Genomic DNA, 461373 nt, shown 5'->3' with positions numbered 1-461373 from the left:
CGGACATAAGATCGGCGGTCCGGTGGGGGTTGGCGCGCTGTTGCTGGGTCGGGCCGTCAAACTGACACCGGTGCAGCATGGCGGCGGCCAGGAGCGGGATGTCCGCTCCGGCACGCTCGACACCGCTTCCATTGCCGCTTTTGCTGCCGCTGCGGAGTCCGTTGCAGCTTCGTTGCCCGCTGAAGCGGCGCGGATCGCTGCCCTGCGTGACCGGCTGATCGACGGTGTCCGCGAGCGGGTCCCGGAGGCGGTTCTTCGCGGGGCCCCCGGCGACCACCGGCTTCCGGGCAATGCGCACTTCACCTTCCCGGGCTGCGAAGGGGACTCGCTGCTGTTCCTCCTCGACCTGGCCGGCATCGAATCGTCCACGGGTTCGGCCTGCACGGCCGGGGTGCCCCGCCCCTCGCATGTGCTGCTGGCCATGGGCCTGGACGAGGAGACGGCCCGCGGTGCCCAGCGGTTCAGCCTCGGGCACGCCTCCACGCAGGCCGACGTCGACGCCCTCCTGGCAGCGCTCCCGGACGCGTACGCACGGGCACGCCAGGCAGGCATGGCCGGGCACGAATCCTCGATCCAGACCGCGGGGACCCAGGCGCGGCAGGCCCTTCGCGGCGCCTGATGGCCGTGGATGCGCACCCCGCCACCAGCTGATTTGCGTGCCGCCGTAGAATAGATAGGCGAAGATCGTTTCCGCCGCCGATGCGTCCAGCACGGCCCCGGACGGCAAGCATCCCCCGACAGAAAGCCAGCATGCGAGTACTAGCAGCCATGAGCGGCGGAGTGGACTCCGCTGTTGCCGCCGCCCGCGCAGTAGAGGCCGGGCACGACGTCGTCGGCGTCCACCTGGCCCTTTCGCGGATGCCGGGCACCCTGCGCACGGGCAGCCGCGGCTGCTGCACCATCGAGGACTCCAGGGATGCGTGGCGGGCCTGTGATGTGCTGGGCATTCCCTACTACGTGTGGGACTTCTCCGAGCGCTTCAAGGAAGACGTCGTCCAGGACTTCATTGACGAATACGCCGCCGGCCGGACCCCCAACCCCTGCATGCGCTGCAATGAACGGATTAAGTTCGCGGCCCTGCTGGAGAAGGCCATTGCCCTCGGGTTCGACGCCGTCTGCACCGGCCACTACGCCAAGGTGATCGAAGACGCCCACGGCAACAGGGAACTGCACCGCGCCGCGGACTGGGCCAAGGACCAGAGCTACGTCCTTGGGGTGCTGACACATGAACAGCTCAAGCACTCCATGTTCCCGCTGGCAGACACCCCGTCAAAGGCCGAGGTGCGGGCAGAGGCGGAGCGGCGGGGCCTCTCCGTGGCCAACAAGCCGGACAGCCACGATATCTGTTTCATTCCCGACGGCGACACCGCCGGCTGGCTTGCCGAAAAGATCGAGATGACCTCCGGCGACATCGTGGATGAGACCGGCGCCAAGGTCGGGGAGCACCCCGGCGCCAACGCCTTCACTGTCGGCCAGCGGCGCGGGCTCAAGCTCGGAACTCCGGCAGCTGACGGAAAGCCCCGCTTCGTCCTGGAAATCCGGCCCAAGGAAAACAAGGTGGTGGTGGGCCCGGAGGCCCTGCTGGCCATCGATGAAATCCGCGGCATCAAGGTCTCCTGGGCCGGCCTTCCCATCGGCGAGGTAGAAACAGGGGCCGAATTTGATTGCTACGCGCAGGTCCGGGCGCACGGGGATCCCGTCCCGGCCACCGCCAGGATGGAGCCTGCCACGGACGGAGCCGGAGGCCAGCTGGTGGTCCGGTTGGTGACCCCGCTGCGCGGCGTGGCGCCGGGCCAGACGGTAGTGCTGTACCAGGGCAGCCGCGTGCTGGGCCAGGCGACAATAGACGCCGCCCGGTCGCTGCAGCGGGCAACGCTTTAGCCCAGGCCCCTTTTGCGCCACTCCGGCTTGCCCGGGGTGGCGCTTTGTCATGCCCGGGTACCCTCCTCCGCCGGGGGCTGCTGGACCCTGCCGGGTAACTTTTAAGAAAATATTGTGTTCGAACTCACAGAAACGGCAGTCCCGAGGGCTGACTCTCTGATTCAATCTAGGAATCAGCACTGCACGCCGGCGTCCGGGGCCATCAACCTGTGACCGCGGCGTGCGCGTACTCATCGGAAAGAAGTTCACAGATGATCAAGAGCACAACGGCCCTGCACCGCGCCATCGCGCTGGCAGGCATCTCCGCCCTGGCCCTGACAGCCTGCACCGGGCCATCGGGCGGCGGCGGCGGGGGGACGGCCAGCGGCGGCAGCGGCGGCGGTGCCATCACCTTCGGAACGACGGACAAGGTCGTCACCCTCGACCCCGCCGGTTCCTACGACGCAGGCTCCTTCCTGGTCATGAACCAGGTCTACCCGTTCCTGATGAACTCCAAGCCCGGTTCTGCCGAGGTCAGCCCGGACATCGCGGAGTCGGCGTCGTTCACGGCGCCCACCGAATTCACGGTGAAGCTCAAGCCCAACCTGAAGTTTGCCAACGGCCACGCGCTGACTGCCTCGGACGTGAAGTTCTCCTACGACCGGGTACTGAAGATCAACGATCCCAACGGGCCCGCGTCACTGCTCTCCAACCTCAAGTCCGTTGACGCCAAGGATGACACCACCGTGGTCTTCAACCTCAAGGCGGGCAACGACCAGGTGTTCCCGAGCGTCCTGGGCACGAACACCGGCCCCATCATCGATGAGGAAGTCTTCCCGGCCGACAAGGTGATGAGCGACGAAGACATCGTTGCTGCCAAGCCCTTCGCGGGACCCTACACCATCGATTCGTACAAGAAGAACGAACTTGTCAGCCTCAAGGCAAACGCGGATTACAGCGGGTTGCTGGGCAAGCCGGCCAATGACAGTGCCGTCATCAAGTACTACGCCGACTCCAACAACCTCAAGCTGGATGTCCAGGGCGGAAACATCGACGTTGCCGGACGCAGCCTGACAGCGACGGACGCGGCAGACCTGGACAAGGATTCCAAGGTCAAGGTCTACAAGGGCCCGGGCGGCGAATTGCGCTACATCGTCTTCAACTTCGACACGATGCCCTTCGGAGCCAAGACTCCCGAAGCCAACCCTGCGAAGGCCCTCGCCGTACGCCAGGCGATGGCTGACATCGTGGACCGCCAGGCCATCTCCGACCAGGTCTACAAGGGCACCTACGTCCCGGCGTACTCCGTGGTCCCCGATGGTCTGCCTGGCGCAAGCCAGCCGATGAAGGACCTGTACGGCGACGGCAGCGGCAAGCCCAGCCTGGACAAGGCCAAGAAGGCCTTGTCCGATGCCGGCGTCACCGGCCCCGTGAACATCAAGCTGCAGTACAACCCGGACCATTACGGCAAGTCGTCCGGTGACGAGTACGCCATGGTCAAGGAACAGCTGGAGAAGTCGGGGCTGTTCACCGTTGACCTGCAGTCCACTGAGTGGGTTACGTACTCCAAGGCCCGGACCGCTGACGCCTACCCCGTGTACCAGCTGGGCTGGTTCCCGGACTACTCGGATGCTGACAACTACCTCACGCCGTTCTTCATCCCGGGCAACTTCCTGAAGAACCACTACGAGAACCCCACTGTCACGGACCTCGTGCAGAAGCAGCTCACCACCCCGGACAAGACTGAACGGCAGAAGCTGATCGGTGATGTCCAGACGGCGGTTGCCAAGGACCTCTCGACGTTGCCGCTGCTCCAGGGCTCGCAGCTGCTGGTGGCAGGGAAGGACGTCAAGGGTGTTGAGAAGACGCTTGACCCGTCCTTCAAGACCCGCCTGGGCGTCCTGTCCAAGTAAGCACTCCACCCCCATCGGGCTCTGACGGCCCAAAGGCGGGACGCCGCAACGGCGTCCCGCCTTTCGCCCGTCACCAGCCAGCACCGAGGGGAATGCTGGCTCCCGGTCACCACGAATCCAGGTACCGATGACAACTTTGATTGACGCGCCACCCAGTGACGCCGACGCTCTCCTTCCACCCAAGAAAAAGCAGTCAGGCGGTGGGCTGGGCCAGTACATCCTGGTCCGGTTCCTGCTGATCTTCCCCACCATCCTCATCCTCGTCACCTTGGTGTTTTTCCTCATGCGGATCACCGGTGACCCCATTACGGCCGCCATGGGCGGCCGGCTCCCTCCGGAGCAGTTGCAGGAACGCATCCATTCCGCCGGCTACGACCGGCCCCTGCTGGTGCAGTACTTTGAGTACCTGGGCCAACTGGTCACCGGGAACTTCGGCACCACCCTCTCGGACAACCGCAAAGTTACCGAGATGCTGACCACCTACGGCTCGGCAACACTTGAGCTGGCCGTCAACGCCCTCATCGTCGCGCTGCTGGTTGGCATCCCGCTGGGCCTGGTCGCGGCCTCCCGCCGTGACCACCTGCCGGACGCGGTGCTCCGGATCCTGGCCATCCTGTTCTACGCCACCCCCGTCTTCTTCGCCGGCATGCTGCTCAAGCTCGTGTTTTCCGTCTGGCTGGGCTGGCTTCCGGTCGCCGGGCGGGCGGGCACCAGGACAGAGCTGTCGCTGACTGCTCTGGAGGCTCCCACCGGGATCTACTGGCTGGACGCCCTGCGCAGTGGCAACATGGCCGCCTTCAGCGACGTCATCTCCCACGCGGTCCTCCCGGCGGTAGCCCTGGGATTCCTGACCGCCGGGGTCTTCCTGCGCCTGGTCCGGACCAACGTCATCGGCACGCTCGGAAAGGACTACGTGGAAGCCGGCCGCTCCCGCGGCGTCAGCGAGTTCCGGCTGGTCACCAAGCACGCCTACAAACCGGCCTTGATCCCGATCATCACGGTCATGGGCCTGCAGATCGCTGTCCTCCTCGGCGGAGCCGTGCTGACGGAGACCACCTTCGAATGGAAAGGCCTCGGTTTCCAGCTGGCCAACTACCTTACGGCGCGCGACTTTGTCGCCGTCCAGGGCATTGTGGTGCTGCTGGCCGTCATCGTTGCCGTCACCAACTTCATCGTGGACATCATCGCCGCGCTGATCGACCCCCGCGTGAGGTACTAGGAATGTCCGCCAATACAACTCTTGAACCCGTCACCAACCCGCGGGCCCCCCTGTTCCGGCGGCTGCCGGTTATTTCGCACTTCAACAAGAGCGTCGGCCTGCAACGCTTCATGCTGGTGGTGGGCCTGGCCCTCACCGGCATCTTCCTGATTACCGCGCTGGCCGCCCCACTGCTGGCGCCCTATGGCTTTGCGCAGCTGTCGGATGCCGACGGCAGTTTCCCCACCCAGCAGGCACCTGGAGGCAAACACCTCCTCGGCACCACGGTGGGCGGATACGACGTCCTCTCCCGGGTCATCTGGGGAACCCAAACGGCTCTCCTGGTCATCATCGTGGCTGTTGTGCTCTCCATTTTTGCCGGTGTCATCCTTGGCCTGGTGAGCGGTTACATCGGGGGCTGGCTTGACCGGATCCTGGTGGTCGTGGCGGACGCGATCTATGCCTTCCCGTCACTGCTGGTTGCCATCGTCATGGCCATCGTGATCAGCGGCGGGCAGTCCAGCCTGTTCGGCGGCATCATGGCTGCGGCCATCTCCATCACCGTGGTGTTCATCCCGCAGTACTTTAGGGTGATCCGCGCCGAGACCATCCGGCTCAAGGCCGAACCCTTCGTCGAATCGGCCAAGGTGGTGGGCGCCTCGAACATTCGCATCATGACCCGCCACATCTACCGCAACGCCACACGCACGCTGCCGCTGATCTTCACTCTCAACGCCTCCGAAGCCATCCAGACCCTGGCGGCGCTGGGCTTCCTGGGCTTCGGCATCGAACCCAGTTCGGCGGCGGAATGGGGCTTCGACCTGAACAAGGCGCTCGCGGACACCACGTCCGGCATCTGGTGGACGGGGCTGTTCCCGGGCCTGGCCATTGTCTGGACAGTCCTCGGGCTGACCTTGGTGGGCGAGAGCATCAACGACCTCAACGATCCGCGGCTCCGCGGCCGCAAGCGGTCGGGCCGCAAGGATGACGGTGGTCCCTCCGCCGCGCAGGCGGCAATTGAACTGGAAGTGAGAGCACAATGACCATCAGCAGTGATCCCGTGCCCGGCCGGCAGGATCCGGACCGGAAGACAGTCCTCGATATCGATCACCTGAAGGTCACGTTCGCAACGGACGGCGGCGATGTGTACGCCGTCAAGGATGTCAGCCTCGACGTCAAAGCGGGCGAGGTCCTCGCCATCGTGGGGGAGTCCGGTTCCGGGAAGACGGTCACCGCCAAGACCATCCTGGGCCTGCTGCCGGAAACGGCGGTGAGCTCCGGTGCGGTGCTGATCAACGGCACCAACGTCATCAGCCTCAGCCCCGGCCGGCTGCGCCAGATCCGCGGCCGGGATGTGGCCATGGTGTTCCAGGAACCATCCACCGCCCTGAACCCCGTGTTCACCGTGGGATGGCAGATCGCCGAGGGCATCCGCGCCCACGCCAATGCCAACGGCGGGGGGCGGGTATCCGCGAAGGAAGCCAAGGCCCGTGCCATCGAAGCGTTGGGCAAAGTCGGGATCCCCGACCCTGAGCACCGCGTCAATTACTACCCGCACCAGTTTTCCGGCGGCCAGAAGCAGCGCGTGGTGATCGCCGCAGCCCTGGCTTTGAACCCAGGGCTCATTGTGGCTGATGAACCCACCACCGCCCTGGATGTCACCGTGCAGGCGGAAATCCTGGAACTCCTCCGGGACCTGCGGGACAAGTACGGCACCTCCATCGTGCTGATCACGCACAACATGGGCGTGGTGGCGGACCTGGCGGACCGCGTGGTGGTGATGTACCAGGGCGACATCGTCGAGGAAGCCCCGGCGAACACCCTGTTCGCTGAACCAAAGCAGGACTACACCCGGAACCTCCTTGCCGCGGTGCCGCACCTTGGCCGGAACTCGGCGTCGGAAGGCCTCACCGAGCGGCGCTACCAGGACGAGGAAGTGCTGGTTGCTGCCGACAACCTGGTGATCGAGTATCCCGGGCGGCTCGGGACGCCGGCCTTCAAGGCCGTGGACGGCGTCAGCTTCACCCTGTCCAGGGGTGAGGTCTTCGGCCTGGTGGGCGAATCGGGGTCCGGGAAGACCACGATCGGACGGGCCATCGCCGGGCTCAACCGGACCACCGGCGGAAGCCTCAAGGTGCTCGGCTATGAAATGCTGAACCTTCGCGAACGCACTTTCAAGCCGCTCCGCAAGGACATCGGCTTCGTGTTCCAGGACCCCGCCGCCTCCTTTAACCCGCAGCTGACCATCGGGGAATGCATCGCCGAACCTATGGTCATCCACACAAATCCCAGCCCGGCCCAGGCGCGCAAGCGCGTCGGTGAGCTGCTGGAATCGGTCCAGTTGCCGGCGTCGTACGCGGGACGCTACCCGCACGAACTCTCCGGCGGCCAGCGGCAGCGGGCCTCGCTGGCGCGTGCCCTGAGCCTGAACCCGCGGCTGCTGATCGCTGATGAGCCGACGTCGGCCTTGGACGTATCGGTCCAGGCGAAGGTCCTGGAGCTGTTCAGGGACATCCAGGAGGAGTTTGGTTTTGGCTGCCTGTTCATCAGCCACGACCTGGCAGTGGTCGACATCCTGTCTTCCTGGGTCGGCGTCCTGTACAAGGGCAAGCTCGTGGAACAGGGGATCGGCAGCCAGGTCATGGGCAACCCGCAGCATGACTACACGCGGCGGCTGATCGCCTCCCTGCCCGTGCCTGACCCGGCTGAACAGGCAAAACGGCGCGAGGAACACCGGGCACTCCTGGGCATCTGACCCCGGGATTGCCGCAGCACGAAGCGCCGGTACCGGCAGACGGCCGGCACCGGCGCTTCACACCCGCGGCGGCTCCCTCCGCTCCCATAGACTGGAGCCATGACGCAGCACACCCCCAGCTCTCCTGGCGCCGACGATTTTGATCCCTCCGCCAGCTCGCTTGCAGGCCACGTGGACGAATCGGTGATGGCTGAACTGCTGTCCATCCGCTCCAGCATTGACAACATTGATGCCACCTTGGTCTACCTTCTCGCGGAGCGCTTCAAGGCCACGCAAAAGGTGGGTTTCCTGAAAGCGGCCCACCGGCTCCCCGCCGGTGACCCCGGACGTGAAGCCGCCCAGATCGCCCGGTTGCGCCGCCTTGCCGAGGACGCCCACCTTGACCCGGCGTTCGCGGAGAAGTTCCTCAACTTCATCATCGGTGAGGTGATCCGCCACCACGAGGCGATCGCAGAGGACCACCAGGCCTCATCAGGCCAGCGGCCGCAGACCTCCGCGCTGGCGTGAGCCGGGAACAGCACGAACCAGGGGGCAGCAGGCTTCCGGCCGCGCCCCTTCAGGAAGAAGCCACAGCCAGGGAAGTCACCGCCACCGCCCTGGGGACGTGGCCGGGTGACGACCCGCTGGAAGCCACCCGCATCATCCGCGGCGAGCTTGGCAGCCCGCACCTTCCCTTCCTGGCCGAACTGCCGGACCGGGGTGTCGGTTCCGACGCCCTGGGCCGCACAGCCTCCCTCCTGGAAGAACTCGCTGTGGATGTCCAGCCGCACGGCTGGCGGCTCGTAGACCGCCCGGGCAAGGACATGCGCCGGGCAGCATCGGCATTGTCCACCGACCTGAACGTCCTGGCCGACGTCGCGGGCGCCGAAGACGTGTCGCCGGATGAACTGAAGGTTCAGCTGGTGGGACCGCTGAGCCTTGCTGCCGGACTGTACCTACACAACGGTGAACGCGCGCTGTTGGATCACGGCGCCCGCCGGGATCTGGCAGCCTCGCTGGCAGCCGGAGTTGGCGGTTACCTCACCCGTGTGGCAGCGGCCGTTCCCGGCGCCCGGCTGGTGGTGCAGGTGGACGAACCTGCCATCGCCGCCGTGCTGGCCGGCACAATCCCGACGGCCAGCGGTTACCGTACCCTCCGTGCAGTTGCAGCATCGGAAGTACGTGAGTCCTGGCGCATTGTGATGGACGCCCTGCGCGGGGCAGGCGCCGCTGGAGTTGTGGTGTCGTTCCCTGAAATCGAAGCCCCGATCGAGCTGGCCCTCACGTCCGGTGCCGACGGCGTCGCGCTGCCGCTGAAGGCCCTGACCAACCGCCAATGGGAACAGGTGGCCGGAGCGGTGGAGGCCGGCAAGCAATTCTGGGCCGGCGCCCTGGAGGTGGCCGCCGTCGGTCCGCTGCCCAGGGTTGCCGATTGCGTGGAGGCAGTCTGGCGGCCGTGGCGGCAGCTGGGACTGCCGCCTTCACTGCTGCCCGCAGTCCGGGTGACGCCTTCGGCAGGGCTGGCCGCAAAGACACCAGCAGAAGCAACTGCCGTCCTGAACAGGCTCACCCAGGTGGCGGACGGCCTGAACCAGCAGGCGCTGGGGTAGCTAGACCCTGTTCTCCCAGCGGTCCGGCTGGGCGTAGCGGGGGAGGAAGCTTTGGGCGGAGCTGCCGCCGACATAAGGACGCAGGCGGTAGTCGAAGGCCCCTGCGTACACCAGGACCAGGCCGATCTGCGGCTGGATGACCTTTACCTGGATGCGGTGCCGCCCGTTACTGCCCTCGGCCGGATCCCACCACTGCTCGGCGTAGGCCTTGGCGTCCAGTGCAGCCGGAAGCGGGACCCGGAACGGGCCTGCGAACAGCCTCGACGCCTCCGAGACGCCACGCAGCCTGCCTTCGGCCGTGACGCTCAGGTTCAGGTCCGTAACCAGCCGCCGGTAGCGTCCGACGTAGTCCACCAGCTGGGGGCTGCCTTCCCGGTTGGTGACGCTTGTCGTGTCCTGGAAAAGCCTGGTGCGCCCCGGGAACCGGATTTCCCGGCGCGCCGTGAGGCTGGAGCGGCCGAACGGATCCTGGTGGGCGTGGTTTTCAATCCGGAACGGGATGTTCTCACCATATTCTGGGAAAAAGGCTTCTTCGCGGCCGGCCAGCCCCAGCAATGGGCGCAGCCACCGCTGGCGGCACCCAACGACGTCGAACGTTCCTTCCCCTAGCCCGTACTGTCCGGAACCCGGGGCCAGCGAGAAGTACTCCTGAAGCTCGGGCTGCAGCCGGGAGAACTCCGTGCCCAGGGCCTGCCGGTAAATGGGGACGCTCATGACGTGGACCTCCTGTTGGCTGCGGCGGCGCTGTCTGCCTCCGGTTTCACAATCTACCGGCAGCCTTGAGCCGGATATACATGTCAGCGAGGTGGGACGGCAGGTCATGCGGCTCCGCGTCCACCACCTCGACGCCGTAGCGGCGCAGTTCCGCGGTAACCGCGGCGCGCTGCAGGAGTGCGCGCTCGGCGGCAGCCGCCCGGAACACGCCGGTGGCGTCGCTGCGTTCCCGGAGCATGGTGCCCAGCTGCGGGTCACGGACGGCAGCCACCACCACGGTGTGCCCGCTGGCCAGCCGCTCGGCCACGGGCAGCAGCCCTTCCTCGGGCGCTCCGCTGTCCAGTGAGGTCAGCAGCACCACGAGGGACCGGTGCGCGGAGACAGCGCGGACCTGCGCCGGCACCGCCGGCCAGTCCATCTCGATCAACTCGGCTTCAAGGGGCGCCATGGCCTGGACCAGCCGGCCCAGGATGTTCCCCTGGCCTGCGGAACCGGTCCGCGCCCGGGTCCTGCGGTCAAAGGCCAGGAAGTCCACCCGGTCGCCGCCCCGTTCGGCCAGGACGCCCAGGAGGAGCGCAGCCTCGATCCCGGTGTCCAGCCGCGTTTCGTCGGCGATCCTCGCCGCGGACGTGCGGGAGGTATCCAGGACCATGACCACCCGCCGGTCCCGTTCCGGGCGCCAGGTGCGGACCACCACGGAGGAACGCCGTGCCGTGGCGCGCCAGTCGATGGACCGCACGTCATCGCCGCGGACGTAGTCCCGCAGGGAATCGAACTCGGTGCCGGCTCCGCGGATCTGGACGGCGGCCTTTCCATCGAGTTCGCGCAGCTTACGCAGCTTGGAGGGCAGGTGCCGGCGCGAATGGAAGGGCGGCAGTACCCGCACCGAGCCGGGGCAATCGATGGTCCGCTGTCTGGCTGCCAGGCCAAGCGGACCATACGACCTTATTGTCACGTGGGGTGCCTTGAGGTCCCCGCGCCGGCCCGGCCGGAGCCTGACAGCGAACCGTCGGCTTTCGCCGGCCGGGACGTCGATGTCCTGGACCGGGTCCTGCGCCCCGGCGGAGGGTTGCCACCCGTCCCTGAACGAGCCCCGGAGCCGGCGGGAACCTCCGTTGCGGAGCGTGAGGGCCGCCTCTACCGCGTTGTCGAGGCTAACGTTCTGGGGTTCCGCACGTACCGCGGCCACCCCCTTGGGGGACCCGGCAAACAGCAGGTCGGTACCCAGCATGGCAGCGAGCACGGCGGTCGTGGTGAGAATGGTCGGCCATCCCGGGAACAGCAGCACCGGCACCAGGCCCAGCAGCACCACTGCCACGAAGCGCCCCGAGATGGCCATCAGCGGGGAACGGGGACGGATGCCAGGATGCTGCCCAGGACGTCGTCCACCCTCACTCCGTCCATCTGGGCTTCGGGCTGTAAAGCCACCCGGTGCCGCAGGCATGGCAGGGCCAGCGCCTTGATGTCGTCCGGGGTGACGAACGGACGCCCCGAGAGCCAGGCCCAGGACCTGGAGGTGTTGAGCAGGGCAGTGGCGCCTCGCGGTGAGACGCCAAGCTGGAAGGAGGGGGCCGCCCTGGTGGCACGCACCAGGTCCACGATGTAGCCGATGATTTCCGGCTCCACCGCTACCCGGGCCACTGCTTCCCGCGCCCCTTGCAGGTCTTCCGCGCCCGCCACCGCCCGGACGCCTGCTGCTGCCAGGTCCCGGGGATCGAATCCGGCGGCATGGCGTCGAATCACCTCGATCTCCTCACCGCGCCCGGGCAGGGGCATGGTGAGTTTCAGCAGGAACCGGTCCAGCTGTGCTTCGGGGAGGGGATAGGTGCCCTCGTATTCCACCGGATTCTGTGTTGCTGCCACCAGGAACGGCGCCGGCAACCGCCTGGACAGCCCGTCCACGGAGACTTGCCGTTCTTCCATGGCTTCCAGGAGCGAAGCCTGGGTCTTTGGCGGTGTCCTGTTGATCTCGTCTGCCAGCAGGAGGTTGGTGAAGACCGGTCCCTCCCGGAAGCTGAAGTCGGACGTGCGGGAGTCGTAAACCAGCGACCCGGTGACGTCGCCCGGCATCAGGTCCGGAGTGAACTGCACCCGCTTGGTATCCAGGCTCAAGGCGGAGGAAAGGGCCCGGACCAGCAGGGTCTTGGCAACACCCGGTACGCCCTCCAGCAGCACATGGCCCTGCGAAAGCAGGGCAATCAGGAGGCCAGTGACTGTGGCGTCCTGACCCACCACGGCCTTTGCCACCTCGCGCCGGACAGCCAGCAGCGCCTGCCGGGCGCCGTCGTCGTCCGCCGGGACGTTGGGGTCCACGGGGTTCAGGATTCCCGGGCCACTGCTCTGTTCGCTCATCGGGTCATGACCTCTTTCTCCAGTTTGTCCATGGCCTGGGACCAGGCCACCAGCCGGGCTTCAGTTGTGGGGCGTTCGTTAATCAACATGCGGACGCCGGCGGCATCCCTGCCAAGCAGCCGGGCCGCCGCCGCAATCGTTTCCTCGGCGGTGGCGCCCGGGCCAAGGCGCAGTTTTCGGGCGAGCCGCACCAGCAGGCCGGCCCGCAGGTTGTCCCGGGCCTGCTCGACGGCACGCGAGTCCTGGTAGAGCCGTGCCCGTCCCTCTGCCGTCTCAACAGCCTTGACCACCACCGGCAACGGCTCGAACACCAGCGGACCGTGCCTGCGGCCCCGCCATACGATGGCGGCGAGCGCCACCACCAGCAGCCAGGGGCCAAGGAAACGGGCCCAACCCGGTGCGAGGTCGTCGAGGGTTTTCCCGGAGCCGTCCGCGGTTGCGTCTTCGATCGAAGGCAGGTACCAGACGAGGTCCCGCGAGGCGCCGAGCGTCCGGACCGCCAGCGCAGCGTTTCCCAGCTCGTCCAGTTTGTCGTTTCCCAGGACAGCCGTGCTGCCCAGCACGGCCAGCCGTCCGTCAGCGCTGACGGCAAGCATCCCGGCGGCGCCTGCCGCGCGGTAACAGGTGGTGCCGCCGTCGTAAACAAATCCTCCCTCGCCTGTCACCTGTCCCGCTGCCTCGGCGTCAGGGTAGGCGCAACCGGGGTTGAGGACCGGAGAGGCATCCGGGACGACGCCGGCCTGGTGGATGCCGCTGTCAAGGGCGGCAAGGGTCTCCAGCCTGGGGGTCACCACCACCACGCGGCCGGCAGCCGACACCAGGCCGGCCAGCTGCTGTGCGTCCAGGACGCCGTACCTGTCGTAGAGCAGGAGGGTGGGGGAGGAGCTTGAATGCAGGTCCTCCAGCGCCGCGTCGAACCGGGTGGGGGTACGGACCGAAACTCCGTGCCGGCCCAGGATTTCGCCCAGCGCCCTGGCTCCCTCCGGCCCTGCGTTGTGGACGGAGAGGGGGAGGGTGTCACCCTTGGGGGCGAGTTGCGTGCCGATGATCAGGGCGAGCGCACCTGCCACCACGACCGCGGCTGCGGCCATGCCACGGTGCTGCCGCAGCCAGGCCAGGAACCTTGCGGCCCGGAGGCTTCCGCCCACCGTTGGCGCGCCGGGGGACTGCCGTGTTTCCTGTGCCGTCCCGGCGCCGGTGGTCGCTGGCCCGTTCATTGCAGCGGCACCATGCCCATGGCGGGCTTGGTGGCGTCCAGTGCGGCATCGAGGGCCACCATGTCCTGGTAGTCGGCGCTGCCCGCTGCGCGGCTCCCGTAACGGATGCCGTCAAAAGTAGCTGCCGCCCGGGCAAGCCGCCCGGCTTCACCGGCGAATGGCACGGACAATGCGTTCGCGGCCTCATCGGCGGTCCTGCCAGGCTGAGGATCAAGAATGGTCCGGTTCTCGGCGCTGCGGACCATCGCGCGGAAACGGTCGACGACGGCGTCCCCCCACTGTCCGGTTGCGGCTGCGGTTTCAGCGCGGTTCCGGTAGTCCGCGGCGGTCAGGACGGTTTCCCTTTCGAAGACGTCCCTGGCCTGCCGGACCCGGGCGTTCAGCCGGGGACGGGCAAGGATGACCGCGGCCGCAATTATCGCGGCAATGACCAGCGCAATGACCGGGCTGGGCACCGGACCCGCCTCGCCTGGGGAGCCGTCCAGGGACTGCAGCCAGTCCAGGAAGTTCCGCCACAAGCTGTCCAGCCAGGACGGGGCAGCGTCCCGGTATTCAGGTTTGGCCAATTCTTCTGCTGCCCACCGCTGTGCTTCGTCGGCACCCGGCAGCACCGGCGGTTCAACGGCCATTGGGCCATGCTCCCGGCGCCGTTCCGTATCCGGGGTACGGGTTCGCAGCGATGGCCTTCCGGCCGGGGATGCCGTCAGGATCGGCGCCGGTCTCCATGTCGCGCAGCAGCGCGATATCCAACCCGTCCTTGCGCATGCGCAGGTCCATGTAGAGCAGTGCCATAACGGACGTCTGGAACGCGTAGCCCACCGCGCCCACCAGCGCACCGACCACCGCGGTGATGATGCTGACGGCAACGGTCAGCGTTGCGTCCTGGCCGCTGCCGCCATGCGGCGAGATTACCCCGGACAGCACCGTGGGCAGCAGGCTTGCCGGGATCAGGACCACCTGGGTGATGACAGCGACCAGGATTCCCACCACCAGGGTGATGCCCAGGATCCGCCACCAGTTTGTCCGGGTCAGTTCCCACGAGCGGCGAAGTCCGGCAAGGGCGCCCAATTCTTCGATGACGACGGCGGCAGGTGCCACCATGAGCTTGATCGCCACCCAGAGGAACACGGCGGCGAAACCGAACATCAGCGGGATGACCAGGAGGGCCGCCGCACCCCGGACGTTGGAGAACAGGAGGACGATGAGGGCGAAGAACAGCGCCATGGCGGCCAGCGCCGCCGCCACCAGCACCGCCGCGAGCCCGGCCAGCGCCCCGATCCGCGGACGCACCAGGGACAGCATGCGCCGGAAGCCGGTGGGACGGTTCAGGACGGACCGGGCCATCCAGGATTTCCCCGAACATCAGCGGACGCAAGGGAATGATGCCTGGTTTAGGCGGGGCCACGTAGCGGGCCTGCCCGTAAGGGCTGGCTCCAAAAGGGCCGGCGTAGTGGGGCGGCTGGTAATAGGGGGAGCCCGGGTAGGGCTGCCCGGCATAGGGTGCTCCGTTGTAGGGCTGCCCGGCATAGGGCGCTCCGGGATAGGTCCCTCCGGGGCGTGAGGTTTCCCCGCTCGGGTAGGGCGCGTTCTGCGGCCACTGCTGCGGCTGCGTGGGCTGCTGCTGCCACGTTCCATCTCCGTTCCACGCCGGTGCCGGCCAGCCTGGTTGCTGGGGATTGCCTGGCTGTCCTGCCGGAGCCGCCCACGGCTGATCCCGGGCGGTCCGCCCAGGAATGCCAGCGCCTGTGCCGGTGGGGCCGCCGTCGCCGTCGCCGCGGTCCTTGCCCCGTTCTTCCGGCGGGTTCCCGTGACCCGGCTCATGTGGTGACACTGATTTCCTCCCCCATACCAGTCCGCCTGCCCACGGGCCGCGCACCGGAAAGTGCGCACCGGCCGTGCTGGGCATGACCCCAAGACTATAGTTCCGGCGTCGGGCGGCCTAGTGTCCCGCCATGCCGGGAGGCCGCTCAACACGACAAACCCATCCCGATAAGGGAATATATAGCTATGAAGGCACGCATTCTGGTGGTAGATGATGACGAAGCGCTGGCCGAGATGATTGGAATTGTCCTCCGTAATGACGGCTTCGAGCCGGTCTTTTGCGCTGACGGCGCCCAGGCCCTCGATATTTTCCGGTCATCGCGGCCCGACCTTGTCCTGCTCGACCTCATGCTTCCCGGCATGGACGGCATCGAGGTCTGCCGGCAGATTCGCGGCGAGTCCGATGTCCCCATCGTCATGCTGACCGCCAAGTCCGATACCTCCGACGTCGTTCGCGGGCTGGAATCCGGTGCCGATGACTACGTGCCGAAGCCGTTCAAGCCCGCCGAACTGGTGGCACGCGTACGCGCCCGCCTCCGCCCCGGCGACCAGAAGGCCCCCGAAACGCTGAAGATCGCGGACATCACCATCGACGTCGCCGGCCACACCGTCAGCAGGGGCAGCGAGCGGATTTCCCTGACCCCGCTGGAGTTCGACCTCCTGGTGGCGCTGGCCCGCAAGCCATGGCAGGTCTTCACCCGGGAGCTGCTGCTGGAGCAGGTGTGGGGCTACCGCCACGCCGCCGATACCCGCCTGGTCAACGTCCATGTCCAGCGCCTGCGGTCCAAGATCGAACAGGACCCGGAGGCCCCGGAAGTTGTATTGACGGTGCGTGGTGTCGGCTACAAAGCAGGGGTCTGACCCCGCCGCCCAGGACGGGATTTCCCCGGCCGGCGAACCGCATGACGTGTCTGGGCCCGGCAGCACACCCGTTCCCGGCCTTCGGCATGTGGCGTTCCGCGCCCGGATCTGGCAGCGCCGTGCCCTCATCGTGGCGCTGCGCGTGGCACGGCTGGTCGGCACCGGTGTCCGCCGGTTCCTTCCGGGGCTAAGGTACCTGGGCCGGGCACTGCAGCAGCGCTGGCGGCGGTCGCTGCAGTTCCGAACCGTCCTCACCACGCTGATGCTGGCCGTCACATCGTTTGCCGTCGTCGGGGCATACCTGTCCAACCAGATCGCCAACAACCTCTTCCAGGAGCGGCTGACGCAAGCGGAGTCTGAGACGCGCTACAACGTCAAGCAGGTGCAGGAGACGTTCGACGGCGCCCAGGTCACCGACCAGTCCAGCGTCATCACGCTGGTCTCCGACACCCTCAGCGCCGTGGAGGGCCGGGGTTCGGTCATCCAACGCCGCTACGTTTTTGAGGCGATGCCAAACCAGACAAAGCCCCGCAACCGCTGGGTCGAGTCCCGCGCGTCCGACCAATTGACGGTCAGCGTCATTCCCCCGGACCTGCGCAAGGCTGTCCAGGAGTCGGGCAAGGACCAGTACTGGGCTTCCACCGTCATCCCGGTGGGGACCGAGGACCGGCCGGGCATCGCCGTTGGCAACAAGGTCACCTTCAACGGCACCGTCTACGAGCTGTACCTTATCTACGACCTCAACACCGCGCAGCAAACACTGAATGAGATCCAAAGCGTCCTCTGGGCCGGCGGTGCGGTACTGGTCCTGCTGATCGGCGCCGTGGCCTGGTACGTTACACGCAACGTGGTCAGCCCCGTGAGCCACGCCGCCATGGTTTCGGAAAAACTCGCCGCCGGGCAACTGCAGGAGCGCATGGTGGTCAAGGGTGAGGACGAAGTGGCCCGCCTTGGGGCCTCTTTCAACCACATGGCGGCCAGCCTGCAGGAGCAGATCACCCAGCTGGCTACGCTCTCGCAGATGCAGCAGCGCTTTGTGTCGGACGTTTCGCACGAGCTGAGGACGCCCCTGACCACGGTGCGGATGGCTGCGGAAGTGCTCTATGACGCCCGTGACGATTTCGATCCGATCAACAAACGGTCCGCCGAGCTGCTTTACAACCAGGTGGAACGGTTCCAGTCGCTCCTTTCGGACCTGCTCGAAATCAGCCGGTTCGATGCAGGCGTCGCAGTCCTCGATGCTGAACCTGAGGACCTCACCCAAGTCATTGCCCACGTCATCGAAGGCGCCGCCCCGGTGGCCGCGGAGTACGGATCGGAAATCCTCTTTACGGCACCCAAAGACGCCGTCATCGTGGAAATGGACGCGCGGCGGATCGACCGCATCCTGCGCAACCTCATCCTGAACGCCGTGGAACACGGTGAGGGCAGGCCGGTGACCGTCACCGTTGCGGTGAATGACACCGCCGTAGGCGTTGCCGTCAGGGACCACGGCATCGGGATGGACCAGGCCCAGGCCGCCAGGGTCTTCGACAGGTTCTGGCGCGCCGATCCTGCCCGTGCCCGCACGACGGGAGGCAGCGGGTTGGGGCTCTCCATTGCCATGGAGGACACCAAGCTGCATCACGGCTGGCTGCAGGCGTGGGGGAGGAAGGGCGACGGCGCCAACTTCCGGCTGACCCTGCCGTTGCGCCAAGACGGTGTGATCACCGAGTCGCCCCTCCAACTGGAACCGAAGGACGCCACCATACCCGGAGCGCCGGGCACCATCCCCGCGGAACAGGACTACAAGAACATGCTGCTGTTGCAGGCAGGTGCGGCCGCGCCTGCCCCGGTCCAGTCCCCCGAGGAGACACCATGAGGGCCGGGGTGCGCCATGCCAGGTACCCCGCGGCGCTGCTTGCGCTGCTGATGGTCCTCCTGGCGGGTTGCGCACGGATTCCCACCTCCGGGCCGGTAGGAAAGAGCAGCGAAAGCAGTGCAGGCAACGTCAGTGCACCCGTCTTCCTGCCCGCAGCGCCGCAGCCCGGCGCGTCACCCGAGACCATCATCGACTACTTCTACCGGGCCGGCAGCGGCTACGAGGATGACTACGCGGTGGCACGACAGTACCTGACACAGGCATCGGCCGTGTCCTGGAAACCGGACAAACGCGCACTCGTCTACCGCGAGGCGCGCGTCGTCCCCACGGACACCGAAAACGTCTTCAACTATGAGCTGGATGTCTCCTACACGGTGGACGCTGACGGCATCGCCACCCAATCGCCGCCGGGCACAGTGGAACGTATTCCCGTGACCGTGACCCAGGTGGACGGCGAGTGGCGCATCTCCGCAATTCCTGACGGGACCGCCATCGCCGAGGAAACGTTCAAAGTGATCTACGGCGCGTATCCCATCTACTTCTACGACCCCACCTTTACCTACGCCATCCCCGACGTCCGCTGGTTCCTGAAGAACAAGACCGTCAAAGCGATGACCAGCGCGCTGCTGTCCGGTCCGGCGCCCTACCTTCGCGGCGCCGTCGCCAGCGCGTTCCCCTCCGGCATCAAGCTGGCCCGTGAGTCCGTCCCGGTGGTCTCCGGGGCCGCGCAGGTGGACCTGACCGCCAAGGAACTGACGGAAACCTCGGCGGAGGACCGGCTGCGCATGCAGATGCAGCTGACCCTGACCTTCCGCAGCCAGCCGGATGTGGTCAATGTTGAACTGCGCGCCAACCAGGACCTGGTTCGCGTGGAGGACAACGGGTCGGTCCTTCCTCCCGTGCTGGACAGGACCGTTCCGTCGCGCCAGATCGCCATCAGCGGCAACGAACTGGTGCGTTATGAGAACAACCGGGTTTCACCCTTGCCTGACATGCAGCCGGTCTCGGCCCTCAACCCGCGCTATCCCGCAGAATCTCCGGTGTCGCAGACCGCAGCCTTCCTCAACGAGGGCCGCACCACCCTTTACAGCATCAGCCCGGGGCAACCTGCGCGTGCCCTGACCACCCGAACCACCCTCAGCAGGCCGTCTTTCAGCGTCAGCGACTGGGTGTGGACGGCCGGCCCGGGAGGCTCCGGCGCCACCGAAGTCGTGGCGTTTCACCCCACCGGCGTGGCCGAGGGGGCGCCCGTCCCGTCGGTGACCCTGGCGCCGTCGTGGCTTGCCGGCCGGACGGTGAAGGAATTCCGCGTCTCACGCGACGGCGTGCGCGCCCTGGTCATCTCTGAACAGAACGGGAAATCCAAGGTGCAGGTGACGGGCGTGATCCGCGCCGGCGACGGCACCCCGCGCGAACTGACACCCCCGATCACCCTGGCCACTGCCGGCGATCCCGACCAGGGGGTGTGGGTGAATGGCACCTCTGTTGTCGTCATGAAGGGGGCAGCCGGGGCCAACGTCACGCCGGAACTTCTCTCGCTCACCTCCGGGCAGCCGCAGCAGCTGGCGCCCTGGCCCGGGCTGGTTGCCATCAGCGCCGGAAACGGTGCAGACGACATCTACGTCCAGTCCGGAGAGGGCATCTTCCAGCGGCTCGGCAACGGTTGGTCGCCACAGATCAAGGGCCCGATCGATCCCGCTTTTCCTGGCTGAGGCCGGTTTCAAATCCCCTCGCTACCCTGCTGGACCCGTTCCGCCGCTGGGCTTCAGCCGCAGGCGGAGTTGTCCACATAGCTGCGCAGGGGCCCTGACCACCGAGCTCACGTGATGCATGCTTCAGGAATGAACAGCAGATCAGGCGGAGGCGGCGCAACGGCGTCGGGCCCCGAGGGTACCCGGAGGATGGACCCGGACCTTCACCCGCCACCGCCTTTCCCCGCCTTGCACAGGGACGAGCACGCGGCCGTCCTCCTGCGGCTCACGGACTGGTTGTCCGGCGCAGCGGCGGATCTGCTGGCCCTGGCTGTGCCGGTTGACTGCGTCTGCTGCGGTGCGGAGGACCGCACTCTCTGCGCATCCTGCGCCAGCCGCATCCGCCGGCTGGCCCGGAGCCCCTTCCGGGCTGAAAGCGGTGCGCCCGCGTTGGTGGACGTCGACGGGACCATCATGCTTCCGGTGGTTGCCGCGGGTGTGTACCGGGACGAACTGGCACAGGGCCTGCTTTCTTTCAAGCGGCACGGCCAGCACCAGCTTCGCAGGAGCCTGGGCCGGGCACTTGCCGCGGCGGTCAGGGCTGCAGCCCGGGACGGCAGCGGGGTGCTGCTGGTTCCGGTCCCTACCGGCACGGCCGCGTACCTCAACCGGGGGTTTAGCCCGGTCCACCTGCTCCTGAAAGAGGCGGCACGGCAGTTGCCTGGACTCAACGTCGCGGATGTCCTGGCCAAGAAGCCTGGACCGGGCCTCCTGCTCCCCGGCCGGATGGGCGGCCAAAAAGGCCTGGGCAGGGGAGCCGTGCGCAACGGGTCAGAGGTTCCATGCGGGTCCGTCCGGGCAACCGCCAAAAGGTCCTGGGCCGTCCCTGCATCATCATCGATGACGTGCTGACAACCGGTGCCACCATTGGCGAAGCCGCCCGCGCCCTGCATGTCGCCGGCGCCCAGGTGAGGGGCGCTGTGGTGCTTGCGGCGACACGCCCGCCCGATGCCTCCGCCCCCGCCACTCCGGTCCCCATACCGCACGGGAGGAGCCATGACTTAGAAAAAAATAAACCGGGAAAGGATGAATAACAGGTGGCTATGAACTAACGTCGGTGGTGGGTACCAAGAACAGAATGTACCTTTCGATGGCGGCTCGGAGAGGGGCTCGACTGTCAGACAGCTGGGCCCAAGGAAGTGCCGCCGTCGTGTCACCGAAGTCATTTGGAGGGCACCATGGAGTTTATGATCAGCGGACGAAATCTGACCGTTTCAGACCGGTTCCGCGAGTACGCCGGGGAAAAGATCGCGAAGATCGAATCGCTTGGCGACAAGATCCAGCGGGTCGATACGAAAGTCTCCAAGGAGACCAATGCCCGGCAGACCGGCGACCAGTTGACCGTCGAGGTGACAGTCCTGGGCAGGGGCCCTGTAATCCGCGCCGAAGCGAGCGCCGCAGACAAATTTGCCGCCTTTGACCTCGCCTACAACAAGTTGCTTGAGCGGCTCCGGCGCGCAAAGGACCGCAAGAAGGTCCACCATGGCCGCCACACCCCCAAGGCTGTCCGTGAAGCCACCGCTTCCCTCGAACCCGCCAGCGCACACGAGCCGCTGTACCTTGAAGCCAACCGCTGGAGCGAATCCTCGCAGGCAGCCGAGGAAAAGTCCCCCTACGATGTCGAGAACGACATCCCGGCCGGGAATTCGCCGGTGCTGATCCGTCGCAAGGTCTTTCCCGCTGCCTCCATGACGCTTGACGACGCCGTGGACAACATGGAGCTTGTAGGCCACGACTTCTATCTCTTCGTCGACAAAGCCACCAACACACCATCGGTCGTATACCGCCGCCGCGGCTGGACCTACGGCGTCATCACCCTGGACCACGAGTGCGAACCGGGGGACACGGTGGTTGAGGAAAAGGTCCTCGCTTACCGCTCGGACGACGCCCCCGCCAACGCTTAAAGGCGGCATCAACCACCAGAGAGGACTGAATTGCCGGCATCGCTGAGCCTGGACCAGGCACGGCGGATCGCACTGGCAGCGCAGGGACTCCACAGAGGACGGCCCACCGGCCCCGTGACAGCACGGACGGTGGGCCGCACCTTTGCCCGTCTCCAGCTCGTCCAGATCGATTCCGTCAACGTCCTGGTCCGCAGCCACTTCCTTCCCTTCTATTCACGTCTTGGCAACTACGACCGGGACATCCTGCAACGTATGTCCGGCAGCCAACCGCGGCGGATGCTCGAGTATTGGGCCCACGAAGCAAGCTTCATCCGGCCGGAGCACTACCGGGACCTCCTTCTATGGCAGAAACGGGCATGGGTAGGCGCCTCCCGCATGGACCCAGGGCTCCGCAACGACGTGGCGGCCAGGATCCTGGCGGTTCTCGCCAGCTCCCGACCCATGACGGCGTCGGAACTGACGGCACGGATCGGGCATGTCGAAGATAGACAGGCGGAGAACTGGGGGTGGAACTGGAACGCCGTGAAGCGCGTCCTGGAGCACCTCTTCGAAGAAGGACTGGTATCGGCCGCTTCCAGGACCGCCCAGTTCGAACGCCGGTACACGCTGACCTCCAAAGTCCTCCCACACCTGGCGGCAGCGGCATCGGACGGTGATGCCGTGGCCGCACTCCGCCGCCTGACCGACGCGGCAGCCCAGGCACACGGTATCGGCAGCGTCCGCTGCTTCGCCGACTACTTCCGGACTCCGGTCAAGGCAACGGCGCTGGCCGTTCAGCATCTGGTGGAGCACGGCAGGCTGGAGCCCGTCACCGTGGCCGGCTGGGAACGGAAGGTATTCAGGCACGTGGATTCCGTGCTGCCGCGGCAGGCCACCGGGCGTGCGCTGCTGAGCCCGTTCGATTCCCTGGTCTTCGAGCGGCGGCGCCTGTTCGAACTCTTTGGGTTCCATTACCGGATCGAGATCTACACCCCGGAGCCCAAACGGCGCTACGGCTACTACGTGCTCCCTTTCCTGTTGCGCGACAGGATGGTGGCACGGGTGGACCTTAAAGCGGACCGGGCAGCCGGGCGGCTTCTGGTGAGGTCCGCGTTCGCCGAGCCGGACGCACCCCCGGACACCGCCGTCGAACTCGCGGCTGAGCTGGCCCTCATGGCCCAATGGCTTGGCCTGCCCGACGTCGAAGTGGAGCCGGCAGGGGACCTTGCCGCCGCCGTGGCCCACGGGCTGGCGCGGCTCTAGGGAGTATCCGCTCTCAGGGAAAAGGGGCACCGGCCGCGTGTCTCTCCCGTAGACTGAACACGCCAGAATTCGGCGGCATCAGACTGGGAGCATCTTCACGTGGCATCACTTATCGAAAAAATTCTCCGCACGGGTGACAAGAAAACACTCCGGCAGCTGCGGAACTACGCCGATTCCATTAACGCCCTCGAAGACTCATTCAAGACCTTTACCGACGCGGAACTGCGGGAAGAAACGGACCGCCTCCGGGCACGCCACCAGGATGGCGAAAAGCTTGATGACCTGCTTCCGGAAGCGTTCGCTGCTGTACGCGAAGCGTCGTCCCGTACCTTGGGCATGCGCCACTTCGACGTCCAGCTGATGGGTGGTGCCGCCCTGCACCTTGGCAATATTGCCGAAATGAAGACCGGTGAAGGCAAGACCCTGGTGGCGACCGCTCCCGCCTACCTGAACGCCCTCACCGGCAAGGGCGTCCATGTGGTCACGGTCAACGACTACCTCGCCGAATACCAGTCAGAGCTCATGGGCCGTGTCTACCGCTTCCTTGGGCTGACGAGCGGCGTTATTCTCGCCAACCAGGATCCGGCTGTCCGCCGCCAGCAGTATGCAGCCGACATCACCTACGGGACCAACAACGAGTTCGGGTTCGACTACCTGCGCGACAATATGGCGTGGGACCGGACCGAGCTGGTCCAGCGTGGCCACAACTTCGCCATCGTGGACGAAGTTGACTCCATCCTCATCGACGAGGCACGTACGCCGTTGATCATCTCCGGCCCGGCGCAGGGGGACACCAACCGCTGGTACAGCGAATTCGCCAAGGTCGTGCTCCGGCTGCAGGCGGACAAGGACTACGAGGTCGACGAAAAGAAGCGCACGGTGGGCGTGCTGGAGACCGGCATCGAGAAGGTCGAAGACTACCTGGGCATCTCCAACCTGTACGAGTCAGCAAACACGCCCCTGATTGGGTTCCTGAACAACGCCATCAAGGCCAAGGAACTGTTCAAGCGCGACAAGGACTACGTCATCCTGGACGGCGAAGTGCTGATCGTGGACGAGCACACAGGCCGCATCCTGGCGGGCCGGCGCTACAACGAAGGCATGCACCAGGCGATCGAGGCCAAGGAAGGCGTCGAGATCAAGGCGGAAAACCAGACCCTCGCCACCGTGACGCTGCAGAACTACTTCCGCATGTTCGGCAAGCTTTCCGGCATGACCGGTACCGCCGAGACTGAGGCGGCCGAGTTCATGAGCACATACAAGCTCGGCGTCGTTGCCATTCCCACCAACAGGGACATGCAGCGGATCGACCAGCCGGACCTCGTCTTCAAGAACGAAGTTGTAAAGTTCGACGCCGTGGTGCGCGATATCGCCGAACGCCACGAAAAAGGCCAGCCTGTCCTTGTGGGCACCACCAGCGTGGAGAAGAGCGAGTACCTGTCCAAGCTCCTCGCCAAGGAAGGCATCCGCCACGAGGTTCTGAACGCCAAGAACCACGCCCGTGAAGCTGCCATCGTCGCCCAGGCGGGACGCAAGGGCGCTGTTACCGTGGCCACCAACATGGCAGGCCGCGGTACGGACATCATGCTGGGCGGCAACGCCGAATTCACGGCCGTCGCCGAACTTGCCAAGCGCGGGCTTGATCCGGAGGAGAACTCCGAAGAGTACGAGGCCGCGTGGCCCGCAGCGCTCGAAGCAGCCAAGCAGTCCGTCAAAGACGAACACGAGGAAGTCCTGGACCTCGGGGGCCTCTACGTCCTGGGCACCGAGCGCCACGAATCACGCCGCATCGACAACCAGCTCCGCGGCCGCTCCGGCCGCCAGGGCGACCCCGGTGAGTCCCGCTTCTACCTGTCGCTGACCGATGACCTCATGCGGCTCTTCAACTCCGGCGCCGCGGAACGGCTGATGAACAGCTCCGTGCCGGACGACGTTGCGCTGGAATCGAAGCTCGTGTCCCGGGCCATCGCCTCCGCCCAGGGACAAGTGGAGGGCCGGAACGCCGAGCAGCGAAAGAACGTCCTGAAATACGACGACGTCCTCAACCGCCAGCGCGAAGCCATCTACAGCGACCGCCGCCGCATCCTTGAGGGCGACGACCTCCACGAGAAGGTGCAGTTCTTCATTGAGGACACCATCACGGCCCTGATCGACGCCGCTACCGGAGAAGGGAACGGGGACGACTGGGACTTCCACCAGCTGTGGACGAACCTTAAAACGCTCTACCCTGTCAGCGTTACCGCGGAAGACATCATCGAAGAAGCCGGCGGCAAGTCCAGGGTCACGGTGGAACTGCTGAAGGAGGAAATCCTTTCCGACGCCCGGCTGGTGTACCAGTCCCGCGAGGAGGTCATCGGCTCCGAAAGCATGCGCGAGCTCGAACGCCGTGTGGTCCTGTCCGTCATTGGCCGCAAATGGCAGGAACACCTCTACGAGATGGATTACCTCAAGGAGGGCATTGGCCTGCGCGCCATGGCGCAGCGTGATCCGCTGGTGGAGTACCAGCGCGAAGGTTTCGCCATGTTCCAAAGCATGATGGAAGCCATCCGGGAGGAAAGCGTCGGATTCCTGTACAACCTTGAGGTGGAAGTGACGCCGGCACAGGATGTTGTGGTTCCGGACGCCGCCGGCGGCCACACTGAACACGTGGACCCGCAGGTTCATGCAGCCGGCCTCGAGGCCCCCGAAAAGCCGGCACAGCTCCAGTACACGGCTCCCAGCGAGAGCGGCGGTACCCAGACCCGGGTGGAAACCCGCGCAGGAAGCGGACGATCCGGCAATCCTGCCAAGGCAGCTGCACAGGACGCGGCCAAGCGCCCCGCGAAGAAAAAGAAGAAGTAGCGGCAGCGTCGCAAAATCATTGACGGCGTTGGTCAACAGGGCAGGGGCCTCAGGGCCCCTGCCCTGATTGGTTGTCGGACAGCGTTTCTGTCCCGTGCTGCCTTCGGAGAGTCAACCGATAACGAGTTCAACGACCCGCCAAACCTGCTTGCTGCGCTCAAGCCGGACGGCAACGGCACGTGCCCGGACGTCATCCACCACCACGGCACTTGCCTCGTAGATCCCCTCGGCCACCTCGCACACCCGCACTGAGCGGACAGTGGAATTCCGGTGGAGCCGGGCCAGCGCGGGATTCCCCGTCCTTGTAAGTTCCCTCCTGATCAGTGCGGCCCGGTGCTGCAGCGATGCGAGGCACCGCGGATCAAGGCGCCGAGCCAACTGGTGAATGGGCCGGACCCCGGCAAGGACTTCCATGGAGGCCTGGACCGTTCCCCTGGTGATGGCCTTGACTTCCGCTGCCTCGTTGATTGGCCGCAGTGACGGCGTGTTCGCACCGGGGGGCGGGCCTGCGGGCGCCGCGTTGCCTGTCCCCGACGGGGGTTTGGCCAAGCCCGTTCCGCCGTTGACGGTGTTGGCGGCCATCTCCCGGACGGCCCGTACCGGTGTCACTGCGGTCATTGTTTTCCCCTTGCTTCAGATAGCTGACGGTTTGAGCGGCTGTATTGGCGTTGGATGGCTCCGCAGGCCATGCAGATACGGCGTGAAGGCATAGTGGTGCGACGTCCCGGTCCTGCCGGACACGTGGCGGGCGCAACGGGGGCGGTGAACGCTAGGGTCCTGCAGGCGCCTGAAGAATCTGGCCCGGAAGCAGGACGTCCGGACTGCCACCAATAACGGCCCGGTTCGCTGCATACCACCGCGGCCACTCAAGGGCTATGTCCACATCCGATGCCCCCGGCCCCAACTGGGCGGCCACGATGGACCACAGCGTGTCCCCGGCGAGAACGGTAACTTGGTCCGGCTGCGTATCCGTTCCAGGACCCTCCGGCTTCGGCCCCGCCGTGGTCCTGCTTTGGGGTGCGGCGAGCAGGCCAGGTTCAACGACAGGGGAAGCGGGCTGCCACCCTGGGGTAAGTGCGGTGGTGGGCGTCCCGGCCGTTGGCTGCCATTGGGGCGACGCGTTTTCCAAAATGGTCCGTGGGGTCTCCGTGCTGACCTGTTGAGCTGGGGAAGGGATCCCGGGCTGGCCATCCTGGTCCGTGGCCGGAACGCCGTTGGCCGGTGCATGAGTGGAAGGAGCCGCGGAGGATTGCCCGTAAGTTGGTGTCCACTCCGGCCCCGGCCCAGTGGTGGCGGCCTGCGCTGCGGCCCCTGCCAACAGCTGTATCGAGAGGGCGGCGACCAGTGCCCTTCGCATGAAGGCGGGAGAGAGCTTGCGGGTGGCGGCCGCGGCCCTATGCCGCCCCAGCCGCTCCAGCAGGAGGGAAGTTCCAGCACACCCCATCGAAAATACCCACCACAGCAATAGCCCCATACCGGCAGCGGCCGCGGCCGCAGCCAGGAGGAATTCAACGGATGCTTCCTGCGCGCCGGCTGCCGAAACCCGCCATTGTTCCAACAGCCCTGATCCCAGGACGCTGAGCAGGAAGCCGAGCACCAGCAGGGCCATCACCATGGCGGCATCCTGCCACTCCCTGGAGTTCAATCGACTCATTTTTCCGCCTTTGGATCTGTTTGATGCAATTAGATGTTGTTTGGTTCAGTTTGAACCGCTTGGACGAGGTTTGTCCAGACTTGGAATGAAAAGTATGCGCGTTGACTGGCGGCGCAGCGCATCCTACGCTGGCGGGATGCGCTGGGATGCCCTCTTCAATGACATGGAAAGCCAGCTCGCGGAGGCCGATCGGCTGGCGCTCGACGCCGAGGTCGGTGAGCGGACACGGGCCGAGATGGTTGGCCTGCGGCTCGAAGACAGGCTGCGGGCAGTTCTCGGCTGCAGGATCGGGGTCCATCTGCTGTGCGGCGAGTCTGCGGCGGGTGAACTGACCCACGTCGGGGCGGATGCCCTGGTCCTGGATGAAGACCGGCATCAGGTGCTGGTTCCCTATGCGGCTGCAGCGCGATACGTGGGTCTCGGCAGGCATGTCCGGCCGGAGAGTTCAGCAGTCCGCCGGGCGCTGGGACTGGCGCATTCCCTCCGGGCGCTGGCGCGCGACCGGGCGGAAGTGACTGTGACGATCGATGGTGGGGCCGGACGGCTGACGGGGGTTATCGACCGGGTTGGCGGGGACTACATCGACCTGGCAGTGGTCAGTCCGGGGGAGGCCCGGAGGACCCACAGCGTGGGCCAGGTGTCAGTCATTCCTTTCACCGCCCTGGCGATGATCAGGTCACCCAAGGCCGGTTCAGTGTAGCGGTGTTACACCGACTTGGAGCGTGACTCCTGGATCATGCGGCTGGCCTCGGCATAGCGTTCCTCGATGTACTGCTCCAGCATCTTTTCTTCCACACGCCACTGCCCGCGGCCGCCCACCTGGATGGCCTTCAACTCACCGCTGCGGACCAAGGCATAAGCGGCGGGGGAGTTGATCTGGAGCTGCTCAGCGACATCCGCGAGCGTGAGGAACCTTGGCATGGATCCATTTTGCCATCATCTGGCATCATTTGTGCCTGTTTTCCACAGATGATCACTATTTGAGTAAATGACTTTTGTTCCCCGGGCCTGGCGGTAACAATGAGGAGTCCGGCCAGAACCGGCAGGTCCGTAAACCTAGGGGGAGAGCGGTATGGTTCCAGATTCAAGCGCCACTGCACCACGGTTGAAGCGCCCATCCTGGAAGGATCCGCGGCTGCTGGTGGGCGTTCTTCTGGTCTTGGTGTCTGTCGCAGGCGTTACCTTCCTGGTGGGGAGTGCCGACCGCACCACAGAGGTCTTCGCTGCCAGGGACGGCATTGCTGTGGGGGAGCGGCTGACTCCGGAGAACGTTGTCCGCGCCAAAGTGCGCCTGGGTGATACGGAACAGCACTACATCACCGCAGCAGAAGGCCTGCCGAAGGATGTTGTCGCCGTGCAGCGGATTGGAAAGGACCAGTTGGTCGCCAAAGCAAGCGTTGGCGGTGCGGACCGGCTGGACCGAAAGCCCGTTGCCCTGAACATCACGCAGACTTTGCCGTCCCAGGCAACTGCCGGCGCCAGGGTTGACGTCTGGGTGGCGCAACCTGATGCCAAGAACGGATTCAGCGAGCCGAAGCTCATCCTTCCCGGAGCCGAAATTGCTGAGGTCACCACAGGCTCAACTGCCCTCGGCTCGTCCAAGACGACGGTGCTGATGGTCCTGGTGGAGGATAAGCAGATGCCGGCGCTGCTGGGTGCGCAGGCCAATGACGCGAAAATATCCGTTGTGTGGAACCCGGGCGGCGTCCGATGAGTATCCCGGTGGTGACCGTAGGCCAGCGCCAGGAGGATCTGGTGGGCGGCCTCGAAAGGCTCCACGGACCCGTTACGGTGGTTCGGAGGTGTACGGAACTTCCCGAGCTTCTTGCGGCCTGTCAAAGCGGACTGGCACGGGCTGCCGTCATTGCCGAGGGGTCCGAGGGCCTGACAGCTTCCCTCGTCGACCGCCTTGGGGCTGTCGGCGTGGCGGTCATTGCGCTGACGGGCGATGCCGACGAGGCAGCCCGGCTCCGGAAGATTGGTGTGGCCTCGACCCTGGCAAGCGTGGAGGCCGCGGAGCTTTCGGAGCGCATCGCCGACGCCGTCGCCCAGCTGACCGGTGCGGCCCGGCCCGCCAACCTGAGTGCGGCCGCTGACACCGGGGCGGCCCTGGCCGCGGACCCAGTGCAGCCCGATGCCGACGCGGAGGGCCACCCCTCCGGCGAGTTGATCGTTGTATGGGGTCCTGCCGGGTCGCCCGGCCGGACCACAGTCGCCGTGAACATTGCCGGGGAGATGGCTGCCGATGGCCGGGACGTCCTGCTGGTCGACGCCGATACCTACGGGGCCAGCGTCGCCGCGGTGCTGGGACTTCTGGACGAGTCAGCCGGACTTGCCCAGGCGTGCCGGCTTGCAGACCAGGGCCTGCTGGACTCGGACGCCCTCCGGAAGGTGGCCGCCACGGTTGCCACGGCGTCCGGGACGTTCCGGGTGCTGACGGGCATAACCCGGGCCGATCGTTGGACGGAACTGAGGGCCACTGCCTTGGCGCTCGTCCTTGAACGGGCCCGGCAGATCGCGGAGGTTGTGGTGGTGGACACCGGCTTCTGCCTCGAGGCCGATGAAGAACTTAGCTTTGACACCATGGCGCCGCGGCGGAATGCGGCCACCCTGCGTCCGCTGGAGCTTGCCGACTCCGTGTACGCCATTGGCGCTGCCGATCCTGTAGGCGTACCCCGGATGGTGCGCGCCCTGGCGGAACTGGAGGGCGCCGTGCCGCAGGCGTCGCCGACTGTCGTGATGAACAAGGTGCGGGCGTCCTCCGTGGGGAGGGCGCCCGAACGCCAGTTGCGGGACGCCTGGGAACGCTACGGCCCGGCATCGGAGCTCAAGGCTTTCCTGCCCTACGATGCCGCCGCCGCAGACGCCGCACTCCTGGCGGGGTCCTTACTGCTTGAAGCTTCTCCGGACTCGGCGCTGAGACACGCGATCCGCGATCTCGTTTGTGCACCCGACCAGCGAAAATCGAGATCATCTGTATTTTCTTCCACACCACGGCGAAGGGCAAAGGACTAGGCTCGCCATAAGAGCTGCAAGGGTGCAGCGAATATCTCTAATGGAGGCGTTGTTGATGTCGTCTGGATCCAGTGTGGAGGACCAGCCCCTGTCCATTGAAGGCTTTGAAGGCTTCATGGGGGACTACTACCAGCACCTGGCTGAGGAAGATGCCCGAAGCTACCCCCGGAATGTCCTGGAGGCGCGCGCCGCTGAGCATCGCCGGGCGGCATCCATCCGGCAGCCCGGGCAGGCAAAGGTATCGATCGTCGACGAAGAAGACAGCAGCGTTGTCTTTGTTGTCACCGATGACATGCCGTTCCTTGTCGACTCCGTCAACGCCGAGCTTGTCCGCCAGCATGCCGCCATCAGGCTGGTAGTCCATCCGCTCTTTGTCGCCACCAGGAACCGGGAAAGCGGCGAACTGGTCAAGGTCAACAGGGTTCCCACGCACCTGGGCATTTCAAGTGGTGACACGGCAGCGATGCCGAACCTCTCCCACCTCATTGCGCAGGGTGAAAATGCCTCGCACATGGAGTCCTGGATCGCCGTCGAAATCCACCGCATCTCCGACGAAGCCAAGGCCGCACTGCTCGCGGGCCTCACCCGTGTCCTGAACGACGTCCGGGCGGCCGTCGAGGACTGGCCCAGGATGCGCCAAAAAGCGCTGGAGATCGCCGAGAGCCTGGACCGGGTGGCCAACTCCGCCCAAATTGCCGAACTGCGGCAGGCCAAGGACCTGCTCCGCTGGCTCGACGACGGGAACTTCACGTTCCTTGGCTACCGCGAATACGACCTGCTCAACGTTGACGGCGAAGACGTCCTCGAACTGCGCGAGGACAGCGGCCTCGGCCTGCTCCGGGCATCCGCGGATTCGCCCCACATCCAGCACCTCACCGACACCGGCCGCAAAAAGGCCCGGGAGAAGCGCGCCCTCGTGATCACCAAGGCCAACTCGCGGTCCACGGTTCACCGGTCCGCCTACCTTGATTACATTGGCATCAAGAGCTTCGACGCCGCCGGGAACGTCAACGGTGAACGCCGCTTCATCGGGCTCTTCGCCACCAGCGCCTACGCGGGTTCCGTCCGCGACATTCCCATCGTCAGGGAAAAGGTGGACGCGGTGCTGCAGAACGCAGGTTTCCCGCCTGACTCGCATTCCGGCAAGGACCTCCTGGGAATCCTGGAAACGTACCCCCGCGACGAACTCTTCCAGATCGAAATCCCCGATCTCGCCGCGACCGCCTTTGGAATCCAGAAACTGCAGGAACGACGCCGCACCCGGCTGTTCCTGAGGCCCGATATCTACGGCCGGTTCATGTCTGCCGTGGTCTACCTTCCCCGGGACAGGTACACCACCAACGTCAGGCTCCGCATCGAACAGGAACTGCGCGAAACCTTCCAGGCAGTCTCCATCGACTATGAAGCCCGCATGACTGAATCGGCACTTGCGCGGCTGTTCTTCCGGATCCGGCTGCCCAAGGATGCCGATGTAAGCCACGTCAACAGCGACGAGCTGGAGAAGCGGCTGGTCCGGGCGGCCAGGTCGTGGAGTGAAGGCATCGCGGAGGTCCTGCGCGAGGGCCGCGACGCGGCCGAGGCCAAGGAACTCGCAGCGACCTGGGCCGAGGCCTTCCCGGCCAGCTACCGGGTGGACTATGAAGTCGAGGATGCCCTCGAAGACATCGCGCGGTTCGAAAAGTACGGGGCCGCTGCAGAGCGGAACACCGGCGAGAGGCAGGACCGTCCCGGTGTGCACGTGTACCTTCCCGAAGGTGCAGGGGCAACACTTGAGGAGGATGCCCGGGTCAAGCTCTACATGCTGGAGCCCAAGAGCCTGAGCCAGATCCTGCCGTTCTTCCACAACCTTGGCCTTGAGGTCCTGGACGAGCGGCCCTTTGAAATCGAAACAGCAGACCACCGGGACTTCTTCCTCTACGACCTGGGCCTGAAGTACCCGGCGGGAGTCGATCCGCTGACTACTGGCGGCCTTCTTGCCGACTCCTTCGGCGCGGCAGTCACCGGTGCCGCGGAATCGGACAACTTCGACCGCCTGGTGCTGCGCGAAGGCCTGCACTGGCGGCAGATCACGGTCCTGCGGGCCTACGCCCGCTACATGCGCCAAATGGGCAACAGCAGCTCCTTCGGCTTCATGGCGGACACGCTCCTTGCCAACCCCGATGTCACCAGGGGTCTGACCGCGCTCTTCGCCGCCCGCTTCGACCCCTCCCTCGGTGAGACTGAGCGCGCTGAGACGCAGGCGTCCGTGCGGCAGGAACTGGCAGCGTCCATCGAAAAGGTCGCCACCCTTGATGCTGACCGGGTGCTGCGCACCTTCGTGAACCTCATCGAGGCAACCCTGAGGACCAACTTCTACCAGGACAAGCCGCACCTGAGCTTCAAGCTCGATCCGGCCCGGATCGAAGGCCTGCCGTTCCCCCGGCCCATGTTCGAAATCTGGGTTTACGCACCCCGGGTCGAGGGTGTGCACCTTCGGTTCGGCAAGGTGGCCCGCGGCGGGCTCCGCTGGTCCGACCGGCGGGAGGACTTCCGCACCGAGGTCCTGGGCCTGGTCAAGGCACAGACTGTCAAAAACGCCGTCATCGTGCCCACGGGGGCCAAGGGCGGCTTCTTCGCCAAGCAGCTCCCGGACCCTTCCACGGACAGGGCGGCGTGGATGGCGGAAGGCGTGGAAAGCTACAAGACATTCATCCGCGGGTTGCTGGACCTCACTGACAACCTCCTGACTGAAGGTGACGGCGAGCGGCTTGTGCCGCCGTCGAACGTTGTCCGGCATGACGACGACGACTCCTACCTGGTGGTCGCGGCAGACAAGGGCACGGCTACTTTCTCGGACATCGCCAACGGGCTGTCGGCGGAGTACGGCTTCTGGCTGGGGGACGCTTTTGCCTCCGGCGGTTCCGTGGGATACGACCACAAGGCCATGGGCATCACCGCCCGCGGTGCCTGGGAATCGGTGAAGCGCCACTTCAGCGAGCTGGACCTGGACACCCAGAGAGAACCCTTCACCGTCGTTGGCGTGGGGGACATGTCCGGTGACGTGTTCGGGAACGGGATGCTGCTCTCCCGGCACATCCGCCTGTTGGCGGCCTTTGACCACCGCCACATCTTCCTGGACCCCAATCCTGACGAGGAATCCTCGTTTGCGGAGCGGCAGAGGCTGTTCAACCTCCCCAGGTCCTCCTGGGACGACTACGACAAGTCGCTGATCAGTGAAGGCGGCGGTGTCTTCGCCCGCCAGGCCAAGTCCATTCCCGTGTCGCCGCAGGTCCGGGCCGCCCTGGGGATCCCGGCGGAAACCGCAGAGCTTAGCCCGCCCGAGCTCCTGCGTGCCATCCTGCTGGCGCCGGCCGACCTGCTTTACAACGGCGGAATCGGGACCTACGTCAAGGCGTCGTCCGAGTCCAACGCTTCCGTGGGCGACAAAGCCAACGATGCCATCCGGGTCAACGGCCGCGACCTGCGGGTCAAGGTAGTGGGCGAAGGCGGGAACCTGGGAATGACCCAGCGCGGCCGGATTGAGGCAGCCCTGCAGGGCGTCATCCTCAATACCGACGCCATAGACAACTCCGCCGGCGTGGACTGCTCCGACCACGAGGTCAACATCAAGATCTTCGTTGACCGGATGGTCGCGGCCGGCAAGCTGCCGGCCGCGGAACGCGCAGAGTTCCTTGCCGCCATGACCGATGAAGTGGGACGCCTGGTCCTCGAGGACAACATCGACCAGAACATCCTGCTCCTGAACGACCGGACGCGCGTGGCGGAATGGAGCCCGAGCTACGAGCGGCTCATGGACTGGCTGGAGAAAAGCGCCGACCTGAAGCGCGACCTGGAGGCCTTGCCCACCACGGAGACCCTGCGGGAGCGGCTCCAGCAGGGCCAGGGACTGACCTCGCCGGAGCTGTCGGTGCTGGCCGCCTACGCAAAGATCGAGCTGGCGTCGGCCCTGAGGGACAGCGACCTTGCCGATGACCCCTGGTTCCGGGACACGCTGCGTTCCTACTTCCCGCACCAGCTCCGTGAGCGTTTTGACGCCGAGCTGGACACCCATCCGCTGCGGCGCGAAATCATCGCCACGGTGGTGGCCAATGACATGATCAACCTCGGCGGCATCACCTTCGCATTCCGGGTCATGGAGGAAACGTCCGCCAGCGAGGTAGCGGTTGCCAAGGCATTCGTGGCGCTTCGCGAGGTGTACGAGCTCGACGCCATGGTGGCGGAGCTCAACAGCCTGCCGGCATCCTTCCCAACGGAGCACTGGAGCACTGTGCACCTGGACATCCGGCGGCTCCTGGACCGGGCAGTCCGCTGGCTCTTGAGCCAGGAAAGTGTCTCTCGCCCCATCGCCGAGGTTGTGGCAGAGTTCAAGCCGCTGATGGATCCAATGCGCGCCCGGCTGTTGGACTACCTCCGTGGGGACGACCGCGAGCGGGTGGCGGCATGGCTGGCCAAGGGCCGGGAGTGGGAACTCCCCGAAGGCCTTGCGCTGCGCTGGGCCGAGCTGTTCGAGAGCTTTGTGCTGCTGGACATTGCCAAGATCGCCCGCTCCCGGAAGGACCGGGTGGAGGACATTGCGGCGGTCTACTACACCGTGTTCAACCGGTTCCATGCGGACTCACTCCTTGAGCGGATCAGCAGCCTCCCACGGCAGGACCGGTGGCAGGCATTGGCGCGGGCGGCCTTGCGCGATGACCTGTACTCGACGGTGTCGGATATGACGACGGCGGTGCTGGACGCCACGTCCACGGCTGAGTCGCCGGACGCGCGGCTCAAGGACTGGGAAGCACAAAACGCCGAGCAGTTGGGCCGGGCAAAGAGCATGTTCGACGAGGTGAACGCGCTCGAGGCGGACGACATGGCCTCGCTGTCGGTAGCATTGAGGCTCTTGAGGTCAATCGTCCGGCGCTAGGTTTTCGGCGCCGCAACTGGAGGTGCAGTGGCAATCTTTACGGACCCCATCAGGGAACACGCTGATTTCGGGCCTGGCGATGCTGAGTGGCTGCACCTCCTGGTGGGGGACTGGCAGATGGTCGCGGACCTTGCGTTCGCCGACCTTGCGCTCTGGTTCCCCCACCCGGAGCTTGGCTACATTGCCCTGGCACATGTGCGTCCTTCCACCACACACACGGCATTCCACAGCGACTTCGTTGGTGAGGGCATCCGCTCGGACCTGCAGCCGCTTGTGGACAAGGCATGGAACAGCAGATCCATCGAGCGTTCCAGCGAGACAAACTGGAACAGCGAGATGGCCCTGCGGGTCGAGGCAGTCCCCATGGTGCGCAACGGCAGGACACTGGCCGTGGTGACCACCCATATGGATCTCTCCAGTTCACGGATGCCGTCGCGGCTGGAATTGACCTACCGGCAGTGCGCCTACGATCTCCTGCGGATGGGCACGCTGGGTCTGTGGCCTGACTTTGCCTCGCCCACAGGATCCCGCCGCGGCGCCCCCCGCGTCGGGGACGGGCTGATCAGGCTGGATGCCGACGGCGTGGTGCAGTACGCGAGCCCGAACGGCGTTTCAGCCTTTCGCCGCTTAGGTGACGGGGAATCCCTGGAAGGCCGTTCGCTCGCTGAAGTCACCGCTGGCCTGCTCAAGGACCGCCGGCTGGTCGACGAGACCCTGCCGCTTGTCGTTACCGGCCGCATGCCCTGGCGCAGCGAGATTGAGTCCAGGGGGGTGAGCCTGTCCCTGCGGGCCATTCCGCTCCGCGACGAGCAGCAGCGGTTCGGTGCGTTGGTCCTCTGCCGCGATGTCTCAGAGCTGCGCCGGCGTGAGATGGAGCTGGTGACCAAGGATGCGACCATCCGCGAAATCCACCACCGCGTCAAGAACAATCTGCAGACCGTGGCCGCGTTGCTGCGGATGCAGTCCCGGCGCATGGTGAGCGACGAAGCGAAGCAAGGCCTGGAGCAGGCGATGCGCCGGGTGGCCACCATTGCACTGGTCCACGAGACGTTGTCCCAGGGGCTGACTCAAAGCGTCGATTTCGACGAACTGATCGGGCGCCAGTTCCGGCTGTCCGCTGAAGTGGCTTCCCCCTCGCAGCAGGTCAGGACTGAACGCTCCGGCAGCTTCGGGGAACTCCCAAGCGATCTTGCTACTCCGCTGGCCCTGGTCATCAACGAACTGGTGACCAATGCTGTGGAGCACGGCCTGGAAGGAAGGGCCGGCACAGTGTGGCTCGTGGCCGACCGATCCGAAGGGGAGGACGGTGAGGAGCTGACGGTGACCATTGCCGACGACGGCGTGGGACTCCCGCAGACACCGCACGTGGAGGGCCTTGGCCTGCAGATCGTCCGGACCCTCGTTACCAGTGAGCTGGGCGGCACGATTATGTGGGAGCGCCGTGAGGGCGGCGGCACCGAGGTCAAGATCCGGCTGAGCCTGGCCGGCAGGTAGGGGCCCGCAGGCGCGGCGGGCTGCCGCCCTGGCCGCGGCGGGGGAGTGGAACTGACAGAGGCCCCGGGACGATCCATTTCTGGATGGTCCCGGGGCCTCTGTGCGTCGGTTTCGTTGCTCCGGACGATGTTATGCCGGTGCGGGGTTTCTAGGAAGCGCGGCGTGCGCGGGCAGCGCGGCGCTTGAGGGCACGGCGCTCATCTTCGCTCATGCCGCCCCAGACGCCGGCGTCCTGGCCGGATTCGAGGGCCCACTGCAGGCAGGTGTCGACAACGGGGCACCGGCGGCAGACGCTTTTGGCTTCCTCGATCTGCAGCAGGGCCGGTCCTGTGTTCCCTACGGGGAAGAACAGTTCCGGGTCCTTGTCGAGGCACGCTGCGCGGTTACGCCAATCCATGCTGATCAGTAGCTCCATTTCTGGGAAGTGCCTTTGTGAAATTATTCACTAGTGGCTACAAAGGAAAAGGGCCCTCTGGGCCCCCTTGGTCATCTGCATCAAGCCTGTCATGTTAACGCTGTGTAAACAAGGGGTAATAACGCCTGATATCCCATGAAACCTGAGCGATGCATCACAGTGGCGGCTCCGGCCCTCACCAGTGTCCGACTATGTCCGGTAGGGTGCCAGTGTGTCAAGACCCCCGGTAAACCCAGCAGGTACTCCGTCCCCCTCCAGCGAGCCCGGCAGCCCCGGCGGGACTGGTTGGCGGAGCGGCCCTGTCCCAGGGGCTGCGACGGCGGTGGCAGCCATTGCTGGTGCCGAGGCGACGGCCCTCCTCGCGGCGGCCGGCTGGTATGCCTACGAACTTCTCAGCGGCAGCCCGGTGCTGTCCTTTTGGGGAGCTGTCTTTACCCTGGGCCTCCTGCTCGGCTTCTCGGCCTGGCTTTACGCGGTGGCAGTGTTCCTCTACCGCGGTTACCGGTGGACCAGGGCCGCCGCGCTGGTGGCCCAGTTGTTCGTCCTCACCATAGGCATGCCCACCTTAACCAGTGGCCTGGTCCCGGCAGGGTTGGCGATGCTGGTTCCTGCCGTCATTGCCATCGTCCTCCTTTTCACCAATAAGGTTGTCAGCCACGCGTCCCGCACAGGCAGCGCCCCGCCAACGCTTTGATCGCGGACATGCCGTTATTGCCATAGCAGCCGGCATCGGGGCCAACGAACGAACGCAATCACTCATCCGTCCCAGCCCACGCCACCTGGAACGGGACTGCGCGGCCGCCGGAGATCAAGACAGCCCGCCCCGGTGGGGAATTGGATTCGACATCGAACCGGACACCGAAGAGGTCGCCATCGGCCATGGAACGCGGGCCGAGCAACAGGCCGATGCCGGAAGCCCGGGCGGTCATCATCAGCGGGACGCGCTGGAGGAGCATGGGACTGTAGGCAGCAGAAACCACCAGGGAATGCCCCAAGGAATGCAGTTGACCCAAATCCCTTAGTGCCTGCGGCGCAAGTTGGTCGGCGTCGTCGACCAACCACGTTGTTTCCCGCGGGAATAACCTGTCTTCGGCCTGTCGGAGGATGCCGGCCCAAAACTCTTCTGGGGAGTGCGGTGGCCCTTGATGTGCGCGCCAGGGTTGGGATGGATTAAGCGCCTGCAGTGCCCGCAGTGTGTTGCTCTTACCGCTTCCCGGGCCGCCAAGAACGGCCACTACCGTGTTACCCGGGACGCGGACAAACGCGGCGGCAACCTCGTCTCCGGCCACCCCCAGCAACTTATCGCGCTGCACCGCATGGACCGGAGTGCTACCCGTCCCGCGGTCGCTGGCGGAGGGGTCCTGACCTGCTGGGATCTGAACTGTTGGCGGCTGTTCCACTGCCGCCAGAGCCATCGCTTCGACCTCCCGGACCGTGATCAGCGCAGGGAGAGGCTCAACCCGGATGGGAGGTACCAGGTGGCCCGGATACTCCGGGCCATTTTCGAGCGGCCACTCCGGGGCACGTCGCCGATAAATCTGACAGATTGCAGGGCTGCCGCCTGAGACCGGCCCGAAGGCAACAGCCCGTCCCTCGGTGGCGGGCATCGAGGGAATTCGCGGCCACATGGCGCGGCCTTCCTCGGTGGAACCGGCAGGGAAGTAGAAACGGTTGGGTACGGCGCCGAAAAATCTGGCTGTGACAAGTTCCCGCTCCCCGGTGAGCAGAACCGTGATTCCTGCCTTGGCACCGTCACGGACAAGGTCATGCACCAAATCTTCAGCCCAGGCCAGCGGCCCCGAACGGAAAGCCGACACCCAGGATCCCCAGCCCGAAACGACCAGGACAACACGTACCTGTCCCTGCGCTGGATGGCTCCTCCGCCGGCCCAGCTCACCGGCCAACCGCTCAAGAATCCGCACCCCCCGCCGCAGATCGTCCAGTCCGGCCCGGGCGCCCATCCGGCCCGTGCCAGCCAGCCCGAGGAAACTTCCCGCTGCGTCCAGGACATAGAAATGGGCTTCCTGGGGCCTGGTGAGCAGCTTGTGGACGGCGAGTTCCTGGGCTGCCTGCGAGCCGGACGCGGGGCTGCCGATAAACGCTGCGTGGCCGTGGTGGGCGGGATCCCACACCAGGGGTTCCAACCGTTGCTTGTCCGGCGTATCCATAAGGCCGAGGCAAACACCGGAGGCCGCGTCCGCGTGTTCCGGGGCCCACAGGCCGGGGACACCAGAGGCTGGTGACGGGCGGGGAGCAGGTTCTTCCAGGTCCTCCGGCAGGGCGGGGGCAACGGGCCTCCTTGGCGCCTTCTTGCCCTCGTGGGTGCAGAGGTTCCGCACCAATGCCAGCAGGGGTTCCACTGCCTGCACGGGAGTAGACACAGGAGCCGGTGCGTTGGCCGGGCCGGCCACCTGGCAGGCCAGGAAGTCCGTCGTCCGGCGGACAGAAACGAAACCCGGACCTTGGTCCGCTGCCACCGAAGCCAGCGAAGCCCCCTGAAACTCCTCGGCGGCCTCCGTTCCACGGACAAGGAAGGCGCGGCCGGGAGCGTCAACGCTGATCTGGGCCGCGCTCCTGCAATTGATAATGTCCACCGACTCCATGTCGGATTGCACGCGAAGGGCGATGCTTGTGGTCACGTTTGCGCGGATATCGGCTGTCAGCGCCCCCTGCGGCCGCTGGGTTGCAATGATCAGGTGAATGCCCAGGGAGCGCCCGATTGACGCGATCCTCAGCAATTCACGGAGCACCTCCGGCAGGTCATCAACCAGCATCCTGAACTCGTCGATGACGATGACGAGGTGTGGGAGGGCAAAATCCTCCGACGCACTGGTGGAACGGTACGTGGTTATGTCCGGGACGTTGGCGTCGGCAAGGCACTTCTCCCGGAGGCGCAGTTCGGCGCGCAACGAGGTCAGCGTTCGTTCCATGTCGGAGCTGGCCAGGTCGGTCTGGAGTCCCACGCAGTGGACGAGGCCACTGAGCGGGCCGAGTCCTGAACCGCCCTTGAAATCGATGAAGAAGAAATTGACCCGCTCGGGCGGATAGCTCAGGGCGAGTGCCAGGGTGAGGCTCCGGAGCAGCTCCGACTTCCCAGAGCCGGTGGTGCCCGCCACCAACAGGTGGGGCCCGTCGTACTGCAGATCAATGGTCTTGGTTCCTGATGCGCAGATGCCCAGCGGTATGGCCAGTCCATCCTTATCGAGGCTTGACTGCCAGCGGTCAGCGGTGGCATCGGGCGTCAATGGCAGGACGTCGCCAAGGCCGCAGACAGCGGGAATGTTGCCCGGCCGGTCGTTGTCCTGCCTCCGTACGACCGCCATATGCCGGCAAAAATCAGAGAACACAGTATCCGGGACCAGATCGGGGACGAAGGTGGTCTCGCGGTGATCCTGGGCCAGGACAGAGTCGCGTTCGGCGAGGACGACGTTGGAAGATGGCGAAGCCCCGTCCTGGGCCTGAAACTGAAGCACTTGCCATCCCCGCCGGATCGCCGCCTCCCGTACCGAGAGGTTAGCGGCTTCTGCCGGGGTGTCTTCCTGGATCAGCAGGACACCGCGCTCGCAGCCGCGGGGATGCCCTTTGTTCACGACAGCGATGGCCGCGTGTGGCGTTGCGGCCAGGGTCACCCGGGACAGGTACCGGGCGGCGAGGGGAAGGCTTTCCGGGTTCCCATGGACCAGAACGTGCGTGGCTCCTGCACCCGGGTACCCTGCCAGTTGCATCAGGACGGACCGCATCGCGCCGTCGGTCGCGGACCGGGGACCGATCACTGCGGTGAACTGACAGTCAGGGTCGAGGACGACCGGAACCATGCCCGCCGACGGCGCCGCCCGACCAGCACCTTGCCCCTCGATCCTGACATTGGCTGCCTGGTCTGCCTGGCCCAGCCGCAACCACACGCCGCGTGCTCCCGTGCCGGACGTCCCATCAGCCGGCTGTGCGGCCAATGCGACGAGGGACAGGGGAGGGGCGCTCCGCCGTCGGCGTTCCCGGTCTTCCGCAACAGCCGCCTTCATGGCATGGGAGAACTCCCTTTTCTCCCGCCTGCCGGAAACAGCAGGAACCAGGACAGACACTACGGACGCCGCGGAAAAGGCGAGGAACATCCACATTCCAGTGAATATGGCCAGCAGCACCCCGATTGCCAGCGGGAGGACCGCAGCCAGGACCAGGGCTGTCCGGTTGCCGGCGTTTGCACGGCCCTGGACGACGATGGGCTCCGTTACGGACGATCCGGCGTCAGCCAAGGCCCGGCCAGGCGGCTCTGCAATAACCAGCGACAGGGTTGACTGCCCGCACCTGATGCTCGACTCCGTGGAGATGACCCTGGTCCGGATCCTTTCGCCGTCGACGTAGGTGCCGTTGGCACTGTCCAGGTCTATCAACAGGATGTCGGTGTCTGTGACCACGATCCGTGCGTGCTCACGCGACAGTTCCGGATCCGGGATGGCTATCCGCGTTCCGCTTCTGCCGATGCTGTAGTTGCCGCGCCGTAAAGGAACGACCGTGCCCGCTGCTGGTCCGCTGTCAACGGCAAGCACCAGGGGAGGCGCCGTGCCGGGAGCCGGCCGCTGGCGGGTGCGCCCGGCGGGCAGGGAGGTACCGCCGTCGACAAGGACCGCTGCTTCTACAAGGGGAGCCACTCCGAGGACCAGGGATCGCAGGTCCTCTCCCTTGACGGCCACGATGCCCGCACGGAATTTCCGGACCAAGTGTTCATGGATTACGGAGCCTGCCGTGCCGGCCGGGGCGCTAATGGACAGTTCCACGGGTGCCTGACCCCGCGCTGATCCGGGGCCATCAACCAGCGTGCAGTTGAGCATCATGGGTTGGGATCCTTCGTGCATGTACCCACACGCTAGCCACAGGACGCAGCCACCGTCAGGCGCTTCGTTGCCTATGTGGATAAACGTGTGGTTTCAGTGGTCCGCTGACGGGGACCGGCCGGTTAGGATCACTACACCCTGGACCTTGCCAGCGGTCCGGCAGCAGCGAAGGAGTCCCTTTGAACACGATTGCTGACAGCGCGGACATCGGCGATGGGGCGCACATAGGCCGCGGCAGCAGGGTGTGGCATCTTGCCCAGGTCAGGGAAGCGGCGCGGCTGGGGGAGAACTGCGTTATAGGCCGCGGTGCCTACATAGGCCCGGGTGTGACCCTGGGGGAGAACTGCAAGGTACAAAATTACGCATTGGTGTACGAACCCGCAGTCTTGGAAGCCGGGGTTTTCATTGGCCCGGCAGTAGTGCTGACTAATGATGTCTTTCCCCGTGCGGTGACCCCGGAAGGGGCATTGAAGACAGAAGATGACTGGGACAAAGTTGGTGTGACCATCAGGCGGGGAGCCGCCATCGGCGCCCGGGCCGTCTGTGTAGCACCCCTGACCATTGGCGCCTGGGCGATGGTGGCGGCAGGCGCCGTCGTCACCAAAGACGTGCCTGACTTTGCCCTCGTGGCGGGTGTTCCCGCACGCAGGATCGGATGGGTGGGAAAGGCAGGCAAACCGCTTCAACACGAGGATGACCGGTGGATTTGCCCGGCAACGGGGGACGCATACTTCGAGAGCGGGGGAGTGCTGCGCCCCGCCTGATGGAGCTTGTGCGCCGGGTCACAGCGCGCCCATTGATTCGACGGGCCCTGCAGTCCCTCGGGTAGGCTGGAGAGGCAGACAATGCACGCCTTTGCGCTGCCCGCATTCGAACCAGGAGATTTTGTGACCGCTGACCTCGTCATCGTAGGGTCCGGCTTTTTTGGCCTGACAATCGCAGAACAGGCCGCCACTGAGCTCGGCCTGAAGGTCGTCGTCATCGACCGCCGCCACCACATCGGCGGCAACGCGTACAGCGAAAAGGAAGAGCAGACCGGGATTGAGATCCACCGGTACGGCGCCCACCTGTTCCACACCTCCAACGAACGCGTGTGGGAATACGTCAACAGGTTCACCACCTTCACCGACTACGTGCACAAGGTTTACGGCGTCCACAAGGGCGAGGTCTATTCCCTGCCCATCAACCTCGCCACCATCAACCAGTTCTTCCGGGCCAACCTCACGCCCGGGCAGGCCAGGGACCTCATCCAGGAGCAGGCCGGCGAACTGGCAGGAACCGACCCCCAGAACCTGAACGACAAGGGCATCCAGCTGATCGGCCGGCCGCTGTACGAGGCGTTCATCAAGCACTACACCGGCAAGCAGTGGCAGACGGATCCCAAGGACCTGCCGGCCGGAATCATCTCCCGGCTTCCCGTCCGGTACAACTACGACAACAGGTACTTCAACGACAAGTACGAGGGCCTGCCCACAAACGGCTACACCGCGTGGATCGAGAAGATGGCGGAGCACCCCAACATCGAGGTGCGGCTCAACACCGACTTCTTCGACGAGTCCCACGAATACAGCAAGGACAAAGTGGTGGGCAACATCCCCGTCGTCTACACGGGTCCGGTTGACCGTTACTTCGACTACGCCGAGGGTGACCTGTCCTGGCGAACCATCGACTTCGAAGAAGAAGTCCTGGAGGTGGGTGACTTCCAGGGCACGTCCGTTGTGAACTACAACGACGACGACGTCCCCTACACCCGCATCATCGAACCCCGCCACTTTCACCCCGAGCGCGATTACCAGACCGAAAAGACGGTCATCATGCGCGAGTTCTCGCGGTTCGCGGAAAAAGGCGACGAACCCTACTACCCCGTGAACACCTCCGCGGACCGGGAGCGCCTGCTCAAATACCGCGATCTTGCGGCAGCCGAGAAGGACGTCCTCTTCGGCGGCCGGCTGGGAACGTACAAGTACCTGGACATGCATATGGCCATCGGAGCTGCTTTGAGCATGTTCGACAACAAGATCAAGCCGCACTTCGAAAGCGGCGTGAAGCTGGAAAGCGGAGGCGTGGACGCATGAGCGTTTCGCCGGGCTGGGCGACACTCCAGCGGGTGATATTCCCGCCGGAATCCGGAGTCGACACCATGTCGCTCTATGCGGACCCCGGCCCGGCAACAGGGATACGTTTCCGGGAAAGCGATGAGTCGGCCCGGAATCCCAAAAGGGCAGAGGACAAGCTGCAACTCGTGGGATCAAGCCAGCGGGAGGTGCACTTCGACGACCTGCTGTCCCGGTTCTCCATCCGCGTGCGCTCAGGGGAGCAAATCTCGCTGGGAACGTATTTCAACGCGTTTCCCGCCAGCTACTGGCGGAGGTGGACACACCTGCGCGAGGTTCGCCTGGTGGTCGAGACGTCCGGCCACGGGTCCATCACCGTCTACAAATCAAACGCGCGCGGCACCATTCAACGCGTGGATGGCACACGGGTCGACGGCGAATCGCGAACAGAATTCAATCTTTCCATCAAACCCTTTGGTGATGGTGGGTGGTATTGGTTCGATCTGGCCTCAAGCCGGGGCGACCTTATCCTGGGTGAGGCCCGCTGGGAGGGGGCGCCCGCAGAACGACCCCTTGAAACGGCGACAATTCAGATCACCACAATGAACAAGCCGGACTTCTGCCTCGCCAACGTCCGTGCCCTGGCGGAACACCCGGAAGCGCTTGAGGTTGCCCGGGAAGTACTGATCGTTGACCAGGGCACCGTCAAGGTGGCTGACCAACCCGGCTTCGCTGAAGTTGCAGCCAGCATCGGCCCCAAGCTTCGAGTGATCGACCAGGCGAACCTGGGTGGTTCGGGAGGGTTCGCCCGCGGAATGTATGAAGCTGTTGAAAACGGCAGCGACTACGTTCTGCTCCTTGACGATGATGTTGTGATGGAACCGGAAAGCATCCTGCGCATGATGGCGTTCTCCGGCCGCTGCCGGAAGCCCACCATTGTCGGCGGCCACATGTTCGACCTGTACAGTCGCAGCACGCTGTATTCAATGGGCGAAACGATTGATTCCCGGCGGTTTTCACCCAGCCAGCCGCACCAGGACATGCAGATGCGGCACGACTTCAGTGTGGCGAACCTCCGGCAGACGCCGTGGCTGCACAGGCGCGTCGACGTCGACTACAACGGCTGGTGGATGTGCCTGATACCCACTTCCGTCATACGCGATATTGGTCTTCCGCTGCCGTTGTTCATCAAATGGGACGACTCGGAATACGGGCTGCGTGCCCGGGCCGCCGGCTACCGGACCGTATCCTTGCCCGGCGCGGCGCTCTGGCACATCTCATGGATTGATAAAGACGACCTGGTTGGCTGGCAGGCATATTTCCACAATCGGAACCGCCTGATAACCGCCCTCCTTCACAGCCCCCAACCGAAGGGCGGCTCCGTGTTGCGGGAATCTTTTCAAGAAGACGTAAAGCACCTCGTCTCGCTCCAGTACTTCACGGTGCAGAACCGGCTGACGGCGAGGTCGGACCTGCTGACCGGCCCCTCCCATCTGCATCCGTCCCTCGCCACCAAGCTGGCCAGCATCAACAAGCTGCGGGACTCCTTCCCCGATGCACAGCTGCGTGAAGACATAGACGATTTTCCGGCCCCTTCACTTGGGGCAGGACTTTCGGGCCGGGGAGAGAGCCAGATGCCTGCGAAGAAGGACATGGTCAAGTGGGGCCTGACGACAGTGGCCCGGCAGTTGCTCAAGCAGCCTTCCGCGGACTCGCTTGAACGCCCGCAGGGTTACCTTGCCCACGTCGACAACAGATGGTTCCGTACAGCGCAGTTTGATTCCGTCGTAGTATCCAACGCCGAGGGAACAGCCGCCTCCTGGTACAAACGTGACCCAAAAAAGCTGAAAGCCATGCTGGGCCAGTCCGCTGTTCAGCACGCGGCGCTCTATAAGAACTGGGACGCGCTTGCAGCTGAATACCGCGCAGCGCTTGCGGACCTGGTATCGATGGAGGCGTGGCGGAAAACCTTCCACGGGAACGGGTAGCTGCACCTAAGCAACGAAACGGCTGCCGGATTCACATCCGGCAGCCGTTTGGCCTTCTAGATAAGGCTCACGCCCGGTCCACAGCGGATACTGACTCTGCAAGGGGCAGGCTGAACACTGCACGTTTCACGGTGAGCAGACGGTACAGGCACACGGCACCGGCGGCCAGAAGTGCGATGTAAATGACCGCGAGTCCCTGCCAGGTCAGCGGCGGCTGCCAACGGGGATCAAACATTTCGGTCCAGTTGACGTGGTCCTGAATACCGATGGTGTAGCGCCGCAGTCCCTCCAGGAAGATGTACGTGTGGGCGAGGACGCCCAGGACCAGGCCCCAACGGATCATGGACTTGGACCAGGGTGTGATCCGGAACTGGCGGAACCGCGTGGTCACCCCGGCCGCCAGAATCAAGGTCACGACCATGGCGAGTGCGTAGCGGCCCTGCCAGATCCAGCCGAGCTTTTCACTCGAACTGGCTTGGAGGGCGGTGGGCACGGCGATGACCGTGACCGTGAGCAGGGCCATGACCCAGCGGCCGCGCACGGGGCGCGCCGTGTAGGCGAGAAACAGCAGGGCCCCGAACCCGAGCACCCAAGTGTACAGGGTGCCCGGCGGGGGCATGGTGTCAATCCAGCCGAGGACACCGACGTACTCGACCATGAAGAACACTGTCTTATCCAGCATGGCGACGGCCGCATCTTCTGCCCGCATGGGTGCGCCGGCGAGAAGGCTGTCGAAGCTCTTGGCGGAGAAGACCCACCAAAGAGCGAACACGCACGACAACGCAGTGATGCCCATCGCTATTTGGAAGCCGCGCTGGGCCAGCGTTTTCATGAGAGTCCCGAAACCGTAGCAGAGTACGGCTGCGATCGCAGCAAGCGCCAGCCACAGCAGTGAAAGCGGACGGGTGTGCGCCAAGAGGGAAGCTGAAAGGGTAAGGAGAACCAGCGGGAGTCGTTGCAGTGATGTCCTGCCGGCCACTTGTTCAAAGACGGCGCACAGGCTGAGGAAGAGGGCGCCAGTGGTCGCAATTTCCAGAGCATTGGGGTTGATGGATCCGGAGAGGAAGAATACGGCCGGCGTCAGGGCAACAGCGGCGGCGATGACGGGCCGCCTGAAGTGGCGAAGCGAGAAGGCGGCCGCGAAGATTGCCGCCAGGAAGAATCCGACGAGCCAGCTGCTGATGATTCTCATGGCATAAATTGCCGGCTCCCCGCTGAGGCCCCGGCTTCCCATGCCAACGATCCCGTAATAGACAGGATTGTAGTTTCCGGCAGACGTCTTTCCTGCGGTCCAGCCGCGGTCCGTGGCGTCGATCGGCCGGGCGCAGTCCGCCGTGATGTTCGAGTGCTGGGCAAAGCAACTGCGGACATTCAGGTTCGCAATGTATCCCGGGACCTGGACAACCAAAGGATCGCCCTGCACGCCGGACCCTGTACCCATAAGTTGCCCCCTCGCCACCGCAGCAGCCTTAATGGCGTGCGCGGGTTCGTCAGGGACGGACATCAACGGGGACGCGAAACTCCACACGCTGCCAATGGAGCCGAAAATCAGCCAGGCAACGATGAGGACCCGGATTGGCGACGGCGGGAGGCGGCGCGGGCCGGCAGTCCTGATTTTGGGCATGGGCAAGGGGCGAGTCGAATACGGCATGATAGCTTTAAGGATACTTGGAGGCGGGCTGTGCAGAGGCTGAACACTCCGCAACCATGAGAGGATCACCCACCCATGCCAACACCGCCGTCAGGCACGTCTTCATCAGCGGAAACCCCTGTCGAAGCTGCTCCAGCTGTTCCGGGGATGGTCATGGGGCTCTACCGGCACCCGGTGGTCAGGTTCCTGCTTGTTGGCGGCGTTTCGTTTGCCCTGGACCTCGGGCTGTTGGCCATCCTCCACGAAATTTTCGATGTCCCGCTCTGGATAGCGACTCCAATCGCGTTTATCGTGAGCCTGGTTTTCAATTTCCTTCTGCAGCGCCTGTTCACGTTCCGCGCCAACAACAGCGGCAGCATCAGTGCGCTGAAGTACATCCTGCTGGTGATCGTCAACATCCTGGTCAGCGACCTCATCGTCACTGGTTTTGATGCCGTCGGCTGGACCTACGTCATTGGCAAGACCGCTGCCACCATCCTTACGACCGCGTGGAATTACTTCCTGTACCGTCACTGGATTTTCCGGCGTACACCGGAAGAGACGCGCTCATAAGAAAACGCGGGTGGTGCGCTACTGGCTTCCACCCCCGCTGGCCGGCGTACCTAATTTTGTCCGGCGAAATCGCCGCGTAGGAGAGAGGCCTGCAGGACGGCTGACCAAGACTCAGTGCGGCTGCCCGAAAACTGCCTGCCCGCCGTTCGATACCGGGCAGGCAGTTTGAAGGCTAATCCATGGATAACGGGCGGCACACGGATGCCCCCTAGGTAAAGTCCCCATGTCCGCAGGGAGGGCCCGGGTCAGTTTATTTTCCCGGCCGCAGGCTCTCGCCGGAGCTCATCTGCGCTTCAGCCACAGCAGCGGTACCGGACGGCGCAGGCTCCCGACCGGTGATTTCTTCCGTTATACCTGACTCAGGGCCTGAATTTGACCGGGCTCCGCTGTCCAGGGACAGGGTCCGCTTCACCAGCGGGCTCCCCGGGTGGAGGTACCGGAAGAGGAGCAGGGCTCCGACCGCTGTCACGAGCAGGTACAGGATGGTCAGGGGCAGCCAGCCCAGGGGCGGCTGCCAGTGCGGTGACGAAAACAGCGTCTGCCAGTTGGCTATCTCGCTGATGCCGACGACGTAGCGGCGCAGAACATAGACAAAGGCGAGCGTGTGGCACGCGACGATGAGCCAAAAGAAGACCCTGGAAATGCGCAACGCCAGAGCGCCGCCGGGGAATCGCAGCTTGCGCAGGCCAAGTCCGACACTGATGAACAGGACTACCACCAAGGGAAGCGTGTAGCGGCCCTGCCAGATGAATCCCATCCCGCGCCACAACGCGGTTTGCAGGAGCGCGGGGACCAGGTACAGCATGGCGAGCGCCACCCAGTAACCTGTCCAGTTCCGCAGCGGGCGGACGCAGAAGGGGACCACCAGGCCTGCAATCATGAGGCCGCCCCAGACAAGGGCAACCAGCTCGGGGACCGGCGTGTCCAGCCAGCCCATGGTCCCAATGTATTGCGGGAAGAAGTCGTAGGTCTGGTCAAGCATGATCATGAAGCCCCTGTAGAGGGGGGCGTCGGGGTGCGGACTGGCAATGCCCTCAGGAGCAACGCCGACGTTGGCCGGGCCGTTCGCTGCGATGTACATCCACAGCAGTCCCAGCAGGGCCCCTGGAACGGCCAGTGCTACCGCCGTGAGGACCCGCCGGTCCCTGAAGACGGTCACGACCCTGCGGAGACGGAAGGAGCAAACCCCTACGACGAGGGCGCACAGCAGCCACACCAGCGATATTTGCCGCGCATTGGCCAGCACCACCGTCGCGGCCGCGACGGTGGCCAGGGCGGGCAACACGCGCCTTGTGCCCCTTCGGTTGTCCAGAACGACGACGAAACCTGAGAAGGCAGCCATCGTGGCCGCAATCTCCAATGAGTTGGGGTTGATTCCTCCGCCGAGGAACAGGACCATGGGCGTCATGGCAAGGGCTGCGACAAGGACGGCGTACTTTGGCCGCCTCAGCTCCGTCAAGGCAGTGAACCCAGCGGCGAAGAACACAGCGCACAAGAGCGCGCTGACCAGGCGCATGCCGTAGATTGCGGGTGCGCCGGACATGAACAAGGTAGGAAGCCCTACTATCCAGTAGTACATCGGGTTGTAGGAGCCTGCTGACGTGACGCCGATGTTCGTGAACGTATCGTCCACGTAGATGGGCGCTGCGCAGTCGGCTGCCTGTGCCCTGTTGAACTTGTAGCAGCTCTGGGCATGAAGACTGGCGATGTAGTTGGGAACGCGGACGTGGACGCCGTGGCCAAATGATGTGCCGTCCTCAACCAGAACCTGCCCCCGAACCACGGCTGCTGCCTTGATGGTGTGAGCCGGTTCGTCGGGGACGCCCATCAAGGGTGTTGCCAGGGACCACAGCCCAAACAGCAGGAAGAAGATGGCAGTCAGGAGAGCGAAGGTGGGAAGGGGCCGGGGAAGGGAACGCGCGCGAACACTTCTTAGGAATAAACTCACTGTCCGTCTCCAATTGCATTGACGAGGGCGCGCCCTTCGTTCACCGCCCTTTTGCTTGGCGACATGACGAAGGCGAATGCGTTCGCGTTCTTTTGTGCTTCTTCGCTGAGTGCGCTTTCACCGAACGAGCGGGCCAGCCGGCCCATATTTTCGTCGGTATACTCCCGGCACATGTACAGGTAGATAACGGTGCCCAGGCCATAACCCGAGCGCCCATCGAGTGCCTGGGTGACTGCGGTTGATGACGCGGTAACGTTGCCGGTGGACACGGCGTCGACCACTGAGGATGCCTGGAGCCGCCGGGGCTTGCCATCGAAGACAAGCTGGGCAGCGACGAACCTGTTCCCGATGATGCTTCCATCAAGGATCGACAGGCCTCCGTTGGTGTCGTCCAGCTTGTTCGCGAGATCCAGGGGGGGAGACTGGACTTGACCCTTTACACTGCCCGGCCATCGGTCCTCGGCGGGGGCGTTCCAGTCGGTTCCCGCGTCCCTGAGGTAGGAATTAACCGGGCGGACAGTATCCGAGGGCCCCTCCTGTACGAGAACGGTGATAGCCACGTCGGGGAGGGCGGTCTCCGGATTCAGTGCCGCTATTTTAGGGTCATTCCAGCGCGTGATGGCCCCCTGAAGGATCTGCGCAAGGGTTTTCGCATCCAGGATGAGATCGTTGACACCCTTGAGCTTGACGGCCACACCCACGGGCAGCACACCGGCAGCTATGGACATGGCACCCTCGGATGTGCACATTCCCCGGACTGCGGAAGCCTCGGTTTCCGCGAGCGGGGCGGAACCAACAGCGAACTGGGCCTGCCCGTCCTGGAATGCTTTAAGCCCTGCCGCAGACCCGTCGGGGGAGTAGCTGACGTAGGTTCCCTTCACCGTGCTTCCCCACGCGAGGCCCCACGCACTGACAGCTCCCTGGCCTGCATTGCTCCCAATTCCGGTCAGGGCACCCTCGATTGTCCCCGGAGGCATGGTTGCGCATGCAGACAGGGGCAGGAGTGCGGACAGCACAACAGCGGCACCGATTTTAGTTCGTCGAGAAACGGGAATCACCTATCCAGCCTAGTGGTCAAGCACTGCAAGTATGGGCACGGCCGTCGCCACGCCGGTGAAGGGCACACTCATTCACAACCGGAAATCCGGTATAGCCGTGCGTCCTGGCCTTGCGAATCCACCAGGGTTAATCCGTTTCCCGGCGCAAGGTTGGTCAACGCCGGGTATTTTTCGGACCCTGGCAGGTCGATCAGGTAACGGGCCCCAAAATCCAGGACGTACTGCACGTTTTTATTGCGCAGGGCCGCGCAGACGGCAGGGTTGTCCGCGGCCTCTCCGAGCTTTTGATTAATCAGTTCCGTATCAGGGTCGTCCGTTGTAAACAGGTGAGTTGTCAGGACGCGGCGGCCGGTGTAGGCATATGCGAGTGAACTCCCGTTCCACGGATTGTCAGCTATGACTGCATCGGAAGGGACGCGGGACGGGAGCCGCTGTATTAAAGCAAGCTCATCCGGTGTCAGGAGCTCCGATTGTGCGTCGAAGCGGTAAACGGACGAGGCGCCGTTGATGTAGTGGCTCAGCGGGCCTGCGAACGAAGCCAGGAGGGCGAAAACCACCACAGCTGCTGTGGACAGTACTGTTTTCCCGCTCGCGCCTGTCCGGTCGATGGAAGCTTCCCATACCTGCCACGTCCGCGTGCCTGGGCGGGAGGAACGGGTTGAATCCCACAGACGCAGACCTCCGATGACGGCAAGCGGGGTCACAAGAAGCGGCAGGAGGGCCGCGAGGCGGTAGGTGTCCTGGTACCAGGTGCCGATCAGGATGTCCCGGATGCTGCCTTTCGGGAACGACGCCGCAACGATATAGAGCCCTCCGAGTACGGCGTAGCACGCAGCCATCCAGCGCCACTTCCGTACCTTGAAGGTGGTGAGGAGACCGTAGACCGACAGGATGGAAACCACTACGGCCGGTATGGCTGATTGCATCGTGCTGGCTGTGAGTATTTCCCCGACGGCGGCGCCCGGCTTCACGGTTGGTCCCCAGTTGTCATAGGGGGCAGGGCGCAACTTCAACCACAGGACCGCGGCAACCGCGAGGACCCCGACGGTCCCGGCAAGGAACAGCCAGGCTCCGGCGGGGTTCACCCGCAGCATCTCCCGGCGCGGCATGATCCGCCACCACAAAATGGCGAGGATCGGAAGGCCAAGGGCCACCGTGATGTTGATGGAACTCGTGTGGGCAAATGCGAGACCTGCCAGCGATAACACCAGCGCCGCTGCCCAGCTGAGAAGTGGTTCCGTCCGCGTCCGCCCGATGCGGACCAGCGCTGCGAGTTCGACAATCACAACCGGCATCATGCTGAGGGCCATGGCGTAGGGGAACAAAGGGCCCCAGACAATCATGAGGAAGGGGAAGGCAACTTGTGTGCCGGCGATCACTGCAGCGATGATGAGGGCCGCCGGCCTGCGCGAGATGGTCTTGGCGACGAGGAACAGACAGGAGGCAGGCCAGAGGAGCACGACAATGACCAGGTTCAGAACGTTCTCAGCAGTAGGAATATCCACTGAAGCAAGCTGCACAAGGAGGGCAGCAAAAGAATGCCACGCCGCGGGATAGACCGCGTCAAGGCCCTGCACGCCCTGTATCGACGCCAGAGTCAGTGACGAGGCGTTTCCACTGTCGAGGATGAAGCGGATGGCATTGAGGTGAAAGACGTTATCGAAGACTTGCGACGGGTGGGCCGGAGATCCCACCAGTTGGATAAACCGCCACGTCATGGGCAACGTCGCGAGGGCAAGTGCAGCGAAGGGCAAGTACTTCCGCCAGTGGGGGGTTGTCAGTCGCCAAGGGACGCCACGGGTCAGGACCAATGCTCCGGCGGCGAGAACCGCGCTGACGAGGAGATAAGGCAGGATGCTCCAGGGCACGTGGAGCAGGCCGCCGAGGACTCCGGCAAATCCGGCGGCTGCTGTTGAGAGCAGGGGGGCGATGCCAAGGATCCCGCCCAACCGGAACTTGAGGCAGGATGCGATGGCGGCGCCGGGAACATAAAGGAGCAGAATTGCCGCTGCCGACGCCGGAAGGATGGTCAGCCAGTTCACGACGGTATTTCCTCAGTCCTGTCCTTCGGTGACGGCTCCCGCATCAACCGGATGATGGCGCGCAGCTGTATGAGGGTCACCGCAATTTCTCCCACCGCTAACCCCAGCGCCCCGCCTGGGCCGCCCATCAGATGCGCCAGGATGACCATGGCCGGGAGCCCGACGATGGCTCCTGCAATAGTGCTGGAGAAAACCACCCGCATCTGTTTGGCAGGTACCAGCCAGTGGGCTCCCGTAGAAGTTGTTATACAGACGAGGAGGAACGACAGGCCGAACCAGAAACAGGTCCAAAAGTCAGCCGCCAAAGCTGACCCAAAAATGGTGGCGCTGGCCCACGGGCCCAGGAGGGCCAGGATCAGCCAGCCTGCTGCGCCCAGGACTGACAAAGCCAGGAGAGAGAACCTTCGCCGCTCCTTGTGGTCCGAGCCGAACTCGTTGACCCAGCCTTGGAGGCTGTTACCCAACGCGGCAGTCGCGAGTTGACCAATGCGGTACAGCTTCTCCGCTGATACGAACGCAGCCAACCCGGAAGTGGAGGCAGCAAACTGCACCACGAGGACCGGAGTAGAGGCGTACGCTCCTGCCGCGACGGTCACGCCTGCCCCGCCCCTCAGCTCCCAGATTTCCCGAATTACTGCGCGGGGAGTCAGCCCGTGGAAGTCTGTCCGTTCAGCGTGATCCTTGTTGAACCACAAGGTTCCCGCCAGGCCAAGCAGCAGAAGTGCCAGGGGGTAGAGGAAGATCTCACCGGTCGCGAACAAGAGCGGGATAACGCCCAGGGTTGCGACCATGCGGGGAATAACGTCGTATTTAGCAATCCTGCCGGCGTGCCCTGTCGCTATGCAGTACCAGGCCGGGGTGAGCCCTGCGGCCGCTTGGGCACAGGCCATTAGGAAAGCGACCCAGAACTGCTCTCGCACGCCCGTGAATGAGAGGGCGGCTGCCATAAGGGGAACGGCGCAGACGAAGACAAAGAATCGGGTGACGAAACTAGTGGCGTAGAGCCGGCGCCGCGTAATGGGGTCGCTTTGCGAGGCGACGGCGGCAGGACCTGTCAATGGCCACCCAAGACCGATGACAATGGCCGCGATTGCCCCGACGGCCTGGCCCACGGCCAGGGAATTCCAGGCTGGTGCTCCACCGACCCTGGCGATGATGGGCAAGAGGATGAACGACGCAAGCGAGGCGAGCAGCGGCAATCCGGCGAAGGCGGCGATCCTTTTGATCATGCTGTGGTCTCCGCCGCGATGCGGCGACTACGCATAGTCATAGGCATCCTTGCCCAAACGGCCGTTAACGAAGACGTCTTCAACCTCCTGCTTGAACCGGGCACGTTCGTTGAGGATGGTTTCCCGGTAGCTGTCTTGTTTTGCCACTTCCTGCTCGAAGTTGGCGATGAGCTGCGGAAGCATGGCTGCAGCGGTGGCAACCTCGGTGTCTCCCGGCGTGATTTTGTGTTCCCAGGGAATGGGAACGTCAGCGTAGAAGGCGCCGGACCCGCGACGGGCCACGATTGTCAGGGCGCCGGAAAGCGTTGCCTCCCGAGGCATGCGGTCTTTACCGGGGTGGTGCCCCAGGTCCAAATAGACGCCGCATTGCCGCAGGGTCGCAACTACCTCGGCGCGGGTCATCCCGACAATTGGCTGCCATTCAATGCTGGGTGGGCTGGCCGCCTTCACCGCGTCGATGATGTGTCCGCCTTTGGCGGGATTGTAGGTAACCAGTTGGCGGTTGCGCTCGGCGGTGGCCGTGGCCTGGAATTCCCCGGTGGGGGTGTAGTCGGAAACCAAGGATGGCACCACGTCCAATCTGGTGGCTACAAAGGCCCACGCATAAGAGGACTGCACGAGGTGGATGACATCCTTATCGGTGCGCAATTTTGCCGGCGTCACGCCGTTCTTCCACATACGGGCGAAAGGAACTGCGGCTTCCTTTGCCTTTTCAAACAGGCCAGCCGTATTCCGGTACCACATGCGCTCGGCCATGAAGGTCAGCGAGTTATCGATACTGAGCCACCAGCACATGCGCCGGGCCTGCTTGATGTGGGACATCTCATGGACGTAGGTCTCCGGATAGACCACCACGTTTTCGGCGGTGTCGACGATTTCAGCTGCCTCCGGCGCATCGTAGATGTCGTACTGCTCCACGCGGTCATTGCCTGCCGTGTGCGGATGGGGGACCAGATAGGCGTCCTGCCCGAGCTCACGCAGCATATCGACCAGCTGATGGAGGGCTTCTGGCCCTCCTGTACGCAAGCCGCGGTGATAGAGGACAAAGATTGATCCTGAGTTAGTGGTCATGAATATTCTTTCGATGTTGACCGGGCAGTGCAGGGGAATGAGGGAACCGGCGACTAGCGTAGGCGGGCCGCGAGGGCGTCGTCTATCTTGCCCATCCGCTGATGAAGGGCGTCGCGGATGCCGGCCGCCGCGGCTACCGCGTGCTTACGCCTGTTCGGACCAAATCCGAAGCGCACAACGTTGCTTTGGATTTCCATGTATATTCTGCGCAGGACCCAGACCGGCTGTTTCAATGCATACCGGCGCGCGAGTGTCAGCGAGTTCCGGGTGATGTAGTAGACCCGGAACGGTGCGTGGTAGTAGATGTACAGCTTTTTGGCCCCAATGTGCGCATGCCAGCCGAGAATCTTCATCGGCCGTGCACTGCCCAGGCTGTGCTCAAGATTGCAGCCCCGTCCTGCCAGTGCACGGAGGCCGTGTTCCCGGAGTCGCGCATTGAATTCAGAATCCACGCAATCGATGAAGAACCCTTCGTCGAAGAGGCCAACTGCATCGAACGTGCGTGCCCGCACCAGTGTGCCGCTGGTCATGGGGTCGAAGATCTGGGGCTCATCCCGGCTGCCCCATACGGGCAGGGGAATGTGATTGTGCGACTCCGCGCACACCATGCCTACGCTGTGCGGGTCACTGGACGCTGCGACAGTAGCGAGAGCGGCACGGATGTAGTCTCCAGTGAACCTGGAGTCCTGGTCCATGGTGACAATCCACTCCGGGTTCCAGCGCTCGAGTGCTTCCTTGATTCCCGTGTTCAGAGCCTTGGCGATCCCGGAATTGATTCCGAGGCGCAGAACAACGGCACCTGCCTGCTCCATCTCTGCCAAGGCCTGCGATACATCGTCGCGCGAGCCGTCGTCGACAACCACGACATGGGAGACGAAGCCCAACAGCCACTTTACGTTGGCAACATTTTCTGCACCGGGGTTATAGGCAGAAACGACTCCACACACATCGGGGTGGAGGCTGGTCGGCTCCGGGCCAGACTGGACCATCACGCCTTCCTCGCCTGACGCGAGCGCCGTACTGCAACGTAGACGTTGCGCAGGAAAGCCATTCGTGCACGAATTATTTTTGAGGCTGAGCGGATGCCGTGGGGCGTCAGGTTCTCGCCGTGAAGTCTGTGCAGGATGGTGTCTTCTTCCATGTAGACGATGGAGCGGTTGACGTTGCCCACGGTGGCAAGCCACTGGTCATGGGATTCGTTCATATAGTGGGGGAACGGCAGTGCCTGTGCCAAAAGGTTCCGCCGGACGGCCATCGCGCAACCCCAGTGGAGGCGGTAACCGACCACAATGCCCAGAAGGTTGCGCAGGTGGTGGGTGGAATCCTTGGCCCGTAAACGAATTTCGTGGAATGAGCCGGGTTTTCCGTCGAAGTGCCTGCAGTTGCTCACAACCATGCTCTTGCCGTCCAAGGCCGAAATCATGCGTTCCACCCGGCCCGGGAGCCATACATCGTCCTGGTCCGACAGGAAAACGAACTCTCCCTGTGCCTCCCCGAGTGCTTTTTCAAACGTTGAAACATAGCCATGGTTATGTTCGGCATTGATCAGCCGGATCCGACGGTCCGGGACAGCGGCGACGATGGCAGCAGTGTTGTCCGTGGAACAGTCGTTGACGACAATGACTTCGTCGTGGGGGCCGAGTTCGGGAAGGATCGACTCGATTTGCTCGCTGATGTGGCGGGCGCCGTTGTAGGCAGCCATGCAAACACTGATGCGCGGCCGTGTGGTTGTGGGCTCCAAAAGTAATTCTCCTCACTCCGGGCGGTGCCAGCGGGGCGGGCAGGACCCCAAGCAGTCTAGCAAGCCGTGCCTGGCGGGCCCGACAAGGGCCCGTCAACTATAATCGTGGGGAAGCCGCCGAGTTCTTCGAGCGGAGCCCACGGAAGGAATCCCAGGTCCATGACCGTTGACGTAATGCTGCCCTACTACGGCGATGTCGATCAGATGAAGCTCGCAGCCCGAAGCGTGATGAACCAGGAGAACGAGGACTGGCGGCTCATCGTGATCGATGACGGCTACCCGGACCCCGAACCGGAACGCTGGTTCTCGACCATCACTGACACTCGCGTTACGTACCTCAAGAACGAGAAAAACCTGGGCGCCAACGGCAACTACCGCAAGGCCCTGACCATGGTCGAGTCACCGTATGTGGTCATCATGGGCGCAGACGATGTCATGCTGCCCAACTATCTGGACGTCGTCGTGGATGCGTTCGAGACCTACCCGCATGCCAGCGTCGTCCAGCCGGGCGTCCAGGTCATTGATGAAAAGGGCATAGCCTGCATCCCCCTGGCTGATGCCGTCAAAAAGGCCTACGCCCCGAAGACCCGCGAGCGGATCGAGCTCAAGGGTGAGCAGATGGCTACCAGCCTGGTACGTGCTGACTGGGCTTACTTTCCGTCGCTGGCCTGGCGGTCGGAGACCATCGTGCGGATCGGCTTCACCGACGGCCTGGACGTCGTTCAGGACCTTGCCCTGCTGCTGGACATAGCGGCAGAAGGCGGTTCCCTGGTGGTGGACCCCACGCTGTCCTTCCTGTACCGGAGGCACTCGGCGTCGGATTCTTCCGTGCGTGCCCTGGACGGCCGCCGCTTTGATGAGGAGCGGCGCTTCTTTGAGGGGCAGGCCGCCCGGTTTAAGGAACTTGGCTGGAACCGCGCTGCCCGTGCAGCGTCCTTCCACACCACCTCGCGGCTGAATGCTGCATCCTTGGTGGTCAAGTCCGTGGCCATGGGCAAGGTGGACTCCCTCCCACGGCTGGCAAAGCACATCTTCGGCTGACCGATTGCATAGGAAAGGGAGCGCCCCGCGGGGTCGCTCCCTTTTTTGTTTGGTCCACTTGGCCAGTCCCGCAGAAGTGCTCCTGCTACGCAGCGGGGCCGGTGGTTCCGTCCTGTCGCGGGCGTGACCCGACGCTTTGCTGCAGTGCCGAAAGCTCCACCTTCAACAAGGCCACCTCTTCGCAAAGGATGCGCACCTCATCCTCGGCCTGCGACTGCTCACGGGACAGGTGAAGGCATACACCGACAAGGAGGACCAGGGTGGTGATGAAGAGGAGGTTCGCGGGTACCTGGATTCCGAGCAAGCCACTTGCTTGCTCGAGCAGCGCGGGAAAAGCGGCCAACAGCAGCGTGCCTATGCCGATGACAATCCAGAGAACGGCGTACTTCTCGCGCAGCTTTTGCCTTCGCAGCATCTCGAAGACGAAGAAGAGAATCGCCACGACGACGATGGAGCCCATGAGGAGAGACATGTGGAATCCTAGTTGGTGGAAGGTGTGGATTTCTTGCGCGTCAGCGCGAACAAGAGCGCCATTCCTGAGCGGCCGAGGTAGATAGCGGCTTTGATGGGGTCATGGCTCGGGGTGCCGCCCTGACGCTCCCTCATTGAAACGCCAACCTGCCGGACAGTGCAGCCCGAACGTATTGCCACGACCAGTGAATCAATCGTGTCGCCCAGGTACTCGGCGGGATAATGGTCCAGGTATTGGCGGATGGCCTTAGCATTCGCTGCGCGGAAACCAGAGGTCACGTCGGTAAGCTTCGTCCGCGCCAGCCGGGATATCGTCCAGGCCAGGACGTTCATAGCCCACTTCCGGGGACCGCGCACGGTGTAGTTTCCGGCATCTGCAAACCGGGCACCAATGGCGATGTCGGCGTCACGCAGTCCGTCCAGGACCGCTTTGATGTCCCGGGGATCGTGTTGACCGTCCGCGTCCACCTGGATGACTTGCTTATATCCGTGCGCCTTGGCGTATTTGAATCCAGTGCGCATGGCGCCGCCGACGCCCATGTTGAACGGTAACTGAACGACCGTGGCACCGGCGGCGCGCGCAACCCGGGCGGTATCATCCCGGGAGCCATCATCCACCACCAACACATCGCAGGCCGGTCCGAACTCAAGGACTTCCGCAATGGTGTTGCCGATCGCCTCCGACTCATTCCAAGCCGGCATGATGACAAGAGTGTCGTGGCGTGCTTCGGTCATGCTGAAAATCCGCTCATGGTCGAATTGACGTACTCGGTCAGACGCAGCCCCGCTGCGGGTGCGTCGAAGCCGGCAGCCTTGATTTTGGACAGGTCAAGGACACTGTTAAGCGGTCGGGGCGCAGCATCCTTCCCCTCGAAGTATTCCTTGGTGCTTACGCCGGTCACTGAGGACCTGCTTTTGCCAGCCAGCTCGTAGACGTCTGCCGCAATGTCGGCCCACGACTGCGCCTCGCCGTCGTTGCTCAAGTTGTACGTGCCATACGGTGCCGCTGTTTCCAGCAGATGCCGGATGCCAGCGGCGATATCTTCGGTGAAACTGAGGCGCCCGTACTGATCGTTCACTACAGAAGGCTCTACTCCACGCGACGCGAGTGAAGCCATGGTGCGAACGAAGTTGTTGCCTTCCCCGATAACCCAACTCGTTCGGACGATGTAGTGCCGGGGAACCACGCTGACGACAGCGTCGCCGGCTGCTTTTGTCTGCCCGTAGACTCCCAGCGGGGTGAATGCCTCCGTCTCGGCATGAACTTCCTTGGCTCCGTCGAAGACATAGTCGGAGGAAACGTGTACGAGCGTGAGGTCATGCTCTATGGCGATTCTCGCAAGCTGCGTCATCGCGGTCACATTGGTTGCCCAGGCGGCCGCCCGGCCATCGGGGGTCTCCGCAGCGTCGACGGCCGTGTAGGCAGCCGCGTTCACAACGGTGGAATAGTTCTTCCAATTGCGGGCCAGGAAAGCATCCGGGTTGCCAAGGTCGAACTCACCGCGCGATGCGAACTCGACGGAAGGGTCGCCGTCGTACTGTTTTCGCAGTGCTTTGCCCAACTGCCCGTTCGCCCCGACCACCAAGGTCTTCTTCGGTGGCATCGGCACGACGTCGGCCAGGCGGGGGTGGGCCTTGTCTTTTTCGGATAATTCGGCGTCGGAGAGCGGGATTGGCCATTCGATGGCGACGGTTTCGTCCGCCAGGTTCAGGAACGTGTACTGACCTTGCGCGTCTGCGGACCAGTGGTCGTTGACGAGGTACGTGTAAGCCGTCGAATCTTCAAGAGTCTGGAAAGCATTGCCGACGCCGCGTGGAATGAAGATCGCCTGGCTTGGATCGAGCACGGCGGTGAACACGGCACCAAACGAGGGTCCGTGGCGCAGATCCACCCATGCTCCGAAGATCCGTCCCGTGGCGACCGAGATGAACTTGTCCCAGGGCTCTGCGTGGATCCCCCGGGTAGTACCCGCCTTCTCGTTGAAGGAGATGTTGTTCTGGACGGGCCGGAAGTCCGGCAGGCCGAGTGCAACCATCTTTTCCCGTTGCCAGTTTTCCTTGAACCAGCCGCGGTTGTCGCCGTGGACAGGAAGGTCGTAGAGAACGACGCCGGGAATGGGCGTTTCGTGGAAGGCGAGCTTTTTAGAGAACTCGATGGACATGCCTTACTGGCCCTGTTCCTTGTACTTGGCCTCCGTGGCGGCCTTCTGGGGGCGCCACCAGTCCTCGTTATCCCTATACCAGGCGATGGTGTCTTCGATGCCGGTCTCAAAGTTTGAGAACCGGGGTTCCCAACCGAGCTCGGTGCGCAGCTTTGTTGAATCGATGGCATACCGCAGATCATGACCAGCACGGTCCACCACATGGTCGTAGGCGTCCGGGGCCTGGCCCATGTGCTTGAGGATCAGTTCAACGACGTCCTTGTTGTTCTTCTCGCCGTCGGCGCCAATCAGGTAGGTCTCCCCGATGCGGCCTTTCGCAATGATGGCGAGGACGGCCGAGGAGTGGTCATTGGCGTGAATCCAGTCCCGGACGTTTTCCCCCTTGCCGTAGAGCTTGGGCCGGATGCCGTCGATCACGTTGGTGATCTGCCGTGGGATGAACTTTTCCACGTGCTGGTAGGGACCGTAGTTATTGGAGCAGTTGCTGATGGTTGCCTGAAGCCCAAATGAGCGAACCCACGCGCGGACCAGGAGGTCGGACCCGGCCTTGGTGGAGGAGTACGGGCTGGACGGGTTGTAAGGGGTCTGTTCCGTGAAACGCTCGGGATCGTCGAGTTCGAGATCGCCGTAGACCTCGTCCGTGGAGATGTGGTGGAAGCGTTTGCTGTGCTTCCGTGCAGCTTCGATGAGGGTGTAGGTACCGATGATGTTGGTGTCGAGGAAGGGCCGGGGGTCGTGCAGCGAATTGTCGTTGTGCGATTCCGCTGCGTAGTGGACCACCACATCTGCTTCGGCAACGAGCCCGTCCACCAGGGCGGGGTCGGCAATATCGCCTTGGACGAATGAGAAGCGGTCTGCTGGAAGGCCCTGCAGCGATGCAAGGTTGCCGGCGTAGGTCAACTTGTCCAGAACAGTGACATGGTCTTCCGTGTTCTCAATAACGTAGTGGACAAAGTTTGAGCCAATGAAGCCGGCGCCGCCGGTAACAAGAAGTCGCTGCATAATTCCCAAGACTACCGGATTTGCCGCTGCACTTAGCTAAAGGAAAGATGGGTGCATGCGCGGAATAATACTCGCCGGCGGTACCGGCTCGAGGCTCCATCCCATCACTTTGGGCGTCAGTAAGCAGTTGGTCCCGGTGTACGACAAGCCGATGATCTACTACCCGCTCTCCACGTTGATCCTCGCGGGCATCCGGGACATCCTGATTATCACCACTCCCCATGATGCCGAGCAGTTTGAGCGACTCCTCGGTGACGGCTCCCGGTTTGGTGTTTCCATCACCTACAAGCAGCAGCCTTCACCTGATGGCCTAGCGCAGGCATTTGTTCTCGGTGCTGAGCACATCGGCGACGACAGCGTAGCCCTTGTCCTAGGCGACAACATCTTCTACGGGCACGGCATGGGAACGCAGTTGCGGCGATTTGAAAATATCGATGGTGGGGCAGTATTCGGCTACTGGGTGGCCGACCCGAAGGCCTATGGCGTCGTGGAGTTTGACGAAAACGGTAAAGCCGTTTCGCTGGAAGAGAAGCCGTCCGAACCGAAGAGCCACTACGCGGTGCCGGGACTCTACTTCTACGACAACGACGTCGTGGATATTGCGAAGAACCTCAAGCCATCCGCGAGGGGAGAGCTTGAGATCACCGACGTCAACCGTACTTACTTGGAGCGCGGCAAACTGCAGGTTGAGATTCTTCCACGGGGCACGGCCTGGCTGGATACAGGAACTTTCAATGACCTGAACGACGCGTCAAACTTCGTTCGGACCACGGAGAACCGGCAGGGACTCAAGATTGGGGCCCCGGAGGAAATTGCCTGGCGCCTGGGGTTCCTTACAGATGAAGAACTGCGTGAGCGGGCCGAACCTCTCGTCAAGAGCGGTTATGGTTTGTACCTCATCGACCTGTTGGAACACGGCCGCTGATCACGAGCAAGAAAGCAGGGGCGGGACCGCGAAAGCGGTCCCGCCCCTTTTTGTCAACGTGTCAGTTGAGGCGTACCTTCGCTCCGCCGGCCGAGGTCCAGCTGATGGCACCCCCCTGGAAGTTCTGGCTGCAGGACAACCTGTCGGCGGTGCACGTTTGGCCGCTTGTGGGGAAGGCCAGCGCACCGTTTTCGAAGCCTTGTCCTGCCCAGGTCTGCTGGATGGGCCCTGGCATCATCACTTGTGCGCCGCTGGCGGCGGACCACAGGGTGGTTCCCTTCTCAAAGTTTTGGAAGCAACCACCGTTGCGCAACCCGCAGATGGCGCCGCTGGTGGGGTAGCCAAGTGAGCCGCCCTCGAAACCCGTGGTGGCCCACTTGTCCCGGATGGGGGCCGATGACATGGTCTGAGCTCCGGTGGCGGGGGAGTACATGACTGTTCCGTTCACGAAGTTCTGGAAGCAGCCGCCGTTCCGGAGACCGCACACCTGTTCGCTGGTGGGATATCCAAGAATTCCGTTCTCAAAACCGGAAGCGATCCAGGCATCCCGGACCGGACCGAACGACATTGCATGTGCCCCGCTGGCATTGGACCACATCACAGTCCCGCCCAGGTAGTTCTGGAAGCACCCGGCACCGACCAGCCCACAGATGACATTTGAAGCGGGGTAACCGAGGGCGCCGTTTTCAAAGCCTTGCTTCTGCCAGAAGTCACGGATGGGTCCCAGGAGGCTGGGTTGGGCGCCTGCAGCTGGGGAGTACATGAGTGCACCCTTGGCGAACATCTGGAAGCATCCACCGTCCTTGAGGCCGCAGATCTGGGCGGACGCAGGGTAGCCGAGGGCCCCTCCTGCCGCACCAAGGTTCGTCCACGCCTGGGCCATGGGGCCAGCCGGGACCGTCTGGAGCGGTGTCGCCGCGGAGTAGGCGACCGTGCCCTTTTCGAAGGACTGCCAGCATTCGGTCTGAACGGCGCCGCAGCTGGCCGGACCTGTCGGGTAGCCCAGTTGGCCGTTTTCGAAGCCGGTTTGCGCCCAGTAGTTAAGGATGCGGCCAGTCATTGCGTACGCCCCTGAGGCGGGTGAGAACAGAATGCTTCCACCCTGGAACAGCTGATAGCAGCCGCCGCCTCGTAGTCCGCAGACTTCCTTGGCAAGCGGGAATCCGATGGGTTCTCCCTTTGTCCTTGCTGCCTTCCAGGTGTCACCGATGCCCATGTAGATGGGCCATGCACCAGTTGTGGGTGTCGACCCGATGACTCCGCCGCTGAACAGCTGCGTGCAGTCGGACGCGCTGCAGCTTACATCTGTTGTCGGGAACCCTAGGAGGCCGTTCTCAAACCCGTCCTTGGCCCATGCGTCCAGGACCGGTCCCGATTTGACCAAGTGTGCTCCGCTGGACGGACTCCAAAGCGCGGACCCGGCTTGGAATAGCTGGAAGCATCCGCCAAACCGCAGCCCGCATGTCGCGTTGCTCGTGGGATAGCCCCACGGGCCATTTTCGTAGCCTTGCGCGGCCCAGGCATCGCGAATCGCGCCGAATGGAACGAAGGCGGCACCAGTGGATGGCGACGACATGATGCTGCCGCCTTGGAAGTTCTGGAAGCATCCGCCGTTTTTCAGTCCACAGATCAGGTCACTGGTCGGATAGCCTGCCGCGCTGCGTTCGGCACCGAGGGCCTGCCACGCTCCGGTAACGGACCCCGCGGAAACGGCGAAGGCTCCGGACGCCGGGGACCACATCACGGTTCCGCCCTGGAAGCCCTGGTAGCAGCCGCCGCTGGTCAAGCCGCATGTGATGGCGGTGGTTTGACTGCCCAGCGATGGATGAGCCTTTGCATATGCCGCTATCTGCTGGGTGGCCTGGGACGGGACCTGGACGGAGGGCGTGCCGGTTCCGGCAAACCGCTGGAGCGATGCGTAGTCACCGTTCCACACATTCGAGTCACCAGCCAGTGGGCCAGTGCTGCTGTACTGCCAGATGCTGTAGGTGTTCCAGCTTGCCGGCACCGCGCCGGCATCATCGCTGGGGGATCCGGGGTATGCGGCTACCCACAGCGGGTAGTCGCCAAAGTCTGTCGGCGTGCCGAGGCACTGGTTCCACCAGCTCGTATTGGTGTAGATAACTGGCAGCCGGCCGGTAAGGGACAGCATGGTGTTGCCAAAGTCCCGAACCCAGGAAGCCAATTGGCTTCCGGACATGTCGTAGCAGGTATTGCCGAAGTAGAAACCGTTGATCGTCTTGCCTGCATATGGATTGAACTCAAAATCCAGGACGGGCGGCATTGTGTACCCGTCAGCCGACCAGCCGCCTCCGTTATTTACGAAATAGCGCGCCTGGTCCGCACCCGAGGACCAATTGGGAATGGCGAAGTGGTAGGCGCCCCGGATCATTCCGACGCTTCGCGCGCCCTGGTACTGGGAGCCGAAGAGGTCATTGGTGAAGTAGTTGCCTTCTGAAGCCTTCACGTAGGCGAATCTGGCACCCATGTTCCATTGCTGCTGCCAGTCAACGCTCGTTTGGTGCCCGCTGACGTCAAGTCCCTGAACGCCAAACGAGGGCATCCATGTGCCTTGGGTGGACAACGATTCGGTGCTGAGCTTCCTGGCGGGGTCAGAGCTGTTCGATGCCGTGACCCTCGCGGAGCGCTGGCCCATCTCCGCTCCGCCGGGACCGATCGCCTGAGCCATGGTTTGTGGCGAAGGAGTGGGGCCCGGTGAGGTTGCAGGCAGGGGCGAGGTTGAAGGCAATGGCGCGGATGCCGGCGAAGGGGCCGACGTCGGAGCCGGTGATGCTGCGGTGCCCGGAGCTGAAGTGGAGGTAGCAGAAGGTGTCGGCGCCGGGCTGACTTCTGCTGCGGTGGCTACATCAGCCATGCCGGGTCCGGCGAGCAACGAGACGGCCAACAGGGCGGTCCCGAGGGACTTCATGACTGGGTGACGGGACTGAGACAGGTTCCGCTTCATATGGGCTCCGGAGACAATGTGGCGCTCCCCCGAGCGCCTCTTTGGATACTGCTCAGGTGATTTCCCCCAGGAAGGCACCTGATAGTGCTATTTCGATAAATAACGCGCTCACCATAGCACCCGTGTTACTGACGGAACCAGTGATTCTGGTGTTACTTATGTGAATCCTGTGGTCATCTGGATTTAATCCTGAGTCGTTCCGGTGACAATCTTGAGGTACCTCAGATATCCACATGCGCGCATAATGACTTGTTGCGGCCGGGGCAAGCTCCTTAGGCTGTAGCCCAAGTCGCACTGCCTCCGTCGGGGCGGCAGTTGTATGGGGGAACATATGGACGCGCTGGGAATTGTCGAGGACGAAGTCCGCGAACTCATCCGTCGCCGCGGGCTGGACCCGCTAAGGCAGGCTGGTGAGGTCCGGCGCTTGGTTGAAGCAGCAGTAACGGACTATGACGAACGGGCACTGATGGGGCCTTTGCCGCCCATTGGCCCTCTCGACGCAGCCCGCCGGTTCCTCTTCGACGCCGTTGCAGGCTTCGGTGTGCTGCAACCACTCCTGGATGACCCTTCGATTGAGGAAATCTGGCTCAACGCACCCAACGAAATTTATGTCGCGCGCAACGGCGAGTCCGAGTTGACGTCGCTGAGCCTCACGGAGCAGCAGGTGCGCGACCTCGTGGAACGTATGCTCAAGAGCTCCGGCAGGAGGCTTGACATGTCCTCACCTTTCGTCGATGCGGCCCTGCCTGATGGTTCAAGGCTGCACGTGGTTATCCCGGATGTCACCCGCCGCCATTGGGCAGTTAACATCCGCAAGTTCGTAGTCAAAGCCAGCCGCCTGGAACATCTCGTGGAGTTGGGGACGCTGACGCCGCAGGCAGCACGCTTTCTCGGCGCGGCTGTGTCCAGCGGCCTTAATATCCTGGTTTCGGGGGCAACCCAGGCCGGCAAAACCACCATGCTGAACTGTTTGGCTGCCAGCATCGGAAGCCGCGAACGTGTCATCACCGTCGAGGAAATCTTCGAACTGCAGTTTCCCCTCCGGGACGTGGTGGGGCTTCAGTGCCGTCAACCGAACCTCGAAGGTGAGGGAGAAATTCCACTCCGCCGCCTGGTGAAGGAAGCACTGCGGATGCGTCCGGACCGGCTGGTGGTGGGGGAGGTTCGCGAAGCCGAGAGCCTGGACATGCTCATCGCCCTGAACTCCGGGCTTCCTGGAATGTGTACGGTTCACGCGAATTCGGCTCATGACGCAGTCACTAAGATCTGCACCCTTCCGCTCTTGGCGGGGGAGAACATCTCAAGTGCGTTCGTTGTGCCGACAGTCGCTTCGTGCATAGATCTTGTAGTTCACTGCAGCAGGAATGCTGACGGCCGCCGGCAAGTCACTCAGATCCTGTCGCTGGGCCGCCGGGTGGAGAACGGCGTCATCGAGTCGTCTTTGGTGTTTGGCTTGGAGAACGGCGTCCTGCAGCCACGTGCCAACGCCATGCCTTCGGCGGAGAAATTCTCAAGGGCCGGTTACGACGTCGCGGCACTGCTGGACCCGCGATGATCCCGGCGTTGGTGGGAACTGTGGCCGGGGTTGGGCTCTTCCTGATCTGGTGGTCCTGCTGGGAAACGCCGGACCGCGGAAACCGACAGCGTAAACCGGGACGCCTGGCTGACCTCCTGGCCGCCGCAGGGGTAGACAAAGTATCCATGCGCGGTCTGGTGGGAACGTGTCTTGGGCTGGGAATCTTCGTTGCGCTTGTCTTTTACATGGTCAGCCGTTCCTGGCCGATCGCCGGATGCTTTGGACTCTTCGGCATGTGGCTGCCCATCACCATCCTGCGGTGGCGCGCAAGGAAGCGGACGGCGATGCTCCGTCAACTGTGGCCCGACGTCGTCGATCACCTCCGTTCCGCGATCCGGGCGGGGCTGCCCCTGCCAGAAGCCCTAATCCAGCTCGGAGAGAAAGGGCCAGAGGAGCTGCGGCCCATCTTCCGCGACTTTGGAGCCGACTACCGTGCCGGGGGGCAATTCGAGGGGTCCCTGAACAAGCTGAAGCAGCGGCTGGCCGACCCCGTGGCCGACCGCATTATCGAAGCGTTGCGGCTCACACGGGAAGTAGGCGGCTCCGACCTCGGAAAGCTCCTGGGCACATTGGCCGAGTTCCTGCGGGAAAGCGCCCGGACCCGCAGTGAGCTCGAAGCACGCCAATCCTGGACTATTAACGCTGCCCGGCTCGCGGTCGCCGCACCGTGGATCGTGATGATCCTTCTCGCCACCAGACCGGAAGCAATCCAGGCCTACAACACGCCGATGGGAGCCGCAGTGCTGGTCGGAGGCCTGGTGGTCTCGCTGCTTTGCTACACAGCCATGTTGAGGATCGGCGCCTTGCCGCAGGATGAAAGGGTGCTCCGGTGATTTTCCTTTCCCCTGCGGCTGTCATGTGCGGACTGGCGCTCGGCCTCGGATTATGGCTGGTGATCTTTCGGTCGCCTCCGATGCGCCCCATGACCTTGGCTGACCGCATTGAACCCCAGCTGAAGTCACAGAACCTGGAATCGCGACTTCTCCGCGCCGGCGAGCAGAACCTGACACCGTTTGGACCGCTTGAACGCATCCTCCGTCCCGTAATCAGGGATTGGTTCTCCGCGCTCGGAAGACTCAACCCCTCGCCAGGCGCCACAGCCCGGCGCCTGGCGCAAGCGGGAATCAATAAAGCGCCCATCGACTTCCGCGCGGAGCAGTTGCTGTGGGCCGCCGGCGGCTTCGTTTTGTCGCTGACGGTCATCCTCGTTGGTGCGGCAGCGGGCAGGTTCAGCCCCCTCCTCGCGGCTGTCGTGGTCATCGGCAGTGCCGCAGCGGGGTTTGTGCTGCGTGACTACTGGCTGGGCGTCCAGGTCCGCCGGCGGGAAACTCGGATGATGGCAGAATTTCCCAGCCTGGCCGAACTGATGGCCCTGGCGGTGGGAGCAGGGGAAAGCGCGACCGGCGCTCTGGACCGGGTCTGCAGGAGCGCCAAGGGTGAACTGTCCAAGGAATTCTCGAAAATCCTAGCTGAGACAAGGGCCGGCAAACCCCTGGTCATGGCCCTACAGGAGTTCTCCGCCCGCACCGACCTGGCGCCGCTGGTCAGGTTCGTCGACGGAATCATCGTGGCAGTGGAACGGGGAACACCCCTCGCAGACGTGCTCCGCGCCCAAGCGCAGGATGTACGCGATTCAGCGAAGCGCGACCTCATGGAAGCTGCAGGCAAGAAGGAGATTGCCATGATGGTGCCGCTCGTATTCGGAGTACTTCCCCTGACCGTGGTGTTTGCCGTCTTCCCCGGTCTCGCGGCGATCAACCTCGGATTCTGATGAAGCGGACAAGCCCCACGACCACGCCCAGCAACTGCTGGCCCCCTCAACGAGAAGAGAATAGGACGCAAAAATGAAGACCATGGGAATCCGTTTCGGGATGCTGCTTCTTGGCCTCGCGGATATGCTGCAACTTCGGATGATTCGGACGCTTCGTCCGCACCGGCTACAGGCCCGTCAGTTCGACGGCGGACCTGTTGCCCGCCCGGAACCCCCGGTGTTCCTTGGCGACAGCACTGAACGCGGGGACGTACCAGGGTGGGTAATGATCACCCTCGTGACCTGTCCCTAATCTCACCAAAGGTACTCCAGATGTCGGACCCCGGCCATAACCTTGGCAGCCGGACCAAGGAGGAAGCCCTGCTAACCGACGAACACAAAGCCATGATCGACCTCGCCGCCGGCAACTACAAGTACGCAGGCTCCCTGGAAGACGCAGCCAAGGAACAATTCGGCCTGACACCAACCAGATACTGGCAGATCGTGAACCAGCTCCTGCAAACCCCCGAAGCGGCAGCCTACCGGCCCGAAGCCGTCCGCCGGCTCAATGCCCGACGGCGTCCCCGCACCCGCATACGCTCTCGCATCCTGCCCTAGCCAAGCTGCACAAACCTGCCCCGCCACTCACCCTCGGCAGGCCGGCGGATATCGGCAGACGGAACCCAGCAGGAGCAGTGGGAGAAGACGTCGTCCGTCCACACCACATTCACCCATTCCTGGTTGTAGTGCGTCGCGTACCCGTGGACCTCTGCCGTGCCGCCGGACTTCAGCGGCACCTGCGCGATGACCTTGGGCTCACCGCCGTACACGAACCTGCGAACGCTCCCAGGGGCCAGCTCCGGCCTTGGGTCGGCGTGCTCATACTCGGCGCCGTCCAGCACGAACTTAGCCTGATCATCAAAGAGTCCCACGCCCCCACTTAACCACCAGAAGCGCCCCATCTCCGAAGAGATGGGGCGCTAGGTCATGGTTCGTCTTCCAGTACTGGGTCGCTGCGCCAGCCGCAGTCTTTGGCCTCGCACTTCCAATGAATCCAGCGTTCGCGCATGCCTGTGATGCCACGACCTCGAACCCAGGGCGTGGTTACTGGGTTTACGATCGGATATTTGCAAGCTGGGCACATATCAGGTCGAATAGTCATAAGTCAATACTATCAGCAGTGTGATTTTGCTCACTTCAGGATGAATGCCAGATCCGCCGGTGCACATAACCGGTCTTATCGCGCCCTACGATGGGGCAGTGCCTACCTTCAAATTCTCCGGCGGTCCCTTCGACGGGGAGACTCTCGAATTCGATTCCGCCGAGCACTTGCTGGAGCTGAACGGGTGGTTTTACGTCGATGCCGGCGTCAGCGAGTCCGGTGCCGTCCGACGCATGGAATGGGTCCGCGTTCCCGGCGGTCTGACCGGGCCTGATCCTCGCGAAGAAGGAGGCGGCCTCGTGCGCCGAATGGTTTCACGCTGGCGGCAGATGCTGCGCCCCGACCACTGACAGCACATAGGGAGTCTACCTCCGCACGATATGGCTCTCACGTGCTGTTGTGACACAATATGCCCGGGGGACTCTGGGATACCCCGTGCATCGAATAGGGGTATATATGACTGATCTTGCATTGCGGATTCGCAGAGCTGCTGGGACTAGGGCCGCAAGGGAAAACACCTCTAAGAAGCGGAGTCTTCGGGCAGACGTACAAGGACTGCGGGCCTTTGCAGTGATCGTAGTCATCTTGGACCACTTGATTCACTGGCCTAGCGGCGGTTTCATCGGCGTGGACATCTTCTTCGTGATCTCCGGTTTCGTGATCACAGAGAGCCTCCTCCGGGAGCAGGAACGAACAGGCAGCATTTCGTTTTCCGGGTTCTACAAGCGGCGCATCAAGCGCATTCTTCCCGCTTCCACCCTCGTGCTGTTGGTGACCGTAGCAGCGTCGTTCCTCCTGTTGAACCAGAGCCGTTTCGTGTCTGTGGTCTGGGACGCTGTCTGGGCCATGTTCTTCTCGGGGAACTGGCATTTTGCATCGGTCGGCACTGACTACTTTCAGGCAGCCGGGCCGGTCTCTCCGTTGCAGCACTATTGGTCCTTGGCGGTCGAGGAGCAGTTCTACTTCGTATGGCCGTGGGTCATGCTCTTGATCTTCAGCCTCATGTCAAGGCGCTCAGCTACGGGCACTGCCCAACGCGTAGCTGTGGGTGCTGCGATCACCGCAATTTGCGCGGCATCATTCGTGTGGGCAATTAACGAGACGGCAGCGTCCCCGACTGTTGCCTACTTCTCCACTTTTTCCCGTGCGTGGGAGCTTGGAATTGGCGCTCTGATTGGCGTTGTCTCGCCTGTCCTAGTCAGGATTCCTCGTGCTGCGCGTCCACTTTTGGCATGGCTTGGTGTGATGGGCATGGTCGTGTCGCTCTTTGTTGTCAGCGGGGACAAGCTATTCCCTGCACCAATGGCGGCGCTGCCCGTTCTGTCGGCGGCGCTGTTCATTATTGCCGGAACAGGCGCTAGTGAGCAGAGATTCCTGGCGCCCTTTACTAATCCGGTTAGTGGATACCTGGGCGACATCTCCTATTCGCTATACCTTTGGCACTTTCCAGTCATCGTCATTGTTGCTGCCTTCATGGAGGAGTCTCTCGCCTACTACCTGATCGCGGGACTCGGCGGGTTGGCAGTCGCAATCTACGCCTACCACCTTGTTGAAGATCCAATTCGAAAATCCAGCTGGCTGAACGGAGCCAAGTCCAAGAGATCGCAGCGTCAGCCGTTCAAGGACTCGTACAAGCTAACTGCGCTCAGCATGTTGGCGGTTGTCACCTTCGCAGTTGTTGGGGCGGCGCTTGTTCCGCCGCGTCAGCCTGCAGCGGCAACTGACGCCCTGCCAAAGCCGAGCGCGTCAGCGTCCGGTGCACCACATTCAGCTCTCAGTCCGGCGGTTCAGGACGTTCAGAAAGCAGTTAGCTTGTCCTTGAATGGTGCGACTTGGCCTGAGAATCTCGATCCGACGCTTGATCAGCCTGGCCAAGGAATTGCTCGCGAGATGGGAGCGGGATGCCTGAACCCCACCAATGGTGCGGATACTCAATCATGCACGTCAGGTTCGGGGCCGAAGCTTGCAATGGTGATTGGTGACTCCGTCGCGGCCAGCTGGGCGCCGGCAGTCAGAAACGCACTCAACAACGATGGCTATTCAATGCACACGGTTGCTTTCAGCGATTGCGCGTTCGTGCAGTCGGAACTGGAAATTTCGAACAAACCGGACATCACCCGGAAGTGCAACGCCGCACGACCCCTGATCGCTCAACAAATCACTGAGCTGAAGCCGGATATCGTGTTCATATCCAGCTCGGAGTCGGACTTCAATTACCTCAAGTCAGGAAAGCGCGGACCTGACGCAGTCGCCGAATGGAGCGCTGGAATTGCCGCCTCGATCAAGATAGCTCAGGGCGTTGGCTCCAAGGTGGTCGTGCTCGCCTCGAATCCCCAGGGCAAGAGCGTTGCGACCTGCGCGACCAAGACATCGTCGCCTGCGGATTGTGCAGATCTTGTTTCGTCGCAGTGGTTCCTCAAAGCAGAGGCAGAAAAGAAGGCTGCTACTGAGACCGGTGCTACCTTTATTGACCCCCGTAGCTGGATGTGTTCCGCGAATGATGTTTGCCCCATGCACATCCGCGGGAAACTAGTGCGCTGGGACAGCGTTCACCTGACGGAGCCATTCTCAGGGACCGTGCTGGCGCCGTTGCTTCGTGAAACTATTGCAAGCCTGATCGCGTCATGACTTCTGGGGGAATCACTCGTAAAAAGGCGCTGAGCTACGCCAGCATCGCCTGCGCACTCATCGGCCTGCTGCTCGCCATTCAGGCCTTCACCACGCACGAGCGGGGCTTCCAGGGCCTCGCCATCCTTTCCCTGGTCGTCGCCGCGATCCTGCTCACAGGGGCCTGGGCTGCTGGCCTTCCACCTCGTGATGTGGTGGACCGCGGCGACGATGAAGAGGAATGGTCAAGGGCCATCAAGTAGCTACCTGTTAGCCAGCACCTCGGCCATGTTCTTCACGGCGATAGTGGTCGTAGCTACCCAGTCCACGAACGCCCCGAAGTTGGCCGTGGTCATGATGCCCGTACCCGATGTCGCGAGGTCGTGGAACACCATAATCAGGTGATAGTTGCCGGCAATAGCCGCGTTCACTTCAGCCTGGGCAATGGCCAAGGTAGTCCCGGAGCCGACGACGAACACTCTCAGCTTGTGCGGGTCGTTGGCCGGCAGCGTTTCATGCAGTACGGCGCTGACCGTGCGCGCCGTAGCGTAGTACTGCCGGGCGATGGGCAGGTTCGCGCCGCCTGACTTGCCGCCAGGGTAGGCGAAGAAGTCGTAGCCCCGCAGGCCCCGCGTTGACAACCAGTTCCGGTTCGAAGCAACGAACGTGGCCAGTTCGCTTGCCGTCTGGTCCGAGAGCGCCATATTGTGGTGCGCCCATGTGTCCGAATGCGCCCCGACCAGCCAGCCGTTAGAGTTCTGAAGCTCCTGCAACTGAGCCAGCGTCATGTATGCCGCACCTGAGTCAATCGCCTCGCACACCGGGTAGACATCAGCCTTGTAGTCGTACTTTGCCAGGGCCTTCCGCGCCACTGTGTAGTGCGTGGCGAAGCCGTCATCAAAGTCGAACGTCAGGCAGCCGGTAGTCCAGACCGCAGGCACCGGCACGGAAGCGATGGCCTGGACCCGAAGGGTGACGGGGTTCCCAGTGTTGTCATCCGCAATGTTGATCTGCATCCCGGCGATGGCCGCACGATCCGGAGCGCCGATGGTTGCCGACGCTCCACCGCTGATCTGCTGCCAGGGGATCGTGACCCACATCCACGCGCCTGCGTCGAGCTGCTCCGCCGGGGCCACGTTGTTGATCGTGAAGTTGAACGTTGCCGATAGGCCGCCGTTGCCGATCCAGATGTTCAGCGTCTTCAGATGCGTGGGATCGTCGCACTTGACCAGCATCGCCAACTGCTTGCCCGTCATATCGAACGGGGTGGGGATGTTGAAGCGGTAGATGCTGGACGTGGTGCCCGTTCCGGAGGTGACAACCTTGACGGACTGGGTGCCGATGGCGCTGTCCGTGGTGTCGTTCAGCGCAACGCTACCGCCGCCCGCGCCCACGATGGATGAGTACCCGTGCCCGGACTGGAAGGTCTGGATCATGGTGCGCTTCTGCTTCGGAGGCAGCAACGCCGTGGCCGGTGGGGTCTGGGCGCCCGCGGCCGAGATAGCGGCACCAACCTTGGTGTCAACGCCAGCCGGCGTGATGGTCACGGCGTCCCAGTTAGCGGCCGAGTAGGAAGCGCCGGACGTGAAGTTGGCCTTTGCTGAGACGATGTCGCCGGAAGGGGAGAGTACCTTGTCCCCAGCAAGGTAGGCGGTGGTCGCCTTCCATTTGGGGAGCACGTCAGCCTTATCCGCCTTCGCCGCCACGGTTGCGGACAGATTCCAGTTGGCCTGGTTGAAGCTGGACCCGGACGTGTGGTCCGCGATGGAGGAAACCACGTCCCCGTTCGGGGACAGGACTTTGTCACCTGCAAAGTACGCCGTGGTGGCTTTCCACTTGGGGACATAAGTGGCAGAAAGTGCCGCTGCCGTGGGCGTGCCGGGGGTGGTGACCTCGGACTGAATCGCCGCCTGAGTTGGGACCGAGTTTGCGCCCGGGTTGCCCTGGGGCCCCTTGACGTTCCCTGCGGGGATGACGGTGCCGCCAAGGGTGGTGAACGTCAGGTCGCCGGTGGGGGACAGGGACGCCCCCGAGATGGAAGCATTCTTGGCCGCGGTGACGGCCGCCTGAGCACCGTCGAACGAATCGCGGCGCCAGACCCACGTTCCCGAGACCCAGTTGTGGGACAGGTTGGGCGACGTCACGTAGACCGGCGGCAGCACTCCCAGGTTGGTCGAGGTCAGCGACGTGATGGACAGGCCGGAGCTGTCTTTCAACGGCAGCGGGTTGACCTGCGCCGTGTCGGTCAACTCATAGACCTGGAAGACCGCGTTTGGGAGTGGGCTCCGGCCCACGGTCCCTGGATCAGCCGCCAGGGTGCCGGGGTAAAAAACATCAGCCATCAAAGGCTCCTCATCTATGAACAGTGCTCAGAACGGGCAACAGGGTGGTGGTCAGGCAAGATGTTTCGGCGCGGCGGAATCCTGAACAAAGGCGCCGGCCGGAGGAACCGCGGAACCCGATACCGGATAGACAGGCGCCTTGGCGGATCCCAGAACAGCCCGGGTGAGCCAGTCCGGCAGCCGCGGCTCCAGCCAGCGCCAGAACGCGTACCAGGCGGCGCTGAGGACCGCGGCCAGTATTGGCAAGGCCAGGGCCGCAAGCCCCAGCAACTGGTTCTCCAGCGGGGCGAGCACGGGAACCAGGCTGATCAACCAGGTGATGAACAAGCCCCACACGTAGGGGACCACGGTACGGAGGATGGAAGTAAGCAGCATCAGAGAGCCCTTTCGAAAAGGTGGAGCGTGTTGATGGCCGCGCTCACGGCAAGATGCGCGACATAAAGGACGGCGGCCGTTGCCGCCACGGCGAGCGCGGCGGCAACGGTGAGGATTGGCCTGGTCATTGGAGGTTGATCCGTTGGCCGGGGTAGATCAAGTCCGGGTTGATGCCGGGATTGCGGGTGATGAGGTAGTCCACTGTGACTCCGTACTGGTCGGCGATGCCGCCCAGTGTGTCGCCTGGGTCCACGGTGCAGTACGGGGGCAGGCCGGACGGTGCAGTTGGCGCGGCCGGGGTGGTTCCGAGGGCTGCGAGGTTGGCCCCTGCGGGGAGGTCCAAAGTCTGTCCGGGCTGGATGGTGTAGGGTTCCCCGATGCCGTTGAGGGCGGCGATGTCCTGCCAGGCCACTCCGACCTGTGCGCCGATGGATGAGAGCGAGTCGCCGGCGGAGACGGTGCACTGGCCGCCCGCAGCGGGTGCGGCCGGGGCTGGCGCTGCGGGTGCGTCTTCGTAGGCTCCTGCGGGCAGGTTCAGGACGTCACCGATGCCGATGAGGTTCGGGTCCGTGATCTGCGGGTTGACTCCCAGCAGTTCTGCCAGCCCAACGTGGTATTGGTCAGCGATCCGCGAGAGGGTGTCACCCGGGTCTACGGTGCATTCCGCGTAGCCGCTCGGCCGGGTGGTGACCGGCGCCGGGGTGTAGCTCTGGGGGACCACTCCGGCCGGCAGGGAGACACTGCCGGTCCCGAGTACGGCGTTGATGGAAGCACGGAGGCCGTCGCAGTCCCCGGGCCAGCCGGCGGGATCGATCTTGCCTTGGGATGAGTATTCCTTGTGGCCGAGCTGCGGCCGGTCATCCTCTGCCTGATCGAACAGGTAGGCGCGTTCGAGTGCGGCGCCGATTACTGGGACGGCGGCAAGCTGCTCGGCGGTCCAGTCGAACGGGGCGACGCCGGAGGACTCCATCTCGATGCCGATGAAGTAGTAGTTGCCGGCGTCTGTTGGGATGCCGGGCGCGGAGCCTGCTCCGGCGTGGTTGGCGAGGCCAGCGGCGGTGATGTAGGCCGTACCGGATCGGCCAAGCACGATGTGGCACAGCGGGCCGGCGAGATCGGACCGACCGTTGGTGCAGATGTTCAGGCTGGGGGCGTCTTCGGAGAAGTTCCTGCCGGCTGCGGTGTGGTGCCAGAGGACGCCGCGGACGTCGGCGAGGTCGCGGCCGAGGTAGCCGCGGTTCTGCCAGCCGTCGATTTCCACGACGTTGATTCCGGCGTTTCGGAGGACGTTGGCAAGGTTGGAGAGGATCATTGCGGGCCCCTTTCGGGCATGGAAAAGGCCCCGTGGTGTGCGGGGCCTTTTCGGGTTTGGTCGGGGTTTAGTCGTTCTCGGTGGGTGGTTTTTCGAGTACGGGCCAGGGGCGGAGTTCCTTGACCGTCATGCCGTGCTCGGTGCAGTCGCGGCGGAGCTGTGATGCGTACTCTTCAGTCAGGCGCCGGTTGCGTGCCTCCCGGTCTGCCCTCGCCTGCTCCCGGTCAGCTCGAGCCCGTTCTTTGTCCGCATCAGCCCATGCCTCGTTGCGCTGGTCGCGGAGGCTGGTGTTGCGGATTCTTTCCCGGCCAGCGGAACCGCTGAGCCATTTCACCAGGCCGTTGATCAGGGCCACGAGCGCGGCCCCGCCGCCGCCGGCGCCAATGATGGTCACGAGTGTCTGTGCGGAGTCCATGGGCGAGCGCCTACTTTTCGGGGTCGTAGGCGAAATGCCGGATTTTCACGAGACGGGTTGCGAAGGCAAGGAGAGCGAAGATGATGAAGCACAGCGACGCGATCCTGACGCTCACCTGGGTCACGGGCATGAAGCAGACGGTGGCGCCGTAAATGGCGATGGCCGTCATGCAGAAGCCGGTGGCCGCCCGCTCCATCCACCAGATTCCTGGGAGGACGGAGACTGAGCCGAGTGCGCCCCCGATCAGCAACATGGTTCCCCAGGCGACTAGGAGTGCGTGGCCGATGCTGGACTGGATCGTGCGCGGCGGGTCGATCACCACTGCAAGACCCAAAATGCTGATCACGAGGTAGGCGAAGAAGTAGATCGCGGACAGGGCCCGTGGTTCTTGAACACGGAGCCAGAGTGCATGGACAGTCGATTTCACTGCGCTCACCAGCCGATCGCTATCCAGTTGGCCCGGTGAATCTGTCCACCGATTCGTGCCCCTGACGGCGCCTCCAGCGCATACACAAAGCTGCTGAGGGTTACGGGGCTGGGCCAATCGGGTCCGCCGGTCGGCATCAACAGGGCTGTGCCCCTGGCGGCATCAATGGATTGGTCTCCGTTGTCTGCTCTGACGTAGAGCACGCCGTTGGGAAAGGGGACCGGGAAGTTGATCCGGCTGTAGCCGGCACCGTCTGCGTAGTTGACGGCTGTTCCCGCCTGCATCAGGAATTGAGTCCCAGCGGCCGGGGCGTTCCCGAGCAGTTGGTTACCGACCCCAAAGATCGGTACGGCTCCTATCTGTCCGGTCTTTACCCATTCCAGATCCCCGTTGGCGGTGACCCGGCGCTGCCAGAGGGCGCCGAGGATCTCCACCTGGGTTCCTGCCCGCGTGAGGTACTTTCGCACCAGATCGTTTCTGGCGGTGAGTCCGCCGTTTCCTGCCCAGCAGCGGAGGTCGATGAAGGCCGTGGGCTGCGTCTGGCCGCCGGTCCACTGGACCAGGAAGAGAGGTTGGTCGTCCACGATCCCGGGCGTGTTGTTGCGGCCAGCGGGGATGTCTCCCGTCGTGCCGCCGTTGACCTTGGTAATCGTCGTCGGTCCGCCGGCCAGCGGGCGCCAATCCCGCCGCACGCAAATCAAGTCCCACCTGATTACCCCGGAAGCCGGCGCATCGCACTGGACGGGTATCACGGAGTCGGAAACGTCAATGACACCCTGACCCCACGCTGTGCCGGGGGAGACATTGACTGCGTAGGCCGTCGTCGGGTGGGCTGTCACATTGAAGTCCGATGCGCCCAGCACCCCATACTCCGAAGACCCCGCAGACGGGATCAGGGACGCCCACTGGACCTCTGTGACTGTGCCGTCGTAGCCGGCTGATGTGATGGCCATCTATTTGCTCCTCAGCATTCGTATGTCAGCTGCGTTCTTCCGCAGAGCGCGCGCGAAAATCAGGTCTGTTGAGTCCGTTACGTCGCCGACCTTGGGGGATACTTCCAGACCCTTTTCCCTGGTCCATGAGATCTCCGCTTCCCGGAGCGTGTCCGTGACCGTCAGTGCCGGTCCTACTCTCAGGGTGACCAAGTCACCGCGCCTGACGCCGGTTGGCCCGTAGCGGAAGTTCTTCGTCTGGGAGAACTTGATCTTCAGCCCGGATTTCTCCTGGGTTTCCGCCAAGGTCTCGGCAGCGCGCTGGTCGTAGACTCCGGCGTTGGAAGTGTCCCGGGCGTCCTTGAAGACCTCGATCAAATCACCCCATGCCGCCTCCCGCGCAGTATCGGCGAAGGGGTAGAAGGCGCGGGACGTTCCGTCGCCCTGTCCGCCGATCACGCCCCGGGTGGCTTCAGGCGCTGCGTTCGACCAGGACCATTCCGTGATAACACCCGACGCCTCAGACAGCTCCCTGGGGTAGGTTCGCGGCGCGTAGCAGTCCACGACCAGGCCGGCCCCTGACTGCTTGACCGTGACTCCCAACCCGGCCGTTTCAACTGCCGGGAACAACCGGTCGTAAAGCGGATGGAAGCGGGTACTGACCGTGATGTTCTGGCCGCGGCCCTGATCGGTCGCTACCGTAACGGGAAGGCCCAGTCGGGTGATGGCGTTCTTGGTGACCAGGTCCTTCACTACCGTTTCAGCTGCGCCCGCCACTGTGTAGTACTCGGCCGTCTGCCCTGTCAGGGACGCCCCGGGCACCGGCCAGCCCAGCACCCTGGACAGCAACCGGAAATCGTCCTCCACGGTCATGCTGATCTTCCCCTGAGCGTAGGGTCCGCTCCCGGCCCGGAGCCGCACCGGACCAGAGATGATCTGCTCCCCGGCGAACTCGCAGGTAAGACGCGCCCCCTGGGCCGCCAGCAGCGCCAACTTCGCGTTATTGGACGCAACGGTGAAATCGAGGCTCCCAGCGAGGTTGTGCCGGGGTACCGCAGTGACCGCGAGCGCATCGCCAAGCCAGCCGACACGGCGGAAGGCCTTGTCGTAAATGGTCAACGCGAAGGGGTTCTCCACCGAGTCACCATGCCCTCTCGTACAACGGCGTGATCTGCGCCTGGATGCTTCCGCCGCCGGTCATGCTGATCGACAAGGGCCGGTTTTGTCCGGCCGGAATCGGCGCGAACGCTGAAGCTCCGAGGTCCGCGGTTCGATCCACAGGATTGGCGAGCACCGCTGGCACCTGGCCCGAGGGCGGGGTGTAGTCGTACATGACGGCTGTCTGGACTGTGGGGTCGGTGTCGATGACCACGGCCTTCCCGGCAGGGATGGTGAAAGGGACCACCGTCTGTGAGGCTCCCACCCCAACGGAGGCGGTGGATGAGTCCCCGATGATGGTCCACAGCGGCCACGCGTCTTCGTCACCAGGGTTTGACATCGCCGCTGTGGAGAGCGTCGAGCCAGACGCGATGTTGAAAGGCGCGGCCTTGGCTGCCCCGTTGAAGAAGTCGGTGGCCGTGGCGGCCTTCCATGCGCTGACAACCGCGTCCCCGTACCAGAACGGCTGGTCGGCCACGAGCTTTAGCCCGTAGGCTGCCCAGCCGTTCTGGAAGGGGTCCATCTCGAAGGCGTGGGAACCGTCGTCTACGAACCTGCACCGAAGGGACCTGGCGGACCCGTTGGCACGTGTCACAGTCCACGTGCCGTACTTCTCGGCATGCATCGTCCGCCAAAAGGCCTGATCCCGACCGATCCAATCCTCAGTCCCGTCGTCGGAGTAGACGAAGATGGGCCAGAACACCGGCCGGGCGTTTGCGATCGCCCCACGGAAGAACTGTCCGGGGACAGAGGGAGATGCCTGCACCCATTGAGTCCTTGGAGGCTTACCCAGCCCCTCAACTCCCTTCATCTGGAGGAAGACGCCCCCGGACGGATCGTTTAGATGCCAGAGGGAACCGTCCCAACCCGCCCAGGTCACATCCATGCCCCGCCATGGGCTGACGGGCAACGGCGGTGCCGGTGCCGCCGCCCCATACATCTGATCCATCTAGACCCCTGCCGCGATAGCACGCAGCCCGTTGACCTGGGATGCCCGCCGCTTCTGCACATTGATTTCCGTCACAATGTCCTCCGGATTCCCATAAACGTTGCCCATGATTGTCACTCCCGCGTCTCCACCGAGGCCGTTCCCACCCGTGGCCGTGGAACCAGCCATCGCCGCCGAGTAGTGCGGTACAGCTGGGATGTTCACGAGACTTGTCATAGTCGAGGTGATATCGGACTTCATGTCCTCAGCGCCCAGGACTACGCCCTCGCCGATGTTGCGGCCGAAGCCACGGAACACCTTGGACGGGGAGGCGATACCCAGCGCTGCCTTGAACGGGCCCACGATCCAGCCCGGGATCAGGCTCAAGAAGAAGTTCCCGATCGTGCCGGCCAGGGACCTGATGCCGTCCATGAGGCCCTCAACGATGCTCTTGCCGATGCCGTACAGCCAGTTCCCCGCGCCGGCGAGCGCCCCCATGATCGCGCCGCCCAGCCCGGACAAGGCACTGACGACGTTGCCGATCATGCCGGAAACCCCGGAGACGATGTTGTTCCAGATGCCGCTGAGGAATCCCGCGACCTGGCCGAACACCGAGCTGATGAAACCCCACGCTGCGCCGAAGCCGGAGCTGATGGCTCCCCACACTGCACCTACCGCGCCGGCGATCACGCCGACGATGGTGTTCCAGATGCCGGCGATGAATCCGCCGACAGTGGTGAAGATGCTGCTGATGAAGCCCCAGACCGCGCTGAACACCGAGGTGATGACGCCCCAGATGGCGGATAGGACCCCGGTCACGATGCCGAAGTACCAGTTCCAGACACCAATAAAGAAGCCGCCAATTGCGTTGAAGATGCTGACGACGACGTTCCAGATCGCTGTGAGCTGATCGCCGTGGACCTTCCAGAACTCGATCAGGATGTTCGTGACCAGGGAAACGACCCAGTTCCATGCCCCGGCGATGAAGTTACCGATGCTGGTGAAGATCGTGACGATGAAATTCCAGATGTCGGTGACGGTGGCGATGATCGGGGCGGCGAACGCGGTCCACGAGCTGACAACCATGCCGATGTACCAGTTCCAGATCCCGGCGAGGAAGTTGCCGATGCCGGTGAAGATGCTGACAAAGAAGTCGCCGATTCCGGTCAGCGCGCCGCCGAAGACCGCCCACAGCAGGTTCATGGCGTAGCCGACGTAGGCGACGATGCCGTTCCAGATCCCGCTGAAGATGTCCCCGATGCCCCGCCAGACCATGTCCCAGTTCCCGGATATGATCCCGGTGACCACCTCGATCACTCCCATGACGATCTGCATTACTGCCTGGATGATGGAGGCGATTCCGTTGAACACGACCACGACGATGGGCATGAGTCCCTGGATGACCGGGACAAGCATGTTCGCGAGCGTCACGATGAGCGGACCCAGTGCGGACACGATATTCCCGATTACCGCCACCAGGGGCGGGAGGACCTGCTGGATGAGCTGGACGAAAATCGGGGCGAGCTGCGTGATCAGCGTCGCGACCAGCGGGACCACCGCGGCGATCACTTGAGCCACGATGGGCACCAGGATCGCGAAGGTCTGTGCCAGCTGCCCAATCAGGGAAACGACGACCGGCAGCAGCTGCACGAACGCGCCCGAGAGTGTTGCGATGATCACCTGGGACAGCTGCGTGAACACCGGTGCCAGCTGCATCACCGTGGACAGCAGTGTGCCGCCGATCGTGGAGGCCAGCTGCCCGAATGCTGACAGCAGCTGTGGGAGGACGGGCTCCAGTGACTTGAAGACGATCTGCAGCGGTGAGAACGCCGATGCCAGGCCGATGATCTGCGGAAGCATCGGGCCGATCGCTGCACCGAAGCTGGAGATCGCCGGTCCGATTTGATCGAACAAGCCGCGTGCCTTCAGGCCCAGCCCCTCAAGGAAACCGGCGAAACCCGAAGACGTCACGTCATCCCCACCGGCTTTGAATGCTGCGAAGAAGGCCCTGATGCCCCCGGTCACTTCCCGGGCACCGTTGCCGATCCGTTCCATAACCCCAGCAAAACCGGAGGATGTCACATCCCCGTCCCCGGCCTTGAACGCTGCGAACATTGCGCGGAAACCGCCGCCAATAAGGTCGGTGACGCCGCGGAAGGCCTCACCTATCTTGTAGGCTGCGACCAGCACGCCGGAGGTTGCCCCGGACATGTCCAGGTTCGGCATCTTAAAACCGGAGACAAGGTTGTGGAACGTGTCCCCAACCTTGAGGATGGCGTCCCGGACGCCGAAGAGGAAGCCGACAATTGCCGAGTCCTCCTGCACGCCGAGCGCCTTGCCCAGTCCGCCGGTGAAGTCGCCCTTGGTGAAGAGCGTGATGATGCCGTCCATGGCTGCCCGGACCCTGTCGGCGAACGCCTGCACGTGGCCGGCGAGTGCCATGACCGGGCCGCGGGCTGCGGAGAAGGCCTGGGTCATCAGCTGGATGACGGGAATCATGATGGAGCGGCCCACGTTGGCCCAGGCGGTCAGGATCGGCAGCGCCGTGGAGCCAAGGGCGATGTGCATACCCTGGATGCTGGTGTTGTACTCACGGAGGCCAGCCTTAGCGGCACTGAAGATTTTCTTGTCGGTGTCGTCCAGGATCAGGCCCATTTTTCCGGCCTGCCCGGTGAGCTTGGCGATGCCTTCCGATCCCTGGTTGAGGAACGGGAGCATCTGGGCGCCGGAGCGGCCGAAGAGCTGCATGGCGAGCGCGGTCTTCTCCGCGCCGTCGGGCATGGATTTGAACTTGTCCGCCAGCCCGGGCATGATCTCGGACATTGGTTTGACGTTGCCGGAGGCATCTTTGAAGTCGGTGCCGAGCTTCTTGACCATGTCCGCGGATTTGCCGGCGTCGCCAGCTGCGTTGCCGAGGTTCTTCGAGAAGATCGTTAGGCCGCCGGAGGCTGCGTCCACGTCCACACCGGAGAGCTGGATCGCCCCGCGGAGCCCGGAGAACTGGGTGATTGTGCCGCCGGCTATCCTTCCGAAGCCGTTCACCGCGCCCTGATAGGACTGGAAATCGGCGACCGAGTCCTTGACGAGCTTTCCGACCGAGAGGCCCGCTACGATGCCCGCGATGGGCAGCGCGAATTTCTTGATGCCACCCATCAGCGCGGCGCCCAGTGAAGCCCCGCCCTCGGCACCGGCAACAGCCGATGCCGGGGACAGCTGCTCGCTGATCTTTTGAGAGGCTCCCTTGAGCGATGGGACCAGGGCGATGTACGCGGTTGCCAGTTCTACAGCGCCCAAGGGGCCGCCTCCTCTGTTCAGTTGTGGTGTTAGGTCGGCGCCGGCCAGCCGAGCCGTGCGTTCATTTCTTCGATGCTGACGGCCTTGCCTCTGGCGAGGACTTCGCCGTCGTCGGCCTGCGGCGCCCCTGCTCCTGGGCGGGGGAGCCGCTCGGGTTTCTTCGCGTGCTCGTCGCCCGCGCGCTGCCAGTTCGCGGCGGCCAGAAGGTCAAAGACCCCGGCGAGGAGGTGGTTCCGGAGATCCCACTCGCCCTCTTCCCCGGCCACTGCACGGAAGAGCGCCGACCCGCGGGGGGACTGGCGAACGATCGCGAGCAGGTCACTCCAAGTCAGCCGGTCCGTGCCCAGCCAGCGCAGCCGCAGCCCGAGGGCGATCAGGTCATACTCGAGGGGCTCCCGGTGCTCATCGATCAGCTCCAGGAGCCCGTTTATTCCCCCAGTTCAATCCCGGAGTGGGCGAAGAACGCCTTCTGGAACTGCTCAAACTCCTGCTTGCGCATGCTGTCGATCGCGGCGAGGGTCTCGTCATCGGCGAGCGCTTCGAGGACGGTGAAGAACTGGTCGTCCGGGGCGAGCTTGCGATTCTTGCGGGCGAAACCGGCGTCCAGGGTGTCGGCTGAGGCGAGGGTGTAGGTCTGGCCGTGGTGTTCGAACTCGAACGGTTCGGTTTCCGCTGAGTCGTTGACGGCCTTGGTCTGGCGGTCCTGGGGTTTGCGGGGTGCAGCCATGTGCGGGCTCCTTGATGTGGTGGTGTGCGGACCGGGATGTGGTGGAGCAGGTGGCAGGGGTCAAGGGTCCGCACGACAAACCCCTGCCACCCGAATGTGGGACTAGGCCGTCTTCTGGCCGTCGTCGCTGTACTGGTAGAAATAGGCGCCAGTGGCGTCGGGGAACGCCTGCAGCGTGGCGTCCGCCGCGGCGATCGCGTCGTCCTTGAACGTGGTGTCGCCGACGTCCATGACCTTGGCAATGGGGAAGACCACGCGGACCTTTGCCTGGTCGGAGAACACCTCGATGACCCACACCTTGCGGGGCGTCGGGGCGGAGGTGCCGGTGACCTTCAGGAGGTTGCCCTTGGTAGCCGTCGCGGGGGTGGCTACCACGTTTGCGTCACCGTAGATGAGGCCCTGGACAATTTTGTTCAGGAGCTCGGCCATGGCCAGCTTGATGGTGACGTCCATGCCCTTCTTTGTCGCGGCAATGGTGTCGCCGCCCCAAGCTGCGATGGTGCCGGTGTTGCGCTTCTCCGACTTGGTCACGCCATTGTCCGTGACGTAGCCGACCGGCGTGTAGGCCGGGTCAAGCGCGGTGGTGGCGTCGGTCGGCAGCACGGTCCCGAGCGGGGCCACGGAAATTCCACCGGTGACGAGTGGCTTACCAACAACCACATTGTTTACTGAGTTAGTCATGACTGACCCTTTCCAAGTGAGTTTGCGGACCCTCGGATTTGGTTAGACGGTTACTGCGGTGCCGCGTGCACGGATCTGGAAGCTCATGGTGAACCGGATCTGCGCGGTAGTAGGGTCAGGGAGATCTCCAGGGCCGCCAAACTCACGGACGCCGAACACCTTCGCGTCGGCTGCATTGAGGACGGCCCGGGCATCGTTGAGCAGCGAGGAGGCCCGGGCCTTATCCTGAGCCCACGCTTCAACGGTGATCTGAGCGGCCTCGGAACGGATCGTTTCCCTGGGCCCGCCCGTGCGCAGGACCAGGATGAATTCCGCCGGCCTTGTGGGCGGGACTTTCGTCCCGATGTGCAGGCCAGTCAGCAGCGGTGATGCGCGAAGGTGATCACACACCAGCTGGGGGACGTCGGGGAACTTGACGCCCTCAGCCACGGCCTGCGTCCAGTGCAGAAGTCAGCGACCGCGTGGTGGCCTCAGACTTGCGTGCCGCATAGTCCGCCGTGCCCACGGAGACGCGGGCACGGGTGGGCGTAAAGGATGCGGTCACGTCGAACGTTCCGTCCCCGGCAGCGGCAGCAATCGCGTTACCGCGCCGTAGCAGCTCGGCCTGAACTTCCGGTGACTTCAGGATCGCAATGAACTGCGAGTCATTGATCTCCAGTTTCTCCAACATCGTTCTCACCACCCACTGGCTCAAGCAACGCCTCGGTGTAGGCGTAGTTGTCCAGGGCGTCGGACCACACCGCGGTCCCCGTGACCACGAATTTTCCACCGCCGTGGTCAATCTGGTCTCCAACGCTAAGTCGATTCGGCGTTTCGATTCGAATGGTCATTAGCCTCTCCAATCCTGCAGAACTATCTCGACGTAATCGAGGCGGCCGCTGAGGGAGTCCCAAGCCGCCGGATGGCCATACACCGTGTAAACCTCGCCGTTGTACCGGACCCTGTTGTAGGCACCAATCTGCGTGCCGGGAGGTGCAAACACTGTCCAGGCCACCAGCACCTGGTCACGGTTCAGCAGGTACTCCTGCGTGGTCCCCGGCTCGACCTCGCAGCCCTTGACCTCCACCTCGGTGGGCGGCAATGACCAATCGTCCACCTGCTCTTGGGAGTATGGGTCAGTCGACTTCTGGGCAGTAAGCACCGTGATGGTCTTGCGCCCCAACGGCCGCCCCATCATGCTGACCTTGCGAGCCGGTAGGCGGCGAGCGCCATGGATTCCATTGCGGTGAACCCGGCAGATTCGATGTTGTATTTCACTTGGCGTTGCCCGATCCGTTCCATGTCCACGGCGATGGGAGTTGCGTAGTAGCGACCTGCGAGGCCAGTGCAAACGCCGGCGAGTTCTGGCGGCACCGTGATGTAGCCGTGCCCGTAGGTGACGCGCCAGGATTCCTCGTCCGTGGGCCACCGAACGCCGGTGCCGGGCCGTGCCTTGATGGTTCCGGTCCGGCGGGATACCTTGTACGCGCTGGGCGGTACCGCGCTCCACGTGAGCCCGCCGTCGCTGCTTATTTCAACCAGATCGACCGACAGGACCGGGCACTCCTTGAGGGACGCGAAGGATCCATTGACCGGGTCCACGTATTCGAGGTCTCCAGGCACCACGGTGATGACCTGGTCGATGGCTCGACGGATCATGCCGGAGGCGACAGTCAACAGGAACGTGGCCGCGGGGTCGTCTGCAGCGATGGTCTGCTGCATGAAGGCGGACAACTGGTCAACCGTGGCCAGATTGGGGAGCGCAGGTGCTGGAAGCCCGTACACGGTCACGTTCCCTTACTCCGCTGGGTCAACCGGTGCTGGATCGGCGGGGGCGGGTTCAGCTGGGGCTTCCTGCGCTCGTTCGGTTTCCGGTGCCGGCGGTTCGATGACCTTGTTCGCTACCCCGGGAAGGCCCGGAAAGTTCACTGTCACCGGGCCTGGGGTTTCTACGCGAATGATGACGTCCTCCGTGTAGTGGCTGACTTCGATGGTGCCGGGGGCTTCGTATTCGACGTTGCCGCTGCTCTGGTTTTCCGCGGGCTGTTCGGCAGTGACGGGCGTTCCGTCGAACTCGACGTTGCCCGTGGATTCCACGAGGGAGAGATCCTGGTCCTCGGATTTGGTTCTGCGTGCCATGGTGACCTTCTTTCAGGGTTAGGCAGGGGGCTGCGCTGCTGCCCCGGGCGCGGTGGAAGTCACGCCCGGGGCAGCAGGGAAAGCGGGGCCTTGGTTACAGGCCGGTGACTTGGCCGAAGGCACCCGGACGGTACACGGCCAGCGCGAGGCGTTCCTCAGCACGGATGGCCGTGAGGTTCTTCTGGAAGAAGTCGGCGTGGGAGTTGGAGGCTTCCACGGTGATTCCGCCCTTCCGGAAGATCTGGCCGCCCTGCTGGAACGCGCCGACCAGGGAGCTGTTCGCTGCCAGCGCCGGGGTCACGGCGACGCGCTTGCCCCAGAGAGACTGGTTCTGTTCGCTGACGAACGGGCCCGAGGCGTAGTAGGCGCCCTGGCTGTTCTTGGACAGGACCTGCGTCTGCCAGCCCAGCGGGTCGATGACGATCGCGTCCGGCTCCAGGAAGGCCGTGGTGCGGATCTGGGTGATCTGCCGGTAGATCGCGTCCATGCCGTTGTCCGCGGCGACCGAAGGGGCGGTGCCCTTCACGATCGGGGTTGCGAGGCCGGGACGGTTCAGCAGTCCGACGAGGTTCGCACCGGTGCCGTCACCGTTCAGCAGCTGCGCCTCCTCGGCGAGCTTGATGAACAGGATCAGGCGGGCATCGATGTAGGACTGCGCCTGCGCCCAGTCCTCGAGCATCTCGTCCGAGATCGGGAGGAACGTGGCCACCTTGTGGAGGACCTCGTCCACCTTGGAGAACGACAGCGCCGATTCGGGCTTCAGGCCGCCTTCAGCGACCGCTGCTGCGGCGTTGGTGATGGCGGTCTCCACGAGGTAGCGGATCAGCGGGGTGCTGGTCGTGCCGCCCGGGAAGAGGTCCGAGATGGTCAGCTGGCGGGTCTTGATGTCCACGACTCCGGGCAGGACCGTGGGGTTCTGGACGGTCGCGTAGCCGCCGCCGGGGGTGCCCGCGGTGCCTTCGGTGAGGGTCGTCTTGACCTCCACGTCGCCGGTGGACCACTGGCCGCCCTTGAGGCCGCGCTCGACCAGGCCCTTGTATCCGGCCGACTGGACGAACTGGGCGCCGATGGACTTCGCACCCGTGTTGGGCTGGTCGGCCGGTGCTTCGTCACCGGTCTCGACGCCGGCGGCGGCGAGGAAGCTCTTTCGCTTCTCCTCCACGAACTCGATGGACTTGATTTCGTCCATCCACTTCTTGATGTCGGCCTCGATGGGATCGAGGGCGTTCTTCTGTTCGGCGAAGGTCATGGTGGTCGATTCGGCGACCTCCAGGCCCTTCTTGGACAGTTCGCGGACCTTGTTCTTCGCTTCAAGCAGAGTAGGCATGGTGATTCCTTTCCGGATCAGTCTTCAATGAGGTTTTGCAGCATCCGGAGCCGGGCGGCCCTGGCGCTTATTTCGGTTGAAGGCCCATCGACTACGGGGGCAGACTTCGCGCCGGCTGCGGGGGCCACGGGGGCGCCGGCTGCGGGGGCTGGGTCTGTGCCGGAAGCACCAGAAGCATCTTCATCGGGGTCGGGCGTGACGGTTTCCATCACGTCCACCGGCACCGCGTCACCCGTGAGGGTGACCACGCTGCCGTCGTCTTGGTACGACTGCTTGTAGGTCTCGCAGTCGTAGGTTTCGGGGTTCTCCAGTTCGAACACCAGGTAGCCGCCGCCGTTGCCGTCCGGGACGGTCCCCCGGAGCCAGCACCAAGCGCCGGGGTTGGCGTCCTGGAGCGCGTCGCGCGCACGGTCCTGGGTGGCTTCCAGCGATCCGGCGATGCTTTTCGCTGTCTGCCTGGCGCTGCGCCGGAAGGCCTTCGCCGCAGTGCAGTCAGCGCCCAGCGTCGCGGCGTGGTCGTGGATGCCCTGGATCATCTCGGCGTCCGCCGCGCTGTTCCGGGCACCGGCCTTGATGCCCTTGGAAGACAGGACTACCGCTTCCCGGTTGGAGGGGATCGCCACGAACGCGCCGTTGAGAAGCTCGCGCTTGGTGACCGTCGCGCCGTCCTTCTGGGTCTTCTCGGTCATGAACGCCACCGACGTCCTGTCGATGTGGCCTTCCTTCACGAGCGTCCGGACCTCCTGGGCCCGGGGAAGGGAAGAGAACGTGCCGGAGACAATCAGGTTGCCGGTTTTCTCATCGATACTCGGCGTCCCGGAGCCCACAGTGGTGGCCACGCTCATGCCGTGGTCGGAGTCGAACGTGATCTTCTCCGGCAGCGGGAGCTTCCAGTCATCGGGAAGCAGCGTGTCCCCATCCCGGTCCTTCGTCGGAGCGGAGAGCACCACCTGGAACGTGCCGGGGAACTCGTCGTCACCGCCGGTGGGCGTGATCGTGGCGTCCTTGCGAACAATGGTCATGGCCTAGCCTTCCTTGCTGAATTGGAGGTCGCAGGAGCAGCCGGCCACCTCATCGGCGCCGCCGCTGAAGTCGCCGGGTCCGTTCATCCCGTTACTGAAGGGCTCGTTCAAGCCCACGGTTTCCCCGTCCATCACTGCGTGCGAGGGGCGGGGGTTGGCCGCGGTAACCACCCATGTCTTCGTGCGGGCATCGGCCTGCTCGGCCCCGACGATGGACGCAAGTCCTGCAATCGCGCCGACCCTTGACAGGCTGATCTGATCGGCGCGGGCGGCCATGGTGCCGTCGAAGAATCCGTCTATGTCCGGGTCCTCTGTGTCGTCGCCGGATTGCCGGTCAAGGAGGTCCTGCAGCTGCTTGGCCGTCGTCGCGTTGATGTTCTTCGCCGACTTCGCGGCATCGCTGCCCAGCCACTCCGCCAGCTGGTCCGGGTTGTACTTACCGCCCAGCACCTCGGCCACGTGGGAGCCGATCGCCGTTGATGTCGCCACGGCGAGCGGTTCAAGGATCGCCGCCAGCTCGTCGTCCCACTCTTCGGGGTCGAACCCATCCACTGACTTGGACGCACGCGCGGCTTTCACCGCGGCCCCCTGCCTGGCGAAGAACTTCCGCAGTTCTGTGGCGTGTTGCTCGATGAGGCTTTCCCGGATCTTGGACTTATTGCCCTTGACCCGCGCGAGTTTTCCCATCACGGCACGAACCGTGACCGCCTTCCCAGCCTCCGGGGCCGGCAGCGGCAGGGGCATCGGCATGACCGTCCCGTCCGTCGCCACCTGCTGCGGAGAGGCAGCGTTGGAGCCCAGAGGGACCAGCGCCGCGTTGCCGTAGAGCTTGTCCGCCTCCGGGCCGGCTGGGGCGAGATTGAACATCGGCCGGCCCTCGGCAGGCTTCAGGACGCCCACCTGGATCAGCTTGTTCACGGACTCAGCGCGAACCTCGAAGTCCCCACGAAGGACCTCATCCATGTTGAACCGGGTGAAGACCTCGCCCGGTGCGTAGAAGTCCGGCACCAGCTGGTGGTTGATGACCGATTCGAAGTCCACGAACCGGGGAGCCATCGTGTCCCTGTACAAGGAGCGGAGCTGCTCGGTGACGTTGGAGAACGTGGCGTGGTCCAGGATGTGCACGGCGGGTGGCGGGACATCGTAGGCGGCGCACACCTCTTCCCGGTTGAGCTTCCGGGACTCGATGTACTGCATTTCCTCCATGTTCAGCTGGATGATGGTCGGCTTGATGCCTTCCTCAAAGACCGCCGTGCCGCCCATGTTGTCCGCCCCGCCGTGCGCCGCGTTGAACTGGGCCTTCAGCCGGTCAATGGCTCCCTGGCTCAGGGTCGCGTCAGTGGACAGCACCACCGAGGGGCGTGCGCCCTTGTCCCAGAAGCTGGCCGTGGCGCGCCGTGAGGCGTCCTCATTCAGCAGCGTCATCCGCAGGCTTTCCAGGTTGGAAAGGCCGCGGTTCAGGGTGTCCGGGTTGTAGGTAGTGAAGGCCACGACGTCGGACTCCGGAATGGGCGGGAGCATGGACACGTCACGGACGCCGGCGGAGTAGATGTAACCCAGCGACCCGTCAGGCATCCTTCTGACCACCACGTTCGTGGGGTGCATCGGGTGCAGCTCACGGACGTTGCCCCTGTCGTCGCGGAGCTTCAGCCAGAACGCCTCGCCGTAGATATCCCTGGTCGAGGACGTCCACTGCCACAGCTTGAATCCGCTCATCCGTGGGTTGGGCCGCAGCATGAGATCCGTCAGCGGGCCGGCCTCAGGGGTCTGCTCGTTCCCAACGCCTGCGCGCTTGATGTCGAACGGCATCCGGGCGGTTGCCATGGCCAGCTTCCGGACCAGCGTGCCGACCCACATCTGGGACTTGTACAGGGCCCCGTAAGCCGCCCACATGCCGGAGAGCTGCATGGACCCTGAGCTGTAGTAGGAGGCGTCCGCGAACATCGGGGTGCGGTCGCCGATCGTGTCAACCTGGTTGGGGACTACGGCTCCATCGGAAAGGAACACTTGACCTCCTCTTAGGTTGTGACTGCCTGCATGTACTTGATCCGCTGCCGGGGGAGCCACTGGTAACCGTCCAGCTTCAGCCGGTCCCCGGTCACGCCCACGGAGTAGGCAGCGGCCAGGACAACGTGTTCGTCGTCCCATTCCACGAGGACGCCCTCGAAGGCTTCCTCGGTGTCGATGGTGATCAGGAACTTGCCGCGCTCGGCATCCCGGAGCAGCCTGTCTTTGCGAGCCATTCCGGACCCCTTTCGTCAGAGGACCAGCAGGTCCTGCGTTTCGTACTTGCTGACCTTCTCGGGGGCCGTACCGTGTACCAGGAAGCAGCCCGCCGCGCCGGTCACCGCCACCAGCGGGGCGACGTCGTTCGGCGACTTGCCGCGGTCCCAGAAGAAAGCGTCACCGGACGGTTTCGCCAGGGCGGTTGCTGCGGCCACGTTCAGGATCGGCTGGCCCGGGTGGCTGATGTCCGGTTCCACGTCTTCCGGCTTGATCGGCTCGCCGTCCTCGTCCATCTCCTGGCCCCGGACACGGTCGTAGAACATGCCGGTCCAGCGGGACAGGTCCGCGCCTTCCCAGGGGATGACGTTCAGCCCGTCAATGGCCTCCAGCTCGGGGAGCAGGGACGATACCGGGGCGCCGTTCTTCTGCAGCGTCACCCCGACAAGATCTGGGTTGCTCTTGCGGGCCACGCTCTGCCCTTCAGGGGGCGAATCGAACCACGGGCCCACCCACGCCGTGCCGGAGCGGGAGGCGACCACCTGGACGCGGAGAACGCCGTCTGCGTTGAAGCCCGCGACTCCGATATGGGCGGTCGTGCGGTCCCAGGACACATCCACGCAGAAAGCGAACTTCCCGACGATCCTGTCTTCCCGGTCTGCACCCTTCTCCCACCGGCCAGGGGGGAACGGGCCGTCCGCCGTCGTGTCCAGCCACTGGCAGAACACCTCCGTCCGGACCAGGCCCTCAGGTTCGCCCTTCACAGCGGCCGCGATTGCCTTCTCAAGACTTGGGACGTGCCCGGTGGATGGATTCGACTGGGCCCAGCCGTGCCGGTCCCACATCGACATTCCCGGAGCCATCGACCATTCGAACAAGCCCAGCGAATCCGCATCCGCCTCGTCGTCCTCATCCAGGTCCGGCATGACGACGTCTTCCAGCCCGTCAGGGTTACCCAACGCCATGTGCGCCATGTTCCGAAGGAAGCGCAGCACGATCGAGGAAGCATCGCCGGCGTTTGAAACGGCCCAGACCTGCGCGTAGAAACGCGCCATGGTCGTCTTGGAGATCGCCGCCCAGGCATCCCAACTGGAATGCTCGCGCAACTCATCAAGGACAACCAAGTCAGCGGAAAGGCCACGGCCACCGCGGCGGTTCGCCGCCTGCACCTTGTACCGTTCACCGCTGGACAGCTCCAGGGCCTTCTTGCCGTTGGTCTTATCGATCCGCTCGATTTCGTCCTTGAGTTCCGGGACACCTTCAGCGAGCTCTACGGCGCCCCGCCAGACCTCCTCAGCAATGTCCAGATTCTGTGCCGTGCCGATAGTCAGCTTCGCGGCGTCCATGTACATCCGCCACAGCGTGAGGACCTGCATCAGGGTGGACTTGCCGTTCTGCCTGGCAACCAGCAGAACGACCGTCCGGAAGCGGAAGGACCCATCCTCGTTTAGTTCAAGGGCATGGATCAGCAGCCACTTCTGCCAAGGGAACAGAGGGATATCCAGGACCTGCTCAGCGAAGTCGATGCACTCAAAGCCCTTCGACGTTTCCCTGGTCAGCTCCCGGCGCTCCGGGGTGTAGATCCGCGGGACTTCGCAGCCGTACAGTTTCGGTTTGCCGGCCGCGATCGCCATGGATTACACCGCCTCCCGACCCCCACGCAGAAGCTCCAGCCGGCTCTTCTTCTTTTCAGCCGGTTTGCCGAGGCCGGCACGCTGCATGGGCGTCCCGCCAAGTTCCTTGAGCATGTTGAACAAGTGCGGGCCGAGGTACATCACGGATACGGCCTCTTTGCCGCCGGTCTTGGCCACCGCCTCGATCATGTGGGCGTACCGTTCGGCGAGCGCCACCAAGCCCTTGTCCCTGTCCTCGGTATCCATCTTGGCGATGGCGTCCCGTACTTCTGCGAGCAGCGAAGGCCCGTCGAAGGCAGCGAACGCGATCGGGTCCGGCGGCAGCGGCGTCTTGAAGTTCACCTGACGCGGAGCCCGGGGATCTTCGCCGGCGGCTTCCCTGGCATCAAACACCCAGCGGCCAAGCGTCTGCTCCGGGATGTCCAACTCGCGTCCGACGTCGGCAATGGCCCGGCCAGTGTTCAGGACCAGGTTGGCGGCTTCCCGCTTGTACTCCGCGGTGTACCTGCGGCGCTTGCGGGCCATCAGCGGGACACCCCAAAAAGTGCATCTGGGTGCTCGTTCGCGGCCCGGGTGATTGCGGCGAAGTATCGAAATGCGCCGGCGAAACTTCCCCAGCCATTCGCTGGTGCCATGTATTCCAGCGTCCGGCGGCGCACAAACATTTCCAGTAGGCCTATGCTCAGCGCGCTGCTGACCTCGGAGCCCTTCTTTCCGTCGATACCAGCCAATCCGTCAAGCGATGGGCAGGCCTTGCGCCACATCGGAGCAACATTGCTCGTCATGTTGCCGAGATCCAGATAGGTGGAGAACCGGTTGGGCGCGGGCTCTACCGTAGCCCAAACGTCGTAGCTCAACTGGCCTCCTCGGGGTCGGGGTTTTCGCTAAGGGGGGTGGGGGTACGGGGAGGGGGAGGACACTACCCGGCGAAGCCTCCCGGCCCGTCAGGTTCTAGAGATTTTCCGGCCCCTACCCGCCGTCGCGGTGGTGGATTCGGCGTCGTCGCCGTCGTCACCACGTCTGCAAAGCAGACCCGAGACCGGGCCTCTCGTCTCGGTCGCCCCGCGCCTTATTGCATCGAAGATGCGTGCTGCGCAGATTCGTTGGCTCCTCGGCAAGGTGCGGGTGCGTACTCCGAGGCTTGATGTGGTCAACGCTGAAGCTGTCCTCATCCGGATACTGCAGCCTGTAGTCAATCGGCTGTTGGCAGATCGCACAGCCCAATCGCTTGGCCCGCTGGTTAGCGACCAGCATGCGCCACTTGCCGCCAGCCCGGCCTGCTCGCTTACTCACAGCGGCGGCACACTTCACTGAGCGTGTCGAACGGCCGGCTAAACCAGCGGCATCCTCCGCTGCGCCTGTTGTGCGGGCCGAAGAGGTTCATAATCGAGGCGAGCATTCGACCTCCTGCACACATGGGAAGAGCCCCGCCGGCTAACCGGTCGAGGCTCTGAATTGTGGCTGGGTGCGAAACACCAGCTCACCCCATAATTTAGACGACTAAGTCAAGCATCCCCAGTATTGCCGCCGTGTCGGCGTGGCGTCATTGGGGGGGCCAGCGCAAAGTCTTCCTGCATCTGCGTCGCTGCCCGGGCAATGTCGTCGTCTGCAATACACCAAGCAAGCCCCAGGTTGCGGAGGACTTCGGCCGCCGGCCTGAACGCAGCAGCTAGTCCCTCAACCAGATGACTGGTACTCCGGAGATGGCGCTGCTGCCGCTCGATGGCTCGGAAGTGGTCCGGCTTTGTCCACGTCTTGCGGCACAGCTTGCATGTGTAGGTCCAGCGGGCTTTGCCCTCTTTGCGAATCATGCCTTCCTCCCGGTTAGGTACTTCTTTTTGAGTGCATCCCTGACCCTGCTTGGCCTCGGGGCACGGCGGCCGGCTGTTGCGAACCACTGATCGGCCGGCACGCGGTGGGTGATGTCCAGGCTGCACCGGATGACCACGCGGCCATCGCCCTGGGACCAGCCCCGAACCTTGCCCGGGCATGGGACCTGCTTGCCCTGGGCGTTGGTGATCCGCTGGTGGCAGTCGCCGTCGATGTCCACTTCCACCGGCGGGGCCTGATAGGCGGCTTCCTTCATCGCGTTCACGACCTTGGCCAGATCCACCCCGACTGCCATCACATGAGCAGCGGACGGGTGAGTGGCCAGATAGTCGACGTGCCAGCGGGAAAGCCAGTCAGCGAGAACTCCGGTGCCGTGATCCATGGGCAGGCGCTGGTCTGGGCGGTCCTGGATCAGCTGGCCCACGGCAAGCCAGATAGCGCGGCGGGCAGCGCGCATGATGTCGGAGACGTCGCCGTTGATCGGCAGCGGCGGGTACAGGTCACCGGTCCCGCCGACACGCTCCGAGGAGACCGCGCGTCCACCAGCTGGTGCAAGCGCGTCCTCAAGGTCAGGCCAGTACTTGGCGACGTCGGCGAGAGCGGACCGGAGCCAGTCGATACAGGCCGGGCACAGGTGGGCGCCGGCGGCGGCCTTCGCTGGGTCCTCGTCGTGGAAGATGCACAGCTCCGGGTACACGGTGCGCTTCTTGGCGAGCGTGTACGGCAGCAAGAGGACTGCGCCGTCAGCCAGCTCGAACCGGTACTTCTCCTCAATGTCCAGGGGAGTGGTCATGCCTTGCCTCTCAGGTCTTGGAGGATGTGGCCGTTCGTCAGGTCCTCTGGTCGCCAGACGCCGGCGTTGAGCTTGGCGAGCTGCATGCTGCTGATCCAGTCGAACTGCTCCGGGCTCAGCCGACCCTTGCTGGTCTTCAGCTCACGGAACAGGGCACGCTGCCGATGCTCACTGACCAGGACGAGATCCGGGAAGCCAGGGACCGACCGGCGGGAATCATGGGTGTGGTAGACCAAGCGGTATCCGTTGAGCTTGGCCAGTTCGATGACAGCAGTCTGGAACTGAGACTCACTCATTGGGTTAGGTGATGAAAGTCGTTGTGCGGGCATGCTCTAGTTCCTGCCTCGTTTCCTGGGGCGTCTTCGCTTTGGTTTGTTCATGGGAGGTTCAGTAGGGAGCCGGGCTCCCTTCCCTACCTGACCCGTCCCGACCCGTCCCGTCCCGACAAGGCTTGGTCTGGGAGACCTGTGACCTAGCCCGGTGCCAGATGACCTACGTGGGTCAGGGGCCGGCTCAACCGTTGCCCCTGCGGATGCGGAGTCGCTGGGCGGGCCGGTGGGTGCCGTTGCCTCGCCCTGTCCCGGAGTGGCCTTCGCGGGCTGCTCGACGGGAGGCGTGTCCTCTGCTGCTGAGTTGGGTCTGGTGTAGGTGGGGGTAACTATGACGTCGTGGTTCGCCAGGAACTCGACTGTTTGCGGCCCGTAGAGCGGCTCCGTTGGAGCAGGCAGGGTTTCCCAGGTGCTGTCCGGATCGTCCGCGCGGCGGCCGTTGCAGGCCTTGCAGCAAACGACGTAGGTCTCTACGGTGGCCCTTCGGCCGGGGTTGGTGTGGTCATAGGACCCGGCGCGGCCTGATACCCGGTCAGACCAGTTGACGGTCTTTCCGCAGTACCTGCACGCGTCCCCATCACGGTGCCGGACCGGCACGGTCAGCTCGGGGTTCCGTTGGTCCTTCTTCCGCTGGTTCGTCCAGGCTCGTTCGTCTTTCAGGATCATGTGGAAGAGGTCGTTGTCTTCGACCAGCTTGAACGCCTGGCGTACCTCCCCGTCAACGATGATCTCCGTGTCCGTGAGGTAGCCGCAGAACTTCGCTGCCTTGACGAGGGCGTTATACCTGCCGAGCGATCCGGCCATCTGGCGAGCTGTGCCAACGGTGATGATGTAGTCCTTCTCGTAGGCGGCCGATTGCGTTGCGCACCGATTCACCCAGCCGAAGCACTCATTTAGGATCCGGTCGTCTGCGTCCTCCATCTCCAGTGCTGAGAGGACGATGGGGTGGTTCGCCGCCGCGTCGCCCTCTTTCAGCCATGGCACTGGATGAACCTGCTTTCGTTACGTTCTTGCGGTCGTGGATTGCCTGCACCAGCGCGATACCCTCGGGATCGGCGAGCGCCGGGTGGGTAGTTGCGGCCAGTTCATGGCGGATTCGGTACTTGCGGGTCTTGAGGGGCAGCTCGTCGCGGCGTTTGTAGGCGCCCCAGTAGCGGGCGTTGTAAGTCCGGCCGATGTCCAGTGTCGGGACGATGATGTAGTTGCCGGTGACGATGATCCGGGCGTCTTCCGGGACGTAGTGCCGACAGCCGTTCGCCGCGAGCCACTCCGCTATGGAGTTGGTAGTGAATGGGTATTTGAGGCTGCTAGCCGTGATCGTCTGCGGCCTCATAGGTGCGGCTCCACGATGTCTACTACGCGGTTGAATACTGCATCGGTGATGTCCTGGACCTTGTTGCCGGTGCTGACGGTGACGGAGCCGTGGAAGCCGCGCCCGTCGCGGAGGAAGTTCGCGTCGTCTGGTTTTGGGTCCGTGGGCAGCTTTCCGCCGCCGGCGTGGGCCAGCTCGGGGAGTCGGTTCATCCAGCCCTCCCGGAACGCGTTCAGCTCGTTGGCGACCGTGGAGTCGTCTTCGGAGCGGATGGGCATCAGGAGGCCGAGGAAGGACTCTCCGCAGCTGATCAGGATGCGCTTGGCGTCCTCGGTGGGTTCGATGACTAGCGGTTCGCCGTAGGCCTGCGAGGCGGTGGCGAAGAGACGGACCAGACGGCCTGCTGCGACCAGGCGTTCCGGCATGACGCGATCGGACAGCACCGCTTGGATCAACAGCCGGCCGAAGGCCAGCGGGAATTCACCGGTGTCGTCTTCCCGCGGGATTTTGAACTCCTTGCCAGGGAAGAGGCCGGAGACGTCCATGAAGGTGATGCTGGAGTCCTTCACGGTGATGCGCAGCGTGTCGCCGATCTCGTCCTCGGGCTGCTTGCCTTTGGCCTTGAAGATCGTCAGGAGCTCCTTGGCAACGTCGGCCGGCAGGTTGAAGGCGTCGTCGTTCACGTCGCCCGTCAGGCCTTCCGCCTCCCACACCGACGCCACAGCGTGGCCCAGCGTGACGGTGTTGCAGGCCGTGACGTGCAGCATGCCGTCCGTTGCGGTGAAGTGCACGACGGCGAGCGCCTGGCTAAGTTTCGGGTCTCCGGTGTGGGGCGTGACGGCCATGAGGGCTTGCCGGAGGTCGAGGGTGTTGACGGTAAGGATCATGCGGCTCTCGCTTTAGTCATTGGTCTCTCCATGGGTAGGGCATTCGGGGTTTGTGGGTCTGGGGTATGCCGGGTGATACCGCCACGCTGGGCAGGTACATCCGGGGGTGGGCTGCCTGCGGCTGCTGGAGCCCATGGCGCACAACTCTGGGCGCTGGTTGCTGCTCATCGGGGTTCAGGAAGCCCTGGAGTAGGCGATGCGTTCGCCCATCGTCTTGGCTCGGGTGACGAGGTCGCCGCGGCCCTTGCGGTAGAGCATCCGTTCCAAGGCGCGGGGGTCTACGCCCAGACGGCTGGTAATTGCATCCCATGCCAGTGCCTGATCGAGTAGGAATTCGACGTCTTCGAGCTGCGCCTCCGAGACGCGGACTGTGCCTTCGACTGGGCGGCCTCGTCCCCGGACAGCAGCGCCGAGGTCGGGCTTCGCGTTGGGGTCGTCAATGGTGTCGTCGTCCCAGGCGAGCGGCGGCGCATATCCGGCTTTGGCGACTCGATTGATGCTGAGCGTGGTCGCCGGACCGCGCTGGTTCCAGATCCGGTCGTACAGCTCTTTGATGGCGTCGTGCTTTTTCTTGGTGAACCAGCCACCTTGCTGGTGCACGATGTTGGCTGTGTTAATGCCCAGCATCGGGGTGAGGTCCTGGTGCCGCCATCCCATGGCCATGAGTGCCTGGATGCGGCGGCGGCCGCCGATGTTCGGTACGAATCCCTCGGGGTTCGATCGTGCGAGGACCGCGTCCGGTGTGACGGCCAGGACGGCTGCCTCCGTCTCCCTGTAGAGGCTTTGTTTGCGCCCGCGGTTTAGGTCGCTGACGATGAATGCGCTGATGCCGGCGACCTCGGCTATTCCCCTGATGGACAGCCCGTGGCTGGCCGTCAGTTCCTGAACGTGTTCCTGTGCTCGGCCTGCCTCAACGATGCGCTTGATACCGCGAGCGCGCTCGACGCGCCACTTCTTCTGCCAGGCGCGGGAGTCGGAAGGCCTTTGCTTCGTCGTGGTTTCGGTCATCGATCTTTCCTTCCTTCTAGCAGCGGCAGTTGCCGTTGTGCGGGTCGATGGGCTTTTTGCAGCTGTCGCACTTGACGACCTTTGGCAGGACGGTGACCAGCTGGCGGGCAGGTGCCGGATTCTTCTGCTCGCTCATGCGGCTTCCCAGCCGTTCAAGTTGGTTCCGGCCTGGCGGCAGGCGCCGATGGTCATCCACCCGTAATCGAAGGCGTCTTCACGTTTCGTGAACTCCGGTTCGGAAATGTGGTGCTGGATGCCCATGCCGTCCCAAAGTGTGAGGAGCCACTTGCCCGCCTCGGTGCGGCGGACGCCGGCTCTTGGAAACTTCGCGTCATCGACCAGGAACGGGTCAGAGGGCGATGGGGCTTCCGGGTCGTTCAGCGCGTCCGCGTGCTCCAGCACCACCCTTTTTGCCTTCCACAGGCGGCCCACGTGGATCACCTCGTCCAAGATGGCCGGCCGGAAACCGCAAAGGCAGATCGGCTCGTTGGCTTCGTTCGTCGTGAGTCCGTGGTTACGCATCGTCGTCTTCCCCTTCTTCAAGCTCTTCTGCTGCGACCTCAGCGAGGCGGGCGTCGTGCAACTGCTGGAAGTGGTCCAGAACTTCCTGCTCGACGGCGGACAGCTCGTAGTGGTAGACGCTGCCGAGGTCTTCGATCCAGGCCTTCGGGCCGCCGTACCATGAGTGTCGGTAGTCGCCGGCGTCCCATGCCCATAGCTTCAGCAGCTCGTCTTCCTGGGACCGTTCGGCCAGGTGCAGCAGGAGTGCCATCTGCTCCACCGTCATATCCGCGAGCGCCGCCTTGATGCCCTGGTGGTCGCTCTCGGAGTCTGGGTGGCGGCCGGTGATCTCCGCGAAGAGGTTGACATGGGAGTGGAGCTGGCGGACGAGGAGACGGTATAGGGCTTCGTCTGCTGCGCCTTCAGGTGGGGAGGCGATGACCTGCTTGATGTGTTCGGCGCGGATGGCGTGGGCGATGTCCAGGGCCGCGGACAGCTCGGCGTCTCGGCGCTTGGCTTCCTGCTCTTCCTCGGTCAGCTCGACTTTGGCCTTTGCAGCTTTGCTCGGCTTCGAGTACCAGGAGAGCCTGCCCCAGTTCCGGTCGATGGACGCGAGGTCGCCTGCTGCGACGTGCTGGGCCGTCGTCAGCTCGTTGTCTTCGTTCTCGTAGATCTTGGTGTACTTGCCGCTGTACAACTCCGATTCCGGGACGTACTTGGCTCCGGCCTCCTTCAGCTCGGACTCTAGTGCCGCGAGTTTGCCGGGCAGGTCACGCTTGCGGGTTTCGGCCTCGACTCTGAAGGCGAATTCACGGGGGCTCTGCGCCGCGGCTGCCAGCAGCCTCTCTGTTGCCGCCTCGTCCGCGGCGAAGTCGACCAGCACCAGCGCCTGGTCAACGTTGAGGGTTTGTTCCTCCAGGCGGACCTTTGCGTCCTCATTGAGCTTGGTCAGAAGCAGCCGCTTCCGGACGTGACTTTGCGAGCGCCCCGTGGCCTTTGCCACGGTTTTGACGTTGAACGCGTCGCCGAATTCCAGGATTGTCTGGTAGGCGGAAGCTTCCTCTACGGGCGTGAGGTCCGCGCGCTGGGTGTTCTCCACGAGCATTGCCACGAGCTGCTTCGGCTCGGTGTCCAGGTCTTCCCGGATAACGCAGGGCAGGGAGTCAACATTGGCGAGCTTCGCCGCTGCGTACCGGCGGTGCCCGGCGATGATTGTGTAGCCCTCGCCAGCGATTGCCGGGGCCACGACGAGCGGCTGCAGGATGCCCTGCTCGGTGATGCTGTTGGCCAGGTCGGTGACGATCCCGACGTCATTCCGGACGTTCTTTGCGTGGATGACCAGCTGGTCAATGTGGAGTTCCTGGAAGGTCGCGTTCACTTTCCTGCGTCCTTTCTGACCAGAGCCAGCAGGTCCTGTTCGGCGTTGTGCGCTTCGAGGACTGCCTTCTCTTCCACTTCAAGGGCCAGCTTCAGGGCCTCTTCGGCCTTTACCGCTTGTTCCTTGGCGATAGCTGCCAGCTTGTTGGCGTGGGCACTCCTGCGGGCCAGCGCTGCCAGCTCGACGTCGTCCACCGAGGACCACGACGGCCGGCGAAGGTGGGCGTTCGGCACGTAGTGCTGACGGATCGCCTTCGGAATCGAGGCGGACACCGGAGCGGTGCCGAGCTGGATAACGACGGCGGGGGTTTCGTTGCCGAGGAACTGTTGCTCTGTCTCGACGGGCTGTTCGGTCATTTTGGTTGTCCTGTCTCAATTACGAATCCGGCGGCGCCGGCGATTAGGAAGGTGACTCCTGCGAGGTACGCGGAGTTGATGATGGGGAAGTCGGCGGTGGCCGCGAGGAACATCAGCGCGCCGAGGATGAGAAGGGGGGCGTAGAGGAAGATGCGGCGGCGATTCCGGCCGACCCGCTCGGATGGGGCCCTCATGCCCCGGTGCTCGTGGATAGAGAAGTTGGCACGATGTTCGCCGTTGATCAGGACGTGACCGGCATGGACATCGACCTGGATCTTCTGCGGCATGGGCCACTTCGAACGGCAGTAGCGTGCAAGCTGCTCAGCCAGTTCCCTGTTGTCCCGGTACTGGAGCTCGGCGCGGTCCTTGAAAGGACGGTGGCCTACAGGATGAACAATGGCGAAGCGCTTTATGCGCGCCTTCACAGCCCTACGGCGCGCTGGCGCCGGGCGTCCACGACACGGTCGAATGCAGACAGCTGCTCTTTCGCGGAGACAGCTGGGTTGAATACTGCGACAGTTGCGAGGTGCGGCCCGGGCTTGGGACCGGCAGCCGTCGAGGCCTGGGGGGTTGGCTCGACGGCCGCCGGCAGGGGGCCGGTAGCCGGCTCAGCCTGGGGGAGTGGCTGATCTTCTACCGGGGCTTGTGGGGGAGCCGGCAGCTCCCGGATGCTCGACTGTTCACGGAAGCGCTGCTCCGCGCCCGCTACATCCAGCGTGAGGTTCCGCAAGGCCTTATGAGCGGCGAGCGCGGTGTCCATGAGGTTGGCGGCAGCCATGCCGATGTTGCCGTTCCGGTCGAATGCCCTGAGGGGCTTGGACGCTGACTGCAGATCCTCCAGCAACGTGCAGGCACGGCGGTAGTCGGCGAGGCGCCGGCTTCTGATGACGTCGATCTCGCTACCGGACAGGGCCGCCGGGCCGACCGCGTGGTCTTCGGCGGCGAAGTACAGGTCCTTCGGGAACTGTCGTAGCCGCTCCTGCTGGAGCTGCTGCGCCGGGCAGCCGCCGTCCTCGTGCTCCGCGATGATCGCGAGCATGGGTGCGGCAATGGGGTCCTGCGCCGCGGGGATGCCTTCGGTGACCGGCCAGGACAGCGAGAGGCCGCAATCCTCGCACTCGAAGGAGGCGTCGTACAGGGTGCCGTCGAGGTCGCGGCCACCGGTGTCGTATCTCGTGCTCACGACGCAACCTCCAGCGAGCGCCGCGATCCGCGCAGCTGGCGGGCCTTGGCGAGCAGGAGCAACTGATCCTTGGAAGGACCGCCGGGCGTGTAAGCAGCCTCGGCGATCTCTTCAGGAGTCATCGAGTTGAGCAGTGCCGTTGCCTGGGCGAGGACGCGGCCGGCAGCGGCGATATGTGGTTGTGCTTCAGGGGGCAGTGTTCGGAGACCACGAACAGGCATTTGATATGCTCTTTTCTGATTCGAGAGCCGGGCTACCCCCTCCAGCGGTGGGCCTGGCTCTTGGATTTTCTACGGGCGGTCCAGTGAACTTTCTTGGCGGAATGGCACTGGGCCGCCTTTTGCGTTTTCTTGATTCCTTCGGCTACCGCTCATGCAGTCAGCTGTCGCGGTTCACAGTTACCAGTGGAGCGTCGTTTATCGGTAACGGTGGGCATGACTTCGTGCTCTTCCAACTCGAAGTACTCCTCCCATTCGACGTCCAGACGCGCTGCGATCAGTAGGGCGAGATCCTCGCTGAGGGTCTTCATCCCACCGGTCTCCAGCAGGTGGATCGTGTTCTGCGAGCGCCGTACGAGGAACGCCAGGTCGCGCTGGGAGAACTTGCGGTTGAGCCGCTTTCTCCGCAGTGCTGCGGGGTCCTTGACCTTCATCCAGGTCTCCTTACGAACGATCGATAGTGTGCGGCTGGTGCGTCGCATGATCAGTATGCCTTCCTCGTAATCGCTTTGACAAGTAGAGCATGGTTCATATGCAGCGTACTTGTCAAGACGATAGGCGAAGGAATCCGCGTGTTGTCTGCCAAGATGTACTTGTCACTTGTCATAAAAGTTCTGTCGCCACTTCCCCAAGTGTCGATCCAGAAGGAAGAGTCACCGTCGTGAACAAGCCCAAGAGTCTTCGGGAGCTGGTGGAAGTCGCCATCACCCGACACGACACATCTGGACGCCAATTGGCATTCCTCGCCCAGCGCGAAGGATTCACCCTGGCAACTACGACGGTCAATGCCATCAGGCAGGGTACCTATAAGTCCACCCCGACCAACGAGACGATCAAAGCGATCGCCTGGTTGGCCGGCGTTTCAGATGAGGCCGCGTTCACGGCCGCGGGACAACCCGTCCCCGGTCCGCCATTCGCCGACGAACTTCCGCCTGGCGTTGACAACTTGCCGGCTAAAGCCCGCAAAGCTGCCATCGACATGCTGAGGGTCCTCGTGGATATGAACAAGGACGACGATGCTCTCCAGCCAGAACGTGACGACATTCGCGAAGAACGAAACCGGATCGTGCACGACTACGCCGATGCCATGCGGACCAGCCGTGAGCGTGGCAAGCGCCGTAACGCTGTCCCTGGACAGAAGACATCTGAGGACGCTTCCGCAGAGAATGTCACACCCCTCGATGATGATGCGATAGACCGCCTTCACCAGGCTGAGCACTACGATTTAGCCGCGAAGCCGGCGCACGGGGGAATTGCACATGATCAGGATGCCGAAGACGCCTGAGGCATACGTCCGGGCCCTCGGCGTCCATGTCCGGTACGGCTGGGTGCCCGATGGCCTTTGGGGCACCTACGACGCGGACCTGCACGTCATCACACTCAAACGAGGCCTGGCCCCGACCCAACTACTGTGCACCCTCATGCACGAACTGGGCCACGCCGCCTACCGCCACGAAGGAACCACACCCCGGTCCGAGCGCGATGCCAACTACTGGGCAGCCGTCCGGCTGATCTCGAAACAAGACTTCGTTGACGCTATCCTCGTGGATAACAACGCCGTCGCCATGGCCCACCGCCTAGGTGTTCTTCCCGACGTTGTCGAGCACTATATCGACGCACTAAGCGACAGCGAGCGCCAGGCTATTGAAGAGCTGGTGCGGGCATCCGCAGCTGCTTAGCAGCACACCTTCTTCTGTTCTACCCCTAAGGGATCTTTTGATGAGTGCTTCCCGAGGGCAGCTGCGCGCTGTCCCAGATAAAGCCGTCCGCGCCGTTGCCTATGTCCGGGTATCCAGAGAGCGCGACGGAATGATCAGCCCAGAGCTGCAGCTCGCCGCCATCGAGCGGCACTGCCAGCAGAGCGGCTACGAAGTCGTGGAAACCCTCACGGACCTCGACCTGTCCGGGCAGTTCTGGAAGCGCCGCCAAGTCGAACAGGCCGTCGCCATGATCGAAGCCGGCACCGCGGACGTCCTCGTTGTGTGGAAGCTCAGCCGAGTGGCCAGGAACCGCAAGGACTGGGTCATTGCCGTGGACCGTGTCGAGGGCGTCGGCGGCCGGCTGGAGTCGGCCACCGAACCGATGGACACCACCACCTCGTCCGGGCGGTTCGCCCGCGGCATGCTCGCGGAACTGGCGGCCTTCGAATCTGAACGCATGGGGGAGTCCTGGAAAGACGCCCACGAACGACGAGTGAAGCAGGGCAAGCCAGCGAACGGAAAGCCCCGCTACGGGTACCAATACGACAAAGAGAAAGGCTTCACCCCCGACCCTGTCCAAGGGCCGATCCTCGCCGAGCTCTACACACGTTACCTCTCCGGCCAGTCCGTCTACAGCCTCGTCCAATTCCTCAACGACGGACCCACACGCCCCTCCACTGGCTACGGCATATCCAAGGACGGGCTGTGGTCGGCGCGGACAATCCGTCGAATCATGGACCAGGGCTTCGGCGCAGGCTTTATCACTCGACACGGCGAGCGCCTGCCCGGAATCCATGCACCAGTCATCACGCCCGAGCAATGGGCCGAGTACCTCGCACGCCGCGAAAGCCGAAGGGTCAACCGGCGTAGCGAGCGCTCCGTCTACCTTCTGTCCGGCCTCATCCGATGCTCCTGCGGGGCAAGGATGAACGCCGGCCTATTCGGCACCGCGCAAACACCCAAATACCGATGCAAAGCAGCAGCCGAGAAGCGCGCACACACAGGCGGTTACGTCATGGTGGACTACGTCGAACGAATCCTCCTCGAGCAGCTCGCCGATTGGGCCGAGGATCTGAACGCCGAGGGCGCGGCCGCCGCAAAGATGGTCAAGAAGACCTCCGCCGACGCCGAGAAGACAATAGGACTGGCAAAGCAGATCGAGAAGCTGGACGGGCGCCTGGATCAGCTCACCCTGAAGATGCTGGACGGCACTGTTCCACAGGACTCCTACACCCGACTGAGGGACGACCTCCAAAAGCAGAAGCAAGACGCGGAGAGTGCCCTCGCCTCGGCCCAGGTCGCAGTCGCGAAGCCCCCCATCGACCTCCTGCCCGGACTCGTGGAGGACTGGCACCTTCTTCCCGTCGATATGCGGCGGGACCTTCTCTCCCGACTCATCGACTTCGTGGAAATTGCACCAGGCCGCCCACGCGCCAAAGTCACTGTCCGCCCACTCTGGTAATTCAGGGCTTTCGCTGGCTCTTAGGATGGGGGAGTTCGCCTTCTATCTTTGATCAGGGAGAGTTTGCCTTGCCCGATTCAAACGCGCCCACCAAGGACCAGCCGAAAAAGGTCTTTGTAATCTCTCCCATCGGCGCTGATGGGAGCCAAGTTCGGAGACACGCAGACTTGTTTTTGGAATTCATAGTTCAAGCGGCACTGCCGGCGCCTGAGTTTGAGGTGGAGCGCGCCGATGCTCACGACTCGCCATATGCGATCACTGCGGCCATGCTCAGTTCTATTCTCAACGCAGACATCTGCGTTGCCGACATAACCGGCCGCAACCCTAACGTCTTCTACGAACTCGCTCTGGCCCACGCGATGGACAAGCCTGTAGTGATTATGGATGGGGACAAGGACTCATCGCCATTCGACATCAAAGACATGCGTGCACTCAAATTCGGTCTGATGCCGGACGAGGTGAAAAAGGCCGTAAGCCAGCTCAAGGCCAAGGCATTGGCCCCTGACCTCGCTCCCGAATTCAAGGACATGATGAACCCGGTCGCGGCAGCCTTCCGAACGTGGACCGCACAGCAACGGGTAGAAAGCTCTGGAAGCTCAACGGAACAAATGCTCCTGCAGCTAGTCGAGAGCCTTGCGCGAAAGATAGACCTTGTTGAACGCCGCTTGAGGACTCCTGGCGCGGAACCCATGGCTGCGGTGGCCGAAGGGACCAGGCAAGAAGTGCGGGCTCTGCTCAATCAGTTCGGGCTCGTGCTGGAGGGAAACCAGCTCGGAGAGGAGGACATCGAGCTCGTCAAGGAGGGCTTATCGCTAATGGAAGAACAGCGGCATCCCAAAGTTATGAGGGGATGGATTCGACGTGCTGAGCAGGTACTTCGCAGAGTTGAGGCCGATGCCGGCTCATAACGGTCAGCCAGAAACAGAAATAGATGAAGGGGAAGTCGAGCGGGAAGCGTGGCGCGAGGCCAGGGTGACAACAGGACCTAGTCACACTCATGTCCGCGGTGTTGGTGGCAGCCCTTCTGGCGCTTGCGGGTCCCGCACTGGAAGCCATGTTCAACCAGGCGATGGACAAGGTAGGAAACTGAACCATGGGCAGGTCCGCCCCATGGCCGCAGGAGCAGCAGGGTGCGGCCCGGGCAGCCGAGCAGGGATCAGCCGTTGTGGACTTTGTCCTGGTGGGTGGGCTGCTGACGATGTTCTTCCTGGCGATACTCCAACTGATACTGGTCCTGCACGTCAGAAACACACTCATTGACGCCGCCGCATCCGGAGCGAGATACGGGACACTCGCAGACCGCAACGCCAACGATGCTGAAGAACGGACACGCGGCCTCATCAGCATGGCCCTCAACCCTGGCTTCGCTGAGCAGGTCAGTACCAGGGAAGTACAGTTCCAAGGCATGCGTACCCTGGAGGTCACGGTCCGGTCCCCAATGCCTGTTATTGGCCTGATCGGACCGAGGGACATGCTGGAGGTGAAGGGGCATGCTGCCGTCCAGCCCTGAACCGGCCAGCTTCAGGAGATCGCAGGGGCCAAGCTTCAGGAGCCGCCTTGCAGAGGCACTTTGCCAGGAGAAGCCCCGGGACATCATCCAGGCTCCGGAACCTGTGAGGAGGGCGGAACGCCGTCAGCCTGGCCTGGGCCGTGAACAGGGAAGCGCGGTGGTCGAGTTTACGTTCCTTGCACTCCTGCTGATGGTCCCGCTGGTTTATTTCGTAATAACTGTCGCGCAGATCCAAGGGGGATCCTTCGCCGTAGTGGGCGCCGCGGACCAGGCCGCCAAGGTCTATGTAGCCCAACCCGATGCCGGGAGCGCCCAGGCTGCTGCGGAGCAGGCGGTGGCACTTGCACTCTCCGACTTCGGCCACCAGGGGGACCAGGCCACCTTGAGCACCCTCTGCAGCCCGGCCGACTGCCAGGCCGCGGGCAGCACGGTAACGGTGACCGTCAGTCTCAGCGTGCCCCTGCCCTTCATGCCGTTTGCCGAGGGGTTGTCCGCCACGGAGGTCCAGGCCTCTTCTTCCCAGCTGGTGGGCCGCTACCGATGAACCGCCGGGAACCGGACCAGGATGGCCAGCTGATGGTCATGATCCTCGGCTACGTGCTCATCGCACTCCTGGTGGCGACGGTGGTCATCGGCATTTCCTCCGTTTACCTGGAGCACAAACGCCTGCTGTCCTTGGCAGACGGTGCATCGCTTGCCGCTGCCGGCAGCTACACCCTTGGCGAAGTCTCAACGCAAGGCGGCAGCCCCTCTGCTGTCCTCAACCCGGCACGCGTCCGGAACGTCGCGGCAGACTTCGTTGCAAGAAGTCCCGCTTCGCAGCGTTTCTCCAGCCTTGCGGTCACCGGGGCGACGGGAACGCCGGACGGTTCCACCGCCGTCGTTGTCCTCACGGCCGCCGTCCACCCGCCGGTGGTGAACTTCCTCATTCCTGACGGGATCGCCATCGAGGCAACGTCAACCGCGCGCTCGCGGTTGACCCGTTAGGACACCGGAACGGGCAGGATTCGGCGATAGCGTAGGGTTAAACCACCATGGCCAATATTGATTTTTCTGCTGAAATCCGCGCCCTCCGCGCCACCTACGAGTCCATCGAACGCGTCTCCGACGTTGATGCACTCCGTGAAGACATCGCCGAACTCAGCGAGCGGGCAGGGGAGCCGGACCTGTGGGACGACCCCGCAGCGGCGCAGAAGATCACCTCCCGTCTCTCCCACCGACAGTCCGAGCTGGAACGCCTCACCAACCTGGCCTCGCGTATCGACGATCTCGAAGTCCTGGTGGAACTGGGCCAGGACGAGGACGACGCCGCCTCGATGGGGGAGGCCGCTGCCGAACTCGAATCCATCAAGAAGGCCCTCAAGGACCTGGAAGTGGTCACCCTGTTGTCCGGAGAATATGACGAGCGCGAAGCCGTGGTGTCCATCCGTGCGGGAGCGGGCGGTGTCGACGCGGCAGATTTCGCCGAAATGCTGATGCGCATGTACCTCCGGTGGGCCGAGCGGCACGGTTACCCCACCACCGTCATGGACACCTCGTACGCCGAGGAAGCCGGGCTGAAATCGGCCACGTTTGAGGTCAAGGCGCCCTATGCTTACGGCACCCTCAGTGTTGAAGCAGGGACCCATCGCCTGGTCCGGATCAGCCCGTTCGACAACCAGGGCCGCCGCCAGACCTCGTTCGCGGCTGTTGAAGTCATCCCGCTGATTGAACAGACCGATTCCATCGACATCCCGGACAACGAGATCAGGGTTGACGTCTTCCGCTCATCCGGTCCGGGTGGCCAGTCGGTCAACACCACTGACTCGGCGGTCCGCCTCACGCACATCCCCACCGGAACGGTGGTTTCGATGCAGAATGAGAAGTCCCAGCTTCAGAACCGTGCCGCTGCCATGCGCGTGCTGCAGTCCAGGCTCCTGCTCCTGAAGAAGGAGCAGGAGGACGCGGAGAAGAAGGCGTTGGCCGGAGACGTCAAGGCGTCCTGGGGTGACCAGATGCGCTCTTATGTCCTGAATCCGTACCAGATGGTCAAGGACCTGCGCACAGAACACGAAGTGGGCAACACATCGGCAGTGTTCGACGGTGAAATCGACGACTTTATCGACGCCGGAATCCGGTGGCGGACGGATAACCGTAACGCCGAAAAGTAGGATGCCCTCCGGCGGGCTGCGGGACGATGCGGCGACACGCCCCCGAAAGCCCGCCCGGCAGGCACCGATCCTGCGTATAGTCGAGGGGCCGGGGCCCTACTTTCCCCAAGCGAAAAACCCGTGCACCGGCTGCAGAACTGGGCTGCATCAGACCGATGAGCCATGCCCTGCAGGGTACTTAGGGCCATGATCCGATTCGAAAATGTCACCAAGGTTTACGACCAGAAAGCCCGACCGGCACTGGATTCCATCGACCTTGAGATCGACCGTGGCGAATTCGCCTTCCTCGTCGGCGCCTCGGGCTCCGGAAAGTCCACCTTCCTCCGGCTGGTGTTGAAGGAAGACCGCGCCACCTCCGGTGCCGTGTACGTCGCCGGCCAAAACGTCGCCAAAATTTCCAGTTGGCGGGTTCCGCGCCTCCGCCGCGGAATCGGAGTCGTCTTCCAGGACTTCCGCCTCCTTCCCCAGAAGAACGTGTTCGCCAATGTCGCGTTCGCCATGCAGGTCATCGGCAAGAGCCGCAGCGTGATCCGCGATACCGTCCCGGAGGTCCTTAAGACAGTAGGGCTCGAAGGCAAGGAACACCGCATGCCGCACGAGCTGTCCGGCGGAGAGCAGCAGCGCGTCGCCATCGCGCGTGCCGTGGTCAACCGCCCCGGGATCCTCCTCGCAGACGAGCCGACGGGAAACCTCGATCCCACCACGTCCATGGGAATCATGGGCGTATTGGACAAGATCAACCAGAACGGAACCACCGTGGTGATGGCCACCCACGACGACGACATCGTCAACGAGATGCGCAAGCGCGTGGTCGAACTCAAGAACGGCGTGGTGATCCGCGACGAAGCCAAGGCCCTGTACACCTCGATGATTCCCGTCGTCGGACAGTCCCGGCGCCTGAAGGACGCCAGCGGCAGGGAGGCTCCCGACGCCGGCCTGCGTGGCAACGGCGCTGAAGGCGAGGCCCAGCGGTGAGGCTCGCATTCATTCTCTCCGAGATTGGCAGCGGCCTGCGCCGGAACCTGTCCATGGTGGTATCGGTCATCCTGGTGACCTTCGTGTCCCTGACATTCGTGGGCGCGGCGGGCATGCTGCAAATGCAGATCAACCAGATGAAGGGCTACTGGTACGACAAGGTCCAGGTGGCCATCTTCCTCTGCAGCGACGGGTCGACCGCGCCCGGGTGCGCGTCCGGACCCGTGACCCCTGAACAGCAGCAGGGCCTGAACGCACTCCTGGAATCCCCGGCTGTGGCGCAGTACATCAACGACTTCCAGTTCGAGTCCAAGGATGAGGCCTACAAGCACTTCAAGGACCAGTTCTCCAATTCGCCCATTGTGGATTCCGTGACCCCGGACCAGCTGCCGGCTTCCTTCCGGATCAACATGAAGGATCCGGAGAAGTACCAAATCATCAGCGAGACGTTCTCCTCCCAGCCCGGCGTGGAGACGGTCATCGACCAGCGGCAGCTGCTGGAACGTCTTTTCTCGGTGATGAATGGGGCGTCCCTGGTGGCAGTGGGCATCGCAGGAGTGATGATCGTCTGCGCGATCCTGCTCATCGCCACGACGATCAGGCTCTCCGCCTTCAGCCGGCGCCGGGAGACCGGCATCATGAGGCTCGTGGGGGCGTCCAAAACCGTCATCCAGCTGCCATTCATCCTCGAAGGCGTCATCGCGGCCGTCATCGGCGCAGCCCTGGCCTCGGGCACCCTGTGGGCCGTAGCGCAGTTCTTCCTGGGTGACTACATGTCCCGCCAATACCCTGACACGGCCTTCATTTCGGCAGGCCAGACCCTCATCCTCGCGCCGGCGCTGCTGGTCCTTGGCGGATCCTTGGCAGGAATTTCGTCCCTCTTGACCCTTCGCAGATATTTGCGCGTTTAGGCTGTGCACACCGACCAAGGAATGCCAATGAACGTTACTGCTCAAACCGCGCCCCGCGCCCAGCGAAGCCGGGGACGGTCCGCTGCCCGCCGGTGGGGACTTGTGAGCGGCCTGCTCACCGTCATTCTTTCAGCAGGCATGGCCGTAGCCACCCCCGTGGCTTTCGCAGACGACCTCGAAGACCGGAAAGCCGCGCTCGAGGCCGAAGCTGCCCGCGTCCAGGCGTCGCTTGAATTTGTCGATTCCCGAATCGCAAAGGCCGCCGGCGACCTTGTGATCTACCAGGGCCAGCTCCCGGCGGCACAGCAAGCACTGCTTGACGCGCAGGGCCGCGTTGCCAGCGCAGTCAAAGAATCGGAAGCACTGGCTGCACGTGTCGACATGGCCCAGCAAAACAAAGCCAAGATCACCCAGCAGCTGGAAACCGACAAGCAAAAAATTGCCGATACCAAGAAGCTGATCGGCCAGATCGCGACCCAGGCCTACAAGTCCGGCGGTGTCCCCTCCAACCTGTCGCTTTTTTTCGGCTCCAACGGCGGGGGCAGCCTCACCGACACCATGGACTTGGCGGACCAGGCCATGCGCAGCCAGAACGCCGCCATGGACAAGCTGAGCCAGCAGAACGCGACCAACGTGAACTCGGAAGCCCGGCTCCAGGCCGTGGAAGCGGAAATCAAGGACCTCAAGGCCAAAGCCGACGCCGCGCTTGAGCGGGAGAAGGCGGCACGCGACGAGGCAGCCGCCAAAAAGGCCCAGGTGGACCAGTTGATTGCCGACACCACCCGCCTCGACGCCGAGCTCCAGGCTGCCAAGCCCGGAATCCAGGCGCAACTGGCGGGCGTCCAGGCCAACCAAAACCAGGTGGCCAACGAAATTGCCGAACGAGACCGCAAGGCCCGCGAGGCATGGGAAGCGGAGCAGCGCCGTCAGGCTGCCGCGGCCGCCGCTGCTGCCGCCGCCGCAGCCGCGGCAGCGAACCGCCCCGCCCCGCCCGTCCAGCCTTACGTCCCGCCGGCCGCCGGTTCGCCGTCGGCCTTTGGCCTCCGCCACCCCTTCGACGGCAGCATCCCCATCACCTCCGGCTTTGGCTACCGCACCACTCCGCCGGGAACTATCGACTTCTACGGCACGGGCGGGTACATGCACACCGGCATCGACTTCGGTGCAGCCTGCGGAACGCCCGTGTACGCGGCCGCAGCCGGGGAAGTCTTCAGCTCAGGATGGAACTCCGCCGACGGCGGTGGTTGGCGTGTCAAGATCGATCACGGCATGGTGCAGGGCAACACCCTCACCACCATCTACTACCACAACTCCAGCATCGTGGTCTCGAACGGCCAAAAGGTCTCGCAGGGGCAACTCATTGCATACTCGGGCAGTACCGGTAACTCCACGGGCTGCCACGCCCACTTCGAGACTTGGCTCAACGGCCGAGCCGTCGACCCCATGGGGCTGCTGTAGGCAGTACCCGCCTGCCGTAGACTGGTATAGCTCCGGCGCCACTGGCCCGGGCCGTCCAACCTGAACCTGAGGAGTTTTCCCGTGCCGAAAGAAAGTGGCCGTAAGGTGGTGGCCACCAACCGCAAGGCCCGGCATGACTACCACGTGCTGGACACGTACGAGGCCGGCATCGCGCTGATGGGCACCGAAGTGAAGTCCCTGCGCGAGGGGCATGCCTCCATGGTGGACGGATTCTGCACCTTTTATAACGACGAACTGTGGATGGAAGCGATCCACATTCCCGAATACAACCAGGGAAGCTGGACCAACCATGCCGCCAGGCGGCGGCGGAAGCTGCTGCTGCACCGCGAGGAACTCATCAAGATCTCCCGCAAAGTCCAGGAGGCCGGGTACACCGTCGTTCCGCTGCAGCTCTACTTCGTCGACGGCCGGGCCAAGGTGGAAATCGCGGTTGCCCGGGGCAAGCGGGAGTACGACAAGCGGCAGACCCTGCGCGAGCAGCAGGACAACCGTGAGGCGCAGCGCGAGATGCGGGAGCGCAACCGGCGCCGCTAGGAATTATTTCGGGCGGGTATGCGTTAGTATGGGTAGTCCGGCCGGCGTGCCAGCCGGTTTGGCAACAAAATACGGGGATGATCGGTTTCGACGATGTTAGTCGCGACAGGTGAAGCGGGCCGAGGATGCAGATTTATCTCGTAAACGCTGTCTGCAAACCAATAAGTGCCAATTCTAAGCGCACTGACTTCGCTCTTGCTGCCTAAGCAGTAAGACAGTCCGTCAGCCCGAGGTTGCTATCGCCCCGGATCCTGGCGTCATTTAGATAGCCACTGCTGTTTGCTCCCGTCATCGGAGTAAACGGGACTTTTAGGTGACTGGGCCCGGATCAGCCAGCTGTTTGCAGCATGGCTGGGGCCGAGAAAATCCGACGCAAACTGCGCCCGGAGAAGCCCTGACAACACGACATCGGACGGGGGTTCAATTCCCCCCATCTCCACCCCCGAGATGAATCGGGACATCCTTTGCGGATGGGTCGGATCATCAAAGAAAAACACCCCGGTCTCCTGACCGGGGTGTTTTTCTTTGCCCGGCTGCCCGGGTACCGGGCCGCCCGCACCGGAATACCGGCAGGGCCTAAGGGCTCTAGCGGGTCGGCCGCACCCGCCCTTATCGTCAAGGCATGCACAACGACCCGGCACAACTGCCTACTGAAGTCCTGGACGCCGCCACGTGCTGGGACCTCCTGCATGGAGTGTCTGTTGGCCACCTGGCTGTGCTGGTGGACGGATATCCGGAAGTTTTCCCCGTAAATTACAAAGTGGACCAGCAATCAGTTGTCTTCCGCACCGGGGAAGGAACCAAGCTGCGGGCCGCCGGGGGACCACTCGCCGTCGCGCTTGAAGCAGACGGCCACGACGACTCAAAAGCCTGGAGCGTGCTGGTCAAAGGCAAGGCCGTCATCCTGGAGCCCACCCAGGAACTCCTGGCGGGAGCCGCCCTGACGCTGTTTCCCTGGCAGGCGGGAGAGAAGGACCACTTCGTCCGCATCGTCCCCACCTCCGTCACAGGCCGGCGCTTCGTCATCACATCACCGCTGACGTGGTGGAACCATGTAGGGGAGACGGCGGCCAGGGACACGGCTTAGCGGGTGGAGGGCCCATCGGCCCTTTGCTGAAGTCCTGCTTGCTGGTAGCAATGTCCTATGATTGCGTCGCCCACCGCCGCTGCCGCTGCCAAGCCACCGTTTGACGCCGTCATCTTCGACCTGGACGGGGTGGTCACCAACACGGCACTGCTGCATCAGGCAGCGTGGAAGGACGCGTTCGCCCGGATCCTGCACGACCCCAGGATTCCGCGGGGCACCGACCGTGCCCCGCTCAGCAGGGCCGACTACCTCACCTATATCGACGGCATGCCGCGCGAGGAAGGAGTGGTGCGGTTTCTGGCAGCCAGGGGAGTGCTTCTTGAGAAGGGGCACGAAACAGATGAAGCCGGTGCCTGGACAGGATTCGGCCTGGGCCAGTGGAAGAACGAGCTGTTCCTGGAACATCTCCGGCGGGACGGGGTCCAAAGCTACCCCGGGACCCTGCAGCTGCTGCGCCGGCTCACCGAGGCTGCAGTGCCCATGGCCGTTGTCACCTCGAGCCGAAACGCGGCATCGGTCCTGGAAGCAGCGGGCGTCCAGGATCTCTTCACCGTCGTCATGGACGGGACGACGGCGGCAGGGCTTGGGCTGCAGGGAAAGCCTGCCCCTGACGTCTTCCTGGCTGCCGCAGCAAGGCTTGGCGTCAGTCCGTCACATGTCGTGGTGATTGAGGATTCGGCCGCTGGTGTCGAGGCCGGGCGGCGCGGCGGTTTTGGCCTGGTGGTGGGAATCGACCGGGCCGGGAACCGCCGCCAGCTTGAAGCCGCGGGGGCGGACACTGTCCTCAACGATGTGGGCGAGCTGGACCTGGGCCAGGTGATCGGCAATGCCTGGCACCTTGTGTTTGAAGGTTTTGACGCCGGGCACGAAGGACACCGGGAGGCCCTGACCACCCTGGGCAACGGCTACCTGGGCGTTCGTGGAGCGGCCCCCGAGGGCGGTCCGTACAGCTACGCAGGCATGTACCTCGCCGGCATTTACAACCGGGTCAGGGCGAAGTCCGCCGACGAGATGCTGTTGGAAGAACACATGGTCAACGCGCCCAACTGCCTTCCGCTTGACCTGCGCCTGGCCGGGCAGGAATGGTGGTCTGCGGGCGGGCTGTACGTCGTCCGCGAGCGCAGGGTCCTGGACCTCAAAAAAGCGGTGCTGGAGCGAAGGCTGTTGCTGGAAGGTGCCGACGGGCGGCGCCTGGAGGTGGTGCAGACACGATTTGCATCCATGGCCGAGCCTCACCTGCTGGTCCTTCAGACGGCGATCACGGCCTTGGGCTGGAGGGGCATGGTGGAGGTCCGCAGCGGAATTGACGCCGGAGTCCGCAACGCGAACCTCCCCGAGCGTGCCCAGGGCTCCGATGTCCACTTGGCCGACAAGACGGCCCCGCAGCGCCCGGACCCGGAGGTGCGCCCTGACGGTACCTCCGTCGTTGAGGTTGAAACCACCCAAAGCCTCATCCGCATCGCCGTGGCCTACCGGACGCAGGTCTCGCCGGCCGCCGCACACATTACCGGGGGCGCGATCGGAGCCTTCCATTTCCAGACCCTGCCGGTTTCCCTTGAAACCGGTACCACGGCGCGGATCACCAAGTCAGTGGCGGTGGTGACCTCCCGCGACCGTGCCATCTCCTCGCCCGAAACGGGTGCCCGTTCAGTGCTTGAGCGCGCGCCCGGGGATTTCGATGTGCTGCTCGCCGCCCACGAGGAGGCCTGGCGGCGTGAGCTCCGACCTTTCCTGGTGGAGATTGACGCCCCGCTGCCCGTGCGCATGGTCCTTAACCTGCATATCTTCCACCTGCTGCAGACCTTGACCCACCACACGGCGGAACTGGATGCCGGCGTGACGGCACGCGGACTCCATGGCGAGGGCTACCGCGGCCACGTCTTTTGGGATGAGCTGTTTGTCCTTCCGGTGCTGACTTCACGAACTCCGGATATTGCCCGCTCGGTACTCGACTACCGGTGGCGCAGGCTGCCCGCGGCCCGGCATGCAGCATCGTTGGCCGGGCAGGAGGGAGCAAAGTTTCCTTGGCAAAGCGGCAGCGACGGGAGCGAGGAAACCCCGAAATGGCTGTACAACGACAGGTCCGGCAGATGGGTCCGGGACTATTCGCATCTGCAGGTGCACTCCGGCCTGGCCGTCGCCTTCAACGCATGGCAGTACTTCCAGACCACCGGGAACAAGATCTGGCTTCTGCAGAAGGGTGCTGAGCTGGTGGTTGAAGTTGCCCGCTTCTTCTGCTCCCTGGCGGAGTACGACGAGACAGGCGGCAGGTACCACGTGCGGGGCGTGGTGGGACCGGATGAATACCATACTGGCTACCCGTACCGTGACAAACCGGGCCTGGATGACAACGCGTACACGAACGTCATGGCCGCCTGGGTTTGCTCCCAGGCAGCAGGCATCCTCTCATTCCTGCACGGCAGCGAGCGCGCGGGGCTGATGGACCGCCTTGGCGTCACGGATGCGGAAGCGGCCGGGTGGGAGCGTTTGGGGACCTTGATGTACGTGCCCTTTCACAGCGACGGTGTCATCAGCCAGTTTGCTGGTTACGGGGATCTGCAGGAACTTGACTGGGACCATTACCGGGACACCTATGGCGACATTGAGCGGCTGGACCTGATCCTCGAGGCAGAAGACGACGCCACCAACCATTACAAACTGGCGAAGCAGGCGGATGTCCTGATGCTCCCGTACCTCCTGGGACACGATGGGCTGGTCACCGTGCTGCAGCGCTTGGGCTACGGGTTCACGCACGAACAGCTCAACCGGACCGTCGAGTATTACCTTGCCCGGACGGCCCACGGCTCCACACTGAGCCGGGTTGCGCACGCATCGGTCCTGGCCGGCCTGGACGCGGACCGGGCGTGGGACAGCTTCCGGGAAGCGCTCGACGCCGACCTCGACGATACCCAGCATGGCACCACGCGCGCGGGCATCCATTTGGGCGCGATGGCTGGAACCATCGACGTAGTGCAGCGCAGTTTTGCGGGGCTGCGGTTCAGCGGCGACACCATCTTGTTTGCCCCCAACCTCCCCACCGGGCTGCGGGCCGTTGCTTTTGAGGTCCTCTACCGCGGGCACCGCCTCCGCATTCATCTCAAGGGCGGGGATATGAGTATCGCCTCCGCTCCAGGTGACGCCGGCCCCATCAAGGTACGGGTCCATGGCAATGACGAGTTCCTTCCCGCCGGGCAGACCCGCCACTTCCCGCTCCCTGCCCGCGCTGCGGGGGTGGTGGTGCCGTGAAGCGGCTGGGCATCCTCACCAGCGGCGGTGACTGCCCCGGCGTCAACGCGGTCATCCGGGGAGCCGTGCTGGGCGGAGACGTGGCGCATGGCTACGAATTCATCGGGTTCCGGGACGGGTGGCGGGGTGTCCTGGAGCAGGACGTTTTTCCTTTGCCCCGGACGAGTGTCCGCGGTATCTCCCGCCTGGGCGGAACCATCCTGGGCACGTCCCGGACCAATCCGTTGGTGGGGAAGGGGATCGAAGGGGTCCGCGCCTGCGTCCGGCGCCACGAACTGGACGGCCTGATTGCCATTGGGGGAGAGGGGACACTGGCAGCTGCCCGGGAATTGTGCGGGCAGGGCATCAATGTGGTGGGTGTCCCAAAGACCATCGATAATGACCTCGGTGCCACGGACTACACCTTCGGCTTTGATTCCGCGGTCCAGACTGCCACAGAAGCCATCGACCGCCTCCGGACTACTGGCGAATCGCACCACCGGTGCATGGTCGCAGAGGTCATGGGCAGGAATGCCGGCTGGATAGCACTGCATTCCGGCATGGCGTCGGGCGCGCACGCCATCCTGATACCTGAACATCCGGTGTCCCTGGACCAAATATGTTCGTGGGTACTGTCAGCCCGGGACCGAGGCCGGGCTCCCCTTGTGGTGGTGGCCGAGGCCTTCGCTCCCGAGGGTCACCAAGCACCCTACGCACCCCGTGGCCTGGATACTTTTGGGCGGCCGCGACTGGGAGGGATCGGCCTGCTGCTCGAAGGGGAACTGCAGACACGGACCGGCATCGAAACGCGCGCCACCGTTTTGGGCCACATTCAGCGTGGCGGCGAACCTACGGCCTTCGACCGGGTCCTTGCCACCAGGCTGGGGCTGGCCGCTGTCGAATCGGCAGCCGCCGGCAGATGGGGCACCATGGTGTCGCTGCGTGGTACGGACATAGTCAATGTTGACCTGGGGGAAGCGCTGGGAGAACTGAAGGTGGTCCCTGAAGCACGGTACGAGGAGGCCGCTGTCCTGTTTGGATGAGGCAGGGGACCTGTTGAGCAGAGCCTACCGTTCCGCCCGGACCCGGAGGACCGCTGAACCGGTTATCCTGTCGGCGGCCAGGTCGTCGAGGGCCTTGTCTGCTGCGTCGAACGGGTAGGTCGTCGTGGTGAGGGCCAGGGACAGCCTGGCTGCGAGAGTCAGGAACTCATGCCCGTCAGCCCGGGTATTGGCTGTTACGCTCCGCACCTGACGTTCGTAGTAGAGTTCCCTGCTGTAATTGAGGGCCGGGATGTCGCTCAGGTGGATTCCGGCGATGGCGAGGGTTCCACCCCTGTCCAGGGCGCGCAGCGCGGCCGGGACAAGTTCTCCCACCGGTGCGAAAAGAATCGCGGAATCGAGGGGTACCGGCGGCTCATCATAAGCGTCCCCCGCATAGTCGGCTCCCAACTCCCGGGCGAGGGACCGGGCACTGTCAGACCGGGTCATGACAAACACGGAGGCACCCTGTTTGATGGCAAGCTGGGCGGTGATGTGCGCGGAGCTGCCAAAACCGTAGATGCCAAGGCGCCCGCCAACGGGCAGGGCCGCACGCTTCAGGGCCCGGTATCCGATGATCCCCGAGCACAGCAGCGGCGCGGCCTGTTCGTCAGTGAAGCCAGCTGGCACCGGGTAGGCGAAATCCTCCGCGACAACCAGTTGCTCGGCATAGCCCCCATCCCTGTCCCAGCCCGTGAACACCGGTGACCTGCACAGATTCTCGTCGCCGCGGCGGCAGTAAGCACAGCTGCCACAAACGCCACCCAGCCAAGCCACGCCAACCCTGTCGCCTGCCGCGAAACGGGAACAATCCGCTCCGGTTTCGACCACGACTCCGACAGCTTCATGCCCCGGCACCACGTGGGGGCGCCGCGGGGAGAGGTCACCTTCGGCGAGATGGAGGTCGGTCCGGCACACACCGCAGACGGTCACGTCCACCAGTATCTCGTCGGCCGCAGGCCTGGGAACTGCACGGATCCCCTGGACCAGCGGGCGGGTGGACATGGGACCGGGCTCGCCTACCCACCATGCACGCACTGAATCTCCTGCCTGGAACCTGCGCACCTGCCGGTCCGGGCCGCCTACTCGAGACCGGCGCGGGTTGCCTCGTCCAGCGGGGCCTGCCACAGCAGCGGGGCGTTCATCGTGAAGCGCCTGCCCGTCACCGACTCCGGTGTAATCCGGATGAAGTACTCCTGGCCCACGCCCTGCCAGGGGAACAAGGCGCGCCGGATGTCATCCAGGTCGGGTCCGGTGGGTGTTGTCTCGGCAGCCTTGCCCTTAACGACGACGCTCCACGCAAGCCCGAATTGCGAACTGACGGCGTCTGCTTCCAGGGCCACCGTGGCATCCGACTGGATGGCCTGCTGCTTGGTTCCTGACCCGGTGCGGAAAACCAGCGTGTCACCATCAACCTTGAAGTTGACGGGAAACACGTCGGGGTGGCCATCGGCGATGACGGCGAGCCGTCCCACCCCGGTTTGGCCCAGGAGGTCCCAGCACTCTTCAGGGTCGAGGATTTCCGGCACGGGTACGTTTGATTTGTCAGTCATAGGGCACAGCGTAGGCAACTCTTCGGCATCGGGAAAGGGCACAAAGGCCCGGCGTCAAGGGCAGGACCAATGGCCCTTGGGGCCCGGGGCGGCCTAATGGGACGCTGTGGGAACACCCGGGAAACCCTGATCTTCCTGCGGGAGGTGGCCATGCTGACGCACTTGTTCCTCAACCGCGTGCTGTGGGCCGTCGCCGGACTGCTGGCGCTGGCTGCTGCGGCAACCGGGGTCTGGCGCCCTGGAATCTACAACCGCGTGGTGGCCCCCGACCTGGTCCCCGGCGCCTACTCCCAGGACCTGCTGTCAGTGGCGGCCGGGCTCGGATTGCTGTACCTGTCGTATGCGGCAAGGCCCCAGAGGGCCAAATTCCAGATCGTGGCCCTGGGACTCCTTGGCTACCTCTTCTACGCCTACGGGATTTATGTCATTGAGCGGACCTACAACGGCCTGTACCTGCTCTACATGGCAGTCTTCGCCCTGTCATTCTGGGCCTTGGTCACCGCCGGGGCCACCGTGGCCCGCGACGCGCCATCCGTCTCCCTTTCTCGTGCACCCAGGATTGCTTCAGCAGCCGGCGCCATCCTTCAGCCGCTCATCTTCTACCCCCTGTGGATTGGCATGCTCCTGCCCCTCATGCGGAGCGGCGAACAAATCGATTCCCTCTACTCGATCTTCATCCTGGACCTTTGTTTCATCATGCCCGGATTCCTGATCCTTGCCTTCCTCACGTACCGGAACCACCGTACGGGTCTGCTGCTTCTCCCGGCCCTGTACGTCCTCGGCTTCACCCTCATCTTCTCCCTGGCGGTGGGTGAACTGGTCAAACCCCTCTTCGGTGCAGAACCAAGCCTGGCCGCCTTCCTTCCCGCACTTGGGCTCTCGGGCTCTTCCTGGTGCTTGGAAGCCTGCATCTGGCCAAACTGAAGGCCGTGAATCCACTGGCAGCAGCTGCCGCCGGCTCCCAACCCATCCCTCAGCAATCCGAGCGCTCCGGCCGGCAAACCCTCGAAAAGCCGTCCCCCACAGTAAAGAGAAACGCATGAAAGCCCTCGTCTACGGCGGACCCGGCAACAAGTCATGGACGGATGTTCCGGACCCCCGGATCCAGCAACCCGGCGACGTCATTGTCAAAATCGATACCACCACCATCTGCGGTACCGACCTGCACATCCTCAAAGGTGACGTGCCCGCCGTCGAAAAAGGCCGGATCCTGGGCCACGAGGGGGTGGGAACCATCGTGGAAACCGGGCCTTCCGTGACGGGGCTAAACGTGAACGACCGTGTCATCATCTCGTGCATCAAGTCCTGCGGCCACTGTGCCAACTGCAAGGCCGGACTCTACTCGCACTGCCTGGGCGGCGAGGGCCAGGAAGGCACGGGATGGATCTTCGGGCACCTCATTGACGGTACCCAGGCGGAGTACGTCCGGGTGCCCTATGCCGAAAATTCCCTGCACCTGCTGCCTGCCGGCGTCAGCGACGAACAGGCCGTCATGCTCTCCGATATCCTCCCCACGGGATTCGAAATCGGCGTCCAGTACGGCCGGGTAAAGCCCGGCGACACCGTGGCCGTGGTCGGTGCCGGGCCGGTGGGACTGGCGGCGATCACCACAGCAGGGCTGTACGGCGCCGCTACGGTGGTGGCCATCGACCTGGACGCCAACCGCCTGGAGAAGGCAAAGGAGTTTGGCGCCACGGACACGGTCCTGTCAGGCAGCCGTGACTGGAAGGAACAGGTCCTGGCCCTGACAGGGGGACAGGGAGTCGATGTGGCCATTGAAGCTGTTGGCGTGCCGGCAACATTTGGCATGTGCACCGACATCGTACGGCCCGGTGGTTCGGTGGCGAACGTCGGGGTGCATGGAAAACCCGTGGAGCTGCACCTGGAAAACCTGTGGATCCAAAACATCAGCATCAGCATGGGGCTGGTGAATACCAACACGACGCCCATGCTGCTCAAGCTGGTGGCCCAGGGAAAGATCAGGGCGGAGAAATTCGCCACGCACCATTTTGGTTTCGATCAGTTCCTTGACGCCTACGACACCTTTTCCCGGGCTGCCGAAACCAAGGCCCTCAAAGTGATCATCACGGCGTGAATCCGGCCACCGCTACAGCCAGTCTGCGGAGAAGTCCACCGGCGGCCACCACCGTGTCCGGGACCTGACGGCGAACCGCCGTCCGGTGAGCTCCGTGGGGGTCAAAGCTACCAGGTGGTCCTTGATCCCGGGCTCCCACGGCTCGCGGTCGGCATCGGAGTCGGGGAGCGTCATCCGGGTCCCATCGAATTCTTCCGGCTTGCCCTTAGCCACCACGCTCCAGACTTCCGTGGCGTAAGGGTTCAGTCCATCCACCTCGAGTGCCGCGACTGCGCCGCTGAGCAGGGCGCGCAGCTTGGTGCCGGGCGCGGTACGGAACACCAGCGATTCCCCGGCAACGGAAAAGTTGACCGGAAAAATCTCGGGAACGTCACCATTGATGACTGCCAGCCGGCCGATGTATGAGGACCGAAGGTACCGCCAGCATTCATCGGGATTCAGCACTTCTGTTCGAGACCCACCAGCGGAATCAGCCATGGTACCGATCCTAGGGCCTGGAGCGCGGGTGTGCACTGCTGGGGCGTTCACCCAAGGCGTAGCCGCGACGGGACTGGATCCAGGCCGTTCACCGTTGATTCCCGTAGGGGCCCCAGAGGGCACGGAACAGCCGGAAGCGGCACTCAAAGCCGGAGGTGCGCCATGGACCAGGCGCAGGTACCAATAACAGCGGACAATGACGATGTCCTGGACTCGTACTCGCAAACAGTGATGCGGGTGGCAGCTGCCGTGACGCCCCACGTGGCAGCAATCGAGATGACGGCGCAGCGCCGCAATGGCCGGGCCCGGGTGGGCGCAGGTTCGGCCGTCCTCTTCACCGAGGACGGCTACCTGCTCACCAATTCCCACGTGGTGGCCGGCACCCGGCACGGCTTCGCGGTCTTCGGCGACGGCAGCAGGATGGAGCTGGAACTCGTTGGCGCGGACCCCTTGTCCGACCTTGCGGTGGTGCACGGTTCGCGGCCGCGAATCCGGCCCGCCGTGTTCGGCGCGGCGGAATCCCTCCGGGTCGGGCAGCTGGTTGTGGCCGTGGGCAACCCGCTGGGCTTGGCCGGTTCGGTGACCGCGGGGGTGGTCAGCGGGCTGGGCAGGGCCATTCCAGTCTGGTCGGGCGGTAACCGGCGGGTCATCGAGGACGTCATCCAGACCGATGCGGCACTGAACCCCGGCAACTCCGGCGGTGCCTTGGCGGATACTCACGCCAGGATCGTGGGCATCAACACCGCAGTGGCCGGAGCCGGCCTGGGACTGGCAATTCCGATCAACGCGACCACCCGCAGGATCATCTCCGCGCTGTTGTCAGACGGAAGGGTGCGCCGCGCGTACCTGGGCCTGGTGAGTACCCCGATGCAGCTCGGATCCAGCGCCGTGATCCGCACCGGGCTGCGTGAAGGGCTCCGCGTCGTAGAGGTACTGCCCGGGTCGCCTGCAGACAAGGCAGGCCTGTCGGCAGGGGACGTCATCGTCACGGCCGGGGGCCGCCCGGTCAGCAACGCCGAAAGCCTGCAGCGCCTGCTGTTCGCCGATGCCATCGGCCAGCCGCTCAACCTTGCCGTGCTGCGCGATGGCGCAGAACGCCACCTGACGGCGGTTCCGGAGGAAATGACGGCCAACGGAGCTGGATAACGGCCGACGGCGGGCCGGCACCATGGGCAGGCACATACGAAAGGCTAGGGGCTGACCTGGGGGGCTTCCACGTCAGCGATGCCTACGAAACGCGGCCCCACGCCGTCGTACTCGCTGCGCACGCACCCGGGACGCACGGCGGGAACCTCGGACGGCGCGTGGTGGCCGCACACCACGTAGGTGAAGTCCGGCCACCACTTCTTGGGCCGGGCAGCCTCCTCGTACCCGCACACGGCGCACTCAAGGTGCACCCAGACGGGCCGTTTGCCGGTGCGGTTGGCCCGTGACTGCACCAGCCAGGGCGGGGGATTGTCCAGGATGCTGCGGAGCTCGGCCTCAGACATCCACTTCGGCAGGCCATGGCGCTGCGCCATCTCAAGGGGAACATCCAGGGTTATTGCTGCGTCGCGTCTGCTGATCATCACGTTCCACGATACGGGAGGCGGCCAAATCGGCGGTGCGCCGGTGATTCAGCTTCCCAGGATGCATCCGGGGTGGGGCGTTTCGGTGGAGACCCACAACGCCGAGGCGATCTCATCCGCAAGGTCGAAGTCGCGGGTGCCGCCGGGGCCGGCGATGCGCACCATCAGTGCACCACCGAACGGGCGCCGACCCAGCACCTCAACCTCGGCGTCGAGATCGATGTCCTGCGCGGCGAGATACCGCAGGAGCTCAGGATTGTCATCGCTGATACGGGTGATTTTGCCGCTGTGCCCCTGGTCCAGCCCGGCGAGGAGATGGGCGCTGGGCATCAGCACCTGGCCGTCCGCGGTGGGAATGGGATCGCCGTGGGGGTCCCGTTCCGGGTTTCCGAGTTTGGCTGCGACGCGTTCGATGAACGTATCCGAGACCGCGTGCTCCAGCTGTTCGGCTTCATCGTGGACCTCGTCCCAGCTGTAGCCAAGACGCTGGACGAGGTAGGTCTCGATGAGCCGGTGGCGCCGGACCATCGACAGGGCCAGGCGCAGGCCGGAATCGGTCAGGGTGACTGCGCTGTAGGGCTTGTGGTCCACCAGCCCCTGGTCCTTCAGCTTGCGGACCATCTCTGACACAGAGGAATTCGCCACGCCCAGCCGCTGTGCCAGCTGGGAGGACGTGATGGGCTTGTCCTGCCATTCAGTGAATGAATAGATGACCTTGACGTAGTCCTCGATCGAGGAGGAGGGCGCGCTGGTCTTCACAGGTCCAAGCCTACCGGTTTGGCCGGTCCGGCAGGGGCGGCCCCGGATCAGGCCTTGGCGGCGCGCCAGGCCAGCGTCAGGTAGGGGAGGTCGAGTTCCTGCCCCGGAGCATGGGCCAGGTGTTCGTGCAGGTACCAGTCCAGGTTGGCAAGGACCTTCGCCCGCGTCGACTCGCCGGCCCGCAGGTAGTAGCTGCGCGATTTGGTGAGCTCCATCAGGTCACTGGTGGTCACCCTGTCCTGCCAGTGCGTCACATGCCCCTTAAGCCCGTGGAATTCGGGCCCGACGACGGGCTTGTGGCCGGGCCGGTAGACGTCGCCGGCGTGCATGATCCGGGAGAGCCGGTGCACCCAGGGGACAGAGGTGTCCAGCTGGTTCCAGACCAGGCCCAGGGTTCCGTGCGGGCGCAGGACGCGGGCCAGTTCGGTGCTCGCAGCGAGGGGATCGCACCAGTGCCACGCCTGGGCAACGGTGACCACGTCGAAGGCCGCGTCGGGAAGGGCTGTCGCCTCGGCCGTCCCCGCCGCAGCCGTGGCGGCCGGGCAGTGGGCCTTCAGCTGGGCGAGCATGTCCGCAGAAGGGTCGACGGCGGTGACATCCAGTCCCATGGCCAGCAGCAAGGCGGTGAATTTACCGGTACCCGCCCCGACGTCCAGGGCCTCACGGGCCCCGGCAGGCACCAGCCACCGTGCGGATTCCGCCGGATAGCCGGGGCGGACGCGCTGGTAGTGGCGGCCGCCGTCCTGGAAGCTCTGCCCGAGCTCCGTGCGCCGGCCGTGATCAAGCCTGGGGCCACCCCGAACCACGCGTGGCCTCCTTCCGGTGCTGCCTGCGGATGTCCTTCGAATTTACCGCATGGCCGGTGCCTGCAGGCAGCCGCCGTTACCCCGCTAGTCGTCGAGGCAGGGGGCCGCGCCGGCGGTCCCGGGGGTATTGGGTGCCCAGTGCGGGTAGGTGCGGAAGTCGTTGGCGGGCACCCAGCGGCCCGCGTCCACCACGTAGTCCCACCCGAGTCCGTTGCTGCGCAAAGCCCGGATACCGGCAAGGAGGCGTTCAGCATCCTCCAGCCGCGAGCCCACGCCGAAACTCGCCCGGAGGGAGCCGGACGGCAGGCCCAGGCGCTTCAGCAGGGGATGGGCGCAGAAACGTCCGTCACGCAGGCCCACCCCGTGCTCTGCGGAAAGGTAGGCGGCCACCAGCCCTGCGTCGTAGCCCTCGACGGAGAAGTTGACCACGCCGATGGTGTCCGTTTCCGGATTGGTGTCCTTGAAGATCTGGTGGACGGTGACGCCGTCGATTTCCTGGAGGCCCTCCACCAGGAAGGACCGGATCGCGGACTCGTGCGCATGCCACCTGTCCTGGTCGAGTTCGGCGATGACCTGCGTGGCGCGTGCCAGGGTGGCGGCGCCGAGGACGTTCGGTGAGCCTCCTTCGTGGCGGGCCGGGCCGGTGGCCCAGCTGACGCCGTCGAGCCGTGCTTCCTTGACGGCCCCGCCGCCGGCGAGGTGCGGGACGCCGGAATCCAGCCAGTCAGGCCGGCCTACCAGGACACCTGCGCCGAACGGCGCGTACAGCTTGTGGCCGGAAAAGGCGAGGTAGTCGACGTCGTCCGCGCTGATGTCCACCCGGCGGTGCGGCGCGAGCTGGGCCGCGTCCACCACGATCCGGGCGCCGTGCTGGTGGGCCAGCGCGGCCAGGGCCCGGATGGGGAGGATCTCGCCGGTGACGTTGGAGGCGCCGGTGACGGCCAGGAGGCTGACGCCGCCCTGTTCGAGTTCGGCGCGGACGGCCTCAAGGGTGCCGGCGATGGTGTCCGCGGCAACGATGCTGCGGTGCGGGACGCCCTGCCACGGCAGGAGGTTGGCGTGGTGCTCGATGTCCAGGTAGAGGACGTCACCGGCGGTCCGTCCGTCCGTCCGGGGCAGGCAGCCCGCCAGGAGGTTCAGCGAATCGGTGGTGTTCCGGGTGAAGATGACCGAATCGTCCTGCCGGCCGCCCACGAAGTCCCGGACAATGCTGCGTGCGTTCTCGTACACGGAGGTGCTGATCTGGGAGGCGTACCCGGCCCCGCGGTGGACGCTGGCGTAGTAGGGCAGGATCTCGTTGAGGTAGGCGGACACCACGGAGAGTGCAGGGGCCGATGCCCCGTAATCAAGGTTGGCGTACCGCACGTGGCCGCCGGTTATCAATGGTGCTTGGATTTCGGCCCCGGTGACTGCAGCGAGCGGGCGGCCGGCGGCGGCACGGCGTTCGGCAGCAACGGCGGATTCGGTGACGGGTTTGGGGGAGACGGTGGCAGTTGTCACAGAGACCTCACTTGTGTACAGGACTCCGGCGTACGGAATCCGCGCTTGCCGCATCCACTCCGGACCGGCCTGGTCGTCACCCGGGGCACCCCGCCGCGAATGGAGGGTTGCCGGCCAGCAAACCGGGGTTTTGCGCTGGCACTCGTGACCTGCATAAAAGCGTAGGACATGGGGCGGCCAGGCTGGAAGCCGGGCCAATTGTTAAGGGCTTTATTACGCAATATCGAATAAACGACGCCGGACACCTCCTTCTGAAGGTGTCCGGCGTCGCAATATTCGCCCAAGCGGGCAAACCGTGGCAGTTACAGCAGATCGTCCAGGTAAGGGTTGAGACGGTGCAGGACCTCGGAGTGCAGGATCGAGTTGGTGGCCAGCGCGTTCCCGCCGAACGGTCCGTCCTCGCCCTCGAGGGAGGTGAACCGGCCCCCGGCCTCGACCACGATCGGCACCAGCGCAGCCATGTCGTAGAGGTTGAGTTCCGGTTCGCAGGCGATGTCCACGGAGCCCTCTGCCACCATGCAGTACGACCAGAAATCGCCGTATGCCCGGGTCCGCCAGACGTCCTCGGTCAGCCCGAGGAAATCGTCGAGGTTGCCGCGTTCCTTCCAGCCGCTCAGGCTGGAGTAGGAGAGGGAGGCGTCGGAGAGGCTGGACACGTTGGAGACGCGCAGCCGGGTGGCAGCTGCCAAGGACCTGCCCATGTAGGCGCCCATGCCCTTTGCCGCCCACCAGCGCTTGCCGAGGGCCGGGGCGCTGACCACGCCCACCACGGGTTCGCCTTCGTCCACCAGGGCGATCAGGGTGGCCCAGACCGGGACGCCCCTGACAAAGTTCTTGGTCCCGTCAATGGGATCGATGATCCAGCGCCGTGAACCGTGCCCGGTGCTGCCGAACTCCTCGCCCAGGACGGCATCGCGGGGACGGGAGCGGGAGAGCTGGCCGCGGATGGCTTCCTCGGCTGCCTTGTCGGCGTCGGTGACGGGCGTCAGGTCCGGCTTGGTCTCAACGTGGAGGTCCAGGGCCTTGAAGCGGCTCATGGTCTGGTCATCCACGGAGTCGGCCAGGACATGGGCCAGGCGCAGGTCATCGTTGTAGCTCGAAGCGGGTTGGATCATGGTTACAAACTACCGTCTGCGGACGCTTCTGCCGGGAGAACGCGTCAGTTGACGCTGCCGAGCTCCTTGGTTTCCTGTGCTTCCATGCGCGGATCCGTGCCGAGCAGGCGCCGGAGCGACGCCAGGCGTGCCGGGCCGGTGGGACCTGCGTGCCCGCCTGCCACCCAGTCGTCGAGGCCGCAGTTCACCGCGTTTGCCGTGTGCTTGCACCCGCGTTCACAGTTTTCGATGCCAGGGGAGAGGTCCGGGAAGGAGCGCAGGATCCGGTCCGGGTCCACATGGGCCAGTCCGAAGGAACGGATACCGGGGGTGTCAATGATCCAGCTTCCGGCCGGCGCGTCAGCCAGGCGCAGGGCCAGGGCCGACGACGACGTGTGGCGGCCACGTCCGGTTACGGCGTTGACGCCGCCGGTGGCCCGCTCGGCACCGGTCAGCGCGTTCACCATGGTTGACTTGCCCACGCCGGAGTGCCCCAGCATCACGGTGACCCTGCCGTCGAGGTGGGCGCGGAGGGCCGCCACCGCAGTGCTGTCCAGCCGGGCGGAGAGGCCGTCGTCAGAGCGTGCGTCGATCCCGGAAGCCTGCGCGTCGGCGGTCTTGCTGATGATCACCGGGAAGTCCAGGTGCGTGTAATTGGAGAGGAGCTCGGCGGGGTCCTTGACGTCGGCCTTGGTGACCAGCAGGATTGGCTCGATCCCGGCGTCGTAGGCAGCCACCAGGGCGCGGTCGATGAACCCGGTGCGGGGTTCCGGGTTGGCAGCCGCCACGACGATGACCAGCTGGTCCGCGTTGGCCACCACGGCCCGCTCCACGGGGTCGGTATCGTCGGCGCTCCGGCGCAGGAGGGTGTGGCGGTCCTGGATTTTCACCAGGCGGGCCAGCGTGTCCGGCGCGCCTGACACGTCCCCCACGAGCGATACGAAGTCTCCCGCAACGACAGGTGACCGGCGGAGTTCACGGGCACGCGCTGCGATGACGATGCGCTCGTTGTCCGAGTCCTCGCCCACCACTGCCGTGTACCGGCCGCGGTCAACCGTAATGATCCGCCCGGTAACGGCGTCGTCATGGCTGGGCCGGTCTTTGGTGCGGGGACGGGAACCTTTCTTGCTGGGGCGGATCCGGACGTCGGATTCGTCCCAGGAGTCAGTGCTCCGCGCCACTGCCACGCTCTTCCGGCCGCGGTACCTCGGGAGCAGCCTGGGCCAGCATGCCGGCCCACAGCTGCGGGAAGTCGGGCATGGTCTTGGCGGTAGTGGCGATGTCCTCCACCTGGACGCCGCTTACCGAGAGGCCCAGGATTGCCCCGGCAGTGGCCATGCGGTGGTCGGCGTAGCTGTGGACGACGCCGGCGTGCAGCGGGGCGGGCCGGATGACCAGGCCGTCGCTGGTTTCCTCGGCGTCGCCGCCGAGCCGGTTGATCTCGGTGACCAGGGCGGCGAGCCGGTCAGTTTCGTGCCCGCGAAGGTGGCCGATTCCGCTGAGCCGGGAAGGCCCCGCGGCAAGGGCACAGAGTGCCGCGACCGTAGGAGCCAGTTCACTGGTGTCGGCAAAGTCGCCGCCCTTGATTTCGGGGCCGCCAGTGACGGTCAGGAGTCCGTCCTCCAGGGTGACCGTGGCTCCCATCCGGGTGAGGATGCCGCGCCAGAGGTCGCCCACCTGCTGCGTTTCCGTGGGCCAGTTGGGAATGCGGACGGTGCCCTGCGATGCCAGGGCCGCTGCCAGGAACGGCCCGGCGTTGGAGAGGTCCTGCTCGATTCTTTGGTCGAAGGCCTGGATGGGTCCCGGGGCCACCACCCAGTGGTTGGGGACCGAATCGTCCACGGAGACGCCGGCGCCGCGGAGGACAGCCACCGTCATGTTGATGTGGTCCAGGCTTGGCACCGGTTTCCCGACGTGCTCAAGGTGCAGGCCGTCGTCGAACCTTGCTCCCACCAGCAGGAGGGCGGAGACGAACTGCGACGACGCGCTGGCATCGATCACCAGGTGGCCGCCCCGGACCGCGCCGGTCCCTTCCACCACGAAGGGAAGGGACGACGGCGTGCTCCCGTCCTCGGCGGAAACCGCGACGCCCAAAGCTTTGAGGGCTTCGATGATGGTTCCCATGGGACGCTTCCGTGCGTGCGGATCGCCGTCGAACACGCTGGCTCCGCTGCGGAGCGCCGCAAGTGGTGGGACGAACCGCATGACGGTGCCGGCCAGCCCGCAGTCGATCCTGGTGGTGGATGGCGCCGCTGACGCCGGGATCGGAACAACTTCCAGGTCAGGACCAAAGGCGCCGTCCCCGGGCACTTCGCTGATGGTGGCGCCGAGCTGCCTCAGTGCATCGATCATCAGCGCGGAGTCCCTGGAGTGCAGGGGAGCCCGAAGGCGCGATGGTCCGTCCGCCAGGGCGGCCAGGACCAGGTACCTGTTGGTCAGGGACTTCGATCCGGGCACCGTCACGGTTGCATTGACGGGCCGGTCCGCAAAAGGCGCGGCCCAGTACTGGACAGGTGTTCCGGATTCCCGGGTGGCAGCTGCTGCGGTCATTCGTGCCTAGGCTCCCGCGGCGTGTTCGACGGCGCGGCGTACAGCCTTGTCCGCCTTGTTCAGCTTCTTGGTGGTGGTCCTGCGGGCGTCGGCGGCCAGGTGCGAGGCGTTCCGTCGCGCGTCGGCGGCAAGGTGCTCGGCACGCCAGGCCAGTCCGGGCTTGCCTGCCGTGTCCACGGAGGCGAGCAGGGCACCCCCGCTCAGGGAGACGTTCTTGAGCAACTGGTTCCTGCGGTTCTCGCGCCCTTCCTTGCTGCTGATGTCCGCGCTCCGCCATTCCACGAAGGTGTTCAGGAGGGAAACGACGGTGAGCAGGCCGGCCGAGAGCCGGGAAAACTTGCCAAGGCCGAACAGGACGCCGGCGCCCACCTGGGTACCGCCGATGACGCGGGCCAGGGTCTTCTCGTTCGTCTGGAAGGGAAGCGAGGCTGCAGCCTTGCGCAGCAGCGGCGAGAGCTGCTGGGCGGTGTCGTCGGAGTTCTTGAGCTTGTCCAGTCCGGCAAGGATGAAACTGGAGGCGAGCATGGGCCTGGCGAGAGTGCGGACAAAGGGCATGGATTTCCTCCTGGATGGACGAGCCGCGGCAAGCGGCGGAGTCGGTCCTAGTCTTGCACTTTTGGGGAATATTTGCCCGCGGGAGGCGGTTATGTCGACTGGGTCCGCGACGAGGGCCCTGGCGATCAATCACCCGATACAGAGCGGAGTTGGGCCTTGCGGAAGGTGTTGGACGGAACCAGGCAGGCGGGACCGGTGGAAGTGGACAAGCTTGCCGCCGAGCCGCCGGAGTACGGCATGCCCCCGGCGGGGCGCCTGACAGTAGACTTGAAGGCAATGAGTACCCTGGATCCGGCCATCGCGGCCATGTATGAGGCGTCCCCCGGCGAAGTGAACGGCAGGGCAGGCGCAGCGCCGCTCCCCGCCGGGCAGGCAGCAACCGAACCACCGGCCGCAGCAGCGGATGCCGAGGACAGCACGCTGGACGTTGCCGCGGAGACCGTGGAACAGCGCCGCCTGCGCTTTGAGCGGGACGCCATGCAGTATGTGGACCAGCTCTACTCTGCGGCGATGCGGATGGCGCGGAACCCGTCGGACGCGGAGGACTTGGTCCAGGAGGCCTACACCAAGGCTTTCTCGGCCTTCCACCAGTACAAGCCGGGCACCAACCTCAAGGCGTGGCTCTACCGGATCCTGACCAACACGTACATCAACCTGTACCGCAAGCGGCAACGCGAGCCGCTGCAGTCAAATTCGGACACCATCGAGGACTGGCAGCTGGCCCGGGCGGAGTCGCACACGTCGAGCGGACTACGTTCGGCTGAGGCAGAAGCACTGGACCACCTTCCGGATTCGGACGTCAAGCGGGCGCTCCAGGACATTCCGGAGGAGTTCCGGCTGGCGGTTTACTTCGCTGACGTGGAGGGCTTCGCCTACAAGGAAATCTCAGACATCATGAATACGCCCATCGGCACCGTGATGTCCCGGCTCCACCGCGGCCGCCGAATGTTGCGGGACATGCTCGCGGAATACGCCGCCGAGCGGGGATTCAAAACGGCCGCTGATGCGTCGGATGCGGCAGGAAGCAAAGCACAGGAGAACAGGAAATGAGCGACTGCCAGGGATTGGGCGACTGCGACGATACCCGGATGCAACGCATCTATGAGTACCTCGACGGGGCACTGACCCGCGAAGATATTACCGAAATCAAGAACCACCTCGATGACTGCCCTGAATGCACGGAGCAGTACGACCTCGAATGCGTCATCCGCAACATGGTCAAGCGTTCCTGCAAGGAGTCCGCTCCGGACAACCTGAAGAACGCCATCCTGGACCGGATACACGCCATCCGTCCCGTCGAGGCGTAGTACCGGCGCCCCCTGCGCGCCAGGGCCGCAAACAGCAAAGGACCCCGGAAGCCGACTGGCTTGCGGGGTCCTTCGCTTGAACCGTAGTTCCTGGCATGTGCCTAGGTGTTGGGGCGCTTCCCGTGGTTCGCGCCGCCACGCTTACGGTCACGACGCTTGCGTGCACGCTTGCTCATAGCTGGCCTCCTTAATGTTGTACTCAAAAGAGCTGCCCTCCAGTCTCCCACATGATCCGGCGGCCCGCGAACCGGGAAACTTCGGATGACCTGCGGCCGGGCCGCCCGGCCGTATTCATCGAGACTGCCCGGGCAGGGTGGGGTGCGCGGCGCAGCCTCAGCGTTCCGCGTCCCCCTCGGCGCCAACGGGGCCGGGAGCGTGGATGATGGTGGTTTTGCCGGACAGCGAATTGGTCCTGACGAGCATCAGTTGCATGTCAGGGCCTGCAATGGTCTCCACTTTGCCGTTGGTGGGCAGGCACTGGCTGCCGTCCAGGATGACCGCTCCGCCTGCGGACTTCGCCACGATGTCAACCCCCACGTCGGCAGGGAGGGTTATGGTCAGGTCTCCGGACACGGAATTGGAGCCAAAATCCTGGGTGTAACCGAGCAGGTTGAAGTCAAGGTGCCCGCTGACGGTATTGGTGCGCACGTGCGTGAAATGGCCGGAGGCGGTGACCTCGCCGGAGATGCTCTTGGCGGTCAGGACGCCCCGGTGGTTCCTGACTGACACCTGGCCGCTGACGGTATTGACCTGAAGTTCTCCGGAGGTGTCCTCCGCCGTGACCGCGCCGGACACGGTGTTGAGCCGGACGTGGGCAGAAATGCCGGACGCCAGGCCCTCGCCGCTCACAGTCCCGGCCTCCACCTCCACTCCACGGGGAATTGCCACAGTGACGGCCGCGGCATTGTCGCTGTTGTGGTTGACAGTCTCCATGAGGTTCTTGAACCAGCCCTGGGCGCCGTGAAGTTGATGCCGCACTTCCAGCCGCCCGCCGTTCAGGGAGACCGCTACGGGGTCACCATGGACCTCCGAGAATTGGAGACGGACCGACGGGTCATCGTGTTCGGTGATGGTGAAGCTGCCCCTGACCAGGCCCAGCTTCAGCGACGTCACGGCGTCGACTTCAATGCTCTGCGGGCCTGTGACGGTCCAGTTCCCTCCGGGCATGGTCCCCTCCAAAAAAGCGATATATCGCGTTGATCCTCCAACGTAACGCCGCCGGGCGGAAGGGTCAAAAACAGGTCCCGAAAGGCTACTGGGGGGCATCCATCCCCAGCCACTGGAACCAGCCGCGGTGCAGCACCAGCCAGGCCATGAGCCCATACCCGGCCTGGCCGGGCGTGCCTCCGTTTGCCGCCAGGTCCTGGCGCCACTGTTCGTGGTTAAGCAGCGGGGAGAAGGTGTCGACGTAGAGGTGCTTGCGGCGCGTGGTCACATCCGCGAAGGCCGTGTTCAGTTCATCCAGCCGCCGGTTCTGCGCGGGGTCGAGTGTTGGGGGAGGACCCACAACGAACACCTCGATACGGTTCTGGGAAGCCGAGTCCAGGATGTTGGCCAGGTTCAGGCGGCTCCTCGCGGTGGAGAGGCCGAACTCGATGTCGCGCCCCGAGAGGCCGATTACCAGCCGGTTCTCCGCCTGCGGGCTGAAGCGCCTCCCGGCCTCGTCCAGCCACCGTGCGGCCAAACCTTCAGTACCTTCCTGCGGGCAGGGGAGGGCGTAGCTTTCCAGGAGCATGCCGTCCTGGGGAGTGCGGGCCAGGACGCGGCCCAGCCAGCCAAGGGCCCGGGGATCGCCCAGTCCGGCCAGCAGTTCGTCTCCTACAGCTGCGATCCGCAGCTTCCTGTCTTCCACGCGTTCCTCTTTACTTCGGTACGGGTTACTTCGATACGGCCGCTGCCATCGTTGCCGCCGCCTTGCGGAGGCTCGGGGAGGCGCTGTCAGTCCATTAAACAGAACTGCCCGGCCGGAGTCTGGTATTTCGACTCCGGCCGGGCAGCCTTACTGCCTACTTCCGGGCAAATGCCTGCTTCAGCAGGACATCCTGCTCTGCGGCGTGCCGCTTCATGGAACCGGCTGCCGTGGAGGCCGAGGCCGGCCGCGACACCAGGCGCACGCGCCGGTCCAGGGCTTCGGGCAGGTGCAGCCCCATGAACGGCCAGGGTCCCTGGTTGGCGGGCTCATCCTGGGCCCACACCACCTCGGCATTGGGGTACTTGGCAAGCTCCGCTTCGATCTCGGCGTGCGGCAGCGGGTAAAGCTGCTCCACGCGGACGATCGCAGTGGTCTTGTCACCGGTCTTCTGCCGGGTGGACAGCAGATCGTAGTACAGGCGGCCGGAGACCAGGAGCACGCGTTCGACGGCGGTGGCCGGCAGCTGCTCATGGTCACCGATGACGGGCCGGAACGTGCCGGTGGTGAAGTCCTCCACGGAGGAAGCGGCTGCCTTCAGGCGGAGGAGCTGCTTGGGCGTGAAGATGATCAGCGGCTTGCGCGGACGGCTGTACGCCTGGCGGCGCAGCAGGTGGAAGTGCGAGGCCGCCGTGGTCGGGTTGGCCACGATCATGTTGTCCTCGGCACACAGCTGAAGGAACCGCTCGATCCTTGCCGAGGAGTGGTCCGGTCCCTGGCCTTCATAGCCATGGGGGAGCATCAGGACCAGCGAGGAACGCTGTCCCCACTTCTGTTCGGCGGATGAAATGAATTCGTCAATGATGGTCTGGGCGCCGTTGACGAAGTCACCGAACTGGGCCTCCCAGAGGACCAGGGCGTCGGGGCGTTCCACGGAGTAGCCGTATTCGAAGCCCATGGCGGCGTATTCGGACAGCAGCGAGTCGTAGATCCACAGCTTGGCCTGGTCGTCCGAAAGGTTGCCCAGGGGCAGCCATTCCTTGCCGTTGGCGCGGTCGTGGAAGACGGCGTGGCGCTGCACGAACGTGCCGCGCCGTGAGTCCTGGCCGGCGAGGCGCACGGGGACGCCTTCCATGATCAGCGAACCGAAGGCCGCGATCTCGCCGAAGCCCCAGTCGATGCCGCCCTCGCGGGACATCTGTTCGCGCTTATCCAGCAGCTGCTTCAGCTTCGGGTGGACAGTGAAACCGTCGGGAATCTCGACGTGTGCCTTGCCGATCCGGGCCAGGGTCTCGGCGCTGATGGCCGTCGAGGCCGGAGCGCTGACGCTGGAATCGGACTGCTGGGCCTTGGGCCGTTCGATATCGGACACAGCGGCGGAGTCTGCGGTGACAATCGGGATCGGAGACGTCTGCGCAGCGTGCGTCTCGGCAAAGACACGCTCCAGCCGTTCCTGGTAGTCGCGGAGCAGCTGCTCGGCTTCTTCCTCGGTGATGTCGCCGCGGCCGATGAGGGACTCGGTGTACAGCTTGCGGACGGAGCGCTTGGCTTCGATCAGGTTGTACATCAGCGGCTGGGTCATCGAGGGGTCGTCGCCCTCGTTGTGGCCGCGGCGGCGGTAGCACACCATGTCGATGACAACGTCCTTGTGGAAGCGCTGCCGGAATTCGTAGGCCAGCTGTCCGATGCGGACAACAGCCTCGGGGTCATCGCCGTTCACGTGGAAGACCGGCGCCTGGATCATCTTGGCCACGTCGGTGGAGTACGTGGAGGACCGCGACGACGACGGGGCGGTGGTGAAGCCGACCTGGTTGTTGACCACGATGTGGATGGTTCCACCCGTGCGGTAGCCACGGAGCTGGGACAGGTTGAGGGTTTCAGCCACAACTCCCTGGCCGGCGAAGGCGGCGTCGCCGTGGACCATGATGGGCAGGACCGGGAACGATTCCCCCTGGTCCAGCCGGTCCTGCTTGGCGCGGACAATGCCTTCGAGGACGGAGTCCACTGCTTCAAGGTGTGACGGGTTGGCGGCGAGGTAGACCTTGGTTTCCTTGCCGTTGTCCGAGGTGAAGGTGCCTTCGGTGCCCAGGTGGTACTTGACGTCGCCCGAGCCCTGCACGGAGCGCGGATCCTGGGTGCCCTCGAATTCGCGGAACACCTGGGCGTAGGTCTTGCCGGCGATGTTCGTCAGGACGTTGAGGCGGCCGCGGTGGGCCATGCCGATCGCGACCTCGTCCAGGCCGTCGTCGGCTGCGTCGGACAGGATGGCGTCCAGCAGCGGAATCAGGGACTCGCCGCCTTCGAGGGAGAAGCGCTTCTGGCCCACGAACTTGGTCTGCAGGAAGGTCTCAAAGGCCTCCGCTGCGTTCAGCTTGGAGACGATCCGCAGCTGTTCCTCGCGGCTGGGCTTGGAGTAGGCGTGCTCCAGCTGGTCCTGGAACCACTTGCGCTCGGCAGGCTCCTGGATGTGCATGTACTCGATGCCAGTGGTGCGGCAGTAGGCATCACGCAGGACACCAAGGATGTCGCGGAACTTCAGCATCGGCTTGCCGCCGAACCCGCCGGTGGGCCATTCGCGGTCCAGGTCCCAGAGGGTAAGACCGTAGGTGAGGACGTCGAGGTCCGGGTGCTTGCGCTGGACGTACTCCAGCGGATCGGTGTCCGCCATGAGGTGGCCGCGAACGCGGAACGAGTGGATCAGCTGCTGGATCCGGGCCACCTTGTTGATCTCGTCGGCGGGATCCACCTGCAGGTCGGGGCTCCAGCGGACGGGCTCGTAGGGAATCCGGAGGGCTTCGAAGATCTCGTCGTAGAAGTTCTGCGCGCCCAGCAGCAGCTGGTGGACCAGCTTGAGGAACTCGCCGCTGCCGGCACCCTGGATGACGCGGTGGTCGTAGGTCGAGGTGAGGGTCAGGACCTTGCTGATGGCGTTCTGGGCGATGATCTTTTCGCTGGCGCCCTGGAATTCTGCGGGGTAGTCAAGGGCGCCGACGCCGATGATCGCAGCCTGGCCCTTGGAAAGGCGCGGTACCGAGTGAACGGTGCCGATGCCGCCCGGGTTGGTCAGGGACACCGTGGTGCCCTGGTGGTCCTCGGCGGTGAGCTTGCCGTTGCGGGCCCGCTTGATCAGGTCCTCGTAGGTGTGCCAGAACTCGGCGAAGTTGAGGGTCTCGGCCTTCTTGATGTTCGGGACCATCAGCAGCCGGGTTCCGTCGGGCTTGGGCATGTCGATGGCGATGCCGAAGTTGACGTGGGCGGGCTGCACCGCGACGGGCTTTCCGTCCACCTCGTCGTAGTACACGTTCATGGAGGGGAACTGGGACAGAGCGCGGATGACGGCGTAGCCGATCAGGTGCGTGAAGGAAACCTTGCCGCCGCGGGCACGGGCCAGGTTGGAGTTGATGACCACCCGGTTGTCGATGAGCAGCTTGGCGGGGATGGCACGGACGCTGGTGGCGGTGGGCACCTGCAGGCTGGTGACCATGTTGGTGGCGATCGCCTTTGCCGGTCCACGAAGGACGGAGACGACGTCTTCCTCGGGCGCGGTGGGCGCCTTGACGTTCTTGGGCAGCTGCGCCGGAATGGGCTGCGAGCCGGTGCCGGCCTCGGTCTTCTTGCCGCCGTCGCGCGCTTCCGTGGCGGGGGCCTTCTTGACGGGGGCGGGGGCTGCTGCCGGTGCGGCAGGCGCCGGGGCAGCGGCGGCGGCCGGCGCAGCGGGTGCCGCGGCCGGCGACGATGCCGGTGCGGCGGGAGCCTGCTTTACGACGGGGAGTTCCCGGGTGGGAGGATTGGCGGCATGCGTGGAATTTCCATTGGAAGAAGAACCGTTGCCCGAGTCGAAGGATTCAAACAGCGGCCACCACTTGGCGTCCACGGCGTTCTTGTCCTGCTGGTACTGCTCGTACAGTTCGTCAACGAGCCACTCGTTTCCGCCAAATTCCTCTGGTAGACGGTGGCTTGGCTGCTCTGGCACTTGAAATACGCCTCTTCCATGAGTTTGATTTCTCTTTGGCCCCCCGGTGCTTCAGCACTACGTTCGAACCAGTCTCTGTCCGCTGAACCCGGACCTTTGCAAGTCTAGTGAGCATTCCGTGTTAACTGCCAATAAGGGTGACTCAAATCATGAAGTGACGAACCGGGGCCCGAATATGGCGGCCGGCGGGGTGCGCAGGACCGCCGGCAGAGGGGTTTCCGAGGCGGGCGGAATGGGCGTCTCCGGCCCGTTCCCGGGCGTCCGGCCGGGGGGCTGCTCCTGTAGACTGAAATTCTTATGGACAGTAAATCTAGGTGCCGGCCTGGGCGCTGTCAGCGGAGCTTGAAGAGCAGCGCCGCGCAGTCCGCCCCCAGAGCCGGCAAACCCCGACAACGCGCCCATCACCAGCCCACGGCCCAGCTTGCCGCAACCCGCACGGAGCAAGCGTCGGTATCTGCCGATCATCCTCCGCCGGGACGAAACAGTTTTTCCACCCTCTTTTCCTCCCCGCCCCAGGCGGGATGCTGAATGGAGTGGCTCCTTCTTGCAGCAGGCCTGCTGCTGATCGCCGGTACGGGATTCTTCGTGGCCGTCGAGTTCTCCCTCATCGCCCTGGACCAGGCCACCGTCCAGCGCGCCATTGACGACGGCGATACGGGCGCGGTGCCTTTGCTCACCTGCCTCAAGTCCCTGTCAACCCAGCTGTCCAGCTGCCAGCTTGGCATCACGCTGACCACTTTGCTCACCGGCTACGTCATGGAACCCTCGGTTGGCCGGCTCCTCCGTGCGCCGCTGGTCGCCGTCGGACTTCCCGACGTCGCGGTGGAATCCGTGTCCCTGATCCTGGCGATGGTGCTGGCAACCCTGCTGTCCATGCTCCTGGGCGAGCTGGTACCGAAAAACATGGCCATCGCCCTCGCGTTTCCCGTGGGCCGTGCCCTGGCCGGCCCCCAGCTTGTTTTCACCACCATCTTCAAGCCGGCGATCCTGGTGCTCAACGGATTCTCGAACAAGGTGCTGAACGTGTTCGGCCTGGAAGCCAAAGAGGAGATTTCCGGGGCACGGACGCCGGCAGAGCTGGCCTCGCTGGTCCGCAGGTCCGCTGCCATGGGAACGCTCGATGCCGGGACGGCGAACTTCATTGCCCGAACGCTGAACTTCTCCACCCGGACGGCTGCGGACGTCATGACGCCCCGGATCCGGCTGGAGACGATCGACGCCGACCAGCCCGTCTCCGACATCGTGGATGCTGCGCGCAGGACCGGCTACTCGCGGTTCCCCGTCATCGGTGAGTCGGCCGACGACATCCGCGGCCTGGTGCACGTCAAGAAGGCGGTTGCCGTTCCATGGGACCGCCGGCAAAACCTTGAAGCGGGCGCCATCATGACAGAGGTGCTCCGTGTGCCCGAAACGATCCATCTGGACGCGCTGCTGGCCGAGCTCCGGGAGGGAAACCTGCAGCTTGCCGTCGTGCTGGACGAGTACGGGGGAACCGCCGGCATCGCCACCCTGGAGGACCTGGTGGAGGAAATTGTCGGCGAAGTGGCCGACGAACACGACAAAGTCCGCCCGGGGCTCCTGCAAAGCGCCTCCGGCGACTGGTACTTCCCTGGGCTTCTCCGTCCCGATGAATTGTCCGAACAGATTCCAGGCCTCAGCGTTCCCGACGAAGCTGCCTATGAAACCGTGGGCGGCTACGTCATGAGCAAACTCGGCAGGATCGGGGCCGTAGGCGACACTGTTCCGGTGAACGGCGGCACACTCAGCGTGACCAGGATGGACGGCCGCAGGATCGACCGCATCTGTTTCCATCCCGCCGGCGAACCCGCTGCGCAGGATGCCGACAACGGGAGCAAGCCATGAGTGACTGGGCGGGAATACTGTGGCTGGGCGTCCTCCTGCTGGGCAACGCCTTCTTCGTGGCGGCCGAGTTCGCCATCATGTCCGCGCGCCGCAGCCAGATCGAACCCCTGGCCGATACCGGCTCGAAGCGCGCCCAGACCACCCTGCGCGCCATGGAAAATGTGTCCCTGATGCTGGCCTGTGCACAGCTGGGCATCACGGTCTGTTCGCTGCTGATCCTGCTGGTGGCCGAGCCGGCCATCCACCACCTGCTGGCCGTCCCCATCGAAAGGGTGGGCCTGCCGGCGGAAGCGGCTGATGTTGCAGCCTTCGCCGTGGCCCTGATGCTGGTGACTTTCCTGCACGTCACCTTTGGCGAGATGGTTCCCAAGAACATCTCGGTGTCCGTGGCGGACAAGGCAGCACTCTTCCTCGCGCCGCCGCTGCTGTTCGTCTCACGGCTGGTGCATCCCGTGATCTCGGTCCTGAACTGGTCAGCCAACCACATCCTCAAACTGATGCGGATCGAACCCAAGGACGAAGTCACGTCCTCGTTCACCCTGGAGGAGGTCCAGTCGATCGTCCAGGAATCCACCCGCCACGGGCTCGTGGACGACGACGCCGGGCTCATTACCGGAGCGCTCGAGTTCTCGGAGCACACCGCGGAGGACATCATGGTCCCGATCGGGAACCTGGTCATGCTGGGCGCCTCCACCACGCCCGTGGAGTTCGAGAAGGCCGTGAGCCGTACGGGTTTCTCCCGGTTCCCCATGCTGGATGATGAGGACATGCTGTACGGCTACCTCCATGTCAAGGACGTGCTGTCCATCCCGGAGTCCGCCTACGAGCTGCCCATCGCGGAAAGCCGGGTCCGGTCACTGGCAAACCTGGCGCTGGGCGACGAGATCGAGAAGGCCATGTCCGTCATGCAGCGCACGGGTTCCCACCTTGCGCGCGTGATTGGGCCGGACGGCACCACGCGCGGGGTCCTGTTCCTGGAGGACGTGATCGAGCAACTGGTCGGCGAAATCCGCGATGCAACGCAGGCCACCGGCATCCGCCGCCTGGGACAGCCGAACGGCAACTGAGGCCCGGGGGGTGCCCCCTGCCATCCGGCAAGGGGTGCCCCCTCGCGGTCCCGGGCAACCGAACCTAAATAGGAATCATTCGCATTTAGGTATAGGCTGGCAGTGTTGTCCCCCCATCCTGCGTGAACTGAGGTTTTCCGTGCGCCGTCCAGCCGCTGCCAGCTCTTTCCTTGCCGCCCTCGCGGGTGTTGGCCTCCTGCTCAGTGCTTGCAGTCCCCAGCCCTCGCAAACCGTCGACCCGGCCCAGGGGATCGCCGTGGTGGCGTCCACCAACGTCTACGGTGACATCGCCCGGACTATCGGCGGGGACAAGGTGAAGGTGACCGCCATCATTAACAATGCAGGCCAGGATCCGCACTCCTACGAGGCAACCGCCCAGGACCGGCTGGCGGTGTCCAAAGCCAGGCTTGTCATTGAGAACGGCGGGGGATACGACGACTTCATCCACACCCTGGTGGAGGGCAGCAAGCTTGACAGCGCCTCGGTGCTGACCGCCGTCGACGTTTCCGGCCTTGCCCATCCCGGCGACGCTGCCCCGTCACCGCAACCGGCCGACACGGACGCGGCCGGCTCGCACGATGGCCACGACCACGGTGACCTCAACGAGCACGTCTGGTACAGCCTTCCTGCGATGGAGCGGCTCGCAGACGGCATCGCCGGAAAGCTGGCAGCCCTGGATCCCGGCTCTGCCGCAACCTTCACCGCAAACGCGGACTCCTTCAAGTCCTCTCTGTCTGCCCTGCACGGCCGGCTCGATGCCATGAAGGCCTCCCGTGGCGGGGGCACGGTGGCAGTCACCGAGCCGGTACCGCTGTACATGCTGGCGGACGCGGGGCTGGACAACGCGACGCCCGGACAGTACACGGCGGCCATTGAGGAGGGCACCGACGTTCCTCCCGCCGTTCTGAAGGAAGCCACGGACCTGGTGGGATCCAAAGGAGTCCGCCTGCTCGCCTACAACGCCCAGACGGAAGGTCCCCAGACTGAAGCGCTGAAGAAAGCAGCCGAGAACGCCGGAGTTCCCGTCGTGGACTTCACGGAGACACTGCCTGAAGGCAAGACCTACCTGCAGTGGATGACGGACAATGTGAACAACATCGGCAAGGTTCTGGAGACAAACAGGTGAAATCCGTCGTCAGCCTCAAAGGGGCGTGCCTCAAGTTCGGCCAGCGCACGCTCTGGGAGGACCTCGACCTCGACATCAGGCCAGGTGAGTTCTTCGCGGTGCTCGGCCCCAACGGCAGCGGCAAGACCAGCTTCCTCAAGGTCCTGCTGGGCCTGCAGAAGCTGCACTCGGGCGAAGCGGCCCTGGGCGGGCACCCCGTGGAGCGCGGCAGCAGCCTGATCGGCTACATTCCCCAGCAGAAATCCTTTGCACCTGACACGCCCATGCGGGCCCGGGACCTGGTGGCACTCGGAGTGGACGGCCACCGCTGGGGTATCCGGCTCTCGTCGGCCAGGACCAGCCGCCAGGTGGACCAGCTCCTTGAGCTTGTGGGAGCCTCCGACTACGCCAACGTCCCGGTTGGGCAGCTTTCCGGCGGCGAGCAGCAGCGGCTTCGAGTGGCGCAGGCCCTGGCCACCGATCCCCAGGTCCTGCTTTGCGACGAGCCGCTGTTGTCCCTTGACCTGCACCACCAGCAGGCAGTCAGCGCCCTGATCAGCAAGCAAAGCCGGGAACACAACAGCGCCGTCGTTTTCGTTACCCACGAAATCAATCCGATCATCGAATATGTGGACCGGGTCCTCTACTTGGCCGGGGGACGGTTCCGCGTCGGGGCGCCAGACGAGGTCATGACCACCGAAGTCCTGTCGGATCTCTACGGCAGCCATGTGGAGGTGATCCGCGCCAATGGCCGGATCGTGGTGGTCGGCCTCCCCGACGCCACCACCCATCACCACCACGCGGAGGCGGACACGATGGCAGGGGAGGTGGCGTAATGGACGCGGACAGCATCCTGGGGGCCATCTTCAATTTCGACAACTACGGCGAACTGCTGGTCCTGGTCCAGAACTCCATCTGGGCGGGGGCCATCCTGGGGCTCCTTGGTGGACTGGTAGGCACTTTCGTCATGAAGCGTGATCTTGCCTTCGCCGTCCACGGCATTTCCGAGCTCTCCTTCGCCGGAGCCGCCTTCGCCCTGCTGGTCGGGGCGGACGTGGTCTTTGGCTCGCTGGTGGGGTCGGTGGCGGCGGCGCTCCTGCTGGGGCTGATGGGGGTCCGTGCACGGGACAAGAACTCGATCATCGGGGTCATCATGCCGTTCGGGCTGGGCCTGGGAATCCTGTTCCTGTCCCTGTACCAGGGCCGTGCCGCGAACAAGTTCGGCCTGCTGACCGGCCAAATCGTCTCCGTGGACACCGTCCAGCTGCAGGCACTCGCCGTGACGGCCGTCGTCGTCATGCTCGTGCTGGTGGCCATCTGGCGCCCGCTGAACTTCGCCAGCGTGGATCCCGAACTCGCCGAGGCCCGTGGAGTGCCCGTCCGCAGCCTGGCGATCGTGTTCATGATCATCCTGGGCGTCAGTGTGGCCCTGTCCATCCAGGTGGTTGGCGCCCTGCTGGTGCTCGCCCTGCTCATCACCCCCGCGGCCGCCGCGCTCCGGGTCACCTCCTCGCCGGCGGTGGCGGTGGTCCTCAGCGTGGTCTTCGCAGTGTCCGCCACGGTGGGTGGAATCCTGCTGGCCCTGGGCGGCCGGATTCCCATCAGCCCCTATGTCACCACGTTGTCGTTCCTGATTTATGTGGTGTGCCGTGCCATCGGGTCCGTGCGCGAGGCCCGTGGCCTCAACGGGCGTGTGCTTACAGCTTCCCGGCAGCCTTAAGGACGGTGCAGTCCGGGCACAGCCCGAAAATTTCCACGGTGTGGTCCACTTCGGTGAATCCGTGCTCGGCAGCTGTGCGAACAGCCCAGGTCTCTACGGCCGGGGCTTCGACTTCAACAGCTTTTCCACAGTTCCTGCAGAGCAGGTGGTGGTGGTGTGCGGTCACCGCACAGCGACGGTACACGGCCTCGCCGTCGCCGTTGCGCAGCACGTCAACGAGGCCCTCATCAGCGAGGGACTGCAGGATCCGGTACGCAGTAGCGAGTGAAACCGACACGCCCTGGTTCTGCAGGATCCGGTAGAGCTCCTGCGTGCTGACAAAGTCATCCAGGCGGTCCAGGGCAGCACTGACGGCTTTGCGCTGCTTGGTAACCCGCTGTTCCTTGCCGCCTCCCGCCGGGGACGGGGCGGCGGAATCAGCCTTGACGCCGATCGGCATGGACGAACTCGCTTCCTTGGGGGCAAACATCAAGATTACCAGCCTGAACTTCATGGACAGCGTTCCGGTACGAACCCTAGGCTGGCGTCCATGAAGCTGACCAAATACACCCACGCCTGTGTCCGGCTCGAGAAGGAGGGCGGGGTCCTGGTCCTCGATCCAGGCACCTTTTCCGAAACCGCAGAGGCGCTGCCCGGAGCGCAGGCTGTCCTGGTAACCCACGAACACGCCGACCATCTGGACACCAAGGCCGTGGTGGAAGCCCTGCACGGCAACCCGGACCTCGAGCTCCACGCTCCCGCGGGCGTGGCACAGCAACTGCGCGAGGATGCTCCAGGCGCCGCGGACCGCATTTACACCGTGGAACCCGGCCAGTCCTTCCAGGCGGCGGGCTTCGAGATCCGCAGCTTCGGCGGCCAGCATGCCCTGATCCACCCGCAAATTCCCATGGTGGCCAATATCGGTTTCCTGGTGGACCAGAATCTCTACCACCCAGGGGATTCCTTCGTCATCCCGGACGGAATCCAGGTCCAGACACTCCTGGTGCCGCTGCACGCGCCCTGGAGCAAGGCCGCCGAGGTAGTGGACTTTGTGATCGGCGTGCGTGCGCCGCGGGCGTTCCAGATCCATGACGGGCTGCTCAACGACACCGGTTTGGGCATCGTTGAGGGGCATGTCAAGCGGATCGGGGCCAAGTACGGCACGGAGTACCGGCACCTTGCACCAGGCGAGTCCGTGGAGGTCTAGCCGGTCCAGTCCCCGGTGTCCAGGAAGCGGCTGATTACTGCTTCATGCGGCGCCGGATCCAGCCCCTGGGAAGCCAGCCAGTCCTGGTTCCAGTAGTTGCCCGCGTAGCGTTCGCCGCCGTCGCACATCAACGACACGATGCTTCCCCGGCGGCCCTCCGAGAGCATGCCGGAAATTGTCTGCCACACACCCCAGAGGTTGGTGCCGGTAGACGGCCCGGCGTGCAGTCCGGCATAGGACCGCAGGTGCCGCATCGCGGCCACCGACGCCGCGTCCGGCACCTGGACCATCCTGTCGATGACGGTGGGAATGAAACTTGGCTCCATCCGCGCCCGGCCGATGCCTTCGATCCGGGACGGCAGGCCAGTGGGCTTTCCGGCTGATTCCCCCAGCCAGCCGGGGTAGAAAGCGGAGTTTTCCGGGTCGACCACCAGCAGCCTGGTGGGATGGCTGTGGTAGCGCAGGTACCTGCCGATTGTGGCGCTCGTTCCACCGGTGCCGGCGCCTACCACGATCCATTCAGGCACCGGGTGCGGCTCCAGGTCCAGCTGGCCGAAAATCGATTCGGCGATATTGTTGTTGCCGCGCCAGTCGGTCGCCCGCTCGGCGTAGGTGAACTGGTCCATGTAATGCCCGTTGCAGGTGGCTGCCACGTCTTCGGCCACCGAGTACACGTCAGAGGCGTTTTCCACCAGCAAACACGAGCCGCCGAACTGTTCGATCAGGGCGATCTTCTCCGGGCTGGTGGTGCGCGCCATGACGGCGATGAACGGGAGGCCCAGCAGCTGGGCGAAGTACGCCTCCGAAACGGCGGTGCTTCCGCTGGAGGCTTCCACGATGGTGGTGTCCGCCCTGATCCAGCCGTTGACCAGGCCGAACAGGAACAGCGACCTGGCCAGCCGGTGCTTGAGGCTGCCTGACCGGTGCGTGGACTCGTCCTTGAGGTACAGCTGGATGCCCCAATGTTCCGGCAGCGCCACCGAGTAGAGATGGGTGTCCGCGGAACGGTTGTTCTCCGCCATGATGGTGCGGATGGCCCGGTCCGCCCAGTCCCGGTCCGTTCCGCCGCTGCCCGTGCCGGTGCTGCCCTCGATCTTCACCGCACCAGCCTACCCGCGCAGCCGGATTTGCCCGTTTAGAGTTGGACCGTTGCCTGCGCCGGCAGGTGGCCCGGATCCTGCAGAAGGAGCTCCATGAATCCGCTGATTGACGTCCCCGGCCTTGAAGCCAGGCTCGCCGCCGGGCGCCGGACGGTGCTGCTGGACGTGCGCTGGGCGCTGGGCGACCCGCATGGCCACGACCACTATCTTGTCGGGCACCTTCCGGGCGCCGTGTTCGTTGACCTGGCCACGGAGCTCGCGGATCCGGCCGTTCCGGACCGGGGGCGCCACCCGCTGCCGTCCCGCGCGCGCTTCCAGGAGTCGGCCCGCCGGTGGGGCCTGCGGAATGGTGACGTCGTGGTTGCCTACGATGACAGCGCCAACATGGCGGCGGCAAGGGTGTGGTGGATGCTGCGCGACGCCGGGCTGGCGGAGGTGTACCTGCTCGACGGCGGCCTGGGCGCCTGGCGTGCCGCAGGCTTGCCGCTTGAGGCGGGACCGGTCCATCCTGTTCCCGGCGACGTGGAGTTGGGCAGCGGGCAGATGCCCGTAATCGACGGCGGTGCTGCCGCCACCTGGCCGCAGGGCGGCCTGTTGCTCGACGCAAGGGCGGGGGAGCGGTACCGGGGCGAGGTGGAACCCGTCGACCCCCGTGCCGGCCACATCCCCGGAGCCGTCAGCGCTCCGACCGCTGCGAACGTGGACGGTTCCGGGCGGTTCCTTCCGCCGGCGGAGCTGCGGAGGAGGTTCGAATCGCTGGGGGTCCAGGACAGCCGGCCGGCAGCTGTCTACTGCGGCTCCGGCGTCACGGCCGCGCACGAGGTGGCCGCGCTGGAACTGGCCGGGTTCTCCGCTGCCCTCTACCCGGGCTCCTTCTCGGAGTGGTCAAACCGCCCGGAGCTGCCGGTGGCCACCGGCCCGGAACCGGGGACCGGTCCGGGCCCGGGTGGAAACTCCGGTGGAGCCGGGGGTAGCGTCGCACTATGACACCAGGACGTCCCGTACCACCGCCCCTAGCCAATCCCATCCCACCCGCACCCGCAGGCTCCGAAGCCGGCATTCGCGCTGCCGCCTACGGCGCCGTGTCCGGCGACAGCGGGTTGGTGCCGCTGACAGTCGCCCGGCGCGCCCCCAAGCCGGACGACGTGGAGATCGCCATCGAGTTCTGCGGGCTCTGCCATTCGGACGTCCACGCCACCCGTGGAGAGTGGGGCGGCCAGACTTACCCGTTGGTCCCCGGCCACGAAATCGTGGGAACGGTCAGCAGGACCGGTTCGAACGTCACCGACTTCGCCGTGGGCGACCGCGTCGGCGTTGGGTGCATGGTGGACTCCTGCCGGGAATGTGAGAGCTGCCTGGACGGCCTTGAGCAGTACTGCGAAAACGGCATGACCGGCACCTACGGCGCAAAGGACCGGCGCAACGGCGACGCCATCACCCAGGGCGGCTATTCGTCGTCCATCGTCGTGGACCGCCGCTACGTCCTCCGTGTCCCGGACTCGCTGGACCCTGCCGCCGTCGCGCCGCTGCTGTGCGCCGGTGTCACCACTTTCTCGCCGCTGCGGCATTTCGACGTCGAAGAAGGCGACGTCGTGGGCGTCGTGGGGCTGGGTGGGCTCGGCCACATGGCCGTCAAGCTGGCAAAGGCCATGGGGGCGAAGGTGGTGGTTTTCACCACCTCCGAATCGAAGGTTGCGGCCGCCCTGGAACTTGGGGCGGACGATGTTGTCCTGTCCCGGGACGAGGCAGCCATGGCCGCCGCGAACCGCACCATCGATCTCATTATCGACACCGTCGCGGCACCTCACGACCTGAACCCCTTCTTCCGCACCTTGCGCGTGGACGGAGCACTCTTCCAGCTGGGGCTGCCCTCCGACGCCATGCCGCCGGTCAATCCGGGTGCACTGATCCGGCGCCGCATCGCCTACGCGGGATCACTGATTGGCGGGATCGCCGAAACCCAGGAAATGCTCGACTTCTGCGCGGAGCACGGCGTGGTTGCCGACATCGAGGTGGTGGCCGCCGGCCAGCTGAATGAAGCCTACGACCGGATGGTCGCTGGGGACGTCAAGTACCGGTTCGTGCTGGACACCAGCACGCTGCAGGCAGCAGCCGAGGAGGCAGACGCATGAGCACGCTGTTCACGAAGATCCTGAAGGGCGAAATTCCCGGCCGGTTCGTCTGGCGCGAGGACGACGTTGCGGCGTTCCTCACCACCGGCCCGCTCGCCGACGGCCACACCCTGGTGGTCCCCACCGAAGAAGTGGACCGCTGGACCGACGCGCCGCCGGAGACCCTGGCCCGGGTCATGGAAGTGGCGCGGCGGATCGGTGCGGTCCAGGTGGATACCTTCGGAGCCAGGCGAGCCGGCCTGATCGTGGCGGGCTACGAAGTCAACCACCTGCATGTACACGTATGGCCGTCGCGGAGCATGGCCGACTTCGACTTCGGCTCAGCGGACCAGAACCCGGATCCCGCCGTGCTGGACGCCAACGCCGAGAAGCTGCGCGAAGGGCTCCGGGCGGCCGGTTACGGCGAATCCGTTCCGGCGGCCTGACGGCGGTTGCTGCGCGGTGCCCGGCCCTTGCAGGCCGGGCACCCAGGGCATGGCACACGGGGCGCCGCTCAGGCTGGGGCCAAGGCCTTGTTGAGCACGGTCCGGATCCGCTTTTCGGACACGGAGTAGGCAGTTCCCAGCTCGACGGCGAAGAGGCTGACCCGGAGCTCCTCAAGCATCCAGCGCACCTGGGTTAACTCCTGTCCGGCACGCCGTCCGGGCAGCAGCGCGGACACGGCATCGTCATAGTCGTCCTCGAGCCGCTGCACCACCGCCATGTTCAGGGCATCGCGCTGGACGTTCCCGGGCAGGCGCTCCAGCCGCTTCTCGATCGCTGCAAGATACCGTGGCAGCTGGCTGAGCTGGGCGTAGCCCGTGCGTGCCACAAAACCTGGATAGACGAGCTGCTCCAGCTGGCTCCTGATGTCGTTGAGCGCGCTGATCAGGGCGAGGCTCGTGGTGCCCTTAAGCTGCTTTTCGATCCGCCGTGTGCTGGCCAGGATACGCTCGACGACGGCGGTGACGGAGAAGACCGTGTCGATCAGTTCCGCGCGCACCACCTCATACAACGCATCGAAGGTTTTGCGGTCCCAGGGGAGTTCAGCAGGGGTGAGCTTGTCGATGGCCGCCAGTGCGCAGTCGGCGATCAGGGCTGCCACCGAGCCGTGCGGGTTCTGGCTGAAAGTGAGTTTCTCGGTATTGCTCAGGTGCTCCAGGACATAGCGGTCCGGTGCCGGAACGCGCAGGGCCAGCAACCTGATCACACCGCCGCGCATGGCGTCGAGCTGTTCCCCGGCCGTCTGGAACACGCGAAGGGACACCGACGTTCCCTGGTCCACCAGCGCCGGATATCCGGTGACCGTGTGGCCCTTGACCATGCTGCTCACCTGGCGCTCAATGGTGCCGACGGTCCATTCGGTCAGGCCGTCCTGCTCGACGAAACCCGCGCTGCCCGGCACTCCGGTGCCCTGCTGACCGGCCGGTGACCCGGCGTCGGACGCCTTGCCGTTGCGGCGCTGCGCAGTGCTGCCGCCGCCCCGCACGGTGGAGGCGGGGGTGGTACCAAGAGACTCGGCGATGGCACGGCGGGTGGCGGGCGCCAGCTGCTCCTGGAGGCCGACGAGGTCCTTGCCTTCGCCCAAGACCTTGCCCTTGCTGTCCACCACCTTGAAACTGACGCGCAGGTGCGGGGGAACGGCGTCCCAGTTCCATGAGCCGGGTGGGATGACCGCTCCGCGGATCCGCCGCAACGCCAGTTCCAGCGAAGGTTCCAGTTCGTCCGTGGCGGGATCGAAATCGGACTCGAGCACGGCAACGGCCTGCCGGGCAACATCGGGCGCCGGGACGAAGTTCTTGCGGACCTGCTTGGGCAGCGACTTGATCAGGGCGGTTACCAGCTCCACCCGCTGGCCCGGGATGAGCCAGCGGAAGGGGGCGTCGTCGAGCTGGTTCAGGAATAGGACGGGCACCTCGGCCGTCACGCCGTCGGAAGGGTCGGGCGCGGACCCAGGTGCCACCGGGTGGAATTCGTATGTCAGTGGAAGCTCGAAGCCCTTGTGCAGCCACGTCTTGGGGTAGGCGGACTCGTCCAGGTCCTCGGCGTCGTCACTGAGCAGCAGCGACTTGTCGTAATCCAGGAGGTCCGGGTCCTCCCGCCGGGCGTCCTTCCACCACTTGTCGAAGTGCCGTTCGGAGACAACATCGGGGCCGATCCTGGCGTCGTAGAACTCGAACAGCGTCTCATCATCCACCAGCAGGTCCCGCCGGCGCATGCGGGCCTCAAGTTCCTCCACCTCGTGCAGGAGCGCCCGGTTGCGGTGGAAAAACTTGTGGTGGGTGCGCCAGTCACCTTCCACCAGGGCGTGCCTGATGAACAATTCACGGGCAACCACCGGATCCACCCGGCCGTAATTGATTCGCCGCTGGGCGATGATCGGAACGCCATAGAGGGTGACCTTTTCATAGGCCATGACTGCGCCCTGTTTGGTGGACCAGTGTGGTTCGCTGTAGCTGCGCTTCACCAGGTCCGGGGCTACCTGTTCGGCCCATACCGGATCGAATTTGGCGGCCACCCTGGCCCAAAGCCGGCTGGTCTCCACCAGCTCGGCCGCCATGACAAACGTGGGGGACTTCCTGAACAGCGCCGATCCGGGGAAGATCGCGAAGCGGCTGCCGCGGGCGCCGGCATATTCGCGCTTGCGCTCGTCCAGGATGCCGATGTGGCTCAGGAGTCCGGAGAGCAGGCTGATATGGATGCCGTCGTGGTTGCCCACGGGATCCGCCAGGCGCTTGTTGTCCAGCGTGATCCCCAGCGGACGGGCCAGCTGCCGCAGCTGGGTGAAGAGGTCCTGCCATTCCCGCACGCGCAGGTAGTTGATGAACTCGGTCCGGCACAGCCTGCGGAAAGCCGATGACGACAGCTCCTGCTGCTTCTCCTGCAGGTAGTTCCAAAGATTGAGGTAGCCGGTGAAGTCCGAGTTTTCGTCCCGGAAGCGGTTGTGCTTTTCCGCAGCCAGTTGTTGCTTGTCGGTTGGCCGTTCGCGCGGGTCCTGGATGGTGAGCGCGGCCGCCAGCACCATGACTTCGCGGACACAGCCCCTCTTTCCCGCTTCCACGATCATGCGGCCCAGGCGGGGATCCACGGGGAGCTGGGCAAGTTTCTGCCCGACGGCGGTCAGGCCGCCGCCCGTGGTTCCGCCCCGGCCGGCGGCTGCTTCAGGCTTGGTGCCGGTGCCGTGGGCTCGAGGGGGTGCCAGGGCGCCAAGCTCGCGAAGGAGGGTGACGCCGTCGTTGATGGCGCGGGTTTCCGGCGGTTCGACGAAGGGAAAGTCCTCGACGTCCTTGGGACCCCTGGCCACGCCCATGGCCGTCATCTGGAGGATGACGGCTGCGAGGTTGGTCCGCAGGATCTCAGGGTCGGTGAACCGGGGCCGTGATTCGAAGTCTTCCTCGGAGTAGAGGCGGATGGCGATGCCGTCGGAAACACGGCCGCAGCGGCCCGAACGCTGGTTGGCCGATGCCTGCGAGACGCGCTCGATGGGCAGGCGCTGGACCTTGGTGCGGTGCGAATACCGGGAAATGCGGGCGGTGCCGGTATCGATGACGTACTTGATGCCGGGAACCGTCAGGGACGTCTCCGCCACGTTGGTGGCCAGCACGATCCGGCGCGTGCTGCCGGGATGGAACACCTTGTGCTGCTCCTGCAGGCTCAAGCGCGCAAAGAGCGGAAGGATCTCGGTGTTTGCCAGCCTGCGGTTGGACTGGATGCGGGCCTGCAATGCTTCTGCGGCGTCCCGGATTTCGCGCTCACCCGAGAAGAACACCAGGATGTCACCCGGGGCTTCGGCGGCAAGCTCGTCCACGGCATCGCAGACGGCGTCCAGCGGATCCCGGTCCTCTTCAAGTTCATCGTCCGAGGCGTCTTCTTCATCCTCTTTCGGCTGCGAGAGGGGGCGGTAGCGGATTTCCACCGGGTAGGTCCGGCCGGACACCTCAACAATGGGGGCCGGGTCTTCCGGGGTGCCGAAGTGTTGGGCGAACCGTTCGGGATCAATGGTGGCCGAGGTGATGATGACCTTCAGGTCGGGCCGCTGGGGGAGGACCCGCTTGAGGTAGCCCAGGATGAAGTCGATGTTGAGGCTGCGTTCGTGGGCCTCGTCAATGATGATGGTGCTGTACTTCCGCAGCAGCTTGTCCCGCTGGATCTCGGCGAGCAGGATGCCGTCGGTCATGAGTTTGACCTTGGTCGCCTTGCTGACCTCGCCCGTGAAACGGACCTGGAAGCCTACTTCCTGGCCGATCTCGACGCCGAGCTCCTCCGCGATGCGCTCCGCTACCGTCCGCGCTGCCAGGCGGCGCGGCTGGGTGTGCCCGATAAGGCCATGCTCGCCCAGCCCCAGCTCCAGGCACATCTTGGGGATCTGGGTGGTCTTTCCGGAGCCGGTTTCGCCGGCAATGATGGTCACCTGGTTGGCGGCGATGGCGGCCATCAGGTCCTCGCGGCGCTCGGAAACCGGCAGCTCAGCGGGATAGGAGATATGAAAAGTCATGGCTGCAGACAGTCTACTGCCGTGGGGAACCGCCTCCTTCGGCTCGGGGCAGCCGGCCGCCCTCAGGCAGGGCCGCTGCCAGCACCGGGAAGCGGTCCGCCGGCTTCCTCCGCGGCGGCCCGCGCGGTGTCAACCAGGATGCGCCAGGGTCCGGTGAGGGCTTGTTCGGGCAGGGCAGCCCTGCGCTGCCCTGCGGTGATGGAGTAGATGAAGCGGTCCGGCTGGGGCGGCGCGAAGGCAGCCGCTGCTGCCCGTGGGGTGCTGGGAACCGCATCCCACGGGCAAGCCTCGACGAGGGGCTGCCACTGGCTGAGGTCGCTGTCCGTCCGGGCGTCCACCGTCCATACCCGCGTAATCGCCGCGATTCCGCCCGTGCGTTCCACCTTGATCTTCATGGCCTGGCCCCTGGGCTTCCATCCGGACCCGGAGCCGATGGAGGGGGCGCCGGGGCAACGGTTAAAGTTTGACCTTTACAGTTTCCCACGCCGCCCCTACGGCGTCATGCTCGGTGGACCCGGAACCGAACAGGTCCGTGGCGGCGCGCACCGTGGCACGGGCGAAGACGCTGAAGGTTGCCGACGGTGGCAGGGAACCGTTGGTCAGGGTCTCGTACCAGATGCGGCCCGGGGCCTCCCACGCGTAGCCGCCCAGCGCGTCCGCCACCAGGTAGAAGGCGCGGTTGGGGATGCCTGAGTTGATGTGGACGCCGCCGTTGTCTGCGCTGGTCCGGACGTAGGAGTCCATGGAGTCAGGCTGCGGGTCCTTGCCCAGGACGTCGTCGTCGTATGCGGTCCCCGGCGCTTTCATGGACCGCAGCGCCTGTCCCTGGACCTTCGGCGTGAAGAGCCCTTCCCCGATCAGCCAGCTGGCCTGCGCTGCCGTTTGGTTCTCCACGTGCTGCTCAACGAGCGCGCCAAAGACGTCGGACATGGATTCGTTCAGGGCGCCGGCCTGGTTCCGGTAGGCAAGCCCGGCCGAGTACTGGGTGACGCCGTGGGCCAGTTCGTGCCCTATGACGCTCAGGGACTTGGTGAACCGTTCGAAGACATCTCCGTCGCCGTCGCCAAAGACCATCTGGCTGCCGTTCCAGAAGGCATTGTCGTACAGCTTGCCAAAGTGCACCGTGGCGTCCAGCTTCAGTCCGCGGCCGTCCACCGAATCCCGCCCGAAGGCGTCGGCATAGAGCCGGTGAGTGGATCCGAGCCCGTCATAGGCTTCGTCAGTTGCGGCATCTCCCGTGGCGGCTCCGCCTTCATTGCGGACAGGATTGCCTGGGAGGGTTTCCTCGCCGCCGGCATCGTAGATGGCCCGCTTGACCGGCCCCGCCTTGTCCTGCCGCAGTCCGGGCGGAAGGGCCGGAACAGCCTGTGAACGGGCCGCCTGGAACGATTCGACGTGGACCAGTGCTTTCCTGGCGGCGCTGGCCGCGGAAGAGAACTCCGGCGCATCCTGCTGCGCCAGCCGCCGCAACATGTACGGCGGAACGATTGAACAGAACGGAACGTGCATGGCGTACCCCCTCATCTAGGTGGACCCAGCCTATGAGCAGGCTCCGACATTGGGAGGGACGCCACCGCCACGAATTCGGCAGCCTGCAACGGGCTGCAGCAGCCCGCGCTGGGTACGGTAGGCGCATGGCTGAATCCGAAAAGCGAACCAAGTCCAGTTCCACCCTGCTGACGGTCATCATCGCCTTCGTGGCGAATGTGCTGGTGGCGGCGGCAAAGTCGGTGGCGGCCGTCCTCTCCGGCTCGGCTTCGATGGCGGCGGAGGCGGCGCACTCCTGGGCGGACACGGGCAACCAGGTGTTCCTGTTTTTCGCGGAACGGCGGTCAGCCCGGCCCCGGGACAAGGGACATCCCATGGGATACGGCCGCGAAGCCTACGTCTGGTCGATGTTCGCCGCGTTCGGCCTCTTTACGGCAGGTGCGGTGGTGTCCATCATGCACGGCATCCAGGAAATAGTTTCCCCTGAGCCGGCCGCCGACTTCATGGTGGCCTACATCGTCCTGGCGGTGGCTTTCGTCTTCGAAGGGATCTCCTTCGTCCAGGCGTTCCGCCAAACCCGGAAAGCGGCGCACGAACTGGAACGGCACACCCTCGAACAGGTCCTCATCAGCTCTGATCCCACGCTGCGCGCCGTCTTTGCCGAGGATGCCGCGGCGCTGATCGGCCTTGTCATAGCGTTCGTGGGCGTGTTCCTGCACCAGGTCACCGGGTCGCCGCTGCCCGACGCCATTGGTTCGATCGCCGTGGGCGTGTTGCTCGCCGTCGTCGCCGTGGTCCTGATCGACCGGAACCGGCGCTTCCTGGTGGGCCAGGGCGTCACGCCCGATATTGAGCGTTCCATGGCGCGGCGGGTGCTGGAGCACCGCGACATCGCCCGGCTCACCTACCTGCACCTGGAATTCGTTGGTCCGCGCAAGCTGTACCTCGTGGCGGCGGTGGACCTGGAGGGGGACCATCCGGAGCATGAGGTGGCAGTGGCCCTGCGCAGGATCGAGCGGGAGCTGGAAGACCACGCAACAGTTGAAGAAGCTGTGCTGACCCTGGCAACCCTTGATGAGCCGGCACTGAATTTCTGACCCTGTTCCCGGGGTGGACCGGCGCAGGGCGGGGGGACCCTTGGGAACGAAAAACCCCCGCCGCTCCAAGAAGCGGCGGGGGTTTCCATGTGCCCTCGGTAGGATTCGAACCTACGGCCTTCTGCTCCGGAGGCAGACGCTCTATCCCCTGAGCTACGAGGGCAATTTTCCGGATATCCTGCCGTTCCCGGCGGGACGTCCTAGAGCTTAGCAGGAAGGTGGCCCGCAAGGGAAAACAGGCGCAGGGTCTTGTCCGCGGAGGCTGCCGGCGAGGCCTCAGTAGCCGGCGAAAGAGTCGGTTCTGACCCGGCGCGCACCTGCGCGCCGCGCTGCCCGGCGCAGGGATGCGACGCTTGCCGGGGAGCCGGAGACATAGACCTCCCGGCGGGCAATGTCCGGGACAAGCGCTGCAAGCGCCTTTCCATCCAGCCGGCCGGGAGCGCCGGGCTCGCCGCGCGCCCCGGGTGAAGCTGAGGCCAGGCCCGACGGCGGCCGGGAGCCGTCTGCCAGCATCACCATCACCGGGAGGCCGGATGACCGGAGTTCGTCTGTGTAGGGAACTTCGTCAGCGCTCCTGGCCAGGAGCAGGAGGATGGCATCCCGCTCCCGCAAGGCGCCGGAGGACAGGTGGGACACGAATGGCGTGATGCCGATGCCTGCGGCGATGAGCAGTACCGGCCGGCGGGGATCCCGCGGCAGGACAAAGTCGCCGCCCACCGCCGTGGCCGTCACAGGGTCGCCGGGCCGCAGTGCCAGGAGCGCCTCCTTTGCCGCAGACACCGGACCGGCCGTGCGGACGCCAAAGGACACCAGGCGCCCGCCAGGGGAACCGGTCAGGCTGAACACGCGGCGCCGGCCTTTCCCATCCGGCCTGGCGTGCGGGAGGTCCAGCTCCATGTATTGTCCGGGGAGGAAACGCACCGGCCTGGCGGGCTCGAAAGAGAACTCGGCAGTGGTGGGCGTCAGCGGGCGGCTTCCAGCAAACCGGAGCTTCACGGCCCCGCGCTGGCCGGACAGGAAGGCCAGCAGGTTGCCCGCCAGCAGCGCCGCCTCGGGGGAGTTCGCCACAGGACCCAGGTTCCACGGGAGCGCGAAGAGCACTCCCACCACGCCGGCAAGGACCAGCTGCTGGCGTCGCCGCGGCGGCAGTGTGAGGGGCTCGGTCAGCATGAAACCCACGAAGAAGAGCACCGGACGCTGCGCGAGGGCCTGCCAGAGGCCCATCCCGGCGGTCATGCCGGAGCGAAGCAGCTCAACGTTGATGATGGCGGTTGCGACTATTGTGAACACGGCTGCCATCAACAGCTTGCGCGTGCGGTGCAGGACCAGCAGCACGCCCGGCACCAGCAGCCAGAGCATGGCCGGAGTGGCCGCCCACCAGGTGGCGACGTTCAGCCCGGTCAGGCCGGTGGCGAAGGCGCCGGCCGCGGCAGGATTGAAGATGTGCCGTCCGCGCCACGCCAATGCGTATTTCGACGCCGACGCCAGGACGCACGCCAGCGCCACCCCCGCCAGGTCCATCGGTTGCAGGGAGGGCCAGAACAGGAAGTAGAGCAGCAGGCCTGTGATCAGGGAGGACTCGGTGTGGGGATTAACCCGGAAGAGCGCCGCAAGCGCCCGGTTGGTGGCCCAGGTCAGTCCCAGGCACAGTGCCAGGTGTGCCAGCATTTCGGGGATGCCGAACGTCAGCCAGCCCAGCACGTCAAGGAGCAGGCTGTAGGCGGCAAGGGCGGCCAGGACCAGGAGGATAAGCCGGTACATGGTGAACCTGCCCACGGCGGTCCCTATTCGTCCCCTCAGGGAGGGAACCGGGCCGGTTTGGGGTGTGTCCACGGAACTCATGAGAACAGCTTCCCTTCGAATTCGGCTGAGTAGGTTGCACTGCCGTCGGAAAAGACTGTCAGCCAGGAAAAATCGAACGTGTCCGCGAGCAGGGCGCCCGGAACGAAGAAGAGGGCGGTGGCGAGGGCATCGGCGACCATGGCTGTTTCCGCCAGCGCCCAGGTGGCGACGGCGGTCCGCACCGGCTGCCCGGTGGTTCCGTCCAGGACGTGGTGCAGTCCGTCGCCCCAGGCACGCCGGTTGGCCGCCGAAGCACACAGGGCCCGCCCGTCCAGCTCCACGACGCCGATGGCCTGGGCCGGGTTGTAGGGGTGTTCGAGGGCAACACTGACGGGGTCCGGGCCGCGGACCAGCAGGTCGCCGCTGGCATCAATGATGAAGGATCCGGTGCCGGCGCCCTCCAGTTCGGCGGCCAGCAGGTCCACCAACAAACCCTTGCCGGCGGCGCCGATGTCCAGCACCACCGGCTCACTGGCCGTCAGGCTGGTCCCGGACCAGCTGAGGACCGACTCCCAAGGGGGCGCCGGGAGTGGCGGACCTGCCGGCCGGAGCGAGTAGGCGGGATCGTACCCCAGCCGTTCCAGGCTGCTGCCGATCAGCGGCGTCATGGCGCCGTCGGTCAAACCGTACAGGGTGGAATACAGCGGGCCGAGCGCTGCGGCCTCGTCGGGAAACCGGTAGCGTCCCGGTGCGCGGGCCATCGCCGCCACCAGCGAGTCGGCCCTGAACCGGGACCACGCGGCGTCGAACCTTTCAATGTGGTCCAGGAGGCTCTCCCGAAGCGCCGCCGTCAAGGGCAGGGGTGTGGAGATCTCCCAGTCGGTGCCTATCCCCTGGAACGCAAAGCCCTCCCAGTCCGTGCCGGACACCGCCTACTGCGCCTCCGACTTGATCTTGCCCACGGCCTGGTTGAAGCCTCCGCTGGTCAGGGAGGAGCCGGCAACCTTGGAAACGTTGAGCTCGTCGAGGTTCTTGCCCACCACCTGCGCCGCGATGCCGCCGGCGAACTCACCCTGGAACTTGCGGGTATTCGGGTTGGACGGGTGCTGGGTGATCTGCACATCGGTGACTCTTCCCGCGGCGAGGGTTAACTGCACGCCGACCGTCTCCGTGCCGTTGGGGGAAACGTAGTTGCCGTCCGCGCTGTAGGTGCCGTCCTTGTAGCTGCCACCGCTGCCGGCCAGGGCGGTGGAGCCGCCCGATGGCGCGGCCGAGGCGTTGCCGATGGCGCCGTTGGTGGCCGGCGGGGCTTCGGCCGCCGAGGGTGCACAGCCCGCCACGGTTCCGGCCAGTGATAAACCGGCGATTCCGGCGTAGAGGGTCCGGCGGAGGGCGCCGCCCGCTGCCGGGGAGCCTGAGGATATGGACGGGCTTTTGCGGGTGGAGGGTCTCATGAAGGCTCTCGTTTCACTCGGAGGTCATGCCGTGCGGCAGTGGCTACGCTCTGCACAACGCCGGATCTGCCCGAAAGGTTCACCCCGGGGCTTCGGCCGGCGTTAAATTCTTTGCTGTCACTGGCCCCCGGTAGGCTAGGGGGGTGACTCCCGAAGAACTTTCCCTCGCCATATCCGCCTGCCTCAAGGACGCCGTCGCCGCCGGCGAAATCGCCCTTGCGGAATCAGCAATTCCCGCTGAGGTGCGCGTGGAGCGACCCAAGAACAGGGACCACGGCGACTGGGCCACCAACATCGCCCTCCAGCTCGCCAAGCCGGCAGGGACCAACCCGCGTGAATTCGCTGCCATCCTCAGTGCCCGGCTGAAGTCCATCAATGGTGTTTCCGCGGTGGACATCGCCGGCCCGGGATTCCTGAACATCACCGTTGACGCCGCGGCAGCCGGTGCCCTGGCCAAGGTCATCGTTGAGGCCGGCCGGAGCTACGGCACCAATACGGCGCTCGCCGGCCGCACGGTCAACATGGAGTTCGTGTCCGCCAATCCCACCGGGCCGCTGCACATCGGACACACCCGCTGGGCAGCCCTGGGTGACTCGATTGCACGGGTGTTGCGCGCCTCCGGCGCCGACGTCACTGCGGAGTACTACATCAACGACGCCGGCTCGCAGATGAACACCTTCGCCACCTCCGTCTACAACCGGCTGCACGGCCTTCCCGTGCCCGACGGCGGCTACCCCGGGCAGTACATCGCGGACCTTGGCCACGAAGTGCTCACCGCCCACCCCGACATCCGCGAGCTCACCGAAGTTGCGGCCCTGCCCGTCATCCGGGCCGCGGCCTATGAAGCCCAGATGAAGGACATCAAGGCCACGCTGGCAGAGTTCGGCGTCGAGTTCGACGTCTTCTTCTCCGAGCAGGAACTGCACGACGCCGGCGCGATCGAGAGCGCCGTGGCGCGCCTTCGCGAGCAGGGCCACGTGTTCGACGACGGCGGTGCGGTCTGGCTGCGGACCACGGACTTTGGCGACGACAAGGACCGCGTGATGATCCGCGCCAACGGCGAGCCCACCTACTTCGCCGCGGACGCCGCCTACTACCTGTCCAAGAAGGACCGCGGCTTCACGGAAAAGATCTACCTCCTGGGCGCCGACCACCACGGCTACATCAACCGGCTCAAGGCCATTGCGGCCGCGGCCGGGGATGATCCAGAAGTCAACATCGAGGTGCTGATTGGCCAGCTGGTTTCGGTAAATGGAGCCAAGCTGTCCAAGCGCGCGGGCAACATCATCGAGCTCAAGGACCTGATTGAGTGGCTGGGCAAGGATGCCGTCCGCTACTCCCTGGCCCGTTTCCCCGCGGACTCGCCGTTGACGCTTGATCCGGAGCTGCTGAAGAAGCACAGCAACGAGAACCCAGTGTTCTACGTCCAGTACGCCCACGCCCGTTCCCGCGGCGCCGCGCGCAACGCGGTGGCTGCCGGCGTCGAACGCCAGGTGGACGGCCAGGACAGCTTCGACGCCTCGCTCCTGGACCACGCCACGGAAAACGAGCTGCTCTCCTACCTGGGCAGCTACCCGTCCATCGTGGCCAAGGCCGCGGAACTGCGCGAACCGCACCGCGTGGCGCGCCACCTCGAGGCCATCGCCGGGGCCTACCACCGCTGGTATGACGCCTGCCGCATTGCCCCCATGGGTGAAGAACCCGTCACGGACCTCAACCGCACCCGGCTCTGGCTGAATGACGCCACCAGCCAGGTACTGGCGAATGGCCTTGACCTCCTGGGCGTTTCCGCGCCGGAACGGATGTAGGACCCATGACGCACGCAGCAGCACAGGGATCTCCGCTTGCCCCGGAATGGCTTACCGTTCCGGATGACCTCAATGCCCTCCACGAACCGATGTGGGCCGGCGACGCAGCACGCAACGGGGACGGTGAACTCAGCATCGGCGGCATCCCCGTCAGCGAGTTGCAGCGGCAATACGGGACCCCGCTTTTCGTGATGAGCGAGAACGACTTCCGTGCCCGCGCCAGGGCATTCAGCGACGCCTTTAATGACGCCTTCGCGGATATCTGCGGGGGAGTGGATGTGTACTACGCCGGCAAGTCATTCCTCTGCACCGCGGTGGTGCGCTGGGTGGAGGAAGAAGGGCTGCGGCTGGACACGGCCTCGGGCGGCGAACTCGCCGTGGCCTACCGGGCCGGAATTCCCGGCGCGGACGTAGCCCTGCACGGCAACAACAAGTCCGACGGCGAGATCCACCGGGCGCTTGACATGGGCCTGGGGCGGATCGTGGTGGACAGCCTCGATGAGCTCGTGCGGGTCGGCGCGATCGCGCAGGGTCGCGGGGAGCAGGCGAAGGTCATGCTGCGGCTCACCCCCGGCGTGCATGCCCACACGCACGAATTCATCGCCACCGCCCACGAGGACCAGAAGTTCGGCCTCTCGATGGCTGCCGATACCACCGATCAAGCCGGGATCTCCGCTGCCGAGGAAGCGGTGGCAGCCGCATCAGCGCATCCTGGCATCGAGCTGCTGGGCCTGCACTGCCACATCGGCTCCCAGATCTTCGAGCCGGACGGGTTTGCGCTGGCCGCCGAGAAACTGCTGCGCTTCCTGGCCGCCATGCAGGAAAAGTACTCCATCACCCTGCCGGAACTGGACCTTGGCGGCGGCTACGGGATCGCCTACACGCCGGTGGACACCCCCCGCCCCGCCGCGGAGATCGCCAACGCGATGGCCGCTGTCGTGCGTTCCACCTGCGCCGAGCTGGGCATCGACGCGCCGCGCATCTCCATCGAACCGGGACGCGCCATCGTGGGCAGCACCACCTTCACGCTGTACGAAGTGGGCACGCTGAAGACGGTCCGCGTGGACGTACCCGGCACCTCCGGCGACGGTGACGCGGGCAACAACGTTACGTATCCCCGCCGGTATGTTTCGGTGGACGGCGGCATGAGCGACAACGCCCGCCCGGTGCTGTACGACGCGGATTATTCGGCCGTCCTGGCCTCGCGGACGTCCGGCGCCGCCCCGCAGCTGTCCCGCGTGGTGGGCAAACATTGCGAGAGCGGCGACATAGTTGTTAGAGATGTATATCTGCCCGAGGACGTGGCAGCCGGTGATCTGCTTGCTGTACCGGGAACCGGCGCCTACTGCTGGGCCCTCTCGAGCAACTACAACTATCTGGCCCGGCCGGGCGTTGTCGCGGTGCGCGACGGATCTTCCCGGCTGATTGTCCGCGGGGAAACCGAAGAAGACCTGCTGAACCGCGACATGGGAGCCTGAATGACGGAAATGCGAACGCTGAAAGTAGCCCTGCTGGGCTGTGGCAACGTTGGAGCCCAGGTTGCGCGGATCCTCATTGAGGACGCGGACGCCCTCGCTGCCCGCGCCGGTGCCCGCCTGCAGCTCAGCGGCATCGCCGTGCGCAACGTCAACGCCCCCCGCGACGTGGACCTGCCGCAGGACCTTTTCACCACCGACGCCGAAACGCTGGTCAAGGACGCCGACCTTGTCATCGAGTTGATGGGCGGCATCGAGCCCGCCCGCACGCTGATCCTCTCCGCGCTGCAGAACGGCGCCTGCGTGGTAACCGGAAACAAGGCACTCCTGGCGCAGGATGGCCCCACGCTCTACGAAGAGGCGGACCGAGCCGGCGTCCAGCTGTCCTACGAGGCCGCCGTCGCCGGAGCCATCCCGATCCTGCGCCCCATCCGCGACAGCCTCTCGGGCGACCGGATCACCCGCGTGCTGGGCATCGTCAACGGCACCACCAATTTCATCCTCGACCAGATGGACACCACCGGCGCCCAGTTCGCGGACGCCCTCGCCGAGGCCCAGCGCCTTGGCTACGCGGAAGCCGACCCCACGGCCGACGTCGAAGGCCACGACGCCGCCGCCAAGGCTGCGATCCTGGCCTCGCTCTCCTTCCACACCCGCTTCGCCCTGGAGAACGTCCACTGCGAGGGAATCTCAAACGTCAGCGCTGCCGACATCGCCGCGGCCAAAGACGCCGGCTTCGTCATCAAGCTGCTGGCCATCGCGGAGAAACTGACCGACGTTGACGGCAAGGAAGGCGTGTCCGTCCGTGTCCACCCCACCCTCCTGCCGCGCGAACACCCGCTGGCCGCGGTCCGCGGTGCCTTCAACGCCGTGTTCATCGAAGCCGAGAACGCCGGCGAGCTGATGTTCTACGGCCAGGGCGCCGGCGGAACCCCCACGGCGTCTGCCGTAATGGGCGATCTCGTGTCGGCCGCCCGCCGCCTGGTCCTGGGCGGACCCCAGCGCACGGAAACCACCACCGGCCACGTCCCGGCGCTGCCCATCGAAGCGGCCACCACCAGCTACTACATCGGCCTGGACGTTGCAGACCAGCCCGGTGTGCTGGCCCGGATTGCCCAGCTGTTCGCCGAGCACGGCGTCTCGATCGAAATCATGCGGCAGACCATCCACCGGGATGCGGAATCCAACGTGGAGTCGGCCGAACTGCGGATTGTCACCCACCGCGCATCAGAGGCTGCCCTTGCAGCCACCGTCCAGGCCGTAAAGGGCCTGGACGTCATCAATTCAGTTACATCCGTTCTGCGGGTAGAAGGAGTCTAAGTGGCTCACCAATGGCGCGGCGTCATCCGCGAATACGCTGACCGTCTGCCCGTGACGGAGTCCACCAGGGTGATCACCCTGGGCGAGGGCGGCACCCCGCTGGTTCACGCGCAGAAGCTCTCAGAACTCACCGGGTCCGAGGTCTACCTGAAGGTGGAGGGCATGAACCCCACCGGCTCCTTCAAGGACCGGGGCATGACCATGGCCATGACTGCCGCGGTGGCCTCCGGCGCCAAGGCCGTGGTCTGCGCTTCCACCGGCAACACCTCCGCGTCCGCCGCAGCCTACGCCACGGCCGCCGGCCTCAAATGCGCCGTCCTGGTGCCCGAAGGCAAGATCTCCATGGGCAAGCTCAGCCAGGCGATCGCGCACGGTGCCACCTTGCTGCAGGTGGACGGCAACTTCGACAACTGCCTGGACATCGCCCGCAAGCTGGGGGAGTCCTACCCCGTCTTCCTGGTCAACTCCGTCAACCCCGCCCGCATCCAGGGCCAGAAGACCGGCGCCTTCGAAGTGGTCGATTCCCTGGGTGATGCACCGGACATCCACGTTCTGCCCGTGGGCAACGCCGGCAACATCACGGCCTACTGGAAGGGCTACAAGGAGTATTGCGCTCCCTTCGAATCGGATACCGCCGGCACGCTTCCCGCCGTATCCACCAAGACGCCCGCAATGTGGGGCTTCCAGGCCGCCGGTGCCGCCCCGTTTGTCGCAGGCCACCCCATCACCGAACCAGACACCATCGCCACAGCCATCCGCATCGGAAACCCGGCGTCCTGGGATGGTGCCGTAGGCGCCCGTGACGAATCCGGTGGGCTCATCGAAGCCGTCACCGACGAGGAGATCCTGAACGCCCACCGCTGGCTGTCAGCCAAGGAAGGCGTCTTCGTGGAGCCCGGATCCGCGGCCGGCGTGGCGGGCCTGCTCAAGAAGCACGCCGCCGGCGAGGTCGCCAGCGGAAAGACCATCGTCATTACCGTCACCGGCCATGGCCTCAAGGACCCGCAGTGGGCCCTCCGCACCGAAGACGGCAACGACGTCCAACCTGTCAAGGTTCCGAATGACGTTGTCACAGTGGCCGCTGAGCTGGGACTGGAAGAAAAATAGCCTTGGACACCACCTCGCAGGCCGCCGTTGGACTGCAACTGATCGAGCCGGGCCAGCGCGTTACCGTCCGCGTCCCGGCCACGACAGCCAACCTGGGCCCCGGATACGACAGCCTGGGACTGGCCCTGGCGTTGCACGACACCCTGACCGTGGAAAGCCTGGACACGGACGAACTCGCCTTCGAGCTCAGCGGCGAGGGCGCAGACACCCTTCCGCGGGATGCCAGCCACCTGGTAATCAGGGCCATGGACGCAGCGTTTGGGCGGCTTGGCTACCGGCACGGAGGCCTGAAGGTGACGGCCCGCAACGTCAACCCGCACGGCCGTGGGCTGGGCTCCTCCGCATCAGCCGTGGTGGCCGCAGTCTCGGCTGCCAATGCCATGGTTCCGGCCGAAAGCCGCCGCGGAAAGGACTGGATCCTCCAGCTCACCAGCGAGATGGAAGGCCACCCGGACAACGTCGCACCCGCGATTTTCGGCGGACTGGCGCTGTCATGGCAGGACAGTGAGCAGTACAGCAGCACCAGTGCCACAGTTGCCGGATCCGTGATCCCCGTCGTGGCGGTGCCCGATTTCGAACTCTCCACCGAAGCTGCCCGCGCCCTGCTCCCGGCTTCTGTGGGACACCACGCCGCCGCCATGAATTCCGGCAGGGCAGCGCTGCTGATCCACGCGCTCACGCAAAAGCCGGAATTCCTGGTGCCGGGCACCGAGGACTACCTGCACCAGAGCTACCGCGCGGAGGCCATGCGGCCCAGTGCGGCACTGATCGGCGCCCTCCGCAAGGCAGGCCATGCCGCAGTGGTTTCCGGCGCAGGGCCCACCGTCCTGGTGCTGGCCAACGGAGAGGCGCAGGGCACGGACGCCGTGGCCTTCATCGAAGCCTTTACGGCGGAGAACACGCCGGACATCGGCTGGCGCGTGCTGAAGCTCGCAGTGGACGTTGAAGGTGCTAAGGTGGACGTGCACCGGCGGTAATTCCGCCTATCTGATCTGCTCCTGCATTCAGTTGCTGTTTGATCTACCACTGTGAATGTATTCCGGTGCCACCTGCTTGGTCTGTCGCAGGAATCTGCAGCATCCAACTGCCCCTGAAGCGTCAGTCAGGCGTTGCGCCGTGGGCGCAGCGCAAGGTGAATCAGTATCCGGCCCTGCTGGCCGAAATCCAACCGGCAAGGCTGAAATCCGGCTGCAGATCTGAACTGCAGCCCAGATCAAATCATCGCGTCCAGCTCCCAGTCTGGACGCCGTCGAGGGGGAAGGATCCTTCGTGACCGAAACCACTGAGCTGTCGCCAGCTGTGGAACACACAACTTCTGCTGCCGAATCATCGGCAGCACCCGCCAAGAGCAGCGGCCTTGCCGGCCTTAAGCTCGCCCAGCTGCAGGCCCTCGCCAGCCAGCTCGGTATCTCCGGCGGCTCCCGCATGCGCAAGGGGGACCTGGTCTCGGCCATCTCCGCCCACCGCGCAGGCAACCTGACCGTCAAGACCACTGCCAAGGCAGCGGACAAGGCTTCGGAAAGCACCGTGGCTCCGGCTGCAGCCGCACCGGAAGCAGCCACCGAAGAAGCTCCCGCCGCTGAAGGCACCCGTGCCCGCGGACGCGGCCGCAGCCGCCGCGCCGTCAGCGACGGCGTGGTAGCCCCGGCAGCCGAAGCTCCCGCCGTGGAAACCGCTGCGGCGCCTGCCACCGCAGCCGTTGAGGCGCCGTCGGCCGCCCCCGCGGAAAGCACCGAGGCATCCGAAGGCGCCCCCGAGCGCCGCCAGCCCCGCGCCCGCAACCGCCGCCGCAGCGAAGCCGCTGCCGCCTCCATCCAGGAAGCGCCGGTGGAAACACCGGCAGAACAGCCGGCAACGGAACAGCGTGCAGGCGAGCAGCGTGCAGGTGAACAGCGCACCGAAGCCCCCGCAGAAGCAGGGGACGCCGGGCAGCGCACCGAACGCCGCGATGGCGGCCGGACCCGCGGCCGCGACAACACCCGCGATTCCGACGGCGGCCGCGACAACAGCGGCAGCCGCGACGCCGGCCAGCGCGACGGCGGCCGGGACAACCGGGACAACGACGACTCCGACGGCGGAAGCCGCCGCAACCGCCGCAACCGCCGCGACCGGAATGACCGCAACGACCGCTCCGGCGGCCAGGACCGGGACAACTCCCGCAACGACCGCTTCCGCGACCGCAACGACCGCCGCCGCGGCCGCAACCAGGGACCGGACGTGGACGACGTTGAGGTTACCGACGACGACGTCCTGCTGCCGGTTGCCGGCATCCTCGACGTTCTCGAGAACTACGCGTTCATCCGCACCTCCGGCTACCTGCCCGGCCCCAACGACGTCTACGTCTCCCTGGCCCAGGTCAAGAAGTACAACCTGCGCAAGGGCGACGCCGTGGTGGGTGCCATCCGTGCACCCCGCGAAGGTGAAGACCGCAGCCAGCAGTCCAACCGCCAGAAGTTCAACGCCCTGGTGCGCGTCACGTCCGTCAACGGCAAGACGCCCGAAGAACTCAAGGACCGCGTCGAGTTCGCCAAGCTGGTTCCGCTCTACCCGTCGGAGCGCCTGCGCCTCGAGACCGACCCCAAGAAGATCGGTCCCCGCGTCATCGACCTCGTGGCCCCGATCGGAAAAGGCCAGCGCGGCCTGATCGTCTCCCCGCCCAAGGCCGGCAAGACGCTCATCCTCCAGTCCATCGCCAACGCCATCACCACCAACAACCCTGAGGTCCACCTCATGATGGTGCTGGTCGACGAACGGCCCGAAGAAGTCACGGACATGCAGCGCACCGTCAAGGGTGAGGTCATCGCCTCCACCTTCGACCGTCCCGCCGACGACCACACCACCGTGGCCGAACTCTCCATCGAACGCGCCAAGCGCCTCGTGGAAATGGGCATGGACGTGGTGGTCCTGCTGGACTCCATGACCCGCCTGGGCCGCGCCTACAACCTGGCAGCACCGGCCTCCGGCCGCATCCTGTCCGGTGGTGTGGACTCCGCAGCCCTCTACCCGCCCAAGCGCTTCTTCGGTGCCGCCCGCAACATCGAAAACGGCGGATCGCTCACCATCCTGGCCACCGCCCTCGTCGAGACCGGTTCCAAGATGGACGAGGTCATCTTCGAAGAGTTCAAGGGCACCGGCAACATGGAACTCCGCCTGTCCCGCCAGCTCGCAGACAAGCGCATCTTCCCGGCCGTGGATGTCAACGCATCCGGCACCCGCCGCGAAGAAAACCTGCTCTCGCCCGAAGAAGTCAAGATCATGTGGAAGCTGCGCCGCGTCCTCTCCGGACTCGAAACCCAGCAGAGCCTTGAACTGCTCACCAACAAGATCCGGGAAACCCAGAGCAACGTCGAGTTCCTCATGCAGGTCCAGAAGACGACGCTTGGTGCGAAGTCGGATAACGACAAGTAGCTGAGTTAGGGGCGGGTGCTGGTGCGTTCGTGCGGTGGGTGCCGCGCGGATGTTCCGCCCCCGCCCCTTCGCGTTGTAGCTGACGTACTGCGTACGTCAGCTACAACGCTCCGACAGGCCCGATGCCACTCCCTGGGCGGAACATCCGCGCGGCAGTTGCGGGGTTCGCTCACCATGGCGCGCCGCTTCTTGTGCCTGATTTAAGATGGGCACAGAACGAAAGGTTTTGAAAAATGTTTGAGTCCGTACAGGGCCTGCTTGATGAGCATGACGCTATCCAGGCGCAGCTGGGGGATCCTGCTGTTTATGCTGACCAGCGGCTTGCCCGGAAGCTGGGGCGGCGGTCGGCTCAGCTCAATGGCATTGTTGAGGCTTACCACAAGTGGGAAGGCATCCGGGATGACCTTGCCGCGGCCAAGGAAATGGCTGCCGAGGATCCCGAGTTCGCTGCCGAGGTCCCTGAACTGGAGGCTGCCCTGGAAACTGCCGCGGCCAAGCTGCGGCGCCTGCTGATTCCCCGCGATCCCGACGACGCCCGCAACGTGATCCTCGAGGTCAAGGGCGGCGAAGGCGGGGACGAGGCTGCCCTGTTCGCCGGCGATCTGCTGCGCATGTACACCCGCTATGCGGAGTCCCGCGGCTGGAAGACCGAAATCATCTCCGCCACGGAGTCGGACCTGGGCGGATACAAGGACGTCCAGGTGGCCGTCAAGGGCAACTCCAACGACCCCGCCGAAGGCGTGTACGCCCGGCTCAAGTTCGAAGGCGGTGTGCACCGCGTCCAGCGCGTGCCCGTCACTGAGTCCCAGGGCCGCATCCACACCTCCGCGGCCGGCGTGCTGGTCCTGCCCGAAGTGGACGAGCCCGAAGAGCTCGAAATCAACCAGAATGACCTCAAAATCGACGTCTACCGTTCCTCCGGCCCCGGCGGCCAGTCCGTCAACACCACGGACTCGGCCGTCCGCATCACGCACCTTCCTACCGGCATCGTCGTCGCGATGCAGAACGAGAAGTCCCAGCTCCAGAACCGCGAGGCCGGCATGCGCGTGCTCCGCGCCCGCATCCTGGCCCACCAGCAGGAGCAGATCGACGCCGAGAACTCGGCCCAGCGCAAGTCGCAGATCCGCACCATGGACCGCTCCGAGCGGATCCGCACCTACAACTACCCGGAAAACCGGATCGCGGACCACCGCACCGGCTACAAGGCGTACAACCTTGACCAGGTCATGAACGGCGACCTGGAACCGGTGATCCAGTCCGCGATCGAGATGGACGAACAGGCACGCCTGGACGCCATCGGCGACTAGTCCTCCCGGTATGAACGCGGGCCAGACCCTCGCCGAGGCCGTTAGCGCGGCCACGGCCGTCCTCCGCGACGCCGGCGTGCCCAGCCCCAGGGTGGACGCCGAGCTCCTGGCCGACCACCTGCTGAACGTGGGCCTCGGCCGGCTCCGCGCGCTGATGCTGGGCGACACGCCGGCTCCCGACGGCTATGCGGAGCTGGTGGCTGAACGGGCCGGGCGGGTGCCGCTCCAGCACATCACCGGGGTGGCGCATTTCCGCTACCTGGAGCTGGCCGTGGGTCCTGGCGTGTTCATCCCGCGTCCGGAGACAGAATCGGTGGTGCAGCTGGCCATCGACCACGTCAAGGGGATGCAGGCTCCCAGGATCGTGGACCTCGGCACGGGCTCAGGCGCCATTGCGGGTTCGCTCGCTTCGGAGGTTCCCGGTGCCGAGGTGCACGCGGTCGAATTCAGCCCCTTTGCGCACGCCTGGGCCGCCAAAAACCTGGTGCCGCTAGGCGTGGACCTTGTCCTGGGGGACCTGCGCGACGCCTTTCAGGAACTCAACGGAAGCGTCGACGTCGTAGTATCCAACCCGCCGTACATCCCGGCGGAAGCCATCCCCAACGAACCCGAAGTAGCGCTGCACGATCCGCCCGAGGCCTTGTATGGCGGGGGAGCGGACGGCATGGAACTTCCGACGGCGGCGGCAAAGTCCGCTGCCAGGCTGCTGCGGCCAGGGGGTTACTTCGTTATGGAACACGCCGAAGTGCAGGCCGGCTGGATTGCCGCCATGCTTGCCAGGACCGGAGCCTGGACGCACATCACGACGCACCTGGACCTCAACGGCAAGGACCGCGCCACCAGCGCCGTCCTCGCGGACCAGGCCACACCGAATGAAAGAATGGGCCAGTGACCACAACTTATGACTGCACCATTGAAGACGAGCGCGCCCGCGGCCTCGAGGACGCCCAGCGCGCCATCGGCGAAAAGAAGTGCGTCGTGCTCCCCACGGACACCGTGTACGGGATCGGCGCGGACGCGTTCTCGCCGCAGGCCGTGACCATGCTGCTGGTATCCAAAGGGCGGAGCCGCACCATGCCGCCGCCCGTCCTGATCCCGCGCATCAACGCGCTGGACGGCCTGGCCACCGAGGTGTCCGCGGAAGCGCGCAAGCTGGCTGAGGCCTTCTGGCCCGGTGGCCTGACACTGATCCTGCACGCTCAGCCGTCCCTCGACTGGGACCTGGGCGAAACCAAGGGGACCGTGGCACTGCGGATGCCCGCCGACGACGTTGCCCTCGAACTGCTGACCTTGACCGGCCCCCTCGCCGTGTCTTCAGCCAACCGCACCGGCCAGGCTCCGGCCCAGACTGCCGCCGCTGCCCGCGAGCAGCTGGCCGATTCCGTAGAGGTGTACCTGGAAGGTGGCCCGCGTCCCCTGGAGGGCGAGCCCGGCGTGCCGTCCACCATCGTGGACGCCACCGGACCCGTCCTGCGCGTAGTGCGCGACGGAGCAGTGAGCCTTGACCAGCTCCGCGCGCACGTCCCCGGAGTCCTTGGCCTGGGGGAGGACCCCACTCCTGCCGGAGATGCAGGCGCCGCGCCGGCAGGCGATGCGCAGGACGGCGGCGACGTACCGGCGTCGGAAGCCGGCTCGTCCGCCGTGACGGCGCCGGACACCGAATCCACCGCCGCTGCCGGGGACCAGCAGCCGTGATGACGCTGGAGCGCCAGCAGGTCCCGGTCCTGGGCGTGCAGGCCACTCCGTTGCGGGTCCCCGAGCTGGTGGCGGAACTGGGCAGCTTCATAGCGGAGGGAGCCACCCGCACGGTCCTGGGCCACAACCTGCACAGCGTCACGCTGGCCTTGTCCGACGACGGCTTCCGCCGGCTCTACGAGGAAAGCGACGTGGTGCTCCTGGACGGGGCACCGGTGCTGTGGCTGTGGGGCAGGACCGGCAACGCCGACGGCCCGGTCATGGACTACCGGCTGGGGTCCACCGACTGGCTGCCGGCCCTGGACCAGGTCCAGGGGCTGGAACGGATTGCCGTGATCGGCGCCGGCGTTGAGGCGAATGCGGGGGCAGTCAGCCGGCTCCAGGACATCGTTCCCGGCGCACGCGTGTCCGGATTCCCCGGCGAAGGATGGGGCCCTGGCCTGGAAGACGCAGCCGTTGCCTGGCTGCACCGTGAACAACCACAGCTGGTCCTGCTGGGACTGGGCATGCCGCTCCAGGAGGAAGTGATGCAGCGGCGGCTCGCTGACATGCCCCCTGCTGTGTACTGCGCAGTGGGCGGTGCCATCGAACAGCTGGCGGGAGTCCAGAAGCTGGCCCCGCGGTGGCTGGGCCGCATGGGGCTGGAATGGGCATGGCGCCTGCTCCTGCATCCGCGCCGGGTCGCGTACCGCGTGCTGGGAGAGCCCTGGGTCCTGCTGTGGCTCCTGGTTGCCCGCAGGCTCAGGAAGTCCGGACTGGACAGGTAAACGGGGCCCGGAGGCAGCGCCGGCGGGCTTTTCCTAGAACTTTTGGTCTTCGAGCGGGGCGAAGCCCTTGCCGCGCAGCCCGGTGGTGAACGACCGCGCCCACCCCAGGAAGCCCGGTAGGTCCCGGCGCTGCAGGAAGTAGCCCAGGTAGCCGCCCACGTCGGCCACGAAGGAGCGCACCCTGAAGTAGCGGCGGATGAGGTAGCCGCGGTTCCGGTAGTAGTAGAAGCGCTTGAAGGCGGAGTCCGGGACGATCACGTGCCAGCGTGCGCCGTAGACATGCTGTGTTTCCCCGAAGGCGTGCGGATGCGTGATGGCGGTGGTGGTGACGGTGCCGAAGCGGATCCCGGCCTTCCGCAGCCGGATGGTGAAATCAACTTCATCGCCGCGGATGAACAGCCGCATGTCCGGCAGGCCCACCTTGAAGAACACGTCCGAGCGGATCAGTGCACCGTTGAAGAAGTGCCCATCGTCCGGCAGGAATCCGAGTTTCTCCACCTCCGCCCGGTCGTGCGTGACCTTGCCGTCCAGGCGGAAGAAGAAGGACAGCCGGTCCGGATGGCCGGGCGCCGTGACCAAGGGGACCACGGCCTCCAGGTCGCGTGCTTCAGCCTCTCGAAGCAGCGTGGCGAGGCATTCCGGATCTACCGGCTCGGCGTCGTCGTCCATCATCCAGATCCAGCGGGCACCGCTGGCCACTGCCTTGAGGGCGGCCAGCGCGAACCCGCCGGCGCCGCCCAGGTTGGCTTCAGAGCGGACATAGTCCACGTTGGGATGGGTCGCCGCCACATCCGCGGCCGGGGTGGTGCCGCTGTCCACCAGGCAGATCGTGTCGACATGGCAACTCTGGGCGTTGATCGCGTCCAGCAGGACGGACAGTTCCTTGGGCCGGTCGAACGTCACGGCGGCAACCGCAATGCGGGGGGTCATGGGGGTCCTTTCAGCATGGCTGCCAGGGAGTTCCCCGCCGGTAGTGCGCCCGTGTGGCGCGGAGCCATGGTGCCGGTGGCACTAGTATCTTTGACTAGAGTCCACTGTAATACAGCCCTGTAAGGCGCTGCGCGTATGTCTGTGCGCAATGCCTGCTGCGCGCTCGGCGACGGAGAAGTTTCATTTATCGACGAACAGATTCCCGGCCCGTGAGCCCACCCACCCCCAACCGGCTGCCGCCCCAGCTGAGCGGTTCTGGCACCACCACTCCCGGAGCGGTAGCCATCCCATGATCATGTACCTGCTCATGGGCCTCACCGCCGCCATCGTCTCCTACGCGGCCACGTGGGGCGCCCGCGTCGTGGGGCACAGGCTCGAGCTGCACCTGCCCATCCGCAGCCGGGATATGCACTCCACGCCCGTGTCCAGGCTGGGCGGCCTGGCCATTTTCCTGGGCGTTATGGTGGCGCTGGTTGTGGCCAGCCAGTCCTTCTTCGTCAAGGACATTTACCGGAACAACTTTTCGCCGTGGGGCGTGCTGGCAGGGGCGGCCGTGATCGTCCTGGTCGGTGTGGCTGACGACCTGTTGGACATCCGCTGGTGGGTGAAGCTGATCGGCCAAAGTGCTGCCGGCCTCACAGTGGCGATCTGGGGCGTCCAGATGACCATCGTCCCCTGGGTGCCGGAGCCGATCTACCTCCAGGACGGAACGCTGCGGATAGTGCTGACCGCCGGGCTGATCGTCACCACCATGAACGCTTTCAACTTCATCGACGGGCTGGACGGCCTGGCTGCGGGCGTTGCCATCATCGGCGGCACGGCGTTCTTCATCACGGCATACTGGGTCCACCGCAACGCGGTGCTGCTGGATTATTCGGACCTGGCAACCCTCATAACCGCGGTCCTCGTGGGCGGGTGCCTGGGCTTCCTGCCGCACAACTTCTTTCCCTCGAAGATCTTCATGGGCGACTCCGGTGCCATGCTGATCGGGCTCCTCATGGCGTCGGCCGGCGTAGTGTCGACGGGGCAGATTACCTCCGGGCTCTACGACCGCGCCAACGGTATTTCCACCGTCATTCCCATCCTGCTTCCCTTCGCTGTCCTGTTCCTCCCGCTGCTGGACCTTGGACTGGCCGTCGTTCGCCGGACGGCACGCGGCCGGTCGCCCTGGTCCGCAGACCGCGGACACCTGCACCACAAACTGCTGGACATCGGCTATTCGCACCGCACTGCCGTAATCTTGATGTACCTCTGGACCGCCGTGCTCTCCTTCGGCGGTCTGGCGTTCGCCGTCTTCCCCTGGCACATTGTGCTTGCCGTGGACATCTTTGCCACGCTGGTCATGGGACTGGTGACCGCCTGGCCCTACCTGTCCCGCGGCAGTAGCGAAACCACGGCGTAACGGCGGTTCTGAATTATTTCTATCTCGTGTAGAATTTAGGGGCAGCCCAAGCTGCCACTCCACCCACTGCCTCCTGGCGATCTGCCATGTGGTGCCGACGATGGGATCGCATGACCTCCAACGCCGAGTCCGGATCTGCCTCCGGCAATGGACCCGTTGGTACGTCCGGTCCCACCCGTTCGCTCTGGCTGAACCTGCTCAAGCGCAGCTCGATTGCCGCCACGGCAGGGCTTGTGCTCTGCGCAATTCCGGCCGGCATCCTCAACGGGGCAACCGGGGCGGTGTCCAGTTTCCTGGGCGCCCTGCTGGTGATGCTCTTCTTCGGCATCAGCCTGCTGGTGGGGCACTTCGTGGGACGCCGCAACCCCTCCGGCGCAATCGGGATGTTCGTAGCCACCTACTTCATCAAGGTCGTCGGTTTTGCCGTCGTCCTGTTCGTTATAGGTGCTCCGGAGTGGCTTCATGGCCGGTGGTTCATCATCGGCGCCGTTGTGGCTGTCGTCTTGTGGCAGGCCGCGGAGATCCATGGCTTCAGCAGGGCACGCCTCCAGATCTACAACGATCCAGAAGACAAGGGAGCATCCGATGCGTGATCCGAAAAAAACCGCACGCGCCGCACATGGCAAGCGCGGCCCACACGGCTCCGCAGAGGTTTCTTCCGACGCATCCACCGATGGCGGCTACAACGCTGGAATGGCTGTATTCAGCTACATCATTGGCGGAATCATCGTCTGGAGTTTGATAGGGTGGGGACTGGATTATCTGTGGGGAACGCGCTGGATTGTGCTCGCAGGCGCTCTGCTTGGAGCCGTCGGAGGTTTCTACCTTTCCCACATGCATGGCCTCACCAGTTCCCGCAAAAATGCTGATGGGCGCCATGCTCCCAGCGCACCGTCCCAGGACGGAGAAGATAATGCCAAATAATTTCACAGGGGGAACAGCAGGCTGTCAGGCTGCCGGACCCCGCCCAACGCCCAATGATGGACACTGCAGAGAGGAAACGCGTTGATCGCGCTTGCGCTCCCGGCCCAAGATTCAGGAGAGTTCACTCCTCCTGGTATTAACGAAATGCATTTGCCGGCAATCCTGCCGTGGGGTGCCGCAGAAGGATTCTCCAAGCAGATGCTGCTGGTCCTCCTCTCTGTCGTCTTTATCGCCGTCTTCTTCGTGCTCGCAGCACGCAAGCAGCAGCTGGTACCCGGCAAGCTCCAGTTCGCCGGCGAAGCCGCCTACGGCTTCGTCCGCAACGGCATCGCCAAGGACATCATCGGCGGCCGGGACTTCATCAAGTACGTCCCCCTGCTGTTCAGCCTGTTCTTCTTCATCCTGGTCAACAACATCTACGGCGCCATTCCGGTGTTCCAGCTCCCCACGTTCTCGCACGTGGGTGGAGCGTACGTGCTGGCCGGCCTGGTGTACATCACCTGGATCGCCATCGGCGTCAAGAAGAACGGCATCCGCTACTTCAAGCTGGCCACCGTTCCCTCGGGCGTGCCGTGGTACATCCTGCCGATCGTTATCCCGATCGAAATCATCTCCAACTTCGTTGTCCGGCCCGTCACGCACAGCCTCCGTCTGTTCGCGACCATGCTCGCCGGCCACCTGATCGTGATGATCGCCGGTTCCGGCATCGAGTACCTGATCATGCAGGAGAACTTCCTGCTGAAGGGCACCTCGGTCCTGGTCCTTGCCGGTGCCATCGCCATGTACATGCTTGAAGCCCTGATCATGGTCCTGCAGGCTTATGTCTTCACGCTGCTGACCGCGATCTACATCGAAGGTGCACTGCACGCCGACAGCCACTAGGCACGCTGCCGGGGCAGCACGCTCCGGCCGCACACCACAGTCTTCCCCTTGCGGGGATGAAGCAACCCAAACAACCTGCCACACAGAGTGGCATCTTGAAAGGAAAAAAAATGGAAGGCTCCATCAACGGCTCCCTCAACCTCATCGGCTATGGCCTCTCGGCTATCGGCGGTGGTATCGGTGTGGGTCTCGTGTTCGCTGCCTACATCAACGGCGTTGCGCGCCAGCCGGAAGCCCAGCGCGTCCTGCAGCCGATCGCATTCCTCGGCCTGGCCCTGACCGAAGCACTCGCCATCCTGGGCCTGGTCTTCGCTTTCGTTCTCAAGTAAACCCTTCAGAACTTCAGCGAACATTCAGAACCTAGTAGATAAGGACGGGTGAAATATGCATCAGCTGATCATCTCAGCCGCCGCTGAAGGCGACGTCAACCCCCTTGTTCCCAATGGCTGGGAAATGCTGGTTGTCTTCGTGGGCTTTGCCATCCTCTTCTTCATCGTGGTCAAGTATGTTGTCCCGATGTTCGAGAAGACCTTCGCAGAGCGTGCCGAGGCCATCGAAGGCGGCATCGCCAAGGCTGAAAAGGCCCAGGCTGAGGCGTCTGCTGCACTCGAAGAGTACAAGCAGCAGCTGACCGACGCCCGCACCGAAGCCAACCGCATCCGTGAGGAAGCCCGCGCCGAAGGTGCCCAGATCCTCGCGGATCTCAAGGAAAAGGCAGCCGCAGAGTCTGCCCGCATCACCGCGCAGGCCCACGCACAGATCGAATCCGAGCGCCAGGCGGCCGTTGTGTCACTGCGCTCCGAGGTTGGCACCCTGGCCACCACCCTTGCCGGCCGCATCGTGGGCGAGTCCCTCGACGACGACGCACGCGCAGCACGGGTCGTGGACCGTTTCCTGGCAGATCTGGAGTCCCAGAACGCAGGTGCAGCTAAGTAATGGCAGGCGTATCGAGCGAATCGCTGGCAACAGCCCTTGCCGCTTTGGAAGCCAAGCTTCCTACGGCGTCGCTGCAGCTGGCAAAGGAACTCTTCGGAATTCTGGGAATGGTGGACAGCTCGGCTGGCTTGCGCCGTGCCCTGACTGACCCCTCCCGCAGCGGTGACGAAAAGTCGGCGCTGGTGAGGCAGCTGGTTAGCGGAAAAGTCTCCGCTGATGCTGCTGAGATCGCGGGCGGACTGGCCAGCTCACGCTGGGCATCGGCGCGTGACATCGGCGATGCACTCGAGACTCTTGCCGCAACGGTGGTCATTTCCGTTGCCGAAAACAAGTCGGCCGTTTCTGCCTCCGGAATCACTGGCCTGGAAGAGCTGGAAAACGATCTGTTTTCCTTCAACCAGGCTGTTGCCTCCAGCCACGAGGTACAACGTGCTCTGTCCGAACCGCAGGCAAGTGCCGCAGCGAAGGCTGCCCTTGCCGGGAAACTGGTACCCGGTGTGAGCGAGGAAGCAAAAGTCCTCATCAGCCAGGCAGTCAGCCAGCCCCGCGGTATCAAGCCCACCAGGCTTGTGGAGCGGTTCGCCGAGCTGGCGGCCAAGCGGCAGCAGCGCTGGATTGCAACGGTCAGCGTAACCCGCCCGTTGTCGCAGACGCAGCTGGAACGCCTCCAGGCAGGCCTGAATGCACTGTACGGGCGGGAATTGAAGGTCAACATCAACGTTGACCCCGCGCTCATTGGCGGAATCCGTGTCCAGGTGGGTGACGAAGTGCTCGACGCTTCCGTCCTTACCCGGCTGGGTGAGCTGCAACGCCAGCTGGCCGGCTAGCCGGACAAGCACAACCAAACTGATAGAAACCCCGGTCACCGTTTGCGGTGATCACAAACAGGAGAGCAGGGACTGCAGATGGCCGAATTGACCATCAACGCCGACGACGTCCGTAATGCGTTGAACGAGTTCGCGGCGTCCTACGAACCCGGAAACGCAGAGCGCGTAGAGGTTGGCCGTGTAACGACCGCAGGTGACGGCATCGCCCGTGTTGAGGGCCTTCCCTCGGTCATGGCGAATGAGCTTCTTCGCTTCGAAGACGGCACGCTGGGCCTGGCCCAGAACCTTGACGTCCGCGAGATCGGTGTCATTATCCTCGGTGACTTCCAGGGCATCGAAGAAGGCCAGGAAGTGCACCGGACCGGTCAGGTTTTGTCCGTTCCGGTTGGCGACGCCTTCCTTGGCCGTGTAGTTGACCCCTTGGGCCAGCCCATGGACGACCTTGGCGAGATCAAGGCGGAGACCACCCGCGCGCTGGAGCTGCAGGCTCCGGGCGTGACCCAGCGCAAGTCGGTGCACGAGCCGATGCAGACCGGCCTCAAGGCCATTGACGCGATGATCCCGATCGGCCGCGGCCAGCGCCAGCTGATCATTGGCGACCGCCAGACCGGCAAGTCGGCCATTGCGATCGACACCATCATCAACCAGAAGGCCAACTGGGCTTCAGGCGATGTCACCAAGCAGGTGCGCTGCATCTACGTTGCCATTGGCCAGAAGGCGTCCACCATCGCCGCCATCCGCCAGACCCTCGAGGACAACGGCGCGCTGGAGTACACCACCATCGTGGCCTCTCCTGCGTCCGACCCCGCAGGCTTCAAGTACCTGGCACCGTATGCAGGCTCGGCTATCGGCCAGCACTGGATGTACGGCGGCAAGCACGTCCTGATCGTGTTTGATGACCTGTCCAAGCAGGCCGAGGCATACCGCGCCGTGTCGCTGCTGCTCCGCCGCCCGCCGGGACGCGAAGCCTACCCGGGCGACGTCTTCTACCTGCACTCCCGCCTGCTGGAGCGTTGTGCCAAGCTCTCCGACGAGCTCGGTGCCGGTTCCATGACGGGCCTGCCGCTGATCGAGACCAAGGCGAACGACGTGTCCGCCTACATCCCGACCAACGTCATCTCCATCACCGATGGCCAGATCTTCCTGCAGTCGGACCTCTTCAACGCCAACCAGCGCCCCGCTGTTGACGTGGGTGTCTCGGTGTCCCGCGTTGGCGGTGCCGCCCAGGTCAAGTCCATGAAGAAGGTCTCCGGTACTTTGAAGCTGGACCTGGCCCAGTACCGCGACATGCAGGCGTTCGCGATGTTCGCATCCGACCTGGACGCAGCATCCCGCCAGCAGCTGACCCGTGGCGCCCGCCTGATGGAACTGCTCAAGCAGGGCCAGTACTCGCCGTTCCCGGTCGAGGACCAGGTCGTCTCCATCTGGGCCGGCACCAACGGCTACCTGGATGACGTTCCCGTCGAGGACATCAGCCGCTTCGAGGCTGAGTTCCTGGAGCACCTGCGCCACAAGTCCTCGATCCTGACCACGCTGGCCCAGACCAACGTGCTGGACGACGACACCGTTGCTGCCCTCAAGTCCTCCATCGTGGACTTCAAGAAGGGCTTCTTCGGCGAGGGTGACAACCACCTGGTAGGCGCCGGCCACGAGGAGCATGACGCTATCTCCGAGGGCGAAGTCGACCAGGAAAAGATCGTCAAGCAGAAGCGCTAGTTCCGCATCGCCGGGTGTGCCGGGCCCCAGGGTCCGGCACACCCGGCTACGGAAGGTTAGGAAAGGATAAGTATGGGAGCCCAGATCCGGGTCTACCGCCAGAAGATCAGCTCGACCACGTCGATGCGCAAGATCTTCAAAGCGATGGAACTGATCGCTACCTCGCGCATCGGGAAGGCCCGTGCGCGCGTAGCAGCTTCACTGCCTTACGCGAACGCGATCACGCGCGCCGTTTCTGCTGTCGCCAGCCAAAGCGAAATCGACCACCCGCTGACCACTGAGCCGGAGCAGATCCGCCGTGCCGCCGTCCTGGTAATTACCTCGGACCGTGGCCTGGCAGGTTCCTACTCCGCGAGTGTGCTCAAGCAGGCGGAAGGTCTCTTCGAGCTGCTCCACGACGAAGGCAAGGAAGTCAAAACCTACCTCGTGGGCCGCAAGGCGCAAGCGTACTTCGATTTCCGGAACCGCGAGTACTCGCGGGTCTGGACCGGAGGAACCGACGCTCCAGAGTTCGCCACCGCCCGTGAAATCGGCGAAGCGCTGCTGGCAGACTTCGCAACCGACTTCGAAGAGGGCGGCGTGGACGAAATCCATGTTGTCTACACCCGCTTCAAGTCCATGGTTACGCAGGAGCCGACGGTCATCCGCCTGCTTCCGCTGGAAGTAGTGGAAGAACAGGCTGCTTCCGAATCGGATCTCCTGCCGCTGTACGAGTTCGAGCCGGAAACTGAGCGTGTCCTTGACGCCCTGCTCCCGCGTTACATCGAATCCCGTATCTTCGCAGCCATGCTGCAGGCGGCGGCGTCCGAGCTTGCCGCCCGCCAGCGGGCGATGAAGTCCGCAGGCGACAACGCAACGGACCTGATCAAGAAGTACACGCGCCTGCGCAACACGGCCCGCCAGGCCGAAATTACGCAGGAGCTTTCTGAGATTGTTGCAGGTGCCGACGCTCTCGCGTCCTAGCCTCCGGCCCCTCGGTTCCGCGTAACCAGCACCACCACAGATAGACTTAACCCCACGCCATCTACTGAATGAAGTGAGAGAGATGACTGCCACTGCTACCGAACACGTAGCCGCAACGTCCGGTGCAACCGGCCGTATTGCGCGCGTAATCGGCCCGGTTGTCGACGTCGAATTCCCGGCTGACGCAATCCCGTCGATCTACAATGCCCTCACCACCGAGATCACTCTCAACGGTGAGACCAAGACCATCACCTTCGAAGTTGCGCTGCACCTCGGCGACAACCTTATCCGTGCCATCTCGCTGCAGGCGACCGACGGCCTGGTCCGCGGGACCGGCGTCATCGACACCGGTGCCCCGATCTCCGTTCCCGTAGGCGACGGCGTCAAGGGCCACATCTTCAACGTGCTGGGCCAGCCCCTGGACGTTGCCGAGTCTGAGCTGGACGTCAGCGAACGCTGGCCCATCCACCGCAAGGCCCCCAGCTTCGCTTCGCTCGAAGGCTCCACCGAGATGCTCGAGACCGGCATCAAGGTCATCGACCTCCTGACCCCCTACATCAAGGGTGGAAAGATCGGCCTCTTCGGCGGCGCCGGCGTGGGCAAGACCGTTCTGATCCAGGAAATGATCACCCGTGTTGCCCGCAACTTCGGTGGTACTTCCGTGTTCGCCGGTGTTGGCGAGCGTACCCGTGAGGGCAACGACCTCTGGGTGGAAATGGAAGAGGCAGGCGTCCTCAAGGACACCGCCCTTGTGTTCGGCCAGATGGACGAGCCGCCGGGAACGCGCCTCCGCGTGGCCCTGTCCGCTCTGACCATGGCGGAGTACTTCCGCGATGTGCAGAACCAGGACGTGCTGCTCTTCATCGACAACATCTTCCGGTTCACCCAGGCAGGTTCCGAGGTTTCCACCCTGCTGGGCCGCATGCCTTCGGCCGTGGGCTACCAGCCCAACCTGGCCGATGAGATGGGCCTCCTGCAGGAGCGCATCACCTCCACCAAGGGCCACTCCATCACCTCGATGCAGGCCATCTACGTTCCCGCAGATGACTACACCGACCCGGCCCCGGCCACCACCTTCGCGCACCTGGATGCCACCACGGAACTTTCCCGTGAAATCGCCTCCCGTGGCCTGTACCCGGCCGTGGACCCGCTGACGTCCACGTCCCGCATCCTGGATCCCCAGTACATCGGCAAGGACCACTACAACACGGCTGTCCGCGTGAAGCAGATCCTGCAGAAGAACAAGGAACTCCAGGACATCATCGCCATCCTCGGTGTCGACGAACTCTCCGAAGAGGACAAGATCGTGGTGTCGCGTGCACGCCGCATCCAGCAGTTCCTGTCGCAGAACACCTACACCGCCAAGCAGTTCACCGGCGTCGAGGGCTCCACGGTTTCCATCAAGGACACCGTGGAGGGCTTCGCAGCCATCTGCGACGGCGAGCTGGACCACATCGCGGAGCAGGCGTTCTTCAACGTCGGCGGCCTCGATGACGTTGAGCGCCAGTGGGCCAAGATCCAGGAACAGACCAAGTAATATGGCTGAGCTTGAGGTTGAGATTGTCGCAGCGGACCACTTCGTGTGGTCCGGAGCGGCCAAGATGGTCAAGGCCCGCACCAGCGATGGTGAAATCGGAATCCTGCCCGGCCACTCGCCCCTGCTGGCGATCCTGGCCGAAGGTGAACTGGCAATCCAGCCGGTATCCGGGGACCGTATTGCGGTGGATGTGGACGGCGGGTTCTTCTCCGTTGACAACAACCGCGTGGTGATCGTTGCTGACAACGCCCAGCTGGGCGGCTCGGCTACCGCTGGGATCCGCTAGCACGACCTTGATGGACGCACCGGGTATTTCGTTCATCGCACTGGCAATCGTTTTCGGATTGCTGATATTTGCACTGTGCCTTTCGGGGGTGCGCCGCTTCAACCTGCGGCGTGCCCTCGGCACGGTGGACGCCTCCATTTGCGTAGCTGGGAACAGCTGGCAGATGGGGGTTTGTCGTTATCAGGACAATGACCTTGAGTGGTTCAGGCTCATCTCCCTGAGCGTCCGGCCCAAATACACGTTCAAGCGCAGTTCCCTCGAGCTGCTGGGACGCAGGAAACCGACCGCAGCCGAGGCTGTCAAAGTCCAGCCCGACGTGGTGATCGTCGAACTCCGCTACGAGGGGCAGGACCTGCACTTCGCCATGAAATTCGACGCCTATACGGGTCTTTCGTCCTGGCTGGAAGCAGGCCCGGTCATCGGCGTGGGGACCTGGCGCTAGCCAACGTGGACTGGTTTTCAGACATCCGGCTTACGGACGGTCCACTCTATGGAACCGTCCTGGTATTGGGAGTTGGCGGCGCAGCCTACCTTCTGGTGCCGCCCTGGCGCGCCTCCGAAGATGCCGCCATGCGCACCAGGGCCTGGGCAATCCGTGTCTTCAGTGCAGTAGCCGCGGCGTTCGTGCTGGTGGCAACAGTCCACTGGGTCATGATCAACGTGCTCACCGTCTTCCCGGAGGACATTCCCGGTCCCGTTCTCCTTTGGTTCGTGCCGGCTGTTTCCGCTGTCATCCTGGGCATCCTGAGAATGCCGCGGACCAGCTGGCTGCATTACGGAACAGGTTTCCTGGCCGCAGTCCTGGTGGTGCTTCTCTCAACGATCCAGATCAACGCCTATTTTGGCCTGAACAGGACGGTCAGTGACCTGATGGGGACGGCACTGGCCCGCATCCCGGTGCTCGAGCAGGATTTGATGCGGCACGCGGGCGAACCAGACGGTGCCCCGCTTCAAGGCTGGAAGCCGGAGGGGGACTTGCCGGCGGGCGGCGAGTTGCGGAAGACCGCCATCCCCGGCCCGGCTTCCGGGATGACGACCCGTGATGCTTTTATCTACTTTCCGCCGGCCTACTTTGCCGCCAACCGGCCGGCGCTGCCGGTACTGGTCCTGGTGGCCGGGCAGCCGGGCGGCCCGGCCGACTGGCTTACGGGCGGCGCCCTCCGCGGCCACATGGATTCCTTCGCCGCCGCACACGGGGGAGTGGCTCCGGTGGTGGTCATCCCGGACCCCAATGGATCACAGTCCGCCAACACCATGTGCATGGACAGCCGGATTGCCAACGCGGACACGTACCTGTCACAGGACGTGCCACGCTGGATCAGTTCCACCCTCGCGGTGGACACCAACCACCGCCACTGGGCCGTGGGCGGGTTTTCCTTCGGCGGCACGTGCGCTGTTCAGATGGGGACGCGGCATCCGGATATCTACGCCGACGTGCTGGCATTTTCCAGTGAAGCCGAACCCGCCATTGCCAAGGAACGGCAGAAGACCATCGACGCAGCCTTTCCCGGAAACCCCGGTGAATTCATCAAGCAGACTCCTCTGGAGATCATGAAACACCAACGCTTCGAGTCCAGCGGCATGTACCTCACTGCAGGCCAGAACGATCCGGAGTTCGTGGGGAACCTTCACACCCTGGCCGCAGCCGCCGGGAATGCGGGCTTCACCGTGCAGGCCCACGAGGTGGAACATACCGGCCACTCCTGGGACACATCGTCCAAGCGCTTTGCTGACGCGCTGCAGTTCCTCGGCAGCCAGTGGGGCCTGCAGTGGTGAGCACCAGGAAACCGGACCGCACGATGGTGCTGATGTGGGCCGCCGTCGGCCGTCCGGCAGTCCAGCAGGTGTTTGGCACGCTGAAATCCATGCCCTTCACGCTGGGCGTGGTGGTCGCCTTCCTGGCCGCCGCTGCCTTGACCGGGAGCTTCCTGGACGGTCCGCCGGAGCGGCTGCTGGGGCTCGCCTCAGTCAGCGGACCCGGCCTGCGGGACGGCAAATGGTGGTCCCTGTTCACCAGCCTCTTCTTTGCCACGAATCCGCTGGCCTACCTCAGCGCATCACTGATGATCGTGCTGCTGCTCGGACTCGCCGAGCGCAAGCTGGGCCGCCGCGCCGCCGTCGGACTCTTCTTCGGCGGCCAGTTTGTTGCCGTCACTGTGTTCCTCCTGGTGACGCAGCTGGCGGTGTACGTGGGCGACGGCTGGCTGGACAAGATGGTCGATGACAGCCTGATCGGACCCTACGCTCCGGTACTGACGGCGGGCCTGGCGGCGAGTGCCCGGATCACGCTGCTTTGGCAGCGCCGGCTCCGCACCGCGGTGCTGTCCATCTCGATCCTGTTGGTCCTCTATGTCGGTCACGCCGAAACGGTGATAGGCCTTATCGGTGCCCTCCTGGGCCTCCTGGCGGGCTGGTGGATCCAGGGCGACCAGGGCCGGCTCCACCGCCACCGGTCCACCGGCCGCGAGACCAGGAACCTGCTGGCCCTCACGGTCGCGGTCTTCGCAGTGGGCCCCATCCTCACGGGAATCACGCGCGCGCCCACCGGACCGCTGGCGCTGCTGCGGGATGTGGTGCTCAGTCCGATGCCCACGCTCAGCCAACTGGTGTTCAACTGCGGGGCCACCGTTGATGCTTCATGCCTGGAAACGGGGAGGGCAGGGTTTGCCGGGCCGTTCGGACTGGCCCTGGCCGTGGTGCCGGTGATCCTGTTGCTGATCTGCGCGGACGGCATGCGGCGGGGACGGCGCCTGGCGCTCAGCATAGCCCTGGCCATCCAGCTGGCGGTCACGGCCCTGGCAGCCGTCTACCTTGCCCTCTTCGCCCTCGTTCCCTCGCGACTCCAGGGGACCCATGCGACCCCGCTGGCTTCGGCCTTTGCCCATGTGCTTCCCCTGGTGGTTGTCCCCTTGCTGCTGGCAGTGGTCCTGTGGCTGAACCGCCGCCAGTTCCGCGTGCAGACGCGCCCGGGCGCCCGCCGCACCCTCGGGGCCGTTGTCTGTGGAACGTGGCTCGTCCTGGCGGGCTCCTACACTGTTGCCTGGTTCTGGTCCGGCGGCCTGGCCCGCGACGGCGGGCTGCTGGGCCTCTTCGCAGAGTTGGCCCGGCAATACGTCCCGGTGCCCATCCCGCAGCACTTCCGCAGGGCGTTTCCGGAGCGGGACAGCGCCGAAGCCATCCTGTTTGCCTACTCCGGTCCCGTCTTCTGGCTGGTGGCGCTGATCGCCGTATGGTGGGTGCTCGTCGGCCGGCACCACGGGCTGAACTTCGGACGGCAGGACAAGGACCGTGCCCGCCAACTGCTGCACCAGGGCGGCGGCCCCCTGTCCTGGATGGCGTTGTGGGAGCCCAACACGTACTGGTTCAGCCCGGACGGTGCTGGGGCCGTTGCCTTCCAGCAACACGGGACGGTGGCCCTGACCCTGGGCGGTGCCTTTGGTGACCGCAAGGCGGAACAGCGGGTCACGGAGGGGTTCCTGGATTACTGCCGCAGCCAGGCGCTGGTCCCGGCCCTGTATTCGTGCGACGACACGCTGTGGCCGGCACTCAAGGAACGGGGCTTCTCGCGCGTGGCGGTGGCACAGGAGACCCGGCTGGCGCTGAACGAACTGGAGTTCAAGGGCAAGGAGTGGCAGAACGTCAGGACGGCGCTGAACCGTGCCACCAAACTGGGCGTGCATGCAGTGTGGGGCTCCTACCATTCGCTGCCGGCGGCACTGCGGTCGCGGCTGAACGAAGTGTCGGAAGAATGGGCAGCCAGCAAGTCCGTGCCGGAAATGGGGTTCACCCTCGGGGGAGTGGACGAACTCGATGACGAGGAAGTGCTCTGCTGCCTCGCCGTGGACGGCAACGGTGCGGTTCACGGGGTAACCAGTTGGCTTCCGGTGTACGACGGCGGCCGGCTGGTCAGCAGGACGCTGGACGTTATGCGCCGGGGCAGCGAGGGCTTCCCGGGAGTGATGGAATTCCTGATCGCCTCCGCAGTCCTGGAGTTGCGCGATTCGGTGGACATGATTTCGCTGTCCGGCTCGCCCCTTGCCAGCCGTCCGGAGGCCCAGCACACCCGGGCCGGGGAGCCGGAGGCAGAGGGGACAGGGGATGATGCCGGAACGGAGGACGGGACCGCCACCGACGAGGGCGCGCAGAACCTGGTACGGATCCTCGACCTGGTGGGCCACGCGCTGGAGCCGGTCTACGGCTTCCGTTCCCTGGCAGCGTTCAAGTCCCGGTTCAAGCCTGAGTACCGGGCACTCTACCTGTACTACCAGGACCCACTCCATCTGCCGGCGATCGGGAGGGCGCTGACCCGTGCCTACCTGCCGGGGCTTTCCCTGGCGCAGGGCGCCCGGCTGGTCCGCAAGCTGGTTACCTGAGCGGCTCCACGGGCCGTGAAGGCCTTAAGGCCCAAAGCGATTAATCTGCATTTGCTGTGCCTATTTACAGATAAACAAATGATCCCCGGGCACAATTGCCCGGGGATCATTTGTTGAAGCTTTCGGCCGCAAATGTGCGGCCGGCGGCTGCTAGACCAGCGTCACGCCGGTAGCCTGGGGACCCTTGGCGCCCTGGCCGATTTCGAACTGAACGCGCTGGTTCTCGTCGAGGGTCTTGAAGCCGCCGGTCTGGATCTCGGAGTAGTGAACGAAGACATCGCCATCGGAGTCGTCCGGGGTGATGAAGCCGAAGCCCTTTTCAGCGTTGAACCACTTGACGGTTCCCTGTGCCATTTATTTCTCCTCATTGTGGAACTTTTTAAGACCGGCACACCGCGTGCCGGCCTTGGTCACTCCGCGAGAAGAATCCTGGTTTGCCTTTTCCGGGAAGGATCCGGCGTTGCAGGAGCTTCGCGCTCGCAACATGTCTTGCGAGCATGAAAAACACCTACACAAAGACTGAGACAAGAATTTCATGCCCGTTCCCGCAGGTCAACGGCCCGGCCGGTAAAAAGGAGAAAATTTGGGTAAAAAGCAGGCGACACGGAAGATACCTTCATACAAGAGCCAATTAGGTGCCCAAAGCAACAAAGGTGAATTCCTAGAAGAGCCTGGATTCGCTGTCGTCCACCCCGCGCATGGCGTCATAGTCCAGGGTGATGCAGTCGATCCCCCGGTCGTTGGCAAGGACCTTTGCCTGTGGCTTGATCTGCTGCGCGGCGAAGATTCCGCGGACAGGTGCCAGCAGGGGGTCGCGGTTGAGCAGTTCCAGGTACCGGGTCAGCTGCTCCACGCCGTCGATGTCGCCGCGGCGCTTGAGTTCGATGGCAACGGTGGCGCCGTCTGCGTCCCGGGCCAGGATGTCCACGGGGCCGATCGCCGTGAAGTACTCGCGCCTGATCAGGGAATAGCCCTGGCCCAGCGTTTCAATCTGTTCGGCCAGCAGCCGCTGCAGGTCCGCTTCCACGCCGTCCTTGATCAGCCCGGGGTCAACGCCGAGGTCGTGGGAGGACTCGCTGACCTTCTCGTGGATGTTGATGATCAGCCGGTCGTCGGTCTTGGCGGACTGCACGGTCCACTGCTCCACCACGCCCAGTTCCAAGTCCACTTCGTCGGGGGACGAGACGCGCAGCGTCGCCGGCGGGCTCATCCAGTTCAGCGGCTTGTAGGAGCCGCCGTCGGAATGCACCAGCACGGACCCGTCCGCCTTCACCAGCAGGAGCCGGGTGGCCAGGGGGAGATGGGCCTTAAGCCGGCCAACGTAATCAACGGAGCAATGGGCTATGACGAGTCGCACGCCGTACAGACTATCGCGTGGACCAGGCGGGCCGTGCCCGACGGCGGACGGCCTGGTGGTGCGGCGGGGGACCTGCGGCGCGGCGTGGGCGGGGGATCCGCTGGGGCAGAATGGATATATGCCGCGTTCCAACCGTCCCCGCCGTCCTGCTTCCGGCAAGGGCCCCGTTTCGGGCCGCGGTGCAGGGCGGAAGGGGAATGCGGACGTTCCCGAGCTGGACCTTGAACGCGCACGCGCCGGCATCGCCCGGCGTGAAAGCGCCCCCGACGGCGAGTGGATGGTCCGGACCATGACCGCCAAGAACGCCGAGAAGACCTACATCTGCCCGGAATGCTCCACGGCCGTCCTGCCCGGTGTTGCGCACCTGGTGGTGTGGAAGGACGACCACCTCTTTGGGGCGGCTGCCGGCCTGGCGGAACGGCGGCACTGGCACACCAACTGCTGGATGACGCGCAGCTACCGCTACCGCTGACCCGCTCGGGGCCGGACGGGCTCCGCTGTCGCTAAGCTGGCAGGCATGACTTTTGATCCGGCGTCGTACCAGTTCACCCAAACCCAAGGGCCCGCGCCCATCCGTGCCTCCACGGTCCTGCCTGCCCGGCGCGAGAACATCGAGCTGCAGACGGAGGATGGCCACACGCTCGTGGGGGAGCTGGCGCTGCCGGAATCGGGCCCGGTCAGGGCCACGCTGATCACACTCCACCCCCTGCCCACCCACGGCGGCTTCATGGATTCCCATGTGTACCGCAAGGCCTCCTACCGGCTGCCGGCGCTGGCGGGCGTTGCTGTGCTGCGCTTCAACACCAGGGGCACCGCCTCGCCCCGCGGCACCAGCACCGGCACCTTCGAGGAAGGGGTGGGGGAGCGCTACGACGTGGAGGCCGCCGTCCGCTTCGCCGTCGAACGGGGCCTGCCCAACCGCTGGCTGGTGGGTTGGTCCTTTGGGACCGAACTGGCCCTGATGTACGGGGCCGTGGAGCCGGTAGCCGGCCAGATCGAAGGCGCCATACTGCTGTCGCCCCCGCTGCACCGCGCCACGGACAAGCACCTGCAGCTCTGGGCGGAGTCCGGCAAGCCCCTCACCGTCCTGGTCCCCGAGCATGACGATTTCCTCCAGCCGGCCGAAGCCGCCGAACGCTTCCGCCTGGTCCCGCAGGCCCGCGTGGAGGGGGTGGCCGGGGCCAAGCACCTCTGGGTGGGGGAGAAGTACGCGGCCCGGGTCCTGAACGACATCGTGGCCCAGGTGGTACCGGGCCACGGCGGAACAGGACTGCCGCACGAATGGGACGGACCGACGGCAACCGCCGGCGCGTGACGTCCCGGGCCTAGTGCTGGTCCTGCCGGACGATGTAGATCTCGCGGACCAGCAGCAGCACGGCGGCCGCGGTGGGGATGGCGATCAGGGCGCCGAGCACGCCCAGCAGGCTGCCGCCGGCGATAACGGAAATGACCGCCACGGCGCCGGGGACTGCCACGGCCTTCTGCATGATGCGCGGTGAGATGAAGTAGGCCTCGAACTGCAGGTAGGCGAAGTAGCAGACAGCATATATGGCCGCCACCTGCCAGCCCTCGGTGAGGGACACGAGGGTCACCACGATGCCTGCGATCATCCCGCCCACGAGAGGGATGAAAGCCAGGAGGACGACCACGAACGCCAGGAGCAGGGCGAATGGAATGCCCACGATGGACATCACCACGAAGGCGAAGGTGGCGTTGAGCAGGGCAACGCAGGCCTGGCCGATCACGTAGTTTCCCACCGACCGGGTGATCTCCTCGGACAGGGCGGCCACCCGCTTCCGCCGGGACCGCGGAGCCAGGCGGTAGCCCCACTTCTTCATCGCCGGCAGGGCGGCCAGGAAGTACAGGCTCAGCACCAGGACGATCAGGGCCCCGAAGAGGCTGTTGGCCACGGTGGAACCGAAGCCCAGCACCCCGCCGAAAATACCACCCATCGCTGCGGGGTCGTTGACGAACTTGTTCAGTTCCTCGGTGATGCGGTCGCGTACGCCGAACTGGTCGTCAAGGCTGCGGAATAGGTCGGAATCCATGAAGTTGCGTACCCAGTCCGGCGCCTGCCGCACAATCTCGGAGACCTGTTCCACGATGGTGGGAATGAGGGTGGCGAAGAAACCGACGACGGCGCCCATCAGGACAGCCACCGAGACCAGGATTCCGGCAGGCCGGGGGATCTTCCGGCCTTCGAGCCAGCCCACCACCGGCTCCAGGCCCAGTGCTATGAACAGCGCAGCAACGATCCACAGCAGCAGCTGCGTCGTGTGGGAACCGATCCAGTAGACCAACAGCGCCAGGCCCACGCCCACGGTACCCATGAACCCCATATACAGCGGGTGCTGGGGTGACATCCGGGGTCCGGGATGGCCGAACTGCGGCTCCTCGCCGCCGTCGTGGTCCTCCTCCGGAACCTGTCCGGTATATTCCGGCGGCATTTCAAACCGCAGCCGGGGCTGCGCGCCGGGCAGCGGCTGCCGGAGCCTGCGGACCACGTGGCCAAGGGCTGCAGCGGCTGAGCCACCACGGCGTGCTGCCATGCCCAGCGGAGGAACGGCGGCAGGGACAGGGCCCCTGGGATCCCCTGGATTTCCGGCTGCAGCCGAGGACGGGTCCGTCTTGTCAGTCAATGGTTTTGGGGGCCTGTTCCGTGCGTGGCACCGCCTGCGCGGGCCGGTGTGATGATCATCGCAAACACTATCAGCAGGCTTGCCACCGCGAGCCGAAGGCGCCTCCCGGGCACCGGCGGTGCCGGGCGGACGCAGGCCTAAAAGGGCTCCCTGATAACAGAAAGGTTACTATTGAAGGTAAACCCCCGCTGATGATAGGTGTTTCCCTTGCGTTTAAAGACTGCAGCCGCACTTGTGCTGCTCGGCCTCCTGACACTTTTGGCCGGTATCGGCCAGAGAACCATCTGGGCTCCCTCCGAGACGTTTACGGCTTCCGCGCCGGCCGGCGCCGCCGCGGCGCCGCTGACAGTGATCGACCAGAAGCTGCGCACCCTGCACGGCGGCACGGTCAAGATCAACATCCAGGGTGACGGGAACTTCCTGCTGGCCTCCGGCCGGCCGGACGACGTCGACGCCTGGGTGGGCAAGACAGCCCATAACACCATTAACGGGGTTTCCGAGGACGGGAAGTCCCTCTCGGTTGAGCACGCCGACGGCGAAGGCACTGCCCCCAACCCCGCGGGCTCGGACCTTTGGGTATCGAGCGAAAACGCCAGCGGCGAGCTGGAGTACACCTGGACGCCGCCCGCGGACGGCGACTGGAGCCTCCTCTTGGCGGCCGACGGCACCAAACCGGCGCCGGCCAACATCTCCATGACCTTCCCCAATGACACGTCCACCCCGTGGGCTGTTCCGCTGATGGTCATCGGCAGCATCCTGATCCTGGGCGGAATCGTCCTGGCGCTGCTTTCTGCCCGCCGGAAGGACGGCGAAGGCGGCGACTCCGGTTTCGCCCGCCGTGCCCGGGCCCGGAAGGCCCAAGGCCAGGCCCCGTCGTCGGCCTCTTCCTCCAGGGTCACCATGGTGGCCGCTGGTGTGGCGGCAGCCGTGCTGGCCGGATCCGGCGCCGCCGCCCAGGCGGCCAGCCCCAGCCCGCAGCCCTCGGGCAGTGCCTCATCGCCGGCCAAGGAAGCATCCGGCTCACCGGTCCTGCTGGACGCCCAGTTCCGCCGGATCCTCGAGCAGGTCTCCAGCGCCACCGACGCCGGGGACGCGGCCAAGGACGCCGCCAAGCTCACGGACCGGGTTGCCGGCCCGGAACTGGAAGTCCGCACCCAGAACTACAAGATCCGCTCCCAGGTGGCATCCTATGAGCCCCGCATGCCCGTCCGCTCCACCAAGCTTCTGACGACGGTGGTCACCAGCGGCCGTGACTGGCCGCGTTCGGTGCTGGCCGTGACCCAGGGCGACGGCAATGTTGTGCCGCAGATCCTGACGCTGGTCCAGCAGTCTCCGCGTGAGAACTACAAGCTCATGGAAACCACGCCCCTTCAACCGGGCACCACCTTCCCCAACATCAGCCGCGGGGGCACCGAAACCCTGGCCGCCTCGGACAAGTCCGGGCTGCTCTACAGCGGCGAGGAAGCCATGTCAGGCCTCGCCGACCGGCTCACGTCCGCGGACTCGCCGTTCAAGGACAAGCTCACAGAGGGCGAATCCTCCCCGTACATCGCCGACACCCTGTCCTACCAGGCAGAGGTGGTCAAGGCCGGCGAAAACGGCAACTTCTCCTTCACCCACAAGGTGGTCCCCGAGAGCACCGTGGTCTTCCGGACGTCCGACGGCGGTGCGCTGGTCCTGGGCCGGATCAACTTCGGCTTCGAAGGCACCCCGAAGGCTGCCGGGGACAAGCTCAGCATCGGTGACGACGCCGCAGCCCTGGCCGGCGGCAAGGAAACCACTACCGGCATGGTGTTGAACTTTGCCGAATCGATGGCCGTGTACGTTCCCCCGGCGGGATCGACGGACCCGATGAAGCTCGTTGCCGCCACCCGCGGCCTGGTCGGCGCCAGCTTCAAGTAGCGCCCGGCTGCAGTACCCCCGGCAGCGGCCGGAGTGGCTAGAGTGGGAAACATGAGTTCGCCAGCTTCCCGCCCAGTCCCTCCTGCCGCTGCCAACCTGCTTAACCTGCGCGGCGCCGTCGACCTTTCCGCTCTGAAGCGCCCCGCTGCCCCTGCCGGCCCGCCTGCCCAGGGAAACGCGCCGTCCGGGCCTGCGGCCCCAGCCCAGGACGGCCAGCAGGGCGGACCGGCAGGCGGACCCGAACTCAAGGTCGACGTCACCGAAGCCAATTTCCAGCAGCTGGTGGAACTGTCCGCGCAGGTTCCGGTGGTCTTCGCCCTGTGGGCGCCCTACTCGCCGGAGTCCAGCAAAATGGTGGACACCCTGGACCGCGTCGTGGCCAGCTACGGCGGCCGCCTGGTCCTGGGTGCAGCCGACATCGAAGCCTTCCCGCAGCTTGCCCAGGCCTTCCAGGTGCAGGCCGTCCCCACTGCGGTCGCCGTCCTCAAAGGGCAGCCCGTGCCGCTGTTCCAGGGGGCAGCGGAGGAGCAGCAGGTACGCAGCCTCTTCGACGAACTCCTTAAGGTGGCTGCCGCCAACGGGGTCACCGGCAGCCTCGACGCCGGCGGACCCGCCGACCAGGAGCCCGCACCGCTGCCGCCGCTGCACCAGGCAGCCTACGACGCCATCGAAGCCGGCAACTACGCGGGCGCCGCCGAAGCCTACCGCCAGGCGCTCAAGGAAATGCCGTCCGACCATGAGGCCAAGGCAGGGCTGGCCCAGGTGGAGCTGATGGACCGGCTGCAGTCCGTCTCGGCCCAGGACAGCGAAGCGCTGCGTACCCTGGCGGCGGAGGAGCCGGACAACCTGGACGCGCAGCTTGGCGTGGCGGACCTGGACGTGGCCGGCGGCCATGTGGAGGATGCGCTGAACCGGCTGGTGTCCTTCATCGGCCGGAACTTCGGCCCGGAGCGTGAAACTGCACGCGTCCGGCTGCTGGAACTCTTCGAGGTAGTAGGCGCCGGCGACGAACGCGTGGCCAAGGCACGCCAGGCGCTGGCCCGGGTGCTGTTCTAGTGCCGGCCCTGTTCCAGCCGCTGGCGCTGAGGTCCCTGGAGCTGCAGCACCGGGGTTGGGTTTCGCCCATGTGCCAGTACAGCTGTGATCCCGACGACGCCCCAGGGGTCCCCAACGACTGGCACCTGGTGCATCTGGGCGGCTTCGCCGTGGGCGGCGCCGCGATGATCCTCACGGAGGCCGCGGCGGTGAACGCCGAGGGCCGGATCAGCCCCCGCGACGCGGGCCTGTACAGCGATGAGCAGGCAGCTGCCTGGCAGCGGATCATCTCCTTCGTCCACCGCAACGGTACCGCCGGCACCAAAATCGGTGTCCAGTTGGCGCACGCCGGCCGGAAGGCCTCCACCTACTGGCCGTTTTCCGGCAAGCACGGCAGCGTACCCGCCTCCGATGGCGGGTGGGACACGGTGGGGCCTTCCACCACATCCTTCGAGGGCTACGCGGCTCCTGCCGCCATGACTGTGGAACAGATCCACGGCGTCATCGCCGATTTTGCTGCCGCCGCGGAGCGGGCCGTTAACGCTGGCTTTGACACCATGGAGATCCACGGGGCACACGGGTACCTCCTGCACCAGTTCCAGAGCCCCCTGATCAACCAGCGCGACGATGAATGGGGCGGGGACGAGGCCGGCCGCAACCGGCTGATGCTGGCCGTTGTCGATGCCGTGCGCGCCGTGATTCCAGATTCCATGCCGCTGCTGCTTCGGATCTCGGCCACCGACTGGGCGGCGGGCGGAGTGGACCCGGCTGCGTCGGTCCGGCTGGCCCGCGAGGCGGCAGCGCACGGGGTGGACCTGGTGGATGTCTCCAGCGGCGGGGCGGTGGCCCACCAGCAGATCAAGCCGGGCCTGGGCTACCAGACCGGGTTCTCCGCCGCCATCCGCCGGGAGGCAGGAATCGCCACCGGCACGGTTGGCCTGGTGACCACCCCCGGACAGGCGGAGCATGCCATTGCCACCGGGCAGGCCGACGGCGTCTTCATTGCCCGGGCCGCGCTCCGCGATCCGCACTGGTGGCTCCGGGCCGCGTTCGAACTGGGGCACGACTTGGCCTGGCCGCCCCAGTACGAGCGGGCCATCCCGCGGCGAACGTTCTGAGCCGGATCTTCTGGGAACGGAGCCTAGGCGTGGCGCACACTGGCGGGAACGACCCGCACACCCCGGTTGACCGGCAGTTGGAGGCGAAAATCCTCGAACTGCTGGCCGCCCGGGCGGCAACGTCCACCATCTGCCCGTCCGATGCTGCCAGGGCCGTGGGCGGCGAGGACTGGCGGCGGCTCATGGACCCGGCCCGGGAAGCCGCGCGGCGCCTGGTTGACGCGGGCCAGGTCCACATCACGCAGGGAGGGTCCGTGGTGGATCCTGCCGCGGCAAAGGGGCCGATCCGCATTCGGAAGGCGCTGTGAAGCCGTGTTGTCAGCCGAGCAGGTCATCGACGTAGCACCAGCGCCATTCTTCGCCGGGTTCGATGCTGCGCATGACGGGGTGGCCGGTTTCCTTGAAGTGGCGGCTGGCGTGCCGTCCCGCGGAGGAGTCACAACAGCCGACGTGTCCGCACGCCAGGCACATGCGCAGATGCACCGGTGTTGTGCCCTCCCGCTCGCAGCCTGCACACGCCGGGTTGTCGGGACGCGGTGAGGGCATGGCTGCGGTCAAGTGGTCGCAGGCTCCGCCCGGCTGGGACAGCCCCTCGCCGCCCCCGGCGGCGGCTGAGTCCAGTTCATTGAGGGAAGCGTCGAGCATGGATTCCTCAACGTCCAGCCGTTCAAGGACTTCGCTGAGGACCTCGTGGGCATAGTCCCCGCCGCGCCGCAGCTCCAGTACCTTGTCCCGTTCGGCTTCCAGCATGGCCATCCGCAACTGGGCGTAGCGCTGGCTGGGGGTCGCTGCCTCGGCCGCGGGCCGGCCCAGCCGCTCCCAGGCAGCCAGTCCCCGCTCCTGGGTCCGCCGCCGCAGCATGTCCATCACTTCGGGCGGATCGCTGTCACGCCGGAGCTGCTCCAGCCGCTCCATTCCCGCAGCGGTGGCCAGCTGCATGAGGGAAGCCTGGTTGAGCGCATCCTCGCGCCTGTCCGGCCCGGGCAGACCCAGGGCGCGCACCAGGGCCGGCAACGTAAAGCCCTGCAGCACCAGGGTGCCGCCCACCACCACCATGGCGGCCAGCACCAGCACATTCCGGTGCTCCAGGTCACCGGGCAGCGTCAGGACGGCGGCAAGGGTAACCACCCCGCGCATGCCTGCCCAGGACACGATGGCAGGAAACTGCCAGGGCGGCGCGGGGTCCTTCCGCTGCACAGCGGGAATCAGGCGGGGGAGGTAGGTCGAGGGAAACACCCAGAGCGGGCGCAGCACCAGCACGGCCAGCAGGATCACCGCGCAGCCGAGCCACACCCGGCCGGCCCCCAGCGAGTCATCCTGGACGCTGTCGACGATGGTCCGCACCTGCAGGCCGATCAGGAGGAACACGGCGTTCTCCAGCAGGAACTGGACGGTGTCCCAGTTGCTCCGGGCGCTTTGCCGCGCGGCGCCGTTGGGCATGGACGGCGCCTTGGTGCCCATCACCAGGCCGGTGACGACGACGGCGAGCACGCCGGATGCGTGGATGGCCTCGGCCGGGAGGAAGGCCACGAAGGGGGCCATCAGCGATGTTGAGGTGTTGATGGCCACGTTGCTGATCCGTTTCCGGATTTCGGTCAGGATGTAGGCCGCGGCAAGGCCCACCACGAGCCCGCCGCCGGCCGCCAGCACGAAGCCGCCGGCCACGTCCAGCGCGGACACGGAGCCGGCGATCGCGGCCACGGCAGCCCGCAGGCACACCAGCGCCGTTGCGTCATTGACCAACGATTCGCCCTCAAGGATGTTCACGATCCTGCGGGGCATGCCCACCCGCCGCGCGATTGCGGTGGCCGCCACGGCGTCCGGGGGAGCCACCACCGCGCCCAGCGCAATGGCGGCGGGCAGCGGGATTTCCGGAAACAGCCACCACACCACCAGCCCGACCCCCAAGGTGCCGAAAATGACGTAGCCCACGGACAGGAGCCCGATGGAGCGCCGGTTCGACGTGAAGTCAAAGAGCGAGGTCCGGAACGCGGCGGCGTAGAGCAGCGGAGGCAGCAGGCCAACCAGGACCAGTTCGGGATTGAGTTCAACCGGCGGAATGAACGGCAGGAACGAACCCGCCACCCCGGCCAGGACCAAAAGCAGGGGAACCGGGAGATTGAGCTTCCGTCCCACCGCACTGCCGGCACACACCACCGCAACGATCACCAGCAGGCCCAACGCGATGTCCATGACGATAGTCTCCCACCCCCGCTGCGCCGGTCCGCGGGCTAGGCTGGCATCATGACTGCCCCGATCCCTGAACAGCCGCCGTCTTCCGGCCCCGTACCGGCCCTTTCCATCCGCGGGCTGGCCAAGCGGTTTGGCGGCAAGATCGCGGTGGACGGCATCAGCCTGGACGTCCCGGCCGGTTCGTTCTTTGGCATCGTGGGCCCCAACGGTGCGGGCAAGACCACCACGCTGTCCATGGCCACCGGCCTGTTGCGGCCGGACTTCGGCACTGCCGTGGTGCACGGCGTCGACGTCTGGCAGCACCCCCTTGAAGCCAAGCGGCTCATGGGAATCCTGCCCGACGGCGTGCGGCTCTTCGACCGGCTGACGGGCGAGCAGCTGATTACGTATGCCGGCCTGCTGCGCGGCATGGATAACGCCGTCGTGGCAGCGAGGGTGGGGGAGCTGTTGGCCGCCATGGACCTCGGCCAGGATGCGGGCACGCTGGTGGTGGACTACTCGGCGGGCATGACCAAGAAAATTGCCCTGGCCTCCGCCTTGATCCACGCCCCGCGCCTCCTGGTCCTGGACGAGCCCTTCGAAGCGGTCGACCCCGTCTCTGCGGCGAACATCCGTTCCATCCTGGACCGGTACGTGGACTCCGGCGGCACGGTCATCGTATCCAGCCACGTGATGGACCTGGTCCAGCGGATGTGCGACCACGTCGCGGTGGTGGCCAAAGGCCGGCTGCTGGCAGCAGGCACCGTGGATGAGGTGCGCGCCGGCGCCTCGCTCGAGGACCGCTTCGTACAGCTGGTCGGCGGCCACAGCCACACGGAAGGGCTGGAATGGTTGCGCACCTTTTAAGGCTCAAGCTCACGCTGCTCCGGAACGGACTCCGTCGCAGCCCCTGGCAGCTGGTGGGCATGGCCATCGCCGGACTCTATGCGCTGGGGGTGGTGGCGACGCTGGTCATGGCCCTGGTCCTGCTGCGCACCGCCGGGCCGGTCACCGCACATACCGCGGTAGTCCTGGGCGGCTCAGCCGCCGTCCTGGGCTGGGCAGTGGTTCCGGTGGTGGCATCGGCCACGGACATGACCCTCGACCCGGCCCGCTTTACCACCTTCGCCATCCCCATGAAGCAGATGCTCGCCGGACTGGCCCTCGGCGGACTGATTGGCATCCCCGGACTGGCCACCACGGTGGTGTCACTGGCCACCGTGGTGACCTGGTCCCGCGGCGCGCTTCCGGCGCTCGCAGCCCTCGCCGGCGCGTGCCTGGGCGTCATGACGTGCATTGTGCTGGCCAAGGTGGTCACCACGGCAACAGCAAGCCTGGCCGCGTCCAGGCGCTTCAAGGACATCAGCGCCCTCGCGTTCATGGTTCCGCTGGTCCTGCTGGGTCCCATCGTGGCGGGGGTTGGCCGCGGCATCTCCGGGTCCACGGGGTTCCTGCCGGACTTCGCCCGTGCCCTGTCCTGGACGCCGCTTGGGGCGCCCTGGTCGCTGGCCGGCGACATCGCGTCGGGCCGGCCCGCCGAGGCCGCCGTGAAGCTGGTGGTGTCGGTGGCTGTCCTCGGGGCCCTGGCCTGGTGCTGGAAGCTGCTGCTCGAGCGGGCACTTGTCACCCCGCCCTACGCCGGCGCCGGGAAGCGGAGGGGCGGCAGGCTTGGTCTGTTCGGCGTGCTGCCGGCCACCCCCGCCGGCGCCGTCATGGCAAGGTCCCTGACTTACTGGTTCCGGGACCCCCGGTACTCGGGCTCCCTGGTGGTCATCCCGCTGCTTCCGGTGGTGCTGGCGTTCCAGGGGGCCCAGACCGGCAGCTACGGCAGCCTGGCGTTCCTGGCCCCGGTGTCCGCCTTCATCCTGGCCTGGTCCATCTCCGCAGATGTCTCCTATGACAACACCGCCTTCGCACTGCACCTGGCCACGGGCGTCCGGGGGGTGGCGGACCGGTTGGGCCGGGCACTGGCGTGCATGACCTTCGCGCTGCCCGTCGTGCTGGTGTTCTCGGTGGGGTATGCCGCCTTTGCCCGCAACTGGACGGGGCTGCCCGGCCAGTTGGGGTTCAGCCTGGGGATCCTCTTTACCGGCCTGGGGCTGTCCTCGGTGGTGTCGGCCCGGTACACGGTCACCGTCCCCTTGCCGGGCGACAGCCCGTTCAAGAAGCCCCCGGGCAACGTGGGGCAGACTTTGGCCGTGCAGTTCGTGGGAATGCTGGTGCTGATGGTCCTGGTCCTGCCGGAGGCGGCGCTGCTGGTGGCGCAGGCGGTCACGGGAAACGCCCTGTTCGGCTGGTCCAACCTGGCGGTGGGAACCCTGCTGGGCCTGGTCCTTTTCCTGTCCGGTGTCCGGCTTGGCGGCAGGTGGCTTGATGCCCGCGGGCCCGAGCTCCTGGCACAGGTAACCGTCAACCGCTGACAGTTCCAGGAAGGGAACAGCATGGAAGTCGTGATCCTCGGCGGCAGCCGGCAGGTTGGAAGGCTTGCGGCCGACGCCGTCGAACAGCTGGTCCGCCGCAAGCCGGACGCGGTCCTTGGCCTGGCCACCGGTTCCTCGCCCCTGCCGGTGTATGACGAATTGGCGGCCCGGCACGGGCAGGGCCTGGATTTCTGCCAGGCATCGGCATTCGCGCTGGATGAATATGTCGGCCTCCCCGCCGGCCACCCGGCGTCCTACCGCGAGGTGGTCCGCCGGGAGTTCACCAACCGCGTGAACATCGCTCCGGAGAACGTCCACGTGCCTGACGGGACTGCCGCAGACATTCCTGCTGCCTGCGCCGCCTACGAAGAGGCCATGGCTGCTGCCGGCGGCATTGACCTGCAGCTGCTGGGCGTTGGCACCGACGGCCATATCGGGTTCAACGAACCGAGCTCGTCCTTCGCGTCACGGACCCGGATTAAAAGCCTGATCGAACAGACACGCCGGGACAACGCCAGGTTCTTCGACAACCTGGGTGGGGTGCCGCACCACGTCATCACCCAGGGACTGGGCACCATAATGGCGGCGCGCCACGTGATCCTCCTCGCCACGGGCGCGCAAAAGGCCCAGGCCGTCCGCGATTTGGTCGAGGGGCCGGTGGCCGCCATCTGTCCCGCCTCGGTGCTGCAATTCCACCCGCACGCCACCATCCTGCTGGACGAAGCGGCCGCCTCGGCGCTGAAACTCGCTGATTTCTACCGCCATACGTATGAGAACAAGCCGGCCTGGCAGGGTCTGTAGCTTGTCCTGCGGGGCACCGGCCGGCTGCAAAAAAGTACGACGACGGCCGGTTCCGGACCCCGGCGCGGGCGTGCCGCCGTCGAACGCCCGGCCGGCGGAAAGGCTAAGATGGATGCCATGACTAGCATGACGGACCCTCTCGAAAACGACCCGATGCGCGAGCTTTCCGGGGCTGGAACGTCCACGGCCACCATTGAGCGCGAGGAACTGCGCCAGGAAGTGGAACCGGGCGACCGGGAGCGCTTTGCCCACTATGTGCGCAAGGAAAAGATCATGGAGTCCGCGATGACCGGCGAACCCGTCATCGCCCTGTGCGGCAAGGTCTGGACGCCGGGCAGGGACCCGCAGAAGTTTCCGGTCTGCCCGGAGTGCAAGGAAGTCTATGAGGGCCTCCGGCCGGGCAACGACGGCGGGAAGGGTCCGGGAGACTCGGGCAACAACAAGTAGTGACGGAGACGCTCTTTGGCGGCCCCACCCTGCCTCCGGCATACCCGGAACGTGCAGCCTGGGGAACCGCCCCGAAACTCCGTGCCTGGCAGCAGGAAGCCCTTGACCTCTACCTGCAGAACAGCCCCCGCGACTTCCTCGCCGTGGCCACCCCGGGTGCAGGCAAGACGACGTTCGCGCTGCGGATCGCCTCCACCCTGATCGATTCCGGTGCCGTTAACCGGGTGACCATCGTGGCACCCACGGACCACCTGAAGCGCCAGTGGGCCGATGCGGCCGCCAAGGTGGGGATCGCCATCGACCCCAACTTCAAGAACTCCGACGGCCAGCACGGCCGCGGCTTCATCGGGGTCGCCGTCACCTATGCGCAGGTGGCCAGCAAACCCATGCTGCACCGCGCCAAGACCGAGGCCGCCCGGACGCTGGTGATCCTGGATGAAATCCACCACGGCGGCGAGGCACTGTCCTGGGGCGATGGCCTGCGCGAGGCGTTCGACCCCGCGGTGCGCCGGCTGTCCCTGACCGGTACGCCGTTCCGATCGGACACCTCGCCCATCCCGTTCGTGGAGTACGCCGAGGACCGTGACGGCATCCGGCGCTCCAAGGCCGACTACACCTATGGCTACGGCAACGCCCTCCGGGACCACGTGGTGCGGCCCGTGATGTTCATGGCCTACTCCGGCCAGATGCGCTGGCGTACCAGCGCGGGTGAGGAAATGGCGGCCTCCCTGGGTGAGGCCGCCGTGACCAAGGACATCACCAGCCACGCGTGGCGGACTGCGTTGAACCCGGCGGGGGAGTGGATTCCCGCCGTCCTGGCCGGTGCGGACAAGCGGCTCAGCGAAGTCCGGCGCACCGTACCGGATGCCGGTGGCCTGGTCATCGCCACGGACCATGAGGACGCGCGTGCCTACGCCGGGCAGCTGAAGAGGATCACCGGCGAATCGCCCACCGTCATCCTCTCCGACGACGCCAAGGCGTCCAGCAAGATCGAGGACTTTTCGGCCGGCGACAAGCGTTGGATGGTTGCGGTCCGCATGGTGTCCGAGGGCGTTGACGTGCCCCGGCTTTCCGTGGGTGTCTACGCCACCTCAACATCCACGCCGCTGTTCTTTGCCCAGGCCGTGGGGCGCTTCGTGCGTGCCCGCAAAAGGGGCGAAACGGCGTCGGTCTTCCTGCCGTCCGTGCCGCAGCTGATGGCGCTGGCCAACTCCATGGAGATGGAACGGGACCACGCGCTGGACCGGCCCGAGAAGGAAGACGGCGACGGCCTCTTCAACCCCGAGGACTCGCTGATGGCCGAGGCCAACCGTGAGGACAAGGCCTCGGACAGCCTGACCAAGGGCAAGTTCGAGGCGCTGGACTCCCAGGCGTCCTTTGACCGCGTGTTGTTCGACGGCGGCGAGTTCGGCACCGGCGGTGAAGTGGGGTCCGACGACGAGCTGGACTTCCTGGGGATCCCGGGCCTCCTCGACGCTGAGCAGGTGGGGACGCTGCTGCGCCAGCGCCAGCACGAGCAGCTGAACCGGAAGAACCGGAAGGCCCCGGCGGCCCAGCAGGTTCCGGCCGTCCCTGACCACCGGATGCTGATGGACCTGCGCAACGAACTGGCCAAGAATGTGGCCGCCTGGTCTGCCCGGACCGGGACCCCGCACGGAGTGGTGCACACCAAGCTCCGCACTGTCTGCGGAGGACCCCCGGTGGCCCAGGCCAACGAGGAGCAGCTGAAGTCGCGGCTGCGCAAGCTCCAGGACTGGTTCGTGGGCCGCAAGTAGCGGCCGCACTCGCAGGAATCAGGCGATGTCCGCCCCGCCGAGCTCCATTTCGGCGACGGCGTCCTCCAGGTCCTCGGCGATGCCGGCGGTGAGCGACCGCACCACGGTGACGCCGTAGCCGGCCTGGACGGCATCGAGGGCGGTGGCCTTCACGCAGTAGTCGGTGGCGATGCCCACCACCACCACGTCCTCCACGTCGTGGCTTTGCAGCCAGTCGTCGAGGCCAATGGCGTCCTCATCAGTTTCCAGTGCTGCCGCGGCGCCGGGCAGGCCGCCTGCCTGGCGTTCGCCGGTGGGAACTGCGTCCTCCGGTGCCAGCAGGCCCTCGAAGCCCGAGTAGGCGGCCGCGAACTGGCCTTTCCGGAAGTAGGCGTCCACGTATTCGGTGTCCAGGTTCGGGTGGAGGTCGGCGCCGCGGGTGCCCGCCACGCAGTGCCGGGGCCAGCTGTCCCGGTAGTCGGGCGTGTCGGAAAAGTGGCTGCCCGGATCGATGTGCCAGTCCTGGGTCGCCACCACGTGGTCGAATTCGGTGTGGTGGGCGTCCAGGTATTCGCTGATGGCACCGGCAACCGCGGCACCGCCGGGCACGGCGAGTGAACCGCCCTCGCAGAAATCGTTCTGCACGTCCACGATGATCAGGGCGCGGGACATCAGTGCTCCTCGTAAATGGTGGGAATCGCGGCCTCGCCGCGCTGCAGGCGGTTGACCACCGGGGGCAGCTCCGCCATGGTGTCTGCGTGCCGCTGCCGTGCGCGCAGTACACCTTCGTGGCCGGTCCAGCCCGGGAGCAGTTCGCCGTTCTTCATGAACTGCTGCAGCAGCGGACGGTCATTGCCGTCATCCTCCGGCCGGTGGCCCACGCCCACCACCTCGGCGGTGGCCCGGCCGCGTTCGTCCAGCTTCCGGAGGGCATATTTGCGGCCGCCCACGCTGGCTTTGTTCTTGGCCGCCTTCGCCACGGACACGAAGTTTCCGTCGTCGTCGGCGCGGCTGACCAGCTTGTAGACCATGCTGGCGGTGGGGGCGCCGGAACCTGTGACCAGCGACGTGCCCACGCCGTAGGAGTCCACGGGGGCCGACTGCAGGGCTGCGATGGCGTATTCGTCCAGGTCCGAGGTCACCACGATCTTGGTGTGCTCGTTGCCGAGGTCGTCCAGGAGCCGGCGCACCCACTGTGCCTGCGCCACCAGGTCGCCTGAGTCCAGCCGGACGCCGCCCAGGCCGGGCCCTGCCAACTCGACGGCCGTGCGGACGGCCTTCTCGACGTCGTAGGTGTCCACCAGGAGGGACGTGCCCGCGCCCAGGGAGGCAATCTGGGCCTCGAAGGCCTCCCGTTCGGTATCGTGCAGCAGCGTGAAGGAATGGGCGGCGGTGCCCACCGTCTTCACGCCATAGCGGATGCCCGCCTCCAGGTTGGAGGTGCTGTCAAAACCGGCAATGATCGCCGCGCGCGCTGAGGCGGTGGCCGCTTCTTCATGCGTGCGCCGGGAGCCCATCTCGATACAGGGGCGGCCGCCCGCAGCGGTGACCATGCGGGAGGCGGCGGAGGCGATGGCGGTGTCGTGGTTGAGCACTGACAGCAGGTAGGTCTCCAGCATGCAGGCTTCGGCGAACGAGGCCTCCACCACCAGGATGGGGGAGTTGGGGAAGTACGCGTCGCCCTCGGCGTAGCCCCAGATATCGCCGGAAAACCTGTAGTTGGCCAGGTACTCGAGGGTCTCCCGGTTGACCACGTTGGTGCGTTCCAGGAACTCCAGTTCCGCCTCGCCGAAACGGAAATTCGCGATGCCTTCCAGCAGGCGACCGGTGCCGGCCACGATGCCGTAGCGCCGGCCGTCGGGCAGGCGCCGCGCAAACGCCTCGAACACGGACCTGCGGTGGGCCGCCCCGGAATGGAGGGACGCCTGCAGCATGGTCAGCTCGTAGTGGTCGGTGTAAAAGGACGTGCGGGGATGGTCCCAGCCGGCTGAGGTGCTCACGAAAGTCACTCTAGTCCCCGACGGCTCCCGCGTCTCGCTTCGCTTCGCCGTGGGACCCTCGCCGTCGTGGGCCCACCCGAGGGCTCCCGCGTCTCGCTTCGCTTCGCCGTGGGTCCCTCGCCGTCGTGGGCCCACCCGAGGGCTCCCGCGTCTCGCTTCGCTTCGCCGTGGGTCCCTCGCCGTCGTGGGCCCCAACCCCCACATAGAATGGACAGATGACCATAAGCGTTGCGCCCGGCCCTGATACACAGGAGGGCATCCGGACCGGCACAGCAGAGTCCACCGACTCCCTGACCGCGCCGGACATCCCCTGGAACCTGGTGATCTGGAACGATCCCGTCAATTTGATGAGCTACGTCAGCTACATCTTCCAAAGCTACTTTGGCTATTCGGAAAGCAAAGCCAACAAGCTCATGATGGAGGTCCACAAGAAGGGCCGGTCCATCGTTGCCTCCGGCAGCAAGGAACAGGTGGAGCGCCACGCCGTGGCCATGCACGGGTTTGGGCTCTGGGCAACCGTGGAAAAAGCCAGCGGCGGAACCGGTGGCAAGTCCGGCAAGTCCGGCGGTCCGGGCCAGGGTAAGGGGAAACGTGGCTAAGGCATTCAAATACGGGCTCAAGGGCATCACCGGTTTCCTGGAACCTGCCGAACGGGACCTGCTGCGCAGCCTCATCGATGACGTCATCTCCATGCTCCAGCCGGAGGACCGCACCGGGCAGGACCCGCTGGCAGCCCTCATTGGCCTGGACATGGACGTGGCCGAGCCCAACGACCGTGCCGTCCGGCGGCTGCTGCCCAACGTGGCGAAGGACGACGGCGCCGCGTCCCTTGAGTTCCGCCAGCTCACCGAGCGGTCACTGCGGGAAACAAAGATCGGTGCGTTGCGCGCTGCGGCCCTGGACCTGGACAAAGACGAGATCGTGCTGACGCCCGAAGGGGCAAAGCACTGGTCCATGGCGCTGAACGACGTCCGCCTTGTGCTGGCGGAGCGGCTGGACATCAGGGACGAGGCCGACGCCGAGCACGTCCACCGCATGCAGGACTGGTCCCAGGCCGAGGATGTGGAGAGCTACCTGGCGCTGGTATACAACTTCACCACCTGGCTGCAGGAATCCCTGGTCCAGGCCATGCTGCAGTCCATGGAATCCCACCGGTGAGCCATGGCGGCCAGGGGGAGGCCGTTCCTGTGACACAGGAGACACGAGTCGCTGGACACAAGATGATGACTGACGCTTCCGGGACCACCTATCCTCGAATAACCATGACAACAGCCTCGAGCGCGGAACCGTCGGCGGAAACACAGCCCGCGGCCGCAAGCGACGTGCCGGCGGCCGCCCCGGAAGCCCGGCCCATCGGTGTCTTCGACTCCGGTGTGGGGGGACTCACCGTGGCCCGCTCCATCATCGACCAGCTTCCCAACGAATCGATCCTCTACGTGGGAGACACAGCCCACGGCCCGTATGGGCCCCTGCCCATCGCCGAGGTGCGTGCGAACGCCCTGGGCGTGATGGACGAACTCGTGGACTCCGGAGTCAAGCTGCTCACCATCGCCTGCAACTCGGCGTCGGCCGCTGTCCTGCGGGACGCCCGTGAACGGTACACGGCCAAGTACGGCATCCCCGTCATCGAGGTGATCCAGCCCGCGGTCCGCCGCGCCGTCGCTGCCACCCGCACCGGAAAGGTGGGCGTTATCGGCACGTCCGCGACCATCGGGTCCCGCGCCTACGAGGACACCTTCGCCGCAGCGCCCGACCTGGACATCACCTCCGTGGCGTGCCCGGAGTTCGTCAGCTACGTGGAAGCCGGCATCACCACCGGCCCGGCCCTGCTCGCCGTTGCCGAAGAATACCTCGCGCCGCTGAAGGCCGCCGGGGTGGACACCGTGGTGCTGGGCTGCACCCACTACCCGCTGCTGACCGGCGTCATCTCGTACGTCATGGGCGCCGACGTCACCCTGGTCTCCAGCGCCGAGGAGACCGCCAAAGACGTCTACCGTGCCCTTGCCACCCACAACCTGCAGCGCACCTCGGAGGCCCCGCCCGAGCACCACTTCGTAGCCACCGGTGACGCCGGGCAGTTCGAGGCGCTCGCCCGCCGGTTCCTGGGCCCGGAAGTCCTTTCAGTCCGGCACGTGGACCACGTGGCTGCGCAGTACCCCACGGGGAGCCTGGCGCGCATTACTCCGGAGATGATCGCCGCCGCGCAAAGCGCACGCAACCGCCCCAGGATCTCAAACTTCGTGGGCGGCGGGCTCGCCGGGGCGCGCCGCGGTGGAGGGTCCGCCCAGTGAAGCTGACCATCGTGGGATGCACGGGCTCATTCCCCGGACCCGGCTCCCCGGCGTCGTGCTACCTCTTGACCGCCACCGACGGCGAGCGGACCTGGAAGGTGGTGATGGACCTCGGCAGCGGAGCCTTGGGTGCCATCCAGCGCTACACCGACCTGGAGGACATCGACGCGATCTTCCTCACCCACCTGCATCCTGACCACTGCATGGACCTGTGCGGGCTGCATGTTGCCATCCGCTGGAAGCCCGGTGGCTGGGGCCGGGGCAGGATCCCCGTGTGGGGCCCCGCCGCCACGGCAGACCGGATGGCCACCGCCTACGGCCTGCCCCTGGATCCCGGTATGCACGAAGAGTTCGATTTCACCAACTGGACAGAACGCGAACCCGTGACCGTGGGGCCGTTCACCATCACCCCGTTCGCCGTGAACCACCCCATCGAAGAGGCCTACGCCCTCCGTGTGGAAGTGGTGGAGCCCGGCAGGGACGGCGTTCCGGTGTCCCGTGTCCTGACTTATTCCGGTGATACTGACTCCTGCGCCGGACTGGAGGAAGCTGCCAAGGACGCGGACCTGTTCCTGTGCGAGGCGGCCTTCGAAGAGGGCCGCGACGACGGCATCAACGACGTCCACCTCACGGGCAAGCGTGCCGGCGAGGCGGCAGCGGCCGCCGGTGCACGGCGCCTGCTGCTGACCCACATCCCGGTGTGGACGTCCCAGACCACCGTGATGGCCGAAGCCCGCCCGGTGTTTCCCGGCGACGTGGCGGTCGCAGTGGCGGGCGTCCACTACACCATCTAGCGACGCCGGATCCCGGCGCCTGGGTCCATGGCGCCTGCCTGCCGCGCGGGCACTCGATAAGCTAAAGGCATGACATCTGAAGCAACAGCAGTGCCCGTAGTGCGCGCCGACGGCCGTGCCCCCGACCAGCTCCGGCCCATCAGCATCACCCGCGGATGGTCCAACCAGGCTGAGGGATCGGCGCTGATCGAATTCGGCAACACCAGGGTGCTCTGCACGGCATCGCTGACCGCCGGTGTGCCGCGCTGGCTCAAGGGCGAGGGCCGCGGCTGGGTCACGGCCGAGTACGCCATGCTGCCGCGCGCCACCAACACCCGTTCGGACCGGGAATCCGTGAAGGGAAAGATCGGGGGCCGCACGCACGAGATTTCACGCCTGATCGGACGTTCGCTGCGCTCCATCATCGACACCAAGGCCCTGGGCGAGAACACCATCGTGTTGGACTGCGACGTCCTCCAGGCCGACGGCGGGACCCGGACCGCAGCCATCACCGGCGCCTACGTGGCTCTTGCCGACGCCATCCGGTTCGCCCGCGACACCAAGCTCATCGCCAAGAACGCCCAGCCGCTCATCGACACGATTGCGGCGGTATCCGTGGGCATCATCGACGGGGTTCCCATGCTGGACCTGCCCTACGTGGAGGACGTGCGGGCCGAGACCGACATGAACGTGGTGGTCACCGGCTCCGGCAAGTTCGTTGAAGTGCAGGGGACGGCTGAGGGTGCCCCGTTCGACCGGGACGAGCTGAACCAGCTCCTGGACCTGGCTCTCCTGGGCACGGCCCAGCTGGCTGCCATCCAGCGCGAGACCCTGGCGGACACCCTGTGAGCGGTGCGGCTCCCCGGCTGGTGCTGGCAACGCACAACAAGGGCAAGCTGCGCGAACTCCGTGAACTGCTGCGCGGACAGGTCCCGGGGCTCGACGTCGATACCCAGGTGGTGGACGCCGCCGCGGCGGGTGCCCCGGACGTCGTCGAGAGCGGCGTGACGTTCGCCGAGAACTCCCTGCTGAAGGCGCGCGCGGTGGCCGGCGCCACCGGACTGGTTGCCATCGCCGACGACTCCGGCCTGGCCGTGGACGTCATGGGTGGGGCCCCCGGCATTTTCTCCGCCCGCTGGGCGGGACGCCACGGTGATGACGCCGCCAACCTCGAACTGCTGCTGAACCAGCTGTCCGACGTTCCCGACGAACACCGCGGTGCCGCGTTCGTGTGCGCCGCCGCCCTTGCCATGCCCGCGGACGCGGAGGGGCCCGGGCGCGAGGTGGTGGAGTACGGGCAGCTGGAAGGCGTCCTGCTCCGTGAACCGCGGGGCGCCGGCGGCTTTGGCTACGATCCGGTGCTGCGGCCTGCCGGCGAGAACCGTAGCTGCGCCGAGCTGTCCGCCGAGGAAAAGAACGCCATCAGCCACCGCGGCAAAGCCTTCCGGGCACTGCTGCCGTCCATCGTGGCGGCACTTGAATCGGCAGGCTAAAAGCCTGCGGCAGGGCGGCTTTCCAAAAAAGGTGCGCACCCCCGTGGGTGCGCACCTTTTTGGCGGTGGTGGACGTTGGCGGACCGCTACTCCGGCCGCTGGCCCTGGATGTTGCGGGGAGTCTTCTGCTCCGCCTCCGGTTCGTGCTCCTCGATGAATTCGTCAACGGTGTCTGTGCCGTAGGCCTGCGCCTGGCGCTTCGCTGACATGCCGCGCAGGATTTCTATGCCGATCGGCACCACCGAGACCAGCACGATGGCGATGAAGATGATGTCCAGGTTGTCCCGGACCCAGGGCACCGTGTCGCCCAGCAGGAACCCGAGCAGGGTCACGCCGCCGCCCCAGAGCACCGCGCCGACGACGTTGTAGATGAAGAACTTGCGCTTGCTCATCTGCGCCACGCCGACGATCACGGGGACAAAGGTCCGGATGATGGGAACGAAACGGGCCAGGATAAGCGCCTTGCCGCCGTGCTTCTCAAAGAACGCGTGCGCGCTCTCGACATTCTCGCGTTTGAACAGTTTGGAGTCGGGCTTGTTGAAGAGCGCAGGGCCCGCTTTGGAACCGATCAGGTAGCCGGCCTGGTTGCCGATGATGGCGGAAACCACGATCAGCAGGGCCAGGAGCCAGATGTTGAACTTGATGGTGCCGGTGGCGACCAGCAGGCCGGCGGTGAACAGCATGGAATCGCCCGGCAGGAAGAAACCGACCAACAAGCCGGTTTCGGCGAAGATGATTCCGCATACCAGCAGCACCACCCAAGGGGCGAGCGCAGGATCGGCCAGGAAGACCTGGGGGTTCAGCCAATCGGGCAGGAAGGACGCCATTTTTGGCTGGACCGGTCCCGCACCGCCCAGCATGGACACAGCGAGCTCATTCATCACAGGGAAGTTCACCTTTCAAGGGTACTTGACGGGCATGGGCTCCCCGGGGCTGGAGGTCCGCGGCGGTAAGGTAGGGGCCGTGGGTTTGGACTTTACGGCGATCGACTTCGAAACGGCCAACGGCTTCCGGGGCTCCCCGTGCTCCGTGGGACTAACGAAGGTGAGAGGCGGCAGGATCGTCGCGGAAGCCTCCTGGCTGATGCGTCCGCCGGCGGGATACGACATCTTCGACCACCACAACGTCAGGATCCACGGCATCACACCGGCTGATGTTGCCGGCTCGCCGCGCTTTGGCGAGCTGTTTCCCGAAATAGGGGCGTTCATCGGCGATGACGTGATCGTCGCGCACAATGCTGCCTTCGACCTTGGCGTGATCCGCTCGGCGCTGGAAGTCTCCGGCCTGCCAGGCCCGGCCTACGACTATGTCTGCACCGTCATGCTGTCCCGGCGCTGCTACTCGCTCGTGTCCAACTCCCTCCCGTTTGCCGCCGAGGAAGCAGGTGTTCCGCTGGTTAACCACCACGACGCCGCGGAAGATGCCCGTGCCTGCGCCGGGATCCTCATCGACATCGCCGCCCGCAACGGTGCCAACAGCATCGCCGAACTCTACCTGTCCCTGGGCCTGGCCATGCCGCGGCAGGAGGCCTTCGACCCCGCTACCGGCGACCTGTCAAAGGCCAGCCTCACGGCGCTGGCAGGGAACTCCGGCAACGGGGCGGCTCTGGTCCGCCCGTTCCAGTCCGGCTGGCCGGAGGAAGGACTGAACCCGGAGCCCAACCTGGACGCCGAGCCCGGGCATCCGCTGTACGCCCAGACCGTGGTGTTCACCGGGCAGCTCTCCATCAATCGTCCGGACGCCAAACTTCGCTCGGCCAGGTGCGGCGCGCGGACCGAGAACCGGGTCACCGCGCGGACTACCGTCCTGGTGGTGGGGGACGGGTTCGTGGCCTCGGACCTGCGTTCGGGCAGGCTCACGGGCAAGGCCCGGCGTGTCCTGGAGGTCCACGAGCGCGGCCAGGCCATTGAAGTGCTGTCCGAAGGCGAGTTCCTGCAGATGGTGGGCGGTGCAGAAGAAGCCCGGGGACTTCCTGTCGGCGCCGGGGCAGCCTGGGCCGGTGCCACAGCCGCCGGCGCCTGATCCATCCTGCGGCGGGGCCCGCGGTCATGCGGCGCAACAAAGCTTGGCTGCTCCTGCGGCTGCCTCCTACCCTTGCGGGATGGCCTCCCTGTTCGAATTCCCCAACCCCGTCAATGAGTACGCCGCCCGCACCACGGCAGCGCTCGTGGTGCTGCTCGCCGTCGCCACCGCTGTGGCAAATTCAGGCTGGGGGCTGGCAGCGATCGCCACCGGATTCTGGCTGCGGCTGCTCTTCGGCCCGCGGATTTCACCCCTGGCACTGCTTTCGGTCAAGGTAATCACGCCCCGGCTCGGAAAGGTAAAGCTGGTTGCCGGGCCGCCCAAGCGTTTCGCCCAGGGAATCGGTGCGGCAGTGTCCACCGGTGCCCTGCTCCTCTTCGCCGCCGGTGCGGCGCCGGCAGCCTGGACGCTCCTGGGCATCCTGGTGATAGCTGCGTCGCTTGAAGCCTTCGCGGGATTCTGCCTGGGGTGCACCATCTTCGGGTTTTTGCAGCGCCGTGGCGTGATCCCGGAGGACGTCTGCGAGGCCTGCAACAACATCAGTCTTCGCCGGTCGTAACCTTCACCAACTGATCGGCCATTCGGCGGATGACCTCCGCCGCTTCCAAGGCTTCAAGCCAGGTGGCGGGCAGGCAGGCCTCCCCGTAAAGGGCTCCCAGGATGTTTCCCGCGAGCGCCCCCGTGGTGTCGCTGGCGCCGCTGTGGTTCACGGCCACCAGCATGGCGTTGCGGAAATGCTCAACGGGCTGCGTGTCCGCCCCGTCGGCCGGGGCAGTGGCGATGACGGAATACAGCGCGACGGCGAGTGCTTCCTCCGCTGTCCGGCCCCCGCCGAGCTCGCGTTGCAGTTCCTCGGGGCCGACGAGTCCGTTCTCCGCGAGCCGCAGGGCGGCCGCAAGGCGCTCCGGCAGTTCCGGGGCAACGTTCACAACGGTGCCGGCGTGCGCGGTAACACCGGCAGCGGCGTCCCGCAGGGCCTCACCGGACACCAACCGGTGGATCAGGAGGCTGAAGATGCCCGAACCCTGCCGGGCGGAAGGATGCCCGTGCGTCAGGGCGGCGGCGTCGGCACTTAGCTTATAGACGGCGTCGGGCGTGATGTGTGGCACCAGCCCGAACGGAGCCGAACGCATCACCGTGCCGGCGCCCCTGGCGTCGGGGTTCACCGGGCGCATGGCGGTTCCCATCTCACCGGTGGCCAGACCGCTGAGGCAGTCCTTGTCGGGACGCCTGCGCTGCCTGAGCACCCCATTGCCGTCGATCCAGCGCGGCTGGGGTACCGGCGCGGAGGGTCCTGCATCCTCACCCTGGGCGGCAAGCCAGCGCAGGTAGGCCAGCCAAACGCAGGCGTTCACGTCCGCGCCTACGCCGGAGTTGGCCCACTCCAGCGCCTCCACCAGCCCATCCACCGTGTACAGGGTCAGCTGCGTGTCATCAGAGAAATGACCGGGGCCCGCCAGGTCCTCGAACCCGGTGAGGCCCCGCGCCCCGAACCGCTCCCGTATCCCGGCAATGGAATCGGATTGCACGGCGTACCCCAGCGCATCGCCCAGGGCTCCGCCCAGCAGGGAACCGCGGATGCGGGATGGAAGGGTTGGTGCGGGGATACCGTGGTCAAAGCTCATGGGGTAAATTTACCGTCCTGGCCACGTGGTCCTGCGCTCCACGCGGGGCTACCCCCACCCGGACAGCTGCCGTCCAGCAAACGCACAGCCGCGGCTGGGATACTGCTCGGGTTGCCCCGCGCCGGCACGGATGCCCGCAGCAGCACCGGAACCACAAAAACAGCCCGAACCCAGACCCCCAACAAGCAAAGGTCCCCACCATGAGCACCCCTGTCCCAGCCCGCGACGCACTGCAGCCCGGCGGCACTGTTTCCGCGCCCACCGGCCTGCTGCCCCGCCTGGCGGCCGAGGCGTTTGGAAGCCTCTTCCTGGCAGTGGCCGGCCTGGGCGTGCCCCTGTTCAGCATTCCGCAGTCCAGCCCGGTCCCCTCAGCCCTGGCGGCAGGCCTCGCCGTCACCGCCGCCATGCTGGCCTTCGGGCATATCTCCGGCGGTCACTTCAACCCGGCCATCACCCTGGGGCACCTCCTGGCCGGCCGGATCCGGGCCGGTGCGGCCGCCGCCTACGCTGCCGCCCAGCTCGTCGGAGCCCTGGTGGGCGCCCTGGCCCTGTTCGGCATCCTGCGCACACTGCCCAGCATCCCGGACAGCCGCACGGCTTTCGACACCGTTGCCGCGGGCTTCGGTGAGCACTCCATCATCCAGGCCCCCCTCGCGGCCGTCGTCCTCCTCGAGCTGCTGGGTGCCGCCATCATCGTGGCTGTTTTCCTGGGAGCCGCCGGCCGTGAAGGGGGTGCCCGCACGGTGGCGCCCGTCGCCGTCGGCCTGTCCTTTGCGGCACTGCTGCAGGTGGGCCAGGCGGTGGGAAACCTGCCGTTCAACCCTGCCCGTGCCGTTGCTTCCGCCGTCTTCAGTTCCGGCTGGGCTGTGGAGCAGCTGTGGGTCTTCCTGGTGGCGCCGCTGGCTGGTGCTGCCATCGCGGGGCTGGTGTTCCGGATCGGCGACGTGACCGGTTCCCCTGCGCCCGTTGTGGACGTGGAGACTGCCGGGGAGGGCACCGACGCTGACGACGACGACGATGATGCCGACGCGGCTGCCGTGACTGAGCCTGTCCCTGCCGGGGCTGCCCGCGAGGAGAAAGCCCGCGGCGTCAGCGAGGTCCAGGAGTTCTTCGACGGAAAAAGGTCCTGAGCGCCGTTTGCCGCGGCGTTTTCTGCACTGTCAGTGGCTGCCGATAACTTAGGATCATGCGGTTACTTCACACCTCGGACTGGCACCTGGGCCGTTCCTTCCACGGCGTTGGGATGCTCGACACCCAGCGCTCCTTCGTGGACCAGTTGGTGGCGGCGGTTGAGCGGGAAAGCGTGGACATCGTCCTGATCGCGGGCGACGTCTACGACCGCGCACTTCCCGGCGTGGACGTTGTGCATCTCCTCGATGACGCACTGGTCCGGCTCACCGCCGCAGGCGCGCAGGTGGTCCTCACCAGCGGCAACCACGATTCCGCCATCCGCCTGGGGTTCGCGTCCCGCCTGCTGGAACGCGGGGGAGTGCACCTGCGCACCAGGGTGGAGGACCTCGACCAGCCGCTGCTGGTCCCGCTGGGAACGGACGCTGCAGGCAAAGACGCCACCTTGGCGCTGTACGGCATCCCGTGGCTCGAACCCAGGATGGTGGCCGACCAACTGGGCGTGGACACGGCAAGCCACTTCGAGGTCACCCGCGCCGCAACAGGCCTGGTCCGGGCGGACATTGCCCGGCGCGCCGCCTCCGCCACCGTCCACTCGGTGGTCCTGGCGCACACTTTCGCCAGCGGCGGCATCAGTTCGGACAGCGAGCGTGACCTCAGCATCGGCGGAGTGGGAGCTGTTCCCCTGGACCTCTTCGACGGTTTCAGCTACAGCGCGCTGGGCCACCTGCACGGCCGGCAAAAGCTGTCCGAGTCCGTCAGGTACTCCGGATCACCACTGGCTTATTCCTTCTCCGAGGCCGCCCACCAAAAGGGTGCCTGGCTGGTGGATGTTGGTCCGGAAGGCGTGGCGTCGGTGGCGGAAGTCCTCTGGGAGGCGCCGCGCCCACTCGCCGTACTCCGCGGACCGCTGGAGGAGCTGCTGGCGGATCCCGCCCATGCATGGGCGGAAACCGCCTATTGCCAGGTCACCCTGACCGATGCCCAGCGTCCCGCACGCGCCATGGAACGGCTGCGCGCCAGGTTCCCGGATACCCTGGTCCTGGCCTTCGATCCGCAGGGCGCCGCTGCCCCTGCCGAGGCAAGCTACAGCAGCAGGCTCGCCGGCGCACCGGATGACCTGGCCGTCTGCTGCGGGTTCCTGGACCACGTGCGGGGACGGGACGCCGACCCCGCCGAAAGGGCTGCGCTCGCGGCCGCGCTGGAAAACGTCAGGCTCTCGGAGGTGTCGCGGTGAGGATCCATAAGCTGCGGATTTCCGCGTTTGGGCCCTTCGCGGGGACCGAGGACATCGACTTTGACCGCCTGAGCGCGCACGGACTGTTCCTGCTGAACGGGCCCACCGGTGCCGGCAAGACCAGCGTCCTGGATGCCATCTGCTTTGCGCTCTACGGGTCCGTACCCGGTGCCCGGCAGGACGGGAAGCGGTTGCGCAGCGACCATGCGGAGCCGGGGCAGGAACCCGCCGTCACGTGTGAGTTCTCCGCGCAGGGCCGCCGCTTCGAGGTGACGCGTTCCCCGGCCTGGGAGAAGCCGAGCGCCCGCGGGAAGAACGGCTTCACGGTCCAGCAGGCCAAGACACTGCTTCGGGAGCGCGTGGGTGGGGACTGGGTGGAGAAGTCCGCCCGCAACGATGAAGCGGGCGCGGAGATCATGGCCCTGCTGGGCATGGACCGTGAACAGTTCACCCGGGTGGTGATGCTGCCGCAGGGTGATTTCGCCGCTTTCCTGCGCTCAAAGGCTGCTGACCGGCTGGACCTGCTGCAGAAGCTTTTCGGCACCCAGAGGTTTGAAGCCCTGGAACAGGAGCTGTCCCGGCAGGCTGCTGCCGCCAGGGACGACGTGGCGGTCCTGTCAGGGCAACTCGCCCTCCTTGCCTCGCGCGCCGAAACCGAGGCCGCCCCCCTGAACCTTCCCGGCGAGGGAGCGCCGCCAACAGACGATATTCCCCGCCGCCTGGCCTGGCTGCAGGCCGCTGCCGCCCTGCGCCGGAACGAGCTCGCGGGGCAGGCTGCGGCCGCCGAGGAGGTCAACCAGGCCCGCCGCGCAGAGGCGGAAACGGAGGCCGCGCGCCACGAACGGCACCGGAAACTCGCCGCAGCTGCCGCCCGGAAAAAGGCCGTGGAGGACGGGGCCGCAGTGCAGGAGGAGCATTCTTCCCGGCTGGTGAGGCACCGGCAGGCAGAGGTTCTCCAGGGGCAGCTGCTGGCGGTCGACGCTGCTGCCGGGAAGGTCCGCGGCGCCGCCGCGGCCGCCGAATCGGCCGTGACCCTGCTGCGGCTCGCCGCCGGGGACGGCGGCGAGTTGGCCCAGCTCGGCGCCGGAACATCAGGGAGTCCACAGTCGACCTTGGGTTCCCCACGGGATGGCTCGGACAGCTGGCCCGGGGCTGAGGAGGAACTGGGCCGCCTGCGTTCGCTGCTGGCCGTCGTCGAGGCACGACTGCCTGACGAAGAAAGGCTCAAGGAGCTGCGGAAGCGGCACCATGGCTTAACCGGCCGGCTGGGTGGGCTGGAGCTCGCCGCGGAGACACTGGGCCAGCGCGCCAAGCACCTGGTGGCCGAACGGGAACAGCTGTTGGAGGGCCTGGACCAGCTGGAAGCGCGCGCTGTGGAGGCCTCTTTGCGGCGCAAGGAGGCGGCCGCTGCGGCGGAGCTGCTGGACGTGGTCAGCCGGTACGGGGAAGCGGCCCAGCGCAGGGATCTCGCCAAGAGCCGCCATGACGATTCCCGGGAGAAGCTCCTGGAGGCCAAACGCCGCTGGCTGGACCTGCGGGAAGAGCGGCTGGCGAACGCCGCATCCGAACTGGCTGCCGGGCTGGTTGCCGGGGAACCGTGCCCTGTCTGCGGAAGTGGAGACCACCCCGGGCCGGCAGATGCGGGAACCGGAGGGCCGTCCCTGGCCCAGGCGGAGGAACAGGCCCACGGCGTGTTCGAGGCCGCGGAGGCTGCCAACGCCCGGGTTGCCGCTGATCTGGCCGAGGCCGGGCAGGCAGTGGCTGTCCTCGCCGGCCAGGGCGGGACCACTGAGATGGACGCTGCACGCTCGGGTGCAGCTGATGCACTCGCTGCGGCAGTGGATGCCGAGCAGGCGGCCGAGCAGCTGCAGGACAGGCGGCAGCGGCTGGAGGTCGTGGATGACCGCCTCAGCCAGGCCCGGGCCACACTGTCCGAAACGGAAGCCGAGATGTCCCAGGCCAGCGCGGCCCTTGCCAATCTGGCCGAACAGGTTGCCGCACTGGACACTGCTCTTTCAGGCCTCCGGGGCAACCACCGAAGCCTGGGCACCCGGCTGCGGGAACTTGAGGATGCGGTGGCGGTCCTGGATAAAGCGGTCGAAGCGCAGGTGCGCCTGGATCACGCGCGGCTGCAGGCCGCCGAAGCGCAGGACGCCCTGGAACAGGCACTGCCCGGTGCCGGTTTTGCCACTGCTGACGAGGTCCGCAGCCAGCTCCTTGATGCCGCTGACCTGGCAGCCGTTGAGGCCGCCATCCGTGCCGCCCAGGATGAAGCTGCCCGCGTGGCCGGGCTGTTCGAGTCAGATGACATCATGCTCGCGCAGGAGGAAGCGGCGGCCGGCTTTATCCCGGACGAGGAACGGCTGGCCTCGCTGCGCCTGGACGCTGCGGCTGCCCGGGACCGGGCGCGGGAGGCTGACCTGGCTGCCGGCCTGGCCGCACGCTGCCTGGATTCGTTGAAGGCCATTGCAGCGGATTATGAAGCGCTGGCCGGTTCGTCACGCGAGCCGGCGGAGCGGGCCCGGATGCTTGCCGGGTTGGCCGACGCCGCAGCCGGCCGGGGCGAGAACACGTACCGCATGAGCCTGAACAGTTATGTCCTGGCCGCGCGGCTGGAACAGGTGGCCCTGGCCGCATCCGAACGCCTGGTGGCGATGAGCGACGGCCGGTACCTGCTCCAGCACACAGATGCCAAGGCCGCCCGTGGAGCAAAGTCGGGGCTGGGGCTGGAAGTGGTGGACCAGTGGACGGGCTTTCGCCGGGACACCTCCACGCTGTCCGGAGGCGAGTCCTTCATGGCCTCGCTCTCGCTGGCCCTGGGCCTTGCAGACGTGGTCCAGCAGGAATCCGGAGGCGTGGAAATCGAAACCCTGTTCGTTGACGAGGGCTTCGGCAGCCTGGACGACCAATCCCTGGAGCAGGTCATGGATGCCCTTGAAGGGCTTCGCGACGGCGGTAGGGTGGTGGGACTGGTCAGCCACGTCGCCGAGATGAAGCAGCGGATCAGTACCCAGCTGCAGGTAGTCAAGAACCGGAACGGCTCCACGCTGCGGATCTCCGAAAGCCTGGACGCACTTCTCTGACCGTCCCCTGACCGGGCCGATATACTTGTCGGTGTTACCGGGTTGCGCGCATCGGGAGGAGGGACGATGCGCACGTATTGAACGAGCCCAGAAGTGACACCACACATTACCCCGCCACCCACCGGTACCGTCCCTGTCCAGGCCTCCCCACGCCAGGAAACCCCTGAAGCGCCGGAAGCGCCAAAGCGCGGCCGCTTTTCGCGACTTCCGCAACTTGCCGGTGCAGGTTTCCTGCCTTTGGGCCTCTTTGCCCGGCTTCCGCTGGCCATGCTGGCCGTGGGCACCCTCACCCTGGTCACGTCCGCCAGCGGTTCCTTTGCCGCCGGGGGCACCGCTGCGGGCGCTGTGGGCATCGGCTCCGCCCTGGGGGCACCTGTGCTGGGATCCCTTGCCGACCGGAAGGGACAGCGGCCGGTCCTTTTGCTGGCGGCAGTTCTCAATACAGTGGCCGTGCTTGCCCTGGTCTTTGCCGCCGGTAGCGCTGCGGTCTTGGACGGGTTCGCGCCGCCGGTCCTCGCCGCCGCCTTCGCGGCCGGTGCCACCTGCCCCCAGGTGGGGCCCCTGGCCCGGGTCAGGTGGATGGCGCTTACTGCCAATGCGGGAGGTCCAACGGCGCCGCCAAATGCTGCCGCCCGCGACCTTGACACGGCGCTGTCCTACGAGAGCACCGCGGATGAGGTGACTTTTGTCCTTGGGCCGGCGTTGGTGGGAATCCTGGCCAGCTTCGTGTCGCCCTGGCTTCCGTTGGTTTTGGCGGCGGCCATGACCATCACCCTGGTGCCCGTCTTCGCTGTGCATCCCACCCACCGGTCCGTGCCGGCCCGCCGGGGCCCGGCAGGCGGCAAGCACGTGCCTGCGGCGAAGCTGCCGGCGGCCGTGGCCCTGCCGGTCCTCGCCATGGCCTGCATGGGCACCTTTTTTGGATCCACCCAGGCTGCGTTGAGCGCCTTCTCCGCCGGGCTTGCCGGACCTGAAATCGCGGGCCTGCTGTATGCCGTCATGGGCCTCAGTTCAGCGGCGGCGGCCCTGTCGGTTGCTTACTGGCCGCGCCGGGCAGGCCTGGGGCTGCGATGGGTGTCCTGTGCCGTCCTGATGGCGGGACTGGCGGTCCTGCTGCTGGTACCGTCGTCGCTGCCCATGATGGCGCTGGTCCTGCTGGTCCTTGGCCTCCCGGTGGGACCGGTCATGGTCACCGTTTTCGCCGTGGGCGGGAAGGTGGCACCGGCCGGCAGGCTTGGCACAGTGATGACTGCCCTGGCCAGCGGCATCGTTGCCGGGACCGCCGTCGGCTCCTCCATAGGGGGACAGCTGGCCCAACTCCACGGGGCAGCCGGCGCATTTCTTGTCCCGCTGTGCGCAGCGGTGGCCCTGGCGCTGCTCGGCGCGGGAACCGCCGTCGTCCTTCGCCGGCGGACCTGACCCGTTCCGCGCGGTGGCCGCGGAGCATTTCGCGCCGTTACGCCAGCTGGCGCTCGATCCTGGCCGCGCTCTCCGCGATGGCTGCGCCCACGGTTTCCGGATCATGGGCGGACCGGATATAGACCACCGCCAGTGCGGCCGGACGCCCTCCGGGGACGCGGATGGGTGCTGCCAGCGACGAGACGCCGGCGATCACTTCGTCATGGCTGGCCGAGTAGCCCTTCCGCCGTGCCTCCGCTGCTTCCGGACGGTAGGGCGTCCCTGTCGAAAGCCTGTCCCACTCCTCCTCCGAAAGGGCGGACTGGATGGCAATGCCGGGTGCGCCGGCGTTGATGGGGTGGCGGGTGCCGGGGTGCTGCGCGACGGTTGCCCCCGAGTGCCTGGGCTCGACAGTGACGAGGGTGATGCAGTCGTGGTGGTCCCAAACCGCGATGAACGCTGTCATGTCCAGTGAGTTTGCCAGCTGGGTGAGCTCCGGCAAGGCGGCGCTCTGCAGGTTGCGTGAGACTCCCCGTGCCAGGACGGCCAGGCCGGGCCCGGGCTGGACCCGCCCGGCGTCGTCGCGCACCAGCAGCGAATGGTCTTCAAGAGTTCGCAGGATCCGGTACGCCACTGAACGGTGGACGCCCATGGCGTCGGCGAGTTCCGCGATGGTCATGGGACCGGGCGCAGCTGCCATGATCTCAAGGGCGCGAATGCCGCGCGAGAGAGTCTGGGAGGGCGAAGCCTGGACCGCGGGTCCTGCCGGGGCTGCGGCTGCGGTGGGAGTCATGGAGTCCATCCTAGATCCGCGGACCTGTTTGCTGTGTCCTTTATGGAACGTTCAGTTCAAATATCGAACTGAACCGCTGGTTCGCCGTTCACCGCAAAAATCGACCACACCGTGTCCCGTATCACAATTTCCGTAGTACCCTACTAACTAACTGACCGTTCTGTCGGTAATCCTGAAGGCGTACGGGCAGCCCCGCTGCCCGATAAACAATGGAGTTTCAATGACCACACCTTCCAAGGTGGATACACTCGCCGGTCCCAGCACCCGGCGTGAGGAACGCAAGGTCCTCGCCGGAACCCTCGTCGGCACCACCATCGAATGGTACGACTTCTTCATCTTTGCCCAGCTGACCGCAACGCTGCTGTCACCGCTGTTCCTGGCACCGCTGAACGAGTCCAACCCGGGCCTGGCGCAGATCCTTTCCTTTGCCCTCATTGGCATCAGCTTCCTGTTCCGCCCCCTCGGCGCAGTCATCGCCGGGCACCTGGGCGACCGCCTGGGGCGGAAGGCAATGCTGGTCTTCACCCTGGTGATGATGGGCGCGGCCACTGCACTCATCGGCATGCTGCCCACGTACGCGCAGATCGGTGCATGGGCCCCGGTACTGCTGATCCTGCTGCGGGTTATCCAGGGCTTCTCGGCCGGTGGTGAATGGGGCGGCGCTGCCCTGATGGCCGTCGAGCACGCACCGGTAAACCGCCGCGGACTCTTCGGCGCCTACCCGCAGATCGGCGTGCCCGTCGGCATGATCCTTGCCACCGGCCTGCTGTTCTTCCTCAACACCGGCATGTCCAAGGAAGACTTCGCGGCCTGGGGCTGGCGTGTGCCGTTCCTGCTGTCCATCGTCCTGATCGTGGTGGGCTACCTCATCCGCCGCGCCGTTGCCGAAAGCCCGGTGTTCCAGGAGATGGCCCAGCGGAAGAAGGAGAGCAAGGCGCCGCTGGGTGAGCTGGTCAGGAACCACAAGCTTCCGGTCCTGTACTCCACGCTGATCTTCATCGGAAACAATGCGGCAGGCTACCTGCTGATTGCGTTCTTCATCTCCTACGCCACCAAGACCCTGAAGATGCCCACGCCGCAGATCCTCCTGGCCACCACGCTGGCGTCCTTCGGCTGGCTGATCTTCACCCTGGTGGGCGGCTGGCTGTCCGACCGCATTGGCCGAGTCAAGACGTTCCTGATCGGCTACGCCATCGTCTTCGCCTGGATGATCCCGATGTTTGCCCTGATCGATACCAAGGACATCATGCTCTACGGCGTCGCCCTGTTCGTCCTGACGATCGGCCTGGGCCTGTCCTACGGACCCATGTCCGCCATGTACGCAGAGATGTTCCCGGCCGAAGTGCGGTACTCCGGCATCTCCATCGGGTACGCCTTCGGCGCCATCCTGGGTGGTGCCTTCGCAGCGACCATCGCCGAATCCCTGCTCCAGTCCACCAAATGGACCGGCTCGATCGGCATTTACATCATGGTCCTTTGCGTGATTTCCGCCGTCGGTGTGGTGCTGGCCAAGGAGACGAAGGGCCGCCCGCTCGGCGTCAGCAGCCACCACTGATCCCACCGTCCCGTCCGCGTCCTGGCCGGGCGCGGACCTGCAACACACCAGCAGCCCGGACCGCGAGGTCCGGGCTGCAGGTGCGTTCGCGGCAGTTCTGAACCTGGGCCCAAATCAATCCGGGCTGCCCGGGACGTCCGTGAAGCCTAGACCGCCAGGAACGAAATGGCGGCCTGCTTGAATGCCCGGCTGGTAATGGCATTGGTATGGTTCCGGCCGGGCAGGACCAGTTGCTCCGCCATGGACCCGGCGCTGCGGGCCAGTTCGGCAAGCCTGGGCAGGGTGTGGGCCCGCTCGTCCTTGTCGCCGACCACCAGCAGCATCGGAACATGGGGGACTGCTTCGGCGGGGTCGTACGGTTCAGCCTTGATGGCCTCCACCAGTGACAGCAGCGCGAAGATGTTGTTGCTCGGCAGGAGCAGGGCCATTTTGAGCAGCTGGGCAGTGGACTCGTCACTGATGGGCGTTCCGTCTGCCAGGTAGTCCTGGGCGGCCCGGAGGTCGAACGCGGCGAGCGGATCCGAATCGTTGGGTCCGCCAAGCACCAGCCGGTGCACCAGCTCGGGCTGGGTTGCGGCGAATTCCCAGGCGAGCCGGGAGCCCAGCGAATAACCCACCACGTCCAGCCCGCTGGAAGGATCACCGTCATGCAGGGGGCGCGCGCCGGCGTCGAAAACTGCCTGCAGCAGGTCCGCCCTGATTTTGCTGGGGGAGTACGAATCGCGGTCCTCCGGCGCGCCGCTGCGGCCGTGGCCCGGCAGGTCGACGGTGATGATCCTGCGACCGGCCTCAAGCAGGGCCGACACCCAGCCGGTGTCCTCCCAGTTGAGCTTGGAGGATGAGGAAAAGCCGTGGAGCAGCAGGACCGGCCGCAGCCCGGCGTCGGAGGCGGGTTCATGGACCGCGACGTACAGCTGCGGGTCGGTCCCTTCAACGGTATGCCCCTGCTGCTGTCCGGTGTGCCTGCCGCTCATCGTGTCAGTTCCCCAATCAGGTACGGCGCCTGGGCGGGCCCGGCGCGTCGGTGCGTCTTCCTTTGAAAGGTACCCGCCACTCTACCTGTTGGCCAACCGGTTACGGCCGGCCAAACGGGCCCCGGCGGCACAGGCCAGCGCGATGCCGGCGATCAGGGCGAAGGTGCTGAAGAGCTGGACGCGGCTGTCCTCGGCGCTGAAGCCGACGGCGAAAATGAGTCCCAGCAGGACCAGGCCCGTGATGGTCAGGCCGGGGAAGCCCTTCATCCGCAGGGGAAGCGGTGTGCCGTCGCGGTCCGCCTGCCGGCGCAGGATCAGCTGGGAGACCAGCGCGCTGCCCCACACCACCAGGCACGTGGATCCCACCAGCTGGAAGAGGGCAGGCAGGATCCGTTCCGGGAACAGGAGCTCCAGGACGGTGGCGATGAAGCCGAACGCCACCGAGACGGCAACGGCGAGCAGCGGCACGCCGGCACTGTTGAGCCGGGTGAGGACCCGGGGCGCCTCCCCCCGTTGCGAGAGCGAATACACCATGCGCGATGCGCCGTAGAGGTTCGCGTTCAGCGCCGAGAGGAGTGCGACGACGGCCACGAGGGTGATGGCGGTCGAGGCGCCGGGGATCCTGGCAGCGTCCAGTACGCCGGCGAAGGGCGAGGCGAGGCCTTTGGACGTGGCCGGCAGGACGGCGGCAATGACGAAAACGGAGCCAATGTAGAACACCAGGATGCGCCACACCACGGTCCGGATGGCTTTGCCGACACTGCGTTGGGGGTCCTCGGTTTCAGCTGCTGCCACCGAGACGATTTCCGTGCCGCCGAATGCGAAAATCACCACGAACAGGGCTGCCGCGACACCACCAAGGCCCTGCGGGGCAAAGTTGCCCGTGAGGTTTGCCGCGCCGGGGGATTCGACGCCGGGCAGCAGGCCCAGGAGCAGGGCGGCGCCGACGGCCAGGAACAGGACGATGACGGCAACTTTGAGGATGGCGAACCAGAACTCGAACTCACCGAAATTGCGGACGCCGGCCAGATTGATGCCGGTAAAGACCACCATGAAAAGCAGTGTCAGCGCCCAGACCGGCACCACGGGCCAGACGGAGAACAGCAGTCCCGCGGCGCCCAGGGCCTCAGCGGCAATGACCACCACCAGCTGCAGCCACCACAGCCATCCGATGGTGGCCCCCGCCGTCCGGCCCAGGGCCCGCTCGGCGTATACCGAGAAAGCGCCGCTGGCCGGGTTGGCAGCGGCCATCTCGCCCAGGGCCCACATCACCAGGATGATCAGTGTTCCGGCTACGAGATACGAGACGAGTACCGCAGGTCCAGCTGCCTGGACACCGGCGCCGGACCCCAAGAACAGCCCTGCGCCGATGGCGCTGCCCAACCCCATCATGGTGAGCTGGCGCGGCTTCATGCTGTGGCCGGCTGCGGCGTTCGTGGGGATGGCGGCGGACGTGGTCCGGCCAGACTTCGTCGTCATGGGGGCAATGCACCTTCTGGGGGCTGGTGGGTGGGGCGGCCCGCTGGGGGCCGGGGTCCTCGTGGGACCTTTTGAATTTACCGCCTCCGGAACGTGCCCGGAAACGACGGCAGGAAGGAAGGGGGTGGAACGCCGGCAAAACCGTTTCCTTTCGCGCCGCCCGTGGCACCAGGCGGAGGCGGCAGAAATATTTCCATTTCGGGTGTGCGGGGTCTTAGAATTAGTTTTGGTCAAGATGACCATAACTAAGCGAAGAGGGCGCCCGGGGCGGTCGACGGTGACGGAAGGCGGTGAACCGGGTGTACTACAGTTCGGCGAACGTCTCCGAGCGCCAGGCGGCGCCGCCGTCGCTGGCCATTTCCACGGTGATCTTCGCACTCCGGCCCAGCGAGTCCTCAGGCCGGCCCACGTTGTGGCTTCCCCTGGTACGCCGCATCCGGGAGCCCTTTAAGGGACTGTGGGCCCTGCCCGGCGGACCCCTCCGCCACGACGAGTCGCTCCAAAGCGCCGCGGCCAGGAACCTGCAGGAGACCACCGGCCTCGCGCCCCGCTACCTGGAACAGCTGTATGCCTTCGGCGGCCTGCACCGCTCACCCACCCAGCGGGTGGTGTCGATCGTCTACTGGGCGCTGGTCCAGCCCACGGAAGCTGCGCTCGCCGACGAATCCGAAAACGTGAGGTGGTTCCGGGCCGACCGCCTGGGCGAGCTCGCCTTCGACCACAACGCAATCGTGGACTACGCCCTGGGACGCCTGCGGAACAAGCTGGCCTACGGCTCGGTGGCCTACCACCTGCTGGGCGAGTACTTCACGCTGGCCCAGGTCCGCGAAGTCTACGAAGCCGTCCTGGACCGGCAACTGGACCCGGCCAACTTCCGCCGGCAGCTCAAATCGACTCCGGAAATCGAAGAAACCGGGGAATACCTCCAGGGCGGCAAGCACCGCCCGCCACGCCTCTACCGCTACACCGGCCGGCCCGGCCTTGACCCAGACAACAGGAGCACACCATGAGCAGCGTCAACACGGCAATCCAGCTGATCACGCGCGAACAGGCCGAGAAGGGCGCCGCCGCTAAAGGCGGCACCTGCAGCCCGGCGCTGGCCAAGGGCCCGTGGGACTACGACCTGGCCGAGGCACTCGCCGGTGTTCCCGCCTACGGCCCGGGCGCCTCCAGCGCGGACCCCGCCCCGGCGTCCACCCCGCGCCAGGGCCAGCTGCCCGATGAGTACAAGCTGGCCAGTGACGCCGAACTCGGCGAACGGATCAAGGCGGCCAAGGCAACCCTGGGCGGCCGCGCCGTCATCCTCGGGCATTTCTACCAGCGCGACGAGGTCATCCAGTACGCAGACTTCGTCGGGGACTCCTTCCAGCTCGCGAACGCCGCGCTCACCAGGCCGGAAGCGGAAGCCATCATCTTCTGCGGCGTCCACTTCATGGCCGAAACCGCTGACATCCTTTCCACCCCGGAGCAGGCAGTCATCCTGCCGAACCTGGCCGCCGGATGCTCCATGGCCGACATGGCCGACGCGGATTCCGTGGAGGAGTGCTGGGAACAGCTCGAGGAGATCTTCGGCACCGAGCCTGACGCCGGGGGCCGGGTCCCGGTCATTCCCGTCACCTACATGAACTCCTCCGCAGCCCTGAAGGCGTTCTGCGGTGAACACGGCGGCATCGTCTGCACCTCCTCGAATGCCAGGACGGTCCTGGAGTGGGCGTTCCAGCGCGGCCAGCGGGTCCTGTTCTTCCCCGACCAGCACCTGGGACGCAACACGGCCAAGGCCCTGGGCGTGTCCCTGGACCAGATGCCCATGTGGAACCCGCGGAAGGACCTGGGCGGCAATGACCAGCAGGCGCTCCTGGACTCCCGCGTGATCCTCTGGCACGGGTTCTGCTCCGTCCACAAACGCTTCAGCGTGGCGCAGATCGAAAAGGCCCGGGCCGACTTCCCCGGCGTGCAGGTCATCGTGCACCCCGAATGCCCCATGGAGGTGGTGGATGCAGCGGATTCCGCCGGCTCCACCGACTTCATCAAGAAGGCCATCGCCGCCGCCACCGGGCCCACCACGTTCGCCATCGGTACGGAAATCAATATGGTCAACCGGCTTGCCGCCGAGTACCCGCAGCACACCATCTTCTGCCTGGACCCGGTGATCTGCCCCTGCTCCACCATGTACCGCATCCACCCCGGCTACCTCGCCTGGGTCCTGGAGGAACTGGTGGCCGGCCGCGTGGTCAACCGCATCACTGTGGACCACAACGTGCAGGCCAACGCCAGGACGGCGCTCGAGCGCATGCTCGCCGCGAGGCCGTAATGGCGCGCCGGCTGGCCGTCGTCGGAAGCGGCATCGCGGGCCTTTACGCTGCCCTGCTTGCCACCGATGCCGGCGCGGACGTGGTGCTGCTGACCAAAGGCGCGCTGGACCAGAGCAACACCTGGTACGCGCAGGGCGGCATCTCCGCCGTCCTCGCCGAACCTGCCCCGGGAGATACCGTTGACGCGCACATCGCCGACACCCTGCGTGCCGGGGCCGGGCACTGCAACGAGGCCGCGGTCCGGCTGATGTGCACGGAGGCGCGGCGGGACATCGCCGGCCTGCAGCGCTACGGCGTTGCCTTCGATGGGGGGCAGGCCGGGGAGGGAACGGCTGGGGCCACGTACGACGCCGGCGGCCCGGCCCTTGGGCTCGAAGCAGCCCACAGTGCCCCGCGGATCCTGCACGCAGGAGGAGACGCCACGGGTGCCCGCGTCGCCGGCGCGCTGATCCAGGCCGTCCTTTCCCGCAGGGACGCGGGAAAGCTCACCATCCTCACGCACACCCTGGTCACCGCCCTGGTGGCCCGGGACGGGCAGGTGGCCGGAGTCAGGTACCTCCAGGACGGCCGGCCAGCGCAGCTGGACGCGGATGCCGTCCTGCTCGCCACCGGGGGAGCAGGCCAACTGTTTTCCCAGACCACCAACCCCGCCGTTGCCACCGCCGACGGACTCGCGCTCGCCGTCCGCGCCGGAGCGGCAGTGGCAGACCTTGAGTTCTTCCAGTTCCACCCCACCTGCCTGGTCAGCTCCGCCACAGCACATCCGGCCCGGCTGGACGGACCACTGCTGATCTCCGAAGCCGTCCGCGGCGAAGGCGCCGTCCTGCTGGACTCCGGCGGACGCCGCTTCATGCAGGCCTACCATCCCGATGCCGAACTGGCGCCACGGGACGTGGTCTCCCGCAGCATCGCCCTCCACCTTGCCAAGCTGGGTGATCCCACCGGGCACGTCTACCTCGACGCCCGGGGCCTTGAGCGGGCCCGTGGCAAGGGTTTCCTTCACCAGAGGTTTCCCACCCTCACCCGCAAAACCCTCGACGCCGGCATCGACTGGACCCGCGAACTGGTCCCCGTTGCCCCGGCTGCGCACTACTGGATGGGCGGGGTAACCACGGACCTCAACGCCCGCACCAGCGTCCCCGGCCTCTACGCGGCCGGCGAGGTTGCGTGCACCGGTGTCCAAGGGGCTAACCGGCTGGCCAGCAATTCCCTCCTTGAGGGGCTCGTCTTCGGCCGCCGCGCTGTTGAAGACTTCCTCTTAGGTACTCCTGCTTGGGGCTCGCCTGACGGCGCGACGGACGGACTGGACATAACCCGCGGGAGTCGGCTGTCCAGCTTCGGTGGAGATGGGGGTCTGGATACTGCCTTCTCCCGGGACGCTCTTCGCCGCCTCATGACCTCGCACGCCGGGGTCCTGCGGTCCGGGGAATTGTTGGCTGAGGCTGCTTCCACTCTTGACCGGTGGGCCGCCGTCGTCCGTCCTGATCTGGAAGGCGCTGCTGACCCTGTTGCCTGCGAGGACCGGAACCTCCTGTTGGCCGCGCAGCTGCTGGTCAGCGCCGCCCTGAACCGGACCGAATCCCTGGGGGCGCATTACCGCAGCGATGAACCCGTCGAAACTGCCCACCTGTCTTCCCACCGCCCGAAAGCGAGCCTGCTCCATGACTGACCCCGCCGTGATCGACCAGGCAAAGCCCCTGCGCCCCGCGTTGGACCTGACCCTGCCGCCCGCCCCCGTCAGGGACATCCTGGAGCGGGCCTTCGCCGAGGACGCCCCTTCCGGCGACATCACCTCGCAGCTGCTCATCCCCGCCGGCGCCCGCGCCACCGCCGTCCTGAACGCCCGCGTGGCGGGCGTCCTGAGCGGAGCCACCGTCTTCCGCGACGCCATGCAGCTGGTGGACCCCGCTACGCAGGTGGATCTGCTGGTGGCGGATGGGGAAACGTTCGACGCCGGCACGCACCTCGCGCGGGTCACCGGCACCGCCCGCTCGGTGCTGCTGGCGGAACGCGTGGCGCTGAACCTGGTCCAGCGGATGTCCGCCATCGCCACGAAGACCGCCGAATTCGTGCGGCTCGCCGAAGGTACCCGGGCCCGCATCACGGATACGCGCAAGACCACCCCCGGCCTGCGCATCCTGGAACGGTTCGCAGTCCGATGCGGCGGCGGTGCAAACCACCGGTACAGCCTCTCCGATGCCGTGCTGGCCAAGGACAACCACCTCGCCGTGATGACAGGCGGGGACCCGGCCAAGCTCACGGCCCTCCTTCTGGCCGCCAAGGCGCAGCTGGGACACACCACCCACTTCGAAGTCGAAGTGGACCGCATGGACCAGATCGAACCCGTGCTGGCAGCCGGCGTGGACACCATCATGCTGGACAACTTCAGCATCGACGAACTCAAGGCCGGGGTGGCCCTCGTCGCCGGCCGGGCCCGGGTGGAGGCAAGCGGGAACGTGAACTCCGGAACGGTCGCGGCCATTGCGGCCACCGGTGTGGACGTCATCTCCGTGGGCGCACTCACCCACTCCGTGGCCGCGCTGGATCTGGGCCTTGACGTCGAACTGGCCGCCCGGTGACCCTGCCATGATCTTCCTTGACGCCGCCGCCACCACCCCGGTCCGCCGTGAAGTGCTGGACGCCATGTGGCCCTACCTCACCGGTGGCTTCGGCAACCCCTCCAGCCACCACACCCTCGGTGAAGCGGCGGCTGCGGCCCTGGCACAGGCGCGGAGGACGGTAGCAGACGTCCTTGGCTGCCGGCCCGGAGAAGTGGTGTTCACCTCCGGCGGAACCGAAGCGGACAACCTCGCCGTCAAAGGCGTAGCCTTGGCCCGGCAGGCCGCAAACCCGCTGCTGGACCGGGTGGTGATCAGCGCCGTCGAACACCCGGCAGTGGAGGAATCCGCCCGGTACCTGGAACGCTTCCACGGCTTCTCCGTTGACGTGGTGCCCGTGGATTCAACCGGGCGGGTGACGCCCGAAGCACTCGCCGGGGCGCTTCGCCCGGAAACGGCGCTGGTGAGCATCATGTACGCCAACAACGAGGTCGGCACCATCCAGCCCATCGCCGCTCTGGCCGACGCGGCCCGCGCCCACGGCATCCCTTTCCACACCGACGCCGTCCAGGCCGCCGGCTGGCTGCCGCTCGACACCCGCCCGCTGGGGGTGGATGCGATGAGCATCTCGGGGCACAAGCTGGGGGCGCCCAAGGGCTGCGGCCTGCTGTTTGTCCGGAGCCGTACGCGCCTGGAACCGGTCATCCATGGCGGCGGCCAGGAGCGGGGTCGCCGGTCCGGGACCGAAAACGTTGCCGGCGCGGTGGGGCTGGCCACCGCCCTTACGCTTGCCCGGGACCGCCAGGCAGGGGAGCAGGCAAGGGTTGCCGCGCTGCGGGACCGGTTCATTGCTGCCGTGCTGGCAGGAGTGCCGGACGCCGTCCTCACCGGGCACCCGTCCGAACGGCTGCCGTCAGTGGCCTCGTTTTGCTTCCCCGGAACCAGCGGCGAATCGGTGCTTTTGGAGCTCGAACGCCGCGGCGTGGTCTGCTCCAGCGGCTCGGCATGCGCCGCCGGCTCAGACGCGCCGTCGGCCGTGCTCACAGCCATGGGTGTTCCGGCCGAGGTGGCCCAGACGGCGGTCCGCTTCAGCTTCGACGCTGCCGTCACGCGGGAGGACCTCGACGCCGCCGCAGCTGCCGTCCAGGCGGCTGTCGCCGGCATCAGGAACCTGGGCGCCGGCCAGGGCCGGTAGCCCTCCCGCCGTCCGGAGTCCCAGGTCCGGTGCCCTAGCGGTGCCGTGCCCGGCGGAAGATCCAGTGCCGCAGCATGCTGAAGCGCACCGCGGTGGCCAGGAAACCGGAGAGCGTGGTGGCAACCAGTTCGTCACCCACGCTGGCGTCCGGGTTGAACCAGTGCAGCACTCCGAGGCTGCTGCCGGTAATCACCAAGGCCACGGCAATCACCACGACGCCGTTGAGGTGGTCGCGGAAACGGCGTTGTTCGCCGGTGATCTTGAACGTCAGCCGGCGGTTCAGTGCGGTGTTCAGCAGCGACGTCAGGACCAGTGCCACGGCGTTGGCCAGCTGGGCGCCGAGCCACGGGCGCAGCAGCGCGTAAAGCCCCAGGGACGCCGCGGTGCAGATGACCCCGACGCCGGAAAAACGCAGCAACTGCCGGATGACCGGAAAGCGCAGCACACCACGGTAGTGCTTGGTGGCGGGAAATTGCCGGGACGCTGTTTCCGTGACGGCGGGAGCGGACAGGCCTTCCCTCACGCGGTATTACCGGTAACGGCCGGCATTAATACAGCTCGCCCACGGGGATGTCCACTGCAAGCCGGTTGGATGGCCCGGGCAGCGGACAGGCCCATGCCTCGTTATAGGCGCAGGAGGGGTTGTAGGCGAAGTTGAAGTCCAGGACGAACATGGCATCCGGCCCGGACCCCTGGACCCCTTGGAATGCGCCCTTGATCGTGTCCAGCAGGTAGCGCCCCGCCCCGTAGCTGCCGCCCGGCTGGCCCGCCGTGGCATCGCGGAACGGAACGAAGATTCCGCCCCCGTATCCGTGGATTTTCCACACCCCCAGCTGGCCCATCTCGGGAAGGTCGAAGGTGCCAAGCCGCACGAGGTTCACCACGCCGTCGGTCCCGGTGTCCACGCTCAGCTCCCGGCCCGCGCCTTCCTTGGTGAGCGGGACGTGGAACCGGTAGATGGGGTCATAGTCCGCGGTCTTCAGGCCGGAAAAGCGGGCCTTGTCCGCTGCGGTCAGCGCCGAAGCCGGATGAGTGGCGAACATCAGGTCCCGCTGGTGGCGCCAGTAAGAGTGGGCCTCGGACGGGTTATCCGCGGAGATCCGGCGGACGTTGTCGTAAAGCGCAAAGGTCCGCAGCCGCCAATCGACGATGTCCAGGGCCGAAATGTCCGCGGGGTTCTCTTCGGCTGCGCCGTGCTGCTCTTGCGACATAACCTCCAGCCTAGTCCCAGCCCGGAGTGGCAAATGCCCGACGGCGACACGCCTGCGCCCGCACCGCGGCCGGCGGCAGGGGGACGGTCCGGCCGGGGGACGGCGTCAGGTGCCGGAAACACCGCCACGGCAGGCGGGAAAGAGAGGAAAGGCGCCGTTAGGCTGGCGTCATGACAGGTGCGCCACTGAAGTCTGTTCTTTCCGGTATCTCCCTCGCGGCTGCAGCGGTCCTGCTGGCAGCGTGTTCCGGGCCGCAGGCAGCCGGCCCAGGATGGACGGCTCAGCCGGACCCTTCTGCGGTGCCGGTATCCGGAACAGCCACGTCCGGAACAGCCCCGCCGGCCGGGGCCACGTCACCGTCTCCGACCGCCTCCGGCGAGCCGCAGCCGGTGCCCACTGCAACGTCTTGGAAGACCTTCTCCGATCCCGCAGGAACCGTCAGCTTCGACCTCCCGGTGGACTGGATCGCCCAGTCCGTGGCCACGGAGGAAGGCGTCCTTCCCGGCGGACTGAAGGTTGACGTGAAGAGGCCCGACGGGACCTTCATGGCTTCGCTCCGGACGGGACTGCCGTCGTCGTCCGTTGACTGCCCGGACGCCGCACAGCACCCGTACACCGTGATCAGCAGCGTGCCCTTCGACCTCGCCGCGCAGGACGGGGAGGGAACCATCCCGCCCCGCATGGTCTTCCGGGTGATCCAGGGTTACCGCTATTTCGGTTCCTACGGCATCACCAACCTGGTGGGTGGCACCGACGGGAAGGCGTGCGAGCTGCGCAACGTGGTGCGTGGGCCGGCCGGGAAGGGCGACTACTCGTTTGGGGACCTCGTGGCCCTCAAAGCCTTTGCTCCGGATGAAAAGGTGGCCCCGGCAAAGGCGTTCGACACCCTGGGCCAGGCGGCCCAGTACGTCAACGGGAGCCCTGACTTCGCCAATGTGCAGCGGATGCTAATGTCGCTGAAGGTCAAAAACTAGTCGCGCTGCCCGCGGCCCACCAGGTGACGGGGCGCCCGACTTGCCTTCCACCCCCAACACCCCCGGAGATTCATGGAACGCTCTGTTTCCGCCCGCCTCGCCTTCAGGACCATCGCCAACACCAAGGTGGCCATGGCCGTCGCCGTGGCGAGGAACAGCGGCTACTCATCCTTTGCGGAGTCCCTGTCCGTGACGGCGGGGGGAGCGGAGGTTCCCCTCAAGGAGATATCGGACCACCACGGGGGCCGGTTCCACTACATGGAATTCGCCGAACCCACCGAAGTCACGGTGGAATATTCGGCCACGGTGGCCGGCCGCGCCGTGCCCGAAGAAGCGGACCTGGCCGACCGCATCCGCTATGTACGCCCCAGCCGGTATGCAGAGTCTGACAGGCTGCTGCCGACGGCCTATGCGGAATTCGGCGGAGTCCACGGGGCGGACCTGGTGCATGCCGTCCGCGACTGGGTCAACGGCGAGCTGCGGTACATCAGCGGCTCCTCCCGTGGCACGGATGGCGCGGTGGAGACGCTCCTGAGCAGGCGGGGCGTTTGCCGGGACTTCGCGCACCTGGCCATCGCCCTGCTGCGGTCCAAGGACATCCCGGCCCGCCTCGCGGCTGTCTACGCCCCCGGCCTGAGTCCCATGGATTTCCACGCCGTGGCGGAAGCCCATGTGGAGGGTGCGTGGCACGTCATCGACCCCACGGGGCTTGCCCCGCGGGAGTCGATGCTGCGCATTACTGCCGGCCGTGATTCGTCGGATACGGCTTTCCTTTCCACGGTGGGCGGAAGCCTGGTTTTGAACCAGCTGCGCGTGACCGCAGTGGTGGACGGGGACCTTCCGGCTGAGGACCCCGCCCGGCTGGTGCAGCTGGGCTAGCGCTTCCCCAGCGAGTTCCGCAGCTTGTCGGTAAGCCGCATGAGCTCTTTCTGCTCGGCGGCCGTCAGTGCCGGTCCCACCAGTGCCGAGATGTCCCGGACATGCTCGCGGCCAATTTCCTTCTGGAGTTCGCGGCCCTCGTCCGTCAGCTTGAGCAGCACGCCGCGGCCGTCCTCCGGCGCCGGCATCCGGGCCACGAGGCCGCGCTTCTCGAGCCGCTCCACCAGCCGGCTCAGGCTGGACTGGCTCAACAGGACGTTATCGTTGAGCTCGTTGAGCCGCAGCCAGCCGGACGGGCAGCGGGAAAGCGTGAACAGGACGTCGTACTCGTTCACCGCAAGCTTCCGGAATGCGGGCCCTGACTGCAGCTTCCGCATGACGGCTACCTGCGCCCGGAACAGCGATTCCCAGGTCTCCGCCGCCAGCCGCACCGGCGATTCCTGTCCTCCGGCAGCCATTACGCCACCGGGGTTGAAGTGCCGGCATCCTGCGACGCCAGCAGGGCGGCCACGCGGCCTGCGTGGGTGGGCGGTTCCGGAACGTGCGCAGGCTTCAGCGCTGCGTACTCCTTCCGGAGGACCGGCAGCACTTCCTCGCCGAACAGGTCCAGCTGCTCCAGGACGGTCTTGAGCGGCAGGCCGGCGTGGTCAATAAGGAACAGCTGGCGCTGGTAGTCACCGAAGTACTCGCGGAAGGCCAGGGTCTTCTCGATGACTTCCTGCGGGCTGCCCACGGTCAGCGGTGTCTGCGAGGTGAAGTCCTCCAGCGACGGGCCATGGCCGTAGACCGGTGCGTTGTCAAAGTAGGGGCGGAATTCCTTCACCGCATCCTGGGAGTTCTTGCGCATGAAGAACTGTCCGCCGAGTCCCACAATCGCCTGGTCGGCCTTGCCGTGGCCGTAGTGCTCGTACCGCTCCCGGTAGAGGCCGATCAGCTGCTGGTAGTGCTCCTTGGGCCAGAAGATGTTGTTGGCGAAGAAGCCGTCACCAAAGTACGCGGCCACCTCGGCGATCTGCGGCGTGCGGATGGAACCGTGCCAGACGAAGGGAGCCACACCGTCCAGCGGACGGGGGTGGAGGTGAAGTTCTGCAGCGGTGTGCGGAACTTGCCGGACCAGTTCACGGTGTCCTCGTCCCACAGCTTGCGCAGGAGGCTGTAGTTCTCGATGGCCAGCTCTACGCCGTCCTGGATGTTCTTGCCGAACCACGGGTAGACCGGCGCGGTGTTGCCGCGGCCCAGGACCAGGTCGACGCGGCCGTCGGCCAGGTGCTGGAGCATGGCGAAGTCCTCGGCGATCTTCACCGGGTCATTGGTGGTGATCAGCGTGGTGGCCGTGGAGAGGATGATGCGTTCGGTCTGCGCCGCGATGTAGGCCAGCGTGGTGGTAGGGGAGGAGGAAAAGAAAGGCCGGTTGTGGTGCTCGCCGATCGCGTAGACATCCATGCCGATTTCCTCGACTTTTTTGGCGATGGCAACCGAGGCCTTGATGCGCTCGTGCTCGGTGGGGGTACGGCCTGTGGTGGGGTCCGTGGTGATGTCGCTGACGCTGAAAACACCGATCTGCATGACGTGCCTTTCCGTTCCTGGACTTGCTGGGCTTGGTTCCAGTGTAGACCAATTTAGATGCGTTTGCATCTATTGACTTCTGTAACACCCCGCCGCGGGGATTATTCCCCCGCGGGGAACACGTGCCCGGACGCGGCGATGCCCGCACCACGGGGTGGTGCGGGCATCGCCGGAACGCAGGCCCTATTCGGCACCGCCGGGGGCCGCCCGGCGCCCGCTGACCTTGGGGACCTGGCCGGTGGTCCAGTCCCTGAACTCGGCGTCGATGTCCGAACCGGGTCCACCCTCAGGGCGGGCCTGCAGGTCCCGCAGAAGCGCCTTCTTTTCCCGCCGGCCTTCCACCAGCCGGTAGAGCACGGGAACCAGGACCAGGGTCAGGGCCGTGGAAGACACCAGGCCGCCAATCACCACCACCGCCAACGGCTGGGAAATGAACCCGCCGCCGCCCGTGAGGCCCAGTGCCATGGGGGTCAGGGCGAAGACCGTTGCCAGTGCCGTCATGAGGATGGGCCGGAGGCGCTGCCGGGCGCCGTTCGTGATGGCATCCGCCACGTTCATGCCGGGCCGGCCGTCGCGGGGCTGCCGGTACTGGTTGATCAGGTCGATCAGCACGATCGCGTTGGTAACCACGATTCCCACCAGCATCAGCATGCCGATCAGTGACGGCAGTCCCAGCGGAACCCCGGTGAGCAGCAGCAGGGCCACGGCACCGGTAGCCGCGAACGGAACCGAGACCAGCAGGATCAACGGCTGCACGAGGGACTTGAAGGTGGCCACCATGATCACATACACGATGGCGATGGCCGCCAGCAGGGCCAGGCCAAGTTGCCGGAAGGATTCGGCCTGCTGGGTGGTGGCACCACCGATAGTGGCAGTGACCCCCGGCGGAAGCTGGACGTCAGCGAGGCGCTTTTGGACTTCGGTGTTCACGGCACCCAGGTTGGAGCCCGACGGCGTGATGGACACCTTGGCGGTACGCTCGCCGTTGCTGGCGGTGATGGAGACGGGGACGTCCACCTGCTCGACGGCGGCGATGCTTCCCAGCGTGACCGGCCGGCCGGCCGCCGGAAGCGGGATATTCCGGACGGCGTCGATGCTGGTGAACTTGGTGCCCTGGCCAATGCGGACGGGGAAGTCGTTAGTGTCGATCCGCACCGTGCCTGCCGGGATGGGGCTGATCGTGGAGGCCAGCACGCCGGCCACCTGCTCCTCGTTCAGGCCGGCCGCCGCGGCCTTGGCCCGGTCCACCTTGACCTGCACCACCGGGTTGCTGGCAGCCAGGTTGCTGGCCACCTCGCTGGTGCCGGGCACCCCAGTCATGGCGGCAACCATGGTGTCGCTGGCCGACTGCAGGTCCGCGCTGGTGGCAGCCTTCAGCGTAATGTCCACGGTGGACGAGGTGCCGAAGCCGCCCTGCTGGGTTCCCACGGAGATCTTTCCGGAATCAGGCACCTTGGCCAGCTCGGTCCGCACGGTGTCCTGGAGCCGTTCCTGGTTGGCCTTTTCGTCAGTCACCACGGTGAATGTCGAGTTGGAGGAGCCGGTGGAGGTCAGTGCGGCGAAGCCGGCCTGGGCGTTGCCCGACGTCACCTGGACGTCCTTGATGCCGTCGAGGCCGCGCAGCACGCCTTCGAGGCGGATAGCCGCCGCGCTGGTGTCGGCCAGGCTGGTCCCCGGCGGAAGCACCTGGCGTACGGTCAGGCTGTTCTGCCCAGAGTTCCCCAGGAGGTTGGTGGCCAGCAGCGGCGTCATGGCACCGGTGGCACCGAGCACCAGGACAGCCGCCACCAGGGTGATGACGGGGTGCTTCTGCGTGGACCGGAGGATGGGCAGGTAGCCGCGCTGCAGCCGGCTGCGCTGCTCGGCGTCGTGGGCCCTTGCCTTGGCCTCGTCGGCAATGCGCCGCGCCTCGGGGGATCCTGCGGCCGCGCCGGCGGGGCCGCCCTTGGGGTTCTTCAGGAACCAGTAGGCCAGCACCGGAACGATGGTCAGCGAGACCAGCAGCGATGCCAGCAGCGCCATGGTGACCGTCAGGGCGAACGGCCGGAACAGTTCGCCTGCCAGTTCGCCCACGAAGGCGATGGGCAGGAACACCGCCACCGTGGTCAGGGTCGAGGCGGTGATGGCCCCGGCAACTTCCCTGATGGCGGTGAGGATCGCCGTCGACTTTTCCTCGCCGTAACTGAGGTGCCGCTTGATGTTCTCAATGACCACGATCGAGTCGTCCACCACGCGCCCGATCGCGATGGTGAGGGCGCCCAGAGTCAGGATGTTCAGCGAGTAGCCGGTGGCCGACAGGCCGATGAATGTGATGAGCAGGGACAACGGAATCGAGATGGCCGTGACCAGCGTGGACCGTGCGGACATCAGGAAGAGCAGGATGATGGCCACGGCGAATCCCAGTCCCAGGAGGCCTTCGGTGGTGAGGTCCTTGATGGACTTTTCGATGAACGGGGCCTGGTCGAAGACGGGCGTGAACTTGGCGTTCGACCCCAGCTCTGCCTCCAGGTTGTTCAGCGAGTCCCGGACCGCGTGCGAGATCCCTACCGTGTCGCCCTCGGGCTTCTTGGTCACGGAGACCGCAAGCGTCTCGGCGCCGTTGGTGCGGGTAATGGAGGTGCGCTCATCGTCCTTGAGGGAGACGTCGGCAACGGAGCCGATGGTCGCTGCGTTCTTGGCTCCGGTCAGCGGCAGTGCTTTGATGGCGTCGAGTGAATCCACCGGGCTGCCGATCTGCAGCGAGAGGGTCTTGCCCTGGTCCTGGAGTGTTCCGGCCGGAACCAGGGCGCCGTTGTTGGACAGGGCGTCGCGGATGGCGGTGACGCCTACCCCCGCCGCTGCCATGGCGTCGGTGCGGGGGAGGATCTCGATGTGCTGGGAGGCGCCACCCGTGACGTCGGCGCTCCGGACGCCGTCGATCTTCTGCAGCCTGGGAACGCTGAGGCGCTGCAGGTCCGCGTTCAGTTCACTGAGCGGTTTGTCCGACGAGACGGCGAGGAAAACAATGGGGAAGTCGCTGATGCTGCCGGCGATGGCCTGCGGCTGGACGTCGCTGGGCAGGGTCCGTTTGGCGTTGGAGATGGCCCGGTCGATCTGGTTCCGGGCCCGGTCCAGGTTCGATCCGTAGGTGAACACCATGGTGATCTGGGAGACGCCGGTCCGCGACGTGGAGGAGGTGGATTCCAGCCCCTCCACGCCGTTCAGCGCCTTTTCAAGGGGGCCGCTGACCTGTTTGTCCACCACTTCGGGGGATGCCCCCGGCATGGAACTGAGCACGGTGATCTGCGGGAACTCGATCGAAGGGATGAGCTCCTGCTTCAGCGACGACATGGTGATCACGCCGAACACCGAGGCGAAGACGGTGATCAGCGCGATCAGGGCCCGGTTCGCCAGGGAAAGGTGCGCCAACCGGAACATGGGTGGTCTCCTGGGGGTCTAAGTGACTGGTACAAGCCCTGGGGGTGCCAGCCGCTGGCCCCGGCAGGGTCAGCGGCTGGCGGAAACGCTCTCCAGCTGGAGGGACTTGGCCGTGGCCCGTTCCAGTTCCGCGGCGAGGTCCGGATTCTCATCCAGCTTCACCCCATAGCCGGGCATCATGTCCTTGAGCTTGGACTGCCAGCCCTTGAAGTTCTTGGGGAACGTCTTCTGGAGCAGCTCGATCATGATGGGGACAGCGGTGGACGCCCCCGGCGAAGCGCCCAGGAGCGCACCGATGGAGCCGTCGCGGCCGGCAATCACTTCAGTGCCGAACTGGAGGATGCCGCCCTTTTGCGGGTCTTTCTTGATGATCTGTACACGCTGGCCGGCGGTGATGAGTTCCCAGTCGCTGCCCTTTGCCTCCGGGTAGTACTCGCGCAGTGCCTCCACCTTCTGGTCGTGGCGCTTGACCACTTCCTTGACCAGGTAGGCGGTGAGGTCCATGTTGTCCTTGGCAACGGCGAGCATCGGAATGATGTTGCCGGGGCGGATGGACAGGGGCAGGTCCAGGTACGAGCCGTTCTTCAGGAAGTTGGTGGAGAAGCCTGCATACGGGCCGAACAGGAGCGAGCGCTTCCCGTTGACGTAGCGGGTATCCAGGTGCGGAACGGACATGGGCGGCGCACCCACGGAGGCCTGGCCGTAGACCTTGGCGCTGTGCTGGGCGGCGATGGTCTCGTCCGTGCAGCGGAAGAACTGGCCGGAGACGGGAAACCCGCCGTAGCCCTTGCTTTCGGGGATGCCGGAGGCCTGAAGCAGGTGCAGGGCGCCGCCGCCGGCGCCGACAAAGACGAATTTGGCGTGGATCTTGCCGTGCTCGCCCGACTTGGGGTACTTCAGCGCCAGGTCCCAGCCGCCGTCGGACGCGCGGGAGATCCCGGTAACGTCGTGGCCGTAGTTGATTTCGACGCCGTTGTTACCAAGGTACGTGGTCAGTTCACGGGTCAGTGCGCCGAAGTCGACGTCGGTGCCCTCGGCCGCGCGGGTGGCCGCAATGCGCTGCTGGGGGTCGCGGCCCTTGACGATCAGCGGTGCCCATTTGGCGATCTGGGCGTGGTCCTCTGAGTACTCCATGCTCCGGAACAACGGGTGGGGCTTCAGTGCCTCGTACCGGGTCTTCAGGAAGCGGGTGTGGTCTTCGCCGATCACGAAGCTCATGTGCGGGACGGTGTTGATAAAGCCCTTGGGCGAACCAATCAGGCTGTTGTCCACCAGGTGGGACCAGAACTGGCGGGAAAGCTGGAACTGTTCGTTGATGAGCAGCGCCTTGGCGGGGCTGACCGAGCCGTCTTTGGCCGCGGGCGAGTAGTTCAGTTCGCAGAGGGCGGCGTGGCCCGTTCCTGCGTTGTTCCAGGGGTCCGAGCTTTCCAGGCCGGGCTGGTCCAGCCGCTCGAACAGGGAGATGGTCCAGGTCGGCTCCAACTGCTTGAGGAATGCCCCCAGCGTGGCGCTCATGATGCCGCCGCCTATCAGGACAACGTCGGCGTGTGGGGTCTTGGAAATGAAGGTCACGATCAGTCTCCGATTGCAGCGGCTCTGGCTGTCACAGAATATCCCCGCCCGGCCCTCTTACTGAAATTGGCCCGGGCCGTCAAGGCTTTAGCTGCACCTTCGTGAAAACTTCATTTAAGACAGGCGACGCCGGGTAGCTGAGCACGCGGTCCGAGAGTGCAAGTGCGGAGATGGGGAAGGCGATGGGAACAGCCGGCACCGTCGCGGCGATCTGGGTGTTGATGGTGTGATAAAGGTCATCCCGCTCCTTCCCTTCAGGAAGCCCGCGTGCCCGGTTGATCTTCGAGAAGACCTGGGGATCCTGGTACCCGAACTCGCCGTTCTTCTCCCCGAAGAGTGGCCCGACGAAGTTGTCCGCGTCCGAATAGGACCCGTTCCAGCCAAGGATGTGGAGGGCATGGTCGCCGGCAGACTGGACCTTCTGGAGGTAGCCGTTGGACCAGTCAACGGGCACGGGCCTGATGTTGAAGCCGACGGCGGTGAGCTGCCGGCTGAGTTCGGCGTACACCTTTTCGGGCGTGGGCAGGTACGGGCGGGTGACGTTGAGGGGGTAATAGAACTTCAGTTCTTCCCCGGCGTAGCCGCCCTCCTTCAGGTAGTCCTTTGCCTTGGCAGGATCGTGCCCGAGTTCAGGTGCGTCGTTGTTGAACCCGCTGATCTTGGGCGGAACAAACTGTGTGGCCTTGGCGGTGTTGTCGATAAAGAACTTCCGGATCAACGTCTCCTTGTCGATCGCAAGCTCCACCGCCTGCCGGATCTTCTGGTTCTGGAGGATCGGGACGTCCTGGTTCAAGCCCACGTACATCACCGAGAACGGGTCGCGCTGCACGATTTGCTTGCCGCGCTTGACCAGCTGGTCGAAGTTCCCCACGGTCACGGCGTCGTAGCCATCGATCTTGCCGTCCAGCAGTGCCTGCAGGCGGGTCTGGGGGTGGTTGTAGGCCAGGAAGTTGATGGTGGCGATCTGGCCGCGGTCACCCCAGTAGGCCGGGTTGCTGGCCAGGGTGACGTTGTCGGTGCCCCAGGCGGCAAGGGAGAAGGGGCCGGTGCCGACGGGGTTCGTGGCGAAGGCTGACATGGCCTGGCCGCCCCGGTTCTGGTCCAGGACGTCCGCTTTGCCGGAGGCGAGGGCTGCCGGGGAGGCCATGGCAAAGGCCGGAAGGGTCAGTGCCGGCAGGAAGGCGGTGAATCGCTGCGTGAGGTCGATCTGGACCGTGTCCGGGGCCAACGCGGTGCAGCTCTTGAAGATCGACAGCCCGGGCTCGTCGGAGTGTGCCTTGAATACGCCCTTGAAGGAGCTGCCCGGTGCCTGCTTCCGCAGCTCGGCAGGGAAAGCGAACCAACGGTTGAAGTTGGTGCAGACGGCGTCGGCGTTGAAAGGGGTGCCGTCCTGGAAGGTGACCCCGGTGCGGAGCTTGAAGGTGTAGGTGCGGCCCTCGTTGGATTCGTTCCATTCCGTCGCCAGCAGCGGAGTGGGCTTGCCGGTAGTCTGGTCAACCCCCACCAGGCCTTCGAGGATCTGCCGGGTGATCCGCTGGGACTCCACATCGTTGGACAGGGCCGGGTCCAGCCCCAGGGGCTGCGCCGCGGTGCCGAAATTGAAGGTGGCCTGCGGCTCAGCCGGCGGGGAACTGGGAGTGCCGGAGGTGGGGGAGGGGGACGGCAGCCCTGTGCACGACGTAACGCCCAGCGCCATGAGGACGGCGCCGGCCTTGATGACCGTCCGCCGCGATGTACTGCTGGGCACTCGTTTATCACCTCTGGATGCTGCCGGCTCCGCCGCATGCGGGCCGGAATCCAGTCTAGGGGACGGCGCCCGTGGCCGGCCCCAGGCCAGCCTGTGACGCGCCAGGGCCGGGCCCGCCGGTTGAAGTGGCGGGCCCGGCCCTGTGTGGGGGTCTGGTGGGGCCTACTTGGGCATGAGGACCGAGTCGACCAGGTAGACGGTGGCATTCTTGGTCTTGACGCCACCGCAGACCACGTTGGCGTTGTCCACCTTGAGGTTGTCGCCGCTGCCGGTGACCGTGACGGAGCCGCCCTCTACCGTGGCGTGCGTACCGGCGATCTTGTCAGGGGTGATCTGGCCGGGAACCACGTGGTAGGTGAGGATCTTGCTCAGCAGGGCGTCGTCTGTCTTCAGGGTTTCAATGGTGGCGGGGTCGATCTTCTTGAAGGCGTCGTCCACGGGCGCGAAGACGGTGAATTCGCCACCGTTGAGCGTGTCAACCAGGTTCACCTTGGGGTTCAACTTGCCGGACACCGCCGCGGTGAGCGTGGTGAGGATGGGGTTGTTGGAGGCTGCCACGGCCACCGGATCCAGCGCCATGCCCTCTACCGAGCCTGCGCCGGTGGGTACCTGCTTGGCGTAGGCGGCGCAGCCGGGGCCAACCAGGTTTGCTGCCGGGTTCATGGCGCCCATCGAGGAACCTGCGGACGGCGAAGCCATGCTGGAGCTGGACGGGGACGCCATGCTGGAGCTGGGGGCGGATGACATCGGCGCCGAGGACGCCGACGACCCGGAAGTGCTGCCGGAGCCGCCGCAGGCGGTGAGGCTGAGCAGAGCGGCCGCTGCAACGCCTGCGACGGTGAAAGTGGTGCGCTTGAAGGTCTGCATTTCAGTACTCCTTGGATCGTTGAGCCTGCTGCCCTTGGAGCGTGTCCGCGGCTTGCAGTCTGACTATGGGGGTAAGCACCTGCCCTTGGCTGGTGTCTCAATGGCTATTCGCCGGGTGGGCCGCGGCGGATGGGTGATCCATGGATTTTTCTATTCGGGGCACGAATGGGCGGCAGCCGGAGTTCGTCCTTTAACGCAGGAATCCCCCGGCCGGAGCCGGGGGATTCCCAGTGTGCGCAAGGGGGGACTTGAACCCCCACGCCCGAAGGCACAGGAACCTAAATCCTGCGTGTCTGCCAATTTCACCACTCGCGCAAGGCTTGCCGGCTGAACGCGAAGCGTTCGACGGCGGATGCCAGAGTCCATTGTAGCGTTGCGTCGGGCGGGGTCTCCGGCGGGCCGTGGCCGGGTCAGGAGTCCAGGCTGAGGTCCCGCCTGAGTTTGGCCACGTGGCCGGTGGCCCGGACGTTGTATTGGGCTAGCGCCACGTTGCCGTCCGGGTCCACCACGATTGTGGAGCGGATCAGGCCTTCGTAGGTCTTGCCGTAGTTTTTCTTTTCGCCCCAGGCGCCGTAGGCCTCCGCCACGGCGTGGTCAGCGTCGGAGAGCAGTGGGAAGGTCAGCGACTCATGTGCGGCGAACTTTGCCAGTTTTTCGACCGGGTCGGGGGAGATGCCAAGGACGTCGTAGCCGGCGGCCTGCAGGGATGACAGGCTGTCCCGGAAATCGCAGGCTTCCTTGGTGCAGCCCGGGGTGGAGGCCGCGGGGTAGAAGTAGACGATGGTGGAGCGGCCGGGGCGGGGAGCCAGGCTGACGCCCTTGCCGGTGGAATCCTGCAGGGTGAAAGCGGGGGCCTTGTCGCCGGTAACGAGTCTTTCAGCCATTGTTTTTCTCCTTGTTGCGGGCGGGACACAACAGCCTAGTAAGCAGGTGGAGCGAGTGCTAATCGGCATTTGGCTATACTTGCTGCTATGCCTGATATGGATCACTGGCCCACAGGGCGCCTTCTGTCCACTGCTGCGCGACTCGTTGAGCACTCCTGGAACGAAAAACTGGGCGCCATCGGCCTCACCCATGCCGGTGTTATCGCCATCGAGGTCCTTGCCGCGCAAGGGCCCATGACCCAGGCCCAGCTTGCCCAGTACGTGCGCGTGCAGGCCCAGACCATGGGGAAGACCCTCAGCCGGCTTGAGTCCCACGGCCACATCGCCCGTGTCCGCAGCACCTCGGACCGCAGGAGCCACGTGGTTTCCCTGACCGAGCAGGGCAAGGAAGCTGTTGCCCAGGCCGTGGAGATGGAGCGCTCCGTCCTCGCATCCTCCTCTATTGACCCTGATCTGCTGCGCCAGGAGCTGAAGGCAGTAGTCCGGGAACTGGCCAGCCAGTTCTCCACGACTCCCAGCAATGCCGGCGCCCTGATGGACAACGCCGCCAAGTAGTCGTTCACGCGGCAGCCCGCATAAGAAAAGCGCGGCCTGGCTTCCCGAAAGCCGGCGCCGCGCTTTTTTGTGCCCCGCGCCCGATAATCCCGACAATGGGGCAGAAAATAAAACAGCCCCCGGCTTGTGTTTCCACAAAGCCGGAGGCTGTTTTCCCAGTGGTGCACCCCCCGGGACTTGAACCCGGAACCCATTGATTAAGAGTCAATTGCTCTGCCAATTGAGCTAGAGGTGCATCTTTTTGCTTCCATCCCCGGGCTTTTTCTTTTCCGTTGATCTCCGCAACGACATGAAACTCTACACGAACTTTCGGTGCAAGTGAAATCGGCCGTTCCCAAGGTTCCTGGTTCAGTGCAGGGGCCGCAAAACCAGCGCGAAATCAGGGTTTTCGCCGTTCGTGAGCAGCCACAGGCTCCCGCCGGGTGCCCGGATGACGTCCCTGATCCTGCCGTACTCTCCTGTGAAATAGGCCACAGGAGTGCCGGCTTCCTCCGCCTGGAGCGGCACAGCCCAAAGCCGTTCGCCCCGGAGCGCACCCAGGTAGGCAATTCCGCCGGTTATCTCCAGCCCGCTGGGCGAGGAATCGCGCGTGGAGGGCCAGACGACTTTCGCGTCCTGGAACCCGGCGCGGTGCGGTGCCCCGGTGACTTCCGGCCAGCCGTAGTTGGCCCCCGGAAGGATCAGGTTGAGCTCATCATCCACATCCGGGCCGAACTCGCTGGCCCACAGCCTGCCTGTATCGTCCCACGCCAGGCCCTGCACATTTCGGTGGCCCAGGCTGTATACCGCGTTTCCGAACGGGTTGCCGGGCGCAGGGCTGCCGTCAGCGCGGAGTCGGAGGATCTTGCCGCCAAGGGCCGTGGGGTCCTGGGCCTGCTCGCGTCGCTGCGCGTCTCCGGTGCCCACGTAGAGGAAACCGTCCGGGCCGAACCGGATCCTTCCTCCGTTGTGGGTGCCGGCTTTTGGAATTCCGGAAAACACGGTTTGGGGGAGCCCCATTGACAGGGAACCGCCCGCGCCGGCATCGACGGTGAACCGGACCACCCGGTTGTCATCCTGCGTGGTCAGGTAGGCGTAGAGGTAGTGGTCGGCGTCGAACTGCGGGGACAGTGCAAGCCCCAGCAGGCCTCCCTCTCCTGCGGGTGCCACGCCAGGCACTTTCCCGAGGGTTGCGGCCCGGCCATCACGGACAGTTTTCAGGAGGGCGGTCCCGCGCTCGGAAATGACGGCGGTGCCGTCCGGGAGGAACACCGCTGCCCAGGGCGTGTCCAACTGCAGTTCCAACCGTTCCTGAACCACGGGCGCGGCAGGGACGGGACTTGTTGCGGCTGATTGCGTGGCCGGGGGAGCCGGGCTGGCGACGGCGGCTCCCGGGGTTGTCATGCCGGCCGCCGACTCCGTGCCCGGAGCGGGCGGCTGCGGTGCGCCCGTGCAGCCGGCCAGCACAAGGCACGCGGACAGACAGGAAAGGCCCGCCGCTATGCGGCAGGCCTTCACCCTCTCAGAGCCGTTTGCGCCGTGGAGCGCGGAAGCCCGCGGCCTCCGCATGCGCGGCAGATTCAAACCAGACTTCCGCCCGGGTCTGCTCATAGTCCGGATGTCCTTCTTCGTAGTACACCATCGCGGTAGCGTCGCCCTTGACCGTGTAGTCCGCCGGTCCACTTCCGTCGGGGCCCGGTGCGGCTGATCCTTCTCCGTAAGGCTCATCGGCAGCCAGGTGTCCGCCAGGTTCGACGGCCACTGTGCCCTGTGCCTGGGCGAAGTCCTGTCCCGGCCCGGAAGGCTGCTGGTGGTGGTCCGCCCCGTTTTCCACCAGCGCGGAGGACTGGGTCCGGTCCAGGGTTTCGGCCGTCCCGGCATCTTCCACGCCCTCCACGGCCGCCGTTTCTGCGCCGGGAAGCGTGGGGGCGTGTGCTGCCGTGTACTCGTTATGGTGGACCGGCCGGGCACCTGCCGCGGCCTGTCCGGACACCGCTTCAGTTCCGGCGCCCGGCTCCGACGGTTCGTGCTGCGCAGCGGCCGGTGCACCGGAAATTGACGATCCGGACCGGGAGCCCGCGTTGCCGGCTTCGGACCACTGGGTTTCCCATTCAGCCTGGTCTGCGGGTTGGTCCCCATCCCGGCGGTCAACGTGCGCTCCGGTGCCGGCCGAAGTGCCCGTCCGGGAAATGCCGGAGTCCTCCGGGGCGACAGAGCTGGATGTCACATCCTGGGTTGGGGCGGAAACCGGTGCCTCGGCCGCGGCCGAGGCGGAGGATTCCGCGGGTTCTTCCGCAGTAACGGGTGCGGCCGGCTCTGCGGCTTTGCCGAACCCGGCCGCTGTGGGGATGCCGGTGGTACCCGCAGCAGCGGCGGAGGCTGCAGCGCTGCCCCCTTCCAGGGCTCCGTCGGCACGGGGAGCGTCAGTCTTTGCGCCGGCTGCCGGGCCTCCTGGAGCGGTGGAGGACTTGTTGCGTCTGAGCAGCCACCACACGACGGCGACGATGACGACGATGAGGATGATCCAGAAAACAATGTCCATGGCAGGCCCTTCGATACAGGTGGATTGGTGTCCTTTCCCCGACGCTACGTGGGGTGGCCACTGCTGTCCAGAGATGCCGCGGGCATGGGGGAGGACCCGCTGGAAACAGGACGGGGAGGCATCCGCGCGCCATGAGGCAGCCGTAAACCCACTGATGGGGATGCCTGTCCAGTTATTTGGCGGGAATTTCAGGAGTTTCCGAACCTTGGGGCGCCGGAGGGTCGTTCCAGCCACCGATCGGGTCCTAGACTTTCCCCTATGACTGACGCCCAGACCACAGCCGGGAACAAACCGGACATCAAGCCCCGCAGCCGCGTCGTCACCGATGGCATCCATGCGGCCCCCGCCCGCGGCATGTTCCGGGCCGTTGGGATGGGTGATGACGACTTCGTGAAACCGCAGGTGGGCGTGGCCAGTTCCTGGAACGAGATCACCCCCTGCAACCTCTCGCTGAACCGGTTGGCCCAGGGCGCCAAGGAGGGTGTCCACGCGGGAGGCGGCTTCCCGATGCAGTTCGGCACCATATCGGTGTCTGACGGGATCTCCATGGGCCACGAGGGCATGCACTTCTCCCTGGTATCCCGCGAAGTCATCGCCGACTCCGTCGAGACCGTCATGCAGGCCGAGCGGATCGACGGCTCCGTCCTGCTGGCCGGCTGCGACAAGTCCTTGCCCGGCATGCTCATGGCAGCGGCGCGGCTTGACCTTGCAAGCGTGTTCCTCTACGCCGGGTCCATCATGCCCGGCTGGGTCAAGCTGGAGGACGGCTCGGAAAAGGAAGTCACCCTCATTGACGCTTTCGAAGCGGTGGGCGCCTGCGCGGCCGGCAAGATGAGCATGGAGGACCTCACCCGCATCGAAAAGGCCATCTGCCCCGGCGAAGGCGCCTGCGGCGGGATGTATACGGCCAACACCATGGCCTGCATCGGCGAGGCCCTGGGCATGTCCCTGCCCGGCTCGGCCGCCCCGCCCTCGGCAGACCGCCGTCGTGATGAATTTGCCCGCAAGTCCGGTGAGGCTGTGGTCAACCTGCTGCGCCTTGGCATCACCGCCCGGGACATCATGACCAGGAAGGCCTTCGAAAATGCCATCGCCGTCACCATGGCGTTCGGCGGCTCCACCAACGCCGTCCTCCACCTGCTGGCCATCGCGCGGGAAGCCGAGGTCGAACTGAGCCTCGACGACTTCAACCGCATCGGCGACAGGATCCCGCACCTGGGCGACCTCAAGCCCTTCGGCCGCTACGTCATGACCGACGTCGACAGGATCGGCGGCGTGCCCGTCATCATGAAGGCCCTGCTCGACGCCGGCCTGCTGCACGGCGACTGCCTCACCGTCACGGGCAAGACCGTCGCCGAAAACCTCGATGCGATCAACCCGCCGGACGTTGACGGCAAGATCCTGCGCGCCCTGGACAACCCGATCCATAAAACCGGCGGCATCACCATCCTGCACGGCTCCATGGCCCCGGAAGGCGCCGTGGTCAAGAGTGCAGGCTTCGACGCCGACGTCTTCGAGGGGACCGCCCGTGTTTTCGAACGGGAGCAGGGCGCCCTGGATGCCCTCGACAACGGCGGGATCAAGGCCGGCGACGTCGTCGTCATCCGCTACGAAGGTCCCAAGGGCGGGCCCGGCATGCGCGAAATGCTCGCCATCACCGGTGCCATCAAGGGCGCGGGACTCGGCAAGGACGTCCTGCTCCTCACCGACGGCCGCTTCTCCGGCGGCACCACCGGCCTGTGCATCGGCCACGTGGCACCGGAAGCGGTCGACGGCGGCCCCATCGCCTTCGTGCAGGACGGCGACAGGATCCGGGTGGACATCGCCGCGCGCACCTTTGACCTGCTGGTGGATGAGGCCGAGCTCGAGGCCCGCAAGGTGGGCTGGGAGCCGCTGCCGGCCAGGTACACCAAGGGTGTGCTCGCCAAGTACGCCAAGCTGGTCCACAGCGCCAGCCAGGGCGCCTGGACCGGCTGACTCGAGTTCCTGAGGTCTCCCGTGGGGAAGATCCCCGCCAGAGGCGGAAGGGCTTAATAAGGGTTGACCCGAGGGGCCCCGGGCTGACGGCGTCCGCGCCGGAAGTTTGGGGTAGGGTCAATCCGTGGACAATGAAGTCCACATGGTGAGATGGGGTGGTCGCTCGTTGACACCCGTCTCGCCAAGAGGGAAAACTGAACGCATGACTTTCGTTACCGCCGGCATCGTCGTCGTCCTTACCAAGCGCGTGGCACATTAGCCCCTGGTAACGAAACAGTCACGCGCAAACCCCTCACCAAGCCGCCAGGCCGAGGGGTTTTTTTATTCCCACCGTTCCAAACCAGTTCCAAAACCAGAGAAGATCCACAAGGAAGAGTCCGATGAGCAAAGGATCGCCCATCAGCCCCTCGCTGATGGCCACCAAGTCCGCTGGAGCCTCCAAGGCTCCGGAACGCGCCGACCGGACGGCTGACCACGCCGCCGTCGTCGCCGACCTTGCTGCCGCCTCTCCTGTCCTTGGGCCGAACAACGTCGTACCCCCGACGGTGATGACCGGCTCGCAAGCAATCGTCCGCTCGCTCGAAGAACTCGGCGTCGACGACATTTTCGGTTTGCCTGGTGGCGCGATCCTGCCCACCTACGACCCCCTGATGGCCTCCACCATGAACCACGTGCTGGTCCGTCACGAACAGGGAGCCGGCCACGCCGCGCAAGGCTACGCCATGGTCACCGGGCGGGTTGGCGTCTGCATCGCCACCTCGGGCCCCGGGGCCACCAACCTCGTTACCGCCATCATGGATGCCCACATGGACTCCGTGCCCCTGGTGGCCATCACCGGCCAGGTTTCCAGCGGCGTGATCGGCACCGATGCCTTCCAGGAAGCCGACATCGTGGGTATCACGATGCCCATTACCAAGCATTCCTTCCTGGTAACGGACCCCAACGACATCCCGCACGTTATGGCAGAGGCCTTCCACCTGGCCTCCACCGGCCGCCCCGGTCCCGTGCTGGTGGACGTTGCCAAGGATGCCCAGGTGGGCCAGATGACTTTCTCCTGGCCCCCGAAAATCGACCTGCCGGGCTACCGGCCGGTGACCCGCGGCCACAACAAGCAGGTCCGTGAAGCGGCCAAACTCATTGCCGCCTCCACCAAGCCTGTCCTGTACGTGGGCGGAGGCGTGGTCAAGGCGCACGCCTCCGCCGAGCTGCTCGCCCTCGCCGAAGCCACCGGCGCGCCGGTGGTGACCACCCTGATGGCCAAGGGCGCGTTCCCGGACTCCCACCCGCAGCACGTCGGCATGCCCGGCATGCACGGCAGCGTTTCCGCCGTCACGGCCCTGCAGCAGTCCGACCTGCTCATCACGCTCGGCGCGCGCTTCGATGACCGCGTTACCGGCGTGCTGAAGACCTTCGCGCCCAACGCCAAGGTCATCCACGCCGACATCGATCCTGCGGAAATTTCCAAGAACCGCACCGCTGACGTTCCCATCGTTGGGTCCGTCAAGGAGATCATCCCGGAACTGACCGAGGCCGTGCGCAGCCAGTTCGAGGCTTCCGGAACCCCGGACCTCACCACCTGGTGGGCTTTCCTGAACAACCTCAAGGAAACCTACCCGCTGGGCTGGACGGAACCGGACGACGGATTGATCGCACCGCAGAAGGTCATCAAGCGGATCGGTGAGCTGACCGGCCCCGACGGCGTGTACGTGGCAGGCGTCGGCCAGCACCAGATGTGGGCCGCCCAGTTCATCAAGTACGAACGCCCGCACGCCTGGCTGAACTCGGGCGGCGCCGGCACCATGGGATACGCCGTCCCGGCGGCCATGGGCGCGAAGGTGGGCAACCCGGACCGCGTGGTCTGGGCCATCGACGGTGACGGCTGCTTCCAGATGACCAACCAGGAGTTGGCCACCTGCGCCATCAACAAAATCCCCATCAAGGTGGCTGTTATCAATAACTCCTCGCTGGGCATGGTGCGGCAGTGGCAGACCCTCTTCTACGAGGGCCGCTACTCCAACACCGACCTCAATACCGGCCATGACACGGTCCGCATCCCGGATTTCGTCAAGCTGGGGGAGGCCTATGGCTGCGCGTCGTTCCGGGTTGAACGGGAGGAAGACATCGATGCCACCATCCAGAAGGCCCTCGAAATCAACGACCGCCCCGTGGTCATCGATTTCGTAGTGAGCCCCAACTCCATGGTGTGGCCAATGGTGCCCGCCGGCGTGAGCAACGACCAGATCCAGGTTGCCCGCAACATGACCCCGGAATGGGAAGAGGAAGACTGAGCATGACCCGCCACACACTTTCCGTCCTGGTTGAGGACAAGCCCGGCGTCCTGACCCGCGTGGCCAGCCTCTTTGCCCGGCGCGCCTTCAACATCAACTCCCTGGCCGTTGGCCCCACCGAAGTGCCGGGCGTGTCCCGCATGACGGTGGTGGTCGACGCCGACGGCGACCTGATCGAACAGGTCACCAAGCAGCTCAACAAGCTGGTGAACGTCATCAAGATCGTTGAGCTCACCCCCGAATCTTCCGTACAGCGCGACCACATCCTGGTCAAGGTACGTGCGGATGCCGCAACACGCCTGCAGGTAACCCAGGCCGCAGACCTGTTCCGCGCCTCAGTGGTCGACGTATCCACCGACTCCGTCGTCATCGAGGCCACCGGCCATCCCGAAAAGCTCACAGCCCTGCTCTCAGTGCTGGAGCCCTTCGGCATCCGCGAAATTGTGCAGTCCGGCACCCTGGCCGTTGGACGGGGATCCCGCTCCATGAGTGACCGGGCGCTCCGCTCCGCCTAGGCATTGCCCCCAGGCGGGACCACGCGCCCGTAACCGCAGCACCGCAAGACCACTATCTACAACCACTCAAGAGGAGTTACGCAAGTGACTGAAATGTTTTACGACGATGACGCCGACCTGTCGATCATCCAGGGCCGCAAGGTTGCCATCGTTGGCTACGGTTCCCAGGGCCACGCCCACGCGCTCAACCTGCGCGATTCCGGCGTCGAGGTCGTCATCGCGCTGAAGGACGGCTCCAAGTCGACCGCCAAGGCCGAGGACGCCGGCTTCACGGTCAAGAACGTCGCCGACGCCGCCGAATGGGCCGACGTCATCATGATCCTGGCACCGGACCAGCACCAGCGCGCCATTTACAACGACTCCATCAAGGACAAGCTGACCCCCGGCAAGGCCCTGGCCTTCGCCCACGGCTTCAACATCCGCTTCGGCTACATCCAGGCTCCGGAGGGCGTCGACGTCATCCTGATCGCCCCGAAGGCTCCGGGCCACACCGTGCGCCGCGAGTTCGAAGCCGGCCGCGGCATCCCGGACATCATCGCCGTGGAGCAGGACGCATCCGGCAACGCCTGGGAGCTGGCCAAGTCGTACGCCAAGGCCATCGGCGGCACCCGCGCCGGCGTCATCAAGACCACCTTCACCGAAGAGACCGAAACGGACCTCTTCGGTGAGCAGGCCGTACTGTGCGGCGGTGTTTCCCAGCTGGTCCAGTACGGTTTCGAGACCCTCACCGAAGCCGGCTACCAGCCGCAGATCGCCTACTTCGAGGTACTGCACGAGCTCAAGCTCATCGTCGACCTCATGTGGGAAGGCGGCATCGCCAAGCAGCGCTGGAGCGTCTCCGACACGGCAGAATACGGCGACTACGTCTCCGGCCCGCGCGTCATCACCCCCGAGGTGAAGGAAAACATGAAGGCCGTCCTGGCCGACATTCAGTCCGGTGCGTTTGCCAAGCGCTTCATCGAGGACCAGGACAACGGCGCCGTCGAGTTCAAGGAACTGCGCGCCAAGGCCGAGCAGCACCCCATCGAGGCCGTTGGCCGCGAGCTGCGCTCCCTGTTCTCCTGGCAGCAGCAGGACGTGGACTACGTGGAAGGCTCCGCGGCCCGCTAAGGCTGCCGCGCCGCTTTTACCCCAATGGTGAGGCCGGGTTCACACTTAACAATGTGAGCCCGGCCTTTCCGTCCGCCTAGACTTGTTTCCATCCCCAGGACTGCAACGCAGAGGATCAGCCGTGTCAAAACCCGTAGTACTGCTCGCCGAAGAACTTTCCCCCGCCACCGTCGAGGCCCTTGGCCCGGACTTTGAAATCCGACAGACCGACGGCGCAGACCGTTCCCAGCTACTCTCGGCGATCAGCGACGTAGACGCCATCCTGGTCCGCTCCGCCACCCAGGTGGACGCCGAAGCGATCGCCGCGGCCAAGAACCTGAAGGTCATCGCGCGCGCCGGGGTGGGCCTGGACAATGTGGACATCAAGGCCGCAACCCAGGCAGGCGTGATGGTGGTCAACGCCCCCACGTCCAACATCGTGTCCGCCGCCGAACTCACCGTGGGCCACATCCTCAGCCTGGCCCGCCACATCCCGCAGGCCAGCGCCGCCCTCAAGGACGGCGAATGGAAGCGCTCCAAGTACACCGGCATCGAACTGTTCGAAAAGAAGATCGGCATCATCGGCCTGGGCCGCATCGGCGCCCTGGTGGCGGCCCGCCTCAAGGGCTTCGACACCAAGATCCTTGCCTACGACCCCTACATCACCTCCGCCCGTGCCGCGCAGCTCGGCGTGCAGCTGGTCACCCTGGACGAACTCCTGGCACAGTCCGACTTCATCACCATCCACATGCCCAAGACCCCCGAGACCGTGGGCATGCTGGGCGCGGACGCGTTCAAGAAGATGAAGCCGACCGCCTACGTGGTCAACGTCGCCCGTGGCGGCCTCGTCGATGAAGAAGCACTCTTCACGGCCCTGCAGGACGGCGAAATCGCCGGTGCCGGCGTGGACGTCTTCGCCAAGGAACCCAGCACCGACCTGCCGTTCTTCAAGCTCGACAACGTCGTGGTCACCCCCCACCTGGGCGCCTCCACGGACGAAGCACAGGAAAAGGCCGGCGTCTCCGTGGCCAAGTCCGTCCGCCTGGCCCTCGCCGGCGAGCTCGTGCCGGACGCCGTCAACGTCGCCGGCGGCGTCATCGCCCCCGACGTCCGCCCGGGCATCCCGCTGATTGAGAAGCTGGGCCGCATCTTCACCGCCCTGACCCACGCCTCCCTGACCCAGTTCGACGTCGAAGTGGCCGGCGAAATCTCCTCGCTCGACGTCAAGGTGCTTGAGCTCGCCGCGCTGAAGGGCATCTTCGCCGACGTCGTGACCGAGCAGGTCTCCTACGTCAACGCGCCCGTCATCGCCGAGCAGCGCGGCATCAATGTCCGCCTCATCACCACCCCCGACACTGAGTCGTACCGCAACGTCCTGACCCTGCGCGGCGCCCTCAGCGACGGCAGCCAGATCTCCGTGGCGGGCACCCTGACCGGCCCCAAGCAGATCGAGAAGCTGGTGGGCATCAACGGGTTCGAGGTGGAAATCCCCATCAGCGAACACCTCGTGGTGGTTGCCTACACCGACCGGCCGGGCGTGATCGGAACCATCGGCCACATCCTGGGCATGAACAACATCAACATCGCCGGCATGCAGGTTGCGCGCTCCGATGAGGGCGGCAAGGTCCTCGCCCTGCTGACCATCGACAGCTCCGTCCCGCAGCAGGTGCTGGACGCCATCAAGGCAGGTATCGGCGCCGAAATGGTCCGGGAAGTGGACCTGGAAGACTAGCGCGACACACCGGCCGAAACGCCGTAGCCGCTCCTCCGCGGGGGTACGACCCGGCGGATCCACGTATGATTGGCCGGTCTGCTTACAATGGCTGGGTCCTTATTCAGGACCGTAGCCGGCAGGCCGGCCAATACCTTTTGCACATCCGTCCGTCATTGCCCACGCCTGCCCGGGGGACGGAAGTGCGCGCACGCAATCCAGGTTTCAGGGAGTTCCATGAACGCCGTCCAGAGGTTCATCAGAAGCAGGGTGCTGCTGTTGACCGCGGCCATCTTGATCGCAGCCATGTGCTTGTCGGTCGTCGTCCAAAGCCAGTCACAGGCTGCACTCAACCGGACGGTCGATGAAAACTCGAGGGGTCTCTACGACATCCTGGTCCAGGCCAAGGCGCCCTCCGGGGCGCTTCTGCAGCCCGAAATCGCCAACGGCGCGGGCGGCATCGGCTTCGACCAGCTGGACTCCATCCGGAAGCTGTCCGGCACGTCCGTGGCCGCCCCCATCAGCCTGGTCTCGCGCGTCACCCAGAACCTGGAGACGCCCCGCCTCGACGCCATGGATTACCTGGGCTACAACGCCGGACTGGCCGGCACCGCCACGGCGGACCAGGCCGCCGGCGCCACCGCCCCGGACAAGTGGCCGGCAGCGGAGTCCGTCCTGACCGATGCCGCCAAGAAGTACCGCCTCACCGCCAGCGCCGTGAGCTCCGACGGGAACTCCGAGCAAACCCTGTTCAAGACCACGGCCGAGGGCACGCTGGGCAAGGCGAAGCTCGTCGAGGAGAAGGCCGCCGGCGGCAGCAGCATCCGCATCGCCGCGCCGGCAGGGGAGACGGGCATCAAGTTCCCTGCGCCCGCCGGCGGGTCCGAGCACAACCTCTTCAACCTCTCCGTGGCACTCCCGATGGCCCCCGAGGTCACCGAATCCGTCGTGGCCGTCGACCCTGCCGCCGAGCGGGCACTCCTCGGTTCCGCCGGCGACTTCCTGGCTCCGCTGGAGAAGGCGCCGCCGGCAGATGCCCGCGACGCCGGCGCCGTGGGCCGCTACCTGGAAGGCCTCTTCACCAGCGGCATCAGCATGGACCAGCTCAAGGAAGGCCCCGACTTCCTGGGCGTTAAGCTCAAGTACTGGGCGCCCCTGATGACCCAGTACCAGCAGGCCAAGCGCAACGGCCAGCTGACCACCGGTTCGCAGGCGGTACCGCTGATCGTGCGCTCCGGCACCTCGCTGGACCTGAAGTACAACGTCAAGATCGAGGAAATTGACGACGCCGGCAAGGTCGTCAAGGACGTCGGCACCGTCTCGAAATCCCTGGGCAAGGATTACCTGCCGTTTGTTTCCAAGGACCCCTTCGTGTTGTCCTGGCCGGGTTCGACCGACCACTCCTCGCTGCTGGGCGCCACCGGCAACTTCAACCCGGGCCTGTACACTCCGGCCAAGTGGAGCACCAATTTCGCCGGCGCCCCCAAGTACACAGACGGAGACACCGCGTCCAACGGTGCCGTGGACAAGACGGCAGTTCCCGGGGATTGGGTCACCGTCAACCGACTTCCCGACAAGGCGTCCAACGGCGCGCCGGTCGACCAGACCCAGCGCAACCCGGTTGACGAGCGGTCCTACCGCGACAACCTGCCCACCGGCCAGCAGCAGTCTGCGCAGCCGCTGCCCATGGTCTACGGTACGTTCGACCCCGCCGCGGTGGAGGCCGCCTCCGGCGACGTCAACAAGCTGCCGCTGGGCGGCTACGATCCCACCCCGTTTACCCTGACAAAGGACGCCTCCGGCAAGGACGTTCCAGCCGCGGAGCTGAAGCCGTCGCTCAGCGCCACCGGACTGGCCAGCCAGTCCGCCGGTGCCATCACGGACTTCTACGGACTCGCCGCCGCGCGCGGCTACAAGCAGAACGCCGCCGTCATCGATGCCATCCGCGTCCGCGCCAAGGCGCCGGGCAGCTGGAAGGACGCCCAGCCTGAGGTGGAGAAGCTCGCCGCGCAGATCCGGGACGTGGGCCTTGACGCCACCGTGGTGGCGGGTTCCGCCCGTGAAGACACCAGCATCTTCGTTCCCGGCTACTCCAAGGACGGCGCCGGAAAGGAATCGGCTCTCGGCACGGTCCAGCAGTCCTGGGTCCGCCAGAATGCCGCGGAGGCCGTGGCAGGGGCACTTTCGGGAACCAACATCACCCTCCTGTTCCTGACGCTGTGCGGGGCGGCACTCCTCACCGGCGCCTCGACTGTGAGCTACATCCGCAAACGCCGCAGTGAGGCCGGAACCCTGCGGGCCATGGGCTGGACCCAGCGCCGGATCCGAAGCTGGGTACTCGAGGAATTCGGCGTCGGGGCCGTGCTGCTTGCCGCGGCGGGCATCGTGCTGAGCCTGCTGAGCTGGAGTCTGGCCACCGCACTGGTGTGCGCCGCCGTCCTGGTGCTCTACTGTGCTGCAGCGCTGTTCGCCGCCCGGCAGCTGCGCCACCGCGACGTGATCGACCAGGAACCGCAGCACGACGAACGCCTCATCCCCGTCGATTCGCCGCTCACCTTCGCCCACCGGCAGCTGAGCACCAACAAGTTCAACACCTTGTCGCTCGCCGTCGCGGTCGGTGTCTTCGGCGCGGCAGTGGGCGGCCTGATTGCCCTGCTGATCGATATTCCCCGCGCCGCCGGTGCCAGCGCATTGAGCGGCCTGGCCGCCGCCAGCGTGACGCTCCCAAGCATCCTGCTGGCACTGTCCGGCGTGGCAGTGGGGCTGGTCCTGACCCTGGTGACGGGCCGGTTCGAGCTCAACGCCAAACGCCAGTACCTGGGCATCCTCCAGGCCATGGGCTGGAACCCGGACATGCTCCGCCAGGTGCGGTTGTTCGAGAACGCGCTGGTGGGAACCGTGGCCCTGCCGCTGGGCGTGCTGGGCGCCCTGGGCATCGGCCTGCTGCTGGCCCCCTATGCAGCCATCTGGGCTGCCGTGGCTGGGCTGGTGGCTGTAATTTGCTGGATACCGATTGCAACGAAAGTGGTCCAATGACAAACCCGACGAACGTCCAGCGGAGCCGCAGGAGCGGCTCCAACGAGGTCCCCCTGCAGACCCGGGCCAACACCATCGTCAAGTCGGCCGACCACGCCACCCCGCTGGAGATGCGCGACATCACCATCCGCTACGGCGGCGGAAAGGGCGGCGCCGAGGCCGTGAGCGTGGTGGAAGGTTTCGACCTGACCCTGCACGCCGGTGAGATGCACTGCGTCGCCGGCCGAAGCGGCTCCGGCAAGACCAGCATCCTGACCGTCGGGGCGGGACTTACCCTGCCGACGTCGGGCCGGGTGTTCTGGGAAGGTGATTCGCTCGAAAGCATGGGCGACGACGAAATCGCCGACCGTCGTCGTGCCCTGATCGGTTACGTGGATCAGGGCGGTGCCCTGATCGACGGCATGAGCGCCCTGGAGAACGTCCTCCTGCCTGCCGTTCCCGACGGCGAGGTGGACCAGCGCCGCGACATGGCCAAGGACCTGCTGGACCTGGTGGGCCTGGGCCGCCGCATGCGGCACCGTCCCGCCCAGCTCTCCGGCGGTGAGCGGCAGCGCGTGGCCATTGCCCGGGCCCTGATCCTCGGCACCCGGGTCCTGGTGGTGGATGAGCCCACCGCCTCCCTGGACCGTGCCTCCGCCAACCGCATCATCAGCATCCTGAAGGACACCACCTCCGACGGCATCGCCGTCCTGGTGGCCTCGCACGACCACGAGCTGGTCCGCCTGAGCGATACCCTGACAGAACTGATCTAGTCCGCCCACCCCGCACCGAAGGTAACCGTCCGCACCGTGACTGCTCCAGAGAAAACGCCGTTCTACATCACCACGGCCATCACCTACCCCAACGGCGTACCGCACATCGGGCACGCCTACGAGTACATTGCCACCGACGCCATGGCGCGCTTCAAGCGGCTGGACGGCTATGACGTGATGTTCCTGACCGGCACCGACGAGCACGGCATGAAAATTGCCCAGACCGCGGAGAAGGAAGGCATCACGCCCAAGGAACTGGTGGACCGGAACGCAGAGGTCTACAAGGCTGCGCATGCCGACCTGGGCATCAGCTACGACCGCTTCATCCGCACCACCGACGAAGACCACTACGCGGCCTCGCAGGCCATCTGGAAGAAGATGGAAGCCAACGGCGACATCTACCTCGACAAGTACGAGGGCTGGTACTCCGTGCGGGACGAGGCCTTCTACGCCGAGGATGAGACGGTGGTGAAGGACGACGGCGTGCGCTACTCGAAAGAGACGGACACCGAGGTGACGTGGACGGCGGAGGAGAGCTACTTCTTCCGGCTCTCCGCCTACCAGGACAAGCTGCTGGCACTGTATGAATCCCACCCGGAGTTCGGCGCACCCCAGTACCGGTTCAACGAGGTCATCAGCTTCGTCAAGCGCGGCCTGGAGGACCTGTCCATCAGCCGCACCACGTTCGACTGGGGCGTTCCCGTGCCCGGCAACGACAAGCACGTCATGTACGTCTGGGTGGATGCGCTGACCAACTACCTCACCGGCGTCGGCTACCCGGATGTGGACTCGGAGAAGTTCCGGAAGTACTGGCCCGCCGACGTCCACATCATCGGCAAGGACATCTCCCGGTTCCACGCCATCTACTGGCCCGCCTTCCTGATGAGTGCCGGGCTGGAACTGCCCAGGCGCGTGATGATCCACGGCTTCCTGCACAACAACGGGGTCAAGATGTCCAAGTCCCTGGGCAATGTGGTGGCGCCGGCGGACTTCGTGGCCCGCTACGGCCTGGACCAGGTGCGGTTCTTCTTCCTGCGCGAGGTCCCGTTCGGCGCCGACGGCAGCTACAACCACGAGGCCATCGTGGGCCGGATGAACGCGGACCTCGCGAACAACTTCGGCAACCTGGCCCAGCGGTCCCTGTCCATGGTGGCGAAGAACTGTGACGCCGCGGTACCCACCCCCGGGGAGCTCACGGCTGCAGACCAGGCAATCCTTGACCAGGCCAACGGCCTGCTGGACGCCGCCCGCGCGGCCTTCGACAAGCAGGAGTTCAGCCGGGCCCTGGAGGCAATCTGGGGCGTGCTGCACCACACCAACGCCTACTTCGCCGAGCAGGCGCCCTGGGTGCTGCGGAAGACCGACGTCGAGCGCATGAACACCGTGCTCTACGTGACGCTGGAGGTCCTGCGGATCGTGGCCATCCTGGCGCAGCCGGTCATGCCCGGCGCATCCGCCAAGCTGCTGGACGCGCTGGGCCAGGCCGACGGCGGGGCCAGGCAGTTCGCGGCAATCGCCACCCCCATCGTGCCCGGCACCGCACTGCCCGCCCCCGCCCCCGTCTTCCCGAAGTTCGAGGAACCTGCCGAAGCCTGAGGTTTCGGCGCGCGCAGAGGGCAGGTGCCGGGGGTTTCCGCGGCACCTGCCCCTTTTCCGTTCCAGGCGCCTTGGGCGCCGAGGCCGCTACGCGGCGGCGAGCCCCTGGACGGGTGACAGGCGTGCCGCCCGCCGGGCAGGAATGACCGACGCGAGCAGGCCGGCGACGACGGCCACCGCCAGCACGCCCAGCAGTTGCAGCCAGGGGATGGAAGGCGTGACCTCGGCCAGGCTGCCGAGGGCAGACCTGGCGCCCAGCCACCCGTACAGGGTTCCCAGCGCAGCGCCGAGCAGCGCCGCGACGCCGGCCACCAGGGCCGCTTCAAGGGCAAGCATCCCCCGCAACTGGCCTTTGGTAAGGCCCAGCGCCCGGAGCAGGGAGTTCTCCCTGGTCCGTTCGAGCACGGACAGCGACAAGGTGTTTGCCACCCCGATCAGCGCGATCAGCACTGCCACCCCCAGCAGGCCGGTCACCACCAGGAGCAGTACGTCGATGACTTCATTGAAGGTGACGCGTTCTATGGCGGCACCACTGACGGCTCCGACAGACACGCCTGCTGCCCCGGCAACAGCGGACTGGATGTCCCTGATCCGGTCCGCGGACAGCGGCCCGTTGGCCGGAGCGTCCGCAAGGCGCAGCCAGATGGCGCTTGCCGCCGGTCCGGTGACATCGATTCCTGCGGTGTCTGCTGAGGAAACTCCCCGCAGCGGGCCAAACCGGCGGGCGGTGTCAGTGGACACCAGGGCCGGGATGTTGCGGGTCCTCAGCACCACGGCTTCCAAAGTGACCGTTCCGGCAGTGCCGTTGACCTCAACGGAGCCGGCCGGGGAGCCTTCCGGCAGGTAGATCCTGCCCGGCTCCAGGGTGATCGTAGTGTCACGGAGCAACTGGCCGGCCTCCGCCGCGTCAAGGGCATAGACGGGACCTTCCATGTCCCCGTCGCGCATGGTGCCTGCTGCCGGCAGCAGGGCTGCAGCTGCGACGCCGTCCACCCGTGCTGCTGCGTCACGCCCGGCGTCTGTCAGTGCATCCCCGGTAAGGGCCATATCCACGGGGTAAGTCCCGGCGAGGGCGTTGTCAAATGCCTGGCGGGCCGTGGCGGCCCCGGTCATCATCAGGGACACGAGCGTGACGCCGATCAGCAGGGCGGCGGCAGTGACGGAGGTCCGGGCCGGGTTGCGGACGGCATTGAGCGCTGCCAGCTTCCCGGGTACGCCTGCAGGGGCAGCCAGCCGTCCCGCGAGGCCCACCAGCCGCGGCACGAACAGGGTGGCGCAGAGCAGGACTCCGACGAACGACAGCACGCCGCCGGCAAAAGCCACCACCAGCATCACGGCCGCGGCGCCGAACGCCAGCAGCGGGACGCCGAGGGCCAGGGCGCCAAGGCCCAGGACCAGCCGCACGCGGCCGCGCCGGTTCCCGATTCCGGCATCGTCAGCCGGCCGGAGTGCAGCAAGCGGAGCCACGGCCGTGGCCGCCTTCGCCGGAACCAAGGCGGCGCCCACGGTCAGCAAAGTACCCACTGCCAGCCCCGCGATGACGGATGACGGCGGGACGGCCATGGTGGCAAAGGCCATGTCCGGCTGCATTCCGGCCCAGCCGATCAGGGCTGCCATCAGGCCAACCGCGGCGAGCACGCCCGCCGCGGACGACACCAGGCCCACCACCAGGGCTTCGGCCAGGACCGAGCTGCGAACCTGGCTCCGGCCCGCGCCCAGGCACCTGAGCAGCGCCAGTTCCCTGGTGCGCTGCGCCACCAGCACCGCGAAGGTGTTGGACACCACCAGGCCGGAGACCAGCAAGGCCACGCCCGCGAAAGCCAGCAGGATGATTGTCAGTTCGTCCTGGCCTCCGGTCATCATCGCCACCTGGGCGGTAACCTGCTCGTCCGCGGTTTTGACCTGGGCGCCGGTGCCGGCGACCGCAAGGGCTGCCAGTACGTTCCGGCCGGCTTCGGCGGCGTCCGCACCCGGGGCCAGGGCGAGCTGGATGCTCCCGTATCCGGCGGCATCGCCCGTCGCGGCTCCCGGGCCCGGTGTCCCCGCTGCCAGTGCGCTGACGGCCGGTGTCCCCGCGAGGACCTGGGGGAGGGCAGAGGCGAAGGGGTCGTTGCTGCCGCGCAGGATCCCGGTGACGGTCATCGCCACCGTTACGGCGCCGTCCGGCCCCCTGAGGAGCAGTGGGTCGCCGACCTGCAGCCCGTAGCGGGCGGCCGTGGCCCCGTCCACGGCGACGCCGTCAGCACGTTCCGGAAGGACGCCGTCGGTCACGGCGGCGGTTTCCAGGGCCGCAGGCGCAAGGTTCCGGGCCTGGGCGGACACCTCCTGGCCGCCGGCGGTGAACTCCGCGTAGGCCTGCAGCCGGCCGTAGGCCTCCGTCACGCCAGGCACGGCACGGACCGCTGCCAGGGCGGCATCATCGAAGGTCCCCGTGTCCGGGAGCGCGACGAGGCCTGCCTTGCTGTAGGCCTCGCCGAGGCTGGCGCCCAGCGACGCCCGGGTGCTGGCCCCAACCATCAGGGTGGTGGACAGGAAGGCCACTGACAGCATCACTGCCAGGCCGACGGCAATGAACCGGCGGCTGTGGGACTGGAATTGCGAGAGGGCAACGCGCAGCATGCTCAGCCTCCCAGCTTGCCGAGGGCAGCGAGGACGGACCCGGCTGTGGGCTCGGCGATCTCGCCTACCAGGCCGCCGTCACTCATCAGGACCACCCGGTCGGCGTAGCTGGCCGCCACCGGATCGTGGGTGACCATGATGATCGTCTGGCCCATTTCCCGGCTGCTGCGGCGCAGCAGTGCCAGGACCTCGCCACCAGCCGTTGAATCAAGGTTGCCGGTGGGTTCATCCCCGAACACGACGTCGGGCCGGGTCAGCAGGGCCCGGGCCACGGCCACCCGCTGCTGCTGGCCGCCGGAAAGCTCGTGCGGCCGGTGCCGGAGCCTGTCCCTGAGGCCAAGCGTGGCAACCACCGTGTCGAACCAGGCGGCATCGGTGGCCTTGCTTGCCAGTGCCAGCGGCAGGGTGATGTTTTGTTCAGCGGTCAGGGTGGGCACGAGGTTGAAGGCCTGGAAGACGAAACCGATCCGGTCGCGGCGAAGCGTGGTGAGCTGCTTGTCATTCAAGGCCGTGATGTCCGTCCCACCCACCAGGATCTGGCCGGAGTCGGCGGTGTCCAGGCCGGCGAGGCAGTGCATCAGGGTCGACTTGCCTGAGCCGGAGGGTCCCATGATGGCGGTGAAGCGGCCTGCGTCGAAGTTGACGCTGACCTCGCGCAGGGCGCTGACCCGGGTAGCGCCGCGGCCGTAGTTCCTGGTGAGGGACAGCGCCTGGACGGCGGGGGAGGAAGCGGCGTTTCCCCTGTTCAAAGCAGGGTGGGCATGCATGGAAGTTGTCATGGTTCCACGCTATGGCGGGCCACCGTGCCGGGGGATCGCCCGGTGGTCTGGTCCTGCCGGCGGCAGGCTCATACCCAGGTCTGACCTTGGTGCTGCGGGAACTACCCTCCAGGGGTGACCACGCCGGTCTCGTAGGCGATCACGACAGCCTGGACCCGGTCCCGCGCCCCCAGTTTGGCCAGGATATGCCCCACGTGGGTTTTGACGGTCGCTTCGGAGACGAACAGGCCTGCCGCGATCTCAGGATTGGAACGCCCGTGTGCCATGAGGGTGAACACTTCGCGCTCGCGGGCCGTGAGCCGTGCGACGGCCGCGTAGTCTTCGGGGCGTTCGTTGCCCTGGGCGCGCAGCAGCGGCGCGACGTGGTCCAGGAGCCGGCGGGTGGTGGAGGGCGCGATGACGGCGTCGCCGCGGTGCACCGTCCGGATGGCGTCCAGCAGTTCCTCCGGCGGAGCGTCCTTGAGCAGGAAGCCGCTGGCTCCGGCCTGGATGGCAGCCAGCGCATACTCGTCCAGGTCGAACGTTGTCAGGACGACAACGCGAAGGTCAGCCCTGGCGGACCCGGCAGGAGCCACAGCAGCGCGTTCCATGAGCTGGCGGGTGGCTTCAATGCCATCCATCCCCGGCATGCGCACATCCATCAGGACAACGTCGGCGGCTGCCGCGCCGAGGGCTTGGAGTGCTTCGAGGCCGTTGCCCGCCTCGGCCACGACGTCAAGGTCCGGCTGGGAATTGATCAGCATGCCCAATCCCGAGCGCACGAGTTGCTGGTCATCGACCAGCGCCACCCGGATCGGGGACGCAGCGTCGCGTTCTACTGTCAAAGTCATGCTCAAGCCTCTGTGTAGGGGAGGAAGGCCGAAACCTGAAAGCCCCCGCCAGCGGCCGGGCGGGCCACCAAGGAACCATCGTAAAGGTTGATGCGCTCCCGCATGCCCCGCAGCCCGTTACCTCCGTCGTCCCCGGCACTTGCCGCGGGATCGGCAGATGCGCCCCGGCCGTCGTCGTGCACGTCGATCTGGAGCCCCCGCTGCTGCCACCGGACCGAAACCCGGGCCCGGGCCAGCGGGCCTGCATGTTTGAGGACGTTGGTCAGGGATTCCTGGAGGACCCGGTACGCCGTGAGTTCGGCGCCCGCCGGCAGGGTGCGCCGCGGCGATCCCAGCTGTTCGATGTCCAGCGGCAGTCCGGCCGCGCGGAACCCCTGGAACAGGTCATCAAGGTCCGCAAGCCCGGGCAATGGGCGGGTGGTGGATTCATCGCCGTGCCGCAACACGCCCAGCAAACGGCGCATTTCCGCCAGCGATGTCCGTGCCGTGGCAGCGACGGTGGCCAGCGTTTTCGTGGCCACGGCCGGGTTGGCCGCCGCGGCGTACCGTGCACCGTCGGACTGGGTGATGATTACGGACAGGGAATGCGCCACGATGTCGTGCATTTCACGGGCGATGTGGGCGCGTTCATCGGCGGCGGCCAGGGAGCGTTCCTGCTGTTGTTCGATTTCGAGCCGGCGGGCACGGTCCGCGAGGGTCTGCAGTTGCTGGCGGCGGACGCGTGTCAGGTCCCCCAGGGTCCAGCTGAACAGGACCAGCATCCAGATCAGGACGGTGTACACGGCGCTGATGGTGAGGCCCAGCACGCCGGTCTGGGCTGTGCTGCTGAGGTTTCGGCTGGTCAGCAGGACCCCGCCCAGCAAGCCCAGGACCAGGACCGACCGGCTGGCCCAGGCAGGACCATAGGCGGCAACGGCATAGATGATCAGCGGAACGGCCACCAATCCCGCCAGGGGCTCCAGCCCGGTTGCCCACAACGCCAGGGATGCCAGTAAAGTGGCGCCGGCTGCAGGCACCGGCCTGGTGCGCCGCCATGCCAGCGGCACCACCAGGGCGCTGGACAGCACGAAGTGCCAGGGGCGGTCTGCCATGAGGTATACCGGGCCGCAGAAAAGCAGGAGCGCCAGCATGAAGACCAGGTCCACCCGAAAAGTGTTAACCCGGAGCCAGTGATAAACCTTGTGCCGTAATTCCACCCCGGAACTCTATGCTGTTGCGGTGGCGGGTGCCTCATACCTGGGGCTGATCTCGCTCCGCTTGTTGCGTTCCACCGGCGACTCCGGACGAGGTGTCCGAAATGTGGGACGGTTTGCCCACCATATGGATGACTTGGCTACCCTGAAAATATGAGCAAATCCTCCATCGATCTTGCAGTTATTCCCGGCGACGGCATCGGCCCCGAAGTCATCGCCGAGGCCCTCAAAGTCCTGGAAAAGGCTGTGGCGGCGGAGGGCGTGGAGCTCCAGCCGACCCACTACGAACTCGGCGCCGAGCACTGGCTTGCCACGGGCGAGACCCTGCCGGACGGGGTCCTCGCAGACCTTAGGACACGCGATGCCATCCTCTTCGGCGCGGTGGGTGCCGCCCCCGGCGATACCCGCATTCCGTCCGGCATCATCGAGCGCGAACTGCTCCTCAAGCTCCGGTTCAGCCTGGACCACTACGTCAACCTGAGGCCTTCCCGGCTTTACGGAACCGTCGGCAGCCCCCTGGCCAACCCCGGCACCATCGACTTCATCGTGGTCCGCGAAGGAACCGAAGGGCCGTACGTGGGCAACGGCGGCACGCTCCGGGCGGGCACCCCGCATGAAGTAGCCACGGAAGTTTCCTTGAACACCGCCCACGGCGTGGAGCGCGTGGTCCGCGACGCGTTCCGCCGTGCCAGCCTGCGGGAACGCAAGCACGTCACCCTGGTGCACAAGCACAACGTCCTGGTCTTCGCAGGGCACCTGTGGAAGCGCACCGTCGAAGCCGTGGCCCAGGAATTCCCTGAGGTCACCCACGACTACCTCCACGTGGATGCCGCCACCATCTTCATGGTCACGGACCCGTCCCGCTTCGACGTCATCGTCACCGACAACCTGTTCGGCGACATCATCACGGACCTCGCTGCCGCCATCACCGGCGGCATCGGCCTGGCGGCCTCCGGCAACATCAACATGGACCGGACCGCGCCGTCCATGTTCGAGCCGGTCCACGGTTCGGCGCCGGACATCGCCGGCCAGGGCAAGGCCGACCCCACCGCCGCGATCCTCTCCGCGGCACTCCTGCTGGACCACCTGGGGTACGCAGAAGCCGCACGCCGGATCGAAGCCGCTGTGGTTCAGGACGTCGAAAAGCGCGATGGCACGGCCCGCAGCACCAGCGCCGTCGGCGACGCCATCGCCGCGGGACTCTAGCCCACGCCGGGGGCCCCGGCTTCGGGCGTAAGCTTTACTCGAATCACCAAATGCCGCCTCGCCGTTCAGCGCTGAACCCCGGGGCGGCCGATCGTGGAGGAACCATGACTCAGACCGCCCATGGCGTCGAATTCACCCGGCAGCCCTCGGAGAACCCGAAGTCCGCCGAAGAGCGTGCAGCCATCCTGGCAAACCCGGGATTCGGCAACTACTTCACCGACCACACCGCCATCGTCGACTACAGCGTGGACGCGGACGGCAACGGCGGCTGGCACGATGCCCGGATCGAACCGTACGGCCCGATCGTCCTCGACCCTTCCGCTGCCGTATTCCACTACGGCCAGGAGATCTTCGAAGGACTCAAGGCCTACCGGCACGCCGACGGCTCCGTCTGGACCTTCCGCCCCGAGGCCAACGCGGCGCGGCTGAACAAGTCTGCCCGCCGCCTTGCCCTGCCCGAACTGCCGGCCGAATACTTCCTTGGCGCCATCCGTGAACTGGTTGCCGTGGACAAGGAATGGGTGCCCTCCGGTGACGGCGAGGCCCTGTACCTGCGGCCCTTCATGATCGCCACCGAGGCCTTCCTGGGTGTCCGGGCCGCCCGTGAAGTGTCCTTCCGGGTGATCGCCTCGCCGGCCGGCAACTACTTCGGCGGGGAGCTCAAGCCCGTCTCCATCTGGATCTCGCGCCATTACGCCCGTGCAGGCCGCGGCGGCACCGGCGACGCCAAGTGCGGCGGCAACTACGCGGCCTCGCTGATCGCCCAGCAGGAGGCGGAGGCCAACGGCTGCAAGCAGGTGCTGTTCCTGGACCAGGCCAACGACAACGCCGTGGAAGAGCTGGGCGGCATGAATGTGTTCTTCGTCATGAAGGACGGCTCCCTGGCCACGCCCGCCCTCACCGGCACCATCCTCGAAGGCGTTACCCGGATGTCAGTGATCCAGGTGGCCAAGGACATGGGCCGCGAGGTGGCGGAGCGGAAGATCACCCTGGACGAATGGCGCGACGGCGTGGCCTCCGGGGACATCACCGAGGTCTTCGCCTGCGGCACGGCCGCGGTGATCACCCCCATCGGGGTCCTGAAGGACGCCACCGAGTTCATCGGTTCCGAGGACGCCAGGGCCGGCCAGGTCACCATGGCCATCCGCGGGAAGCTCCTGGGCATCCAGACCGGCGCAGAGCCGGATACCCACGGCTGGCTCACCCGGCTGGCCTAGTTTCAAGCTTCAACGCACGACGGCGCCTGCCGGACTTTGGTCCGGCAGGCGCCGTTTTGTGTTCCTTCCGGCGGCGGGATGTCAGCGGCGCGCGGCTTTCCGCGCAGCGTTCTTCATCGCTTTCCGGGACACGGGCTTGAGTGCCTTCCGGGCCGCCTCTTCCGCCAAGGCCCTGTTGCGCCGGGCGTCGATGAGGTCGTTCCAGAGCGTGGTGGCGAAGACGCCGCCGTCCTGGGCGTAGACGTCGTAGGGGTAGCCGGCGTACACGGAGGGAGTGGTGCCGCCGTTAAACAGGTCCTTCCCGTTGGCCTTGGCGACGGCGTCGCCAATGGCCCAGGTCCGGGTCAGGTGGCTGGTGAGGTTCTCCTGCACGAACACACTGGCATCGCTGGACCGGGAAGCCTCTTCCAGCAGCGTCTCCAGATCCGCCGCCAGCAGCGCCGAGCCGGCCTGGTCCGCGGGAGCGGAGGCATCGGCCAGTTCCGCGGCGACGCTGCTGACGGCATCGGTCCAGTCCCGGGTTTCCCGGAACTTCTTCCACGTGGGGAACCAGATGATGCTGCCCGTGGCGTGGTTATGGATGTGCAGCAGCCCCGTGGCCTTTTCGGTGGCCGAATGGTCGTTGCCGTCGGCGTCCGCCTGGGCGAGAAGGTCTGTCAGTGATGCTGTGCTCATGGGTGGCGTCCGGCTTCCTGCTGGAGATCGTGGTGCTGTCCTTGGTGCCAACCCGAAGCTCGTGCCGTTCTATTCCGCTGCCGGGGATGTGAGGGACTGGGGAGGACCAGCCGTTGATGCAAGGATGGGTCAGTGACTTTCCATCCCGGCCCGGTCCTGCAGCGGAGCAGCGCGCTTACGCAATTCTTCCTCGCCCCCAATCCGGGCCCTATGAGTTTGGACGGCACCAACTCCTATGTCCTGAGGGGGACGCAAGGCGCCTCCGCCGTCGTGGTGGTTGACCCAGGACCCGACGATGAACCGCACCTGCAGGCACTGGCCGGTGCCGGCGTCGTCGAACTGATCCTGGTGACCCACCGGCATGCGGACCACACCGCGGGGTCCGCGCGCCTGCACGGGCTCACCGGCGCACCAGTCCGCGCAATGGATGCCAACCACTGCCATGGCGGGGGAGAACCCCTGGCGTCCGGTGAAGTTATCCGGGCGGCAGGGCTGGAGATATTGGTGGCAGCCACGCCGGGCCACACCTCCGACTCCGCCTGTTTCCACCTGCCGGCGGACGGGCAGCACGGGTCGGTGCTCACGGGGGACACCATCCTTGGCCGGGGGACCACCGTGCTGGATTATCCGGACGGGACGCTGGGCGATTACCTCGCCTCCCTGGACCTGCTGGAGTCCCTGGGGCCTGCCACGGTACTTCCTGCGCACGGCCCGGTGCTGGCGTCCCTGGAGTCTGCGGCCCGCGGCTATCGGGCGCACCGGGAGGAGCGGCTGGCGCAGATCCGTGCCGTGCTTGACCGGCTGGGCCGGGACGCGTCCATAGGGGAGGTGGCTGACGCCGTCTATGCCGACGTCGGCCCTTCCGTCCGGCGTGCGGCCGAACTGTCCGTGGCAGCGCAGCTTTCCTACCTGCGCGGCGGCGGAAGCGAAGGGCGGCCCGCCCTGCGGGGACGGTAGGGTAGGAGCCATGCGTATTGCCAGGTTTGTCGTCGATTCCGATCCCCTGTACGGCGTTGTGGAAGGTGAGCCAGGCAGTGAGGAAATCACTGTCATCCACGGCGACCCCTTCTTCAACGGTGTGGAGCGCACGTCCGTGCGCCACAAGCTGGAGGACGTCCGGCTGCTTGCACCCATCATTCCGCGCAGCAAGGTGATCGGCGTGGGCCGGAACTTCGTGGAGCACGCCCATGAGCTCGGCAATGAGGTACCTGCCCAGCCGTTGCTGTTCCTGAAGCCGAACACCGCAGTCGTTGGTCCCAATGATCCCGTAGTGCTGCCGGAGTTCTCCGAGGAAGTCTCCTTCGAAGCTGAGCTGTGCGTGGTGATCGGCCGCATCTGCAAGGATGTGCCGGAAGACCGCGTGGACGATGTCATCTTCGGCTACACCTGCGGCAACGACCTCACTGCCCGTGACGTGCAGAAAACCGACCTGCAGTGGACCCGCGCCAAGGGCTTCGACACCTCCGCCCCGCTGGGTCCCTGGATCGAGACCGACCTGGACACGGAGGACCTGCAGATCCAGGGCCGGCTCAACGGCGAGGTGCGCCAGGACGGCAGCACCAGCCAGATGATCCGTGGCGTGCGGGAACTGGTCTCCGTAGTGTCGCAGGCCTTCACCCTGCTGCCCGGCGACGTGATCATGACCGGCACGCCGGCCGGCGTGGGGCTGGTCAAGGAGGGCGACCGCTTCGAGGTGGAAATCGAGGGCATCGGCCGGCTGTCCAACCCGATCGTCCGCCGCTAGCACCCTGCCCGAGGGCGGAAATCGGGGCCAGGCGGGGCGGGTAAAGTTGAAGCCACTATGAGTATCGCTTCTTCGTCACCTGCCGCCTCCATCCCGCCCGTCACCGCCGAAACTCCCGTCCGGGTCCGTTTCTGCCCGTCGCCGACGGGCACCCCGCACGTGGGACTGATCCGGACGGCGCTGTTCAACTGGGCCTACGCGCGCCACACCAAGGGCACGCTGGTCTTCCGGATCGAGGACACGGACGCGGCACGCGACAGCGAGGAAAGCTACCACCAGCTGCTCGACGCGCTGAAGTGGCTGGGCATCGACTGGGACGAGGGCGTGGAGGTGGGCGGCCCGCATGAGCCGTACCGGCAGTCCCAGCGCGGCGACATCTACCAGGACGTCATCAAGAGGCTGCACGAGGGCGGATTCATCTACGAGTCCTTCTCCACCCCGGAGGAGATCGAGGCACGCCACCGTGCCGCAGGCAGGGACCCGAAGCTGGGCTATGACGGATTCGACCGGCACCTGACCGAGGAGCAGCTGGCACAGTACCGGGCCGAGGGCCGGCAGGCTGTGCTTCGCCTGCGCATGCCGGACGAGGACATCACGTTCACCGACCTGGTCCGCGGCGACATCACCTTCAAGGCAGGATCCGTCCCCGACTTCGCCGTCGTGCGGGCCAACGGCGCACCGCTGTACACCCTGGTGAACCCGGTGGATGACGCACTGATGGGCATCACGCACGTGCTCCGCGGGGAGGACCTGCTCAGCTCCACGCCGCGCCAGGTCGCCCTCTACCGGGCCCTCTACGCCATCGGCGTTGCCGAGTACATGCCGGAATTCGGCCACCTGCCGTACGTCATGGGCCAGGGCAACAAGAAGCTTTCCAAGCGCGACCCCGAGTCCAGCCTGTTCCTGCACCGCGAGCGGGGCTTCATTCCGGAGGGGCTGTTGAACTACCTGTCCCTGCTGGGCTGGTCCCTCAGCGCAGACGAGGACATCTTCACGGTGGAGCAGCTCGTTGAGCATTTCGACATCCATGACGTCCTGGGCAATCCTGCCCGCTTTGACCTGAAGAAGGCCGAAGCCATCAACGGCACCCACGTCCGGATGCTTGAACCCAAGGACTTCCGCGACCGCGTGGCACACTACCTGCGCGAAGCCGGCCTGGTGGGGGAGATCCTCACCGACCGCGAGGAGGAGATCCTCACCGAAGCGGCACCCCTGGTCCAGGAGCGCATCACGCTGCTGGGGGAAGCGCCGGAGATGCTGGCTTTCCTGTTCAAGGCGGACGACGCCGTCGACGTTGCCGACGACGCACGCAAGGGCCTCCCCGCGAACCTCTCCGAGGTGCTGGATGCCGCACTCGACGCGCTGGAACCGGTGGCAGACTGGACGGCGGAGAACATCCAGGCCGCACTCAAGGAGGCCCTCGTGGAAAACATGGGCATCAAGCCGCGCCTCGCGTTCGGCCCGGTCCGCACGGCCGTTTCCGGCCGCCGCGTGTCGCCGCCGCTGTTTGAGTCCATGGTGATTCTGGGCAAGGAGTCCTCCCTGCGCCGGCTCCGCGCCTTCCGCGGCTGATGGCCGCTCCCAGCCAAGCACGCACCGGCGTGCTGCAGACGCCCTTCGGCGCTGTCCGCGGCGTCCTGTTCGACATTGATGACACCCTGGTGGACCTCGAATATTCGATGACCACCGCCCTGCGCGAGGTCAGTGAACACCTCCTCCCCGGCCTGGACCAGGCCGGGTGGGAGCGGTTCGGCCGGATCTTCACCCACGAAACCACGCATTACTACGACCGGTACCTTGCAGGTGAGCTGACGTTCAACGAACAGCGCCTGCTGCGGGGCAGGGCGGCCCTGGGGCACTTCGGCGTGGAACTGGCCGACGGTGAGGAATCCCACCGGTGGCTCAGCGCCTACGTGGAGAAGCAACCCGCGTACGTCAAGGCGTTTCCCGACGTTTTACCCCTGCTGGATGTCCTCGACAGCGCGGGCGTCCCCTACGGGGCAGTGAGCAACAACGTCCACGATTACCAGCGGGCAAAACTGGACGGCGCCGGACTGGAACGGATCGTCCACCTGGTGGGTACCGACACGCTTGGCGTGGCCAAGCCACACCCGGCAATGTACCTGGAGGGGGTCAGGCTGCTGGGCACGCCCGCTTCGGAGACACTGTACGTGGGCGATAACCGGCTGCTGGATGCCGAGGGCTCGACGGCGGCCGGCCTGGTGGGCGTGTGGCTCAACCGAGGGGGCGAGGTCGTCGAGGATTTCGACGGCGGCATCGTCGCCTCCCTGGCCCAGCTGCTGCAGTAGCCTCCGTACACTACGACCGCGGTCCTGTCCCAGGACCGCGGTCGTTGCCCGTCGGCGCTCCCTCCGTCAGGCCGCTGCGTCAGGTTGCTGCGGCGGGCCGCAAGGAACGCCTGCGGAGGAGCAGGTAGGCCCCCACTGCGGAGGCCACCAGAAGTGCCACCAGCAGCAGCGCGACCACAGGGTTGTCCAGCCACGACGACGGAGAGACAGCAGCCACTTTGGAGTGCAGCTCCTGCGTGCCGGCGGCGATCCTTGAATTGCCGTCGGCCAGCTTGCCCGCGCCGTCGGCCAGCTTGCCCGAGCCGTCATCAAGCTTGCCGTTGCCGTCGGCCAGCTGCCCGGTTCCGTCAGCGAGCTGGGCTGATCCCGCCTGCAGCTGACCTGTTCCGCGGCTTAGCGCAACGGTGCCGTCCGAGAGCGCCTCGGTTCCGGCCAGCAGTCCCGGGTTCTCCGGGTCGCCGCCGCCGTTGATCCCCGCGCTGAGTTTGGTGGTGCCGTCCTGCAGGTTGTTCGCCGCGTAAATCAGGCCCGGGCTGTCCGGGTTGCCGGGGACACCATCCATTCCCACCCTGATCTTCGCCGTGCCTTCCGCCAGCATGGACGTGCCCAGTACGACGCCCGGGTTCTGCGGGTCCGTTGCATTGAGCTTTTCCGCCAGGGTAGCGAAGCCCGCCTTCAACCGGCCCGCGCCGTCGTTTAACTGGCCGGCCCCGGCGGCCAGGCTGCCGGTTCCGGCCTTAAGCTGCCCGGCGCCGTCGTTAAGTTTTGCTGCCCCCGCGTCAAGCTGGCCCGCTCCCGCATAGGCACGGCGCCCGCCGTCGGCCAGCTTGGCGATCTGGTCCTTGATCACCGCCAGGGGCACCAGGCCCTGGGGACCGTTCGCGGCCGCTTCAAGCTGGTCCAGGCCCTGGCTGAGCGCGGCGAGTCCGTCGCCCTTGGTGGGGTCGTTGCCCGCGCCGGGGTAGCCCTTCAACTGGGCTGTGCCGTTCTTCAGCGCGGCGGTCCCCGCGGTCAAGCTGGTGGCACCGGCGTCGAGCTGTCCGGCGCCGCCCGCGAGCTGGCCCGCTCCCGCTGCCAGCTGCCCCGCGCCGTCTGCAAGGTTGTTCGGTGCGTTTCCGGAAGCTGTGGGAGTCAGTGCCGCTGAGAGGGCCACGGCGCCTGCCTGGAGCTTCCGGGCGCCGTCATCCACCTGGTAGACACCCGGAACAAGTTTGTTCAGGACGTCGTTTTGCAGCTTCGTGGTCCCGGCATGCAGCTTATCCACCCCAGGTGCGAGCTGGTCGCGGACCCCGGAAAAGATCTTCCCCGCGCCCGCCTGCAGGGCTGCGGCCCCGGTGTTCAATGCCGTGCTGCCGTCCTTGACTTTGACCGATCCGTCCTTCACCTGGACGGCGCCTTTATTCGCGGCGCCAGCCCCTGCGGCCAGCTGGCCGGAACCGTCCTTGAGCTGCGACGCTCCCGCTGCGGCCTGCTCGGCGCCGTCCATGAGCTGGGCCGCGCCGTTGGAGATCTGGCCGGTGAGGTAGGTGTAGAACGCAAGGAAAAGGACAAGCAACAGGGACAACGCGGTGATGGCGATGGACTGTGACCGGGGTCTGGGTTTTGCTGCGGCAATGGTTGCTGTGCGGGTTGTCAACGCTGACACTTCCTAACTTTCCGCCGGACGACGCTGCCCGGGGGCGAAACCGTGGCTGGTAGGGCGTTCCCGTTTTCCTCGTGGGTGACCCAACATGCGGGACAGGGAGATTGTTACCGATGGGTAACTTACTCGAGGGTAACCATAGGACCGGAGGGTGGGCAAGGGTTTATTCCAATCGGTCCACGCAATGGTCCGGACGCGCCGTGGCGCCCGATTTGTGCGAGCCGAAAGTCTCGGGTAAAGTAATTTCTCGTGCTGAGGCGCACGGAGCAGGGAAAAAGCCCTGAAAACCGGCCCGAAAGTGCCATTGGGATATGGTGTAATTGGCAACACTACGGTTTCTGGTACCGTCATTCTAGGTTCGAGTCCTGGTATCCCAGCTCTTGTTTAGTAGCTGATTTCAGCTGCAAAACAGGCGGTTTCCACTCGGTTTTCCGATTTGAAACCACGGCAAGGTGTGTGAAATACTCACTGAGCTTGAGCAGCGGAAACGCTGCCGGAAGTACACGGCCCCATCGTATAGCGGCCTAGTACGCCGCCCTCTCACGGCGGTAACGCGGGTTCGAATCCCGCTGGGGTCACCATCGGAAATGGTCCCGGGCAACAGCCCGGGACCATTTTGGCATCCCAGCAAGTGAGCCTGTCGCGCAGACTCCCATCACGTTCCGCCGACGCGCCGGGGCCGACCTCCCCATCGCCTCAACTGGCATGATGTTGCTGTGACCTCCCATGACGAGCACGGCCGCCCCTCCCAACCACCCCCGCACGCCCTGGCCGCGGTGATGCTCCTGGAGGAAATCCGCGCCGGGCTGGACGGTGTCACGCTTCCCTTGGCCCTCCCGGACGCCGACCAGGCCCGCCGCGACGCGTCAGCCGCAAGGGCCCAGCTGGACGACTACATCCTTCCGCGGTACCGCAGCCTGGACGCGCCCCTGCTTGCCGTCGTCGGCGGCTCCACGGGGGCGGGCAAATCCACCCTGGTGAACGGACTCGTGGGACATCCCGTTACCCGCGCAGGCGCCATCCGCCCCACCACCCGCCAGCCCATCCTGCTGCACAACCCTGCCGAAGCAGCCTGGTTTGAAGGCCAGCGCGTATTGCCGGGACTGGCCCGCATCAGGGGAATGTTGGCTGCCGGTCCGCCACCAGCAGGCCGGCCCGGGGAACAGTCCGGAGCCGCGGACTCGCTGTTGCTGGTGGCGGATCCCGCGGTGCCTGCCGGCATCGCCCTCCTCGATGCGCCCGACGTCGACTCCATCTCGGACCGCAACCGCCTGCTCGCGGGACAGTTGTTGGCGGCCGCGGACCTCTGGGTCTTCGTCACCACCGCCAACCGCTACGCCGACGCCGTCCCCTGGAAGCTCCTCCTGGACGCCGCTTCCCGGGACATCACGGTGGCCGTGGTGCTGGACCGGGTGCCGCAGGGCGCCGAAGCCGAGGTGAGCCAGGACCTCCGGCGCCTGCTGGACCGCGAAGGCCTGGCCGGAAGCCGCCTGTTCATCATCGCCGAAACTGTCCTGGATGCCCACGGCATGCTGCCCGCCGGTGCCGTGGATGAGTTGCGGGAGTGGCTGGCCTCGCTGGCCTCTGATGCGGCTGGCCGCGCCGATGTGGCACGCCGGACCCTGAGCGGGGCGGTCCGGGCACTGGCCCAGCGGATCACGGACCTCGCCGGGTCCGTGCGTGAACAGGAACGCGCAGCCGCCCGGCTCGAAGCCGATGCCGTGGCGGCCTACGGGGATGCAGCCGCCCGCATCCTGGACGCAACCCGGGACGGAGCATTGCTGCGGGGCGAGGTCCTGGCCCGCTGGCAGGACTTCGTGGGCACCGGCGAGTTTTTCCGCACCCTTGAGCAGAATGTGGGCCGGTTCAGGGACCGCCTGGGAGCGTTCTTCCGTGGCGAACCCGCGCCGGCGGTGCGGGTGGAAGCGGCCATCGAGACCGGCCTGCAGGCGGTCATCGTCGACGAGGCAGCCAACGCTGCCGAGGACACCGACCGTAGGTGGCGCTCGGACCCGGCAGGCCGGCAGTTGCTGGGGCCGGACGACCTGTCCGGCACGGAGCCCGGGTTCGCCGACCGTGCCGCCGCGGAGATCCGGGCCTGGCAGGAAGCGTTGATGGAGCTGATCCGCACCGAAGGCCAGGGCAAGCGGACCCAGGCCCGCTGGTTGTCGTTCGGCATCAACGGCCTTGGCGCCGCACTGATGATCGTCATGTTTTCGATGACCGCGGGACTGACCGGTCTCGAGATCGGCGTGGCCGGTGGCACCGCCGTCGTAGGCCAGCGCCTCCTGGAAGCCGTTTTCGGCGAGGACGCCGTGCGGCGGATGGCTGACCAGGCCCGGAAGGACCTGGCCACGCGCTGCGAGGGGCTGTTGAAGGATGAACAGCAGAAGTTCCTGCAGCGGCTGCCGGCCGTCAACCCGGCCCTGGCGCAGGCACTGGCTGCGCAGGCCGGAGAGCTGGCGCGGTTGGCGGAGCGCGCGTGAGCCGGCACGGCGCGGCCCGCGGGTCCTCACGGCTGGACGGCCGGCTCCAGGGCCTCCAGGATGCCTGCGAACTGGGGGAGGGCGTGCTGCCGGACCAGGTGCTGCAGGAGGCGTTCGATGTCCTGGAACGGGCAAGTTCCCGCCGCTCCCTGTCCGGCGACCACACGGTGGTTGGTTTCTTTGGGGCCACGGGAAGCGGCAAGTCGTCCCTCTTCAACGCCGTTAGCGGCGCCGAGATCGCGACGGCGGCCGCCCGCCGTCCCACCACGTCGGAACCGTTGGCAGGGGTCTGGGGAGCAACAGGCAGCGAAGCCCTCCTCGACTGGCTCGAGGTGGAGCACCGCCACCACGCCGCGCCCGTGGACGGCTTCGCCGACCAAGGGACCGGCCTGATCCTGCTTGACCTCCCCGACTTCGACTCCACCCGCGCCGCCAACCGCGAGATCGTGCAGCGCATGGTGGGCATGGTTGACGTCCTGGTCTGGGTGCTCGATCCGCAGAAGTATGCCGACGCGTCCGTCCATAACGGGTTCCTGGCACCCCTTGCCTCCCATGGGGCCGTCACGCTTGTGGTCCTGAACCAGGTGGACCGGCTGCCGGCGCATGATGTGCAGCCGGTGCTTGACTCGCTGCACGCGATCCTTGCCGGCGAAGGGCTGGGACAGGTCCGGGTGCTTCCTGCATCCGCCCTGACCGGGGCAGGAATCGGAGAGGTGCGCGCTGCGATCCGGAAGGTGGCCGTCCAGCGGCAGGCACAGTCCCGGCGGCTGGAAGCGGACATCAGCAAAGCTGCTGGGGACCTGGGGCTGGCTTCCGGTGACGGTGAGGCTGCAGGGACCCGGTCCACGGCCAAGGCGCGGCTCGCAGACGAACTGGCCATCGCGGCCAACGTGCCTGCCGTGGTGCGGGCCGTGGGGCAGTCGTACCGCCTTGAATCTGTGCGCCGTACCGGCTGGCCGGTAACCCGCTGGCTTTCCCGGTTCCGGGTTGACCCGCTGCGGCGGCTCAACCTGCGAAGCAGCGCTCCTGCCGGCCTGAACCGGACTTCACTGCCGCCGGCGGGTGCGCCGGAGCGGGCACGCACCGACGCAGCGGTCAGGGAGTTCGCGGACTCGGCCAGCGCCGGAGCACCCGGCCCGTGGCGGGCAGCCATCCGGGGGGCTGCGAGGACCGGGCGGGAGCGCCTGCCCGATGCGCTGGACCAGGCCATTGCCGGAACGGACCTGGGTGCCAATCGCAAGGCGTGGTGGTGGGGTGTGTTCAACGTGGTGCAGTGGCTGGCGCTGCTGATCCTGTTGGCTGGCCTGGGCTGGCTGGGCGTCCTGGCCGCGCTGGGATACCTTCAGCTGCCGGTGCCGGAGGTGCCGCGGGTGGAGGGATGGCCGGTGCCCACCCTGATGATTGCCTTCGGCGTGGTGCTGGGAATCTTCCTGGCGATCACCGGACGTTTCATTGCTGCCGGAGCTGCCCGGGCCAGGGCTGCCAGGGCACGGCGACGGCTCAACAGTGCCGTTGCAGCGGCGGCGCAGGAGCTGGTGGTGGAGCCGGTGGAGGCGGAGGTTGCCAGGCTTGCGGCATTTACCAAAGCGCTGAAGAAAGCCGCGCGGCCGTAGGCCGTTGCCGGCCTGCAGGACCTAGCCGGCGGTGAGGGCGGCCGCGGCGTCCCGGACCTTGATCAGGGTGCGCAGGTTGCGGGTGGTGGTTGCGGCCTTGAACTTCGTTTTCGCACTGACCTTGCTGAAGGGGCTGTCCAGGGTCCCGCCCACCGGTGCAAGCCAGGCAAGCGCCTCAGGCCCCAGCCGCTGCTGGATCTGGCTTTCAAGGGCTGACCCGGCCGCCTCCAGGTCGTCGAGGACGGCGGTGTCCGAGGACAGGGTGATGTAGGTGTGGGTGGACCTGTCGTCTTCCGGATAGGGACAGGCATCCACCAGTTTGGCCACCCGCGCGGCGTCCAGGACCACAACCCACGCTTCATAGCCGAAAGCGGCCCGGAGGCATTTTTCGCACTCCTGTTTGACGGCGGCCGCGTCCAGGGTGCTGCTGAGCACCACGTTTCCACTGGCGAGCAGTGTCTTTGCGTCCGTGAAACCGCAGGTCTTGAGTGCGTCCCGCAGGTCCGCCATCTTGATATTGATCCCGCCCACATTGATGCCGCGGAGGAACACTGCATAGCTGCCCATGGGCCCAGCCTAGCGGCGTGGGCGGCCGGGGCAGCGGAACGTCCTAGTCGTTGTTCTTGCGGAGCGCTTCGGTGAGGATGCGTCCTGCATTGCAAACTACTTCGGCGTGGAGGCGCCCGGGCTGGCGGGTCAGCCGCTCAATGGGGCCGGAAATGGAGACGGCGGCGATCACCCGGCCGGACGGACCCCGCACCGGTGCCGAAACGGAGGCAACCCCGGGCTCACGCTCGCCCAGGCTCTGTCCCCAGCCCCGGCGTCGTACTCCTGCCAGGACGGTGGGCGTGAAACGGGCCGACTGCAGGCCCTCAAGCAGTCGGTCGTGGTCCTCCCAGGCGAGCAGGACCTGCGCGGCAGAGCCGGCCTTCATGGACAGCTGCGTGCCCACCGGGATGGTGTCGCGCAGGCCGATGGGGCGCTCGGCGGAGGCGACGCATACGCGCCAGTCACCCTGCCTGCGGAAGATCTGGGCGCTTTCGCCGGTGGCATCGCGCAGCTGCATGAGTACGGGCCCGGCCGAGGCGATCAGGCGGTCTTCCCCGGCGGCGGAGGCAAGCTCCACCAGCCTGCTGCCGAGCACGAACCGGCCCTGGATGTCGCGGCTGACCAGCCGGTGGTGCACCAGCGCCAAAGCGAGGCGGTGGACAGTGGGCCGGGCCAGGCCGGTGGCGGCTACCAGCTGCGCCAGCGTGGTGGGGCCGGCCTCAAGGGCATCGAGCACCTGGGCCGCTTTATCAATGACACCGACTCCACTAGAATTGTCCATGTAATGATATTGCCGTCTCAATATCTGAGATGCAAATCTTTCGGCTGGCGCAGCGCGGAGCCGTCCTGATTCAGTTGGATCATTCAGCCAAACAGCAGTGAAGGGAGATGGCCATGGCAAAGACATTGGCCGAGAAAGTCTGGGACGCACACGTGGTGCGCAAAGGTGACGGCGATGGAGCCAACGCCCAGCCAGACCTTCTGTACATCGACCTCCATCTGGTCCACGAGGTCACGTCCCCGCAGGCTTTTGAAGGCCTGCGCCTGGCCGGGCGCACGCTGCGCCGGCCTGACCTGACCATCGCCACCGAAGACCACAACACCCCCACGCTGGATATCGACAAGCCCATCGCCGATCTCACCAGCCGCACCCAGATCCAGACGCTGCGCAACAACTGCGCGGAGTTCGGCGTCCGGCTGCACAGCCTGGGCGATGCCGAGCAGGGCATCGTCCACGTGGTGGGTCCCCAGCTGGGCCTCACCCAGCCCGGGATGACCGTTGTCTGCGGCGACTCGCACACCTCCACCCACGGCGCCTTCGGCGCGCTGGCCATGGGCATCGGCACCTCCGAAGTGGAGCATGTCATGGCCACCCAGACGCTCTCGCTCAAGCCGTTCAAGACCATGGCCATCAACGTCGAGGGCACGCTGCGCCCGGGCGTGACCGCCAAGGACATTATCCTCGCCGTGATCGCCAAGATCGGCACCGGCGGCGGCCAGGGCTACGTCCTGGAATACCGTGGCTCCGCCATCCGGGCGCTGTCCATGGAAGCGCGGATGACCATCTGCAACATGTCCATCGAGGCCGGCGCCCGGGCCGGCATGGTGGCACCCGACCAGACCACCTACGAGTACATGAAGGGCCGCCCCCACGCGCCTGAAGGCGCGGACTGGGACGCCGCCGTCGAGTACTGGAACACGCTGCGTACCGACGACGACGCCACCTTCGACGTGCAGGTGGACCTGGACGCCAACACGCTGGAGCCGTTCGTCACCTGGGGCACCAACCCCGGCCAGGGTGTATCCCTGTCCGGGTCCGTGCCGTCGCCCGGGGACTTCGGTGACGAAAACGCCAAGGCCGCCGCCGAGCGCGCCCTGCAGTACATGGGGCTCCAGGCCGGCACGCCGATGAAGGACATCCGGGTAGATACCGTGTTCCTCGGTTCCTGCACCAACTCCCGGATCGAGGACCTGCGCGCCGCAGCGGACATCATCCGCGGCCGCGAAAAGGACCCGCAGGTCCGCATGCTGGTGGTGCCCGGCTCGGCCCGCGTCCGGCTCGAAGCCGAGGCCGAGGGCCTGGACAAGGTCTTCAAAGACTTCGGCGCCGAATGGCGCTTCGCCGGCTGCTCCATGTGCCTGGGCATGAACCCGGACCAGCTGGAGCCGGGGGAGCGGTGCGCCTCCACCTCCAACCGCAACTTCGAGGGACGCCAGGGCAAGGGCGGACGCACGCACCTGGTCTCGCCGGTGGTAGCCGCCGCCACGGCTGTGCGCGGCACGCTCAGCTCGCCGTCGGATCTTGAACCGGCTCCCGAACCCGCAGCCATCCGCATCGACGCAGCCTAGGACATCACCATGGAAAAGTTCACCAAGCACACCGGCATTGGCGTCCCGCTGCGCCAGAGCAACGTTGACACCGACCAGATCATCCCCGCGGTGTACCTCAAGCGCATCACCCGGACCGGCTTCGAGGACGCCCTGTTCTCGGCATGGCGGAAGGACTCCTCCTTCATCCTGAACCAGGAGCCGTACAGCGCGGGCTCGGTCCTGGTGGCCGGCCCGGACTTCGGAACCGGGTCCTCCCGCGAGCACGCCGTCTGGGCGTTGAAGGACTACGGCTTCAAGGCCGTGCTGTCGTCCCGCTTTGCTGACATTTTCCGCGGCAACTCGGGCAAGCAGGGGCTGCTCGCCGCCCAGGTGGCCCAGGACGACATCGAGCTCATCTGGAAGGAACTCGAGAACGCGCCGGGCACCCAGGTCACGGTGGATCTCGAGTCCAAAACCGTGGTGTGCGGCAACATCGTGGCACCGTTCGACATTGACGACTACACCCGCTGGCGGCTCCTGGAAGGCCTGGACGACATCGGGCTGACGCTCCAGCACGAGGCCGACATCACCGCGTACGAGGCGACCCGCCAGGCGTTCAAGCCCAAGACCCTGCCGGCGAAGCTTTCCTAGCCCCTGGGCCACCATCCCGGCGGCGGGGCGCAGCGGGCGAAGGCCGCGCCACGCCCCGCCGCCGGTGCCCCCTTATTTCGGTTCGGTAACGCGACCTCCTATGCTTGGTTGGAGCCTTTGCAAGGTTTTGGGGGCTAGTGATCGTGAGGAAACCGGTATATGAGTAGTGTTCTGACAATCCGCGGCGGTGTCCCGCTTACAGGCCGCGTCAGCGTCCGTGGGGCAAAGAACCTTGTCCCCAAGGCAATGGTGGCGGCGCTGCTGGGCAACGAACCCTCGGTGTTGCGGAACGTGCCGGAAATCAAGGACGTGGAGGTTTTCACCTCGCTCCTGCAGCTGCATGGCGTGACGGTGGAGAAAGACCCCGTCAACGGCGACCTGACCCTTGACCCCAAGGCTGCCAAGACCGCGCCGAGCACCGCGATCGACGCCCACGCCGGCGACTCCCGCATTCCCATCCTGCTCTGCGGGCCCCTGATCCATGCGATCGGCGAGGCCTTCATCCCGGACCTGGGCGGCTGCAAGATCGGCGACCGGCCCATCGACTACCACCTCGATGTCCTGCGGCAGTTCGGCGCCGTCGTGGAGAAGCGCCCCGGCGGCATCCACATTTCGGCCCCCAAAGGGCTCCATGGAGCCAAGATCTCCCTCCCGTACCCGTCTGTGGGTGCCACGGAACAGGTCCTGCTGAGCGCCACCCGCGCCGAGGGCATCACCGAACTCTCCGGTGCTGCCACCGAACCGGAAATCATCGATCTCATCGCCGTGCTCCAGAAGATGGGCGCCATCATCAGCGTCCAGACCGACCGCACCATCCGCATCGAGGGCGTCCGCGACCTTGGCGGGTACAACCACCGGGCCCTCTCGGACCGCAACGAGTCCGCATCCTGGGCCTCCGCTGCGCTGGTGACCCGCGGCGACATCTTCGTCGAGGGCGCCTCCCAGCGCGACATGATGACCTTCCTGAACACCTACCGCAAGGTGGGCGGCGGAATGGACATCGGCGAGGACGGCATCCGCTTCTACCACAAGGGCGGAAAGCTGAACCCGCTGGTCCTCGAAACGGACGTCCACCCGGGCTTCATGACCGACTGGCAGCAGCCGCTGGTGGTGGCCCTGACCCAGGCCGAAGGCGTATCGATCGTCCACGAGACCGTGTACGAGAACCGCTTCGGCTTCACGGATGCGCTCATCCGCATGGGCGCCAGCATCCAGGTGCACCGGGAATGCCTGGGCAGCGTTCCCTGCCGGTTCGGCCAGCGGAACTTCCTCCACTCGGCCGTCATTTCCGGCCCCACCCAGCTCAAGGGAACCGACATCGACGTCCCGGACCTCCGCGGCGGCTTCAGCCACCTGATCGCAGCACTGGCCGCATCGGGGACTTCGCGTGTCACCGGCATCGACATCATCAACCGCGGCTACGAGCGCTTCACCGAGAAGCTTGCCGGCCTCGGTGCCGATTTCGACATCACCACCACGAAGTAGAGCGGGACCGTGAAGGAATCTGCCAAGAGCAGGGCCACATTTGTGTTCATCGCCGGCGTCGTCCGGCCCCTGATGAACCTCATGATGTCCAAAACGTGGGAAGGCACGGAAAAACTTCCCGCAGGCGGCTTCATTGCCGCGCCCAACCACTGCACCGAAATCGATCCCCTGGTGGTGGGGCACATGCTCTACAACCAGAAACGGGCCCCCCACTTCCTGGCCAAGGCCACACTGTTCAAGGTTCCCGGCCTGGGCCCGCTCCTGCGCGCCACCAAGCAGGTGCCGGTGGAGCGTTCGACGGCGGGAGCGAACCGGTCGCTGCAGGTGGCCCAGGAAATTGTGGCTGAGGGCGGCGCAATCATCATTTACCCGGAGGGCACGCTGACCCGCGACCCCGGGCTGTGGCCGATGAAGGGACATACCGGCGCGGCACGGCTGGCCCTCGAGGGTGGCATCCCGGTGGTTCCCATCGCCCACTGGGGTGCGCACGAGGTCTTCCCCAGGTACGGCAAGCGGTTCCACCTGTTCCCGCGGAAGCGTTCCCGGGTGGTCGTGGGCGATCCCGTGGACCTGAGCGCCTTCAAGGGCCGTCCCCTGGACAAGGCCACACTCGGCGAGGCCACCGAACTCATCATGGACGCCATCACGGAGCTCCTCGCCGGCCTGCGCGGAGAACAACCGCCGGCCGAGCGCTGGGACCCTTCCAAGCAGCAGCAGTCCAAGCACGGGCGGTTCGTGGACCGCGGGCAGCAGCCGGGCGCGGGAACGGAAGCCCAGTGACCGCTGACGGAAAGCCGGGAGCGGCCCGCACAGTGGCCGTCCTCGGTGCGGGATCATGGGGGACTACGTTCGCGAAGGTCCTTGCCGACGCCGCCATTGCAACGGGGACCCCGCGTGTGATCAAGCTGTGGGGCAGGCGCGCCGAAGTAGTGGACGAGATCAACACCAGCCACCGCAACAGCGACTACCTCAAGGACATCGTCCTGCCGGAAAGCATCACCGCCTCCACCGAGGTCCGTGAGGTGCTGGCCGGGGCTGAGCTCGTGGTGGTCGCCGTTCCGGCCCAGTCCCTCCGTCCGCAGCTTCGGGAATGGAAGGACATGATTGCCCCCGGGGCCGTCGTCGTCTCCCTCATGAAAGGCCTGGAGCTGGGAACTGACGCCCGGATGAGCGAAGTCATCAGCCAGGAACTGGGCCTGCCGCAGGAACGCATCGCGGTGGTCTCCGGACCCAACCTGGCCCTGGAAATTGCCCGCGAGGAGCCCACGGCGTCAGTGGTGGCGTGCACTGATTCCGCGACGGCCGGCTGGCTGGCGAGGACCTGCACGGCCCCATACTTCCGGCCCTACACCACGGCGGACGTCGTCGGCGTTGAAATCGGCGGTATCGTCAAGAACGTGATTGCCCTGGCCGTGGGTATCTGCGAGGGAAAGCAGATGGGGGACAACACCAAAGCCTCCGTCATTACCCGTGGCCTGGCCGAAACATCCCGCCTGGCCCTGGCACTGGGCGGCGAAGCCAAAACCATGGCCGGTCTTGCCGGCCTCGGCGACCTCGTGGCAACGTGCTCCTCCGCACTGTCCCGCAACCACACCGCAGGGCGGCTGTTGGGCGAGGGCCTGACGCTCGAGGAGGTGGGCCGAAAGATGACCCAGACCGCCGAAGGCATCAAATCCGGCCAGGCCGTCCATGAACTTGCCGGCAAGCTCGGCGTCGAAATGCCTATCACTGCCGCCGTCGTGGCGGTACTGGCAGGCAAGCTGTCCGTTGACCAACTTGGGCCGGTTCTGCTGTCCCGGGAACTGAAACCTGAAGGCGATTACTGACCATGTCCCAAGACACACCCACCACGGGTCAAACAGCCACGAGGAAACCGCGCGTTGCCGTGCTCTTCGGCGGCCGGTCCAGCGAGCACGCCGTCAGCTGCGTCACCGCGGCTGGCGTGCTGGGTGCCATCAACAAGGACAAGTACGAGGTCATTCCCATCGGAATCGCCAAGACCGGCCAATGGGTCCTCGCCCCCGCCGAAACCGCCGAATGGTCCCTCGCGGCCTCGTCGCTTCCTGAAGTCGTTCCGTCCCCGGAAACGGTTACGTTGGCCGAGATCGGCGGGGAACACCAGCTGATCGTGGCCTCGCCCAACCAGGTCCCGCAGGAACTTGGCGCCGTGGATGTGGTCTTCCCGCTGCTGCATGGCCCCTTTGGCGAGGACGGCACCATCCAGGGACTCCTTGAACTGTCCGACACCCGGTACGTCGGGGCCGGAGTGCTGGCGTCCGCCGTCGGCATGGACAAGCACTACATGAAGGTGGTCTTCGAAGCAGCCGGGCTGCACGTCGGGCCGTACGTGGCCGTGATGGACAGGCAGTGGCGCAAGGACCCCGAAGCTGTCCGGAAACAGGTGGACCGACTGGGCTTCCCCGTCTTCGTCAAACCGGCCCGCGCGGGTTCCTCGATGGGAATCTCCAAAGTCGACTCCCTCGAGGAGCTGGATGCGGCCATCGAGGAAGCCCGGCGGCACGACCTGAAGCTGGTGATCGAAGCCGGCATCGTGGGACGCGAAATCGAGTGCGCGGTCCTGGAAGGCCGGGGCACTGACGCGCCGCGGACATCGATGCCCGGCGAAATCTCCGTGGCCGGAGGTACGCACGAGTTCTATGACTTCAATGCCAAGTACGTCGAGGACGATGCAGCATCCCTCAGCTGCCCGGCCGACATGCCCGCGGAGGCCATCGCCCGGGTCCGGGAGCTGGCCGCAGCCGCGTTTGATGCCGTGGGTGCCGAAGGCCTCAGCCGCGTGGATTTCTTCTACACCCCGGACGGCGAGTTGATCATCAACGAGATCAACACCATGCCCGGCTTCACGCCCAAAAGCATGTACCCCCAGATGTGGGCAGCTTCAGGCCTTGGGTACGCCGACCTCATTGACGAACTGATCTACCTGGCCCTGCACCGCAACACCGGCCTCCGCTGATCCCCACCGGCACCCTAACCTCGCTTCGCTTCGGCCAGGGGACCCTGCCGGCGTGGGCCCACCACCGGCACCCTAACCTCGCTTCGCTTCGGCCAGGGAACCCTACTGGCTCTTGGGCAGGTTCTGCAGATCCTCCTGGCCCACGCAGTTCCGCGTAGACGGAATTTTGCCGGCAGCGGCCGCCAGGTCCGCGAGCACTGTCGCGGAGCTGATCTTGTCCGGATCCATCACGATTTCCGTAGCCGGTTCCCTGCCATAGGTGGTCAGCGTCCACGCCGGATCGCCTTCCTTGATCACCCAGTCAACCCCGTTGACGGTGACGCACCGGTCGGTGGTCGGCCCCGGCACGTTGACGCCGCAGCGGAGGATGACCAGCGAAGGATCGCCCCAGGCCGCAGTGGCCTGGCTGTTGGTCTTCCGCAGCTTCGAATCGCCAATGGCATCGGGCAGGGCCACCATCATGGGCGCGCACGCCGGGTTGGCGGCGTCCTTTGCGGCGGTGACATCCACTGCGGCGGAGCAGGATGCCAGGGAAAGGGCGGCAATTGCACCAACCACCGCCATCCTGGCGGCGCGGGCGGACAGGGGCAGCTGGGGATGGTGCATGGTTCCAGCCTATCGCCGCCGCCGTCCAAGTCCGGACAGAATGTCGGCCGGGCGCGGTAGCGTAGTGGCGTGCCTGAAGACCTTCGTAACCGCATAGACCACCAGCCCACCGTGGCCGGGCTTTCCGAAGCCGACCTGCTGGCCCGGATCTTTCCGCGCCTCCGGACGGAGGCCGGATACACTGCAAGCACGCTGCTTGGGCCGGGGGACGACGCCGCCATTGTCGCGGCACCGGACGGGCGAACCGTCATCAGCATCGACACCCAGGTCCAGGACCAGGATTTCCGGCTCCTGTGGCCGAGCGGCTACCGCACCACCGGGTTCGACGTCGGCTGGAAGGCAGCAGCGCAAAACCTCAGTGACATCAATGCCATGGGCGCCCGGGCCACCTCGATGGTGGTCAGCCTTACGCTCCCCGTAGACACCCCGGTCGCCTGGGTAGAGGACCTGGCGGACGGGCTGGCAGCCGGAATCCGGGAACTCGGGGCAGTCCACTGTTCCGTGGCGGGCGGCGACCTCGGCCGCGGCAGGGAAATTTCCGTGACCGCCGCTGTCCTTGGAACCCTCGACGGCGCCCGGCCGGTGCTCCGCTCCGGTGCCCGGCCGGGTGACATCCTGGCGCTCGCGGGAACGGTGGGCCATGCGGCAGCAGGCCTTTCCCTCCTCGAGTCGGGAATCGGGGTGGATACCCTGACGCCCGCGGAGCATGCCTTCGTCGACCTGCAGTGCCGCCCGCGGCCGCCGTTGGAAGCAGGGCCTGCAGCCCGGGAGGCAGGGGCCACAGCCATGCTGGATGTATCGGACGGACTCCTGCGCGACGGAAAGCGGCTTGCGGCCGCGAGCGGTGTCGCCGTTACCCTCGACCCGGCACGCCTGGCCGGGTTGGCGGAACTCCTGGGACCCGCTGCGGCGCGGCTGGGAGCGGATGCGGCGCCGTGGGTGCTCGGCGGGGGTGAGGACCACGGGCTGCTGGCCACATTCCCTGCCGATGTTCAGCTGCCACCCGGATTCACTGCGATAGGCTCGATACATGCACTCGGCACCGACGAAGGCCCGGGTGTCCTGATAGCTGGCCGGGCCGCGGACACCGGGGGATGGGATCACTTTGCACACTAAGGTTGCCGCCAACGCGCTGGCCATGAAGAGGTGGCTGGGCAAGGCTGAAACTGCGCTGGGAAACCACAGCGACCGGCTCAACGCCATCAATATCTTTCCGGTGGCTGACGGTGATACCGGCACAAACCTCTACCTCACGGTCCGCGCTGCGGCGCGTTCGCTGGTGCTGGACCCTGACCAGCCTGCCCCGGTGGACGTCGGGGAAGTCCTCTCGATGGCCGGCCAGGCTGCCATGGAGGAGGCGCGGGGAAATTCCGGGACCTTGTTCTCGGTGTTCCTCTGTGCGGCAGCTGAACCGCTGGCCGGCCATACCCGGTTGACGTCCACCCTGCTCTCGGCGGCCCTGAACCGTGCGCAGATCCGGGCGTGGTCTGCCCTCAGCGATCCCGTTCCCGGGACCATGCTTTCCGTCATGGAAGCGGCGGCACGTGCGGCCGCCGCCGTGGACGCCGGCCAGGACGGCGACGACAGCAACCATGCCCTGGGCCTTGCCCTGGACGCGGCGGTGGAGGGGGCGTTGGCCGCCGTGATCCACACCGAAGAACAGCTCGATGCGCTCCAGTCTGCCCACGTGGTGGATGCAGGCGGCGTGGGAATGCTGCTGATCCTTGACTGCCTCCGCTCCGCCGTCATGGGGGAGGAGCTGCAGGGGGAGCTTCTCGATGGCCTCCACGGGTACGATGTTTCTGATCCCCACATCCATACGTCCATGCCTGCCGACGACGGCGTGGAAGTCATGTGCACCATCAGCCTGTCGCCATTGAATGCCGCCACCCTGCGGCAGCGTCTCGACGAAATCGGCGAGTCAGTGATCATGAGCCAGGTGGGCAACGGGCCGGACGCCGATGGCAACTACCGGTGGCGGGTGCACGTGCACGTGCCGGACGCCGCCCCGGCGGTGGGGATTATCCGGTCCCTGGGCGAACCTTCCCAGATCAGCATCAGCGAACTGGCCCTGCCGCGGGACCCGGGTGCGGACGCGGTGAACACCGGCGGGCATGAACGCTGAACTGGAACTCGCCCTGGAGCGGCGGATCGGGAAGCGCTCAGCGGCGGTCATTGAGAAACACCTCGGCATCACCACCGTAGAGGGCCTCCTGAACTATTACCCCCGCCGCTACATGAGCCGCGGGGAGTTGACCCCCATCGCAGAGCTTCCGCTCGATGAGGATGTGACCCTGATAGCCAGGGTCCTCTCCAGCAGCACCCGGCAGATGCAGGCGCGGCGCGGGACCATCACCGACGTCATCGTCTCAGACGACGACGGGAAGCAGGGGCTGCGGCTGGTTGGCGGGCGGGATTACACCGGCAAGGTTCCGGGCACCCTGAAAATCAGCTTCTTCAACGGGTTCAAGGCGAAGAACGAGCTCCTGCAGGGCCGCCGTGCCTTGTTTTCGGGCCGGGTAACCAGTTTCAAGGGAAAGCTGGGCCTTACCAACCCCGACTTCCAGCTCCTGGACGAAGATCCGTTCAGCGACTCCGGAAAAGACCCTGGGAAACTTGCCGCCATGCCAATACCGGTCTATCCGGCCACGGCCAAACTGCCCAGCTGGAAGATCCAGAAGGTGATCGCCACGCTGCTCGAAACTTCCGACCTTGGTTCGCTGCCGGACCCGGTTCCCCCGGAGGTCGCCGCGAGGGAAGGCTTCCTGCCCGTCGCAGACGCCTACCGCCTCATCCACGTTCCCGAAACCGCCGGCGACTGGAAGCGTGCCCGCGACCGTTTCCGTTACCAGGAAGCACTGGTGCTGCAGTCAGCGCTGGCCCGGCGCCGGGCCCAGCTTGCCGCGGAGGAAGCCACTGCCCGGCGTCCTGTCAACGACGGAATCCTGGCCGCATTCGACCACGCGCTGCCGTTCACGCTCACGGCCGGCCAGGCCTCCGTCGGCAAGACCCTGGCCGCGGAACTGGCGCAGGACACGCCCATGAACCGGCTGTTGCAGGGTGAAGTGGGTTCCGGGAAAACCGTCGTGGCGTTGCGTGCCATGCTCCAGGTGGTGGACGCCGGCGGCCAGGCCGCGCTCCTTGCCCCCACCGAAGTACTCGCCGCCCAGCACTTCGACTCCATCCGGCGAACCCTGGGTCCGCTTTCCAGCGACGGACTCCTGGGCGGCCTGGCCGGCGGCGCCGGGCCTTCCGTCCAGGTCACGCTGCTCACCGGGTCCATGCCTACGGCGGCACGGAAGCAGGCAATGCTCGACGCCGCCTCCGGCACCGCGGGAATCATTATCGGCACCCACGCACTGCTCAGCGACAACGTCTCCTTCTATGACCTCGGCTTGATCGTGGTGGACGAACAACACCGCTTTGGCGTGGAACAGCGCGATGCCCTGCGGGCCAAAGCCCGGAAACCGCCGCACCTGCTCGTCATGACCGCCACACCCATTCCCCGCACGGTAGCGATGACCGTGTTTGGCGACCTTGAGACCTCCACCCTCGACGAACTGCCCAAGGGCCGGGCACCGATCACCACCCACCTCGTGGGCCTTGCGGAAAATCCCGGCTGGGTGGCACGGATCTGGGCACGTGCCCGGGAAGAGATCGACGCCGGCCACCAGGTGTACGTGGTCTGTCCCAAGATCGGAACGGACGACGACGGCGACTTCAGCCCCGGCGAGGCCGCACCTTCCGGCATGGACGCAGAGGAGACGCGGGAGCTCGCGTCCGTCACCGCCGTCGTGGACCATCTAAAGGGCGAGCCCTCGCTGGCAGGGGTGCCGCTGGCTCCCCTGCACGGACGCCAGGACCCCGACTTGAAGACGGAGACCATGGCCGGGTTCACCGCCAACCGCATCAAGCTGCTCGTCTCCACCACCGTGATCGAAGTGGGGGTCGACGTGCACAACGCCACGCTGATGGTCATCCTGGACGCTGACAGGTTCGGAATCTCCCAGCTCCACCAGCTTCGCGGCCGCGTGGGCCGCGGCGGCCTGCCAGGAACCTGCCTGTTGGTAACCGCCCTCGAACCCGGCCACCCCAGCAGGCGGCGGCTGGACGCGGTCGCTGCCACGACGGACGGGTTCGTCCTCTCGCAGGAGGACCTCAAGCTGCGGCGCGAGGGCGATATCCTTGGTGCTTCCCAGTCCGGCGGCCGGTCCACACTGAAGCTGCTCCGGGTCCTTGAACATGAAGACGTGATAGCCCGGGCCAGGGACGACGCACAGGCAATCGTTGGCGGGGACCCGCTGCTGTCCGGCCACCCCGAGCTCGCCGGGGCCATCGAGAAGTACCTCAACCCCGAGAAGGAGGCGTTCCTTGAACGCGGTTAGCAACGACGTGGCCGGCGCGGCCGAACTGCGGTGGGTGCGGTGACGCGGATCATCGCCGGCGCGGCCGGCGGCACGCCGCTGGCCGCGGTCCCGGGATCGTTGACCCGGCCCACGACGGACCGCGTCAAGGAAGCGCTGTTTTCCCGCCTGGATGCCTTTGACGTGCTTGCCGGCGCCCGGGTACTGGATCTCTACGCCGGTTCCGGTGCCCTGGGGGTGGAAAGCGGCAGCCGGGGTGCACGGTCGGTGGACCTCGTCGAGTCGGACGCCAAAGCCAGTGCCGTGTGCCAGCGCAACGCGGACCTCATCAACGGGGTGCTGGGCGCTAAGACCGTGACGGTTCACCGGTCCAAGGTGGAGCCGTTCCTTGACCGCGCTGCGGCGGCGGCCGCCTGGGACGTCGTGTTCCTGGACCCGCCGTATCCGCTGGAGGACGGCACGCTCGCCGCCGTGCTGCAGAAGCTCGCCGGCCATTTGGGGTCCGGAGCCGTGGTGGTGGTGGAACGTTCGTCACGCTCCCCGGAACCAGGGTGGCCGGAAGGGATGACGCGTTTCGCCGAAAAGAAATACGGGGAAACCAGGCTGTGGTTCGCGGAGCCGTCGGTGCCCGATGCCATTTCCGCTGACGACCTGCCGGACGTGGCAGAGGGATAGGGCCTTGGGCCTAAGCCGAGAAGGGGTCGAGGTCCACTCCGGACAGGACCCGGGCAGGGTGGGGGCCGCGGGCGGCCAGGTCTGTTGTCCACGAGTCCGGCCAGGGGTCCTGCGTTCCTGCCAGGATGACGTTTCCCGGATACCGTCCGTCGAACATTCCGGCTTCCCCGAACGCCGCAACATCGGCCATGGCAGCGCGCATGGCGGCCACCTGGCTCCTGACAAGCGTGAGCGCCGGTTCGTCCCCGACATTGACGATCAGGAGCCCGCCCGGGCTTAATCGGTCCCTGGCTTCACGGTAGAAACCGTCCGTGGCGATGTGGACCGGCGCCTCCGGTCCGGAGAAGATGTCCAGGATCACGACGTCGAACGCCAGGCCGGGGTCCAGCGCACCGAGCGCTTCGCGGGCGTCGCCGATGATGGTGGTCAGGTTGGTTCCTTCGGGCATGGGAAGGTGCCGCAGGACGAAGTCCAGCAGTTCGCGCTCCAGCTCAACTGCATACTGCACTGAGCCCGGACGGGTCGCCTGGATGTACCGCGCCAGGGTCAACGCGCCCGCTCCCAGGTGGAGCGCCGTGATTGGTCGTCCGGGCGGCGCAGCAAGATCCACGAGGTGTCCGATCCGGCGCAGGTATTCGTAGAAGATGTCTTCCGGCCGGTCAAGGTTGACGTGCGACTGTTCGGCTCCGCCGATGCTGAGCACGTAGCCGCCGTCGGTAAAGGCATCAGGCTCGATGGTGGCGTGCTGGCCGGTGGTGCGCAGGAAACGGCTGGCGGCCCCGCGGGTGGGCATCAGAGCCTGCCGCGCAGGGTTGCCAACCGCGCGGCGGCCTCCTCCAGGACATTGGTCTTCTTGCAGAAGGCAAAGCGGAGCAGGCTGCGCGTCCGCTCGGCGCCTTCCGGATGGCAGAAGACCGGAACGGGAATGGCTGCGACCCCCACCAGTTCCGGCAGCCGCCGGGCGAGGTCCAGGGAATCGGTGATGCCCAGCGGTGCGGTGTCCACGTTGACGAAGTAGGTGCCCTGCGGGGTGAAGACGTCAAAGCCGGCGGCCCGGAGCCCGGCGCTGAGAATGTCCCGTTTCTGCTCCAAGGCAGAAGCGATGCCCGTATAGAAATCATCGGGGAGGGCCAAACCCTTGGCGATCGCTGCCTGGAACGGCGTACCCGAACTGTAGGTCAGGAACTGCTTTACCGTGCGGACGGCGGCCACCAGTTCCTCCGGCCCGCTCAGCCAGCCGATCTTCCAGCCGGTGAGGGAAAAGGTCTTGCCGGCAGAGGAGATGGTGATGGTCCGCCCGGCAGCGCCCGGAAGGGTGGCCACCGGGGTGTGGCCCACGCCGAAGGTGAGGTGCTCATACACTTCATCGGTGATGATGATGCTGCCGTGCCGGCCGGCAAGGTCCACCACCCGCTGCAGGACCGCGGGTGGAAACACAGCGCCGGTGGGATTGTGCGGGTTGTTCAGCAGCACCACCTTGGTCCGCACGCTGAACGCCGCCTCCAATGCCGCCACGTCCGGCATGAAGTCCGGGGCAGCCAGGGGAACGGTGGTGTGGGTGGCCCCGGAAAGCCCGATGACCGCACCGTAGGAGTCGTAGAACGGCTCGAACGTCAGGACCTCATCGCCCGGTCCTGCAAAAGCCAGCAGGGCAGCGGCGATGCCTTCAGTGGCCCCGGTGGTGATGATGACTTCCGTTGCCGGATCCGGAGCCAGGCCGTAGAAGCGCTCCTGGTGCGCGGCTACCGCCTCGCGGAGTTCGGGGAGGCCCTTGCCCGGCGCGTACTGGTTGGCGCCGGACGCTATGGCCGCCCGGGCCGCCTCCCTGATTTCAACCGGCCCGTCCTCGTCGGGGAAGCCTTGTCCCAGGTTGATGGCGCCCGTCCTGACGGCCAGGGTTGTCATCTCTTCGAAGATGGTCACTCCCAGTCCGCCGTCCGCGGCCAGGAGGTTTGCCCCGAGCGCGGTGCGCTGCCAGGGAGCAGGTGCCAGGGGTGTGGAAAGTTCCCGTGCTGGATGCATCCAGTCATGGTATCCCGGGCTTTCCATGCGGTAGGTTCGGAGCATGAGACGCGCTGTGTGCCCCGGATCCTTCGACCCCATCCACAACGGCCATCTCGAAGTCATTGCCAGGGCTGCCGGCCTGTTTGATGAGGTCATTGTGGCCATTTCCACCAACTATGCGAAGAAGTACATGTTCAGCCTGGAGGAGCGGCTGGACATGGCGCGCGAGACGTTGGCTTCGCTCAAGGGCATCGTGGTGGAGCCTGTTGGCGCGGGACTCCTCGCGGAATACTGCCGCCACCGGGGGGTGTCCGCCATCGTCAAAGGGCTCCGGTCGTCGTCGGACTTTGACTACGAGCTCCCCATGGCCACCATGAACCGGCAGTTGAGCGGCGTGGAAACGGTCTTCCTCCCGGCCGAGGCCAGCTACCTGCATTTGTCCTCCACCCTGATCAAGGAGGTGGCGTCCCTGGGCGGAAGCGTCTCGGACTACGTTCCCCGGTCAGTGCACCGGCGCATCGTTGCCGGCGAGCCTTCGCCGGATCAGCAGCCGAGGCGGTAGGCTGGATCGGTACTTCGGCGTTGCCCGCCGCCGGTTTGAGTCACCATGGCTCTTCGGGCTAAGATGGTACGTCGGTCATATGTTCAACAGGAGTTCTCATTAACAGAGATGCTGGTTCGCCCCTGGCGTTCGACGTCAAGGACCTCGGGCGCAGCCCGGGAAGCATGCGGACACTGACGGAACATGTACCCGCACCGGGTGATCTTGGTGTGGCGCTCATTGGTGTTCAGGAAGGCTCGGATGTCGAGCTCGACCTGAGGCTGGAGGCCGTACACGAAGGAATTCTGGTATCAGGAACTGTCCTCGCCGAAGTAACCGGCGAGTGCGGCCGATGCCTGGATCCCCTTGCGTATGACCTTGAGGTCAATGTGCAAGAACTTTTCTTCTACGAGGGCACTGAGCTCTCGGACGGAGAAGAAGATGAAGAGCAACGTCGAGTCGAGCACGATGTAATCGATCTTGAACCGGTGTTGCGGGACGCGGTTGTCACCAATCTGCCGTTCCAGCCGGTGTGCCGGGAAGACTGCCAGGGCCTTTGCTCCGAATGCGGAGTTCGCCTGGAAGACGAGCCGGGGCACCACCACGAGGTCCTGGATCCTCGCTGGGCTGCCCTAGCTGATATGGCTAAGCCTGACCGGCAAAATTGATTTGTACGTGTTTGTCTAGAGAGAAATGAGTTAGCCGTGGCTGTTCCCAAGCGGAAAATGTCTCGCTCGAATACCCGCGCCCGCCGCTCGCAGTGGAAGGCGACCGCCCCCCACCTGGTGAAGACCGTTGAGAACGGGCAGGTCACCTACAGCCTGCCGCACCAGGCAAAGGTCGTTACCGACTCTGCTGGCACTGCGCTGTTCCTTGAGTACAAGGGCCGCAAGGTCGCTGACGTCTAATCGGCCCAACAGGCTGACTGATGTCTTCAACTGAAGAGCTTCTGAAGCGTCTCGGTGTCACTATTGACGCCGGGACGCTTCGTCTTGCGCTGACCCACCGCTCGTACGCATACGAGAACGGCGGCATCCCCACCAACGAGCGGCTCGAATTCCTGGGCGACTCCATCCTGGGGTTCTCCGTGACCGACGCCCTGTACCGGGACAACCCGGACCTGCCCGAAGGCGAACTCGCCAAGCGCCGGTCCGCCGTCGTCAGCACCCGGGCCCTGGCCGGCATCGGCCGTAGCCTGGGCATCGGCGAGTACATCTACCTGGGTCAGGGCGAGAAGCTCACCCACGGGAAAAACAAGGCGTCCATCCTCGCGGACACCATGGAGGCCCTGATCGGGGCCACCTATGTCTCCAACGACATCGAGACCGCGCGCCAACTCGTCATGCGGCTGATCGGACCGTTGCTGAAGGACGCCGCTGTCCTGGGCGCCGGCACCGACTGGAAGACCAGCATCCAGGAACTCGCGGCCAGCCGGCAGCTTGGCAGCATCCACTACGCGGTGGACGGGACCGGCCCGGATCACGCCCGCACCTTCACCGCTGTCCTGAACATCGGCGGAAACGCCTACGGCAAGGGTTCCGGGCATTCCAAGAAGGAAGCGGAGCAGGAAGCGGCCGCGGACGCCTGGCGGGTGCTTTCCGGCGCCGAAACCCGGAATGCTGCCGGCACTTCGGCTGGTTCCGTCACCGCCAAGTAGCGTCCCGTGCCTGAACTGCCCGAGGTCGAAGTGGTGCGCCGCGGCCTGGTGAACTGGGTCCGCGGCAGGACCATCAGCGCTGTTGACGTCCTTGATCCCCGCTCCATCCGCCGCCATGCCCTGGGCGCGGGGGATTTCATCGGCAACCTCCAGGGCGCAACCGTCAGCGACGTCGTGCGCCGCGGCAAATTCCTGTGGATGCCGCTGACGGACGGCCCCGCTGCACCGGAAAACCCTGAAACCGCGGCGCTGCCGGATGTTGCACTGATGGCTCACCTGGGGATGAGCGGCCAGCTCTTGATGCAGGATCAGGACGTCCCCGACGAAAAGCACCTCAAGGTCAGGCTTCGCCTCAGTCCCCGCGACGGCATGCCGGCCCAGCTGCGGTTCGTTGACCAGCGGATCTTCGGGGGCCTCTTCGTCACCGCCCTGGTACCCACCGACGACGGCGGCCCCGGCGGCCTCGCCGAGTCCCCCCTTCCGCTCATCGCCGCGGAAGCCGCCCATATTGCGCGGGACCCCCTGGACCCTGCCTTTTCGTTCGACCTCTTCTACCAGCGCCTGCGCAAGCGCAAGACGGGCCTGAAACGGGCGTTGCTGGACCAGGGGCTGGTGTCCGGCATTGGCAACATCTACGCTGACGAAGCCCTCTGGCGTGCCCGCCTGCATTTTGCCAGGCCCACCGACACCCTTCGCAGGAACGAGGCCCAACGCGTCCTGGACAGTGCCCGCGAGGTCATGCTCGATGCCCTGGCCGCCGGCGGGACCAGCTTCGACTCCCTGTACGTCAACGTCAACGGCGCTTCAGGCTACTTTGACCGGTCCCTGAACGCCTACGGCCGCCAAGGTGAGCCGTGCAGGCGGTGCGCCGCAGCGGGCATCAGTTCCACCATCCGCCGGGACCAGTTCATGAACCGTTCCTCCCATACCTGCCCGGTGTGCCAGCCGCGGCCCCGCAACGGCCGCTGGTAGTCCCACCATCCACCTGGCTGGGTGTCAGCGGGACCCGTAGTACTGAGCGAGACGTACCAGGCCCTCGTCAATCGAGACAGCCGGCGTCCAGGCAAGAAGCTCCTGGGTCTCCCGCTGGTCGAACCAATGGGCGGTGGACAGCTGTTCGGCAAGGAACCTGGTCATCGGGGGTTCGTCCTGTTTACCGAGCCGGAGCCAAGCCCTTTCCACTGCCGATCCCGCGATCCGGGCAAGCTTCCCCGGCACTGACCATGACGGCGCAGCGACGCCGCCGGCAGCGCAGATGCCGGCGATGAGTTCGCCCACGGGGCGGGGCTCGCCGTTGGTGACCACCAGGGCCCTGCCGTGGATGTGGCTGACGCGGTCCAGGGCAGCAACGATCGCTGCCGCCGCGTTGTCCACGTAGGTGGTGTCGATCAGCGCGGCGCCTGCATCCAGCAGCGGCAGCCGCTTCCTGGCGGCCCGGGCCAGGACCCGTTCCACCAGTTGGGTGTCGCCCGGCCCCCAGACGACGTGCGGCCGCACGGCGGCGACCCGGAAGTCCGGGGCGTCGGCGGCCAGGGCCAGCAGTTCAGCCTGCGCCTTGGTGCGCGAATAGTCGCCGTGGGCATGCACCGGGTCGGCCGGCTCCGCGCCAAGACCTGCAATGGCGGCGCCCGAGTTGGCCACTGAAGGCGAAGAAACGAAGACCACGTCCCGGACCCCGGCTTCGCGTGCCGCCAGGAGCAGGCGCCGCGTTCCCTCTACGTTTACTTGGTCAAACTCTTCGGCACGGCCAGTGAAGGAGACTTTTGCGGCAAGGTGGATGACTGCGTCCGCGCCCCGGACTGCCTCCGCGACGGCTGCATCATCGGTGAGGGAACCGCACCGGTCCGCCGCGCCGTCGACCCCCGAGGGACGCCGCTGGAAGGTAGTGACCTCGTGGCCCTTGCGTACCAGCTGGCCCGCCACCTCCCGCCCCAGCAGGCCGCTCGCACCCGTAACCAGTACCCTCATGGCTTCCCCGGGCGGCCGCCGGCCAGGACGGATGATGCCCAGCGCGCCAACCGCGACCTGTCGATCTTCGCGTTGTGGCGGATGTCGGTGGGCTGCGCAGGGACAACCAGGACTGCAGCCACGGAGACGCCTGCGGCACGTGCGGCACGGCGTACCTGTGCTGCGAGTCCAGCGGCGGCCGGCCCCGCCTTACGCGCCGGCGGCATGGTTTCGACGACGGCGGCGATGGCCTGGGTGCCGGCCGGCCCCACCCCGACAACCGCTGCCATGCTGACGCAGTCCAGGCTTTCGATGGCCTGTTCGGCCCCTACCGGCGTGACCACTGCGCCGGGCGCCGTGATGATGTGTGCCAGGCGCCCCTCCACCCAGAGGCGGCCGTCGGCGTCGAAATGGCCCACATCGCCGGTGCGGTGCCAGCCGGCCGGGCCCGCGCTCAATTGGTCAGTCAGCCAAAGCCGGTCATAGCCGCCCTTGGCGTGCGGCGCGCTGACCAGGATTTCCCCGGTGACACCCGCTTCCGTCACCGGTTCTGTCCCCGGGGCGGTACCGTCCGCCGCCAGCGGGATCAGGGCTATGCGGGCGCCCTGGACCGGACGGCCAACGCAGACGCCGTTCCCGGCCCCCGTCATCGTCCCGGAACCCGCGTCGGCCGCGGCGGCCTTGATCTGTTCAAGGCTGATGTCGGTGACGGGGAGGGCCTCGGTCATGCCGTAGGGGTATGCAGCGAGGCGGCCGGCAGCAGGCGCTGCACCTCGTCAAGGAGCGGTTCGGGAACGGGAGCGCCGGCGGAGAGCAGAAGGTCGACCCGCTTGAGCGCCGCAGCGCCCTCCGGGGTGAGCCCGGCTTGGGTCGCAACGACGTTGCGCAGGGCCGCGGGGGAGGCGAAGACCACCGTGGCGTCAATGGCCGCTGCAGCAGCAGCGAGGGCGTGCGCGGTCAGGGTGCGGGGCGCGGTGACATCCATGGCCGGCGTCACGGACACGGTTCCCAGCGCAGGTCCCAGCAGCGCAAAGGGTGCGAAGCCGGCCACCAGCCTGTCGCCGGGCTCGATCCCGAAGGTTCCGGCAACCGTGTCCCGCATGGCGGCAAGCTGCCCGTGGGTGTACTGGACGCCCTTGGCGGGCCCGGTGGAGCCGGACGTGAAAAGCACGGCGGCGGGGGAGTCCGCCGTCGGGCTGAAGGCGGGAGCGGCACCGCCTTGGCCCGGGCTGGTCCTGGCCAGGTCGGCGAGCGAGGTCTTTACGCCGAGGACCCGGCGCTGCACGGCCGGGAGGTCCCTTACGCTGATACGCCGGGCCGCCCAGCCCAGTGCCCGGGCAGCGGCAAGGGCCTTGTCGATCCCGATCAGGACATCGGGCGTCGCTCCCTTGACCGCCCGGCTCAGCCCCCTGGTGCCCAGGCCGGCGTCGGCCACGACCACCACGGCGCCCAGCCGAAGGCAGGCGTACAGGGCGACGGTCAGGTCCACGCCGGGGGGAACCATCAGGCTTACCCGGGTGCCGGGCCCGACACCCTCCCCCTGCAGGCCCGCGGCAACGCGCCCCACGTTTTCCTCCAGCTGCCTCCAGGTGAGCGAACGTGCCTCCGTGCCGTCCGGGGCCATTTCGACGACGGCCCCCGCCCCAGCGGATGGTCCGGCGGCGAGCTCCCCCAGGAGCACCCACAGGGGCGTGAAGCCATCGCCGGCTCCCATGGAGCCATTATCAGCAGGACTGTCCTCGCCCTGCGTGACGCGGCCGGCCAGCCAGTCGAAGACGGGGGTGGCAATGTCCCGGTCCTCTGCCACCAGGTGTCCCGCGCCCTCGTAGCGGTGCACGTCGGCATGCGGAAGGCGGGTGAGCAGGTCCTTCAGGTAGCGGTCGGAGAAGATCGGATCGCGCGGGCCCCAGAGCATCAGGGCCGGCACATTAAGGGCGCGCAGGCCTTCCGCCACGCCGTTGAGGGCAGCGAAGCTCGGGTGCGAGCCGTCGACGGGTATGTCAGCGACGAAGTTGCCCACCCCTGCGCGGCGTGCGGCGCCGCGGTACGGGGCCATGAAGGCACTCCGCACGTCAGCGGGCAGTGGTGGGCGTGCCAGCGAATGCGTCACCCGCAGGAAAGCGTCGGAGGTGGTGGTTCCCCACCGGTGCACGGCCGGGTGCAGGGCAAGGCGCAGTGCCGGCGGAAGGGGGAAGCCGGCAGGCTGGTGCACGGCGGTGTTGGTCAGGACCACGCCGGCCAGTTGGTCGCTATGGGCAAGCGCCCAGCCGAGGCTGGCCACCCCGCCCCAGTCGTGGCCCACGGTGACCACCGGGCCGGCCAGGGACAGGGCCTCGGTCAGGTCGCCCAGGTCGTTGATCCGGTCTGCCAGGCGCCGGAAGGTACCCGTCCGTTCGGAAAACCCCATGTCCAACTGGTCCACAGCCACCACGCGCCACGGATGCGCAGGGTCGGTCCCGGCGGCCAGCAGGCTCCGCCACAGATAGGACCATGTGGGGTTGCCGTGCACGCACAGCAGCGTTCCCAGCGGAGCCAGGCCGCGGCGGGACAGTTCGGCCCCGTTGTCCAGGAGGTGCCAGCGCCGCACCGTCCCGGGTGCGTCAACGCTTGACGTGGAGGGGACATCGATCTCGCGGGACCACTCGGCGTTGACGCCCGGCCAGGCCGCGATCACCAAACGATTTCCAGCATTGCGGTGTTCAGTCCGGAACCGACGCCCATGCACAAGACCCGGTCGCCGCTTCCCAGTGACTGCGCCTCGGCGGCAAGCGTCATGGGAAGCGAGGCCGGCCCAACGTTGCCCCAGTGCGGGAACGTGATGGGCACCTTGTCCGGGTCCAGGTCGATGGCATCGATGATCGCGTGGGTGTAGGCGTTGCTGACCTGGTGGGTGACATAGCGGTCCATGGCTGCCCAGTCCCACTCCGGCTGGGCTTCCTGCCATGCATCGACTACCAGCTGCAGGCCGCCGTCGAGCAGCCCTTTCGTATCGGTGTTCATGCCGTCGATGCCGCCCACGCACAACTCGTGGTGCTCGGTGCCGGCGCGCATCACCCCGCCCACCACGCGGTGCGCGCCCGGGTGCTCGTCCGCAGGGCCCAGGACTGCCGCGGCAGCGCCCGATCCCAGGGTCAGCGTCGCGAACTCCCGGTTGAAGTCATCCCGCGTTGTTTCGGGCCGCTGCAGGCGGGCCAGGGTTGCTTCCTGCGTCAGCTGGGCGTCCTCGCCGTTGACAATGACGGCGTACCTGATCTGGCCGGAGTCGATCATGTTGGCAGCCAGGGTCAGGGCGTTGACGAATCCCAGGCAGGCGTTGGCAAGGTCAAAGTTCATGGCCGACGACGGCAGGCTGAGGCTGTGGTGGATCTTGACCGCCACGGAGGGCTCCAGGTTGCGCCGTGTCACCGACGTGTTGATCAGCAGGCCTACGTCGGACGCTTCGATGCCGGCCTCGGCCAGGGCTTTGGCGCCGGCTTCCACGGCAGCATCGTCGAACGATGTTCCGGCAGCCCACCAGCGCCGGTGCGTGATTCCCGCCACCCGCTCCAGGAGCCGCGGCGGAAACTTCAGGCGCTGCAGGGTCGATGCCAGCCGGCGGTCAAAGTCCGTGGAGCTCACAATCCTGGGCGCTTCGACGCTGCTGACCGAAAGCAGCGCGGTGTTGCTGTGGCGGAAGGTTGCATTACCTGCCAATTCAAGCCCCTCTTCGTTTTCGTCCCGCATTCCTGCGGTGACTGTACCCACATCTATGCAGGCTCAAGAGCTTAACTATGCCTTTGTACCGCCGGATCATGCATATCCACTCCTCGTGCCCCGGCCGGTTCCCGGGTGCTGCTGCGGGGAATTGCCGGTCCTGCGCAGTAGATTGTAGTGAGCCGGTTCCAGCAAAGTGCCCTACCCGCTCCAGGAGACCAGAAAAGCCTTGCACCTCAAAAGCCTCACCGTCCGGGGGTTCAAGTCGTTTGCGTCTGCCACCACCTTCGACTTCGAACCCGGCGTCACCGCCGTCGTGGGTCCCAATGGATCCGGCAAGTCCAACGTGGTGGACGCCCTGGCCTGGGTCATGGGCGAACAGGGGGCCAAGACGCTGCGCGGCGGCAAGATGGAGGACGTCATCTTCGCCGGGACGTCCGGGCGGCCGCCGCTGGGCCGCGCCCACGTCTCGCTGACCATCGACAACACTGACGGCGCACTCCCCATCGAGTACAGCGAAGTGACCATATCCCGGACACTGTTCCGGACGGGCGGCTCCGAATATGCCATCAACGGCGCCGGTTGCCGGCTGCTGGACATCCAGGAACTGCTTTCGGACTCGGGGCTGGGCCGGGAAATGCACGTCATCGTGGGCCAGGGCCAGCTGGACCGCGTCCTGCACGCCACTCCCGAGGACCGCCGCGGCTTCATCGAGGAGGCGGCGGGAATCCTCAAGCACCGGCGGCGCAAGGAACGCACCGTCCGGAAGCTGGAGGCCATGCAGGCCAACCTGCAGCGCCTGACCGACCTCACCGGGGAGATCCGCCGGCAGCTCACCCCCCTGGGGAAGCAGGCGGAGGTTGCCCGCCGCGCCCAGCGGGTCCAGTTCGACGTCCGGGATGCCCGCGCCCGCCTGCTGGCCGATGACCTGGTCCAGCTGCAGCAGGCCCTGGCGCAGGATGTGGCGGACGAGGCCGAACTCAAGGCGCGCCGGACCGCCGTCGAGCAGGAACTCGACGCGGGGCGCAGGCAGCAGGCGGCGCTGGAGCAGCTGGCAGCCGAGGCCACGCCACGGCTCAATGCCGCCCGGGACACCTGGTACCGGCTCTCCACCGCGCGTGAACGGCTGCGGTCGCTGGGCTCGTTGGCCGGCGAACGGAGCCGCCTGCTCGGCTCCGACGAGGCTGCGCCGACGTCCGGCCGGGACCCGGAACAGCTGGAGCGCCAGGCGGCAAGGGTCCGGCAGGAGCTGTCCGAACTCGAACAGGACATCCAGGGCAGGCGGGGCGCCCTTGACATGGCCAGTGCCGCGAAGGCGGAAGCGGAGCGGGCCGCCCATGCCGAGGACCAGCGGCTGACGGCGCAGCTCCGCGCCGCTGCCGACCGGCGGGAGGGCCTGGCGCGGCTTGCCGGCCAGGTTGCGGCGGCCAGGTCCCGGGTGGAGTCCGCGCAGGCGGAACTGGGACGGCTGCGCGAATCCCTCGCGGCCGGAACGGAACGACGGGCCCGCGCCCAGGCGGAGTTCACGGCGCTGGAGAACCAGGTGGCCGGTGTGGAGGAGGGGGAGGAATCCCTCGACGCCGATTACGAAGCCGCCAGCGATGTCCTGGACGCCGTCCTCCAGGAGATCGCAGACCTCAAAGCCGCCGTCAACGAAGGCATGCGCAAGCGCGACGCCCTCGCCGCGCGCCTCGACGCCCTGAAGCTTGGCCTTGACCGCAAGGACGGCGCCAGGCACGTGCTGGAGTCCGGGCTTCCCGGAGTCCAGGAAAGCCTCGCCGCCGGGATCACGGTCCAGGCCGGGTTCGAGCCGGCCATCGCCGCTGCCCTGGGGGAGGCGTCCGAAGCCGTGCTTGTCCGGGACAGGGACGCGGCAGGAGCCGTGCTGAAGCGGCTCAAGGACCACGACGCCGGGCGGGCGTCGCTGCTCCTTGCCACGGCCGCGGCACTCCAGGGGGATGGCGCGGAGGACCTGGCACTGCCCGACGGGGCGCAGTGGGCGGCTGATCTCGTGGACGGACCTGCGGAGCACGTTGCCCTGGTCCGGCACCTGCTGTCCCGGACCGCCGTTGTCACCGGCATCGACGCTGCGGCCGCCCTGGTCGCATCTTCTCCGGCCCTGACGGCTGTCACCCGGGAAGGGGACGTGTTCACCGCCGTCTCCGCCACCGGCGGCTCTGCCAAGGCGCCGTCCCTCCTTGAGGTCCAGGCGGCGGTGGACGACGCCGACCGCGGACTGTCGGCGGTCACCTCGGACCTTGAACGGCACAGGTTCGCCCTGGCCGCCGCAGAGGCCCGGCGCAAGGGGGCGCAGGAGGAAGCGGACGCTGCCCTGGACAAGCTGCACGAATCCGATGCCCGCCTCGCCGCCGTGGCCGAACGGCTGGGCCACCTGAACTCTGTCCTGCGCAGCGCCGTTGGCGAGAGCGAACGGCTGGCGGCATCCCTGTCCAGGGCCGAAGCCAATGTCGCGGCGGAGGAAGAGGCGCTCGCCGCCGTCGCCGCCCGGTTGGCCGCGGCGCACGAAGCACCGGTGGAAGAGGAACCCTCCACCGGGCAGCGCGACGCCCTGGCCCGCGCCGCCACTGCCGCCCGCGCAGCCGAAGTGGAGGCGCGGTTGTCCCTGCGCAGCGCCGAAGAGCAACTGGCGGCCACCCGCAACAGGGTGGCATCCCTGGAACGTGCAGCCGCCACCGAACGCCGGGCCCGCGAGGAAGCGGCGGAGCGGGCCCGGCGCCGCCGCGTCCAGGCCCGGCGCGCTGCGGCCGTATCCGCCGGCGTGGAACTGGCACTCGGCTACGTGGACGTCTCGGTCGACCTGGCCCGGCACGAACGGGACCTCGCCGAGGAGAACCGGGAGCTGCGCGACCGCGGCCTGCGGGACATCCGGGAAGCGAACGAGGCCCTGTCCCGGGAACTGGCCCAGCTCACCGACACCGTGCACCGCGACGAACTGGCCCGGACCCAGCAGCGTGCCCGGATCGAGGCAGTGGAAACCCGCTCCGTGGACGAGCTCGGCATCACCCCCGAAGCGCTCGTCAGCGAGTTCGGGCCGCAGGTGCCGGTGCCTGTTCCGGCGGAGGAATCCGAAGACAAGTGGGCTGCCCTCCGCGCCCCCGTTGATGCGGACGGGGAGGAAATCAGGGAAGGCAAGCCGTTTGTCCGGCAGGAGCAGGAGAAGCGGCTGCGGAAAGCCGAACGGGACCTGGCAAGCCTGGGCAAGGTCAACCCTTTGGCACTCGAGGAGTTCGCGGCCCTGGAGGAGCGTCACCAGTTCCTGAGCACCCAGCTCGAGGACCTGAAGGCCAGCCGGCGCGACCTGCTGGACATCATCAAGGAAGTGGACGACAGGGTCCAGCGGGTCTTCACCGAAGCGTTCGAGGACACCCAGGCCCAGTTCATCCGGGTATTCGAACGGCTTTTCCCGGGCGGCGAAGGCCGCCTGGTGCTGACCGACCCCACGGACATGCTCGCCACGGGCATCGAGGTGGAGGCCCGGCCTGCGGGCAAGAAGATCAAGCGCCTGTCCCTGCTCTCCGGCGGCGAACGTTCCCTGACCGCGGTGGCGCTGCTGGTGGCCATCTTCAAGGCCCGTCCTTCGCCGTTCTACGTCATGGACGAGGTGGAGGCGGCACTGGATGACACCAACCTGGGCCGGCTCATCACCATCTTCGAAGAACTCCGGGAATCCAGCCAGCTCATCGTCATCACGCACCAGAAGCGGACCATGGAAGTGGCGGACGCGCTGTACGGCGTCACCATGAGGGGCGATGGCGTCTCCACCGTCATCAGCCAGCGGCTCGGGGCCGAGGTATAGCCCCTGCACCTGCTGTTGGCGGTGCCATCCAGCAGCCGGTGGCCTGGGCAAAGGGGCAGGTCAGTTACGTGCCGGCCGCCGGAACCGGGCAGGGCGTTTGTGAGAAGCTAGGGGAGTGAATGACATCCTTCCCATTGTCCTGTCCATCCTTGCTGCGCTGGTGGTCATCGGCGGCCTGATTCCGGTCCTGCTCAAGACACGCAGGAACATCACCCGCTACCCGGGCACCAGGGATGCCAACGACCCCGAAATCCGCTCCGGCGGAAGCACGGCGGTGGCGGACCGCGAAGGAACAATCGGGGCCCGGGCGCCGGAGGGCGCGGACCTTGAGGGGCTGGACACCACCACCGTTCCGGACAATGCGGCCGGCCTGGAAACCATTCCCGTCGAAACCCCGCTGCCCGTCGCCGGCCGCCTGGCGCGCCTGCGGGAACGGCTGGCCCGCTCCAACAACGTTATGGGCAAGGGCCTGCTGGCGCTGCTGTCCAGCGACCGGATCGACGAGAGCGTCTGGGATGAAGTCGAGGAGACGCTCCTGCTCGCGGACCTGGGAACCGAACCCACCATGCAGCTGGTGGATGCCCTGCGGGAGCGCGTCAAGGTCCTGGGCACCCGAACTCCGGAACACGTCAAGACCATGCTCCGGGAAGAACTCATCAAGCTTGTGGACCCCACGATGGACCGCAGCCTCAACGTCCAGCGGCACGCGGACAAGCCGGCCGTGATGATGGTGGTGGGCGTGAACGGCGTGGGCAAGACCACCACCGTGGGCAAGCTGGCCCGCGTGCTGGTCGCCGAGGACAAGGACGTCCTGCTCGGCGCCGCCGACACGTTCCGGGCCGCCGCCGCCGAGCAGCTGGCCACCTGGGGCCAGCGCGTCGGTGTTCCCACCGTGAAGTCCGACATCGACGGCGCCGACCCCGCCTCGGTTGCCTACGAGGCGGTCAAGGCCGGCATCGAGCAGGAAGTCGATGTGGTCATGATCGATACCGCCGGCCGCCTGCAGAACAAGGTGGGCCTGATGGACGAACTGGGCAAGGTCAAGCGCGTCGTGGAAAAGCTGGCCGAGGTGGACGAGGTCCTGCTGGTGCTCGATGCCACCACCGGCCAGAACGGCCTGAACCAGGCGCGGGTTTTCTCTGAGGTGGTCAACATCACCGGCATCGTCCTGACCAAGCTGGACGGAACCGCCAAGGGCGGCATCGTCGTGGCCATCCAGAAAACCCTCGGCGTGCCCGTCAAGCTCATTGGACTGGGCGAAGGAGCCGACGACCTTGCCCCCTTCGATACCGAAGGCTTCGTTGACGCCCTGCTGAACTGAGATGCTCGGACTGAGCTGTTGAATGGACGGCTGAACCGCACTGCTGCACGGGTTTGCCGGGCCCGCACCGCAGCCTAGGAGCCAGCCCTTCGCAGGGTCTCACGCGTGGGCACCCAGCTGGCGGCTGCCAGGAGCATGATCCCCCCGGTCACGCCGAAGGCCCAACCGAATCCCAGCCCGTCCGCGAGCATGCCCGCCACCAGCGGACCAACAATCGCCCCGACGTCGGACGTCATTTGGTACACGGCCAGCACCTTGCCGCCGGAGCGCGCGTTGCCAATGACGTCCGCGACGGCGGCCTGCTGGGCGGGACCGAAAAGCCCGGATCCGACGCCGGCGAGCGTCGAAGCCGCCAGGAACCAGGGCAGGTCAGAGGTGATGCCAATGGCTGCAGTGGACAGGGCCGCCACCAGCAGGCCGGAGATCATCATCGGCTTGCGTCCCACCGAGTCCGCCAGCCGCCCCGAGAACACCAGGGCAGCGGCGTTGCCGGCAGCGAACACCGCCAACGCCAGGCCGGCGGCCTGCGGACCCGCCCCGAAGGCGGCCGCGGCGAACAACGGCACCGTTGCCATCCGCACGCCGAACGTTGCCCAGCCGTTCGCGAAGCTGGACATGAGGGCGGACCGGTAGGTTCCGGCCGCCAGGGCCTCGCCAAACCGCATGTCAGGGGCACGGTGTTGTATCTCCCCGCCTCCCCGGCGCTGGTGGCTCAGCTGCGTCTGGACCACGAATGCGGCCACCAGCAGCGCGGCGGCGTAGGCAAGGAACGGGACCCGCAGGCCCAGCCCCGCCAGCAGGCCACCCACAATCGGGCCGCACACATTGCCGATCAGGAAGGCCGAGGCGTAGGCTCCCGACACCCTGCCCCGGCTCTGGGGCGGCGCCAGCCGGACCACCAGCGCCATTGATGCCACCGTGAACATCACGGATCCGGCCCCGCCGAGCCCGCGGAACAGCAGCAACTGCCAGTAGTCCTGCGCAAAGGCGCACGCCGCAGTGGACAACGCCACGATCAGCAGCCCGGCAACATAGATGGGCCGTTCGCCGCGCTTGCCGATCAGGGCACCGCCGGCAGGAGCAAAGGCCAGCCGCATGAAGGCGAAGATGGCCACAATCACCGCGGCTTCCGTGTTCCCCACTCCGAAGGTTGTTGCGAACTGCGGCAATACGGGCGCAACAAGCCCGAAGCCGAGGGCGATAAGGAACGCCGCGGCCAGCATCACCTTGATGTCGCGGGGGAGTTTCTCCCGCTGCGGCCTCAGCCGGGCCAAAAACCTCGAAGTGGCGCGGCTGGGGCGGGGTGGTGCCGTCATGGTGCGGGAGTCCTTGCTGGAACGGGAGCCGGATGGCTGCGCGGGTGCGGAAACATAACCGTAACAAGGCGGATATGCACCATTTACTTCCTAGAGGTTGATGTAACAGGCCGGCAATCTAAATCCTCCGCGGGCGAAACACGCCGCCGACAAACTCATTACAGGACGCAAAAAGGCGTTGGCAGGCGGAGTACTCCGCAAGATTCGATGAGAGAGGACGTGCACCATGGAACTTACCGCAGGTCACGTTTGGGTCATGGTAGCGGCAGCCCTTGTGCTGTTCATGACGCCCGGTCTGGCATTTTTCTACGGCGGCATGACCCGCGCCAAGGCAGCCCTGAACATGATGATGATGAGCTTCATCTCCATCGGCATGGTGGGCGTCGTCTGGGTGCTGTGGGGCGCCTCCATGAGCTCCGGGGAAGGGTTCATGGAAATCGTGGGCAACCCGTTCGCCACGTTCGGCCTGGAGGGAATCACCACCCCTGACGGCCTGATCAAGGTCGGCTACGCGGCCACCTTCGCCATCATTACCGTGGCACTGATCAGCGGCGCCATCGCCGACCGCGCCAAGTTCGGCGCGTGGTCGGTCTTCGTTCCCGTGTGGGTCACGCTGGTGTACTGCCCGCTTGCCTACATGGTGTGGGGCGGCGGCCTGTTCGGTCCCGAAGGCGCGATCGGCAAGGCCCTGGGCCCCGCCATCGACTTCGCCGGCGGCACCGTGGTCCACATCAACGCAGGTGTGGCGGCACTGATCCTGGTCCTGATCATCGGCAACCGCAAGGGCTTCGGCAAGGACCCCAACCACCGCCCGCACAACATTCCGTTCGTCATGCTCGGCGCGGCCATCCTGTGGTTCGGCTGGTTCGGCTTCAACGGCGGTGCGGCAACCACTGCCGAGCAGGGCGGCCTGATCTGGATCAACACCCTCGCAGCCCCGGCAGCAGCCATGCTCGGCTGGTTGGTGACCGAGCGCATCCGCGACGGACACCCCACCTCCCTCGGCGCCGCTTCCGGCGTCGTGGCAGGCCTTGTGGCCATAACCCCGGCCTGCGCCAACGTCAGCCCCGTCGGTGCCCTCGGCCTCGGCGTGGTCGCCGGTGTGGCCTCCGCCCTTGCCGTCGGCCTGAAGTTCCGCTGGGGCTTCGACGACTCGCTGGACGTCGTCGGCGTCCACCTTGTCTCGGGCATCATCGGCACCGTGTCCCTGGGCTTCATCGCACTGCCCACCGACGGTGCCGGCGGCGGCCTCTTCTACGGCGGCGGACTCACCCAGCTGTGGGCGCAGCTCGCGGCAGCCGGCATCGCCATCGCCTACTCAGCGGTCCTGACGGCCATCATTGCGCTGGCCATCCACAAGACCATGGGCTTCCGGGTCTCGCAGGAACAGGAAACGGTGGGTGTGGACCTCAGCCTGCACGCCGAAACCGCCTACGAGTTCGGCCTCAGCGGCCACGGCGGAAGCTTCCAGCCGCTGCACGACATGATCACCGGCAAGGGCCAGGGCGAGTCCCCCGAGGCGGTCCCGTCATCATCCGGTGCGCAAAAGGCACAGCCGGCAACAGGTAAGGAAAGCGTGGGGGCATGAAACTGATCACTGCAATCGTCAGGCCGGAAAAGCTCGATGCAATCCGGGAAGGGCTGGAAGCCTATGGGGTCCAGGGCCTGACCGTCAGCGCAGCCAGCGGCTACGGCCGGCAGCGCGGCTACACCGAGGTCTACCGCGGAGCGGAATACAACGTGGACCTCCTGCCCAAGATCCGGGTGGAAGTCCTGGCCACGGACGAGCAGGCCGATGACATCCTGGACGTGATCATTGCCAGTTCGAACACCGGCCGGGCCGGGGACGGCAAGGTCTGGACCATGGACGTGCATGAAGCGGTGCGGGTCCGGACCGGGGAACGCGGAGTGGCTGCCATCTAAGGCGCACACCACGGCCCCTCCGGGGACAACTGAAGACTGATGCAGGACGGGCGGGAACCGAAAAGTTCCCGCCCGTCCTGCCTGTCGTCGGGGCTCAGTCCTTCTGCCGGTTGGTGGGCCAGGACGCCGGGCCGGCCGAGCCGGCGTCGTACTCCTCCAACGGGACGCTGCTCTGTTCCCACGCCCTAAGCACCGGCTCAACAATCCGCCAGCAGTCCTCTGCCGTGTCGCTCCGGACGGACAGCAGCGGGTCGCCGGCCAGGACACCCTCCAGCACTTCACCGTAGGGCAGGAGATCCGAGGCGCTCAGTTCCGCTTCCAGGGTGACCCGGCCCAGGCTGAAGATGTTCCCGGGTCCGTTGACGTCGACGTCGAACTCCAGCGTGTCCGGACCAAAGCCGATCCGCAGCTGGTTGGGGGAGTCCACGCCGGTAAACCCCTTCGGGAGGTGGGGCACCGGGAGGAACGTAACCACCGCTTCCTTGCGCTTGTCCCCGAGGGCCTTGCCGGAGCGCAGGATGAAGGGGACGCCCCGCCAGCGCCAGTTGTCGATTCCCACCTCGATCTCGGCCAGTGTCTCAGTTCCGCGCGCCGCATCCACTCCCTCCTCCGCGGCGTAATCGGGCACCTGCTTTCCCGCCACCGAACCCGCCGTGTATCGGGCCCGCCGGGAATCAGTGACGGGATCCTTGACGCTGCCGGCGCGGAGGACGGCGGAGACCGCATCGCGAAGATCGCGCTCGCCGATGGTGGCCGGAGGCTCGATCGCCATGATGGCCATGACCTGCAGGAGGTGGCTCTGGATCATGTCGCGGAGGGCGCCGGCACCGTCGTAGTAGCGCGCACGGCCTTCCAGCGCCAGGTCTTCGTCAAAGAAGATCTCCACCTTTTCCACATGCTGCCGGTTCCACACGGGTTCCAGGAAGTTGTTGGCGAACCGCAGGCCCAGGATGTTCAGGACCGTGGCCTTGCCCAGGAAATGGTCCACCCGGTGGATGTGGTCCTCCGGTACCAGGCGGCCAAGGGTCCGGTTCAGCGAGCGGGCCGACTCCTCACTGGAACCGAACGGCTTCTCCATGACCAGCCGGGTGCCTTCCGGAACCTCTTCCGGCTGGAGTGTCTCGCAGGCCAGCTGACTGATACGCGGCGGAAGGGCAAAGTAGACCGCCACCGGCCCTTGCAGCCCGGCGAGCAGGGCTGCGAGGGCGCCCTTCTCCGTCACGTCCACCTGGTGGTAGGCCGTTTCCTTCCGCATCGACTCCAGGGCGTCCTTCCCGGCATCACCTGCCGCGCCGGCAGCAGCGGCGAAGGACGACTCCACCCGCCCGCGCCACTGTTCCGGCGTCCACGGATCCGAGCCGGCGCCCACCAGGGCCAAGCCTTCCGCACGGCCGGCCGCAACAAGGCGGGCCAGGCCCGGGAGGAGGAGCCTGCCGGTGAGGTCGCCCGAGGCGCCGAGGATGAGCAAGGTCTTCACAGTCGTTTGGCTCGTCATTTGGCCAGCATGCCATCTACCGTGCCTGACTTGATACCCTAGGTAGTCGAGTCCCGATCATCTCCTGAAAGAAGTTCACGGCGCGTGTTCAATTCACTCTCTGACCGGTTGACAGCAACCTTCAAGAATCTCCGCGGCAAGGGCCGCCTTACGGAGGCCGATGTTGATGCCACCGTCCGGGAGATCCGCCGTGCCCTTCTGGACGCTGACGTCGCCGTTCCGGTGGTCCGCGAGTTCACCGGGCGCGTCCGCGAACGCGCACTGGGCGCCGAAGTCTCAGGCGCGCTGAACCCCAGCCAGCAGATCGTCAAGATCGTCAACGAGGAACTCGTGGAGATCCTCGGCGGTGAAACCCGGCGCATCCGGCTGGCAAAGAACGGCCCCACCGTCATCATGCTCGCCGGCCTCCAGGGCGCGGGCAAGACCACCCTGGCCGGCAAGCTGTCCAAATGGCTGAAGGCCCAGGGCCACAGCCCCATGCTGGTGGCCTGCGACCTCCAGCGCCCCAACGCCGTCACCCAGCTCCAGGTGGTAGGCCAGCGCGCCAACGTGCCGGTCTTCGCCCCGCACCCCGGAGCCACCTCCACGGAACTGGACCAGCCCGCCGGTGATCCGGTCGCCGTCGCCCGCGCCGGCGTGGAGGAAGCACGCCAGAAGCTGCACGACGTCGTGATCGTTGACACCGCCGGCCGCCTTGGCGTGGACGCCGGGATGATGGAGCAGGCCCGCCAGATCCGCCGCGCCATTGTCCCGAACGAAGTGTTGTTCGTGATCGACTCGATGATTGGCCAGGACGCCGTCAACACGGCGCTCGCGTTCGATGAAGGCGTGAACTTCACGGGCATCGTGCTGTCCAAGCTCGACGGCGATGCCCGGGGTGGTGCCGCGCTGTCCGTTGCGTCGGTCACCGGCAAGCCGGTCATGTTCGCCTCCACCGGTGAAGGCCTGGACGACTTCGAGCTCTTCCACCCGGACCGGATGGCCTCGCGCATCCTGGACATGGGCGACATCCTCACGCTCATCGAACAGGCCGAAAAAGCGTGGGACAAGGACGAAGCTGCCCGGATGGCGAAGAAGTTCGCCGACCAGGAAGACTTCACCCTCGAGGACTTCCTGGCCCAGATGCAGCAGATCCGCAACATGGGCTCCATGAAGAAGATGCTCATGATGATGCCGGGCGCCCAGAACATCCGGCAGCAGCTGGAGCAGTTCGACGAGCGGGAAATCGACCGCGTCGAAGCGATCGTCCGGTCCATGACCCCGCACGAGCGGCTTGCGCCCAAGATCATCAACGGCTCGCGTAGGGCCCGTATTGCCCGTGGTTCCGGCGTACATGTGTCGGAGGTCAACGGCCTGCTGGAGCGCTTCGCCCAGGCCCAAAAGATGATGAAGAAGATGGCCCAGGGCGGCATGCCGGGGATGCCAGGGATGCCCGGCCTTCCCGGAGCCGGGGGCGGCGCGCGGAAGAACGCAAAGAACGCACCCAAGAAGAAGGCAAAATCCGGCAACCCCGCCAAGGCCGCACAGGAGCGCAAGGACGCGGAAGCCCGCCGTGCCAACGCCGCCAAGGCGCTCCCCACCGGCGCTGCGTTCGGCCAGCAGGGCGGCGACTTCGACCCGTCCTCGCTGAACCTCCCCAAGGGCTTCGACAAGTTCCTGGGCAAGTAGGAGTTTCCAGCATCAGGAAGCGCCAGGTGCCGTTTTGACCGCTCAAGACGACACCTGGCGCTTTTTCGTGGGGATGTCGGCAGCGTGGAATAGGGTTGGGACATGTTCAAGCAGAGGGTAGTTTTCGTGCACGGCGCCGGAAGTTTCGGTGCCGCCGCATGGCCGCGCCAGCACGGCATGGCGCTGTCCTATGACGCCCTGTTCCTCCGCCGGCACGGCTACGATGCCGCCGCGGAGCCGGTGGATTCGTCGTTCACGGAAGATACCGCGATCATCCTGCGGTCCCTGGGCGACGACGGCCGTGGCGCTGCCGGCGGACACGTCGTTGCGCACGCCCAGGGGGCAATCGCCGCCATGATGGCCGCCGTCGAACGCCCGGACCTGGTCTTTTCCCTGACGCTGGTGGAGCCCGCCTGCCTGTCCCTGACGGCGGAACTGCCGGCCACGGCCGCCCACATCCGCCTGATGCAGCCACTGTTCGACGTCCGCCACCAGCTCAGCGATGACGACTTCCAGCGCGAGTTTGTCCGCCGGATCTACGCCACCGACCTGCAGCAGCCTGCCACCACCGAGGAGAAGCGGTCCGCGCGGCGGCTGCGGCTCCAGGAGCCTTCCTGGGAAGCGCCGTTGCATATTGTTCCCGGCGTCCCCACCTTGGTCCTGACTGGTGGCTGGGAGCCGCTGTACGAGGAAATTGCCGGGTACCTCCGGGAGACCGGCGCCCTGCACCGCGTTGCCGCGGGAGGGCACCGGCCCCAGGACTCCCGGGACGGGGACCGGGCCATCCGCCAGTTCATCAGCGGGGTCGGCAGGAGCCAGCCAGCCCGGGCGTCCTAGCCGTCAGCGGGGACCCGCAGCTCCGGCAGGTAGACCTTGCCGCCGGCTGCCAGGAACTCCTCGTTCTTCCCCCGCATGCCGGAGGCCAGGTCCGCCAGCGCCGCCTGCGTGTCCGCTGAGCCATATTCGTCCCGGATGTCCTGGCTGATCCGCATGGAGCAGAACTTCGGACCGCACATGGAGCAAAAGTGCGCCGTCTTGGCCGGTTCGGCCGGTAGCGTCTCATCGTGGAACGACTCCGCGGTCACGGGGTCCAGGGACAGCGCGAACTGGTCCCGCCAGCGGAATTCGAATCTCGCCTTGGACAGGGCGTCATCGCGCTCATGCGCCCCGGGGTGGCCCTTGGCCAGGTCCGCGGCGTGCGCTGCGATCTTGTACGTGATCACGCCCGTTTTCACGTCGTCCTTGTTGGGCAGGCCCAGGTGTTCCTTCGGCGTGACGTAGCAGAGCATGGCTGTGCCGTACCGGGCGATCTCGGTGGCGCCAATGGCCGAGGTGATGTGGTCATACCCGGGCGCCACATCCGTCACCAGGGGCCCCAGGGTATAGAAGGGCGCACCCTTGCACAGCTCCTGCTGCCGCTCCACGTTCTCGCGGACCAGGTGGAAGGGAACGTGGCCCGGCCCCTCCACCATCACCTGCACGTCGTACTCCCAGGCCCGCTGCGTCAGTTCGGCGAGGGTGTCCAGCTCAGCGAACTGCGCGGCGTCGTTGGCGTCCGCCGTCGAACCGGGGCGGAGGCCGTCGCCCAGCGAGAAGGCGACGTCGTATTTGGCGAAGATTTCGCACAGCTCGTCGAAGTGCGTGTACAGGAAGTTCTCCTGGTGGTGGGCCAGGCACCAGCCCGCCATGATGGAGCCGCCCCGCGAGACAATGCCGGTGACGCGGTTGGCGGTGAGCGGGACATAGCGGAGCAGCACGCCCGCGTGGATGGTCATGTAGTCCACACCCTGTTCGCACTGTTCGATCACGGTGTCCCGGAAGATTTCCCAGGTCAGGGCGTTGGCCTCACCGTTGACCTTTTCCAAGGCCTGGTAGATGGGGACGGTTCCAATGGGCACCGGGGAGTTGCGGATGATCCACTCCCGCGTGGTGTGGATGTCATCGCCGGTGGACAAGTCCATGACGGTGTCCGCGCCCCACTGGGTTGCCCACTGCAGCTTGTCCACTTCCTCGGCGATCGAACTCGTCACGGCCGAGTTGCCGATGTTCGCGTTGATCTTCACCAGGAAGGCCTTGCCGATGATCATGGGCTCGGATTCCGGATGGTTGATGTTGTTGGGAATGATGGCGCGGCCGGCAGCCACTTCGCTGCGCACCAATTCCACATCGCAGTTCTCGCGCAGCGCCACGAACCGCATTTCCTGCGTGATGACGCCCTGCCGGGCATAGTGCATCTGCGTCACCGTCCGGCCGTCGACGGCGCGGCGGGGCACGGGCTGCGCGCCCTTCCACTCCGCGGAGGCGGCGCCGCGGCGGACGGCCGAGCGGCCGTCGTCCAGCAGGTTGCGTTCCCTGCCGCTGTAGGCCTCGGTGTCTCCGCGCGCCACGATCCACTCCGCGCGGAAAGGGTCCAGGCCGCGGACGGGGTCGCTTCCCGGCCCCGCCGTCCGGTACGTCCGGAACGGTGCGTTCGGCTGGCCGTTGGGGGACGGCTCAAGGGCAATTTCCGTCACCGGTACCCGGATCCCGGACGCCTCATCCCCGAGGTAGGCGAGGGAATGCGACTTCAACGACTGGGTTTCCGGCGGCATGGACGCGCCGCCGGGCACCCTGTCAGACGGCTGGAGGGCAGGGTTCAACTGGGTGTTTTGCGTACTCAAGGGAATACTCACTTCCTTCGCCGGCATTACCCGGACAGGTTCAACGGTCGCAGGCTGCGTCAGCCCGATCTCAGCCCCTGCAAGGGCACCCGTGTGGTCAGGAACGAAGCTACCACAGGCGCCTGGAGCGGCCTTGTCATAATTGCGGTGCTAGCCTGGCCGGGCATCGAAAGGAGCCCCATGGCAGGCATCATCAACTTCCCCGGCCCCGTCCTGACCGCACCGGACACGGTGCGGCACGGGCTCTGGTCCGTGGACGGCAGGCTTACGTTCAGCCGGCCGGCGGCTGCTCCGGACCGGGTTTTGGATGGCTGGGTGCTGCCGGGCTTCGTGGACGCCCACTGCCACATTGGGCTTGGGGCCACTGGTCCGGTCGAGCCCGCGGCGGCCAGGGACCAGGCGGAGGCGGACCTTAGCGCGGGAACCCTGCTGGTCCGGGACGCGGGCTCGCCGGCAGATACCCGCTGGATGCAGGGCGGAGTGGACTTCCCGGTGCTGATCCGGGCCGGGCGCCATATTGCCCGGACGCGCCGCTACCTGCGGGGCTTCGCCGAGGAAGTGGAACCCGAGGGCCTCGTGGAGGCCGTCCGGAAGCAGGCGCGCGACGGCGACGGCTGGGTCAAGCTCGTGGGGGACTGGATTGACCGGAGCGCCGGCGACCTGTCGCCGTCCTTTCCTGCCGCCGTCGTACGCGATGCCGTCCAGGCGGCACACGACGAAGGTGCCCGGGTAACAGCGCACTGCTTCGCTGAAGACACCCTGGACCAGGTGCTGGACGCGGGCATCGACTGCGTCGAGCACGCTACCGGGCTCCTTCCCCGCCACGTGCCCCGGTTCGTGGAGCAGGGCGTACCGATCGTGCCCACGCTCATCAATATCGCCACCTTCCCCGACATTGCTGCGCAGGCGGAGCCCAAGTTCCCGCGTTATGCCGCCCACATGCGCGTCCTCTGGGAAGGCAGGATGGAGCGGGTGGCGCAAGCCCATGCCGCGGGTGTACGCATCTTTGCCGGTACCGATGCCGGCAGCGTGATACGGCACGGCAGGATCACGGACGAAATCCTCGCCCTGCACGGCGCCGGCCTGCCCATGGAGGCGGCCCTGGACGCCGCCTGCTGGGCAGCCCGTGCGTGGCTGGGAGCGGACGGGATGGAGGAGGGTGCCCGCGCCGACGTCGTTGTATGCCGGGAAGACCCGCGGGCGGCACCGGAGACCATTACGGCCCTGGAGCACGTGGTGCTGGGCGGGCGGATTATTCGCTGACGAAAAACGGCTCACGGAGGACTTGGAATAAATTGAAGCTTCAAGTAATTTTAATGTGTGAGAGGCCGCCAATGGGACGGCCGCCAATGCTAGGAGCCTTCAATGACCGGATCAGCCAGCAGCCAGGATCTTCTTCCTGCCGACCTCGCCATGGGCACCGTGATGCTCAAGGTGGGCGACATGAAGGTCATGACCGACTACTACCAGCGCGCACTCGGCCTTGAGGTGGTCGCCGAACAGGACGGCGGGCTCTACCTTGGCCGCCTGGGCCGGCCGTTGGTCCACCTTGCGCCGGCTCCCGGACTGCACCTTCCCGGCAGGGGAGAGGCGGGCCTGTTCCATACCGCGCTCCTTTTCGAGGACCAGGCTTCCCTCGCCGCCACCGTCGCCACTGCCGCACAGTACGAGCCGCGGGCCTTCACCGGCAGCGCCGACCACCTGGTCAGCGAAGCCTTCTACTTCACCGACCCCGAGGGCAACGGCATCGAACTGTACTGGGACCGTCCCCGCAGCAACTGGTCCTGGAACGGGACGGACGTGGTGATGGACAGCCTGGCGCTCCCGCCGCAGCGCTACCTCGAGCAGTACCTCACCGAAGAGTCCCTGGAGGGACAGCGGCAAACGGCCGCCGGCGTGGGACACGTCCACCTCCAGGTTGGCGATGTGCAGACCGCCCGGGATTTCTACGTGGGCACTCTGGGGTTCGAAAAGACCGCAGGCTGGCACGGGCAGGCACTGTTCGTTTCCGCAGGCCGCTACCACCACCACATGGCCATGAACGTCTGGAACAGCCGCGGCGCCGGTCCGCGCAAGGACACCCTTGGGCTTGGCGAGGTGCTCATCGAGGTTCCGTCCGGGGACGACGTCGGAGCGCTGACCGACCGCCTCAAGGTTGCCGGGGTGCCGGCCCACCACACCGGCTCGGAGCTTCGGTTCGAGGATCCGTGGCGCAACCGTATCCGCGTCGCCGTCCGCTGACCGCTGCGGCCTCCTGCGCCACTCCGCGGGAGGCTGGTCCGGCGTGCGGGGGCGGCCCCGCAGCTACTAGGCTGATTCCGTACGGCCGGGCGGCAGGAAGTGTCCGGCGCGCAGTTCCGCCAACGGAAGAAGGACACGAGCCATGGGCTTCACCGAGATCTTTGTCGCCACCCATGACGCCGCGCTGAAACATGCCGGCCTCCTTGATGAAGGCCGCAGCGCCTCCGCGGGGGACACTGCTGCGGTGCGGATTGAGGGAATCAGCGATTTTGAACTGGAACAGCTTGGCGATCTTGCCGGGACGGCCGTCCATGCCGGCGGAGCCGACTACGAGCTGACGATGGTGGATGTCGCCAGCGACTCCCTCCTCGCCGTTCCGCCGGCCATGGTCCGCGCCCTGGCGGACCTTCTTACTTACGAAACCGAAGGCGAGGGCAACGTCCTGGACGACGTCGCCGAACAGTGGGCCGCCCAGGAGGACATGCCGTTCGGGGCCGCCCAGGCGCGGACGTATGTGCAGCAGCTCGCGGCGCTTGCTGCCGGAATCAATGATTCCGAGCGGACTGGACTCTACGTCTGGTCCGCCTGACCCTCCCGGCCGCGCCCGGAAAACCTTCCCGCAGCGTCACCGGCGGCTACGCCAAGTCGAAATAACGGCGTTCATCTGGCACAATAAACAGGTACTCGATCTGCGTGGCCCCTCTCTCCGCGTCCGGATCCTGTCCTTCGAGCCCGCAAGTACGGCCCGCCCCACGGGTGCAGAAAGCCGGGTTCACCCCTTTTTCTGAAACAGGAGTGACCACAAAAGTGGCCGTAAAGATTCGCCTTAAGCGCTTCGGCAAGATGCGCGCCCCGTACTACCGCATCGTCGTTGCGGACTCACGCACCAAGCGTGATGGCCGCGCCATCGAGGAGATCGGCAAGTACCACCCCACCGAAGAGCCCTCGTTCATCGAGGTTAACTCCGAGCGTGCCCAGTACTGGCTGTCCGTCGGCGCCCAGCCGTCCGAGCAGGTTGCCGCGATCCTGAAGATCACCGGTGACTGGCAGAAGTTCAAGGGCCTGCCGGGCCAGGAAGGCACCCTCAAGACCAAGGTCGCGAAGGAAGCTTTCGTTGCTCCGGAGAAGGGCTCGGTCATCATCCCGGAAGCCATCACCAAGAAGGCCTCCAAGTCTGACGCTGCCGAGGCCCCGGCCGACGCCGAAGCTGAGACCACCGAGGCTGAGTAGATTGCTGGCAGAAGCGCTGGAGCACCTGGTCCGCGGGATCGTTGATTCCCCGGACGACGTCAAGGTCAGTTCAAAGAGCAACCGCCGCGGGGACACCCTCGAGGTGCGCGTTCACCAGGACGACCTCGGACGGGTGATCGGCCGCCAGGGCCGCACGGCACGCGCACTGCGCACCGTGGTGGCAGCACTGGCCGGCGGCGAACCGGTAAGGGTCGACGTCGTCGACACCGACCGCCGCCGCTGAGCGCTCGGCACTATCCAGTTTGCTCCGGCCCCTTCACCACCAGGTGGAGGGGCCGGAGTTCTTTCCCAGCACAAAGCTTTACCAGCACCACCACAACCCGGAACAGAGGAACAGATGCAGCTTCAGGTGGCACGGATTGGCAAGCCGCACGGCATTCGCGGGGAGGTCACCGTCCAGGTGCTTACGGACGCCCCGGAAGACAGGTTTGTCCCCGGAACGGAGTTCGTGGTGGAGCCTTCAGCGTCCGGCCCGCTGACTGTGAGCAGCGCGCGCTGGAACAAGGACATCCTGCTGCTCGGTTTTGAGGAAGTGGCGGACCGCAACCAAGCCGAGACGCTCCGCGGCGCCAAGCTCTTCATCGAAACCGAAGAGCTGGACGAGGACGACGACGAAGGCTGGTATGAGCACGAACTGGTCGGCCTGGAAGCCCGGGTCGAGTCCCGGGTGGTGGGCAAGGTGACAGCCCTCAACACCATGCCGGTCCAGGACCTGCTGGTGGTCACCACCCCGGGTGGCGACGAGATCCTCATTCCGTTCGTGGAACAGATCGTCCCTGAGGTGAACATCGAGGAAGGCTTCATTCTCCTCACCCCGCCGGACGGCCTCTTCGGCATCAACTCGGACGAAGCCGCCGCCCCGGAAGCGGAAGGCAACGCCTAGATGCGGATCGACGTCGTCAGCATCTTCCCCGAATACCTCGCCCCGCTTGAACTCTCGCTGATCGGCAAGGCCCGCCAGGACGGCATCCTGGACCTGCATGTCCATGACCTGCGCAGCTTCACCACGGACAAGCACCGTTCCGTCGATGACACCCCATACGGCGGCGGCGCCGGGATGGTCATGAAGCCCGAGCCCTGGGCGCAGGCACTTTCCGCCGTGGCCGAGGGGCACCCGGATGGGGACCGCAAGCCCGTGTTGATTGTTCCTTCGCCGGCGGGGGAGCGGTTCACCCAGGCCCTCGCTTACGAGTTGGCCGAGGAGCAGCACCTGGCGTTTGCGTGCGGGCGGTATGAGGGCATCGATGAGCGGGTCATCGAATGGGCGCAGGAGCACTTCACGGTCCGGCCCGTTAGCCTCGGCGACTACGTCCTGAACGGTGGGGAAGTGGCGGTCCTGGCCATGGTGGAGGCCATTGGCCGCCTGCTGCCGGGGGTGGTGGGAAATCCCGAGTCGCTGGTGGAGGAATCACACTCCGACGGGCTGCTGGAATACCCGGTCTACACCAAGCCCTCCGTCTGGCGGGAGCGCGAAGTGCCCCCGGTGCTCCTCAGCGGCAACCACGGCCGGATCGCACAGTGGCGCCGCCACGAACAGTACCGCCGGACGGCGGAGCGCCGTCCGGACCTGCTGGAAGGGTTCGACGCCGGCAGCCTCCCGCGCGCGGACCGCACCGAACTGCACAACCTGGGCTACGACGTCGTGGACGGCAGGCTTGTCCGCCGCCCCGGCACGGCAGCTGCACAGTCGGGCTAGCGGCGGCGGAACGCCGGGACTAACTCCGCCCGAATTGGCGTAACCCTGCCGCTGTGGCAAAATTAACCCTTGTGTCTGCTGGGTCCGCACCTGCCACAGGGGGTAGCGCGGCCAACAGCCCGACAACCGGCTCCCTCAACCCTTGAAGCAGCCGGGACTTTACTTCGGCGGTGAGCCCCCGGCCTGCTTTCCAGCAGCCGGACTTGCCCGCCGTGACCCAAAGTGAATGACCTGTGGCGTTCACCAGGAGTGCAATCATGCATATTCTCGATTCCCTCGACGCAGCCTCGCTGCGCAACGATGTTCCGCAGTTCCGCGCGGGCGACACCCTCAAGGTGCACGTGAACATCATCGAAGGCAAGAACACCCGTGTCCAGGTCTTCCAGGGCTTCGTCCTGGGCCGCCAGGGTGACGGCGTTCGCGAAACCTTCACGGTCCGCAAGGTTTCCTTCGGTGTCGGTGTGGAGCGTACCTTCCCGGTGCACTCCCCGATCATCGAAAAGATCGAGGTTGTCACCAAGGGTGACGTCCGCCGCGCCAAGCTGTACTACATGCGTGCGCTGCGCGGCAAGGCTGCCAAGATCAAGGAAAAGCGCGACTTCAGCACCGCAAAGTAAGTCTTCCGGACTTACTGCCAGCTGGAGCGCGGCCGTACCCGGCAAGCGCCGGAGCAATGCACCAGCGCCAGGATACGGACCATGCACCAGACAAAACGCCAGCCCCGCAGAATGGGCTGGCGTTTTGTCTTTCCGGCCCTGATCCTTGCCATCGCCATCAGCGGTTTGGTCAGGTCCTTGTGGCTCGATGTCTATTTCATTCCCTCGGAGTCCATGGAACCGCTCCTGGAAGGCGGCGACCGGATCCTTGTCTCCCGCACCGATTTCCAAACCGAACCTATCCGGCATGGCGACGTTGTCGTCTTCGACGGGCGCGGGAGTTTTGCGCCCCTGAACAGCGGCAAAGGCCCTTTGGTAGATGCCACTGCATCTGCGATGCAATGGGTCGGGCTGGCCGGCAGCGACACTACCTACGTCAAACGCGTGATCGGCCTTCCCGGTGACACCGTGGTCTGCTGTGATGCCGGAGGGAAAGTCACGGTCAACGGGACAGCACTGGATGAGCCCTATGTCTTCCCCGGGGATGCGCCGAGCACGCAGAAGTTCAATACGGTGGTCCCCGAGGGCAGGCTGTGGCTGATGGGGGACCACCGTTCTGTTTCCGCCGATTCACGCAGCCTGCTCGGTGCTCCGGGAGGCGGACTCGTTCCACTTGACCGGGTGATCGGCAGGCCGGTCCAGATCCTCTGGCCGCTTGATAGATTTGCCCCAGTAGCACGGCCGCCTGCACCGGGGCCCACAACAGAGAACGGACGGTAAATGCCCGAGAACCAAGCGCGGAACCCTGAACCGCGCCATGACGGCGCTTCCGAGGAACCGGCCGTTCCAGCTTCTTCTTCCGAGCCGGGCGAAGGCACTGGGCCGGAAGCTCCAGCCAGCAGGCGGAGTAGGTTGGGGTCCAAAGCCGCCGGCAAGTCCGCCGGGAATCCCTTCCTGGGCTGGCTGAAGGAAATTGCCACCGTGGTTGTCATCGCGGTGGTGCTGTCTTTCCTTATCAAGACCTTCCTCTTCCGCGCCTTCTTCATCCCGTCCGAATCAATGGTGAACACCCTGGACGTCGACGACAGGATTTTCGTCAACCTCCTGGTTCCCGAGCCCTTCGCCCTGAGCCGCGGCGACGTCGTCGTCTTCCGTGACACCAAGGGATGGTTGCCGCCGGCCCCGGCCAAGGCACAGGGCCCCTTCACCTGGGTCCAGGACGGACTGACGTTCGTGGGGCTCCTGCCGGACAACTCTGAGCAGCACCTCGTCAAGCGGGTCATCGGACTGCCGGGCGACCACGTGGTCTGCTGCGACACCGGCGGTAAACTGACCATCAACGGCACTGCCATCGACGAGACGTACATCAACCCCGCCGAAGTCCCGCAGGTCCGCAACTTCGATGTCACCGTCCCGGAGGGCAAGGTGTGGGTGATGGGTGATAACCGGAACCACTCCGCAGACTCCCGCGCGCACATGGAGACCGACGGCGGATTCGTCGACCTCAAGGACCTCGAGGGCAAGGCTGCCGTGATTGCATGGCCGTTGAACAGGATCAAGACGCTGGACAATTACCCGGACGTCTTCAAGAGCGTTCCGGCGGCCCGCTGACCATGTCCTCCGCGGTCCAGGCTTCCCCAGCCACCCCAGCGCGTCCGGCCCGCAAGGCTGCCGCCAGCGGAACCAAGGCGCCAACGTTGCGGCATGAGCGCACCTTCAAAGCCCAGGGAGTCCGGTTCCTGGCCGGCGTTGACGAGGTGGGCCGGGGAGCGCTTGCAGGACCCGTGAGCGTGGGAATCGCCGTCGTGGATCTTGAGCGCCAAAAGCCGCTGGCCGGGGTGCGCGACAGCAAGCTGCTGAGCCCGGCCGAGCGGGAACGGCTCGATCCTCTGGTGCGGCGCTGGAGCGTGGCCTCCGCGGTGGGACACGCCACCGCCGGGGAGATCGATTCGCTCGGCATCATCGCCGCCCTGCGGCTTGCCGGAACCCGTGCCTGGGGCAGCATCATCGCTGCGGGCGTTGTCCCGGAAGCTGTGCTGCTGGATGGAAGCCACAACTGGCTCTCACCCGCAGACCAACTGTCCCTTTTCGACCAGCCCGTCGTGGAGGCCGCCTGCGAGGCCCCGGTGCACACCAAGGTCAAGGCCGACATGCAGTGCCTCAGCGTGGCCGCCGCGAGCGTCATCGCGAAGGTGGAGCGGGACCGGATGATGCGCCACCTGCACACCGAATACCCGGACTACGGCTGGAACATCAACAAGGGCTACGCCACGGCAGCCCACCGGTCCGTCCTCCGCGCAGCCGGGCCGACGCCCTACCACCGGGTGAGCTGGCGCCTCCTGGGCGGCGAACTCCAGGACGCAGCGGGTTCCAACGTGGACGCACCGGACCGGGACTGACAGCGGCCTCCGGCGCCGGGGGCGCCGGAGATGGTGCAAGATGGAAGCATGAGTGCCGAAGATCTTGAGAACTATGAAACCGACATGGAGCTTCAGCTCTACCGTGAGTACCGCGACGTCGTCGGTTTGTTCAGCTACGTTGTCGAGACCGAGCGGCGCTTCTACCTGGCCAACCACGTGGACCTCCAGGCCCGCAGCGCCGACGGCGAGGTCTACTTCGACCTGACCCTCCAGGACGCCTGGGTCTGGGACGTCTACCGTTCCGCCCGCTTCGTGAAGAGCGTCAGGGTGCTGACCTTCAAGGACGTCAACGTCGAGGAGCTGCCCCGCAACGAGGAGCTCGCGCTGCCCAAGGATGTGGACCTGGGAAACTAGGCACCGGCTGCAGCCCAACCTTCCCTCCACACCGGCCCCTGTCCACATAGGACAGGGGCCGTCTGTTTTCGGCCTGCGTCCGCCGCCAGGCTGGTTGCGGAGGTGGACATGAAATCCAAAGACCTGTTGGGCCGGCGCGGCGAAGACCTCGCCGTGGGTTATCTCGAAGCGCTGGGCATGCTGGTGCTGGAGCGGAACTGGCGGTGCCCCGGGGGTGAGATCGACATCGTTGCCCTGGACGGTGATGCGCTGGTCATCGCCGAAGTCAAAACGCGCCGCTCCCTGGACTACGGCCACCCGTTCGAGGCGGTGGGCCCGGAAAAGCTTGCGCGGCTGCACCGGCTGGGTGCCGCATGGTGCCGTGACCGCGAGCTGCGGATGCCGCTGCGGCGCGTGGACGTCGTCGCGGTCCTGGACGACGGCGGCGGGGAACCCCTGGTGGAGCACCTCAAGGGGGTGGGGTGATGGCCTTGGGACGGACCTACTCAGTGGCCCTCGTGGGCCTGAACGGCTACATGGTTGAGGTTGAGGCGGACATCGGCCAGACCCTCCCGGCATTTGTCATCCTGGGATTGCCGGATGCGTCGCTGAACGAGGCCAAGGAGCGGATCCGGTCTGCGGCGAAGAACTCCGGGATTCCGCTCAGCCGCCGGAAGATCACCGCCAACCTCATTCCGGCCTCGCTGCCCAAGCGCGGATCCGGGTTCGACCTCGCCGTTACTATGGCCGTCCTGCGGGCCGCGAACGACATCAAGCCCACCGGGAACACCGTCTTCATCGCCGAGCTGGGGCTCGACGGCAGGCTCCGGCCGGTAAGGGGAATCCTGCCGGCGGTCATGGCAGCCGTGCGGGCCGGCTACCCCGAGGTCGTCGTGGCCCACGCCAACCTGGCCGAGGCCTCCCTTGTCCCGGGCGCGACGGTACGGGGCTACCGCACGCTGGCCCGGCTCGCGCTCGACTTTGGCGCCGATCCGCAGGAACTTGCCCTGGACTTCGAGCCTGACGATTCCGGGGAGTCCGGTGACGTCGCGGCCCTTCCCGGCCCGTGTCCGGACATGGCGGACGTCTCCGGCCAGGGCGACGCCCGGCGGGCCCTGGAGGTCGCGGCCGCGGGTGCCCACCATCTGCTGCTCACCGGGCCGCCGGGGGCCGGAAAGACGATGCTGGCGGAACGGCTTGCGGGCCTGTTGCCCGACCTCGGCGACCATGAGTCGATGGAGGTCACCGCCATCCATTCGCTGTGCGGCCTGCCCTCCTCCACTGTGCGGCTCCTGAGGCGGCCGCCCTTCGAGAACCCGCACCACTCTGCAACCGCTGCAGCCATCATCGGCGGCGGGTCGGGGCTGCCCCGGCCGGGCGCGGCTTCCCGTGCGCACCGGGGCGTGCTCTTCCTTGACGAGGCACCGGAATACGAACGGCGGGTCCTGGATGCCCTGCGCCAGCCCCTGGAAAGCGGGGAATTGGTGATTCACCGCTCTGCCGGGACCGCGGCGTACCCGGCCCGCTTCCAGCTCGTGCTTGCGGCCAACCCGTGCCCGTGCGGCAAGGCCTCGGGCAAAGGGCTGGACTGTACCTGCACTCCCGTGATGCGCCGACGTTACCTCGCCAGGATGTCCGGGCCCCTGCTGGACCGGGTGGACATCCAGCTCCAGGTGGAGCGGGTTTCGTTGACAGATTTCGGTCAATCCGGTGCCGAAGAGGACACCGCGTCCGTGGCGGGCCGGGTCCGGGAGGCCCGGTCCCGGCAGGCGGAACGCCTTCAGCGCTTTGGCCTCGAGACGAACTCACAGGTGCCCGGACGGATCCTGCGCGGGGACCTGCGCCTCGCTTCCGCAGCAACGCGGATCCTGGACCAGTCGCTCGAGCGCGGAGTCCTGACTGCCCGCGGGTACGACCGCGTCCTTCGGCTCGCCTGGACCCTTGCGGACCTGGGGCGCCGCGACGCGCCCGATACCAACGACATCGGGCAGGCGCTGGGCCTCCGGCAGGCCACGGCGGCCGCGGCATGACAGCTGGCCAGGAACGGAACGGACTAATGGAACTGCGGGTGGAAAAGGAACGGGCCGTGGAAAAGACGCGGGACATGGAAACGGAACGGCTGGCGCGGGCCGCCCTCTCACGGCTGATGGAACCGCAGGATGCGGCGGGCCTGGCCCTGGTGCAGCTTGCTGGGGCGACGGAGGCACTGCGGATCGCCACAGGTCGGGTGGCGGCCGGCCCTGACCTGGAGCGCGACGTCACGGCACTCCTGGCAGACAGCGGATCGGCCGGCAGCTGGGCCGGACTGGCAGCAGCTCTAAGGCGTTGGCAGCCGCGGATCCCCGATCTCGCCCCCGAACGCGACCTGGCCACCATGGCCAGGCTGGGCGGACGCGTCATCATTCCCGGCGATGAGCTGTGGCCTGCCCAGCTTGCGGACCTGGGAATCCAAGAACCCGTCTGCCTGTGGTGGCGCGGGCAGGAACAGCCGCTGCCTGCACTGGAGAAGTCCATCGCCCTCGTGGGGTCCCGGGACAGCACCAGTTATGGGGCAGCGGTCACCGGAGACCTCGCTTACTCCCTGGCGCAGCGCGGCTATACGATTGTTTCCGGCGGCGCTTACGGAATTGACGCCCATGCGCACCGGGCTGCCCTTGCCGGCGGATCCGCAGCCGTGCCTACCATCGCCGTCATGGCCGGGGGAGTGGACAGGTTCTATCCGTCCGGAAACGAAGACCTGCTGCGGGCTGTCGCCAACCAGGGCGCAGTCCTGGCAGAGGTACCACCGGGGTCCGCCCCGACCCGCTACCGCTTCCTGCAGCGGAACCGGCTGATAGCTGCCCTGTCCGCGGTGACAGTAGTGGTGGAAGCGCGCTGGCGGTCGGGCGCCCTCAACACGGCACACCACGCTGAGACGCTGGGCCGCGCCGTCGGCGCTGTCCCCGGGTCTGTCCACAGCGCCAACTCCGCCGGCTGCCACCGGCTTCTCCGGGACGGAGGGGCAGTCTGCGTCACCGATGCGGCGGAAGTGGCCGAGCTCGCCTCGCCGAGCGGAACAGGACTGCCTGAGCAACGGGCCTCAGAAGCGGCAGTCCAGGACGGGCTGACCCTGGAGGACCTGATCCTGCTGGATGCGCTGCCGCTGCGCTCCACCACGTCGGTGGAAAAGCTTTCGGTCGTGGCCGGACTGGGGCAGGATTCCGTCCGGGCAGGTCTTGGCAGGCTGGGGTTGCTGGGATTGGCCGTGGCGGAGCGCGGTGGCTGGAAACGCGGCAAAGGGTAACCGTGTCAGCACGCCGGGCAGCACACGCAGCTGGGAAAGTAGAGGAGTGGAACATGAACAACTGCCCGTGGAACTCGGGAAGGCAATGGACGCGTTCGCCGGCTATCTGTCGGGGGAGCGCGCAGTGTCGGAGCACACCAAGCGGGCTTACCTGGGCGACCTGCACAGCCTCCTCGCCCACGCGGCTTCGGAAGGCGTGGCAGGACTGAAGGACCTTGAACTGGGCACTTTCCGCCGCTGGCTTGGGACCCAGAGCTCAGCCGGCGCGTCCCGGGCCACCTTGGCGCGCCGGTCCGCCACGGCCCGGGTGTTCACGGCCTGGGCGCTCAGGGAAGAAGTCATTGACGTCGACCCCGCCCTTCGCCTGAAGGCACCTAAACGGGAAGGATCCCTCCCGGGCGTGCTGCAGGCCTCGCAGCTCACCCGCATCCTGGAGGGACTCGAGGCGCAGGCCGCGGACGGCGGACCGCTTGCCGTGAGGAACCGGGCCATGGTGGAACTCCTCTACGCCACGGGTATCCGGGTGGGGGAACTTGCCGGCCTCGACGTCGACGACCTTGACCCGGACCGCCGGACGCTCCGGGTGGTCGGCAAAGGCAACAAGGAACGCACCGTCCCTTTCGGGGTTCCGGCCGCCGTGGCCGTTGACGACTGGCTCCGCCGGGGGCGCCCGATCCTTGTAAAGGACGGCAGCGGACCCGCCCTTTTCCTCGGGGCGCGCGGTGGACGTGTTGACCAGCGCCAGGTCCGTGCCTTGGTCAACACCCTCTTCGAGGCGCTCGGGGACACTGCCGCTTCCGGGCCCCACGCGCTGCGCCACTCCGCCGCCACGCATCTGCTGGACGGGGGCGCGGATCTTCGGGCGGTGCAGGAGATCCTGGGCCACAGCAGCCTGGCCACCACCCAGATCTATACCCATGTCTCGGTGGACCGCCTTCGGAAGAGCTATCAGCAGGCGCATCCCAGAGCCTGAGCGGTGTGGCTAATCGCACTGGCGTAATTTTGCGGGGTGCGGCACAATAAGAGTCACGTCCGGCAACTTTCAAGTGCGGCTTGAAGCTCCCTGAGCTTCGCGCTGCACAGCAAGTCCGGACGCGGCTTTATTCGATACATCTAAATATGCACAAGGAACCACCACCGCAGAGCAGTGCACGGCAGTTCCATCCAGGCAGAGGTCGTTGGGGAAGACGTACCTATAGCTATGGAGGATGGAATGTCTGTTGCAATGACCCGCGGTGTGCTGTTCGTTCACTCGGCCCCTACGGCGCTGTGCCCCCACGTTGAGTGGGCGGTTGGCGCCGTCGTGGACAAGCGGACGGACCTTGAGTGGACCCCGCAGCCTGCCGCCCCCGGCATGTTCCGGGCCGAGTTGTCCTGGACCGGAAACCCCGGCACGGGAGCCAAACTGGCGTCCTGCCTCCGAGGCTGGGCGCACCTTCGCTATGAGGTCACGGAGGAGCCAAGCCAGGGCGTGGACGGCGGCCGATGGTCGCACACCCCGGAGCTGGGGATCTTCCATGCCGTCACGGACGTCCACGGCAACATCATGGTGTCCGAGGACCGGATCCGCTACGCGTACGAATCCGGCGCCGGAGACCCGGCCGCCGTCTACCACGAACTCTCCCTCGCCCTCGGGGAGGCCTGGGACGAGGAACTCGAACCGTTCCGCCACGCTGCCGAGGGCGCCCCGGTGCGCTGGCTCCACCAGGTGGGCTGACCGCCGTCGTCCGTCCCCGCGGTGGCCTGTCCCCCGCAACACTTCCATAGCAACAAAAAGGGAGGCCCCGCCTGTTGGCGGGGCCTCCCTTGGGTTTCCGGGCTGCTGCCCGGACATGGCTAGACGCTGCGGATGGCCACCACGGCGTTGTGTCCGCCGAAACCAAACGAGTTGCTCAGCGCCACGATGCTGCCGGCAGGCAGGTCACGGGCGGAGGTGACAACGTCGAGCGGGATCTCAGGATCCTGGTTCTCAAGGTTGATGGTCACCGGTGCCTTGCGCTCGTGGACGGCCAGCACGGTCAGGACCGCCTCGACCGCGCCGGAAGCACCCAGGAGGTGGCCCATCTGCGACTTGGTGGCCGAGACGGCCACGTTGTCCACGTGGGTGCCCAGCGCAGCGCGCAGGGCCGTGTACTCGGGCTTGTCACCAACGGGGGTGGAGGTGGCATGCGCATTGACGTGCACCACGTCTTCAGCCTGGATGCGGCCGTCAAACATGGCAGCCTTGAGTGCACGGGTGGCACCGAGACCTTCGGGGTCCGGGGCGGTGATGTGGTAGGCGTCGGCGGTCACGGACGTGCCGGCCAGTTCAGCGTAGATGCGTGCGCCGCGGGCCAGGGCGTGCTCTTCGGCCTCCAGGACCAGGGCGCCGGCCCCTTCACCCATGACGAAGCCGTCACGTGCGGTGTCGTAGGGGCGGGAAGCGCCCTGGGGATCATCGTTCCGGCGGGAGAGCGCCTGCATGGACGCGAAGGCCGCCAGCGGCATGGGGTGGATGGCTGCTTCTGCCCCACCGCACATCACCACGTCCGCCTTGCCGGAGCGGATGAGTTCCAGGCCCAGGTGCATGGCTTCCGTACCGGAAGCGCAGGCGGAGACGGGTGTGTGCGCGCCGGCGCGGGCACCGAGGTCCAGGCTGACGGCCGCAGCAACACCGTTGGGCATCAGCATGGGCACTGTCATGGGCAGGACCCGGCGCGGGCCCTTTTCCTTCAGCGTGTCCCAGGCATCAAGAAGCGTCCAGACGCCACCGATGCCGGTGGCAAACGCGACAGCCAGCCGGTCCTGGTCGAATTCGGTGATGCCCGAATCGGCCCAGGCTTCGCGGGCGGCGATAACGCCGAACTGGGTGGACGGGTCCATCCGCTTTGCTTCGACACGGCTGAGGACGTCCAGCGCAGGGGTGCTGCAGCGTGCGGCGAAGTGGACGGGGAGCTCGTACTTGGCGACCCAGTCGTCCTCAAGGGTGCGGGCACCGGAGACCCCTTTGAGGGCGTTGTTCCACATCGTGGGTACATCGCCGCCGATGGGCGTGGTGGCACCCAGACCGGTAATGACTACTTTGCGCGTCATGGGATCACTCTTTCGTCGGTGGGGAATCCGCCTGCACCTGTCGCAGGGTCCCGCACATATTGATGATCGGCCAGTCCCGGTCGGGGTTCTGCGCCGGATAAAAACGGCGGGCTGCCGGTCCGGTCATTCCGGACCGGCAGCCCTGCCAAGCCGTGAGACGGCGAAAAGCCTGGTGTTAGGCCTGGGCTCCGGCGATGAAGCTGACGGCGTCGCCGACGGTCTTGAGGTTCTTGACCTCTTCGTCCGGGATGCGCACGCCGAACTTTTCCTCGGCGTTGACCACGATGGTCATCATGGAGATGGAGTCGATGTCCAGGTCCTCGGTGAAGGACTTGTCCAGCTCGACGGCCTCCGGGGCCAGGCCGGTTTCTTCGTTGACGATTTCAGCCAAGCCGGCCAGGATCTCTTCGTTGCTAGCCATTGGTGGCTCCTTTTCTTGTATTGCCGGCAGGGGCTGCCGGAAACGGTCCGGGCCGCGGATGCGACCCTTGGGCGTATCTAGGGAAGGACAATTACCTGTGCGCCGAAGACCAGTCCGGCTCCGAAACCGATCTGCAGGGCCAGCCCGCCGCTCAGTCCGGGGTTCTCCTGAAGGAGCCGGTGGGTTGCCAGCGGGATGGAGGCAGCCGACGTGTTGCCGGCCTCGGCAATGTCCCGTGCCACTGTAACGGTCTCGGGCAGCTTCAGCTTCTTCACCATCTCGTCGATGATGCGCATGTTGGCCTGGTGCGGGATAAAGGCAACCAGGTCTTCAGCCTGGATGCCGGCGGCATCGAGTGCCTGCTGGGCCACCTTGGCCATTTCCCACACTGCCCATCGGAACACCGTCTGTCCGTCCTGGCGGAGGGTGGGGTACAGCTCCTGGGCTTCCTCCAGCAGCGCGAGGTCGCCCGTGGAGTCGGACTGCCGGGCTGCCAGGCCCAGGTCGCGGACGTCCAGCAGTGAGCGGGTCATGCCGATGGCATCCCACCTGCTGCCGTCCGAGCCCCACACGGACGGAGCGATGCCGGGGGTGTCGGAAGGACCCACGACGACGGCGCCGGCGCCGTCACCGAGGAGGAAGGAGATGGTGCGCTCCCGGTTGTCGATGACGTCGGACAGCTTCTCGGCGCCCACCACCAGCACATACTTAGCGGTGCCGGACCGGACCAGGGCATCGGCCTGGGCAATGCCGTAGCAGTAACCGGCGCAGGCCGCGGAGATATCGAAGGCGGGCGCGGGCGTGGCACCGATGCGGTCAGCCAGGCTGGCCGCGGCTGAGGGAGTGGCGTACGGGTGGGTGACCGTGGAGACAATGACAGCGCCGAGTTCCGAGGCTTCAATGCCTGCCTTGGCCATGGCTTCGCGGGCAGCGCCTTCGGCCATATCGATCACACTGACGTCGGCAGGAGCGCGGTGGCGGGTGACGATCCCGGTGCGCTGGCGGATCCACTCGTCCGAGGAATCGATCCACTGGCACACGTCCTCGTTGGTGACGATGACGTCCGGCCGGTAAGCGCCGAGGCCGAGGATGCGGGTGTGCTCCTGGATGGGAGCCTGTTTCAGCGTGGGAACGCTCATGCGTTGCCCTCCAGTTCTGCGAAGAGCGCCAGTGCGGCGGACAGGTCATCGGGGGTTTTGACAGCAACGGTCTTGACGCCGGGCATGCCGCGCTTGGCAAGGCCTGCCAGGGTACCGGCGGGCGCCAGTTCGATCAGGCCGGTGACGCCCCGCTTCACTATGGTTTCCATGCACAGGTCCCAGCGGACGGGGCGGGACACCTGGGCGATCAGGCTTTCGACGGCGGCGCCACCGTCGGTGACTTCGCCGCCGTCGTAATTCGACAGCAGCGGCACCTTGGGGGCCACCGGGTTCAACGTCGGCGCCAGCGCCTTGAGCGCATCAACAGCGGGCGACATGTGGCTGGTGTGGAATGCTCCGGCCACCTTAAGCGGAATAACCCGGGCCTTGGCGGGTGGATTCTCGGCGAGGGCCTTCAACTGGTCGAAGGTGCCCGCCGCCACCGTCTGGCCGGCGCCGTTGACGTTGGCAGGGGAAGCCCCGGATGCCTCGATGGCGGCCAGGACCTCGGCGGGGTCACCGCCCACCACAGCGCTCATGCCGGTGGGGGTGGCGGCTGCCGCTGCCGCCATGCTGTTGGCACGCTCCCGCACGAACGTCATGGCTTCCGCTTCGGTCAGCACGCCGGCCAGGGCTGCTGCGGTGATCTCGCCTACCGAGTGGCCGGCAAGGATGACAGGAAGGGAATTGAGCTCCACATCGAAGAGGGAGGCCGCGGCGACAAGCCCGGCAGCAACGATCAGGGGCTGCGCCACGGCAGTGTCCTTGATGGTTTCCTCGTCGGAGGTGGTGCCATGGGCTATCAGGTCGATGCCTGCGATGTCACTCAGGGAGGCCAGCTGGCCTGCCACCGAGGGAAGTTCCAGCCAGGGGGCAAGAAAACCCGGGGTCTGTGAGCCCTGTCCAGGGCAGACTATTGCAAGCACGTAACCAGCTTTCCAAATTACTGTGTGATCCAGCGGTGTTTCTCCGCACCAAGCTCACGGGGTCAGATTGTAGGAAGTCTACAATGCCTCAGGCCTGGTTCCGGGACGGCTGGCGCTCCGTGGCGGCCTTCGGCGGCGCTGAAAGCCGGCCCACCACCAGTGCCGCCTGCAGCACGAAGGCCTCTCTCGGGAGCAACGGGTCCCACCCCGTGACGTCGCAGACCCGCTTCAACCGGTAGCGCACTGTGTTGGCGTGGACGAAGAGTTCCCGGGCGGTGGCCTCCAGTGAATGGCCCAGCTCCAGGTAGGTTCCCAGCGTTTCGACCAGGCCGTTGGAGGCAGCCAGGAGCGGCCGGTAGATGTTCTTCACCAGGGAACGCCGGGCGGCGTCATCCCCGGAAATCACCCGCTCGGGCAGCAGGTCGTCCGCGGCCACCGGACGCGGCGCTGACGGCCACGCCCGCGCCGCCGTCAGGCCGGCAAACGCGGACTGGGCAGAGCCGCTGGCCTCCAGCAGTGAACTGGCCTCGGGTCCGTAGACCACCGGCCCCGGGGCGAACATGTCGCTCAGCTTCACGTAAGCGGTTTCGCGGTCCTGCACCCCGCCAAGGATAAGGATCAGCCGGTCGCCCTGGATTCCCACCAGCGCGTCCTCGGCGTAACGGCCCGCCATCCGCCGCAGTTCGCTGACATAGCTGGCGCTTGGTTCCGACGGCGAATTACCCACCATCACCGTGAAGCGCTCCTGTGCCTTCCAGCCCAGCGCCGCAATGCGGGAGCGCAGGGCATCGGTGTTCTCGCCGCGCAGAATGGCATCCACAATCAAAGCTTCCAGCCGGGTGTCCCACGAGCCGCGGGACTCTGCGGCCCGCGCGTAGACGTCCGCGGCAGCGAAAGCGACTTCCCGCGAATAGCGCAGCACGGCCTCCCGCAGGGACGGCTGGTCGGCCTCGGGTGCAATGACGGGCACCTGGTCCTCCACCACCTCCACCACGATCCTGATCAGCTGCAACGCCTTCTGCAGGCTGATGGAACGGGTCAGCTCCGTAGGTGCCGTCCCGAAGACGTCGGTCAGGATCCACGACGGTGAGCTGGGCCGTTCGTACCAGGTGACAAAGGCGGCGATACCGTTCTGCGCCACCATGCCGAGAGCGGAACGCTCGTCCGCGCTGAGCCGGCTGTACCAGGGGAGGGACTGCTCAAGCTTGCGCATGGTGGTGGTGGACAGTTGGCCCACGTTGGCGCGGAGCTGCTTAAGGGTTTCGGACTTCTCCGGCGTGACCTTCGGCGGCGAGGGTTTCCGCTTCGAGGACTGGCTGGCTGGTGCTGGCATCCTCTGAGCATACGGCCACCGCCGCGCAAGCTCCATTTGTGCGAAGGCTACAACGCGCCTTGCCCTGCGTCACAGCGCCCGCCGCCCCACGGCTGGTCCACCCGGGACAGAACGACGGCGGCCCTCACCTTGTGGGGTGAGGGCCGCCGTCGTGGTTCACTGCTGGATCCGTCCAGCCGGAAGGCTAGGCTTCGCCTCCGGCGTTGCCGGTGGTGCCGGCATTGACGTTGAGCAGCTTGTACTTCTCGATTGCCTTGACCGGGGCGTCAACATCCACCTCGCCGCGGCGTGCCAGCATTTCAAGGGCACGGACCACGATGGAGTGGGTGTCGTTTTTGAAGTAGCGGCGGGCTGCTGCGCGGGTGTCGGAGAAGCCGAAGCCGTCGGCGCCGAGGGTGGCGTATTCGTTGGGGATGAATTGCCGGATCTGGTCGGGGACGGCTTTCATGTAGTCCGAGACGGCGACGATGGGGCCGGTGGCGCCTTCGAGTTGCTGGGTGACGAAGGGGACGCGGGCGGGTTGGCCGGGGTTGAGGAAGGCTTCTTCTTCGGCGGCGAGGCCGTCGCGGCGCAGTTCGTTCCAGGAGGTCACGGACCAGACGTCGGCGGAGACGTTCCAGTCGTCGGCGAGGACGCGTTGGGCTTCGATGGCCCAGGGTACGGAGACGCCGGAGGCGAGGATCTGGGTGCGGGGACCGTCGATCTTGGCCGGGGCGAGGAGGTAGATGCCCTTGATGACGCCTTCGACGTCGAGGTTCTCGGGTTCTGCGGGCTGGATGATGGGTTCGTTGTACACGGTGAGGTAGTACATGACGTTTTTGTCCGTGGAGTCCGGCCCGTACATCCGTTCCAGGCCGGAGCGGACGATGTGTCCGATTTCGTAGCCGTAGGCGGGGTCGTAGGTGAGGACGGCGGGGTTGGTGGAGGCCAGGAGGGGGGAGTGGCCGTCGGCGTGCTGGAGGCCTTCGCCGGTGAGGGTGGTCCGTCCTGCGGTGGCGCCGATGATGAAGCCGCGGGTCATTTGGTCGCCGGCGGCCCAGAAGGCGTCGCCGGTGCGTTGGAAGCCGAACATGGAGTAGAACACGTAGACCGGGACCAGGGGGACGCCGTGGGTGGCGTAGGAGGTTCCGGCGGCGGTGAAGGCTGCCACGGCGCCGGCTTCGTTGATGCCGGGGTGGATCAGCTGCCCGGCGGGGGATTCCTTGTAGGCCAGGACCAGGTCCCGGTCCACCGACAGGTAGTTCTGCCCCTTGGGGTTGTAGATCTTCGCGGTGGGGAAGAACGCATCCATGCCAAACGTGCGGGCTTCGTCCGGGATGATCGGGGCGATGTGCTTGCCGAAGTTCTTATCCCGCATCAGGTCTTTCAGGAGCCTGACGAACGCCATGGTGGTCGCGGCCATCTGCTTGCCCGAGCCACGCTTGGCCACCTCGTAGGACTTGGCCTCCGGCAGCACGATCTCGGCGTGGGTGTCGCGGCGCTCCGGGACGGATCCGCCCAGGGCCGCCCGGCGCTCCATCATGTACTTGATTTCCGGGGCGTCGTTACCGGGGTGGTAGTACGGCGGCCGGTAGGAATCCTTCTCCAGCTGCTCGTCGGTGACCGGGATCCGCAGGTGGTCGCGGAACTTCTTCAGGTCATCGAGGGTGAGCTTCTTCATCTGGTGTGTCGCGTTGCGGCCCTCGAAGTGCGGTCCGAGGCCGTAGCCCTTGACGGTGTGGGCGAGGATGACGGTGGGTTTGCCCTTGAATTCGGTGGCGGCTTTGTAGGCGGCGTAGACCTTGCGGTAGTCGTGGCCGCCGCGTTTGAGGTTCCAGATCTGGTCGTCGGTGAGGTCCGCGACGAGGTCCTTGGTCTGCGGGGTTTTGCCGAAGAAGTGTTCGCGGACGAACCCGCCGGACTCGGCCTTGTAGGTCTGGTAGTCCCCGTCGACGGTTTCGTTCATGATCTTCACGAGCGACCCGTCGGTGTCGCGGGTGAGCAGGTCATCCCATTCCCGGCCCCAGACGACCTTGATCACGTTCCAGCCCGCGCCGCGGAAGAACGCTTCGAGTTCCTGCATGATCTTGCCGTTGCCGCGGACCGGGCCGTCCAGGCGCTGGAGGTTGCAGTTGATCACGAAGTTCAGGTTGTCCAGGTTCTCGTTCGCTGCGAGCTGGAGCAGGCCCCGGGACTCGGGCTCGTCCATTTCACCGTCGCCCAGGAACGCCCAGACCTGCTGGTCCGAGGTGTCCTTCAGGCCCCGGTTGTGCAGGTAGCGGTTGTTCTGGGCCTGGTAGATCGCGTTCATCGGCCCGATACCCATGGACACGGTGGGGAATTCCCAGAACTGCGGCATCAGGCGCGGGTGCGGGTAGGAGGAGAGGGCGTGGCCCTCGCGGGACTTTTCCTGCCGGAACCCGTCCAGGTCCTCCTCGGAGAGGCGGCCTTCCATGAACGCCCGAGCGTACATGCCGGGGGAAGCGTGGCCCTGGAAGAAGACCTGGTCCCCGCCGCCGGGGTGGTCCTTGCCGCGGAAGAAGTGGTTGAACCCGACCTCGTACAGGGTCGCGGCCCCGGCGTAGGTGGAGATGTGCCCGCCGACCCCGATATCGGGCCGCTGCGCCCGGTGCACCATGACCGCGGCGTTCCACCGCATGTACGCCCGGTAGCGGCGCTCGAACTCCTCGTTGCCCGGGAACGCCGCTTCCTGGTCCACCGGGATGGTGTTCACGTAATCGGTGGTGGTCACCATCGGCACCCCCACGCTCTGCGCGCCCGCGCGCTGCAGCAGGCTCCGCATGATGTATTGGGCACGCTCGGTACCCTGTTCCCTGATCAACGCGTCCAGGGACTCAACCCACTCGGCAGTCTCTTCCGGATCACGATCAGGCAGCTGGTTAGTCAACCCGCTGAGGATATGGGAGGTATCTTCTCCTGCAGCCACGTCCAACCTCTCTTTGCGCGCATGAATCGGCGCACTCAGGCCAGGCAGGATGACTGCCCGGCGTACATACGCCGTGTGCGACGTATCGGTTACAACAGCCCGGGCATGTGTGCCGGGCAGCTTCCTAGCGCTCCTATGTCTGCACGGAGTCACAAGGTAGTCGTCCCGCAGGCATAGTTGTCACCAGCCACTCTAGCCCTGACCGGAACACGATGCGTAGCCGCGGCCCGGTGCTGCAGTTGTATTTCGTTCGTCATACTGGTTGTGTGACGAAAAGCCCCTGCGACGGGGATGCCGCGGCCGGATGTGACGCAGAATATGCGCAGTCCAGGGGGCGGCAGCTTGAAGCGCAGGCACAAAGGGTGTTGGCTTGGGAGTAATGGAAATCACTATGCGCACCGCATATATGAGGTATTGGAGGAACACGTGAGCGAGGCCGACGCCGCCACTTCGGTAAATGTGGCGGAAAAATTGGGTTTCAAGAACGGGGATCTGATTCAGGAGTTCGGTTACGACGACGACGTCGATTTCGACTTGCGTGACGATATTGAGGACCTCACCGGTTCCGAAATGCTCGACGAGGACGACCATGAGGTGGCGGACGCCGTCATCCTCTGGTGGCGTGACGGCGACGGGGACCTGGTGGACAGCCTGATGGATTCCCTCACGACGCTCAGCGAAAACGGCGTTGTCTGGGTCCTCACTCCCAAGTCCGGCCGGGACGGCTACGTTTCGCCTGCGGAAATCCAGGAAGCTGCCCCCACCGCCGGCCTGCACGTCACAACCTCCGCCGGAGTCTCAAAGGACTGGAGCGCTGTCCGCCTGGTCAGCAGGAAGAACAAGTGACGGCAGCGGTCCAGCCCGTCGCCGCAGCCGTACCCTCGCTGGGCGCCGAAGCTCCCGATTTCGAGCTGGCCAACCAATACGGTGAGCCGGTGAAACTGTCCTCCTTCCGGGGCCGGAACGTTGCTGTGGTCTTCTACCCCTTTGCCTTCTCCGGTATCTGCACCGGCGAGCTATGCGAAATTCGGGACAACCTGGGCATGTTCGAGGATTCGGACACTGTTGTCCTGGGCGTGTCCGTGGACAGCAAGTTCAGCCTCCGCGCCTACGCGGCGCAGGAGGGTTACAGCTTCGATCTCCTGGCCGATTTCTGGCCGCATGGGGCTGTCGCCAGCGCGTACGGTGTGTTCGACGCCGGCAGCGGCATGGCAAAGAGGGCCACGTTCATCATCGACGGCGACGGCAGGATCCGCTACAGCGTGGTGAACCCCCGCGGACAGGCCCGGGACTTCAGCGAATACCGCTCCGCCCTCGCGGACCTTAAGCGGGACTAGGAAGCCATGGCCGGGCAGCGGCGGGGGACAGGCCTTACCGGGTTCGCCAGCATGCCGCCGGTGGCCCCTGCCCCGCCGTCGGGAAATGACCTCGATGTCCTGGCCCGCATCCGCGACCTCCTCGCGGGCGCCCCCTTCGCCCTGCTGACGGGTGCCGGACTGAGCACCGATTCCGGCATACCGGATTACCGCGGCCCGGATTCGCCACCGCGTTCGCCCATGACCTACCAGGAGTTCGTCCGGGACGCAGCCAACCGGCAACGGTACTGGGCCCGGAACCACATCGGCTGGTCCCACATGCGGCACGCGGACCCGAACCAAGGGCACTACTCCGCCGCTGAGCTGGAACGGCGCGGCTACCTCACCGGCCTCATCACCCAGAACGTCGACCGGCTGCACCAGGACGCCGGCAGTTCCAACGTCGTGGACCTCCACGGCAGGTATGACCAGGTGGTCTGCCTGGACTGCGGGCGCACTTACTCCCGGCGCTTGCTGGCTGGTGTTTTCGAGGAACTGAACCCCGGCTTCCTGGAACGGGCAGCGGCGGGCGGCCTGGTGGAAATGGCACCGGACGCTGACGCCACCATAGAGGACCAGGCCCTGATCAAAAGCTTTGTGGTGGCAGTCTGTCCTGCCTGCGGTGGCACCCTGAAGCCGGACTTCGTCTACTTTGGGGAAAACGTGCCCAAGGACCGGGTGGAGCGCTCCTACGCAATGGTGGACGAGGCCGCAGCCTTGCTGGTGGCCGGCTCGTCGCTGACAGTCATGAGCGGCCTGCGGTTCGTCAGGCACGCTGCCAAGGAATCCAAGCCCGTGGTCATCATCAACCGGGGCGCCACCCGCGGCGATGACAAGGCAACCATCAAGCTTGAAGCCGGGGTCAGCCAGGCGCTGGATTACCTCGCCGCGGAACTACCGCCACTGTAGGCCGTCCCTTTCTTCCACGGATTCGCGTTTCCGGTCCCCGGTCGGGTAGAGTCTATGTTCGTTGGTTACGGCGGAACGGCCGGAAACAGCGCAATTCGGGTCTTTAGCTCAGCTGGTAGAGCGCCACGTTTACACCGTGGATGTCATCGGTTCGATCCCGGTAGGACCCACCAGGGAAACCCCGTTGCCCCGCCTGATGGCGGAGGCGGCGGGGTTTTTGTTGATCCCTCCTGCCGGGCGTGATTGTCGGTGCCTTGCCGTAGCTTGCAGGCATGGAACACGTCATAGTGCATACGGACAGCGAAGGGATGCCCACTGCGGTGCTGAGCCGGGGGAGGGAATGGGCAGTCGGCGCCGAGCCGACGAGGTGGTTCGAGCGGATCAACTGGTGGGAAACCACCCGGAGGATGCCAAAAGGCGCCGGCGGCGTCGACGTCGAAGTCCTGCAGGTCCAGGTGAGGCTGGGGCACAATGACAGGTCGGCACTTACCACCATGTATCTCCAGCGGGACGGGCTGGGCGGCGGTTGGAGATTAAGGGAGCCGGTGGCGGGGGCAGCCTAGGAGGCCGGGCTACGTCCCCCGGGCATTGGAAAACCCTCCACCGCGACTATTGGGGGATGCCGCGGTGGAGGGCCTGCGATGAATATACCGTGAACTTCCGGAAACAAAAAGTCACGCCTCGTCATATTTCCGGAGGTCCCCGGCTGCCGGGCCGTGCTTACTGCCGGACGGGGATAAATACCCGTGGCTGTTCGGTCCAGGTATCGGCCATCTGGGACATCGTGCGCCGCATGATCCGGTCCGACGCATCACGTGCTGATGCGGCGTCACCCCGGGCGATCGCCTCCGCCACATCCTCATGCCATTGCAGGGCAGCCTGGTGCGGGTGGTCGGGCATCAGGCCGTGCACCGTACGGCCTGTCAGGGTTTCTGCCACCTGGCCCATGAGGTTGGCGAACATCTCGTTACCGGAGCCTGAGAGCAGCAGTGAATGGAAGCGGATGTCCAGCTCCAGGAACCGCGCCACCTCGCCGTTGTTGCCGGCTTCGCGCATGGCACGGGCAACGTCCACGAGTTCCATCCGCAGGGCCGCCGGAGCATTCTGCGCTGCCAACTCGGCAGCGGCAGGCTCCACGGCCGCGCGCAGCTCAGCCAGTGAGCGCAGCTGGGCGCCGCGTGCATCGCTGGCCAGGCGCCACCGGATGACCTGCGGATCGAAGGGATTCCAGTGGCTGGCCGGCATCACCCGGATCCCCACCCGCTTGGTGGTCTCCACCAGGCCCAGGGACTGCAGGACCCGCACCGCTTCCCGGATCACGGACCGGGACACCTTCAGTTCATCCTCCAGCTGCTCCGCGAGCATGACATGGCCTGCGGGGAGTTCCCCCGTGACGATCCGGGTGCCCAGGTTCTCGATGGCACGGTGGTGGAGGCTGCTGGTCATGCTGTAAGCCTAGTTGTTGGCAACCATGTGGCCGGCAGCGTACCGGACGGGCGCCGACATAATCGGTCCCAGTTCGTGGCCGCCACTTTCGCGCCACCACGAGAATATATATGCTTTATTCCGACCCCCTGATCTGCCCCGGTGACTTCCGCCTGCGGAAGCCGGCAGCCGAGGCGAACAATGAATTGGAGTTATTGATGTCTGCACACATCGGTGTCACCGGCCTCGCCGTCATGGGCGCCAACCTCGCACGCAACCTGGCACGCAACGGATTCACCGTTGCCCTGCACAACAGGTCCGTGGAGAAGACGGATGCGCTGCTGGAAAAACACGGCTCGGAAGGTGACTTCATCCGGACCGAAACCCTGCAGGAACTGGTCGATTCCCTGGAGAAGCCGCGCCGGGTGCTCATCATGGTCAAGGCCGGCAAGCCGGTCGATTCAGTAATCGAGCAGCTGGAGCCGCTGCTGGAGCCGGGCGACATCATCATTGACGCCGGCAACTCCCACTACGAGGACACCCGCCGCCGGGAAGCGGCCCTGGCCAAGAAGGACCTGCACTTCGTGGGCGTCGGCGTGTCCGGCGGCGAGGAGGGTGCCCTGAACGGCCCCTCCATCATGCCCGGCGGTTCCAAGGAGTCCTACAAGGCCCTGGGCCCGCTGCTGGAAAAAATCTCCGCAAAGGTCGACGGCGAGCCCTGCTGTGCCTGGATCGGCACCGACGGTGCGGGCCACTTCGTCAAGATGGTACACAACGGCATCGAATACGCCGACATGCAGGTCATCGGCGAGGCCTTCGACCTGCTCCGCTCCGGTGCAGGCATCGAGCCGGCCGAGCAGGCAAAGATCTTCTCCGAGTGGAACAAGGGTGATCTTTCGTCGTTCCTGATCGAGATCTCCGCCGAGGTCCTGGGCCACGTTGACGCCAAGACCGGCAAGCCGTTCGTCGACGTCGTCGTTGACGCTGCCGGCCAGAAGGGCACCGGCCGCTGGACGGTCATCTCTGCCCTGGAACTGGGTTCACCGGTCTCGGGCATCGCCGAGTCCGTTTTTGCCCGCGCACTCTCCTCCCAGGCCGCACAGCGCAAGCTGGGCCAGGAACTGCTGGCCGGCAACGAAGCCACCGTGGAGGTCCCCGAGACGTTTGTCGAGGACGTCCGCCAGGCGCTCTACGCCTCCAAGCTGGTCTCCTATGCCCAGGGACTGGACATGCTCACCTCCGCAGCCAAGGAATACGGCTGGGACCTGAAGCTTGACGAAATCGCGTCCCTGTGGCGGGCAGGCTGCATCATCCGCGCCGAGCTCCTCAAGGACATCACCAAGGCCTACGCCGCCGACGAAAAGCCGGCCAACCTGCTTTTCGCCCCGGCGTTCACCAAGGCCATCGCAGACGCCCTGCCCGCCTGGCGCCGCGTTGTTGCCACCGCCGTACAGCTTGGCATCCCGGTACCGGTGTTCTCGTCCTCGCTGGCGTACTACGACGGACTGCGCCGCAAGCGCGTGGCCGCCGCCCTGATCCAGGGCCAGCGCGACCTTTTCGGCGCCCACACGTACGGCCGCGTCGACACCGAAGGGACGTTCCACACCCTCTGGGGCGAGGACAAGTCCGAGGTTGAAGCGGTGGACACGCACTAGTCAGCACCGTTTCCAGCCTGGCGGCCGGCGCGACCAGATACTCTGGGGGCGCCGGCCGCTGGTTTTCCGGCCGGACCGTCCGTCGATCCGCGCTGCCTGCCCGTCCCGTCGCCCCGTCCCAAGGAGTCCCTCCCATGAGCCAGCCCGTCGTTTTCGTCACCGGCGCGTCCGCGGGAATCGGCTTTGAAGCCGCAAGGAAGCTCGCTGCCCACGGTTTCACGGTCTATGCCGGCGCCCGCCGGGTGGAGAAAATGGAGCCGCTCAGGGCTGGCGGCGTCCGGATCCTGCCGCTGGACGTGACAGACGAGGAGTCAATGGGTGCGGCCGTGGGGGAAGTTCTCGCAGCCCACGGCAGGATCGACGTCCTGGTCAACAACGCCGGGTACGGGTCCTACGGGTCGCTGGAGGAAGTGGAGTTGGCTGAAGGCCGGCGGCAGTTCGAGGTCAACCTTTTCGGGCTGGCCCGGATGACGCAGCTCGTGCTGCCGGCCATGCGTGCCGCCGGGAGGGGCCGGATCATCAATATTTCATCGATCGGCGGAAAGATGTACGAGCCGCTGGGTGCCTGGTACCACGCCACGAAGTTCGCTGTGGAGGGCCTTAGCGATTCGCTCCGGGTGGAGCTCAAGCCACACGGAATCGACGTATCCATTATCGAACCGGGCGGTACCCAGTCCGAATGGGGCACCATCTCCGCCGAAGGCCTGCTGGCCAATTCGGGCTCGGGACCATATGCAGCGCAGGCCAAGGTCGTGGCAGCCGCGCTGGCCTCCACCGACGGTTCGGCAATGTCCTCGCATCCGGAAGTTATCGCGGAGGCGATTGTCCATGCAGCCACGTCGCCGCGGCCCAGGACCCGGTATCCGGTGGGCAAGGGCGCGCGGGCCATCCTGCTGCTGCGCCGGCTGCTCCCGGACCGTGCCTTCGATACCGTTCTGTGGGCCATCTACAGGCGTTTCCCCGGTTAGCAACGCACCAGGCCCCGCCCGAATTGCGTCCGCTAGATCCGGTACTCGATGTCGTATTCGGCCGGGTCAACGGCGGGCTTGGTTTCCCGCTGCGCATCCCGGTGCCGCCATTTGGCGGGAACTCCGGTGATGATCGACTCCGGCGGCGCGTCCTTGACCACCACCGCGTTGGCGCCCACGGCGCTGTCCCGTCCAATGGTGATTGGCCCCAGGATCTTGGCACCGGCGCCGATGGTCACGCGGTCGCCGATGGTGGGATGCCGCTTGATCCGGGCCAGGGAACGTCCGCCCAGGGTCACACCGTGGTAGATCATCACGTCCTCGCCGATCTCTGCCGTCTCGCCGATCACCACACCCATGCCATGGTCAATGAAGAAGCGGCGGCCGATCGTGGCACCCGGATGGATCTCGATACCGGTCCAGGACCGGCCCAGCTGGGACAGCAGGCGCGCCGGGAAGCGAAGCGACGGGTTCTGCCACATGCGGTGCGTCAGCCGGTGGATCCAGATGGCATGGAGGCCGGAATAGGCGAAAAAGTTCTCAAAAGAACCTCGAGCCGCCGGGTCGTGGGACCGGGCGGCGTCGAGGTCTTCCTTCAGTCTTGCGAAAAAGCCCACAAAGTTCTTTCTACAGGAAACGGGCGGACAGCGGACTGATCAGCCGCGGATGTCGTCATAGAGCACGGTGGAGATGTAACGCTCACCGAAGTCGCACACTACGGCAACAATCAGCTTGCCTGCGTTTTCCGGCCGCTTGGCCAGCTCCAGGGCGGCCCAGACAATCGCGCCCGAGGAGATGCCGCCGAGGATGCCTTCCTTGATGCCCAATTCGCGGGCTACCCGGACCGAATCCTCAAGGGTGGCGTCGATGACCTCGTCGTAGATGTTGGTGTCGAGCAGTTCGGGGATGAAGTTGGCGCCCAGGCCCTGGATCTTGTGCGGGCCGGGAGCGCCGCCGTTCAGGATGGGGGAGTCCTTGGGTTCCACAGCCACGATCTGGACGCCGGGCTTGCGCTCCTTCAGGACCTGTCCGACGCCGGTGATGGTTCCACCGGTGCCGATGCCCGCCACGAAGATGTCTACCGCGCCGTCAGTGTCGGCCCAGACTTCCTCGGCGGTGGTCCTGCGGTGCACCTCGGGGTTGGCCTCGTTGGCGAACTGCTGTGCCCAGATGGAGTTCTCGGTGTTGGCCACGATTTCCTGGGCCTTTTCCACGGCGCCGCGCATGCCCTCTGAACCGGGGGTCAGTACAATCTCGGCTCCGAATGCGCGCAGCATGACCCGGCGCTCCGTGGACATGGTCTCCGGCATGGTGAGGATGACCTTGTACCCGCGGGCAGCACCCACCATGGCCAGGGCGATGCCCGTGTTGCCGGAAGTGCCTTCGACGATGGTGCCGCCGGGCTTCAGGGCACCGGACTTTTCCGCGGCGTCGATGATGGCCACACCGATGCGGTCCTTGACGCTGTTGGCCGGGTTGTAGAACTCCAGCTTCACGGCAACGGTGGCGTCCAGTCCCTCGCTGAGCCGGTTCAACCGAACCAGCGGGGTCCCGCCGACCAGCTGCGTTACATCGTCATAGATCCGTGCCATGTACATACGCCTATCTCTAAGGGGTGGATACTGAGGTCAGCCTAACGAGGCCGCGTAACGGTGGGCTAAGCGTTAAGCCATGCAGAGTAATATTTCCGGGCCTTGGCCAGCTTAGGGTTGATGATCACCTGGCAGTACCCCTGCTCCGGGTGCTTGGCGTAGTAATTCTGGTGGAACTCCTCCGCCACATGGAACCGCGGGAGCCGGCTGACCTCGGTGACGATGGGGTGCGCCCATAATGCCTGGTTGCGGTCGATCGCCTCTTCGAAGAGGATCTTCTCCTCTGTGGTCTCGTAGAACATCGAGGAGCGGTACTGGGTGCCGACGTCGTATCCCTGGCGGTTCAGCGTGGTGGGATCATGCAGGGCGAAGAACATGTCCAGGACCACCTCCGCGGGGATGATGTCCTCATCGAAGGTCACGGCCACAACTTCGGCGTGGCCGGTGGTTCCACTGCAGACCGAGTAGTAATCCGGCTGCGGATCGTGTCCGCCGGTGTAGCCGGACACCACTGAGGTGACGCCCTTGGTCCTCTGGTAGACGGCGTCCAGGCACCAGAAGCACCCTCCGCCCAAAACAAAAGTTTTCATGACCTCTTCAATGGTTGACGGCGCCGGAAGATTCCCCGGCACCCCGGCCCAGTGCCGCAAACTGCGGCGGCGCGGGGCCAATGGGGTAAAACTAAGACTATGGAACCTGTGGACACCGACGTTAGCGGCCAGGAAGATCACGACGGCGACGCCTCTTCCGGCACGCCGGCCGCGGCCGGTTCCGCGGACGCCCCCACATTGGCCGAACTGCTGCTTGCGGTTGAGGAGCTGTGGCCCGAATCCCTGGCGGAGAACTGGGACGAGGTGGGGCTCGTGGCGGGCCATCCCTCGGCACCGGTCACGAAGGTGATGTTCGCGGTCGATCCCACCCTGGAAGTCATTGAGGAAGCGGTTGAGTGGGGAGCGGAGCTGCTCATCACCCACCACCCGCTGCTGCTGAAGGGCGTCACGTCCGTGGCAGCCACGTCGGCAAAGGGCAGGGCGGTCCACCGGCTTATCGAGTCGGGGACGGCACTGCTGACCGTGCACACCAACGGCGACTCCGCCGTAGGAGGTGTCTCCGATGTCCTGGCCGACGCCCTGGGACTCCAGGATGTCGCCCCCCTGACCGTGGCGGCCAACGGGCTGCCGGAGGAGGGCATTGGGCGGGTGGGGGACCTTGCGGATGCCATGAGCCTTGGCGACTTTGCCGCACGGGTGTTCGGGATCCTGCCGTCGGTTGCCGGGGGAGTGCGGGTGTCCGGCGACAAGGACGGGCTGGTGCGGCGCATCGCGGTCTGCGGTGGTGCGGGGGATTCGCTGTTCAACGAGGTGCGTGCCAGCAACGCCGACGTCTACGTCACCGCTGACCTCCGCCACCACCCGGCGTCGGAGGCGCGGGAGGCCGCCGCCAACGGACGGCCGTACCTGGTGGACGTGTCGCACTTTGCGAGCGAATGGCTCTGGCTGCCAGCCGCGGCCGCGGCCCTGGGCAACGTCCTGGCCGACCAGGGCCATGACGTGGAGATCCTGGTCAGCACCACCAACAGCGATCCGTGGGACTTCATCCTCACTCCCGGCTAGAGTCTAGGAAGCGCCGGTTCGGTGCCCGGCCAAGGCCGGAAGAATCCAGCGGAGGTAAACGTGGCCAAGGCAGCACCGGCGGAACAGTTGAAGTTGCTCGAACTGCAGGGCCTTGACGCCAGGTTGAAAGGCCTCACCAACCGCCGCCGCACGCTCGAAAACGATCCCCGCATCAAGGACCTCGAGGCCGCCCTGTCCGTCGCCAACGGTGAACTGGGCGCGGCCAAGGTGGCCGTGCACGACGCCGAGGCTGCGCTGAAGCGGGCCGAGGCCGACGTCGAACAGGTTGCCTCCCGGATCCAGCGTGACGAAGCGCGGCTCAACAGCGGCACCGGCCTGTCCAAGGACCTGGTGGCACTGCAAAAGGACATTGCGTCGCTGAACAAGCGGCGCTCCGACCTTGAAGACGTGGAACTGGAAGTCATGGAGCGGCTGGACTCGCTGCGGGAACGGCAGGCGGCCCAGCAGCAGATTGTCGACGACATCCAGGGGTCCTTTGGAACCATCAGGGCCGAGCTCGATGCGGCCCTGGCGGACGTGGAAACGGAAGCGGCAGGGCTTCGTACCCAACGGGGCGACTTTGCCCAAGGCCTGGACGCGGGCCTGCTGGCAATCTACGAAAAAACGCTCGCGAAGCGCGGGGTGGGCGCCGCGCGGCTCTTCCACGGCACCTCGGAAGCCTCGGGCATGAAGCTCAGCCCGGGCGACCTCGCCGAGATCAAGGCAGCCGCTGCCGACGACATCGTGTTCTGCCCGGACTCCGGCGCCATCCTGGTCCGTTCGGACGAGTGGTCCTGACCGGACTGCAAGGCAACCTGCCGGACGGTTAGCCCGGCAGGATGATGTTCAAGGCGTACGGTTTGCGTGCGGTGCCGGGCACCAGCTCCGCCTCCCACTTTTCGCGGGCAGCCTTCAGAAGGTCCGACGGCGCCCCGGGGGCCTTTCCACGGCGCACCAGCAGGTGCCGCGCCAGTTCGCCGCGGGTGTGCTTGGCGAAGTGGCTCACCACCTTCCGGACTCCTCCACTTTCGGTGAAGACGTTGACCGTGACGGTCTGCTGCGCCGGCGGAGCCCACGCTGCGGCATAGGTGCTGGACCGGCAGTCCACCAGCAAGTGCCCCTGCGCTGCGGCGCTGAGGGTATCCCCAAGCTGTTCCTTCCAAAACGGAGCCAAGCGCCCGACGTCGGGCAGGGACGTGCCCATTGACAACCGGTAGGCGGGAACGCTGTCGCCAAAGCGGAGGGCTCCCCACAACGCCGAGATCACCAGGACGGACTCATCGGCCTTGCGGCGCTGCACCGGCGTCAGGCTCCGGTACCCCAGGGCGTCGTACAGGACACCCGAGTAGATGCTGTGGGCAGGGGCCGCCGGCTCGGCGTGCAGGCGGGTATTGCGCTCGACGTCGTCCCGCAGCGATGCCCCTACGCCCAGCAGGGCGAGGGCGTCCTGGTGGGCGCTGACCGTGCCAAGCGCCTCGAGGACCTTCGCGCGGTACGGGTTGAGCTCCGGGAAGCCCAGGGCGGTCCAGTCGACGGCGGGACCGCGGAGCGCCGGCGTCTTGCCTTCGGAAGGGGGAAGCAGAATCAGCACCGTCCGATCCTACCGGCGACAAAAGCGGCCGGTGGCGCCGGTAGACTGGGAGCCGGATGGGACAGCCAGACGGCCGCGCGCCACGCAAGTGGCTCGAGGAACGTCCGGGCTCCGCAGGGCAGGGTGGTGGGTAACACCCACTCGGGGTAACCCGCAGGCCAGTGCCACAGAAAACAGACCGCCTGCTTTTCCGGCCCCGGCCGGGGAGGGCAGGTAAGGGTGAAACGGTGGTGTAAGAGACCACCAGCTTCCCGGGTGACCGGGAAGGCTAGGTAAACCCCACCCGGAGCAAGGCCAGACAGGACACGTTCGAGGGCTGCCCGCCCGAGTGTCCGGGTAGGCCGCTGGAGGGTGCCGGCAACGGTACTCGTAGATGGATGGCCGTCGCTCCCTCGCCGGCAACGGCAGGGGAGAACAGAACCCGGCGTATCGGCTGTCCCATCCATAAACCGCGTTTGACCACGCGCGATGCGTCAGGGATCCTGAACCGTGCCCGCAATTCCTGAAACCCGTCCCGCACCCGCAGCGGGCGTTCCCGGCATCCGTTCACAAGGCCTGGCGCTCGCCGGATTCCTGGCCCTTTCGGCGCTGGCCTGGCTGCTCTCCTCGGTCCCGATCATCCTCAACTCCGGCGGCTGGTACGCAGGCTCCGTGAAAGCGCCGTGGATGCCGCCGTCGTGGATGTTCCGAGGCACGTGGATGCTGCTGTATGCGGGCGTGGCCACCGCGGCGTGGCTGGTCTGGCGCAAAGGCCGCCTTGCCGGCGGCACCCGCTCCTGGTACGTAGCCCAGTTGCTTCTCAACGCCGCCTGGCCCGTGACCTTCTTCGCCCTGTACCCAGCGCTAGGAGCCGTGGCCCTGTGGGCGGCCTTTGCAGTCATCTGTGCCCTGGCCGCAACCCTCGCGTTCCTGATCCTGAGGTTCGGCCCGGTGGACGCCACCGCCGGCTGCCTGGTGCTGCCGTACTTCTCGTGGCTGGTTTACTGCGCCAGCCTGAACCTGTACTCAGCCATCCACAACTGAGGCGCCCGTCACGGTATCCTTCCGGCGCCGTCCCGCCATGTGAGTGATTTCACGCAGCGCGGGCGTGTTCCCTGGACCGCGCCAAATTAGAATGGATCCCGGACGCAGGAGTTCTACCGCCGAAAATTGCGTCCGCAACCGGCGGTTTTTCTTTGCACGCGATCCAGGTGCCTGGGGGCCATCCCTGCAGGTGCCGGTGCCCCTGGACATCATCAGGTGGCCTACATCCGTGTACGAAGACGTACACGGCTGAACCGAGGAAGGTATTTCTGTGAGCCAGACGTCTGATTCTTGTCTTGATACGTGGATGGGCCGGGAGGCCCTCGCCGAGGCCATGATCCCCGTGATCGGCAGGCTGTACCGCGAAAACAACGTGGTGACCAGCATCCACGGCCGGAGCCTGATCAACAAGTCCACCATGAACATCCTCAAGGCGCACCGCTTTGCGCGCCGGATGAGCAAGGACGAACTGCTCCTGGAGGACACGGCGCCCCTGCTGAACACGCTGGCCGGACTCGAGCTCGGTGCCGCCGCGATCGACATCGCCCGGCTGAACCAAAAATTCAAGGAAGAGGGCAACGGCGCCACCCTTGAGGAATTCCTCCGCGCAGAACTCGCCGAGATCGTGGGCAAGCGGGGCGGCGATGACCGCACCAGCACCGACGTCGTCCTCTACGGCTTTGGCCGGATCGGCCGTCTCCTTGCACGCCTCCTCATCGAAAAGGCAGGCGGTGGCCACGGCCTGCGCCTGCGCGCCATCGTGGTGCGGCGCGGCTCCGACAACGACCTCTCCAAGCGCGCCAGCCTGCTGCGCCGCGACTCCGTCCACGGCTCCTTCGAAGGCACCATCCGCGTGGACGAAGCCGCCAACACCATCACGGCCAACGGCGTCCAGATCCAGGTCATCTACTCGAACGACCCCGCCACGATCGACTACACCGCCTACGGGATCAGCAACGCCCTGGTAGTCGACAACACCGGCCGCTGGCGCGACGCCGAGGGCCTGTCCCAGCACCTGCAAAGCAAGGGCGTGGCCCGCGTCCTGCTGACCGCACCGGGCAAGGGTGAACTGAAGAACATCGTCCACGGCATCAACCACAGCGACATCACGGACTCGGACAAGATCGTATCCGCGGCATCCTGCACCACCAATGCCATCACCCCGGTCCTGAAGGCCATCAACGACAAGTTCGGCGTGGTGCACGGCCACGTCGAAACCGTCCACTCCTTCACCAACGACCAGAACCTGATCGACAACTTCCACAAGGGCGACCGCCGCGGCCGTTCGGCAGCGCTGAACATGGTGATCACCGAAACCGGTGCCGCCAAGGCCGTGGCCAAGGCCCTGCCCGAACTCCTGGGCAAGCTCACCGGCAGCTCCATCCGCGTCCCCACCCCGGACGTTTCGCTGGCCATCCTGAACCTCACCCTTGAGAACGGCACCACCAAGGACGAGGTCAACAACTACCTCCGCGAAATGTCGCTGCACTCGGACCTGCGCAAGCAGATCGACTACATCGATTCACCCGAGGTCGTCTCCACCGACTTCGTGGGCTCCCGCCGTGCCGGCATCGTGGACGGCCTGGCCACGGTGTCCACGGACAAGAACCTGGTCCTCTATGTCTGGTACGACAACGAGTTCGGCTACAGCTGCCAGGTGGTCCGCGTCATGGAAGAGATGGCAGGCGTGAACCCGCCGTCCTTCCCCGCCAAGGAAAGCGCTGCCGCCCTGGCAGCCATCGCAGTCTAGTAACGCTCAGGTCTTTCCCGGCTGGTTCACTGGAATCAGCCGGGAAAGCGGACCACACTGGTGGCATGGACAACGAATCGACACTTCAGCACGAAACCACCCTCGAGCACGCACTGGACGTGGCCAAGGCCAACCATAAGGAAGCCTTGCGCCTGCTGGAACGCGCCAGGGACGCCCATAAGACCGGGGACGTCAGCGATGACCGGGTGCGCCAGCTCGAGAGCCTGCTGGCCGTGGCGGAAGAAGACCTTCGGCGCGTCACCAGGGAACAGTAACCCGGGGCAGCCCCGGGCGCTGTGACCCATCACTCTTCCCCAACAGTGTGGATATCAGTGGCCGGGCGCGCCCTTTGTCCTAGGCTCTTGGGGTGCCCGACTTTCCCTTCCCGGCGTCAGCCCCGTGACCATCAGCTGGTCTGCGTACCGCCGCGCGCGGCGCCGTTCGCGGCAGGCCTGGGTGCTCCTCGCCGCCGCCGCCGCAGCCATATTCGTGGCCCTGGTCTGGTTCTTCACCACCGGCCAGTTCGCGGCAGCCGGACCGGCGGCAGATGGCCCCACTGAGGCGCCGGTCTTCGACGCCGCCTGGATGAAACCGGTCCAGGAGCCCAACCCGGTGCCCTCCGGCAGCGCCCTCGCAGCCCTCGACGGCCTGGCCGTGAAAGGCAGGGCGCCCAACACCGGCTACAGCCGTGAGGCCTTCGGACAGGCTTGGCTTGATGTCGATCGGAACGGCTGCGACACGCGGAACGACATCCTTCGCAGGGACCTTGCCGGCGTTGTGTTCTCCGAGGGGTCCTCCTGCAAAGTGACGGCCGGGCACTTCCGGGAACCCTACACGGGCCAGGACGTGGACTTCCGGCGCGGATCCGAGAGCAGCCGCGCCGTCCAGATCGACCATGTGGTGGCCCTGGGTGACGCCTGGCAAAAGGGAGCCCAGCGGCTCACGGCCAAGGAACGCCAGAGCCTGGCCAATGATCCGCTGAACCTCGTCGCAGCGGACGGCGCCGCCAACCAGCAAAAGAGTGCGGGTGACGCCGCTACCTGGCTTCCAAAGAACACGGCAATCCGCTGCCATTACGTGGCCCGGCAGATCTCCGTGAAAGCCGCCTACGGCTTGTGGGTGACGGCGGCAGAGAAAGACGCCATGCGGCGGGTCCTATCCTCCTGCCCCCAGCAGCCCACCATCACCGCAGGCTGACCGGACGCCGCCCGGACACGGTCAGTGGCCAAAGGGGTCAGGGTCCACCCCGGGCATCCAGGTGAGCCCCGGCACGCCCCAGCCGTTCTTCTTGGCCTGCTTCATGGCTTTGCGCGAATACCGGTCCATCAGCCGGTTGACATACAGCTTGCCGTCGAGGTGGTCGTATTCATGCTGGATGACCCTGGCAAACCAGCCCGTGGCCTCGAACCGGACGGGTTCCCCGAATCCGTCGAAGCCTTCCACGCGGGCCCATTCCGCCCGTTTGAGCGGGTACTGTTCGCCCGGGAAGGAAAGGCAGCCCTCTTCCTCCTCGTCGGGGTCGGGAGCAGCGCCGGAGACCTTGGACAGGGTCAGGACGGGATTCACCAGGACGCCGCTTGGGGGAGCGCCGTCGTCGTTTGCGTACTTGTAGACGAAGATCCGCTTGCCGACACCGATCTGCGGGGCGGCGAGGCCCACTCCGTTGGCTGCGTCGTTGGTTTCAAACATGTCGGCAATCAGGGTGCGCAGTTCGTCGTCGAAAACCTCCACCTCGGCGGCGCGGCGGTGCAGCACAGGCTCGCCCCAGATGGTGATAGGCAGAACAGTCATATCAGTTGTCCTTCGGCTTATGGTGTCCCCGGCTGCAATGCATGTACCCGGTGGGGCACGACAAAGGAGGCCGCACCGGATATCCGGTGCGGCCTCCCTTGTTGACGGCTGCATGTGCCGCCCCGTGAGGGTGAGCGACGGGGGTTGAACCCGCGACCTCCTGGACCACAACCAGGCGCTCTGCCAACTGAGCTACGCCCACCATGTGCCTCAAGGGAATTCCACCGTAGCGGCTCCCTGGAAACGCAACTCAAATAGCTTACCTGCTCGGAAGGGGTGCTTTGTCCACTTTCTGCGATTTGGGGCAAAATTTCACCAAACGTGGCGCAGATTACTCTCCGGAGCTGCTTTCGGCAGCGGCATTGGCGATTCCCCTGGCAATCTTCTGGGCGGTGGCGCTGTCAGGTCCCGGGGCGGGGACGAATACGGCTTCGCGGTAGTACCTGAGCTCATCGATGGAATCTTTGATGTCTCCCAAAGCGCGGTGGCCGCCCTTCTTCGCCGGCGACTGGAAGTAGGCCCGGGCGTACCAGCGGCGCGAAAGCTCCTTGATAGTGCTGACGTCGATGACCCGGTAGTGGAGGTGCTCCACTACCGCGGGCATGTCGCGGGACAGGAACACGCGGTCGGTTCCCACCGAGTTCCCGCCCAAGGGTGCTTTGCGCGGGTCCGGGACCCAGGCGGAGATGTACTCCATGACCGCTGCCTCTGCCTCTGCCATCGTCTTGCCGTGCGGCAGTTCCGCCAGCAGCCCGGACCTGGTGTGCATGTCCCGGACGAAGTCGGACATCTGGGCCACGGCAGCATCGTCGGGTTTGATGACGACGTCGACGCCGTCGCCAAGGATGTTGAGCTCCGAGTCCGTGACCAGTGCTGCCACCTCGATCAGGGCGTCGTTCTTGATGTCCAGGCCGGTCATTTCGCAGTCGATCCAGACGATTCGTTCGTTAGATATAGGCACCGGACCAGCCTACCGTTACACCTCCGGGCACCCTGCCGATGCTAGGATTTCGGGTACGCGGCGGGTCGCCCTTCCGCCCTGAATCCTGTTCCGGCGGGCCCGCGCGGCCGCCGGGTGAACCGCGGAAAAACGCATGAAGATTGGACGATCCTGAGATGACGGCGCCTGTGCCCGCAGCGGGGGAGATGGCGGCGGACGGCGTTGCCGGAGCGGGCAGTGCCGAGGTGGACAATCCACGCTCACCCCTGCTTGCCGGCTTCCTGGGCTCCTTGTCCATGATGATCGGCTCGATTGGCGTGGGCTGGCTGGCTCCCGTTTCGGAGCTGCGCCGCATGCCCGTGTTCATCTGGATGCGGACCGAAGCCCCGGGGGTGGCGCTGTCCATTGTCCTGGTGGCCGTGGGGGGCATGCTCCTGGTGCGTGCCTGGCTGCGGCTCGGGCAGAAAGTCCGAGTGTGGGGCGAACAGGCCCGGCGTGCAACCCTGGCCGCGGTGGTGGCGTGGGGACTTCCCATGATGTTCAGCGTGCCGCTGTTCAGCCGTGACGTGTATGCCTACATTGGCCAGGGGAGGCTGATGGTGGAAGGCTTCAACCCGTACGAAAACGGCATCTCCGCCCTGTCCAACTACTTCCAGCTGGGAGCCGACAAGCAGTGGACCGAAGCCCCGGTTCCCTACGGCCAGCTGTTCCTCTGGATCGAGCAGTTCGTCGTCTGGGTGACCAACGTCCAGCCGGAGGCCTGCGTCATGCTCTTCCGGCTGGTGGCATTGGCGGGCGTGCTGCTCTGCGTCAGCTATGTTCCCCGGCTCGCTGAACTGCACGGCGTGAATCCGCACCGGGCCCTCTGGCTGACGGTGGCCAATCCGCTTTTCCTGACCAACTTCATTGCCAGCGTCCACAACGACTCCCTGATGATCGGGCTGGCCCTGGCGGGCCTGTACTACTCCGCGACCCGGCGCCAGGTCCGCGGCATCGTCCTGGTGACCCTGTCCATCGCGGTGAAGCCCATCACCATTGTCTTCCTGCCGTTCGTTGGACTCCTCTGGGCGGGAAGGAATGCGGGATGGCTGCGGAAAGTGGCATTTTGGGCGCTGACGGCGGGCCTGAGCCTGGCGCTGCTGGCAGCAATGAGCATGGTCAACGGGTTCGGCTTCGGCTGGATCAACGGGCTTTCCGCGCCGGGCAGCATCTCCATCTGGTACGCCCCGGTGGGCCTGATCGGCATGGTGGTTGGGTCGCTGGCCGGCGCCTTCGGTTTTGACGGGTCCGTGCCCGCAGGCTGGGTGTTCGACGCCGGCAAGCTTCTTGCCGTGGCCATCCTTGCCTGGCAGATCCTCAGGGGCGACCATGACCGCCTGATGCGCCGCCTCACGCTCGGCCTGGCTGCCGTGGTGCTGCTGGCCCCCATCATCCAGGCCTGGTACGTGGTGTGGCTGATTCCGCTGTTCGCCGTGACGGGTATTCGTAACGACTGGCAGGTCAAGGCCCTCTACTTCGTGGTGTCGTTCTTCATGATCTACGCCATCTCGGACCAGCTGGATGTTTTCCCGTACCTCCAGACCCAGGACTTGGGCTTCGCCCTCCTGCTGGCCAGGATTGCGGCGGCCCTGACCGCCCTGCTCTTTGGGCTTTACCTGATCTTCTGGGACCGTGGCACCCGCAGGCTGTTCCGGAAGTCGCACGAGCCCGTCGTCGAACGTCCTGTGATCTAGCGGCCGCTACCGTCCGGGGCCGCGGAGCTGATCCTGCGCAGGGCCTCCCGGCGTGACAGCGGGCTCATGGCATCCCGGTGCCGGGCCGCAAACGCCTCAACCCAGTCCGGCGCCCTCTTGGCGTACTCGCGCAGTGCCCAACCGATGGCTTTCCGGATAAAGAACTCCGGATCCGCCAGGTTCGGCTCAATGACGGCGGCGAGCAGCTCCGTGTCCGTGGCTGTTCCCGCGCGAAGCTGCGACGTGATGGCAGCCCTCCGGATCCAGAGGTCCGGGTCCCGGCTCCACTGCCGAAGGAGGGTGGCCATTTCTTCAGGGTGCGCCAGCAGCAGGGAGCAGATCCGGCCGGACACGCCATCGGCAAAATCCCACCACGCCCCTGTCCGGATAATCTCCTCGTAGACAGGAAGCATGTCCAGGTAGGTGGTCACCAGCCGGTGTGCTGTCAGGTCGATGGCCGCGTACTTTTCCTCGCGGAACATAGCGGTGCGCCACAGGTCGAGCACCGTGGCGCGGAGCTGGGCCGCGGATGCCGGGGGATACGTCCGCGCAGCGTCCGCCGTGATCCGCCGCACGTCGGGAACCCGGACGCCGAGCGATGGGAGCAGGGACTTCATGTAGGCCTGGGCTCCCGCGGCCCGCACCGGATCGGCCATTGCCCGGAGGGCGGCCCTGACGGAGGCGATGAGGTCCTGGTCGGGGGCGGAGTCCATGGGGCAACTTTAACCGGTGGAAAGTGCGTGCGGTGCGGTAGGCTGGTGAGCGCTAACACCCCGCGACGAAGAGGGAACCATGCCCGGAACCGAAGTCCACCTCGCCCACGGACCCTACTCCGCCGTCGTCACCCTTCGGGGCGGGGCGCTCCGCGCACTGCGCCACGGGGACAGGGACCTGGTGGTGGGATTTGGGCCGGACGGTCCCGTGCCCGACTACCGGGGCGTCATCTGCGCGCCCTGGCCCAACCGGCTGGCGGACGGCAGCTACTCCTACGCGGGCATTGGCTATACCGCCGCCGTTAACGAGCCGGAGCGTGGCTCGGCTTTGCACGGCCTGGCCATCCACAGGCCTTGGGAAGTACTGGAAACAGCCGCGGGCCGGGCGGTCCTGGGATGCCGCATTCCTGCCGGCCCCGATTACCCCACAGACCTGGAACTGGCCGTCAGCTACTCCCTCTCCGAAGACGGGCTCCGCGGCGAGGTGCGGGCGGTCAACGCCGGCACCTCGCCCGCGCCGTACGGGGTATGCCCCCACCCCTATCTGGTGGCCGGCCCGTCCCCGCTGGATGACTGGTCGCTGGAACTTCCGGCCGGCTCCTACCTGGAGGTAACCCCTGACCGGCTGCTGCCCGTGGGCATGCGGCCGGTGGCGGGGGCCGCCTTCGACTTCCGGTCAGCGCGGCGGCTGGGACCGGTGAAGATCGACCATGCGTTTACGGACATCGCTTGGGACGGAGAGGGCCTTGCCCGGGTACGGGTGCTGGACCCGTCCGGTACGGGTGTGGAACTCGAGTGGGGCACCGAGTGGCCCTGGGTGCAGGTGCACACCGGCGACAAGCCCGTCGGCCCGGACCGGCTGGGCCTGGCCGTTGAACCCATGACCTGCCCGCCGGATGCCCTGCGTTCAGGGACGGACCTGGTGCATCTGCAGCCTGGCCAGGCACATTCGGCAAGCTGGACCATTCGGGCAGTGGACTAACTGCGGCCGGTCGCAGGGGCTGCGGCGGGGGTATCCGTCCACCCGGCTCGCTGCAGCCAGGCCGCGCACAGCCCGGTCCACTGCCCGGGTCCTGGTTGGTCTGCGGCAAGCCCCAGCCCGTGCCGCCCCTCCGGGAAGACATGCAGCTCCGCCGGAACGCCGGCGGCAAAGAGCGCCCTGGCGTAGTTCAGGCTGTTGCTCACCGGGACGGCATCGTCGCCGGCGGTATGCCAGAGGAATGCCGGCGGTGCCAGGGGCGTGACGTTCAGCTCCGGCGAGAGTGCCCTGAGGAGGGCCGACGGCGGTGCGTCGCCAAGGAGGTTCGCCACCGATCCCTGGTGGGCTTCGTGGGTCAGTGATGCTACGGGGTAGCAAAGAACCGAAAGGTCGGGGACGGCTGCGCGCACGTCCAGTTCCGGATTCCCGGTGGCAGCTGCCGTGCTCAGGGTGGCTGCCAGGTGGCCGCCGGCGGAGAAGCCCAGGACGCCGACACGCCCCGGGTCGACGGCCAACCCATGTTGTCCACCCCTGATGTGGAGCATGGCTTCCTTTGCGTCCTCCAGGGGAGCCGGGTGCCGGTCAGGGGCAACCCTGTAGCGGAGCACAAAGGCGTGGATGCCCAGCGCTGCCAGCCATTCCGCCACGGGCTCCGCTTCGTGATCGGCCTGCCCGGCATAACCTCCTCCGGGCAGGACCAGGATGGCGGGGCGGGAGCCGGCACCCTCCGGGCGGGCCGGAACTGCCGTCAGTGCCGGCAACGCCATCAGGCGGCAGCTTCGGTGCTGCGCCGCAGCGTGACCTCGCCTGTGATGCCACCGGGGGAGGCGGCTTCCGCAGCGTCGCCGGCGGACCTCGGTCCGGTGGCAAGCGTGGCGAGCCGGCCGATGTCCTCCAGCGGCAGGCGGACCGTGGACAGGGCGGGCCGGAAGTCCCGGAGGGTTTCAATGTCGTCGAAACCGGCGATTGCGGCGTCGCGGGGGATGCGGAGCCCTTCGGACCGCAGGGCCGCTGCGGCGCCGATGGCCATGACGTCGTTGACGGCGAAAATACAGAGTTTTGCGGTGGCGTGCGCGTCGCCGGATTGGGCTGCCTTGATCCGTGCCGCCAGTTCCAGGCCCGCGTCATATCCGCCGGACCGATTGAACGCGCTGCGGAGCACTTCGGCCGGACGGCGTCCGGCCTTGTCCAGTCCCTCCTGGAAGCCGCGGACCCGGTCATCGGAGGTCAGGAGGCCTTCCGGGCCGCCAACGATGACGAAGTCCCCGTCCCAGCTGCGCGCAAGCTCCGCGGCGAGGCGGCCAGCGAGCTCCTGGTTGGGGACTTTCACCACGTGGTATCCCTCCGGAGCCGTTGCGCCGACCACGGGGTGGCCCACCACTGCCACCTGTCCGCCGTTGCGGCAGTACCGGTCGAGTTCGGCTGCCAGCTCTGCGTTGCCTTCCTTGTCTTCATCCCGGCACGAGCGGGAACCTGCGATGACAATCGAGTCCGCCCGGCGGGCGGCAAAGGCTGCCACTGCTTCCCTTTCTTCCGCGGGCCCGCCGCCGGTAGTGGCCAGCAGCACCATCCGGTGCTGTTCCCGCGCGGCTGCCTGCACGCCCCGGGCCACGGCCGCGAAGTAGGGGTCCGCGATGTCGTGGACAATAAGGCCGATGAGGCCGGAGCTGGACTTCGCCAGCCCCTGGGCCTGGGCGTTGGGCACGTAACCCAGCGACTCCGCCGCCTGCCTGACCCGTTCGGCGATGTCCTCGCCCGGCTTCCGGGCGGAACCGTTAAGCACGCGGGAGGCCGTAGCGGGGGAAACGCCGGCAAGGCGGGCCACCTCGGTAAGGGTACTTGCAGCCACAGCATCTCCTGGTCTCGGTACGGGCTCGAAGGCTAAGCACATTATGGCAGTTCAAACTTCTTCCGGAAAGCGCTTGCCAAGAGAAAGGGCGCGATGCATCATGGATGCAGTGGGAATGCGCTTTCCCAGTTGGCTTGAGTACATTGCTCACTCACCGTGGAGGACACATGGGCTTCGAAACAAAGACGATCCGCATCGCCATGAACGGCATCACCGGCCGGATGGGCTACCGCCAGCACCTGCTGCGCTCCATCCTGCCCATCCGCGACGCCGGCGGATTCACCCTCGAGGACGGCACCCGCGTCCAGGTTGAACCCATCCTCGTGGGGCGCAATGAGGCGAAAATCCGGGAATTGGCAGAGCAGCACAAGGTTTCGGAATGGACCACCGACCTGGACGCCGTGATCAACGACCCCACTGTCGACGTCGTGTTCGATGCCTCGATGACCAGCCTCCGCGCGGCCACCCTGAAGAAGTCCATGCTGGCCGGGAAGCACATCTTCACCGAGAAGCCCACGGCCGAAACCCTTGAAGAGGCCATCGAGCTTGCCCGGATCGGCAAGCAGGCAGGGGTGACGGCCGGTGTTGTCCACGACAAGCTGTACCTCCCCGGGCTGGTCAAGCTCCGCCGGCTGGTGGATGAAGGCTTCTTCGGCCGGATCCTGTCCATCCGCGGAGAGTTCGGCTACTGGGTCTTCGAAGGCGACATCCAGGCCGCCCAGCGCCCGTCCTGGAACTACCGCAAGGAAGACGGCGGCGGAATGACCACCGACATGTTCTGCCACTGGAACTACGTGCTCGAAGGCATCATCGGCAAGGTCAAGAGCGTCAATGCCAAGACCGCCACCCACATTCCGGCACGCTGGGACGAAGCCGGCAAGGAGTACAAGGCCACGGCCGACGACGCCTCCTACGGCATCTTCGAGCTCGTCACCCCGGCCGGCGACGAGGTCGTCGGCCAGATCAACTCCTCCTGGGCTGTCCGGGTATACCGCGACGAACTGGTGGAATTCCAGGTGGACGGCACCCACGGCTCGGCCGTCGCCGGCCTGAACAAGTGCGTCGCCCAGCAGCGGGCGCACACGCCCAAGCCCGTCTGGAACCCGGACCTGCCCGTCACCGAATCCTTCCGCGACCAGTGGCAGGAGGTTCCGGCCAATGCCGAGCTGGACAACGGCTTCAAGCTGCAGTGGGAGGAATTCCTCCGCGACGTCGTGGCCGGCCGCGAACACCGCTTTGGCCTGCTCTCCGCCGCCCGCGGCGTGCAGCTCGCGGAACTGGGCCTGCAGTCCAACGACGAACGCCGCACCATCGACATCCCGGAGATCACCGTCCAATGACTTCCCTCATCCTTCCCTCCTCCGACGGGGGCACCAGGGAGTACCGCCTGCAGGGTGGCACCACCTGGGCCCGCCCCACCGCGCCACTGACAGCCCGGCGGGCATATGCCGCGGCCCACGTCATTCCCGAAGTACTCGCGGACAACACCCCCGGGGCCCCTGCACGCCTCGACTGGGACGCCACCATGGCGTACCGCCACGAGCTCTGGTCCTATGGCCTGGGCGTGGCCGATGCGATGGACACCGCCCAGCGCGGCATGGGCCTTGACTGGGCCGCCACCCAGCAGCTCATCAAGCGCACCGGTGTCGAAGCAGCCTCGGTGGTCGCCGCCACCAATCCCGCGACTGCCGGCAAGTCCGTTCGCGACCTCGTCTCCTGCGGCGCCGGCACCGACCAGCTGGAGACTGATTCGCTTCCCGCAGGTGAGGCCGGCATTAAGGCCGTCCTTGAGGCCTACCGCGAGCAGATCGCCGTCGTCACCGAGGCCGGGCCCAAGGTCATCCTCATGGCCTCCCGCGCCCTGGCAAAGGTGGCACGCGGCCCCGAAGACTACCTGACGGTGTACTCCACCCTCCTGCGGGAAGTGGACCAGCCGGTCATCCTGCACTGGCTGGGCACCATGTTCGATCCCGCCCTCGCCGGCTACTGGGGGTCGGACGACGTCGCCACGGCCACCGAAACGTTCCTCGGCCTCATCAAGGACAACGCCGCCAAGGTGGACGGTGTCAAGGTCTCGCTGCTCGATGCCGGCCACGAGGTGGCCCTGCGGGCGGCCCTGCCCGACGGCGTCCGGCTCTACACCGGCGACGACTTCAACTACCCGGAACTCATCGACGGCGATGGCAGCCACCACTCCGACGCCCTGCTGGGAATCTTCGCGGCAATCTACCCCGCCGCTTCGGCTGCCCTGCAGAACTACGACGCCGGCAACGCCGCCAAGGCCCGCGAAATCCTCGACTCCACCCGGGAACTGGGCAAGCACATCTTCAGTGCCCCTACCTTCTACTACAAGACAGGAATCGCCTTCCTGTCCTGGCTCAACGGCAAGCAGCCCGGTTTCCAGATGGTGGGCGGCCTGCATTCGGGCCGCTCGGTCTGCCACCTGGCCAGAACCTTTGAGCTCGCGGACCAGGCCGGACTGCTTAAAGACCCCGCGCTGGCGGCCTTCCGGATGTCCGACTACCTGCGCATCAACGGGGTGGGGGTATGAGCGACGTCGCGCGCCTGTCCATCAACAGCGCCACCACCAAGAAGTGGACGCTCGCCCAGGTCGTGGAGGGGTGCGTCAACGCAGGCATTCCCTCGATCGGCCCGTGGCGGGACCGCGTGGAGGAATCCGGCCTGGATAAGGCGGCCCGCCTGATCAAGGACGCCGGCCTGCGCGTGTCCTCACTGTGCCGCGGCGGGTTCCTCACCGCGGCAGACGCCGAAGGCCAGGCGGCCGCGCTCGCGGACAACCGCGCAGCGATCCTTGAAGCCGTGGCCCTGGACACCCGGGAACTGTTCCTGGTGGTCGGCGGGCTTGCACCGGGGGAGAAGGACGTCGTGGCCGCCCGGCAGCGCGTTGCCGACAGGCTCGCCGACCTGGTTCCCTTCGCCGCCGAACATGGCGTCCGCCTGGTCCTGGAGCCGCTGCACCCGATGTATGCGGCCGACCGTGCCCTGATCTCCACGCTGGGGCAGGCGCTGGACCTTGCAGCGCCGTTCGATGCCGCAACGGTGGGCGTCGCCGTGGACACCTTCCATGTCTGGTGGGATCCGGACCTGAAGGCGCAGATCGGGCGCGCAGGCCGGGAGAAGCGCATCGCCTCCTACCAGGTGTGCGACTTCAACATGCCGATCGCCGCGGACCCGCTGCTGTCCCGCGGGTACATGGGCGACGGCGTGGTGGACTTCGCCACGATCGGTACCTGGGTACGGGACGCCGGCTACACCGGGGACATCGAGGTGGAGATTTTCAACCAGGAGATTTGGGATACGGACGGCAATGCCGTCCTGGCCACGGTCAAGGAGCGGTACGCGGAGCTTGTCCTCCCGTTCGCCTGACCCGGCATAATTCCGCGCCAGCGCAGAGGAGGCCCGGACCGCGGACTGAACTGGTCCCCGAAAGTTGGACTCGTTAATGTGCGGGTTCCACTTTAGCGGCCAGAGATCGGCCCTTCACAGAAGTCCTCTTCCCATTGGGACGGGGGACTTCTGTCGTTGCTGGTGCAGAGCCGTCGACTGACAGAGCTACTTGGTGAATTTCTTCCCGAGGATTCTGCCCGTTCCAGTGTCAATGGATACGCGATTGAGACGGCAGCTGGCGAGACACGGCCATCTATTCCGTTCTGCGCGAGGAATGGCCATACGTGCGCAGGGGCTATTGATCAGGCGTTTGGTGACGTAGCTCGAGGAGCCCGAACGGTGAGGAGAAGCCGCAGAAGGTTCGTGACACGATCGTCGTATGACTTCATCACCACTGCCAGTTGTACGCGAGGAGCGAGGAAACGCAGCCGCGAGAGATGCTGCAGGGATCTGGGCTCGTGCTACTGCCCGTCGCGACCGACTCCCTGCGGTCCCGATGCTCGAGGACAAGCTGCCCGGTATTGAATCAGCTCTTGCCTGCGATGGGGCGCTGCTTTTGATCGCTCGCGTCGAGGGAGAAGCAAGGGCCTTTGCGCTAGTCATTCCCCGCGTCGATGTTCTGGAAGTGCTCTACTTGGCGGTTGATCCGACGGCCTGGGGCACTGGCCTCGCCCGCGAGGTCCTCGACCACCTCCGCCATCACTCAGCAAAGGAAAAGACTCCGATGGAACTTTGGGTTATCGCGGACAACAGCAGAGCGATCGCTTCCTACGAAAGTGCTGGATGGACCCGAACGACCGAAGTTAAGGTTCGTAACTCGTCAGGCCGACCGGAACGCCGCTACATCTTGACTCATTGAAGGTTGGCTAGGAGAGACCTATGCCGCAAGCGTCTGAGCCCGGTACTGTACCGGGCTCAAACCATTGAGCCTGGTGGAGATTCTTTCGGTGTTGTACCAGCGGATGTACTCGTGCAGCGCTGATGCGAGTGCGTCGGTGTTGAGGAACCCGACGCGGTGGAAGAGCTCTTCCTTGAGGTGTCCGAAGAAGTTCTCCATGACAGCGTTGTCGTAGCAGTTGGCTTTGCGGGACATCGATTGGACCGCGCCGGCGTTCGCCAAGAGCGTGCGCCAGGAGTTGTGCTGATATTGGAATCCCTGGTCGGAGTGCACGAGTGGTTTCTGCCCGTTCTCCAGCGTGGCCAAGGCGCCGCGCAGCGAGGCGTTGGCCAGCTCTAGATTGGGCGAGGTGCCAATCGCGTAGGAGATGATCTGCCGGTCGAAAAGGTCCATGATCGGTGAGAGGTAGAGTTTCCGGTCACCGACACTGAACTCGGTCACATCGGTGACCCACTTCTGGTTTGGGGCGTCCGCTTCGAACTGGCGTTTCAGCAGGTTCGGGGCCACGATGCCCTGCTCGCCCTGGTAGGAGTTGTACCGCTTCCTGCTTCGGACCTTGCAGACCAGCCGCAGGGAACGCATCAGCTTCAGTACGGTCTTCTTCGCGACCGTCCACCCTTGCTTGAGCAGTTCAACATGGATCCGGCGGTGTCCGTACCGGCCGTGGTTCCTCTTGAAAATCTCCGTGACAGCTGCCTTTAGGGAAGCCCGCGGATCGGGGGCTTGGAGGCGGGACTGGTGGTAGAAGAACGTGGACCGGGGTAGCCCGGCTACGTCCAGGAGAACTTCCAATCGATGTTCGGCCTTGAGAGCGATGACAGCACGGACCTTTAGCGCTGTTCCCCGTCCCTCAAGGCGTTTACTTTTCCCAGGAAGGCCACCTCTGCGCGCAGGCGTTCGTTCTCACGGCGCAGTTGCTCTACCTCAGACTCAGGTTTCCTTGCTGTCCCAGGATTCGTCTTCGGACGGCCTTTCGGCTTGGGGCGCAGCCCGTCCTCGCCTTCGGTCCGGTACTGACGCGCCCACTTCTCGAGCAACAGTGGAGAGGACAGCCCAAGCTCTTTCGCCAGGGCGACTTTGGGCTCACCCGCACGGTATCGCTGCACAGCATCAAGTTTGAACTCAAACGAGAACACCGGTCGTGTTGGCTTCGCCACCAGCGTCGTACCTCCGCGCGTCCGCCATCGACCATACAAGCGTTTGATGGCACCTTTACCTACTCCGAGTCGGGTCGCTACCGCCCAAGCACCCCAACCCGTTTCAAACAACGCTACCGCGGCCTCGCGCTGCTCCTCGGACAACGAACTTCTTCCATGCATAAAACTGCTCCCCGAAAGTCAGAACTGATTTCTCAGTCCAACTTTCGGGGAGCAGTTCAGACGGTCCGGGCCTCCTCTGCGCTGTGGCCTCAGTCGGACAACGAGGCGAACCGGCGGTACCTTGCCAGCACAGCGCCGTCGTCCTTTGTCTCTGGGAGGTCGGCGGCGCCTGCCGCCCAGGTGGGGAAATGTCCGGTGAGTACCGCCGCGGCCTGGCGGGCCGCTCCGTCCGCAACATACTCGCCCGGGCGGGGAACCGTGACACGGGTCCCCAGCAGGCGTGCAGCTACGTCCTGCACAGCGGCGGACTGGGCGCCGCCGCCCACCAGAAGGATCCGCTGGGCGGACACCCCCTGCTCCTGCAGGGCTGCCAGGCCGTCCGCCAGGGAACAGACCACGCCTTCGACGGCGGCGCGCGCCAGGTTGGCGGCGGTGTAGTTCGCCCGCGTAATGCCGTGCAGGGAGCCGGTGGCGTCCGGGAGGTTGGGCGTCCGTTCCCCATCGAAGTACGGGACCAGGGTCAGGCCTCCGGCGCCCGGTTCGGCGGAGAGTGCCAGCCTGTTGAACTCCGCCAGGTCCACGTCCAGCATCGCAGCAGTGGCATCGAAGATGCGGGTGGCGTTCAAGGTGCACACCAGCGGCAGGTAATGCCCGGCGGCGTCGGCGAACCCGGCCACCAGCCCTGAGGCATCTGCCGCCGGCGAAGCGGAAACCGCGAACACGGTGCCGGAGGTGCCCAGCGACATCACCACGTCGCCCAGCCCGGCACCTGCCCCCAGGGCGGCGGCCGCATTGTCCCCGGCGCCTGCGGCCAGCAGGGCACCTGCCGGCGTCCTTCCGGCCGCCTTCAGTGGGCCCAGCACCCGCGGAAGGACTGGAAGGTGGCCGAGCGCGGCGGAAAGGACATCGGGAAGGTACCGGTCCTCCGCCGTCGAGTAATACCCGGTGCCCGACGCATCCGAACGGTCGGTGGCCAGTGCCGCCAGTCCTTCCCCGCCACTGCCTGGACCGTGGCCTGCGAGCCGCCAGGTGAGCCAGTCATGCGGCAGGCACACGGCAGCGACCTGGGCGGCGTTCTCCGGTTCGTTCTCCGCGAGCCAGCGCAGCTTGGTCACCGTCAGCGAGGCGACGGGGACGGTCCCCGTCGCCCGGGCCCAATACGCCGCGCCAACGGCAGGGTCCCCGCCGCCGGCTTGTGCGATGAGTTCCGCGGCTGCGCCCGCGCTGCGGGTGTCGTTCCACAGCAGTGCCGGCCGGACCACCGTCCCGTCCGCGTCCAGGCAGACCATTCCGTGCTGCTGGCCGCCGACGGAGATGGCGGCCACGTCATCCAGGCCACCGGCATCCGCGGCGGCCTTGAGCAGCGCCGTCCACCAGTGGTCGGGGTGGACCTCGGTGCCTTCCGGGTGCCCCGCCCTGCCCTCCCGGACCAGTTCCCCGGTATGGGCATCGCGGATGACCACCTTGCACGACTGGGTGGAGCTGTCGATGCCTGCGACAAGCACCATGGCCTAGCGGGCGCCCAGGAGGTGTTCGATGGCGAGCTGGTTGAGGCGCACGAAGGCGAAGGAGCGCTCAGCGGCCTTGTCGGCGTCGAAGTCCTCGAAGGCGGCGGCGTCGGCCAGCAGGTCGGCGGTCGTTTCGCCGGCCTTGAGGGTGGGCTCGCCAAGTTCGAAGACGCCGGAGGTCCTGAGGGCTTCCTGTACCTGCGGGTCAGCGCGGAACGCCAGTGCACGTTCCTTAAGGAGCAGGTACATGGCCATGTTCGCCTTCGCGGACTCCCATACGCCGTCGTAGCCGTCGGTGCGGGAGGGCTTGTAGTCGAAATGGCGCGGGCCGCCGTACTTGGGGCCGCCACCCGGGAAGCCGTTCTCCAGCAGGTCCACCGTGAAGAAGGCGCTCGTGAGGTCGCCGTGGCCGAAGACGAGGTCCTGGTCGTACTTGATGCCGCGCTGGCCGTTGAGGTCGATGTGGAAGAGCTTGCCTGCCCAGAGGGCCTGCGCAATCCCGTGGGTGAAGTTCAGCCCAGCCATCTGCTCGTGGCCGGTTTCGGGGTTCAGTCCAACGATGTCGCCGTGCTCGAGCTGGGCGATGAAGGCCAGGCCGTGGCCGACCGTGGGCAGGAAGATATCGCCCCGTGGCTCGTTCGGCTTGGGCTCAAGCGCAATGCGCAGGTTGTAGCCCTTCTCCTTGATGTAGCCGGCAGCGGTGTCCACGCCTTCCTTCATCCGGTCCAAGGCGGCAGCCAGATCCTTGGAACCGTCGTACTCGCTGCCTTCGCGGCCGCCCCACATGACGAACGTTTCGGCACCAAGTTCAGCAGCAAGGTCGATGTTCCGCAGGACCTTGGACAGGGCGAAGCGGCGGATGGAACGGTCGTTGGAGGTGAAGCCGCCATCTTTGAAGACGGGGTGGCTGAACAGGTTGGTGGTGACCATCGGAACCTTCAGTCCGGTCTCAGCCAGGGCTGCACGGAAGTTCTTCAGGATCAGCTCCCGCTCCGAAGCGGAGGCATCGAACGGGACCAGGTCGTTGTCGTGGAACGTAAGGCCATAGGCGCCCAGTTCGGCCAGGCGGTGTACGGCCTCCACCGGATCCAGGGCGGACCGGGTGGCCACGCCGAACGGGTCGGCACCGGTCCAGCCGACGGTCCAGAGACCGAAAGTGAACTTGTCAGCGGGGGTGGGGGAAAGAGTCATGATGCGTCCTTGCGATCAGGTGCCTGCGGAATTGCGAGGCATTAGTTCATTGCCTGAACTATATGGACGGACGTAGGGTGGGGTCAATAGTCCGGCAGGCAGGCCGCCGGAAAAATTTGGCGGAAGCGCCGGACCGAGGAGCTGTGTGATGGTGATGCCGGCGCCGGCAATGCCAGGACCCGGAGGGGCGGCCCCCGGAAACGTGGGGGATGTGCGCCGCAGCAACCTGGCGCTGGTGCTGGGGGCGATTGCCGAGTTCCCGCCCGGCACCCGCCCCAGCCGCGCCCAGGTGGCCGGAGCCACCGGATTGACCAAGGCCTCTGTGTCCAGCCTGGTGCTGGATCTCCTGGAGGCCGGGATCATCCGTGAAATCGGCCTGAACCCGCAGGGCCGCGGCCGGCCGGGGGTTGGGCTGGAACTGAGCCCTGCCCGTGCGGTCATGGGTATGGAGGTCAACGTTGACTACATCTCTGCAGCCGTGGTGGACCTTGCCGGAACGGTGCTGCTCCGCGAGGTGCAGGAACGTGACAACCGGAACAGCCCGGACCGGCCGGTCCTCGCCGCGCTCGCAGTCCTCGCCGCAAGGGTGCGCAGCGCCGCAGGGGAGCGGGGGTCGAGGTCCTGGGCGGAGGGCTGGCGGTGCCCGGCCTGGTGGACCCGGCCGCTGCGCGGGTGTTGGCCGCTCCCAACCTGGGCTGGATCGATGTGGACCTCGACCTGGACGCCCTGTTGCCGGAAACCGCACTGGGAGTTGCGCTGTTCAACGAGGCCGATGCTGCCGCCCTGGCCGAACTGCGGCACCGCCCGGACGGCGCATCAAACTTCCTCTTCGTCTCCGGCGAGGTGGGCGTAGGCGGCGGGATCGTCATTGGTTCTGAGCTGTTTACTGGCCCCGGCGGCCACGCCGGCGAAGTGGGGCACATTGTGGTGGACCCGGACGGCGGCCGCTGTTCGTGCGGAGGCACCGGTTGCCTTGAGACGGCGGCGGGACAGGACGCCATCCTCTCCGCCGCCGGCCTGACAGCTGACGGGGGCTCCCGGTCGGCCGCCATGGCCGCACTCCTGCGGGCGCTGGAAGCCGCGGAGCCCGGGGCGGTAGCCGCCGTCGAGCATGCGGGCCGCTGCCTGGGGATCGCACTGGCTTCAACGGCCCGGGTGGTCGATATCGATTCGGTGGTCCTCGGTGGCCACTTCGCGGTCCTGGACCCCTGGTTGCGGGAACCCTTGCTGGAGAGTGTAAAGACCTACGCGCCGGGCAAGTATGCGCCGGAGGCCATCACGATGTCCGCAGTGGGGGAGTATGGCGCCCTGCTGGGGGCCGCCGGCAGCGTGATCCGGTCCCTGGTGGAAGCCCCGCACCGGCTGAGCGCTTAGCAACAGATGCACGATGCCCCGGTCCAAAGACCGGGGCATCGGCCACCAGGGTGCCCCAGGAGGGAATCGAACCCCCGACCGGCGGATTAGAAGGCCGCTGCTCTATCCCCTGAGCTACTGAGGCATCAGCTTCCGGCCTGCAGGCCGGCGCCTCAAAAAGTTTACATTGCCCCGGCTGCCGGCGGCGTCATCCGGCCTCCACTGTTCCTCCCCACGTGGCGGGCTGGGGCCTGTTGTCCACATACGGGAACCCGTGCCTCCCCGCCGCCGGCATCCGGGGTGATGCTGGTCATGCCTGCTACAGGCGCCACCATCCAGACAGGACGTAGACATGAGCGAAACGATTACCATCCGGGGCTTTGTTGCCACCGAGATCACGAGTTCCACCACGCCAGGGGGAGTGGCAACAGCCTCCTTCCGGCTCGGTTCCACCACGCGCCGGTTTGACCGGGAATCCAAAACCTGGGGCGACGGGCACACCAACTGGTTCACCGTGCAGGGCTACCGCAACCTGGCCGGGACCCTGGGCTGCAGTATCCGGAAGGGCCAGCCGGTCATCGTCGTGGGCAAGCTGAAGATCCGCACCTGGGAGAAGGAAGGCCGGGTCTACCACTCCACCATCATCGATGCCGAGGCCGTGGGGCACGACCTTGCCTTCGGGTCGGCGAACTTCATCCGGACCGCGTCCAGGCCTGCGCTGTCCCTCGTGGAGCAGCCCCAGTCCCCGGAGGATGGCCCTGTGGTGGACCCTGACCTTGACGAACCGGAGGACCGCGAGGACGGGCATCCCGAAGAGCACGGCGTCGCGGCGGTGGTCATCGAGGACAACGACGGCGGCCTCGCGTCCCTTGACCTGGAAACCGGGGAACTCGCCGAAGTCTAGGAACACGCATCAGCTATCGACGTTCCCCGTTCAGTCCCGGGCGGACGGATTGGCAGCACCCCCCGGCTGCCGTCCGTCCGCCCGCCAGGACATACTGCCCCGTCCTGTGCCGTGGATGGCCACGGCCGGTCGCGGCGGCCGCGCCACCCCGGTCGTGGAACAATGGCACCATGCGTCCCACCCCTTACCGCCAGCAGATATACCGGGCCGGTGCAGCGCTGACGTGCGCCGCCCTGGCCGCACTCTTGGCAGGGTGTGCCGCAGGTGCTGCCGCAAACAGCCCTTTAGTTGGCGGCAGTGAAGGATCCTTGACGCCGACGGCGGCAGCGCCCGCACAGCCGTCGGGTGCAGCCCGGGAGGGCAGTACGCCCGCAGGGGAAGCGATGGCCAACACGTCCGGCGGTGCGACGTCCGCTGCAGGCACCGCGGCCACCGACAACGTCAAGCGGACTGTCACCGATACGTTGGCGAAACTTGCAACAGGGACGCCAAAACCGGCTACGGCGCAGGTCAGCGACGCGTTGACGGGAGCGGGCATCGCGCCGGCGGCGCTTCAGGTCTCGCAGAGCCGCACGCCCACCGGATTGGAGGCGGATGCCATTGAGGCTGCGGTGCTGCAGGGGAAAGACTGTGTCATCGGCCAGGTGCGCGAAGGTGCCGTGACCGTCACAGTGCTTCCGGTCCTGGCCAGCGGCAAGTGCTTCGTGGGCTCCTGATCCCGCCGGCATTCCGGCCGCAAATGTGAGATCTGCCCGCCAACCCACTAGATTTGAGACCATGGCGGAATTTATCTACACAATGACCAAGGCCCGTAAGGCCGTTGGCGAAAAACTCATTCTTGATGACGTAAGCATGTCCTTCTTCCCGGGCGCCAAGATTGGTGTTGTGGGCCCAAACGGTGCCGGTAAGTCCACCATCCTCAAGATCATGGCCGGGCTGGACACGCCCTCCAACGGTGAAGCCAGGCTGAGCCCCGGCTACAGCGTGGGAATCCTGCTCCAGGAACCGCCCCTCAACGAGGAAAAGACCGTCCTGGGCAACGTCCAGGAGGGCGTGGGCGAGATCTACGGGAAGATCCAGCGATTTAACGAGATCTCCGAGGAAATGGCCAGCCCCGATGCTGACTATGACACCCTCCTCGAGGAAATGGGCAAGCTGCAGGAAGCCATCGACGCCGCCGATGCCTGGGACCTCGACTCCCAGCTGGAGCAGGCCATGGATGCCCTCCGCTGCCCCCCGGCCGACGCCGATGTCACCAACCTTTCCGGTGGTGAGCGCCGCCGTGTGGCCCTCTGCAAGCTCCTCCTGCAGAAGCCGGACCTGCTGCTCCTCGACGAGCCCACCAACCACCTGGATGCCGAGAGTGTCCTGTGGCTCGAGCAGCACCTGTCGAGCTACCCCGGCGCCGTCCTCGCCGTCACCCACGACCGGTACTTCCTGGACCACGTGGCGGAATGGATTGCCGAAGTTGACCGCGGCCACCTGTACCCGTACGAAGGCAACTACTCCACCTACCTGGAGAAGAAGCGCGCCCGCCTCGAGATCCAGGGCAAGAAGGATGCCAAGCAGGCCAAGCGCCTCGCGGAGGAACTTGAGTGGGTCCGCTCCAACGCCAAGGGCCGGCAGACCAAGTCGAAGGCCCGCTTGGCCCGGTACGAGGAAATGGCCGCGGAAGCGGACCGCACCCGCAAGCTTGACTTCGAGGAAATCCAGATCCCGCCGGGACCGCGCCTCGGCGGACTGGTCCTGGAGGCGAAGAACCTCCAGAAGGGCTTCGAGGACCGTGTCCTGATCGATGGATTGTCCTTCAGCCTGCCGCGCAACGGCATCGTCGGCGTCATTGGTCCCAACGGTGTGGGCAAGTCCACCCTCTTCAAGACCATCGTGGGCCTGGAACCGCTCGACGGCGGCGAGCTGAAGATCGGTGACTCGGTCAAGATCTCCTACGCGGACCAGAGCCGCGGCGGCATCGACCCCAACAAGACCCTGTGGGAGGTCGTTTCCGACGGACTCGACTTCATCCAGGTGGGCAACGTGGAGATGCCGTCCCGCGCCTACGTGGCAGCCTTCGGGTTCAAGGGCCCGGACCAGCAGAAAAAGGCGGGCGTGCTCTCCGGCGGTGAGCGCAACCGCCTGAACCTGGCCCTGACCCTCAAGCAGGGCGGAAACCTGCTGCTCCTCGACGAACCCACCAACGACCTCGACGTCGAAACCCTCAGCAGCCTGGAAAACGCGCTGCTCGAGTTCCCCGGCTGCGCCGTGGTGGTCTCGCACGACCGCTGGTTCCTGGACCGGGTGGCCACCCACATCCTGGCCTACGAAGGTGACGACGAGAACCCCTCCAAGTGGTACTGGTTCGAAGGAAACTTCGAGTCCTACGAGGAGAACAAGGTGGAGCGCTTGGGCCCCGATGCTGCCAAGCCGCACCGCGTCACCCACCGCCGCCTGACCCGCGACTAACAGCGCGGAACCCCGCGCGGCACGCAGAAGGCCGGCACCCGAAGGAATTCGTGGGTGCCGGCCTTCTGCGTGCCCGGTACTTTACGGTGCCCGGGACGTCAGGCGCCCGCGGGACCGGTGGGAATGCGAACCATCCCCTCCTGCGCCACCGTGGCGACGTGCTGGCCCTCGCGGTTGAAGATCTTGCCCGTTGCCAGGCCGCGTGCCCCGTGGGCGCTGGGGGATTCCTGGACGTAGAGCAGCCACTCATCAACCCGCGCCGGCCGGTGCCACCACATGGCATGGTCCAGGCTGGCAACGTTCATGCCCGGCGTGATCCAGCTCAGTCCGTGCCGCCGGAGGATGGATTCGAGCAGCGTGTAGTCGCTGGCGTACGCCAGGGCGGCGCGGTGCAGGTTGGCGTCATCAGGCATTGGCCCGAACGTCTTCATCCACACGGCGTTGCTGGCCTCCCGCGGACCGGCCGCCGAAACATACAGGGCGGGGTTGACATGCCGGATGTCGAAGGGCCGCTCGTAGGCCCAGTGGCGTGCCACCGGATGGTCGAACCGGCCGAGCAGGTCCGCCGTGCTGGGCAGGGATTCGGGGTCCGGGATTCCGGCCGGCATTTCCGAGGAGTGTTCGATTCCTTCGTCGTCGCCCTGGAAGGAGGCGATCATGGACAGGATGGGCACGCCGTCCTGGTAGGCGTGGACGCGCCGGGCGGAAAACGACCGGCCGTCGCGGAGCCGCTGCACCCCAAAGGTGATCGGCTTGTTGGCGTCACCGGGCCGCAGGAAGTATCCGTGCATGGAATGGACAAACCGGTCCGGATCCACCGTGCGGATCGAGGCCACGAGCGACTGGGCCAGCACCTGTCCGCCAAACACCCTGTGGTGCGGCTGCTTCTGCGACGGGCCCAGGAAAATATCCTCATCCGTGCGGGCGCCCTCAAGCTCACCAAGGTCCAGCAGTTCGATCAGCGATGAGGTGGGGTCGCCGCTGGGCGGCGCCAGCAGTCCGGCTTCGGCTTCAGTCATGGTCCGACTCTAGACGGCACCCCGCAAACCACTCAACCGGAGTGCAGCCGGTAGTGTTCTAGGTGTGTCTGAACTACTCACTTCGTCCTTCCGTTTCGCCGATCCACGCGATCTGGCCGACCTGAAGACCTTCGCCACCCGGGCCAGAGCGATTGACGACGGCGCCATCCGCCTGCAGGCTGCCGGCTCGGTCCTGGCCGCCTACGTGTGCGTCCTGCGGCCCCGGCTCCTGGGCGAAGCGACCCCCACCATCCTGGGCCTGCGCACCATGGCGCTGGCGGAGCCTTCCGGAACGGATGTCACCGTGGCGTTGTCATCTGTCCTGGACAGGCTGGCACGTGCGGGGGAGGCCGACGTCGAGTTGCCGGTTCCGCCCACCACGGTGACCGAGTCCTGGACGGGTGTTGGCGCCCCGCGGGGCGGTTGGGAGCTGTTGGGGTCCGTCAGCGACGCCCGACTGCGTGCGGCAGCGGAGGCGGGTATCGCCGAGGTGGCCGGCATCGTGCCGGACAAGCCGGGGGCGCTGATCGTCAACAACGCCCGGGCCGCGGTTTGGGGACGGGAACTGGACGACGCCGGCCTGCCCGCCGGTGCGGCGTTCGCTGCCTTCGCGCTGGGGTTCCTGGGGGACGGGGACCAGAAGCTTTACCGGGCGGGCCGCTGGTTCCGGCTTACCGGACCCCGCGGCCACGTCCTGGCGCGGACCGGCAGCGGCCTGCCCTAGGCCGGACTGCAGGGCGCCTGCCGGACAGATTCTCAGGAGCCGGAAGGGCTGTTCACCATGGACAGCGCCGCCCGCTCCATGTAGTCCCACAGCGTGCCCTCGTAAAGCGGAGGCAGCTCCAGGGCATCCACGGCGGTGCGCATGTGGAACAACCACCGGTCCTTTGCCTCGGGCGTGACCTTGAAAGGCATGTGCCGCATCCGCAGGCGCGGGTGGCCGCGCTCCTCGCCGTACGTTGTCGGACCGCCCCAGTACTGCTCAAGGAACATCAGGAACCGGCGTTTCGCCGGGGCCAGGTCCTCTTCCGGATACATGGGCCGCAGCACGGGATCGGTGGCAACGCCGTCGTAAAAGACGTCAATGAGCTTCACGAAGGTGCCGTGGCCGCCCACGGCGTCATAGAAGCTGTCGGTGTAGTCCGGCTTGCTGAACGGATCGTTCTGCATCAACTGGGGCCGCTGCCCCGGGCCCGGCTCAATGGGAAGCGACATGCTAGTCCCCGGCTTTCTGGTCAGTCTTCTTGGTCTCAACGTGCGCCGACCCCTGGTCGGTGGTGCCGTCGTCGGTCTCGTGCAGCGGAACGTAGCGTCCCTGGGACCGGTTGCCCACGCGCAGGATCTCGCCGTTGCGCAGGTACCAGATCGCGCCGTCGTCGGAGCGGACGCGGGTGATCCGCAGCCCCATGGACTCCACCACGCCCACCACTTCGCTGGTTTCAATGACGTCGCCAATTCCGTACTGGTCTTCAATCGTAATGAAGATCCCCGCCAGGAAGTCGCGGATCAGCTGCTGGGCGCCGAAGCCGATGGCTACACCGAGGATGCCCACGCTGGTCAGCAGCGGGGCAATGTTGATGTCCAGGTTCTGCAGCACATACATGCCGGTAATGATCACCACCAGCACGCCCACCACGCTGTTGAGCAGCGAACCGATGGTTTCGGCACGCTGGACGCGGCGTTCGTGGTCGAGGGCCCGGAAGGCCGGGGCAGCCCACTTGAACGTGGGCTTCTTGAAGAAGTTGCTGCCCGACGCCACCCGCCTGGTGATGCGGGAAATGATGAACGTGGCCACGAGCCAGACGGCAACGCCGACGCCGAGGCTGATCACGATGCCGGGCAGGCTCACGCCGCTCGGCTGGCTGGTGGCAGGGGGAAGGATGGACAACATGCTGACCATGGGTGGAAATAGCTCCTTGGAATATTGCTCTGTTCTCTTTCAACCCTAGCGCCGCAGCGTGGAGCAATCCGCATTCCCATCCTCGGCGGAACCGCCTTCCGCTCCCGGGGAAATTTCCGGGCACCGGAAGGCCGGCCTGCCGCCGCCACAGGGCAGCGGCAGGCGGGAGGGACTAAGCGGCCACCGTCACCGGCTGGTGCTCCACCGGAAAGTTCACGCTCCGGGCAATAAAGCAGACCTGGTTGGCCTCACGGTGCAGCGAGGCCGCCAGATCCGCCTGCGCCGCGTCGGCCACCGTCACGTGCGGGTTCAGGACCACCCGCTCGAACTGTCCGCTGCCGTCCCGGTTCAGCCGCATCAGCCCGGTGGCCTCGTCCCGGTAGCCAGTGACCACCACGCCGTGCTTCACCGCCACGTGCAGGTAGGACAGCATGTGGCACTGCGCCAGCGCAGCCAGGAGGAGCTGTTCTGGGTTGTAGCGCCCGCGGTCGCCGTGGAAAGTCGGATCCGCCGAACCCTTCAGGACCGGCAGGCCGGGAATGGCGACGTCATGGTCCCGGGAGTAACCCCGGTAGGACGACGTGCCCGCCCCCAGGTTGCCGGTCCACTGGACCGTCAGTGCGTAGTGGTGTTCGTGGAGGTTCACTCCGGGCCGCCCGCCGGCAGGACGTCGGCGGCACGGGCACGCAGGGCGCGGGCGACGCCGTCACGGTTTTCCAACATCATCCGCCGCAGCGCCGCGCTTTCCGCCGGCAATGAGGCCAGGAATCCGTCCGTCCGGTCGATGGTGGCCTGCGTGGTAAGCAGCGCCGGGTAGAGGCCGACGACGATTTGCTGGGCGAGTGCGTGGGTGCGGGTTGCCACGATCCCCGGCACGGCCGCGAAATACTTTTCGGAGTACGGCTCCAGGAGGGAACGGTCCAGCACCCGCATGAAACCGGCCACCGCGGAGCCCTGCAGCGCGTTGGACAGCTCTCCCTTGACCACAATGGCTTCCCAGGCCGCAGCCTTTGCCTCGGGGGTGGGAATGGCAGCCTTGGCCAGGGCGGCTGCGTTCTGCCCGCTGGAGGTGTTGTCCCGCTCCAGTTCGGCGTCGATGCCGTCCTGCCCCATCCGGCCGCCGGCCACCAGCGAAGCCACCAGCTCCCAGCGGAGGTCCTGGTCCACGGCCAGGCCGTCCAGGACCACTGACCCGTCCAGCAGGCCGGACACCCGGTCCAGCTGGGACGCGCTGCGGGCCAGGAGCGCGAAGGACTTGATGAACTGCAACTGGCCGTCGGAGCCGCCCGGAACGTCCGAGGCCAAATCCCACAACCGGTCCACGGCCGCAACGGTGGTGGCTTCGCGGTGTTCCTCAGCCACATAGAAGTTCAGGGTGGTTGCCAGCTGCCGGAGCTGGACCAGGATCACGGAGGAATCAGTCTCCGCGGCCACGTTGGACAGGAGCAGGTCCACGTACTGGCGGGCCGGTGTTTCGCCGTCCCGCGCAGCGTCCCACGCGGAGTTCCAGACCAGGGTCCGCGGCAGGCTTTCGGCAAAGTCCTTGAGGTGTGCCGTGGCCGTGGCCAGGGACACCGGATCCAGGCGCACCTTGGCATAGGCAAGGTCGTCGTCGTTGATGAGGATCAGGTCCGGCCGGGCCACGCCCGCAAGCGCCGGGACGTCGGTACGTTCGCCGTCGACGTCAAGCTCCTCGCGGTGCACCCGGGTAAGCTTGCCGGCGTCGTCCAGGTTGTAGAAGCCCACGGCGAGCCGGTGCGGCCGGATGGTGGGCCACTCCGGAACCGCGGACTGCAGGATGGCAAAGGACCGCAGCTTTCCATCGGAGTCCACGTCCAGCTCGGGAGCCAGGGTGTTAACCCCGGCGGTCTCCAGCCACTGCCGGCCCCAGTGGTCCAGGTCGCGGCCACTTGCCTTCTCCAGCTCAACCAGCAGGTCCTGCAGCTCGGTATTGTGCCAGGAGTGCTTGGCGAAGTACTCCCGGACGCCGGCCATGAACTGGTCGGGTCCGACCCAGGCGACCAGCTGCCGGAGCACCGAGGCCCCCTTGGCGTAGGTGATGCCGTCGAAGTTGACCTCAACGTCCTGCAGGTCGTTGATCTCTGCGAAGATCGGGTGCGTGGTGGGCAGCTGGTCCTGGCGGTACGCCCAGGACTTTTCCACGGAGGCGAATGTAGTCCAGGCGCTGGTGAAGGACGTGGCCTCCACCGCGGCCAGGTGGGACATGTACTCGGCGAAGGACTCGTTGAGCCACAAGTCGTTCCACCAGCGCATTGTCACCAGGTCGCCGAACCACATGTGCGCCAGTTCGTGGAGCACGGTAATGGCGCGCCGCTCGATCTGCGCCCCGGTGACCTTGCTGCGGAAAACGTAGCCTTCCAGGATGGTCACCGCACCGGCATTTTCCATCGCACCGGCGTTGAATTCCGGCACGAACAGCTGGTCGTACTTCTCGAACGGGTAGGGGCAGCCGAACTGTTCCTCGAAGAACCCGAAGCCCTGCCGCGTGAGCTCGAAGATGTTGTCTGCGTCCAGGTACTGCATCAGCGACTTCCGTGCGAAGACCCCGAGCGGGATCACGCGGCCATCCGAGCTGGTGACCTCGCTGCGGACGGACTGGTACGGGCCGGCGACCAGGGCAGTGACGTACGAGGACAACCGCGGCGTGGGGGCAAACGCCCAGACGGACCGGGCGGCGCCGTCTTCGGCGGCCTGTGCCTGTGCCGGTTCGGGGGTGGGGGAGTTGGACACAACATCCCAGTGGGACGGAGCCGTAACGGTGAAGGCGAACGTCGCCTTCAGGTCGGGCTGCTCGAAGACGGTGAACATCCTGCGGGAATCCGGAACCTCGAACTGGGTGTAGAGGTAGACCTCGTTGTCCACGGGGTCCACGAACCGGTGGAGGCCTTCGCCGGTGTTCATGTAGGGCATGTCCGCCACCACAGTCAGCTCGTTGTGCTCCGCCAGGTCCGCCAGCTGGATCCGCACGCCGTCGGCCACGGTGTCCGGATCAAGGGCGCGGCCGTTGAGGGTCACGCTGTGTACCGTGCGGGTGACGGCGTCAATGAAACTGGACGTTCCGGGAACCGCCGTGAATTTCACGGTGGTGGTGCTGCCAAAGACCTCTCCGCCGCGGGTCAGGTCAAGGCTGACATCGTAGGACTCGACGGAAATCAGTTCGGCGCGCTCACGGGCTTCGGCGCGCGTCAGGTTCATGCCTGGCAAAGGAGGTCCTCCAAAGAATTTTCGGCTGCCGGCCGGTGGTTCCGGTGCCGGCACTGTGATGCATTCTTCCACCCTTGCCTCCCATGGCAAGTAGCGCAGCCCACAGCGGGGGCGGGGCAGGCCCGGGCGGCGGCCCCGGCAGCCGCGGGGGTAGCGTTGGATGCATGGGAAAGCTGCTGGATTCGGTGGATGCCAGGGCCCTGCGGTTCGCCGTCGGGTTTCCTGTCGTCCTGGCTGCCGCCTTTGTTTACTGCGCGTTCCTGCTGCGCCCGGATCTGCCGGAGCCGCTTGCGGTCCAGTGGACGGACAGCGGCGGCGCCGCCTTCGCGCCCTTCGGCGCCTACGTGGGGGCCGGCGCCGCGGGAATCATCGTGTCCGGGTGGCTGGTCCTGCTCCAGGCCGCGCCGCTAAGCCGGCCCGTCCTGATGCGCAGGATCATGATGGGTGCCGGGCTTTTCCTTAGCTTGTTCATCACCTCCGCGCTCGCCGCAGGCCTGATCGGCCAAACGGGGCTGGCTGACGCCCGGCAGTCGCACGTGGACATGACGGTCCTCGCCCTGGGGAGCGGTGCGGCGGTTTCCCTCGGCGTGACCATGGCTATGGTGTACAAGGCCGACCGGCAGTGGTCCCCTGATGATGACCGCGCGCTCCAGGTCGCCATCGCCAGGGAACTGGACCCGGACCTTGCCCGGGACAGCATCAGGCTCTGGGTCCACGCCCGCAGTTCGGTGTTCGTGATGATCGCCATCGCCTCCCTGTTCCCGGCGGCCCTGATCGCCGTCGTGGTGCCCTGGCTGGGGATCCTCCTGGTGATCCTGGCCCTCCTGGGTGCGGCGTTCCTTTTCGCCCGCGTCCGCGCGGACCGGCGTGGGCTGAAGGTCCTGCTCGCCGGCGTGGTGCCGGTGATGGACGTACCCGCCGGTGCCATTTCCGACGCCAGCGCGGCCGACGTGAGGGCCGCCGATTACGGCGGGTGGGGCTACCGGCACCACGGCGGAACCGCCGCCATGCTCGTCGGCAGCGGGCCCGCCGTCGTCGTCAGCAAGACCGACGGCCAGCGCCTTGCCGTCAGCGGCGGCAGCCAGGCCTCGGCCGCGCGGCTTGCCGAAGTGCTCACCCGGGTGGCGGCCAGGGCCCGTGGCGGTGGTCCGCCGCCACCGGATGTCCGGAACCCCTGACCCCACCGCCGCCCTAGTATCCTTATCGGTGTCGTTCCGGCCCCCACCGGCGGCCTGCCAGCCCCACCAACGAACGGAATCAGCACGTGACCACTACCCCTGCCTTCCCGCGGGTCCACATTGCCACCGACCATGCAGGCATGGAGCTCAGCGCCCACCTTGTGTCCCACCTGACCGGGAAGGGATACGAGGTGGTGGACCACGGGCCCAAGGCTTACGACGCCCAGGACGACTACCCCTCGTTCTGCATCAACGCCGCCCTCGCCGTGGTCGCAGACCAGCAGGCGGGAGTACACGCCCTGGGCATCGTGCTGGGCGGGTCCGGCAACGGCGAGCAGATAGCCGCCAACAAGGTCAAGGGCGTGCGCGCCGCGCTGGCCTGGAACCTCTCCACCGCCACCCTTGCCCGCGAGCACAATGACGCGAATGTCGTGGCGGTGGGCGGACGCCAGCACACGGTGGAGGAAGCCACCGAACTGATCGAGGCGTTCCTGTCCGAACCGTTCAGCAATGACGAGCGGCACGTGCGCAGGATCGGCAAGATCGCGGCCTACGAAGCGACCGGCGAGGTCATCGAGTAGTGCCCGAGGGCCATTCCGTCCGCCGGCTCGCCCGCCAGTTCGGGGACGTCTTCACCGGCGAAGTACTTGCTGTCTCCAGTCCCCAGGGCAGGTTCAGCGGGGGAGCGGCGCTGTTGGACGGCCACGCCATGGTCGCCGCAGAGGCGCACGGCAAACACCTGTTCCTGCACTTCGACCACTCGCTGGTGCTGCACGTCCACCTCGGCCTGTACGGGGCCTGGAGCTTCGGCGGCGACAGCACCTTCACCGGCGCGTCAAGCATCGGTGCGCCGCGGCGGGTAGGGGAGCAGGAGGCCTTCACTGACGGGGACGACGACGGCGGCGCCGCCTACGCAGGTCCGCCGGCGCCCGTCGGGGCCGTCCGGGTCCGGCTCGCCGGAAGCCACGGCTGGGCGGACCTGCGCGGGGCCACCACCTGCGAAACCATCACCGCAGCGGAGGCCGACGCGGTCCTCGCGCGGCTGGGACCTGATCCGCTGCGGAACCTTCGCGGCGACGCCGGGCGGTTCGCCGCCAATGTCCGGACCCGGAAGACCCCGCTGGCGGCCCTGCTCATGGACCAGAAGGTGATTGCCGGCGTCGGGAACGTCTACCGCGCCGAAGTCCTGTTCCGCCGCCGCCTCGATCCGCTCCTTCCCGGGGCTGAGTTGCCGGAGGCCGACGCCCGCAGGCTGTGGCGCGACGTCGTTACCGTCATGAACGACGGCGTCGCCGATGGGCGGATCATCACCACCCCGCCGAAATACTGGACGCTCAACGGCACCACGGCGGCCAAGGCGGCCGCGGCAGGGGAACCGGTGCCGGCCAGGAGCGCCCACTTCCCGCACCGTGACGACGTCCATTTCGTGTACAAACGGCACGGTCTGCCCTGCCGGGTATGCCGCACCATCGTGCTCATGGCCGACCTCGCCGGGCGGAACCTCTACTGGTGCCCCTACTGCCAGCAGCCGCAGGCCTAGGGGCAAACGCACAAAAGGACCCCTCAACCGAGGGGTCCTTTTGCCATGGAGGGGACGACGGGAATCGAACCCGCGTAATCAGTTTGGAAGACTGAGGCTTTACCATTAAGCTACGTCCCCGAAGGAAGATCCGTTTTTCGCGGAAACTCCGGGCTGGCTGTCCAAGCCGGATACAACTAAACCTAATCCATGGCCTACGTGTCAAATGTGCATTCGCGACGCGTATCACCGTAGACTTGCCTGTGCACTTACGGGGTGTAGCTCAGCTTGGCTAGAGCGCCTGCTTTGGGAGCAGGAAGTCGCAGGTTCAAATCCTGTCACCCCGACTCTGCGGCCAGGACCAGCCGGCCTGGACACACATTGCGTTGCAGAAACCCATCCCACAACCCAGGAGTACTTAGACCGTGAAGAGCGCTGTCGAGAACCTCACCCCCACGCGGGTCAAGCTCAATGTTGAGGTCCCCTTTGAGGAACTGAAGCCCAGCATCGACTCGGCCTACAAGACCGTCGCGTCGCAGATCCAGGTTCCCGGGTTCCGCAAGGGCAAGGTTCCCGCCAAGCTCATCGACCAGCGCGTCGGCCGTGGCTACGTCCTGGAGACCGCCATCAATGACGGCCTCAACGGCTGGTACCAGGCTGCCGTGCAGGAATCCGGCATCCGCCCGCTGAGCCGGCCCGAGGTGGAAATCACCGAGGTTCCCGACCCCACCGCCACCGACGGTGGCCTGAAGTTCGCCGCCGAGGTCGACGTCCGCCCCGAGATCGAACTCCCGGACTACGCCGGCCTCGAGGTCCAGGTTGCCGCTGCGGAATCCTCCGACGCCGACGTGGACAAGGCCCTGGACGAACTGCGCGGCCGCTTCGGCACCCTGAAGTCCGTTGACCGCCCCGCTGCCGACGGCGACTTCCTCACCATCGACATCACCGCCACGATCGACGGCGAAGAGGTCGACTCCGCGGCCGGCCTGTCCTACCAGGTAGGCGCCGGCACCATGCTCGAGGGTATGGACGAAGCCGTAACCGGCCTCAGCGCCGACGAAGACGCCATCTTCGACACCACCCTGGTGGGCGGCGACCACGCCGGCGAAGCCGCCCAGGTCAAGGTAGTGGTCAAGGCCGTCAAGGAACGCGAACTGCCTGAGGCGAACGATGACTTCGCCCAGCTGGCCTCCGAGTTCGACACCCTCGCCGAACTGCGCGAAGACCTGGCAAAGCAGGCCGCCGAGTCCAAGATCGTTGAGCAGGGTGTTGAAGCCCGCGACAAGGTCCTGGACAAGCTGGTTGAACTCGTAGAGGTTCCCGTTCCGGACTCCGTCGTCGAAGAGCAGCTCGAAGCCCACTTCCAGGAGGGCAACGGCCACGGTGACGGCGAGCACGACACCGAAGAGCACCGCGAAGAGGTCCGCGCCAACACGGCCCGCGCCTTCCAGAACGAAATCATCCTCGACGCCATCGCGGAGAAGGAAGAAGTCAACGTCAGCCAGAGCGAGCTGATCGACTACATCGTCACCACCGCCAGCCAGTACGGCATGGACCCCAACCAGTTCGCCCAGATCATCGACCAGAGCGGCCAGGTCCCCATGATGGTTTCCGAGGTGCGCCGCCGCAAGGCACTGGCCGTCGTCCTGGGCCAGGCCACCGTGACCGACACCGAGGGCAACACCGTTGACCTCAGCGACTTCGTCCGCCCCGCCGGTGAAGAGGCTCCCGCCGCCGACGCCGAGGGTGTTGAGGCCGAGGCTGCCGAGGCAGAGGTTGTCGAAGCCGGGGACACTACGGCTGACGCCAAGGCGTAGTCCTTCCTGACCCGCAGCAACGGCCCCCGGATCCCTTCGATCCGGGGGCCGTTCGCGTTCTGCGGGAAGCAGCCCGCTGCCGGTTCGGTGATCGTGCGCCGTCAGCGAACAGCCGTCGGTGCGCGAACAAAACACCCGTGAAACCGGTTAGTGTCCAAGTAGTGATTTTCAGTGATGTCACCGTCACCAGTGAGAGGTAAGTAAACATGTCACAGCACTCAGAGGCCCCCCGGATGGCGACCGTCGATCCTGCAGCCCAGGACAACTACATTTACAACCGCCTCCTCAAGGAGCGGATCATCTGGCTGGGCTCGGAGGTGCGTGATGACAACGCCAACGCGATCTGCTCGCAGCTGCTCCTGCTCTCGGCCGAAAACCCGGAAAAGGACATCTACCTCTACATCAACTCTCCCGGCGGCTCCGTCACTGCAGGCATGGCCATCTACGACACCATGCAGTTCATCCCGAACGACGTCGTGACCGTCGCCACCGGCCTGGCCGCATCCATGGGACAGTTCCTGCTCTCCTCCGGCACCAAGGGCAAGCGCTACGCCACGCCCAACGCCCGCGTGCTGATGCACCAGCCGTCCGGTGGCATCGGCGGCACCGCTTCCGATATCAAGATCCAGGCCGAGCTCATCCTGCACATGAAGAAGGTCATGGCGGAACTCACCGCCGAGCAGACCGGCCAGACCGTTGAAACCATCCTCAAGGACAACGACCGCGACAAGTGGTTCACAGCCACCGAAGCCCTCGAATACGGTTTCTTCGACAAGATCGCCGCGCACGCCGGCTCCGTCTCAGGCGGCGGCGGAACGTCCAACGGTTCCTCCGGCGAATCAGCCTCCCAGAACTAACCGGCATCCAGAACCCCTTTCGATCAGGAGCAAACACAATGAACTACAACTTCGGGTGGTCAGCCGGTAATCTTCCGTCCAGCCGCTACGTCCTGCCGCAGTTCGAGGAACGCACCCCCTACGGCTTCAAGCGCCAGGACCCCTACACCAAGCTCTTCGAGGACCGCATCATCTTCCTCGGCGTGCAGGTGGACGACGCTTCCGCTGACGACATCATGGCCCAGCTGCTGGTCCTGGAGTCCACGGACCCGGACCGCGACATCACCCTCTACATCAACTCGCCGGGCGGCTCCTTCACGGCCATGACGGCGATCTACGACACCATGCAGTACATCCGCCCCGAGATCCAGACCGTCTGCCTCGGCCAGGCCGCCAGCGCGGCTGCCGTCCTGCTCGCTGCGGGCACGCCCGGCAAGCGGCTGGCGCTGCCCAACGCCCGCGTCCTCATCCACCAGCCCGCATTGTCCGGCGGCCAGGGCGGACAGGCCTCCGACCTGGAGATCCAGGCCGCAGAGGTCATGCGCATGCGCTCCTGGCTGGAGGACACCCTGGCCCACCACTCCGGACGCACGTCGGAGCAGGTCAACAACGACATCGAGCGCGACAAGATCCTTACCGCCGAAGAAGCCCAGGCATACGGCCTCATCGACCAGGTTCTTGACTCCCGCAAGATCAAGCCCCAGGCAATCACGAGGTAGCAGTACCGGAAGCCGGTGCGGTCCAGTTCATTTGGCCGCACCGGCCTTTTCATTCCACCCTTGGGGGCCAATGTGACCTAGAGTGGATGTTGTCACAAACCGGGCCGTGCGGCCCGGGAGAGATTTCAGCAATGGTGCAAGGCTGCCAGGCAGCAGGATACTAAGGGGTTCACATATGGCTCGGATTGGCGAGAGCACGGATCTGCTGAAGTGCTCTTTCTGCGGAAAGAGCCAGAAGCAGGTGCGCAAGCTGATTGCCGGCCCCGGTGTCTACATCTGCGATGAATGCATCGAGTTGTGCAACGAAATCATTGAGGAAGAGCTCGCGGAGGTCGCCGACCTCGGCAGCTTCGAGCTTCCCAAACCGCGCGAAATCTTCGACTTCCTGCAGGAATACGTGATCGGCCAGGAGCCCGCCAAGCGGTCCCTCGCCGTCGCGGTGTACAACCACTACAAGCGCATCCAGGCCGGCCACGCGCCCAAGTCCGGGAACCTCGGGGACGGCGCCCACCACGACGACGTCGAGATCGCCAAGTCGAACATCCTCCTCATTGGTCCCACCGGCTGCGGCAAGACCTACCTTGCGCAGACCCTCGCCCGCCGGCTGAACGTCCCGTTCGCCGTCGCCGACGCCACTGCCCTGACCGAGGCCGGATACGTGGGCGAAGACGTGGAGAACATCCTCCTCAAGCTCATCCAGGCCGCTGACTACGACGTCAAGAAGGCCGAACAGGGCATCATCTACATCGACGAGATCGACAAGATCTCCCGCAAGAGCGAGAACCCGTCCATCACCCGCGACGTGTCCGGCGAGGGCGTGCAGCAGGCCCTCCTGAAGATCCTCGAAGGTACCGTCGCATCCGTGCCGCCGCAGGGCGGACGGAAGCACCCGCACCAGGAATTCATCCAGATCGACACCACCAACGTCCTGTTCATCGTGGCCGGCGCTTTTGCCGGCCTGGAAGAGATCATTGGCTCCCGCTCCGGCCGCAAGGGCATCGGTTTCGGCGCTCCACTGAACGAGGCCAGCAAGAAGGTGGACTCCTACGGTGAAGTCATGCCGGAGGACCTGCTGAAGTTCGGCCTGATCCCCGAATTCATCGGCCGGCTCCCCGTCATCACCACCGTGTCCAACCTGGACCGCGATGCCCTGATCCAAATCCTTTCCACACCCAAGAACGCCCTGGTGAAGCAGTACCAGAAGATGTTCCAGATCGACGGCGTGGAGCTGGTGTTCGACGACACCGCCCTGGATGCCATTGCCGACCAGGCCCTGGAACGGGGCACCGGCGCCCGCGGCCTGCGCGCGATCCTGGAGGAAGTCCTGCTTCCCGTGATGTTCGACCTTCCCAGCCGCGAGGACGTGGCCAGCGTGGTGATCACCGAGGACGTGGTCCTGCGCGGGGCCGAACCCACCATGATTCCGCACGTGGCCAAGCGCCGTAAGTCTGCCTGACCGAGAGGACCTCCGTGACTGTACCCGCCAAGAACAAAGCCGACTTCTGGTTCGACCCCCTCTGCCCGTTCGCATGGGTGACCTCCCGCTGGATCGGGGAAGTGGAAACCGTGCGGGACATCGAGACCGAGTGGCACGTCATGAGCCTGGCAGTCCTGAACGAGGGACGGGACCTGGACCCCGGCTATCGTGAATCCATGGACAACGCCTGGGGCATGGTCCGGGTGATCATCGCCGCCCGTGAAGAGCATGGACCGCAGGTCATCAAGCCGCTCTACGATGCCATGGGCACGCTGATCCACAACCAGGGTGAAAAAGACCGCACCGAGGTCATCACCAAAGCCCTTGCGGAGTGCGGGCTCCCCGCCTCCCTGGCCGATGCCGCCACCTCCGACGCGTACGACCAGAAGCTCCGGGCCAGCCACGAGGAAGGGATTTCGCTGGTGGGCCAGGACGTCGGCACCCCGGTGGTCGCCTTCAATGGCACCGCGTTCTTCGGCCCGGTGCTGACGCGTATCCCCCGCAGTGAGGAAGCCGGCAGGATCTGGGACGCCACCACGGCCATCGCTGCCTACCCGCATTTCTTCGAGTTGAAGCGCAGCCGCACCGAGAGCCCGGAATTCGACTGAACGCCGGGCACTGACACTCTGGGAGGGCCCCGGGAAAACTACCTGAATGTAGTTATCCCGGGGCCCTTGCACGTGGTCCGGCGCAGGAGAACAATAGTTCCTACCACTTCGAAAGAAGGGGACGCAGGAACCAAAGATTCAGTGATTTGTCAGTTAACGCAGCCATCGGCAAAGTTGAATGCAAGCTACCAGTGACGGGGTAGTAAGACCTGAAGATCAGCGGATCCTGCCAGACCATCAGAGCACGTCACCGGATGGCCGAAAAGTCGAAGCCCCACCAACGGCAAAACGCTGATGGGGCTTCCCCTTTGCCTCGAAAAGGCTGACCTGGCTATGGTCCGGCGTCAGGCCTTGGCCGGCTCGTCGCTGGGTGCCAAAGCAACGTCGGAGACCGTGAGGTCGCCGCTGCCCACCGCCAGGGTGATCTCCCGGGCGTTGGACGCAGCCTTCAAATCCGCCAGCCCGGCCTGCAGCTGCGCTGTCAGCGCTTCCGGCGCAGTGATCGTGGCGGACAGCACCTCGGTGCGCTGCTTGACCTTGGCCTCGGACTTGGCCTTGCGGACACCGCTGAGTGCCACCCCCACCGTTGCCAGCATGGTGGTGTCGCCGTCCGGGATCTCCAGTGCAGCCGGCCATTCGGCCCGGTGCACGGACCCGTTGCGCCACCAGCTCCACACTTCCTCCGTGGCGAACGGCAGGAACGGGGCGAACAGCCGGAGCAGGGTGTCTAGTGTGGTGGCCAGGGCGGCGAGAACCGAGGCCTGCTCGGGATCTCCCGCAGCTCCGTAGGCGCGGTCCTTGATCAGCTCCACGTAGTCATCCGTGAACTGCCAGAAGAACGACTCCGTGAGCTGCAGCGCCCGGGCGTAGTCATAGTTGTCGAATGCCTTGGTGGACTGGGCCACGACGTCGGCCAGCTGGGCCAGGAGCGCACGGTCCAGGGGGTTCGTCAGCACGGCAATATCGCCCGAAAGCACCGAGTTCTCGGTTGCGCCCAGGTTCAGGACGAACTTGGAGGCGTTCAGGAGCTTGATGGCGAGCCGGCGGCCGATTTTCATCTGCGCGATCTCGTAGGCGGTGTCTGCGCCCAGCCGTGCAGAGGCGGCCCAGTAGCGGACGGCGTCGGAGCCGTACTCGTTCAGGACGTCCGTGGGGACCACCACGTTGCCCTTGGACTTGGACATTTTCTTGCGGTCCGGGTCCAGGATCCAGCCGGAGATGGCGGCGTGCTTCCAGGGGGCACTGTCCTGCAGGGAGTCCGCGCGGACCACCGAGGAGAACAGCCAGGTGCGGATGATGTCGTGGCCTTGGGGGCGCAGGTCGAACGGATAGACCTTGGCGAACAGGTCCTCGTCCCGGCTCCAGCCACCCACGATCTGCGGGGTCAGGGAGGACGTCGCCCAGGTGTCCAGGACGTCGGCGTCGCCGGTGAAGCCGTTGGGCTGGTCGCGCTGTGCCTCGTCGAAGCCCGGGGCGGCGTCGGCGGCAGGGTCGACGGGCAGGAGCTCGTCGGAGGGCAGGATGGGGTTGTCGTAGTCCGGGTTTCCCTGCGCGTCGAGCGGGTACCAGACGGGAATGGGCACGCCGAAGAACCGCTGGCGGGAGACCAGCCAGTCACCGTTCAGGCCGGCGATCCAGTTTTCATAGCGGGAACGCATGAACGACGGGTGGAAGTCGATGTCCTTGCCCCGGCCAATGAGGCGTTTGCGGCGGTCCTCGTCACGGCCGCCGTTGCGGATGTACCACTGGCGGGACGTAACCACTTCCAGGGGCTTGTCGCCCTTTTCGAAGAAGTTCACCGGATGCGTGATCTTCTTGGGCTCACCGTCCAGCAGGCCGGCTTCCTTGAGCAGTTCCACCACGGCTTCCTTGGCGGAAAAAGCAGTCTTCCCGGCGATGGCGGCGTACGCCTCCTTGCCGGCTCCGCTGGTGATCCACTCGGGCGTTTCGGCGATGATGCGGCCGTCGCGGCCCATGATGGCACGGGTGGGAAGCTGCAGTTCGCGCCACCAGGTGACGTCGGTCAGGTCACCGAAGGTGCAGACCATGGCGATGCCGGAGCCCTTGTCCGCCTTTGCCAGGGGGTGGGCCTTGACCTTGAGTTCAACATCGAACAGCGGGGACTTCACGGTCTTGCCGAACAGCGGCTGGTACCGCTCGTCGTCGGGGTTCGCCACCAGTGCGGCACACGCCGCCAGCAGCTCCGGACGGGTGGTCTCAATGAAAACCTTGTCCCCGTCTTCGGTGAAGAAAGGGTAGCGGTAGTAGGCCCCGGCGACTTCGCGGTCCTCAAGCTCGGCCTGCGCCACGGCCGTGCGGAAGGTGACGTCCCACAGTGTGGGAGCTTCGGCCATGTAGGCGTCCCCGGCCGCCAGGTTGGCCAGGAAGGCGCGCTGGGACACTGCGCGGGAAGTGTCATCGATGGTGCGGTAGGTCAGGTCCCAGTCAACGGACAGGCCCAGGGTCTGGAACAGGTTTTCGAAGACCTTCTCGTCCTCAACGGCCAGTTCTTCGCACAGTTCGATGAAGTTCTGCCGGGACACGACGTCGAAATCGCGCTGGTTCTTGGCCGGCTGCGCGGGCGGCTGGTAGTCGGCGTTGTACGGGATGGCCGGATCGCAGCGGACACCGTAGTAGTTCTGGACCCGGCGTTCGGTGGGCAGGCCGTTGTCATCCCAGCCCATGGGGTAGAAGACGTTCCTGCCGGTCATGCGCATGTAGCGTGCCTGGACGTCAGTCTGGGTGAAGGAGAACATGTGCCCCACATGCAGCGATCCCGACGCGGTGGGCGGGGGAGTGTCGATCGAGTAGACCTGCTCCCGGGTGGTGTCGGGGTTGAACTTGTAGGTTCCTTCGGACAGCCAGCGCCGGGTGAGCGCGGCTTCGAGGCCTTCGAGGGCCGGCTTGTCCGGAACTTTGATGGGGGCGGTGGTGGGCGTGTCTGTACCCTGCGTGTCTTCAGCCATTGGGCAATTCTTTCATGCTGGCTCCATCCCACCCAACCCGTCACCCCGGGGGACGACGACGACGGCTTCCGGGTGCTGGTGGACCGGCCCGGGCCGCGGGGGATGGCCAGGGAAAACGCCGCCGTCGACCTGCGCCCGCCGGTGATACTGACGCCAACCACCCGCGGGTCCTGCTTGATTACCTCATGGGACGGCCCGGCGGCTGATCCCGCTAGGGTGGTGCCATGACTGAGGACTTGCAGAAAAAGGCAGCATTGGTGACCGGCGCGAGCAGCGGAATCGGAGAGGCAACGGTGCGTGCGCTTCGCGCCGGCGGGTGGACGGTCTTCGCGGTGGCACGCCGGGCGGAGCGGCTGGCGGCACTGGAAAGGGAGACAGGCGCCGTGGCGATCCCGGCCGATATCGCAGAGGACGACGACGTGTCCCGGCTCCTCGCCCAGGTCACCGGAGCAGGCGGCATTGACACGCTGATCAACATCGCCGGTGGTGCCAGGGGTGCCGACAAGGTGGGCGATGCCAACACCGCTGACTGGGAGTGGATGTACCGGGTCAACGTCCTGGGAACCCTCAAGCTCACCCGCGCGTTCCTTCCGATGCTGCGGTCCACCGGTGAGGGCACCGTCCTGAACCTCACCTCCACCGCCGGATTGGATGCCTACGAAGGCGGGGGCGGCTACAACGCTGCCAAGTTCGGGCAGCACGCCATGACCAATGCCCTCCGGCTGGAAGAGGCTGAGCACAATGTGCGGGTCATCGAGGTGGCGCCGGGGCTGGTGCAGACCGAGGAGTTCGCCCTCAACCGGCTCGGGAATGCGCAGTCCGCAGAAAAGGTCTACCAGGGCGTGGAGAAGCCGCTTACCGCAGAAGACGTGGCCGACGTCGTCCGTTACGCCGTCAGCGCCCCACACCACGTCAACCTTGACCAGATCGTCGTCCGGCCGGTGGCGCAGGCAGCCACGCACAAGCTGATCCGGAAGGGCTAGGGGACCTGGACGTGCAGGGTGGCCACCACGGCGGCGTGGTCCGTCCCAGCGATCGGGTGGACCGAGTAGCCGGAGCCGGTGATGTCGCGGGTGGTCCCAGGTGGTCCAGGGCAATGCCCGGCAGGCGGTAGCCGCGCATGGGCCAGGTGGGCACCAGCCTGCTGCCCGCTGACGCCGCCACGTCCACCAGGGTCCGGGCGCCTCCAGCCCCGGCCAGCAGCGAGCGGAATTCCTGGTGGTCATAGGTTGCGTTGAAGTCTCCGGCCAGCAACAGGGGACCGGAGCCGGTGCCGGCCCCGGCCAATGTGGCCAGTTCCTTGCGCCACTGGTTCACGGCGCTGCCCACCGGCGCCAGGGTGTGCACGGCCACGACACGAAGGGTTGCACCCCCGCCACGGCCCAGGTCGAGCCGGACAACCGGCATGCTGAACCGGGTGTCCGGAAGCACCCCGGCGTCCTCGAGCATGGACGACGAGTAGACCGCAGTTCCCCCGGCGCCTTCCCTGGCGTGGGCAATCCGGTGCGGAAGCAGTCCGTCCAGCCCCGCCGCCGTCAGCTTCAGCGAGAGCTGGGGCGTGTACTCCTGCACTGCCAGCAGGCCCACGCGCCGTTCACGGACCAGGTCCACGATCTTCCCTGCGTCCGCGCCGCCCAGTTCCGCGTTGATGCTCATGGCCACCAGGGTGACCGGCCGTCCGGCCGCCTCGGCGGTGGGCCCGCGGACATCCAGTGGAAGCAGCCAGAAGGCCTGGCAGCCCATCAGCGATGCAGCCAGGACCCGCTGCCACCGGCTACGCCCCAGTAATGCGAGGAGCAAGGCTGCCGCGGCAGGCGCGGCAACCCAGGGCATGAACGCCACCAGCTGCACCCCCAGGACGGGCCATTCCACCGGTATGGCGCGGACGGCCGACACGGCAGCCACCGGCAACGCAACCGGTACGAACAGCCACCGGCACACGGTGGCCGCCCTCCTCCGGCACGGGACAGGGGCGCGGTTCAAGGCCAGGTGTCCAGTATGCCGACGACGGCGGCGTGGTCCGTCCCGGGGAATCCGACGGTGCTGAACCCCGCCACCCTGATGCCGCGGCTCACAAGGATGTGGTCGATCGCAGTAAAGGCGGGGACCGGCGCATTCATGGGCCAGGTGGGGACCAGGCCCATTCCTACGGTCCCGGCGGCATCGGTAAGGCCGGTGGTGAGCAGGTTCCGGAACTCTGCATGGTCCTGCCCGGCGTTGAAGTCGCCCAGCAGGACTGAGCTCCCGTCCGCCGGTAGTCCCTGCTGCAGGCCTGCCAGCTGGTCGAGTTCCGCCCGCCAGGATGGCGTATGTCCAGGGCGGGGGGAGTCAACGTGCACCGAGGTCAGCCGGATGCCGCCGGCGGTGCCCGGGACATCGGCGACGGCGCGGGTCTGGTAGAAGGACGTACCGGGCACCCGCGGCATCGGCACGAGTGGATAGCGGGAGAAGATGGCGTTGCCGGTGCCGGCTCCGTCAACGTCGATGACCCGGTACGGAAAGTCCACGCCAATTCCTGCCGCCTCAAGGCCTGCCAGGCCTTCAAGTGCCAGTTCAGGAAGGGCGAGAATGTCCACGTCCCGTGCCCGGGCCTGCCCCAGCAGGACGGTGGGATCCACGCCCGTTGATCCCACGTTCAATGCCATCACGGTCAGCGGGTGGACGCCGGCATGGCTTGCGCCCGCACCGGCGTGGGCCGGCCGCTCAAAGAGTGTGCCCGGGGCCGCGGACGCCGGGACGATACGCGGCGCCACTATCGACATCTGGCCTAACAGGAGACAGGTGGCCAGCACGGCCAGCACAATGCGCGCACCCCGGAGTTCCAGGGCAACGGCGGCCAGTGCGGCTGCCGCTGCGGCAAGGGACGCGAACAAACTGGCGGGGAACAGGGACAGCAACTGGACCCACGGAGTGCCGGACCCGCCGCCGGCAAGGCGCACGATGGTCAGTCCTGCTGCGGGCAGCCACAGGACGGCCGCGATTGACCAGCAGGCCCACGAACCCGCCCGGCGCAAAAGGCTGGGCCGCATGCCCGGCACGGATGGCTGCACCGCTTGCATCTGTCCATTATTCGCGGCCCGGTCCGGGCCGGACAGCGGTCACTGCCCGTAACTGCCTCCCTAATTCCGCACCACGTCACCACCAGTTCCCTGCACCGGTTCCCCGGGAGGCGCCGGGTCCCGGAGCCTCCGGACCGGGAACGGGATGCGGCGCGACGGGCCGGAATGGCACAGGACGCCATGGCGATAGTAGAATCTGGGTTGGCGATGACCCGGCAATCACCGGCGAGCTTCCGGAAGAACACGCGGCCCAGGTAAAGGGTGGCCGCGCCAGTAGAACCGGACGGGTAAGCCCGTCACAGCAGTAATGAGAGGCCGGGGCAGCGCGTGTTCCTTGCGGAAGACACGCGGCGCCGGTAAGTGAGGTGGTACCGCGGTGGGCGTGAAGTCTTTCAAAGACGGCACGGCAGCCGTCCTCGCATCCTGAACGGAACATCCGGTCCTGCCGGGGTTCACCACGCTCAACCCAGGATGTCGAACATGACGTTTTACCCCAAGGCCTCAGCCTCCAGCACCGGTTCCAACGGCAGCGCCGGCGTTTCCGCCTCCGTGAAGTTCCCGGAGATCGAAGAGCGCATCCTGAAGTACTGGGACCAGGACGGCACCTTCCAGGCCAGCATCGACCAGCGCAGTGCCGACGCCCCCGGCGGCGAGCCCGGCAGCAACGAATTCGTTTTCTACGACGGCCCGCCCTTCGCCAACGGCCTGCCGCACTACGGCCACCTCCTCACCGGCTACGCCAAGGACCTGGTGGGCCGCTACCAGACCCAGCGCGGCAAGCGCGTGGAGCGCCGCTTCGGCTGGGACACCCACGGCCTGCCTGCCGAGCTCGAGGCCATGAAACAGCTGGGGATGACGGACAAGACCCAGATCGAGGCCATGGGCATCGACAAGTTCAACGACGCCTGCCGCGCGTCCGTGATGAAGTACGCCGACGAATGGCGCAGCTACGTCACCCGCCAGGCACGCTGGGTGGACTTCGACAACGACTACAAGACCCTCAACGTCGAGTACATGGAGTCGGTCCTCTGGGCGTTCAAGCAGCTGCACGACAAAGGGCTGACCTACAACGGCTACCGGGTCCTGCCCTACTGCTGGAAGGACGAAACGCCGCTGTCCAACCACGAGCTGCGCATGGACGACGACGTCTACAAGAACCGCCAGGACCAGACCGTCACCGTCACGTTCCCCATCCTGGCCGGCGGCTCCGCGCTGTCCAAGCAGCTCGACGGCGTGCAGGCCCTCGCCTGGACCACCACCCCCTGGACGCTGCCCACCAACGCCGCGCTCGCCGTCGGGCCTTCCATCACCTACGCCGTGCTGCCGGCAGGCCCCAACGGCATCAAGGCGGCCTCCGCCGACGCCCCGGTTACCGGGAGCTTCATGCTTGCAGCGGACCTGCTGGGCAGCTACGCCAAGGACCTTGGCTATGACAGCTTCGAGGATGCTGAAGCCGCCGTCGTATCCACCCACACCGGCGCCGAGCTGGAGGGTCTGGAATACCAGCGCCTCTGGGACGACTTCGCCGACAACGAGAAATACGGCATGGAGAACGCCTGGCGCTTCGTGGTGGCCGACTACGTCACCACCACGGACGGCACCGGCATCGTGCACCAGGCGCCCGCCTACGGTGAAGATGACCAGAAAGTCTGCGAGGAGGCAGGCATCCCCGTGGTGCTCTCCGTGGACGAGGGCGCAAAGTTCCTGCCGTTGTTCAAGCACGGCGACCTCCACGACATCGTGGGGCTGCAGGTCTTCGAGGCCAACAAGCCGATCACCCAGGTGCTCCGTGCCCAGGGCCGCCTGGTCCGCCAGGCCAGCTACGAGCACAGCTACCCGCACTGCTGGCGCTGCCGCAACCCCCTGATCTACCGTGCCGTGTCCTCCTGGTACGTGGAGGTCACCAAGTTCAAGGACCGGATGTCCGAACTGAACCAGGAGATCAACTGGATCCCCGGCAATGTCAAGGACGGCCAGTTCGGCAAGTGGCTCGAGAACGCGCGCGACTGGTCCATCAGCCGCAACCGCTTCTGGGGCAGCCCCATCCCCGTCTGGCAGTCCACGGACCCCGAGTACCCGCGCACGGACGTTTATGGCTCCCTGGCGGAAATCGAAGCCGACTTTGGCCGGCTGCCGCTGAACAAGGACGGACAGGTGGACCTGCACCGCCCGTTCATCGACGAGCTCACCAGGCCCAACCCGGACGATCCCCGCACGCCCGAAGAGGGCCAGTCCGTGATGCGCCGGGTGGAAGACGTCCTGGATGTCTGGTTCGACTCCGGCTCGATGCCGTACGGCCAGGTGCACTACCCATTTGAGAACGAGGCCTGGTTCAACACGCATAACCCTGCTGACTTCATCGTCGAATACATCGGTCAGACACGCGGCTGGTTCTACATGCTGCACATCCTGTCCACAGCGCTGTTCGACCGGCCGGCGTTCCGGAACGTTATCAGCCACGGCATCGTGCTGGGCTCGGACGGGCAGAAGATGTCCAAGAGCCTGCGCAACTACCCGGACGTCTCCGAGGTCCTGGACCGCGACGGCTCCGACGCCATGCGCTGGTTCCTGATGTCCAGCCCCATCCTGCGCGGCGGCAACCTGATCGTCACCGAACAAGGCATCCGCGACGGCGTGCGCCAGGTGATCCTGCCGCTCTGGAACGTGTACAGCTTCTTCACGCTCTACACCAACGCTGCCGCCGCAGGACAGGGCTACGATGCGAAGCTGCGCTACGACGGCTATGCGGACACCCTGGACCAGTACCTGCTGGCCAACACCGGCGACCTGGTGCGAAACATGACCGTGCAGCTGGACACCTATGACATCTCCGGTGCCTGCGACTCGCTCCGCAGCTACCTGGACATGCTCACCAACTGGTACGTCCGCCGCAGCCGGCAGAGGTTCTTCGACGAGGACCAGGACGCCTTTGACGCCCTGTTCACCGCGCTGGAGACCGTCACCCGCGCCGCAGCCCCGCTGCTCCCGCTGGTCTCCGAGGAGATCTGGCGCGGCCTGACCGGCGGCCGCTCCGTGCACCTGGCCGACTGGCCGGACGCGGACCTCTTCCCCGCCAACCCCGCGCTGGTGGAGGCCATGGACCGGGTCCAGCAGATCTGCTCCACCGGGTCCTCGCTCCGCAAGGCAGCCAACCTGCGGGTCCGCCTTCCCCTCCAGGAACTCACCGTCGTGGCACCCGGGGCGGATGTGCTGGAAGGCTTCGCCGCCGTCGTCGCCGATGAACTCAACCTGCGCTCCGTGCGCCTGCTCGACGCGGCCACCGCTTCCCCTGAAGAGTTCGGCATCCAGCAGAAGCTGGTGGTGAACGCCCGTGCCGCGGGCCCGCGCCTGGGCAAGAACGTCCAGGTGGCCATCAAGGGATCCAAGTCCGGCGACTGGTCCGTGGACGACGCCGGTGTGGTCACCGCGGGTGGGCTGCAACTGGAGCCCCAGGAGTACACGCTGGAGACGGTGGTGGCTGAGTCCGAGGGCGGGTCTGCCGCTGTTGCCGTGCTGCCCGGAGGCGGGTTCGTGGTCCTGAACACGGAGGTCACCCCCGAACTGGAGGCCGAAGGCCTGGCACGCGACATGGTCCGCGCCATCCAGCAGGCCCGGAAGGACGCCGGGCTCAACGTCAGCGACCGGATCCGGACAACGGTCACAGCCGCGCAGCACGTGGTGGATGCCCTGCTGGCCAACGCTGAACTGGTCAAGGGCGAGACGCTGACGGTAGAGCTGGCCGCAGGGCCGGGCGACGTGTCCGAACCCGCCGTCGCAGTCGAAAAAGTGGAGGCCTAGGACATGACCGACGAATTCTCCGTGGAAAGCGTCTACGCCGAACTCCTGGGACGTGCGCCGGAAAACAAGATGGAACCCCGGCTGGCTCCGCTGTTCCGCGCCATGGACGTGCTCGGCGAGCCCAACAAGGCGTACCCGATCATCCACGTCACCGGAACCAACGGCAAGACCTCCACCTCGCGGATGATCGAATCCGTGCTCCGCGCCCATGGCCTGAGTACGGGGCGGTACACCAGCCCGCACCTGTCCAAGGTCACCGAACGGATCAGCATCGACGGCCACCCCGTGTCCGATGAGACGTTCGTTCGGATCTGGGACGAGATCAGGCCCTACCTGCAGATCGTGGACTCCGAACTGGAAGCCGAGGGCCAGCCCCGCCTGACCTACTTCGAGTGCCTCACCATCCTGGGCTTCGCCATCTTCGCCGACCAGCCCGTCAACGTGGCCATCATCGAAGTGGGCCTTGGCGGCATCACCGACGCCACCAACGTGGGCGACGGCCAGGTATCGGTGGTGACGCCGATTTCGCTGGACCACACGGACCTGCTGGGCGACACCACCGAGGACATCGCCTACGAAAAGGCCGGCATCATCAAGCCCGGCGGCTACCTCATCAGCGCAGCGCAACCCCTTGACGCGGCCCAGGTTCTGCTGGAAAAGGCCAAGGAAGTGGGTGTGCCTTTCCGCTTCGAGGGCGTTGAGTTCGGCGTCGAGTCACGGGCAGTGGCCGTGGGCGGGCAGATGGTCACCATCCAGGGCATCGCCGGCCGCTACCCGGACCTGCTGGTACCGCTGCACGGCGCCCACCAGGCGCAGAACGCCGCCGTGGCCGTGGCAGCCCTGGAAGCATTCTTCGGGGGCGAAAAGGAACTCGACTTCGAGGTCCTGCAGGAAGGGTTCGCCGCGGTGACGTCACCCGGGCGCCTCGAAGTGGTCCGCACCGCGCCCACCATCATCGTGGACGCCGCCCACAACCCCGACGGCATCAAGGCCTCGGCCGCCGCGCTGCAGGAAGCGTTCACCTTCACCCGGCTGGTTCCGGTGGTGGGAGTGCTCAAGGAGAAAGACGCAGAGGAGATCCTTCGCCAGCTCAAGGAATCCCTGGGGGGCGTGGCTGGGGAATACTGCTTCACCCAGTCCAACTCCCCGCGCGCCGTTCCCGCGGCGGAACTGGCGGAGCTGGCCATTGACCTGGGCTTCGGCGAGGACAACGTCCACGTCGCCGAGAAACTGGACGATGCACTGGAATGGGCTGTGGAACGGGCCGAGGCCAACGACGACCTTTCCGGCGGCGTGCTGGTCACAGGCTCGATCACCCTGGTGGCCGAGGCGCGGATCCTGCTCGGAAAAACGGAGGCATGACCATGGCCAGACTGACAAAAGCGCAGCGCGAGTGGCGGCCCGGCATGCCCAGGAAGCGGCGTTCCACCAAGGTCATGTTCGCCTCCACCGTGCTGCTGCTCGAAGCGTTTGTCATGTTCTTTGCCACGCTGGTGGTGTTTGGGCTGCGCCGCGGGGAATTCCCGCCCGCCCTGATCCTCGGCGTCGGCATTGCCCTCAGCGTGGTCATGGTCTTCGCCTGCGCGGTCCTCAACAAGCCCTGGGGCATCGGCCTTGGATGGGTCCTGCAGATCGTCCTGATCCTGACCGGCATTTTCGAGCCGGCCATGTTCCTGGTGGGCGCCCTCTTTGCGGTGGCCTGGTGGTACGGCATCCGCACCGGCATCCGGCTGGACCGGGAAGCCGCCCAGCGCGCCCGCGAACAGGCCGAATGGGAAGCCACGCACCCCGACCAGGCCGCGGGTCCCGCCCAACCGCAGACCCCATAAGCCAGCCCCCGTAGACTTGTCCCGAAACCCCACCAACGCATTGGAGCAGTTGTGACCACTGAGCGCACCCTCGTCCTGATCAAGCCCGACGGCGTCGCCCGTAACCTGACCGGGGCCATCCTGGCCCGCATCGAAGCCAAGGGCTACAGCCTTGTTGAGCTGAAGAAGGTTGACGCCACCCGTGAGCTCCTGGAGCAGCACTACGAGGAGCACGTGGGCAAGCCGTTCTACGAGCCCCTGGTGGAATTCATGCTCAGCGGCCCCGTGGTGGCGGCCATTTTCGAAGGCCACCGTGTCATCGAAGGCTTCCGCTCCCTGGCGGGCACCACGGACCCCACGACGGCGGCCCCCGGCACCATCCGCGGCGACTTCGGCCGGGATTGGGGCCTGAAGGTGCAGCAGAACCTGGTCCACGGCTCCGACTCGACTGAGTCAGCCGACCGGGAGATCAAGATCTGGTTCCAGGGCTGAGCGGCCCCGGAACAGCAAGAAGCCCTTGGTTCTTCGGAACCAAGGGCTTCTGTCGTCTGCGGCCTAAAAGCCCGAGGTACCCGCGAACACCTGGATGAACGCAAAAAAGATGGTGGCGATGACGGCAACATACAGCAGCGCCGTGATGATCCAGCCGGAATCGCCAAGGATGCGGGTTGCCCGGGCGGGCAGGGGGATGACGCCCGCGCTGATGTTCCGGATGGTGGTCCACACGAAGAGCGGGATCATGGCCGCCCAGACGATCATGCAAAACGGGCACAGGATGTGGATGGAGTACAGGGCCTGGGACCACAGCCAGACGACGAACGCGAAGCCGAGCGTGACTCCTGCCTGCAGCCCGAGCCAGTACCAGCGGGCAAAGGTCGCTCCGGACAGCAGGGCCATGCCCACCGTGATGGTGATGGCGAAGGCCACGATGCCGATAAACATGTTGGGGAAGCCGAAGAGGGAACTTTGCCAGGTCTGCATGACCTGCCCGCAGGAGATCCACGGATTCACGTCGCACACGGTGGTGTGGTTGGGGTCCTTGAGTACCTCGAGTTTTTCCAGGACCAGGGTTCCGGAAGCGAGCCAGCCGACGATTCCGGTGATGACCAGCAACCAACCAAAGGGCCGGTTGCGCGCCATCCGCGGAAGGCTTCCGGCGGCGCTGGCCTGCGGCTCGGCGGCCCGTTCCTGCTCGTGGGCGCTGACGGGGGAGATGCTGGGCATGGGTATGGCGTCCTTTTCGTCCGGTGCTCCTGTGCCTGATTGTAACGCCGCCGGCTGGAGCCACCACACAGGCAAAGGAACAGCAACGCCCGCTTCCGCTGCGATCCGGCGCGGGTATGAGAGAATGAACGTGGCTGGAAGCCGATCCACATTCGGACTCCGGTCCGGTGGTTTGTTCCCAAGACCGCCAATGATGAGCAGGGCAGGCTTCGGATTCTTCCGGCACACCCGCGACTCCATTGAGCGGCACCTGGTTGTAGCACGAAGAACAACGGGTTTTCAGAACATCCGCCGGCTCCCACGGGCTGCCGCACCCCAACGACGGTGCGAACCTGGGAGTATCCACTTGACTTCTGTCAATGCCTGCGGGTGTTGACAATATGTGCCCCAATGGGTGCCGGATGTGGCGGTACGTCAGGGGCAGGAGTGTTGCCACGTATGGAGAATGACCAGGAACTCGCCGTTAACGATGAAGCAGCGGCTGCCGCGCCCAAGAGGGCACCGCGGACCCGCCGCAAGGCGGCACCCAAAACCGGGCATGCCCCTGCGGATGCCGTGACCAGTGCACCGGATGCCGATTCGGCCCCCGGTGGAGACCCGGCCGGTCAAGAAACCGCGGTTGAAGCAACCACCGTGGACGCAACCGCTGCCGAAGAAGCCGGCACTGCGCAGAAGGCGCCCGCCCGGCGCACCCGGGCCCGGAAGAAGGCCGACACCGCGGAACCCCTGCCTGCCTTCGCCGCTGACGCGGAGCGTGCTGCCGAAGTGGCGACCGTTGACGCGCCGGCCGCAGTTCCGGACCCCGGGGCCGACAGCCCTGCCGTTCCTGCCCAGGAGGCAACGGCAGATCCCGAAACCAAGCCGGTCCGCCGCCGTCGGGTAGCCACCCGCAAGGCTGCCTCTCCAGCCGCCGCCCCCGCAGCCGACTCCGCGGGAACGGCTGGTGAAACACCTGCCGCCGCAGCCCCGGAGGCAGTGCTGCCGGAGGCCGCTGACCAGATCGCGGAACAGGACGTGGAGCAGGCGAACGTGCCCGCCGGGCAGGAGGCCGTTCCTGCAACGGAAGGGGCTCCGGCACCGGAGCAGCCCACGGAAGCGCCGGCAGCGGAAGACGGCGAGGCCGCCGCTGCCGCCAGCCCCTTCGGCTCGCTGTTCCTGGAACCCGCTTCCCCCACCTCAGTACTCTTCCAGGCCCCGGACCTCAGCACCGTAGTCCGGCCCGCAGCGCCGGCCGCCGCGGAGCCTGAGGAAGAAGAATCCGAAGACGCCGAGGATTCCTCCAGCCGCCGCCGTCGCCGCAGCCGTGGCCGCAGGGGCCGCAGCCGCATCGGTGGTGCGGCGGAGGAGGACAACGAGGACAGCGGTTCCGATGCTGAGGACGAGTCCGACGAGGACAACGCAGGCCAGGTGGAAGACGGCGTGACGTCCCGCCGCCGCCGTCGCCGCCGCCGCGGTGACCAGGACCTTGAGCTGACCGGTGGGGAAGACGACGATCCGCCCAATACCGTGACGAGGGTCCGTGCGCCGCGCGCGGTCAGTGAAGCGCCGGTCAACAACCGGGTCACCAGCGTCAAGGGCTCCACCCGCCTTGAGGCCAAGAAGCAGCGCCGCCGCGAATCCCGCGACACCGGCCGCCGCCGCACGGTGATCACCGAAGCCGAGTTCCTGGCCCGCCGCGAATCCGTGGACCGCCAGATGATCGTGCGCCAGCGCGATGACAGAATCCAGATCGGCGTCCTCGAAGACGGCGTCCTGGCAGAGCACTTCGTGTCCAAGACCCAGCAGGATTCGTTGATCGGCAACGTGTACCTGGGCAAGGTCCAGAACGTGCTGCCATCCATGGAAGCGGCGTTCGTGGACATCGGGCGCGGCCGCAACGCCGTCCTGTACGCCGGCGAGGTCAACTGGGAAGCCGTCAACCTTGAGGGCAAGCAGCGCCGCATTGAGAACGCGCTCAAGTCCGGCGACACCGTGCTGGTCCAGGTCACCAAGGACCCGGTGGGCCACAAGGGTGCCCGCCTCACCAGCCAGATCTCCCTGCCCGGCCGCTACCTGGTGTACGTCCCCGGCGGTTCCATGACGGGCATCTCCCGGAAGCTGCCCGACGTCGAACGCAACCGGCTCAAGCGCATCCTCAAGGACCGCCTTCCCGAGCACGCCGGCGTCATTGTCCGCACCGCCGCCGAGGGCGCTTCCGAGGAAGAGCTCACGCACGACATCAACCGGCTGCGCGCCCAGTGGGAAGGCATCGAAAGCCAGTCCACCTCCACCAAGATCCTGGCCCCCGAGCTCCTCTACGGCGAACCCGACCTGACCATCAAGGTGGTCCGTGACGTCTTCAACGAGGACTTCTCCAAGCTCATCGTTTCCGGCGAGGAGGCCTGGGACACCATCGAGGCCTACGTCACCTACGTGGCGCCGGACCTTGTGGGCCGGCTCGAGAAGTGGACCAAGGACCAGGACATCTTCTCCGCCTGGCGAATCGACGAACAGATCCACAAAGCCCTCGAACGGAAGGTCTTCCTGCCCTCCGGCGGCTCCCTGGTGATCGACCGCACCGAGGCCATGACCGTGGTGGACGTCAACACGGGCAAGTTCACCGGCAGCGGCGGCAACCTCGAGGAAACCGTCACCAAGAACAACCTCGAAGCGGCCGAGGAAGTGGTGCGCCAGCTGCGGCTGCGCGACATCGGCGGCATCATCGTGATCGACTTCATCGACATGGTGCTCGAATCCAACCGCGACCTGGTCCTGCGCCGCCTGGTTGAGTGCCTGGGCCGCGACCGGACCAAGCACCAGGTTGCCGAAGTGACCTCACTCGGACTGGTCCAGATGACGCGCAAGCGCATGGGCACCGGCCTGCTGGAGGTGTTCGGCGAGCAGTGCGAGGCCTGCGCCGGCCGGGGCGTCGTGACCCACGACGATCCCGTGGAGCACCGCCGGGCCAACACGGTGGCGGCCGAGCACCACGTCCAGCGCACCGACAACCGGCCCGAAACCCGTGCGGAGGCCCGCCCGGAAGCGCAGCGGAACGACGCCCAGCCCGGTGTCCGGTCCGAACGCAAGCGGCGGCGGGGACGCGGCGGCCAGCAGCCCGAGGCTGCCCCGGCACCTGCCGTCCATGTCCACACCGTCCAGCCGGACCCGTCCGACGCCGAGCGGCACGCCAAGGCGGAGGCAACCAGGCTTGCCCTGGCGAACATCGCCGCTGCCGCCCATGCGGCCCACCTGCACGACGACGAGGTAGCGGCTGCCCGGCAGGTGCCGGCCGCGGAGCCCGCGCAGGTACCCGTTGAGGAGAAGCACGACGCCGATGCCCCGGCACGTCCCGCAGCCGTCCTCACGTTCGGCGGCGAGGAAGTCCCGCTTCCGTTCGTGGAGCACGCCGGGGAACAGCATCCGAAGCCTGCCCTGACGCTGGACCGGCTTGCGGAAGCATTCGCACACCTGGGCCAGCCGGCTTCCCCTGTGGGGGATGCGCCTGCCAATCAGGCAGAGGCTCTGCAGGCAGCAGAAGAGGCAGCACCGGAGCAGCCGGCCGGGGCAGGGGCGGCGGGAGCCCGCGCCGGTGCCGCTCCTGAGGCGTCCCCTGAAAAGGACTATTCGGACCACACGCTGGAGCAGTCCCGGCAGCGCCGGCCCCGGCGCCACCGGGCCGCCAGCCGTGCCCAGGGTGCCGCCAACGAGACCGCCGTCCAGCACCATGAAAACGTCCAGGCTGATGCCGGTGGGCACTCGCACGCAGCGAAGGCCCCCGAACCCGCGAAGGACCAGCCGGAACCGCGGAAGGCGGCCGAGGAACCCATCATCCTCGGCGTCGGGGTGCCTGCCTCGGAACTCTAGGCACAGGAGCTTCCAGCCAGGAATCCCCGTCCTGCGCATCGGTCCACCCGGATTACCGGGGGTACCGTGCGGGGCGGGGATTCCTGCCGTTGCGGGATGGCCCATTTTTGCGGCGGCCGTTGTCACCTTTTTCCCGGGTGCGGCACACGGGCTAGGGTAGGAACCGACACGGGGTGCCGCGCAGCAGGCCGGCTGAGATCCAGACCCGTTGAACCTGTCCGGCTAGTACCGGCGAAGGGATGTCTCTTGTCTTCGACCCTTTCCATGCCCCTGCCAGCTTCCTCCGCCACCAGCACCGGGCTGCCAACCGGCCGGGAAGTCCCGCGGGTCCTGTCCATCGCCGGCTCCGACCCGTCCGGGGGCGCAGGCATCCAGGCCGACCTGAAAAGCATTTCCGCCCACGGCGGTTACGGCATGGCTGCCATCACGGCGCTGACGGCGCAGAACACGTGCGGTGTACAGGCAGTCCACGTTCCTCCCGCAGCCTTCCTGGCACAGCAGCTGGACGCGGTCAGCGATGATATCTCCATTGACGCCGTCAAGATCGGCATGCTGGGGGACGAGGCCGTGATCCGCACTGTCCGGCACTGGCTGGAGAAGGTCCGTCCCGCCGTCGTTGTCCTGGACCCGGTGATGGTGGCCACCAGCGGCGACCGGCTGCTGACAGAGTCCGCCGAGGCCGCCCTCCGGGACCTCTTGCCCCTGGCCCACCTCATTACCCCCAACCTGCCGGAGCTTGCCATGCTGGTGGGCGCGGATCCAGCAGACAGCTGGGCGGCAGCGCTGGAGCAGGGGAGGCGCCTGGCGGATGCCACCGGCGCCACCATCCTTGTCAAGGGCGGGCACCTGGCGGGTGCGGACTGCCCGGATGCGCTGGTCAATACGGCGGGCCTCCTGCCAGGGGAAGTGGTGGAGGTGCAGGGAAACCGCATCGACACGCGCAACAGCCACGGCACCGGCTGTTCCCTGTCCTCCGCGATGGCCACCGTCCAGGCACGCCTTGGCGACTGGGAGGCATCGCTCCGAACGGTCAAGCCATGGCTGGCCGGCGCCCTTGAGAAGGCGGAGCAGCTTGAAGTGGGCCGGGGAAACGGACCCGTGCACCATTTCCACCATGTGCGGCCGGCCCTCGCGGAAGGCGCTTTCGCTGCCCGGCTGTGGACGGAAGCCCAGCATGACCTGGCGGACATCTACGCCCTGGACTTCATCCACGGCCTGGCCGCCGGGGACCTGGCCGAGAAGGACTTCGCCTACTACCTGGCGCAGGATGCCCTGTACCTGAACGGCTACTCCCGGGTCCTTGCCCGGGCGAGTGCCCTGGCCCCGTCAGAAGGGGAGCAGCTGTTCTGGGCCGGATCATCGCAGCAGTGCCTGGAAGTGGAGTCGGAGCTGCACCGCTCGTGGCTCAGCACCCGCCCCGCCCAGGGCGGACTTGGCCCCGTCACCAAGGCCTACGTGGACCACCTCACCGCAGCATCGGCGTCGGGAAGCTACGCCGTCCTGGCCGCCGCCGTCCTCCCCTGCTTCTGGCTTTACGCCGAAGTCGGGGAAAAGCTGCACGCCAGGTTCCTTGCCTCGGGAGAGCCGGGCGGCCACGCCTACGCAGCCTGGCTCCGGACCTACGCGGACGAGGGCTTCGCCGAGGCCACCCGCCGGGCCATCGCCATCGTGGACGCAGCAGGACGGAGGGCCTCCGACCACGAACGCGCGGCGATGGTGACTGCGTTCAAGCAGTCCTGCCGCCTGGAAGTGGAATTCTTCGACGCGCCGAGGTTGCATTCCTGAACCCTCCGGGCAGCGCCGCCGCTATGATGGAGTCCATGGTTGCGGTGCTGCCTGTCGGAGTGTGGTTACTACCACACCCGGGCCGCCGGAACCAGCCTCATTTGCGGCCGTAGATGGATTTAGCGTATTCTGGATCTTCGGTGCTTACGCCAACACTTGGGTTATGACCCCACGGCGTTGAGGCACAGCGCGAACCCTGGCTTTTTGAGTCGGTTCCGCACGCAAATTTTGTAATAAACGTCGAGAGAAGTGAGTTCCCAAGTGGTGTACGCGATTGTCCGCGCAGGCGGCCGCCAAGAGAAGGTTTCCGTTGGAGACTTCGTTACCCTGAACCGCGTCGCCGGTGGAGCCGGCAGCACCATTGAGCTGCCCGCACTGCTCCTGGTTGATGGTGACAAGGTCACCTCTGCCGCCGCTGACCTGGCCAAGGTAACTGTTACGGCTGAAATCCTCCAGGACCTGCGTGGTCCTAAGATTGTCATCCAGAAGTTCAAGAACAAGACCGGCTACAAGAAGCGCCAGGGTCACCGCCAGGAACTGACCAAGGTCAAGATCACCGGCATCAAGTAACCACCGGTTACTGTTCAGGCATTTCAACAGATTCCCCAGAATTTAGAGGCAGGCATTTCAGATGGCACATAAAAAGGGCGCGAGCTCCACTCGCAACGGTCGCGATTCCAACGCTCAGTACCTCGGCGTCAAGCGCTTCGGCGGCCAGGTTGTTTCCGCCGGCGAGATCATCGTCCGCCAGCGTGGCACCCACTTCCACCCCGGCGCCGGCGTTGGCCGTGGCGGTGACGACACCCTGTTCGCACTGACCCCGGGCGCCGTTGAATTCGGCACCCGCCGCGGTCGTCGCGTAGTCAACATCGTTGCTGCTGCAGCTGCAGAGTAACAACCAGTTCTGAAGCGGTGGAGCGGGCCTGAGGGTCCGCTCCACTGTTCTTTTAACAGCATTACAATCGATGTGGCGTCCCCGGGCGCCCCATAAACAGCACCTGAGGAGATCCACGTGGCCAGCTTTGTAGACCGGGTAGTACTGCATGTATCCGGCGGAACCGGCGGCCATGGTTGCGTCTCCGTCCACCGCGAGAAGTTCAAGCCACTCGGCGGTCCCGACGGCGGGAACGGCGGCAACGGCGGCGACGTGATCCTGCGCGTGGACCACCAGACCACTACGCTCCTCGACTACCACCACGCACCGCACCGGCACGCGAGCAACGGCGGTCCCGGCATGGGCGACTGGCGCGGCGGCAAGAACGGCGAGACCCTGATCCTCCCCGTTCCGGACGGCACGGTGGTCAAGACCAAGGACGGCGAAGTCCTGGCCGACCTCGTGGGGGAAGGCGCCGAGTTCGTGGCAGCCGCCGGCGGCCTGGGCGGCCTCGGCAACGCTGCCCTGTCCTCACAGAAGCGCCGTGCCCCCGGCTTCGCGCTGCTCGGCATCGAGGGGGATTCCCGGGACATCGTCCTGGAACTCAAGAGCATTGCCGACATCGCGCTGGTGGGCTTCCCGTCAGCGGGCAAGTCCAGCTTGATTGCAGCCATGTCCGCCGCCCGGCCTAAGATCGCCGACTACCCGTTCACCACCCTGGTTCCCAACCTCGGCGTGGTGCAGGCCGGCGACGTACGTTTCACCATCGCCGACGTCCCCGGCCTCATCGAGGGCGCCAGTGAGGGGCGGGGCCTGGGCCACAACTTCCTCCGCCACGTCGAGCGCTGTGCGGCCCTGGTCCACGTGCTGGACTGCGGCACCCTTGAATCGGACCGGGACCCGCTCACGGACCTCGCCATCATCGAGGGTGAGCTGGAGAAGTACGCCGTCGACATGAGCTATGCCGGCCAGGACGGTGAAGTGGTTCCCCTGAACCACCGCCCACGGCTGGTCGCGCTGAACAAGGTGGACCTGCCCGACGGCAAGGACATGGCGGAATTCGTGCGTCCGGAACTCGAGTCGCGCGGCTACCGTGTGTTCGAAGTATCCGCCACCAGCCATGAGGGCCTGCGCCAGCTCGGTTTCGCCATGGCGGAGATCGTCAAGGCAGCCCGGGATGCGGTGGCTGCCGCACCGCCCAAGGTGCAGCCCGCGGTGCTGCGGCCGCGTGCAGTCAACGAAGCCGGGTTCAAGATCCGCCGCGAGGAAAAGAACCTGGAACCGCTGTTCCGCGTCCTGGGCGAAAAGCCCGTGCGCTGGGTCAAGCAGACCGACTTCACCAACGAAGAGGCCATCGGCTACCTGGCGGACCGGCTCGCCCGGCTCGGTGTTGAAACCGAACTGTTCAAGCAGGGCGCCAAGCCCGGTGACACCGTGGTCATTGGCGAGGACGACGGCGTGGTGTTCGACTGGGAGCCCACCATGATGGCAGGGGCTGAGCTCCTGGCGTCGCCGCGCGGCACCGACGTCCGGTTCGCCGATATCGGCGACCGCCCCACCCGCAGCCAGAAGCGCGAAGAGCAGCAGGAGCGCCGCGACGCCAAGGCTGCCGCCCGGGCGGAGCTCGAGGCAGAGCGGAAAGCCGGGATCTGGACCGAGTCCGTCAGCGGCCGCCGTGCCGCCCAGCCCGTCAAGGAAAGCGGACTGGAAGCGGACGATGACCTCTAGGGGCATGACTGCAGTACCCGCCGTGCCCGCGGGGGACAGGAGCGCGCTGGCCGGGGCCCGCCGGATCGTGGTCAAGGTAGGCTCCTCGTCGCTGACCAGCATCAAGGGCGGCATCTCGGAGGAATCACTGACCGCCCTCGCTGACGCCCTGGCGGCCAAGCGCAATGCGGGCGCCGAGATCATCCTGGTGTCCTCGGGCGCCATCGCCGCAGGCCTGGCGCCGCTTGGTCTGGCCAAACGGCCCCGCGACCTGGCCACCCAGCAGGCCGCTGCCAGCGTGGGCCAGGGGCTCCTGATGGCCCGGTACACCCAGGCCTTCGGTGCCCATGGGGTCACCGTCAGCCAGGTCCTGCTGACCGCCGAGGACCTGATGCGCCGCAGCCAGCACACCAACGCCCTCCGCGCCATGGACCGGCTGCTGAACCTTGGGGTAGTCCCGGTGGTCAACGAAAACGACACCGTGGCCACCCATGAGATCCGCTTCGGCGACAACGACCGGCTGGCCGCCCTGGTGGCCCACCTGGTGCGCGCCGACGCACTCGTGCTGCTGTCCGACGTCGACTCCCTCTATGACGGCCCACCTTCCCAGGGTGCCAGGCGCATCCCGCTGGTCACCGGCGCCCACGACCTCGAGGGCGTATCCATTGGCAAGGCGGGCAAGGCGGGCGTGGGCACCGGGGGCATGATGACCAAAGTGGAGGCCGCCGGCATGGCGGCAGGATCGGGAATCCACGCCTTGGTGACGTCCACACCCAATGCCGCAGCGGCCTTGAACGGCGAGGACGTGGGCACGTGGTTCGCCGTCAACGGCTCCCGCAAACCGGTCCGCCTCCTGTGGCTGGCGCACGTTGCGTCGGTCCAGGGCCGGCTGGTCCTGGACGAGGGGGCAGTCCGCGCTGTGCGGCACCACCGCACGTCCCTGCTGCCGGCTGGCATCTCCGCCGTGCATGGCGAATTTGAAGCCGGCGACGCCGTTGAGCTGGCCGGAGCCGACGGCACCATTATTGCCCGCGGCCTGGTGAACTACTCCTCCGAGGAGCTGCCGCGGATGCTGGGACGGTCAACGCATGAGCTGGGCGAGGAAATGGGCAGCGGCTACAACCGTGAAGTTGTTCATGTTGATGACCTGGTGCTGGTCTGAGCTGCCTCCTCGCCTAAACTTGGATCATGACTGACGCCCTGATCCACGCTGCTGAACATTCCGGAACCACCGCTGCGCAGGAGCAGCCGGTTCCCGCAGCGGAACCGGAATCGGCCGAGGCACCCTTGTCCGCTGCCGGGGTGGAGTCGGCCGTCCACGCCATCACCGACCGCGCCCGCCTGGCCGCCCGCCGGATGGCCACCGCCAACCGGGCCTGGAAAGACCGTGCCCTCCGCGCCGTGGGCGCCGCCCTGCAGGAGAATGTCCCGGCCATCCTCGCTGCCAACGCCATGGATGTGCAGCGGGGCAAGGCCAACGGGACCTCCGCTGCCCTCCTGGACCGGCTCACCCTCACCGAATCCCGCGTCGCCGGGCTGGTGGCGGCCCTGGAAAACCTGGCCGGCCTTCCGGACCCCGTGGGCAACGTGGTGCGCGGGCAGACCCTCCCCAACGGGCTGCGCCTCCGCCAGGTCAATGTGCCCATGGGGGTGGTTGCTGCCATCTACGAGGCACGGCCCAATGTCACTGTTGACATCGCAGGACTTGCCCTCAAGAGTGGCAATGCCGTCATCCTCCGCGGCGGCAGCGCGGCAGAAGCCACCAACCAGGTGCTGGTCCGGATCCTCCGCGAAGCCCTGGAATCCGTTGGCCTGCCGGCTGACGCAGTCCAGACCGTGGACCAGTACGGCCGTGCAGGCGCCACCGTCCTGATGAAAGCCCGCGGAAGGGTGGATGTCCTGATTCCCCGCGGCGGCCGGGACCTGATCCAGACCGTGGTCACCAACTCCGCCGTGCCGGTCATCGAAACAGGGGAGGGAAACGTCCACATCTTCATCGATGAGTCCGCCGACGAGAACATGGCCGTGGAGATCCTGCTCAACGCCAAGACCCAGCGGCCCAGTGTCTGCAATACCGTGGAGACACTGCTGGTCCATTCCGGCTCAACGGTGCTTCCCGCCGTCGCCTCCGCCCTTCGCAGCGCCGGTGTCCGGCTCCACGTGGACGGGCGCATCAGTGCCGCACTGCCCGCCACGGTCGAAACCGAACCGGCGACGGACGCGGACTGGGAAACGGAGTACATGGACCTGGACCTGGCCGTGGCAATGGTGGACAGCCTGGACGAAGCCGTCCAGCACATCCGGACCTGGTCCACCGGCCACACCGAGGCGATCCTCACCAACAGCCTCGCCAGCGCCGAGCGTTTCATCGCCGAGGTTGACTCCGCTGCCGTAATCGTCAACGCCTCCACCCGGTTCACCGACGGCGGGGAACTGGGCCTGGGTGCGGAGGTTGGCATCTCCACGCAGAAGCTGCATGCCCGCGGTCCCATGGGCCTGACCGAACTCACCACCACGAAGTGGATCGTCCAGGGCGAAGGCCAGGTCCGCGGGTAGCAACGCGGTAACATAGACCAGAACCCGGAAAGCAGCGGAAGGTTCCGCTGCCTGTAAATCCTTGAACAAGGGGAGAAAATGCTGCTCCAGCAGATTGCCACGTCCGTCGCCGCTGCAGGCGAATCAGGCCACGAGGAGCTCGCGCCCCTGTGGGCCGAACCGTGGGTCTTCGGCGTGTCCATGTTCGGCATCCTGGTGGTGCTGATGCTCATTGCCTGGTCCTACAACAACCTGGGCAACCGGCACGCTGCCACGGATGAGCACGCGGATCCGCACCGCCAGCACCCCAACAAGCACGATCGCGGGCAGGGCCACTAACATTTCCCACAACCTGCAACGCAATGGGGCCCGGGGGAGGCTGCGGCTGGGCGTGATGGGCGGGACTTTCGATCCCATCCACCACGGCCACCTTGTGGCGGCCAGCGAAGTCGCAGCGGAGTTCGACCTTGACGAGGTGGTCTTCGTTCCCACCGGGCAGCCATGGCAAAAGTCCCATAAACAGGTCAGCGAGCCCGAACACCGCTACCTGATGACCGTCATCGCCACGGCCTCCAATCCACGGTTCACCGTCAGCCGTGTCGACGTCGACCGCCCCGGTCCCACGTACACCATCGACACCCTGCGCGACCTCAGGGCGCAGCGCCCGGACGCCGACCTGTTCTTCATCACCGGCGCGGATGCGCTGGCGCAGATCCTGTCGTGGAAGGACATCGACGAACTCTGGTCGCTCGCCCACTTCGTTGGCGTGACCCGGCCCGGGCACGTTCTGGACGGCATGGGCCGGGACGACGTCAGCCTCCTGGAAGTGCCCGCCATGGCCATCTCGTCGACGGACTGCCGCGCCCGGGTAGCCTCCAACAGCCCGGTCTGGTACCTCGTCCCGGACGGGGTGGTCCAGTACATCGCCAAGTACGGTCTGTACTCGGAGGCACCGGCAGGCGCGGATGACGCACCGTCCGAAGCACGCGAACCAGCCAGTACTGAATGAGTTCTCAATGAGTCAGGAACAGCCCCCAATCCGCAGCCGCCGGGAACTCCGGAAGGCCAGGGACGCCCAGCAGGCCACCTTGCCTGCCACGGAGCAGCGCCCACCGGCCGCTAACCGGCCGGCTGACAGCGCGCCCGCGCAGGACGGCCAGGATTCGGCGCCCGCCTCCGGTTCCGCAGGGGGAGCCGCCCCGGCACCCCACACCCAGGCGCCGTCGGACCAGGCCGCCATGCAACGCTCCTCCCAGATCCGCGCCCGCGACCGTGCCGCACTGCGCACCATCAAGGAGCTTGAGGAAAAGGAAGGGCAGCTTGCTGCCGGCGGGCCCCCCACCCGGCGCCAGCTGCGCTTGCAGCAGCTCAAGGAGCAGGCCCTGACGTCCGCCAACCCCATCGTTCCGGCCGCCCCTCCTCGTGCGGGCAAGGCGGCCACGCCAGGTACCCCCAAGCCTGCCACGCCAGGCAAAGACACCGGCGGGGCAGGAGAGGGCGCGGACAATACCAACGCAATCAACCCTGCCCATGCCCCCGCCGGCGCCCCGGAGGGCATGACGGTGGAACAGGCCCTGGAAGCGCGCGCACTCATCGCCGCGCAGGCCAGGAACCAGATTGCCAAGATGGAGCACATCGCTTCCCTGGATCCGGAAGCCGTGGATCCCGAAATCCTGGCTGAGCAAATTGCGTTGGCCGAACGGGCCGCCGTCCTGAACCGCCGCGCCATGGCCCGGCAGAAACTTGCCGAGCAGGCCGGCAATCCCGCCGGCGCCCCCGGCAGCGCTCCGGCGCAAAAGGACACCGCGGGCCCGTCAACGGCCAGCAACCTCGCGATGGTGACGCCCCTGGAGTTCGTCCAGGTGCCGGGCGTGGAGCGGCCGGTCATGAAACCGCCGGCCACCTCCCACGTTCCGGTGACCACCCGGCCCGGTACCAAGGTGCCCGGCACGAAAGTACCGGGCGCTGGAAAACGGAGGCCCGCCGCACGGCCCAAAGCGCCAGCCCCGGATGCGGCAACCGGCCGCTCACAGGTCATCGCCCGCGCCGAGGCGGCTGCCAAAGCCGCCAGCCGTCCCAAGCCGGTTTCGCGGCCGGAAGACCAGTCGGAGGATCTTTTCGAAGACCTTCCCCGGGTTCCCGCCCGCTCCGCCTACGGGCTCGATCCCCTGGATGCCGCCACCGCCGGCCTCACCAGGGCCCGCCGGAACCGCATTCTCCAGTTCTGCATCCTCGCCTTCGGGATCCTGGCCCTCATCGCCGGGATCATCCTGATCGTCAGCGGCATGTCCCGCTGACCTGCCAGCCGGCACCAACACTTAACCAAAACAAGGAGTCTTGTGACTGCAACATCATCGTCCATCGCTATAGCCCGCACGGCCGCCAAGGCCGCCGCGGACAAGATCGCCCAGGACATCGTCGCCATGGACGTCAGCGAACGTTTGGCCCTCGCCGATGTCTTCCTCATCGCCTCGGCGCCCAGCGAACGCCAGGTCAACGCCATCGTGGACGGCATCGAGGAAGAGCTCGCCAAGCAGGACCTGCGGCCGGTGCGCCGCGAGGGCCGGTCCGGCGGCCGCTGGGTCCTGTTGGACTACGCCGACGTCGTGATCCACGTCCAGCACGAGGAGGACCGCGTGTTCTACGCCCTTGAGCGTCTCTGGAAGGATTGCCCCGTCGTCGACCTGGAGCTCGGTGATGACGCGTCAGCCAAAGCCGGCGCTGTTTCCGACAGCGAGTAGGCCACGCCTGGCGGCGAATATTCCCAATTTGGAATTTTCGGAAATGCTGTTCTAAGATATTTGAGTTGCTTCGGGGGAGACCCTGAAGATAGCTCGCAAGGGCAGCAACAATCCGGGGCTGTGGCGCAGCTGGTAGCGCACCTGCATGGCATGCAGGGGGTCAGGGGTTCGAGTCCCCTCAGCTCCACCGGAAAGTCCGCCGGAACCATGTGGTTCCGGCGGACTTTTTTGTCGCGTCAAGGCGTCGTGGCGGGGTGCCCAAACGCCTGATCACCGCCGATTGGCGTCCAGCGGAAAAGTGCATTACTCTGGTCAGGTTGCTCCGGGGAATTCCACCGGAAAACAAACGTACGGGGCTGTGGCGCAGCTGGTAGCGCACCTGCATGGCATGCAGGGGGTCAGGGGTTCGAGTCCCCTCAGCTCCACCAGTACGGAAAGGGAACCATCACCCGTGATGGTTCCCTTTTTTGTTGCCACCGGCAACCGATACTGGGCCGAAACCCTTCCGGCGCAGGTCAAAGCGCGGTACAACTGTGGTTGAGGGCACATCGTCCCGCCTCCGGACAGCTTTCATCCAAAGCGGCGGCCGCGGGACAGGCTGACGAGGAGGTCACAGATGTCCCACGCAGACGGCTACGACCGCAACGGCGGGGCTTTTCCCGATGAACCGCGCCTGACCCGGGACACCGCTATCCGCGGACCGGCCAGGCCCGCACCCTATATCGGCGCCGGTATCCTGCTGGCCGCCGCCATCCTTTTCCCATTGATGCCGCAGCTCTACTCCTTTGACGCGCCGCGGCTGGCAGGCATGCCCTTCTTCTACTGGTACCAGCTGCTGTGGGTGCCAATCTCTGCGATCCTGACCGGCAGTGCGTACTGGCTGGTCACCAAGGAAGACCGACGACGGCGGGCCGAGGCGCGCGCAGGTGGCCCGCCCCAGGCAGGCAGTGGCTCCGCCGGGGCCGGGTTGGGAGGTGGCCGGCCATGAACACGCGCGAGATCAACTGGACTGCCCTGATCATTGTGGTGCTGCTGTTCGTCATCGTGGCCGTGATGGGCTTCCTCGCCGCCAAGTGGCGCCGCAGCACCGAAGTGGAAGGGCTGCACAGCCTGGACGAGTGGGGACTGGGCGGCCGCGGCTTCGGCACCTGGATCACCTGGTTCCTCCTGGGCGGGGACCTCTACACCGCGTACACCTTCGTGGCGGTGCCGGCAGCCATGTGGGCCACCGGCGCGGTAAGCGGCTTCTTCGCGGTTCCGTACACGATCGTCCTGTATCCGATCATCTTCATCATCATGAGCCGGCTGTGGTCCGTATCGCACCGCCACGGCTACGTCACCTCGGCGGACTTCGTGGGCGGCCGCTATGGCAGCCGCTGGCTCTCCCTGGCCGTGGCCGTGACGGGCATCGTCGCCACCATGCCCTACATTGCGCTGCAGCTGGTGGGTATCAAAGCAGTCCTTACCGTCCTTGGCCTGGGGAGCTCCGGCAACGTGCTGCTGACCGACCTGCCGCTGATCCTGGCCTTCGTGGTCCTGGCCGCCTACACCTACACCTCGGGCCTGCGCGCCCCGGCGATGATCGCCGTCGTGAAGGACCTCCTGATCTACCTTGCGGTGATTGTCGCCGTGATCTACCTGCCCATCAAGTTCGGCGGCTGGGACACCATTTTCGGGGCGGCGCAGACCAAGCTGGGGGCGGTGAACCAGGCCACGGGCAAGCCGGCGGGTGTCTTCGTCCCCGGGGCGGCGAACTACTCCGCCTACTGGTCGCTGGCGCTGGGCTCGGCCATGGCGCTGTTCATGTATCCGCACTCGGTGACCGCGGTGCTGGCCTCGAAGGCACGCAACACCATCCGCCGCAATGCCGCCATCCTGCCGCTGTACTCCCTGATGCTCGGATTCCTGGCCCTGCTGGGTTTCGTGGCCATCAAGGCGGGCACCAAGCCAATCGACCTGGACGGATCGGTCAATCCGCAGCTGGTGGTCCCGCAGCTGTTCCTTGACCACTTCCCGGCCTGGTTCGCCGGGATCGCACTGGCCGCGATTGCCATCGGGGCCCTGGTGCCTGCAGCGATCATGTCCATTGCCGCCGCCAACATGTTCACCCGGAACATCTACCGCGACTTCATCCGCCCGGACGTCGATCCAAAGACGGAGGCGAAGGTGTCCAAGATTGTCTCCCTGGTGGTGAAGGTGGGCGCCCTGGTTTTCGTGATCGCCATGGACCAGTCGGCGGCCATCAACATGCAGCTGCTGGGCGGCATCTGGATCCTGCAGACCTTCCCCGCAGTGGTGGCCGGCCTCTACACACGCTGGTTCGACCGCTGGGCCCTGCTGATCGGCTGGGCGGTGGGCATCATCTTCGGTACCGTCTCCGCCTACAACGTGGTCAACCCCGTGACCAAGGCACACTTTGGTGGTTCGGTGGCCCCCATTCCCGGCACGGACTTCAGCGTCTACATTGCCGTGTCGGCGTTCGCGCTGAACCTGGTGGTCGCCGCCGTGCTGACCCTGGTGATGCGGGCCCTCAAGGTCCGGACCGGCGAAGACCTTACCCGCCCCACGGACTACGCCGCCGATGAAACGGATCCCAAAGTGGTGCAGATCGAAAAGACCCAGCACTTCACCCAGCCGGGCGGACCTTCCCCGGTGGCCTGACCGCGCTGGGGCCTGACCGCGGGGTCGCCAAGCCGCCTTCCTGCCAGGTTGCGTCCTGGCAGGAAGGCGCTTGCGTCACAGCCAGGCTGTGCGGCGCAACGGCGGTTCCTCCCCGCCCGGACGGCGCACCAGGACCTGGTTGACTCCAGTGAGTCCGTTTTCGAATCCGATGGCGCTGGCCGCCATGTACAGCCGCCACACCCGCGCGCGCCCTTCTCCGGCCAATTGCACCGCTTCCGCCCAGTTCTGCTCCAGCCGCCTGACCCACGCCCGGAGGGTCAGCGCGTAGTGGGGGCGCAGTGCTTCCACGTCGAGGACTTCGAACCGGGCAGTCTCCAGGGCGGACACCATTTCGCCCAGGCTGATCATCTCGCCGTCCGGGAAGACGTACCGGGGGATGAATGAGTCGGGATCAGGGGCGGTGGGGCCGGCGTTCCAGGAGATGGCATGGTTCAGCAGCCGGCCGCCGGGGCGGAGCAGCCCGAAGAGCGCTGCGGCATAGGCAGGGGTCTGGGGCCGTCCCACGTGCTCGGACATGCCGATGGAGCTGATGGCATCGTAGGGCCCGTCGTTGACGTCCCGGTAGTCCTGGACCCGGATCTCCACCCTGTCGGTGAGGCCGGCGTCGGCTGCGCGCTTGCGTGCCAGGATGGCCTGCTCCATTGACAGCGTCACGCCCACCACCCTGGCGCCGTACCTTGCCGCGGCATGGAGGGCGAAGCTGCCCCACCCGCAGCCAACATCGAGGACCCGCATCCCGGGCTGGAGGCCCAGCTTGCGGCAGACAAGGTCCAGCTTGGCTTCCTGCGCCGAGTCCAGTCCATTGTCCGGGCCGCCGCCGGGAGGGGCGCCTTCGTCCGGCCACACAGCGCAGGAGTAGACCATTGAGGGTCCCAGCACCAAGGCGTAAAAATCGTTGCCGACGTCGTAGTGATGCGAGATGGCAGCCGAATCCCGTCCACGGGAGTGCATCCTGCCCTTCCTGGCGATCCGCGCCTCTTCGGGCGGAGGGGCAGGGCTGGGTCCAACAGCGCCCAGCCGGACCGCGGTACGCACCAGCAGCCAGAGTTCGCTGGCGGAAAGCGGCCGGAAGGGTCCGGGCTCGGCGAACTTCCCGGCCGAACTCAACGCAGCGAAGGCTGCGAAGATGTCACCGGGGGCGTCGATGTCGCCTGCCACGTACGCCCGGCTCAGGCCAAGCTGCCCCGGTGACCAGAGCATCCGCCGCAAAGCCTTCCGGGACTTGAACTCCAGGACCGGTGCGTTGGCGGGGCCTGCTTCCGAGCCGTCCCATGCCCGCAGCCTCAGCGGGACTTCGCTGGTGCCCAAAACGACCCCCAGCGCCTTCTCCAGCCTGGCGGCGTGCCCGCGCGCTCCGGTTCCGCTCTGTCCGGCGTCTTCAGTGTCCATGCGCCCACCCTAAGGCCCGGCAGCCCTCCGCGACTATCATGGGGGAGTGATTCCTGACCCAACCGATGTGGTGGTCATCGGGGCCGGCCAGGCAGGCCTGTCGGCGGCGTACCATCTCCAGCGCCGCGGGCTCAGCTTCGCCGTGCTCGACGCCGAGGAAGGTCCCGGCGGCGCGTGGCGGCACCGCTGGAAGAGCTTGCGCATGGCCACCGTCAACGGGATCAGCGACCTTCCCGGGATCGCCAAGCCGGAGGTGGACCCCGCGGAACCAAGCTCGGAATTCCTGACCCGCTATTTCGCCGGCTATGAGGCGGAGCTGGGGCTTGCCGTCCACCGGCCGGTGAAGGTGCGGGCCGTGCGGCGCGAGGACAGCAATCCGGCCGGGCGGCTGCGGATCGAAACGTCCGACGGCGACTGGCGCGCCAAGGCACTCATCAACGCCACGGGCACGTGGACCCGCCCGTTCTGGCCCATCTATCCCGGCCGTTCCTCGTTCCGCGGCAGGCAACTGCATGTGGCCGACTACGTGTCCGCGGATGAGTTCCGCGGCCGGCACGTGATCGTGGTGGGCGGCGGGATTTCTGCCGTGGGGCTGCTGGAGGAGATTTCCCGCGTCACTTCCACCAGCTGGTTCACGCGCCGGGAGCCGGTGTGGCGCGACGAAGCGTTTGATGCCAGGGCGGGCCATGACGCCGTGGCACTCGTGGAGGAGCGCGTCCGCATGGGGCTCCCACCGCAAAGCGTCGTATCGGTGACGGGCCTGATCTGGACGCGCGCCCTTCGTGCAGCGAAGGAACGGGGCGCGCTGGCCCGGCAGCCCATGTTTACCGCCATTGAACCCGAGGGGGTCCGCCGCGCCGACGGCACCCTGCTCAAGGCCGACGTCATCCTGTGGGCCACAGGGTTCAGGGCGGAACTGGAACACCTGGCGCCGCTCCAGCTGCGGGGACCGGGCGGCGGGATCGCCATGGACGGAACGCAGGTGGCGGCCGAGCCGCGCGTCCACCTGGTCGGGTACGGCCCGTCGTCGTCCACCATCGGCGCCAACCGTGCCGGACGGGCAGCAGTGGCAGCGATCCTGAAGCTGCCGGCGATGGCGACGGTGACGGCGGCGGAACCGGTAACGTGGGGGTGATGCCCCGGGTCCCGGGGCCGGCAGAGGCGACAGAAGGCGGCAGCACACCGGTGGCAGCAAACACCCTGGCGGACATCTTCGACGGGCTGCGACGGCGGCCTGATGTGGAAGCCCCCAACCTGCAGGCCTGGGATGCCACCGACCGGCTCTTGCTGGAAACAGCTGTCGCCCTGGGACGGGCGGGCGGTGGCGTGGCGGTTATTGGAGACCGCTACGGAGCACTCACTCTCGGCACCGCCGAGACCTTGGCTCCGGCGTCGCTTCGCGTGCACCAGGACCTGGTCACCGGGGAGCGGGCCCTGCGGCTGAACGCGGCCGAACTGTCAGCGAGGCGGGAGGCTGCCGGGCTTCCGGCAGACAGCGCCGGGTCCAGTTTCATGCAGCTGCCCCTGGGGCCCGAACTGCTGGCCGGAGCGGACACCGTCCTGCTGCAACTCCCCAAGACCCTCGCCGAGCTTGAGGAGATCGCTGCCGCCGTTGCCAGGTACGCCGCACCGGATGTCCGGCTGCTCGCAGGTGGGCGGGTGAAGCACATGTCACTGGGCATGAACGCCGTCCTTGAACGGTATTTCGTGTCCGTGCAGCCGCAGCTGGCGCGGCAAAAATCGCGGATCCTCCTCGCGGCCGGTCCCAAAACCGCCGCCGCATCCCCGCGTTTTCCGGTGGTTGAACACCTTGCGGAACTGGACCTGGACGTCGCCGCGCACGGCGCTGTCTTCGCCGGCGCCAGGCTGGACATCGGCACGCGCTTCCTGCTGACGTTCCTGCCCGCCATGAAGCCGGCACGCCACGCCGTCGACCTCGGATGCGGCACCGGTATCCTCGCCGCAATGTATGCCAGGCAGTTCCCGGAGGCCGCGGTGACGGCAACCGACCAGTCCGCGGCGGCCGTCCAGTCCGCCCTGGCCACCGCCCGCCTGAATGGTCTTGGGAACCGGATCACGGTGCTGCAGGACGATGCGCTCAGCACCTTCGCGGACGGCTCGGTGGACGCCGTACTCCTGAACCCGCCGTTCCATGTTGGTGCCGGGGTGCACGCCGGCGCCGGGGTGAAGATGATCGAAGCCGCGGGACGGGTCCTGGCTCCGGGGGCGAGCTGTGGACGGTGTACAACCGGCACCTGGACTACCTGCCCGCCCTGGAGCGGTCCGCCGGGCCCACCGCGGTGGAGGGCCGTAACCCGAAGTTCACCGTCACCCGCAGCACCCGCAGGTCCCACTGACCCCTTCCATCCCCTCACCGGCCACGACATCCGCCGCGCCGCTGGCAGGACATGTGGGCGGTGGCGGACGCGTAACGTACGATTCAAAGCATCACCACCGCCAGGTAGCCGAAGACGTTTAGGGGACACCGTGTCTGAGATCCGCCAATCCTCTCCGAGGCGCGGAACCAACTTGCCCAGGATGGGGGACTTCAACCTCACGGTCATCCTCGACGCAATCCGCAGGACCTCCGGGGGACTGAGCCGGGTGGAACTCGCCCAGATCGTTGGCCTGTCGCCGCAGACCATCTCGAACATATCCCGCCGCCTGCTGGACCAGAACCTGATCGTCGAAGCCGGCAAGGAGGGCAGCGGCCCCGGCAAGCCCCGCACCATCCTGCGCCTGAACCCCGGCGGCATGTACGCCCTCGGTGTCCACCTGGACCCGGCCGTGACCACATTCGTGGTGCTTGACCTCGTGGGAGCCGTGGTGCGGCACTCCCGGATCAAGACCCCGGGCGGAAACGATCCCGCCGCCGTGATCGCCACCATCGCCGCGGAGCTGGCCCAGCTCGTGGAGGATTCCGGCGTGGACCATGCCCGCATCGCAGGACTCGGAGTGGCCGCTCCAGGTCCCATCGACCTGGACCACGGCACCGTGGTGGACCCGCCACTGCTTCCCGGATGGGACAGGGTGGAACTGCGGAACGCGCTGGCCAAGGCCACCGGCTATTCCGTGCTGGTGGACAAGGACGTCACCAGCGCCGCCGTGGCGGAAACATGGGCGGGCGGCCCCAGCGGCGCCGGCAGTTTCGTGTTCATGTACATGGGGACCGGCATCGGCTGCGGGATCGTCCTGAACGATGAGGTGGTCCGCGGCACATCCGGCAACGCCGGCGAGATCGGCCACATCATCGTGGACCCGGACGGACCGCCCTGCGATTGCGGCCAGCGCGGCTGCGTGAAGTCATCCTGCATACCGCAGGTCCTGGTGGCGGAAGCTGTGGCAGCGGGAGTCCTGGAGGGGGCCCAGGCCGGAAGTGCCGCCGAAATCCAGCAGAGCTTTTCCGAGCTGTGCGCCCGTGCCTACGCCGGCGACGAGGGCGCCGCCGCCATCCTGGACAAGTCCGCCGTCCTGGTTGCCCGGGCGGTCTCGGTGGTCACCAACACCCTGGATGTTGAACGGGTGGTCTTCGGTGGCCCGTTCTGGACCTGCCTGTCGCAGCGCTACCTCGAACTGGTCCCGCCGCTGCTGGACGCCAACAGCGCCGCACGCCTGATCCACCCCATCGAAGTCGTGGGTACAGGGGTGGGGGAGGACGTGGGCGCCATCGGCGCCGCCTCGCTGGTCCTGGAACATACGCTCGCGCCGCGCGCCCAGCGGCTCCTGCTGGAAAGCTGACGGGGCCGTGTTCCGCCGGGCATCCAAAGCCGCATCGCTGGCGGCCGCCGCAGTCCTGGTCCTCGCGGCCTGCACCCCCGCCGATCCTGCCGGCGGAAACCGGACCATCAAGGTGGCGTACCAGAAAACAGACTCGTTCACGGCACTGGACACCATGTTCCAGGAGGCGAAGAAGGAGTTCGAGGCCGCCAACCAGGGTGTGGCAATTGAGCTGCAGCCCATCCAGGCCAATGACGACGATTACGGCACCAAGCTGGCGCTGGCGCTGCGGTCGCCCGCCACCGCCCCGGACGTCTTCTACGAGGACACGTTCAAGGTCCGCTCCGACGTGGACGCCGGCTACCTCCTGAACCTGGACAGCCGCCTGTCCGGGTGGGGGGACTGGAACAAGTTCGATGCCGGCGCCAAGGAAGCAGGCAAAGCGGACGACGGCGGCACGTACGCGGTCCCGCTGGGCACCGACACGCGTGCCATCTGGTACAACAAGAAGGTTTTTGAGGCTGCCGGCATTGGCCTGCCGTGGCGCCCGTCAAGCTGGCAGGAGATCCTGGACACCGCCAGGAAGATCAAGGCCTCCCAGCCGGATGTGATTCCCTTCAACATGTATGCCGGCAAGGGCACCGGTGAAGGAAGCGTGATGCAGGGTTTCTACGAGCTCCTGTACAGCACCGGGGCGGCCCTTTATGACCAGGATTCGAAGAAGTGGGTTGTGGGCTCGGCCGGCTTCAAGGATTCGCTGGCCTTCCTCAAAACCCTCTATGGGGAAAAGCTCGCAGTGCCTCCGGCTGAGGCGCTGGATCCGAACGTCTGGAAAAAGGTGTTCGGCGAATGGTTCCCGAAGGCAAAACTTGGCGCAACCGTGGAAGGCTCCTACGCGCCGTCGTTCTGGCAGGATGGCGGCAGCTACGCCTGGCCGGAGTACGGGCAGGACATGGGAGTGGCCCCGTTCCCCACCCAGGCAGGGGGCCCGCCCGGCGCAGTGAGCATGTCCGGAGGATGGACGTTGGCCGTGGGCGCGGAAACCAAGCAGCCCGACCTCGCGTTCAAATTCCTAACCACCGCCCTGGACGCAAAGAACTCCCTCAGGTTCACGGTGGACAGCTCGCAGATCGCCGTCCGCACCGACGTCGCTGCCGACCCCGGCTACCAATCTGCCAACCCGTTCGTGAAGGACGTGTCCAGCCTGGTCGCAGTCACCCGGTACCGCCCCGCGACGTCCGACTATCCGCGGATCTCCGCTGCCGTGCAGGAGGCCACCGAAGCCGTTATCACCGGTAACAGGACCCCGGAACAGGCGGCAGCCGATTACGACGCGGCCGTGGCCGGCATTGTGGGCGGCGACAAAACCATCCGGAAGTAAGCGGTGCCCGCCAGCCACCGCACCCGGCACGTGGTCCGGTACCTGCCGGTGCTGCCCGCCGTCGTGCTTCTGCTTGTGTTCCTCGCCGGTCCGGTGCTGTGGGCCTTCCACGCCTCCCTGACCAACGCCGCACTCACCGGGCGCCACGCCAGGAACCCCGACTGGGTGGGCCTGGACAACTACCAGCGGCTGCTGCAGGACCAAACCTTTCCGCTGTCGTTGGCCTTAACCGTCCTCTTCGTCGCCGGTTCGGCGATCCTGGGCCAAAATGTGCTGGGGCTCGCCCTCGCGGTCCTGATGCGGCGTGCACGGCCGGTGGTCTCCGCAACTGTCGGCACCGCCGTCGTCGCCGCCTGGGTCCTGCCGGAGATCGTGGCGGCGTTCGCAGCCTACGCCTTCTTCAGCCGCGACGGGACACTCAACCAGCTGCTCGGCGGGCTGGGACTGGCGGAGACAGACTGGCTCTACGCGGTTCCCATGGCGGCCGTGATCCTGGCGAACGTGTGGCGCGGGACCGCCTTCTCCATGCTGGTCTACCGGTCCGCGCTTGCCGGAGTCCCCGGCGAGCTGACCGAAGCTGCACAGATGGACGGTGCCGGCGCCTGGCAGCGGCTGGTGTCCATTACCCTTCCGGTGATCCGGGGCAGCATAGCCACCAACCTGATGCTGGTCACGCTGCAGACCCTGGCCGTCTTCACCCTGATCTGGGTCATGACCGCCGGCGGTCCTGCCAACGGCAGCACCACGCTGCCCGTGCTGGCCTACCAGGAGGCCTTCAAGTTCGGAGACATCGGCTATGGCACCGCCGTCGCTACGGTCCTGATCCTCATCGGCGGAGTATTCGGGGGAGCATACCTTCGTTTGCTGAAGGAGCAGAAGCCGTGACCGCCGGGCGAAAAGGCAGGCGCAGCACCCTGGCGGATGTGGTCCTGCTGCTGATTGGGGGGTGCTTCCTGCTGCCGCTGCTCTGGCTGGTCCTCGGCTCGCTGGATCCTGCCGCGGGACATGCGGTCAAGGTCCCGCAACGGCCGGCCCTGGACAATTTCGCCGCCGTCCTCACTCCGGAACTGCTGTTCCGGCCGCTGTGGAACAGCCTGCTGCTGTCCGCCGGGACGGGGATCGTGACGCTGGCCGCCGCCGTTCTCGCCGCCTACCCGCTGTCCCGCTACCGCTCCCGCTTCACCACCCCGTTCATGTCCGGCATCCTCTTCGGAACCTGCCTGCCCGTCACGGCCATCATGGTGCCCGTCTATGGCCTGTTCGTGCAGTTCCGGCTGCTGGATTCCCTCCCGGCCACGGTGCTGTTCCTGGCAGCCACCAGCCTGCCCATGGCCATCTGGATGACCAGGAACTTCATGGATGCCGTGCCCCTGGCGCTGGAGGAGGCGGCCTGGGTGGACGGTGCCTCCCGGCTGGCGGGCCTGCGTGCAATCGTGCTGCCGCTCATGGGCCCGGGGCTGGGCGTGGTATTCATCTTCGCCTTCATCCAGGCCTGGGGGAACTTCTTCGTCCCGTTCGTGCTGCTGCTCTCCGAGGGCAGGCAGCCGGCAGCAGTATCGATCTTCAGCTTCTTCGGCCAGCACGGGGCAGTTGCCTACGGCCAACTGGCCGCATTCTCGATCCTCTATTCGATTCCGGTCCTGGCCCTCTACGCCATCGTGGCGCGCGGGTCCGGCAACTCACTGGCCCTGTCGGGAGCTGTAAGGGGCTAATCGATGTCCTCAAGCACCACACCGAACGGCAGGGTGTCGTCCAGATGGGCCTGGTGGCCGTGGTGGGTGTCCACCACGCGGACGCCGTGGAGTTTATCGGCAGCGGACTGCATCAGGACGGGCCTGACGGTGTCGATGACCATCTGGCTCTTGTCGGCGAGATATTCCTTGTAACTGGCTGGGAGCTCAATCATGGCAAAAGGATAGACCTGCCGGACCCGCATGGGGAGGGGTGCCCATTGCCGGGCCGGGGCTGCCCGGCTTGGATAGGATGACGGACGGGACGCGGCCGGCCCGGACCGTCCGCCCAACACCGTCATCAGGGGGAATCCAGTGCTTTCGACCAGCGTGCCCGCACGAATCCAACCCGCGGAGCTGGCCAGGGCGCAGCAGGTGGCCGCCAACATTTCGCGAAGTTTCGATGCCAAGGTGGTGGGGCAGTCCCGGCTGCGGGAATCGCTGCTGGTGGGCCTGCTGACCGGTGGACACATCCTGCTGGAGAGCGTCCCGGGGCTGGCGAAGACCACCGCCGCGCAGGCCCTTGCCGCCGCCGTCAGCGGTGAATTCCGCCGGATCCAGTGCACCCCGGACCTGTTGCCCAGCGACATCGTGGGAACCCAGATCTACGACGCCGCCAAGGGAAGCTTCCACACCCAGCTCGGACCGGTCCACGCCAACATTGTGCTGCTGGACGAGATCAACCGCTCCAGCGCCAAGACCCAGAGCGCAATGCTCGAGGCGATGCAGGAACGCCAGACGTCCATCGGCGGGCAGGACTACCGGCTGCCCTCGCCATTCCTTGTCCTGGCCACCCAGAACCCCATCGAGCAGGAGGGTACCTACCAGCTGCCAGAAGCGCAGATGGACCGGTTTATGCTCAAGGACGTCCTGGATTACCCCAGCCCGGCCGAAGAGGTCGAGATCATCCGCAGGATCGACGCCGGCGTCTACACCCCGGAGCAGAAGCCCGCCGCTGCCGCCTCCCTGGACGCCGTCACCGGGATCCAGCAACTGGCTGCCCGCATCTACATCGATCCGGCGGTGATCAACTACATCGTGGGGTTGGTGTACGTGACCCGGAATGCGTCCGCGTACATTGATGCGAAACTTGCCGGGTTCATCGAGTTTGGCGCCAGCCCCCGGGCCAGCATTGCCTTCAGCCAGGCAGCCCGGGCGGTGGCCCTGCTGAACGGCAGGGACCACGTTATCCCCGAGGACGTCAGGTCGCTGGCCCACCGGGTGCTCCGGCACCGGCTCATCCTGAACTTTGACGCGGTGGCCGAGCAGGTTCCCGTGGAATCGGTGATCGACGCCATCGTCGCCGCCGTCCAGACTCCCTGACCCCGCATGGCCACCCTCCTCCAGCGCGTGAAATCGAAGGTTGCCATCTTCGCGCACCGCAAAGCCCGCGGCATGCTCGACGGCGAATACGGTTCCGTGTTCAGGGGCCGCAGCCTGGACTTCGACGACCTGCGCGCCTACGTCCCCGGTGACGAAGTCCGCGACATTGACTGGAAAGCGTCGGCGCGCCACGGCTCGCCCTTGATCCGGCGTTACGTGGCCGTCCGCAGGCAGACAGTCCTCCTGGTCACCGATACCGGACGCAACATGGCGGCGGAGGCGCGGTCCGGGGAAGCGAAGAAGGACATTGCCGTGCTGTCCCTCGGCGTCCTGGGCTACCTGGCCCTCCGTCACGGCGACGTGGTGGGAATGGTGTGCGGTGACTCGGCCGCAACCCGGTCCTTCCCGGCGAAGGGCGGAGAGGCGCATCTCGAACGGCTGCTCCGGCACGTGGACTCACACACTGGCCTCGACGCGCCTGGCAGCAGCATCCGGGACCAGCTCGACTACATCGCACGGAACATCAGCGGACGGCACCTGCTGTTCGTCGTCGCGGATGAACTGGCTGCGGACGATGCCACCGGACGCCTCCTGCGCAGGCTGTGCGCCCAGCATGAGATCCTGTGGCTGACGGTCAGGGATGCGGAACTGGTTCCTCCACCCCTGGCCGACGCAAGGTTACAGCGGAGCGGCGACTCCTACAGCGTGGCAGATTCCTCCCTCCTGGCCTGGCAGCCGGCCACGTCCTCCGTGGTAGCGGCGGCCTACGCCGCAGCCGCTAAGGACCGTGACGCGGCCCGCAAAGCCATGCTGCAATCGGCCGGAATCACCGAAGGTGAGGTGGCCGGCAGCGGGGATGTCATCGCCGGCTTGTTTGCCCTCCTGGAGAGGCACCGGCGTGCAGGCTGACCCTGGGTTCTACGGCCCGCTGCAGTACAGCACGGCCTGGATGTGGTGCGGCGCGGCAGTCCTGGCCCTGGTGGCGGGGTGGTACGTCTTCGTGTTTGCCACCACGCGTCCTCCTGTGCGCTCCACGGCCGGCCGGGCCCGCTCCCGGTCCGCCTTGACGGACCTGCCCGGGCTGAAGGCGGCGTACCTGCAGCGGATCCGCGATGTGGAACAGGAGGCGGCGGCGGGAAACCTTGACGCACGCGCAGCGCACCAGCAGGTCAGCCTCCTGCTGCGCGGGTTCGTGCGGGACGCAACGGGAGTCGATGCCACCAGGATGACGCACCAGGACCTGGCCCGGCACCCGCTCCCGGCTGCGGCACACGTCATCGAGGCCCTCTATCCCGCCGAATTCGGCCCCGGACCGCTGCCCTCCGTGGCTGCCTCGGCAGCAAAAGCTTCCGAGGCGGTGCGCGCATGGAACTGATCTTCTGGTGGCTGCTGCCGCTCGCCGCTGTGGCCGCCGGTGCGGCGGCCTGGGTTGCGCTGCGCGGGCGCGGGGGCTCCAACGTACGGCGCCGGCCCGTGGCGCACGCCGACAGGCTCACCGCCCTCCCGGAATACCAGGCAGCCCTCCGGCGGCACCGCCGCTGGCTGGCCGCTGCCGCGACCGCCTGCACGGTGCTGCTGGCCGCCACGGCCGTTGCGGCAGCGCGGCCGGCGGACGTGACCACCATCCGCCCTGAGCAGCACAACCGCGACGTCATGCTCTGCCTGGACGCCTCCGGCTCCATGAGCGGTGCCGACGCTGCGGTCGCGGAGGTCTTCGCCGGCCTGGCGAAGAGCTTCCGCGGCGAGCGGATCGGCCTGACCATCTTCGACAGCAGCGCCATCCAGGTGTTTCCGCTGACCGATGACTATGCCTACGCCCAGGAGCAGCTGCAGGCTGCCAAGGACGCCTTTGACGGCAAACCAGGCAGCTCCGGATTCCTGGACGGCACCTGGAGCAGCAGGGGATCCTCGCTTATCGGGGATGGCCTGGCCTCCTGCCTCAACAGCTTCCCGGGAGCCACCGGCGGACCCTCCGGTGAGGACGGGAACGCGGCAGGCGGCGGCAGTATGCCCACGCGTTCGCGGTCTGTGGTGCTGGCGACGGACAACTTCCTTTCGGGCAAGCCGATCATGACCTTGGAGCAGGCTGCCCAGCTGGCGAAGGAGCGGTCGGTGCATGTCTACGCTCTTAATCCGGGCGATCTGGACTACGGCGGCGATTCCGACCAACCCGGTGCCCGGCTGCGCGCCGCTGCTTTGTCTACCGGCGGTTCGTACTACTCCCTTGGCAGTCCCGATGCTGTGCCGGAAATTGTCACCGCCGTGGAGCAGACCGAAAGGGCGGCGATCCAGGGAGCACCGCGGGCAGTGTTTTCCGAAGTGCCGGGCCTGCCGCTGGCCGTTGCGCTGCTGTCCGGGCTCGTACTGTCCGCGGTCCTGTGGCACCTGCAGCGGACACCGCTGCGCAGCCGCGTGGCGGTGCGGCGGGGCGGGATTGTCCTGCTGGTCCTGGTGGCAGCCCTCCGGCCCGCCATGCCCGGCGGTTCGGTGCAGGCCGCCACCGCCGACCTGAACGTGTTCTTCGTGGTGGACACCACCACCAGCATGGTGGCCGAGGACTACGGCAACAGGTCCCCGCGGCTGGACGGCGTCCGCGGGGACATCATGGCCATCGCCGAACAGTTGCCGGGAGCCCGCTTCTCCGTCATCACCTTCGACACCACGGCGCATGTCCGGATGCCGCTCAGCACCGACACCCTGGCGCTGGAAACCATTACGGACGTCATGGAACCCCAGGTGACCGCCTACGCCAGGGGCAGCAGCATCACCGCGGCCAGGCAGGTCCTTTCCGAACGGCTGGCCGCTGCCCGGGACAGCCGGCCGGACCGGCCCCGGCTGGTGTACTACCTGGGGGACGGTGAACAGACCAGCGGCAAGGAGCCGGAGGCCATGAAGGTCGACGGCGGGCTGGTGGCCGGGGGCGCGGTGCTGGGGTACGGCACCTCCGGCGGCGGCCGGATGAAAGCGAACACCGGCCAGGCTTCCGACGGCGGCGGCAGCGGTGCCCCGGCGAACTACGTGCAGGACACCCGGCCCGGCAGCTCCGGGGACGCGCTGTCCGTCATCGACGAAGGGCGGCTGCGGACCGTCGCTTCCCAGCTGGGCGTGCCCTACCTCCACCGTTCTGCCGGCGATCCTGTGGCAGCCATGATGGAACGGGCCCACCCCGGCAGGGCCGAACGAACGGTCCAGGACGGATCGGTGGGAGCTGCCAGCGAGCTCTACTGGGCCTTGTCCATCGGCGCCTTCCTGCTGGCCCTGCCGGAAGCGGTGGGCATCATCCGTCAACTCCAGGGGCTCCGTCCCGCGTCCCGCAATGGGGGCAAACGGTGACGGCCAACATCCGCAGGCGCCGCCTGCTGCTGTGGTCCGCCCTGCCGGTGCTCCTGGCGCTGTGTGTCGCCGCCAAGCTCCTCAGCCTGGGCGTCCTCGCCCGTCAGGCCGCCACCGGTTTCGTCGCCGAAAACACGTCCGCGGTGGGCAGTGCGGCCGGCGGCCTTGGAATAGCCAACCTGGTGGAGCCGCACAAGGCCCCGTTTGCCGCCGGCGATGCTGCCGTGCTGTCGGGTGACCACCGGAGTGCCCGGACCTTGTTCGAACAGTCGCTGGCGATGGTCCCGGACGGATCCGGTGACGAATGCCCGGTGCGCGTGAACCTCGTCCTGGTGATTGAACGTTTGGGTGACCAGCGCCTCCAGGCCGGGGACCCGGCGTCGGCCGTTCAACTGTTCACGCAGGGGCTGGACGTTGCCGGGCAGGCGCCGGAAAGCTGCCGGTCCAACGACGCGGATGGTGGAGCGGGCGGCCGGTTGTCGGACGCTGAAGGCCGGCTGGAAGACAAACTGGGGGCCGCCGGACAAAAAGCGGCGCAGGAACCTGCGCCGGCGGGGGAGCCGTCCCCGGACCCGTCCGGTGACAACCGGCAGGGTCAGCTGGACCAATTGCAGGACAGTGCCCGGCAAGCGGAACGGGAGCGGAACAGCGGGCGCGAACGGGAAGAATACCTGGACGGCGGGGACGCCACCGCCCCGGAGCGACCGTGGTAGGGCGCCCATTCACGAACATTATTCTGTTGTCGCAAGAAACAACCCGTAAAACTGCGTCTTAATTCGGTACCGACTTGTCCCCGGCCCGCCGGGCCCCTTAGAGTCTTAGACAAGTTACCGCGGTAACGTGTCAGCGATCCTCCGCTCCGGAGGGTGTGGGTGCCCCCATGTGGGCCTGACATTTGCTCACGGACTACTTCATTCCAGGCGTAACAGTCGCGGCTGCGTCCTCGTGGAGTCCCTCCGTGTTCCCAAACTCAAATTCATTGCCGGTTGTCCGCCCCTTTGGGCAGGCAGCCCCAATGGCCCAAAAGCCAAGGACGCAAATGTCACCACCGAGCCTTATTGACGCACATCCCCAGTTATCCGAGACCGCCCCGGTGGCTCTCTCCTATGAGCTGTTCCCGCCGCGTTCGCCCGCGGCGGCGGAGACCCTCTGGACCACAATCCGGGAGTTGGAGACTACTGAGCCCGACTACGTCTCCGTCACCTACGGCGCCAGCGGATCGAACCGGGACACCGCCCTCGAGCTCATTAACCGGCTCCTGGTCGAAACTACGCTGCGGCCATTGGCCCACCTGACCTGCGTGGGCAACACCCCCCAGGAACTCGCTGCGATCATCGGCGACCTACTGGACATCGGGGTGCGTGGCATCCTCGCCCTGCGCGGCGACCTCCCCCAGGACGGCGCCCCGCCGGCGGCCGGGTCCCTGCGGTACGCCCAGGACCTCATCGACCTCATCCGCCGGGTGGAGCAGCGCCGTTCGGCCCTGCTCTGTGCCGGGAAGATCGCTGTTGGCGTGGCGGCCTACCCCACCCGCCACCCGGAGTCACCCAGCGAAGACCACGACGTCGAAGTGCTGCTCGCCAAGCAGCGTTCCGGCGCCGATTTCGCCATTACCCAGGTGTTCTTCGAAGCCTCGCAGTACGAGGACCTGCTCACCCGGGCCCGCCGTGCCGGCGTGACCATTCCCATCATTCCCGGCGTCATGCCGTTCACCAGCCTCCGCCGCCTCAAGCGGCTGGGGGAGTTGGCGGGAGTGGAACCGGCACCCAGGCTGATGGATCGCCTCGCGGCTGCCGATAACGACATTGAACGGCTCCACATCGGCGTCGACGCCACCGTCGACCTGGCCAATGCCGCCCTCGACGCCGGAGCCCCCGGACTCCACCTCTACACCTTCAACGAGCACCAAAGCGCGCTGGAAGTCCTGGACAAGCTGGCCCTGCCGCGGCATAACCGCAGCAGCCACGCCCGCGCCGCCGCTGCCCGGACCCAGCTGGCCAGCTGAACGCCGGCCCGGCACCCTCCACGCTTCACCGCGCTGACCCACGCCCTTTTTGACCTACCTCCGACCTGAGGACCTTTGCCATGCCTGAAAACAACACGCCCTTCCCGTCCGCCTCACTCCTCGGCTACCCGAGGATCGGCCGCCGCCGCGAACTCAAGAAGGCCGTCGAAGCCTACTGGGCCGGCCGAATCGACGCCGCCGCACTGGACGCGGCCGCCAAGGACATCCAGCTGTCCACCGCCAGGCGCCTCCATGACCTGGGACTGACCGAGGCCGCAGCCGTCCCCGGCACGTTCTCCTACTACGACCAGGTCCTGGATACCACCGCCCACCTGGGTGCCGTACCCGCACGCTTCGGCAGGCTCCTCAACGCCGCCGGGCAGCTGGACATCGACGGCTACTTCACCCTGGCCCGCGGCACCAAGGACCAGCAGCCGCTGGAAATGACCAAGTGGTTCGACACCAACTACCACTACCTGGTCCCTGAGATCGGCCCCGAAACCGAATTCACCCTGGCCTCCACCGCCAAGGTCGACGAGTTCGCCTTCGCACTGGCCAACGGCATCGAAACCCGCCCGTATATCGTCGGCCCGGTTACCTACCTGCTCCTGTCCAAGGCCTCCGACGACGCCCCGGCGGGCTTCGCGCCGCTGTCCCGCCTCGAGGACGTCCTGCCGGTGTACGTCCAGCTGCTCGAAAAGCTGGCCGCCGCCGGCGCCGGCTGGGTGCAGCTCGACGAACCCGCACTGGTGGTCGACCAGGACACCCCCGCTGCAGAGGTCGAAGCAGCGGTTGCCCGCGCCTACGACATCCTCACCGCGGCGGCCAACCGCCCGCAGATCCTCGTCTCCACCCCCTACGGGTCCCTCGGCGGCCAGCTGGGGACGCTTGCCGCCACTAACATCGACGCCTTGCACATCGACGTCTTCAAGGGCGCTGTTCCCTCCGCCGCAGCACTGGCGGGCCTGGGCAGCAAGACCCTGGTTGCCGGCGTCGTGGACGGCCACAACATCTGGCGCAACGACCTCGCCGCCTCCGCCGCGAAACTCGATGGGCTGAGGGCCGCCGCAGGCAAGGTGGCAGTCTCCACGTCCACCTCAACCCAGCACGTCCCGCATGACGTTGACGAGGAGACCCGGCTGCCCGCGCAGCTCCGCAGCTGGCTTGCGTTCGCGGACCAGAAAGCCGCGGAGGTCACCACCCTGGCCTCCTACCTGGCAGACCCCGCCTCCGCCAAAGCCGCCATCGACCAGGCAGCCGCCGTGATCGCCTCGCGTGCCACCACAGAAGGCGTCCACCGCGCGGACGTCCGGGCCCGCACCGAAGCCCTGACCGCTGCGGACTTCACCCGGTCCGACTACGCGGTGCGCGAAGCGGCCCAGGAGGAGGCGCTGCACCTGCCGCCGCTGCCCACCACCACCATCGGCTCCTTCCCGCAGACGTCAGAGATCCGCTCCGCCCGCGCGCGCAACACCAAGGGCGAGCTGAGTGATGAACAGTACGAGCAGCTCATGAAGGACGAGATCAAGCGCGTGGTGGACCTGCAGGAAGAGCTGGGCTACGACGTCCTGGTGCACGGTGAGCCCGAGCGCAACGACATGGTGCAGTACTTCGCCGAAAACCTGGAAGGCTTCGACGTCACCGTCCACGGCTGGGTCCAGTCCTACGGTTCACGCTGCACCCGGCCCTCCATCCTCTGGGGAGATGTCACCCGCAGTGCCCCCATAACCGTCAAGTGGGCGGAGTACGCGCAGTCCCTGACCAGCAAGCCGATGAAGGGCATGCTCACCGGCCCGGTCACCATCCTGGCCTGGTCCTTCGTCCGCGACGACCAGCCGCTGGGCGAAACCGCCAACCAGGTGGGACTGGCGCTGCGGGACGAGATTGCCGACCTCGAAGCCGCCGGCATCAAGGTCATCCAGGTGGACGAGCCGGCCCTGCGCGAACTGCTGCCGCTGCGCAAGGCCGACCAGGCCGACTACCTGAAGTGGTCCGTCGGCTCATTCCGCCTGGCCACGGCCGGTGCCGCCGATTCCACCCAGATCCACACCCACCTCTGCTACTCCGAGTTCGGCGTGATCATCGACGCGATCGACGGCCTGGACGCCGACGTGACCTCCATCGAGGCCGCCCGTTCCCGCATGGAGGTGGTCCACGACCTCGAGGCCCACGGCTTTGGCCGCGGGGTTGGCCCGGGCGTCTACGACATCCACTCCCCGCGCGTTCCCGGCGAGCAGGAAGTCACGGAGCTGCTCAGCACCGCCGTCCGGCATGTCCCGTCCCGCCAGCTCTGGGTCAACCCTGACTGCGGGCTGAAGACCCGCGGCTACGCCGAGACTGAAGAGTCCTTGCGGAACCTGGTCAAGGCCACGCAGACGGTGCGCGCCGGCCTGCTGGAAACGGCGAAGTAAGGCAACGCTCGACGGCGGCGGGTCACCTTGGGTGGGCCGCCGCCGTCGTGGTGTCCTTCATCCGCACGGCGGTGATGAACAGCCATACACTCGCGGCGACGATCGCCACGATAGCAACCAAAGTTGGCACCGAGTTGGCACCCGAGAACCCTGTTTCGCCGATGATCCACCCCTGCGCCAAATAGCCCATTCCGGACAGCGCCATCAGTAATCCGATGATCCGGGGAACACGGTGCATGGCCACCACAACAACGCCCAGCAGTACCAGCGCGGCTCCCAGCAGGAAGCTGTGGTAGCTGCGCATTCCCCACTCCAGCCAGCGGATGCCTTCGGCCGTGGCGAACCGGGCTGCCTTTTCGGGTTCCGGAGCTGCGGCCCATGCATCCACCGCTTGCTTCAGGGCCACGCCGTCCACTGCCTGCAGGGCGGCATAGAGTGCCAGGGCGGCAGCGGCGGCAAGGGCACCAAACCGGGCAATCCAGGTCATGGCGTGGCGCTGCGCGCCACTTGCTGACCACAGGGAAACGAGTCCAGCGCACACCAACGCCATCCCCAGGAACTGGCCCAGATGCACGGCGGTCCAGATGCCGCTGTTGGCGTATGCAGTGAAGGAGGCCACGTGGTCGTTGGCGTCGTGGGACTCAGCGTGGAACACGCCGGCGAATATCGATGCCAGCACGCCGGCGAGTATCAGCGACGCAGCGAGCCGCCACGTACCGGTTCTGATCTCTTGCATAACACCTATGCTGGGACCGGCAGCGCGGCAGCACCAGGGTCAAACGCCCCGGAGATTGTCCCCTTCAGGACTCCCAGACGATTTCGTCGTCCACCACGCCGTCCTGGTCAGCGGATGCCACCAGGATCTCATCGGTGAAGTGCTCCCCGAGGGTGAAGTCCAGGACGAAGTAGCGTTCCGGCTGCCCGGGGTAGATGGCTACATGCCCCAGCTTCAGGGCTTTGAGGAACACCTCGTTGGTGAGCTGGCTCCGGTCCTGGACGCCGAAGACCTTATGCAGTTGTTCGTCCTTGAGCGCGTTGCAGTGGAAGTGCAGGTATTCCTGCGGACTGGTGCCGTCCTGCTCCAGCTCCTCGGCGATCATTCCCCGGACCTCGTCCACCAGTTCGGGCAGGAAGCGGAGCCGGTATTCGACCTTGCGCAGTGCGGCTTCATCGAAGTGGTCGTGGGCGTTGATTTTCAGGTCGAGTTCCAGCGGATGGCCGCGCAGCTCATGTTTGGCGGCGAAGAGATGATCCATGCCGTGGTTGAGCTCAATCTCCCCAAAGTGCTGGCTCGCTACCTTGTTCATAGTCTCAACATAGACCCGAAGGGCAGACCATTCCAGCGTTCGCGCCTAATTCACCGCGGTGCGCATCCCGGCGAGAGTCTCGGCCAGCAGGTCTACGAAGAGCTGCACCCTGGCGGTTTTCCGGTCATTGATCAGCAGCGCAAAGACGTTCCGGGCCAGCCGGATTTCCGGCACGTCCAGCACCACCACGCCGGCGGGTTTGTTCCGGAGCGCCAGTTCGGGAACCAGGGCGGCGCCCAGGCCGGCGGCTGCCATCTCCAGGCTGGCGTGGAAGTCATCGCTGTGCGCCACCACCCGGGGGTGCAGGTTGCAGCCGGCAAACAGCCGCTCGATCACCATGGCGTCGCTGGTGCCCGGATGATGCATGATCCAGGGCATCTCCGACAGGTGGTCGGCCGCGACCTTCGCATCGGCCCGGAAGCCCCACCCGGCGGGCAGGACCACCCGGAAATCATCGTCGCCGATCCATTGCCGGTTGATCGTGTTGGGCCACGCGAAGCCGGTCTGGCCCACCTGGAACACCACCGCCAGGTCCAGGTCGCCACCGGTGCGCAGCCCCTGGATGGTCTGGCCCGGTTCCGCGACGGAGACCCGCAGGTCGATCCCCAGCCTCTTCCACGCCGGATTCTTCAGGATCCGCGGCAGGACATACGTGGCCAGGCTGGGGAAGATGCCCAGCCGCAGTTCCTGGCTCCCGGTGTCCTGCGTCCGTGAGGCGGCGGCCATCAGCGCTTCGATGTCCGTGAGCACCTTGGCGGCGTGCCGGGTCATGACGACGGCGGCTTCCGTAGGGATCACGGCGCGCGCCGACCGCTGGAAGAGGGTGACGCCCGTTTCCCGCTCCAGCGCGGACATCTGCTGCGAGACGGCAGAGGCCGTGTAGCCAAGCGTTGCGGCTGCCGCAGCGAACGAGCCCAGCCGCGTGACCTCCAGGAGGGTCTTCAGGTGCACGGGATTTACCACCAGTTCACAGTACTGCACCCATCCGCCGCCGCGACCGCGCCGAATAGCCCTCTGTATAACCAGAACAGCGGCAATGTTCAGCAGAGGAGCCTGAAGTGTCACTTGACCCAGCAGTAAGTGCAGGCGGCCGGCGGCGCGTCGCCGTGATCGGCAGCGGGGTGGCCGGATTGACCGCCGCCTACGTACTGAACAGGCAGGACGACGTCACCCTGTTCGAGGCCGATTCACGCCTGGGCGGCCATGCCCACACCCATGACATGCCCCAGGCCGACGGAAGCGTCATCGGCGTGGATACCGGGTTTATCGTGCACAACGAACGGACGTATCCCACCCTGCTGCGGCTCTTCGCGGAACTTGGCGTCGAGACCCAGGATTCGGAGATGAGCATGTCCATCCGCTGCGACGGCTGCGGCCTGGAATACGCCGGCGCCCGCGACGGCGCCCGCGGCATCATTGCCAAGCCCTCCAGCCTGCTGCGCGGCCGCTACCTGCTGATGCTGCTTGAGGTCACCCGTTTCTACCGGAAGGCGAGGGAACTGCTCAGGACCGCGGCGCCGTCGGCCGTCAGCGGCGAAGTTGACGTCCCCGAACTGACGCTGGGGGAGTTCCTGGCGCGGGAAAAATTCAGCAGTTACTTCATTTCCCACTTCATGACCCCGGTGGTCAGCGCTGTCTGGTCATGCGATCCCACCACCGCACTCGCGTATCCGGCGCGCTACCTCTTCACGTTCCTCGGCCACCACGGGATGCTCGGCATCAAGGGCTCACCGCAGTGGCGCACCGTGACAGGCGGCTCGGCACGATACGTCGAAAAACTTGCCGCCACGCTCCCCGACGTGCGCCTCAACACTCCCGTCACCGCCATCCGGCGCCTGCCCGAGGGCGTGGAGCTCGCAACGGCAGGCGGGCTGGAAGACTTCGACGCAGTCGTGATCGCCACCCATCCTGCCCAGGCACTCGGCTTCCTGGCCGATGCCACCCCGGAGGAGAAGGAGGCGCTGGGTGGGATGCCATACTCGGTGAACCACACCGTGTTCCACCAGGACCCCGCTGTCCTGCCGGCGGCGGACAACGCCAAGGCGTCCTGGAACTACCGGCTTCCGGCGTGCGACGCCCGCCCGGACAAGGTCCTGGTGAGCTACGACCTCACACGGCTGCAGCGGCTCGAGCCCGTGGACGGGAGGCCCTACCTGGTGAGCCTGGGCGAGTCCGAACTCATCTCCGACAGCGCCGTGCTGGAACGGATGGTGTACGAACACCCGCAGTACACCCCTGAATCCCTGAAGGCCCAGCAGGCCATCGCCGCGCTGAGCGACGGCAGGATCGCGTACGCCGGGGCGTTCCTTGGCTGGGGCTTCCACGAGGACGGCGCCCTCTCCGGGGTGCGGGCTGCTGAGAAGCTGGGCCGCACCTGGCCCGTGGCCCGCGCCGCCGATTCCGCGGACTCCACCGGCGAGGGGGAGCGGGAACTGCTGTCCGCAGAACCGGTGTGACCATGGACGCCTCGATCTACCGCACCTCCATTTCCCATGTGCGGCGCACCCCGTTGAAGAATGCCTTCACTTACCGGAGCTACAGCTGGTTCGTGGACGTGGACCACCTTCCGCGGCTTCCCCTCCTGCTCCGGCCCCTGGCGGTGTTCCGGGCCGGTGACCACCTGGGCGATCCGGACGCGGACATCCGCTCCAACGTGGAGCGGTTCCTGCGGACCCAGGGCATAGAGCCCGACGGCGGCGCCATCCACATGCTGACCAGCGCCAGGGTTTTTGGGTACGTCTTCAATCCGCTCACCCTGTTCTGGTGCTACCGCCCCAGCGGGGAACTCCAGTGCGTGGTGGCCGAGGTCCACAACACTTACGGGGAGCGGCATTGCTATTTGCTGCGGACCGATCCCGGCGGCCGCGCCTCGGTGCCGAAGGCGTTCTATGTGTCCCCGTTCAATGACGTCGACGGGCAGTACAGGATGAAAGTCCCAGCGCCCGGGGACAGGCTCGCGGTGTCCATCATCCTGGAGCGCGAAGGGCACCGTCCCTTCGTGGCCACCATGGACGGCAGGCGCCGGGCCGCCACCGTCCCCAACATCCTTGTGGCGGCACTGACAGTGCCTGCCGCGCCGCTGCTGGTATCCGCCCTGATCCGGGTCCAGGGCGTTAAACTCTGGGCAAGACGCCTGCCCGTCGTTGCCAGACCACATCACCCCTCACAGGAGGCAGTTCAATGACAATGACTGACGACAACGGAACTGCTTCAGCTTCCGCCGACAACAAGACCCACGGGCCGGCCGCCACCCACTCGCCCGCAGCCTGGACCGCCGGTGGTGTCCCCGCTGCGCCGGCCACCATCGATCCTGACCTGTGGCCCGGTGTTGCCCAGCCGCCGTCGGGCCTCAAGGCCGACGTGGCAGGGAAGGCTGCAGGCCTGATGTTCAAGGGCGCGGTCAGGCGGCTGCCGCTGCGCGTCGAATACCCTGACGGTTCGGTCCTGGGGATGGGCGGCCCGGACGCTCCCGTAATGACCATGGTGCGGCCCGCGGCATTCGAAGCCCGGATCGGCGACAACGGGCTGATCGGACTGGGCGAGTCCTTCATGGCCGGAGACTGGGAAGCCTCCGACCTGGCCGCGGTGCTGGAAGTCTTCGCCGCCTCCGTGGACACGCTCATCCCCGTGCCGCTGCAAAAGCTGCGCTCGCTGTACCTGCCGCGGACGCCCCGACAGGAGCGCAACGCCGAGCAGAACACCCGCAGCAACATTTCGCGGCACTACGACCTGTCCAACGATTTGTTTTCCAACTTCCTGGACTCCACCATGAGCTACTCGTCGGCGCTGTTTCCCGGCGGGGCCGGGCCGCTGTCCGAGGTGGCGTGGGATTCCCTGGCGGAGGCCCAGCAGGCCAAGATCGACCGGTTGCTGGACAAAGCCGGGGTGGGCGACGGTACCCGGCTGCTGGAAATTGGTACCGGCTGGGGCGAGCTTGCCCTGCGTGCCGCTGCCCGTGGTGCCACCGTCTACAGCGTCACGCTGTCCAGCGAGCAGCAGGCGCTGGCGCAGGAACGCATCGCGGCGGCCGGGTTCGCGGACCGCGTGACGGTGGCCCTGCAGGACTACCGTGCCGTGGAAGGGGAGTACGACGCCGTCGTGTCGGTCGAGATGATCGAGGCCGTGGGGTACGAGTACTGGCCCATCTACTTCCAGACGATCGACCGCGTCCTGGCCCCGGGCGGAAAGGTGGCCATCCAGGCGATCACCATGCCGCACGGGCGCATGCTCGCCACCCGCAACGCCTACACGTGGGTGCACAAATACATCTTCCCCGGCGGCTTCCTGCCGTCCGTCCGGGCCATCGAGGGCGTGACCCAGCAGCACACCACCCTGCGCGTGCGGGAGCGGATGGGCATGGGCGACCACTACGCAGCCACCCTGCGGCTGTGGGAGGAACGGTTCCTCGCCCGCTCCCGCGAGGTAGGGGACCTGGGCTTCGACGCCGTGTTCCAGCGGATGTGGCTGTTCTACCTCTGCTACTCGCGCGCCGGGTTCCAGTCCGGCTACCTGGACGTCCAGCAGATTGTGCTGGACCGCCGGGAGGCGCAGCTGTAGGTTTCACCGTGTATCCAGCGGGGACAGGAGGACGCATGAAACTAAAGACACTCGCATGGACCACCGCGGCGACGGTGGCCACCGCCGCGGCGGGCGGTGTTGCGACGGACCCCCGAAGTGGCTGGTACCTGAAGCTGCGCAAGCCGGACTGGCAGCCACCCGCAATTGCCTTTCCCGTGGTGTGGACGGCACTGTACGCGGACCTGGCCGTGACGTCCGCCGTGGCGTTGGACCGGGCTGCTGAACTGGACCGTGCCGACAGTCCGGGGCCGGTCAGGAACGACCACAGCCGGGAACTGCGCGCCTACCGTGGTGCGCTGGCCGCCAACCTGCTGCTCAACGCTTCATGGAGCTGGTTCTTCTGGCGCTCCCGCCGGCCGTGGCTGGCCGCTGCCGAGGCGGCGGTACTGGCGGCCAGCAGCGCGGACCTGGTGCGGCGGACGTACCGGTTGAACCGGGTTGCCGGAGCATCGCTGGCTCCGTACGCGGCATGGTGCAGTTTCGCCACTGTGTTGTCCACGGCCATCGCCCGGCTCAATCCCGCCAGCAGGTAGAAGCGAAGGAAATCCTCGGCTGAGGTGCTTGATCGAAGGGTCCCTCATCACTACGTCTAGTGATGAGGGACCCTTCTTCGGCGTCGGGGCAGGCAGCGCGACACGCCGGGAAATCACGACACGCGCACTGTGCAAAAGTGTGCAACCCCGTCCACAGGTTGTGGACCCAGCCCGCAAAAAACCCGGGATCACGGGCATTTTTCCGGTCCCCGCCTGTGGATTAACGGTGCATTAAATGACATACTTGTAATACATCATCTTGGGGTTCCAAAGAGGCGTCTGCACTACATGTAGTATCTACATACAGCTGGACGGGGACACCGGCCCAGCAAAAGAGTTCAACTAAGGGGACAGGGACAATGACCGTAACGGTATACACGAAGCCTGCTTGTGTTCAGTGCAACGCCACTTACCGCGCGCTCGACAAGAAGGGCATCACCTACCAGAGCGTTGACATCTCCCAGGACGCCGAGGCACTCGAGCGCCTGAAGGCACTGGGCTACATGCAGGCTCCCGTTGTGGTCACCGACCAGGACCACTGGTCCGGCTTCCGCCCCGACAAGATCGAGGAACTCGCGCTGTCGGCCGTTTCCTCCGTGGCCTAGGAGTTCCGCTTTTCCTGCCGGCAACCATCAACCAGCTGAGGTGACTCCCATGGCAGCACCAACAGCACAGCGAAGCGCTTCGCAACACCACGCGGCTCAGCGCGTGGAGGTGTCCCCGCCGGCCACTTCGCACCACCAGCCGGAGCAGGTTGTCACGGACAGCCAGCTCATCTACTTTTCCTCGGCATCCGAGAACACCAGCCGCTTCGTCGCGAAGCTTGGCCGTGAGATGGCCCGGATCCCGTTGTATCCAAAGGACGCACCCCTCCTCGCCACCCGGCCGTTCGTGCTGGTGGTGCCAACCTACGGCGGCACCGGGGGAGAGGGATCCGTTCCCAAGCAGGTCATCCGGTTCCTGAACAACCCGCAGAACAGGCAACTGCTCCGCGGCGTCATCGGCGCCGGCAATACAAACTTCGGGGAAAACTACTGCATGGCCGCGGACATCATCGCCGCCAAATGCCAGGTACCCCACCTCTATCGATTCGAACTCATGGGAACGCCGGAAGACGTCACCCGGGTCAACCAAGGATTGGACACGTTTTGGACACGACTGTCGCAGACACAGAAGTAACCAGGGCCCAGAAGCCTGAGATGCCGGCTGCCTACAAGGGCTTGGGTTATCACGAGCTGAACGCCATGCTGAACCTTTATGGTCCCAATGGCGAAATCCAGTTCGAGGCTGACCGCGAGGCCGCCCACCAGTACTTCCTGCAGCACGTTAACAACAACACCGTGTTCTTCCACGACCTGGAAGAGAAGCTCGATTACCTGGTGAAGAACCAGTACTACGAGCGCGAGACGCTGGACCAGTACACGATGAACTTCATCCGTGACCTGTTCAACCGTGCCTACAAGAAGAAGTTCCGCTTCGAGACCTTCCTGGGCGCCTTCAAGTTCTACACTTCGTACACGCTGAAGACGTTCGACGGCAAGCGCTTCCTTGAACGCTACGAGGACCGCGTCTGCATGGTGGCCCTGCACTTGGCGCGCGGCAACGAACAGCTGGCCATGCAGATGGTGGACGAGATCATCGACGGCCGTTTCCAGCCGGCCACCCCCACCTTCCTGAACGCCGGCAAGAAGCAGCGCGGCGAGCTGGTCTCCTGCTTCCTGCTCCGCATCGAAGACAACATGGAGTCGATCGGCCGCTCCATCAACTCCGCACTGCAGCTGTCCAAGCGCGGCGGCGGTGTGGCGTTCGCACTGACCAACATCCGCGAGGTGGGTGCGCCCATCAAGCAGATCGAGAACCAGTCCTCCGGCGTCATCCCCGTGATGAAGCTCCTCGAAGACAGCTTCTCCTACGCCAACCAGCTTGGTGCCCGCCAGGGTGCCGGTGCCGTGTACCTGCACGCGCACCACCCGGACATCTACCGGTTCCTGGACACCAAGCGCGAGAACGCGGACGAGAAGATCCGCATCAAGACCCTCTCCCTGGGCGTCGTCATCCCGGACATCACGTTTGAGCTGGCCAAGAAGGACGAGGACATGTACCTGTTCTCGCCGTACGACGTCGAACGCGTCTACGGCATGCCGTTCTCCGACGTCTCGGTCACCGAAAAGTACTACGAGATGGTGGACGATTCCCGGATCAAGAAGACCAAGATCAAGGCGCGCGAGTTCTTCCAGACCCTCGCCGAGATCCAGTTCGAGTCCGGCTACCCGTACATCATGTTCGAAGACACCGTGAACCGGGCCAACCCGATCGACGGCAAGATCATCATGTCCAACCTGTGCTCGGAGATCCTCCAGGTTTCCCAGCCCACCACGTACAACGATGACCTGTCCTACGCCGACACCGGCAAGGACATCTCCTGCAACCTGGGCTCGCTGAACATCGCCAAGACCATGGACTCGCCGGACTTCGGCCTGACCATCGAGACGGCCATCCGCTCGCTGTCCGCCGTCTCGGACATGTCCAACATCACCTCGGTGCCGTCCATCGCCAAGGGCAACGACCAGAGCCACGCGATTGGCCTGGGCCAGATGAACCTGCACGGCTACCTGGCGCGGGAGCGGGTCCACTACGGCTCCGAAGAGGGCCTGGACTTCACCAACATCTACTTCTACTCGGTGGTGTACCACGCGGTGCGCGCCTCCAACCTGCTGGCCATCGAAACCGGCCAAACGTTCGGCGGCTTCGAGAAGTCCAAGTACGCCTCGGGCGAGTTCTTCGACAAGTACACGGAGCAGGAATGGGTTCCGCAGACCGAAAAGGTCCGCGAGCTCTTCAAGAACGTTCACATCCCCACGCAGGCTGACTGGCGCGAGCTGAAGGCCTCCGTGATGGAGCACGGCATCTACAACCAGAACCTGCAGGCCGTTCCGCCCACCGGCTCGATCTCCTACATCAACAACTCCACCTCCTCGATCCACCCGGTGGCGTCCAAGATCGAGATCCGCAAGGAAGGCAAGCTGGGCCGCGTGTACTACCCGGCGCCGTACCTGACCAACGACAACCTGGAGTACTACCAGGATGCGTACGAGATCGGCTACGAGAAGGTCATCGACACCTACGCCGCCGCTACGCAGCACGTGGACCAGGGCTTGTCGCTGACGCTGTTCTTCAAGGACACCGCCACCACGCGCGACATCAACAAGGCCCAGATCTACGCCTGGAAGAAGGGCATCAAGACCATCTACTACATCCGTCTCCGCCAGCTCGCGCTGGAAGGGACCGAGGTTGAGGGCTGCGTCAGCTGCATGCTGTAGTTGCAGCTTCAACTAACTAGCCAAGTACGACGGCGGGTGCCCGCCCGCCGTCGTACGCTTTAACTTAGAGAAAACCACCCAACGCATAGGGGATGACATGACCGAGAAGGTCAAGCTGCTCAGCCACGTCGAGGCCATCAACTGGAACCGCATCCAGGATGACAAGGACGTGGATGTCTGGAACCGCCTGGTGAACAACTTCTGGCTGCCGGAGAAGGTGCCGCTGTCCAACGACGTCCAGTCGTGGAACACGCTGACCCCCGTCGAGCAGCAGCTCACCATGCGCGTATTTACGGGCCTGACCCTGCTGGACACCATCCAGGGCACTGTTGGTGCTGTTTCCCTGATCCCGGACGCGCTGACCCCGCACGAAGAAGCCGTGTACACGAACATAGCGTTCATGGAGTCCGTACACGCTAAGAGCTACTCGTCCATCTTCTCCACGCTGGCCTCCACCAAGGAGATCGACGAGGCATTCCGCTGGTCCACCGAGAACGAGAACCTTCAGAAGAAGGCCCAGATCGTCATGGACTACTACCAGGGTGACGACCCCCTGAAGCGCAAGGTGGCTTCGACGCTGCTGGAGAGCTTCCTGTTCTACTCGGGCTTCTACCTGCCCATGTACTGGTCTTCACGCGCCAAGCTGACGAACACGGCTGACCTGATCCGCCTGATCATCCGTGACGAAGCCGTGCACGGTTACTACATCGGCTACAAGTTTCAGAAGGGCCTGGAGAAGGTCTCCGAGGAACGCCGCCAGGAGATTAAGGACTACACGTTCGAACTGCTCTTCGAGCTGTACGAGAACGAGGTCCAGTACACCCACGATCTGTACGACGGCGTGGGCCTGGCCGAGGACGTCAAGAAGTTCCTGCATTACAACGCCAACAAGGCCCTGATGAATCTGGGCTACGAGGCAATGTTCCCGGCGTCCGTCACCGACGTGAACCCGGCCATCCTGTCGGCCCTGTCCCCGAATGCGGACGAGAACCACGACTTCTTCTCGGGGTCAGGTTCGTCTTACGTGATCGGCAAGGCAGTCAACACGGAAGACGAGGACTGGGACTTCTAACCGGTTTCGCCGGTACGCCGGCGGCACGGCCTGTTCTGTTACAGCCGGCTTCAATGGACCCCGCACGTTCTGTGCGGGGTCCATTGTGTTTCCCGGGACGAATCTCCAGAACACCACCGCTCACCGCGCCGCGAGGTACTCGGCCAGGCATTCTTCTACGTGGGACCTTGGCGGGCGGAAGTAGTCCACTGTGCCTTTATTCGGCATCATTGCGTCGCGGCCTGGTTGAGTCAGGATGCCAGCGCGCGCCTGAAGCGGCGGAGGCAACTCTGGCGGTTCCCAGTCCTGGTGCTCGCTCCTGTATTTGCGTCCTGAGGGCGAAACCCAGCCGGGCGGCTCATTCTTCGATGCAGCCGTTGGACGCCACCTGCTGACGTGCCGCAACCGGTGGTGCTTTGGACATGGTTGGCCAAGGTTGCTGATGCCGGTGGTCCCGCCTTGGTGCCAGGCGAGCAGGTGATCGGCTTCGTTGTCCAGGGAATTGTTGTTGCACCCAGGGAAGGGGCACTTGCCGTCCCGCAAGCGCAGCCACCTTCGCATGGCCTTCCCGGGGCGGTAGCTGGTGCGTCCGATTTCCAGCGGCGCGCCGTCGCGGGGGTCCACGAGCACCCGGTAGAACGAAGCGGCTCCATTAGCTACGAGGTCCCGTGCCATGGAAGCCGGGATGGGGCCATAGCCGTCAAGCATGGCGGGTTCGTCGGTGGCTCCGAGGAGGGAAAACACGGGGACGGTGACCAGCACTTCCGCCCGGGGAACCTGCACATCGGCGAGCCCCTTCGGTGGGTTTCCGGCCTCGTCCACTCCGACCCCGTTCCAGCCGCAGCAACCGGTGCAGCCGGTGCCCCCGCGAAGCGCAGTGGCGGCGAACAGATCCGCGCGAAGCTGGGTGAGTGTGCGTTCCTCGTTGCGTCCCTGGAGCCCTCGGGCGATGGCAGTGTAGCGGTTCCAGATGGCCATGGCCTGGTCGGCCGGCAGGCGTGCGGACAAGCGCGCCATGCCGTCCTGCTCCGGAGAGAACTCTAGGCACCTGTCTTCGATGCCCTTTGCATGCCGTTTTTCGATGCTCTCCGGGTGGTGACGTTCGCGCCAGACGCGGGCCTTGTGCCGGAATCGGTACGCCGGCATCTCCCCGGCGGGGCACCCCCGGGCGGCGTTCGGCGCATCCGGATCGAGGAAGTGGGCTTCCAATGCGGTCGCGGCCTTCGAGCTGAGGGTGGCGGTTTCGTCCACCATGACGCGGGCGTGCTGCCACGACATGGTTCCCTCCGTGAGCGCTTCCAAGGTCCGGGGCAGAGAGGTGGTGAGAGCGTAAGACTGTGCCAGAAGTGCACCGGCGGCGCGGTCACCGATGGCGAGAATGCAGCCCACCTCCGCGGCGACGGCCATTTCCTGCGCCTGCACCGGCATGTCTGGGGGAGCCATACACCGCGCTGACTCCGCGAACGCAGCCGCAGCCGCGGCTTTCAGCGCCGCTACACGGGCTTCGGTGCGGGCCACTCCGGCCAGGATGTCCAGGCATTCATCGGCGACGGCGGCCAAGGGATCGCTCTGTGCGAGCGGTCCGTTTGCGGCTCTGGCTACCTCGCCACGGAGCACGGACAAGGCAGCCTCGATCGCCTCAAACGCCCGTGCTGCCGTGCCGCTTCCCATGTACTCATCATGAAGGGAGGGTCTGACATTTCGGGCGGGTGGTGGACGGGGCACGACTTTTTGCCGCAAATCCTTGTCACGCCTGTGTTGGGACGAACTGCGGCGGCTGCAGCCAAGGCGGTGTGGGCCGGCGGCGGATTGGGGGGCTGCATCCGGTCTCGGGATGCTCCAGCCGCCGGCCCTGTCCAACTCCAGACCCTGCCCCAGCGGCCGGATCCTGGCCCCAACGATAGGACCCGTTGCTGAACGGCAACCCACGATGGGCGCAAGGTTCGCTCAAGAGTGGGCGCGTCATCACTTAGACGTTCCAAACGATGCGGCCGTAGCTGCGGGAAAATCCTGCCCCTAGGATGGCGCCATGAGGAAGTGGGGCGAGATGCATCCCGCGCTCCGGGCCGTCCTGGTTGGCGCAGCAGCCTGCGCTGTCATCCTGGCGGCCAGCCTTATCGCCGGGCAAAGCCTCGACGACGCCGCGGCCAACGCCATCTTCTACGCGATGATGATCGGGGGCGTCGTCTTCTTCATGACGAAGCGGTTCCAGACGGCCGCGGAGAGACTCGATGAACACGGCGACTTGGTTGTCTTCCTGCGATTCCCTCAATCATCGCTGGGCTCCTTGAACAGCGTCTGGCGGATGGGAATCGCTGTCCCCGGCGCAGAGAGGATCGAATTCCAGCCCATCGTCGACGACACGTTGACCCCCAGTGGCCGCGGGAGGACTCTCACTGGAGTTGGGGTTGTGGACGTCCCGGTGCGGAAAGCGAACCGCCACGACAATCAACAGGACGTGCCGCTGGACTTCCGGATCATCACCCTGGGCTCAGACGGCGGCGTCATTGAAATCGCAGCCGGACCGGCTACCCTCCAGAAAATCGAGCATGCCATCGAGTCCGAATCCTCGTAGTCCTTGGCCGGCAGGCCGTCAGGACTAGAGTTCTGGCGGGGTGCAGACGTGCCCCTCGGGGTCCATCGGGTATCCGCATAGCGGACAGAGCGGACGGCCCGCGCCCACAACCTCACGCGTGCGCTTGGTGAACGCTCGGGCGGTGCCCACCGGCATCCGCACCAACAGCATTTCGGGGGCCTCGACGCCGTCCTGGTCCAATGCTTCATCATCCGGATCAGCATCTGCTTCAGTGAGGGGATAAGCCTCAATCACCACCTGAGCCGTCGCCGGGTCCCAACCCAGGCCCATGGCGCCAGTCCGGAATTGCTCCTCAACGGCTTCCAGCGGATCGTTGTCAACCAGTTCGACGGGCGTGCCGGTGGGAACGCTGAACGGGTTGCCGTCCAGGGTGATGAGCTGGTCGAGTATTTCATCGATCTTCTCCGCAAGCAGGGCCGATTGCTGCTTCTCCATGGCGATGCTCACCAGCTGCGCCCCGGCGCGTACCTGCAGGTAGAACGTGCGCGCACCAGGAGCTCCGACGGTGCCGATGACGACCCGATCCGGCCAGGTGAACTCGTGAACAAGTGTAGGCATGTCAGAATTCTAGGCGAGATCCCATCGGCGGCGCGGCCTGTCATGCCGCAGGAGAGTTCACGGAGCGCGAAAGTGAGCCAGCACCAGCCCGATGGGTATGCTGACGGCGATCACCAGCAACAGGGCCCGGTATCCCCAGGGGACCCAACCAGACATCGCGCTCCGCCAGTGAACAGTCCGGAACATCAACGCCAGCGAAACAACCAGCATTGCGCCGCCGGCATCCACAACCCACGGGTTACCAACCAGCGTCCCGCCAATAACTGCCGCGGACGCGCCGTTCCACGCCACCAATTCCGCAATAACTCTCCACCCCACAAAGCGTTGCGCCGCCAGGAAGTACTGGACGATGCCCAACGCGCCCTGGGCTACTCCTCCGACGAGCACCAGATAGGCAGCGGCCCACGATCCGTGCTCAAGGTGCAGCGGCCCGGTAACTGCCGCGACCAACCCGCCTGCCACAACACACATGAGTGCCACCGCGCCGAAAGCGATGGCCCCCTTCCGACTGCCTGCAGGCCTCAAGCCCGGCGTCTCGCCCATGCTGTCCAAGCTACTGCACGCCATCACACGGCGGGCAGTTGGTTATTCCGGCAAAGAATACGAAGAGCCCGTGGCCGTGCGCTGCAGCAGGCCGAAGTCGATCATGTAGCGGCGAAGCAGGACGACGTCGTCGGTATAGCTGAGCAGCCGCTCATTGATCTGCCTCTCCGTGAGCTTCTCGCCGGGTTCGATGATCTCATTGGCGATCCTTGCCAGCAGGGCCCGCCGCTCGGCCACGTTGGCGGGGTATCGCTCGATCCGCCCCAGACGCATGAATCTGTCCAGTCCGGTCCGCTGCTGCCGGCGCGGCTGCTGGGCGAGCAGGTCGCTGAAGTCGCTGAACACGGAGTCCTGCGCAATCAACACACCCGACGCCTGCCGCCCCACGAGCCCGGACTCAAGCAGGGCCGCCAGGGCCCGCTGCCTCCGCTGCGGCTTCACATCGGGCAGCAGGTCGGCGTGAGCGGCTCCCAGTACGATCTGCGCGTACGCAATCCTCGCGTCCGTGTTGCCAAGCGTTGCCAGCACCCGCCGCCAATGCGGACCGTTCATTCCTGCTCGTCCGGCCACGTCGGTGTCCTCCCTCTGCCGCTGGCCCCCACCCTGGCGTTGGAGCGTGCCGGAAGATCGTAGCCCTGGAGGCCCGGTGTCTGGAAGTGGGTGCGGCGGATCTCCAACGGTGCCTGCCGGCGTCGTAAGTTCAACGGCACGCAGGGGGAGGGTGCTGGCCGGGGGTGACCAGTCGGGGCTGCAACGGAACTTTGACGCCCTGCGGCGCCTTGTTGACCAGGCACGACGGCGGCGGGCTGCCTGGGTGCTAAGCGTCCCCGTCCCTGGCGTACAGGGCCAGGAGGTCGCGGCTGAACTCATGCGGGGATGTTTCGCACGGACTGTGCCCGCCCCGGTACACCCCTATGCGGGCCCGGATTGCCTGGGCGAACAGCCGGTGCAACTGGAGCGGCCACAGGTCATGTTCGCCCACGGCCACGAATTTGGGCAGCGGCGCCTCTGCCAGTTCCGCCCGAAGGTCCGGGACGTTCTGCATCAGGGTGTAGATATCGCGGACGGAGGCGCGGCGGGTGAAACGGAACCGGTAGTTGACGAACCGCTGCCGTCCCGGCGGCACATGTGCCACCCGGCCGCTCCGGATGCCCCAAATCAGGAGGGCTGCACCAGCCCGCCCGTTCACCCATGTGCTGAACCGGCCAATACGGCTCACGCCCCGGAAGGTCTGGCCGGGTTCCGGCGGGCAGCCCAGGAACGTGATGGACCGGAACAGTTCGGGCCGCTGCACGTAGGCGAGTTGGGCGATAATGCCGGCGAAGGAATAGGCCACCACGTGGGCCGGGGTAGCTGTGGTTTCCAGGACTGCCAGGAAATCGTCCACAAATAACTGGTAGTCGTAGTGCTGTCGGGGCGGCACCAGGTTCTCGGGGCCGGCGCCGGCCGACTGGTACTGGCCCGCCAGATCGTACGTCAGGGCGTAGTAGCCGGCCTCGGCGAGGCCAGGCATCATCAGCGAGAAATCCTCTTTCGACCCGGTGGCGCCGGGCACCAGCACCACGCTGGGATCATCCGGCTTGCCCAAGGCCATGGCGGCCAGCTTCCCACTGGGAACGTCGATGGTGAACCGGACGGCGCCCGGTGGTGGAACCGACCAATCGACGTCGCCCAATCCGGCATCCAGCAGGGCGGCCGCATCAACCTGGGCAGAACGGAATTCCTCGGGGTCTACCCCGTATTCCTTCCGGCCCGGCTCCGCCATGGTCCCAAGATAGTCCAGCAGCCTACATCCGGCCGCCATCGAGGATCCGCCGCGCATCTTCCTGCGCTTGGAGGGCCACCTCCGTGACCACCTCACCCTTTAGGTGGCCGACCGCGGACATAATGCTTCGGAGTTCACCCACGGTCAGCGGCGGGGTCGCGGTGTGTGCCATGGCATGGCAGTTGTGGCAGAGCGGGACAAGGTCCGCAATGGGGTCAAGCTGATAAGCGCCGTCCAGGATCTCCGGGGGCACTAGATGGTGGACGTCGATTGCTCCCACCCCTGCCACGCCGTAAGCGGACTCGAACGAGAAGCCGCACGCGGCGCACTGCGTGCCGTGGAACGCAATGCACGCCCGGCGCCCGTCGGGGTCGCGCTCGTACCGGTTCACGCGGACGGTGCGGAGGGTCTCCGGAGGAAAGGTTCCACCCGCCACCTCGAGGGGATCCGCCGTGGACGGCGCGTGGGCGCGCCACAGCCGGCGCAGTACAGGGACGGACGACGGCGGCAGGGTCACCAGGGACGGTCCGTCCGCCCTCGACGCAAGGTCGTCGGTGAGTGCCTCGCCCAGGAGTCCGGGCCGTACCTGCTCGCCAAGCGGAAGAAGGGAATCCCAGGCCACCCAGAAGAACCAGTGAGCGGGTCCGGGATCGGCGGGGGCCGCAATTCGGTACGGCTGGGACGTCACGAACCCGTGGCCGATCAAGCCACTGGAAGCCTCAGTGCTGCCCTCCACGACGAGCCACGCCTCGCTGCCGGGATCAACGCCGGGACAAGAGTCCGCGCGCCAGCGGTCAAGGAATATCCCGGATCCGGCCACTTGTTCGACGACGGCATGGTAGTTCCAGCGGCGCAGGACCTCTGCGTCACATCTCAGGATTACCGCGGCCACTGGTCACCGGGTCCGTACTCGCTTCGCGGCTGTCCATCGGACAGCTGACCACCAAAACCCGCCACGCGTCGTCGACCCCCAAGTGCCGGCAAGGCGCGCTAGATCGGTTCCTTGGCCAGCGCTTTGGTCTTTGCCGGCGTCTCGCGTCCCAGCCGTTCATCCAGCGTGACCCGCAGCCGCGCGGCGGCAACCTGGACACGGTGCTCGGCCGGGGTGGTCTTCTTTTGGGCGGGTTTGGCAGCGCTGTTCCGCGGAGCGTGGACGTACCGGTGCTCAGGCGACGTTGCACTCATGGTCCAACCTCCTTGCTGCTGTCTTCATCCGTTGTTCCATTCTCGCCTAAGTTGTGGCGGTCGTCCACGAAGGCCGCCTCCTGCCCGGAACCGGGCTCGGGCGCGGCATCGTCCCCGTTCTCGTCGCCGGACACGCTCTTCCAGGCGATGTCGAACAGCTCGAGTTCCTCGGTGCGCGCCAATTCGCTCCTGGCCAGGACTTCCAGCGTCGCCAGCCCCAGCGCCTTGGTGCCTTCATCCGGATCCAAGGCCCGGTCCAGCGCCCACTGGGTCCGGCGCCACCACTCCGCCCGGCTGTCCGCCTCGGTCTTTTGCTGCAGCGCGTTGGCGTCAGCCTCGCGTTTCTGGTCGAGCGCTGTCTTGTCCGCAGCGGTGCGCTGCTTGAGCGTGCGCCAGTTGATGTAAAAGGCCAGCACGGCAGCTGTGAGAACCGCGAGAGGCCCCAAACCGGCAAGGATGACCCACCAGTCCGCCGGTCCGGAATGGACCACAACGTCCAGCGGGCCGGGGGAGGGAACAGGGGTCACGCGACCAGCTTAGGCGGAGGCCCGGCAGGCAACCGGCCCGACACCCGGAGTACTGTGCGTCATCCGCCCCGCCGTGAGACAAGGACGGGTCCGCGGGCGTGATGCAATACTGCGTGGGCCGTTGAACCAATGGTTTCCCTGAGCACTCCGCGGCCCTGCGTGCCCACAACAATCATCCGGGCCGATTCAGCGGCTTTGAGGAGCGCGTGCGGGACCGAGCTGTCCGTCAGCAACTCCGTCTCCACCCGGACCGCGGGCGCCACAGCCGCTGCACGGTTCAAGGCCGACGCCAGGACGGCCTGGGCGCCGGCCGCCGCGTCCTGTCCTTCCAGCAGCCGGTAGCCCGCAGGCTGGTGCCGGACATGGACCACTTTGAGGGGCGCGTGCCACACAGCTGCCAGCGCACACGCGTCATCCAGCGCGGCAGGGGAACCCGAGTCATCGACGGCGGCGACGACGGGTCCGGCCGGGTGGTGTTCCTCCCGGATCACGGCGACAGGGCAGGCGGCAGTGGCTGCCAGTTCAAGGCTCACCGAGCCGACCAGGAGGCCAAGGAAGCCGCCCAGGCCGCGGCTGCCCACCACCAGCATGCGTTCGCCCGCGGATATTTCGGCCAGCAGCTGCGCCGGCAATCCGTGAAGCAGGGTGCTCCTGACCTGAAGCCCGGGTACTTCCGCGGTGGCAACCGCCACGCCGTCTTCGAGGATGGACCGGGCGGACTGTTCCAGGCCACTGCCTGACACACCGGGAACCGGACCGAGGTGCCGGGTCAGGAGTGGCCACAGCGAACAGTGCACAACATGAAGGGGGCAACCGATGGCGTGCGCGTGGCGCGCCGCCCAGCGGACGGCGGCCGCAGCCTCCTCCGAACCGTCAAAACCGGCCACAATGGACCCTGCATCCTGCGCCACGGCACTGCGCTCCTGACCAACACGATCTTCACAGGACCTTAGGCCCTTTGGCGGCCCTGCTCCCTGGTTTCATCCTGATTCTAAACAGTGGGGAGGAACATGGGCAGCATCATGCGCCGGATAGCCGTGGTGGTGCTTGCCCTCGCCGCCCTGCTGGTCGGCGCCGCGGCCCCCGGCACCGCGGTGGCGCCTGTGGCCGTCATCGTGGCGGACACCGCAGGGGTGCTTGACCAGAACACGCTGGTGCCCGCCGTCGAACGCATCCAGTTCTATGAGCCCACCCGTGTTGCTGTCTTCACCTACAACGGCACCCCGGCGGACAACCTCAACGAACAAGTCCTGAATTTCGCGCGGTCCACGCACCCGGAGTGGATCAGCCCGGACGGCCAAAAATGGGCCGACGGACTGTTCATTTTCGCCCTTGACCCCGTGGGCCGGCACGTGGGGACGTACATGGGCGAGGACCGGAAAGTGTCCCTCGAGCAGCGCAGCGACATCCAGGATGCGTCCAAGGAACTGTTTCGCGACGCCCAGTGGACCGACGGCACAGTTGCCGGAATCCGCCGCGGGGCAGAGCTCATCAACCAGCCCTGGTACCGCTCGACGGCGTTCCTGGTCACGACCTGGGTTCTCGCCGGAACCGCGGCCCTGGGTGCAGCCGCTTGGCTGATTGTGCGTGCCGTGACCAGGAGCGGATGCCGAAAGCAGATTGAACGCGGGGACCGCAGCTACTCCAACGTCAGCATGGACCTGGAGGTTACGGAACTGAATGCCGGCACTATCCCGGAATCATCCCGCTACGGAAGCCAGGTCCTTGAGAAACACAGGACGTTCCTCAGCAAGTATGCCGCAGCGACGGAGCTGTCCAACCAGGTTCACGCACTGGGTAAGCGGGCGTTGAGCAGCAGGAAGAACCTCAAGCTGGCCCGCCGGTTCGCCGACAGTGCGGCGGAGCTGGACGCCCTGGACGACGTCATCTCGGACAGCAATGCCCTGCTGAACCGTGCCGATACCTGGCCTACGGCCTGGGACCGGCAGCTTGCTCCCTTCCGTAAAGACCTCGCCGGGTTGGAGCAGCTCCTGGCCAAACGCCACGGGCAGGGGGACTCGGCCACTGCCACGGCGCTCCGGTCCTTCCGTGACGAAAGCCTGCGGGACATTGAGCGCTGGACGGCCGCACTGGCCGAGCGGCGGATCACGCCGGAGGAGGCCCTGGACCGGCTGTACAGCGCCCGTTCCCGGCTCTCGGAGCTGCTGGAGAACCATGCCGAAACCGTGATCCAGGGCTTCGCCCGGACAGACCGCGAAGCACGGCTGATGCGGGAACAGATGGAAACGGCCCACGGCGGCACGGACCACCGCAGGCAGCGGACGTACGAACCGAGCATCCTCGGCACGGTGTACCCGTCCTACACGTTCTTCTCCGTGGCCACCTTCAACTCCGGCTTCAATACGGGGGTCAGCAGCGTCAATTCAGCCAGGGGTGGTGGCGGCACCACCGGATACGGCAGCAGCGGCGGCAGCTTCTCCGGATCCGGCAGTTCCTCAAGCTTCTAGCGCAGCGGGCAGGCACGCCGTCGCGGACAAAGCAGTGGGGCCCGTCGTTGGACGTGCCCCACTACCTGAATGGGTTGCCCGAAAGGCGGGTTCCGTGCCAGGCCGGACTCAGGCGGCCCCGAGGTTATTGAGCCTCCGCGGCGCACGGTGCACGGCATAGCGGGGGTGCTGCGGGGAGGCGCGGACAACACCGGGACGCGGCGGTACCACGTCCTGGATCAGGCCCGTGCCGGCGCACTCGCGGACCTCCTCGATGGCAGCGGCGGCCGCCTGCTTGTCGGCGAATTGTCCGGAAACCGCCAGCACGTGTCCATCGGGCATCACAAGCCGGAACCGAATCTGTGAATCATCATCGACAAACAGTTCGAACGTACCTGCCATAAGCCGTGTCCTCCTCAAAATCATGCCCCGTGGATGGGGCTGCACGCCGTGCCCGCTTCCGGCACGGCCACCAAAGGGGCGCGACTCCAGCGTTGCGCACCTTCCCGGCCCAACCACCATCTCAAAGGGCCCGTACCGGCTTTAGGGACCAAGGTCCTTGATCAGGGGCGCCGGAGGTCAGTCGCGCCGGAGACGCAGGGCAGCAGAGCGCGACAGGCGGATCAGCGCAATGCCCGTGGCGACGAACCATATCCACAGCAAAATTCCGTAACCCCAGTAGAAGCTGGGGGCCGCGTGGCGCAGGACCTCACTGACCACCCCCAGGGCCCCGGTGGCGATGCCGACCCAGGCCAGGGAGCGGGGGAAAATTGCCTGTCCGGCCCTGAGCATCGCCAGGCCCATCAGCAGGATCCCGAGGGCGGAGAGCACGCCAACGATTGCCGGGGTGTTGTTCTCGGCGATGATGGCTTCAGCTGCGGTAGCGTAAATCCGCTGTTCGTCCTCCGACCCGGCAGCCATGAAGCGGTCGCTGAGGTAGACCAGGTTCAGGGAGCCCCGGCTGCTGACCGGTACCGCAAGCAGCAGCGCCCAGGGCAGTGCACCAAAGATCAGCGCTATCAGGGGCAGGCTTCTCCGCACCGTCGACAACGCCACGAAAAGGGCCGTGAACACCAGCACCGGCAAGACATTTGGCAGGATCCACAGGATCTGCTCCGCAACATAGCCGGCCTTGTTCGAGGCGATGAACCCAAGTGTCGCGGCCCCGCCGTGCACAGGGGGAGGCGCCATGAAGTCGAGCACCAGGGCGGCGATCAACAGGAACACGAAAAGGATCGACGACGCCCCTGCCACGAGGTAGAGGTGCGCCCAGCCGTGCTGGTCGCCGGCGCCGGCAACGGCAGTCCCAGGCTGGGGGCCCGGGCGGTGACTGGCCATGGTGCCCTCCTCGGGACGGGCCTGCCGAAGCTTCAGGCGAGTGGCCAGACCACCCTGGTCTGCCAGGTGGCTGGATCAGGCTGCTGTTCAGGATCGGTCAGGTAGTACTCCCACATGGAGTCCGCCGGGGTGGCTCCGTCCGCTTCCATGCTCTGCCGGATGGCGTCATACGTGGCAGCCAGCGTGTCGTAGGGACCGGTGTGGATGGCTTCGAAGGCATCTGCGTCCGGGAGTACCGCGCTGGCCACCTCGCCGGTGCCGTGGAAGTTGCCGGTGACAGGAAACCCGGCTTCGACGTCCACCGTTTCGCCCGGCATTCCGTGGTAGCGCGCAAACGGCGGACCCGCCGGACTGGCGCCCTGCACCTGGACCGCGGACATCACCGCACCGAAGGCCCGGCCGAAGAAACTGGTGAGCGCGTCCATGGGAACCCGCTCGCGGACCACTGCCACGGGCTGTTCGGTGATGTGGATCTTTTGCGGCTGCGGGCCTGGTTCAGTCATTGCACCAGCCTCGCGGTCCATGCCCCGGCACGACAGGGCCTTAGGACTCTAGAGGCCGTGGGTGGTCCGGTGCGCCGTCGACGAACCGCTCCACCGTTAGCGGGTTCACGCCTTCGGCCCCGGTTACGCATGGCCCTGCAACGAGGCCGCCAGGTCTGCCGCCCATGATGCGGCCCGCTCCACCTCACCTTCCAGGAGCGGACCTTCGCTGCCCTTGACATAGAAGGCCATGGGCCCGGAGACGATGGTGGCACCGGCCTCCGCCAGGGATTTGGTCATTTTCTTGGCGGCGTCGCCGTGGATGAACAGTTTCACCCGCGTGTCGAATGCGGCGGCGTGGACACCGTTCAGTCCGCGGCGGGCGAGGTTGGCCAAGGATTCAGCAATGCGGGCAGTAGGCTTCCAGCCATTGATGGGGCTCCCGACGACGAGCAGGTCGCCCGGGCAGAGGGTGGCTGGATCGAAACCGTCAACCGGAACGGCGGAGGCACCCAGTCCCAGCGCGGACGCTATGGATTCGGCGACTGTGCGGGTGTTCCCATAGGCGGTGTCGTAGAGGACGACGGCGTTCATGGTGGGCTCCGGAGTGGGGGTTGATGGTGGCCCCTTAACATTCGCCCCGGACCGGATGTTGGGGCAGGGCCAAAGGTCATGCCGGCTTGCCGGGGCGAAATGCCCTAGCCCGGCTGTCGACGGCAGGGTAGGTTCGGCTTCATGTGTGAGGACCGTATGAAGCACCTGCGGAAGTGTCCTGGATGAGGAAGCCTGCTGCCCTGCCTGCGGCCACCGGCGGGAGCCCGGGCAGCTTGGACGCAGGGGGATCCGCTGGGTCGCCCGTCGAAAGGGCCTGGGGCTTTATGAGGCGGTATCCCGTCGTCGCGCTGACCTGTGTGGTGCTCGCAGCGGTGCTGGTGCTGCTCCAATTCGGTTTGGAACTGCAGGTCCGCGTCCTCGCGTCGGCCTACGCTGCCGTCATCGTGGTGGCACGTTCTGCCGGCATGGTCCGGTCCTTGCGGGAGGGACGCTGGGGGATCGACCTGCTGGCACTGATGGCGATCGTCAGTACGGTGGTGGTGGGCGAATACCTCGCTGCGCTGGTGGTCATCCTGATGCTTACCGGCGGCGAGGCGCTGGAGGACTTTGCCCAGGGACGAGCCGCGCGTGAACTGCGGTCCCTCCTGGACCGGGCGCCGCGTTTTGCCCACCGCGAGGGAGCTGGTGCGGTCCTTGAGGACACCCCAATCGGCGACGTGGCCCAGGGGGACGTGCTGGTGGTCCGCCCCTCCGAACTGGTACCCGTGGACGGCGAACTCCTGTCCGACTCGGCCAGCCTCGACGAGTCCTCATTGACCGGGGAAAGCCTGCCGGTGGAGCACACCATGGGGGAAACCCTGCTCAGCGGCTCTGTCAACGGGGTGGCCGCCATCCGCATGCGCGCGTCAGCCACCGCCGCGGACTCCCAGTACAGCCGGATCATCGCGCTGGTCGAAGAGGCGTCCAACAGCCGCGCGCCGGTGGTCCGGCTTGCTGACCGCTACGCCGTTCCCTTCACCATCCTGGCCCTGGCCATGGCCGGCACCGCGTGGTTCCTGTCCGGCGAGCCCCTCCGCTTCGCCCAGGTGCTGGTGGTGGCCACACCCTGCCCACTCCTCATCGCGGCGCCGGTGGCCTTCCTTGCCGGTACCAGCCAGGCCGCCCACAAGGGCATCATCATTAAGAACACCCGCACCCTCGAGCAGCTGGCGAAGGCCCAGACAGCGGTTTTCGACAAGACCGGAACCCTCACGTCGGGGCGCCCGGTCCTGGACCGCATCCAGGTGGCACCGGGCCAAGGCGAGGCATTGGGCAGCCAGAGAATCCTGCAACTGGCCGCCTCCGCCGAACAGTACTCCTCGCACGTACTGGCAGGCTCCGTCATCGAAGCCGCCGCGGCCGCCGGCCTGACACTCCTTCCCGTGCAGCAGGCCACGGAGAACGCAACCCACGGCGTGGAAGCCGTCTGCGACGGCCAGCGGGTGGTGGTAGGCAAAGCCGGCCTGGTGCGGAATTCCTCAACCGGATTCCAGGAGGCCACCGTCCACAGCGGGCAGCTGGCGGTCCATGTGGCCGTGGACGGCGGATACGCCGGTGCCCTGGTCATGAAGGATCCGCTGCGCCGCAATGCCGTGGACACCCTGGCCCGCCTGCGCAGCCTGGGCGTGCGGAACACCATGCTGCTGACAGGTGACGCGCAGGCCACGGCAGCCCATATTGCCGAGGAAGCGGGGATCGGCCGCGTCCAGGCGGATTGCCTCCCCGAGGACAAGGTCAACACGGTGGCCGCCATCATGGAACGGCCGGTGCTGATGGTGGGGGACGGCGTCAATGATGCACCTGTCCTCGCAGCGGCGGACGTGGGGATCGCGATGGGTGCCAAGGGTGCCACCGCGGCCAGTGAATCGGCGGACGTTGTGATCATGCTCGACGACGTCTCGAAAGTTGCGCAGGCCGTGGCCATTGGCAAACGGACCGTCTCGGTGGCTTTGGTGAGCATCTGGACCGGGATAGGGCTCAGCCTGGTCCTGATGGCAATAGCCATGACGGGGTACATTCCCGCCGTCGCCGGTGCCCTCCTGCAGGAGTTCGTGGACCTGGCCACCATCCTGAACGGGCTGCGCGCGCTTCACGGTGCTGACCGGAAGCCGGCTGCGCCGCCGGCATGACCTTTGGCCCTTCCCTCGGCATTGCCCGGCCGGGATCGTGGTTCCCATGAACGCAGAAACAGGGGCCAAGCCCGTCATCGTGGGTGTGGACGGTTCTGAATACTCCTCCGCCGCGCTTCGCTACGCGGGCACGCTTGCAGCCCGTCTGGGCACCCGCCTCGAAGTCATCTCCTGCGTCGGGATGCCTGACTACCTGGTGATGTCACGCCTGGAAGGGGCGGACCGGCAATTCACCGCCAGGCTTGAGGATGCGGCGGGCCGGCTGGTTGAGGACGCCCTGGGCCGGGCCTTTTCCGGCGACCGGCCCGAAAACATCGACGTCACCATCAAGTTTGGACCACCGGCAAAGGTGCTGGTGGAGGAGAGCCGGCGGGCGCAGATGCTGGTGGTGGGACGGCACGGCGAGGGCGGCCTGCTGAAGGCAGCCATGGGCTCGGTCAGCAAGGCCTGCGCCGCCCACTCCAACTGCCCGGTACTCCTGGTAGGGCAGGAGGCGGACGCCGTGTGAGGACCGCTGAGGGCCTGAGCTCAGCGGAGGCCGCGCAACTCCTGAAACAGGCAGGCCCCAACCAGCTCCCCACTGAGAAACCCGTATCCCAGTGGCGGAAGCTCTGGGGCGAGATGACGCACTTCTTCGCCCTCATGCTGTGGTGCGCCGCCGCGCTGGCCTTCATCGCGGACATGCCGCAACTGGCAGTGGCGATCATCGTCGTCGTCATAGTCAACGGGGTGTTCGCCCACATCCAGCAGGAACGCGCCCAGCACGCCGCCGCGAAACTGCGGGGACTGCTGCCGGCGGACGTACTGGCCCGGCGGGACGGAAAGGTGCGAAAGGTCCACGCCAGTGAACTGGTGGTGGGAGATGTGGTGCTGCTGTCTGCCGGCGACCGCGTACCGGCAGATGTGGTCCTCTTGACTGCCCAGGCCTGCGCGGTGGACGAATCGATGCTGACGGGCGAAAGCGACCCGGTGCCCAAATCCGCAGGGGACCAGGCCTGGGGCGGCACCTTCCTGGTCAACGGTTACGGGGAGGCCGCCGTCGCCGCAACAGGCGCCAAGACCAGGCTCGCGGGGATCGCCGCCCTCACCAGCGCTGCCGTTCCGCCACCAACGCCCCTGTCCCTGGAATTGCGGCGGATTGTCCGGGTTACGGCGGGCATGGCATTGGGCATCGCGGCGGTCTTCTTCCTGGCATCGCTGCTGGTGGGTTTCCAGTGGCGCGATTCGTTCCTGTTCTCCATTGGCGTTGCCGTAGCGCTGGTGCCGGAAGGACTCCTGCCCACCGTCACGCTGTCCCTGGCCATGGGCGCCCAGCGCATGGCATCGCGCAAGGGACTGGTCCGCAACCTCGAAGCAGTGGAAACCCTGGGCTCAACCACTTTTATTTGCACGGACAAAACCGGGACCCTGACGCAGAACCGGATGAACGCCGTCGAAGTCTTCACGGCCGACGGCGCCATCGAGGTGGCAGGGGATGGGTATTCCCCTGAGGCGCACATCGAAGGCCGTGGCGTCGAGAAAGCTGCCCAGGCCGCGCTCGCCGCCCGCACCGCTTCCCAGGGCCGTGCCGAGCTCCACGACGGACAATGGCGTGCCCAGGGTGATCCGATGGAAGCGGCCATGGACGTCCTGGCACGCAGGCTGACGGGCACAGTGTCCGGGCCCGTGCCGTCGCGGCGGTTCCCGTTCGATCCTGCCCGGCGCAGGGAGTCAGCGATCGTGGGGCAGGACCTTTTCTGTAAAGGTGCCCCGGAAACCGTCCTTCCCGTGTGTGAGTCCGTTCCTGGCCCGGTCAGGGACCAGGTGGACGTGATGGCGAACCGGGGCCTGCGCGTCATTGCGGTGGCCCGCCGGCGGCTTGGAGGCGCCCCTGGAACATGGCAGTCCGCCGCCGCAGCGGAGCTTGAAACGGGCATGGAACTGCTGGGCCTGATCGGGCTGCAGGACCCGCCGCGGCCGGATGTCGGGGACGTGATCCGCACAGCCCGGCAGGCAGGTCTAAGGGTGGCCATGATTACCGGGGACCATCCGGCCACCGCCGCCGCGATCGCCCGGCAGATTGGTTTGACGGGAACGCCGGAATACGTACTGGAAGGCGCAGCACTGCCGGAAGACGACCAGGTGCTCGGAGCGCTCCTGGACCGTGACGGAGTGGTGGTCAGCAGGGTTTCACCCGAGCAAAAACTTCGGGTCGCGAGGGCCCTGCAGTCCCGCGGGCACGTGGTAGCCATGACCGGCGACGGCGTCAACGACGGCCCGGCCCTGCGTGAAGCCGACATCGGGGTGGCCATGGGCCTGAGCGGAACCGACGTGGCGCGCGAAGCCGCGGACCTGGTCCTCCTCGATGACCACTTCGGCACCATTGTGGCC

Annotated in this window: 424 protein-coding genes, 12 tRNA genes, 2 other RNA genes, 2 pseudogenes and 3 riboswitches (2 of these 443 only partly in view); of the genes and pseudogenes, 258 read left to right on the top strand and 182 right to left on the bottom strand. The window is 66.1% G+C overall.

Translation table 11 applies throughout. From position 1 onward, the window contains the following. The 8 genes from NIBR502770_RS10905 to NIBR502770_RS10870 all read left to right on the top strand — a co-directional run. On the top strand, nt 1-619 hold the 3' portion of the coding sequence (locus NIBR502770_RS10905; RefSeq protein ID WP_141181938.1) for a cysteine desulfurase family protein. It extends 611 nt beyond the left edge of the window; 619 of the gene's 1230 nt are visible here — the last part of the coding sequence; the start codon falls outside the window, past its left edge; the stop codon is at nt 617-619. Between the two features lie 131 nt (nt 620-750). Further along, nucleotides 751-1881, top strand: a complete 1131-nt coding sequence (gene mnmA / locus NIBR502770_RS10900) for a tRNA 2-thiouridine(34) synthase MnmA (RefSeq protein WP_141181937.1) — start codon at nt 751-753, stop codon at nt 1879-1881. Nucleotides 1882-2132: 251 nt separating this feature from the next. Next, complete coding sequence (locus NIBR502770_RS10895) at nt 2133-3773, top strand: ABC transporter substrate-binding protein (RefSeq protein ID WP_141181936.1); 1641 nt, start codon at nt 2133-2135, stop codon at nt 3771-3773. A gap of 127 nt (nt 3774-3900) precedes the next feature. Continuing rightward, nucleotides 3901-4992, top strand: a complete 1092-nt coding sequence (locus tag NIBR502770_RS10890; protein WP_141181935.1) for an ABC transporter permease — start codon at nt 3901-3903, stop codon at nt 4990-4992. A gap of 2 nt (nt 4993-4994) precedes the next feature. Further along, entirely contained in the window at nt 4995-6014 is a 1020-nt protein-coding gene (locus tag NIBR502770_RS10885; protein WP_141181934.1) for an ABC transporter permease, read from the top strand. Then, complete coding sequence (locus NIBR502770_RS10880) at nt 6011-7726, top strand: ABC transporter ATP-binding protein (RefSeq protein WP_141181933.1); 1716 nt, start codon at nt 6011-6013, stop codon at nt 7724-7726. The genes NIBR502770_RS10885 and NIBR502770_RS10880 overlap by 4 nt, the downstream gene beginning before the upstream one ends. A gap of 99 nt (nt 7727-7825) precedes the next feature. Further along, nucleotides 7826-8233, top strand: coding sequence for a chorismate mutase (locus NIBR502770_RS10875; RefSeq protein WP_141159956.1), 408 nt, complete (start codon nt 7826-7828; stop codon nt 8231-8233). Nucleotides 8234-8322: 89 nt separating this feature from the next. Beyond that, a complete protein-coding gene (locus NIBR502770_RS10870) occupies nt 8323-9315 on the top strand; it encodes a hypothetical protein (protein WP_141183395.1) in 993 nt (330 codons plus the stop codon). On the opposite strand, the gene NIBR502770_RS10865 is transcribed toward NIBR502770_RS10870, so the two are convergent. The 6 genes from NIBR502770_RS10865 to NIBR502770_RS10840 are packed head-to-tail and all read right to left on the bottom strand — an operon-like array spanning nt 9316 to nt 14942. Beyond that, nucleotides 9316-10029, bottom strand: coding sequence for a DUF4166 domain-containing protein (locus NIBR502770_RS10865; protein WP_141181932.1), 714 nt, complete (start codon nt 10027-10029; stop codon nt 9316-9318). Between the two features lie 46 nt (nt 10030-10075). Further along, entirely contained in the window at nt 10076-11368 is a 1293-nt protein-coding gene (locus NIBR502770_RS10860) for a DUF58 domain-containing protein (protein ID WP_141181931.1), read from the bottom strand. Next, on the bottom strand, nt 11368-12381 hold the full coding sequence (locus NIBR502770_RS10855) for a MoxR family ATPase (RefSeq protein ID WP_141181930.1): 1014 nt from the start codon (nt 12379-12381) through the stop codon (nt 11368-11370). Before NIBR502770_RS10855 ends, NIBR502770_RS10860 begins: the two co-directional genes overlap by 1 nt. Next, complete coding sequence (locus NIBR502770_RS10850) at nt 12378-13598, bottom strand: DUF4350 domain-containing protein (protein WP_141181929.1); 1221 nt, start codon at nt 13596-13598, stop codon at nt 12378-12380. The genes NIBR502770_RS10855 and NIBR502770_RS10850 overlap by 4 nt, the downstream gene beginning before the upstream one ends. After that, nucleotides 13595-14227, bottom strand: a complete 633-nt coding sequence (locus tag NIBR502770_RS10845; RefSeq protein ID WP_141181928.1) for a DUF4129 domain-containing protein — start codon at nt 14225-14227, stop codon at nt 13595-13597. The genes NIBR502770_RS10850 and NIBR502770_RS10845 overlap by 4 nt, the downstream gene beginning before the upstream one ends. Further along, nucleotides 14217-14942, bottom strand: a complete 726-nt coding sequence (locus NIBR502770_RS10840) for a hypothetical protein (RefSeq protein ID WP_246857245.1) — start codon at nt 14940-14942, stop codon at nt 14217-14219. Before NIBR502770_RS10840 ends, NIBR502770_RS10845 begins: the two co-directional genes overlap by 11 nt. Nucleotides 14943-15605: 663 nt before the next feature. Here NIBR502770_RS10840 and mtrA point away from each other — a divergent pair. The 8 genes from mtrA to secA all read left to right on the top strand — a co-directional run bounded on the left by mtrA (nt 15606) and on the right by secA (nt 25879). Then, complete coding sequence (gene mtrA, locus NIBR502770_RS10835) at nt 15606-16280, top strand: MtrAB system response regulator MtrA (protein WP_141159962.1); 675 nt, start codon at nt 15606-15608, stop codon at nt 16278-16280. An 88-nt stretch (nt 16281-16368) separates the two neighbouring features. Next, entirely contained in the window at nt 16369-18141 is a 1773-nt protein-coding gene (mtrB, locus tag NIBR502770_RS10830) for an MtrAB system histidine kinase MtrB (RefSeq protein WP_246839650.1), read from the top strand. Next, the gene (locus NIBR502770_RS10825; RefSeq protein WP_141181927.1) at nt 18138-19853 is read left to right on the top strand and encodes an LpqB family beta-propeller domain-containing protein; all 1716 of its coding nucleotides are present in this window, start codon (nt 18138-18140) and stop codon (nt 19851-19853) included. Before mtrB ends, NIBR502770_RS10825 begins: the two co-directional genes overlap by 4 nt. A gap of 129 nt (nt 19854-19982) precedes the next feature. Next, nucleotides 19983-20744, top strand: a complete 762-nt coding sequence (locus NIBR502770_RS10820; protein ID WP_246857244.1) for a ComF family protein — start codon at nt 19983-19985, stop codon at nt 20742-20744. Further along, entirely contained in the window at nt 20675-20926 is a 252-nt protein-coding gene (locus tag NIBR502770_RS21490; protein WP_246857243.1) for a ComF family protein, read from the top strand. The genes NIBR502770_RS10820 and NIBR502770_RS21490 overlap by 70 nt, the downstream gene beginning before the upstream one ends. Before the next feature lie 144 nt (nt 20927-21070). Beyond that, nucleotides 21071-21796 carry a ribosome hibernation-promoting factor, HPF/YfiA family gene (gene hpf, locus NIBR502770_RS10815; protein ID WP_141159966.1) on the top strand — a complete coding sequence of 242 codons (726 nt, stop codon included), beginning with the start codon at nt 21071-21073 and terminating at the stop codon, nt 21794-21796. Nucleotides 21797-21826: 30 nt separating this feature from the next. Beyond that, nucleotides 21827-23038 (top strand): winged helix-turn-helix domain-containing protein, encoded by a 1212-nt coding sequence (locus NIBR502770_RS10810; protein WP_141159967.1) that lies wholly within the window; start codon nt 21827-21829, stop codon nt 23036-23038. Between the two features lie 99 nt (nt 23039-23137). After that, nucleotides 23138-25879 (top strand): preprotein translocase subunit SecA, encoded by a 2742-nt coding sequence (gene secA / locus NIBR502770_RS10805; protein ID WP_141181926.1) that lies wholly within the window; start codon nt 23138-23140, stop codon nt 25877-25879. A gap of 111 nt (nt 25880-25990) precedes the next feature. Here the strand turns inward: secA and NIBR502770_RS10800 are convergent, their stop codons facing one another. Both NIBR502770_RS10800 and NIBR502770_RS10795 read right to left on the bottom strand, forming a co-directional pair. Then, nucleotides 25991-26497: an Rv3235 family protein gene (locus NIBR502770_RS10800; RefSeq protein WP_141181925.1), complete on the bottom strand. Its 507-nt coding sequence runs from the start codon at nt 26495-26497 to the stop codon at nt 25991-25993. Nucleotides 26498-26648: 151 nt separating this feature from the next. After that, nucleotides 26649-27533: a LysM peptidoglycan-binding domain-containing protein gene (locus tag NIBR502770_RS10795; protein ID WP_141181924.1), complete on the bottom strand. Its 885-nt coding sequence runs from the start codon at nt 27531-27533 to the stop codon at nt 26649-26651. Nucleotides 27534-27627: 94 nt separating this feature from the next. Between NIBR502770_RS10795 and NIBR502770_RS10790 the strand changes: the two genes are divergently transcribed. Next, nucleotides 27628-28233, top strand: coding sequence for a hypothetical protein (locus NIBR502770_RS10790; protein ID WP_371416456.1), 606 nt, complete (start codon nt 27628-27630; stop codon nt 28231-28233). Nucleotides 28234-28238: 5 nt separating this feature from the next. Here NIBR502770_RS10790 and NIBR502770_RS10785 read toward each other — a convergent pair whose 3' ends face one another. Next, nucleotides 28239-28454, bottom strand: a complete 216-nt coding sequence (locus NIBR502770_RS10785; protein ID WP_018768505.1) for a helix-turn-helix domain-containing protein — start codon at nt 28452-28454, stop codon at nt 28239-28241. A gap of 151 nt (nt 28455-28605) precedes the next feature. Between NIBR502770_RS10785 and NIBR502770_RS10780 the strand changes: the two genes are divergently transcribed. From NIBR502770_RS10780 to NIBR502770_RS10765, 4 genes are read left to right on the top strand one after another with little or no spacing between them, the layout of a single operon-like run. After that, nucleotides 28606-29247 (top strand): hypothetical protein, encoded by a 642-nt coding sequence (locus NIBR502770_RS10780; protein ID WP_141159972.1) that lies wholly within the window; start codon nt 28606-28608, stop codon nt 29245-29247. Continuing rightward, entirely contained in the window at nt 29244-30548 is a 1305-nt protein-coding gene (locus NIBR502770_RS10775) for a P-loop NTPase (RefSeq protein ID WP_141181923.1), read from the top strand. Before NIBR502770_RS10780 ends, NIBR502770_RS10775 begins: the two co-directional genes overlap by 4 nt. Nucleotides 30549-30603: 55 nt before the next feature. Then, entirely contained in the window at nt 30604-35457 is a 4854-nt protein-coding gene (locus NIBR502770_RS10770; RefSeq protein ID WP_141181922.1) for an NAD-glutamate dehydrogenase, read from the top strand. Between the two features lie 27 nt (nt 35458-35484). After that, nucleotides 35485-36951: a sensor histidine kinase gene (locus NIBR502770_RS10765; protein ID WP_141159975.1), complete on the top strand. Its 1467-nt coding sequence runs from the start codon at nt 35485-35487 to the stop codon at nt 36949-36951. 148 nt (nt 36952-37099) lie between these two features. On the opposite strand, the gene NIBR502770_RS10760 is transcribed toward NIBR502770_RS10765, so the two are convergent. Continuing rightward, nucleotides 37100-37348 (bottom strand): WhiB family transcriptional regulator, encoded by a 249-nt coding sequence (locus NIBR502770_RS10760; protein ID WP_003804966.1) that lies wholly within the window; start codon nt 37346-37348, stop codon nt 37100-37102. Nucleotides 37349-37688: 340 nt separating this feature from the next. On the opposite strand from NIBR502770_RS10760, the gene NIBR502770_RS10755 reads away from it, so the two are divergent. Beyond that, on the top strand, nt 37689-38060 hold the full coding sequence (locus NIBR502770_RS10755) for a hypothetical protein (RefSeq protein ID WP_141159976.1): 372 nt from the start codon (nt 37689-37691) through the stop codon (nt 38058-38060). 58 nt (nt 38061-38118) lie between these two features. Here the strand turns inward: NIBR502770_RS10755 and NIBR502770_RS10750 are convergent, their stop codons facing one another. Then, the gene (locus NIBR502770_RS10750; protein WP_141181921.1) at nt 38119-42195 is read right to left on the bottom strand and encodes an FtsK/SpoIIIE domain-containing protein; all 4077 of its coding nucleotides are present in this window, start codon (nt 42193-42195) and stop codon (nt 38119-38121) included. A gap of 179 nt (nt 42196-42374) precedes the next feature. Between NIBR502770_RS10750 and NIBR502770_RS10745 the strand changes: the two genes are divergently transcribed. The 3 genes from NIBR502770_RS10745 to NIBR502770_RS10735 all read left to right on the top strand — a co-directional run bounded on the left by NIBR502770_RS10745 (nt 42375) and on the right by NIBR502770_RS10735 (nt 46237). Beyond that, nucleotides 42375-42959, top strand: a complete 585-nt coding sequence (locus NIBR502770_RS10745) for an acyltransferase (RefSeq protein ID WP_141159978.1) — start codon at nt 42375-42377, stop codon at nt 42957-42959. A gap of 123 nt (nt 42960-43082) precedes the next feature. Further along, nucleotides 43083-44270: a UDP-galactopyranose mutase gene (gene glf, locus NIBR502770_RS10740; RefSeq protein WP_141159979.1), complete on the top strand. Its 1188-nt coding sequence runs from the start codon at nt 43083-43085 to the stop codon at nt 44268-44270. Beyond that, on the top strand, nt 44267-46237 hold the full coding sequence (locus tag NIBR502770_RS10735; RefSeq protein WP_141159980.1) for a glycosyltransferase: 1971 nt from the start codon (nt 44267-44269) through the stop codon (nt 46235-46237). The genes glf and NIBR502770_RS10735 overlap by 4 nt, the downstream gene beginning before the upstream one ends. Nucleotides 46238-46304: 67 nt before the next feature. Here the strand turns inward: NIBR502770_RS10735 and NIBR502770_RS10730 are convergent, their stop codons facing one another. Beyond that, nucleotides 46305-47888, bottom strand: a complete 1584-nt coding sequence (locus tag NIBR502770_RS10730) for a DUF2142 domain-containing protein (protein ID WP_141181920.1) — start codon at nt 47886-47888, stop codon at nt 46305-46307. 75 nt (nt 47889-47963) lie between these two features. Here NIBR502770_RS10730 and NIBR502770_RS10725 point away from each other — a divergent pair, with 75 nt between their 5' ends. Continuing rightward, nucleotides 47964-48440, top strand: coding sequence for a GtrA family protein (locus NIBR502770_RS10725; RefSeq protein WP_246857242.1), 477 nt, complete (start codon nt 47964-47966; stop codon nt 48438-48440). Nucleotides 48441-48690: 250 nt separating this feature from the next. Here the strand turns inward: NIBR502770_RS10725 and NIBR502770_RS10720 are convergent, their stop codons facing one another. The 7 genes from NIBR502770_RS10720 to NIBR502770_RS10690 form a co-directional block, all read right to left on the bottom strand. Beyond that, the gene (locus NIBR502770_RS10720) at nt 48691-50388 is read right to left on the bottom strand and encodes a DUF2142 domain-containing protein (RefSeq protein WP_141181919.1); all 1698 of its coding nucleotides are present in this window, start codon (nt 50386-50388) and stop codon (nt 48691-48693) included. After that, complete coding sequence (locus NIBR502770_RS10715) at nt 50385-51365, bottom strand: substrate-binding domain-containing protein (protein ID WP_210418847.1); 981 nt, start codon at nt 51363-51365, stop codon at nt 50385-50387. The genes NIBR502770_RS10720 and NIBR502770_RS10715 overlap by 4 nt, the downstream gene beginning before the upstream one ends. A gap of 149 nt (nt 51366-51514) precedes the next feature. After that, nucleotides 51515-53488 carry a DUF6541 family protein gene (locus NIBR502770_RS10710; protein WP_371416455.1) on the bottom strand — a complete coding sequence of 658 codons (1974 nt, stop codon included), beginning with the start codon at nt 53486-53488 and terminating at the stop codon, nt 51515-51517. Then, nucleotides 53485-54717, bottom strand: a complete 1233-nt coding sequence (locus NIBR502770_RS10705; RefSeq protein WP_141159985.1) for a lipopolysaccharide biosynthesis protein — start codon at nt 54715-54717, stop codon at nt 53485-53487. The genes NIBR502770_RS10710 and NIBR502770_RS10705 overlap by 4 nt, the downstream gene beginning before the upstream one ends. Nucleotides 54718-54744: 27 nt before the next feature. Continuing rightward, the gene (locus tag NIBR502770_RS10700; protein WP_141181916.1) at nt 54745-55788 is read right to left on the bottom strand and encodes a hypothetical protein; all 1044 of its coding nucleotides are present in this window, start codon (nt 55786-55788) and stop codon (nt 54745-54747) included. A 53-nt stretch (nt 55789-55841) separates the two neighbouring features. After that, nucleotides 55842-56777 (bottom strand): glycosyltransferase, encoded by a 936-nt coding sequence (locus tag NIBR502770_RS10695; RefSeq protein ID WP_141181915.1) that lies wholly within the window; start codon nt 56775-56777, stop codon nt 55842-55844. Beyond that, on the bottom strand, nt 56777-57529 hold the full coding sequence (locus tag NIBR502770_RS10690; protein WP_141159988.1) for a glycosyltransferase: 753 nt from the start codon (nt 57527-57529) through the stop codon (nt 56777-56779). The genes NIBR502770_RS10695 and NIBR502770_RS10690 overlap by 1 nt, the downstream gene beginning before the upstream one ends. A 159-nt stretch (nt 57530-57688) precedes the next feature. On the opposite strand from NIBR502770_RS10690, the gene NIBR502770_RS10685 reads away from it, so the two are divergent. Then, complete coding sequence (locus NIBR502770_RS10685) at nt 57689-58570, top strand: glycosyltransferase family 2 protein (protein WP_141159989.1); 882 nt, start codon at nt 57689-57691, stop codon at nt 58568-58570. Between the two features lie 85 nt (nt 58571-58655). Here the strand turns inward: NIBR502770_RS10685 and NIBR502770_RS10680 are convergent, their stop codons facing one another. Genes NIBR502770_RS10680 through rfbB form a run of 4 tightly spaced genes read right to left on the bottom strand, consistent with a single transcriptional unit; the run spans nt 58656 to nt 62205 of the window. Then, entirely contained in the window at nt 58656-59042 is a 387-nt protein-coding gene (locus tag NIBR502770_RS10680; protein WP_141159990.1) for a DUF2304 domain-containing protein, read from the bottom strand. 8 nt (nt 59043-59050) lie between these two features. Then, nucleotides 59051-59776, bottom strand: coding sequence for a glycosyltransferase family 2 protein (locus NIBR502770_RS10675; RefSeq protein WP_141159991.1), 726 nt, complete (start codon nt 59774-59776; stop codon nt 59051-59053). Beyond that, nucleotides 59773-61203: a bifunctional dTDP-4-dehydrorhamnose 3,5-epimerase family protein/NAD(P)-dependent oxidoreductase gene (locus NIBR502770_RS10670; protein WP_141181914.1), complete on the bottom strand. Its 1431-nt coding sequence runs from the start codon at nt 61201-61203 to the stop codon at nt 59773-59775. The genes NIBR502770_RS10675 and NIBR502770_RS10670 overlap by 4 nt, the downstream gene beginning before the upstream one ends. Nucleotides 61204-61206: 3 nt before the next feature. Continuing rightward, entirely contained in the window at nt 61207-62205 is a 999-nt protein-coding gene (gene rfbB, locus NIBR502770_RS10665) for a dTDP-glucose 4,6-dehydratase (protein WP_141159993.1), read from the bottom strand. A gap of 55 nt (nt 62206-62260) precedes the next feature. Here rfbB and rfbA point away from each other — a divergent pair, with 55 nt between their 5' ends. Beyond that, entirely contained in the window at nt 62261-63130 is an 870-nt protein-coding gene (gene rfbA, locus NIBR502770_RS10660) for a glucose-1-phosphate thymidylyltransferase RfbA (protein ID WP_141181913.1), read from the top strand. A gap of 61 nt (nt 63131-63191) precedes the next feature. Here rfbA and NIBR502770_RS10655 read toward each other — a convergent pair whose 3' ends face one another. After that, nucleotides 63192-65693, bottom strand: coding sequence for a GH25 family lysozyme (locus NIBR502770_RS10655; RefSeq protein ID WP_141181912.1), 2502 nt, complete (start codon nt 65691-65693; stop codon nt 63192-63194). Between the two features lie 733 nt (nt 65694-66426). Between NIBR502770_RS10655 and NIBR502770_RS10650 the strand changes: the two genes are divergently transcribed. The 4 genes from NIBR502770_RS10650 to NIBR502770_RS10635 all read left to right on the top strand — a co-directional run bounded on the left by NIBR502770_RS10650 (nt 66427) and on the right by NIBR502770_RS10635 (nt 70039). Beyond that, entirely contained in the window at nt 66427-67650 is a 1224-nt protein-coding gene (locus tag NIBR502770_RS10650) for a CpaF family protein (protein WP_141159996.1), read from the top strand. Further along, complete coding sequence (locus NIBR502770_RS10645) at nt 67647-68504, top strand: type II secretion system F family protein (protein ID WP_141181911.1); 858 nt, start codon at nt 67647-67649, stop codon at nt 68502-68504. Before NIBR502770_RS10650 ends, NIBR502770_RS10645 begins: the two co-directional genes overlap by 4 nt. Nucleotides 68505-68527: 23 nt before the next feature. Beyond that, the gene (locus NIBR502770_RS10640; protein WP_141183391.1) at nt 68528-69442 is read left to right on the top strand and encodes a type II secretion system F family protein; all 915 of its coding nucleotides are present in this window, start codon (nt 68528-68530) and stop codon (nt 69440-69442) included. A 312-nt stretch (nt 69443-69754) separates the two neighbouring features. Beyond that, nucleotides 69755-70039: a DUF3263 domain-containing protein gene (locus NIBR502770_RS10635; RefSeq protein ID WP_141181910.1), complete on the top strand. Its 285-nt coding sequence runs from the start codon at nt 69755-69757 to the stop codon at nt 70037-70039. Here NIBR502770_RS10635 and NIBR502770_RS10630 read toward each other — a convergent pair. After that, nucleotides 70036-70353 (bottom strand): hypothetical protein, encoded by a 318-nt coding sequence (locus tag NIBR502770_RS10630; protein ID WP_141181909.1) that lies wholly within the window; start codon nt 70351-70353, stop codon nt 70036-70038. The two genes, NIBR502770_RS10635 and NIBR502770_RS10630, sit on opposite strands and share 4 nt — an antisense overlap. Before the next feature lie 328 nt (nt 70354-70681). On the opposite strand from NIBR502770_RS10630, the gene NIBR502770_RS10625 reads away from it, so the two are divergent. From NIBR502770_RS10625 to NIBR502770_RS10615, 3 genes are all read left to right on the top strand, one after another. Next, a complete protein-coding gene (locus NIBR502770_RS10625) occupies nt 70682-70933 on the top strand; it encodes a hypothetical protein (RefSeq protein ID WP_141181908.1) in 252 nt (83 codons plus the stop codon). Nucleotides 70934-71039: 106 nt separating this feature from the next. Further along, nucleotides 71040-73211 (top strand): acyltransferase family protein, encoded by a 2172-nt coding sequence (locus NIBR502770_RS10620; RefSeq protein WP_141181907.1) that lies wholly within the window; start codon nt 71040-71042, stop codon nt 73209-73211. Beyond that, the gene (locus tag NIBR502770_RS10615) at nt 73208-73453 is read left to right on the top strand and encodes a hypothetical protein (protein WP_141181906.1); all 246 of its coding nucleotides are present in this window, start codon (nt 73208-73210) and stop codon (nt 73451-73453) included. The genes NIBR502770_RS10620 and NIBR502770_RS10615 overlap by 4 nt, the downstream gene beginning before the upstream one ends. Here NIBR502770_RS10615 and NIBR502770_RS10610 read toward each other — a convergent pair whose 3' ends face one another. From NIBR502770_RS10610 to NIBR502770_RS10425, 40 genes are all read right to left on the bottom strand, one after another. Beyond that, a complete protein-coding gene (locus tag NIBR502770_RS10610) occupies nt 73454-75532 on the bottom strand; it encodes a polysaccharide deacetylase family protein (protein WP_141181905.1) in 2079 nt (692 codons plus the stop codon). Between the two features lie 51 nt (nt 75533-75583). After that, nucleotides 75584-75907, bottom strand: a complete 324-nt coding sequence (locus NIBR502770_RS10605) for a hypothetical protein (RefSeq protein ID WP_141181904.1) — start codon at nt 75905-75907, stop codon at nt 75584-75586. Then, nucleotides 75907-76035 carry a hypothetical protein gene (locus NIBR502770_RS21650; RefSeq protein ID WP_256371910.1) on the bottom strand — a complete coding sequence of 43 codons (129 nt, stop codon included), beginning with the start codon at nt 76033-76035 and terminating at the stop codon, nt 75907-75909. Before NIBR502770_RS21650 ends, NIBR502770_RS10605 begins: the two co-directional genes overlap by 1 nt. Beyond that, on the bottom strand, nt 76032-77219 hold the full coding sequence (locus tag NIBR502770_RS10600) for a LysM peptidoglycan-binding domain-containing protein (protein ID WP_141181903.1): 1188 nt from the start codon (nt 77217-77219) through the stop codon (nt 76032-76034). The genes NIBR502770_RS21650 and NIBR502770_RS10600 overlap by 4 nt, the downstream gene beginning before the upstream one ends. Nucleotides 77220-77286: 67 nt before the next feature. Then, nucleotides 77287-77634, bottom strand: a complete 348-nt coding sequence (locus NIBR502770_RS10595; RefSeq protein WP_141181902.1) for a hypothetical protein — start codon at nt 77632-77634, stop codon at nt 77287-77289. 10 nt (nt 77635-77644) lie between these two features. After that, nucleotides 77645-78070, bottom strand: coding sequence for a hypothetical protein (locus NIBR502770_RS10590; protein ID WP_141181901.1), 426 nt, complete (start codon nt 78068-78070; stop codon nt 77645-77647). Beyond that, a complete protein-coding gene (locus tag NIBR502770_RS10585; RefSeq protein ID WP_141181900.1) occupies nt 78067-79014 on the bottom strand; it encodes a hypothetical protein in 948 nt (315 codons plus the stop codon). The genes NIBR502770_RS10590 and NIBR502770_RS10585 overlap by 4 nt, the downstream gene beginning before the upstream one ends. Further along, the gene (locus NIBR502770_RS10580; protein WP_141181899.1) at nt 79015-80130 is read right to left on the bottom strand and encodes a hypothetical protein; all 1116 of its coding nucleotides are present in this window, start codon (nt 80128-80130) and stop codon (nt 79015-79017) included. Between the two features lie 4 nt (nt 80131-80134). Beyond that, complete coding sequence (locus NIBR502770_RS10575) at nt 80135-80917, bottom strand: hypothetical protein (RefSeq protein ID WP_141181898.1); 783 nt, start codon at nt 80915-80917, stop codon at nt 80135-80137. A gap of 183 nt (nt 80918-81100) precedes the next feature. Beyond that, nucleotides 81101-84373, bottom strand: a complete 3273-nt coding sequence (locus tag NIBR502770_RS10570; RefSeq protein ID WP_141181897.1) for a phage tail tape measure protein — start codon at nt 84371-84373, stop codon at nt 81101-81103. Between the two features lie 29 nt (nt 84374-84402). Next, nucleotides 84403-84639, bottom strand: a complete 237-nt coding sequence (locus tag NIBR502770_RS10565) for a hypothetical protein (RefSeq protein WP_141181896.1) — start codon at nt 84637-84639, stop codon at nt 84403-84405. A gap of 161 nt (nt 84640-84800) precedes the next feature. Beyond that, entirely contained in the window at nt 84801-85100 is a 300-nt protein-coding gene (locus tag NIBR502770_RS10560) for a hypothetical protein (protein ID WP_141181895.1), read from the bottom strand. Nucleotides 85101-85202: 102 nt separating this feature from the next. After that, nucleotides 85203-85781 (bottom strand): phage tail protein, encoded by a 579-nt coding sequence (locus NIBR502770_RS10555; RefSeq protein ID WP_141181894.1) that lies wholly within the window; start codon nt 85779-85781, stop codon nt 85203-85205. A gap of 42 nt (nt 85782-85823) precedes the next feature. Further along, nucleotides 85824-86210 carry a hypothetical protein gene (locus NIBR502770_RS10550; RefSeq protein WP_141181893.1) on the bottom strand — a complete coding sequence of 129 codons (387 nt, stop codon included), beginning with the start codon at nt 86208-86210 and terminating at the stop codon, nt 85824-85826. After that, nucleotides 86203-86451, bottom strand: coding sequence for a hypothetical protein (locus NIBR502770_RS10545; protein WP_141181892.1), 249 nt, complete (start codon nt 86449-86451; stop codon nt 86203-86205). The genes NIBR502770_RS10550 and NIBR502770_RS10545 overlap by 8 nt, the downstream gene beginning before the upstream one ends. Further along, entirely contained in the window at nt 86426-86611 is a 186-nt protein-coding gene (locus tag NIBR502770_RS10540; RefSeq protein WP_141181891.1) for a hypothetical protein, read from the bottom strand. The genes NIBR502770_RS10545 and NIBR502770_RS10540 overlap by 26 nt, the downstream gene beginning before the upstream one ends. Continuing rightward, a complete protein-coding gene (locus tag NIBR502770_RS10535; protein ID WP_141181890.1) occupies nt 86611-86955 on the bottom strand; it encodes a hypothetical protein in 345 nt (114 codons plus the stop codon). The genes NIBR502770_RS10540 and NIBR502770_RS10535 overlap by 1 nt, the downstream gene beginning before the upstream one ends. After that, nucleotides 86955-87551 carry a hypothetical protein gene (locus NIBR502770_RS10530; protein ID WP_141181889.1) on the bottom strand — a complete coding sequence of 199 codons (597 nt, stop codon included), beginning with the start codon at nt 87549-87551 and terminating at the stop codon, nt 86955-86957. Before NIBR502770_RS10530 ends, NIBR502770_RS10535 begins: the two co-directional genes overlap by 1 nt. Before the next feature lie 6 nt (nt 87552-87557). After that, nucleotides 87558-87899 carry a hypothetical protein gene (locus NIBR502770_RS10525; RefSeq protein ID WP_141181888.1) on the bottom strand — a complete coding sequence of 114 codons (342 nt, stop codon included), beginning with the start codon at nt 87897-87899 and terminating at the stop codon, nt 87558-87560. Between the two features lie 94 nt (nt 87900-87993). After that, nucleotides 87994-89226, bottom strand: coding sequence for a phage major capsid protein (locus NIBR502770_RS10520; RefSeq protein WP_141181887.1), 1233 nt, complete (start codon nt 89224-89226; stop codon nt 87994-87996). 17 nt (nt 89227-89243) lie between these two features. Then, the gene (locus tag NIBR502770_RS10515; protein WP_141181886.1) at nt 89244-90248 is read right to left on the bottom strand and encodes a hypothetical protein; all 1005 of its coding nucleotides are present in this window, start codon (nt 90246-90248) and stop codon (nt 89244-89246) included. Nucleotides 90249-90251: 3 nt separating this feature from the next. Further along, entirely contained in the window at nt 90252-92255 is a 2004-nt protein-coding gene (locus NIBR502770_RS10510; protein WP_168223151.1) for a phage portal protein, read from the bottom strand. An 11-nt stretch (nt 92256-92266) separates the two neighbouring features. Continuing rightward, a complete protein-coding gene (locus NIBR502770_RS21180; RefSeq protein ID WP_168223150.1) occupies nt 92267-92491 on the bottom strand; it encodes a hypothetical protein in 225 nt (74 codons plus the stop codon). Between the two features lie 15 nt (nt 92492-92506). Continuing rightward, the gene (locus NIBR502770_RS10505; protein ID WP_141181884.1) at nt 92507-94105 is read right to left on the bottom strand and encodes a terminase; all 1599 of its coding nucleotides are present in this window, start codon (nt 94103-94105) and stop codon (nt 92507-92509) included. Between the two features lie 3 nt (nt 94106-94108). Further along, entirely contained in the window at nt 94109-94630 is a 522-nt protein-coding gene (locus NIBR502770_RS10500; protein WP_141181883.1) for a transposase, read from the bottom strand. After that, the gene (locus NIBR502770_RS10495; RefSeq protein ID WP_141181882.1) at nt 94630-94962 is read right to left on the bottom strand and encodes a hypothetical protein; all 333 of its coding nucleotides are present in this window, start codon (nt 94960-94962) and stop codon (nt 94630-94632) included. The genes NIBR502770_RS10500 and NIBR502770_RS10495 overlap by 1 nt, the downstream gene beginning before the upstream one ends. A 154-nt stretch (nt 94963-95116) precedes the next feature. After that, nucleotides 95117-95359: an HNH endonuclease gene (locus NIBR502770_RS21840; protein ID WP_141181881.1), complete on the bottom strand. Its 243-nt coding sequence runs from the start codon at nt 95357-95359 to the stop codon at nt 95117-95119. A gap of 553 nt (nt 95360-95912) precedes the next feature. Next, complete coding sequence (locus NIBR502770_RS10485; RefSeq protein ID WP_141181880.1) at nt 95913-96728, bottom strand: hypothetical protein; 816 nt, start codon at nt 96726-96728, stop codon at nt 95913-95915. Continuing rightward, on the bottom strand, nt 96725-97024 hold the full coding sequence (locus tag NIBR502770_RS10480; protein WP_141181879.1) for a VRR-NUC domain-containing protein: 300 nt from the start codon (nt 97022-97024) through the stop codon (nt 96725-96727). Before NIBR502770_RS10480 ends, NIBR502770_RS10485 begins: the two co-directional genes overlap by 4 nt. A gap of 36 nt (nt 97025-97060) precedes the next feature. Continuing rightward, nucleotides 97061-98041, bottom strand: coding sequence for an HNH endonuclease (locus tag NIBR502770_RS10475; RefSeq protein ID WP_141181878.1), 981 nt, complete (start codon nt 98039-98041; stop codon nt 97061-97063). Beyond that, nucleotides 97947-98390 carry a hypothetical protein gene (locus NIBR502770_RS10470; RefSeq protein ID WP_141181877.1) on the bottom strand — a complete coding sequence of 148 codons (444 nt, stop codon included), beginning with the start codon at nt 98388-98390 and terminating at the stop codon, nt 97947-97949. The genes NIBR502770_RS10475 and NIBR502770_RS10470 overlap by 95 nt, the downstream gene beginning before the upstream one ends. After that, nucleotides 98387-99256 carry a hypothetical protein gene (locus tag NIBR502770_RS10465; RefSeq protein ID WP_141181876.1) on the bottom strand — a complete coding sequence of 290 codons (870 nt, stop codon included), beginning with the start codon at nt 99254-99256 and terminating at the stop codon, nt 98387-98389. The genes NIBR502770_RS10470 and NIBR502770_RS10465 overlap by 4 nt, the downstream gene beginning before the upstream one ends. A gap of 174 nt (nt 99257-99430) precedes the next feature. Continuing rightward, nucleotides 99431-100264, bottom strand: coding sequence for a hypothetical protein (locus NIBR502770_RS10460; protein WP_141181875.1), 834 nt, complete (start codon nt 100262-100264; stop codon nt 99431-99433). A 132-nt stretch (nt 100265-100396) separates the two neighbouring features. Further along, complete coding sequence (locus tag NIBR502770_RS10455) at nt 100397-100786, bottom strand: hypothetical protein (protein ID WP_141181874.1); 390 nt, start codon at nt 100784-100786, stop codon at nt 100397-100399. Then, nucleotides 100779-102143 carry a ParB/RepB/Spo0J family partition protein gene (locus NIBR502770_RS10450; RefSeq protein WP_141181873.1) on the bottom strand — a complete coding sequence of 455 codons (1365 nt, stop codon included), beginning with the start codon at nt 102141-102143 and terminating at the stop codon, nt 100779-100781. The genes NIBR502770_RS10455 and NIBR502770_RS10450 overlap by 8 nt, the downstream gene beginning before the upstream one ends. Beyond that, entirely contained in the window at nt 102140-102499 is a 360-nt protein-coding gene (locus NIBR502770_RS10445) for a hypothetical protein (RefSeq protein WP_141181872.1), read from the bottom strand. The genes NIBR502770_RS10450 and NIBR502770_RS10445 overlap by 4 nt, the downstream gene beginning before the upstream one ends. Continuing rightward, nucleotides 102496-102924 carry a hypothetical protein gene (locus tag NIBR502770_RS10440; RefSeq protein ID WP_141181871.1) on the bottom strand — a complete coding sequence of 143 codons (429 nt, stop codon included), beginning with the start codon at nt 102922-102924 and terminating at the stop codon, nt 102496-102498. The genes NIBR502770_RS10445 and NIBR502770_RS10440 overlap by 4 nt, the downstream gene beginning before the upstream one ends. After that, on the bottom strand, nt 102921-103682 hold the full coding sequence (locus NIBR502770_RS10435; protein WP_141181870.1) for a hypothetical protein: 762 nt from the start codon (nt 103680-103682) through the stop codon (nt 102921-102923). The genes NIBR502770_RS10440 and NIBR502770_RS10435 overlap by 4 nt, the downstream gene beginning before the upstream one ends. Further along, nucleotides 103679-103903, bottom strand: a complete 225-nt coding sequence (locus tag NIBR502770_RS10430; protein WP_141181869.1) for a hypothetical protein — start codon at nt 103901-103903, stop codon at nt 103679-103681. The genes NIBR502770_RS10435 and NIBR502770_RS10430 overlap by 4 nt, the downstream gene beginning before the upstream one ends. A gap of 149 nt (nt 103904-104052) precedes the next feature. Continuing rightward, entirely contained in the window at nt 104053-104334 is a 282-nt protein-coding gene (locus NIBR502770_RS10425) for a helix-turn-helix domain-containing protein (protein WP_141181868.1), read from the bottom strand. 227 nt (nt 104335-104561) lie between these two features. Here NIBR502770_RS10425 and NIBR502770_RS10420 point away from each other — a divergent pair, with 227 nt between their 5' ends. From NIBR502770_RS10420 to NIBR502770_RS10345, 16 genes are all read left to right on the top strand, one after another. After that, on the top strand, nt 104562-105185 hold the full coding sequence (locus tag NIBR502770_RS10420) for a hypothetical protein (RefSeq protein WP_141181867.1): 624 nt from the start codon (nt 104562-104564) through the stop codon (nt 105183-105185). After that, nucleotides 105160-105579, top strand: coding sequence for an ImmA/IrrE family metallo-endopeptidase (locus NIBR502770_RS10415; RefSeq protein ID WP_141181866.1), 420 nt, complete (start codon nt 105160-105162; stop codon nt 105577-105579). Before NIBR502770_RS10420 ends, NIBR502770_RS10415 begins: the two co-directional genes overlap by 26 nt. Nucleotides 105580-105619: 40 nt before the next feature. Continuing rightward, the gene (locus NIBR502770_RS10410) at nt 105620-107062 is read left to right on the top strand and encodes a recombinase family protein (protein ID WP_141181865.1); all 1443 of its coding nucleotides are present in this window, start codon (nt 105620-105622) and stop codon (nt 107060-107062) included. 68 nt (nt 107063-107130) lie between these two features. After that, entirely contained in the window at nt 107131-107970 is an 840-nt protein-coding gene (locus NIBR502770_RS10405) for a hypothetical protein (RefSeq protein ID WP_141181864.1), read from the top strand. Between the two features lie 185 nt (nt 107971-108155). After that, a complete protein-coding gene (locus tag NIBR502770_RS10400) occupies nt 108156-108572 on the top strand; it encodes a TadE family protein (RefSeq protein ID WP_141181863.1) in 417 nt (138 codons plus the stop codon). Next, nucleotides 108553-109116 carry a hypothetical protein gene (locus NIBR502770_RS10395; RefSeq protein ID WP_371416508.1) on the top strand — a complete coding sequence of 188 codons (564 nt, stop codon included), beginning with the start codon at nt 108553-108555 and terminating at the stop codon, nt 109114-109116. Before NIBR502770_RS10400 ends, NIBR502770_RS10395 begins: the two co-directional genes overlap by 20 nt. After that, nucleotides 109113-109559 carry a pilus assembly protein TadG-related protein gene (locus NIBR502770_RS10390; protein WP_141181861.1) on the top strand — a complete coding sequence of 149 codons (447 nt, stop codon included), beginning with the start codon at nt 109113-109115 and terminating at the stop codon, nt 109557-109559. Before NIBR502770_RS10395 ends, NIBR502770_RS10390 begins: the two co-directional genes overlap by 4 nt. Before the next feature lie 47 nt (nt 109560-109606). Next, nucleotides 109607-110722, top strand: a complete 1116-nt coding sequence (prfB, locus tag NIBR502770_RS10385; RefSeq protein ID WP_018760183.1) for a peptide chain release factor 2 — start codon at nt 109607-109609, stop codon at nt 110720-110722. 186 nt (nt 110723-110908) lie between these two features. Further along, nucleotides 110909-111697, top strand: a complete 789-nt coding sequence (gene ftsE / locus NIBR502770_RS10380; protein WP_141181860.1) for a cell division ATP-binding protein FtsE — start codon at nt 110909-110911, stop codon at nt 111695-111697. Continuing rightward, on the top strand, nt 111694-112608 hold the full coding sequence (ftsX, locus tag NIBR502770_RS10375; protein ID WP_141160004.1) for a permease-like cell division protein FtsX: 915 nt from the start codon (nt 111694-111696) through the stop codon (nt 112606-112608). The genes ftsE and ftsX overlap by 4 nt, the downstream gene beginning before the upstream one ends. 27 nt (nt 112609-112635) lie before the next feature. Next, nucleotides 112636-114066 carry a M23 family metallopeptidase gene (locus tag NIBR502770_RS10370; protein WP_141181859.1) on the top strand — a complete coding sequence of 477 codons (1431 nt, stop codon included), beginning with the start codon at nt 112636-112638 and terminating at the stop codon, nt 114064-114066. A gap of 81 nt (nt 114067-114147) precedes the next feature. After that, nucleotides 114148-114621: an SsrA-binding protein SmpB gene (gene smpB / locus NIBR502770_RS10365; RefSeq protein WP_141160006.1), complete on the top strand. Its 474-nt coding sequence runs from the start codon at nt 114148-114150 to the stop codon at nt 114619-114621. 73 nt (nt 114622-114694) lie between these two features. Then, nucleotides 114695-115063: a transfer-messenger RNA gene (gene ssrA, locus NIBR502770_RS10360) on the top strand. A gap of 180 nt (nt 115064-115243) precedes the next feature. After that, the gene (locus tag NIBR502770_RS10355) at nt 115244-115708 is read left to right on the top strand and encodes a pyridoxamine 5'-phosphate oxidase family protein (protein WP_141181858.1); all 465 of its coding nucleotides are present in this window, start codon (nt 115244-115246) and stop codon (nt 115706-115708) included. Nucleotides 115709-115765: 57 nt separating this feature from the next. Beyond that, nucleotides 115766-118954 (top strand): HAD-IA family hydrolase, encoded by a 3189-nt coding sequence (locus NIBR502770_RS10350; RefSeq protein WP_141181857.1) that lies wholly within the window; start codon nt 115766-115768, stop codon nt 118952-118954. Then, complete coding sequence (locus NIBR502770_RS10345) at nt 118951-119976, top strand: ATP-dependent 6-phosphofructokinase (RefSeq protein WP_141181856.1); 1026 nt, start codon at nt 118951-118953, stop codon at nt 119974-119976. Before NIBR502770_RS10350 ends, NIBR502770_RS10345 begins: the two co-directional genes overlap by 4 nt. Before the next feature lie 24 nt (nt 119977-120000). Here the strand turns inward: NIBR502770_RS10345 and NIBR502770_RS10340 are convergent, their stop codons facing one another. Further along, the gene (locus NIBR502770_RS10340) at nt 120001-121011 is read right to left on the bottom strand and encodes a zinc-dependent alcohol dehydrogenase family protein (RefSeq protein ID WP_141181855.1); all 1011 of its coding nucleotides are present in this window, start codon (nt 121009-121011) and stop codon (nt 120001-120003) included. Nucleotides 121012-121055: 44 nt separating this feature from the next. Further along, nucleotides 121056-121526: a pyridoxamine 5'-phosphate oxidase family protein gene (locus NIBR502770_RS10335; protein ID WP_141160011.1), complete on the bottom strand. Its 471-nt coding sequence runs from the start codon at nt 121524-121526 to the stop codon at nt 121056-121058. A 96-nt stretch (nt 121527-121622) separates the two neighbouring features. On the opposite strand from NIBR502770_RS10335, the gene NIBR502770_RS10330 reads away from it, so the two are divergent. Together NIBR502770_RS10330 and NIBR502770_RS10325 are read left to right on the top strand one after the other, a co-directional pair. Further along, the gene (locus NIBR502770_RS10330; RefSeq protein ID WP_246857460.1) at nt 121623-122450 is read left to right on the top strand and encodes a hypothetical protein; all 828 of its coding nucleotides are present in this window, start codon (nt 121623-121625) and stop codon (nt 122448-122450) included. A gap of 115 nt (nt 122451-122565) precedes the next feature. Then, nucleotides 122566-123621, top strand: a complete 1056-nt coding sequence (locus NIBR502770_RS10325) for a zinc-dependent alcohol dehydrogenase family protein (RefSeq protein ID WP_141181854.1) — start codon at nt 122566-122568, stop codon at nt 123619-123621. Between the two features lie 12 nt (nt 123622-123633). On the opposite strand, the gene NIBR502770_RS10320 is transcribed toward NIBR502770_RS10325, so the two are convergent. After that, complete coding sequence (locus NIBR502770_RS10320) at nt 123634-124098, bottom strand: pyridoxamine 5'-phosphate oxidase family protein (RefSeq protein ID WP_141181853.1); 465 nt, start codon at nt 124096-124098, stop codon at nt 123634-123636. Between the two features lie 162 nt (nt 124099-124260). On the opposite strand from NIBR502770_RS10320, the gene NIBR502770_RS10315 reads away from it, so the two are divergent. Next, entirely contained in the window at nt 124261-125244 is a 984-nt protein-coding gene (locus NIBR502770_RS10315; protein WP_141181852.1) for a S1C family serine protease, read from the top strand. Nucleotides 125245-125288: 44 nt separating this feature from the next. On the opposite strand, the gene NIBR502770_RS10310 is transcribed toward NIBR502770_RS10315, so the two are convergent. From NIBR502770_RS10310 to NIBR502770_RS10275, 8 genes are all read right to left on the bottom strand, one after another. Continuing rightward, complete coding sequence (locus NIBR502770_RS10310) at nt 125289-125666, bottom strand: hypothetical protein (protein WP_141181851.1); 378 nt, start codon at nt 125664-125666, stop codon at nt 125289-125291. 48 nt (nt 125667-125714) lie between these two features. Beyond that, the gene (locus NIBR502770_RS10305) at nt 125715-126425 is read right to left on the bottom strand and encodes a metal-dependent transcriptional regulator (protein WP_141160016.1); all 711 of its coding nucleotides are present in this window, start codon (nt 126423-126425) and stop codon (nt 125715-125717) included. Nucleotides 126426-126472: 47 nt separating this feature from the next. Further along, nucleotides 126473-127231, bottom strand: coding sequence for a class I SAM-dependent methyltransferase (locus tag NIBR502770_RS10300; RefSeq protein WP_141181850.1), 759 nt, complete (start codon nt 127229-127231; stop codon nt 126473-126475). 84 nt (nt 127232-127315) lie between these two features. Beyond that, the gene (locus NIBR502770_RS10295; protein ID WP_141181849.1) at nt 127316-128731 is read right to left on the bottom strand and encodes an aminotransferase class V-fold PLP-dependent enzyme; all 1416 of its coding nucleotides are present in this window, start codon (nt 128729-128731) and stop codon (nt 127316-127318) included. Nucleotides 128732-128767: 36 nt separating this feature from the next. Next, a riboswitch (SAM riboswitch) is annotated at nt 128768-128881 on the bottom strand. A 152-nt stretch (nt 128882-129033) separates the two neighbouring features. Beyond that, nucleotides 129034-129846, bottom strand: a complete 813-nt coding sequence (gene hisN / locus NIBR502770_RS10290) for a histidinol-phosphatase (RefSeq protein WP_141160019.1) — start codon at nt 129844-129846, stop codon at nt 129034-129036. A 44-nt stretch (nt 129847-129890) separates the two neighbouring features. After that, nucleotides 129891-131006, bottom strand: coding sequence for a ribosome small subunit-dependent GTPase A (rsgA, locus tag NIBR502770_RS10285; RefSeq protein ID WP_141160020.1), 1116 nt, complete (start codon nt 131004-131006; stop codon nt 129891-129893). Beyond that, nucleotides 130990-132375 (bottom strand): 3-phosphoshikimate 1-carboxyvinyltransferase, encoded by a 1386-nt coding sequence (gene aroA / locus NIBR502770_RS10280; protein ID WP_141181848.1) that lies wholly within the window; start codon nt 132373-132375, stop codon nt 130990-130992. Before aroA ends, rsgA begins: the two co-directional genes overlap by 17 nt. Nucleotides 132376-132381: 6 nt before the next feature. Then, nucleotides 132382-132930, bottom strand: a complete 549-nt coding sequence (locus NIBR502770_RS10275) for a DoxX family protein (protein WP_141160022.1) — start codon at nt 132928-132930, stop codon at nt 132382-132384. Between the two features lie 237 nt (nt 132931-133167). Here NIBR502770_RS10275 and NIBR502770_RS10270 point away from each other — a divergent pair, with 237 nt between their 5' ends. Beyond that, complete coding sequence (locus NIBR502770_RS10270) at nt 133168-133980, top strand: sigma-70 family RNA polymerase sigma factor (protein ID WP_370871394.1); 813 nt, start codon at nt 133168-133170, stop codon at nt 133978-133980. Further along, complete coding sequence (gene rsrA / locus NIBR502770_RS10265) at nt 133977-134237, top strand: mycothiol system anti-sigma-R factor (protein ID WP_141160023.1); 261 nt, start codon at nt 133977-133979, stop codon at nt 134235-134237. The genes NIBR502770_RS10270 and rsrA overlap by 4 nt, the downstream gene beginning before the upstream one ends. A gap of 101 nt (nt 134238-134338) precedes the next feature. Here rsrA and NIBR502770_RS21835 read toward each other — a convergent pair whose 3' ends face one another. The 4 genes from NIBR502770_RS21835 to NIBR502770_RS10250 form a co-directional block, all read right to left on the bottom strand. Continuing rightward, nucleotides 134339-134413, bottom strand: coding sequence for a 50S ribosomal protein bL37 (locus tag NIBR502770_RS21835; RefSeq protein WP_369299106.1), 75 nt, complete (start codon nt 134411-134413; stop codon nt 134339-134341). A 157-nt stretch (nt 134414-134570) separates the two neighbouring features. Then, the gene (locus tag NIBR502770_RS10260; protein ID WP_141181847.1) at nt 134571-135404 is read right to left on the bottom strand and encodes a DUF4097 family beta strand repeat-containing protein; all 834 of its coding nucleotides are present in this window, start codon (nt 135402-135404) and stop codon (nt 134571-134573) included. A gap of 85 nt (nt 135405-135489) precedes the next feature. Next, entirely contained in the window at nt 135490-136089 is a 600-nt protein-coding gene (locus NIBR502770_RS10255) for a GDSL-type esterase/lipase family protein (RefSeq protein WP_141160025.1), read from the bottom strand. A gap of 154 nt (nt 136090-136243) precedes the next feature. Continuing rightward, on the bottom strand, nt 136244-140059 hold the full coding sequence (locus NIBR502770_RS10250; protein ID WP_141160026.1) for a multifunctional oxoglutarate decarboxylase/oxoglutarate dehydrogenase thiamine pyrophosphate-binding subunit/dihydrolipoyllysine-residue succinyltransferase subunit: 3816 nt from the start codon (nt 140057-140059) through the stop codon (nt 136244-136246). A 528-nt stretch (nt 140060-140587) separates the two neighbouring features. Here NIBR502770_RS10250 and NIBR502770_RS10245 point away from each other — a divergent pair. From NIBR502770_RS10245 to NIBR502770_RS10225, 5 genes are all read left to right on the top strand, one after another. Continuing rightward, nucleotides 140588-141922 carry a hemolysin family protein gene (locus tag NIBR502770_RS10245; protein WP_141181846.1) on the top strand — a complete coding sequence of 445 codons (1335 nt, stop codon included), beginning with the start codon at nt 140588-140590 and terminating at the stop codon, nt 141920-141922. Beyond that, entirely contained in the window at nt 141919-142989 is a 1071-nt protein-coding gene (locus NIBR502770_RS10240; RefSeq protein WP_141181845.1) for a hemolysin family protein, read from the top strand. The genes NIBR502770_RS10245 and NIBR502770_RS10240 overlap by 4 nt, the downstream gene beginning before the upstream one ends. 139 nt (nt 142990-143128) lie before the next feature. After that, nucleotides 143129-144115 carry a metal ABC transporter solute-binding protein, Zn/Mn family gene (locus tag NIBR502770_RS10235; RefSeq protein ID WP_141181844.1) on the top strand — a complete coding sequence of 329 codons (987 nt, stop codon included), beginning with the start codon at nt 143129-143131 and terminating at the stop codon, nt 144113-144115. Then, nucleotides 144112-144930, top strand: a complete 819-nt coding sequence (locus tag NIBR502770_RS10230) for a metal ABC transporter ATP-binding protein (RefSeq protein WP_141160030.1) — start codon at nt 144112-144114, stop codon at nt 144928-144930. The genes NIBR502770_RS10235 and NIBR502770_RS10230 overlap by 4 nt, the downstream gene beginning before the upstream one ends. Further along, nucleotides 144930-145814, top strand: a complete 885-nt coding sequence (locus NIBR502770_RS10225; protein WP_141160031.1) for a metal ABC transporter permease — start codon at nt 144930-144932, stop codon at nt 145812-145814. The genes NIBR502770_RS10230 and NIBR502770_RS10225 overlap by 1 nt, the downstream gene beginning before the upstream one ends. Here the strand turns inward: NIBR502770_RS10225 and NIBR502770_RS10220 are convergent. Continuing rightward, on the bottom strand, nt 145792-146253 hold the full coding sequence (locus tag NIBR502770_RS10220) for a Fur family transcriptional regulator (protein WP_141161536.1): 462 nt from the start codon (nt 146251-146253) through the stop codon (nt 145792-145794). The two genes, NIBR502770_RS10225 and NIBR502770_RS10220, sit on opposite strands and share 23 nt — an antisense overlap. 90 nt (nt 146254-146343) lie before the next feature. On the opposite strand from NIBR502770_RS10220, the gene NIBR502770_RS10215 reads away from it, so the two are divergent. Further along, a complete protein-coding gene (locus NIBR502770_RS10215; RefSeq protein WP_141160032.1) occupies nt 146344-147000 on the top strand; it encodes an MBL fold metallo-hydrolase in 657 nt (218 codons plus the stop codon). Here the strand turns inward: NIBR502770_RS10215 and NIBR502770_RS10210 are convergent. Next, complete coding sequence (locus tag NIBR502770_RS10210) at nt 146997-148100, bottom strand: PLP-dependent cysteine synthase family protein (RefSeq protein WP_210418941.1); 1104 nt, start codon at nt 148098-148100, stop codon at nt 146997-146999. The genes NIBR502770_RS10215 and NIBR502770_RS10210 overlap by 4 nt on opposite strands. A gap of 93 nt (nt 148101-148193) precedes the next feature. On the opposite strand from NIBR502770_RS10210, the gene NIBR502770_RS10205 reads away from it, so the two are divergent. The 3 genes from NIBR502770_RS10205 to NIBR502770_RS10195 are packed head-to-tail and all read left to right on the top strand — an operon-like array spanning nt 148194 to nt 150657. Beyond that, a complete protein-coding gene (locus NIBR502770_RS10205) occupies nt 148194-149087 on the top strand; it encodes a sulfurtransferase (RefSeq protein WP_141181843.1) in 894 nt (297 codons plus the stop codon). Beyond that, complete coding sequence (locus tag NIBR502770_RS10200; protein ID WP_141181842.1) at nt 149084-150232, top strand: NAD(P)-dependent alcohol dehydrogenase; 1149 nt, start codon at nt 149084-149086, stop codon at nt 150230-150232. Before NIBR502770_RS10205 ends, NIBR502770_RS10200 begins: the two co-directional genes overlap by 4 nt. Then, complete coding sequence (locus NIBR502770_RS10195) at nt 150229-150657, top strand: HIT family protein (protein WP_141181841.1); 429 nt, start codon at nt 150229-150231, stop codon at nt 150655-150657. Before NIBR502770_RS10200 ends, NIBR502770_RS10195 begins: the two co-directional genes overlap by 4 nt. A 68-nt stretch (nt 150658-150725) precedes the next feature. On the opposite strand, the gene hrpA is transcribed toward NIBR502770_RS10195, so the two are convergent. From hrpA to NIBR502770_RS10180, 3 genes are all read right to left on the bottom strand, one after another. Beyond that, complete coding sequence (gene hrpA / locus NIBR502770_RS10190; RefSeq protein WP_141181840.1) at nt 150726-154706, bottom strand: ATP-dependent RNA helicase HrpA; 3981 nt, start codon at nt 154704-154706, stop codon at nt 150726-150728. Between the two features lie 62 nt (nt 154707-154768). Next, complete coding sequence (locus NIBR502770_RS10185; protein WP_141160037.1) at nt 154769-155101, bottom strand: protealysin inhibitor emfourin; 333 nt, start codon at nt 155099-155101, stop codon at nt 154769-154771. Nucleotides 155102-155162: 61 nt separating this feature from the next. Next, nucleotides 155163-156215 carry a M4 family metallopeptidase gene (locus NIBR502770_RS10180; protein ID WP_141181839.1) on the bottom strand — a complete coding sequence of 351 codons (1053 nt, stop codon included), beginning with the start codon at nt 156213-156215 and terminating at the stop codon, nt 155163-155165. A 125-nt stretch (nt 156216-156340) separates the two neighbouring features. Between NIBR502770_RS10180 and NIBR502770_RS10175 the strand changes: the two genes are divergently transcribed. Next, the gene (locus tag NIBR502770_RS10175) at nt 156341-157291 is read left to right on the top strand and encodes a cation diffusion facilitator family transporter (protein ID WP_141160039.1); all 951 of its coding nucleotides are present in this window, start codon (nt 156341-156343) and stop codon (nt 157289-157291) included. Nucleotides 157292-157381: 90 nt separating this feature from the next. Here the strand turns inward: NIBR502770_RS10175 and NIBR502770_RS10170 are convergent. From NIBR502770_RS10170 to NIBR502770_RS10155, 4 genes are all read right to left on the bottom strand, one after another. Beyond that, nucleotides 157382-157454: transfer RNA gene (locus NIBR502770_RS10170), tRNA-Arg, on the bottom strand. Between the two features lie 113 nt (nt 157455-157567). Then, nucleotides 157568-159133 carry a ferredoxin--NADP reductase gene (locus tag NIBR502770_RS10165; RefSeq protein ID WP_141181838.1) on the bottom strand — a complete coding sequence of 522 codons (1566 nt, stop codon included), beginning with the start codon at nt 159131-159133 and terminating at the stop codon, nt 157568-157570. Continuing rightward, nucleotides 159130-160002: an FAD:protein FMN transferase gene (locus tag NIBR502770_RS10160; protein WP_141181837.1), complete on the bottom strand. Its 873-nt coding sequence runs from the start codon at nt 160000-160002 to the stop codon at nt 159130-159132. Before NIBR502770_RS10160 ends, NIBR502770_RS10165 begins: the two co-directional genes overlap by 4 nt. A 3-nt stretch (nt 160003-160005) precedes the next feature. Then, nucleotides 160006-160527 carry a hypothetical protein gene (locus NIBR502770_RS10155; protein ID WP_246857458.1) on the bottom strand — a complete coding sequence of 174 codons (522 nt, stop codon included), beginning with the start codon at nt 160525-160527 and terminating at the stop codon, nt 160006-160008. 143 nt (nt 160528-160670) lie between these two features. Here NIBR502770_RS10155 and argS point away from each other — a divergent pair, with 143 nt between their 5' ends. The 10 genes from argS (at nt 160671) to NIBR502770_RS10105 (ending at nt 173414) form a co-directional block, all read left to right on the top strand. Next, nucleotides 160671-162335 (top strand): arginine--tRNA ligase, encoded by a 1665-nt coding sequence (argS, locus tag NIBR502770_RS10150; RefSeq protein ID WP_141181836.1) that lies wholly within the window; start codon nt 160671-160673, stop codon nt 162333-162335. 5 nt (nt 162336-162340) lie between these two features. Next, on the top strand, nt 162341-163813 hold the full coding sequence (gene lysA / locus NIBR502770_RS10145) for a diaminopimelate decarboxylase (RefSeq protein ID WP_141160043.1): 1473 nt from the start codon (nt 162341-162343) through the stop codon (nt 163811-163813). Then, complete coding sequence (locus tag NIBR502770_RS10140) at nt 163814-165130, top strand: homoserine dehydrogenase (protein ID WP_141181835.1); 1317 nt, start codon at nt 163814-163816, stop codon at nt 165128-165130. Further along, on the top strand, nt 165131-166237 hold the full coding sequence (gene thrC, locus NIBR502770_RS10135) for a threonine synthase (RefSeq protein ID WP_141181834.1): 1107 nt from the start codon (nt 165131-165133) through the stop codon (nt 166235-166237). 2 nt (nt 166238-166239) lie between these two features. After that, nucleotides 166240-167214 (top strand): homoserine kinase, encoded by a 975-nt coding sequence (gene thrB, locus NIBR502770_RS10130; protein WP_141181833.1) that lies wholly within the window; start codon nt 166240-166242, stop codon nt 167212-167214. Nucleotides 167215-167506: 292 nt separating this feature from the next. After that, a complete protein-coding gene (gene rho, locus NIBR502770_RS10125) occupies nt 167507-169645 on the top strand; it encodes a transcription termination factor Rho (RefSeq protein ID WP_141181832.1) in 2139 nt (712 codons plus the stop codon). Between the two features lie 233 nt (nt 169646-169878). Next, nucleotides 169879-170952 (top strand): peptide chain release factor 1, encoded by a 1074-nt coding sequence (gene prfA / locus NIBR502770_RS10120; RefSeq protein ID WP_141181831.1) that lies wholly within the window; start codon nt 169879-169881, stop codon nt 170950-170952. A 10-nt stretch (nt 170953-170962) separates the two neighbouring features. Then, on the top strand, nt 170963-171844 hold the full coding sequence (gene prmC, locus NIBR502770_RS10115) for a peptide chain release factor N(5)-glutamine methyltransferase (protein ID WP_141181830.1): 882 nt from the start codon (nt 170963-170965) through the stop codon (nt 171842-171844). Next, nucleotides 171841-172647, top strand: a complete 807-nt coding sequence (locus tag NIBR502770_RS10110; protein WP_141181829.1) for an L-threonylcarbamoyladenylate synthase — start codon at nt 171841-171843, stop codon at nt 172645-172647. The genes prmC and NIBR502770_RS10110 overlap by 4 nt, the downstream gene beginning before the upstream one ends. Continuing rightward, nucleotides 172647-173414: a WecB/TagA/CpsF family glycosyltransferase gene (locus tag NIBR502770_RS10105; protein ID WP_141181828.1), complete on the top strand. Its 768-nt coding sequence runs from the start codon at nt 172647-172649 to the stop codon at nt 173412-173414. The genes NIBR502770_RS10110 and NIBR502770_RS10105 overlap by 1 nt, the downstream gene beginning before the upstream one ends. Before the next feature lie 33 nt (nt 173415-173447). Here NIBR502770_RS10105 and NIBR502770_RS10100 read toward each other — a convergent pair whose 3' ends face one another. Then, complete coding sequence (locus NIBR502770_RS10100) at nt 173448-174344, bottom strand: glycosyltransferase (protein WP_141181827.1); 897 nt, start codon at nt 174342-174344, stop codon at nt 173448-173450. Between the two features lie 289 nt (nt 174345-174633). Between NIBR502770_RS10100 and NIBR502770_RS10095 the strand changes: the two genes are divergently transcribed. The 14 genes from NIBR502770_RS10095 (at nt 174634) to NIBR502770_RS10030 (ending at nt 188190) form a co-directional block, all read left to right on the top strand. Next, nucleotides 174634-175746, top strand: a complete 1113-nt coding sequence (locus NIBR502770_RS10095) for an MraY family glycosyltransferase (RefSeq protein WP_141160053.1) — start codon at nt 174634-174636, stop codon at nt 175744-175746. Nucleotides 175747-175856: 110 nt separating this feature from the next. Beyond that, the gene (locus tag NIBR502770_RS10090) at nt 175857-176339 is read left to right on the top strand and encodes a hypothetical protein (RefSeq protein WP_141181826.1); all 483 of its coding nucleotides are present in this window, start codon (nt 175857-175859) and stop codon (nt 176337-176339) included. Further along, nucleotides 176332-176670, top strand: a complete 339-nt coding sequence (locus tag NIBR502770_RS10085) for an AtpZ/AtpI family protein (RefSeq protein ID WP_141160055.1) — start codon at nt 176332-176334, stop codon at nt 176668-176670. The genes NIBR502770_RS10090 and NIBR502770_RS10085 overlap by 8 nt, the downstream gene beginning before the upstream one ends. An 81-nt stretch (nt 176671-176751) precedes the next feature. After that, on the top strand, nt 176752-177552 hold the full coding sequence (gene atpB / locus NIBR502770_RS10080; protein ID WP_141160056.1) for a F0F1 ATP synthase subunit A: 801 nt from the start codon (nt 176752-176754) through the stop codon (nt 177550-177552). A gap of 110 nt (nt 177553-177662) precedes the next feature. Continuing rightward, nucleotides 177663-177881 carry an ATP synthase F0 subunit C gene (gene atpE / locus NIBR502770_RS10075; protein WP_003804776.1) on the top strand — a complete coding sequence of 73 codons (219 nt, stop codon included), beginning with the start codon at nt 177663-177665 and terminating at the stop codon, nt 177879-177881. A gap of 55 nt (nt 177882-177936) precedes the next feature. Further along, nucleotides 177937-178488 carry a F0F1 ATP synthase subunit B gene (locus tag NIBR502770_RS10070; protein ID WP_141160057.1) on the top strand — a complete coding sequence of 184 codons (552 nt, stop codon included), beginning with the start codon at nt 177937-177939 and terminating at the stop codon, nt 178486-178488. Next, nucleotides 178488-179315: a F0F1 ATP synthase subunit delta gene (locus NIBR502770_RS10065; RefSeq protein WP_141160058.1), complete on the top strand. Its 828-nt coding sequence runs from the start codon at nt 178488-178490 to the stop codon at nt 179313-179315. Before NIBR502770_RS10070 ends, NIBR502770_RS10065 begins: the two co-directional genes overlap by 1 nt. Nucleotides 179316-179393: 78 nt before the next feature. Further along, a complete protein-coding gene (gene atpA / locus NIBR502770_RS10060) occupies nt 179394-181031 on the top strand; it encodes a F0F1 ATP synthase subunit alpha (protein WP_141160059.1) in 1638 nt (545 codons plus the stop codon). A 72-nt stretch (nt 181032-181103) separates the two neighbouring features. Beyond that, a complete protein-coding gene (locus NIBR502770_RS10055) occupies nt 181104-181994 on the top strand; it encodes a F0F1 ATP synthase subunit gamma (protein WP_141160060.1) in 891 nt (296 codons plus the stop codon). Nucleotides 181995-182076: 82 nt separating this feature from the next. After that, entirely contained in the window at nt 182077-183531 is a 1455-nt protein-coding gene (atpD, locus tag NIBR502770_RS10050; protein ID WP_110541032.1) for a F0F1 ATP synthase subunit beta, read from the top strand. Between the two features lies 1 nt (nt 183532). Next, complete coding sequence (locus tag NIBR502770_RS10045) at nt 183533-183817, top strand: F0F1 ATP synthase subunit epsilon (RefSeq protein ID WP_018760117.1); 285 nt, start codon at nt 183533-183535, stop codon at nt 183815-183817. Between the two features lie 10 nt (nt 183818-183827). Beyond that, nucleotides 183828-184259, top strand: a complete 432-nt coding sequence (locus NIBR502770_RS10040; protein ID WP_141181825.1) for a DUF2550 domain-containing protein — start codon at nt 183828-183830, stop codon at nt 184257-184259. A 5-nt stretch (nt 184260-184264) separates the two neighbouring features. Then, on the top strand, nt 184265-185593 hold the full coding sequence (locus NIBR502770_RS10035; protein ID WP_141181824.1) for an esterase family protein: 1329 nt from the start codon (nt 184265-184267) through the stop codon (nt 185591-185593). Between the two features lie 32 nt (nt 185594-185625). Beyond that, nucleotides 185626-188190 (top strand): bifunctional lysylphosphatidylglycerol flippase/synthetase MprF, encoded by a 2565-nt coding sequence (locus tag NIBR502770_RS10030; RefSeq protein ID WP_370871395.1) that lies wholly within the window; start codon nt 185626-185628, stop codon nt 188188-188190. 150 nt (nt 188191-188340) lie between these two features. Here the strand turns inward: NIBR502770_RS10030 and NIBR502770_RS10025 are convergent, their stop codons facing one another. Then, nucleotides 188341-188544 (bottom strand): cold-shock protein, encoded by a 204-nt coding sequence (locus NIBR502770_RS10025; protein ID WP_011692441.1) that lies wholly within the window; start codon nt 188542-188544, stop codon nt 188341-188343. 307 nt (nt 188545-188851) lie between these two features. Then, nucleotides 188852-189547, bottom strand: a complete 696-nt coding sequence (gene nucS, locus NIBR502770_RS10020) for an endonuclease NucS (protein ID WP_141160063.1) — start codon at nt 189545-189547, stop codon at nt 188852-188854. Between the two features lie 118 nt (nt 189548-189665). Between nucS and NIBR502770_RS10015 the strand changes: the two genes are divergently transcribed. Both NIBR502770_RS10015 and NIBR502770_RS10010 read left to right on the top strand, forming a co-directional pair. After that, nucleotides 189666-190019 (top strand): ATP/GTP-binding protein, encoded by a 354-nt coding sequence (locus NIBR502770_RS10015; RefSeq protein ID WP_141181823.1) that lies wholly within the window; start codon nt 189666-189668, stop codon nt 190017-190019. A 45-nt stretch (nt 190020-190064) separates the two neighbouring features. Continuing rightward, nucleotides 190065-190862 (top strand): alpha/beta hydrolase, encoded by a 798-nt coding sequence (locus NIBR502770_RS10010; RefSeq protein ID WP_141181822.1) that lies wholly within the window; start codon nt 190065-190067, stop codon nt 190860-190862. Between the two features lie 10 nt (nt 190863-190872). Here the strand turns inward: NIBR502770_RS10010 and NIBR502770_RS10005 are convergent, their stop codons facing one another. Continuing rightward, on the bottom strand, nt 190873-192186 hold the full coding sequence (locus NIBR502770_RS10005; protein WP_141160066.1) for an AI-2E family transporter: 1314 nt from the start codon (nt 192184-192186) through the stop codon (nt 190873-190875). Nucleotides 192187-192420: 234 nt separating this feature from the next. Here NIBR502770_RS10005 and NIBR502770_RS10000 point away from each other — a divergent pair, with 234 nt between their 5' ends. The 4 genes from NIBR502770_RS10000 to NIBR502770_RS09985 are packed head-to-tail and all read left to right on the top strand — an operon-like array spanning nt 192421 to nt 196549. Next, complete coding sequence (locus tag NIBR502770_RS10000) at nt 192421-194088, top strand: hypothetical protein (RefSeq protein WP_141183386.1); 1668 nt, start codon at nt 192421-192423, stop codon at nt 194086-194088. 51 nt (nt 194089-194139) lie between these two features. Next, nucleotides 194140-195144 carry a tetratricopeptide repeat protein gene (locus NIBR502770_RS09995; protein ID WP_141181821.1) on the top strand — a complete coding sequence of 335 codons (1005 nt, stop codon included), beginning with the start codon at nt 194140-194142 and terminating at the stop codon, nt 195142-195144. Further along, a complete protein-coding gene (locus NIBR502770_RS09990) occupies nt 195144-196241 on the top strand; it encodes an NADH:flavin oxidoreductase/NADH oxidase (RefSeq protein ID WP_141181820.1) in 1098 nt (365 codons plus the stop codon). Before NIBR502770_RS09995 ends, NIBR502770_RS09990 begins: the two co-directional genes overlap by 1 nt. Nucleotides 196242-196270: 29 nt before the next feature. Continuing rightward, complete coding sequence (locus NIBR502770_RS09985) at nt 196271-196549, top strand: DUF3253 domain-containing protein (RefSeq protein WP_210418940.1); 279 nt, start codon at nt 196271-196273, stop codon at nt 196547-196549. A gap of 10 nt (nt 196550-196559) precedes the next feature. Here NIBR502770_RS09985 and NIBR502770_RS09980 read toward each other — a convergent pair whose 3' ends face one another. Further along, nucleotides 196560-198434, bottom strand: coding sequence for a Na+/H+ antiporter (locus NIBR502770_RS09980; RefSeq protein WP_141181819.1), 1875 nt, complete (start codon nt 198432-198434; stop codon nt 196560-196562). A gap of 51 nt (nt 198435-198485) precedes the next feature. Here NIBR502770_RS09980 and NIBR502770_RS09975 point away from each other — a divergent pair, with 51 nt between their 5' ends. From NIBR502770_RS09975 to NIBR502770_RS09955, 5 genes are all read left to right on the top strand, one after another. Next, the gene (locus NIBR502770_RS09975; protein WP_141160071.1) at nt 198486-199280 is read left to right on the top strand and encodes an ABC transporter ATP-binding protein; all 795 of its coding nucleotides are present in this window, start codon (nt 198486-198488) and stop codon (nt 199278-199280) included. Next, nucleotides 199262-200833, top strand: coding sequence for a transporter (locus NIBR502770_RS09970; protein ID WP_141181818.1), 1572 nt, complete (start codon nt 199262-199264; stop codon nt 200831-200833). Before NIBR502770_RS09975 ends, NIBR502770_RS09970 begins: the two co-directional genes overlap by 19 nt. A 21-nt stretch (nt 200834-200854) precedes the next feature. Further along, complete coding sequence (gene nagB, locus NIBR502770_RS09965) at nt 200855-201634, top strand: glucosamine-6-phosphate deaminase (RefSeq protein ID WP_141181817.1); 780 nt, start codon at nt 200855-200857, stop codon at nt 201632-201634. A gap of 108 nt (nt 201635-201742) precedes the next feature. After that, nucleotides 201743-202081 carry a DUF3039 domain-containing protein gene (locus NIBR502770_RS09960; RefSeq protein ID WP_110541018.1) on the top strand — a complete coding sequence of 113 codons (339 nt, stop codon included), beginning with the start codon at nt 201743-201745 and terminating at the stop codon, nt 202079-202081. Continuing rightward, entirely contained in the window at nt 202081-203856 is a 1776-nt protein-coding gene (locus NIBR502770_RS09955) for a DEAD/DEAH box helicase (protein WP_141181816.1), read from the top strand. The genes NIBR502770_RS09960 and NIBR502770_RS09955 overlap by 1 nt, the downstream gene beginning before the upstream one ends. Before the next feature lie 18 nt (nt 203857-203874). Here the strand turns inward: NIBR502770_RS09955 and NIBR502770_RS09950 are convergent, their stop codons facing one another. Continuing rightward, complete coding sequence (locus tag NIBR502770_RS09950; protein ID WP_141181815.1) at nt 203875-204507, bottom strand: isochorismatase family protein; 633 nt, start codon at nt 204505-204507, stop codon at nt 203875-203877. Beyond that, complete coding sequence (locus NIBR502770_RS09945; RefSeq protein ID WP_141181814.1) at nt 204507-205835, bottom strand: nicotinate phosphoribosyltransferase; 1329 nt, start codon at nt 205833-205835, stop codon at nt 204507-204509. The genes NIBR502770_RS09950 and NIBR502770_RS09945 overlap by 1 nt, the downstream gene beginning before the upstream one ends. A gap of 215 nt (nt 205836-206050) precedes the next feature. Between NIBR502770_RS09945 and clpS the strand changes: the two genes are divergently transcribed. The 6 genes from clpS (at nt 206051) to rdgB (ending at nt 210392) form a co-directional block, all read left to right on the top strand. After that, nucleotides 206051-206434 (top strand): ATP-dependent Clp protease adapter ClpS, encoded by a 384-nt coding sequence (gene clpS / locus NIBR502770_RS09940; RefSeq protein ID WP_141160077.1) that lies wholly within the window; start codon nt 206051-206053, stop codon nt 206432-206434. Beyond that, nucleotides 206427-206993, top strand: coding sequence for a DUF2017 domain-containing protein (locus NIBR502770_RS09935; RefSeq protein WP_141181813.1), 567 nt, complete (start codon nt 206427-206429; stop codon nt 206991-206993). The genes clpS and NIBR502770_RS09935 overlap by 8 nt, the downstream gene beginning before the upstream one ends. A 104-nt stretch (nt 206994-207097) precedes the next feature. Then, complete coding sequence (gene murI, locus NIBR502770_RS09930) at nt 207098-208126, top strand: glutamate racemase (protein WP_141160079.1); 1029 nt, start codon at nt 207098-207100, stop codon at nt 208124-208126. Beyond that, nucleotides 208123-208920, top strand: a complete 798-nt coding sequence (locus NIBR502770_RS09925; RefSeq protein WP_141160080.1) for an MBL fold metallo-hydrolase — start codon at nt 208123-208125, stop codon at nt 208918-208920. Before murI ends, NIBR502770_RS09925 begins: the two co-directional genes overlap by 4 nt. A 69-nt stretch (nt 208921-208989) precedes the next feature. After that, nucleotides 208990-209748 carry a ribonuclease PH gene (gene rph / locus NIBR502770_RS09920; RefSeq protein ID WP_141181812.1) on the top strand — a complete coding sequence of 253 codons (759 nt, stop codon included), beginning with the start codon at nt 208990-208992 and terminating at the stop codon, nt 209746-209748. Continuing rightward, nucleotides 209745-210392 carry an RdgB/HAM1 family non-canonical purine NTP pyrophosphatase gene (rdgB, locus tag NIBR502770_RS09915; RefSeq protein ID WP_141181811.1) on the top strand — a complete coding sequence of 216 codons (648 nt, stop codon included), beginning with the start codon at nt 209745-209747 and terminating at the stop codon, nt 210390-210392. The genes rph and rdgB overlap by 4 nt, the downstream gene beginning before the upstream one ends. 86 nt (nt 210393-210478) lie before the next feature. Here the strand turns inward: rdgB and NIBR502770_RS09910 are convergent, their stop codons facing one another. Continuing rightward, the gene (locus tag NIBR502770_RS09910; RefSeq protein ID WP_141181810.1) at nt 210479-211273 is read right to left on the bottom strand and encodes a DedA family protein; all 795 of its coding nucleotides are present in this window, start codon (nt 211271-211273) and stop codon (nt 210479-210481) included. Nucleotides 211274-211355: 82 nt separating this feature from the next. On the opposite strand from NIBR502770_RS09910, the gene NIBR502770_RS09905 reads away from it, so the two are divergent. Next, nucleotides 211356-212414 (top strand): exonuclease domain-containing protein, encoded by a 1059-nt coding sequence (locus NIBR502770_RS09905; RefSeq protein ID WP_246857457.1) that lies wholly within the window; start codon nt 211356-211358, stop codon nt 212412-212414. Nucleotides 212415-212493: 79 nt separating this feature from the next. Beyond that, on the top strand, nt 212494-212973 hold the full coding sequence (locus NIBR502770_RS09900) for a DUF4395 domain-containing protein (protein ID WP_141181809.1): 480 nt from the start codon (nt 212494-212496) through the stop codon (nt 212971-212973). Here NIBR502770_RS09900 and NIBR502770_RS09895 read toward each other — a convergent pair. Next, nucleotides 212954-214039, bottom strand: coding sequence for an ADP-ribosylglycohydrolase family protein (locus NIBR502770_RS09895; RefSeq protein ID WP_141181808.1), 1086 nt, complete (start codon nt 214037-214039; stop codon nt 212954-212956). The two genes, NIBR502770_RS09900 and NIBR502770_RS09895, sit on opposite strands and share 20 nt — an antisense overlap. 200 nt (nt 214040-214239) lie before the next feature. Here NIBR502770_RS09895 and NIBR502770_RS09890 point away from each other — a divergent pair, with 200 nt between their 5' ends. The 4 genes from NIBR502770_RS09890 (at nt 214240) to NIBR502770_RS09875 (ending at nt 220906) form a co-directional block, all read left to right on the top strand. Further along, nucleotides 214240-215169, top strand: a complete 930-nt coding sequence (locus tag NIBR502770_RS09890) for an MIP/aquaporin family protein (protein ID WP_141160086.1) — start codon at nt 214240-214242, stop codon at nt 215167-215169. 56 nt (nt 215170-215225) lie between these two features. Next, nucleotides 215226-216404 carry an exonuclease SbcCD subunit D gene (locus NIBR502770_RS09885; protein ID WP_141181807.1) on the top strand — a complete coding sequence of 393 codons (1179 nt, stop codon included), beginning with the start codon at nt 215226-215228 and terminating at the stop codon, nt 216402-216404. Then, nucleotides 216401-219487 (top strand): AAA family ATPase, encoded by a 3087-nt coding sequence (locus NIBR502770_RS09880; protein ID WP_141181806.1) that lies wholly within the window; start codon nt 216401-216403, stop codon nt 219485-219487. The genes NIBR502770_RS09885 and NIBR502770_RS09880 overlap by 4 nt, the downstream gene beginning before the upstream one ends. A 93-nt stretch (nt 219488-219580) precedes the next feature. Then, a complete protein-coding gene (locus NIBR502770_RS09875) occupies nt 219581-220906 on the top strand; it encodes an MFS transporter (RefSeq protein WP_371416507.1) in 1326 nt (441 codons plus the stop codon). A gap of 37 nt (nt 220907-220943) precedes the next feature. Here NIBR502770_RS09875 and NIBR502770_RS09870 read toward each other — a convergent pair whose 3' ends face one another. Beyond that, complete coding sequence (locus tag NIBR502770_RS09870; protein WP_141181805.1) at nt 220944-221678, bottom strand: IclR family transcriptional regulator; 735 nt, start codon at nt 221676-221678, stop codon at nt 220944-220946. Nucleotides 221679-221898: 220 nt separating this feature from the next. On the opposite strand from NIBR502770_RS09870, the gene NIBR502770_RS09865 reads away from it, so the two are divergent. After that, the gene (locus NIBR502770_RS09865; protein WP_141160090.1) at nt 221899-223233 is read left to right on the top strand and encodes an MFS transporter; all 1335 of its coding nucleotides are present in this window, start codon (nt 221899-221901) and stop codon (nt 223231-223233) included. Between the two features lie 146 nt (nt 223234-223379). Here NIBR502770_RS09865 and NIBR502770_RS09860 read toward each other — a convergent pair whose 3' ends face one another. After that, on the bottom strand, nt 223380-224207 hold the full coding sequence (locus NIBR502770_RS09860; RefSeq protein ID WP_141160091.1) for an alpha/beta fold hydrolase: 828 nt from the start codon (nt 224205-224207) through the stop codon (nt 223380-223382). Between the two features lie 81 nt (nt 224208-224288). Beyond that, nucleotides 224289-225686 (bottom strand): amino acid permease, encoded by a 1398-nt coding sequence (locus NIBR502770_RS09855; RefSeq protein WP_141181804.1) that lies wholly within the window; start codon nt 225684-225686, stop codon nt 224289-224291. A gap of 299 nt (nt 225687-225985) precedes the next feature. Here NIBR502770_RS09855 and NIBR502770_RS09850 point away from each other — a divergent pair, with 299 nt between their 5' ends. Genes NIBR502770_RS09850 through NIBR502770_RS09830 form a run of 5 tightly spaced genes read left to right on the top strand, consistent with a single transcriptional unit; the run spans nt 225986 to nt 231751 of the window. Beyond that, complete coding sequence (locus NIBR502770_RS09850; RefSeq protein ID WP_370871392.1) at nt 225986-226696, top strand: NUDIX domain-containing protein; 711 nt, start codon at nt 225986-225988, stop codon at nt 226694-226696. After that, nucleotides 226693-227997, top strand: coding sequence for a quinolinate synthase NadA (gene nadA / locus NIBR502770_RS09845; RefSeq protein ID WP_141181803.1), 1305 nt, complete (start codon nt 226693-226695; stop codon nt 227995-227997). Before NIBR502770_RS09850 ends, nadA begins: the two co-directional genes overlap by 4 nt. Beyond that, nucleotides 227997-229667 (top strand): L-aspartate oxidase, encoded by a 1671-nt coding sequence (nadB, locus tag NIBR502770_RS09840; protein ID WP_141181802.1) that lies wholly within the window; start codon nt 227997-227999, stop codon nt 229665-229667. Before nadA ends, nadB begins: the two co-directional genes overlap by 1 nt. Next, nucleotides 229660-230577, top strand: coding sequence for a carboxylating nicotinate-nucleotide diphosphorylase (gene nadC, locus NIBR502770_RS09835; protein WP_141160096.1), 918 nt, complete (start codon nt 229660-229662; stop codon nt 230575-230577). The genes nadB and nadC overlap by 8 nt, the downstream gene beginning before the upstream one ends. 7 nt (nt 230578-230584) lie before the next feature. Further along, nucleotides 230585-231751: a cysteine desulfurase family protein gene (locus NIBR502770_RS09830; RefSeq protein ID WP_141183383.1), complete on the top strand. Its 1167-nt coding sequence runs from the start codon at nt 230585-230587 to the stop codon at nt 231749-231751. Nucleotides 231752-231785: 34 nt separating this feature from the next. On the opposite strand, the gene NIBR502770_RS09825 is transcribed toward NIBR502770_RS09830, so the two are convergent. Beyond that, a complete protein-coding gene (locus NIBR502770_RS09825) occupies nt 231786-232274 on the bottom strand; it encodes a GtrA family protein (RefSeq protein WP_141160097.1) in 489 nt (162 codons plus the stop codon). Between the two features lie 25 nt (nt 232275-232299). Further along, a complete protein-coding gene (locus tag NIBR502770_RS09820; RefSeq protein ID WP_141160098.1) occupies nt 232300-232962 on the bottom strand; it encodes a DUF1684 domain-containing protein in 663 nt (220 codons plus the stop codon). A gap of 170 nt (nt 232963-233132) precedes the next feature. Here NIBR502770_RS09820 and NIBR502770_RS09815 point away from each other — a divergent pair, with 170 nt between their 5' ends. Beyond that, nucleotides 233133-233936, top strand: coding sequence for a hypothetical protein (locus tag NIBR502770_RS09815; RefSeq protein WP_246857456.1), 804 nt, complete (start codon nt 233133-233135; stop codon nt 233934-233936). A 72-nt stretch (nt 233937-234008) separates the two neighbouring features. Then, complete coding sequence (locus NIBR502770_RS09810) at nt 234009-234815, top strand: transglutaminase family protein (protein ID WP_141160099.1); 807 nt, start codon at nt 234009-234011, stop codon at nt 234813-234815. Here the strand turns inward: NIBR502770_RS09810 and NIBR502770_RS09805 are convergent. From NIBR502770_RS09805 to bcp, 8 genes and pseudogenes are all read right to left on the bottom strand, one after another. Further along, nucleotides 234812-235273, bottom strand: coding sequence for a MarR family winged helix-turn-helix transcriptional regulator (locus NIBR502770_RS09805; RefSeq protein ID WP_141181801.1), 462 nt, complete (start codon nt 235271-235273; stop codon nt 234812-234814). The genes NIBR502770_RS09810 and NIBR502770_RS09805 overlap by 4 nt on opposite strands. Continuing rightward, nucleotides 235273-236381: pseudogene (locus tag NIBR502770_RS09800) on the bottom strand (LLM class flavin-dependent oxidoreductase). Before NIBR502770_RS09800 ends, NIBR502770_RS09805 begins: the two are co-directional and overlap by 1 nt. Before the next feature lie 183 nt (nt 236382-236564). Beyond that, nucleotides 236565-239798: an efflux RND transporter permease subunit gene (locus tag NIBR502770_RS09795; protein WP_141181800.1), complete on the bottom strand. Its 3234-nt coding sequence runs from the start codon at nt 239796-239798 to the stop codon at nt 236565-236567. A 69-nt stretch (nt 239799-239867) separates the two neighbouring features. Then, the gene (locus NIBR502770_RS09790) at nt 239868-241370 is read right to left on the bottom strand and encodes a malate:quinone oxidoreductase (protein ID WP_141181799.1); all 1503 of its coding nucleotides are present in this window, start codon (nt 241368-241370) and stop codon (nt 239868-239870) included. A 79-nt stretch (nt 241371-241449) separates the two neighbouring features. Next, nucleotides 241450-243117, bottom strand: coding sequence for an ABC transporter substrate-binding protein (locus tag NIBR502770_RS09785; RefSeq protein ID WP_246839662.1), 1668 nt, complete (start codon nt 243115-243117; stop codon nt 241450-241452). A 162-nt stretch (nt 243118-243279) separates the two neighbouring features. Further along, nucleotides 243280-243984, bottom strand: coding sequence for a fasciclin domain-containing protein (locus tag NIBR502770_RS09780; RefSeq protein WP_141160104.1), 705 nt, complete (start codon nt 243982-243984; stop codon nt 243280-243282). Between the two features lie 233 nt (nt 243985-244217). Continuing rightward, a tRNA-Leu gene (locus tag NIBR502770_RS09775) sits at nt 244218-244299 on the bottom strand. A gap of 95 nt (nt 244300-244394) precedes the next feature. Next, nucleotides 244395-244868, bottom strand: coding sequence for a thioredoxin-dependent thiol peroxidase (gene bcp / locus NIBR502770_RS09770; protein WP_141181798.1), 474 nt, complete (start codon nt 244866-244868; stop codon nt 244395-244397). A 96-nt stretch (nt 244869-244964) separates the two neighbouring features. Here bcp and NIBR502770_RS09765 point away from each other — a divergent pair, with 96 nt between their 5' ends. Beyond that, entirely contained in the window at nt 244965-245423 is a 459-nt protein-coding gene (locus tag NIBR502770_RS09765) for a MarR family winged helix-turn-helix transcriptional regulator (RefSeq protein WP_141161545.1), read from the top strand. A 159-nt stretch (nt 245424-245582) separates the two neighbouring features. Here the strand turns inward: NIBR502770_RS09765 and NIBR502770_RS09760 are convergent. The 3 genes from NIBR502770_RS09760 to NIBR502770_RS09750 form a co-directional block, all read right to left on the bottom strand. Further along, nucleotides 245583-245658, bottom strand: a tRNA-Lys gene (locus tag NIBR502770_RS09760). A gap of 113 nt (nt 245659-245771) precedes the next feature. Beyond that, nucleotides 245772-246806: a sorbosone dehydrogenase family protein gene (locus tag NIBR502770_RS09755; RefSeq protein WP_246839663.1), complete on the bottom strand. Its 1035-nt coding sequence runs from the start codon at nt 246804-246806 to the stop codon at nt 245772-245774. A gap of 118 nt (nt 246807-246924) precedes the next feature. Then, complete coding sequence (locus NIBR502770_RS09750; protein WP_141181797.1) at nt 246925-247944, bottom strand: hypothetical protein; 1020 nt, start codon at nt 247942-247944, stop codon at nt 246925-246927. Between the two features lie 258 nt (nt 247945-248202). Here NIBR502770_RS09750 and ilvD point away from each other — a divergent pair, with 258 nt between their 5' ends. The 8 genes from ilvD (at nt 248203) to metG (ending at nt 260908) form a co-directional block, all read left to right on the top strand. Further along, nucleotides 248203-249921, top strand: a complete 1719-nt coding sequence (ilvD, locus tag NIBR502770_RS09745) for a dihydroxy-acid dehydratase (protein ID WP_141181796.1) — start codon at nt 248203-248205, stop codon at nt 249919-249921. 380 nt (nt 249922-250301) lie between these two features. Then, complete coding sequence (locus tag NIBR502770_RS09740; protein WP_141160109.1) at nt 250302-252209, top strand: acetolactate synthase large subunit; 1908 nt, start codon at nt 250302-250304, stop codon at nt 252207-252209. Between the two features lie 2 nt (nt 252210-252211). Next, on the top strand, nt 252212-252724 hold the full coding sequence (ilvN, locus tag NIBR502770_RS09735) for an acetolactate synthase small subunit (protein WP_141160110.1): 513 nt from the start codon (nt 252212-252214) through the stop codon (nt 252722-252724). A gap of 84 nt (nt 252725-252808) precedes the next feature. Then, nucleotides 252809-253834, top strand: coding sequence for a ketol-acid reductoisomerase (gene ilvC, locus NIBR502770_RS09730; RefSeq protein ID WP_141160111.1), 1026 nt, complete (start codon nt 252809-252811; stop codon nt 253832-253834). A gap of 121 nt (nt 253835-253955) precedes the next feature. Then, complete coding sequence (gene serA / locus NIBR502770_RS09725; RefSeq protein WP_141181795.1) at nt 253956-255545, top strand: phosphoglycerate dehydrogenase; 1590 nt, start codon at nt 253956-253958, stop codon at nt 255543-255545. A 216-nt stretch (nt 255546-255761) separates the two neighbouring features. Beyond that, the gene (locus NIBR502770_RS09720) at nt 255762-258560 is read left to right on the top strand and encodes an FtsX-like permease family protein (protein ID WP_141181794.1); all 2799 of its coding nucleotides are present in this window, start codon (nt 255762-255764) and stop codon (nt 258558-258560) included. After that, entirely contained in the window at nt 258557-259312 is a 756-nt protein-coding gene (locus NIBR502770_RS09715; RefSeq protein ID WP_141160114.1) for an ABC transporter ATP-binding protein, read from the top strand. Before NIBR502770_RS09720 ends, NIBR502770_RS09715 begins: the two co-directional genes overlap by 4 nt. A gap of 36 nt (nt 259313-259348) precedes the next feature. Further along, on the top strand, nt 259349-260908 hold the full coding sequence (gene metG / locus NIBR502770_RS09710) for a methionine--tRNA ligase (RefSeq protein WP_141181793.1): 1560 nt from the start codon (nt 259349-259351) through the stop codon (nt 260906-260908). An 87-nt stretch (nt 260909-260995) separates the two neighbouring features. Here the strand turns inward: metG and NIBR502770_RS09705 are convergent, their stop codons facing one another. The 4 genes from NIBR502770_RS09705 to NIBR502770_RS09690 all read right to left on the bottom strand — a co-directional run bounded on the left by NIBR502770_RS09705 (nt 260996) and on the right by NIBR502770_RS09690 (nt 266332). After that, nucleotides 260996-263527 (bottom strand): ABC transporter permease, encoded by a 2532-nt coding sequence (locus NIBR502770_RS09705; protein WP_141181792.1) that lies wholly within the window; start codon nt 263525-263527, stop codon nt 260996-260998. 2 nt (nt 263528-263529) lie between these two features. Further along, nucleotides 263530-264306 carry an ABC transporter ATP-binding protein gene (locus NIBR502770_RS09700; RefSeq protein ID WP_141160117.1) on the bottom strand — a complete coding sequence of 259 codons (777 nt, stop codon included), beginning with the start codon at nt 264304-264306 and terminating at the stop codon, nt 263530-263532. Nucleotides 264307-264407: 101 nt separating this feature from the next. Next, complete coding sequence (locus NIBR502770_RS09695; protein WP_210418939.1) at nt 264408-265136, bottom strand: response regulator transcription factor; 729 nt, start codon at nt 265134-265136, stop codon at nt 264408-264410. Nucleotides 265137-265138: 2 nt separating this feature from the next. Then, nucleotides 265139-266332, bottom strand: coding sequence for a sensor histidine kinase (locus tag NIBR502770_RS09690; RefSeq protein WP_141181791.1), 1194 nt, complete (start codon nt 266330-266332; stop codon nt 265139-265141). A 150-nt stretch (nt 266333-266482) separates the two neighbouring features. Between NIBR502770_RS09690 and NIBR502770_RS09685 the strand changes: the two genes are divergently transcribed. Both NIBR502770_RS09685 and NIBR502770_RS09680 read left to right on the top strand, forming a co-directional pair. Further along, nucleotides 266483-267535 (top strand): 3-isopropylmalate dehydrogenase, encoded by a 1053-nt coding sequence (locus NIBR502770_RS09685; protein ID WP_141181790.1) that lies wholly within the window; start codon nt 266483-266485, stop codon nt 267533-267535. A 104-nt stretch (nt 267536-267639) separates the two neighbouring features. Beyond that, the gene (locus NIBR502770_RS09680) at nt 267640-268752 is read left to right on the top strand and encodes a branched-chain amino acid aminotransferase (RefSeq protein WP_141181789.1); all 1113 of its coding nucleotides are present in this window, start codon (nt 267640-267642) and stop codon (nt 268750-268752) included. Nucleotides 268753-268833: 81 nt separating this feature from the next. Here NIBR502770_RS09680 and NIBR502770_RS09675 read toward each other — a convergent pair whose 3' ends face one another. Further along, entirely contained in the window at nt 268834-269427 is a 594-nt protein-coding gene (locus NIBR502770_RS09675; protein ID WP_141181788.1) for a hypothetical protein, read from the bottom strand. 132 nt (nt 269428-269559) lie between these two features. Between NIBR502770_RS09675 and NIBR502770_RS09670 the strand changes: the two genes are divergently transcribed. Genes NIBR502770_RS09670 through NIBR502770_RS09655 form a run of 4 tightly spaced genes read left to right on the top strand, consistent with a single transcriptional unit; the run spans nt 269560 to nt 273480 of the window. Then, nucleotides 269560-270384, top strand: a complete 825-nt coding sequence (locus tag NIBR502770_RS09670) for an MBL fold metallo-hydrolase (RefSeq protein WP_141160122.1) — start codon at nt 269560-269562, stop codon at nt 270382-270384. 10 nt (nt 270385-270394) lie between these two features. After that, the gene (locus tag NIBR502770_RS09665; protein WP_056335278.1) at nt 270395-271171 is read left to right on the top strand and encodes a fumarylacetoacetate hydrolase family protein; all 777 of its coding nucleotides are present in this window, start codon (nt 270395-270397) and stop codon (nt 271169-271171) included. 57 nt (nt 271172-271228) lie between these two features. Beyond that, nucleotides 271229-272743: a glutamate--tRNA ligase gene (gene gltX / locus NIBR502770_RS09660; RefSeq protein ID WP_141181787.1), complete on the top strand. Its 1515-nt coding sequence runs from the start codon at nt 271229-271231 to the stop codon at nt 272741-272743. After that, nucleotides 272743-273480 carry an HAD family hydrolase gene (locus NIBR502770_RS09655; protein WP_141181786.1) on the top strand — a complete coding sequence of 246 codons (738 nt, stop codon included), beginning with the start codon at nt 272743-272745 and terminating at the stop codon, nt 273478-273480. Before gltX ends, NIBR502770_RS09655 begins: the two co-directional genes overlap by 1 nt. Before the next feature lie 79 nt (nt 273481-273559). On the opposite strand, the gene NIBR502770_RS09650 is transcribed toward NIBR502770_RS09655, so the two are convergent. Further along, complete coding sequence (locus NIBR502770_RS09650; RefSeq protein ID WP_246857455.1) at nt 273560-275125, bottom strand: hypothetical protein; 1566 nt, start codon at nt 275123-275125, stop codon at nt 273560-273562. A 302-nt stretch (nt 275126-275427) separates the two neighbouring features. Here NIBR502770_RS09650 and NIBR502770_RS09645 point away from each other — a divergent pair. The 4 genes from NIBR502770_RS09645 to NIBR502770_RS09630 all read left to right on the top strand — a co-directional run bounded on the left by NIBR502770_RS09645 (nt 275428) and on the right by NIBR502770_RS09630 (nt 279221). Beyond that, nucleotides 275428-275499, top strand: a tRNA-Gln gene (locus tag NIBR502770_RS09645). Nucleotides 275500-275627: 128 nt separating this feature from the next. Then, nucleotides 275628-275703, top strand: a tRNA-Glu gene (locus NIBR502770_RS09640). Nucleotides 275704-275838: 135 nt separating this feature from the next. Further along, a complete protein-coding gene (locus tag NIBR502770_RS09635) occupies nt 275839-277608 on the top strand; it encodes a dynamin family protein (RefSeq protein WP_141181785.1) in 1770 nt (589 codons plus the stop codon). Further along, the gene (locus NIBR502770_RS09630; RefSeq protein WP_141181784.1) at nt 277605-279221 is read left to right on the top strand and encodes a GTPase; all 1617 of its coding nucleotides are present in this window, start codon (nt 277605-277607) and stop codon (nt 279219-279221) included. Before NIBR502770_RS09635 ends, NIBR502770_RS09630 begins: the two co-directional genes overlap by 4 nt. 21 nt (nt 279222-279242) lie before the next feature. Here NIBR502770_RS09630 and NIBR502770_RS09625 read toward each other — a convergent pair whose 3' ends face one another. After that, a complete protein-coding gene (locus NIBR502770_RS09625) occupies nt 279243-279788 on the bottom strand; it encodes a DUF1697 domain-containing protein (RefSeq protein WP_141181783.1) in 546 nt (181 codons plus the stop codon). Between the two features lie 43 nt (nt 279789-279831). Next, the gene (locus NIBR502770_RS09620) at nt 279832-280551 is read right to left on the bottom strand and encodes an IclR family transcriptional regulator (RefSeq protein WP_009356552.1); all 720 of its coding nucleotides are present in this window, start codon (nt 280549-280551) and stop codon (nt 279832-279834) included. Nucleotides 280552-280664: 113 nt separating this feature from the next. On the opposite strand from NIBR502770_RS09620, the gene leuC reads away from it, so the two are divergent. The 6 genes from leuC to NIBR502770_RS09590 all read left to right on the top strand — a co-directional run bounded on the left by leuC (nt 280665) and on the right by NIBR502770_RS09590 (nt 287190). Then, complete coding sequence (gene leuC, locus NIBR502770_RS09615) at nt 280665-282119, top strand: 3-isopropylmalate dehydratase large subunit (RefSeq protein ID WP_141181782.1); 1455 nt, start codon at nt 280665-280667, stop codon at nt 282117-282119. Between the two features lie 9 nt (nt 282120-282128). Continuing rightward, entirely contained in the window at nt 282129-282731 is a 603-nt protein-coding gene (leuD, locus tag NIBR502770_RS09610; RefSeq protein WP_141160129.1) for a 3-isopropylmalate dehydratase small subunit, read from the top strand. A gap of 159 nt (nt 282732-282890) precedes the next feature. Further along, the gene (murA, locus tag NIBR502770_RS09605) at nt 282891-284216 is read left to right on the top strand and encodes a UDP-N-acetylglucosamine 1-carboxyvinyltransferase (protein WP_141181781.1); all 1326 of its coding nucleotides are present in this window, start codon (nt 282891-282893) and stop codon (nt 284214-284216) included. Nucleotides 284217-284225: 9 nt separating this feature from the next. Further along, entirely contained in the window at nt 284226-284996 is a 771-nt protein-coding gene (locus NIBR502770_RS09600; RefSeq protein WP_141181780.1) for a 1-acyl-sn-glycerol-3-phosphate acyltransferase, read from the top strand. Next, entirely contained in the window at nt 284993-286042 is a 1050-nt protein-coding gene (locus NIBR502770_RS09595) for an NAD(P)H-dependent glycerol-3-phosphate dehydrogenase (RefSeq protein ID WP_141181779.1), read from the top strand. The genes NIBR502770_RS09600 and NIBR502770_RS09595 overlap by 4 nt, the downstream gene beginning before the upstream one ends. A 2-nt stretch (nt 286043-286044) precedes the next feature. After that, the gene (locus NIBR502770_RS09590) at nt 286045-287190 is read left to right on the top strand and encodes a D-alanine--D-alanine ligase family protein (protein WP_141181778.1); all 1146 of its coding nucleotides are present in this window, start codon (nt 286045-286047) and stop codon (nt 287188-287190) included. A gap of 102 nt (nt 287191-287292) precedes the next feature. Here NIBR502770_RS09590 and NIBR502770_RS09585 read toward each other — a convergent pair whose 3' ends face one another. Further along, nucleotides 287293-287796, bottom strand: a complete 504-nt coding sequence (locus NIBR502770_RS09585) for a DUF3515 domain-containing protein (RefSeq protein WP_141181777.1) — start codon at nt 287794-287796, stop codon at nt 287293-287295. Between the two features lie 69 nt (nt 287797-287865). On the opposite strand from NIBR502770_RS09585, the gene thiL reads away from it, so the two are divergent. From thiL to rsmD, 4 genes are read left to right on the top strand one after another with little or no spacing between them, the layout of a single operon-like run. Continuing rightward, the gene (gene thiL, locus NIBR502770_RS09580; protein ID WP_141181776.1) at nt 287866-288912 is read left to right on the top strand and encodes a thiamine-phosphate kinase; all 1047 of its coding nucleotides are present in this window, start codon (nt 287866-287868) and stop codon (nt 288910-288912) included. A 22-nt stretch (nt 288913-288934) separates the two neighbouring features. Then, nucleotides 288935-289921 carry a DAK2 domain-containing protein gene (locus NIBR502770_RS09575; RefSeq protein ID WP_141183379.1) on the top strand — a complete coding sequence of 329 codons (987 nt, stop codon included), beginning with the start codon at nt 288935-288937 and terminating at the stop codon, nt 289919-289921. Continuing rightward, complete coding sequence (locus NIBR502770_RS09570) at nt 289911-292181, top strand: ATP-dependent DNA helicase RecG (RefSeq protein ID WP_141181775.1); 2271 nt, start codon at nt 289911-289913, stop codon at nt 292179-292181. Before NIBR502770_RS09575 ends, NIBR502770_RS09570 begins: the two co-directional genes overlap by 11 nt. 39 nt (nt 292182-292220) lie before the next feature. Beyond that, nucleotides 292221-292835, top strand: coding sequence for a 16S rRNA (guanine(966)-N(2))-methyltransferase RsmD (gene rsmD, locus NIBR502770_RS09565; protein ID WP_141181774.1), 615 nt, complete (start codon nt 292221-292223; stop codon nt 292833-292835). Nucleotides 292836-292845: 10 nt separating this feature from the next. On the opposite strand, the gene NIBR502770_RS09560 is transcribed toward rsmD, so the two are convergent. Together NIBR502770_RS09560 and NIBR502770_RS09555 are read right to left on the bottom strand one after the other, a co-directional pair. Then, complete coding sequence (locus NIBR502770_RS09560) at nt 292846-293628, bottom strand: spermidine synthase (protein ID WP_168223149.1); 783 nt, start codon at nt 293626-293628, stop codon at nt 292846-292848. Then, nucleotides 293628-294857, bottom strand: a complete 1230-nt coding sequence (locus tag NIBR502770_RS09555) for an aminotransferase class I/II-fold pyridoxal phosphate-dependent enzyme (protein ID WP_210418938.1) — start codon at nt 294855-294857, stop codon at nt 293628-293630. The genes NIBR502770_RS09560 and NIBR502770_RS09555 overlap by 1 nt, the downstream gene beginning before the upstream one ends. 43 nt (nt 294858-294900) lie before the next feature. On the opposite strand from NIBR502770_RS09555, the gene coaD reads away from it, so the two are divergent. From coaD to mutM, 5 genes are all read left to right on the top strand, one after another. Then, nucleotides 294901-295401: a pantetheine-phosphate adenylyltransferase gene (coaD, locus tag NIBR502770_RS09550; RefSeq protein ID WP_141181772.1), complete on the top strand. Its 501-nt coding sequence runs from the start codon at nt 294901-294903 to the stop codon at nt 295399-295401. A gap of 122 nt (nt 295402-295523) precedes the next feature. Then, nucleotides 295524-296048 (top strand): DUF177 domain-containing protein, encoded by a 525-nt coding sequence (locus NIBR502770_RS09545; protein WP_141161550.1) that lies wholly within the window; start codon nt 295524-295526, stop codon nt 296046-296048. A gap of 36 nt (nt 296049-296084) precedes the next feature. Then, nucleotides 296085-296288, top strand: coding sequence for a 50S ribosomal protein L32 (gene rpmF / locus NIBR502770_RS09540; RefSeq protein WP_009356569.1), 204 nt, complete (start codon nt 296085-296087; stop codon nt 296286-296288). Nucleotides 296289-296308: 20 nt separating this feature from the next. Next, entirely contained in the window at nt 296309-297037 is a 729-nt protein-coding gene (rnc, locus tag NIBR502770_RS09535) for a ribonuclease III (protein ID WP_141181771.1), read from the top strand. 6 nt (nt 297038-297043) lie between these two features. Beyond that, nucleotides 297044-298009, top strand: coding sequence for a bifunctional DNA-formamidopyrimidine glycosylase/DNA-(apurinic or apyrimidinic site) lyase (gene mutM, locus NIBR502770_RS09530; protein ID WP_141181770.1), 966 nt, complete (start codon nt 297044-297046; stop codon nt 298007-298009). Nucleotides 298010-298033: 24 nt separating this feature from the next. Here mutM and NIBR502770_RS09525 read toward each other — a convergent pair whose 3' ends face one another. The 4 genes from NIBR502770_RS09525 to NIBR502770_RS09515 are packed head-to-tail and all read right to left on the bottom strand — an operon-like array spanning nt 298034 to nt 302677. Continuing rightward, nucleotides 298034-299005, bottom strand: coding sequence for an NAD(P)-dependent oxidoreductase (locus NIBR502770_RS09525; RefSeq protein WP_141181769.1), 972 nt, complete (start codon nt 299003-299005; stop codon nt 298034-298036). Next, on the bottom strand, nt 299002-299712 hold the full coding sequence (locus NIBR502770_RS21830) for a hypothetical protein (protein WP_371416506.1): 711 nt from the start codon (nt 299710-299712) through the stop codon (nt 299002-299004). The genes NIBR502770_RS09525 and NIBR502770_RS21830 overlap by 4 nt, the downstream gene beginning before the upstream one ends. Then, complete coding sequence (locus NIBR502770_RS09520) at nt 299709-301661, bottom strand: alpha/beta fold hydrolase (RefSeq protein ID WP_371416505.1); 1953 nt, start codon at nt 301659-301661, stop codon at nt 299709-299711. Before NIBR502770_RS09520 ends, NIBR502770_RS21830 begins: the two co-directional genes overlap by 4 nt. Then, nucleotides 301655-302677 (bottom strand): 3-oxoacyl-ACP synthase III, encoded by a 1023-nt coding sequence (locus NIBR502770_RS09515; RefSeq protein ID WP_246839664.1) that lies wholly within the window; start codon nt 302675-302677, stop codon nt 301655-301657. The genes NIBR502770_RS09520 and NIBR502770_RS09515 overlap by 7 nt, the downstream gene beginning before the upstream one ends. 229 nt (nt 302678-302906) lie before the next feature. Here NIBR502770_RS09515 and smc point away from each other — a divergent pair, with 229 nt between their 5' ends. Next, nucleotides 302907-306494 carry a chromosome segregation protein SMC gene (smc, locus tag NIBR502770_RS09510; RefSeq protein ID WP_141181768.1) on the top strand — a complete coding sequence of 1196 codons (3588 nt, stop codon included), beginning with the start codon at nt 302907-302909 and terminating at the stop codon, nt 306492-306494. 115 nt (nt 306495-306609) lie between these two features. Next, nucleotides 306610-307815 carry a signal recognition particle-docking protein FtsY gene (gene ftsY / locus NIBR502770_RS09505; RefSeq protein ID WP_141181767.1) on the top strand — a complete coding sequence of 402 codons (1206 nt, stop codon included), beginning with the start codon at nt 306610-306612 and terminating at the stop codon, nt 307813-307815. Nucleotides 307816-307889: 74 nt separating this feature from the next. Here ftsY and NIBR502770_RS09500 read toward each other — a convergent pair whose 3' ends face one another. Beyond that, nucleotides 307890-309131 carry an MFS transporter gene (locus NIBR502770_RS09500; RefSeq protein ID WP_141181766.1) on the bottom strand — a complete coding sequence of 414 codons (1242 nt, stop codon included), beginning with the start codon at nt 309129-309131 and terminating at the stop codon, nt 307890-307892. A 226-nt stretch (nt 309132-309357) separates the two neighbouring features. On the opposite strand from NIBR502770_RS09500, the gene NIBR502770_RS09495 reads away from it, so the two are divergent. Further along, nucleotides 309358-310719 carry an ammonium transporter gene (locus NIBR502770_RS09495; RefSeq protein ID WP_141160147.1) on the top strand — a complete coding sequence of 454 codons (1362 nt, stop codon included), beginning with the start codon at nt 309358-309360 and terminating at the stop codon, nt 310717-310719. Continuing rightward, a complete protein-coding gene (locus NIBR502770_RS09490) occupies nt 310716-311054 on the top strand; it encodes a P-II family nitrogen regulator (protein WP_141160148.1) in 339 nt (112 codons plus the stop codon). Before NIBR502770_RS09495 ends, NIBR502770_RS09490 begins: the two co-directional genes overlap by 4 nt. Before the next feature lie 94 nt (nt 311055-311148). Here the strand turns inward: NIBR502770_RS09490 and NIBR502770_RS09485 are convergent, their stop codons facing one another. Continuing rightward, nucleotides 311149-312549, bottom strand: coding sequence for a glucose-6-phosphate dehydrogenase (locus NIBR502770_RS09485; RefSeq protein ID WP_141181765.1), 1401 nt, complete (start codon nt 312547-312549; stop codon nt 311149-311151). A gap of 84 nt (nt 312550-312633) precedes the next feature. On the opposite strand from NIBR502770_RS09485, the gene ffh reads away from it, so the two are divergent. Beyond that, complete coding sequence (gene ffh, locus NIBR502770_RS09480) at nt 312634-314217, top strand: signal recognition particle protein (RefSeq protein ID WP_141160150.1); 1584 nt, start codon at nt 312634-312636, stop codon at nt 314215-314217. 102 nt (nt 314218-314319) lie between these two features. Continuing rightward, nucleotides 314320-315054 (top strand): alpha/beta fold hydrolase, encoded by a 735-nt coding sequence (locus NIBR502770_RS09475; RefSeq protein ID WP_141181764.1) that lies wholly within the window; start codon nt 314320-314322, stop codon nt 315052-315054. Here NIBR502770_RS09475 and thiC read toward each other — a convergent pair. Then, the gene (gene thiC / locus NIBR502770_RS09470) at nt 315051-316877 is read right to left on the bottom strand and encodes a phosphomethylpyrimidine synthase ThiC (RefSeq protein ID WP_141181763.1); all 1827 of its coding nucleotides are present in this window, start codon (nt 316875-316877) and stop codon (nt 315051-315053) included. The two genes, NIBR502770_RS09475 and thiC, sit on opposite strands and share 4 nt — an antisense overlap. After that, nucleotides 316873-316980: riboswitch (TPP riboswitch) on the bottom strand. It overlaps the preceding gene by 5 nt. Before the next feature lie 77 nt (nt 316981-317057). Here thiC and NIBR502770_RS09465 point away from each other — a divergent pair. From NIBR502770_RS09465 to NIBR502770_RS09385, 17 genes are all read left to right on the top strand, one after another. Continuing rightward, nucleotides 317058-318140, top strand: coding sequence for an amidohydrolase family protein (locus tag NIBR502770_RS09465; RefSeq protein WP_141181762.1), 1083 nt, complete (start codon nt 317058-317060; stop codon nt 318138-318140). 102 nt (nt 318141-318242) lie between these two features. After that, nucleotides 318243-319118 carry a VOC family protein gene (locus NIBR502770_RS09460; RefSeq protein ID WP_141181761.1) on the top strand — a complete coding sequence of 292 codons (876 nt, stop codon included), beginning with the start codon at nt 318243-318245 and terminating at the stop codon, nt 319116-319118. 142 nt (nt 319119-319260) lie between these two features. Continuing rightward, nucleotides 319261-319707 carry a hypothetical protein gene (locus NIBR502770_RS09455; RefSeq protein WP_141181760.1) on the top strand — a complete coding sequence of 149 codons (447 nt, stop codon included), beginning with the start codon at nt 319261-319263 and terminating at the stop codon, nt 319705-319707. A gap of 218 nt (nt 319708-319925) precedes the next feature. After that, nucleotides 319926-320348 (top strand): 30S ribosomal protein S16, encoded by a 423-nt coding sequence (gene rpsP / locus NIBR502770_RS09450; RefSeq protein WP_018768286.1) that lies wholly within the window; start codon nt 319926-319928, stop codon nt 320346-320348. 1 nt (nt 320349) lies between these two features. Beyond that, nucleotides 320350-320592: an RNA-binding protein gene (locus NIBR502770_RS09445; RefSeq protein ID WP_013601399.1), complete on the top strand. Its 243-nt coding sequence runs from the start codon at nt 320350-320352 to the stop codon at nt 320590-320592. A 114-nt stretch (nt 320593-320706) separates the two neighbouring features. Next, nucleotides 320707-321252: a ribosome maturation factor RimM gene (gene rimM / locus NIBR502770_RS09440; protein WP_141181759.1), complete on the top strand. Its 546-nt coding sequence runs from the start codon at nt 320707-320709 to the stop codon at nt 321250-321252. Continuing rightward, complete coding sequence (gene trmD, locus NIBR502770_RS09435; protein WP_141160156.1) at nt 321253-322065, top strand: tRNA (guanosine(37)-N1)-methyltransferase TrmD; 813 nt, start codon at nt 321253-321255, stop codon at nt 322063-322065. It begins immediately after the preceding gene. Nucleotides 322066-322322: 257 nt separating this feature from the next. Further along, on the top strand, nt 322323-322682 hold the full coding sequence (gene rplS, locus NIBR502770_RS09430) for a 50S ribosomal protein L19 (RefSeq protein WP_141160157.1): 360 nt from the start codon (nt 322323-322325) through the stop codon (nt 322680-322682). 81 nt (nt 322683-322763) lie between these two features. Then, nucleotides 322764-323441 carry a signal peptidase I gene (gene lepB / locus NIBR502770_RS09425; protein WP_141160158.1) on the top strand — a complete coding sequence of 226 codons (678 nt, stop codon included), beginning with the start codon at nt 322764-322766 and terminating at the stop codon, nt 323439-323441. Then, on the top strand, nt 323442-324272 hold the full coding sequence (gene lepB / locus NIBR502770_RS09420; RefSeq protein WP_141160159.1) for a signal peptidase I: 831 nt from the start codon (nt 323442-323444) through the stop codon (nt 324270-324272). Nucleotides 324273-324274: 2 nt separating this feature from the next. Continuing rightward, entirely contained in the window at nt 324275-325060 is a 786-nt protein-coding gene (locus NIBR502770_RS09415) for a ribonuclease HII (protein ID WP_246857454.1), read from the top strand. Nucleotides 325061-325108: 48 nt separating this feature from the next. Then, nucleotides 325109-325435 (top strand): DUF2469 domain-containing protein, encoded by a 327-nt coding sequence (locus NIBR502770_RS09410; protein ID WP_056335405.1) that lies wholly within the window; start codon nt 325109-325111, stop codon nt 325433-325435. A gap of 108 nt (nt 325436-325543) precedes the next feature. Then, nucleotides 325544-325900, top strand: a complete 357-nt coding sequence (locus NIBR502770_RS09405) for a YraN family protein (RefSeq protein WP_141181757.1) — start codon at nt 325544-325546, stop codon at nt 325898-325900. Continuing rightward, nucleotides 325900-327444 (top strand): YifB family Mg chelatase-like AAA ATPase, encoded by a 1545-nt coding sequence (locus NIBR502770_RS09400; RefSeq protein ID WP_141181756.1) that lies wholly within the window; start codon nt 325900-325902, stop codon nt 327442-327444. The genes NIBR502770_RS09405 and NIBR502770_RS09400 overlap by 1 nt, the downstream gene beginning before the upstream one ends. A 74-nt stretch (nt 327445-327518) precedes the next feature. Then, entirely contained in the window at nt 327519-328697 is a 1179-nt protein-coding gene (gene dprA / locus NIBR502770_RS09395) for a DNA-processing protein DprA (protein ID WP_141183377.1), read from the top strand. A gap of 85 nt (nt 328698-328782) precedes the next feature. After that, nucleotides 328783-329670, top strand: coding sequence for a tyrosine recombinase XerC (locus NIBR502770_RS09390; RefSeq protein WP_141183376.1), 888 nt, complete (start codon nt 328783-328785; stop codon nt 329668-329670). A 240-nt stretch (nt 329671-329910) separates the two neighbouring features. Next, nucleotides 329911-330414, top strand: a complete 504-nt coding sequence (locus NIBR502770_RS09385) for a DUF3145 domain-containing protein (RefSeq protein WP_141160163.1) — start codon at nt 329911-329913, stop codon at nt 330412-330414. A gap of 119 nt (nt 330415-330533) precedes the next feature. Here the strand turns inward: NIBR502770_RS09385 and NIBR502770_RS09380 are convergent, their stop codons facing one another. From NIBR502770_RS09380 to aceE, 6 genes are all read right to left on the bottom strand, one after another. Then, nucleotides 330534-331769: a beta-ketoacyl synthase gene (locus NIBR502770_RS09380; protein WP_141181755.1), complete on the bottom strand. Its 1236-nt coding sequence runs from the start codon at nt 331767-331769 to the stop codon at nt 330534-330536. 175 nt (nt 331770-331944) lie between these two features. Next, complete coding sequence (locus NIBR502770_RS09375; protein WP_009359314.1) at nt 331945-332190, bottom strand: acyl carrier protein; 246 nt, start codon at nt 332188-332190, stop codon at nt 331945-331947. 77 nt (nt 332191-332267) lie between these two features. Further along, nucleotides 332268-333329: a beta-ketoacyl-ACP synthase III gene (locus NIBR502770_RS09370; RefSeq protein ID WP_141181754.1), complete on the bottom strand. Its 1062-nt coding sequence runs from the start codon at nt 333327-333329 to the stop codon at nt 332268-332270. Further along, entirely contained in the window at nt 333326-334255 is a 930-nt protein-coding gene (locus NIBR502770_RS09365) for an ACP S-malonyltransferase (protein ID WP_210418936.1), read from the bottom strand. Before NIBR502770_RS09365 ends, NIBR502770_RS09370 begins: the two co-directional genes overlap by 4 nt. An 88-nt stretch (nt 334256-334343) precedes the next feature. Further along, a complete protein-coding gene (locus tag NIBR502770_RS09360; RefSeq protein WP_141160167.1) occupies nt 334344-335588 on the bottom strand; it encodes a CdaR family transcriptional regulator in 1245 nt (414 codons plus the stop codon). 184 nt (nt 335589-335772) lie between these two features. Beyond that, nucleotides 335773-338514, bottom strand: a complete 2742-nt coding sequence (aceE, locus tag NIBR502770_RS09355; RefSeq protein ID WP_141181752.1) for a pyruvate dehydrogenase (acetyl-transferring), homodimeric type — start codon at nt 338512-338514, stop codon at nt 335773-335775. Nucleotides 338515-338940: 426 nt separating this feature from the next. On the opposite strand from aceE, the gene NIBR502770_RS09350 reads away from it, so the two are divergent. From NIBR502770_RS09350 to NIBR502770_RS09330, 5 genes are all read left to right on the top strand, one after another. Then, the gene (locus NIBR502770_RS09350; protein ID WP_141160169.1) at nt 338941-339360 is read left to right on the top strand and encodes a DUF3052 domain-containing protein; all 420 of its coding nucleotides are present in this window, start codon (nt 338941-338943) and stop codon (nt 339358-339360) included. Then, complete coding sequence (locus NIBR502770_RS09345) at nt 339357-339851, top strand: peroxiredoxin (protein ID WP_141181751.1); 495 nt, start codon at nt 339357-339359, stop codon at nt 339849-339851. Before NIBR502770_RS09350 ends, NIBR502770_RS09345 begins: the two co-directional genes overlap by 4 nt. Before the next feature lie 6 nt (nt 339852-339857). Continuing rightward, nucleotides 339858-340778, top strand: coding sequence for an NAD-dependent protein deacetylase (locus NIBR502770_RS09340; RefSeq protein WP_141181750.1), 921 nt, complete (start codon nt 339858-339860; stop codon nt 340776-340778). A gap of 97 nt (nt 340779-340875) precedes the next feature. After that, a tRNA-Val gene (locus tag NIBR502770_RS09335) sits at nt 340876-340951 on the top strand. 99 nt (nt 340952-341050) lie between these two features. Then, entirely contained in the window at nt 341051-341341 is a 291-nt protein-coding gene (locus NIBR502770_RS09330) for a hypothetical protein (RefSeq protein WP_141160172.1), read from the top strand. Nucleotides 341342-341498: 157 nt separating this feature from the next. Here the strand turns inward: NIBR502770_RS09330 and NIBR502770_RS09325 are convergent, their stop codons facing one another. After that, on the bottom strand, nt 341499-342224 hold the full coding sequence (locus NIBR502770_RS09325; protein WP_141160173.1) for a FadR/GntR family transcriptional regulator: 726 nt from the start codon (nt 342222-342224) through the stop codon (nt 341499-341501). A 197-nt stretch (nt 342225-342421) separates the two neighbouring features. On the opposite strand from NIBR502770_RS09325, the gene gndA reads away from it, so the two are divergent. After that, nucleotides 342422-343858 carry an NADP-dependent phosphogluconate dehydrogenase gene (gndA, locus tag NIBR502770_RS09320; RefSeq protein ID WP_141181749.1) on the top strand — a complete coding sequence of 479 codons (1437 nt, stop codon included), beginning with the start codon at nt 342422-342424 and terminating at the stop codon, nt 343856-343858. A 134-nt stretch (nt 343859-343992) separates the two neighbouring features. After that, nucleotides 343993-344826: an oxidoreductase gene (locus NIBR502770_RS09315; protein ID WP_141181748.1), complete on the top strand. Its 834-nt coding sequence runs from the start codon at nt 343993-343995 to the stop codon at nt 344824-344826. A 32-nt stretch (nt 344827-344858) separates the two neighbouring features. Here NIBR502770_RS09315 and epsC read toward each other — a convergent pair whose 3' ends face one another. The 3 genes from epsC to msrA form a co-directional block, all read right to left on the bottom strand. Then, nucleotides 344859-345443 carry a serine O-acetyltransferase EpsC gene (gene epsC, locus NIBR502770_RS09310; RefSeq protein ID WP_141160176.1) on the bottom strand — a complete coding sequence of 195 codons (585 nt, stop codon included), beginning with the start codon at nt 345441-345443 and terminating at the stop codon, nt 344859-344861. Nucleotides 345444-345482: 39 nt separating this feature from the next. Next, nucleotides 345483-346418, bottom strand: coding sequence for a cysteine synthase A (cysK, locus tag NIBR502770_RS09305; RefSeq protein ID WP_141160177.1), 936 nt, complete (start codon nt 346416-346418; stop codon nt 345483-345485). 65 nt (nt 346419-346483) lie between these two features. Further along, nucleotides 346484-347008 (bottom strand): peptide-methionine (S)-S-oxide reductase MsrA, encoded by a 525-nt coding sequence (gene msrA, locus NIBR502770_RS09300; RefSeq protein WP_141160178.1) that lies wholly within the window; start codon nt 347006-347008, stop codon nt 346484-346486. Nucleotides 347009-347107: 99 nt separating this feature from the next. On the opposite strand from msrA, the gene NIBR502770_RS09295 reads away from it, so the two are divergent. Both NIBR502770_RS09295 and NIBR502770_RS09290 read left to right on the top strand, forming a co-directional pair. Beyond that, on the top strand, nt 347108-348031 hold the full coding sequence (locus NIBR502770_RS09295) for a Nif3-like dinuclear metal center hexameric protein (RefSeq protein ID WP_210418935.1): 924 nt from the start codon (nt 347108-347110) through the stop codon (nt 348029-348031). 60 nt (nt 348032-348091) lie between these two features. Continuing rightward, nucleotides 348092-348829: a zinc ribbon domain-containing protein gene (locus NIBR502770_RS09290; RefSeq protein WP_141181747.1), complete on the top strand. Its 738-nt coding sequence runs from the start codon at nt 348092-348094 to the stop codon at nt 348827-348829. A gap of 28 nt (nt 348830-348857) precedes the next feature. Here the strand turns inward: NIBR502770_RS09290 and NIBR502770_RS09285 are convergent, their stop codons facing one another. Then, on the bottom strand, nt 348858-349622 hold the full coding sequence (locus NIBR502770_RS09285; RefSeq protein WP_141181746.1) for a YaaA family protein: 765 nt from the start codon (nt 349620-349622) through the stop codon (nt 348858-348860). A 57-nt stretch (nt 349623-349679) separates the two neighbouring features. Here NIBR502770_RS09285 and rnpB point away from each other — a divergent pair. The 5 genes from rnpB to NIBR502770_RS09260 all read left to right on the top strand — a co-directional run bounded on the left by rnpB (nt 349680) and on the right by NIBR502770_RS09260 (nt 353592). Continuing rightward, nucleotides 349680-350067: RNase P RNA component class A (gene rnpB / locus NIBR502770_RS09280), an RNA gene on the top strand. A gap of 44 nt (nt 350068-350111) precedes the next feature. Beyond that, nucleotides 350112-350645 carry a TspO/MBR family protein gene (locus tag NIBR502770_RS09275; RefSeq protein ID WP_141160188.1) on the top strand — a complete coding sequence of 178 codons (534 nt, stop codon included), beginning with the start codon at nt 350112-350114 and terminating at the stop codon, nt 350643-350645. A gap of 271 nt (nt 350646-350916) precedes the next feature. Continuing rightward, the gene (locus NIBR502770_RS09270; protein WP_141181745.1) at nt 350917-352395 is read left to right on the top strand and encodes a glyceraldehyde-3-phosphate dehydrogenase; all 1479 of its coding nucleotides are present in this window, start codon (nt 350917-350919) and stop codon (nt 352393-352395) included. Nucleotides 352396-352460: 65 nt separating this feature from the next. After that, on the top strand, nt 352461-352670 hold the full coding sequence (locus NIBR502770_RS09265; RefSeq protein WP_141160190.1) for a hypothetical protein: 210 nt from the start codon (nt 352461-352463) through the stop codon (nt 352668-352670). A 124-nt stretch (nt 352671-352794) separates the two neighbouring features. Then, nucleotides 352795-353592 (top strand): HNH endonuclease family protein, encoded by a 798-nt coding sequence (locus NIBR502770_RS09260; RefSeq protein ID WP_141181744.1) that lies wholly within the window; start codon nt 352795-352797, stop codon nt 353590-353592. Between the two features lie 21 nt (nt 353593-353613). On the opposite strand, the gene def is transcribed toward NIBR502770_RS09260, so the two are convergent. The 3 genes from def to orn all read right to left on the bottom strand — a co-directional run bounded on the left by def (nt 353614) and on the right by orn (nt 355147). After that, nucleotides 353614-354186 carry a peptide deformylase gene (gene def / locus NIBR502770_RS09255; RefSeq protein WP_141181743.1) on the bottom strand — a complete coding sequence of 191 codons (573 nt, stop codon included), beginning with the start codon at nt 354184-354186 and terminating at the stop codon, nt 353614-353616. A gap of 129 nt (nt 354187-354315) precedes the next feature. After that, nucleotides 354316-354388, bottom strand: a tRNA-His gene (locus tag NIBR502770_RS09250). Nucleotides 354389-354517: 129 nt separating this feature from the next. Then, a complete protein-coding gene (orn, locus tag NIBR502770_RS09245; protein ID WP_141160193.1) occupies nt 354518-355147 on the bottom strand; it encodes an oligoribonuclease in 630 nt (209 codons plus the stop codon). Nucleotides 355148-355302: 155 nt separating this feature from the next. Between orn and mptB the strand changes: the two genes are divergently transcribed. Beyond that, a complete protein-coding gene (mptB, locus tag NIBR502770_RS09240) occupies nt 355303-356859 on the top strand; it encodes a polyprenol phosphomannose-dependent alpha 1,6 mannosyltransferase MptB (RefSeq protein ID WP_210418934.1) in 1557 nt (518 codons plus the stop codon). Here the strand turns inward: mptB and NIBR502770_RS09235 are convergent. After that, nucleotides 356856-357572, bottom strand: a complete 717-nt coding sequence (locus NIBR502770_RS09235; RefSeq protein ID WP_141181742.1) for a DNA alkylation repair protein — start codon at nt 357570-357572, stop codon at nt 356856-356858. The two genes, mptB and NIBR502770_RS09235, sit on opposite strands and share 4 nt — an antisense overlap. Before the next feature lie 79 nt (nt 357573-357651). Between NIBR502770_RS09235 and NIBR502770_RS09230 the strand changes: the two genes are divergently transcribed. Further along, a complete protein-coding gene (locus tag NIBR502770_RS09230; RefSeq protein ID WP_141181741.1) occupies nt 357652-358554 on the top strand; it encodes an aldose 1-epimerase family protein in 903 nt (300 codons plus the stop codon). Here NIBR502770_RS09230 and NIBR502770_RS09225 read toward each other — a convergent pair. Then, nucleotides 358551-359318, bottom strand: coding sequence for an alpha/beta hydrolase (locus NIBR502770_RS09225; RefSeq protein ID WP_141181740.1), 768 nt, complete (start codon nt 359316-359318; stop codon nt 358551-358553). The two genes, NIBR502770_RS09230 and NIBR502770_RS09225, sit on opposite strands and share 4 nt — an antisense overlap. Further along, complete coding sequence (locus NIBR502770_RS09220; RefSeq protein WP_141160197.1) at nt 359318-360400, bottom strand: LacI family DNA-binding transcriptional regulator; 1083 nt, start codon at nt 360398-360400, stop codon at nt 359318-359320. Before NIBR502770_RS09220 ends, NIBR502770_RS09225 begins: the two co-directional genes overlap by 1 nt. A 167-nt stretch (nt 360401-360567) precedes the next feature. Here NIBR502770_RS09220 and NIBR502770_RS09215 point away from each other — a divergent pair, with 167 nt between their 5' ends. The 4 genes from NIBR502770_RS09215 to NIBR502770_RS09200 all read left to right on the top strand — a co-directional run bounded on the left by NIBR502770_RS09215 (nt 360568) and on the right by NIBR502770_RS09200 (nt 364667). Further along, a complete protein-coding gene (locus NIBR502770_RS09215; RefSeq protein WP_141181739.1) occupies nt 360568-361740 on the top strand; it encodes a Gfo/Idh/MocA family protein in 1173 nt (390 codons plus the stop codon). Beyond that, a complete protein-coding gene (locus tag NIBR502770_RS09210) occupies nt 361737-362951 on the top strand; it encodes a dihydrodipicolinate synthase family protein (protein ID WP_141181738.1) in 1215 nt (404 codons plus the stop codon). The genes NIBR502770_RS09215 and NIBR502770_RS09210 overlap by 4 nt, the downstream gene beginning before the upstream one ends. After that, nucleotides 362948-363787 carry a sugar phosphate isomerase/epimerase gene (locus NIBR502770_RS09205; protein ID WP_141181737.1) on the top strand — a complete coding sequence of 280 codons (840 nt, stop codon included), beginning with the start codon at nt 362948-362950 and terminating at the stop codon, nt 363785-363787. Before NIBR502770_RS09210 ends, NIBR502770_RS09205 begins: the two co-directional genes overlap by 4 nt. A gap of 517 nt (nt 363788-364304) precedes the next feature. Further along, nucleotides 364305-364667, top strand: coding sequence for an N-acetyltransferase (locus NIBR502770_RS09200; protein WP_168223147.1), 363 nt, complete (start codon nt 364305-364307; stop codon nt 364665-364667). Nucleotides 364668-364685: 18 nt separating this feature from the next. Here NIBR502770_RS09200 and NIBR502770_RS21335 read toward each other — a convergent pair whose 3' ends face one another. The 4 genes from NIBR502770_RS21335 to xylA form a co-directional block, all read right to left on the bottom strand. Further along, complete coding sequence (locus NIBR502770_RS21335; RefSeq protein ID WP_246857330.1) at nt 364686-365498, bottom strand: IS3 family transposase; 813 nt, start codon at nt 365496-365498, stop codon at nt 364686-364688. 38 nt (nt 365499-365536) lie between these two features. Continuing rightward, nucleotides 365537-366007, bottom strand: a complete 471-nt coding sequence (locus NIBR502770_RS21330; protein ID WP_210418889.1) for a helix-turn-helix domain-containing protein — start codon at nt 366005-366007, stop codon at nt 365537-365539. A gap of 107 nt (nt 366008-366114) precedes the next feature. Next, nucleotides 366115-367533 carry a xylulokinase gene (gene xylB, locus NIBR502770_RS09190; RefSeq protein ID WP_141181735.1) on the bottom strand — a complete coding sequence of 473 codons (1419 nt, stop codon included), beginning with the start codon at nt 367531-367533 and terminating at the stop codon, nt 366115-366117. A gap of 3 nt (nt 367534-367536) precedes the next feature. Next, nucleotides 367537-368724, bottom strand: a complete 1188-nt coding sequence (gene xylA, locus NIBR502770_RS09185) for a xylose isomerase (protein WP_141181734.1) — start codon at nt 368722-368724, stop codon at nt 367537-367539. Nucleotides 368725-369363: 639 nt separating this feature from the next. Here xylA and NIBR502770_RS21825 point away from each other — a divergent pair. Next, nucleotides 369364-370098 (top strand): ROK family protein, encoded by a 735-nt coding sequence (locus NIBR502770_RS21825; protein ID WP_371416504.1) that lies wholly within the window; start codon nt 369364-369366, stop codon nt 370096-370098. A 51-nt stretch (nt 370099-370149) separates the two neighbouring features. On the opposite strand, the gene NIBR502770_RS09175 is transcribed toward NIBR502770_RS21825, so the two are convergent. Further along, nucleotides 370150-370222, bottom strand: a tRNA-Arg gene (locus NIBR502770_RS09175). 207 nt (nt 370223-370429) lie between these two features. Between NIBR502770_RS09175 and NIBR502770_RS09170 the strand changes: the two genes are divergently transcribed. The 3 genes from NIBR502770_RS09170 to ettA all read left to right on the top strand — a co-directional run bounded on the left by NIBR502770_RS09170 (nt 370430) and on the right by ettA (nt 373441). Further along, complete coding sequence (locus NIBR502770_RS09170) at nt 370430-370981, top strand: single-stranded DNA-binding protein (RefSeq protein WP_141181733.1); 552 nt, start codon at nt 370430-370432, stop codon at nt 370979-370981. A gap of 170 nt (nt 370982-371151) precedes the next feature. Continuing rightward, nucleotides 371152-371697: a hypothetical protein gene (locus NIBR502770_RS09165; RefSeq protein ID WP_141181732.1), complete on the top strand. Its 546-nt coding sequence runs from the start codon at nt 371152-371154 to the stop codon at nt 371695-371697. A gap of 61 nt (nt 371698-371758) precedes the next feature. Further along, a complete protein-coding gene (gene ettA / locus NIBR502770_RS09160) occupies nt 371759-373441 on the top strand; it encodes an energy-dependent translational throttle protein EttA (RefSeq protein WP_141181731.1) in 1683 nt (560 codons plus the stop codon). Between the two features lie 98 nt (nt 373442-373539). Here ettA and NIBR502770_RS09155 read toward each other — a convergent pair whose 3' ends face one another. Next, on the bottom strand, nt 373540-374460 hold the full coding sequence (locus NIBR502770_RS09155) for an acyl-CoA thioesterase II (protein ID WP_141160206.1): 921 nt from the start codon (nt 374458-374460) through the stop codon (nt 373540-373542). A gap of 64 nt (nt 374461-374524) precedes the next feature. Between NIBR502770_RS09155 and NIBR502770_RS09150 the strand changes: the two genes are divergently transcribed. Then, entirely contained in the window at nt 374525-375184 is a 660-nt protein-coding gene (locus tag NIBR502770_RS09150; protein ID WP_141160207.1) for a hypothetical protein, read from the top strand. Nucleotides 375185-375216: 32 nt separating this feature from the next. Here the strand turns inward: NIBR502770_RS09150 and NIBR502770_RS09145 are convergent, their stop codons facing one another. From NIBR502770_RS09145 to pepN, 4 genes are all read right to left on the bottom strand, one after another. Continuing rightward, nucleotides 375217-375675: a globin gene (locus NIBR502770_RS09145; RefSeq protein WP_141160208.1), complete on the bottom strand. Its 459-nt coding sequence runs from the start codon at nt 375673-375675 to the stop codon at nt 375217-375219. 1 nt (nt 375676) lies between these two features. Next, nucleotides 375677-376360, bottom strand: a complete 684-nt coding sequence (locus NIBR502770_RS09140; RefSeq protein ID WP_141160209.1) for a mechanosensitive ion channel family protein — start codon at nt 376358-376360, stop codon at nt 375677-375679. Between the two features lie 172 nt (nt 376361-376532). After that, on the bottom strand, nt 376533-377006 hold the full coding sequence (locus NIBR502770_RS09135; RefSeq protein WP_141160210.1) for an OsmC family protein: 474 nt from the start codon (nt 377004-377006) through the stop codon (nt 376533-376535). Further along, nucleotides 377003-379576 (bottom strand): aminopeptidase N, encoded by a 2574-nt coding sequence (gene pepN, locus NIBR502770_RS09130; protein WP_141181730.1) that lies wholly within the window; start codon nt 379574-379576, stop codon nt 377003-377005. Before pepN ends, NIBR502770_RS09135 begins: the two co-directional genes overlap by 4 nt. A 173-nt stretch (nt 379577-379749) precedes the next feature. On the opposite strand from pepN, the gene NIBR502770_RS09125 reads away from it, so the two are divergent. The 3 genes from NIBR502770_RS09125 (at nt 379750) to NIBR502770_RS09115 (ending at nt 382303) form a co-directional block, all read left to right on the top strand. After that, nucleotides 379750-380763, top strand: coding sequence for a hypothetical protein (locus NIBR502770_RS09125; RefSeq protein ID WP_141160212.1), 1014 nt, complete (start codon nt 379750-379752; stop codon nt 380761-380763). 86 nt (nt 380764-380849) lie between these two features. Then, nucleotides 380850-381344, top strand: coding sequence for a ribose-5-phosphate isomerase (locus NIBR502770_RS09120; RefSeq protein ID WP_141160213.1), 495 nt, complete (start codon nt 380850-380852; stop codon nt 381342-381344). Continuing rightward, nucleotides 381344-382303: an Fpg/Nei family DNA glycosylase gene (locus NIBR502770_RS09115; RefSeq protein WP_141181729.1), complete on the top strand. Its 960-nt coding sequence runs from the start codon at nt 381344-381346 to the stop codon at nt 382301-382303. The genes NIBR502770_RS09120 and NIBR502770_RS09115 overlap by 1 nt, the downstream gene beginning before the upstream one ends. Nucleotides 382304-382349: 46 nt before the next feature. On the opposite strand, the gene NIBR502770_RS09110 is transcribed toward NIBR502770_RS09115, so the two are convergent. Next, a tRNA-Gly gene (locus tag NIBR502770_RS09110) sits at nt 382350-382423 on the bottom strand. A 131-nt stretch (nt 382424-382554) separates the two neighbouring features. Here NIBR502770_RS09110 and NIBR502770_RS09105 point away from each other — a divergent pair. The 6 genes from NIBR502770_RS09105 to NIBR502770_RS09080 all read left to right on the top strand — a co-directional run bounded on the left by NIBR502770_RS09105 (nt 382555) and on the right by NIBR502770_RS09080 (nt 387739). After that, nucleotides 382555-382629: transfer RNA gene (locus NIBR502770_RS09105), tRNA-Pro, on the top strand. Nucleotides 382630-382707: 78 nt separating this feature from the next. After that, nucleotides 382708-384099 carry a trigger factor gene (gene tig, locus NIBR502770_RS09100; protein ID WP_141181728.1) on the top strand — a complete coding sequence of 464 codons (1392 nt, stop codon included), beginning with the start codon at nt 382708-382710 and terminating at the stop codon, nt 384097-384099. Nucleotides 384100-384332: 233 nt separating this feature from the next. Next, nucleotides 384333-384956, top strand: coding sequence for an ATP-dependent Clp protease proteolytic subunit (locus NIBR502770_RS09095; RefSeq protein WP_018761581.1), 624 nt, complete (start codon nt 384333-384335; stop codon nt 384954-384956). Between the two features lie 38 nt (nt 384957-384994). Further along, a complete protein-coding gene (locus NIBR502770_RS09090; RefSeq protein WP_018769476.1) occupies nt 384995-385654 on the top strand; it encodes an ATP-dependent Clp protease proteolytic subunit in 660 nt (219 codons plus the stop codon). Between the two features lie 175 nt (nt 385655-385829). Then, nucleotides 385830-387110, top strand: a complete 1281-nt coding sequence (gene clpX / locus NIBR502770_RS09085) for an ATP-dependent Clp protease ATP-binding subunit ClpX (RefSeq protein ID WP_141160216.1) — start codon at nt 385830-385832, stop codon at nt 387108-387110. 14 nt (nt 387111-387124) lie between these two features. Continuing rightward, nucleotides 387125-387739 (top strand): DsbA family protein, encoded by a 615-nt coding sequence (locus NIBR502770_RS09080; protein ID WP_141181727.1) that lies wholly within the window; start codon nt 387125-387127, stop codon nt 387737-387739. Between the two features lie 344 nt (nt 387740-388083). On the opposite strand, the gene valS is transcribed toward NIBR502770_RS09080, so the two are convergent. Further along, entirely contained in the window at nt 388084-390705 is a 2622-nt protein-coding gene (gene valS / locus NIBR502770_RS09075) for a valine--tRNA ligase (RefSeq protein WP_141181726.1), read from the bottom strand. Nucleotides 390706-390929: 224 nt separating this feature from the next. Between valS and NIBR502770_RS09070 the strand changes: the two genes are divergently transcribed. After that, the gene (locus NIBR502770_RS09070) at nt 390930-391688 is read left to right on the top strand and encodes an SDR family oxidoreductase (protein ID WP_141181725.1); all 759 of its coding nucleotides are present in this window, start codon (nt 390930-390932) and stop codon (nt 391686-391688) included. Here the strand turns inward: NIBR502770_RS09070 and NIBR502770_RS09065 are convergent. Then, on the bottom strand, nt 391618-392646 hold the full coding sequence (locus NIBR502770_RS09065) for an endonuclease/exonuclease/phosphatase family protein (RefSeq protein ID WP_168223146.1): 1029 nt from the start codon (nt 392644-392646) through the stop codon (nt 391618-391620). The two genes, NIBR502770_RS09070 and NIBR502770_RS09065, sit on opposite strands and share 71 nt — an antisense overlap. A gap of 38 nt (nt 392647-392684) precedes the next feature. Next, the gene (locus tag NIBR502770_RS09060; protein WP_141181724.1) at nt 392685-393764 is read right to left on the bottom strand and encodes an endonuclease/exonuclease/phosphatase family protein; all 1080 of its coding nucleotides are present in this window, start codon (nt 393762-393764) and stop codon (nt 392685-392687) included. A gap of 480 nt (nt 393765-394244) precedes the next feature. On the opposite strand from NIBR502770_RS09060, the gene ileS reads away from it, so the two are divergent. From ileS to ndk, 4 genes are read left to right on the top strand one after another with little or no spacing between them, the layout of a single operon-like run. Continuing rightward, entirely contained in the window at nt 394245-397562 is a 3318-nt protein-coding gene (gene ileS / locus NIBR502770_RS09055) for an isoleucine--tRNA ligase (protein WP_141181723.1), read from the top strand. 3 nt (nt 397563-397565) lie between these two features. After that, nucleotides 397566-398924 carry a folylpolyglutamate synthase/dihydrofolate synthase family protein gene (locus NIBR502770_RS09050; RefSeq protein WP_141160223.1) on the top strand — a complete coding sequence of 453 codons (1359 nt, stop codon included), beginning with the start codon at nt 397566-397568 and terminating at the stop codon, nt 398922-398924. Between the two features lie 2 nt (nt 398925-398926). Next, a complete protein-coding gene (locus tag NIBR502770_RS09045; RefSeq protein WP_141161556.1) occupies nt 398927-399391 on the top strand; it encodes a DUF4233 domain-containing protein in 465 nt (154 codons plus the stop codon). Nucleotides 399392-399442: 51 nt separating this feature from the next. After that, a complete protein-coding gene (ndk, locus tag NIBR502770_RS09040) occupies nt 399443-399862 on the top strand; it encodes a nucleoside-diphosphate kinase (RefSeq protein WP_141160224.1) in 420 nt (139 codons plus the stop codon). Nucleotides 399863-399925: 63 nt separating this feature from the next. On the opposite strand, the gene NIBR502770_RS09035 is transcribed toward ndk, so the two are convergent. Next, a complete protein-coding gene (locus tag NIBR502770_RS09035; RefSeq protein ID WP_141181722.1) occupies nt 399926-400594 on the bottom strand; it encodes a vitamin K epoxide reductase family protein in 669 nt (222 codons plus the stop codon). 438 nt (nt 400595-401032) lie between these two features. Here NIBR502770_RS09035 and NIBR502770_RS09030 point away from each other — a divergent pair, with 438 nt between their 5' ends. The 15 genes from NIBR502770_RS09030 (at nt 401033) to mctP (ending at nt 416740) form a co-directional block, all read left to right on the top strand. Next, on the top strand, nt 401033-404437 hold the full coding sequence (locus NIBR502770_RS09030) for an Rne/Rng family ribonuclease (protein ID WP_141181721.1): 3405 nt from the start codon (nt 401033-401035) through the stop codon (nt 404435-404437). Between the two features lie 159 nt (nt 404438-404596). Further along, a riboswitch (TPP riboswitch) is annotated at nt 404597-404694 on the top strand. A 7-nt stretch (nt 404695-404701) separates the two neighbouring features. Continuing rightward, entirely contained in the window at nt 404702-406222 is a 1521-nt protein-coding gene (thiD, locus tag NIBR502770_RS09025; RefSeq protein ID WP_141183373.1) for a bifunctional hydroxymethylpyrimidine kinase/phosphomethylpyrimidine kinase, read from the top strand. Between the two features lie 261 nt (nt 406223-406483). Next, on the top strand, nt 406484-406792 hold the full coding sequence (gene rplU / locus NIBR502770_RS09020; protein ID WP_003803420.1) for a 50S ribosomal protein L21: 309 nt from the start codon (nt 406484-406486) through the stop codon (nt 406790-406792). Nucleotides 406793-406853: 61 nt separating this feature from the next. Beyond that, entirely contained in the window at nt 406854-407117 is a 264-nt protein-coding gene (gene rpmA, locus NIBR502770_RS09015) for a 50S ribosomal protein L27 (protein ID WP_009372867.1), read from the top strand. A 117-nt stretch (nt 407118-407234) separates the two neighbouring features. Beyond that, on the top strand, nt 407235-408824 hold the full coding sequence (gene obgE / locus NIBR502770_RS09010; protein WP_141160227.1) for a GTPase ObgE: 1590 nt from the start codon (nt 407235-407237) through the stop codon (nt 408822-408824). A gap of 4 nt (nt 408825-408828) precedes the next feature. After that, nucleotides 408829-409965, top strand: a complete 1137-nt coding sequence (gene proB, locus NIBR502770_RS09005) for a glutamate 5-kinase (RefSeq protein ID WP_210418933.1) — start codon at nt 408829-408831, stop codon at nt 409963-409965. A gap of 26 nt (nt 409966-409991) precedes the next feature. Beyond that, entirely contained in the window at nt 409992-411359 is a 1368-nt protein-coding gene (locus tag NIBR502770_RS09000) for a glutamate-5-semialdehyde dehydrogenase (RefSeq protein WP_141181719.1), read from the top strand. A gap of 78 nt (nt 411360-411437) precedes the next feature. Beyond that, nucleotides 411438-411677 carry a hypothetical protein gene (locus tag NIBR502770_RS08995; RefSeq protein WP_141160230.1) on the top strand — a complete coding sequence of 80 codons (240 nt, stop codon included), beginning with the start codon at nt 411438-411440 and terminating at the stop codon, nt 411675-411677. After that, nucleotides 411616-412347, top strand: coding sequence for a nicotinate-nucleotide adenylyltransferase (nadD, locus tag NIBR502770_RS08990; protein WP_371416503.1), 732 nt, complete (start codon nt 411616-411618; stop codon nt 412345-412347). Before NIBR502770_RS08995 ends, nadD begins: the two co-directional genes overlap by 62 nt. A 7-nt stretch (nt 412348-412354) precedes the next feature. Next, nucleotides 412355-413635 carry a hypothetical protein gene (locus tag NIBR502770_RS08985; protein WP_141181717.1) on the top strand — a complete coding sequence of 427 codons (1281 nt, stop codon included), beginning with the start codon at nt 412355-412357 and terminating at the stop codon, nt 413633-413635. Nucleotides 413636-413677: 42 nt separating this feature from the next. Beyond that, the gene (rsfS, locus tag NIBR502770_RS08980; protein ID WP_141160232.1) at nt 413678-414079 is read left to right on the top strand and encodes a ribosome silencing factor; all 402 of its coding nucleotides are present in this window, start codon (nt 413678-413680) and stop codon (nt 414077-414079) included. A 114-nt stretch (nt 414080-414193) separates the two neighbouring features. Further along, nucleotides 414194-414266, top strand: a tRNA-Ala gene (locus tag NIBR502770_RS08975). A gap of 165 nt (nt 414267-414431) precedes the next feature. After that, nucleotides 414432-414507, top strand: a tRNA-Ala gene (locus NIBR502770_RS08970). A gap of 188 nt (nt 414508-414695) precedes the next feature. After that, entirely contained in the window at nt 414696-415067 is a 372-nt protein-coding gene (locus NIBR502770_RS08965) for a DUF3311 domain-containing protein (protein WP_141181716.1), read from the top strand. Then, nucleotides 415064-416740, top strand: coding sequence for a monocarboxylate uptake permease MctP (gene mctP, locus NIBR502770_RS08960; protein WP_141181715.1), 1677 nt, complete (start codon nt 415064-415066; stop codon nt 416738-416740). The genes NIBR502770_RS08965 and mctP overlap by 4 nt, the downstream gene beginning before the upstream one ends. 75 nt (nt 416741-416815) lie before the next feature. Here mctP and NIBR502770_RS08955 read toward each other — a convergent pair whose 3' ends face one another. Beyond that, a complete protein-coding gene (locus tag NIBR502770_RS08955; protein WP_141181714.1) occupies nt 416816-418150 on the bottom strand; it encodes a class I SAM-dependent methyltransferase in 1335 nt (444 codons plus the stop codon). 46 nt (nt 418151-418196) lie between these two features. Between NIBR502770_RS08955 and NIBR502770_RS08950 the strand changes: the two genes are divergently transcribed. From NIBR502770_RS08950 to NIBR502770_RS08925, 6 genes and pseudogenes are all read left to right on the top strand, one after another. Continuing rightward, nucleotides 418197-419285 carry an FAD-dependent oxidoreductase gene (locus NIBR502770_RS08950; RefSeq protein ID WP_141181713.1) on the top strand — a complete coding sequence of 363 codons (1089 nt, stop codon included), beginning with the start codon at nt 418197-418199 and terminating at the stop codon, nt 419283-419285. A 50-nt stretch (nt 419286-419335) separates the two neighbouring features. Beyond that, nucleotides 419336-420507: pseudogene (locus NIBR502770_RS08945) on the top strand (class I SAM-dependent methyltransferase). A 181-nt stretch (nt 420508-420688) separates the two neighbouring features. Then, entirely contained in the window at nt 420689-421888 is a 1200-nt protein-coding gene (locus NIBR502770_RS08940; RefSeq protein WP_141160238.1) for an ROK family transcriptional regulator, read from the top strand. Between the two features lie 7 nt (nt 421889-421895). Continuing rightward, complete coding sequence (locus NIBR502770_RS08935) at nt 421896-423248, top strand: extracellular solute-binding protein (protein ID WP_141181712.1); 1353 nt, start codon at nt 421896-421898, stop codon at nt 423246-423248. A 3-nt stretch (nt 423249-423251) separates the two neighbouring features. Further along, on the top strand, nt 423252-424133 hold the full coding sequence (locus tag NIBR502770_RS08930; RefSeq protein WP_141160240.1) for a carbohydrate ABC transporter permease: 882 nt from the start codon (nt 423252-423254) through the stop codon (nt 424131-424133). Further along, nucleotides 424130-424960 (top strand): carbohydrate ABC transporter permease, encoded by an 831-nt coding sequence (locus NIBR502770_RS08925; protein WP_246857452.1) that lies wholly within the window; start codon nt 424130-424132, stop codon nt 424958-424960. Before NIBR502770_RS08930 ends, NIBR502770_RS08925 begins: the two co-directional genes overlap by 4 nt. Here NIBR502770_RS08925 and NIBR502770_RS08920 read toward each other — a convergent pair. Then, complete coding sequence (locus tag NIBR502770_RS08920; protein WP_141181711.1) at nt 424957-425184, bottom strand: hypothetical protein; 228 nt, start codon at nt 425182-425184, stop codon at nt 424957-424959. The two genes, NIBR502770_RS08925 and NIBR502770_RS08920, sit on opposite strands and share 4 nt — an antisense overlap. Nucleotides 425185-425293: 109 nt before the next feature. Here NIBR502770_RS08920 and NIBR502770_RS08915 point away from each other — a divergent pair, with 109 nt between their 5' ends. The 7 genes from NIBR502770_RS08915 (at nt 425294) to metE (ending at nt 434050) form a co-directional block, all read left to right on the top strand. Beyond that, complete coding sequence (locus NIBR502770_RS08915; protein WP_141181710.1) at nt 425294-426301, top strand: MoxR family ATPase; 1008 nt, start codon at nt 425294-425296, stop codon at nt 426299-426301. 6 nt (nt 426302-426307) lie between these two features. After that, nucleotides 426308-427210, top strand: coding sequence for a DUF58 domain-containing protein (locus NIBR502770_RS08910; protein ID WP_141181709.1), 903 nt, complete (start codon nt 426308-426310; stop codon nt 427208-427210). After that, on the top strand, nt 427200-427676 hold the full coding sequence (locus NIBR502770_RS08905; protein ID WP_141181708.1) for a hypothetical protein: 477 nt from the start codon (nt 427200-427202) through the stop codon (nt 427674-427676). Before NIBR502770_RS08910 ends, NIBR502770_RS08905 begins: the two co-directional genes overlap by 11 nt. Beyond that, nucleotides 427667-429634 carry a VWA domain-containing protein gene (locus tag NIBR502770_RS08900; protein ID WP_141181707.1) on the top strand — a complete coding sequence of 656 codons (1968 nt, stop codon included), beginning with the start codon at nt 427667-427669 and terminating at the stop codon, nt 429632-429634. Before NIBR502770_RS08905 ends, NIBR502770_RS08900 begins: the two co-directional genes overlap by 10 nt. Next, nucleotides 429631-430347: a hypothetical protein gene (locus NIBR502770_RS08895; protein WP_141181706.1), complete on the top strand. Its 717-nt coding sequence runs from the start codon at nt 429631-429633 to the stop codon at nt 430345-430347. The genes NIBR502770_RS08900 and NIBR502770_RS08895 overlap by 4 nt, the downstream gene beginning before the upstream one ends. A 326-nt stretch (nt 430348-430673) precedes the next feature. Further along, entirely contained in the window at nt 430674-431639 is a 966-nt protein-coding gene (locus tag NIBR502770_RS08890; RefSeq protein ID WP_141160247.1) for a methylenetetrahydrofolate reductase, read from the top strand. Between the two features lie 80 nt (nt 431640-431719). After that, a complete protein-coding gene (gene metE / locus NIBR502770_RS08885) occupies nt 431720-434050 on the top strand; it encodes a 5-methyltetrahydropteroyltriglutamate--homocysteine S-methyltransferase (RefSeq protein ID WP_141181705.1) in 2331 nt (776 codons plus the stop codon). Nucleotides 434051-434072: 22 nt separating this feature from the next. Here metE and NIBR502770_RS08880 read toward each other — a convergent pair whose 3' ends face one another. From NIBR502770_RS08880 to NIBR502770_RS08870, 3 genes are all read right to left on the bottom strand, one after another. Next, nucleotides 434073-434786: a DUF4386 family protein gene (locus NIBR502770_RS08880; protein ID WP_168223145.1), complete on the bottom strand. Its 714-nt coding sequence runs from the start codon at nt 434784-434786 to the stop codon at nt 434073-434075. A 64-nt stretch (nt 434787-434850) separates the two neighbouring features. Next, entirely contained in the window at nt 434851-435357 is a 507-nt protein-coding gene (locus tag NIBR502770_RS08875; RefSeq protein ID WP_141160250.1) for a DUF2004 domain-containing protein, read from the bottom strand. A gap of 45 nt (nt 435358-435402) precedes the next feature. Continuing rightward, complete coding sequence (locus NIBR502770_RS08870) at nt 435403-436320, bottom strand: LysR family transcriptional regulator (RefSeq protein WP_141160251.1); 918 nt, start codon at nt 436318-436320, stop codon at nt 435403-435405. 95 nt (nt 436321-436415) lie between these two features. Between NIBR502770_RS08870 and NIBR502770_RS08865 the strand changes: the two genes are divergently transcribed. The 8 genes from NIBR502770_RS08865 to nrdF all read left to right on the top strand — a co-directional run bounded on the left by NIBR502770_RS08865 (nt 436416) and on the right by nrdF (nt 444860). Continuing rightward, a complete protein-coding gene (locus NIBR502770_RS08865; RefSeq protein WP_141181703.1) occupies nt 436416-437813 on the top strand; it encodes an NAD(P)/FAD-dependent oxidoreductase in 1398 nt (465 codons plus the stop codon). Then, complete coding sequence (locus NIBR502770_RS08860; RefSeq protein WP_141181702.1) at nt 437810-438541, top strand: DUF1365 domain-containing protein; 732 nt, start codon at nt 437810-437812, stop codon at nt 438539-438541. Before NIBR502770_RS08865 ends, NIBR502770_RS08860 begins: the two co-directional genes overlap by 4 nt. Further along, on the top strand, nt 438538-439914 hold the full coding sequence (locus tag NIBR502770_RS08855; RefSeq protein ID WP_210418932.1) for a class I SAM-dependent methyltransferase: 1377 nt from the start codon (nt 438538-438540) through the stop codon (nt 439912-439914). The genes NIBR502770_RS08860 and NIBR502770_RS08855 overlap by 4 nt, the downstream gene beginning before the upstream one ends. Nucleotides 439915-439949: 35 nt before the next feature. Continuing rightward, a complete protein-coding gene (locus tag NIBR502770_RS08850; protein ID WP_141160254.1) occupies nt 439950-440468 on the top strand; it encodes a TspO/MBR family protein in 519 nt (172 codons plus the stop codon). A gap of 359 nt (nt 440469-440827) precedes the next feature. Then, on the top strand, nt 440828-441073 hold the full coding sequence (nrdH, locus tag NIBR502770_RS08845) for a glutaredoxin-like protein NrdH (RefSeq protein WP_013601222.1): 246 nt from the start codon (nt 440828-440830) through the stop codon (nt 441071-441073). Nucleotides 441074-441176: 103 nt separating this feature from the next. Continuing rightward, nucleotides 441177-441647 carry a class Ib ribonucleoside-diphosphate reductase assembly flavoprotein NrdI gene (gene nrdI / locus NIBR502770_RS08840; RefSeq protein ID WP_141161562.1) on the top strand — a complete coding sequence of 157 codons (471 nt, stop codon included), beginning with the start codon at nt 441177-441179 and terminating at the stop codon, nt 441645-441647. 20 nt (nt 441648-441667) lie between these two features. Then, nucleotides 441668-443788 (top strand): class 1b ribonucleoside-diphosphate reductase subunit alpha, encoded by a 2121-nt coding sequence (gene nrdE / locus NIBR502770_RS08835; RefSeq protein WP_141181701.1) that lies wholly within the window; start codon nt 441668-441670, stop codon nt 443786-443788. Nucleotides 443789-443885: 97 nt separating this feature from the next. Continuing rightward, a complete protein-coding gene (gene nrdF / locus NIBR502770_RS08830; RefSeq protein ID WP_141181700.1) occupies nt 443886-444860 on the top strand; it encodes a class 1b ribonucleoside-diphosphate reductase subunit beta in 975 nt (324 codons plus the stop codon). Between the two features lie 120 nt (nt 444861-444980). Here nrdF and NIBR502770_RS08825 read toward each other — a convergent pair whose 3' ends face one another. After that, nucleotides 444981-446510 (bottom strand): HNH endonuclease signature motif containing protein, encoded by a 1530-nt coding sequence (locus NIBR502770_RS08825; RefSeq protein WP_141181699.1) that lies wholly within the window; start codon nt 446508-446510, stop codon nt 444981-444983. Nucleotides 446511-446868: 358 nt separating this feature from the next. Here NIBR502770_RS08825 and NIBR502770_RS08820 point away from each other — a divergent pair, with 358 nt between their 5' ends. Beyond that, entirely contained in the window at nt 446869-447414 is a 546-nt protein-coding gene (locus NIBR502770_RS08820; protein ID WP_141181698.1) for a hypothetical protein, read from the top strand. Between the two features lie 24 nt (nt 447415-447438). Here the strand turns inward: NIBR502770_RS08820 and NIBR502770_RS08815 are convergent, their stop codons facing one another. From NIBR502770_RS08815 to NIBR502770_RS08780, 8 genes are all read right to left on the bottom strand, one after another. Then, nucleotides 447439-447993: a DUF3090 domain-containing protein gene (locus NIBR502770_RS08815; RefSeq protein ID WP_141160267.1), complete on the bottom strand. Its 555-nt coding sequence runs from the start codon at nt 447991-447993 to the stop codon at nt 447439-447441. A 57-nt stretch (nt 447994-448050) separates the two neighbouring features. Beyond that, nucleotides 448051-448536 carry a hypothetical protein gene (locus NIBR502770_RS08810; protein WP_141181697.1) on the bottom strand — a complete coding sequence of 162 codons (486 nt, stop codon included), beginning with the start codon at nt 448534-448536 and terminating at the stop codon, nt 448051-448053. A gap of 42 nt (nt 448537-448578) precedes the next feature. Beyond that, complete coding sequence (locus tag NIBR502770_RS08805; RefSeq protein WP_246857451.1) at nt 448579-449106, bottom strand: DUF2087 domain-containing protein; 528 nt, start codon at nt 449104-449106, stop codon at nt 448579-448581. Nucleotides 449107-449353: 247 nt separating this feature from the next. Continuing rightward, complete coding sequence (locus NIBR502770_RS08800; RefSeq protein WP_141181696.1) at nt 449354-450301, bottom strand: alpha/beta fold hydrolase; 948 nt, start codon at nt 450299-450301, stop codon at nt 449354-449356. Between the two features lie 22 nt (nt 450302-450323). Continuing rightward, a complete protein-coding gene (locus tag NIBR502770_RS08795) occupies nt 450324-451193 on the bottom strand; it encodes an HNH endonuclease (RefSeq protein ID WP_141181695.1) in 870 nt (289 codons plus the stop codon). Between the two features lie 98 nt (nt 451194-451291). Next, entirely contained in the window at nt 451292-451486 is a 195-nt protein-coding gene (locus NIBR502770_RS08790) for a hypothetical protein (protein WP_141160271.1), read from the bottom strand. Next, nucleotides 451483-452013, bottom strand: coding sequence for a hypothetical protein (locus NIBR502770_RS08785; RefSeq protein WP_141181694.1), 531 nt, complete (start codon nt 452011-452013; stop codon nt 451483-451485). Before NIBR502770_RS08785 ends, NIBR502770_RS08790 begins: the two co-directional genes overlap by 4 nt. Before the next feature lie 59 nt (nt 452014-452072). Next, a complete protein-coding gene (locus NIBR502770_RS08780; protein ID WP_141181693.1) occupies nt 452073-452924 on the bottom strand; it encodes a universal stress protein in 852 nt (283 codons plus the stop codon). 99 nt (nt 452925-453023) lie between these two features. Between NIBR502770_RS08780 and NIBR502770_RS08775 the strand changes: the two genes are divergently transcribed. Beyond that, entirely contained in the window at nt 453024-454481 is a 1458-nt protein-coding gene (locus NIBR502770_RS08775) for a DUF5129 domain-containing protein (RefSeq protein WP_141181692.1), read from the top strand. Nucleotides 454482-454589: 108 nt separating this feature from the next. On the opposite strand, the gene NIBR502770_RS08770 is transcribed toward NIBR502770_RS08775, so the two are convergent. The 4 genes from NIBR502770_RS08770 to NIBR502770_RS08755 form a co-directional block, all read right to left on the bottom strand. Then, nucleotides 454590-454862, bottom strand: a complete 273-nt coding sequence (locus NIBR502770_RS08770; RefSeq protein WP_141160275.1) for a DUF1508 domain-containing protein — start codon at nt 454860-454862, stop codon at nt 454590-454592. A 177-nt stretch (nt 454863-455039) separates the two neighbouring features. Continuing rightward, complete coding sequence (locus NIBR502770_RS08765; protein ID WP_141181691.1) at nt 455040-455798, bottom strand: DUF4386 family protein; 759 nt, start codon at nt 455796-455798, stop codon at nt 455040-455042. A gap of 32 nt (nt 455799-455830) precedes the next feature. Further along, nucleotides 455831-456301, bottom strand: a complete 471-nt coding sequence (locus NIBR502770_RS08760) for a GyrI-like domain-containing protein (RefSeq protein WP_141181690.1) — start codon at nt 456299-456301, stop codon at nt 455831-455833. A 123-nt stretch (nt 456302-456424) separates the two neighbouring features. After that, nucleotides 456425-456874: a flavodoxin family protein gene (locus NIBR502770_RS08755; protein WP_141181689.1), complete on the bottom strand. Its 450-nt coding sequence runs from the start codon at nt 456872-456874 to the stop codon at nt 456425-456427. A 284-nt stretch (nt 456875-457158) separates the two neighbouring features. Between NIBR502770_RS08755 and NIBR502770_RS08750 the strand changes: the two genes are divergently transcribed. The 3 genes in view from NIBR502770_RS08750 to NIBR502770_RS08740 are tightly spaced (at most 46 nt apart) and all read left to right on the top strand, a layout consistent with a single transcriptional unit that may run on beyond the window. Beyond that, a complete protein-coding gene (locus tag NIBR502770_RS08750; protein ID WP_246857450.1) occupies nt 457159-459003 on the top strand; it encodes a heavy metal translocating P-type ATPase in 1845 nt (614 codons plus the stop codon). Between the two features lie 46 nt (nt 459004-459049). Further along, the gene (locus NIBR502770_RS08745) at nt 459050-459511 is read left to right on the top strand and encodes a universal stress protein (protein ID WP_141160280.1); all 462 of its coding nucleotides are present in this window, start codon (nt 459050-459052) and stop codon (nt 459509-459511) included. After that, nucleotides 459508-461373, top strand: partial view of a cation-transporting P-type ATPase gene (locus tag NIBR502770_RS08740; protein ID WP_141181687.1) — the 5' portion only. The gene runs 705 nt beyond the window's last position; only the first 1866 of its 2571 coding nucleotides appear in the window; its start codon is at nt 459508-459510; the stop codon falls past the right edge of the window. The genes NIBR502770_RS08745 and NIBR502770_RS08740 overlap by 4 nt, the downstream gene beginning before the upstream one ends.

This window comes from Pseudarthrobacter sp. NIBRBAC000502770 (assembly GCF_006517815.1).
Classification (GTDB): domain Bacteria; phylum Actinomycetota; class Actinomycetes; order Actinomycetales; family Micrococcaceae; genus Arthrobacter; species Arthrobacter niigatensis.
Note: the sequence above shows the minus strand (reverse complement) of the source record. Positions and strands in the feature narration are given on the sequence as shown.

Bases quoted from the DNA above. Each gene is read 5' to 3' on its own strand.
- mnmA (WP_141181937.1), top strand. From the start codon at position 751: ATGCGAGTACTAGCAGCCATGAGCGGCGGAGTGGACTCCGCTGTTGCC.
- NIBR502770_RS10895 (WP_141181936.1), top strand. From the start codon at position 2,133: ATGATCAAGAGCACAACGGCCCTGCACCGCGCCATCGCGCTGGCAGGC.
- NIBR502770_RS10890 (WP_141181935.1), top strand. From the start codon at position 3,901: ATGACAACTTTGATTGACGCGCCACCCAGTGACGCCGACGCTCTCCTT.
- NIBR502770_RS10885 (WP_141181934.1), top strand. From the start codon at position 4,995: ATGTCCGCCAATACAACTCTTGAACCCGTCACCAACCCGCGGGCCCCC.
- NIBR502770_RS10880 (WP_141181933.1), top strand. From the start codon at position 6,011: ATGACCATCAGCAGTGATCCCGTGCCCGGCCGGCAGGATCCGGACCGG.
- NIBR502770_RS10875 (WP_141159956.1), top strand. From the start codon at position 7,826: ATGACGCAGCACACCCCCAGCTCTCCTGGCGCCGACGATTTTGATCCC.
- NIBR502770_RS10865 (WP_141181932.1), bottom strand. From the start codon at position 10,029: ATGAGCGTCCCCATTTACCGGCAGGCCCTGGGCACGGAGTTCTCCCGG.
- NIBR502770_RS10860 (WP_141181931.1), bottom strand. From the start codon at position 11,368: ATGGCCATCTCGGGGCGCTTCGTGGCAGTGGTGCTGCTGGGCCTGGTG.
- NIBR502770_RS10855 (WP_141181930.1), bottom strand. From the start codon at position 12,381: ATGAGCGAACAGAGCAGTGGCCCGGGAATCCTGAACCCCGTGGACCCC.
- NIBR502770_RS10850 (WP_141181929.1), bottom strand. From the start codon at position 13,598: ATGAACGGGCCAGCGACCACCGGCGCCGGGACGGCACAGGAAACACGG.
- NIBR502770_RS10845 (WP_141181928.1), bottom strand. From the start codon at position 14,227: ATGGCCGTTGAACCGCCGGTGCTGCCGGGTGCCGACGAAGCACAGCGG.
- NIBR502770_RS10840 (WP_246857245.1), bottom strand. From the start codon at position 14,942: ATGGCCCGGTCCGTCCTGAACCGTCCCACCGGCTTCCGGCGCATGCTG.
- mtrA (WP_141159962.1), top strand. From the start codon at position 15,606: ATGAAGGCACGCATTCTGGTGGTAGATGATGACGAAGCGCTGGCCGAG.
- NIBR502770_RS10825 (WP_141181927.1), top strand. From the start codon at position 18,138: ATGAGGGCCGGGGTGCGCCATGCCAGGTACCCCGCGGCGCTGCTTGCG.
- NIBR502770_RS10820 (WP_246857244.1), top strand. From the start codon at position 19,983: ATGAACAGCAGATCAGGCGGAGGCGGCGCAACGGCGTCGGGCCCCGAG.
- NIBR502770_RS21490 (WP_246857243.1), top strand. From the start codon at position 20,675: ATGCGGGTCCGTCCGGGCAACCGCCAAAAGGTCCTGGGCCGTCCCTGC.
- hpf (WP_141159966.1), top strand. From the start codon at position 21,071: ATGGAGTTTATGATCAGCGGACGAAATCTGACCGTTTCAGACCGGTTC.
- NIBR502770_RS10800 (WP_141181925.1), bottom strand. From the start codon at position 26,497: ATGACCGCAGTGACACCGGTACGGGCCGTCCGGGAGATGGCCGCCAAC.
- NIBR502770_RS10795 (WP_141181924.1), bottom strand. From the start codon at position 27,533: ATGAGTCGATTGAACTCCAGGGAGTGGCAGGATGCCGCCATGGTGATG.
- NIBR502770_RS10790 (WP_371416456.1), top strand. From the start codon at position 27,628: ATGCGCGTTGACTGGCGGCGCAGCGCATCCTACGCTGGCGGGATGCGC.
- NIBR502770_RS10785 (WP_018768505.1), bottom strand. From the start codon at position 28,454: ATGCCAAGGTTCCTCACGCTCGCGGATGTCGCTGAGCAGCTCCAGATC.
- NIBR502770_RS10780 (WP_141159972.1), top strand. From the start codon at position 28,606: ATGGTTCCAGATTCAAGCGCCACTGCACCACGGTTGAAGCGCCCATCC.
- NIBR502770_RS10775 (WP_141181923.1), top strand. From the start codon at position 29,244: ATGAGTATCCCGGTGGTGACCGTAGGCCAGCGCCAGGAGGATCTGGTG.
- NIBR502770_RS10770 (WP_141181922.1), top strand. From the start codon at position 30,604: ATGTCGTCTGGATCCAGTGTGGAGGACCAGCCCCTGTCCATTGAAGGC.
- NIBR502770_RS10760 (WP_003804966.1), bottom strand. From the start codon at position 37,348: ATGGATTGGCGTAACCGCGCAGCGTGCCTCGACAAGGACCCGGAACTG.
- NIBR502770_RS10750 (WP_141181921.1), bottom strand. From the start codon at position 42,195: ATGATGCTCAACTGCACGCTGGTTGATGGCCCCGGATCAGCGCGGGGT.
- NIBR502770_RS10735 (WP_141159980.1), top strand. From the start codon at position 44,267: ATGAGCGTTTCGCCGGGCTGGGCGACACTCCAGCGGGTGATATTCCCG.
- NIBR502770_RS10730 (WP_141181920.1), bottom strand. From the start codon at position 47,888: ATGCCGTATTCGACTCGCCCCTTGCCCATGCCCAAAATCAGGACTGCC.
- NIBR502770_RS10725 (WP_246857242.1), top strand. From the start codon at position 47,964: ATGCCAACACCGCCGTCAGGCACGTCTTCATCAGCGGAAACCCCTGTC.
- NIBR502770_RS10715 (WP_210418847.1), bottom strand. From the start codon at position 51,365: ATGCCTCCGGGGACAATCGAGGGTGCCCTGACCGGAATTGGGAGCAAT.
- NIBR502770_RS10705 (WP_141159985.1), bottom strand. From the start codon at position 54,717: ATGATCAAAAGGATCGCCGCCTTCGCCGGATTGCCGCTGCTCGCCTCG.
- NIBR502770_RS10700 (WP_141181916.1), bottom strand. From the start codon at position 55,788: ATGACCACTAACTCAGGATCAATCTTTGTCCTCTATCACCGCGGCTTG.
- NIBR502770_RS10695 (WP_141181915.1), bottom strand. From the start codon at position 56,777: ATGGTCCAGTCTGGCCCGGAGCCGACCAGCCTCCACCCCGATGTGTGT.
- NIBR502770_RS10685 (WP_141159989.1), top strand. From the start codon at position 57,689: ATGACCGTTGACGTAATGCTGCCCTACTACGGCGATGTCGATCAGATG.
- NIBR502770_RS10680 (WP_141159990.1), bottom strand. From the start codon at position 59,042: ATGTCTCTCCTCATGGGCTCCATCGTCGTCGTGGCGATTCTCTTCTTC.
- NIBR502770_RS10675 (WP_141159991.1), bottom strand. From the start codon at position 59,776: ATGACCGAAGCACGCCACGACACTCTTGTCATCATGCCGGCTTGGAAT.
- NIBR502770_RS10670 (WP_141181914.1), bottom strand. From the start codon at position 61,203: ATGTCCATCGAGTTCTCTAAAAAGCTCGCCTTCCACGAAACGCCCATT.
- rfbB (WP_141159993.1), bottom strand. From the start codon at position 62,205: ATGCAGCGACTTCTTGTTACCGGCGGCGCCGGCTTCATTGGCTCAAAC.
- rfbA (WP_141181913.1), top strand. From the start codon at position 62,261: ATGCGCGGAATAATACTCGCCGGCGGTACCGGCTCGAGGCTCCATCCC.
- NIBR502770_RS10655 (WP_141181912.1), bottom strand. From the start codon at position 65,693: ATGCCCTCGTTTGGCGTTCAGGGACTTGACGTCAGCGGGCACCAAACG.
- NIBR502770_RS10650 (WP_141159996.1), top strand. From the start codon at position 66,427: ATGGACGCGCTGGGAATTGTCGAGGACGAAGTCCGCGAACTCATCCGT.
- NIBR502770_RS10645 (WP_141181911.1), top strand. From the start codon at position 67,647: ATGATCCCGGCGTTGGTGGGAACTGTGGCCGGGGTTGGGCTCTTCCTG.
- NIBR502770_RS10640 (WP_141183391.1), top strand. From the start codon at position 68,528: ATGTGCGGACTGGCGCTCGGCCTCGGATTATGGCTGGTGATCTTTCGG.
- NIBR502770_RS10635 (WP_141181910.1), top strand. From the start codon at position 69,755: ATGTCGGACCCCGGCCATAACCTTGGCAGCCGGACCAAGGAGGAAGCC.
- NIBR502770_RS10620 (WP_141181907.1), top strand. From the start codon at position 71,040: ATGACTGATCTTGCATTGCGGATTCGCAGAGCTGCTGGGACTAGGGCC.
- NIBR502770_RS10615 (WP_141181906.1), top strand. From the start codon at position 73,208: ATGACTTCTGGGGGAATCACTCGTAAAAAGGCGCTGAGCTACGCCAGC.
- NIBR502770_RS10610 (WP_141181905.1), bottom strand. From the start codon at position 75,532: ATGGCTGATGTTTTTTACCCCGGCACCCTGGCGGCTGATCCAGGGACC.
- NIBR502770_RS10605 (WP_141181904.1), bottom strand. From the start codon at position 75,907: ATGCTGCTTACTTCCATCCTCCGTACCGTGGTCCCCTACGTGTGGGGC.
- NIBR502770_RS21650 (WP_256371910.1), bottom strand. From the start codon at position 76,035: ATGACCAGGCCAATCCTCACCGTTGCCGCCGCGCTCGCCGTGGCGGCA.
- NIBR502770_RS10600 (WP_141181903.1), bottom strand. From the start codon at position 77,219: ATGATCCTCTCCAACCTTGCCAACGTCCTCCGAAACGCCGGAATCAAC.
- NIBR502770_RS10595 (WP_141181902.1), bottom strand. From the start codon at position 77,634: ATGGACTCCGCACAGACACTCGTGACCATCATTGGCGCCGGCGGCGGC.
- NIBR502770_RS10585 (WP_141181900.1), bottom strand. From the start codon at position 79,014: ATGGCCATCACATCAGCCGGCTACGACGGCACAGTCACAGAGGTCCAG.
- NIBR502770_RS10560 (WP_141181895.1), bottom strand. From the start codon at position 85,100: ATGGCTGCACCCCGCAAACCCCAGGACCGCCAGACCAAGGCCGTCAAC.
- NIBR502770_RS10555 (WP_141181894.1), bottom strand. From the start codon at position 85,781: ATGACTAACTCAGTAAACAATGTGGTTGTTGGTAAGCCACTCGTCACC.
- NIBR502770_RS10545 (WP_141181892.1), bottom strand. From the start codon at position 86,451: ATGTTGGAGAAACTGGAGATCAATGACTCGCAGTTCATTGCGATCCTG.
- NIBR502770_RS10540 (WP_141181891.1), bottom strand. From the start codon at position 86,611: ATGACCATTCGAATCGAAACGCCGAATCGACTTAGCGTTGGAGACCAG.
- NIBR502770_RS10535 (WP_141181890.1), bottom strand. From the start codon at position 86,955: ATGGGGCGGCCGTTGGGGCGCAAGACCATCACGGTGCTTACTGCCCAG.
- NIBR502770_RS10525 (WP_141181888.1), bottom strand. From the start codon at position 87,899: ATGGCACGCAGAACCAAATCCGAGGACCAGGATCTCTCCCTCGTGGAA.
- NIBR502770_RS10520 (WP_141181887.1), bottom strand. From the start codon at position 89,226: ATGCCTACTCTGCTTGAAGCGAAGAACAAGGTCCGCGAACTGTCCAAG.
- NIBR502770_RS10515 (WP_141181886.1), bottom strand. From the start codon at position 90,248: ATGACCATTGTTCGCAAGGACGCCACGATCACGCCCACCGGCGGTGAC.
- NIBR502770_RS21180 (WP_168223150.1), bottom strand. From the start codon at position 92,491: ATGGCTCGCAAAGACAGGCTGCTCCGGGATGCCGAGCGCGGCAAGTTC.
- NIBR502770_RS10505 (WP_141181884.1), bottom strand. From the start codon at position 94,105: ATGGCGATCGCGGCCGGCAAACCGAAACTGTACGGCTGCGAAGTCCCG.
- NIBR502770_RS10500 (WP_141181883.1), bottom strand. From the start codon at position 94,630: ATGGCCCGCAAGCGCCGCAGGTACACCGCGGAGTACAAGCGGGAAGCC.
- NIBR502770_RS21840 (WP_141181881.1), bottom strand. From the start codon at position 95,359: ATGCTGGTCGCTAACCAGCGGGCCAAGCGATTGGGCTGTGCGATCTGC.
- NIBR502770_RS10485 (WP_141181880.1), bottom strand. From the start codon at position 96,728: ATGACCACTCCCCTGGACATTGAGGAGAAGTACCGGTTCGAGCTGGCT.
- NIBR502770_RS10480 (WP_141181879.1), bottom strand. From the start codon at position 97,024: ATGAGTGAGTCTCAGTTCCAGACTGCTGTCATCGAACTGGCCAAGCTC.
- NIBR502770_RS10470 (WP_141181877.1), bottom strand. From the start codon at position 98,390: ATGAGGCCGCAGACGATCACGGCTAGCAGCCTCAAATACCCATTCACT.
- NIBR502770_RS10465 (WP_141181876.1), bottom strand. From the start codon at position 99,256: ATGATCCTTACCGTCAACACCCTCGACCTCCGGCAAGCCCTCATGGCC.
- NIBR502770_RS10460 (WP_141181875.1), bottom strand. From the start codon at position 100,264: ATGACCGAAACCACGACGAAGCAAAGGCCTTCCGACTCCCGCGCCTGG.
- NIBR502770_RS10455 (WP_141181874.1), bottom strand. From the start codon at position 100,786: ATGCGTAACCACGGACTCACGACGAACGAAGCCAACGAGCCGATCTGC.
- NIBR502770_RS10445 (WP_141181872.1), bottom strand. From the start codon at position 102,499: ATGACCGAACAGCCCGTCGAGACAGAGCAACAGTTCCTCGGCAACGAA.
- NIBR502770_RS10430 (WP_141181869.1), bottom strand. From the start codon at position 103,903: ATGCCTGTTCGTGGTCTCCGAACACTGCCCCCTGAAGCACAACCACAT.
- NIBR502770_RS10425 (WP_141181868.1), bottom strand. From the start codon at position 104,334: ATGAAGGTCAAGGACCCCGCAGCACTGCGGAGAAAGCGGCTCAACCGC.
- NIBR502770_RS10415 (WP_141181866.1), top strand. From the start codon at position 105,160: ATGATCAGGATGCCGAAGACGCCTGAGGCATACGTCCGGGCCCTCGGC.
- NIBR502770_RS10410 (WP_141181865.1), top strand. From the start codon at position 105,620: ATGAGTGCTTCCCGAGGGCAGCTGCGCGCTGTCCCAGATAAAGCCGTC.
- NIBR502770_RS10400 (WP_141181863.1), top strand. From the start codon at position 108,156: ATGGGCAGGTCCGCCCCATGGCCGCAGGAGCAGCAGGGTGCGGCCCGG.
- NIBR502770_RS10395 (WP_371416508.1), top strand. From the start codon at position 108,553: ATGCTGCCGTCCAGCCCTGAACCGGCCAGCTTCAGGAGATCGCAGGGG.
- NIBR502770_RS10390 (WP_141181861.1), top strand. From the start codon at position 109,113: ATGAACCGCCGGGAACCGGACCAGGATGGCCAGCTGATGGTCATGATC.
- prfB (WP_018760183.1), top strand. From the start codon at position 109,607: ATGGCCAATATTGATTTTTCTGCTGAAATCCGCGCCCTCCGCGCCACC.
- ftsE (WP_141181860.1), top strand. From the start codon at position 110,909: ATGATCCGATTCGAAAATGTCACCAAGGTTTACGACCAGAAAGCCCGA.
- NIBR502770_RS10370 (WP_141181859.1), top strand. From the start codon at position 112,636: ATGAACGTTACTGCTCAAACCGCGCCCCGCGCCCAGCGAAGCCGGGGA.
- NIBR502770_RS10355 (WP_141181858.1), top strand. From the start codon at position 115,244: ATGCACAACGACCCGGCACAACTGCCTACTGAAGTCCTGGACGCCGCC.
- NIBR502770_RS10350 (WP_141181857.1), top strand. From the start codon at position 115,766: ATGATTGCGTCGCCCACCGCCGCTGCCGCTGCCAAGCCACCGTTTGAC.
- NIBR502770_RS10335 (WP_141160011.1), bottom strand. From the start codon at position 121,526: ATGACTGACAAATCAAACGTACCCGTGCCGGAAATCCTCGACCCTGAA.
- NIBR502770_RS10330 (WP_246857460.1), top strand. From the start codon at position 121,623: ATGGGACGCTGTGGGAACACCCGGGAAACCCTGATCTTCCTGCGGGAG.
- NIBR502770_RS10325 (WP_141181854.1), top strand. From the start codon at position 122,566: ATGAAAGCCCTCGTCTACGGCGGACCCGGCAACAAGTCATGGACGGAT.
- NIBR502770_RS10320 (WP_141181853.1), bottom strand. From the start codon at position 124,098: ATGGCTGATTCCGCTGGTGGGTCTCGAACAGAAGTGCTGAATCCCGAT.
- NIBR502770_RS10315 (WP_141181852.1), top strand. From the start codon at position 124,261: ATGGACCAGGCGCAGGTACCAATAACAGCGGACAATGACGATGTCCTG.
- NIBR502770_RS10310 (WP_141181851.1), bottom strand. From the start codon at position 125,666: ATGATCAGCAGACGCGACGCAGCAATAACCCTGGATGTTCCCCTTGAG.
- hisN (WP_141160019.1), bottom strand. From the start codon at position 129,846: ATGATCCAACCCGCTTCGAGCTACAACGATGACCTGCGCCTGGCCCAT.
- aroA (WP_141181848.1), bottom strand. From the start codon at position 132,375: ATGACCGCAGCAGCTGCCACCCGGGAATCCGGAACACCTGTCCAGTAC.
- NIBR502770_RS10275 (WP_141160022.1), bottom strand. From the start codon at position 132,930: ATGCCCTTTGTCCGCACTCTCGCCAGGCCCATGCTCGCCTCCAGTTTC.
- NIBR502770_RS10270 (WP_370871394.1), top strand. From the start codon at position 133,168: ATGCCCCCGGCGGGGCGCCTGACAGTAGACTTGAAGGCAATGAGTACC.
- rsrA (WP_141160023.1), top strand. From the start codon at position 133,977: ATGAGCGACTGCCAGGGATTGGGCGACTGCGACGATACCCGGATGCAA.
- NIBR502770_RS10260 (WP_141181847.1), bottom strand. From the start codon at position 135,404: ATGCCCGGAGGGAACTGGACCGTCACAGGCCCGCAGAGCATTGAAGTC.
- NIBR502770_RS10245 (WP_141181846.1), top strand. From the start codon at position 140,588: ATGGAGTGGCTCCTTCTTGCAGCAGGCCTGCTGCTGATCGCCGGTACG.
- NIBR502770_RS10240 (WP_141181845.1), top strand. From the start codon at position 141,919: ATGAGTGACTGGGCGGGAATACTGTGGCTGGGCGTCCTCCTGCTGGGC.
- NIBR502770_RS10225 (WP_141160031.1), top strand. From the start codon at position 144,930: ATGGACGCGGACAGCATCCTGGGGGCCATCTTCAATTTCGACAACTAC.
- NIBR502770_RS10220 (WP_141161536.1), bottom strand. From the start codon at position 146,253: ATGCCGATCGGCGTCAAGGCTGATTCCGCCGCCCCGTCCCCGGCGGGA.
- NIBR502770_RS10215 (WP_141160032.1), top strand. From the start codon at position 146,344: ATGAAGCTGACCAAATACACCCACGCCTGTGTCCGGCTCGAGAAGGAG.
- NIBR502770_RS10205 (WP_141181843.1), top strand. From the start codon at position 148,194: ATGAATCCGCTGATTGACGTCCCCGGCCTTGAAGCCAGGCTCGCCGCC.
- NIBR502770_RS10200 (WP_141181842.1), top strand. From the start codon at position 149,084: ATGACACCAGGACGTCCCGTACCACCGCCCCTAGCCAATCCCATCCCA.
- NIBR502770_RS10195 (WP_141181841.1), top strand. From the start codon at position 150,229: ATGAGCACGCTGTTCACGAAGATCCTGAAGGGCGAAATTCCCGGCCGG.
- hrpA (WP_141181840.1), bottom strand. From the start codon at position 154,706: ATGACTTTTCATATCTCCTATCCCGCTGAGCTGCCGGTTTCCGAGCGC.
- NIBR502770_RS10185 (WP_141160037.1), bottom strand. From the start codon at position 155,101: ATGAAGATCAAGGTGGAACGCACGGGCGGAATCGCGGCGATTACGCGG.
- NIBR502770_RS10180 (WP_141181839.1), bottom strand. From the start codon at position 156,215: ATGCACGTTCCGTTCTGTTCAATCGTTCCGCCGTACATGTTGCGGCGG.
- NIBR502770_RS10175 (WP_141160039.1), top strand. From the start codon at position 156,341: ATGGCTGAATCCGAAAAGCGAACCAAGTCCAGTTCCACCCTGCTGACG.
- NIBR502770_RS10165 (WP_141181838.1), bottom strand. From the start codon at position 159,133: ATGAGTTCCGTGGACACACCCCAAACCGGCCCGGTTCCCTCCCTGAGG.
- NIBR502770_RS10155 (WP_246857458.1), bottom strand. From the start codon at position 160,527: ATGAGACCCTCCACCCGCAAAAGCCCGTCCATATCCTCAGGCTCCCCG.
- lysA (WP_141160043.1), top strand. From the start codon at position 162,341: ATGACGCACGCAGCAGCACAGGGATCTCCGCTTGCCCCGGAATGGCTT.
- NIBR502770_RS10140 (WP_141181835.1), top strand. From the start codon at position 163,814: ATGACGGAAATGCGAACGCTGAAAGTAGCCCTGCTGGGCTGTGGCAAC.
- prfA (WP_141181831.1), top strand. From the start codon at position 169,879: ATGTTTGAGTCCGTACAGGGCCTGCTTGATGAGCATGACGCTATCCAG.
- prmC (WP_141181830.1), top strand. From the start codon at position 170,963: ATGAACGCGGGCCAGACCCTCGCCGAGGCCGTTAGCGCGGCCACGGCC.
- NIBR502770_RS10105 (WP_141181828.1), top strand. From the start codon at position 172,647: ATGACGCTGGAGCGCCAGCAGGTCCCGGTCCTGGGCGTGCAGGCCACT.
- NIBR502770_RS10100 (WP_141181827.1), bottom strand. From the start codon at position 174,344: ATGACCCCCCGCATTGCGGTTGCCGCCGTGACGTTCGACCGGCCCAAG.
- NIBR502770_RS10095 (WP_141160053.1), top strand. From the start codon at position 174,634: ATGATCATGTACCTGCTCATGGGCCTCACCGCCGCCATCGTCTCCTAC.
- NIBR502770_RS10090 (WP_141181826.1), top strand. From the start codon at position 175,857: ATGACCTCCAACGCCGAGTCCGGATCTGCCTCCGGCAATGGACCCGTT.
- NIBR502770_RS10085 (WP_141160055.1), top strand. From the start codon at position 176,332: ATGCGTGATCCGAAAAAAACCGCACGCGCCGCACATGGCAAGCGCGGC.
- atpE (WP_003804776.1), top strand. From the start codon at position 177,663: ATGGAAGGCTCCATCAACGGCTCCCTCAACCTCATCGGCTATGGCCTC.
- NIBR502770_RS10070 (WP_141160057.1), top strand. From the start codon at position 177,937: ATGCATCAGCTGATCATCTCAGCCGCCGCTGAAGGCGACGTCAACCCC.
- NIBR502770_RS10065 (WP_141160058.1), top strand. From the start codon at position 178,488: ATGGCAGGCGTATCGAGCGAATCGCTGGCAACAGCCCTTGCCGCTTTG.
- atpA (WP_141160059.1), top strand. From the start codon at position 179,394: ATGGCCGAATTGACCATCAACGCCGACGACGTCCGTAATGCGTTGAAC.
- NIBR502770_RS10055 (WP_141160060.1), top strand. From the start codon at position 181,104: ATGGGAGCCCAGATCCGGGTCTACCGCCAGAAGATCAGCTCGACCACG.
- atpD (WP_110541032.1), top strand. From the start codon at position 182,077: ATGACTGCCACTGCTACCGAACACGTAGCCGCAACGTCCGGTGCAACC.
- NIBR502770_RS10045 (WP_018760117.1), top strand. From the start codon at position 183,533: ATGGCTGAGCTTGAGGTTGAGATTGTCGCAGCGGACCACTTCGTGTGG.
- NIBR502770_RS10040 (WP_141181825.1), top strand. From the start codon at position 183,828: ATGGACGCACCGGGTATTTCGTTCATCGCACTGGCAATCGTTTTCGGA.
- NIBR502770_RS10030 (WP_370871395.1), top strand. From the start codon at position 185,626: ATGTGGGCCGCCGTCGGCCGTCCGGCAGTCCAGCAGGTGTTTGGCACG.
- NIBR502770_RS10025 (WP_011692441.1), bottom strand. From the start codon at position 188,544: ATGGCACAGGGAACCGTCAAGTGGTTCAACGCTGAAAAGGGCTTCGGC.
- NIBR502770_RS10015 (WP_141181823.1), top strand. From the start codon at position 189,666: ATGCCGCGTTCCAACCGTCCCCGCCGTCCTGCTTCCGGCAAGGGCCCC.
- NIBR502770_RS10010 (WP_141181822.1), top strand. From the start codon at position 190,065: ATGACTTTTGATCCGGCGTCGTACCAGTTCACCCAAACCCAAGGGCCC.
- NIBR502770_RS09995 (WP_141181821.1), top strand. From the start codon at position 194,140: ATGAGTTCGCCAGCTTCCCGCCCAGTCCCTCCTGCCGCTGCCAACCTG.
- NIBR502770_RS09980 (WP_141181819.1), bottom strand. From the start codon at position 198,434: ATGGACATCGCGTTGGGCCTGCTGGTGATCGTTGCGGTGGTGTGTGCC.
- NIBR502770_RS09975 (WP_141160071.1), top strand. From the start codon at position 198,486: ATGACTGCCCCGATCCCTGAACAGCCGCCGTCTTCCGGCCCCGTACCG.
- NIBR502770_RS09970 (WP_141181818.1), top strand. From the start codon at position 199,262: ATGGTTGCGCACCTTTTAAGGCTCAAGCTCACGCTGCTCCGGAACGGA.
- nagB (WP_141181817.1), top strand. From the start codon at position 200,855: ATGGAAGTCGTGATCCTCGGCGGCAGCCGGCAGGTTGGAAGGCTTGCG.
- NIBR502770_RS09960 (WP_110541018.1), top strand. From the start codon at position 201,743: ATGGATGCCATGACTAGCATGACGGACCCTCTCGAAAACGACCCGATG.
- NIBR502770_RS09950 (WP_141181815.1), bottom strand. From the start codon at position 204,507: ATGTCCCGCGCCCTGATCATCGTGGACGTGCAGAACGATTTCTGCGAG.
- clpS (WP_141160077.1), top strand. From the start codon at position 206,051: ATGACCATAAGCGTTGCGCCCGGCCCTGATACACAGGAGGGCATCCGG.
- murI (WP_141160079.1), top strand. From the start codon at position 207,098: ATGACAACAGCCTCGAGCGCGGAACCGTCGGCGGAAACACAGCCCGCG.
- rph (WP_141181812.1), top strand. From the start codon at position 208,990: ATGACATCTGAAGCAACAGCAGTGCCCGTAGTGCGCGCCGACGGCCGT.
- NIBR502770_RS09910 (WP_141181810.1), bottom strand. From the start codon at position 211,273: ATGAATGAGCTCGCTGTGTCCATGCTGGGCGGTGCGGGACCGGTCCAG.
- NIBR502770_RS09900 (WP_141181809.1), top strand. From the start codon at position 212,494: ATGGCCTCCCTGTTCGAATTCCCCAACCCCGTCAATGAGTACGCCGCC.
- NIBR502770_RS09895 (WP_141181808.1), bottom strand. From the start codon at position 214,039: ATGAGCTTTGACCACGGTATCCCCGCACCAACCCTTCCATCCCGCATC.
- NIBR502770_RS09890 (WP_141160086.1), top strand. From the start codon at position 214,240: ATGAGCACCCCTGTCCCAGCCCGCGACGCACTGCAGCCCGGCGGCACT.
- NIBR502770_RS09885 (WP_141181807.1), top strand. From the start codon at position 215,226: ATGCGGTTACTTCACACCTCGGACTGGCACCTGGGCCGTTCCTTCCAC.
- NIBR502770_RS09870 (WP_141181805.1), bottom strand. From the start codon at position 221,678: ATGACTCCCACCGCAGCCGCAGCCCCGGCAGGACCCGCGGTCCAGGCT.
- NIBR502770_RS09865 (WP_141160090.1), top strand. From the start codon at position 221,899: ATGACCACACCTTCCAAGGTGGATACACTCGCCGGTCCCAGCACCCGG.
- NIBR502770_RS09860 (WP_141160091.1), bottom strand. From the start codon at position 224,207: ATGAGCGGCAGGCACACCGGACAGCAGCAGGGGCATACCGTTGAAGGG.
- NIBR502770_RS09855 (WP_141181804.1), bottom strand. From the start codon at position 225,686: ATGACGACGAAGTCTGGCCGGACCACGTCCGCCGCCATCCCCACGAAC.
- nadA (WP_141181803.1), top strand. From the start codon at position 226,693: ATGAGCAGCGTCAACACGGCAATCCAGCTGATCACGCGCGAACAGGCC.
- nadB (WP_141181802.1), top strand. From the start codon at position 227,997: ATGGCGCGCCGGCTGGCCGTCGTCGGAAGCGGCATCGCGGGCCTTTAC.
- nadC (WP_141160096.1), top strand. From the start codon at position 229,660: ATGACTGACCCCGCCGTGATCGACCAGGCAAAGCCCCTGCGCCCCGCG.
- NIBR502770_RS09830 (WP_141183383.1), top strand. From the start codon at position 230,585: ATGATCTTCCTTGACGCCGCCGCCACCACCCCGGTCCGCCGTGAAGTG.
- NIBR502770_RS09820 (WP_141160098.1), bottom strand. From the start codon at position 232,962: ATGTCGCAAGAGCAGCACGGCGCAGCCGAAGAGAACCCCGCGGACATT.
- NIBR502770_RS09815 (WP_246857456.1), top strand. From the start codon at position 233,133: ATGACAGGTGCGCCACTGAAGTCTGTTCTTTCCGGTATCTCCCTCGCG.
- NIBR502770_RS09810 (WP_141160099.1), top strand. From the start codon at position 234,009: ATGGAACGCTCTGTTTCCGCCCGCCTCGCCTTCAGGACCATCGCCAAC.
- NIBR502770_RS09805 (WP_141181801.1), bottom strand. From the start codon at position 235,273: ATGGCTGCCGGAGGACAGGAATCGCCGGTGCGGCTGGCGGCGGAGACC.
- NIBR502770_RS09795 (WP_141181800.1), bottom strand. From the start codon at position 239,798: ATGTTCCGGTTGGCGCACCTTTCCCTGGCGAACCGGGCCCTGATCGCG.
- NIBR502770_RS09780 (WP_141160104.1), bottom strand. From the start codon at position 243,984: ATGCAGACCTTCAAGCGCACCACTTTCACCGTCGCAGGCGTTGCAGCG.
- bcp (WP_141181798.1), bottom strand. From the start codon at position 244,868: ATGGCTGAAAGACTCGTTACCGGCGACAAGGCCCCCGCTTTCACCCTG.
- NIBR502770_RS09765 (WP_141161545.1), top strand. From the start codon at position 244,965: ATGGATCACTGGCCCACAGGGCGCCTTCTGTCCACTGCTGCGCGACTC.
- NIBR502770_RS09755 (WP_246839663.1), bottom strand. From the start codon at position 246,806: ATGACAACCCCGGGAGCCGCCGTCGCCAGCCCGGCTCCCCCGGCCACG.
- NIBR502770_RS09750 (WP_141181797.1), bottom strand. From the start codon at position 247,944: ATGGACATTGTTTTCTGGATCATCCTCATCGTCGTCATCGTCGCCGTC.
- ilvD (WP_141181796.1), top strand. From the start codon at position 248,203: ATGACTGACGCCCAGACCACAGCCGGGAACAAACCGGACATCAAGCCC.
- NIBR502770_RS09740 (WP_141160109.1), top strand. From the start codon at position 250,302: ATGAGCAAAGGATCGCCCATCAGCCCCTCGCTGATGGCCACCAAGTCC.
- ilvN (WP_141160110.1), top strand. From the start codon at position 252,212: ATGACCCGCCACACACTTTCCGTCCTGGTTGAGGACAAGCCCGGCGTC.
- NIBR502770_RS09720 (WP_141181794.1), top strand. From the start codon at position 255,762: ATGAACGCCGTCCAGAGGTTCATCAGAAGCAGGGTGCTGCTGTTGACC.
- NIBR502770_RS09715 (WP_141160114.1), top strand. From the start codon at position 258,557: ATGACAAACCCGACGAACGTCCAGCGGAGCCGCAGGAGCGGCTCCAAC.
- NIBR502770_RS09705 (WP_141181792.1), bottom strand. From the start codon at position 263,527: ATGCTGCGCGTTGCCCTCTCGCAATTCCAGTCCCACAGCCGCCGGTTC.
- NIBR502770_RS09700 (WP_141160117.1), bottom strand. From the start codon at position 264,306: ATGACAACTTCCATGCATGCCCACCCTGCTTTGAACAGGGGAAACGCC.
- NIBR502770_RS09695 (WP_210418939.1), bottom strand. From the start codon at position 265,136: ATGACTTTGACAGTAGAACGCGACGCTGCGTCCCCGATCCGGGTGGCG.
- NIBR502770_RS09685 (WP_141181790.1), top strand. From the start codon at position 266,483: ATGAGCAAATCCTCCATCGATCTTGCAGTTATTCCCGGCGACGGCATC.
- NIBR502770_RS09680 (WP_141181789.1), top strand. From the start codon at position 267,640: ATGACTCAGACCGCCCATGGCGTCGAATTCACCCGGCAGCCCTCGGAG.
- NIBR502770_RS09675 (WP_141181788.1), bottom strand. From the start codon at position 269,427: ATGAGCACAGCATCACTGACAGACCTTCTCGCCCAGGCGGACGCCGAC.
- NIBR502770_RS09665 (WP_056335278.1), top strand. From the start codon at position 270,395: ATGCGTATTGCCAGGTTTGTCGTCGATTCCGATCCCCTGTACGGCGTT.
- gltX (WP_141181787.1), top strand. From the start codon at position 271,229: ATGAGTATCGCTTCTTCGTCACCTGCCGCCTCCATCCCGCCCGTCACC.
- NIBR502770_RS09655 (WP_141181786.1), top strand. From the start codon at position 272,743: ATGGCCGCTCCCAGCCAAGCACGCACCGGCGTGCTGCAGACGCCCTTC.
- NIBR502770_RS09625 (WP_141181783.1), bottom strand. From the start codon at position 279,788: ATGGGCAGCTATGCAGTGTTCCTCCGCGGCATCAATGTGGGCGGGATC.
- NIBR502770_RS09620 (WP_009356552.1), bottom strand. From the start codon at position 280,551: ATGGACAATTCTAGTGGAGTCGGTGTCATTGATAAAGCGGCCCAGGTG.
- leuC (WP_141181782.1), top strand. From the start codon at position 280,665: ATGGCAAAGACATTGGCCGAGAAAGTCTGGGACGCACACGTGGTGCGC.
- leuD (WP_141160129.1), top strand. From the start codon at position 282,129: ATGGAAAAGTTCACCAAGCACACCGGCATTGGCGTCCCGCTGCGCCAG.
- murA (WP_141181781.1), top strand. From the start codon at position 282,891: ATGAGTAGTGTTCTGACAATCCGCGGCGGTGTCCCGCTTACAGGCCGC.
- NIBR502770_RS09590 (WP_141181778.1), top strand. From the start codon at position 286,045: ATGTCCCAAGACACACCCACCACGGGTCAAACAGCCACGAGGAAACCG.
- NIBR502770_RS09585 (WP_141181777.1), bottom strand. From the start codon at position 287,796: ATGCACCATCCCCAGCTGCCCCTGTCCGCCCGCGCCGCCAGGATGGCG.
- NIBR502770_RS09575 (WP_141183379.1), top strand. From the start codon at position 288,935: ATGAAGAGGTGGCTGGGCAAGGCTGAAACTGCGCTGGGAAACCACAGC.
- NIBR502770_RS09570 (WP_141181775.1), top strand. From the start codon at position 289,911: ATGAACGCTGAACTGGAACTCGCCCTGGAGCGGCGGATCGGGAAGCGC.
- NIBR502770_RS09560 (WP_168223149.1), bottom strand. From the start codon at position 293,628: ATGCCCACCCGCGGGGCCGCCAGCCGTTTCCTGCGCACCACCGGCCAG.
- NIBR502770_RS09555 (WP_210418938.1), bottom strand. From the start codon at position 294,857: ATGCATCCAGCACGGGAACTTTCCACACCCCTGGCACCTGCTCCCTGG.
- coaD (WP_141181772.1), top strand. From the start codon at position 294,901: ATGAGACGCGCTGTGTGCCCCGGATCCTTCGACCCCATCCACAACGGC.
- rnc (WP_141181771.1), top strand. From the start codon at position 296,309: ATGTCTTCAACTGAAGAGCTTCTGAAGCGTCTCGGTGTCACTATTGAC.
- NIBR502770_RS09525 (WP_141181769.1), bottom strand. From the start codon at position 299,005: ATGAGGGTACTGGTTACGGGTGCGAGCGGCCTGCTGGGGCGGGAGGTG.
- NIBR502770_RS21830 (WP_371416506.1), bottom strand. From the start codon at position 299,712: ATGACCGAGGCCCTCCCCGTCACCGACATCAGCCTTGAACAGATCAAG.
- NIBR502770_RS09500 (WP_141181766.1), bottom strand. From the start codon at position 309,131: ATGACGGCACCACCCCGCCCCAGCCGCGCCACTTCGAGGTTTTTGGCC.
- NIBR502770_RS09495 (WP_141160147.1), top strand. From the start codon at position 309,358: ATGGAACTTACCGCAGGTCACGTTTGGGTCATGGTAGCGGCAGCCCTT.
- NIBR502770_RS09490 (WP_141160148.1), top strand. From the start codon at position 310,716: ATGAAACTGATCACTGCAATCGTCAGGCCGGAAAAGCTCGATGCAATC.
- NIBR502770_RS09485 (WP_141181765.1), bottom strand. From the start codon at position 312,549: ATGACGAGCCAAACGACTGTGAAGACCTTGCTCATCCTCGGCGCCTCG.
- NIBR502770_RS09475 (WP_141181764.1), top strand. From the start codon at position 314,320: ATGTTCAAGCAGAGGGTAGTTTTCGTGCACGGCGCCGGAAGTTTCGGT.
- NIBR502770_RS09465 (WP_141181762.1), top strand. From the start codon at position 317,058: ATGGCAGGCATCATCAACTTCCCCGGCCCCGTCCTGACCGCACCGGAC.
- NIBR502770_RS09460 (WP_141181761.1), top strand. From the start codon at position 318,243: ATGACCGGATCAGCCAGCAGCCAGGATCTTCTTCCTGCCGACCTCGCC.
- NIBR502770_RS09455 (WP_141181760.1), top strand. From the start codon at position 319,261: ATGGGCTTCACCGAGATCTTTGTCGCCACCCATGACGCCGCGCTGAAA.
- rimM (WP_141181759.1), top strand. From the start codon at position 320,707: ATGCAGCTTCAGGTGGCACGGATTGGCAAGCCGCACGGCATTCGCGGG.
- trmD (WP_141160156.1), top strand. From the start codon at position 321,253: ATGCGGATCGACGTCGTCAGCATCTTCCCCGAATACCTCGCCCCGCTT.
- rplS (WP_141160157.1), top strand. From the start codon at position 322,323: ATGCATATTCTCGATTCCCTCGACGCAGCCTCGCTGCGCAACGATGTT.
- lepB (WP_141160158.1), top strand. From the start codon at position 322,764: ATGCACCAGACAAAACGCCAGCCCCGCAGAATGGGCTGGCGTTTTGTC.
- lepB (WP_141160159.1), top strand. From the start codon at position 323,442: ATGCCCGAGAACCAAGCGCGGAACCCTGAACCGCGCCATGACGGCGCT.
- NIBR502770_RS09415 (WP_246857454.1), top strand. From the start codon at position 324,275: ATGTCCTCCGCGGTCCAGGCTTCCCCAGCCACCCCAGCGCGTCCGGCC.
- NIBR502770_RS09410 (WP_056335405.1), top strand. From the start codon at position 325,109: ATGAGTGCCGAAGATCTTGAGAACTATGAAACCGACATGGAGCTTCAG.
- NIBR502770_RS09405 (WP_141181757.1), top strand. From the start codon at position 325,544: ATGAAATCCAAAGACCTGTTGGGCCGGCGCGGCGAAGACCTCGCCGTG.
- NIBR502770_RS09400 (WP_141181756.1), top strand. From the start codon at position 325,900: ATGGCCTTGGGACGGACCTACTCAGTGGCCCTCGTGGGCCTGAACGGC.
- dprA (WP_141183377.1), top strand. From the start codon at position 327,519: ATGGAAACGGAACGGCTGGCGCGGGCCGCCCTCTCACGGCTGATGGAA.
- NIBR502770_RS09390 (WP_141183376.1), top strand. From the start codon at position 328,783: ATGGACGCGTTCGCCGGCTATCTGTCGGGGGAGCGCGCAGTGTCGGAG.
- NIBR502770_RS09385 (WP_141160163.1), top strand. From the start codon at position 329,911: ATGTCTGTTGCAATGACCCGCGGTGTGCTGTTCGTTCACTCGGCCCCT.
- NIBR502770_RS09380 (WP_141181755.1), bottom strand. From the start codon at position 331,769: ATGACGCGCAAAGTAGTCATTACCGGTCTGGGTGCCACCACGCCCATC.
- NIBR502770_RS09375 (WP_009359314.1), bottom strand. From the start codon at position 332,190: ATGGCTAGCAACGAAGAGATCCTGGCCGGCTTGGCTGAAATCGTCAAC.
- NIBR502770_RS09370 (WP_141181754.1), bottom strand. From the start codon at position 333,329: ATGAGCGTTCCCACGCTGAAACAGGCTCCCATCCAGGAGCACACCCGC.
- NIBR502770_RS09360 (WP_141160167.1), bottom strand. From the start codon at position 335,588: ATGCCAGCACCAGCCAGCCAGTCCTCGAAGCGGAAACCCTCGCCGCCG.
- NIBR502770_RS09340 (WP_141181750.1), top strand. From the start codon at position 339,858: ATGGCCGGGCAGCGGCGGGGGACAGGCCTTACCGGGTTCGCCAGCATG.
- NIBR502770_RS09330 (WP_141160172.1), top strand. From the start codon at position 341,051: ATGGAACACGTCATAGTGCATACGGACAGCGAAGGGATGCCCACTGCG.
- NIBR502770_RS09325 (WP_141160173.1), bottom strand. From the start codon at position 342,224: ATGACCAGCAGCCTCCACCACCGTGCCATCGAGAACCTGGGCACCCGG.
- gndA (WP_141181749.1), top strand. From the start codon at position 342,422: ATGTCTGCACACATCGGTGTCACCGGCCTCGCCGTCATGGGCGCCAAC.
- NIBR502770_RS09315 (WP_141181748.1), top strand. From the start codon at position 343,993: ATGAGCCAGCCCGTCGTTTTCGTCACCGGCGCGTCCGCGGGAATCGGC.
- cysK (WP_141160177.1), bottom strand. From the start codon at position 346,418: ATGGCACGGATCTATGACGATGTAACGCAGCTGGTCGGCGGGACCCCG.
- msrA (WP_141160178.1), bottom strand. From the start codon at position 347,008: ATGAAAACTTTTGTTTTGGGCGGAGGGTGCTTCTGGTGCCTGGACGCC.
- NIBR502770_RS09295 (WP_210418935.1), top strand. From the start codon at position 347,108: ATGGAACCTGTGGACACCGACGTTAGCGGCCAGGAAGATCACGACGGC.
- NIBR502770_RS09265 (WP_141160190.1), top strand. From the start codon at position 352,461: ATGGACAACGAATCGACACTTCAGCACGAAACCACCCTCGAGCACGCA.
- def (WP_141181743.1), bottom strand. From the start codon at position 354,186: ATGACTGTTCTGCCTATCACCATCTGGGGCGAGCCTGTGCTGCACCGC.
- mptB (WP_210418934.1), top strand. From the start codon at position 355,303: ATGACGGCGCCTGTGCCCGCAGCGGGGGAGATGGCGGCGGACGGCGTT.
- NIBR502770_RS09235 (WP_141181742.1), bottom strand. From the start codon at position 357,572: ATGGACTCCGCCCCCGACCAGGACCTCATCGCCTCCGTCAGGGCCGCC.
- NIBR502770_RS09230 (WP_141181741.1), top strand. From the start codon at position 357,652: ATGCCCGGAACCGAAGTCCACCTCGCCCACGGACCCTACTCCGCCGTC.
- NIBR502770_RS09225 (WP_141181740.1), bottom strand. From the start codon at position 359,318: ATGGCGTTGCCGGCACTGACGGCAGTTCCGGCCCGCCCGGAGGGTGCC.
- NIBR502770_RS09215 (WP_141181739.1), top strand. From the start codon at position 360,568: ATGGGCTTCGAAACAAAGACGATCCGCATCGCCATGAACGGCATCACC.
- NIBR502770_RS09210 (WP_141181738.1), top strand. From the start codon at position 361,737: ATGACTTCCCTCATCCTTCCCTCCTCCGACGGGGGCACCAGGGAGTAC.
- NIBR502770_RS09205 (WP_141181737.1), top strand. From the start codon at position 362,948: ATGAGCGACGTCGCGCGCCTGTCCATCAACAGCGCCACCACCAAGAAG.
- NIBR502770_RS09200 (WP_168223147.1), top strand. From the start codon at position 364,305: ATGCTCGAGGACAAGCTGCCCGGTATTGAATCAGCTCTTGCCTGCGAT.
- xylB (WP_141181735.1), bottom strand. From the start codon at position 367,533: ATGGTGCTTGTCGCAGGCATCGACAGCTCCACCCAGTCGTGCAAGGTG.
- xylA (WP_141181734.1), bottom strand. From the start codon at position 368,724: ATGACTCTTTCCCCCACCCCCGCTGACAAGTTCACTTTCGGTCTCTGG.
- NIBR502770_RS09170 (WP_141181733.1), top strand. From the start codon at position 370,430: ATGAGCGAAACGATTACCATCCGGGGCTTTGTTGCCACCGAGATCACG.
- NIBR502770_RS09165 (WP_141181732.1), top strand. From the start codon at position 371,152: ATGCGTCCCACCCCTTACCGCCAGCAGATATACCGGGCCGGTGCAGCG.
- ettA (WP_141181731.1), top strand. From the start codon at position 371,759: ATGGCGGAATTTATCTACACAATGACCAAGGCCCGTAAGGCCGTTGGC.
- NIBR502770_RS09155 (WP_141160206.1), bottom strand. From the start codon at position 374,460: ATGACTGAAGCCGAAGCCGGACTGCTGGCGCCGCCCAGCGGCGACCCC.
- NIBR502770_RS09145 (WP_141160208.1), bottom strand. From the start codon at position 375,675: ATGTCGCTTCCCATTGAGCCGGGCCCGGGGCAGCGGCCCCAGTTGATG.
- NIBR502770_RS09140 (WP_141160209.1), bottom strand. From the start codon at position 376,360: ATGGTCAGCATGTTGTCCATCCTTCCCCCTGCCACCAGCCAGCCGAGC.
- pepN (WP_141181730.1), bottom strand. From the start codon at position 379,576: ATGAACCTGACGCGCGCCGAAGCCCGTGAGCGCGCCGAACTGATTTCC.
- NIBR502770_RS09125 (WP_141160212.1), top strand. From the start codon at position 379,750: ATGGGAAAGCTGCTGGATTCGGTGGATGCCAGGGCCCTGCGGTTCGCC.
- NIBR502770_RS09095 (WP_018761581.1), top strand. From the start codon at position 384,333: ATGGCGACCGTCGATCCTGCAGCCCAGGACAACTACATTTACAACCGC.
- NIBR502770_RS09090 (WP_018769476.1), top strand. From the start codon at position 384,995: ATGAACTACAACTTCGGGTGGTCAGCCGGTAATCTTCCGTCCAGCCGC.
- clpX (WP_141160216.1), top strand. From the start codon at position 385,830: ATGGCTCGGATTGGCGAGAGCACGGATCTGCTGAAGTGCTCTTTCTGC.
- valS (WP_141181726.1), bottom strand. From the start codon at position 390,705: ATGGCTGAAGACACGCAGGGTACAGACACGCCCACCACCGCCCCCATC.
- NIBR502770_RS09070 (WP_141181725.1), top strand. From the start codon at position 390,930: ATGACTGAGGACTTGCAGAAAAAGGCAGCATTGGTGACCGGCGCGAGC.
- NIBR502770_RS09060 (WP_141181724.1), bottom strand. From the start codon at position 393,764: ATGCAAGCGGTGCAGCCATCCGTGCCGGGCATGCGGCCCAGCCTTTTG.
- ileS (WP_141181723.1), top strand. From the start codon at position 394,245: ATGACGTTTTACCCCAAGGCCTCAGCCTCCAGCACCGGTTCCAACGGC.
- NIBR502770_RS09050 (WP_141160223.1), top strand. From the start codon at position 397,566: ATGACCGACGAATTCTCCGTGGAAAGCGTCTACGCCGAACTCCTGGGA.
- NIBR502770_RS09045 (WP_141161556.1), top strand. From the start codon at position 398,927: ATGGCCAGACTGACAAAAGCGCAGCGCGAGTGGCGGCCCGGCATGCCC.
- NIBR502770_RS09035 (WP_141181722.1), bottom strand. From the start codon at position 400,594: ATGCCCAGCATCTCCCCCGTCAGCGCCCACGAGCAGGAACGGGCCGCC.
- NIBR502770_RS09030 (WP_141181721.1), top strand. From the start codon at position 401,033: ATGGAGAATGACCAGGAACTCGCCGTTAACGATGAAGCAGCGGCTGCC.
- thiD (WP_141183373.1), top strand. From the start codon at position 404,702: ATGCCCCTGCCAGCTTCCTCCGCCACCAGCACCGGGCTGCCAACCGGC.
- rpmA (WP_009372867.1), top strand. From the start codon at position 406,854: ATGGCACATAAAAAGGGCGCGAGCTCCACTCGCAACGGTCGCGATTCC.
- proB (WP_210418933.1), top strand. From the start codon at position 408,829: ATGACTGCAGTACCCGCCGTGCCCGCGGGGGACAGGAGCGCGCTGGCC.
- NIBR502770_RS09000 (WP_141181719.1), top strand. From the start codon at position 409,992: ATGACTGACGCCCTGATCCACGCTGCTGAACATTCCGGAACCACCGCT.
- NIBR502770_RS08995 (WP_141160230.1), top strand. From the start codon at position 411,438: ATGCTGCTCCAGCAGATTGCCACGTCCGTCGCCGCTGCAGGCGAATCA.
- nadD (WP_371416503.1), top strand. From the start codon at position 411,616: ATGAGCACGCGGATCCGCACCGCCAGCACCCCAACAAGCACGATCGCG.
- NIBR502770_RS08985 (WP_141181717.1), top strand. From the start codon at position 412,355: ATGAGTCAGGAACAGCCCCCAATCCGCAGCCGCCGGGAACTCCGGAAG.
- NIBR502770_RS08965 (WP_141181716.1), top strand. From the start codon at position 414,696: ATGTCCCACGCAGACGGCTACGACCGCAACGGCGGGGCTTTTCCCGAT.
- mctP (WP_141181715.1), top strand. From the start codon at position 415,064: ATGAACACGCGCGAGATCAACTGGACTGCCCTGATCATTGTGGTGCTG.
- NIBR502770_RS08955 (WP_141181714.1), bottom strand. From the start codon at position 418,150: ATGGACACTGAAGACGCCGGACAGAGCGGAACCGGAGCGCGCGGGCAC.
- NIBR502770_RS08940 (WP_141160238.1), top strand. From the start codon at position 420,689: ATGGGGGACTTCAACCTCACGGTCATCCTCGACGCAATCCGCAGGACC.
- NIBR502770_RS08920 (WP_141181711.1), bottom strand. From the start codon at position 425,184: ATGCGGGTCCGGCAGGTCTATCCTTTTGCCATGATTGAGCTCCCAGCC.
- NIBR502770_RS08910 (WP_141181709.1), top strand. From the start codon at position 426,308: ATGGCCACCCTCCTCCAGCGCGTGAAATCGAAGGTTGCCATCTTCGCG.
- NIBR502770_RS08900 (WP_141181707.1), top strand. From the start codon at position 427,667: ATGGAACTGATCTTCTGGTGGCTGCTGCCGCTCGCCGCTGTGGCCGCC.
- NIBR502770_RS08890 (WP_141160247.1), top strand. From the start codon at position 430,674: ATGTCACCACCGAGCCTTATTGACGCACATCCCCAGTTATCCGAGACC.
- metE (WP_141181705.1), top strand. From the start codon at position 431,720: ATGCCTGAAAACAACACGCCCTTCCCGTCCGCCTCACTCCTCGGCTAC.
- NIBR502770_RS08880 (WP_168223145.1), bottom strand. From the start codon at position 434,786: ATGCAAGAGATCAGAACCGGTACGTGGCGGCTCGCTGCGTCGCTGATA.
- NIBR502770_RS08875 (WP_141160250.1), bottom strand. From the start codon at position 435,357: ATGAACAAGGTAGCGAGCCAGCACTTTGGGGAGATTGAGCTCAACCAC.
- NIBR502770_RS08855 (WP_210418932.1), top strand. From the start codon at position 438,538: ATGACAATGACTGACGACAACGGAACTGCTTCAGCTTCCGCCGACAAC.
- NIBR502770_RS08850 (WP_141160254.1), top strand. From the start codon at position 439,950: ATGAAACTAAAGACACTCGCATGGACCACCGCGGCGACGGTGGCCACC.
- nrdH (WP_013601222.1), top strand. From the start codon at position 440,828: ATGACCGTAACGGTATACACGAAGCCTGCTTGTGTTCAGTGCAACGCC.
- nrdE (WP_141181701.1), top strand. From the start codon at position 441,668: ATGCCGGCTGCCTACAAGGGCTTGGGTTATCACGAGCTGAACGCCATG.
- nrdF (WP_141181700.1), top strand. From the start codon at position 443,886: ATGACCGAGAAGGTCAAGCTGCTCAGCCACGTCGAGGCCATCAACTGG.
- NIBR502770_RS08825 (WP_141181699.1), bottom strand. From the start codon at position 446,510: ATGGGAAGCGGCACGGCAGCACGGGCGTTTGAGGCGATCGAGGCTGCC.
- NIBR502770_RS08820 (WP_141181698.1), top strand. From the start codon at position 446,869: ATGAGGAAGTGGGGCGAGATGCATCCCGCGCTCCGGGCCGTCCTGGTT.
- NIBR502770_RS08815 (WP_141160267.1), bottom strand. From the start codon at position 447,993: ATGCCTACACTTGTTCACGAGTTCACCTGGCCGGATCGGGTCGTCATC.
- NIBR502770_RS08810 (WP_141181697.1), bottom strand. From the start codon at position 448,536: ATGGGCGAGACGCCGGGCTTGAGGCCTGCAGGCAGTCGGAAGGGGGCC.
- NIBR502770_RS08800 (WP_141181696.1), bottom strand. From the start codon at position 450,301: ATGGCGGAGCCGGGCCGGAAGGAATACGGGGTAGACCCCGAGGAATTC.
- NIBR502770_RS08790 (WP_141160271.1), bottom strand. From the start codon at position 451,486: ATGAGTGCAACGTCGCCTGAGCACCGGTACGTCCACGCTCCGCGGAAC.
- NIBR502770_RS08775 (WP_141181692.1), top strand. From the start codon at position 453,024: ATGGGCAGCATCATGCGCCGGATAGCCGTGGTGGTGCTTGCCCTCGCC.
- NIBR502770_RS08770 (WP_141160275.1), bottom strand. From the start codon at position 454,862: ATGGCAGGTACGTTCGAACTGTTTGTCGATGATGATTCACAGATTCGG.
- NIBR502770_RS08765 (WP_141181691.1), bottom strand. From the start codon at position 455,798: ATGGCCAGTCACCGCCCGGGCCCCCAGCCTGGGACTGCCGTTGCCGGC.
- NIBR502770_RS08760 (WP_141181690.1), bottom strand. From the start codon at position 456,301: ATGACTGAACCAGGCCCGCAGCCGCAAAAGATCCACATCACCGAACAG.
- NIBR502770_RS08755 (WP_141181689.1), bottom strand. From the start codon at position 456,874: ATGAACGCCGTCGTCCTCTACGACACCGCCTATGGGAACACCCGCACA.
- NIBR502770_RS08750 (WP_246857450.1), top strand. From the start codon at position 457,159: ATGAGGCGGTATCCCGTCGTCGCGCTGACCTGTGTGGTGCTCGCAGCG.
- NIBR502770_RS08745 (WP_141160280.1), top strand. From the start codon at position 459,050: ATGAACGCAGAAACAGGGGCCAAGCCCGTCATCGTGGGTGTGGACGGT.